The organism is Bradyrhizobium sp. USDA 4538 (assembly GCF_024171045.1).
In the GTDB taxonomy this organism is placed as follows: domain Bacteria; phylum Pseudomonadota; class Alphaproteobacteria; order Rhizobiales; family Xanthobacteraceae; genus Bradyrhizobium; species Bradyrhizobium australafricanum.
Genome location: NZ_JALJZE010000001.1, coordinates 3261998 through 3717893, shown reverse-complemented (window position 1 = coordinate 3717893; position 455896 = coordinate 3261998). Strand labels below are relative to the sequence as shown.

Here is a 455896-nt window from a genome sequence, read left to right as displayed (position 1 = left end):
CGACCTACGACGTCCTGATCGGCGAAGCGCCGCTGCGCGATGCCGTGGTCGCGACCGCGGTGCCGCGGCTGCACATCGCGGCTTCCACCATGGACCTCTCCGGCCTCGAGCTCGAGCTCGGCACCACGCCGGGCCGCGCGTTCCGGCTGCGCGATGCGATCGCAGGATTGAACAACAATGTCTCGCCGGAAGCCGACTACACCTACGTGCTGATCGACTGCCCGCCCTCGCTCAATTTGCTCACGGTGAATGCGATGGCGGCGTCGGACGCGATCCTGGTGCCGCTGCAATGCGAGTTCTTTGCGCTCGAAGGTCTGTCGCAGTTGCTGCAGACCGTGGAGCAGGTGCGCTCGACGCTCAATCCGAACCTGTCGATCCACGGCATCGTGCTGACCATGTTCGACTCGCGCAACAACCTCTCCAACCAGGTGGTTGCCGACGTGCGCCAGTTCATGGGCGACAAGGTCTACGACACCATGATCCCGCGCAACGTGCGCATCTCGGAAGCACCCTCCTACGGCAAGCCGGTCCTGGTCTACGATCTCAAATGCGCCGGCAGCGATGCGTATCTCAAGCTCGCCACCGAGGTGATCCAGCGCGAGCGCGAGCTGCGCACGCATTGACGTTGCGTAGGATGGGTAGAGCGAAGCGAAACCCATCACTCTCATTGCGAGCCGCGATGGGTTTCGCTTCGCTCTACCCATCCTACGTTTCTTTTGAAATTCAAGTCTGGAGTACTGCGTGTGAATCCAAGGGAGCTCGCAACAATGGCCGATGAAGCGCGTTCGCGACTGGGGCGCGGGCTGGCAAGCCTGATCGGAGATGTCGGCGGCGAGGCGGCCGCGCATGTCGAGCGGCCGCGCAACCAGCGCAAGGTGCCGATCGAATTCCTCAAGGCCAACCCGCGTAACCCGCGGCGCACCTTCGCCGACACCGAGCTCGGCGAGCTTGCCGATTCGATCAGGCAGCGCGGCGTGATCCAGCCGATCGTGGTGCGTGCGATCAAGGGCGCGCAGGACCGCTACGAGATCATCGCCGGCGAGCGCCGCTGGCGCGCCTCGCAACTCGCCGGCCTGCACGAAGTGCCGATCGTGCCGGTCGAGGTCTCTGATTCCGACGCGCTCGAGATCATGATCATCGAGAACGTCCAGCGCGAAGACCTCAATGCGATGGAAGAGGCGCAGGGCTATCACGCGCTCGCCGACGAGTTCAAACGCAGCCAGGAAGACATCGCCAAGATCGTCGGCAAGAGCCGCAGCCATGTCGCCAACATGATGCGGCTGACCAAGCTGCCCGTCGAGGTGCAGGCGCTGATCTCGAAAGGCGATCTCTCCGCCGGCCACGCCCGCGCGCTGATCGGCGTGCCGGATCCGCTCGCTGCAGCGAAGCGCATCGTCGCCGAGGGTCTCAACGTTCGCCAGGCCGAGGCGCTGGCGCATGAGGAGGGCGTGCCGGAGCGCAAGCCGCAGAAGGCGCGCAGTGGCAGCGCGGCCAAGGTCGACAAGGATGCCGACACGCTGGCGCTCGAGAAGCGCGTCAGCGATGCGCTCGGCCTTGCCGTCACCGTCAGCCATCGCGATCCCGGCGGCACCGTCCAGATCAGCTACCGCAACCTCGAGCAGCTCGACGAAGTGGTGCGGCGACTCGAGGGCGGCTAGCGGTTTCGTCATTCCGGGGCGCGCGTCAGCGCGAACCCGGAATCTCTTTTTCAACATCTCTGGATTCCGGGTTCATGCTTCGCATGCCCCGGAATGACTTCTTCAATTTACCCCCGCCGCTTCGCATTCGCCGCGATCGAGAGCAGCGCGCGCTGCGCGATCACGGCGGCGAGCGAGGCCTGCTTGCGCATGTCGAGTGCCGCGGTGGCGAGCTGATCGATCACGTTCACCAGCCGCGGCGGCGTGAAATTGCGCAGCGCGATCTCGACCGCGGGTTTGCGCGAGAAGTGCAGCCGCGGGAATCCGCCTTCGAGCACGGCTGACGCCGGCGTGCCGTCCGCGATCGCGAGCGCTGATTTGTGCAGCCATGCCGCCTGGCGCTGCGCGGCCGAGATGATCACGCCGGGATAGGTGCCGGCGACCATTGCCTTGGTGAACTCGCTCTCGACCAGCGCGGCGTTGCCGGCGAAGGCGCCGTCGACGATCGGATCGAGCTTCAGCTCGGAGGCGTCGGACACCACGGTCATGACGTCCTCGAGCGTGATCTCGCCCTTGCCGTGCGCGAATAGCGCCAGCTTGCGCAGCTCGTTGCGCGAGGCCATGCGGTCGCCGCCGAGCAGCGACATCAGCACCGCGCGCGCATCCTGCGCGAGCCGCAGATTCGATACGCGCAGCTCGTCCTCGATCAGCTTGGTCAGATCGCGCTCGGTGTCGGGATAGCAGCCGATCGCCACTGCATTCTTGGCGCGCTCGCAGATCTTGCGCAGCGGCGATTCCGGCCTGAGCTCGCCGGCCTCGATCACGATGCGGCAATCCCTGAGCGCCGTGGTCTCGGTCAGCGTCTCGACGCCGCTTGAGAAGTTGCGCGAGCCGGCGCGGACGCGGATGGCGCGGCGGCCGCCGAACAGCGGCACCGTCATGGCCTCGTCGACCAGCCGCGATGGTTCGGCGGCGAGCTCGTCGCCATCGAGCCGCACCAGCGAGAATGGATCGTTGGGATCGTCGACCGCGGAGGCCATCAGCGCGTCGGCGCGCTCGCGCACCAGCCCGAGGTCCGGGCCGTACAGCAGGATGATCGGACGGCCGGCGTCAGGCCGGGCGAGGAAGCTGTCGATCTCTTTTCCGCGAAGCGCGACCATCTCGCCTTAAACTGTCATTCCGGGGCGCCTCGTCAGAGGCGAACCCGGAATCTCGATCCATCATCTCCAGATTCCGGGTTCGCGCCGGTGGCGCGCCCCGGAATGACCTCCCGCCTCAGGTTCCGGTGGAGAAGAAGGAGGCGAGCCGGGTCTGGATGTTGTCGGCGATCTCCTGCGCGGCGCGGTCTTCGGCGTCGCGGAAGGCGCGGGCGCGGGCGAAGCGCTGGTAGGAGCCGGGCATGTCGTAGGACACGCGCGAGAACGTGGTGCCGGTCATGACAGACTTGTTCGACGCGATCTCGATCAGGTTGAACTGGGCGTCGATGCCGTAGTTCTCGCTGGTCGGCAGCGCGGTGGCCGGATCGATCATCAGCGAGGAGCGGCTGGTGTTGAACCGCAGCACCAGCCGATGCGTCGGCGGTGCGCCGGTGGCGGTGCCGTAGAGCTTGAAGGCGAGGGCGTTGCGGACCTCGACGCCGACCCGGGCCTCGCGCGAGGCGTTCGGCTTGTCGACCGGCGGAACCTCGACGCCCAGCAGCTTTTCGCGCAGGGCGGACGACTGGCCGTCGAGGGTGCGCTCGGCATACATCGGCTGGAAGCATCCGGCCGTCAGCGCGGCCAAGGAGGCCACGGCCACGAGCCGGGCGGCGATCCTGATCCTAGCCGACAACATTGACGATCCTCATGGGCACCACGATCACCTTGCGGACGGGTTTGCCGCCCAAGGCGGCTTTTACCGCATCGAGCGCCAAAACGGCAGCCTCTATATCCGCATTTTGGGCCGCCCGTGGCACGGTAACATCACCTCGTTTTTTACCGTTGACCTGGACGACCAGGGTCACGCTGTCTTCAACCAGCAAATCGCGCTCGATTTGCGGCCAATCGGCCTCGGAAACCAGCCCGGTCTGGCCCAGAACCACCCAGCACTCCTCGGCCAGATGCGGCATCATCGGCGAAAACAGCTGCACCAGGATGGTCGCCGCCTCCTTGACGGCCCAAGAAACATCTGGAGCAAGGTCCGGCGCCGGCTTGTCGCCTTTCGCCAGCACCTCGGACAGCGCATTGGCGAACTCGCGGATATGGGCGAGACACACGTTGAAATGCAGCCGCTCGATGCCGGACGACACCTTGTCGAGCGCGCCATGGGCCGCCTTGCGCAACGCCAATGCGTCGGGCCCGAACGTCGCCGGCCGGGCCGCCGGCGCCGTCCTGGCGATCTCGGCCGATTCGTTCACCAGCCGCCACAGCCGCTGCACGAAGCGCGAGGCGCCCTGCACGCGCTCGTCGCTCCAGATCACGTCGCGGTCCGGCGGCGAGTCCGACAGCATGAACCAGCGGGCGACGTCGGCGCCATAGCTCGCGATGATGTCGTCGGGGTCGACGGTGTTCTTCTTCGACTTCGACATCTTCTCGATCGGGCCGATCGCGACGTCCTCGCCGGTCGCCAGCAGCACCGCGCGGCGGCCATTGCCGCCAACCTCGATCTTCACTTCGGCCGGCGTGACCCAGCTGCCGTCGGCCTTCTGGTAGGTCTCGTGCACCACCATGCCCTGGGTGAACATGCCGGCGAACGGCTCGCTCATGTCGACGTGGCCGGTCGCCTTCATCGCGCGGGTGAAGAAGCGGCTGTAGAGCAGATGCAGGATCGCGTGCTCGACGCCGCCGATATACTGGTCGACCGGCATCATCCGGTTGGCGACCGCGGGCGTGGTCGGCGCGGTCTCGTTCCACGGGTCGGTGAAGCGCGCGAAATACCAGGACGAGTCCACGAAGGTGTCCATCGTGTCGGTCTCGCGCACCGCCTTGCCGCCACACTTCGGGCAGCTGACGTGCTTCCAGGTCGGATGATGGTCGAGCGCGTTGCCCGGCTTGTCGAAGCTGACATCCTCCGGCAGCGTCACCGGCAACTGGTCGTCGGGCACCGGCACCACGTCGCAGGTCGGGCAGTGGATCACCGGGATCGGGCAGCCCCAGTAGCGCTGGCGTGAAATGCCCCAGTCGCGCAGCCGGAAATTCACCTGCCGTTCGCCGACCGGCGCATTGCCGCGCAGCTCAGCCTCGAGGCGCTTGGCGACCTCTTCCTTGGCCGCGTCGATCGTCATGCCGTCGAGGAAGCGCGAATTGATCATGCGGCCGTCGCCGTCATAGGCGACGTCGGTGATGACGAACGTCTTCGGGTCCTGGCCCTCGGGGCAGACCACCGGCACATTGCCGAGATTGTACTTGTTGACGAAGTCGAGGTCGCGCTGGTCGTGCGCCGGGCAGCCGAAGATCGCGCCGGTGCCGTATTCCATCAGCACGAAGTTCGCGACATAGACCGGCAGCTTCCAGTTCGGATCGAACGGATGCACCGCCTTGATACCGGTGTCGAAACCCTGCTTCTCGGCGGTGTCGATGATCGACTGTGCGGTGCCGATCTTCTTGATGTCGGTGATGAACTCGGCGAGCTTCGGGTTCTTCGCGGCGGCGGCTACCGCCAGCGGATGATCCGCCGAGATCGCCATGAACTTGGCGCCGAACAGCGTGTCCGGCCGCGTGGTGAAGATCTTCAGCTCGCTCTCGCCGGCCGGCGTGGTCGCCGCATCGAGCGCGAAGCGGATCAACAGGCCCTCGGAGCGGCCGATCCAGTTGCGCTGCATCAGCCGCACCTTGTCGGGCCAGCGGTCGAGACCATCCAGCGCTTCCAGGAGCTCCTGCGAGTACTTCGTGATCTTGAAGACCCACTGGCTCATCTCGCGCTGCTCGACGACGGCGCCCGAGCGCCAGCCGCGGCCGTCGATCACCTGCTCGTTGGCGAGCACGGTCATGTCGACCGGATCCCAGTTCAGCTTGCGCTTCTCGCGCTCGGCGAGGCCGGCGCGCAGCATGTCCAAAAACATCTTCTGCTGATGCTTGTAGTAGCTGGGGTCGCAGGTCGCGAACTCGCGCGACCAGTCGAGCGACAGCCCGATCGACCGCAGCTGTTTCTTCATCGCGGCGATGTTGTCGTAGGTCCAGGCCTTCGGCGCCACCTTGCGCTCGATCGCGGCATTCTCCGCCGGCAGGCCGAACGCGTCCCAGCCCATCGGGTGCAGCACGTTGTAGCCCCTGGCGCGCATGAAGCGGGCCAGCACGTCGCCGAGCGTGTAGTTGCGGACATGGCCGATATGGATGCGCCCCGACGGATAGGGGAACATCTCGAGCACGTAGTATTTCGGCCGCGGATCGTCGTTCTTGGAGGCGAAGATCGCCTTTTCGTCCCACAGGCGCTGCCAGCGGGGCTCGGATTCACGGGCGTTATAGCGTTCGGCGGTCATGAAATCGCAGGGATTTTGGGTGGCTCTGGGTGATTTTCGGGCCCCGTCCGGGGACGGCGGACTAGGCCACAAAAGCGCCTGCGCGGTCAACGGCTTGGGCCTCCAAACGTCCCATCCCCTCGCGCAGCCGCCCTGCCGCTGTCGCAGGGGCGCCGTCTGCAGCCTTCTCGACGTCCTGGCGAAGGCCTGGACCACAGAGCTTTGTCGAGGAAGGGATCGTGGCCCCAGCTTCGCGCAATAATAAACGGTGGGGGTAATGGGTCCTGGCCTTCGCCAGGACGACGCTGAATATGCGGCGTCGCCGATGGTCATGGTTCCGCGCTCATGGCGCGGCTCGATCACGCACGATCTCAACTCGCCAGCGCCATCCCGGCTTCGTCCAGCGTCTGCAGGAACCCGTGCTCGATCACGGCATTCCTGCCGCGGCGCTTGGCGGCGTAGAGGGCGGCATCCGCAGCTTCGATCAGGTCGCCGGGGCGCTGGGTCTCGTTCGGCCTGGTCGTCGCGACGCCGACGCTGACGGTGACGACGCAATGGCTCGAGGATGCATGCGGCACGGCGAGGCCAAGCACGGCGGTGCGCACCGTCTCGCCGATCGCGAGCGCATGCGCGGCGTCGGTGTTCGGCAGCAAGAGGCAGAATTCCTCGCCGCCATAGCGGCCGGCGAAGCCCATGGCGTCGGCGGCGATCCCGGACAGCGCTTCGCCGATTCGGGTCAGGCAGGCATCGCCTTCGGGATGGCCGTAGGTGTCGTTGTAGAGCTTGAAGTGATCGACATCGATCATCATCAGCGACAGCTCGCATTCATATTGCTGCGCCCGCATCCATTCGAAGTCGAGCCGGCTCTGGAAGCCGCGGCGGTTGGCGAGGCCGGACAGCGCGTCGATCGAGGCCATCACGGTGAGACGATCGTTGGAGGCGACGAGCTCGCGCTCGCGCTGGCTGAGCTGCGCCGCCATGGCGTTGAAGGCGCGCGCCAGCGGCACGAATTCCGCCGGCAGCTTGTGCTTGGCGACGCGCGCCGACCAGTCGCCCTCGCCGAACCGCCGCGCCATGCCGGTCATCAGCTCGATCGGATGGATGACGAGCCGCTCGGCGCCGACCAGCGCACCCAACAAGACGAACAGGCAGACAAAGCCGAGCTGCAGATAGGCAGTTCGGATCTCGCGGTTGATCGCCGCCGTCACCTTGGCCTCGTCCATGCTCACGATCAGCCGGGACTGCGTGCCGGCGATGCGCGCGAAGCTCAGCGTGCGCTGTGCGCCGTCGGACGCCGTGAACGACACCGAGCCGGACGGCTCGTCATAGCTCAGCGCCTTCTCGGCGATCGCGGCCATCAGCGGGATGGTGTCGAGCGAGCGGCCGATCAGGCTCGCATGATCGGCGGGCGCGGCGATCACGACGCCGGTAGAGTCGACCAGCACGGCCGACATGCCGGGCTGGCCGCCGAGATTGGCCATGATCTGCGACAGCCAGTCGATATTGATGCCGGCGACCACCACGGCATCCTGCTCCGGATTGATCGCGGCGACCGGATAGGCGGCCATCATCATCGGGCGGCCGTTGGTCCTGCCGCGCAGATAGTCGCTGAACACGAAGCCGCGGTTGTCCTGCGCCTTCTTGAAATATTCGCGGTCGCCGACATTGAGGCCGACCTGGACGTTGAGGGTCGAGCATTGCACCAGCCCGTCCCTGGAGACGAACATGATGCTGCGGATCCAGGGCAGTACCGTCGGCAGGCTGGCGCGCAGCACCTCGCAGCTCTGCGCGATGCCGCCGGAGGCGCGGATATAGGCGGCGGATTTCAGCATGGTCTCGACCGAGGAGACCACCTCGCGCTGGGTTTCCGCGGCATGCGCGGTGAGGCTGGCATAGCCGGCCGCGGCCTGCGCGATCTGCTTGCTGCGGGAATCCTCCAGCGTGCGGACGCGGTCCAGCATCAGGGGCGCGACCAGCATCAGCGCAAGCAAGGCCAGCCGGGCACGAATTCCCAGAACCTTCTTGAGCCTGACCCGGTTGCGGTTGAAAGTGACGCCCGACATTCTATTCCCTTGCCCGTGCGCAAGTTAGAATGCAGGGCTTCAAAAAGCCTTTCCCGAATTTGGTAAAATTCGAGCCAACCCCCCGCACCTGTCAGAGAACGGCACAAGCATGACGCAAAGCCCGACCACGCCGTTACCGGCCGATTCACCACATGGCCTAGCCGCCGTCGAACGCGAGATCGCGCATGCCTGCAAGGAAGCGCGGCGCGACCGCGCGTCGGTGACCTTGATCGCGGTGTCGAAGACGTTCGCGGCCGACGCAATTTTGCCGATTATTGGCGCCGGACAGCGCGTATTTGGCGAAAATCGCGTCCAGGAGGCCAAGGGCAAGTGGCCGGCGCTAACCCAGGCTCATCCGGGATTGCAGCTGCATCTGATCGGACCGTTGCAGTCGAACAAGGCCAAGGAGGCCGTCGCGCTGTTCGATGCGATCCATTCGGTCGATCGCGCCAGCATTTGCGAAGCGTTAGCCAAGGAAATCAAAAATCAAGGCAAGCACCCGGAACTGTTCGTCCAGATCAATACCGGCGAGGAGCCGCAGAAGGCCGGCGTCGCGCCGCAGGACGCAGATACCTTCATCGCGGCATGCCGTGACACCTACGGCCTGCAGATATCAGGACTGATGTGCATCCCGCCGGTCGACCAGGCGCCGGCGCCGCACTTCGCGCTCTGCGCCAAGATCGCCGCGCGCAACGGGCTGACGAATCTCTCGATGGGCATGAGCGCGGATTTCGCGGTGGCGATCCAGATGGGGGCGACCCACGTGCGGGTGGGCTCGGCGATCTTCGGGACGCGGACGGTGCCGCATAACTAGTGTCGTCCTGGCGAAAGCCAGGACCCATACTCCGCGGCCATTGCATGGGACACGCGGCCAGATCGGCGGACAACAATTCACTTCGGTGGTTATGGGTCCCTGCTTTCGCACTAGGGCATTTACACATCTCTTCGAGGCTAGAAAACCGACTCATCATCAAGGGGTTAGCTACTAGGCGAGAGCCGAAATCGGCGGGCGCAACCCTAGTGCAGATGAGTAAGTTCTCTGCGGTTTTCGGCCAACTCTTTGAGAAGACTCCGGAAAGACTGCGGAGGATATGTATATACGCTAGTGCTTTCGCAGGGACGACAGCGGTGTGTGTGGCGCGTGCGCGGCCTACACGAACCGCACCGACACTTTTCCGATCGCGCCGAAATCGGCGGCGAATTCATCGCCGGCGGTGATCGGCAGCGGCGGGTGGCAGGTACCGGTGGTGACGACCTCGCCTGCCCGCAAGGTCAACCCGAGTGCGGAGAGTTCGTTGGCGCACCAGGCGAGCGCTGCGCGGGGATCGCCGAGCACGTTCTTGCCATGGCCGATATAGCGCTCGCCGCGCAGCGTGATGACCGGGCGGTCCTCGACCAGGTCGATCGCGCGCCAGTCAGCTGTCGTTGCGGGTCCGAGCACGAACAGATGCGCGCAGGCGTTGTCGGCGATCAGCTGCGCTTCGCCGGCGGAGGCGAAATCGGCGAAACGCGAATCCGGAATCTCGATCGCCGGATGCAGCGTGCCGACGGCCTCCAACACCTCCTGCACGCTGTAAGGCGTCGTGCGCGGCGCGAGATCGCGCGCCATGCGGAAGGCGTATTCCGGCTCGCCGACGCGCATCTCGTTGCCCTGCATCGACGCGGTGCCGCCATCCGGTATCACCGTCTCGGCAAGGATGCGCCCGGCGAGCGGTCCGGCGACATTGATGTGCTTCTGGCCGGCCGCGCTGGTCGCCGCGATCTTCCAGCCGAACAGTTTTTCGCGCGACTTCTTTTCCAGCCCGGCCTGCACCGCATAGCCCTCGGCGCGATCGCGCGGCCGAATTGCGCCATCGAGCGCGCCGAGTTTTGTTCCCGCGTGCCAGTGATCGTGCAGGACTTTTGCGGCGGCCGCGATTTTTTCGTTGTCGAGCATGCTTTTTCACTCCCGCGGGAATTATTTTCTGTTGTGTGCAATCTCAGCACAAACGCGTCGCGCCTGTCGCGTGGGAAAACCGATGCTGAGCTACTCCACCACCCTACCCAATAACGATCCGGGTTTGCGGCGACATCCGCCGCAACAGCCGCAGCATCGAGGCCTTTGTCATCGAGACGCAGCCCGCGGTCGGCGAAAAGTTCGGCCGCGCCAGATGCAGGAATACGGCGCTGCCGCGGCCGGCGACGCGCGGTGCGGCGTTGTGGTCGATCTCGATAATGAAGTCGTAGAGATGGTCCTCGCGAGTCAGGCGGTCGCCGCCTTGCATCCGATCGAGCCGGATCGGCTGGTTGTAGTGACGGTCGGCGGGGTCCTCGCACCAGGCGTCCTCGCGGCGGATCGGCCGGGTCGGCAGGAAAGTCGCCGGACGCTGGTGCCGGTCGGCGCGCCACCAGAGCTGGCGCGGATGGAAGACGCCGCGCGGCGTGCCGCCGTCGCCCTCGCGCTTGTTGGCGAGGATTCCGCCGCGCCCGAGCGCCACCGGCACGGTCCAGCCGTCGGCCGACAGCCAGCCCCGGCGCGGGTCGCCGGCGGCTGCTCGGACCTCGATGATGGAGAGCGGGCGATCACGTTTGGCTGTCATATAAGTGATTGAAATAGCTGACCTTCCCCTAAGAATCGTTCCAAACTGAGCTTGCCTTGGAGGTTCAGAACATCCTATCTCCCGGCATTACAGGACATTCACGTCCTGCCCCGCCGGATTTGAGGTAGACTGCGTTGCCTTGTGAATCGGTAACAATCGCCTACCTGAACACATATCTAGCCGATGTTACGGCCATAAGCGTCCTCTGCTTCTGACCGCCCGCCCCCGAAGGATTGTACCTATGGCCAATGCCCGCAAGATCTTGATCGTGGATGACGATACCGATCTGCGCGATACGCTGGTCGAGCAGCTGTCGCTGCACGAGGAATTCGAAGCCTCCGCAGTCGACACCGGCGCCAAGGGCGCCACTGCCGCCAAAGCCAATTCCCCCGATCTGGTCCTGATGGACGTCGGCCTGCCCGACACCGACGGCCGCGAAGTGGTCCGCTCGCTCCGCAAGGGCGGCTTCAAGGCTCCGATCATCATGCTGACCGGCCACGACACCGATTCCGATACGATCCTGGGGCTCGAATCCGGCGCCAACGACTATGTGGCGAAGCCGTTTCGGTTCGCGGTGCTGCTGGCCCGGATCCGGGCGCAGCTCCGCCAGCACGAGGCCAGCGAGGACGCGGTGTTCTCGGTCGGTCCGTACTCGTTCCGGCCCGGCTCGAAGATGCTGACCGGCGCCAATGCCAGGAAGGTGCGGCTGACCGAGAAGGAAACCGCGATCCTCCGCTTCCTCTACCGCGCCGGCCAGATGCCGGTGTCGCGCGAGACGCTGCTCCAGGAAGTTTGGGGCTACAATTCCGGTGTCACCACCCACACGCTGGAAACCCACATCTACCGCCTCCGCCAGAAGATCGAGAAGGACGCCGCCAACCCGGAAATCCTGGTGACGGAAGCCGGTGGCTACAAGCTGGTGCCGTGATACGCTTTGCGCTCAACGATTCGTGAAATCGAGGCGCACCGCGGTTACCGGACCTGAATGTCGATCGATGATGACGTAGCCCTGCTCGAGCGGGTCCCGACAATGCGTCTGTTGGGCGAAAGCTCCTTGCGCATGCTGGCGATCGGCTCCGAGCAACGTGATTTCAACGCAGGCGACGTGCTGTTCAAGGCCGGCGACGCCGCGGACGCCGGCTATGTCGTGCAGCGCGGCACCTTCCGCGTCGAGGAAGGCGGCGCCGAGATCATCGCCGGTCCCGGCGCGCTGATCGGCGAGCTCGCATTGATCGTCGCGATGAAGCGGCCATCGACCGCCACCGCGCTGGAGCGCGGCTCGGTGATCCGAGTCGCGCGCAGCCTGTTCCAGCGCGTGCTGGAAAGCGATCCCGCCGCGGCCCTTCGGCTGCGCGACGAGCTCGCGCTGCGCACCAGCCAGCTCGCAAGCGATATCCTGATGGCGGGCGGGAAGCTGAGCACGTAGTGCCTCGTCGTCCCGGACAAGCGAGCATCGCGAGCGCGATCCGGGACCCATACGCCGCGGCCCATCTTTGGGCACGCGGGTCGACGGCTTTGCCAATTTCAGGACCCTGTGGTTATGGGTCCCTGCTTTCGCACTAGGGCATGCACACATTTCTGAGGCTCCATCCGAGAGCGACGGCGCGGAAGTAATCGAGACCGTTTTTGAAGGTGATGGGGCCTGGTGGCTTGGAGGACGGATAGCCGTCCCATCCTCCAATGCGGCCGATAATCCAGGCCGCCCAGGCAAGACGATCGGACGGATGCGGGTTCTTCAGTCGTCTGTTCCTGGCTTCAAGCTGCTGATTGAGGGCGGTCAACGCATCGATCTCGCTGGGATTGAAGGCAACGTGAAGCGACTGCTGGCTCCCGTTGCGCGCTTGCAGGAGCTGGATGGTGATGATCGCGGCCTTGGCAGCGATGGCAACCAATTTGAGAAGCCGGCCGGCGGTGCCGATCTGGCTATCCTCGAGCTTGAAGCCCTGCGTCTTGAGGACGCGGAAGAACTGCTCGATGATCCAGCGCTGCTTGTACCAGGCGACAATGCGCCAGGCATCGTCTGAACTGGTGACCTCGTGAGAGGTGAGAAGACGCCAGTGCAACGGCTCGACGTTGGGATCGGCATTGATCTCGCGGACGTCAACGATGGCCAGATGCAGGCTTTTCGGCAAATGGCGCAGGAACTTGCTTTGCGGCCGGGCCAGCTCGATTGCGCCGAAGCGAAGTTCGAGGTCCATCGGACGTGCAGGCCGCCCCGCACGCGCAGGCAACTCGATGATGCGACGCTCTACCGCCGTCATGGCGTCGATCGCCGCATACAAACCCGTCGTGTCGGCCAGCTTGCGATCATGCATGCTGCGGGCGATCACGCGGTAGTCTTGCTCGGCTGCGCTGGCATAAAGAGCAAAGATGTCGCTCTCGCGGTCACCAAGCAGGGTCACCATTGCAGCACCGGTAAGCAGCGGCTTGGCCGCAAGGGCGGTGGCAATCCAGCGCTGCGATTCCTTGTCCGACAGGTCGCGGCTGTCATGCGAGACGCTCCGAGGGCCTTCACGCGTCCACACCTCGCCGCTCAAAAGTCCCAGGCAGGTGCCATTGTCCGCATCCACCGCCAGCATCGGGTGCAGCAGCACGCCGTGGTGATTGCCCTTGCCGATCTCCCCGAGCCCGCGCCGGCGTTGCGGCGTGGTGTTGAAGTGGATCTCGCTGGTGTCCTGGATCGCCAAAACATGGCGGCCTGTAACCGCCGCAGCCGTGCTTTCGCTCCAGCTTTCGATGATGCGCTCCTTCGTCACCTTGGAGTTACCGAGAAAGCGGTTGAACCGCACCTCCAGCGCGCGGTCTCCCTTGGAAAGCCGCCGAAGGCATACATCCTTGCCCGCGACCATGCGTCCGATGAGCGCCGCCCCCCTTTATCGAGACGACCATCCTCGAACCGGCCCAACGTCCAGTCAATCCGCGACAACATGCTGGCACCTCCGCCCAAGCCGAAGTGCCGTAATAGAAGTCACCGAGACCCCCGATTCTGGAATCCCCAATCTCTGACCCGAGTCAATCCGTCGCACCAGATGTGTGCATCCCCTAGTGCTTGCGCAGGGACGACAACTCTAGACCTCCATCACCGCCGTCACCGGCGCGTGGTCCGACGGGCGCTCCCAGCTGCGGGCGTCGCGGGTGATCTTGAAATCGCTGACCTGATCCTTCAGCGCGCGCGAGACCCAGATGTGATCGAGCCGTCGGCCGCGATCGCCGACGGTCCAGTCCGCCGCGCGGTAGCTCCACCAGGTGTAGACCTTTTCCGACATCGGGATCCGCTCGCGCGCGATGTCGAACCATTCGCCATGCGCCTGCGCGGCGAGCAGCTTCTCGGTCTCGACCGGCGTGTGCGAGACCACCTTGAGCAGCTGCTTGTGCGACCACACGTCGTTCTCATGCGGCGCGACGTTGAGGTCGCCGACCAGGATGTGACGGTCGTCGCCGCGCGGATGCAGCGGCTCGCAGGCCTTCATCTCGTCGAGGAATTGCAGCTTGTGCTCGAATTTCGGATTGAGCGCGGGATCGGGAATGTCGCCGCCGGCCGGCACGTAGAAATTATGCAGCACCAGTGGCTTTGACAGCTGCGCCTTCTCGCCGAAGGACACCGAGATGTGTCGTGAATCGATCTTGTCGCAGAACGTCCTGATGTCGGTCGTCTCGAACGGCAGGCGCGAGACGATGGCGACGCCGTGATAGCCCTTCTGTCCGTTCAGCGCGACGTGCTCATAGCCGAGCCGCTTGAAGCGCTTGAGCGGAAACGCATCGTCGATGCATTTGGTCTCTTGCAGGCACAGCACATCCGGCCGCGCGCTCTTGATGAACTTGGCGACGGTGTCGATGCGCAGGCGCACCGAGTTGATATTCCAGGTGGTGACGGAGAACCGCATGAGAGGTGCGTCTTAGCACGGTTCTCGGTGCGGATTTCAATTGTCCACAGGGAGGCTCCCACCTCGCCCCGCTTGCGGGGAGAGGTGGATCGCATGGAGCGAAGCGCAATGTGATCCGGGTGAGGGGGACTCACCGCGTACTCGCGTCTTTCGGATTCCTGGAGGCAGCCCCTCACCCCAACCCTCCAAGAGCGAGCTTCGCTCGTCTCGACCCCGCAAGAGCGGGGCGAGGGAGAAGGAAAGGCGGTCAGCCCGGCGAGGTGCCGGGATAGGTCGTGAAGTCGATCTTGAACAGCGCCGGATCGGGCTTCTGCGTCGCGTCGAGATTGTAGACCGCAACTGTCGTGTCGTAGCCCTGCGGGTCGGTAACGGTCCACTGCTTGAGCTTGCCGTCCTTGGCGCCGATCATCAGCAGGAAGCGGCTGGTGCCGACCAGCGCCTGCTTTTCCTCGATCGTGATGCTGACGAACACGTCGTCGGCGGTGACGCTGATGACGTTGGTGTCCTTCATCAGGTCGATGCGGTCCGACAGCAGATAGCGCAGCGGGGTCTGCGACAGCGGATAGACGTCCTGGGTGGCGAGCCTGCGGTCGCGCACCGCGACCGAGGAGCCGTCGGCGATCACCTCGATCGGGCTCGGATCGTCATATTCGAAGCGCAGCTTGCCGGGCTTCTGGATGTAGAAATCGCCCTTGGTCTTGGTGCCGTCGGGGCCGACCTGGACGAAATTTCCGACCAGCGTTTGCAGCGACGAGAGATAGGCCGAGACCTTGGCGGCCTGCGCCTTCTGGTTGGCGTCGAAGGTCTGGAAGATGTTGGCGGGCACGTTGCGGCGCGGATCGGGAATCACCGGGTTCGGCGGTGCCTGGGTGGCGCCCGTCGTGGTCGGGCCCTTGTCCGCATTGGTCTGCGCGCCGGCGTCCTTCTTTGGCGCAGCCTTGGATCCGGCGTTGGGTGCGGGCTTCGGGGGCGGCGCATTCTGCGCAGTCGCAGCGCCGGCGATCGCGGCGGTGACGAGAAGAGCCAGCGCGGTGCGCGTGCCGCGGTCAATGAGGTGTTTTGCCATCAGATATGTCAGGTCTCTGTTCGACGCTCGTCCCGCTGCGCCGGATTTTATCCCGCCTCTTCCGAGGGAGATATGGTTTTTCCGTGATGATCGCCCCCGATCAGAACTGGCCTTCTTCCTCCCCGACCAGGATTTCGCGCTTTCCGGCGTGATTCGCCGGGCCGACGATGCCCTCAAGTTCCATCCGCTCCATCAGCGAGGCCGCGCGGTTATAGCCGATCTGCAGCCGGCGCTGGATGTAGGAGGTCGACGCCTTGCGGTCGCGCTTGACGATCGCAACCGCCTGCGTGAACAGATCGCCGCCGCCGTCGCCGCCCATGCCGGTGGCATCGAACACGGCGCCGTCCTCGTCGGTCGGCTCTTCCGCGGTGACGGCTTCGAGATATTCCGGTGCGCCTTGCGTCTTGAGGTGACGCACGACCTTCTCGACTTCCTCGTCCGAGGCGAACGGGCCGTGCACGCGGCTGATGCGGCCGCCGCCCGCCATGTAGAGCATGTCGCCCTGGCCGAGCAGCTGCTCGGCGCCCATCTCGCCAAGGATGGTGCGGCTGTCGATCTTCGACGTCACCTGAAAGGCGATCCGGGTCGGGAAGTTCGCCTTGATCGTGCCGGTGATGACATCGACCGACGGACGCTGCGTGGCGAGGATGACATGCAGGCCGGCGGCGCGCGCCATCTGCGCGAGGCGCTGCACCGCGCCTTCGATGTCCTTGCCGGCGACCATCATCAGGTCGGCCATCTCGTCGACGATGATGACGATGTAGGGCAGCGGCTCGAGGTCGAGCTTCTCTTCCTCGTAGATCGCCTTGCCGCTCTCCTTGTCGAAGCCGGTGTGGACGGTGCGCGTCAGCTCTTCGCCCTTGGCCTTGGCTTCGACGAGGCGCGCATTGTAGCCGTCGATGTTGCGCACGCCGAGCTTGGCCATCCGCTTGTAGCGCTCTTCCATCTCGCGCACGGCCCATTTCAGCGCCACCACCGCCTTCTTCGGATCGGTGACGACGGGCGTCAACAGATGCGGGATGCCGTCATAGACGGAGAGTTCGAGCATCTTCGGATCCACCATGATCAGGCGGCATTGATCCGGCCGCAGCCGGTAGACCAGGCTCAGGATCATGGTGTTGATCGCGACCGATTTGCCGGAGCCGGTAGTGCCGGCGATCAGCATATGCGGCGTGCGCGCCAGATCGATGATGACGGGGTCGCCGCCGATCGTCTTGCCGAGGCACAGCGGCAGCTTCGCAACCGAATCGACGCTTTCCTTGGCGACCAGAAGCTCGCGCAGATAGACCTTCTCGCGATGCGCGTTGGGCAGCTCGATGCCGATCGCGTTACGGCCGGCGACGACCGCGACGCGGGCCGACAGCGCGCTCATCGAGCGCGCGATGTCGTCGGACAACCCGATCACGCGCGACGACTTGATGCCGGGCGCCGGCTCGAGCTCGTACAGCGTGACCACCGGGCCGGGATTGGCCTTGACGATCTCGCCGCGCACGCCGAAGTCCTGCAGCACGCCCTCGAGCGAGCGCGAATTGGCTTCGAGCTCGGCCTTGCTCAGCGGCTGTCGATCGCTGGCCTTCGGCGCACTGAGCACGGAGACCGAGGGCAGCTCGAACTTGTCGGAATTCTTCTTCTTCGGCTTCGGCTCGGCCTTCTTGCGCGGGGCGCGGGCGGCGGGAGCTTCGTCCTCCTCGTCCTCCTCTTCCTCATCGTCGTCGAAAGCTTCAGCTTCGTCCTCATCATGGTCTTCATGCGCGGGCGCGATCGAGGGCGCCGAGCGGCCGCCGCCGATATTCGGCTCCTGGCGCTCGAACGCGGCGCTGCGGCCCTGGGCTCCGCTCGAGACCAGCGATTTGTAGGCGGTGGTCAGCAGCCAGCCGAGCCGCGCTTTCGCGCTCATCAGCGCATGGAACAGCCAGCCCAGCGAGACCGAGCTGCGGTCGTTGTCTTCGTCCTCGACGAACGGCTCGTCATCGTCGGAGATCGGCGTCAGCTCGTCGTCCTGCTCCTTGGCGCCCCAGCCGCAGGCGAACAGGAAGCTTGCCGCCATCGCGACGAACAGGATCAGGCCGAGCACGACGCGATAGATGAAGCCGGGCGGGCCGAACACGACGGCCGGTGCACGCAGCAGCGCGTCGCCGACCACGCCGCCGAGCCCGGTCGGCAGCGGCCACGCAGTGTTGTGCGGCCAGCAGCTGGCGAAGCCTGCCGCGATCACGGTGCACAGGATCCAGCAGCCGAGCCGCAACGCCTCGCGGTCGAATGGGCGATGCGTCAGCATCCGCCAGCCCCATACCGCGACCGGCAGCACCAGCATGATCGCGCCGAGGCCGAGAATCTGCATCAGGAGGTCGGCGCCGATCGCGCCGGGATAGCCGAGCACGTTGCGGATCGCGCGCGAGGTGGCGTGGCTCAGCGACGGATCCTGCACCGACCAGGTCATCAGCGCCGCCGTGATGGCGCCGGACAGCGCGATCAGGCCGAGCCCGGTGAGTTCGCGCAGCCGTCGCGCCAGCGCCTCGCGGAGCGAGAGCGGCAGATGGCCGACCAGGGGGATGACACGTTCGATCGCTGGCATACTCAATCTTCGCGCTTCGCGATTAACCCAGGGTTTCGACCAGGCGATGCATCGCCTCGGCCGTCGATTCACTGTCGGAGACGAGCGCGAGGCGGATATAGCCCGCGCCCGGATTGGAACCGTCGGTCTGCTGGCGCGCCAGATAGCTGCCGGGAATCACGCGCACGCCGGCGTCGCGATAGAGCCTGACCGCCGCAGCCTCGTCGCCGCCGCGCTCGGAGACGTCGAGCCAGACGCAGAAGCCGCCGGCGGGACGCTTGTAGCCGTAGCGGTTGCCGAGGATCTGGTCGGCGAAATCGAACTTGATGCGATAGAGCCGGCGGTTCTCCTCGACATGCGCCTCGTCGCTATAGGCGGCGACCGCGACATGCTGCAGCGGCACCGGCACCTGCGGTGCGGCGACATTGCGCAGCTCGTGGAATGCGGCCAGAAACTTTCTATCGCCCGCGGCGAAGCCGACGCGCATGCCCGGCAGGTTCGAGCGCTTCGACAGCGACTGGAACGCCACGACATTGCTGAAGTCGGGACCGGCGCATTCCAGAATGCTGCCCGGCGCCTCGCGGGTGTAGATCTCCGAATAGCACTCGTCGCTCAGGATGATGAAGCCGAAGCGATCGGCGAGTTCCTTCAGTCGCGTGAAATAGGCGCGCGAGGCGACCGAGCCCTGCGGATTGGCGGGCGAGGCGATGAAGAACGCGACGGTGCGCGCCAGCGTCGCCTCGTCGATCGAATCAAGGTCGGGCAGGAAGCCGTTGCCGAGCGTCGTCGGCAGGTAGATCTGCTCGCAGCCGGCCGCGCGGGCGCCGGCGCCATAGGCCGGATAGAACGGGTTCGGCATCAGGATCGCCGGCCGGCCCTTGCGCGGCGCGACGTAGCGCGAGGCTGATATCGCGGCAAAGAACAGCCCCTCGCGGCTGCCGTTCAGCACCATCACTTCGCTCTCCGGATCGACCGGCCGCGGCAACTGGAACCGGCTTCCCAGCCAGGTCGCGACGGCGCGGCGGAACGGTTCGATGCCCTTGGCGATCGGGTATCGGCCGAACTCGGCGGTATGTTTTGCCAGCACCGGCCCGACGAAATCGGGCACCGGGTGCTGCGGCTCGCCTAATGACAACGTAATCAAGGGCTTGGCGGGCTGATACGGCGCCAGCAGCTCGGTCGTACGCAGGAAAGGGGAACGCTCGGCCTGGCCGGCGGATGCGACATCGCCGGCGCCCTGCGCCAAGCCGGATGAGGCGGTCATTGCCATGATTGAAATGCCAGCACTTTCACTGCGGTCGGAGGGTAGGGGCGCCGACCGTAAACCGATCAAATCACCATAGATAGGGCGAGGTTAAGACGCGATTAACCATCGGCGGCGCGGCACGATCGGCCGACGCGTGATATCAGCGCAGATCCCAAGGCACCGCATCGAAATTGCTCCGAGACATGATCCACCGCCGCGCCGTCCGGGCGCTCATCATCACCGGCGAGCGCGAAGTCCTGCTGATGCGGATTCGCAGGGCGGCGACTGCTTCTGGATCGCGCCGGGCGGCGGCGTCGAGGGCGACGAGACGGCTGAAGCGACGCTGCAGCGGGAACTGGCCGAGGAGTTGGGGCTGATCGATTTCGAGCCCGGGCCCGCCGTCTGGCGGCGGCACCACACCTTCAACTGGGGCGGCAGGCGGATTTCCCAGAAAGAGGAATACCGGATCGTTCACGCGGATCGCTTCACTCCCGTGATGGCCGACGAGGCCGAGGCAAAGGTGCTCGATTGCTTCCGCTGGTGGCCGATCGCCGACCTATCCGGTGCGAGCGAGCGCCTCACGCCGCTGTCGCTTGCAGACATTCTCGAATGCTATTTGCGCGACGGTGCACCGAGCGAGCTGCCGGATGAGGAAGTTTTGATCAACTGACGCGGCTCGATGGCGTGACCCACAACTTGTCATGCCCGGGCTTGACCCGGGCATCCATCGACTAGGCCAGAATCTTGCGAAGCGGGATGGATGGCCGGGGCAAGCCCGGCCATGACGATTCGAATTTGCCGGTCCATCCGGGCTACGCGCGCGATGGGTGACCTCTACCGCGCCGGCAGCTTCTCGAACGACGGCTTGCCTTCGGGCAGGTGGTGGAAGGTCTGCTTGTCGCAGGTGTAGATCGTCATCTGCGGGGCGAACACCGAGGGGTCGTCGAAGGTGCCGACCTTCAGGATGGTGGCGGGCAGGCCCGGCACCTTGGTCACGAGATGCGTGCCGCACTCCGGGCAGAACTCCCGCGTCACGGCGCGGTCGAGATCCTTGCGGGTGAACTGCTTGGGCTCGCTGGCGGTGTATTTGAAGCCGGTGGTCGGCATTGCCATGAACATGTTCGGTCCGCCGCCCGTGATGTACTGGCATTCCCGGCACAGGCACTGCGCCGCCATCATCGGCTCGCCCTCGGCCTCATAGCGCACATTGCCGCAATAGCATCTGCCCTGCACCTTCATGACGTCCTCCCGTTTTCGTTGTTTGTGGCCTGTCATTCCACAATGGCAGGCAATTCCGACAATATTTTCTCAAGCCGCGGAAAAAAGAAAGGGGCCCCAGCTTGCGCTGGAGCCCCTCAACGGTCCGGACATTGCCGGGTATGTGCCCGAACCGTAGTTCTGGACCCGGCCCCGGAGGGAGCCAGAGTCCCGGGAGAACCCAAATTAACGGCCCTCAAGGGCCGTTAATTTTACATGTTGTAGGCGCGCTCCGTATGCTCGGTGATGTCGAGGCCTTCACGCTCGGTCTCGACGTTGGCGCGCAGGCCGACGATCACGTCGACGATCTTGTAGAGGATCGCCGAACCGATGCCCGACCACACCAGCGTGGTGCAGACGCCCCAAACCTGCGAGATCATCTGCGCCGCGAAGTCGTAATCGGCGACCTTCGGCGGGATCGCGGTGTAGTCGATGATGCCTGCACCGCCGAGCGCCGGGTTGACCAGGATGCCGGTGCCGAGCGCGCCGACGATGCCGCCGACGCAGTGGACGCCGAACACGTCGAGCGAGTCGTCATAGCCGAGCGCGTTCTTCACGACCGTGCAGAAGAACAGGCAGACCACGCCGACCACGAGGCCGAGCACGATGGCGCCCATCGGACCGGCATAGCCGGCCGCCGGGGTCACCGCGACGAGGCCCGCGACCGCGCCCGAGAGCGCGCCGAGCAGCGAGGGGTGGCCCTTGATGATCCATTCCGCGAACATCCAGGCCAGCGCCGCCGCGGCAGTGGCCACGAAGGAGTTGGTCATGGCGAGCGCCGCGCCGCCATTGGCTTCGAGGTTGGAGCCGGCGTTGAAACCGAACCAGCCGACCCAGAGCAGCGAGGCGCCGATCATGGTCATGGTCAGCGAGTGCGGAGCCATCAGCTCCTTGCCGTAGCCGGTCCGCTTGCCGATCAGCAGCGCGCCGACCAGGCCGGCGATACCCGCGTTGATGTGCACGACGGTACCGCCCGCGAAGTCGATCGCGCCCTTCTTGAAGATCCAGCCGGCATCGGCGTTGATCTCGTCGAGCTTGGCCTGCGCCGCGGTCTTGGCCGCGCCGTCAGCCGCGGCGGCGAGCGCCTTGGCGGCATCCTGGATCGCGTCCGGGCCCGGCCAGTACCAGACCATGTGCGCGATCGGGAAATAGATCAGCGTCACCCAGAGCGGGATGAACAGCGCGATCGCCGCGAACTTCATGCGTTCGGCGAAGGCGCCGACGATGAGGGCCGGCGTGATCGCCGCGAACGTCATCTGGAAGCACATATAGATGAGTTCCGAGATGTTGGCGTCGACCGAGAAGGTCGCCGCCTTCGAGTCCGGCGTGACGCCCATCAGGAAGGCCTTGGAGAAGCCACCGATGAAGTCGGAACCGCCGGTGAAAGCGAGGCTGTAGCCGTAGAGGGCCCAGAGCACGGTGACGAGGCAGACCGTGTAGAACACCTGCGCCAGCACCGAGAGCATGTTCTTGGAGCGGACCAGGCCGCCATAGAACAGCGCGAGGCCCGGGATGGTCATCAGCAGCACCAGCACCGTCGAGGTCAGCATCCAGGCGTTGTCGCCCTTGTTGACGGTCGGCTCGGCGTAGGCGGCGGTCGCGGCGAACAGGCCGACTGCAAGGGCCGCCAGTCCCGCGCCATAGGGACGCTTGAACGTCATGTTATTTCACTCCTGAGGTCTTTAAGGTTTGAGCGCGAAATCAGAGGGCCGCGGCATCGGCCTCGCCGGTGCGGATGCGCACGGCGTGTTCGAGGCTGATGACGAAGATCTTGCCGTCGCCGATCTGGCCGGTCTTGGCGGCGGAGGTGATGGCGTCGATGGTCTTGTCGACCTGATCGGAATTGACCGCGACCTCGATCTTGATCTTCGGCAGGAAGCTCACGGCATATTCGGCGCCGCGATAGATTTCCGTGTGGCCTTTCTGACGGCCGTAGCCTTTGACTTCCGTCACCGTGAGACCGTGAACGCCAATGGCGGTCAGGGCGTCACGGACCTCTTCGAGCTTGAATGGCTTAATGATCGCCATAACAATTTTCATGAGTCCTATCCCCGCTTGGGCCCGGTGCGAATCAACACCGGGAGTTTCGACTGAGGTTCACCACGCGGAGGACATCCACTACGCGGGCACAGCCTGGACCCTTAGAATCAAATGCCGTGCCAAACGGCCGGAGTTCGCTAATGGATTATGAATCCGGATCTTTTCCCGCTTTACGGGTGGGAGGTGCCCCTGCGCTATTCCGCCGCGCCTAAAATATGGTCAGGCCTGTCTAGAACGCAGGCACGGCTAACTCCGGACACAATTCTGCTCAGCCGCGGGGCAGCAGGCGGTATCCGGCGAAGGCTTCTGGGCCCGCCCCCGCGGTCCGCGAACGCCCTCTCGATCATTTCGCCGTTCGCGTCTGTCGGACGATCGCGCGATGGGAATTTGATGTTGGGTTTCATCGGCTTGTTTGGGTTCCCACCCGAAACGGGACCGGCGCGACGACAGTTGCGGGCAGCCTCGCCGCGTCGTTCTGTGCGAAGCGGACAAGGGCTCGCATCAGGTACGCCCGCCCGGACAGCAAATGCTGGACTTTTGCCGGCGCTCGTTACCGATCGTTAGCTGTCTGTAACATTGTCGTTCCGGCGTTAACGCCGCGGTTGCCGTCGTTGCGCTATTGCCGCCGCATAAGAACTTCAATGACAGGTGGGGCAACCAATGATTGATCGTATCCGCGCGCTGCTCGAGCAGCAGCCGATGATTTCGCTGGATTTCAACACAATCACCGACGACACGAATCTCTATGACGCAGGACTGACATCCTTCGCCACGGTGCAGGTGATGCTGGCGCTTGAGGAAGAGTTCAACATCGAATTTCCCGAGGCGATGCTCACGCGACGGACCTTCTCGTCGCTCGCCAACGTCGCGGACGCCGTTTCACGGCTGACACAGCGGGCGGCGTAAAACCATGAGCGTGGTGAGAAAGATAGAGCCCGTGCCGGCCTCTGCCGCCACGCCGGCCGAGCGCATGCGTCGGGTCGCCAAGGTCGCGGCGCAGCAGGTCGATGCGGTAGACCGTGAGGGCCGCTTCCCGGCCGATACCATCGAAGCATTGAAGCGCGAGCGCCTGCTCGGCGTCGCGATTCCCGTCGAGCATGGCGGGGAGGAATTGGGCACCATGGAGATCGCGGAGCTGATCGTTCAGCTCGCCCAGGCGTGCGGCTCGAGCGCCATGATCTACGCCATGCACCAGATCAAGACGTCGAGCTTCGTCAGCCATGGCGGCGCCAGCGACTGGCATCTGGCCTATATGCGCCGCATTGCGGCGGAGCAGTTGCTGATGGCCTCGGCGACCACGGAAGCCGGCATCGGCGGCAATCTGCGCAATTCGATCTGTGCGGTCGAAGTGGCAGACGGCCGCTTCTCGCTGACAAAGGAAGCAACCGTTATTTCCTACGGCCGCCACGCCGACGCGATTCTTGCCACGGCGCGGCGCGCTCCCGACGCGGCAAGCTCCGATCAGGTGATGGTCGTCATTCCCGCGGACCTGAACCGCACGCTGGAGCGCACCTCCGTATGGGATACGCTCGGAATGCGCGGCACCTGTTCGGACGGTTTCCATCTCGTCGCGCACGGTGACGCGGCGCAGATCTTCCCCAAGCCGTTCTCGGAGATCGCGGCACAGTCGATGCTGGCGAGCTCGCATATCTTCTGGGCGGCGACCTGGTTCGGTATCGCCACCGATGCCTTCAATCGCGCGCAAGCATTCGTCAAGGCTGCGGCGCGCAAGCAGGCGGATGGAAGTCTGCCGCCGGGCGCGCTTCGGCTCGCCGAGGCGGCCGCCCTGCTTCAGGAGATGAAGGGTCACCTCACGGCCGCCATTGACCGCTTCGATGCGGCCAAGGGCAATGACGACGCGCTCTCCTCGATTGGCTTCACCGCCGAGATCAACGCGTTGAAGGTCGCTGCGAGCGAGAAGGCCGGGGCGATCGTGCGGCTCGCCATGCTGATCAACGGCATCGTCGGCTACAAGAACGGCACGCCGTTCAGCGTCGGCAGACACCTGCGCGATGTGAGCTCAGCGCCGCTGATGATTTCGAACGACCGTATTCTTTCCAACACCGCGACGCTCCTGCTGATGAGCCGCTTTGACACCAGCCTGAGAGGTTGAGATGGACGCCAAGACGTTCGATGCCAAGAGCCTGCTCGACACCCTGTTCGACAAGAGCATCCTGTTCAAGACCGGAGTAGACGGGCTTTATGGCCGCTCCGGCGTTTTCGAAGACGTGATCGAGCGCTTTGAGCGGCTCGTGACCAGCATCGGAGCGCCAGACAAGGCAACCCGCATCCACTTCCCACCGGGCATGAGCCGCGCCACGCTTGAAGGCAGTGGCTATATGAAAAGCTTCCCGCAGCTTGCAGGCTGCGTACATTCCTTCATGGGCGGCGAGCGCGAGCATGCGCGGCTTCTCGGCATGATGGCTGCGGGAGAGGACTGGACCGAGCTGCAGCAGGCGACGAACGTCGTGCTGACGCCAGCCGCCTGCTATCCGCTCTATCCGACCGTTGCCGCGCGCGGTCCGGTGCCCGATGACGGTGTGCTGTTCGAGCTTTCCTCCTATTGCTTCCGTCATGAGCCTTCCAAGGATCCCGCGCGCATGCAGCTGTTCCGTATGCGCGAATTCGTCCGCATCGGTACGGCCGAGCAGGTGTGCGCCTTCCGCGAAAGCTGGCTGGAGCGCGGCAAGGCGATGATCGAATCCCTCGACCTGCCCTGCGAGGTTGATCTCGCCAACGATCCGTTCTTCGGTCGCGGCGGCAAGATGATGGCCAACAACCAGCGCGACGAGGGACTCAAGTTCGAGCTGCTGATCCCGGTAACCAGTATCGAGAAACCGACGGCCTGCTTGTCCTTCAACTATCATCGCGACCATTTTGGCCAGACCTGGGGCCTGAAGTTCGCGGATGGCAGCCTGTGCCACTCGGCCTGCGTCGGCTTCGGGCTGGAGCGCGTGGCGCTCGCGCTGTTCCGCCATCACGGCCCTGAGGTCGAGGCATGGCCGGCTTCCGTGCGTGACACGCTTTGGGGCAACTGAAATGCAGAGTGCCATCGCCGGGCTCGATCCGGCCGACTACAAGCCGCACCTGCTACACGACGCGGAGCGACGATGGCCGCAGACCAACTGCTATGTCGATCTTCTGATCGAAGTCATGCATGCGAACGGGAATGACCCGGTCGCTGCGCTCGGCTTCACCGTGGCGCAGGATTTCGAAGGCGACCAGTTCACGTTCTTCAAGTTCCCGACGGCCGACCTGCAGCGATTGGCCGGCCTGGATATCCAGGAACTGTCCGTGTTCGATCGTCTGGAGGCGCACGTTCTCAATCAGATCGAGCGCGGGCGGCTGCCGCTGGTCGAGGTCGATGCCTTCTACCTGCCCGACACGAAGGGCATCACCTATCGCAGTGGCCATTCCAAGACGACGATCGGCGTCAACGTGCTCGTTCCCGGGCGCCGCCACATGGCCTACTTCCACAACGACGGCTACTTCGCCCTGGACGGCGAGGACTATGACGGCATTTTCGGGCAGCGCAACGACGCGCCGGCCGGCGGCCTGCCGCTATTTCCCTATGCCGAGTTCGTCAAGTTCGACACCATGCGCCCCTCGCGCGATCCGGTCAGTGCGGCCACGGAAATCCTCGCGCAGCATCTGCGGCGGAGGCCGAAGCGCAATCCGCTCGATGCCTACGCGGCCGTGTTCGGCGGCCATGCCGAGGCACTGGCCGCCCGGTCACCGGAGTATTTTCACGTCTACGCCTTCAACACGTTGCGGCAGGTGGGCGCCAATTTCGAACTCCTCTCCAGTCATCTGGAATGGCTGGGACGGCACGGCGAGGCCGGTCTGGCCGAGGCGATCGAAGCCGCCGCGGCAATCGCCGAGGGCGCCAAGGTCATGCAATTCAAGCTCGCCCGCGCCATGGCCCGGCATCGGTTCGATGGGCTCGCGGACGCCATCGGGCCGATGGCCAAGGCCTGGCAAACGGTGATGGACGCTCTGGACGGTCGCATGGCGGATCTCGCCAGCAAGGCAGCGTAGGACCGGCCTGCCGGTCATGGGAATGCATGTGTATGGACGCTTTGGTGTCGACGACCGACACGGCCGAGCCTCTGGACAGCGGCTGGTGCATGGTCGTCTCGCCGGCCGGCGCGTGGGCGTCTCCGGCGGCGATCGACGGCAGCGCCGAATGGCTGGAGGCGGCGTGCCCCGGCACGGCCGCTGCTGCGCTGGAGCGGCTCGGCCGCTGGGACCGCAACCATCCCACTCCGCTGCACGACCAGGACGTCTGGTATCGTCGCCGGCTCGACGTCACCGGCCCGGCCCGTCTCGTATTTGACGGCTTGGCGACGGTTGCAGAGGTCTGGCTCGACGATCGCCTCGTGCTGTCCTCGACCTCGATGTTCGAGCGCCATGATGTGGCCCTGACGCTTGCCGGCGGCGAGCAACTGGCCATCGCATTCCGCAGCCTCGACCGCCATCTGGAAACCCTGACCGGTCCGCGTGCGCGCTGGCGGCCGCGCATGATCGACGATCAGCGGCTGAGGCTCGTACGGACCACGCTGATCGGCCATATGCCGGGTTGGTCCCCTGGCTTCGACATCGTCGGACCGTGGCGACCGATCAAGCTGATCCGCGATACCAACCGGCAAGGCGTGCGCGATGTGCAAATGCAGGCCGACCTCGCCGGCACAACAGGGCATCTTTCCATCGCGATCACGCTGGTCGAGCCGTTTGATGACGCGCCGGCCACGGTCGCCTGTGCGGGCGCTGTCGCCGCATTGACCTTAGAGACAGCGACGCGGCTGACGGCGAAACTGGATATTGCGAACGTTGCGCCATGGTGGCCGAGCAGCCATGGCGATCCGGCGTTGCACGAGGTTGTCGTCACGCTCGGCTCGATGCGAGTAACGCTCGGCCGCGTCGGCTTCCGGCATATCGAGATCGATCGCGGCACCGACGGACGCGGCTTTCGGCTGGTCGTCAACGGCGTATCCGTCTTTTGTCGCGGCGCGGTGTGGACGCCGTCCGACCCGGTGCGGCTGCCGTCCTCACGCGAAGAGATCGCGCGCGACCTCGATCTTGCACGACGGGCGGGCGTCAACATGCTCAGGGTCGGCGGCACGTTCGTCTACGAGGGCGACGCGTTTCACGAGCTCTGCGACGAGATGGGCATCCTGGTCTGGCAGGACCTGATGCTCGCCAATTTCGACTATCCGGCGAAGGACGAGGCCTGGTGCGCGTTGCTCTCGCGCGAGGTCGAGGACCTGCTCACGCGGCTCAGGCATTCGCCATCACTCGCCGTTCTGTGCGGCGGCAGCGAGGTGGCGCAGCAGGCGGCGATGATGGGCATGCCGATGTCGATGGATCCGACGCCCTGGTTCGACAAGGTGGTGCGCCCCATCGCCGAAGCGCAGCGTCCCGACCTGGTGCTTGTGACGTCATCGCCATCCGGCGGCAACCTGCCTTTCACGGCTGATGGCGGGCCGATGCATTATTACGGGGTCGGCGCCTATTGCCGCCCGCTGGATGACGCGCGCCGCGCCGAAGTACGCTTCGCGAGCGAATGCCTTGCCTTTGCCAATGTGCCTGACCAGGCAACGCTGGATGCGCATCTGCCGGTGCCGCCGGTGCACGATCCGCGCTGGAAGGCGGGTGCGCCGCGCGACGTCGGCGCGTCGTGGGACTTCGAGGATGTGCGCGAGCACTATCTGGAAACGCTTTTTTCCGTCGACGCGCGCCGGCTGCGCATCGAAAATACCAGACGCTATCTCGAGCTCTCCCGTGCGGTGACGACCGAGATAGTGGAGCGCACCATCGACGAATGGCGCAGACCCTGTTCGCCGACGGCTGGAGCGCTGCTGTTCTTCTGGAAGGACTTGCGGCCGGGCGCGGGTTGGGGCGTGGTCGATTCGACCGGCCGGCCTAAGCCGGTCTGGCACGGGCTGAGGCGCGCATTTGCCCCGCTACGGCTGATCCTGAGCGACGAGGGCGTCAACGGGCTGACCGTCCATGCTATCAACGATACCGCGAAGACCGTTCGGGCGACATTATCGCTGACCTGTCTGCGGGACGGCGTCACGCCGGTGGTGTCGGCGCGCCAACCGATCAGCGTGCCGGCGCACAGCGGCCTGTCGCTTTCGGCCTTCTCGGTACTCGGCGCCTTTTTCGATATTTCCTACGCCTATCGCTTCGGGCCGCCCGGACATGAGGTCACCGTTGCAAGGCTGGAAGGCGACGACGGGAAGGTCTTTGCCGAGGCCTTCCATGTGCTGCCGGGTGTCATGACCGCGCAGCGCGACGTCGGCCTGACTGTGAGTTTGGTGCGTCGGAAGGACGCGTGGCGGCTGCGGCTGGCCTGCAAACGCGCGGCCTACCACGTCTCCATCCAGGACGATCGGTTCGTTCCAACGGAGAACAATTTCCACCTGATGCCGGGCATCGAGCGGGAGGTCGGCCTTGACGGTCCGCGCCTGGCGACACCTGGCGGCGCGGTGACAGCGCTCAATGCCGATCGCGACGCGAGCTACGAGGTGCCGAGAGCGGAAGCATTGGAAGTCGTGCGGACAAAGGAGTCCGCCGGGAGCATGACATGAAACCAGTTGTCTTTGCCGATACCATCGGCTGGCTGAACGTAGCGAAGGGGCGGCGGGGCGTTGTCATCGCCGGCGCGCATGGTCATGAGGATCTGTGCAGTCGCCGATTCCTGAAGCTGTTGTCCGACAGGGCGGCCGCGGCGGGCCTGCCTGTCCTGCTGTTTGACTATCCCGGCTGCGGCGACGCCGCCGGCGACGATTCGGCGCCGGGCCGGGTGATGGCCTGGACCGCAAGCATCGGCGCGGCGATCGACCGGTTGAAGCGGGATTGCGGCGTGGAGGATGTCATCCTCGCCGGCTTCCGTCTCGGCGCGCTGCTGGCCCCGCTCGCTGCGGCGGGGCGGGACGACGTCGCAGGCCTTGCGCTGCTCGCGCCACCGAGTTCCGGCAAAACCTATGTGCGCGAAATCACCGCGATGTCGCGCGTGATCGATGGGTCGCTCGCCAAGAGCGCCGCAAGCGACGCGACGTTCGCCGAGGGCCGCGAGGCCGTCGGCTTCCGGCTTTCGCATGAGACGCTCGCCGATCTGTCGAGGCTGGATTGGCGGCGGGCCGTCGCGGCCCTTCCGCCCCTGCCGATGCTTTTGATCGCGAACGGAAAGCCGTTGGCAGGCTCTGAAATCCGCGACGGTCGAACTTCTTTCGAAGGCGCGACAATCGCGGAGTTCAAGGACTATCACCTGCTCATGTGCGACCCGACCGCGAACCGGATCCCGGCCGACGTTGTCGATTGCTGGGCGGATTGGTTGTCCGACCGGGCCGTCGCCGGCGTAGCTCGGGGCGTCGTATCCTTGACCGGCCGCGAGCTAATGGAGGGATCGCACTACACGGAAGAGCCGGTTGTGATCAGGCAGGCGCCATTGATCTGTGGCGTGCTGACCCGGCCACGTGACGGCCATGCTGCGGCCGATCCGGTCATCTTCCTCAACTCCGGCGGGGTGCCGCATGTCGGTTGGGCGCGCGGCACGGTCGAGGCGGCGCGCGAGCTTGCCGCCGCCGGCGTGGCGTCGCTTCGCATTGACCTGCCGGGCCTCGGCCTGAGCGACGATGCCGGGAGCAATCGTCTGTTCCTCTATGATTCCCGCACCCGCTTCGACGTCAGCGCGGCGATTGACTGGATGCAGCGGGCGGGCTTTGCCGAAGTCGAGCTTGTGGGCACATGCTCGGGCGCCTTCCAGGCCTTTCACACTGCGCGCGCGGACCGCCGCGTCCGCGCCCTGACCATGATCAACCCGCTCTGCTTTGCCTGGAACAGTTCCTACGCGCTGGAGCTTACGGCCTGGAAAGCATACGAAACCTCCAAGGCGAATCGCGGAAGCCAGCAACAGATCGGTCCGGCGGACGGGCCTGCGATGACGACCAGGTCCGCCTGGAAGCTGTCAGTGTCAGATAGCGCCAGGCGGCTGGTGCGGCGCGGATTGGAAGCCGTCAAGTCGACGCTATCGGCGATGCATCCGTCCGCCTTGCTTGGCCGTAACCGCGTCGAGCGCTGGATGCGCGAGCTTTGTAGCCGCGGCGTGCGCGTCCTCATGGTCACCTCGGACGGCGATCTCAGCCTGCAGGAGATCGCACGGCATTTCGGTCAGGACGGCAAACGGCTCACAAGCATCCCTGGAGTGACGCGGTTGACGCTGCCGAATGCCGACCATTCGCTGACGTCTCGTCATGCGCGGCGCGCTGTCGTCGCGCGCCTGATCGACCACCGCGGCGGCGGCAGGCGCGGAGGATCGAACCGTCCCGATACCGTGCGGGTCACGGTGCAGCATGCCGAGGTGAAGTCTAAATCGATGGCGCTGTCATGAACGGTTTGGCCGCTCCAGCGACGAAGATCAGCGCGGCACCGGATCATGCTTTTCGGCGGCGTCGCGTTCGGCGAAGACCTTGTCGATCAGTCCCCATTCGAGCGCCTGCTGCGCGGACATGAAGTGATCGCGATCCAGGGTCCGTTCCACGTCGGTTTCGGTGCGCCCGCAGTGCTGCGCATAGAGCCGGATGATGCGCCGCTTGGTCTCCTGCATCTCGGTGGCATGGATCAGGATGTCGGACGCCTGGCCCTGGAAGCCGCCGAGCGGCTGATGCACGTGGAGGCTCGCATTCGGCAGCGCGGCGCGGTGACCGGGCTCGCCGGCCATCAAGAGGAACGACCCCATCGAGCGCGCCGTGCCCATGCACAGCGTGTGCACCGGCGCCTTGATGAACTGCATGGTGTCGTACATCGCAAGCCCGCTGGTGATCACGCCGCCATAGGAGTTGATGTAGAGGTTGATCGGCTTGTTGGGGTTGTCGGCTTCGAGGAACAGCAACTGCGCGCAGACCAGTCCGGACATCGCATCATTGACCTCGCCGTTCAGGAAGATGATGCGCTCGCGCAGCAGCCTGGAATAGATGTCGAAGGAACGTTCGCCGCGGCTCGACTGTTCGACGACCATAGGGACGAGTTGCATCATGTCGCGCATCGGCGACCTCCATTGCTGCAGGTGATGAAGTCTCGGTAGGTGAGGTTGGGGATCAGGCCGCGCGCATCATTGTGCGGTTGTTGCTGTTGGCCGGTTGCGGCTGCTTTCCCCTGATGTCGCATGCTTGCTGGATGATGCGAAAGCGGGTGCCGCCGGCCTCGTTCGGCTCGATCCGGAAGGTGACATGGCTTTCGCGAAACGGCGGCTCGGACTCGCGCAGCCGGAAGCGCACCTCTTCGCCAGCGATCGATGACAGGGGTTCAGCGTCCGCGAGATCGCAATCCGGGAGCCAGCGTTCGCGCAGGGCCGGAATGGTCACCGCGCGCCACACTTTTTCAGGCGGTGCATCGAGCTCGTATTCGAGCACCAGGTCGGCGTCGGCATGATCAGGCTCAACTGTGTCGCTCATTGATCCATGTCCTTCAGCAGATCGGAGAGCGCTTCGATGCGCTTCGGCCAATAGGCGCGGTAGCGGGCGAGCCAGGTCCCGATGCTGGCGATGCCGTTCGGGTCGACCTCATAATTCACGAAGCGGCCCTGTCGCTGCTCGCGCACCAGCCCTGCCGCGCGCAGCACCGCCAGATGCTGCGACATTGCCGGCTGGCTGATCTCAAGTCCGTCGCGCAAGGCGCTGGCGTTCAGGCTGCCGCCGGCCAGCTTCTCAAAGACCTTGCGGCGGGTCGGATCGGCCAGCGCCTTGAAGATGTCGGTGTCGACCATGACGATACATAAGCATACACTTATGTGTCGTGCAAGCCCGAACCTTGCTCGCGCCGTACTTCGTGACGTCGCGGCGCTCGGGTCCTTTGCATGGGGTTGTTTTACAAATTCGCCCTCGCGGTGGCCGGTGTCGTCGTCCTGGCCCCGTGAGTCCGGCTGCCACCGCCGCCTCGGCTACTTACTGCAGCGCCTCGCCATGCTGGGAGATGTCGAGACCTTCGAGCTCCTGCTGCATCGAGACGCGCAGCGGGACGAAGGCGCTGACCAGCTTGAGCAGCACGAAGGTGACCCCGCCGCACCAGACAAAGGTGGCCGCGACGCCGTAGAGCTGGATCAGCAGCTGCTTCGGATTGCCCTCGAGCAGGCCGGACGTGCCGCCGATTGCCGAGGCCGCGAACACGCCGGCAAGCAGCGTGCCGGTCAGGCCGCCGATGCCGTGCACGCCGAACACGTCGAGCGAGTCGTCATACTTGAAGCGATGCTTCAGCCAGGTGCAGGCCCAGAAGCAGACCAGGCCGGCAATGATGCCGATGACGACGCCGTGCCACGGCGCGACGAAGCCGGATGCCGGGGTGATGGTGCCGAGCCCCGCGACCGCGCCCGAGATCATGCCGAGCACCGACGGCTTGCGGCGCGTCGCCCATTCGATCGCGCCCCAGGTCAGCGCGCCGGCGCAGGCCGCAAGATGGGTGGCGGTGATCGCCATCACCGCGCGCGAATTGGCCGCGAGCGCCGAACCGCCGTTGAAGCCGAACCAGCCGACCCAGAGCAGGCCGGTGCCGACCACCGCGAGCGACAGATCGAACGGCGAAAGATTGTCATGGCCATAGCCGTGGCGGTTGCCCATCACCTTGGCCGCGACCAGGCCGCTGATGCCGGCGGAGAGATGCACCACGAGACCGCCGGCGAAATCCAGCACGCCCGCCGACGCGAGGAAGCCGCCGCCCCACACCCAATGCGCCAGCGGCACATAGGCGAAGATGAACCAGCCGATCGAGAACAGCACATAGGCGGAGAACCGCATGCGGTCGGCGACCGAGCCTGCGACCAGCGCTACCGTGATGATCGCGAACGTCATCTGGTACAGCATGAACAGCGCTTCGGGGATGGTCTTCGCCGCCGGATTGATGCTGTCCATGGTGATGCCGGCCAGGAACCAGCGATCGAGCGAGCCGAGCCAAGGACCGTCGCCGACGAAGCTCAGCGAATAGCCAAAGGTGACCCAGAGGATCGAGACGAGCGCAACGGCGGTGAGGCTCTGCGCCATCGTCGCCAGCACGTTCTTCTTGCGCACCATGCCGGAGTAGAACAGCGCCAGTCCGGGGATCGTCATCATCAGCACCAGCGCGGTGGCGACGATCATCCAGGCGGTGTCGGCGGCGTTGACGCCGGAGCTGGATGCCGAGTCTTGCGCGAAAGCCGGCGTGGCTTGCGCGAACAGGATTGCAGCAGTGATCGGCGCAGCTGATATCGCTGCACGAAGAGCTCGTGCCCCCATCATCATTCCCCGGCGGTCGTCGTTTCTTGGTGTGCGGTTGTGGCGTGCGCCGGCGTCGTTGCCGGCGATGATCTCGATCGTTTTGTTTGGGCATGATCTCCGCGCAAACGCTTTCCGCGTTTGTCGCGAGGGATCAGGCTCCAGGGTTCAGAGCGCGTCGTTGTCGGTCTCGCCGGTGCGGATGCGCAGCGCATGATCGATCGGCGTCACGAAGATCTTGCCGTCGCCGATCTGGCCGGTGCGGGCGTGCTCGGTGATGACGCTGACCGCCTTGTCGGCGAGCTCGGTATCGACGGCGATCTCGATCCGAAGCTTGGGCAGGAAGTTCACGACATATTCGGCGCCGCGATAGATCTCGGTGTGGCCCTTCTGGCGGCCATAGCCCTTCACCTCGGTCACAGTCATGCCGTGGACGCCGATCGCGGTCAGCGCCTGGCGCACCTCATCGAGCTTGAACGGTTTGATGATCGCGACGACGAGTTTCATGGTTCAGGCCTTCATTCCCTTGAGGTTTTCCGTGTGCGCCCGTCCCGGAGCGGCACTTGCCGTCCCGCGAGCCGGCACCTGCTGCCTCCCGGAGCGGCAATTTGCCATCCCCGAGCGGCACTTCGCGTCCGCCAAATCTGGCAGCTTTCTGGGCAAATGGCATAAAAAACTTGCAGGTTGAAGCGGAAAACATGCGCAGCGCGTGTGCTCCCTCACTGTACGGAATGGAAACGCTCGGCCACAATGTGGCTTTCCCGCCCCGGCCAGCGCTCTTGCTGGTTCGTTTCGCCTATCGCGTGTCCCTGTGCGCGCGCCCCGAGGAAACAAGAAATGTCGAACCGAAACTGGTTTTATGCATCCGAAGGCCAGCAAAAGGGCCCCCTGCCTGAAACCCAGCTCCGCGACCTGATCACCCGGGGCACGGTGGGGGCCGACACCCTGGTGTGGACCGAGGGCATGGCCGGCTGGCAGAAGGCCGGGGAGATTCCGGGCCTCGTCCCGAGCGCCGGCGCGCCGCCGGCATTTCCGCAGGCCGGCGGACCGCCGCCGGTGGTGGCGTCCGGAAGCTATAGCGGCGGCACGCTGTCCGCCGACTTCCCGATCTGGGGCCTGTTCGGCCGCAGCCTCCTGATGTTCATCGGCCAGATTCTCGTCATCCCGGCGCCGTGGACCGCGACCGGCCTGTACCGTTTTGCGATCCCTTATATCCGCGTGCCGGGCCGGCCGCATTTCGCCTTCACTGGACAGCCGCTCGACATCTGGTGGGTCTTCATCGTGCTTGGCCTTCTGACCTATGCCGGCGCGGCCAACAGCAACATCGTGACGCTGCTCTCGCTGCTGTTGCAGGGCTTCCTGAGCTGGATGATTGTGCGCTGGATCATCGGCCATCTCAGCTCGAGCGGCCAGGACCTGCCGATTTCGTTCAAGGGCAGCCCGGTCGCCTATGTCGGCTGGTACGTGGCGATGGTGGTCTCGGCCATCACCATCATCGGCTGGGCCTGGGTGCTGACCGCCTGGATGCGCTGGATCTGCCGCAACATCGACGGCACGCGCCGCGAGGTCAGCTTCAATGCGTCCGGCATCGAGGTGCTGTGGCGAACCATCGTGTTCACGATCGCCTGCGGCTTCCTGATCCCGATTCCGTGGGTGCTGCGCTGGTACGGCAACTGGTTCGTCTCCCAATTCGCGCTGACCGAGCGCGGTGCCTACGCCGGCCAGTAAGCGCGATCGCATCGTGCCGACCGGCTCTGTTCGGGCGTGAGCGCTACGCCTTTCGCTCGCGCACCGATCCTTCCTGCGCGACGGACGCCACCAGCGTGCCGTCGGGCTTGAAGATCAGGCCGCGCGTCAGGCCGCGGCCCGACTGCGCGCTCGGCGAATCCTGCGCGTAGAGCAGCCATTCGTCGGCGCGGAACGGGCGGTGAAACCACATCGCGTGATCGAGGCTCGCCGGCATCATGCGCTTGTCGAACAGCGTGCGGCCGTAGCGCGCCATCACGGCATCGAGCAGCGAGAAATCCGACGCATAGGCGAGCGCGCACAGATGCAGCGCGGGATCGTCGGGCAGCTTGGCCGCGGTGCGGATCCAGACATGGATGCGGCCGTCGTCGATCTTCTGGCCGAAATAACGGCCGAGCTCGACCGGGCGCAGCTCGATCGGCCGGTCGCTCTCGTAATAGCGGCGGATGAACTCCGGCATCTCCTTGAACATCGGCTGCTTCGACACTTCCTCCGCGGTCAGCTTCTCCGGCGGCGGCACGTCGGGCATCTTCTCCTGATGATTGAAGTTGCTCTCCTCCTCGGCATGGAACGACACCATGATGGAGAAGATCGCGTTGCCGTGCTGGATCGCGGTGACGCGGCGGGTGGTGTAGCTTTTGCCGTCGCGCAGCCGCTCGACCTGGTAGATGATCGGGATCTGCGGATCGCCGGGCAGGATGAAGTAGCAATGGATCGAGTGCGGCAGGCGGCCCTCGACGGTGCGGCAGGCCGCCACCATCGCCTGGCCGATCACCTGGCCGCCGAACACGCGCTGCCAGCTCGTCTTCGGGCTGTTGCCGCGGAACAAATTCACCTCGAGCTGCTCGAGATCGAGGATGGACAGCAGGTCGATCAGGCTCTTGGACATCGGCGGCTTTCGGTTTGACTTGAACGGTCATTCCGGGGCACGCGCAAGCGTGAACCCGGAATCTCGAGATTCCGGGTTCGATGCTGACGCATCGCCCCGGAATGACGTCCGTTAGGTTCGTGACCTTGTTTCTGGCCCCTGTTTCGCCCAGCTATTATCAGGTAGCAAGCATAGTCTGAGAGCGTGAGGCGCGTAAGGGAAGGGCAATGCCGGCACAGCGAAGTATTGTCATCTGCGGGGGCGCATTTGCAGGGTTGGCGCTGGCCGTGGCGCTGCGCCAGGGGCTGGGGCCCGACATCCCGGTCATCGTGGCCGATCCGGCGCTGAGCCAGCGCCCGAGCCGCGATCCGCGCGCGACCGCGATCGTGGCGGCCTGCCGGCGGCTGTTCGAGACCCTCGGTGTCTGGGGCCAGGTGGCGCCGACGGCGCAGCCGATCACGGATATGGTCGTGACCGACTCCAAGCTGGAGGACGCGATGCGCCCGGTATTCCTGACCTTCGCCGGCAATGTCGCGCCCGGCGAGCCGTTCGCCCATATGGTCGAAAACCGCTATTTGATCGATGCGCTCGCGAGCCGTGCCGAGGCGGAGGGCGTCGAGCTGCGCGCCGCCGCGGTGTCGAGCTTCGCGTCGCGGCCCGACGGCGTCAGCGTTACGCTGGCCGACGGCACCGTGATCGATGCGAGCCTGCTGGTCGCCGCCGACGGCGCCCGCTCGAAGCTGCGCGAGCGCGCCGGGATTGCGACCCATGGCTGGGACTACGACCAGTCCGGCATCGTGGTCACGGTCGGGCACGAGCGCGAACATCACGGCCGCGCCGAGGAGCATTTCCTGCCCGTCGGGCCGTTCGCGATCCTGCCGCTGACCGGCAATCGCTCGTCGCTGGTGTGGACCGAGGCGCGCAACGATGCCGCGCGCATTGTCGCCTTGAACGAAGAGCAATTCCACGCCGAGCTAGAGCAGCGCTTCGGCCTGCATCTCGGCGAGATCAAACCGCTCGACAAGCCGCGCGCCTTCCCGCTCGGCTATTTCGTCGCGCGCTCGTTCATCGCCGAACGGCTGGCGCTGATCGGCGACGCCGCGCATGTGATCCATCCGATCGCGGGGCAGGGGCTCAATATGGGCCTGAAGGATGTCGCTGCGCTCGCCGAGGTCGTGGTCGATGCGGCGCGGCTCGGCATGGACCTCGGCCAGGCCGACGTGCTCGAGCGCTACCAGCGCTGGCGGCGCTTCGACACGATGGCGATGGGCGTCGCCACCAACTCGCTGAACTTCCTGTTCTCCAACGAATCGACGCTGCTGCGCACCGTGCGCGACATTGGCCTCGGGCTCGTCGATCGCGCGCCGCCGCTGAAGGAGATGTTCATCCGCCAGGCGGCGGGACTATCAGGCGAGGTGCCGCGGCTGCTAAAGGGCGAGGCGCTGTAGCGGTTGCGGAGGTTCCGTAGCCCGGATGAAGCCAACGGGTCGCGCGAATGCGCGCCCGATGACAGGCTCCGCGAAATCCGGGGCAGACTATCCGCGGTGAGACTTTCCCGGATTGCGCTGCGCTTCACCCGGGCTACATCGTCTTCAATCAATCTTCCTCGCCTCTTCCGGCAGCATGATCGGAATGCCGTCGCGGATCGGATAGGCGAGCTTGGCGGAGCGCGAGATCAGCTCCTGCCGCGCGGCGTCGAACTCCAGCGGCCCCTTGGTGATCGGGCACACCAGGATTTCCAGCAGTTTTGGGTCGGCGGTGCTCTCGAGATGATCGGTCGTGGAATTCATGGGAGTCTCCGGCTCGCCGTGATGTAGCACATCCAAATGTCAGCTGTCAGCGCTTGGCCATCCGCAGCAGTTCATCGATCGCGGCCTGCTGACGCGGCTTCGGCAGCGCCTGCTCGGACAGCGCGTAGCCGATGAACGCCCAGTAGAAGATCTGCGCGCGGCCGCGCGCCACGTCGTCCGGGAATCCGGCCTGCCGCAGCAGGGTTTCGATATAGCCGATCCGGCGCTGGTCGACCTCGAGCACGGCGGCGCGCGCCACGGCATCGGCGGTGGCCCAGCTGCGCACCGCGCGTTCCAGCGCCAGCCGCGCCGAGAAGGCACGGCGCAGCAACAGCGCCAGCGCGTCGCCGCCTTCCGGAATGGTCTCGAGCTCCGCGATCACCTGCTCGGCCGCGACCTCGCGCCAATGGGTCAGGATCGCCGCGCGGTAGGCGCCGATGTCGGCGAAATGCCAGTAGAAGCTGCCGCGCGAGACGCCCATGGCCTTGGCCAGCGGCTCGGCCTTGAGCGCCGTGAAGCCGCGGCGCGCCAGCGTCTTCAGGCCCTGATCGAGCCAGTCCTTGACCGAGAGCTGTTCCGTCATGGTTCCCCGTCCACGCCGCTCACCATACACAAGTGTATTGACAGGCGCCAGCGGCCGGTATCATATCCATACAGTAGTGTATGGAGGCATCGCGATGCGTGATCTTCTGCTGCAGGGCGCCGGTGTCGTCGCCATTCTGGTCAGCCTGATCCACGGCGTGCTCGGCGAGACCAGGATATTCGCGCGCGCCACCGTCGAGCCGCCGCGGCTGCGGCTCTTGCTTCGCCTGGTCTATCAGGCCGGCACCGTCGCCTGGATCGGCGGCGGCGTGCTGCTGCTCGCCGCGCCCGCAATGGCCTCCGATGCCGCGCGGCACTGGATCGTGGCGACGCTCGGCGTCGTGTTCGGCGTCGCGGCACTCGCCAACGCGGTGGCGACCCGCTTCCGCCACTTCGGCTGGATGGCGATGAGCGCCGTGGTGGCGCTCGCCGCCGCCGGCTACTAGCGAGGGCGATCATGACGACTGATCGCATCAGCCTCAGCATCGCCGATGGCGTCGCGGACGTCAGGCTCAACCGCCCGGACAAGCTCAATGCGCTCGATCCGGCGATGTTCGCCGCGATCGCCGAGATCGGTGCGCAGCTCGCGGACAACCGCAAGCTCCGCGCCGTGGTGCTCTCGGGCGAAGGGCAGGCCTTCTGCGCAGGCCTCGACATGGAGCGTCTGGTCGCAACGACGGAGGGCGAGTCCATCCTGCCCTTCGCCGATCTCGGCCGGCAAACCCACGGCATTGCCAACTTCGCGCAGCATCTGGTGTGGCTCTGGCGCGAGCTGCCGGTGCCGGTCATCGCCGCCGTTCATGGCGTTGCGTTCGGCGGCGGCTTTCAGCTGATGCTCGGTGCCGACATCAGATATCTCGCACCCGGCACGCGCCTTGCGATCATCGAGGCCAAATGGGGGTTGGTGCCCGACATGGCCGGCACGCAGCTGATGCGCCATCTCGCGCGCGAGGATGTGGTCCGTGAACTCACCTACACCGCGCGCGTCTTTTCCGCGGACGATGCGCTTGGTCATGGCTTCGCCACCCGGATCGTCGAACAGCCGCGCGAGGCCGCGCTGGAGACGGCGCGCGCGATCGCGGACCGCAGCCCGGATGCGATCCGCGCCGCCAAGCGGCTGCTCAATCTTGCAGCCGATCGCGATGCGGCGACCGGACTTGCAGCCGAAACGGCCGAACAGGCGCTTCTGCTCGGGTCGCCCAATCACATCGAGTCCGTCAGGGCGAATCTCGAACGGCGGCCCCCGCAATGGAGCTTTACATGACGACTGGCCCGGGCTTCGATCTCGAACGTCTCGTTGCGACCAATGCGTCGGCGGCCTTCAATCGGCTTGCCGGCTTCGAGATCGTCTCCACCGGCACCGGCACGGTGGAACTGCGGATGCCCTGGCGCGACGATCTCACCCAATATGCGGGACACCTGCACGCCGGCGTGATCGCGGCGCTGCTCGACACCGCCTGCGGCTTTGCCGCGGCATCGATCGCAGGTTCCGTCACCGCATCGCATTTCTCGATGAATTGCCTGAAGCCCGCGCTGGGCCGCTGCTTCATCGCCAAAGGAACCACATTGCGTGCCGGACGCAGGCAGGTCTTCGCGCGCGCGGAACTTTTTGCGGAGAACGAGCAGGGTGAGACCTCGCTGGTTGCAACCGGTGAAACCGTGCTCGTTCCGCTGGCAGGCTGAGCCGCGCGGATCGCGCATCGTTGTGAAATTTATGGAGCCATCAATTTCGGTGCGGAATCGGCTTACGCGCGGATAACCATGCCACTGAAAGTTGCAGAATATTATCGAGAAGACAATTCAATCAGCCTAGCCTGTGCGCACGGACAACCATGGACCGACGCATGTTTCGTGTTCTTACGTGCCTTTCAGGTGAGCATGACTGGCGGCTCGTTCTGCTCGCCGGACTGGTCTGCTTCGTTGCCAGTATTGTGGCCGTCAATATTTTTCATCGCGCAATTGCATCACAGGCGAGGACGCGGCTGATCTGGATTGCGATCGCGGGAGCCGCGATCGGCTACGGCATCTGGGCAACGCATTTCATCGCCATGCTGGCCTATGAGCCGGGAATCCCGACCGGCTATGGTATCGTCCTCACCGCGCTGTCGCTCGCCGCGGCGATGATGCTGACATCCGGCGGCCTCGGCCTTGCCGCCAGCGACTCCAGCCGCTGGCGCGCGCCGGTCGGCGGCGCCGTGATCGGAGCCGGCATCGCCAGCATGCACTATCTCGGCATGTGGGCGCTGGAGGTGCCGGGCCACGTGGTCTGGTCGCTCGATCTCGTGGCGGCCTCCGTCGTGCTCGGCATGCTGTTCGGCTACGCCGCGCTGGCGATCGCGGTCCGCCGTCAGGACCGCTGGATGTCGCTCGTCGCGGCGCTGCTGCTGACGCTCGCGATCGTGTCGCATCATTTCACCGCGATGGGCGCGGTCGAGATCGTTCCGGATCCGTTGCAGGCTCCGGCGGCCCTGTCGCTCTCGCCTGCCTTCCTCGCCATCGTGATCGCCGGTGTGGCGCTGTCGGTGCTCGGGATGAGCCTGGTTGGCGTGCTCGCGGATCGCCGGCTGGCGCTTCGCACCCGCCGCTTCGAGGAGATCATCAGCCAGCTTTCGTCGGCGCGACAGCAGGTCGAGACGTCGCAGAAGGCGCTGGAGGAGCAGAGGTTCCGGCTGGATACCGCGATCAACCACATGGGCGAGGGCCTCTGCATGTTCGATGCAGAGAAGCGCCTCGTCGTCTGCAACGATCGCTACGCCAAGATGTACCGGCTGCCGCCGGAACTGCTGCTGCCCGGCACGGCCCATCGCGAGATCATCAGGCATCGCATCGCCAACGGCATTCTCAAGGGCGAGACCAGCGACAGTGCCGCGACGCAGGTGCTCGCGACACTGAACGCGCTCCCGGCCGGCGAGATCAACAGCCGGGTCGACGAGCTCGCCGACGGCCGCTTGATCTGCGTGACGCGGCAGCCGATGCCCGGCGGCGGCTGGGTGGCGACGCATCGCGACGTCACCGAGCAGCGGCGCTCCGAGGCCAAGATCACCTATATGGCGCAGCACGACGCGCTGACCGATCTGCCGAATCGCGTGCTGCTCAAGGAATGGATGGAGCGCGCGCTGTCCGGTGCAAGGTGCGGCGGACCGAGCCTTGCGGTGCTGATGCTCGATCTCGACCGCTTCAAGGACGTCAACGACACGCTCGGGCATCCGGCGGGCGATGCGCTGCTGAAGTCGGTGGCCGCGCGCTTGCGCAGATCCGTCAGCGATACGACGCTGGTCGCGCGGCTCGGCGGCGACGAGTTCGCGGTGATCGACCATGTCAGCGATCCGGTCACGGAAGCGGGCCTGCTTGCCGAGAAGATCAGGAAGGCGCTCAGCGAGCCGATCGATCTCGGCGATCATCGGGTGACCACCACGACCAGCATCGGCATTGCGATCGCACCGCGCGACGGCACCGATTCGGACGAGGTGCTGCGCAGCGCCGATCTCGCGCTTTACTCGGCCAAGAGCGGCGGGCGCGGCTCGTTCCGCTTTTTCGAGCCGGAGCTCGATCGGCTGCTGCAGGCCCGGCGCAGCCTCGAGCGCGACATGCGCAGTGCCCTCGCCAATGGCGAGTTCGAGCTGCATTACCAGCCGTTCATCCACGTCGCGAGCGGGGAGACCTGCGGCTTCGAGGCGCTGCTCCGCTGGCACCATCCGCACCGCGGCATGGTATCTCCGGCGCAGTTCATTCCGCTGGCGGAAGAGACCGGCCTGATCGTGCCGCTGGGGGAATGGGTGCTGCGCACCGCGTGTGCGGAAGCCGCCAAATGGCCGGGCGACCTCAAGATCGCGATCAACCTGTCGCCGGTGCAGTTCAGGAGCCCTGAGTTGGTCCCGGTGATCGTGCGCGCGCTGGCGAGTGCCGGAATTTCGCCGGAGCGCCTCGAGCTCGAGGTCACCGAAACCGCCATCATTCAGGACAGCGAAGCGGTGTTTACCGCGCTGAGCCAACTGCACGATCTCGGGGTGCGGATCGCGCTCGACGACTTCGGCACCGGCTACTCGTCGCTGAGCTTTCTGCAGAAGTTTCCGTTCGACAAGGTCAAGATCGACCGCAGCTTCGTGTCCGAGCTCTCGGGAGCGAGCGACGAGTCGCGCCGGATCGCGCGCGCGATCGTGCGCTTTGCCGTCAGCCTCGGCAAGACCACGACGGCCGAAGGCGTTGAAACCAGGGAGCAGCTCGACATTCTCCGCGCCGATGCTTGCGTGGAAGTGCAGGGCTTCCACTTCAGCCCGCCGGTGCAGAGCGAGAAGGTCGCACAGATGATCGGCGGGCGAACCCCGGCAGCGGCCGAACGGCCTGCGGTCCGTCTTGCAATGGCGGGTGCCGCGTCCTGATCGACGGCTGCGCCGGCGGCCCCGATACGCATGAGGCGTAAGGCCGCAGCACGCCGTCAAAACCGAACTGCGCGTGGAGCGCAAAGCGGTTTTGGCGACCGTTAGAATTCCTCTAAAGCCAGCCGTCGCGGCGCTTCCTTGACTTGGCAATCGCCTCAGCATTCTTCACGCATGTGCCCTGCGCGAAGGCGCTGTGGGTATGATTGTCAACGGAGGGGATATGCGCGTGAGAGTGATTTCGAGTGCTGCGCTTGCAGCATGCGTCCTTGGGAGCGTTCTTGGGTTGACCGGATCGGCGGCGTTCGCCGACGGCTACAAGAATTGCACCAAGCTCGACAAGGCGTCGTGGAAGCCGGCAAGCGAGGCCGAAGCCAAGGCCAAGGCGCTCGGCTACGAGGTGCGTCGGTCGAAAATCGAGGGCTCCTGCTACGAGGTGTACGGCGTCAAGGAAGGCAAGCTCTACGAGCTGTTCTACAGCCCGGAAGACCTCAGCCTGAAGCACACGATCGCGAAGTGAAGCAGGCGCGATGACGGAGGCGGCGCCGGGCGCCCGCGGCGCGACCAGCGTGCAGGTCTGGGACCTGCCGCTGCGGCTGTGGCACTGGGCGCTCGCCATCCTCGTCCTGGTCGCCTGGGTGACGCCCAGCACCTATGACCGGCTGCACCGGCTGGCGGGTTATTCGGTGATCGGGCTGCTGGCGTTCCGGCTGATCTGGGGCTTTGCCGGCACGCGCTACGCGCGTTTCGGCAGGCTCGGCGTTCGCCTGCGCGCGGCGCCGCGCTACATCTGGAATCTCCGCCGCGGCATCACCGGGCGCTATATCGGGCTCAATCCGGCGGGCACCGTGATGCTGGTGGCGCTGCTGTTCCTGCTTGCGATCTCGACAATCACGGGCGCGATGGAGGTCACCGTGACCTTCTTCGGTGTCTGGTGGGTCGAGGACACCCACGCCTATGCCTCGGATGCGGTCATCATCCTGGTCGCCCTGCACGTGCTCGGGGTCATCGTGGTCGGCTTGCTGCAGCGTCAGAATCTGGTGCGCGCAATGTTCACCGGCCGCAAGCAACTGCGCAATCGCTGATGGGCGAGACGCTTTTTGGTCTGCCGCGCTTTCTTCACGCGAATCGGTAGCCGCTTCGCTCGAAAGCGCCTTACTGCACCGGCGGGTCGCCCGAGGTGCGCTTCTTTGCGAGGTCCATCTCGGTGACTGCGATCAGGATCTCGGCGCGGGTCTTCAGGTCCGGCGCCTCGAGCATCGCCTGCTTCTCGGCCGGACCATAGGGCGACATCATCGCCAGCGCATTGACCAGCGCCTCGTTGGGCGCGGACTCGATACCTTCCCAGTCGACCTTCAGATTGTTGGCTTCCAGGAAATCGGCCAGCACTTCGAGCAGCGCCTTGCGGTCGACGGCCTCCTCGCCCTTGCGCGCGGTGAAGTCGCCGACGAAGGAGAAGAAGTCGACCTTGCACTGCCGGTACGGCGTCTGCACGGTGAGCTCCTCGACCACCTTGAAGCGCGCGACGCCGGTCAGCTCCAGGATGTAGCGGCCGTCGCCGGATTCGGCGAGCTGGGTGATGCGGCCAACGCAGCCGATCCGGAACAGGGCCGGCTTCGCCTCTTTCTGCGAATGCGCCACGTCGGGCTGGATCATGCCGATCAGGCGATGGCCGTCGCGCAACGAGTCGTCGATCATCGCGAGATATCGCGGCTCGAAGATGTTGAGCGGCATCTGGCCGCGCGGCAGCAGCAACGCGCCGGGCAGCGGGAACACCGGGATCACCTCCGGGAGCTCGCCGGGTCCGCGATATTCGGCATTGATCGGCATCTGCGGTCCCGCTGCTGTGACGGGCGTGCTTTACGAGAACAGGATGGTCGACAACCGCTTGCGCCCCTCGACGGTTGCCTCATCGGTGCCGCCCCACGCCTCGAAGAACTGCACCAGCTGCTTGCGCGCGCCGTCGTCGTTCCACTTGCGGTCACGCCTGACGATGGCGAGCAATTGCTCGGTCGCTTCCGTGCGCTTGCCCATCGCATTGAGCGCGGTGGCGAGATCGAATCGGGCCTGATGATCGAGCGGGTTTGCGGCGACTTTCTGTTCCAGCTCCGCGACCGGGCCGACCGCTTCCGCCTGTTCGGCGAGATCGATCGCCGCCTGCACCGCCTTCACCGCGGCGTCGTTGCGCTTGGATTCCGGAACCATCGCCAGCGTCTGCTTGGCCTGCTCCATCGCACCCGACGTGACATAGCACTTGGCGAGGCCGGCGAGCGCCGCGATGTTGGTGGCGTCGTGCGCCAGCACCTCGGCATAGATCTGCGCGGCCTGGGCGGCGTCGCCCTCGGCAAGCACGGCGTCGGCCTCGGCCAGGATCTCGGTGAGGTTGGGCTCGCCGGCGGCCGGCACGCCCTTGGTGATCTTCTCGATGAAGGCGTTGACCTGGCTCTCCGGCACCGCGCCCATGAAGCCGTCGGCGGGCTGGCCGCCCACGAAGGCGATCACGGCCGGGATCGACTGGATGCCCATCTGGCCGGGGATCTGCGGATGCTCGTCGATGTTCATCTTGACCAGCTTGACCCGGCCCTTGGCGTTGCGAACCGCCTTTTCCAGGATCGGCGTGAGCTGGCGGCAGGGACCGCACCACGGCGCCCAGAAGTCGATCATGACCGGTTGACGGCGCGATTCCTCGATGACGTCCTTGACGAAGGTCTGGGTCGTCGTCTCCTTGATCAGATCGGGCGCTGCCTCGGGCGTGGGGCCGCCCTGCTCCATTATCGTCACGTTGTCCTCGCCTGCTTCTGAGGTCGGAAATCCGGGGGCGTTCTAGCACGCCCGGAACGGCACGTTCAGCCGTTCTGTCAGCTAGAGCATGATCCCGGAAAAGTGGGAACCGGTTTCCGGGATCATGCTCCGTAAATGGCAGTCAGCCAGCAAAATTCAATCGCTTGGCCGCCCGTCCCGTTCCATCGGAGATCGGGTGGGTTGGTGCCGCGGAACGGCCGATGATGGCGATCATTCATGACAGCAGGGGAGCGCTCGTGGCAAAGGCCTATTACAGCACGGTGTTCGAGCAGCCGGCCGGCGAGGTCTGGAAAATCATCCGCGATTTCAACAATTACCCGGTCTGGGTCCAGGGCGCGGGGGCGAGCGAGATCGAGGACGGCAAATCCGGCGATACCGTCGGGGCCGTGCGCAATGTGCTGTACCGGGGGCGGCGGATCCGGCAGCGGCTGCTCGCGCAGTCCGACGTCGAACGCTTCCAGACCTACGAATTTGTCGATACCCCGACCCTGCCGGTGACGGATTTCAGCGCGACCCTGCAGGTAACCCCGGTGATCGACGGCGACCGGGCCTTTATCGAATGGTGGGCCGTGTTCGATTGCGACCCGACCTGCCGCGTCGAGCTGACGCAGACGCTAACCGGCTGGTTCGAGACCTGGCTCGAATCGCTCCGGGACGAGATGGCCCTGAGGCCGGTTCCGGCGGAAATCTAAAAAGAAATCGGCGGCGCAGCCGGTTTCGGCCGATTCGGGGTCAATTTTTAGAGAAACCGTGCGATTTCGTGGGGTTCGGACCGCGCTCTTGTGTTGCATTCACAGACAGCTTTTGGCATAGGTCTGCCGTTGCCGGCGAGCGATCGCCGCCATTTCGGATGCGGGTGTAGCTCAGTGGTAGAGCACGACCTTGCCAAGGTCGGGGTCGAGGGTTCGAGCCCCTTCGCCCGCTCCAAAACTTCTCGCTGACCGAGCTGACAGTCTGATGAAGGCCCGCTGATGAGGCCAGCCCACTGGCGCGGGCTTTTTGCTGTCCGGCCCAAGGTCGCATCTCCAGGCCGCGATTGCGAGGTCAAGATGCCGCGGCCCGCCGTGGCGGTTTCCGGCTTTTGTTAACCGGCAAACGTTGCATTCTCAAAACTGATAGAAATCTGTGGTTGTGTTGGTGTTGGAATGGTTGCCGCCGGTTTTGCCGGGCGGCAAGCGCGTGAACGATGTCGATCTGTTGGAAGCCGGCTCCCGGGTTAAATCGCCGCTTGGCTCGCGCAAACGTCGCTGCGCTGATCGTGCTGGTCGGCGTCTGGACATGTTCGGGCGCATCAGCGCAGCAATTGCCGAGCGACTCGGCGTATGCCCCGGCGCCCAGCTTCTCTCCCATGCCTGGCTTTGGGCCGGCGCCTGACTTCGAGCCGGCCGAACGGCCGCGAGCGCGGGTCTACATCACGACGCGGTCGCACCGGGGCGGCCAGCAAAACTTCTGCGTCAGGACTTGCGACGGCCGCTTCTTTCCGTTGCCGCGCGTCAGCGAGACGGCCGACGTCAAGGTATGCGAGGCGGCCTGTCCAGCTGCCGAGGTGAAGCTGTACTCCGGCTCCGATATCGACAGCGCCAGAACCGAAGCCGGCGAGACCTACAAGACGCTCGCCAATGCATTCCGCTTCCAGCGCGAGATGGTGCCGCAATGCTCGTGCAGCGCCGGCGCGTCCACCGGCCTGTCGCCGATTGCGATCGAGGACGACATGACGCTTCGGACCGGCGACATCGTCGCCGCCGATGACGGCTTCAAGATCGCGGCGATCACGAGCGGACAGCGGCGCAGCGTGTTGTTCAGGCCGCTGTCGAAGGCCAAGGCGCAAGCGCTCGGTCTGGCGCGCCTGTCGTCGCGATAGAGGCGATCACGAACGTTAGCTTCATTCGAATATCACGCTGCGGTGCAGAATGCCTTGTTATCAGGCAGGCTGCTCAGGAAAATTTCGTCTCAAATATCGTCTCAACTAGTTTTGACGCAGCGCACACCGGCGGACGCGCTTTTCAGCGTCGATGGATGTGCTACCATTTTGCCGTCTGACCTACCTCACAGACCGCCACCATCATCTCTCAGGGCGTTCAAAATCAATAACAGGCAAGCTGCAACGGCTTGCGTAGGGGAGTGACGCGATGAAATCCGCTTTCAATCGATCAATACTTGCGTTCGCGGCGATCGCGCTGCTGGCGGGGACGACCTTCGCCAGTGCGCAGCAACAGACAGACAAGAATCGTGCGCTGAAGAAGTACGAATCGGGCACCAAGGAATTCTGGACCCATCCGCCGGATGACTGGTTCCTCGGCGACGAGACCGAAGCGCAGAAGGGCCTTGCCCCGCCGTCCGGTCCGCCGACCGGCGCGTCCGATTCCGAGCTCGCGACGATGATGAAGAAGATCAAGCTGCCGCCGGGCTTCAAGATCGAGGTCTATGCCTCGAACGTGCTCGCCGCGCGGCAGATGGCCTGGGGTGACAAGGGCACGCTGTTCGTCGGCTCGTTCGGGCTCGGCAACGTCTATGCGATCAAGGACAACAACGGCAAGAAAGAGGTCAAGACCATCCTCAAGGGCCTCAACATGCCGACCGGCCTCGCCTTCCGCGACGGCGCGCTCTACGTCATCGCGGTCGACAAGCTGATCAAGTACGACAACGCCGAAGCCAATCTCGACAATCTCGGCAGCGGCAAGGTGGTGTATGACGACATGCCGTCCTACGCGGCGCATGGCTGGAAATACATCGCCGTCGACAAGGAAGGCTGGTTCTACATTCCGTTCGGACCGCCCTTCAACATCGGCATTCCGCCGACCTCGGTGTCGCAGATCCGCCGCGTCGATCCGAAGACCGGCAACGCGGAAATCTGGGCGCTCGGCGTGCGCAACTCGGTCGGCGGCGACGTCGATCCGCGCACCGGCAAGTACTGGTTCACCGAGAATGCCCGCGACTGGATCAGCGACGATCTGCCGAGCGACAAGCTCAACATGATCTCGAAGATCGGCGAGCACTTCGGCTATCCCTATTGCCACCAGGGCAACCTGCCGGACACCAAGTTCGCGATGGGTCACAAGTGCTCGGAGTTCACTCCGCCGGTGTACAATCTCGGTGCGCACGTCGCGCCGCTCGGCATGAAGTTCTATACCGGCAGCCAATTCCCGGCCGAGTACAAGAACAGCATCCTGATCGCCGAGCACGGCTCCTGGAACCGGCATAAGTACCAGGGCGGCCGCATCGTGAAGATCACCGCGAGCCCTGACGGCAAGAACGCCAAGCAGGAGATCTTCGCCGACGGCTGGATCGAGGGTGACCAGGGCTATCTCGGCCGTCCCGCCGACATCCTGCTCGACAAGGATGGCTCGATTCTCGTCGCCGACGACTGGGCCGGTGCGATCTATCGCATCAGCTACAGCAAGAAGTAACGGTTGAAACAATGCGGGGCTGCGGTGGCCGATCAGGCAGCCGCAGCCCCGTTTACGTGGTTCGGCAAGCCCAACGACGGAACAGACTCGTCATGCCCGGACTTGATCCGGGCATCCATCCAAACAAAAACCCTTCTGCAAGCCAGATGGATTGCCGGGCCAGGCCCGGCAATGACCCGTGGAGAAAACTGGCAATGCGTGTTGCGTTCTTTGCAATCCTGTTCGCGGCGGTGATCGCAGTTGCGTCGTCCGCCAACGCCGCCGATGTCGCCGCCGGCAAGGCGAAGGCCGAACTCTGCGCCGCTTGTCACGGCGACAACGGCATCTCGCAGACCGAGAACATTCCCTCGCTCGCCGGCCAGCTCGACCAGTACGTTCAATGGCAGCTGGTGTTCTTCCGCGCCGGCGCGCGCAAGAACGAGCAGATGCAGCCGATCGTCGAGCAGCTCAACAACGACGACATCCGAAATCTCGGCGCTTATTTCGCGTCGCTGACGCCGTTCAAGGGCGGCAAGGACGACAATCCGGACTTGTCCGAAAAGGGCAAGCAGGCCGCCGCCGGCCGCCGCTGCGCCTCATGCCATGGCGATACGTTTGCCGGTACCAAGGCGGTGGCCCGCATCGCCGGGCAGCGTGAGGAATATCTCGTCAAGGCGCTGCACGATTACAAGTCGGGCCAGCGCTCCGGCGGCGCCCAGGCCGCGATGGCCGATGTCGCCTATCCGCTGAGCGACGAAGAGATCACCGCGCTCGCGCATTATCTGGCGCATCTGTAGCCACAAAAAATGTGCGTAGCCCGGATGGAGCGCAGCGCAATCCGGGGCGCTCTATCTGCCGCGAGATGATTCCCGGATTTCGTTCCGCTCCATCCGGGCTACAAGATCACCCAGCCCGCTGCTTCTCATACGCCTTGAGATGCGTGTAGGCCGTGCGCAGCTTCGGCACCGGGATCTTGGCGGCGTCGGCGCGCACGATCAGGTCGCCGATCACGTGATCGGCCTCGACCGGCAGCCCCGCCTTGATGTCGCGGAACATCGATGCGGTCATCGGCGAGCCCTCGGTGGTCAGGAGCCCGCGGGTGCGCTGGAAGAACGGGCCGCCCGGGCCATGGCCGGCGTCGGCGGCGATCGCGCTGCATTCGTCGAGGATGCCGAGCAGGAAATCCTTGCCGCCGGGCGCGGCCAGGATGTTGCCGACCGAGGTCCGCATCAGGCTGGTGGAGGCGGCGAGCGAGGCCAGGAACACCCACTTCTCCCACATATCCTGCATCACATGCTCGCTGGCGTTGGCGCCGTTGATCGCCGAGAAAGTTTCAGCGATCGCGCGCACCCGGTCCGACAGGCCGCCGGCGCGCTCGCCGAAGCCGAGCGACTGCATCGGCTGCAGCTGCACCACCTCGCGTTTCTCGTTCAGCGTCGCCGCGATCGCGCACAGACCCCCGAGCACATGCTGAGCGCCGAACGTCTTGTCGAGCGCATCGAGATGCAGCATGCCGTTGAGCAGCGGGATGATCGCGGTCTTGTCGCCGACGGCGGGCGCAAAGGACTTGATCGCATCCTCGAGATCGAACGCCTTGCAGCTCAACAGCACGACGTCGAACTTGTCCGACAGCTTGTCGGCCTGCACGGTCGGCGGGTTGTTCAGCGTGACATCGCCGTTCGGGCTCTTGATCACTAGCCCGGCGGAGGCGAGCTCGGAAGCGCGGCGAGGGCGCACCAGGAAAGTGACGTCGCGGCCGGCCTGAAGCATCCGGCCACCGAAATAACCGCCGATCGCACCGGCGCCGACCACGAGAACGCGCATGGGAATTTGTCCTTCTTTGTTGTTGCCCGAGGAGGCGAGCGAATAGGGAGTAGCGAATAGATAAGGATACTGTTCGACTATTCGCTACTCGCTATTGGCCATTCGCTCATCTCACTTTCCCGATACCATTTCCTCGACTTCGCGCAGCTGCTCCTTGCCGAAGAAGATCTCGTTGCCGACGAAAAAGGTCGGCGAGCCGAACGCGCCGCGCTCGACGGCGGATGAGGTATATTCGATCAGCTTGGCCTTCACATCCGCGTCCTGTGCGCGGGCGAACAGTTTCGCGGCGTCAAGGCCGGAGGAGGCGATGGCTTTACCGGCGACCTCAGGATCGTCCATCTTCTTGGGCTCGACCCACATGTGGTGGAAGGCGGCCTCGATATACTTCTCGAACACGCCCTCAAACTGGGCGGCGACCGCCGCGCGCATCAGGTTCAGCGTATTGACCGGGAAAAACGGGTTCCAGGTGTAGGGCTTGACGTTGAAGCGCTTGAGAAAGCGTTCGGTCTCGATCTTCAGAAACTCCGGCTTGTTCCTGACGCCCGCCAGCGTCTCGGCCGGCGACTTGTTGTTGGTGGCCTTGAAGATGCCGCCGAGCAGGATCGGGACATATTCGAACTTGACGCCGGTGCGCTTTTCGATTGCCGGGATCGCTTCATGGCTGAGGAAAGCGTTCGGGCTGCCGAAATCGAACAGGAATTGCGGATTTTGGCTCACTGCGGTCTCTCCCTCGGCCTGTCTCGTTTGGGCTTGTTTAGCATGGACCTGCTGTCGCAGGCGCCATCAGTAGAATATGATAGTCATCATGTGAGCCGCGGCGCGCGATGTCAAATCAGCCGCTTGATGGTCTGCTTGCGCCATACCAGGGCGTAATAGGCCATCTGCAGCACGAACATGGTTGCAAAAGTGACGGGATAGGCGATCCAGATGCCGCTGACGCCGATGGTGCGGCTGAGCAGGATCGCGACCGGCACCTCGACCACCGCGATCGCCAGCGTCGAAAGCAACAGCGGCATCCACACCGTGCCGCCGGCGCGCATCGCGCCCGAAAACACCGTCGCCATGCCGAACAGCACCATGCTCCACAGCACGATGTACAACAGCTGCTGCGCCAGCCCGAGCACGGCATTGTCGACGATGAAGAAGCCCATCAGCGGCCGCGCGAAGAGATAGCCGAGCACGACCAGCCCGCCGGTCAGCGCGAGATTCATCTCGATCCCGGTCCGGACGATGGCGCCGACCCGGGCGGAATCGCCGCGGCCGATCGCCTGCGCGCCGAAGATCGACACCGATATCGCGATCGAGATCGCCGGAAACTGCACATAGCCGATCACCTGGTTGACCGCGCCATAGGCCGCGGTGGCGTCCGAGCCGAAGCCGTTGACGAGGCCGAGCAGCACCAGTTCGGCGAGCGAGACCACCACCATGCCGATCGCGGTCGGAATGCCGAGCCGCAGCACGATGCGCAGCAGCGCGCCGTTCGGCCGCATCGCGCGCAGAAACGCGGCGTCGAAGGCCAGCGCATGGCGGTGCCGCAGCATATGGACATGCAGCCACAGCAGCGTGACGACGCCCGAGACCGCGGAGGCGATGGCAGCGCTGGCGACGCCGAGCATCGGCAGGCCAAGCCAGCCGCGGATCAGCGCCGGCGTCACCACCAGGCCGACGATGGTCGAGACCGTCAGCGCAACCAGCGGCGTCACGGTGTCGCCGACGCCGCGCATCATCGCCGTCAGCAGCAGGAATGCGAAGGTGATGGGCATCGTGATCATCATGATCCGCGCATAAGCCGCCGCGGCGTCGAGGACGTCGGATGGCGTCGCGAGCGCGATCAAGAGCGGGCGGGCGAACAGGCCGCCTGATATCGCGATCGCCAGCGCGAGCAGCAGCGTCACGGTCATGGTGGTCCCGGCAACCGCCTTCACCCGGTCGGGCTCTCCGGCGCCCCAGGCCTGGCCGATCATGACCGAGGCACCGGCGCTCAGGCCGATCACGAAGGAAATGAAGAAGAACATCACCGGAAAGAACACCGAGACCGCCGCGAGCGCGTCGACGCCGATCATCTGGCCGAGATAGACGCCGTTGATGGTGCCGAACAGCGACTGCAGCACGTTGCTGAGCAGCATCGGCGCGAGGAAGGCGAGGAAGGCTTTGCGCAGGGAGCGAGGGTTGGACACGTTCAACTTCCAAAAATTGCGACGTCAGGGACGGCGGCGGACCGGGGCTGGGTTCAGTTCGATCAGAACCGAATCGCCGGCAGGCCGGGCCGCCATCCATGTCACTCGAAAACCGGTCAGTCCGCTTGATCGCTATAGGCGAGCCGGATCGCGTGATCGCGGATGTCGGCCGGCCAGTCGGCGATCAGCGTTGCAAAGCGGCGCCGGTCGTGGGCGAACAGCGCGCGGATCGCATCTTCATAGTTCGGCCGGTTGCCGGCCATGACAGTCATGAAGCGATAGGCGGCGTCCTGCGCGCTGCGCGTGCGATCCTTGTCGCCGCTCGCGCGGCGCGCCTCGTCGACCAGCTTGCGGATCGCAACCGACGCGCCGCCCTTCTGCTGCGCGAGCCAGTCCCAATGCCGTGGCAACAGCGTGATCTCGCGCGCGACGACGCCAAGCTTCGGACGTCCCGGGCCGCGCGGCGCGGTCGGCGTCGGCTCCTCGTCGCGCGCAGGTGCGGGCTGCGGCAGCCGCGCCAGCACATCGTCGACCGAGCCGCGGAAATCGATATCGACCAGCGCCGAGGTGCGGCCGTTGAACACCAGGATCGCGGCGTCCTTGCGCTGGTCGAGGTGTTGCTTGGCGGCGCGCGCAACCTCCGGGAGGTCGCCGGCCCCGATGCGGTGCTCGCCTTCGAACGCGACATAGGCAGGATTCATGGTAGACCTCTCAGATTGCGCGACATACTGCCCGGATAATTCTTGGCAATCGCGGCGCGTGGATCTCGACTTTCTGGTTTCCCGCTGGCACCAAACGTCGCCCGATTGCGCTGATCTTTCAGAGGATGCCCATGCTGACGGTTCATCACCTCAACAATTCCCGCTCGCAGCGCGTACTGTGGCTGCTCGAGGAATTGGGTGTGCCCTACGAGATCGTGCGCTACCAGCGGCAGCCCGACATGCGGGCGCCGAAGGAGCTGCGCGCGATCCATCCGCTCGGCAAGTCGCCCGTCGTCACCGACAACGGCCACACGATCGCGGAATCCGGCGCGATCCTCGAATACATCATCGCGACCTACGGCAACGGGCGCCTCATCCCGCCGGCCGATACGCCGGAGCGGCTGCGCTACACCTATTGGCTGCACTACGCCGAGGGTTCGGCGATGACGCCGCTGCTGCTGAAGCTCCTGTTCACGCTGATGCCGAAGCGCGCGCCGGCGCTGCTGCGGCCCTTGGTGCGCAAGGTGTCCAACACGGCGCTGTCCACGCTGGTCAATCCGCAGCTCAAGCAGCACATGGCCTATTGGGAAGGCGAACTCGGCAAGAGCGAATGGTTCGCCGGCAGCGAGTTTTCCGGCGCCGACATCCAGATGAGCTTTCCGCTCGAGGCCGCCGCGGCGCGCGGCGGGCTCGAGGACGGCCATCCCAAGTGTGTCGCGTTCCTGGAGCGCATTCACGCCCGCCCGGCCTATGCGCGGGCGCTGGAGAAGGGCGGGCCGTACCAGGTCGGCCGGTAAATTCGCGCTCATCGCGGCAGCTCGACCAGCGGCAGCAGCCGCGAATCCGCCAGCGCCGCGGTGCGATGTCCGATGCCTGCGAGGTAGGCCTCCGCCACCGCGAAGGCGAGGAACGCGCCACGGCTCTTCTGCCGGATCAGCATCGCGCGATCCCAGCGCTCGCCCTCCGGCCCGATCAGGAACGGGCCGCCTTCACCCATGAACAGGATATCGCCGCCGCTCTTCCGCAGATGCGGCAGCGTGTGCGCGACATAGCAGTCGTAGGCCTCCGCCCCCGTGATCGGCTGCGGCGGGGCGAGCTCCGGGCTTTGCGAATAGTCGGCGATCGCGCGGAAGCGCAACAAATTGAGCATCACCAGCTCGCCCGCGATCTCGCGCTGGGCAAAGTCGCGCCCGGCGTTCCAGGTCGGCTCGAGATAGCAGGCGGCGGTGTCCATGTCGGTGCCCCATCGAAGGTTGATGGCACTTTTTACCCGGGCATAATTTCTTTGTCAATAATACCCGGATATAAATAGCCCGACGGAACGACAGGAGTCACCATGAAGACCGAGGACCGCAAGCAAGCCATCGCCGACTACAAGAAGCGCGCGAGCGTCGCCGGCGTGTTCGCGATCCGTTGCCGCGCGACCGGCGAGGTCTGGGTCGGGCAGGCGCTCGACCTCGACAAGATCGAGAACCGCATCTGGTTCACGCTGCGGATGGGCAGTCATCGCAACGCCGAGCTGCAGCGCGCCTGGTGGGGGCATGGCGCGGACAATCTCTCGCTCGAAACGCTGGAGCGGATCGAGGACGAGGAGCTCGCCTATGTGCGCGACACGCTGCTGAAGGAGCGCGTGCAGCATTGGCGCGCGGAGCTGAATGCGTTCGCGGTGTAGCCTAGTGTGACGGCAGCGGCTGCACGGTGACGCCGGGCGGCGGCACGTCGTCGTCGGGCACGAAGAAGTCCGACATCAGCGGCACCGAGGGATCGACGCGGTAGCGCTCGAAGTCGCGGACGCCATTGGCATAGAGCACCTTGTCGTCGATGCAGAAATGCCCGGTGAATTCGCGCGACGGCCGGGTGATGATCGCGTAGGCCGCATCGCCCATGATTTCGGGCGTGCGGCTTGCGCGCATCATGGCGTCGCCGCCGAGCAGGTTGCCGACCGCGGCGGTCGCGATCGTGGTGCGCGGCCACAGCGCGTTGACGGCAATGCCGGCCGATTTCAATTCGCCCGCGAGCCCGAGCACGCACATGCTCATGCCGAACTTCGCCATCGTGTAGGCGGTCGAGTGCTCGAACCATTTCGTCTTCATGTCGAGCGGCGGCGACAGCATCAGGATGTGCGGATTCTCCGCCTTCTTCAGGTGCGGGATGCAGTATTTCGACACCATGAAGGTGCCGCGGGTGTTAATCCCCATCATCAGGTCGAACCGCTTCATGTCGGTCGCCTGCGAATTGGTCAGGCTGATGGCGCTGGCATTGTTGACGCAGACGTCGATGCCGCCGAACTCGGCGACGGTCTGCTCGATCGCCGCCATCACCTGCGCCTCGTCCCTGATGTCGCAGAGCACCGGCAGCGCCTTGCCGCCGGCGGCGCGGACCTCGTCGGCGGCGGTGTAGATCGTGCCCTTCAGCTTCGGGTGCGGCTCGGCGGTCTTCGCCGCGATCGCGACATTGGCGCCGTCACGCGCGGCGCGCAGCGCGATCGCCAGCCCGATGCCGCGGCTCGCGCCCGAGATGAACAGCGTCTTGCCCTTGAGCGATGTCATGAGAATGGCCTCCAGTTAGGGACGCACCATTGTCAGGCTCCCTCTCCCCTTGTGGGAGCCCGAGGCGAGCGAAGCTCGCTCTCGAGGTTGGGGTGAGGAGTATTTTTCCGCCTACCCATCCGCATGCAGCACGCGGCCGCGGGTTTCCGGCAGCGCGTAGGCGGCAATGAAGAACACGCCGTAGGCCGCCACCGCGAAGATCGCGATCGCGTTGGCGAGCGTGGTCGTGGTCGACAGCGCGCCGACCAGGAACGGGAACAGCGCGCCGATGCCGCGGCCGAAATTGTAGCAGAAGCCCTGGCCGGAGCCACGCAGCCGGGTCGGATACAGTTCGGTCAGGAACGCGCCCATGCCGGAGAAATAGCCCGAGGCAAAGAAGCCGAGCGGGAAGCCCAGCACCCACAGCACCTCGTTGGACAGCGGCAGCTGGGTGTAGAGCAGCACCACTGCGATCGCGCCGATCGAGAAGATCAGGAACAGGTTGCGCCGGCCGATCCGGTCGGCGAGCCAGGCGCCGACGAGATACCCGATGAAGGAGCCGATGATCAGCGTCGCGAGATAGCCGGTCGAGCCGACCACCGAGAGCTTGCGCTCGGTGGTGAGGAAGCGCGGTACCCAGAAGGTGATGGCGTAATAGCCGCCCTGCATGCCGGTGCCGACCAGGGAGGCCAGCAGCGTGGTCTTCAGGATCGGTCCGTGGAAGATCTCCCACAACGCGGCGGGGCCGCTGCCGGAGGCCTGCGCCTGCGCCATGGTCGCGGCGGAGATTTCCGGCTCGGTGACGTAGCGGCGCAGGTAGAACACGAGCAGCGCCGGCAGTGCGCCGATCACGAACATCCAGCGCCAGGCGTTCTCCGCCGGCAGCACCGAGAACAGGATCGCCTGCGCCAGCACCGCAAGGCCCCAGCCGACCGCCCAGCCCGACTGCACCGAGCCGACCGCACGTCCGCGATACTGCGGCCGGATCGCCTCGCCGATCAGCACCGCGCCGGCGGCCCATTCACCGCCGAAGCCGAGCCCGAGCAGCGCGCGGGCGATCAAGAGCTGATCGAAATTCTGCACCAATGCGCAGACCAGCGAGAAGAACGAGAACCAGATGATGGTGAGCTGCAGCGTCTTCACCCGGCCGATCCGGTCGGACAGATAGCCGCCGAGCCAGCCGCCGACGGCCGAGGCCAGCAGCGTCACGGTGCCCGCGAGGCCGGCGGTGCCGGGGTCAACTTTCCAGAGCGTGATGATGGTGCCGATCACCAGCGGATAGATCATGAAATCCATGCCGTCGAGCGTCCAGCCCGACGCGCAGGCCCAGAACGTGCGCCGCTCCTGCAGGTTCATGTCGCGATAGAAGGCGAGGAGGCTGGTGTCCTCGATCTCTGCGACTTCCATTGACTTGGATTCGGCCGTGCTCATGCGCGTTCCCCGGAGAAATCTTTCACCGGCTGTTTGCGATCCGCGGCCGGAGGTACGCGGACCGCCAATCTATCGCGATGTTGCAGGCGGGGCAAAGCCGCGTTTGCAAGGCTCTTAGAACGAGATGAAGATTGAATCGAATTGGCCCCGCGCACGCTCACCGCTCCCCGGCGGGGAGAGGTGATTTGCGCAACAAATCGGGTGAGGGACTGCAGCTCCAACGAGAGAGCGGAACCCCTCACCCGGCGCTATGCACCGACCGCTCCCAAGGGAGAGGTGAGCCTGCACCGCCGCTCCAGCTCAACCGGATCCCATCACGTTCTAGTATCCCGCGGCCTCCGAGCCGCGCGTGCGCGGATCCGGCGCGCCGAGCAGACCGCTGGTCGTGACGAGGATCGAGTTCGCGGAGGAGTAGCCGAGCGGCTCGACCAGTTTGTGGCCCTTGGCGCGCAGATCGCCCAGCACCGCGTCGGGAAAACCGCGCTCGATCCGGACTTCGTCGGGCAGCCATTGATGGTGCATGCGGGGCGCGGCGACCGCGGCCGCGATGTCCATCTTGTAGTCGATCACGTCGACGATGATCTGCGTCACGGCGGAGATGATGCGGCTGCCGCCGGGCGAGCCCGTCACCAGCACCGGCTTGCCGTCCTTCAGCACGATGGTCGGCGACATCGACGACAGCGGACGCTTGCCGGGTCCCGGCAGATTGGCCTCGAAGCCGACCAGGCCGAAGGCGTTGGAGGCGCCGGGCGCTGCGGTGAAATCGTCGAGCTCGTTGTTGAGCAGCACGCCGGTGCCGTCGGCGACGAGGCCGACGCCGTAGGGGAAGTTCAGCGTGTAGGTGTTGCTGACGGCGTTGCCGCCGGCGTCGACGACCGAATAATGCGTGGTGTTGTCGCCCTCGTGCGGTTGCTTGGCGTTGCGCACATCGGTCCAGGGCGTGGCGCGGGCAAGATCGATGGTCGCGCGCTGTTTGGCCGCATAGTCCTTGTCGATCAGCAATTGCGTCGGCGCGTCGACGAAGGCGGGATCGCCGAGATAGCGCGCGCGATCGGCATAGGCCCGCTTCATCGCCTCGATCATCACATGCAGCGAGGCGGCCGAGCCCTGCTTCATGTCGGACATCGGAAAGCCTTCGAGGATGTTGAGGATCTCCAGCAGCACGACGCCGCCGGAGGAGGGCTGCGGCATCGAGACGATGTCGTAGCCGCGATAGCTGCCGCGGATCGGCGTGCGGATCACCGGTTGGTAGGATTTCAGATCCTCGAGGGTGAAGATGCCGCCGGCGTTCTTGATGCCGCCGACGAGCTTCTCGGCGACGGCGCCTTGATAGAAGCCGCGCGGGCCTTGTTCGGCTATCGCGGTCAGTACGCCAGCGAGATCGCCCTGGATCAGGCGGTCGCCCTCGCGCAGCGGCGTGCCGTCGGCGTGCGAGAATGTTTTGGCCGAATTCGGCCAGCGCGACATGCGGCGATACATGTCGTTCAGCGTGTCCGATGTGTCGTCGGTGACGATGAATCCGTCACGCGCGAGATCGATCGCGGGCTTGAGGATCTGCGCCAGCGTGAACTTGCCGGAGCCGTATTTCTCCAGTGCGAGCGCGAGACCCGCGACCGTACCGGGCACGCCGATCGCGAGCGCGGAGTTGCGCGACTTGTCGGAATCGGGCTTGCCGTCGGCGTTCAGGAACATGTCGCGGGTAGCGGCCTGCGGCGCAGTCTCGCGATAGTCGATCGCGACATCCTCATTGCGCCCGGCGAGATGGATCACCATGAAACCGCCGCCGCCGATATTGCCGGCGCGCGGATAGGTCACCGCCATCGCGAAGCCGGTGGCGACCGCGGCGTCGACCGCGTTGCCGCCCTGTCGCAGGATGTCGGCGCCAACTTGCGCAGCCAGCTTCTCCTGCGCCACCACCATGCCGTTTTCGGCGTGAATGCTGCGAATCGTGTCCGCGGCCGAAGGTTCATAGAAGCGGCGCTGGACCTGGCCGAGGGCAGGCGTCGCGATACCAATCACCAGGAGAGCGGCAAACAGCCGTCGCGACATCGTTGCCGTCAGCGCCATCGAAATGTCCTGCCCTGTTCATCGCCGTATCAGTCAAACCGGCCCATGCTATATGGGAGCGGATTGGAGCGGCAAAAGCCTGCCTGTGGTTCGAGTTGGGGAATATCTTTCGCGATGACGGCAACAATGCAGACGGGCGCCGGTGACGCGAAGGCCACCACCAAGGTTTATCCTGGCCGCGCCGCCGTCATCAGCTGGACCTTCTTCGATTGGGCTGCGCAGCCATATTTCACGCTGATCACGACCTTTGTGTTCGCGCCTTATTTCGCGAGCTTCGTCGCGCCTGATGCCGCGAGCGGCCAGGCGCTGTGGGGCTTTGCCACCGCGGCGGCCGGACTTGCGATCGCGCTGCTGTCCCCGGTGCTAGGTGCGATCGCCGATGCCAGCGGCCGGCGCAAGCCGTGGATCGCGGGCTTCGGCGCGCTGCTCGTGATCGGCGCCAGCGCGATGTGGATCGGCAAGCCCGGCAATCCCGACATCATCCCGGCGCTGCTGCTCGCCTATGCGATTGCGAGCGTCGGCGTCGAGTTCGCGACCGTGTTCAACAATGCGATGATGCCGACCCTGGTGCCGCCGGACCGGATCGGGCGACTGTCAGGCACCGGCTGGGCCACCGGCTATGTCGGGGGCATCCTGAGTCTTGTTCTCGTGCTCGGCTTCCTTGCCGCCAATGCCGAGACCGGCAAGACGCTGTTCGGCTTCACGCCGCTGTTCGGTCTCGATCCCGCCATGCATGAAGGCGACCGCATCACCGGGCCGCTGACCGGGCTTTGGTTCATCATCTTCGTGACGCCGATGTTCCTGTTCACGCCGGACTATCCGGCGAAGCGCCCGATGCGCGCGGCGCTCGGCGAAGGCCTGCGCGAGCTCAGGCAATCGTTGTCGAGCCTGCCGAAGCAGAAGTCACTGGCGCGCTTCCTGCTGGCGAACATGATCTACACCGACGGGCTGGTCTCGCTGTTTGCGTTCGGCGGCATCTATGCCGCCGGCACGTTCGGCTGGGACACGATCCGGATCGGTACCTTCGGCATCATCCTCGCGGTGGCCGGCACGTTCGGCGGCTGGATCGGTGGCAAGCTCGATGATGCATTCGGACCGAAGCGCGTGATCACCGCCAGCTTGCTGATCCTGCTGTTTGCGATCGTCGTGATCCTCACCGTGAACAAGGATTCCGTCCTGTTCATCCAGGTCGCGCCGCCGGTGCCTGGCGGTGCGTTGTTCGCGGGCGCCGCCGAGCGCGCCTACATCGTGCTGGGCTGCCTGATCGGCGCCACCGGTGCGCCACTGCAGGCCGCCTCGCGCTCGCTCCTGATCCGCCTCGCGCCGAAGGATCGCATTGCGCAGTATTTCGGCTTGTTCGCGCTCACCGGCAAGGTGACGTCGTTCATCGGCCCGCTCCTGATCGGCGCGATCACCGCGGCGACCGCGAGCCAAAAGGCCGGCATGGCGGTGCTGGTGGCGTTCTTCGTGGCGGGACTGGCGCTACTGGCGAAGGTCCGGGAGTAAACTACCGCCGTCGTCCCGGCGCAGGCCGGGACCCATACCGCGTGATCCATCGAAGGCGCGCTGGGGCTAGTTGTCCCTCACCAAGCAACATGGGTGGTTATGGGTCCCTGCTTTCGCAGGGACGACAGGTTTGTAGCCCGGATGGAGCGAAGCGCAATCCGGGGTCTTTGGTCCGCGGAGAAACCGCCCCGGATTTCGCTACGCTCCATCCGGGCTACAGGTCGTACTCAATGCCGGAAATGCCGCACGCCGGTGAACACCATAGCGATGCCGTGCTCGTCGGCGGCCTTGATCACCTCGTCGTCGCGCATCGAGCCGCCGGGCTGGATCACCGCGGTGGCGCCGGCCTCGATGCAGGCGAGCATGCCGTCGGCGAACGGGAAGAAGGCGTCGGAGGCGACCACCGAACCCTTGGTCAGGGGCTCGGCGAGCTTCAGCTCGGCCGCCGCGTCCAGTGCCTTGCGCGCGGCGATGCGCGCGGAATCGACCCGGCTCATCTGGCCGGCGCCGATGCCGACGGTGGCGAGGTCCTTGGCGTAGATGATGGTGTTCGACTTGACGTGCTTGGCGACGCGGAAGGCGAATTTGAGATCGCGCAGCTCGGCGTCGGTCGGCGCGCGCTTGGTCGCGACCTTCAGGTTCATGTCCTCGACCACGGCATTGTCGCGGCTCTGCACCAAGAGGCCGCCGGCGACGGTCTTGGCGGTGAGGCCGACCGCGCGCGCGTTCGGCAGGCCGCCGGCGAGCAGCAGGCGCAGATTGCGCCGGCCGGCGATGATCGAGATCGCCTCCTCGGTCGCGTCGGGCGCGATGATCACCTCGGTGAAGATGCCGATGATGGCGCGCGCGGCGTCCGCATCGAGCGTGCGATTGACCGCGATGATGCCGCCATAGGCCGAGGTGGAATCGCAGGCGAGCGCGCGGGCATAGGCGGTGGCGAGATCGGGACCCTCGGCAACGCCGCAGGGATTGGCATGCTTGACGATGACGCAGGCCGCGGTGCGTTGCGGGTCGAACTCGCCGACGCATTCATAGGCCGCGTCGGTGTCGTTGATGTTGTTGTAGGACAGTTCCTTGCCTTGCAGCTGGCGTGCGGTCGCAACGCCCGGCCGCTTCTCCGGCGTGGCATAGAACGCCGCGGTCTGGTGCGGGTTCTCGCCATAGCGCAGCGACTGGATCAGCTTGCCGCCGAAGGCGCGGAAATCCGGCGCCTTGGTGTCGAGCTGCACGGCAAACCAGTTCGAGATCGCGGCGTCATAGGCCGCCGTGCGCGCATAGGCCTTGGCGGCGAGCCGGCGGCGCAACTGAAGCGAGGTCGCGCCCTTGTGCGCGGCGAGCTCGTCGAGCACAGCCTGATAATCGTTCGCCTCGACCACCACGGCGACGTCGTCATGGTTCTTGGCCGCGGCGCGGATCATCGCGGGACCGCCGATGTCGATGTTCTCGATGCACTCCTCGAAGCCGGCGCCTTTGTCGACGGTGGCCTCGAACGGATAGAGGTTGACGACCAGAAGGTCGATCGGCGCGATGCCGTGCGAGGCCATCGCCGCGGCGTGTTCCTTGTTGTCGCGGATCGCGAGCAGGCCGCCATGCACCTTCGGGTGCAGCGTCTTGACCCGGCCATCCATCATCTCCGGAAAACCGGTGAGCTCGGAGACGTCCTTGACCTTCAGCCCGGCCGCCGCGATCGCCTTGGCGGTGCCGCCGGTCGAGACCAGCTCGACGCCATGGTCGGCCAGCGCCTTGGCGAAATCGATCAGTCCGGTCTTGTCGGAAACGGACAACAGAGCGCGGGTCACGCGGCGAAGCTGCTCGGTCATATCGGAAAATCCCTGGCTGTTAAGGCAGCCGGGTAGCATGGTTTTGTGCCGTACGAAACCGGTCTCCGAGGTCGATTCCCCTGAAATTCCGGATGGATTGGGTTGAAATCCTGTCTCCCCGTCATCCTGAGGTGCGAGCGGAGCGAGCCTCGAAGGATGCACGGCCCGGCTGGTGGCCGTCGATCCTTCGAGGCTCGCCGAAGAGGCTCGCACCTCAGGATGACGGGTCTGGCACGGCCTGCATGCGGAACGCACGTTCCGCCGCCTACAGCGGCAGTTCCGGCTCGCGGCGTGCGTTGCGGCGTGCGTTGGTGGCGGAGGCCGAGGTCGAGGAGCGCACGAAGCTCCAGCGGATGGTGCCGGCCTGCCTCGCGTCCTGCCGGATCACGATCTGGGAGGTCCGGCGCGGGCCGTCATTGCCGGCCAGGAACACGCTGTCCTCGAGATCGACCTTGTCGTCCATCGCCTCGAAGGTCCAGACGTCGCGGTTGGGCAGCACCAGCATCACGCCGCGGGCATCCGACAGCCGGCTCGCCTTCACCGAGGGATGCAAATGGAAGCGCAGCGCGAAATCGGCCTCGCTGCCCTTGATGCGGCCGCCCGGCGCCGGCGACAGCGAATCTTCGCCCTCCAGCCGCGTGCCGTCCTGGGAGACCATCAGCACGCGGCGGTGGATCACGCCGAAGCGCGAGAGATAGCCGTCATGCGAGGCGGTAAGCACGTCGCCGTCGGGAACGGCTTCGCGGTAGCTCTCGACGTTGCTCGGGCCGCTGGTGATGGGCGCGCCGCGGAGCAGCCGCTTCATCGCCGACAGCTCGACGAACTGGCATGACGAGGTATCGCGATAGGTCAGCGTCGAATGCGCCGCGGTGGAGCGCGCGAACGGCCGCCAATTGTCGCGGCCGGTGCTCGGCATGCCGCAATTGACGACGATGCGGCTCACGCCGGAGGACAGCTCGAACGACAGGCAGCCGGCATGCGCGTCCTGGCTGACGCTTGCCGGCGGCGGCGGGCCGGTATCGATGATCAAGGCGGTGTTGCCGGCATCGAGCCGCTGAAAGCCGGTGTGCGGCATGCTCGCCATCGGCACGCCGCGGGTGTCGTCATAGGCGAGCAGCGTCGCGACGAGATCGGACGGCGCGGTGCTCATGCCGTTGAACAGCGCGAAGCTGCCGTCGCCGTGCCGGAAGAAGCGCAGCATCGGCATCATGCGGTCGATGGCGTTGAGCAGCGCCGGCGGCGGCGCGATATTCCGTGCGGCAAAGGTCTGCCGCAGCGGCAGGAGATCGCTAAGCAGCTCGACCAGCGCGCCGGGATTGCGCGAGATGTGGCCGCCATCGGGCAGGATCTGGCGCTGCAATTCGTCGGACAGCTTGCGCGTCGCCGATTTGATGTTGCGCGCCTGGTTGGCGAGACAGAGCGAGGCGTAGCACAGCGCGATCAAGACCTGCAGGCGCGGAACGCCGTCATTGTCGAGCGTCGCGTGGCGCAGATAGCGGATCTCGCGCGCCAGCCCGCGCAGATATTTGCGGTAGAATTTTCCGTCGGTGTCGCCGAGCACCAGCGGTGCCTGCGACAGCAGCGAGATCACCCGCCGCGCGCGCACATCGGCGCGGCGCTCCAGCGGCCGCTTGCGGGCCTGGTTGGAGATCCAGTCGTCGACCAGCGAGCGGGCGTTGGCGCGGGTCAGCGCGGTGTCGGCGGCGCGCAGGTGGCGCAGCCAGCCGAAGCCGAGCAGGGCGGCTTCCCAATCCTCCGACGGTGGTTCGAGATCGAAGATCGAGCGGCCGTGGCAGGTGACGATCTTGCCGGCGAAGACGAATCGTCCGGCATAGATCTCGGCCGCGCGGGTGGCGTCGGCGGTCCGCAGATCGTGCGGGGCGATGACCAGCCGGTCGGTGCGGCCGGGCCAGAGCCGCGACAGCGCAATCGTGCTCCCGCTGGCGCGTGCGAGCATGCTGCGGGCAAAGCGGCCAGCAATCAGCGTCGAGATGCGTCTGCTTTGAGCGACCGACACGCCTAACCTTGCGGGGAGGGAATTTTCAACGAATCCTTATTTAATCCGGAAACGCGGCCAAGACACTGCCAAGACACCTGCCCAGGCACCCTCTTGATACCGCACGAATCACTTCGAGCTTAGAGGACTGAAGTTTAAAATCAGGATTTAACCAGCCGGGCCGCGTAAAATCCATCCAGCCCGCCGAGCCGCGGGTCGGCATTGGGCAAATGGCTCGGCAAAGTGCGCAGATCGCCGTCGGCGGTGATGATGTCGTCGAGGCCGGCGACCTCGCTTGTCTCGACCGGCGCACGGCGCAGGCCTGATTCGCTCGCCAGCAGCGCGGCGATCGCGTGCTCGCCTTCCTCCGGCTCCAGCGAGCAGGTGCAGTAGACCAGCGTGCCGCCGGGCTTCAGCAGATTGGCGGCTTTTTGCAGCAGCCGCTTCTGCAGCGCCGACAGCGCGGCGATGTCGCCTTCCTGCCGCAGCCAGGCGACGTCGGGGTGGCGGCGGATGGTTCCCGTCGAGCTGCAGGGCGCATCGACCAGGATACCGTCGAAGCTTGCGGCCTCGGCGGGCCATTCGGCGGCGTCGGCAACGATGGTCTCGGCCTGCAAGGCCAGACGCGTGAGATTGTCGCGCAGCCGCGCCACACGCGCCGGCGAGCGGTCGACTGCGGTGACGTGCGCGCCGGCCAGCGCGAGCTGGGCGGTCTTGCCGCCGGGCGCGGCGCAGAGATCCGCGACCGCCTTGTCCTTGATGTCGCCGAACAGCCGCACCGGCAGCGCGGCGGCAGCGTCCTGCACCCACCACTGGCCTTCGGCAAAGCCGGGCAGCATCGTGACGGAACCCTGCAGCAGCGTGCGCACGGTTCCCGTCGGCAGCGTCTCGCCGTGCAGGCGGGCCGCCCATTGCGCCGCGTCCGACTTCACCGTCAGATCGAGCGACGGCTCGTGGCCGAGCGCAAGCGCCATGTCGCGCGCGGTAGCTTCGCCGTAGTGCGCGTTCCAGCGCGCCAGCATCCATGGCGGCAGGTCCAGGGTCTGCATGCTGATCTCGTCGATCAGGCCCTGGCCCTCGCGCGCGCAGCGGCGCAGCACGGCGTTGACGAGCCCGGCATATTTCGCGGCGCGCCGGTCGGACTGCACCAGCCGCACCGAGAGATCGACCGCGGCATGGTCGGGCACGTCCATCCAGAGAATCTGTGCCGCGCCGATCAGGAGCGCGCTCTGCGCGCGCGGCGCATCGGTCGGGATGCCGCGATCGAGCAGGCGCGACAGCAGATGGCCGAGCGTGCCGAGCTTGCGCAAGATGGTCGACACCAGCCGGCGCATCAGCGCACGGTCGCGATCGGCGAGCGATTTCAGGCCGGGATGCGCGCCGGCGCCGTCGAGCTGGTCGTCGAGCGTGCGGTGCTTGTGCAGCACGCCATCGAGGATGTCGGCCGCGATGCGGCGAGCCGCGAGACCGGGGACTTCGGCAGGTACTGCAAATCTTGAAGGAGGCATGAAGCGGAGATATCTCGAAGGTGCTGAGTTACATTCGGCTCATGCCCATCAACTCCATACCACCTCTGGCATGCGAATATGCCAAATGTAAGAATCGCCTTGCGGGATTTCGTGATCGTGATGTCGTCACTGAGCCAGTACAGAGATACGGAATCCGCAGGCAGAAAGTTTTGCCATGTCTGATAAATCGCCGTTGTCATCGCCGCTGGAGGCCGCGCCGCGCAAGCCGCTGACGCCAGCCGCGCAACGCGCGCTCGCCGAGGCCGCGGCGCGGCGCAGGGCTGCCGAGGAGGCGGCCGCGCAGAACGCGGCGGCGCGGCCGAAGGAGTTCCAGGGTCCGAAGGGGCCGGAACCGACGCGTTACGGCGATTGGGAGACCAAGGGCATCGCCTCGGACTTCTGAGAGCCTTGCCTGACGGCTCGACTCGCGCCAGTCTGGGAAAATGTCCCCATACGAAAGAATAAATGCTTATCGTGGGACGGGACGTCCGCCCTTCCGAAGATCACCTTGGGGCCGCCGCGTCTCGGCGGCGCTGCCATGGGTGTTCGTGCTCGGCATTGCCGTCGGCAGCACGCTGCCGATCCGACAATGGGTGCATCTGCCGCCGCATTGGTCGCTCGGCAGGTCGCGCGACACCGACGTGATCTGGCAGCGGGCCGGCGCGCCCGACATCAGGCACAACGTTGATGTGATCAGGACGATCGACGGCGATACATTCGAGGCGCGGGTGCATTTCTCGCCGGGCCCGGATCTTTACACGCGAGTCCGGCTGCGCGGCATCGATGCGCCGGAGCTGAAGGCGTCCTGTGCGCGCGAACTGCAAATGGCGCAAGCGGCGACGGTGGCGCTGCGCGACCTGCTCGGCCAGGGCGACGTCGCGATCTACAATGTCGGTCCCGACAAATATCAGGGACGTGTCGTCGCCGACGTCGCGACCAGGAAGACCGATAATGTCTCGGCCGCGCTGCTCGCCGCCGGCCATGCGCGTGCCTACAACGGCGGCCACCGGTTCGGCTGGTGCGGATTTTTTGCGCGCTAGGCGACAGTGTCAAACCGGACTGGGCAAACAAAAAGCCACGCAGTTGCGCGGCTTTTCGATCGGCGAAGCGTTCTACCTGATCAGCGGGTGACGACGACCGTCGTGCCGATCTCGACGCGCGAATAGAGGTCGGTGATGTCGGTGTTGAGCATGCGGATGCAGCCGTAGGAGACGAAGCCGCCGACCGAGCCCGGCACGTTGGTGCCGTGGATCGCATATTCACCGCCGGCCAGCGTCATCGCAGCGACGCCCATCGGGTTATGCGGCGAGCCGCCGGCGATTACGTTCGGGATGCTGGGCTTGTCGCGCTTGACCTCGGCGGGCGGCGACCAGGCCGGGTTGCGATATTTGCCGTCGATCTTCGTGGTGCCGGCCCACTGCTTGCCGGACTTGCCGACACCGACCGGGTAACGCATCGCGTGGCCGGAATCGAGAATGAGGTAGAGCCGCCGTTCGTTGGTCTTCACGACGATGGTGCCTGGCTCATAGTTGTCGGCGTGTATTCCCACCATTTCCGGCCGGGCTTCGGCCGCCTGCGACATCAAAGCAACCGCACCAAGGGTGGCAGCCAGCGCCACCGCAAACTTCCTCGACATCAACCTCTCCACTTCCCAACAGCTCCCGCAAGGAAGCCAAAAACGAAGATGCAGAGCCCTTGAAAAACCGGGCCTGCCGGTCTCACGCATGCAACATTAACTGCGTGTGTTAACCGGGTGGTTTCACACCGGCCGCGAGACACGTCCTGATGGCGGGAGAGAATGAAAAGTTCGGATTAAAGTAAATGACCTGGAAACAACACTTGGCCACAAACGCGCCTCAATCATGCCTTGCCTATGACAATCCCGTGAAGCGCCCGTTGCAGCAAACGGGGAAGGGCCGCGGCGGTGATCGCGCGCGGCCCTTCTTTGGTCTTCTGATCCTTGCTGCTGCTGGCCTTACGCTGGCGCGCCCTTCTTGTTCTGACGGTTCTGCACGAGGTCGTCGACCACCGCCGGATCGGCCAAGGTCGAGGTGTCGCCGAGGCTCGACGACTCGTCCTCGGCGATCTTGCGCAGGATGCGGCGCATGATCTTGCCGGAGCGGGTCTTGGGCAGGCCGGGCGCGAACTGGATCAGGTCCGGCGAGGCGATCGGGCCGATGTCCTTGCGGACCCAGGCAACCAGCTCCTTGCGCAGCGCCTCGGTCGGCTCGGTGCCCTTCATCAGCGTGACATAGGCGTAGATGCCCTGGCCCTTGATGTCGTGCGGGTAGCCGACGACAGCGGCTTCCGACACCGCCTCATGCGCGACCAGCGAGCTCTCGACCTCGGCGGTGCCCATGCGGTGGCCGGAGACGTTGATGACGTCGTCGACGCGGCCGGTGATCCAGTAATAGCCGTCGGCATCGCGCCGGCAGCCGTCGCCGGTGAAATACTTGTTCTTGTAGGTCGAGAAATAGGTCTGCTCGAACCGCGCATGGTCGCCATAGACCGTGCGCATCTGGCCCGGCCATGACCTGGTCAGGCAGAGATTGCCCGAGGTCTCGCCGTCCAGCGTCTTGCCGTCGGCATCGACGATCTCCGGCACCACGCCGAAGAACGGCCGTGTCGCCGAACCGGGTTTCAGCTTCGTCGCGCCGGGCAGCGGCGTGATCAGGATGCCGCCGGTCTCGGTCTGCCACCAGGTGTCGACGATCGGGCAGCGGTCGTCGCCGACCACGCGGTAATACCACTCCCAGGCTTCCGGATTGATCGGCTCGCCGACCGAGCCGAGCAGGCGCAGCGATTTGCGCGAGGTCTTCTTCACCGGCTCGTCGCCGCCCTGCATCAGCGCGCGGATCGCGGTCGGTGCGGTGTAGAAGATGTTGACCTTGTGCTTGTCGACCACGTTCCAGAAGCGCGAATTGTCCGGATAGTTCGGCACGCCCTCGAACATCAGCGTGGTCGCGCCGTTGGCGAGCGGCCCGTAGAGAATGTAGCTGTGGCCGGTGACCCAGCCGACGTCGGCGGTGCACCAATAGATGTCGCCGTCGTGATAATCGAACACGTATTGATGCGTCATCGACGCGAACACGAGGTAGCCGGCCGAGGTGTGCAGCACGCCCTTCGGCGTTCCGGTCGAGCCCGAGGTGTAGAGGATGAACAGCGGGTCCTCGGCGTGCATATGCTCGGCCGGGCATTCCGTCGTCACCATGGCAGCGGCCTCGTGATACCAGAGGTCGCGCGTCGGGTTCATGTCGATCTTGCCGCCGGTGCGCTTCACCACCACGACCCAATCGACGCCGCCGGTCTTGGCGATGGCGGCATCGACATTGGCCTTCAGCGGCACTTTCCTGCCGCCGCGCAGGCCCTCGTCGGCGGTGATCACCACCTTCGAGTCGCAGTCCTTGATGCGCTGCGCGAGGCTGTCCGGCGAGAAACCGCCGAACACCACCGAATGGATGGCGCCGATCCGCGCGCAGGCCAGCATGGCGTAGGCCGCTTCCGGAATCATCGGCAGATAGATCGTGACGCGATCGCCCTTCTTGACGTTCCGCGTGCGCAGGATGTTGGCCATCTTGCAGACTTCGTCGTGCAGCTGGCGGTAGGTGATGTGCTTGGATTCGGAGGGATCGTCGCCCTCCCAGATGATCGCGGTCTGGTCGCCGCGCTTGTCGAGATGGCGGTCGATGCAGTTCCAGGCGACGTTCAGCACGCCATCCTCGAACCATTTGATCGAGATGTTGCCCGGTGCGAAGGAGACGTTCTCGACCTTGGTGAAGGGCTTGATCCAGTCGATCCGCTTGCCGTGCTCGGCCCAGAAGCCGTTCGGGTCCTTGACCGAGTGCGCATACATCTCGCGATATTTGGCGTCATCGATATAGGCGCGCTTGGCCCAGTCGGCCGACACGTCATAGATCTTCTCGGACATCATTTTCCTCCACTCATTGCCGATCGCGCACGACGCGACGGCAAGCCGTCTTGATCATTGCCGCGATTATGCGTTGCCGCATTCCGGCCCGGCAAGGAAAAAGGACTGTCACTTTCGTCGCGTTAAAGCCGCCGGATAGTCCGCCGGCTTCCGCTTGTGATAGGACGGCTTACCGCAACGCATCGACGAGAGAAACCTATGCGCCATCGCTTGCTCGGGGTCACTGGTCTCTTGGTCGTAGTGGTGTGGTCCTCTGCGCCGTTCGCCACCACCGCAGCAGTGCCGCGTGCGATGACGATGCGCTGACGCTGAATTTGATGGACGGCTTCAGGCACAATTGAACGAATTGTCGGACGCCGCCGCGATGAGCTGCGTCAACACGTTCGTGACCGCATAATCCTTGATTGCGGCCAGCGGTTGGACCGTCCCGTGGCTGCCGAGCTCGAGCCGCGCCCCGGCGAGAGCGGCGCGCGAAAGGGCAAGGTCGCTGACCTGATCTGGGGGACCGCGGTGGACCTCCGGGCGTTCAAACGCCGGTTTCCGGCACCGCGCTCGCGTCATTTTGTCCGATCCCGGGCAGCCCAAAATCAACGTTAGCGGGCGAATGGCACCCATGAAGGGTAATTTAATACAGTCAATAACTGATTCGCGACTCGCAATGTCGGCCCCGACGCCCTAAATCGCGTTTCCGAGGCCAGGCGGCCCACCGGAACGAAGCCCGAAGCAACGGCATTACCGGGAGAACAGCGGAACAAGGCGTCTTGCGAGAGTAATGATGGATCAGCAGAATATCGCGGCTGTGCGGCCCGTTTCCGCCGATCCCGCTGTCGCCTTGGCAAAGGCACTGGGCCAGTGGCCGTCCAAGCCGCCGCGGGCCAGGCTGCAGCCGCCGGCAAAACTCAAGCTCGACGCGCCCGCTGCCATTAGAACGACGGTTGAAGAACTGGCGCGCGATCTGGGCCTGCGGCTCGGCGACCAGAACGAATTGACCATCCGCCGCATCAAGCGCGGCAAGACCTATTCATTCGTCCGTGCCAATGGCTCGCGGGTCCGCGATGCGCGCACCATCCGCCGGCTGCACGCGATGGCGGTCCCGCCGGCCTATCGCCAGGTGCGCTATTCCAGCGATCCGAGCTCGCATCTGCAGGCGGTCGGCCGCGATGCCGCGGGCCGGCTGCAATATCGTTATCACGCCGACTGGGAGAAGGTCCGCGAGCAGCGCAAGGCGCATCGCCTCGCTAAGCTGGTGGCCGCGCTGCCGAAGATCCGGCGCAAGGTCTCGGCGTTTCTGTCCGGCGACGAGCCGACGCGCGAGTTCGCGCTGTCGGCGGTGATCGAGCTGATCGCGCGCACCGCGATCCGGCCCGGCAACGAATCCTATGCGCGCCTCAACGGCACCCGTGGCGCCACCACGCTCTTGAAGTCCAACGTCACGCTGGAGGACGATTCCCTGGTGCTGACCTTCAAGGCCAAGGGCGGCAAGGCCGTGCGCAAGGAATGCGATGCGGCCAAGCTGGTGCGTGCGATCGGCATCCTGCGCGGCGTCCCGGGCAAGCGCATGTTTCAGTATTACGACCGCTCCGGCGTGGTACGGGCCGCCTCGACCACGGCGGTGAACGCGTTCCTGCGCGAGATCGCCGGCATCAAGATCTCGCTGAAGGATTTCCGCACCCTGATGGCGTCGGCCGTCGTCGTGGAATCGCTGTCCCGGATCACGCCGGCCACCAGCCAGCGCGGCCGCAAGCGCCAGGTGCTGGATGCGATCCGTGCCGCCGCCGACCAGCTGTCCAACACGCCGGCGATCTGCCGCAAGAGCTATGTCCACGACACCATCGTCACAGCCTTCGAGGACGGCATCCTCGAGCGCTTCGCCGCGACGATGGGAGGCTACCGCACCCAGTCCAAGCGCGAGCAATTGCTGGCGCAGGTGGTGATGGCGGCCGGGGCGTAGGTCCGCGTCCCCTATCGTCGTCCCGGCGAAAGCCGGGACCCATAACCACAGCCGCCTGTGATTAGAATTCGCTGTGGCCCCAGCTCGTTTCAGCAATCGACATTTGGGGTAATGGGTCCCGGCCTTCGCCGGGACGATAGTAGAGTTGGACGAGACATCACAGCCCGCCCATCTTGCAGACGTATTTCCACTCCTCCGCGGTCACCGGCTGCACCGAAAGCCGCGAATATTTGACCAGCGCCATGTCGGCGAGCTTCTTGTCCGCCTTGATCGCGGCCATCGTCACCGGCGTCTTCAGCGGCTTGTCGGCCTTGATGTCGACGCAGACGAACTTGCCGGTCTTGTCGGTCGGGTCGGGATAGGCTTCCTTGATGATCTCGGCGATGCCGACGATCTCCTTGCCCTCGTTGGAATGATAGAAGAACGCCTTGTCGCCCTTCTTCATGTTGACGAGATTCTGCCGTGCCGTGAAGTTGCGCACGCCGGTCCAGGCTTCGCCCTTCGCGCCCTTGGCGACCTGATGGTCCCACGACCAGACCGACGGTTCGGATTTCACCAGCCAGTAATTCATCGCAACTCACCCCGTTCGATTGCGCTGCAATCTATAGCGACGTGGATGCCCGCGACAAGCACGGCCATCTGATCCCGGCGCGGCACCTACTGCTTCAAATATCGATCGAAGAACTTGGCGATGTCGGTGAACGCCTCCTTCGTCTCGGGCGCGTCGACGTTGAACTGGTACTGGGCGTGCGACTGTCCCTCATAGACATTGAGATCGGCGATCACGCCGGCGCGGCGCAATTTGCGATGCGTGCGAACCGTGTTGCTGAGGAACAGATCGCGCGTGCCCGATGTCAGGATGGTCGGCGGGAAACCCTTGAAGTCACCATAGATCGGCGAAATGTAGGGATTCTTCAGGCTGGTGCCGTTTGCATAAAGCCTGGCGGCGCGGCCGAGCCAGCCGTCCCAGGTCACCAGCACATTGTCGACCCACTCATTGCTCGCGTAGCTGTCGCCGATCTTGTCGATATCGGACCATGGCGTGCCCGGCGCGATGGCGGCGGGCAGCGGCAGCTTCTCATCCTTCGCCCGCAACACCATCGCAAGCGTCATCGCCCCGCCCGTCGAGGTGCCGAAGATCGCCAGCCGGCGGTGTTCGTGCGATTTCAGAACTTCCTTCCAGACCGCCGTCGCGTCGTCCATCGCGGCCGGATAGGGGAAGTCCGGCGGCATCCGGTAGTCGACCGAGAGGACCTTGAAGCCGCCAAAGCCCGCCATCATGATGGCTTCCGGCAACGCGGCTTCGCCGGGGCCGAACACGTAACCCCCGCCATGGACGTGGATCAGCAGGCGTCGCCTGTTCTCGAGCGCGATCTTGTTCGGGGTGACGATGTAGCAGTGCACGCCGGCAAGCCTGGTTTCCTCGACCTTGACGCCGAGCTTCGCCTTCAGCGCCGGAATACCCGCGATCAGAAGCTTGGCGCGGCGATCGATCAACTCCTTCCATTCCGCCGGGGTTTTGGGGTCGGCATTGAAATGCGGCGGATAGGGCGCGCCGATCATTGCCTGCATCTCGGCAGACACGTCGGCGGTTGGGTTGCCGATCGATTTGAGCGGCGCGACCCGCTTGCCGTTGTCCGCATTGGCGGCGGCCTCGCTCTTGGCAAGGTCGTCGTAGGTGGCGGCCGTTTGGGCGTGGGCTATGGCGGATGAGGCGGTGAGGGCGACGGCGAGGCTGATCGAAAGGATGGCGCGATGCGGTTGACGCATGGGTTTTCCCTTGGGATCCGTTTTTCGATTTGTTGGACCGGGATCCGACGGTTCGCCGCCACGCTAGTATGCCGCGCACGGATCGTGAAGCTTCGCCACGCGCGACCGTGACGTGCGTTACTCCGCCTTGAACGGCCGCGTCAGCAGGCCTTCGATCGCCGCGTCAATGGTCAGCCGGTCGCCCAGGATCGCGGCGACCGCGTTTGACACCGGCATGTCGACCTTTTGCGCAGCGGCGAGCTCGCACAGCACCGGCGCGGTGAACGCGCCTTCGGCGAGCTTGCCGATCGGCGCGGCTTCGCCGCGACCGAGCGCGAGGCCGAGTGCGAAATTGCGCGATTGCGCGGTCGAGCAGCTCAGCAGGAGATCGCCCAATCCCGACAGGCCGGAGAGTGTTTCGGCGCGGGCGCCGCAGGCGCGGCCCAATCTTGCGAGCTCGCTGAAGCCGCGCGTGGTCAGTGCGGCGAGCGCGGAGGCGCCGAGATTCTTGCCGACCACGATGCCGGCGGCGATCGCCAGCACGTTTTTGGCCGCGCCGCCGATCTCGACGCCGCGCACGTCGGTGGTGTGATAGGGCCGGAAGGTCGCCGAGCCGAGCGCCTGGACGAGCGCGCGTGCGAGCGGTTCGTCCCCGGTGGCCAGCGTGACGGCGGTCGGCAATCCGCGCGCGACGTCGTCGGCAAAGCTCGGCCCCGACAGGATCGCGGGGACCGCGCGCGGCGCGGCTTCCGCGATCACCTCGGTCATGAATTTATGCGTGCCGTGCTCGATGCCCTTGGCGCAGGCGATGACAGGCGTGTCGGGTCTGAGATACGGCGCAAGATACCCGACCGCCGCGCGTAAATGCTGCGCCGGGGTCACGGCCAGGATGATGTCGGCGCGCGCCGCGGCGGCGATATCCGACGTCACGGCGATGCCGGGATGAAGCTGGACACCAGCCAGCCTTGGATTGACCCGCGTCGCCTGGATCTGCGCGGCATGCTCGGCATTGCGCGCATACAGCGTCACCTTGCGCCCGGCGCGCGCCGCGACATCGGCCAATGCCGTGCCCCAGGCGCCGGCACCGATCACGCTCACGGACATATGCGCGGGCATCAGGCGGGCCTGTCTTCGCTCCCTCTCCCCGCTCTTGCGGGGAGAGGGTTGGGGTGAGGGGCTTTATCCGCGAGCGAGCCGAGTGTCGAGACCTGTACCCCCTCACCCGGATTGCTGCGCAATCCGACCTCTCCCCGCAAGCGGGGCGAGGTGCGACGGTGCCTGATGCGCGCTCCGTCGTACATTGTTCAATATCCGGCGCGGCTGTTGGCGTAGCCGGCCGGCGCCTTGGCGCTGGCGTCGAGCAGCCAGCGCGCGCGCGGCGGCGCCTCCATCGTGTCGGTGAGGCCAAGCGCCATCCGCTCGGCGCCGGCCCAGGCGATCATCGCGCCATTGTCGGTGCAGAGCGCCGGCGGCGGGATGATCAGCGTGGTCTGCGCCTTCGCCGCAACCTCCTGCAGCGCGCTGCGGATCGCATGGTTGGCGGCGACGCCCCCGGCCGCGACCAGCGCGCGCGGCGTGCCGAACCGCTCCTGAAACAGCTTTAGGCCGACGCTCAGCCGGTCCGCGGTCGATTCCAGCACCGCGGCCTGGAAACTCGCGCAGAGATCGCTGACGTCCTGCGGCTCCAGCGGCTCCAGCCGGCTGGCCTCATTGCGCACCGCCGTCTTCAGTCCCGACAGCGAGAAATTCGCATCGGGGCGGCCGAGCATCGGGCGTGGAAAGGCAAACCGCGTCGGGTCGCCGCCGGCGGCCGCGCGCTCGACCTCCGGTCCGCCGGGATAGGGCAGCGACAGCATCTTCGCCACCTTGTCGAACGCCTCGCCCATCGCGTCGTCGACCGTGGTGCCGAGCCGCACATATTCACCGACGCCGACCACGGCGACGATCTGGGTGTGTCCGCCCGAGGCCAGGAACAGGCAATAGGGAAACGCCAGCGCGCAGGTCAGCCGCGGCGTCAGCGCGTGCGCCTCGAGATGGTTCACCGCGATCAGGGGCGTATCGTGCACCATCGCGATCGCCTTCGCGGTGGTGAGACCAACGATCACGCCGCCGATCAGGCCAGGTCCGGCGGCTGCGGCGACCGCCGATAATTGTCGGTAGCCGACGCCGGCCTCCTTCATAGCGGTGGCGACGATGCCGTCGAGCAGGTCGACATGGGCGCGCGCCGCGATCTCCGGCACCACGCCGCCGAAGCGGGCGTGCTCGTCGGTCTGCGAGCGCACCACGTTGGAGAGGATTTTCGCCTGCCCGTCAGCCTGGCGCTCGACCACGGCGGCCGCGGTTTCATCGCAGGTGGTCTCGATCCCCAGCACCAGCATCGGTGGTTCGTGTCCCAATTTCGGTCCTTGTGCTACGAGCATGATCCGGACAGGCCGGAACCGGTGTCCGGCAAGATGATGCTCATCAAAACGTCCGCTCCGGGGTAGCATTGCGAGGTCTTAAAGTGCAATCGGTCGCCAACGTCCAATTTATACGGCTGGAGGCCTGAAACCCTGACAATCCTTGTCACACGACCGCATCCGGATAATGACGCGACGCTCGCGACGCTGCGCCAGCGCGGCTTTGACGCCCTGTCGGCGCCGGTGCTGCGCTTCGAGCCGGTGCCGTTCCGCGGCGACGACGATGCGGATTATGATGCTGTCATCCTGACCAGCGCCAATGCGCTGCGCGCGGTCGATCTCGCGACCAGCCCGCTGTTGCGGCTGCCGCTGTTTGCGGTCGGGGCACACACCGCCGATGCGGCGCGCGCCGCCGGCTTCGACAAGGTAATCGTGGCGAAGGGCGATGCGGTCTCGCTGCGCAATCTCGTGCTCGCACGGGTCGAGGCCGGCGAGCTGCCGGCGTCTGCGACGCTGCTCTATCTCGCCGGCGCCGACCTGTCGCGCGATCTCGCCGGCGAGCTCGGCGAGCGCGGCGAGCGCGGGCTCAGCGTCGTCACCCACACCACCTACCGGATGGCGCCGGTGGCCGGCTTCCCGAGGGAAGTCAGCGACGCCTTCATGGCGAACCGGATCACCGCGGTGCTGCATTATTCCCGCCGCAGCGCGCAGGCCTTTCTGGACACGGTCCGAGCCGACGGGATCGAGATTTCGGCGCTCGCCTTGCCGCAATGCTGCATCTCGGCGGCCGTCGCCGCGGTGCTCCATGACGCCGGCGCGACCAAGGTGGTGGTGGCGGCGCGGCCCGACGAAAATGCCCTGCTGGAGGCGCTCAGCCGCACCCTGCGGCCGAGACCGGAATAATTCTTTCGTCTGACCATGATGTTAGGCAATGCTCGGTTATTCGGATCGTGCTCTAAGAACCCGGGCCGATTCTGGTAGAGTATGCGGCCAGCAGCTTTGAGGACCCCCGCGATGGCTGAAGAAAGGCCAGACGACCCAGGATCTTCGCCGGATTCCCGGCCCAAGCGCGCGCCGCCGACCATCGACCTTCAGGCGACCGAAATCTCCAGCGAACCGTCGAAGACGGAGGGGGCCGAGGAAGCCGCCAAGGAGGCTGGCCAGGATGCCGGCAAGGCGTCCGCGGACGCGGCGACGCCTGAGGCCGAGCCCCAAGGCGACGCCGCACCGCAAGCGGAGCCGCAGCCCGAGACCGCCTCCGCGGCGCAGGACGCCGAACCGGCGCGGCCGGTGTCGCCCTGGGTGGTGGCTCCGATATCCGGCGCCGTCGCCGCGGCGCTGGTGATCGGGGTCGGCTGGCTGCTCGGCTGGCCGGTCGTGCAGCCGGTCCCGGCGCCGCAACCCAGTGCCGCCATCGACCAGCTCGGCACGCGCCTGAGCGCGCTGGAATCGAAAGCCGGCAGGCCGGTCGCGGCGGCCGCCGATCCCGCGGCGACGGCGCGGCTGGAGGCGCTCGACAAATCGATCGCCGCACTGCGCACCGAGCTCGCCGCGACGCGGGCGCAATCCGACAAGCTTGCGGCGGCCGCCAATGACGCGAAGACCGCGCCGCGCGATGGTGCGGCTGCGCCTGATCTCTCCGGCATCACGGCGCGTATCGACAAGGTCGAGAACGCAGTGAAGGCGCAGGGCGCCGCGATCGCGAGGCAGGACGGCAAGATCGCGGACACCAAGGCCGAGGCGAAGGCCGACGATGTGCCGCTGCGCCGCGTCGTCGCGGCATCGCTGCTCGACGTCGCGGTGCGGCACGGCGATCCCTATGCCTCCGCGCTCGAGGCCGCGAAGGCGCTGTCGGATGATGCCGAGGTGCTGAAGCCGCTCGCGACGTTTGCGACGTCGGGCGTGCCGAGCCCGAACGCGCTGTGCCGCGAGCTGATCGAGATCGTGCCGAAACTTGCGCCGCCTCCGCCTGAGGCTGCGGCAGCCAGCGCCGGGCTGGTCGATCGTCTGAAGGCCGGTGCCTCCACGCTGATCCAGATCGAGCGGACCGACGGCACGGGGACCGATCGCGGCAGCATCGTCGCGCGCGTGACATCGGCCGCCTTGCATAATGACCTCGCACTGACCGAGCGTGAACTGAAGTCGCTGCCGCCGGCGGATCGCACGGCGGCGCAAGCCTGGCTCGCCAGGGTGGACGCGCGCCGCGCCGCGCTCGACGCGTCGCGTAAATTCGCCGACAACGCCATGGCGGCGCTCGCCACGGTCAACCAGTAAGTCTTTGCAATAGGTTCTCGATGATCCGGATCATTCTGTTCCTGCTGCTGATCGCGCTCGCTGCAGCAGGTGCGGCCTGGATGGCCGATCAGCCCGGCGATCTCGTGCTGAACTGGGGCGGTTTGCGCTTCACGTCCAAGCAGCCGATGTATCTGCTCGGCCTCGTCGTCGTCGTCGCGATGGTCGCCGGCGTGATCCTGCGCGGGCTCTGGAAGATTCCCGGGCACATCCGTCGCGGCCGGCGCGAGCGCCGTCACGCCCGCGGCCGCCACGCCATCACGCAAGGCCTGCTCGCGATCGGGCATGGCGATTCTTCGGCGGCGCGCGCGCATGCCGAAGTGGCGCGGCGCCACGCCGCAAACGATCCGCTGGCGCTGCTGCTGCACGCGCAATCGGCGCAGCTCGACGGCGATCGCGACGGCGCGCAGCGCGCCTTCCGCGCCATGGCCGAGCGCGAGGACACGCGGCTGCTTGGATTGCGCGGTCTGTTCATCGAGGCGCAGCGCGCCGACGATCCGGTTGCGGCCGTGATGATCGCCGAGGAAGCGCTGAAGATGTCGCCGTCGTCGTCATGGGCCTCGCATGCGGTGCTCGGCTTCTGCTGCGCCAAGGGCGATTGGGCCGGCGCGCTGTCGATCATCGACAACAACCAGAGCGCCGGATTGATCGACAAGGCGACCTATCGGCGGCAGCGCGGCGTGCTGCTGACGGCGCGCGCGCTGGAGTTCGAGACCGTCGATCGCGACCTGTCGCGCTCGAGCGCGATGGAGGCGGTCAAGCTGGCGCCAACGCTGATCCCGGCCGCCGTGCTCGCGGCGAAGTTCGAGAGCGAGGCGCATCAGGTGCGCCGGGCGATGCGCATCGTCGAGACCGCGTGGCTAGTGCAGCCGCATCCCGATCTCGCCGACGCCTATTCGCATGTGCGGCTCGGCGATTCCGCGCGCCAGCGCCTGGTGCGGGTCGAGACGCTGGCGGCGAAAACGCCTGGACATATCGAGGGCGCGCTGGCGATCGCGCGCGCCGCGATCGACGCCGCCGAGTTCGCCAAGGCGCGTGCGGCGCTCGAGCCGTTCATCGCGGCGCCGACGCAGCGCGTCGCGCTGTTGATGGCCGAGATCGAGCGCACCGAGCATGGCGACAGCGGCCGGGCGCGGGCCTGGACCTTGCGCGCGGTGCGCGCGCTGCACGATCCGGTCTGGACCGCCGACGGTTATGTGTCGGACCGCTGGCGTCCGGTCTCGCCGGTCACCGGCCGGCTCGACGCCTTCCAGTGGCAGACCCCGGTGGCGGCGCTGCCGTCCGACAAGGGCCATGCCATCGAGTCGTCGCCCTTCGAGGAGGCGATGCTGGCGCCGCGCCGGGTCGAGCCACCAAAGGAAGTCGCCAGTGAGCCTGAAGTGGCCAGACCGGTTGAGCCGGTCGAGGTCAAGCCGGCCGAAGTGAAGCCAGTCGAGGTCAAGCCAGTCGAGGTCAAGCCCTTGGAGCCGGCCGCGCCGACGATGCAGGATAACGCCCCGCTCCCGGCGGCCATCGAGGCCGAGCCCGCCCCGGCCCCGGCCGAACCCGCCGCGCCGGAACCGGCTCCCCCTCCAGCCGCCGAATCGGCGCCCCCGGCGCCGGCCCCCTTGTTCCGGTCGAGGGCCGACCTGCCCAAGGCCGCACCGGCGCCCATTCCGGCCGTGATCCCGATCATCCGGGCCCCTGATGACCCCGGGGTCGACGAGGACGGTCCGGTAGACGAATTTGCGGAACAAATCGGCCCGCCCAAGGCCCAGGTGGGCGGTTGGCGCGGATTTCTGTCACGTTTGGGAAGCTAATTCGGGGTTAGGTTAACGGCTGTATGGTTCGATACCCGCGTTGTCCTTGCCAATCGGGGTCATGCCCGATATCAGGTGGCCGCGTGATCCGGCCGTTGCCGAACGGTTCGCCGCAATAGCTCAGTTGGTAGAGCACGTCATTCGTAATGACGGGGTCGGGGGTTCGAGTCCCTCTTGCGGCACCATCCTCATAATTGTCCAGCCCGGAGACATGGGTAACAGGTCGTACCTAAGACATGGGTGACAGCCTCGTGCCGAACGGGTTGTCGAGGGGTTGCAGGGTTTTCTGCTCCAGGTCGAAATATCCCAAATCATAGTGCATGAAGCTGACGAGCCAAATGCCGTCGTCGACCTCCTTGATGCCGAGTTTTTGTCCAGCCAGCACGGTGGAGAGGTTGATGCGCTTGCGATGCAGGCAGAGCCGTCCACAGGCGGTGACGAGCACCTCGCGATCGTGGAACGGATAAGTCAGTTCCGGCAGGCCGGCATAGCCGCGCGTTGAGGCGTGTAGCGCTCGGCGGGGCACTTCATATCGAGGGCCTCGTGCGGGCGTTCAGCATTGAACTCGCGGACGAAGGCGTCGAAGCGTTCCTGCTGTTGCAAGCCGTTGGAGCCTGGCGGCCGAGTGGTCTCCTGCTTGAGCGTGAGGTGCATGCGCTCGTGACGGCCGTTCTGCTGCGGATGGCCGGGCTTGATGCGTTCGATGGCAATGCCAAGCCGCAGCCACCACACCGAGAGCTTTGAGAGATTGAACAAGGCGTTGGGACTGGCAAACGGCACGCCATTGTCGGAGCGAATGGCGCGCGGCATGCCGCGCTCACGGAACAACCGCTCGAAGGCCGCAATGGCCGGCTCCTCGCGGGTGGAATCGAGCGCTTCGCACAACAGCAGGAAGCGCGAGGCATGGTCGGTGACGGTCAGCGGGTAGCAATAACGGCCATTGCCGAGCTTGAACTCGCCCTTGAAGTCGGCGCACCACAGATCATTGGGTCCGGCCCCCGCGGACAGAGGCGTGCCGCGCGCGCGGTGGCGCGGCACGCCTGCGCGCTTGACCAGGCCATGGCGATCGAGAACCGCATGGATGGTGCTCTTGGCCGGAACCCGGATATCGCCGTCGAGCCGCCGGACCAAGAGCTCACGGATCTTGCGCGCGCCCCAGTGCGGTTTCTCGGCTTTGAGACGAACAATCAGGCCCTCGATTGGCTCGGGGAGCTGATTGGCATAGCGCACCGGTCGCCGCGACCGATCGCATAGCGCCGCCGCGCCCTGTTCCCTGTAGCGATCGAAAATCTTGTAGCCGGTCTTGCGGGACACGCCGAACTCCCGGCAGACGTCCGTCATGGCCCCCCGTCCAGCAGACGGGCGACAAAGCGAAGGCGCTCTTCCATCACCGAACTCGCTTTCCACGGCATCCACACCTCCCGCAGAACAAAAGCGGAAAGTGTAACCCATGTGTCCGGTACGAAATGTCACCTATGTCTCGGGCCGCTCATAATCGGCTCGAAGCGCTCTCCCAGGCAGCAAGACGCATTTCCTACGCTTTCTGATACCTAATCAGGCCTTGCGGTTGTGCTCTCTCGAGCACCGTGGTTACGCGCGGGTTACAGGTTCGAATGAGAGTTGTGTCGGCGCCCGGAAGGCCGCTCGGTCTCGATGGCAAACTGTACCGAGAGTTTGAATCCCTGTCGCTCCGCCACCTCGCCCCGAAATTTCGTACCTCCGAACGGAGACAGCCCCGAAAACTCGGCCGTTTTCGTGAATCTTTTGCCCTGGAGAATAGGGGTCGTACTAAAAATGAGCCGCGAATAGGGCTGGAGAACGGGTTTTTCTCCGAATCCTAGAACGTCGGGAATTGGTACAGTACGGCATTTCAGCGAAAACATGGTGGCCGGTTTCGCATCTCTCTCGCTCAACCAAAAAACTCAAGATATCGAAACGGAACTGTGAATTAAGTCATGGCAAAACCGCTGATAATGACGAAGGCAATTGCATACCTGAGGACATCAAGTGCGGCCAACGTCGGGGCCGACAAGGACAGCGACAAGCGCCAGCGGGCTGCCATCGGGGCGTTTGCGAAGCGGGTCGGCCTGGAGATCACGGAGGAGTTCTACGACCAGGATGTCAGTGGGGCGGACCCGATCGAGAGCAGGCCGGGTTTCTCAGCCTTGCTGGACCGGATCGAGTCCAATGGCGTGCGGACCGTCGTGGTAGAGGATGCTTCCAGGTTTGCGCGCCAATTGATCGTCCAGGAGGCCGGCATAATCGCGTTGATCGAGCGCGGCGTTCGGGTCCTTACCAGCTCCGGCGACGATCTCACCGAGACGAGCGATCCGTTCAAGATCGCTATGCGCCAGATCGCCGGGGTTTTTGCCCAACTTGAAAAGGCGCGGCTTGTGAGCAAGCTCAAGGCCGCACGGGACCGAAAACGATCGACCGGCGTCAAAGTCGAAGGACGCAAGAGCTATGCGGAGATCGATAAGCGAGATCACGACGGTCGAATGATCACGCTCGTTCGAAGACTCCGAAGAAAGGCGCCGAAAAAGGGACGGCGATCGCTCCGCGAAATTTCCGCTGAACTTGCCCGAGCCGGCTTCCTGTCGAGCAGCGGCAAGCCGTATGCTGCCACGGCAGTGGCCAGGATGCTGGGTGAACTATGACCGGTAGGCCAAAAAATCGCGGCTCACGCCTTATTCACAGCGTTCCGGCCAGTACGCGCCCCTTGTCGCGGCCATCAAGACGATATAGAACGAAAAGAGAACGATGGGCCTTACAATGCCATACGATGGCCGAGCGGTAGCGAACTTCGTGCTCGATAGATGTGCCGAGCGCGGAGCCCAGGTTTCGAACCTGTCCCTACAGAAGATTGTCTACTTCTGCCACGTTTGGTCTCTGATCGAGTTGAAGTCGCCCCTGATCGCGCAGCGGTTCGAGGCCTGGGAATACGGCCCTGTGCTTCCGTATTTGTATCGAGAATTTAAGACGTTCGATCGGTCTCCGATTCGCAGCCGCGCGACCCGAATCAACCCGCTGACCGGCCAGAACGAAGTCGTTCAATATGATTTCGATGACCCCACCACAGATATGCTCACAAGAATTGTTGCGTTCTATTCTCGTCTTCGTCCAGGCGATCTCGTTGAACTAACGCACGCGGTAGGTGGTCCATGGTATAATGTATGGAATCACTTTGGGGCCATAAACCCCGGGATGAAAATCAACGACGAGCAGATAGTGAGTTTCTATTCCAAGCGAGCACCACCGTTCACCATCCAATGAAGAGAGGCCGGCGTGTCAAAGCTCAAAGTGCCGTCAGTGCAGCATTTGGCTCGGAATTGGCGGAGCACACCTGAGCGGACGTGTCGAAAGCTCGTCTCTCTAGCCAACAGCCCTCCCAGTTTTAATTACAACGCCCTGTTCGGTGCCGTTCGCGACATGCTGGTGTTCAACCAGCCCTACGACGAAATCGTTGAGGGGATTCGTCGGGCGGTCAAGCGGGCGGATGTAAGAGAAAATCTGTTAGGTGTTTTACCGCTGATCCGGGACCATTTCGCCAGCGTGTCACCGGACTTTGTGCAAGCGATCGATCGCCGCTACTACTCGGTCGGGCGCGGATTGATGGTGCCGTTCGACCCACCACTATTGTATGGTATCGGAGGTAAACTTACCTTCCCGTGGTTCAGCTTTTGGCGATCGAACCCGCTCGCAGATGTGCGACTTTCTCTGTTCGTGACACTGGTGGATGAGTTGCTGGCGGAAGATCCCGACCTCTCGGCGGCCGACTTCCAGATCCTGGACTTCAGCGTTCCGAAGACTGGCAAGAAGAAGCCGGGCGAACCGAGAGCGGAACGTCAGCTTCGTATCATTGATGCGCCTAGCGTCCCTCGTGTCAGCGAGGCCACGAAGATGGAGATGCTGACCATCTTTGCCGAGGGCTATTTCATGGCGATTGAGGAACTGTCCGGTGCCGTTAAGCCGCAACCTTCGGCTGACAAGACCCAAGAACGTGATCCGCGACAGGGAGACTTTTTTGAAGACGATCCACAGGCACCGTAGCCAGGTCAAAGTTTAACGCTCGGTAACGATCGCGGCGTTGACTGACAATTTAAGGATGCGTTAGAACGAATCGCGAATCACTCTAGTGCTCACTTTTGGCGCTGCGAGGACTTTTCTCATGGATGGCCGGTTAATTGTGCTGCAACGGTTCGTTGAGGCGCTGGGCGAACCTGCGGATATCAGCAGCATCGACAGTCGTAAGCGGTTTCAGAAAGCGGTCTATCTCGGTCAGCTTTCCGGCATCGATTTGGGATACCGGTACAGCTGGTACGTTCGCGGACCATATTCGACATCGCTGACCAAGGACTACTACGCCTTGGCGTCGGCGGTGGGTGCTGGCGAGCAAGCGCCTGGGGACCAAAAGCTAAAGCCGGCGATAATTGAGAAGCTGCAGGGCATCCGTTCGCTGCTGAACTCTCCGCATGGCCCGCTCGATCAGCCATCGTGGTACGAATTACTGGCATCATGGCACTACTTGCGGCAGATCAGCAGGCAGTCTCCAGACCAGGCCCGCGATACTCTGGTGCGCACAAAGCCGCATCTGGTCAATCATGTGCCGCTGGCTGACGCCGCTTTAAAAAGGCACCAACTGCTGCCAGCCTGACCAATGTCTGAGTTCCACTTCAGACGCATCACCGATCCGGTCCACGGAACATTCGGGATCAGTAATCTCGAATCTGATATCATCTCAACGTCCGTCTTCCAGCGACTTCACAATGTGAAGCAGCTCGGGCTGGCGCACCTAGTTTATCCAGGTGCGGGTTACTCCCGCTTCTCACATTCGGTTGGCGCTTGCCATGTCGCGGGCCGGATGATGCGAGCCTTGAATCAAAATGGACTCAAGCAGTGGGATAATCACGAGATACAGAAGTACCGACTGGCTGCTCTGCTGCACGACGTGGGCCACTATCCTTTCTCGCACGCGATGGAGCACGTTCTTCAAGACCACTACAAGGCAGAGACATATTTGACTGGTGCGTCGGGCGCTGATGCGACCGAGTCTGCCATCTCCGAAGAACCGCCTGCTTATGACCACGAGACCCTTGGCCGGCAAATAATCGAGCACGATGACGAGATCGGGCGGGTGCTTGCCGCACACAACTTCACTAGAGAGGAGATAAGAGGGGTCTTCAGCAGAGAACAGCCGGACGGGCTTGCGAACCTCGTCAGCTCCGACTTGGACTGTGACCGGCTCGATTACATGATGAGGACAGCCCACGGGGCTGGATTGCCTTACGGAGCGGTGGACGTCGAATACCTTACCACGCAGATGTGTGTCGATTCCGAGGGCTACCTTTGCCTCACCAGGAAGGCATTGAGGGCAGCCGATCACTTCTTGGTATCGCGCTACTACGACTACACTCAGGTGGCCTATCACAAAACCGTGGTTGGTCTCGAAGAAGTCCTGAAGGACGTCATAGCCGGCCTTATTGCTCATGGCCTGGACTGTTCAGGACCAGCCATGAAGGCGATGGTCCTCGATGGGTCCTTTGCGGCCTTCGACGATCAGGCGGTGATCTCGCGCATGAGAGAGCTGCTACGAAGCCTCGGAGAAGGAGATCAGATACTACGACGGAAATTGCGTTCGGTCCTTCGTCGTGAGGCGCCGAAGCTGGTTGCGGCGTCGGAAAGAATTGGACCGCGAGAATCAGCCCGCGACCACCTCAACAACGTTCATCAGTTGCAAAGCCATATCCCGGTCCTAGCGGCGCATTTCTCGATACCCGAGCAACTGTGGCACCTTTGGAAGGCGAAGCTCAATCTCAGCAAAATCGGGTCCACCATCCCGGTTGGTGATGTCGACGGCGATAGCTTCGAGGAGGAGTTGCAGCAGGTCGTTCGTATTCTGACCACAGACAGGCGCAACCAGGCCAGCAAGAGCAGGCCGTTGATCGAGCATGATTTCGCGCTCCTGAAGCAACTGGCCAATGTCAGGCTCTACGCTACACGGCTATACGTTCATCTGCCCGAGGACTGCGATAACCCCACTGCGCTGCGTGCGGAAATCGCAAAAAAGATCAGAATCGACCTGCCACATTTCCCGTTCTCGGACTGACCGGCTACGCGCATACAAGCCGCGATCAACGTATCCTGCAGATCAACTGCAAGTCTCAGCCCCGCGCGCCCCCTTCAAAAACGACCTCACAAAATCAGGAAGCGTCACGCTGCAACCGGCTTGACACGCTTAGGCCGGCCGTGAGAATCGCTCGATATTTCCGGGTTATCTGACTCGGTGAATGTAATCCTGGTGTCGATAAACGCTAAAAATAATTTCTCCTGGTAAAAATAGGTTGACGGGGAACTCCGTCCCGTATAGGCAGGCCGGTATCGCCGACACGAATCACCAGGAGAAAATAAAATGGCCGATTCAGAACACCAGGAAAATACGCCCCCAGTTGAGGGAGCGGCAGCGGACCTGCTCTCACGACGGGTCCGGAGCGGAATTCGAGCTAACAAGCATTGGGCTTTGGCGGGAATGGCAGGGACCAACCTTGGCCATACCACGATCCTGGCTCGCATGACGGTGAAGGAGTTCTGCAATATATCCGTCGTTGGCAATCATGCCACGGTCGACAAGGAGGACAGTGAGTTCAAAGGCCAGTTCGTCGCCCAGCGCGAGCTGACGCCGTCCCACGCCAAGGGTCTTGCCCTGTACATTCTACGGGGGCTCGTCGTCGCTGGCATTGTCCGGAGGGGCGAGAACAATCGACCGGTCACGGCTCGGATACGCGAGATTGCGAACGACCTGGCCGGTGGCCCCTATCAGGGTCTCCAACCGTTCACCGCTAACATTCGTGACTGGACCGAGAGCGATTACAACCAACTCGTTGCGGTCGACAAAGAATTTGCCCTCTACAAGATCTTGCTGCCGGTCTTGATCAAACTATGGGTAGTCGACGGCCAGCATCGGCGCCACGCTCTAAATTTGGTGTTGCGGTATCTTGAACAGCTCCTAAAGGACAATGCCTATCCGCGAGCCAAGAGCCATAATCTGTATTTTAGTGATGAGGCTGGCACCAACGGAGCAATTGACGCCGAAACGCTCGAGTTTTGGCAGGAGGTTTACGACATCTTGATCGAGGAACATTCGATCACGATGGAAGTCCATCTCGGCTTGAACGAAGAGCAGGAAAAGCAGCTCTTCGTCGACCTTAACTCTCGAGGCAAAAAGCTTTCTGCCTCGATGTTGGGTGAATATGATCGGTCGGATGCGATCGCGGTCCTAAGTGCAAAACTTCGGGACGACAACATCATCACGGTGCCAATCTTCTCCGACAGCGATGCCAAGGACTGGGAAACGGCGGGGCTTACCTTCAGCGACATTGTAATGGTGAACCGTCTGCTCATCCACGGCGCAAACTCAAAAGCGCCCACTCCTCAGGCCGTCGTCAATGACAAGCTTGATTTTGTCGAGCGTTTTTGGACGACCGTTCATGAGGTGCCGGGGTTTGTCGATGTCGATGCTAGGTCCAAGACTGTTGTTGCCCAACCTGTGATGCTCAAGGCTTTGGCCAAACTCGCCTTCGACCTCGGCTATGGGAAGACCTCTCTGCAAGACAACGAGGCGCTGAAGAAGTTGTTTCTGGCCATGCGCAAGGAGCGCGACCTTTTCTCGCATGATCAGGTGATCTGGCGAGCCCTGTTCCTGAACGACGCTGATAGGGCAGAACAATTTGGCGCACCGATCAACCAGTTCGTGTACGTCAACAACCAGTTGGTCGGCAAAACCGGCAACGTCGACGAAAACGGCAAAGTGCGTTTCGGCCATGCGCACAATGACATCTATCCGCGGCTTGGTGATATTCTGCGGTGGCATCTTGGCCTCGCCAATCGCGGTGCCGCAAACAAAGCGCGTGAGAAGGAAGGCCGCCCGCAGTGGGGGCCGGACGGCGAGCTTGTCGAAAGTCCCGCGGTGGACCAGGCCGCTGAATAAGTTCCTGAGGGGCGCCTACGGGCGCCCCTCTTTCATTTGCGACCTCGGCCGCACGGTATCGACGGTTCGTCTAATTGGCTGACGCGGAGGTCGAGGCTAGTCCATCGGCGGTTCTCCCGGGACTAAAGGCTAGAGATCATCCGAGAGGCCGACTACTAGTGTTCGGAGCAGGAGAAAGGGAAACTATGCGCATCCCATGGGACCAGCGCCCTCAAAAATTTTGCTCAAAATGCAAGACCATCACTCCCTGGAACAGCGGTAACCGATGCCTGGTCTGTCAGCGCGAAAGAAGCCGGAAGTACTACGAACGGAAAGTGGCGTCCGGAGGTGAGTTTTCGGAGGAAATTAAAGCTCGACTCCGCTCAGAACATCCCGAGAAATGTCCGGGATGTAATACCCCCTGGGGCCAAGTTGAGGTCCATAGCCAGCATCCAAACACGCCCTGGCATTTCGATCATCATGTTTCGCCCCAGCATGGAGGCACTAACGCCGACAGTAACGCCAGGATAATGTGCTGGCGCTGCAATCTCGAAAAGCTGAACAAGCGCGTCTCAAACCAGCTCCCTTCATGACTTGAGATCGGTACACAAAAGCGGTACACATCGTGCGGTCGGCGAGCTTAGAACTCCTGCAAATTAAGCGGATTTCGATGGTGGCGATCCAGTCCTTTCCTGGGCACCAGCAAGGGGGTGCCCTCTTCTTTTCTAGTTCCATAACATTCGATGGGCGCGATCGGTGATCGCTGCCCGCTTGCGATCGGCAGATCGGAGCTGCATCGTCACGGGATTTACTGGTAGCCCGGCACCTGCCAGCTCCTTTGCATGGGGTTGTTTTCGATATTTTGGCGGGAGCCGCCGCCGGGCTGCGATCAGAAAACGAAAGCGCCCCTGGATCGGATCCAGGGGCGCTTTACGTCGAGCGTGTTCCGTGCGTTCGCTGCGTTACTCGGCGACCGTCTGCACGACGTTGCCGATCGGCCGGCCCGTTGCGATCGGCTTCTCGGTCTTCGCCATCATCGCGTCGTATTCGGGCAGCGTCTCGAGCTGGGTCTTGGCCTTCATCCAGACCACCTTGTAGCCGCCGGCCTTGAGCTTGCGGAGCAGCGTCGGCAGCGCCTGCGCGGTGTGCTTCTGCAGGTCGTGCATCAGGATGATGCCCTTGTGCTCCTTGTCGAGCTTGGTCATCACGTTGTTGATCACCTCGTCCGCGCTCTTGGACTTGAAGTCGTTGGAGTCGACGTCGACCGAGAACATCGCGATGTTGCGGGTGCCGAGATAGGCGGTTGTCGCCGGGGTGTGCGCCAGCGCCGGGAAGCGGAAGAACGGTGCCGGGTTGGCGCCCAGCGCCAGCTTCACCGCACTAAAGCCCTTCTCGATCTCGTCCTTGGCCTGCTGCTCGGTCAGCTTCTTGCTGGCGAGATGCGCATGCGACCAGGTATGGGCGCCGATGGTGTGGCCCGCGGCGGCGACCTGGCGCAGGATGTCCGGGTGATAGGTGGTGTGCAGGCCGATCGGGAAGAACACCGCCTTGGTGCATTCATCGGCCAGCGCCTTGAGCACGGCCGGCGTCGTCGGCCACGGACCGTCGTCGAAGGTCAGCACGACCTCCTTGTCGGTCAGGAAGTCATACTGCTTGTACTGCAGGAAACCGAAGCCCGGGCCGCCATTGGTGTCGACCACGACGGTGCGGCTGATGCCGAGCGCATCGGGATTGGCGCATTTGGCCGCGGCCGCGACGGGGGCCGGCGCCGGCGCAGGAGTGGCGGCCGGTGCCGCGGCCTGGGTGGCATCGGCGCGCTTCGACAGCGCGGCGGTCGTCTCGACATCGTCCCTGGCGGCCTGCTTTGCCGCCGCAGGCAGCGGATCGGCCTTGGCCGCAGCCGTGGTTTGCGGAGGAGCCGCGTCGGCACGCGGCGAGGAGGTCCAGAACCACACGCCGGCGATCACGATCGCCGTTACAACACTGGCCAGCATCAGGCCCAACGCACTACGCATCGCTACACACTCTCTCGGAACTTAAGGATACGCCACAGCCGTAACGAGCGATTAATGCCAACAAGGTCTTAACGCGATCCCAACAAGGCGCCGGAAGGACAAGAAAAAGCGGGCGTTACCATGCGTGATGACCGTCACGGTCGGTTTCAAGCTTCTTCGCGGCACGGAAACGCTATAGAACCGGCGTCGCATTCCCTGGAGCCGTTTCCGCTCCGATGAAATCGGAACGGGGCTCCGGATTTCCTATTTGACGCGTTTTCTTCGCGCGAACCGGCACCCTTCGCGCGAAAACGCTTGAGAGGCTTTGAGAGATGATCCGATTTCTGTTTGCCGTCGTTCCGCTGGTTTTGTTGACGTCGGCCGCCTCGGCGCAGCAGCAGGGGCGGGATGCCTGCTCGCGCGATGCCTCGCGGTTCTGCCGCGCCCATCTCAGCGAGGGCGATCAGGTCGTATTGGCGTGCCTGAAGGAGCATCGCAGCCGCCTCAGCAAGGCCTGCCAGCAGACGCTCGCCGATCACGGGCAGTAGACCCATCGGCTGTCATTCCGGGGCATTGCGGAGCGATGAACCTCAGATGCGCAACTGCGCATCGGGGAATCTCGAGCTAATAATCTCCAGATTCCGGGTTCGTGCTATTCGCGCGCCCCGGAATGACAATGGAGAGACTACGTACTACTCCCCGCTGCGGTCGCGACCACCGGGATCACCTCCTTGGCGGCGCGGTCGGGGGTCTCGTCCTTCCAGCGCACCGATCCGAACGGACGCTCCAGCATCCGGCGCACGCGGATCGGCTCGGCGCCGATGTGGAAATCGGCGGCCTTCTGATGCAGTTCGCGCTCGATCTGCGTGGCGCGGTTGCGCTGGCGCAGGAAATCGAGCCAGGTCGGGCAATGATAGCGCTCGGTCCACAATTCGGGATCGGCGATGTCGCGGGCGATCGACCAGCCATAGGCGCCGTTGCGCTGGCGGCTGAGCTGCACGTCCTGCATCACGTTGTGGAAGGCGCGGGCATTGTCCTGCGCCACCCGGTATTCGATCTCGACCACCAGCGGCCCGCTGCGCCCGCTCAGTTGCAGCCGCACCTCGGGATCGGCCAGCGCATCCGTCGCGTCCTCGTTGCGGGCGCCGATCGGCGGCATCCTGAGCCAGATGCCGAGCAGCGGCGACAGCAGCATCAGACCGGCGGAGATCAACAGCGCCATCTCGACGCCGCCGACATCCGTGATGCGGCCCCAGCACCAGCTGCCGATCGCGATGCCGCCGGCGATCGCGGCCTGGAAGGCCGCCAGCGAACGTCCCGCGACCCAGCGCGGCGCGGAGAGCTGCACACCGATATTGAACAGCGCAATCGCCAGCATCCACACCGCTCCGGCAACCACCAGCGCGGCGGCGGTGATCACCGGCTGCTTGCTCACGGCAACCGCGGCGATCGCCGCGCCCATCGTCAAAGCGCAGACGCGTATGGCGGCTTCGCCGCTCAGCCGGCTGCGGATCTCGCTGATATTGAGCGCGCCGATCACCGCGCCCATGCCGAAGGCGCCGAGCATGATGCCGTAGGTCTGCGCGCCGCCATGCAGGAGGTCGCGCGCCACCAGCGGCATCAGCGCCGAGACCGAGCCGCCGATGATGCCGGTCACCATGGTGCGGGTCAGCACGATCTTGATCGACGGCGAATTGGTGATGTAGCGCACGCCGGAGACGATGGCGCGGTTCAGCCGCTCGCGCGGCAGCCGCGACGGCTCGCTGACGCGATTCCACAGGAACAGCACGACGAGCAGCGGCAGATACAGCACGGCATTGGCGGCGAAGGCCGCGACGGCGCCCGCGGACGCCACCACGATGCCGCCGATCGCCGGACCGAAGCTGCGCGCGATGTTGTAGCTGATGCCGTTCAGCGCGACCGCGGCGGGCAGCGTCTCCGGCGGCACCTGCTCGCTGACCGACGATTGCCAGGCCGGGCCGAACAGCGCCATGCCGCTGCCGACGACGAAGCACAGCGCGAGCAGGATGTTCGGCGTTACCAGATTGAGCCAGGCCAGCACGGTCAGGATGGTGGCGCCGGTCAGCGCGATCGCCAGCGACACCAGCGCGACGATGCGGCGGTCGTGCATGTCGGCGATGGCCCCGGCCGGCATCGAGATCAGCATTACCGGCAGCATCAAGGCGGTCTGCACCAGCGCGACCTTGTCGGCCTCCGCGGTCATCTGCGTCATCGCCCAGGCGGCGCCGACGCCCTGGATCAGGATGCCTAGATTGGAGAGCAGGCTCGCGAGCCAGATTCGCCTGAAGATTGAATGCCGCAACGGTGCAGTGATACTGTCGGAGCGATCGCGCGGTTCGGTCATATCCAGTTCCGGTTGGCCTGCTATGGCTTGTTGGACGATTCCGGCTGCACCAACTGATGCCCGCGAAACGCGTGTTCTGTCCAGCGATTACGGCATCCTTGGCGGGGACAGGGCACAGCTAAGGCACTGAAAGACCTGAGGAAGGCCGAGGAAAGTCGGGGGAAGGGGCCAATGGCGCTGTCGCGGCGGAGAATATTGCAAGGGGCCGGCGCCCTGTCCCTGCTGGCCGGCCGCCTCGGCGCCCCGGCCTTGGCTCAGCCGGCGCCCGCCGGTGACACCCCGCCGATTCTGTTCGTGCACGGCAATGGCGATCACGCCGCGCTCTGGATGACGACGCTGTGGCGGATGGAATGCAACGGGGTGCCGCGCGAGCGCATGGCCGCGATCAATTTCACCGATCCGCTGGCACGCACCGACGACAAGATCGAGCAGGCGAGCCGCTCCTCGACCGAGGACCAGCGCCGCGAGCTCGCCGAGGCGATCAGGGAGCTGAAGCAGAAGACCGGTGCGCCGCGGGTCGCACTGGTCGGCAGTTCGCGCGGCGGCAATGCGATCCGCAATTACATCAAGAATGGCGGCGGCGGCGACATCAGCCACGCAGTGCTGTGCGGCACGCCCAATCACGGTGTGTACGCGTGGGACGACGGGCTCGGCAACGAATTCAACGGGCGTGGTCCGTTCCTGCGCGGACTGAACGATGGCGACAGCGAAGTGACTGTTGGCACCCTGTTCCTGACGCTGCGCAGCGATGGGCTGGACAAATATGCGCAAGCCGACGGCCGCTTCGTCGGCAAGCCGGGCACGCCGACCAACGTCACGACGGAAGGCCCGGCGCTGAAAGGTGCGACCAATCTGGTGCTCGGCGCGGTCGATCATCGCGAGACCGCCTTTCATCCGCGGGCCTTTCGCGAGATCTACAAATTCATCGCAAGGCACGAGCCGTCGCGGATCGAGATCGTGCCGGAGACGGCGGTGAGGCTGAGCGGCCTCGTCACAGGCACGCCCGGCGGCGTGCCGACCAACCGGCCGGTGCCGGGGGCCACGGTCGACATCTATCGTGTCGCGGCGGAGACCGGCGAGCGCATCGGCGGCCCGCTGCACAGCTCGCAGACCGGCGCCGACGGTCGCTGGGGTCCGGCGCAGGTCGATCCGTCGTGGCCGCTCGAATTCGCGCTGACGTCACCCGGTACGGCGACGACGCACATCTATCGCTCGCCGTTTGTGCGCTCGTCCGAGATCGTGCATCTGCGCGCGGCGCGGCCGCTGGGACCGGCCGATGCCGGCGCAGGCGCGGTTGTGCTGATGTCGCGGCCGCGCGGCTATTTCGGCCTGCCGCGCGACATCGTGCTGTTCGACGGCAAGGAGCCGGCCGATGTAAAGCCCGGTGTGCCGACCGATTCGGTGACGACGCTGCGGCTCGCCGCGGACGATGTCGGCCGTCCGGTCGCCGCGATCTTCAACGGGGAACGCATTATGATGCGGGCCTGGCCGGCATCGGAAAATCGGATTGCGGTCGCCGAGCTGACTTATTAGGTCTTGTGCAGGGTCCGCGCGCCTTCTTGGCGCCGAGATCGCATGGCCGGATCGGCCGTCGCGTGAGGCAGGAAGCGAGGACCATGAGCATAGCCGAGGTCTACGATATCACGGTCGCGCGGCGGCCCCTGGTCCCGCCGGCCCCGCCGCGCGCGCCGGACGACATGGGCGCGTTCCAGCGCATGCGGGTGATGCGCAACTCGCCGATCGAGACCTGGGGCCAGCGTGCCTATGAGGACGACATCGTCCAGGGCCGTTTTCTCGGCCACTCGAGCTTCATCCTCAACACGCCGGATGCGATCCGCCATGTGCTGGTCGACAATTACGAGAACTACACCCGCACGCCGGCCGGCCTTCGCGTGCTGCGTCCGATGCTCGGCGAGGGGCTATTGATCGCCGAAGGGCGGGCGTGGAAACACCAGCGCCGCACGCTGGCGCCGGCGTTCACGCCGCGCGCGGTGACGACGCTGGTGCCTTATATGATTGCGGCGGTCGACGAGACCATCGCCAAGCTGAGCTCCGCCAGCGGCGGCCCGGTCGATCTGCGCGAGGCGATGCAGCGGATGACGCTGGAGATCGCCGGCCGCACCATGTTCTCGTTCGGCATGGATCGCCACGGCGCCGCGCTGCGCGACTTCGTGATGGAGTATGGCGACACGCTGGCGCGGCCGCACATGCTGGATCTGGTGCTGCCGTTGAATTGGCCGACGCCGCAGGATTTCCGCCGCGCCCGTTTCCGCAAGCGCTGGACCGCGTTCGTCGGCATGCTGATGGCCGAGCGACGTGCGGCCGGCAAGGATGACAACGCGCCGGCCCGCGACCTGTTCGACCTGATGGGCGCCGCGCGCGATCCTGAAACCGGCGAGGCCTTCACCGATGCCCAACTCGGCGACCAGGTCGCCACCATGATCCTGGCCGGCCACGAGACAACTGCGACCGCGCTGTTCTGGGCGCTCTATCTGCTGGCGCTCGATCCCCTGACCCAGGAACAGCTGGCAGCAGAAGTCGGGAGCGCGGCGACGTCTGGCGCGCTCGACATCGAGCGGCTGAAATTCACCCGCGCGGTGATCGACGAAACCATGCGGCTTTATCCGCCGGCGTTCCTGATCGCGCGTGCGGCAGGCGGTCCCGATACCATCGCGGGCCGTCCGGTCAGGAAGGGTGACGTAATCCTGATCGCGCCGTGGCTGTTGCACCGGCATGAGAAGCTGTGGCGCGATCCGAACGCGTTCGTGCCGTCGCGTTTCATGACGGGAACGCCGCCCGATCGGTTTGCCTATCTGCCGTTCGGCGTCGGCGCGCGGGTCTGCATCGGCGCGCATTTTGCGCTGGTCGAGGCGACGCTCGCGCTTGCGAAGATCATCGGCGCATTCCGCGTCGCGCTGGCGGACAAGGATCCGGTGTTGCCGATCGGCGTGGTGACGACACAGCCGAACCGCTCGCCGGTGTTTACGATCAAGCCGCGCTGATCTTGCGCGGCGGTGTCCCAATGCTCATCTAGGGGCTCACCATGAGCGATACGCAGGCCCATTTCGCAGTCCTCAGGCAGACGACCGATCCGGCCGTCGTCGATGCCATGCAGCAGCTGATCGCGGACGGTCATGACCGGGATCTCAATCGCATCAATCTGCTGGATTTCTCGAACCGCACCGGGCTCGACCAGGAGAAGGTAATCTCCGGCTTCCTGCATGCGTCGCGGCTCGGCCTGTTCGACATGAGCTGGAATGTGCTGTGCCCGGGCTGCGGCGGCGTGCTCGATGCGCATTCGACGCTGAAGTCGTTGCGCCATGACGACTACAATTGTGCGCTGTGCGCGGCCGGATACGAAGCGTCCGTCGACGATCTGGTCGAGGTCGCCTTCACCGTCAGCCCGCGCGTGCGCCGCATCGGCGCGCATGATCCGAATACGCTGCCGATCTGGGAGTATGTCCGCCAGATGTTCTGGAGCTCGGGCATCGAGCTCAACGAAGACTCGCTGGAGCGCCTGCTCAAGGAGGTGACGCTGGAATCGCTGGAGTTGCCGGCCGGCGAGAAGGCGCTGCTATCGCTGCAATTGCCGAAGCAGTTCCTGATCGTGTTCGAGCCGGTGACGCACTCGGCGCATTTCTTCGACGTGCAGGGCGAGCCGACCACCGAGCGCCAACAGTTCTCGATCGTGTTCAACAAGCTGCAGGCGCCGACCGGCACCACGGTGCTGCGGCCGGGGCCGCTCCGGCTGTCGCTGGACAACCAGACCGACACCCGCGTGCTGCCCGCTGTTTGGGTAGCGGCCGATGCGCTGCATGAGCTGCTCGGCAAGCGCAAGCCGATCCTCACCGCGAAGCGGATGCTGTCGAACCAGACCTTCCGCGATGTGTTCAAGGCCGACAACCTCACGGTCGACCAGCGGCTGAAGATCACCGCGCTCACCTTCCTGTTCACCGACCTCAAAGGCTCGACTGCGCTCTATGAACGGGTCGGCGATCTCGCCGCATTCGATCTGGTGCGCGCGCATTTCCACGCGCTGCTCGAGATCATCGCTTCCGAGCACGGCGCCGTGGTGAAGACGATCGGCGATGCCGTGATGGCGACCTTCATCCGGCCAGAGCATGCATTATCGGCGGGCCTGCGCATGCGGGCGGCGATGAAGCAGCTCAACACCGCGCGCGGCAAGGAAGATCTGATCGTCAAGATCGGCATCCATGAGGGGCCGTGCCTCGCGGTGACGCTCAACGAGCGGCAGGATTATTTCGGCCAGACCGTGAATATCGCAGCCAGGGTGCAGAGCCTGTCGACGTCGCAGGAAATCCATTTGACCCAGCCGGTGATGGAATCGGCTGAGGTCGCGGGCATCCTCGATCGCGCCGCGATCAAGCCGATCCAGAAGGAAGCGGCACTGCGTGGCATTGCCGACAAGCTCGTGGTGTACGAGATACCGTAGTTGAGCACATCGTCATTCCGGGATGGTCCGTCAGGACCAGACCTCAGATGCGCAATTGCGCATCGGGGAATCTCGAGATTCCGGGTTCGATGCTTCGCATCGCCCCGGAATGACTCAATCCATGTTGCCGAAACGTAATGTCGCAGCGGGAACCTGCGCGGATTGCACCGGTTCTGTTTCCACGCCATATAGATTTCAACGGAGCGGGATCCGGGAAAACTTGATAGCCGGAAAGATCACGCTCAATTCAGGCAGGCTTCATTCCACAGAGAGAACGATGCTCGACGGACTTCGCCAATTCATTGCCGATATCGTTTCCCCCGACGCCCAGGCCGACCGCACCTTCGATGACGGCGACTATCGCCTGGCGGCGACCGCGCTGCTGGTGCACGTCGTCTCGCTGGACGGCGAGCCGACGCCTGCCGAGACGCGCAAGCTGCACGGCCTGATCGAGAGCCGTTTCCAGCTCGACCGCGGCGCGGCCGACAAGCTGATCGCCTCTGCCATGCGCGTCGAGGGCGAGGCCGTCGATCTCTATCACTTTACCAGCGTCATCATGCGCTCGGTGAACGAGGAGGGACGGCTGCGCATCGTCGAGATGATGTGGGAGCTGGTCTATGCCGACGGTCAGGTCAGCGAGTTCGAGGACAATGTGGTCTGGCGCGCCGCCGATCTGCTCGGCATTTCCTCGCGCGACCGCATCGATCTCAAGCATCGGGTCGCCGAGAAGCAGGCGGCGCTGCCAAAGGGCCCATGGGGCACGGCGGACGCCGCAATCTGACGCGATTGCCCGCGCCGGCGGACGCATCGTCACCGGTATCACGGATGACGAAATTTTAATGTCCGCCGCGATTGTGGGCGATCCGACTGAAAATCTGGCGTTTCATCACAAAACCAGTGCCTCGCCGCTGTCCACAAGCTTACACACGGCTTGCGTCCCACCGCATGCCTATGCTCTCGTCGGCTTGTTGGGGACCTCACTAGAATTTGCAGTAAGAGTTTGAAACGTGACCGAGCGTGTGACGCTGATAACCGGGGCATCGGCGGGCATAGGCACCGAACTGGCGCGCGTGTTTGCATCGAATGGTCACCGTGTGGCGCTGGTGGCGCGGCGCGCCGACCGCCTGAAGGCGCTCGCCGACGAGCTCGGGGCCAAGGGCGGCGCAGCGCCGATTGTGATCCCCTGTGATCTCCAGCACGCCGATGCGGGCGACCGGATCGCGCAGGCCCTGACCGACGCCGGGGTCGAGGTCGAATTTCTCGTCAATAATGCCGGCTTCGGCCTGTTCGGCCGCGCCATCGAGCGCGACCGCGCCGAGCAGCTCAACATCATCAATGTCAATATCCGCGCGCTGACCGATCTGACGCTGCGCTTTGCCGACCAGCTGATCCGCAACCGCGGCGGCATCCTCAATCTCGGCTCGATCGCCGGATTTCTGCCGGGCCCCGGCATGGCCGTGTACTACGCCAGCAAGGCCTATGTGTTGTCGTTTACCGAGGCGTTGCGCTGTGAGCTGGCGCCGCAGGGCGTGCGTGTCACCGTGTGTTGCCCGGGCCCGGTACCATCGGAGTTTCAGGATCGCGCCGGGTTTGCCCCCGGATTCGATTCCGCCATCCTCAACGTTACGCCGGAAGAGGTGGCCCGCCAGGCCTATCGCGGGTTGATGGCCAACAAGCGCGCGGTGCTGCCCGGCGCCTTCATCAAGCTGGTGCCGTTTCTGCTCCGGCTGTTTCCGCGCTCCTTCATCCTGACGGCGGTCGGCGGATTTCAGCTCCGCAAGCGCTAGCTGTCCCTGAAAAGCGTCCCACTCGTCGCCATTAAGGCTGTTTCTGGCCCGGGATTTGCTTCGCCTGGGTGTGCGCAAACTCACACGATGTTAACGACCACTTAGCTATGATCGCGCCTTACGTGCCGAAACTTTAAGCAGAGGCAATGTCGTTCCGGTCTGACCAAAGCCGTGTCGTGGTGCCCTTCGCCAGCCGAAGGCCGACCGCGGTCACGGCTGAGATCTCGGACCAGACCCCGCTGCGGCCGGTGCTGATCGTGCTGCATCAGGAGACATCGACTCCCGGCCGGATCGGCAACGCCCTGCGCGCGCTGGGTTACCGCCTCGACATCCGCCGCCCGCGCTTCGGCGACGCGCTGCCCGAAACGCTCGACGCGCATGCCGGCGCGGTGATCTTCGGCGGTCCGATGAGCGCCAATGATGGCGACGACTATGTGCGGCGCGAGATCGACTGGATCGCCGTTCCGCTGCGCGAGCAGCGTCCGTTTCTGGGCATCTGCCTCGGCGCGCAGATGCTGGCGCGGCAGCTCGGCGCCGAGGTCGCGCCGCATCCGCAAGGCCGTGTCGAGGTCGGCTATTATCCGGTCAGGCCGACCGAGGCGGGCCGCGCGCTCTGCCCGGACTGGCCGGCGCGGGTCTATCACTGGCACGGCGAGGGATTTCAATTGCCCGCCGGCGCCGACCTGCTCGCGGCGGGCGATGATTTCCCGGTGCAGGCGTTCGAGTTCGACAACGCCTTCGGCCTGCAATTCCACCCCGACGTGACCTACGCGATGATGCATCGCTGGACCACGCTCGGTTGCGCGCGGATGGATTCGCCGGGCGCACAGCCGGGCCATCTGCACTTCGCCGAGCGTGCCGTCCACGATGCCGCCGAGCGCGCGTGGCTGAAGCATTTCATCGACGGCTGGATCGCGCGCGTGCCGCAGCGGCAGCTGCTGCAGGCCGCGGAATAGCCGCCACGCGGAATTTCGCGCCGGCTTTTCGTTCTGGTGAATGTGCTACTGTCGGCCGCCGCGCGCAGGCCGCATCGCCGCGCGTATCAATAACAACAAGGCACAGGGAGATCGCCGTGAGCTACGAGCACATCCTCTATGAGGTCAGCGACAGGATCGCGACCATCACGCTCAACCGCCCCGATCGCATGAATGCGTGGACCGCGATCATGGAGCGCGACGTGCGCCACGCGATGGAGGCGGCGGCCAACGACGACAACGTTCGCGTCATCGTGCTGACCGGCGCGGGCCGCGGCTTCTGCGCCGGCGCCGACATGGACGCGCTGAAGGGAATCGATCCCAACGAGGTCAGGCGCGGCGAGAATATCCCGTTCGACATGAACCGGCGCGCCGACTGGCAGACGCGCTACGCCTACTACCCCGCGATCAGGAAGCCGATCATCGCGATGCTCAACGGCGCCACCGCCGGCATCGGCCTGGTTCACGCGCTCTATTGCGATTTGCGCTTCGCCGCCGACACCGCGGTGTTCACCACCGCCTTCGCGCGGCGCGGCCTGATCGCCGAACACGGCATCAGCTGGATGCTGCCGCGTATCGTCGGCCACGCCAATGCGCTCGATCTGTTGATGTCGGCGCGGCGGGTGTCGGCCGAGGAGGCGCTGCGCATCGGCCTCGTCAACCGGCTCTCTTCGCCGGAGAAGCTGCGCGAGGAGACCTATGCCTATGCCCGCGACCTCGCCGATTTCGTCTCGCCGAGCGCGATCGCTGTGATCAAGCGCCAGATCTACGACGTGCCGTTCCAGACGCTCGCCGAAGCCACCATCGATGCCAACCGCGAGATGCAGATCGCGCTGAAGGGCAATGATTTCAGGGAAGGCGTCGCGAGCTTTGTGGAGAAGCGGCCGCCAAGGTTTACGGGGACGTGAGGGGGCTAACGGACAAAGTCCGTCTTCGCCCTTTGGGCTTCGCCGGACACCACGCTTCGCCCTCCAGGCTCCTGCGCGGCTGCGCCACGCGTAGCCCGAAGGGCGAAGCGTGGTGGAGCCAGGCGGGATCGAACCGCCGACCTCGTCATTGCGAACGACGCGCTCTCCCAGCTGAGCTATGGCCCCATCGCGGCCGGGTGTTGCTGAGTATCCCGGCCGTCAGTCGGGCGCCATTTACAGTCCCGCCCAAGGTCAAGTCAAGAACGGTGAAAGCGCGGTTTTCGGCCCGTCCCGCCGGGAACTTCCCTTGTTTGCGGGGGGATGAACCGATATCTAGGGCGTGATCCCGACCCGGCGGACCGCGCGAGCGCCCAGCGCATAGCGGTTTTCCGAAACGATCCCGCTCAAACAAGAAGCGCGATGGCGGCTCAGTCCGGTCTCGTTGCGCCTCAATCGGTTGTCTTACCCGCGAGCCCCCCTCATATGCGCGCTGTTCTCGACATCGTCATCATCATCCTCGACCTCTATGTCTGGCTGCTGATCGCCTCCGCCATCCTGTCCTGGCTGGTCGCCTTCAATGTGGTCAACACGCGCAACCAGTTCGTTTCCGCGGTGGCCGAGTTCCTCTACCGGATCACCGAGCCGGTGCTGCGGCCGATCCGCAACGTGATGCCGAATCTGGGCGGGCTCGATATCTCGCCGATCATCGTGATCCTGATCATCATGTTCATCCAGCGGGTGATCGCCTATTACATCTATCCCAACGTGATCTGACCCTTTCTCGACGGGGCCTTGATGGATCCGTGGCGCTATTCCACCGAGGGCATCAGCATCGCGCTGCGCGTGACGCCGCGCGGCGGCCGCGACGACATCGACGGGATCGAGACGCTGGCCAACGGCCGTTCGGTGGTGAAGGTGCGGGTGCGCGCCATCGCTGAGGGCGGCGAGGCCAACCGTGCGGTGACTGAGCTGCTGGCCAAGGCGCTTGGCGTGCCGAAAGCCAGGGTGAAGCTGTTGTCCGGCGCCACCTCGCGGCTCAAGCAGGTCGCGGTGGACGGCGATCCGAAAGGGCTCGGCGATACATTGAGGAAGCTGACGGCGGCCAAGCCGAACCAGCAGACAAGGGACTGACATGACTGCCCGCATCATCGACGGAAAAGCCATCGCCGCCGAGCTTCGCGCCCGCGTCGCCGACGAGGTCGCCCGCGTCAAGCGCGACCACCAGCTCACGCCGGGGCTCGCCGTCGTGCTGGTCGGCCATGATCCCGCGAGCGAGGTCTATGTCCGCAGCAAGCACACCCAGACCCAGGCCGCCGGCATGGCCTCGTTCGAGCACAAGCTGCCGGAGGATGTGTCGCAGGCCGATCTGCTGGCGCTGATCGCGCGGCTCAACCGCGATCGCATGGTGCATGGCATCCTGGTGCAGCTGCCGCTGCCGAAGTCGCTGCAGACCGAGACCGTCATCAACGCGATCGATCCGGCCAAGGACGTCGATGGCCTGCACCCCGACAATGCCGGCCGGCTCGCCGGGGGCCTGGCGGCACTGTCGCCCTGCACGCCGCTCGGCTGCATCATCCTGACCAAGAGCGTGCACGCCTCGCTCGAAGGCATGAACGCGATCGTGATCGGCCGCTCCAATCTGGTCGGCCGTCCGCTGGTGCAATTGCTGCTGAACGAGAATGCGACGGTGACGATCGCGCATTCGCGCTCGCGCGATCTGCCAAAGCTCTGCGCCCAGGCCGATCTGGTCTATGCCGCGGTCGGCCGGCCCGAGATGGTGCGGGGGGACTGGCTGAAGCCGGGCGCGACGGTGATCGATGTCGGCATCAACCGCATTCCGGTGCCCGGCGGCAAGCCGAAGCTGGTCGGCGATGTCGCGTTCCAGGAAGCGCTCAATGTCGCCGGCGCAATCACGCCGGTGCCCGGCGGCGTCGGGCAGATGACGGTGGCGTGCCTCCTGGTCAACACGCTGCGCGCCGCCTGCGCGATTGCCGGCCTGCCGGCGCCGGCGGTGTGAAATGCTCCCTCGCCCCGCTCTTGCGGGGAGAGGGTTGGGGTGAGGGGCCCCTCTCCGAGGTGGGATTGTCGAAAGACCTGTACCCCCTCACCCGGATCGCATTCCGCTCCGCTACATGCGATCCGACCTCTCCCCGCAAGCGGGGCGAGGTTAGTCACTTCTTCTTCGCGCGCTCGATGCCTTCGAGGATCAGCCTGCGGGCTTCGTCGGCGTCGCCCCAGCGCAGCACCTTCACCCACTTGCCTTTCTCGAGGTCCTTGTAGTGCTCGAAGAAGTGCTGGATCTGCTGCAGCGTGATGTCGGGCAGGTCGCTGTAGTTCTGCACCTTGTCGTAGCGCTGGGTCAGCTTCGACGACGGCACCGCGATGATCTTCTCGTCGCCGCCGGCCTCGTCCTCCATCAGGAGCACGCCGACCACCCGGACGCTCATCACCGCGCCCGGCACGATCGCGCGGGTGTTGACGATCAGCACGTCGCAGGGATCGCCGTCGCCGGACAGCGTGTGCGGGATGAAGCCGTAATTGCCGGGATAGCGCATCGGCGTGTAGAGGAAGCGGTCCACCACGAGCGTGCCGGCTTCCTTGTCCATTTCGTACTTGATTGGCTCGCCGCCGACGGCAACCTCGATGATGACGTTGACGTCGTGGGGCGGATTTTTTCCGATCGATATGGCGTCGATACGCATGGATTGCTCCGCGTGGCCTCTGGAAGTTGAGAACGATGTGATTTTTTGGTTGGCGCCGCCGGGCCGCGAAACGGCTCCCGGCCCGGCCTTGGGGCCGGGCTGGCCGACGCGCGCAGCGCTTGAGGCTGGTTTAGCCTTGCTGCAGCTGCGAGAGAAGCAGGATTTTCAGTTGGCCCAGGCGAAAGCGACCTTGTCGAGCGACTTGGGCCCGAACCGCTCCGAGGAGCGCGCCACCATCCGGCCGCCCAGCGCACGGTAAAACTCGGTTGCCGGCTCGTTGTCGGAGAGCGCCCAGATCACCATGCTCTTGAGGCCGCTCTGCATCAGGTCGCGGCGAGCGGAGGCGAACAGGCGCCGGCCGAAGCCAAGCCCCTGGAATTCCGGCCGCAGATAGAGCTCGTAGATCTCGCCTTCGAAATGCAGGCTGCGGGCGCGGTTGCGGCCGTAATTGGCGTAGCCTGCGACCCGGTCGCTGAACACCAGCACGCTGACGCGGCTGCCCTTGCGGATGGCGCTGTCCCACCACTGCGGGCCGCGGCGATTGATCAGCTTTTCGAGTTCGGCGCCGGGGATGATTCCCTGATACGCCGAGCGCCAGGCTTCGTCATGGGTAGACGCCACCGCCGCCGCGTCTGCAGCTTTGGCCGGCCGGACCTCGATTAGCGTTGTGCTCATGCCTGTAATCAAAGCAAGTCGGCGGGCCGCCTTCAAGGTCCATCGTTAATTATCGGTTAATCTGTGGATTTTTTGCATCAGTGTCGTGAGAACTTGTTCCGAAAGAGGACACTTGCCGGAGTTCAAGCGGCCAACCGCCGATCCGGAGCTGTGCAAAGCGTGTATCGCGAGCGCAATATGACACTGCCATAGTTGGAAAAAGCTCATTCGGGGGCTGATTCGCGGCCAGGATTCTGCGGGCGAATCCAGACGCGATGTGGGTACTCCGACCGCGCCACGCCTGCGCCGCCGCAGTGGATTTTCGCGCCCGACCGGCCTATGGCAGCGGCGGTATTTGTGCGCGCCGAAGTTGGCCTGATTACGAGCGGACTGCGATGACGCTCTACTTCCTGATCAAATATCTGCACGTGCTCGGGGCCATCGTGATCCTGGGCACCGGGACCGGCATCGCCTTCTTCATGCTGGCGGCGCATCGCACGCAGGATGTGGCGTTCATCGCGCGCACAGCGGCGACCGTCGTGATCGCGGACATGATCTTCACGCTGAGTGCCGTGCTGCTTCAGCCGGTGAGCGGCGGACTGCTGATGCTGTTGTCGGCAACGAGCATCACCGAGCGCTGGCTGGCGGTTTCGCTTGCGCTCTACGCGCTGGCCGGCGTGTTCTGGGTTCCCGTCGTCTTCATGCAGATGGAGATGCGCAATCTCGCGCAGGCGGCCGTCGAAAAAGGTCTTCCGCTGCCGCCGCGTTATTTTGCGCTGTTTCGCCGCTGGTTCCTGTTCGGTATTCCCGGCTTCGGCTCCGTGATGATCATCCTCTGGCTGATGATCGCGAAACCATTTTAGCGCAGTGTCGTCATTCCGGGGCGATGCGAAGCATCGAACCGCAGATGCGCAATTGCGCATCGGGGAATCTCGAGATTCCGGGTTCGCTTCGCACCCCGGAATGACGCCAAATAGTCTGGGGCCTCATGAGTGACGACGCATCACACAACATCCTCGTGCTCGGCGCCTCGGGCCTGATCGGGCGCACGATCACCGACGATCTGAGGGCGCGCGGCTTTCACGTGATCGGGGTCGCGCGGCATTTCACGCCGGCGCAGAAAATCAGCGCGACCGACCTCGAGCTGCCTGTCATGTCGATGGATGCCGCGGCGCTGACGCAGCTGCTTCGCACGCATGAGGTCAACATCGTCGTGAACTGCCTCGGCGTGCTGCAGGATGGCCCGGGCAGCGACACAAGCGCGGTGCATTGCGACCTCGTCGCGCGGCTGTTGCAGGCGATCGGTGACAGCCACCGCGCCATCCGTCTCGTCCACATCTCGATTCCCGGCACGGCCGATGCGGACCGCACCGCCTTCAGCACCACCAAGCGCGCGGCCGAACGGCTGATCGTGGCGTCCGGGATTCCCCATGCAATCCTGCGTCCGGGCTTCGTGATCGCGCCGTCGGCCTATGGCGGCAGCGCCATGCTGCGCGCGCTGGCGGCGCTGCCGGTCGATCTGCCGGCCAATGAGACCGCGACGCCGTTCCAGCCGGTCGCAGTCGAGGATATCGCCGCCACCATCGCCTGGCTTGCGGCGCGCGATGTCGCCGATGAAGCGGTGCGATCGGTGACCTGGGACCTGATGCAGAAGCAGCCGATTTCGCTCGGCGGCGTCATCGCCCAGTTCCGCCGGTCGTTCGGCACGGCAAAGCATGTCCGGATCGCGACGCCGCCGTTCCTGATCGATCTCGGCGCCCGTCTAGGCGATCTCGCAAGCCGGCTCGGCTGGCTGCCGCCGCTGCGCTCCACCGCGATCGCCGAGCTGCGCCGCGGCGTCACCGGCGATCCCGCAGGCTGGATGCAAGCGACCGGCATCGTGCCGAAGACAATCGCGCAAGCGGTCGGCGGGCGCCCCGCGACCATTCAGGACAAATGGTTCGCGCGGCTGTTTTTGATCAAAGCGCTGATCTTCGTAAGCCTCGTGCTGTTCTGGGTCGCATCCGGCTTCATCGCGCTGGTGATCTCCTATGACGCCGCGGCAGGCATTTTGCGTGCGCACCATTTCCCGCCGGCTTTGGTCGGGCCGGTGACGGTGTTGACCAGCCTGATGGACATGAGCATTGGGGTGCTGATCGCGATCCGCCGCACCGCGGCGTTCGGTCTGATCGCAGGCATCATCGCCTCGCTCGGCTACATGGCGGGATCGGCGATCCTGACGCCGGATCTCTGGATCGAGCCGCTCGGCGCGCTGGTGAAGACGGGACCTGCGATCGTGCTGATGCTGGTCGCGCTGTTGATCCTGGATAACCGGTAGCGTTTTCGAGCGAAGTGGGAACCGGTTCGCGTGAAGAAAACGCGTTGAGGGAATCGAGATGAGCACTTGGCCCGACGACGACGTGATCCTCTATGACGGCGTCTGCATCTTCTGCTCGCGCTGGGTCCGCTTCGTCATCGCCCGCGACACGGCACGCCGCTTTCGCTTCACGCCGATCCAGTCCGGCTACGGCACGCGGCTGGCGAAGACCTTCGGCATCGATCCTGACGACCCCGACACCAACGCCGTCGTCCATGGCGGCGTCGCCTACATGAAATCCGACGCGGCGCTGACGGTGCTGAGCCATCTGCCCGGCTGGGGCTGGACCCGCACGCTGTTCGCGGTCCCCAAGCCGCTGCGCGACGCCGTCTACAGCCTCATCGCCCGCCACCGGTACAAGATCTTCGGGAAATACGAGACGTGCTTCGTGCCCGACGCGGATATGCGGGCGAGAGTGCTGGAGTAGAGGCCGAAGGTCGGAGACTATTCAAATAGTAAGAGCTACTTTAGATTGAATGGCGTTGAGATAGTTGTGCGCGAAGGTTTCTTTTATGACCAAGGCAGTTTTTACTTCAAAAGTTACACCGAGCTACAAGGATCTGCCCGAAGAGAGGTATCACTTTCCGCGCACATACCTAAATTATGTCCAGCAGACCGTCGGCGACTACATCGTCTACTACGAACCACGAAGATCGAGCTCTGACCTTTCAAGTAGGGGAGGTCGTCAATCTTATTTCGGTGTCGCTCGCGTTAGTTCAGTGATTGAAGACGTCGAATTACCAGACCATTACTTTGCAATTATCGATGGCGCGACGTATCTGGATTTCGACACGGTCGTCCCGTTTCAGGAGCAGGGCGAATACTACGAGAGTGCACTCGAGAAGGATGATGGCAGCACCAACAAGGAGCGTTTGGTCGAGCTGTACGGCTCATCCCCGATAATGAATTCGACCGGATCTTGCGAGCTGGGTTTGCGCCAATTCTTGGCGAGGTGCCTTCGCCGGAGGCGCCGTCGCCACTTGGATATTCTGAACCGCCGACACCGTTCGAACGACCAGTTGTCGAAATGGTTGTTTCCCGGCCGTTTCGAGAAAAATCATTTATGCACAGTGTACGAGCGGCCTATTCCAATAGATGTGCCATTACAGGTTTGCGGTTGATCAACGGCGGGGGCCGGCCCGAAGTGCAGGCCGCACACATTCAGCCAGTGGCGTCAAACGGACCTGACTCAGTTCGAAACGGGCTGGCGTTGTCCGGAACAGTGCACTGGATGTTTGATCGAGGACTGATCTCGATTGGCGACGATTACAAGATACTAGTTTCCAAGAATCACGTTCCCGAAGATGCCGTTAGGCTTCTCAATCAAAGCGGATTGATCAATCTTCCGAAAGATCAGACCCTTTATCCAAACCCGCACTATCTGAAATTCCACAGAGACGTTGTTTTCAAGAAGTGAGACGGCCTCACTGCCGGGCAACTATTCTGGTCGGTTGGTCGCCACCACTTCCCTCGCCGCTCGCTCCCCCGAATCCCGCGCGCCGTGCGCGGTCGAGAAAAACTCCGGCGAAGTCGCTTCGCCGGCGAAGAACAGCCGGCCGTCGACCGGCGCGGCCAGTACGGCGCGCTTGTCCGCGTGGCCGGGCAGTGCGTGCGAATAGGAGCCGCGGGCGAACGGGTCGTGGGCCCAGCGGGATTCGCTGAGCGGCTTCAGCTTGCGGCGGAAATCATTGCCGAGGAAGGAGACGATCTCGTCGATGCTGTGCGCGGCGATGGCGCCGTCGCCGGCATCTTCAAGCTGTTGCGCAAAACGGCCACCGAAGAAACCTTCGATGCAGGGCTGGCCGAACGGGCGGATGTGATAGGTGCCCATCTCGGTGCGCATGGTGGCGCCGCGCAGATTGCCTTCCTTCGGCAGCGCCTCGGGCTCGGCGAGCGCCAGCGTCACCTTGTCGGCGAGGCCGAGCGGCAGGCCGCGCGCGGCGTCGAGCTTGTCCGGCAGCGCAGGCGAAAAGCGGATCGCCTCGTCGGCGATCAGGTTGGTCGGCACGGTGACGATCACCTTGTCCGCCTCAAGCGCGCCGCGCGAGGTCTCGATGCGGATCCGCTTGCCGGAGTGATCGATCAGGCTGACCTCGCAGTTCAGCGCCACCGGCACCTGCGCGCCATAGGCCGCGACCAGCGCGCCATAGCCGCGCCGCACCCGCCAATTGATGTCGGTGTCCTCATAGGCGTCGACGTCGAGGATCGAGACCTGGTCGAGCTCGCAACCGTTCACATAAGTGGAGATCGCATCGATCATCGGGTTCCAGCGGTTGCCGGGCTCGAGGTACAGGCTGGCCGGGCAGTCCTTGCCGTGCCGCGCCGCCTGCTCGATGCGGTCGTAGAATTGGTCGAGTGCGTGCGTGAAGTCGTCGCGAGCGGCCTGCGGGAACGCCTCGCCATAGGCGCGCTCGCGCCACGGCGGCAAGTCCTTGTTGAGCTCGAAGTTGAGTTGCCGGGCGATGCCGACAAAGCTGTTCCGGTCGGCCGAGTGCAGCCAGCCGCAGCCGACGTCGAACACCACGTCAGGCGCGGCCTGAATCGTATGCGCGCGGCCGCCGAGGCGGTCGCGGGCTTCCAGCACGATCGTGGAGAGGCCGGAGTCCTTCAGCGCATTCGCGGCACCGAGGCCGGCGGCGCCGGCGCCGATGATGGCAACATCGACCGTGGAGGGAGGGGAAGTCATGTCCCGGCTCTAGCACGTCCGCCGCCGGGCCTGAAGCCGCCACATGCATGACTGTCATCACCCGCGCAGGCGAAGGCGGGTGATCCAGTATTCCAGAGACAGTAGCGATTGAACTGATGGGCCGCGGCGTACTGGATGCCCCGGTCGAACCGGGGCATGACAGCTTACGCCACCGCTTCCTTGGCCTTTTCGGCGCGCTTGCGGTCGTTCGGGTCGAGGTGCTTCTTGCGCAGTCGGATCGACTTCGGCGTCACCTCGACGAGCTCGTCGTCCTCGATATAGGCGAGCGCCTTTTCCAGCGTCATCCGGATCGGCGGCGTCAGGCGCACCGCCTCGTCCTTCGAGGTGGTGCGGATGTTGGTGAGCTGCTTGCCCTTCAGCACGTTGATCTCGAGGTCGTTGTCGCGGGTGTGCTCGCCGACGATCATGCCCTTGTAGACCTTCCAGCCCGGCTCGATCATCATCGGGCCGCGGTCTTCCAGCTTGAACATCGCATAGGCCACCGCTTCGCCCTGGTCGTTGGAGATCAGGACGCCGTTGCGGCGGCCCTGGATCTCGCCCTTGTAAGCGGCATAGCCGTGGAAGATGCGGTTCATGATCGCGGTGCCGCGGGTGTCGGTGAGCAGTTCGCCCTGGTAGCCGATCAGGCCGCGGGTCGGCGCGTAGAACACCAGCCGCAGGCGGTTGCCGCCGGAGGGGCGCATCTCGATCATCTCGGCCTTGCGCTCGCTCATCTTCTGCACGACGACGCCGGAATGCTCCTCGTCGACGTCGATCACGACTTCCTCGATCGGCTCCTGCCAGGCGCCGGTCGCCTCGTCCTTCTGCAGCACGACGCGCGGGCGCGACACCGAGAGCTCAAAGCCCTCGCGGCGCATGGTCTCGATCAGGATCGCGAGCTGCAATTCGCCGCGTCCGGAGACTTCCATGGAATCCTTGTCGGCGGCCTCGACGACGCGCAGCGCGACATTGCCCTCGGCCTCGCGCATCAGGCGGTCGCGGATCATGCGCGAGGTCACCTTGTCGCCTTCGGTGCCGGCGAGCGGCGAGTTGTTGACGATGAACGACATCGACACCGTCGGCGGATCGATCGGCTGCGCCGGCAGCGGCGTCTCGACGGTGGGATCGCAGAAGGTGTCGGCGACGGTGCCCTTGGTGAGGCCCGCGATCGCGACGATGTCGCCGGCCTCGGCCTCCTCGAGCGGGGTCCGCTCAAGGCCGCGGAAGGCGAGGATCTTGGTCAGGCGGCCGCTCTCGATCAGCTTGCCGTCGGCGGACAGCACCTTGACCTGCTGGTTCGGCTTGATCGAGCCCGAGGAGATGCGGCCGGTGATGATGCGGCCGAGATAGGGGTTGGCCTCGAGGATGGTGCCGATCATGCGGAACGGACCTTCCTCGACCTTCGGCGGCTCGACATGGCGCACGATCAGGTCGAACAGCGGCTGCATGCCGAGGTCCTTCGGACCCTCCGGGCTCTCCGCCATCCAGCCCTGCTTGGCCGACCCGTACAGAATCGGGAAGTCGAGCTGCTCTTCGGAGGCGTCGAGCGCTGCGAACAGGTCGAACACCTCGTTGATGACTTCGGTCGGGCGTGCGTCGGGACGGTCGACCTTGTTGATCACGACGATCGGCTTCAGCCCGATCTTGAGCGCCTTCGACACCACGAACTTGGTCTGCGGCAGCGGGCCCTCGGCGGCGTCGACCAGCACCAGCGCGCCGTCCACCATGTTGAGGATGCGCTCGACCTCACCGCCGAAGTCGGCATGGCCGGGGGTGTCGACGATGTTGACGCGGATGTCCTTCCACTGCACCGAGGCGGCCTTGGCCAGGATGGTGATGCCGCGCTCGCGCTCCAGGTCGTTGGAGTCCATGGCGCGCTCGGTGACCTTCTGGTTCTCGCGGAAGGTGCCGGATTGCTGCAGCAGGCGGTCGACGAGGGTGGTCTTGCCGTGGTCGACGTGGGCGATGATGGCGACGTTGCGAAGGTTCATGGCTCTTCTTCTGGTCGTGCAATGGTCAGATGCGCGATCTCGCCGGACCAGTTTGGCCGGCCGCTCGCTCGCGTGGCCCATTCGGGCCCGGATCACGCTCATACCCAAGAAATTTGACGGGGACGCATCACCCCAAAAAGGAAGCCCGGTCAGAGGACCGGGCACCTTGCGCGTTGCGGCGCAATATAGTCAGAAAACGCCAAAAAACAATGATTTATTGGCTGTTTGGAGGGCTGATTTTGGTTCCAAAGGCGGTTTTCGAGGGGCTTTCAGGTCTTACTTCCGGGTAATCGCGAACACGATCAGGCCAAGCCCGCCCAGCGCCACCAACATCACGAACATGGTGATGGGGTCGCCGCCGGCGCCGGCGCTCATCTTGGCGTTGAGAATGGCGCACAGGACCCCCGGGATCAGCAGGATCACCCCTACCACCAGCATGAGGGCGGTCAGGCAGCCGTTGCGCTACCCGGGTTCCGGAGGCCTGTATGGCGGGGGTGTGTCGGAATTGCTCACGGGATTTGCCGATCTAGCGCTCTCGCGGACGCGTCGCCAACCAGACCAGCCAGCCACCAACGAGGGCGATCGCGAGAATGACGAGCAGGATAGGGAGGTCGGCCGCTCTGAACGATATGCCGGATTTGAGGCCGGCCATCACGACGCATAAGGCGGGAAGCAACAACACGATGCCGACCAGGAGCATCAGCATCGACAGGCAGCCTTCCGCCGCCGAAGGCGGCGTTGGTGGTCGTTCCGGGGGCGTGTCGTCGGTGTCGGACATGCGTCGTCGAATGGTCCGTCAGCGCCTTCCCGTGATCGCGGCGCGGATCAGCATCACGCCGGCAAAGCAGACCGCGAGTCCAAGCAGAATCAGGAAGAGAATGGAGGGATCGGTCTTCGACTCGCTCAGGACGCCGAACCCGAACAGCAGGGCGCAGAGCCCGGGCAGCAGCAGGATCAGCCCGAACACCACCATGAACGCGGTGGCGCAGCCGCTGCGTGGCGACGGCGGCGGCGGGACGTATTTGTAGGGTGGCTCCGATGGTGCAGGCGGGATGGGCGGTGGATTGGTCTCGCTCATCGCGGCACCTCCTCGCCTTGCCGGGCTTCACGGTAGGTCTGGCCGGCCAGCGCGGCGCGGATGCCGTCGATCTTTCCGTCACGGTAGAACAGATTGTAGGTGTCGAACGGGATGATCGCGCCGCTCTCGGTGACGAAGTGGATGCAGCTTCGCTTGACGTTGCCGACGCAGAAATTGAAGCGGTCGAGAAACTGCACGATGGTGACGCGGAACACGTTCTCGTAGGTCAGCCCCTCCGGCACCTCGAAGCTCGGGAGACAGCACAGCAATTCGCAGACCCGCTCCGAGGTGTTCAGCGGCCCCGACGACAGCGAGAACAGGTCGACAAACTTCTCCCGCAACACCGGATATTTCTCGGGGCTGATGGTGTTGGGCATCACGGCGATGAGCTGCTCCTGCGGGATCAGCGACGTCAGCGGCAACACCTTGTCGCCGTTGCGCAGGCCGTAGCCGATCGAGATGCTCTCGGGATTGCAGGGCAACGGGATCATGTCGTCAGCGCCGAACACCCCGGTCTCGATCACGCGCCGGCGAATCTCCGACAGCATGATGCGGTCGGTGTCCTTGTTGAAATGCTCGTTACGGCCGGCATCCTGCACCGGCTGCAGCGTGACGCCGCGGACGCACTTCCAGGTCAGCGCGTGGCGGACGATGTCGCCGATCTCGCCGTCGTTGATGCCGCGCTTGATGGTCGCGACCAGCGTGGTCGAGACGCCGTGTCGCTCGAGACTCTCCAGTGCCTGTTGGCGGATTTTTCGCAAATCCGCACCGCGCAGATTGACCAGCGCCTTGCGCTGCAGCGAATCGAACTGCAGGTAGACTTCCAGCCCGCGCTTGTTCTCGGCAAGCTTGGCCACGAAATCAGGCTCGCGCGCGATCCTGAGGCCGTTGGTGTTGATCATGACATGGCGGATCGGGCGGGCGCGCACCGCATCCAGGATCGCGAAGAAATCCGGATGCAGCGTCGGCTCGCCGCCGGATATCTGCACCAGATCGGGCTCGCCCTCGCTCGCCACCAGTGCGTCCAGCATCTTCTCGATCTTCGCCAGCGGCGTGAAGCGGGTCCGCGTCGGCGAGGAATCCGCAAAGCACACCGGGCAAGTCAAATTGCAATGCTCGGTAATCTCGATCAGCGCCAGGCAGGAGTGCTGCTCGTGGTCCGGGCACAGCCCGCAATCATAGGGGCAGCCGAATTCGGTGTGGCGCTGGAACGCGAGCGGCCGGTCGCCGGGCTTGATGAAGTCCTTGCACAGCCGCCAATAGGCCGCATCCGTCGAGACCAGCGTCGACTGCACGCCATGCTGCTTGCAGCGCTTCTCGTACCAGACCTCGTTGCCTGATATCTGGATCTTGGTCGGCACCAGGGCCAGGCAGGTTTCGCATAGCGACTGGGTCTGGCCCCAGAAGATGTAAGGGCGGGCCTTACGCAGCGGCGCGTTCATGCTTCAAGCTCACATTCGGCGCCGTCGCCAGCATGACGGCGGCGTAAATCATGACAAACAGCGACAGCAGGTGAAACAGCGAGAATGGTCCGATCAGCGCGCCATAGGGCTTGATGAACTCCCACAGGAAGCGCTGCAGCCCGTAGTAGAACAGCACGAGGTAGAATCCGTTGGTGATGACGGCGGCATTTCGGTTCAATACCGCCCAGACATAGAATGCCGCGAACGCCGCCATCGCCAGGCTTTCATAGAGCTGCACCGGATGGCGCAGCACGCCGTCGCCGAAATCATGGCCCCAGGGCAGCGTGGTCGGCGTGCCATAGGTGAAATCCTCGAGCCCCGCGAAATAGCAGCCGAGACGGCCGACCGCGACGCCGATCGCAAGCGGTAGCGCGAACCGCGCGCCGGTGCGCAGCGAAATCCCGTGTCGCCATTTGTAGAGCTCGATCGCGACGATGCCGCCGGCCAGCGCGCCCTCGACCGAGCGGGCGACGCCTGCCATGCCAGAGAACCACAGGTTCAGCGTGCCGAAAATGTAGGCGCCGATCCCGGCGCCGAACACCAGCGCGGCGATGTAGGGCAGCTCGAAGGATTGCCGGGGGAATTGCAGCCCGCGCCGGCGCGACAGCCACCACATGGCGAGCGCGGCCGCGCCCCATGCTGCAACGTCGAAGACGGCGTGAAGTTCAGCCCCACTCATGAGGCGAGTGTAGCTTGATTTTCGCGGTCCGCGATAGCGGCTTCCCGATTGCAATGGCGGGGCCAGATTATCAACCGTCCTCGTGGGAGCGGCGGGCTGATGGAGCACGCCGGCGACGCCGGCCCGCGCAAAACGACAAAGGCTGTAACCGCGCCAGAACGGATATAGCCGATGTTACGGCGTCCATCCGAAGCGCTATATCCGAACTGACGGCTGGGCTTTCGACCTTCCCAGGATGACATTCTGTCCGGAGTGCAAAACCCGTCCCGATTGCGCGGAGCGATTGCGATGAGGAAGGCTACGATGGATTTTTCGCGGATGTCGGATGGGATCCGGCTGCATCACGCCTCTCATCGCCACGATGGGCACGATGGCGACGACGAGTCGGGTCCGGCACCGAGCAGCCCGTTTGCAGGGCTCGATGCGCATACCGTGACCGCGAATTCCCCGCCTTATGACTCTGGCCCGGGCCAATCCGACCATCCCACCGCGTCGGGGGTCGACACGTACGCCCACGTCGGCAACCACACTGCGGCGAGCCTGGATGCTCCGGCAACGAAGCCTCTTGCCGACGCATCCCATTCCGCGACGGGTATCGCTTCGATCGAGAGCGGGGCGAACACCGCCGGAAACGGCGGAGACGGTTACTTTTACGGAGGTATCATTCACGCATCCCTGTTGATCTATGAACCGATCAACATTTCGGTGAGTTTGGGATACGGCTCGGCCGCCGTGGCCAACCAGTCCAACGATTTGAATGTCGATCAATCCGCCTTTCAAATGGCCGGCGTCGGCGGACATGGTGGGAATGACAACCTTGCATCGGGAGGCAGCATCAGTGCTTCCTTGGGCTCCGGCGTGATCGGGAGCGGCGACAACGGCGCCGGAAACGGCGGCAGCGGCTATTTCTCGGGTGCGTTGGTGGACGCTCCCGTGGTGATCTATCATCCGATCAATATTGCGGTGGCGAGCTCAGGCGGCACGGCCTATGCAAGCCAATCGAACACAGTCGACATCGATCAATCGGCTACGCAGGTCGCGGGCGTCGGCGGCAGTGGCGGAAATGGCAATGTGGCCTTCGGCGGCAGCATCATCACGCTCGACCCCAGTTGGGGATCAAGTAATGGAGGGAGTGTCTGGGACGTTCAAACGGGCGGGAGTCAGGCCGGCAATGGCGGCGACGGCGCGTTCCACGGGAGTCTCGTGCATTCCTCGATCTTGGTGTACGACCCGATCAACATCGCGGTCGCGGGCTATGGCTCCAACGTTCATTCAGTCCAGACGAATGACGCCGGCGTGGATCAATCCGTACTTCAGATCGCCGCCATGGGCGGGTATGGCGGCAATGGCAACGCCGCGACGGGCGGCCATGCAAGCCTTCTTTCCCACGGCTTGTGGGGCGGCTCCGACACGATTGCGACCGGCTCGAACGGCGCAGGCAACGGCGGCAACGGCTATTTTGCCGGCAGCCTGATCGATGTGAGCGTCGCGATCTATGCACCCGTCAATATCGCAATCGCGGGGCCCCATTCGACGGCCGTGGCCGATCAGGTCAACAACGTGCACATCGACCAGAGTGCGGTCCAGATTGCCGGACTTGGTGGGGACGGCGGCTACGGCAATCTCGCGCTGGGTGGCGATCTTTCCGCCCATCTTCTGTCGGATCTTCACCTGTTGGCATAGCGAAGCATCGAGCCGCTCGCGCAGGCCGGTCGCAAGGTAGCGGACTCCCTGCGCATGCAAATCTCGCGCAGGGGCGCCTCCCGATGTTTCGAGCTCCGATGTTGCGCGACGAATGTCATACTTTCGTACGTAGGTCGACCAACCCGGATGGTGTCCGATTTGACATCTATCGGCAGCGCGCATCGCCGGATCAGACTCGCCCGTGCGCGTCCGCCTGATCGGGATGGATGATGCACGACAGCCAACACAAGGACGGAGGCTCAAATGTTGCCCAAGGCGATCAGCATCTCGGATTCGATCGAATTCAAATCGATCAACACCGGTGGTCAAAGTGTCGGAAATGGCGGCGACGGTACCTTCAAGGGAGCTATCATCAGCAAGCCGACCCTCAACTTCGATCCAACCAACAAGGCAGAAGGCGCCGATGTGCATGTGAACACCGGCGACCACGTCACTCAGACGGCAGATTGGGACGCCGGCGGCGCGAACGCGACGGCCTCGGTGTTTGCGAAGGCCCATGGCGGAAGCGCCGAGTCGAACGGAAGCCAGAAATCCTACAGCGGCCACGATACCTCCAAGGTATATGCCAATACGGATGCCACCCAGATCAACAAGCTCTCGGTGGACCAGCACCAGGATGTCCTGGCTGGCATCGGCGGCAATGGCGGAGACGGCAACGCCGCGCTGGGTGGAGAAGTGAGCTTCCACCTCGATACATTCTGACCATCGGCTCGTCCGACCGTGGCGGGACCGGCGGCCATTGCTGCCGGTCCCGCAGTTCAAGCCGATACCCGCCGATGCCCTGCCGATGCGCTTCTTGGCAGATCGCGTTGGCCGTCGGGCAAGTGCGCCGGACTTCGATTTCAGGCGGTGACGATCATGCTGATGCCGCCCATTCGGTTGCCTGTCCTGCCGCAGATCTCGACGCCACTGCACGCGGCCCTTTGGTCCTGTGCGGGACCGCTTGGTCTCGTATTCGCGTATAGCTGCAGCTACAACCTGCTTTTGTTTGCGCCCTCCATCTACCTTCTTCAGATCTACGACAGGGTGTTGTCGAGCCGGAGCGGCGACACGCTGCTCCTGCTCACGCTCATTGTCGCGATCACGGTCGTGGTCGGCGGCGTGTTCGATGCCTTGCGGCGCGCTGTCCTGGGTCGCCTTGGCGCCTGGCTCGACGATCGGCTCCGTCCTTGCGTGCTTTCGGCCAGCCTCGAATCCGCGTTTCGCAGCGATTGGACGCGGGCGTCGGACGCCTATCGGGATCTCACCGTGTTGCGCCAGTTCATCGATTCCGGCGCATGTCCGATGCTGTTCGACGCACTCTGGGCGCCCCTGTTCCTCCTGGTCCTCTTTCTCATCCATCCCCTGCTTGGCGTCGTGGGCGCCTGCTGTGTGGCTTTCCTCTTCGCTCTCACGGTTGCCGGAGATCTGGTTACCGAAGACGTTCTGCTCAGATCCGGCGCCGCGCTGTCCAGAAGCTACGGCCGCCTCCAGGCCGCCGCAGGCAACATCCACATGATCCGCGCCATGGGAATGCTCGATAGCGCTGCGCGCGCGATCTATCATGACGCGCAGGAGGCACGCAGAGAGCACAACGTTGCAATCCGGCGAAGCGAGATCGTGATGCTGGTCACCAAGCCGGTCCGCGCGCTGTCGCAGGTATTGATAATGGGGGCTGCCGCGTGGCTTGTCCTCGAGCACGGAAAGAGTCCGGCGATCATTTTTGCTTCGACACTGATGTTCAGCCGCGCGCTCGCGCCGGTCGAAAGTGCGATCGCAGGCTGGAAGTCACTCAGGTCGGCCGTGCGTGCCTGCCAGCGGCTCGGCGCGGTTCTCGCCGCGTCCCCCGCCGCCGCCGGACGGCAGGATCCGGAGGTTTCGCAGCGGCAGGCGTCGAGCGGTCTCGTTGTCGACAACGTCGGCGTGAGGCTATCGGGGACCAATCACCTGCTGCTGAATGGTGTCTCGTTCACGCTCGCGAACGGAGAATGCCTTGGCATTATCGGTGCGTCCGGGTCAGGCAAGTCCCTGCTTGGCCGGGTGATTGCCGGGCTGTCGATGCCAACTCATGGCTGTGTCCTGCTCGACAATACCGACGTCTCGCTGCTTCGCGAGGGCCTTAGCGGTCACCGTCTCGGTTATCTCCCCCAGGACATCGACCTGCTCGGCGATACGATAAGCGATATCATCGCACGGCTTGATGATGCCGATCGGCGGAAGGTCGTGGAAGCGGCCAAGCTGGTCGGAATTCATGAGGCGATCATGCGCCTGCCGAACGGGTACGACACGGTGATTCACCGTGAAAAATCCTTCTCGCGCGGATATCGGCAGCGCCTCGGTCTTGCCCGGGCCTTTTTCGGCGGTCCACGCCTGATCGTTCTCGACGAACCGAATGCCAGTCTCGATTACGGGGGCGAGCGAATGCTGCTGGACGCTATCGAGCGCATGAAGCTCGCCGGTGTCATCCTGGTCGTCGTCACTCATCGTATGGGTCTCCTCGCAGCCACAGACAAGATTGCCATTATGGAAGAGGGGGCGGTCGTCGCTTTCGGCGACAGCGAGGAAATCTTTGAGCGGCACCTGAGCCGACCCCAGGTTACATCGCGGACTGCGCCATGATCCGGAACCCTCTCACCATCTGGAAGCTTCCGACGATATCGAGGTTACCCGCGATCTGGGACCAGCTCGTGCGAACGCCGGCAAGCCCCCCGCTCGCCGGACGGCTCGGAGTCGTGGTTACCGCGATCGACGATTTCGAGCCCCTCGAATATCCATGGTGTGCGAGCCCGACACCCCTCTCTCCGCGTGGACGGCTTCGCGGTATCACCCTGGCGGGCAACCTGCTGGTGCTCTGCTTCATGCTGGGGCTTGGCACATGGGCGTGCCTCGCGCCTCTCGAGAGCGCCGCGATCGCTTCCGGCGTCGTGGAATCGGAATCGAGCCGCAAGACGATTCAGCACCTGGAAGGCGGGATCGTCAGGAAGATCCTGGTTGCGGACGGCGATATCGTGCGAAGCGGACAGACGCTGATCGCGCTGGACGACACCCGGCCCGGTTCGGAGGTGCAAAGCCTTCAAGGCCAGTTGTGGGATGCAATTGCTCGTGCCGCACGGCTTCAGGCCGAGCAGCAGAACTTGGAGAGCATCGCAATCCCGAGCGCGCTGGGGCAGGACAGCAAGCGAAATGGGGTGGCCGCCGCCGCGGTATCGGCGCAGCAGTTCATTTTTCAGGCGCGCCGGCAGGTTCATGAGTCGCAGCTTGCGGTCATTCGCGAACGGAGGCTTCAAGTCGAGAGGGAGATCGAAGGTCTCAAGGCTCAGCAGAACGCCACCGGGCAGCGGGTCGACATCGTCCGGGAAGAACTGGATATGGTTACGACGCTCGTGAACAAGGGACTCGAACGGCGGCCGCGGCTTCTGAACCTGCAACGTGAACTGGCCGACGTTGAGGGTCGCCGCGGCGAGATCACGGCGCAGATTTCTCGCGCCGGGCAGGTCATCAGCGAGCAGCAGGCCACATTGTTCAAGCTCGAGAGCGACAGGCAGAACGAGATCGCACAGTCGTTTCGTGAAGCACAGAACCAGATATTCCAGCTCCGCGAGCGGTTGCTTGCGGCCAGGGATCAGCTATCGCGAACGGAGGTGAAGGCGCCTGAGGACGGCGTGATAACCGACTTGCGGATTCATACAGCGGGCGGCGTCATCGGGGCGGGTGCTCCCCTCATGGAGCTGGTGCCCCGGCAAGACCGCCTCATCGTGACCGCCCGCCTGAGGCCCGAGGACATTGATGTGGTTCATCCCGGCCTCAATGCCGAGGTGCATCTCGTGCCGTACAATCAGCGTCGCGTACCGCGCCTGAAGGGAACCGTCGTGCACGTATCGGCAGACCGGCTACTCGACAAGCGTACCGACCAGCCATATTACGCGACCAAGATCCGGATCGACGACGCGCAGATCGCCGCAAACGACTTCCAGATCGTCCCCGGTATGCCGGTTCAGGTGTTCATCACCACGGGGCGCGGTACCGTCGCACTTTACGCGCTCAGGCCCCTGCTCGACAGCTTCCGCGGTGCATTCAGAGAGGATTGATCCCGCTCAGCGTGACTAGGTCTCCGGCATTGGGGCTGTGCCCGGGTCGTGATCGCGATTCTGCGCGAGCGACCGGCCGCGCCAGCGGAGGACCGCTTCCGTGCGATTGTGAGCGGCACATTTCCTCATGATATGCTGAATGTGCATTTTGACGGTGCTTTCCGAGAGTTTCAATTTGGCTGCGATCAGCTTGTTGGGCAGGCCGAGCTCCAATTCCGCCAGAACGTGCTGCTCTCGGGGCGTGAGATCGCTCCTGTCGATGGCCGCCCTGGCTGCCTCGTTCATCAGATATGCGGACGCAAGCCCGCGCGCGTCCGGCGGATCGAAACCCGGCATCCTGTTCATTTCGGCGACCGGCAACGGCCTGTAGACGCCGCCGACAAGAACAAGGCGCAGGCCGGCTATGACGACCTCGATTGGTAGCGAGGTGGGAAGAAAGCCGCGAACACCCCGCTGCATCGCGGCTTGCGCGGTCGGCTCGTCGTCATGGTTTGACAGGATTGCGACGGCGGCATTGGGACAGTGCTCGGCCACGAAGGCGAGATCGTCCTCGACCGAGGGATCGCCGATGGGCTTGTCCGCGATGCTCAGCAGCACCAGACGAACGTCGCGGGCCGACATGCAGTCCAGGCCCTGGACCGTTGCCATGTCGAGGATCTCGAAGTCGGCCAATTCCCGTCTGAGGACGTTGAGAATACATGTGCGCGGCAACAGGTGCGGCTCGATGATCACCAGAACCGGTACGTGAAGCGCTCCATTGAGCCGTTTTGAGGTTATGTCGTCCATGATTTCCTCGGAATGAAAAGAATTTCTGCGACAGTCCCATCGATCCGTATTGCGCATTTACCGTTGCGGCATTCATCCTGAATGCATCATCACGCGCAGCCCCGACATCAGGATCGCATCCATTGCGGGATAGCCTGGCGCCTCGGTGGAAATTCTTTCCGCTCAAATCATTTGGACGCGCGCCGCGGCGCGGTCGACGCATCCCCTATTTGCAGATATTTCGATACGCCGTTGACGCCGCCGACCCTGACTTGCCGTCGACGACATACGCTTCATCCTCCTTCACAAGATACAGAAACGGCCTCCCTCCAGTCTCTCCGCCCGACGCACTTCTTCCTTTCACGCGCCCGCAAATCGTATCCACGGCGCGTCCGAACGTGTTCTTTCGCATGGCGCGCTTCATGTCGCTGAATTCGGCCGATCCCGGATCCTCAATCTGCGCTGCAATCGTGACCTTCGCTTTGGTGAGGACAGGATCTGCCATGTCCGCGGCGTGTTCGGGTGTCGGGACGTTGATCCTCGTCCGCGGGGACGCCGCCTTGGCGAGGTCGGGCGGTCCGTGTTTCTTCGATGATGGTCTCCTGCCGGATTTTGCCGGGGTTGCAGAATTCGATTTGACGATCGCAGGCGCAGGCGCTAACGCCGCCGGCACTGGCTCTGTGGGTCGGGCGACTGCAACCTTGTCGAAACAGGGTCTTGACTCACACCCAAGGAAATCCCCTCGGGAAGGCGCGAACCAGCCAAAGCCGATCAGGATTCCTGCCAGCGCTCCGACAAAAAGCAGTCCCATCCGATTCCCCTCCTCGGGAGCTCGGCTCGCACTCATAACTAGGACTAATTCCGCGCTGGTGATCCTATCTGTTGCGCAAAAGCGTTAAGCGCTCATTAAGCGCGCGGGGTTGGGGCGATAGGACGAACCCCTACGGCGATGTCGGGTTTAGCGTCGGCTTCCGGAAGCATGGCGGATGCGACGAATAATGAGTACACACCCTAGCACTACTTTGGCAGATTGTGTTTTCGCCGCTGTTTTTCACGGATCTGCTTTCGGCAATATGGGCACTGCTGAGACGGCGGCCGAAGGATGAGATCGACGATGGCGTGACGTACGGCTGGCATGGTTGGCTGAGGCGGAGGCCCGTTGATTCTTTTTTTTCCGCCCCGCGTATGCGAGGCGACGATGTTGCAGGAAGGCGTAGGCAATCATTGTCATCAAGGCGTGGCGATGAAGACCTTGCCATGATCGCCCTTCGAAGTGATCAAGTCCAAGTTCCTCCTTCAACTGCTGATGCGCCTGCTCACAAATCCACCGTGCCTTGATGGTGGCGGCCAGCGTGCGCAGATCCGTCGCCGCCGGAAGGTTGGCCAGATAGTATTTCTTCTCCCCGGACGCACGTTGCTCGCCAATGAGCCAGGCTTCGTCGCCTGGGAGATGCTGCTGACCTTTATCCCATATCCGCTGCGGAGGGCCGTCGGCGGTCCGGACACGGAGAGCAGCAAATTGGGCTTTAAGCCGACCTTTCGTCCCGCTACGCCAACTCACGGTTTTCCATTTGGCGCTGGCGAGCATTTGTTCTGCGGCAATCGATAAGATATCGGGCACGTGGTGCTTTCGTGGTTTTCCGCGGACTTTGGTAATCGGCCAAATGAGCTTCACATCGACCGGATACACTTTCTGGTGCCGAGGGATGCCGACAGCCCAGGTCAGCCCGCGCTCTGTTAGCCCTTGTCGAAACGGTGCGCTGAGGCCGTATCCTGCATCCGCCAGCACACATCCAAAGCGCACGTTGGCTGCCATCGCGCGGTCAATCTCGGCTAGAGCAATCTCGGGCTTGGACCGTGCCGTTCGATGTTCGACTGGCACGCGAGCGCGCTTCAAACGAGATATGTCGCTTGTCCAACTGTCAGGCAGAAAGAGACGTAACGCGACCATCACGGGCACTTCGCCGCGAGCAAGCGTCAAAGACACCAGCGTTTGGCAATTTGCCGTTTTACCGAGAGCCGACGCGTATTGAGCCGCAACACCGACCGAGCGCTCACCCTTCTTGGGAAGTGAGGTGTCATCAATAACCAGCACCGCATCCCTGCCGCCGACAAGTCGGTCCGCCTGGTTGAGCAGCTCTGTCTCCAGCGGCGTCGCGTCCCAGACACCGTCCGCAATGAAATGGTGCAACTGGTCGTAGTTGCTCGTGGCAAGGCGTTCCGCCATCGGCTGAACGCTCTTGCGATCGCCCGGACCGATCAATCCCGCAACATACAGAGGACACATCCGCTGCCGGGTCTTATGACCCAGCCGGTCCAAGAACGGCATCAGCCAGCGTTCGAGTTCGTCTTCCCATCCGGGCATGGTCAGCCCTCCCAGAGCCGACCACCCATGAATCATTGAAAAATTGATTCGGGAATCCTATAAAACGCGGCAAAATCAACAATCTGCCAAAGTAGTGCTAGTTCTGCGGGTTGTCCTCGCTTGGATACACGCCGCGCAGCACTTCCTCGAAATGATCCTTGACGGCGTCGTTGCACAGGCAGGAGCGCTGCCGCAGCTTGTCCGGGTCGCGGATCACGATCGCGCCGCGGCGCGTCTCCAGCACGCCTTCCGCCTTGAAGTTCTGGATCACGCGGCTGGTGTAGCTGCGGCCGACGCCGAGCAAAGTCGAGAGCTGTTCATGCGTGAGTGGCACCATGCCGTTGCCATTGGTGCGCTCCATCGCCGAGATGATCCATTTCGCCGCGCGCTGCTCGATCGAGTGGATCGCATTGCAGGCGGTCGACTGGAAAATCTGCGCCAGCATGCAGTCGGCATAACGCGCGAAGATGTTGCGCACGGAGATCGACGTCAGCTTGGCGGCGTCGAGCTTGCTGACCGGCAGCCGCGCGAACGGGCCGCCGAACTTGACGGTGATGCGGGTATAGGCCGGCAGGAAGCCCTGGCTGACGATGCCGCCGACCGCGCCCTCGCGACCGACCAGGATGGTCTCGACATCGCGGCCGTCCTCATTGGGCACCATGTAGGACGCAAGGCTCGGCCCGCATGGAAAATGCACGGTCTGGACGTCGTCGCCGGGATTGTAGAGCAGATCGCCGGCCGCGGCCTCGACCAAGGCAAGGTGCGGCGCGATCAGTTCGTAATCGGCGGCGTTCAGCCGGCGCAAAAGATTGTTGAACGGCCGGTCACTCGTCCCGGCCAACTCGGTCCGTTTCGTGATCATTGGAAATCCTGAGAACCCAACGCGGACCATAATCGGAAAGTTCCCGGATTTATGTTCACTAGTGAACAGACGCGGCAGCCCGCGATGTGATGGGTTTCACCTCGGGAACAGCCGGCGTGCTTTCAGGCGCCGGTCGCGGGCCAATCCGGCCGGACTAATCCGGTCTTTCATCCATGCTTTAAAAACGGAAACTGGCGCGCCATGGACTTCACCCCCAATGCCGGCATGCCCGGTGACGTCCTCGTGGTTGAGGACGATCCGATCATCTCGCTCTATTTCGAGGACACCATCCTCGGCTTCGGCGCTCGGACGGTGCGCACCGCCACGAACGTCGCCCGGGCGCTCGAGCTGATCGCCGAACGCGCGCCGGATTTCGCGCTGCTCGACGTCGGCCTCGTCAGGGGCGAGAAGACGTTCGCCATCGCCGAGCGGCTGGATGTGCTGAAGGTGCCGTTCGCTTTCGTCACGGGTTACGGTGCGGATATCCGGCTGCCGGCATCGCTCGCCGGCAAGCCGCGGCTGACCAAGCCGTGCTCGAGCGAGGCGCTGGAAGCGGCGCTGCGAAACGGACGTTGACGCATTGCCGGCTTCGGCCTCGCCGTCGGCGCGTTCGTCGTCTACCATCCAGCCTGTCGGATTCGGTGACGCAAACGCTTCGGGAAAGCGTCATGGTGATCAGGATATTTGCTGCGCCCGCAGCCGCGCTCGCTCTCGGGCTGCTGCCAGCGCCGCCGTTCGGCTCGGCCGTCGTCGGTCGCTTCGTGTCGCCAGCTCTCGCTACGCCGGCCGCACTCTCGAGCGAGCAATCGGCCGCGCTTGAGACCTACGACAAAGCCCTGAAGGGCTTCGAGTCGATCCTGCGCCAGCGCCGCGCGCAGATCGATTCGAAGCAGCCGCTGCCCGACTTGCCGGGCCAGGCGATCTATCTGGCCCGTGTCGAGATGATGAGCGCCTACAAGGACCTCACCGATGCGCTTCCGTCCAGGATTGGCAGACCCAACAGATTCGGAATCCCCCCGGCCTACTTCAACGCCGACAATGAGCCGCTGCTCGATGAGTACAGGAAGCTCTTCGACGTCATGGAGGCGCCGCCCGCCGGTGCGCAAACATCCAATACGCCATTCAAGGACGTGGTCGATCTGGCGACGGTGATCGCGCGCGCCAAGGGTCTTGACGCCGCCGACGCCGCCGTCGCGGGCCGTATCAGCCTCGGCCTCTTCTTTGCCGAGACGAACGGCAAGCAGAATGCGGGCAATGCACGATCGAACACCTATAAAGGAAGCCTGCAGACCGGCCCGTCCGAGGATCGCGACGGCCGAAGGAAATGGGCCGCCATCAAGGGGTCGATCGCGACACTCGATCCTGCGCTGAGCCGTCGCGACGACCGGGAAGAGGCGCGAGTCGGCAACCTCGACCACAGGTTCAATCACTGGACCGCCGTGCGGGACGGCCTCATGAACGCACACGCCGAACTTTTCCCGCAGGTCGCGGCGATCCAGAAAGCGCTGCCGGACCCGATCGATCAGATGAAGGTCTTTGAGCTGATCCAGATCATTCCCACGCCGACCAGAGCAGCGCTCAAATCGGGCAACCTCGTCGGCTACAGAATTTCCGATCCCAGGATCATGCGATATCTGCGCAACAACAGCGTCTTCGCGTTCGGCCGGGCCGACCGGGCAAGAACATCCGCGACCTTCCGCGAGATCCTCGATGCGATGTGGCTGTTCAACGCCAAGTTCGAGCAGGCGCTTGCCAAGTTCAAGGAGATCAAGTCGGGCAAGCGGGGCTGAGGAGGAGTTGATCGCTCGGCCGTCAGGGTGGACCGAGCAGCGCCCATCGCGGCTCGCAGAATTCCTTCACGGCGGAAGCGACGCTGCTGCTGATGAGGTTTTGGCGCTCGGGCGAGTCCATCTCGCGTTCCTCGTCCCGGTTGATGATCGAGCCCGCCTCCAGCAGGATCGCGGGCATCGCGGTCTTTCTCAGCACGATGAGTTCATCATTGCTGTAGACGCCGGTATCCTTGTTCAGCAACGGGTGCTGGTAACGACCCATGATGGCCTGGCTGTATTGCTCGGCATAATGCAGGCCCTGGGCCTTCATTTCCCCGGCGACCAGTTCGGCGAACCGGAGGCTGGTCTTGAAGTCCGGATTGTCCCGGGAGACGAACACGGAGTAGCCGCTGAAGCGGTCGCTGAAGTGGCTTTTCTTGCCCTCGAACTCCCAGTCCTCGAGCATCTTGTTGGGCACGGAGTCATGGTGGATCGACATCAGCAGATCCGCGTGCAGATTGTTGGCGGCTGCGACCCGCTTGAAGAGGCTCGGTCTCGCTTTGCCTTCGGTCAGCAGCAGCCTGGTTTCGGCAAAGCCTTCGGCCTTCAACCTCTCCTCGATCAGCCGCGCAAGGCGCAGGTTGAAGGTGAACTCGGCGACATTCCGCGCGCTGATCGCGCCTTCCGATTGCGCTGTATGTCCGACATCCAGCACGATCCGGAACGTCGCGGGATCGCATTTGGCAGCGGCTGGCTTGAGAGCTGAAAGCGGCAGGGTGACTGGCCCAAGGGCGGCCAGCCGCATGGCGCGGTGCCTGGGCGGAGCGCGGTGCCTTGCCAATTTGGCAGCCCTTGTCGCCTTCGCGCGCTTCGGCGACTTGGCATGCTTGGGTGAGCTCTTGAAGAGATCGGGCAGCCAGCCGGCATCGCTGACTTCGATCGGCAGCAGCGCGAACACTGCGATCGCGACGACCAACAAGCGGCGAGGCCGAAACCTCGCAACGCTACCACCGAGCACGCGAAAGAATTCGCAGCGCCTCATGCTCCGCCCCTCCGGGCCCCCAGCATAACGGCTCTGACATCGGTACCGGAAGATGCCGGGGAGGTCCATCCCCCGGCAATCGCGTTGCCTCGCCTTGGAGGCAAGGCCGTCAAGACAAAGAGTCCGGTTCCGTCGTGGCTGTGACCGAACTAGTGTCCCGAATCCGAAGTTCGCATCATTTGCCGCACCTTCGGAGCGAACTTCGGATTCGATAAGGACACTAGCAAACTTATAATTCTAGTGTGCTTTATGAATGCGAAGTTCGTGAAAGTGGCTGCCGCGAAATCGCACGAACTTCGCATTCAGCACACTAGACCGGCTTCGGGTCGAGCGTGATCGCCCACAGCTCGGCGTCGACGCGGTCGCGCAGGCTCACCGTCATCTGCCCGCTCTTGCCGTCGATCTTGACGTGGCCGAAGAACTGCATGCCCGCCGACGGCGGCAGGTTCTGGTTGCCTTCGCCCGGCGCCTTGATGAACTTCACCTCGGGGCCGAAGGTGTTGTCGAGCTCGTTCGGACCGAACGTACCGGCATGCAGCGGGCCGGAGACGAATTCCCAGAACGGATCGAACTCCTGGAACTGGGCCTTATTTGGGTTGTAGTAGTGCGCGGCGGCGTAATGCACGTCGGCGGTCAGCCACACCGTGTTGACGATTCCCGCGGTCTTGATGAAACGCAGGATGTCGGCGATCTCGAGCTCGCGGCCGCGCGCCGGACCATCGCCCTGCGCAAAGGCTTCCGAGCCCTTCTTGTTGGCCGCATCGTCATAGACGATCAGCGAGAGCGGCATGTCGGAGGCGATCACCTTCCAGGTGGCGCGCGAGTTGAGCAGCGCGCGCTTCAGCCAGGCCATCTGGTCCGGGCCGATGAAATAGGCGTCGGGGCCATACTGCTCCTGCAGGTTCGGGCCGTTGGGGCCGCGATAGCTGCGCTCGTCGAGCATGAAGACGTCGAGATGCGGACCGTAGCTCAGCGTGCGATAGACGCGCCCAGGCTCGACGATGCTCTCGCGCATCGGATACATCTCGTGGAAGGCCTTTGCCGCGCGCGCCGCGAGCACATTGATGTCGCGCTCCTTGTAGGCCGCCGGCAGCTGTTTCGACAGCGACCAGTTGTTGGTCACCTCGTGATCGTCCCACTGCACGAAGATCGGCACCTCGGCATTGAAGGCGCGGACGTTGTTGTCGAGGAAGTTATACTTGTGGGCGGCCCGGTATTCGTCGAGCGTCTCGGCGACCTTGGCCTTCTCGGGGATCGTGACGTTCTTCCAGACCTTGCCGTCGGGAAGCTTCACCTCGGAGGGGATCACGCCGTCGGCGTAGATCGTGTCGCCGGAGTGCAGAAGGAAATCCGGAGCGTGCTTCTTCATCGCGGCGAAGGTGATCATGCCGCCGTCGTCGGGATTGATGCCCCAGCCCTGGCCGGCGACGTCGCCGCCCCACACGAAGGAGACGTCGCGGCGGTCGCTCGGCGCGGTCCGGAAGCGGCCGACCACCGGTTCGCCGACGATGTCGATATGGGCGAGGTCGCGGAAGCGGACGCGATAGAAGATGTCCTGGCCGGAGGGCAGGTTCTCCAGCAGCATCTTGGCGGTGAAGTCGCTCTCGGGCAGCGCCGTGATCGGCGGCAGCGTATGGGTGTCCTTGAAGGACTCGGTGGTCGCGACCTCGACCATCATCTGCGACGGCCGGTCCGCACGCGCCCACACCACGCCGCCGTCGACGCCGACATCGCCGGACTGCACGCCATGGGTGATCACGGGACGGTCGGCGGCGCGCGACAGATAGGGCATCGCAATCACGCCGGCGCCGGCCGCAGCCGCCGTGGAGAGAAAGCGTCGGCGGGTGAGATTTCGCGAGAACCGGATCGTCATGGGGAGCCTCCTCAGGTCACAGCGACAATGCGCCGCAGGCGCGCCAAGACCTAGAAAAATTCCATGACGGAGACATTACAGCGGCGGGCGTCGCGTGAGGTGGGCACGTCTGTCAGGCTCCCTCTCCCGCTTGCGGGGGAGGGTGGGGAGGGGTCTCTCGACGAATCATGGCGAGGAGAGAGCCCCTACCCGCAAGCGGGAGAGACGAAGGCATCTCGCGGATAGAGTAGCGGCGATTCTACGCCGTGCCCGCCGCTCTGAACTGCGTGGCAGTCCGTTGCAAATTCTGCGGCATGCTGAACAGCAGCGCCTTGCGGTCGGCGACGGCGTTATGAAGCTGCTCGAGCGCGATGTTGAACGCGGTCAGCGTGCCTTCCTCGATGGCGCCGTGTTCGAAGCAGTCCAGCGTGTGGCGCAGGATGTCGTCGGCCTCCGCCTGCATCTGGTCGAGTTCCTCGATCGAATCGCTTTGCCGTGCGGTCTTCAGCATCTCCAGCAGGCGTTCGCGCTGCGAGGTGTTGGTGTTGCGCTCGTCCTGCTTGAGATAGCCGGCGAACCACGCACCGGCCGAGCCCATCGCCGAGAACGCCATCAGGCTCCACCAGATGTAGTCGCTGTAGCGGTCGAGGAAGGTTTTTTCCTCGCCGTCGACAAACGCGGCGGCGCCCGGATGCACCGGAATGGTGGCATCCTTGTCGGTGTCCGGCGTCTCGATCTTGGCGGCGAGCGGGAAATCGGTCTTGAGCGACTGCCGGATCGCGAACAATTGCCGCGTGAATGCCGCGACCGTCGAGTCCGACAGGCCCTTCCGCGCAACGATGTGGTGCGAGAAGCTGATCGTCTTCACCTCATCGTCGGGCCGGTCGGCGGAGCCGAGCGAGCCCGCGGGGATTTCCGCGGCCTCATAGGCCGGATGGTTCTGCGCGATCGCCTCGGAGGCGTCGATCGCAAGGAAGCTGGGTTCGCCGCCGTCGCGGACCGACGCCGTGATCGCATCGATCGTGATTTTGCTGTTGGCCGGGCCGACGGCGAGATAGGCGTCGGCCTTGAGGTTCTTGATCGCTTCCGCCGCCTCATTGGCCGGGAATTGAACGATCTCGACCTTCATCGGGTCGACGCCGTATTGCGTCAGGATCAGCTTCAGCAGATTGACATTGGCCGGGGTGCGGCCGACGACGCCGATCTTGCGGCCGGCAAGCTGCGCGATCTTGGTGATCCGCGCGGATTTCCGAACCTTGCCCTTGGCGGGCGGAACCCACATCACCACGACATTCTTGCGCAGGGTCGCGACCGCCTGGGCATTCTTCGGCACCTCGAGATCGCCGCGGATGATGGCGAGATCGGCCTTGCCGTCGGCCAGCGTCTGGGCGCTGGCGGTAGCGCCCTCGGTCTGCACCGGCCTCAGTTTGACCTGGGTGTTCTGCTGGTTGTTGAAGGCCTGCGCCAGCGCCTGCACGACCTTGACGTCATCGCTGTTGGCGGGACCGACCGCGATCCGCAGCGTCACCGGACGCACGGCGAAATAATAGCCGGCCAGCAACGTGCCGATGATGGCCAGCGCGCCCGCGATCAAAACGAACATCAGCCGCCGCTTTGCCGAACGCAGCGGCTTGGGCGACATGCTGGCGGAGCCGTCTGTCATCGATCTCGCAAACAATCGTCGGGGCTCAATCTCGCAAAACTACCAACGCGCATACATCCTCTATGTGTAGCAAATTACTGAATGGACAGATGTTACAACTCCGTCATGGTTACCAGCGGCGATAGGACGCGATTTCGGCCTTAATTTGGGCGTGGATCCCATCCCGGAGGCCGTTGTTAGGCTAAAGTCGGCGTCAAACGGGAGAGTTTACCATGGTCGAACGGCTGTCAGCGGAGGCGAGGAAGGCCGCCCTTTGGGAACTGGCCGGCTGGTCGGAGGCGTCCGGCCGCGAGGCGATCGCCAAGACTTTCGTGTTCAAGGACTTCAACGAGGCCTTCGGGTTCATGGCCCGCGCCGCCCTGGTCGCCGAGAAGAGCGACCATCACCCCGAGTGGAAAAACGTCTACAAGACCGTCGAGGTGGTGCTGTCGACCCATGATGTCGGCGGGGTGACCAAGCGCGACATCGACCTCGCCAAGGCCATGAACGCGATCGCAAGGCAGCTTGGGGTCAGTTGACCCCGGCGCGTGGAACCTTGCGCGGGTCCGCCGATATCCCCAGATTCGCATCGTCCGCCGCCGAATTGGCGCGGCGTCGAGGAACCTTGCGATGACATCGAGCGAACACGGCGCGGGATTTGGGCCTGCCGATCGGCTGGCGCAGGACGCTGAAAGCGTGCGCCGCCGTTTCTGGATCAAGTTCAAGAAGGTGGTGGCGAGCCTGCCCTTCGCGGAGGACCTGCTGGCCGCCTATTACTGCGCGTTCGACCGGCAGACGCCGCGCCATGTGCAGGCGGCGCTGCTCGGGGCGATCGCCTATTTCATCCTGCCGTTCGATTTCGTGCCCGACATGCTGCCGATTCTCGGCTTCACCGATGACGCCGCGGTGCTCGCAACCGCGCTCCGCATGGTGGCAAGCCACATCACGCCCGAGCATCGCGATGCCGCCCGCGCCGCGCTGAAGCGCGGGGTGCCGGACGAGGAGTGAGATCTGCCTTCTCCTTCCCCCTGAAAGGCAGGGGTGTCCGGGGAATGATTCACTGTGTCGCGGTGCATGCTCGGCAGGACCGAGGCAAATCGGTCTTTTCTGGTTGTCGAGACACAGAGGGCCGAGCATGCGATATCGCGGTAGCATTTTTGGAAGGCTGCTTGAACCGATCAATCGACGGCAGTTTCAGACGGTTGTGGATCGTCTGGACGGGGATGCCTACGACAAGTCGTTCAGGAGCTGGGATCATCTGGTGGCGCTGATCTATGCCCAGCTTAGCGGCAACAGCAGTCTGCGCGGGGTGGTGACTGGCTTCAACGCCAATTCGCAGCATCACTATCACTTGGGAACCGGCAAGCTGTCGCGCTCGACGTTGTCCGATGCCAATGCCCGCCGTCCGATCGGCATTTTCGCGCAAACCTTTGCGGCGCTGTCGGCGATGGCGCGTCGCCAGCTGCGGAGTGAAGGCATGGAGATGGTGCGTCTGATCGACGCCAGTCCGATCCCGCTCGGCAAGGTCTGCAGTTGGGCGACGTGGAACGGCCGCATCCGCGGCATGAAGCTGCATGTCGTCTACGACCCAAGGAGCGATGTCCCGACCTGCGTCGAGATGACGGCCGCGAACGTCAATGACATCGAGATCGGCCGACAGACCCCAATCCAGCCCGCCACCACCTATGTGTTTGACAAGGGCTATTGCCGTTTCGACTGGTGGCAGAAGATCAATGATAGCAAGGCTTTCTTCGTTACCCGGGCGAAGACGAGCATCCGTCTTCGCTCGCTCAGGCATCGCGCCATCCGCAAGCGTAACGGGGATGGCTTCGAAATCCTTGCCGATGACGAGGTGAAGCTCACCAGCAAGGGCGATTCGCGCCTTCCAATCCCGCTCCGCCGCATCAAGATCAGACGCGAGAAAGGCGGCAAGATCACACTCCTGACCAACGACCTTGTCCGTAGCGCCGTCGAGATCGCCGCCCTCTACAAGAGCCGATGGCAAATCGAGCTGCTGTTCCGCTGGATCAAGCAGCATCTCGATATTCGCAAGTTCCTCGGCGCCAACGACAACGCGATCCGCCTTCAGGTGCTCGCTGCGATGATTGCCTACCTGCTGCTGCGCATCGCCGCTCACACCAACTGCATCAAAATGCTCCCGCTCAGGTTCGCCGAACTCGTCGGCCAGCTCCTGCTCACGCGTCGATCCCTCGCTGCCATCGACAAACCTCCGCCCATCAACCCCAGCCGTCGGAAATCAACCATCTCACCTGACCAGATGGAGCTCCGCTATGCCTGAATTTCCCCGGACACCCCTGCCTGAAAGGGGGAAGGTCGGGATGGGGGTCAGCCACAGGCGACGCTGCAAGCCGGCAGATTTGATCCCCACCCGCTTTGCTCTCGCGAGCAAGGCGACCTCCCCTTTTCAAGGGAAGGTTATGATGCATCCCGGATTTCGCTGCGCTCCATCCGGGCTACGAAACTTTCGATCCGTCATCCTGAGGAGCGCGAAGCGCGTCTCGAAGGATGTACGGCGACCAGCGGGGCCGTCGACCCTTCGAGACGCGCGCAAGAGCGCGCTCCTCAGGGTGACGGAGACGGTAGGGAGCGCCATGGTAATCCGTTCGGCTCCTTCCGGGCTGCGCAATCTCGGTTCAGCTTCCCGGGTGCAGGATCACCTTGCCCATCGCCTTACGGCCGGCGAGCACCTTCAGGGCTTCTGATGTCTGCGACAGCGGGAAGGTGCGGTCGACATGCGAGGAGATCTTGCCTTCCGCGGTCCACTGCACGAGCTTCTCGAGGTTCTTGCGGTTCTTGTCCGGATTCTGCCGCGCCCAGGCGCCCCAGAACACGCCGCGGATATCGCAGCCCTTCAGCAGTGCGAGGTTGAGCGGGATCTTCGGGATGTCGCCGGCGGCAAAGCCGATCACCAGGAAGCGGCCTTCCCACGCGGTCGAGCGCAACGCGGCTTCGGCATAGGCGCCGCCGACCGGATCGAACACGATGTCGGCGCCCTTGCCGTCGGTCAGCTTGCGCAGGCCCTCTTTGAGATCTTCCTTCGCATAGTTCAGCGTCAGCTCGGCGCCGTGTTGCTTGGCGAATGCCAGCTTCTCGTCCGACGAGGCGCAGGCAATCACCTTCAACCCCATCAGTTTGCCGAGCTCGCACGCAGCAAGGCCGGTGCCACCGGCGGCCCCCAGCACCGCGAGCGTCTCGCCCGGCTTCGGGCTCGCGCGATCTTCCAGCGCATGCAGCGCGGTGCCGTAGATGATGATGATGCCGGCGGCGCGGTCGTAATCGAGATTGTCGGGAATCTTCACGATCGAATTCGCCGGCAGCGCGATCTTGTCGCGCGCGCCGTTGTGGCCGCAGGACGCGACGACGCGATCGCCGACCTTCAAATCAGTGACGCCGGCGCCGACGCTTTCGATCACGCCGGCAACTTCGGCAGCCGGCGAGAACGGGAACGGCGGCTTGATCTGGTACTTGCCCTGGATCATCAGGATGTCGAAGAAATTCAGCGCCGCCGCCTTGATCGCGATCACGGCTTCGCCGGGAGCCGCCACCGGATCGGGCACATCAGCCAGCACGAGATCGTCAGGTTGACAGTATTGCGAGCAGAGGATGGCTTTCATGGACACACCTGAGTTTCGGACGCAGAAAGAGTTGCAAGATCTTGGACTACAAGCTTCATGCCGGATTTGCGGCGGAGCGACAATACAGTGCGGAGGGATCAAACTATGTTTGAAAAAGGCCTGCTAGCGAAAAAGCGCATCCTGATCACCGGCGGCGGCTCCGGCCTCGGCGCGGCGATGGGCCGCCGCTTTGCCGAACTCGGCGCCGAACTGATCATCTGCGGACGGCGCGAGGGGCTGCTGGAGGAAACCGCAGCGAAATTCCGCAGCGAACTCGGCGCGAAGGTCTCTACCGCGCGATGCGATATCCGCGACGGCGCGGCGGTCGAAGCGATGATGGATCAGGTCTGGCAGGACGCGCCGATCGACGTGCTCGTCAACAATGCTGCCGCAACCTTTATTGCGCAGAGCGAACATTTGTCATTCCGTGCGGCGGACGCGATCCTCGCGCCGACACTGCATGGCACGATGTACTGCACGCTCGCCGCCGGCCGCCGCTGGATCGACGGCAAACACAAGGGCGTTGTGCTCTCGATCCTGTCGACCTCGACCATCACCGGCCGCGCGTTCACGGTGCCGTCCGCCATGGCCAAGACCGCCGTGCTGGCGATGACCAAGAGCCTGGCGGTGGAGTGGGGCCCGAAGGGCATCCGCACCGTCGCGATCGCGCCCGGCACGTTCCCGACCGCAGGCGCGACCGGACAGTTGCGCCCCGAAGGGCGCGGCGAGAGCTGGGCGCATCGCAATCCGCTCGGCCGCGCCGGCGAGCATTCGGAGCTCGCCAATCTCGCGACCTTCCTGATCTCGGATCAGGCCGGCTACATCAACGGCGAGATGGTGGTGCAGGATGGCGGCTCGCACTTACGCAGTTCCGGTGCCGAGGACCTGCTGCAATGGACCGATGCGCAGTGGGAGAAGCAGCGCGCTGCGCGCGCCAAGTGATAACGCGTCGCGATTACGCGCCCGACGGTGAGCGGCGTTCGTGTTTCGGCCTAACTGCCTTCCCAAAAAAGCGTTTCCCGGTTATCCATCCGAGCCGGCGGAGGGGAATCGCCGGGCCATCTTGCAGTCACAATGATGGGGGAACCAGTTGGCCGTGCGGCAGATTCTGACATCACTGGTTGCTTGTATCCTGTGCGGGTTCATCACCCTCGCGCCGGCGCAGGCTGCGCCCAAGAAAGATGCGGCCAAGGAAGCAGCCAAGCCGGCGCCTTCGGCCGCCGCGGCTGCCGCCGGCGGCGCGGAGCCGACGCTGATCGGCCAATTCGGGACCTGGGGCGCGTACACGGCATCGCCCAACGGCAAGAAGGTGTGCTTTGCGCTCGCCAAGCCGTCGTCGTCGAAGACCAATCCGGCGAACCGGCCGCGTGATCCGGCCTATGCCTTCATCTCCACCCGTCCGGCGGAGAAGGTCGTCAACGAGGTCTCGATCATGATCGGCTACACGGTGAAGCCGGGCTCCGAATCGACGCTTCAGGTCGGCGGCGGGACCTATGCGATGTACACGCAGGGCGACGGCCTCTGGATCAAGAATGCGGCCGAGGAGGAGCGGATGGTGGAATCCATGCGCAAATCGGCCGAACTGACGGTAAAAGCCGTCTCGGCCAAGGGCACCGAGACGACAGACACCTTCTCGCTGAAGGGCCTGGCGCAGGCGCTCGACCGGCTCGGGCAGGACTGCCGGCGCTAGAGCATGATCCGGAAAAGTGTGAAGCGGTTTTCCGGAAAGATCATGCTCTAAAAATCGACTTAAGGCCTGAAATCGAGGTATTTGGTGGCTTTCCAGCACCGGCTGGAAGGCCTATTTGAGGTTTCATGACCGACACCGTGACCACCCATGCCGTCTCCGGCGCCAGCGCGCTGGTCGAGAAGGTTCCGCTCGAGACCTATGTGCCGCCGGCCAAACCGTCGCTGATCGGGCTGTCGCGCGCCGAGATCGCCGAGCGCCTGGGCGAGATCGGGGTGCAGGCCGGCCAGCGCAAGATGCGCACCCAGCAGCTCTGGAACTGGATGTATTTCCGCGGCGCCAAGAGCTTTGCCGAGATGACCAACGTCTCGAAGGACATGCGCGCCGAGCTCGAGAAGCATTTCACCGTCGACCGTCCCGAGGTGGTCGCCGAGCAGATTTCCAACGACGGCACCCGCAAATGGCTGCTGCGGCTGCCGAGCGGCGACAAGGTCGAGCGGCCGCACGAGGTCGAGTGCGTCTACATCCCCGAGACCGATCGCGGCACGCTGTGCGTTTCCTCGCAGGTCGGCTGCACGCTGAACTGCGCGTTCTGCCACACCGGCACGCAGCGGCTGGTGCGCAACCTCACCGCCGGCGAGATCGTCGGCCAGGTGATGGTGGCGCGCGACCGGCTGAATGACTGGGCCGACCGCGAGGACGGCACGCGCCGCGTCACCAACATCGTGATGATGGGGATGGGCGAGCCGCTTTACAATTTCGACGCGGTGCGCGATGCGCTGCTGATCGTCGCGGACAATGAGGGCATCGGCATTTCGCGCCGGCGCATCACGCTGTCGACCTCGGGCGTGGTGCCGAACATCCAGCGCACCGGTGACGAGATCGGCGTGATGCTCGCGATCTCCTTGCATGCGGTGCGCGACGAGCTGCGCAACGAGCTGGTGCCGCTGAACCGCAAATATCCGATCAAGGAATTGCTGCAGGCCTGCCGCGATTATCCCGGCGCCTCCAACGCCCGGCGCATCACCTTCGAATATGTGATGCTCAAGGGGGTCAACGATTCGCTCGATGACGCCAAGCTCCTGGTGAAGCTGCTCAAGGGCATTCCGGCGAAGATCAATCTGATCCCGTTCAATCCGTGGCCGGGCACCGCCTACGAATGCTCGGACTGGGAGCAGATCGAAAAATTCTCCGAATACATCTTCAACGCCGGCTACTCCTCGCCGGTGCGCACGCCGCGCGGCCGCGACATCCTCGCCGCCTGCGGCCAGCTCAAGTCGGAGACCGAAAAGCTCTCGGCCCGCGAGCGCCAGGCGCTGCGCGCGATGGCGATGACGGATTGAGTGTGTTTCCATATTTCGTCATGGCCGGGCTTGTCCCGGCCATCCACGTCTTGGCTTTCTCCGCGAGAAGACGTGGATGCCCGGGACAATCCCGGGCATGACGGAGGAGAGGCTAGTGCCTGGCTTGATGTTCGATGATGGAATGACCCGATGGCCCTGATCGGCCGCCTGTTCGTCGTCGCCTTCGGCTTCCTGATGGCCTGCTTCGTGGCAGGGATCATCGTGGTCGTCGCGGTGCTGTATCCCGAGATCAGCGATTTCGGCGGGCAGATCGACCAGAGCGCGATCAATGTCGTGCTCGGTTTCGGCTTCATCTTCATCTCGGGCTTTGCGCTGCTGCCTGCGCTGATCGTGGTGCTGATCACCGAGGCGTTCTTCATCAGGAGCGTGCTGGCCTATGCCGTCGGCGGCGCGATCGTCGGCGCGGCCTGCTATCTCGGTCTGGTTCCGTTCGATCCCGATACGATGCAATTCCACGGCATCGTGCGCCGGCACGTGGAGATCATGACCGGCGCCGGCATCGTCGCGGGCCTGGTCTACTGGCTGATCGCCGGCCGCACCGCCGGCGCCTGGCGCGAGCCGTCGCGGCCGTTGCCGCCGCCCCCGCCCTTGCCGTCGCAACGGCGGCCGCAAACACCGCCGTCATCCTGAGGAACCGTGCGCAGCACGGTGTCTCGAAGGATGGGCCGCAGCAAGACCGCATCCTTCGAGGCTCGCAAGAGCTCGCACCTCCAGCGACAACGGCGAAGCCGTTGCGCGGGGATGACGTCACTTCCCATGCTCATCCGCGTCGGCTAAACCGCGCGCCATGAACCGGACCGGACTTTTCATCGCGCTGGCGCTGGCGCTCATCGTCGGCATCTTGTTCGGGATCTATCCCGAGCTCGACCTGAAGCTGGCGGCGCTGTTCTACGATGTGGCGCAGAAAACCTTCCCGCTGAAGCTCGACGCGGTGGCGTCGTTTGCGCGCGATGCGGCGATGTGGATCGCCTGGGCGCTGGTGCTGCCGGCGATCGTGACCATCGTCTGGAAGTTCATCCGGCCCGACCGGCCGATGCTGATGTCCGGCCGCGCCGCGGTGTTCCTGCTCACCACGATGCTGCTCTCGGCCGGCGTGCTCACCAACCTCACCTTCAAGAATTATTGGGGCCGGCCGCGGCCGGTGTTCGTGACGCAGTTCGGCGGCGACCTGCAATTCATGCCGTGGTGGGACCCGCGCGGCGGCTGCCCGCGCAACTGCTCGTTCTTCTCCGGCGAGGGCGCCACCGCGTTCTGGACCTATGCACCGGCGGCGCTGACGCCGCCCGCGTGGCGGCCGCTGGCCTTTGCCGGGGCCACCGTGTTCGGCATCGTCACCAGCGGGCTTCGCATGGCCTTTGGCGGCCATTTCTTCACCGATGTGGCGATCGCGGGCCTGGTGTCGTTCTTCACGGTCTGGCTGTTCTACGCGCTGATCTACCGCTGGGCAGCGACCCGGCTGACCGACGCCCAGGTCGATGCCACGCTGACCCGCCTTGCGATGCCCGGCTACCGGTGGATGCAGCGCTGGCGCCGGGGCGGCAAGGCGGCGTCCAGCCAGCCCGAGGCCTGATTTGGGCCTGATTAAAGGCGTGCTCAGCCTTCGGAAATTTGATATCGCCACCCCGGAAACATCATTGATTTCGACCGATTGGACCGTCCCATGAGTACGATTCTGAAAAGCCTGCCCACTGGCGAAAAAGTCGGCATCGCGTTCTCGGGCGGGCTCGACACGTCGGCGGCGCTGCTCTGGATGAAGCTGAAAGGCGCCAAGGTCTTCGCCTATACCGCCAATCTTGGCCAGCCCGACGAGGCCGACTACGACGCGATCCCGCGCAAGGCGATGGATTTCGGCGCCGAGAAGGCCCGCCTGGTCGATTGCCGCACCCAGCTGGTCCATGAGGGCATCGCCGCGATCCAGTCCGGCGCGTTCCACATCTCGACCGGCGGCATCACCTATTTCAACACCACGCCGCTCGGCCGCGCGGTGACCGGCACGATGCTGGTCGCGGCGATGCAGGAGGACGGTGTCAACATCTGGGGCGACGGCTCGACCTTCAAGGGCAACGACATCGAGCGCTTCTATCGCTACGGCCTGCTGACCAACCCGAGCCTGCGCATCTACAAGCCCTGGCTCGACCAGCAGTTCATCGACGAGCTCGGCGGCCGCGCCGAGATGTCGGCGTTCATGACCGCGCAAGGCTTCGCCTACAAGATGAGCGCGGAGAAGGCCTATTCGACCGACAGCAATCTGCTCGGCGCGACGCATGAGGCCAAGGATCTCGAGAGCCTTGCGAGCGGCATCACCATCGTCAATCCGATCATGGGCGTGCCGTTCTGGCGCGCCGATTGCGACGTCAAGGCCGAGAAGGTCGTGGTGCGGTTCGAGGAAGGCCAGCCGGTCGCGCTGAACGGCAAGACGTTTGCCGATCCGGTCGCGCTGTTCCTCGAGGCCAATGCGATCGGCGGCCGCCACGGCCTCGGCATGAGCGACCAGATCGAGAATCGCATCATCGAAGCCAAGAGCCGCGGCATCTATGAGGCGCCGGGCATGGCGCTCTTGCACATCGCTTATGAGCGTCTCGTCACCGGCATCCATAATGAGGATACGATCGAGCAGTACCGCATCAGCGGCATGCGGCTCGGCCGCCTGCTCTATCAGGGCCGCTGGTTCGATTCGCAGGCCTTGATGCTGCGCGAGACCGCGCAGCGCTGGGTGGCGCGCGCCGTCACCGGCGAGGTGACGCTCGAGCTGCGCCGCGGCAACGACTACTCGATATCAAACACCGAGAGCCCGAACCTGACCTACGCGCCGGAGCGGCTCAGCATGGAGAAGGTCGAGGACGCCGCCTTCACGCCGGCCGACCGCATCGGCCAGCTGACGATGCGCAACCTCGACATTGCTGACACCCGCGCCAAGCTCGGCCTGTACAACAAGACCGGCCTCATCTCGAGCGACGAAGGCTCGCAGATCTTCCAGCTCGAGAACGACAAGGACTGAGATGGTGGGCGGGTAGACACAAACTCGGTGTCGTCCCGGGCAAGCGAAGCGCGACCCGGGACCCATAACCACCGGCCATGGTTATGAAGCACGCTGGTGCTCCAGCGCGCTTCCACGACTCCTCCCTGTGGTTATGGGTCCCGGCCTTCGCCGGGACGACGTGGGGAGAGAGGCCTGCCTACTTCACCCTGAGCGCATCCAGCAGCGAGCGGAACGCGCGCGCGTAATCGGTGCCGGTCTTGCCGATGTCCGGCCCCGCGGAGACCGCAACCGCGGCTTCCGTCACCGCGCCGAGCAGCAGCCGCGCCAGCGGCTCGATCGGCTGCCTGGCGATCACGCCGGCGTCCATCGCGGCGGCCAGCGCGCGCGGAAACTTGCCGCCGAAATGTTTCGCGTCGATCTCGCGCCAGCGTTCCCAGCCGAGCACGGCGGGGCCGTCGCGCAAGATGATCTGGCCGGTCGGGCCTTTCGAGCACGCCGCGAAATAGCCCTGCGTGCCCGCCGCCATCGCCGCCAGCGGATCGTTCTCGGCGCGCGAGATGCGGTCGAGATCGGCAACAAGGTCGATCGACACCTGCTCGAACACCGCCTCGAACACCGCCTCCTTGGTCGCGAAGTGATGATAGACCGCGCCCTTGGCGGCACGCGCGCCGGCGGCGATGTCGTCCATCGTCGCAGCGGCGAAGCCGCGCTCGCCAAAAATGCGCCGCGCCGCCTTGACGATGGCGGCTCTGGTTTTCTCGCGCCGTTCGGCCTGGGTTGCCATGGGCGCATCTCTAGCCCAGTTCCAGACGCAAGCCAATTGACTTACCGACTACCAGTCGATAAATACCGACTATAAGTCGGTAAATGGAGAATGCCCGATGCCCTCGCTTAGGACGTTGCAAGCCTTCGCCGACACGGTCGAGTCCAACGACCATGTCGGCGCGATCAGGAATTTCTATTCAGTCGATGCCCGCACCCAGGAGAATGACGGTGAGTGGCGCGTCGGCCGCGGGGCGCTGGCGGCGCGCGAGGCGGCGGTGCTGGCCGCGGTCGCCGGCGTCAAGACCACGCGGCTCGGGCCGCTCCTGCTTGACGGCGATCATTCGGCGATCTGCTGGCGCTTCGAATTCACCGGCAAGGACGGCAAGGTCCGCAGCATGGAGGAGGTCGCCTGGCAGACCTGGCGCGGCGAGGAGCTGGTCGAGGAGCGCTTCTTCTACGATCCGCAGCAGATGGCGCGCTGAAATCACGCCGGCCTTGCGGCAATACGCCCCGGCGCGCCTCATTGCGCCGTCATCCGCCGCAACTAGCCTCCGCTCCGATGCGCATGATGCGCATGATGCGCGAGAGCGGAGCATCGATCATGATCAAGCAAGTTGCCGGTATGGCCGTCACGCTGGCGTTGTCGGCAGCGCCGGCGTTCGCCCAGACGATCTATCCGATCGATCGCGCCGATATCCTCGTCGGCGCCAAATTCGACTTCAAGGTCGAGCTTCCGGGGGTGGTCGATCAAGCAAAGCTCAAGGTCACGCTGAACGGCGCGGACTATGCCGCGGTGTTCGGCCAGGGCGGCACATTCACCGCGCACGAGGCCGGCCGGGAGCAGTCGGCGTTGGTGCTGCGCGATGTCTCGCTCGTCAAGCCCGGGCAGGTCGCCGTCGAAGTCAGTGACGGCACGCAGAGCCGGAAGGTGACCTGGACCGTCTACGACACCAAGGCGCGAAAGGCCAGGAACGTGATCCTGTTCATCGGCGACGGGATGTCGCCGTCGCATCGCGTCGCCGCGCGAATCCTCTCCAAGGGAATCGCGGAGGGCAAGGGCCGCGGCAAGCTCGCGATCGACGACATGCCGCATATGGCGCTGGTCGCGACCGCCGGCTCGGACTCGATCATCACCGATTCGGCGAATGCCGCGAGCGCCTACGCCACCGGCCACAAGGCCGCGGTCAATGCGCTCGGCGTCTACGCCGATCGCACGCCCGATCCGCTTGACGATCCGAGGGTCGAGACCATCGCGAGTCTTGCCAAGCGCCGGGCGGGCCTCGCCGTCGGCATCGTCACCAACACCGAGGTCGAGGACGCGACCCCGGCGGCGATGGTTGCGCATACCCGCCGCCGCGCCGCCTATGACGCGATCGTCGCGCAATATTTCGACGCGAAGCCCGACGTGCTGATGGGCGGCGGCTCCGCGAACTTCCTGCCGCAATCCGCGTCCGGATCGAAACGCAAGGACGATGTCGACTATCTCGCGCGCTTCCGCGACGCCGGCTATCCGGTCGCGACGACCGCAGGCGAACTCGCCACGCTCGCGGCCAAACCGGACACCCGCCAACTGCTCGGCCTGTTCGCCGCCGGCAACATGGACGGCGCGCTCGACCGCAAGTTCCTGAGGGGCGGCGGCGTCAGGAAATTCCCCGAGCAGCCGGACCTGACCGAGCAGATTCAGGCCGCGCTCACGGTGCTGTCGAAACACGAGGCCGGTTTCTTCCTGATGGTCGAGTCCGGCCTAATCGACAAATACGCCCATCTGCTCGACATGGAGCGCGCGGTCTACGACACCATCATGCTCGACAATGCGGTGCGGCTGGCAAAGGACTGGGCGAAAGCGCGCAACGACGACACGCTGATCCTGGTCGTGGCCGATCACAACCATCCGAACAGCCTGGTCGGCACCATCAATGACGACATGGCGGCGACACCCAACGTGCCGCTGCGCGAGCGCGTCGGTGTCTACGAGAAAGCCGGGTTCCCGAATTATCCGGCGCCGGACGCCGAAGGTTATCCGTCACGCGTCGATGTCAGCCGGCGGCTTGCAATCTTCTCCGCCAGCCTGCCGGATCACTACGAGACGTTCCGCCCGAAACTCGACGATCCGAACGAGCCGACCGTGAAGGGCGACCAGCCCGACACGTTCAAGGCCAATGACAAGTACAAGGATGTCCCCGGCGTCGTGCTGCGCTTCGGCAATCTGCCGGCGATGATCGGCGCCAGCGTGCATTCCGGCGAGGACGTCATTCTCACCGCGACGGGCCCGGGCAGCGAGCGCGTCCACGGCTCGATGGACAACACCGAAGTGTTCCGCGTGATGGTCGAGGCGCTGGGACTGGGCGCGGGCAAGTAACGCATGATGAGATTGAGACGAGGCATGCCCGCTGTACCCCTCCCGCTTGCGGGGGTCGAGATGAGCAAAGTTTGCTGTTGGAGGGTTGGTGTGAGCGGCGAGGCTTCTCCGACCTCCCCTTGAAAAGGGGAGGTCGCTTTGCTCGCGAGAGCAAAGCGGGTGGGGATCTGCTCTCTCCGCAGCCACCGTCACCTGCGGCTGAGCCCCATCCCGACCTTCCCCCTTTCTGGGGGAAGGAGAACAAACAAAAATGGCCGGGATCGCTCCCGGCCATTTCGTATCGTGATGTCGCGCCGGCTCAGCGCGGCGGCGCGGCCGAGGCGGTGCCGCCGTTGAGCAGCGGGGTGATGCGGCGGACGGTGACGCGCCGGTTGATGCGGCTCGGTCCGTCGGTCTGCTCCTTCGGATATTGAGAGCCATAGCCCTGCGAGGTCAGGTTCTCAGCCGGCACACCGAACTGCTGCGTCAAGAGCTCGGCGGCGGATTGCGCACGGCGGTCCGACAGCGACAGATTGTCGGTGTCGTTGCCGGTCGCATCCGTGTGGCCCTCGATCAGGAACACCTCGCGCGGGTTGCGCTGGATAGCTCGGTTGAGGCCGTCGGCGATCACCTGCAGCCTCGCCGCCTGATCCGGCGGGATGGTCCACGATCCGGAGTCGAAGTTGATCGTGTTGACGTCGATGCTCGGCATCTGCATGCGGACATTGGGGCTGTAGCGGATCTCGTCGAGCGAGTAGCGCCGATCGATCCGCTGCACCGGCGGTGCCTCCATGGTCTCGTAGATCACGTCGGGCGACGCGTCCTGAGCATCGACGATGTAGCGATCGTAGGGAATGTTGACCACCGGCGGTGGCGCGTCGACATAGAAGCCGCCGACCGCCCGCGGATCGCGATAGCTGTTGTCGATGATGACGACCTCGCGGCCGCCAGTATCCCTGCGGATTCGGCGCAACATCTGGCCGTCGGAGCCGACCACCGTGATGATCTCGCTGCCGTCGGGACGAACCACCACGGTGCGGGTTTCGCCGCCGATCGTCTCGGTGCGGATATCGCGCGCGCCATAGCGGAAACGATAGACGTCGTCGCCGCGGACATAGGCCTGGCCGCCCGGATCGCGGATGATGACGCGGTCCGGCTCGGTGTAGATGGTGCGGCCGCCCTCGACGACCTCCTGCCGCTGGCTGTGCAGGTCGGCGATGCTGCCGCCGATGATGGCGCCGGCGACCACGCCGGCACCGACGGCGGCACCGATCGCGAGCGGCTTGATGTTGTCATGGCGCGGTGGCGGCGGCAGCGGCGCTGCGACGGCAGGCGCGGCGCGGAAGGCGGGCGCAACCGTCGGCGGCGCATATTGCGCGCGGCCGGGCGGCGGCGTTGCGGCGGCCGAGCCGGGGACGACCGACGGTGCCGGCGCGCCCATAGCTGCTCCCTGGGCTGGCGATACGCCGGGCGCGACGCCCGGACGTGCTGCCGGCTGACCCGGAGCCGGGGTCGCGCCGGGCGCGCCCATTGCCGCGCCCGGGGTCGCCGGCGTTCCGGGCGGTGTCGCCGGACGTCCCTGCTGACCTGGCGCCGGTGGCGTCGGCGTCGCGCCGGGTGCCGGAGGCGTTGTTGCGGCAGGCGGGGTACCTGGACGCGCGGGCTGTGCGCCGGCTGCCGGAGGCGTCGGCGTCGGTGTCGCGCCGGGAGCTGTCGCGGCGGGCGGCGTGCCCGGTCGTGCCCCTGCTGCCGGAGGCGTTGTCGTTGCCGAAGGCGTGGGCGTTGACGTCGCCGCGGGCGGCGTGCCGGGCGGTTGCTTGGCGCCGCCAGGACGTTCACCGCGTTCGCCACCCGGACGATCGCCGGGGCGGCGTTCGGCCGGCGCCGTTGTCGGAGCTCCCGGCGTTGCGGGCGTCGGAGTCGGCGTTGCCGCCGTGGGCGGGGTGCCGGGACGTGCTGCGGGCGCGGCATTCGGCGTGGCGCCGGGCGCCGGCGTCGGCGGCGTGTGCGCGGGTCCTGCGCCGGGCGGCGGCGTGCCGGGTCGCTGCGGTGCTGCGGCCGGCGGCGGTGGCGTCGGCGTCGGATGTGCGGGGGCGGCCGCCGGCGGGGTCGGCTTCGCAGGCGCTGCTGCGGGCGGCTCCGGCCGTGCCGGTGACGGCGATGGCTTCGCGGGTGCGGCCGCGGGCGGCGGCGGTGTGGGATGTGCGGGAGCAGCCGACGGCGGAGGCGTCGTCGGGCGCGCGGCAGGCGGCTCGGGCCGTGCGGGAGCCGGCGGCGGTGCCGGATGCGGTGCGGCTGCCGGAGGCGGCGTCGGCTTTGCCGGTGCAGCTGCGGGCGGCTCGGGCCGGGCAGGGGCTGCAGGCGGGGTCGGCTTCGCGGGCGCTGCGGCCGGCGGCGGAGCAGGATGTGCGGGTGCCGCGGCGGGAGGTGGCGCCTGCGGATGCGGTGCTGCGGCCGGCGGTGCGGGACGTGCAGGAGCACCCGGCGCGCCCGGCGCTGGCCGCGCCTTCGGCTTTCCGTCAGGTCCGGTTTCTTCCTTCTGCTGCGCCTGTGCGACGACCAGAGGCGAAGTTTGGGCGTGCGACGCTGAGGTGGCGAATTGCATCACCGTCAGCGCAGTCGTGGCAAGCAGCACGAGACGAAGCTTTGTCATTGTCTAGGAGTCCCCGGCGGAAAGTCTGGGCAGGAAAGCAAAGTGAGAACCGAACAATTCGGCAGGACGATGAACCGCCAGCCGTTAGGCCGGATTGTGGCGAGCCACGAATCATCGGCGAAGTTTATTTCGACATTATAACGGGTTGCATGTGTGGTTGTTCACCGCGCGTTCAGAAGAAACGCGCCGACACATTTGCGATCGACGTGGAACTTGGGCGCAAGGGCGACTCACCGGCGGCGAGTCGATCTGTCGCAGGCGGCGGGCCGGACGGTCCAGGCGGTCCACGCACCGGTGATTCGTCAGGTGTCTTGCCGGGCAACTCGTCCGGTCGCGGCGGCTCGCCGGGTTCGCGCACCGGCTCCGGAATCTCGGGGCGCGGACTGCCGGGCGGAATTCCCGGCGGCGGTTCGCTCGGTGTGCCCGGCGTCGTCGGCGGAATCTCGGGAGGCTCGATCGGCATCATATCGAGGCCCCGCGGCGGTTGCCGATGCCAGATCGCGTCGCGCGCATTGATCGCTCCATCGAAGTTCGCAGCGACAACGGATCGCGCGCCGCGGCGTTCCGATGTTTCACCCGGGCGTGTGGCAGACCGCCTCGATATTGTGGCCGTCGGGATCGAGCACGAATGCGCCGTAATAGTTCGGATGGTAATGCGCGCGAATGCCGGGCGCGCCGTTGTCACGGCCGCCGGCCGCCATCGCGGCCTTGTAGAAGGCGTCGACGGTAGCGCGGTCCCTGGCCGTGATGGCGATATGCACCGGCTTGTTCATCGCGCCTTCGCCGCCGATCCAGAAGTCCGGCTTGCCCTCGGCGCCGAAGCCCGCGGCGGGCGCGTGCCCGGTCACCTCTGCGGGCACTTCCATGATCAGGCCGTAGCCGAGCGGCGCCAGCGCCGTCTGGTAGAAAGCCTTCGCGCGTTGATAGTCGGAGACAGAAAAGCCGATATGGTCGATCATCGCGAGCCTCCCTTGTTGTGATGCACTTGCATCCGCGTTCTCGTGTCACCTCCCCTTGCAAAGGGGAGGTCGCTTTGCTCGCGAGAGCAAAGCGGGTGGGAATCTGCTCTCTTCGCAGGCACCGTTCCTGCGGCTGACCCCCATCCCGACCTTCCCCCTTTCAGGGGGAAGGAGAAGACAGGGCTGTCAACTCCGTACCAGCAGCGTGTTGCTGCGCGTCCGGCCCTGCTCGACGTAACCGCGCGCATGCATGTCCGCAATGCAGTCGTCGGTCCATTCGTCCTTCGACAGATGCTCGATCACCACCGCGCGCGGCCACAGTGACTGCGGCGCGTCGCGGAAGAAGCCGATCAGCACGCGGTCCTCGAAACCCTCGACGTCGATCTTGAGCGCGTCGACCTTGCTCACTCCGGCCTCGTCGAGGATGCGTTGCAGCCGCAGCGACGGCACTTTGAACGCCTTGCCCGTCGGCGTGCCGGTGACGATGTGGCTGGCGCCGAGATTGTCGCCGTCGGTCTCGATCATCAGTTCGCCATCGGTCGGGCCGGCAGCCGCCGCAACCAGGCGCACCTGCGGAAAGCCGGAGGCCTGGGTGTTGAACTTGAGCCGCGCATGCGTCACCGGATGCGGCTCGATCGCGATCACCCTGCCACCGGGCCCGACATCGCGCGCCAGCGCCAGCGCATAGGTGCCGACATTGGCGCCGAGATCGACGAAGGTGCCATCCGCGCCGACATGCGCCCGCAGGAAGGCGAGTTCTTCAAGGTTGTAATCGGGATTGAACAGCGCGCCGCGCTCGGTCGCGCTTTGCTGATGATAGAATCGGAACGATGCGCCCTGATAGGTCACGTCGAGCGGACCCGCGCCGAACAGATTGACCAGTTTCGACAGCCAGGGCCGGAATGCGCCGCGCTTCAATCCTGAGCCATGCGCCAGGCGGATGATGGCGGCCTGCGCCGCATTGGGCGCGAAGGCGCCGAACGGCGCCGGCGATATGTCGTTGCTCGGGATCACGCATGGCCTCGTCAAAAGCGCGGCATGCATAGCCGGTTTTGCCGGCAGCGCCAACGCCCGTTACGCCGCCTTGCCCGCTGCCTGCCGTTGCCGCAGGAAGCGGCCGAGCAGCCTTCGCTTACCCTTGCGCGGGATCAGATCGACGTCGCTGACCAGTTTGGCGCCGCCCTTGCGGCGCTCCAGCACGATCTTGCGGCTATGGAACGCTTCGAGCTCGACGCGGTGGGCGACGCTGACGATGGTCGCCTTCGGCAGTTCCGTCGTCACCGTCTCCATCATCTTGTCCTGGCTCTTCTCGTCGAGCGCGGACGTCGCCTCGTCGAGCACGACGATGTCGGGGGTGTGCAGCAGCAGTCGGGCAAAGGCGAGCCGCTGCTTCTCGCCGCCGGACAGGGTCTGGTCCCACGGCGCGTCCTCCTCGATCTTGTCCTTGAGATGGTCGAGGCCGACCTTGTGCAGGGCATCGCTGATCTCATCGACGCTCCAATCCTCCGCCGCGCCGGGATAGGCCACCGCGCGCCGCAGCGTGCCCGAGGGCACGTAGGGCTTTTGCGGCAGCATGAACAGGCGGCGGTCCGCGTGCAGGCCGACACTGCCGCCGCCCCACGGCCACAGGCCGGCGATGGCGCGCACCAGCGTGCTCTTGCCGGTGCCGGATTCGCCGGCGACCAATAGCCGCTCCCCCGGTTCGATCACCACTTCGGTCTCGCCGACCACGGCGGTGCCGTCGTCCAGCGTGACGGAAAGGTCGTTGAGGCTCAGCATGGCCTCGCCCTCGGTCTCGCCGCGCTCGATGCGGCCGAAGCCGTCGCCGGTCTCGGCGCGTTCGAGCCCGTCAAGCGACATCATCAGCGAGGCGATGCGCCGTGCGCAGGCGTTCCAGTCGGCGAGCCGCGGATAGTTGTCGACCAGCCAGCCGAACGCGGTCTGCACGATGGTGAAGGCCGAGGCCGCCTGCATCACCTGACCGAGCGACATGCTGCCGTCGAGGAATTTTGGCGCACACAGCAGCAAGGGTACCACCGGCGCAATGAGATTCGATCCCTGCGACACCAGCGTCGTGCGCATGTGTTGCCCGGCGAGCCGCGCCCATTGCCGCAACACGTTCGAGAACGTCTTGTCGATGCCGTCGCGCTCCTCGGTTTCGCCGCCGAGCAGCGCGATGCTTTCGCCATTCTCGCGTACGCGGGTCAGGATGTAGCGGAATTCCGCTTCCGCCTGGTTCTTGTCCTCGGAGATCTGCGCGAAGCTGCGGCCGATCGCCGTGATCGAGCCCGACGCGATCGCCGCATAGATGATGGCGGCAATGACCAGGAAGCCCGGGATGCTGATCGACGAGCCGCCGAGCGTCACCGTCAGCGCGCCGCCGATGGTCCAGAGCACGACGATGAAAGTGACGGCCGAGAGCAGCGCCGACGTCACGCCGGCGACGAAGTCGACCGGAGAATCCGTCGCGATCCGCAGATCCTCCGCGATCCGGTACTCCGGATTCTTGTGATCGCCGTCGACGAGGTTGAGCTGGTAGTAGCGGCCGTTCGTCAGCCAGCGCGAGACGACGGCGTTGGTCAGCCAGGCGCGCCAGCGCCGCTGGATGCCCATGCGGCCGAACACCTGCGCGACCCCCAGCAGCACGCTGCCGATCGCCAGCGGAAAGAAGATGGCCGTCAGGTGGAAGACACTGGCCGCGTCGCGCTTTTCGATCGCATCGAAGATCGAGCGATTCCAGACATTGATGCCGTACTGAACGGCGACATTGGCGACGATCAGCAGCAGCAGGCCGATCGTGAACAGCCACGCCAGCCGGTCGCCGCTCCGGCCCCAATAGCCGCGCGCGCTGATCCAGAACCGCGTCAGCAAATAGTCCTTGCGCGCCTGTTCGGCCTCTTCGGCCGACAATTCGGGATCGGGTTCGACGATTTCCGGCGGCGGCGGTTCGACATCCTCGCCGCCTTCGGCAATCACCTCGACGAATTCCGACTTCTCATCCCCTTCGCTTGGCGCGGGATCCTTGCGCTCTTGACCGGCCGCCTTTGCGCTCGCTTTCCGGGACGATGCAGTCCTGGCCGACGACGGCCCGTCCGACGATTTGGATTTTGCCTCAGCTTTGCCCATGGCACGATAACGCCAGGCAAATTACCCGGTTCCGCACTGGGACCGGCGGTCAGTCGCGCGGATTGCAACGACGAGTCCCCGCCACAACATCCGCCGCGGCGTATGGCTCCCTGCTTTCGCCAGGACGACAGCGTGCTTGAGATGTGCCGCGCAACTACCTCACCCCGCCGGCGCCTGATCGCGCTTCAGCCGGCGCGAGCGCGTTGCTTTGTGCAGCACGCGCGCGAGCTGCTCGGCCGAATAGGGCTTCTGCAGCAGCTCGAAGCCGCCGCTGCCCTGCTGCGACAGCACCTGGCTGTAACCGGAGGCGAGCACGATCGGAAGATCGAGGCGCTGCCGGCGGATCTCTTCCGCAAGCTCGATGCCGCTCATGCCAGGCATCACGACATCGGTGAACACCAGGTCGAACCGGTCGGCGTCGACGGCGAGTTCCTCCAGCGCGTGGGTGGCGTTGTCCACCAGCACGCAGCTGCAGCCGAGCTGGGTCAGCGTGTCGGCGGCAAACTTTCCGACCTCGGCATTGTCCTCGACGATCAGGACCGATGCGCCGGTCCGATCGACCGAGGGCGCGTCGTCGGTGCGCGGCGCTCGCGCGCCATGCCCGCCGACGACGCGTGGCAGATACAGCGTGAATGTCGCACCCTTGCCGATCTCGCTGGTGACGGTCACCTCGCCGCCGGACTGCTTGGCGAAGCCGAACACCTGCGACAGGCCGAGGCCGGTGCCGTGACCGACCTCCTTGGTGGTGTAAAACGGCTCGAAGATGCGGCCGAACAGCTCCTGCGGAATTCCGACGCCGGTGTCGATCACCGACACCGCGACATGGCCGGGCGAGTTCGGCGGCGTGCTGGTCGCGGACGGCAGTCTGTCCACGGCGCGGACAGCGATCGTGAGCCGGCCGACGCCGTCCATGGCGTCGCGCGCGTTCACTGCCATGTTGATGATGGCGGTCTCGAACTGGCCGGCATCGGCGTTGACGAGACAGGTCTCGTCCGGCACCTGCGCTGTGATCTCGATGCGCGCGCCGATCAGGGTTGCGATCATCTCGCTCAGGGTGCGGACATTCTGGCAGGCGTCGAACACCTCGGGCTTGAGGGTTTGCCGCCGCGCGAATGCAAGCAGCTGGTTGGTCAGCTTGGCCGCACGGTTCACGGTGTTGGAGATCGCATCGATGTAGCGCTGCCGCCGCGGCTCCGGCAGGTCCGGCCGCCGCAACATGTCGACCGACGCGCGGATCACGGTGAGCAGGTTGTTGAAGTCGTGCGCGACGCCGCCGGTGAGCTGCCCGAGTGCCTCGAGCCGCTGGCCGTGCCGCAACGCCTCCTCGGCCTCGATGCGCCGGTTGGCCTCCTCCTGCAGGCGCTGGGTTCGTCGGAAGGCGAGTGCGAGCAGGCCGAACAGCAGGGCGGTGGCCGGGATCCCGAAGATCAGGTGCTGGGCCATGGTCGACATCCAGCGCGACTGGATCGCCGAGGTTTCAAGGCCGGCACTGACATAGACCGGGTATTCCGCCAGCCGCTGATAGCGCATGCGCCGCTCGATGCCGTCGGCTGGGGATCGGATCGTCATCGTCCCGGCCTCGGGATTGGCGACGATCTGCCGCCCGAGCGGGCCGCTCGGCTCGAACCGGACATCGTGGCCAACGGCAGGGAAATGCGCCAGCACGGCGCCGTCGGTCCGGATCAGCGCCAGGAAGCTGCCCGGCTCGCGGCCGATCCTGGCGTAGAAATTCTCGAAATATTCCGGAAGCACGGAGGCCTGGATCACGCCGGCAAAGCTGCCGTCGTCGCCGTTGCGGCGCCGGCCGACGCTGAAGAACCGCGAGCCCTGATAGGGCGGCCGCGGCGTCAGCACCTCGCCGATATAGGTGCCGATGTCGCCCTGGGCATGGATCCGGAAGTAATCCCGGTCCGAGAAGTCGACGTCGGGGGCCGGCTGCACCAGGCTGTTGACGAGGGCACGGCCGTTGGCATCGAACACCCAGACCGATTTCACCTGGGGAAGCGCCATGGCGACCTGCCGCAGCCGCTCATGCAGGCTCTTCTCGCGCGCGCCGATATCGGCATCGCCCATGCCGCGGACGACCTCGGTGACCTCGGCGAGGCCCCGATCGATGGTCTCGAACACCTTCAGCGCATGCTCATGGGCGACATCGAGCGTGCGCTGGATCTCCCGGTCGGCGGCCTCGCTGATCGAGATCCAGGACATTGCGGAGGCAAAAACGAACAGCGCCAGCGGAAGGGCCAGCGCGGCGGCCATCATCCATTGCAGCAGTCTCAGCGAATTGCGTTGTGCGGTCTGCACGGGCGCTCCGGCTCCGCGCGGACCATAACGCAAACCGTTGCGCGGGAGGAAGCAAAACGGCGCCGCCGGGCGCGGCGCGGACGCTCATTCGCCATTCCGCGATCGGTCAAGGTTACCGGAGGCCAACCCGGATCGATCAATTCGCAGCCGGCTCGCGTCCGGGGCCCCACGGGGCGGCTGCGGCGCGGTGGCATCACGACCTCGTTAGCCGCTCGCCGGCAGTCAAGCGGAAAATCGGCCTGGACGGCGCTTCCGGGCGCTGTTTTTAGGAGTTCTAAAACCTCTCACGGGCAAACGCTTGACCCTGTGACTACCTGCTGAAAAACAGGCCGCATGACAGGCGATCCAAACAGCTCCCGGGATAATTTGCAGGACGTCCGGCTCGGACATGCGGATCGCGGTTTTGTCGGAAAGATCATCAGGCTCGATGCGCTCGTGACGGGCTCATCGCTGTCTCCGCAGGAGCTGGAGCAGCGCCTGGTTGAGATGGGATTTGTCGAGGGCGCGCGCGTGGAAATCCTGCATGAAGGCACGATCCGAAAGGACCCGATCGCGGTGCGCGTCGACAACATCACGATCGCGCTGCGCCGGAGCGAAGCCATGGCTGTGATCGTCGAATGACCACTGCATCCCTGCGCCTGGCGCTGGTCGGCGCGCCGAACACCGGCAAGACGTCGCTGTTCAACAGCCTGACCGGCAGCCGTCAAAAGGTCGCCAACTACCCGGGCGTCACGGTCGAGCGCAAGTCCGGCGGCTTCGTCACGCCCGAGGGCCGCAGCGTGACCGTGCTCGACCTGCCCGGCACCTATTCGTTGCGCGGCCGCAGCCCGGACGAGGAGATCACCCGCGACATCGTGCTCGGCCGCTTCGACGGTGAGGCGGTGCCCGATCTCGTGCTCTGCGTCGCGGACGCCACCAATCTGCGGCTGACCTTGCGGCTGGTGCTCGAGCTGAAGCGGGTCGGCCGGCCGATGATGCTCGTGCTCAACATGATCGACATCGCGAAGCGCCGCGGCGTCACGATCGACATCGACCGGATGTCGCAGGAGCTCGGCCTGCCGATCGTGACCTCGGTCGCGGTCCGCAAGGGCGGCATCGACGAGCTCCTGAAGCGAACCGACGAATTCCTGGCCAAGTCGCATGAGGCGGCGGCCAGCGAGTGGGCGACGCCGACGATCGCCGACCTCAAGGCGGCGCAGCGCGAGGCGGACCGCATCATCGCGGCGGCGGTGACGCTGCCGACCAAGCCCGACACGCTGACCAACCGGATCGATTCGGTCGTGCTGCATCCGGTCTGGGGTCTCGTGATCCTGGCCGTGATCCTGTTCGTGATGTTCCAGGCGGTGTTCACCTGGGCGCAGCCCGCGATGGAGTTCCTGTCGGACAGCTTCGCCGCGCTCGGGCAGCTGATCCACAATTTGCTGCCCGAAAGCTGGAGCCTGTTGCAGAGCTTCCTGCAGAACGGCGTGATCTCCGGCGTCGGCAGCGTGATCGTGTTCCTGCCGCAGATCATCATCATCTTCCTGTTCATCCTGCTGCTGGAAGATTTCGGTTACATGGCGCGCGCCGCGTTCCTGATGGACCGCATCATGGGCGGCGCTGGGCTGCATGGCCGCGCCTTCATTCCGCTGCTGTCGAGCTTTGCCTGCGCAATTCCCGGCATCATGGCGACGCGCGTCATCGACAACCGCCGCGACCGCCTGACCACGATCCTGATCGCGCCGCTGATGACCTGCTCGGCGCGCATTCCGGTCTACACGCTGATCATCTCCGCCTTCGTTCCGGCGACCACGCTGTGGGGTTTCGTCAACCTGCAGGGGCTCGTGATGTTCGGCCTCTATGCCGCCGGCATCACCAGCGCGCTGACGGTGTCGGCGATCGCGAAATTCTTCCTGTGGCGCGATCACGCGCCGGCGCCGTTCATGCTGGAATTGCCGGACTACAAGATGCCGCGGCTGAAGAGCATCGCGATCGGCGTGTTCACCCGCGCCAAGATGTTCCTGTACCGGGCCGGCACCACGATCCTCTCGATGATGGTGCTGATCTGGTTCCTGGCCTCGTTCCCGCAGGCGCCGGCCGGTGCCGAGGGGCCGGCGATCAATTACAGCTTTGCCGCGATGATCGGCCATGCGCTCGAGCCGCTGCTGCGGCCGATCGGCTTCAACTGGCAGATCGCGGTGGCGCTGATCCCCGGCATGGCGGCGCGCGAGGTCGCGGTCGCGGCGCTCGGCACGGTCTATTCGATCGAGGGCGGCAAGGAGGCGGCGGACCAGATCGGCCAGGTGCTGGCGCAGAAATGGACGCTGGCGACCGCGCTGTCGCTGCTGGTCTGGTACATCTTCGCCCCGCAATGCGCCTCGACGCTCGCGGTGATCCGCCGCGAGACCGGCGGCGCGAAGTGGATGGTGGTGACGTTCATCTACATGCTCGCGCTGGCCTATGTCGCGAGCTTCCTGACCTTCAACCTCGCGCAGGCGCTGGGCCTGCATTGATCGGCAACGCAGTTTCATCATTTCGACTCGAAACTGCGGCAGGTGCACGCAGCCAAGCGAAGCGGTAGAGTTGGTCGAGGGCGCGTGAAGCGGCAGGCCCCTCCGCGTGTTCCCTGCGAGACCCTGCAATGTCGACGTACGGCCTGGAGCGGCTATTTTCGCCTCGAAGCATCGCAATCGTCGGCGGCAGCCCGCGTCCGTCGTCGCTCGGCGCGGCGGTGCTCAGGAACATCAGAGCGAGCGGCTTCACCGGCCGCGTCGGCGTCGTCAATCGGAACTATGCCGACGTTGATGGCGCGCCGACCGTCCCCGACCTGAAGTCGCTGCCATTCGTTCCGGATCTCGTCGTCATCAGCGCACCGGCGGCGGCGGTTCCCGAAATCGTCGCGGAGGCGGCTTCGGCCGGCGTTGCCGGTGCGGCGATCCTGTCGGCCGGTCTTGGCCATGGCGCGGGCTCGCTCGCGGAGACTGCGGGGCAGACGGCGCGACGGCATGGCATGCGCCTGATCGGGCCGAATTGCCTCGGCGTCATGGTGCCGCGCGCCAAGCTCAATGCGAGCTTCGCCTCGCATCAGCCGTCCGACGGGCACGTTGCTCTGATCTCGCAGTCCGGCGCGGTCGCGTCGGCGATGATCGAATGGGCGGCGGAGCGGCGGCTCGGCTTCTCCGGCATCGCGTCGATCGGCGACCAGCTCGATGTCGACGTCGCCGACCTCCTGGATTATTTCGCGCTCGACGACCACACCAGCGCGATCCTGATCTATCTCGAAGCCGTCAAGGACGCGCGCAAGTTCATGTCGGCGGCGCGCGCCGCGGCGCGGCTGAAGCCGGTCGTCATCGTCAAGTCGGGACGGATGGCGCAGGGCGCCAAGGCCGCCGCGACCCACACCGGCGCGCTGGCCGGCTCCGATGCGGTCTACGACGCCGCATTCCGTCGCGCCGGCATGCTGCGCGTCTACGACCTGCGTCAGCTGTTCGATTGCGCCGAACTGCTTGGCCGCGGCTTCGTTCCGCGCGGCAACCGACTGGCGATCCTGACCAATGGCGGCGGGCTCGGCATCCTCGCGACCGACCGGCTGGCCGAGCTCGGCGGCGTTCCTGCGACACTGACGGCGGAGACCATCGAACGGCTCGACAAGGTGCTGCCGCCGGGCTGGTCCTATGCCAATCCGGTCGACATCGCGGGCGATGCCGATGCCGACCGCTACGTGGTAGCGCTCAGCGCACTGCTCGATGATGCGAACAGCGATGCGGTGCTGGTCGCGAATGTGGAAACCGCGGTTGCGCCGGCCCAAGGAATTGCCGAGGCGGTGGCGCAATGCGTCCGCGACCGCAGGACGAAGCGGTGTGCGGTCGCCGCACTGGTGCTCGCGGCCTGGGTCGGCGCCGACGAGCGCACCGGCGCGATCTTCGAGGCGGCACGGATTCCGCACTTCCCGACCGAGGACGATGCGGTGCGCGCCTTCATGTATCTGGTGCGCTATCGCGAGGCCTCGACCGCGCTCGCCGCAACCCCGCCTGGCGTCGCATCGGTGTTCACGCCGGAGACGGCGGCGGCGCGCCACGTCGTCGTGAACGCGCTGTCGGAAGGGCGCGCCTGGCTCGATCCGGCCGAGATCGTCGCCCTGTTCGCGGCCTATCATATTCCGATCGTGACGACGCTCGTCGCCGACAGTGCCGAGGACGCTGCCGAGAAGGCGGCGCCGCTCTTCGCCGAAGGACATGCGATCGTGGTCCGGGTGTTCTCGCGCGACATCCGGCACGCCTCCGACGTCGGCGGCGTGATCCTCGATCTGCGCACCAAAGACAGCGTCATCGAGGCCGCCCGGACCGTCATGGCGCGGGCACGGAGTGCCCGGCCCGACGCCATCCTGCAGGGCGTGACGATCCAGCCGATGATCGTGCGGCGCGCGGCGCGCGAGCTGATCTTCGGCATCGCCGAAGATCCGACCTTCGGTCCGGTGATCGTGTTCGGCCGCGGCGGCCCCGCGGTCGAAGTGATCAACGACAAGGCGCTGGCGCTGCCGCCGCTCGACATGAATCTCGCCCGCGAGCTGATCGGACGCACCCGCGTCTCGCGGCTGCTCGGCGGCTATGGCGATGTGCCGGCGGTCCCGGCCGATGTGGTGCCGCTCACCCTCGTCAAGCTGGCGCAGATGGCGGCCGACATTCCCGAGGTCGCCGAACTCGACATCAATCCGATGCTGGCAGACGAGAGCGGCGTGCTCGCGCTCGATGCGCGGGTCGCGATCCGCAAACCCACCCGGCTGTTTGCCGGCCACACCCGGCTCGCGGTGCGGCCCTATCCGTCGCAATGGGAAGGCGAGCTTGCGCTGCGCGACGGCTCGCGTGTCACGGTGCGTCCGATGCGGCCGGAAGACGAGCCGATGGTCAGCGAGTTCTTCAAGCGTGTCACCGCCGAAGACCTCAGGCTGCGCTTCTTCCATGCGATGAAGGAATTCTCGCACGCCTTCATCGCACGCCTGACCCAGCTCGACTATGCGCGGGCGATGGCGTTTGTGGCGCTCGATCCGAACACCGGCGAGATGATGGGTGCGGTCCGGCTGCATTCGGACTCGCTGTACGAGAATGCCGAATACGCGATCCTGCTGCAGTCCGATCTCAAGGGCAAAGGCCTCGGCTGGGCGCTGATGCAGCTCCTGATCCACTATGCGCGGTCGGAGGGATTGAAGCGTCTGTCCGGCCAGGTGCTGACCGAGAACACCACGATGATCGGGATGTGCCGCGATCTCGGCTTCACCGTGACGATGGATCCGGACGATCACAGCATCGTCGATGTCGTACTCGACCTCGATCGATCCGGCGTCGATGCGGTCGGCGCCGATATCCTGATCCGGCCCGCTGCGGCTGGCCGCTGATAACAGCAGCGCCAGCCGCGGCTGCAACGGATCAGATCTGGCGTTCGACCAGCTTGAACTTGAGCTCGGCGATCGCTTCGGAGGGGTTGAGGCCCTTCGGACACGCCTTGGCGCAGTTCATGATGGTGTGGCAGCGATAGAGGCGGAACGGATCCTCGAGATTGTCGAGCCGCTCGCCGGTCGCCTCGTCGCGGGAGTCGGTGACCCAGCGGTTTGCCTGCAGTAGCGCGGCGGGGCCGAGGAAGCGCTCGCTGTTCCACCAGTAGCTCGGGCATGAGGTCGAGCAGCAGGCGCACAGGATGCACTCGTAGAGGCCGTCGAGCTTCTCGCGGTCCTCGTGGCTCTGCCTCCACTCCTTCTGCGGCGTCGGCGTCGTGGTCTTCAGCCACGGCTCGATCGAGGCATACTGGGCGTAGAAATTGGTCAGGTCGGGAACGAGGTCCTTCACCACCGGCTGGTGCGGCAGCGGATTGACCTTCACCGCGCCGCCCGCGCCGACGTCGTGCATCGACTTGGTGCAGGCCAGCGTGTTCTGGCCGTCGATGTTCATCGCGCAGGAGCCGCAGACGCCTTCGCGGCAGGAGCGGCGGAAGGTCAGCGTCGGGTCGATGTGGTTCTTGATCCAGATCAGGCCGTCCAGCACCATCGGACCGCAATCATTGGTGTCGACATGATAGGTGTCGACGCTCGGATTCTTGCCGTCGTCTGGGTTCCAGCGATACACCCGAAATTCGCGCGTCTCGGTGGCGCCGGCCGGCTTCGGCCAGGTCTTGCCGCCGGAAATCTTCGAATTCTTCGGAAGTGCGAATTCAACCATGCTTGCTCGCCTTCGTTCTCAGTAGACCCGCGCCTTCGGCGGGATGTACTGCACGTCATTGGTCATCGTGTAGCTGTGCACCGGACGGTACTCGATCGCGGTCTTGCCGGCCGGATCGATCCAGGTCAGCGTGTGCTTCATCCAGTCCTTGTCGTTGCGGTCCGGGAAGTCCTCGCGCGCATGCGCGCCGCGGCTTTCGGTGCGGTTGGCCGCCGAATCCATCGTCACGACCGCCTGCACGATCAGATTGTCGAATTCCAGCGTCTCGACCAGATCGGAATTCCACACCAGCGAGCGGTCCGACACCGAGATGTCGCCGACGCCGCCATAAACCTTGTGGATCAGGTTCTGGCCTTCCTGCAGCACGTCGCCGGTGCGGAACACCGCGCAATTGTTCTGCATCACATGCTGCATGCTGTCGCGCAGCTTCGCAGTCGGCGTGCCGCCGGAGGCATGGCGGAAATGATCGAGCCGGCCGAGCGCGAGGTCGGTGGAATCCTTCGGCAGCTCCGGCTGCTTGGCGTTCGCGGTCAGCTTGTCGGCAAGGCGCAGCGCCGCGGCGCGGCCGAACACCACGAGGTCGATCAGCGAGTTGGAGCCGAGGCGGTTGGCGCCGTGCACCGAGACGCAGGCCGCTTCGCCGATCGCCATCAGGCCCGGCACCACCGAATTGTCGTCGCCATTGCGCTTGGTCAGCACCTCGGCGTGATAATTCGTGGCGATGCCGCCCATGTTGTAGTGCACGGTCGGCACGATCGGGATCGGCTCGCGGGTGACGTCGACATTGGCGAAGATCTTGGCCGATTCGGAGATGCCCGGCAGCCGCTCATGCAGCACCTTCGGATCGAGGTGGTCGAGGTGCAGGAAGATGTGGTCCTTCTTCTTGCCGACGCCGCGGCCTTCGCGGATCTCGATCGTCATCGCGCGCGAGACGACGTCGCGCGAAGCGAGGTCCTTGGCCGACGGCGCATAGCGCTCCATGAAGCGCTCGCCCTCGGAGTTGACGAGATAGCCGCCTTCGCCGCGGGCGCCTTCGGTGACGAGGCAGCCCGAGCCGTAGATGCCGGTCGGATGGAACTGGACGAATTCCATGTCCTGCAGCGGCAGGCCGGCGCGCAGCACCATGCCGCCGCCGTCGCCGGTGCAGGTGTGCGCCGATGTGCAGGAGGCGTAGGCGCGACCATAGCCGCCGGTCGCCAGGATCGTGCTCTGGGCGCGGAAGCGGTGCAGTGTGCCGTCGTCGAGCTTGAGCGCGATCACGCCGCGGCAGACGCCCTGGTCGTCCATGATCAGGTCGATGGCGAAGAACTCGATGAAGAACTCGGCCGAGTGGCGCAGCGACTGGCCGTACATCGTGTGCAGCATGGCGTGGCCGGTGCGGTCGGCGGCGGCGCAGGTGCGCTGTGCCTGGCTCTTGCCGAAGTCGATGGTCATGCCGCCGAACGGGCGCTGATAGATCTTGCCGTCCTCGGTGCGCGAGAACGGCACGCCCCAATGCTCGAGCTCGTAGACCGCGTCGGGCGCGTTGCGCACCATGTATTCGATCGCGTCCTGGTCCCCGAGCCAGTCCGACCCCTTCACGGTGTCGTACATGTGCCAGCGCCAGTCGTCCTGATGCATGTTGCCGAGTGAGGCCGAGATGCCGCCCTGCGCCGCAACGGTGTGCGAGCGGGTCGGGAACACCTTGGTGATGCATGCGGTGCGCAGCCCGGCTTCCGAGCAGCCGACCACGGCGCGCAGGCCGGCGCCGCCGGCACCGACCACGACGACGTCGTAGGTATGGTCCTGGATCGGGTAGGCCTTGCCGTTCGTGGCCGGGCCACCGTTGGTGGCCTTGCCGTTTCCTTCACCGGCCATGGATCAAACTCCCGACGACAATTTGAGGATTGCGTAGATCGAGGCCAATGCGACCGCGACGCAGAAGAAGTTGTTCGCCATCACGCTGGCGATCTTCAGCTTCTCGTTGTGGATGTAGTCCTCGATCACGACCTGCATGCCGATCTTCATGTGCCAGGTGCTGGCGATGATGAAGAGCAGCAGGATGATGGCGATCGGGATCGAGCCGAGGATCTGCGCCGCGCCGGCATGGTTGCGGCCGATCAGCGTGATCACCACGACGATCACGGGAACGATCAGCAGCGTCATCGCAACCGCGGTGAGGCGCTGGCGCCAGAAATCGCCCGTGCCGGTGTGCGCGGAGCCGAGGCCGCGGACGCGCTCCAGCGGCGTGCGCATCGAGGAGGGGCCGCTCATCGTCCACCTCCCACGGCGTAGGCAATGATCCAGACCAAAACGGTCAGCGCGATGCCGGCGACCAGCGCGCCCCAGGTCAGGGCTTCGCGCTCATTGGCCTTGAAGCCGTAGCCGAGGTCCCAGACGAAATGCCGGATGCCGCTGCACAGATGGTGCATCAGCGCCCATGTGTAGCCGAACACGATCAGCTTGCCGATCGCGCTGCCGGTGAAGGCCTGGACGTTGGCGTAAGCCGAGGGGCCGGAAGCGGCGGCGATCAGCCACCAGGCCAGCAGCAGGGTGCCGAAATAGAGGGCCAGACCCGTGGCGCGGTGGACGATGGACAGCGCCATCGTCAGCGTCCACCGGTAGGTCTGCAAATGGGGTGAAAGCGGTCGTTCGATCCTGGCGGTCATCGGCGGGCTTTATGTTGTGAGGGACCGCGGCCGGCCCATCGGGGAACGCGGTAGAGGAGTTCTATTTACGGAGTCGGATCACCCCGCGCAACGGCCAAATAGCCTTCGGTCGAACCGAAGTTCATTGTTAGAGTTGCCGAATTCTGGTTGATCCGCAGTGTGGTATACCAGATGCAAGGTTGAGCGAACCAAGTAGTGAATCGAGATGTTCGAGGATCGATTGGCGCGCTCAGCTGCCCGCAAACGGGGGGCGCAAGGCGTCGATTTTGCCCCAGCGTTCCACCAGATAATCGACAAATGCCCTGATCTTAGGCGATGCGAGACGTGACGGCTGAAGCATCAGATGTAGCGGCGTCGGCGCCGGCTCATGGTCGATCAACAGGCGCGTCAGGCGACCGTCGGCGAGCTCGGACTGCACTTGCCAGGACGGCACGCGGACGATGCCGGCGCCCTCCCGCGCCGCGCTGACCAGCGCGTCGAGGCTATTCATCCAGAGCCGACCGGATATGCGGATTTTGCGACCCGTCTTGCTGCCGTCGGCAAAGCGCCACTCCGCGCTCCCGGGCGAATCGGAAAACACCAGGCAGTCATGCCCGGCAAGATCAACCGGTGTCTGCGGCGCGCCGCGCCGGGCCAGGTAGTCCGGCGACGCGCACACAATCATCTGCAGATCGGTGAGCTTGCGCGCTACCAGCTGCGAGTCGCGCAAGCGGCCGATGCGTATAGCCAGATGGATATCCTCCTCGACCATGTCGACGGCGCGGTCGACCAGAAGAAGGTCGACGGACAGCGCCGGATAGCGGCGCAGAAACTCGACCAGCAGCGGCGCGATCACGAGCCGTCCGATCAGACTCGGCGAGCTGACGCGGATCCGTCCCGATGGCTGATGCGGGTCGCGCGCCAGCGCCGCCTCGATCTCCCGGACTTCGCCGAGGATCGATTTCGCGCGCTCGTAGAGGATGCGTCCGTCGTCGGTCAGCGCGAGCTGGCGGGTGGTGCGCAGCAGCAGGCGAGTGCCGAAATGCTCCTCGAGCGCGCTGATCTGCCGGCTCACCGAGGTCAGCGAGCTCGGCAGCGAGCGCGCGGCCGCCGACAGGCTGCCGCTCTCGACCGCGCGGACAAAGGCCGCCATCGCCGCAAGCCGGTCCAAGCCCGATCCTTCCGCATTTCGCAAGAGAGCCTGCTCATCTGCAGCAATACCCCCGTCTTTCAGAAGGGTCTAGCCTGACGGCTCCACGATTTGAGGAGCTCGACATGGCCTCAACGTCCATCCGTCCAACTTCGCTCGAGCGGCGCGGACGTGCCGGCCGCGCCGGTGCCGACGATCCGGCCATCCTGCTTGTTTTCTCCTGCGTCGGACTGTTAATCGACGTGCTGACGTTGCCGATGCAGGGCGCGACGTCCTCGATCCCACTCCGCTTTGCCTTGATTGCGGTCGCTGCTCCCGTGGCAGCGTTGGTCGCACTGTGGTTGGCCGATCGCACCGAGGCAGGCGCCTCCTGACGATGCGAAGGACATGATGGCCGGCCTCGATCCCAAGGAATTGCTCGAACTTGCGCTGCTGCTGATTTCGGTCGGGGCGCTGTCCGGCTTTCTCGCCGGCCTGTTCGGCATCGGCGGCGGCGCGATCCTGGTGCCGGTGTTCTACGAATGCTTCCGGCTGGCGGGCGTGCCGCTCGAGGTGCGGATGCCGCTGTGTATCGGCACCTCGCTCGCGATCATCATCCCGACCTCGCTGAGCTCGTTCCGCGCCCATTATCGCCGCGGCGCGGTCGATATGGAGATCCTGAAGCGCTGGTGGCTGCCGATCGTGATCGGCGTCGCCGCCGGCAGCGTCACCGCGCGGTTCGCGCCGGAGCGGCTGTTCAAGATCGTGTTCGTGATGGTGGCGTGGTCGGCGGCCGCGCGCCTGCTGCTGGCGCGCGAGACCTGGAAGTTCGGCGACGACGTGCCGAAGGGCTTCTTGATGCGCGTCTATGGCTTCTTCGTCGGCCTGTTGTCGACGTTGATGGGCATCGGCGGCGGCCTGTTCGCCAACCTCTTGATGACCTTCTACGGCCGGCCGATCCATCAGGCGGTCGCGACCTCTTCCGCGCTTGCGGTGCTGATCTCGATCCCCGGCGCGCTGGGCTACGTCTATGCCGGCTGGCCCGCGGCCGCGCGCTTCCCCGACGTCGCCGCGCTGCAATTGCCGTTCGCGCTCGGTTACGTCTCACTGATCGGGGCGCTGCTGGTGATGCCGACCACGCTCGTCACCGCGCCGCTCGGCGTCAAGGTTGCGCACGCGCTGTCGAAGCGGGCGCTGGAGGTGGCGTTCGGGGCCTATCTCTTCATCGTCGGCGGACGGTTCGTGATTAGCCTGCTGGGCGGGCACTGATCGGCTCGTCCTTCAGCCGTACTTCGCTGTGACCCCACCGTCGGAGGTCTCCGACGCCCTCGATCCGATCGGCGTGGGACAGGAATCGCAAGCGTGCTCCGATCATTTCAGGAGCTATCGGCAATTTCAGTTTCTCGCAGTCTGCCATCGCGACCCCTATAATCATCGCGACCTTTTGCCATCGCGATGTCAGGGCCGACATGATGACGTCGTCGAGCGCAGCTTCCGTAGCGCCACGGGGAAGACGCACGTCACTCCACTTCAGTTCGGAGGTCGGGGGAGGCAGTTCTTCGTGAAGCTCCAGCTTCATCAGGTCGCGAAACTGTTCGTAGAGCGGTAGCATCACCTGCCATTCCAGTTCGAGCAGGAGGTCGTAAAGCCGGCCATCCAATTCAAGCCGCTCCTGCTTTCCGAGCTCCGCAATCGCGATTCGAGCCTTCTTCATCGCCTCGTGCGCGATGACGAGTTGATCGTTAATCTGGATAGCCTGCTCCCGCTTCATCTACCCCCCACGACGTTCTTGCGGCTTCATCCCTTTGCGTAGATATCCTTATACCTATCGCGCAAAATATTCTTCTGCACCTTGCCCATCGCGTTGCGCGGCAATTCGTCGACGACGAAGACGCGCTTCGGCATCTTGAACTTCGCCAGCCGCCCGTCGAGCGCCTTCAGCACTGACGCCTCGCTGACATCGGCGCCCTTGCTGCAGACGAGGACTGCGGTGACGCCTTCGCCGAAATCGGCATGCGGCACGCCGATCACGGCTGATTCGATCACCCCGGGCATGGCGTCGATCTCGCTCTCGATCTCCTTCGGGTAGACATTGAAGCCGCCGGAGATCACGAGATCCTTGCCGCGCCCGAGGATGTGGACATAACCCTTGTCGTCGATCTTGCCGAGATCGCCGGTGATGAAGAAGCCGTCGGCGCGGAATTCGGCCTTGGTCTTCTCCGGCATGCGCCAGTAGCCCTGGAACACGTTCGGGCCCTTGACCTCGATCATGCCGATGGTCTCGCGCGCAAGCTCCTTGCCGGTCTCGGGATCGGTGACCCGCACCGAGACGCCGGGCAGCGCGAAGCCGACCGCGCCGGGCACGCGATCGCCGTCATAGGGGTTGCTCGTGTTCATGTTGGTTTCGGTCATGCCGTAGCGCTCGAGCACGGCGTGGCCGGTGCGATCAGACCATTCGCGGTGGGTGTCGGCGAGCAGCGGCGCCGAGCCCGAGATGAACAGCCGCATGTGCCCGGTGGCGTCCTTGTTCAGGCCGGGATTCTGCAGCAGGCGGGTATAGAAGGTCGGCACGCCCATCATCACGGTGGCGCGCGACATCAGCTTGATGATCACGTCCGGATCGAACTTCGGCAGGAAGATCATCGAGGCGCGCGCGAACAGCGTCACGTTGCTGGCCACGAACAGGCCGTGGGTGTGATAGATCGGCAGCGCGTGGATCAACACATCCTTGTCGGTGAAGCGCCAGTAGTCGACCAGCGAATACGAGTTCGAGGCCAGATTGTCGTGCGACAGCATCGCTCCCTTGGAGCGGCCGGTGGTGCCCGACGTGTAGAGGATCGCGGCGAGATCATTGTTGCCGCGCGGCACGGTGGCGAATTCCTTCGCCGCCTTGTCGGCGGCTTCGGTCAGCGAGCCCTTGCCGTTGGCACCGAGCGTCTCGACCTTGGCGCCCACCTTGGCGGCGATCGCCTTGATGCCGTCCTGCTTGGAAGGATCGCAGACCACCAGCGCCGGCTCGGCGTCGGTGATGAAGTATTCGAGCTCGTTCAGCGTATAGGCGGTGTTGAGCGGCAGGTAGACGCCGCCGGCGCGCACGGTGGCGAGATACAGAACCAGGGCCGAAACCGACTTCTCGGTCTGCGCCGCGACGCGGTCGCCCGGCTTGACGCCGCGCTCGACCAGCACGTTCGCCATCTGGCCGGCGCGCGCGATCAAATCGCCATAGGAGATGCGGCTGCCGTCGAGCTGCTCGATCGCGAGCCGGCTGGGGTCGTCGAGGCCGTCGAACAGGCGGGAAAACAGATTGGCGTTGGTGGTCGTGTTCATGCAAAGATTCCCCGAGGGGCGAAGGGCCGGAAGATTTCGGCTGGATTAGCAAAAACGCCCTTCGGAAAGCAACGGAGACAGTTTGCATGACAAATAATGGGAAACGCGTGGCCTGGGTCACCGGCGGCGGCACTGGAATCGGCGAATCCGGGGCGGAGTTCCTGGCTGCGGACGGCTGGACGGTGGTGGTCTCCGGCCGCCGCAAGGAAGAGCTCGACCGCGTGGTGGCCAACATCACCAAAAAGGGCGGCAAGGCCGAGGCGATTCCGCTCGATGTCAGCAACAAGACCGATGTCAACAAGGCCGCCGAGACGATCGTCGGCAAGCACGGCCGCATCGACCTCCTGGTCAACAGCGCCGGCATCAATGTGCCGAAGCGCAGCTGGGCCGACATGGAACTGGAAGGCTGGGACAAGCTCGTCGAGGTCAACCTCAACGGCGTGCTCTACTGCATGCGCGCGGTGCTGCCGACGATGCGCAAGCAGAAGGACGGCTGCATCATCAACGTCGCCTCCTGGGCCGGCCGCCACGTCTCGAAGATGCCGGGCCCGGCCTACACCACGACCAAGCACGCCGTGCTGGCGCTGACCCATTCCTTCAACATGGACGAATGCGTCAACGGCCTGCGCGCTTGCTGCCTGTCGCCGGGCGAGGTCGCCACCTCGATCCTGAAGCAGCGGCCGGTGGTGCCGAGCGAAGCCGAGCAGGCCAAGATGCTGCAGCCCGAGGATTGCGGCCGCACCATCGCCTTCGTCGCCAGCATGCCGGCGCGGGTGTGCATGAACGAGATCCTGATCAGCCCGACCCACAACCGCGGCTTCATCCAGACACCGGCGAACCGGGATTAGATGAGGTCCGTCTTCTCCTTCCCCCTGAAAGGGGGAAGGCCGGGATGGGGGTCAGCCGCAGGCGATGCTGTATGCGGAGAGCGCTGATCCCCACCCGCTTTGCTCTGCGAGCAAAGCGACCTCCCCTTTTCAAGGGGAGGTTGGAGCTCCGTAGCCCGGATGGAGCGAAGCGTAATCCGACGGTCTTCCCGCGGAGAGGCTGGTTCCGGATCTCGCTGCGCTTGATCCGGGCTACAAACGACGGAGTCCCGCGCGACTCACTCGATGATCTCGTTCAGCTCCTTGCCGGTATGCTCCGGCACGAACAGGTACACGCCGATCGCCATCGCGATCATCAGCACGGGGATGCAGAGGAACGCCAGCGCGAACGAGCCGGTGTGCTGCTGGAGCGCGATCGAGACGAACGGGAACAGCACGAAGCCGACGAAATAGGCGATCGCCCAGACCACGCCGTTGGCGGCGCCGCGGATCCGGGTCGGGAAGATCTCCGCGGTCAGCGTCGTGCTCGGCCCCCAGAAGCCGAGAAAGCCGAGACACCAGGCGAGCCCGAACGCCCAGAGCAGCACGCGGTCCTCGGAATAGACCCAGAGCGTCATGAAGATCGCACCCTCGATCAGGGTGATGATGAAAGTGCGGCGGCGGCCGATCTTGTCGATCAGCCAGCCGACCAGGCACAGTCCGAGGAAGCCGCAGAGCCCGTAGAACACGTAGAACAGGCTGTATTCGGCGGTCGACCAGTGCTTCTCGGTCGATAGATACAGCGGCATCCAGGCGCCGACCGTGCCGTAGATGCATGTGCTGGCGCAGGCGACGAACAGCGCGACCAGCGTGGCGGGCAGCACGTCGGGCATGAACACCTGGCGGATGCCGACCGACTTGGCCTTGCCGAACCAGGCGCTGTCCTCGGCGCTGACCGTGCCGCCGCGCGCCAGCGTCTCCGAGATGCGCCGCTTGCGGTCCTGCGCGCGCACCCAATAGGGCGATTCCGGGCAGGTGGAGCGGATATAGATCGCGAGCAGCGCGATCACGCCGGGCACCATGACCGCGATGCGCCAGCCGAAATTCGCGGCGACGAGGCCCGTGATCGCACCGGCGAGCGTGGCGCCGAGGCACCAGGCCGAGCGGGTGATGCTGATGACGCGGCCGCGCAGCCGGGCCGGCCAGGTCTCCGCGACCAGCATCGAGCCCAGCGACCATTCGCCGTTGAGCGCGAAGAACAATAGCGAGCGCGCGATCACGAACACCGCGAAGGTCGGCGACATCGCCGCGACCGGCATCAGAAGCGAGAACAGCGCGATATTGACGGCGAGCAGCGTGCGGCGACCGTAGCGGTCGGCGAGCCATGGCCAGAAGTAAAGCCCCGCGATGCCGATGAACAGCGCGATCTGCATGCCGGAGCGGTACTCCGGCAGGCTCAGCGAAAATTCCTTGATCACCATCGGCGAGATCAGCGCGAAGATCACGCCGTCCATGCCGTCGAAGCCCCAGCCGAGCGCGTTGGCGGTGGCGATGTGCCAATGCGTTTTCGTGATCTCGGTTGTGTCCGCAACCGCGCGGTAGTTGGCGTATTGCAGGTGCTTCTGCTCGAGCGGACCGATGTCGATACTTGCATCGTTCACCGCAGGTGCGGCGTGGCCGTCAGCCGTGATGCTGCTCATGATGCCTCCCCGTGGCCGCTTTCTGCGAAGCTGTGCCGCAACCTCAAGCTGAACCAATCAGCTGACTGCGGCAAGCAAATTGCTCGCGGCAGCGCACGCGTCCATTCCGCTGAATGGAATGCATGCCGGGGCAGCGCGAGGCGTCGCGTGTACGCAGCGCGCGCCGGCCGGTTTCAACAATCACAAAGAATTATTTCCGGAAACCGTCCGGAAAGCCTGCCGTAGCTCAGCCAACGACGACGCACTGATCAACCAGCACGCGCCGTTGTTGCCCCTTCAACGCCGGCGAAGCCTCGCCGGTCGGCCTACTCATCGGGAGATGAAACCATGTCGAAGCGTATTGCCTATCTCACCGCCGCCGCCTTCAGCGCGCTCGCGATCACGGCCACTGTCGTGGCGCCGGTCCGCGCCGAGGAAAAGACCGTGATGGTCGGCGGCGCCGCGATGTTCCCGTCGAAGAACATCGTGCAGAACGCCGTCAACTCGAAGGATCACACCACGCTCGTCGCCGCGGTGAAGGCCGCGGGCCTGGTCGGCACGCTGGAAGGCAAGGGCCCGTTCACGGTGTTCGCGCCGACCAATGCCGCGTTCGGCAAGCTGCCGGCCGGAACCGTCGACACCCTCGTCAAGCCCGAGAACAAGGCGACGCTGACCAAGATCCTCACCTACCATGTGGTGCCGGGCAAGCTCGAGGCCTCCGACCTCACCGACGGCAAGAGGCTGAAGACCGCCGAGGGCGAGGAGCTGACCGTCAAGAAGCAGGACGGCAAGGTCTGGATCGTCGATGCCAAGGGCGGCAGCTCGATGGTGACGATTTCCAACGTCAACCAGTCGAACGGCGTCATCCATGTGGTCGATACCGTGCTGATGCCGGCGACGTAACACCTGGCGGCCTGCTTTAGTCCCTCAAAGGACCCGCGACATAGCGAGCCGGCGCCTCGCCCCGGCTCGCATCTTTGTGACCGTATGAAGCAGCCTATATCAAACTGATGATGCGCGACCCCGTAACGGACCGCCGGTTCCGGGCGTATAACCCGGTAACGACCACGAGCAGAGATATCCCATGACGAGCCTTGCCGTCAGCGACCACCAGGCAGAGACCGCGGCGCCCGCGAAGGCGATCCAGCCGGTCTGGGTGCGCATGGTGCACTGGATCAACGCCTTCGCGATGATCCTGATGATCATGTCCGGCTGGCAAATCTACAACGCCTCGCCGCTGTTTGGCTTCACCTTCTCGCGGAGCATCACGCTTGGCGGCTGGCTTGGCGGTGCGCTGCTCTGGCATTTCGCCGCGATGTGGCTGTTGATGGTCAATGGCCTGGTCTATCTGGCGCTGGGTTTCGCCACCGGCCGCTTCCGCAAGAAGCTGCTGCCGATCACCCCCGGCGGCGTGATTGCCGACACCAAGGCGGCGCTGACCTTCAAGCTGTCGCATGACGATCTCAGCAAATACAATTCGGTGCAGAAACTGCTCTATGCCGGCATCATCGTGGTCGGCGTCGTCATCGTGCTGTCCGGCCTGTCGATGTGGAAGCCGGTGCAGCTGCACTGGCTGGTGTCGCTGTTCGGCGGCTACGATTTCGCCCGCTATGTTCACTTCACCTGCATGGCGCTGATCGTCGCCTTCCTGGTGATCCATGTCGCGCTCGCGCTGCTGATGCCGAAGAGCCTGCGCGCCATGATCATCGGACGCTGAGGGAGGTAGTCATGGGTCGTCTCCGCAAGCTCCTGATCCCCGGTGTCGACAAGAAGCTGCTCGTGCGCGATGCGGTGAAGGCGATGCCGGAGCTGACGCGCCGTCGCTTCATCACGGCGGGCACCAGCCTCGGCGCGCTGACGCTATTGACCGGCTGCGATGTGGTCGATTCGTCGTCGGCCGAGGAAATGCTGAAACACGTTTCGAAGTTCAACGATGCGGTGCAGGCCTGGATGTTCAATCCGGATGCGCTGGCGCCGACCTTCCCCGAGAGCATGATCACCAAGCCGTTCCCGTTCAACGCCTATTACGATCTCGACGACGCGCCTGAGATCGCAGGCGCTGACTGGAAGCTCGAGGTGCGCGGGCTGGTCGAGAACAAGAAGTCGTGGACGCTCGACGAATTGTACAAGTTGCCGCAGGTCAAGCAGGTGACGCGCCACATCTGCGTCGAGGGCTGGAGCGCGATCGGCAGCTGGACCGGGACGCCCTTGCGCGACTTCCTCAAGCTGGTCGGCGCCGACACCCGTGCCAAATATGTCTGGTTCCAGTGCGCCGACAAGGACGGCTACAACTCGCCGCTCGACATGCGCTCGGCGCTCCATCCGCAGACCCAGATGACGTTCAAATTCGCCGACGAGATCCTGCCGCGCGCCTACGGCTTTCCGATGAAGATCCGGGTCCCGACCAAGCTCGGCTTCAAGAACCCGAAATACGTGCTCTCGATGGAAGTCACCAACGACTACAAGGGCGGCTACTGGGAAGACCAGGGCTACAATTCGTTCAGCGGGAGCTGACGCGAAGCGTCATTCCGGGATGGCTGAAGGACCAGACCTCAGGTGCGCAAGCGCGCACCATAGTTCGATGCTATTGCATCGCCCCGGAATGACTCAGGGAGTCACCTTCCTCTGAAACGCCGACAGCAGCGCGCCGAGCGCGAGCATCGCGGCCGAGACGTTCAACGCGAATGACAGGCTGCCGACCGCGTCGGTGATGGCGCCGACCACGATCGGTCCGAGCGTCTGGCCGATGCCGAAGGCGATGGTCATCGCCGCGATCGCGGTCGGCCAGGATTGCGGCGGGTAGTTGAAACGCACGAAGGCGGTGGTCGAGCCGACCACGGCGAAGAAGGCGACGCCGAACACCAGGGCCGAGATCGCCAGCAGCAGCGGCGAATGCCCGAAGATCGGCAGGCTGGCGCCGAGCGCGTTGACGCCGAGGATGATGGTGGTGGCGAGCCCGCCGCGGTCGAGCGCCAGCACCCGCCCCCAGACCCAGGGCGTCACGAATGCGCTGACGCCGATCAGGCTCCAGAACGCGCTCTGTGCAGCTGCGCCGCCGCCGCCGTCCCGGACATAGGCGATCATGAAAGTCATGTAGGCGATGTAACCGGCGCCGAACAGGAAGTAGGCGGCGAGGTAGATCAGGACCGGCATGACAGCGAATTGGGTCCGCACGATGCCGCCGGCGGCGGTGTTGGCGTGGAGCGGCGCCAGCATCAGCGGCACGGTCATGATCGCGGAAAGTAGCGTCATCGCCCACCACACGATCCACCACGAGCCGGCGCCGAAGCCCTGCAGCACGAAGGGCGCGATCAAGCCCGATGCGAGGATGCCGACGCCCGGCCCGGCATAGAACAGGCTGAGCAGGAAATTCGCGCGTTCGGGTCGCGATTGCGCGATGGTTGCCGCGAGCGCGCCGCCGCCGACGAAGCCGATCGCGGCGGCGAAGCCCACCAGCAGGCGGGCAAAGCTCAGCACCACGAAATTGCCCGTGAGGGCGCAAAGCGCCAGCGACAGCGCGCAGGCCAGCGTCGACCAGCGCACCGATGCGGCAAGTCCGAAGCGTTCGATCAGGCGTGAGGCGAGCAGCGCGCCGACCAGATAGCCGGCGGCGTTGATCGTGTTCATGAAGCCGGCGGCCGAATAGGACCAGGCCAGCGAGTCGCGCATGTCGGGCAGCACCAGCGAATAGGCGAACCGGCCGATGCCGAGACCGACCGTCGGTGCGAGCGACAGAATAAGGATCAGCCGCGCGGCATGCGGGTAGGACGGGGCGGGGGCTCTCACAATTCACTCCGGCAATGCGGCCATTGTGACAGGCCGCGGCGGCGCTGCCCAGCGCCGATGCCCGCAACACTGTCTTGCGTATCAGGCAATCAGGCGATCAGGACCAGCGCGACGCCGATCACGGTCAGCAGGGTTCCGCCGACGATCCGCGCGGTGATCTCGACATGCTTGAGCACCACCGCGCTCATCGTCACGGTGACCAGCGGGTAGATAGCGGCGAGCGGCGCCACCAGCGTGATCGGGCCGTTGCGGACCGCGGCGAACAGGCTGAGCGCGCTGAGCCCGTTGCTGATCCCGGTCAGCGCGAACCAGAACCGGCCCTCGCGCGGCGCCTGCACCATGAAGCTGCCCTTGCGGACCCGTTGCACGGTCAGCACCACCAGCGAGGACATGACGTAGCCGACCAGGCAGGCCCATAGCGGGCTCGGCCAGATCGCAAGGCCGAGCTTGGCGATCGGCGGCACGATGCCGCGCACCAGCGCGCTCGCGAGCGGCAGCAGCAGCGCCCAGCTGCGCCAATGGCCGAGGTCGCGCGGCCTCGTCACGGTGATGATGGCGGCGCCCGCGACCGCGACGACGAGGCCGATGAGCTGCTGCGGCAGCAAGGGCTCGTGCAGCAGCACCACGGCGGCGGTGACCGCAAACAGCGGCGCCAGATTGCCCAGCGTCGAGGTGATGACCGGTCCCAGCGCCCGGTTTGACGCAAAGGTCAGGAGCGTCAGCGAGGCCGGGAAGAACAGCCCGATCGCCATGAAGATCGGCAGCGCACGCCAGACCACCGGCTCGCCATGCAGGATCAGCGGCGACAGCACCAGGAATAGCAGGGTGAAAGTGGGCACGCTGATCGCGGCGCCCGACAGCGGCTCGACGGTGCGCAGGCCAAGCTGCGCCAGCACCACCCCGGCGCCGAGGAAAATGGCCGAGGCGAAGGCGTAGACGATGGCTGCGGTCATGAGGTCCGTCTTGTTGGCTTCTGAAGGCGCGGGTTGCCCGTTGGGACCATTCTGGGCCGATCCAGGGTGCCTTGCCAATCCGGCTCCGGCGTTTTAGCACTCCGGCCGGATTTCCCCCGCTCGTCATGCCCGGGCTCGACCCGGGCATCCATCCATCTTCAAAGGCCTTTCGAAGCGGGATGGATTGCCGGGTCATCTGTGCGAGGACGCGCTTCGCGCTCTTGCCCGGCAACGACAACAACGATTAGCTCGAGGTAACACCATGGCGACCCATAAACTGCTGCTTCTCCCCGGCGACGGCATCGGCCCCGAAGTGATGGCCGAGGTGCAGCGCCTGATCGACTGGCTGAATGCGCAGGGCATCGCGAAGTTCGAGACCGAGCAGGGCCTGGTCGGCGGTTCCGCCTATGACGCCCACAAGGTGTCGATCTCCGAGGGCGACATGGCCAAGGCGACGGCGGCGGACGCCGTGATCTTCGGCGCGGTCGGCGGCCCGAAGTGGGACAGCGTGCCCTATGAGGTGCGTCCCGAGGCCGGCCTGCTGCGGCTGCGCAAGGATCTCGGCCTGTTCGCCAATCTGCGCCCGGCGGTGTGCTACCCGGCGCTCGCCGAGGCCTCGAGCCTGAAGCGCGACGTGGTTGAGGGTCTCGATGTCATGATCGTCCGCGAGCTCACCGGCGGCGTCTATTTCGGCGAACCGAAGACCATCACCGATCTCGGCAACGGCCAGAAGCGCGCGGTCGACACCCAAGTCTACGACACCTACGAGATCGAGCGCATCGGCCGCGTCGCCTTCGACCTGGCGCGCAAGCGCCGCAACAAGGTGACGTCGATGGAGAAGCGCAACGTCATGAAGTCGGGCGTGCTCTGGAACGAGGTCATGACCCAGGTCCACGCGCGCGAATACAAGGACGTCACGCTCGAGCACCAGCTCGCCGATTCCGGCGGCATGAACCTCGTCAAGGCGCCGAAGCAGTTCGACGTCATCGTGACCGACAATCTGTTCGGCGACATGCTGTCCGACATCGCGGCGATGCTGACCGGCTCGCTCGGCATGCTGCCATCGGCCTCGCTCGGCGAAGTCGACTCGAAGACGAAGAAGCGGCGCTCGCTGTTCGAGCCGGTGCACGGCTCGGCGCCCGATATCGCTGGCCGAGGCCTCGCCAACCCGATCGCGATGATCTCGTCGTTCGGCATGGCGCTGCGCTATTCCTTCGACATGGGCGAGCTCGCCGACAAGGTCGACGCCGCGATCGCGGCCGTGCTCGCCAGCGGCCTGCGCACCGCCGACATCAAGTCGGAAGGCACCACGCCGGCCAGCACGAGCCAGATGGGCGAGGCGATCCTGAAGGAATTGCAGAAGCTGCACGCGTGATGGCGCGCGGCTGACACAAACACGATGTCGTCCCGGCGAAGGCCGGGACCCATAACCACCGATGTCGATGGTTACGAAGATCGGCGAACAATCATTTCAGATCGAGAGGCCGCGGCGTATGGGTCCCGGCCTTCGCCGGGACGACGCCGGGTGAGACGTCTCAGTACAGCGGGAAATTCCGCGGATAGCCGCCGAGATCGGCCGGCGGGCTGAGCGGCTGGCGATCGATCGGGCGGTTGTTGTTCTCACGCGCGAACGAGGGATAGCCGATATCCGGCGGATACGCGTAGTCGTTGAACTTGCGGTCGCCGGGCAGCACTTCGGTGCCGGCGTCGAGCCACGAGCGCGTGGTGACGTAAACGCGGGTGCGCGGACCCTGCTGATAGACCCGGTTCGGACCCTGCGCGCCGTAATAGCGGCGGCCGTCGCGGTCATACTGCTCCTGCTGCTTGCGCGTGCTCGGGCTCTGCGCGCTGGCCGCGGTCATGCCGAACGCGGTTGCGGTGACGGCAGCCGCGGCAAGCAACACCACGAGCTTGTTCGCGGCAGGGAATTCTAGGGTCATCGCATCCTCGTCATTACGGCCCCGTCGGGGCTGGCGCGTCCGCCAAAATCACTCGGAACACATTGTAGCCATGGTGGGGAGGCCGTCACTAGGTCAATTGCGCCACACCGGCCGAGATAATGCGTGTCCAAGCGCAAAAGTTTCATGAAAACCAGTGCCTTGCCACGGTCTCGCCATCAAAGGGCGCCGCGCAGGCGCGGGTTCTCGCTGCCCATGACCCAGTCGGCCGACAGGGCCGGCGCGCCGGAGGTAACGCAGTCGGTGCGCTTGAGCTCGGCATGCGCGAACAGGGCGGCGAGCCGCGGATCGTTGCCCGCGGCCAGCAGGGTCAGGCGGTTCAGCATGCAGATGATCGCGGCGCGCCGGGCCGGCAGGCTGGCGCCCTGGCAGGTCCAGCCGGAGATCCGGAGGTCAGGCGCGTCGGCCTGCTTCAGGAAGCCGAGGCAGGCGCGGCCGCCGTCCTGCCGCGCCGGGCGCAGCAAGGTGACGCTGCCGAACTTGCTGTCGACGATGCCGGCCGCCTCGAGCTCGCGGACGCCGCCCGGGGCGAGCCGCCCGGCAATCTCGGTGGCCGCAGGCCCCAGGGCCTCGCCGCCGGGGCGGTAGATTTCCAGCTCGGCGACTGTTGCACCGTTGGCATCGGCCCAACGGAAGACGTCCTTGCGGCCGCCCTCTGGGTGCCGGAGGATCTCGTAAGTCTCTGTTTTATCTCGCAGATCGAGCCGGCTCAGGGCAAAGGCCGGCGCCGTGCGGCCGGCCGGGCTCCAGCCTGCGGCGGCAGGGGCCGCCATCGCCGTTGCGTCGGGCAGTTGCTTCCATAGATAGTTGCCGAGGACGACGAACAGCGCGAGCACGGCGACATAGGCGAACAGCCGGGAGAGCGTGGCGTACACCTCGTCGACGAAGCTCGTCAGCGCTGACGGAATTCTCGTATGATGGGGCGCGGCCGGATCGGCCCGAAATAAACGCATCAAAACGCTCAAAAGCTACGCAACGTTGTCTTGACGGGGTTTCTCGCATAGAAGCGCTGCCTCTTCCCTTTCCGCAGCTTGCGGGGGAACGGGCATTTTTCGTCGGAGAGTGAACGATGGGTTACAAAGTCGCGGTGGTCGGAGCGACCGGCAATGTCGGGCGCGAAATGCTCAACATTCTCGACGAGCGCAAATTCCCCGCCGACGAGGTCGTCGTGCTGGCCTCGCGCCGCAGCGTCGGCATCGAGGTCTCCTATGGCGACCGCACGCTGAAGGTGAAGGCGCTCGAGCACTATGACTTCTCCGACATCGACATCTGCCTGATGTCGGCCGGCGGCTCGGTCTCCAAGGAATGGTCGCCCAAGATCGGCGCCGCCGGCGCGGTCGTGATCGACAACTCCTCGGCCTGGCGCATGGACCCGGATGTGCCGCTGATCGTGCCCGAAGTGAACGCGGATGCGACCGCCGGCTTCACCAAGAAGAACATCATCGCCAACCCGAACTGCTCGACCGCGCAGCTCGTCGTCGCGTTGAAGCCGCTGCACGACAAGGCGACGATCACGCGCGTCGTGGTCTCGACCTATCAATCGGTGTCGGGCGCCGGCAAGGACGCGATGGACGAATTGTTCTCGCAGACCAAGGCCGTCTACACCAACGACGAGCTGGTCAATAAGAAGTTTCCGAAGCGCATCGCCTTCAACGTCATTCCTCAGATCGACGTCTTCATGGAAGACGGCTACACCAAGGAAGAGTGGAAGATGATGGCGGAGACCAAGAAGATCCTCGATCCGAAGATCAAGCTCGCCGCGACCTGCGTACGCGTGCCGGTCTTCGTCGGTCACTCCGAAGCCGTCAACGTCGAGTTCGCCAATCCGATCACGCCGGACGAGGCGCGCGACATCCTGCGCCGCGCGCCGGGCTGCCTCGTGATCGACAAGCACGAGCCGGGCGGCTACGTCACGCCCTATGAGGCGGCCGGCGAGGACGCGACCTATATCAGCCGCATCCGCGAGGACGCGACAGTGGAGAACGGCCTGTCGTTCTGGTGCGTGTCGGACAACCTGCGCAAGGGCGCGGCGCTCAATGCCGTGCAGATCGCCGAAGTCCTGATCAACCGCAAGCTGATCACCGCCAAGCAGAAGGCGGCATAAAAAAGCTGCCGCGGGAATACGGCGTCAGGAAGCGCGTGGCATGGCGGAAGCGGAACAACCGGGGACCTATCGGCCCAATCCGACGCTGAAGCGGGTCGAACGCCGTTTCGAGAACCTGCTGTTCAACAGCCGCTGGCTGATGGCGCCGTTCTATTTCGGCCTCGTCATCAGCCTCGCCGCGTTGCTGTTCAAGTTCTGCATGGAGCTGTGGCACTTCATCCTGCATGTGCCGGATGCCAAGGAATCCGACATCATTCTCGGCGTGCTGGCGCTGATCGACATCTCGCTGACCGGCAATCTGATCCTGATCGTGGTGTTCTCGGGCTACGAGAACTTCGTCTCGAAGATCGATCCGGAAGGGCATCCGGATTGGCCGGACTGGATGACCAAGGTCGATTTCGGCGGCCTGAAGCAAAAACTGCTGGCGTCGATCGTCGCGATCTCGGCGATTCAGGTGCTGAAGGCGTTCATGAACCTCGATACCGCGTTCGACCCCAGCAAGCTCGCCTGGCTGGTCGGCGTGCACCTGGTATTCGTGGTGTCGTCCTTCATGCTCGCGATCTCCGACCGCTGGGGCAGCGGCCATCACGGCGACGAGTAGATTACTGGTCTGATTTCAGCTCGTCGCGGACGCTGATGAATTCCTTCGCGACCCGGTCGAGCACGAACAGCGAGCCCTCGGCGACGCCGAAATAGGCACCGTGCAGCTGCATCTCGCCGCTCTCGACGCGTTCGCGCACGAACGGGAAGGTCATCAGGTTCTCCAGCGAGCGGAACACCGCGGCCTTCTCGATGCGGACGACGAAATCCTGCATGGTCTCATGCTCGCGTTGCTCGACGATTTCGCCGGGCTTGATGAACATCTGCATCCATTTGCCGATGAAGTCGCCGGGCGTGAGCGGCTTGATCTTGTCGACGAAGGCGCGGATGCCGCCGCACTGCGCGTGGCCCAGCACCACGATGTTCTTCACCTTCAAAACGGTCACGGCATATTCCAGCGCGGCCGAGACGCCGTGGGCGTTGCTGTCGGGCTGATAGACCGGAACCAGATTGGCGATGTTGCGGACCACGAACAACTCGCCGGGGCCGGCGTCGAAGATCACCTCCGGCGAGACGCGGGAGTCGCAGCAGCCGATCACCATGGTCTCGGGAAACTGGCCGCGCTCCGAGAGGTCCTGGTAGCGCGACTGCTCGGTCGGCAGCCGCTGGGTCGCGAACGTCCGGTAGCCGTCGATCAACTGCTTCGGAAAGAATTTCATGGTCTCTGGCTAACCACATGCGGGTAACGGGAACAAGACTTTCGGCGTGTGGCCTGAGATGATACGGCAGCGTTGAAGAATGGTTCCCGCCCGATGCCCAAACAATGGACACCGGCGGAGCCCGAGCCCCCAGGAGAATGTCGATGATCCGTCCGCGCCGCAGCTTGTTGTTCATGCCGGGATCGAATGCACGGGCGCTGGAAAAGGCCCGGACGCTGCCGGCGGACGGCATTATCCTCGACCTTGAGGATGCGGTCGCCCCTGACGCCAAGGCCACGGCGCGGGAGCAGATCGCCAAGGCGGTCGCGGCCAAGGGCTTTGGCAAGCGCGAGGTTCTGATCCGCATCAACGCGCTCGACACGCCCTGGTGGGTCGACGACATCGGCATGGCCGGCAAGTCGCAGCCGGACGGGATCCTGGTTCCCAAGATCTCGACCGTCGACGATCTCAACGCCGTCGCCGATCGCCTCAGCGACATCAGTGCGCCTGCCTCGATCCGGGTCTGGGCGATGATCGAAACCGCGCGCGCGGTGCTCGACGCCGACAAGCTGGCCGCGGCATCGAAGGATTCCGAAACCCGGCTCGCCGGCTTCGTGTTCGGGCCGAACGACATTGCCCGCGAAACCCGGATCCGGATGAAGCCGGGCCGCGCGGCGATGATTCCGATGATCACGCATTGCATCCTGGCGACCCGCGCGCACGGGCTCGAGATCCTCGACGGGCCCTATAGCGACATCAGCAATGTCGACGGCTTCGCGGAGGAATGCGCGCAGGGCCGCGATCTCGGCTTCGACGGCAAGACGCTGATCCATCCGAGCCACATCGATGCCTGCAACGCGATCTTCACGCCGCCGGAGGCCGAGGTCGCCGAGGCGCGCAAGATCATTGCCGCCTTCGAGAAGCCGGAGAACGCCTCGCGCGGCGCGATCCAGCTCGACGGCCGCATGGTCGAGCGCCTGCACGCCGAGATGGCCAGGCGCACCATCGCGATCGCCGATGCGATCGCCGCGATGGGGCATTAGCCCAGCGAAGCGCCGGATGAGGGGTTGTCTCCGCTTCTGGGATTCTCCCGTGGGGAGAGAACCCCTCATCCGGCTTCGCTTCGCGAAGCCACCCTCTCCCACAAGGGGAGAGGGTGCAGCGGTGTTTGCGTTACGCTCCAAACCTCTCCGCCGCCCACGCGTAGAGGCTGCCCGGGATCGGCGCCTCCTTGCCGCGTCCCTTCGGCGAGATGTGCAGGCCGATGATCCCGGGATCGTTCAGGTACTTCGAAAAATCCGATGGCTCGAAGAACAGTCTCGGCTCGGCGTGCACGGCGTAGAATGATCGCTTCGGCAGCGCGTGCTGCAATTCGCCTGCGCGGCGCGCCAGCGCGGTGAGCGCCGCCGGGCCGTAGATCGCGACACGGATGTCGGCGAGGCGATTGGACTTGCCGCGCAGCCGGCGCATCGCAAAGGTCAGGCGATGGCGCAGCGCCAGCCAGTCCGGGATCAGCTCGTCCTGCTGCATCAGCGCATCGAAGGCGCGCACGATCGGATCGTCGGGCGGCAGATACAGCACGGAGTTGCCGAGCTGCCGCGGCCGCTCCCAGGCAAAATAGGGCTTGGCCGGATCGAGCTCGACGCCCTTCAGCAGCAGCACGTCAGCGTCGAGCCAGAGACCGGCGCGCCGCGCCATCAGCCGCATGCGGAAGAAGTCGCTGAACTGCAGCATGGTCCAGTCGCGCCACGAGCCGTCGGGCTCCGCCGGGCGCAGCTTCTCCGCGAACGAATGCGGCAGCACGGCTTCGGCTTCGGCATTGCCGATACCGTCGGGCAGGCCGGGAATCGGATCGAAACTGTAGACGGTGACCTTGTGCCCCGCCGCCGCCTGCGAGCGCAGGCAGGTCTGGCGCAGCGCGTCCATCGAGCCGTGCCAGAAGGTGACGATGTCAGGCAGCATGCGCGTCAGCTATCGGCGGGTTTGCGGCGAGCGAATTCGGCAAAGAAAAGCCCCGGCGCCTGACGGCACCGGGGCACGATGATGGGCTGAGCCTCAAGCCCAGGCGCGTTCCCTAAGCTTGGTCTCGTAGCTGTCGATCGACGATTTCTTTTCCATCGTCAGGCCGATGTCGTCGAGGCCGTTGATCAGGCAGTGCTTGCGGAACGGGTCGATCTCGAACTTGACCTTACCGCCGTCGGGACCGCGGATCTCCTGGTTGGGGAGGTCGATGGTCAGCGTCGCGTTGGCGCCGCGCTCGGCGTCGTCGAACAGCTTGTCGAGGTCCTCCTGCGACACGCGGATCGGCAGGATGCCGTTCTTGAAGCAGTTGTTGTAGAAGATGTCGCCAAACGAGGTCGAGATCACGCAGCGGATGCCGAAGTCGAGCAGTGCCCAGGGCGCGTGCTCGCGGCTCGAGCCGCAGCCGAAATTGTCGCCGGCGACCAGCACCTTCGCGTTGCGATAGGCGGGCTGGTTGAGGACGAAATCCGGGTTCTCGCTGCCGTCATCCTTGTAGCGCTGCTCGGAGAAAAGCCCCTTGCCAAGGCCGGTGCGCTTGATGGTCTTGAGGTACTGCTTCGGAATGATCATGTCGGTGTCGACATTGATGATCTTCAGCGGCGCCGCGACGCCTTCCAGCGTGGTGAACTTGTCCATCGGTGCTCTTCCCGGGCAAAAAATAGCGGATATCTGCCGGATGTTTATCGCGAATGTGACAGCGGTAAAAGGGCCATTTCTGCAGGGCTAGCCCGCATCGGCCTCAATCGCCTCCATATCGGCGTCGGAGAGGCCGAAATGGTGCCCGATCTCATGGATCAGCACGTGGCGAACGATGTGGCCGAGGGTCTCGTCGTGCTCCGCCCAGTAATCCAGGATCGGCCGGCGGTACAGCCAGACCAGGTTGGGCAGCCGGGCCACGTCGCTATGGCTCTGCTGCGGCAGGCCGATGCCCTGAAACAGGCCGAGCAGGTCGAACTCGCTCTCGGCCTGCATCTCGTCGAGCACCTCGTCGGTCGGAAAGTCGTCGACGCGGATGATCAGGCCCTCGCAGAGGGCCCGGAACGTCTTGGGCAGGCGCTCGAAAACCTCGTGCGCCATGGCCTCCATCTCGGCCAGCGAGGGGGCTTTTTCTGTGGTCCACATGACACTCCTTTAGCGCGAGTGCTATCGGCGGCGCCAGCGCAGTTGACCTTGGCGGCGCAATGGGAGACCGTGCCGCCCACGAATGGGGCTCAAGAATCGAGCTTGGGTGGGCGTAATGAAACGGATCGTGGCGACAGCGCTGTTGGCTGTAGCAGTCGGGCTCTCGCTCCCGGCGACAAAGGCGCAGGCACAGAGCGCGGCGGCTGAGGCGCGCGTCGGCGAGGCGGCACCGGTCGCGCGCACGCGCGTCGTCGAGCGCCGCCGGCTGAAGCGCGTGCCGATCTACCGGTCCCGGCCCGATCATTGGGAACCCGATGTCATCCCGCGCTACAACCCCGGTCCGAACGCCGTGCGCGACTGCACCGCGACCTATGTGCAGGAGCACCGGCCGAGCGGTACCGTGATCACGCCGCGCATGAACTGCTTCTGGCGGCCGGGCTAGTTACGCGTATGTCGGCGCGTTGCGCCGATCATCGCAACAGCCGCGATCAAACCTGTCGCCCCATAGACCGCCGCCGCCATCAGCATCTGCGTGCGATGGCTCGCGGTGCCGATGTCGTCGCCCGGTCCTTGCGAGGCGAGCGCGACATCGCCGAGCATGATGGAACCGCAGAGCGCCGCGAGGGCTGTTCGAAGCAGCCACCTGCGTGCGCGTTTGTGTCATGGCAATCCCGCAACGGACAGAACGCGAGATACGACCATCGTCTATGTCGTTTGCACACGAACGCGAAAAATCGCGCGCAGTGCTGGAACCTGATTGCGCCGGCAGCATTCATGTTCGTGGCGCAGTCATTCACTTCCCATTCACGTCGTCCGCATTCTGCTAGCGATCTGCGTCGCGGCAACGGCGTCGATTCGAAAGCCCAGGCGTTTCCAGCGGAGCCTGTCCCGCACGTGATGCGGGATGGACACCGGTTCGCGTGAGGAAAACGCGTCAAGCAGAAGTTCGAGTCGTCGTTGCAAGACGTGACTTCAAGGGATCAGGAGACAATTCATGAAGGCGATGAAGGTTCTGGGGCTCGCGGCTGTCGGTGCCGTGTTGGTGTTGGCGGCGCCGGCCGAGCGTGCAAGCGCGATGTCGCTCGCCACGCCGGGCACAGCCGCCACGGTTCAGGACAACGCGAACCAGGCGACCACGCAGGTACGCTGGGGTGGGCGCGGCTGGCATCGTGGCTGGCATCGCGGACATCACCGCGGCTGGGGGCATCGTCGCCACTGGCGCCGTTGATCGCGCGGCGTATCAGCGCAGATGAGACACAGGCCCGTGAGCAGCGGGCCTGTTGTCGTTCTCAGCCATCAAACCGGCAGATTCGCCCACGCGAGATGATATCAATCGCAATCTGCAGGAGTTGATCATGATGAGATGGATCGGTGTTGCGGCTGTCGCGTGTGCGTTCGCGTTGACGGCGCCGGCATCGGCAACCGCCGCGGCATCAGCCAAGCCGCAGGCCGCGGCACCGCAGCGGCAAGCAGGCAAGGCAACGGATATCAGCGCGCAGCGCCATCATCATTACCATCGTCGCCACTATCACTACGGCTACCGTCCTTATTACCGGCCGTACTACCGGCCCTATTCCTATTATCGGCCGTACGGCTCCTATTATTACGGGCGGCCCTATTACTATCGGCCGTACCCCTATGCTGCGCCGGCGCCATTCACCTTCGGCTTCGGGTTCGGCCCGTTCTGGTGATGCACGCAGTCGCGCCGTGCGCGACATCAGCCGTGCAACAAGAGAGCAGCTCCGATCGGAGCTGCTCCATCCGTCTCAGGGCGCGAAGCCCTTCGCCAGCAGCACAATGCCCTGCGCACCCGCCTTGCGATCCCTGGAGATCTCGACATATTCGGGCGACTCCGACCAGGCACGGAATGCGGCTTCGTCAGGGAATGACATCAGCACCAGCTTGTCGCGATCCCAGCTGCCCTCGATCACCGCGGGCTGTTCGTCGGCCGACAGCAGGCGTCCGTCGAATTTCCTGAATACGTCGAAGAAGCGCGCTTGATACCGATCATAGGCGGCGCGATCGGTCATCTTGAGTTGCACGATCACATAGACAGTCACTGACGTTTCTCCCGGACGTTTCGCCGCAGCGTTTTGCGCGTTCATGGCGCATTCACTCAGCGATTTCTAGCGTCATGCCGGGAGCGACTGCAATGAACGCAATGAAACCGGCTGCCATGCAGCTTGGTGCTCGTTGCCGTTGTCAGGGAGGTTCAGAGATGAGGGAGAGCTATTTGCGGCGCGGATTGGTGCGCCGTCTCGGCGTTGCGGCGGCCGCTGTCTTCGCATTGTCGGTTGCTTCGCAGCAGCGCGCCGAAGCGCTGTCGCTGGCGAGCCCGGCCGCCGCGCCCGCGGCAAGGTCTGCGGCCGATGCCATGACGACCCAGGTCCGGCACGGCGGTGGCGGCCACGGCGGCGGAGGTTTTCATGGTGGCGGCTTCCGCGGTGGTGGATTCCACGGCGGCGGATTTCACGGCCGCGGCTTCCGTGGTGGCGGCTTCCGCGCCGCGCCGGCGTTCCATGGCGGCTATCGCTATGGCGGCTTCCATCGCCATTATGGTGGCTACCACCGCTTCTACGGCGGCGGTTATCGCTACGGCTATCGGCCCTATTACCGCCGACACTTCCATCACCGGCGTTTCTTCTACGGATCGTCCTACTATTACCCGGCCTACTACCATCACCGCCGCTGCCGGGTGGTCTGGACCTATTACGGACCGCGCCGGATCTGCCGGCCGTGGTGGCACCACCGCCACTACTGGCGGCCGTACCGGGTCTATTGGTAAAGTTTGAAATGACAGCGGGCGCCTCCGGCGCCCGTCTTGTTGGGTCCCTTTCTTTGCGCGCTGGAGCGTGTTCGAGCGCCGCTTCGCGTGAAGAAAACGCGTCAAGAAAGGGGCGTTAGTCCCAGTTCTTCAGCTTCCAGGACTTTATCTTCCACGGCGTCAGGTTTTCCATCCGCCATTGCGTCCAGCGCTCCGGCGGCCAGTGGCTGAGGCGTGAGGTTTCCTTCACCTCGGGAAGCGGATCGATGATGCGCGCCACGGCACGACGGCGCTTCTGGCGCGTCGCGTCGCTGATCATGTCGACGAATTCGGGTTTATCGGCCACGGCACGCGCTCCTTGCGAAGGCTTGTTTTCGCAAGGAGGTAGTGTGCGTGCGCCCCGTTAACGAGCCGTTTCCGAAACGGCTCGAGCTTGAGACGAAGCAATAGCGTTTTCGAGCGAAGTGTCCCGGTTCGCGTGAAGAAAACGCGTCAAAAAAAATCTGACGCTTGCCTTAGCGCCAGTCGCGGACGTCGACGAAGTGTCCGGCGATCGCGGCGGCCGCGGCCATCGCGGGCGACACCAGATGGGTGCGGCCCTTGAAGCCCTGGCGGCCCTCGAAGTTGCGGTTCGAGGTCGAGGCGCAGCGCTCTTCCGGCTTCAGCTTGTCCGGGTTCATCGCAAGGCACATTGAGCAGCCCGGCTCGCGCCAGTCGAAGCCGGCCGCAATGAAGATCTTGTCGAGGCCTTCGGCTTCCGCCTGCTCCTTCACGATGCCCGAGCCCGGCACGATCATCGCGTTGACGTTGGCGTTGACGGTCTTGCCCTCGGCGATCTTCGCAGCGGCACGCAGATCCTCGATGCGGCCGTTGGTGCAGGAGCCGATGAAGACGCGGTCGAGCTTGATGTCGGTGATCTTCGTACCGGCGGACAGGCCCATATATTTCAGCGCGCGATGCTTGGAGATGCGCTTGGCCTCATCGGCGATCTTGTCGGGATCGGGTACGAAGCCGGTCACCGAGATGACGTCCTCAGGGCTCGTGCCCCAGGTGACGATCGGCGGCAGCTTGGCCGCATCGAGCCGGATCTCGTGGTCGAAATGCGCGCCCTCGTCGGAGCGCAGCGTCTCCCAGTAGCGCATCGCGGCGTCCCAGGCGGCGCCCTTCGGCGCCTTCGGGCGGCCGCGCAGGAAGTCGAACGCCTTCTGGTCGGGCGCAACCAGGCCGGCGCGCGCGCCGCCTTCGATCGACATGTTGCAGACTGTCATGCGGCCTTCCATCGAGAGCGCACGGATCGCCTCGCCGGCATATTCCAGCACATAGCCGGTGCCGCCGGCGGTGCCGATCTCGCCGATGATCGCCAGGATGATGTCCTTGCCGGTCACGCCTTCGGGCAACTTGCCGTCGACGATCGCGCGCATGTTCTTGGCCTTCTTCTGGATCAGGGTCTGCGTCGCCAGCACATGCTCGACCTCGGAGGTGCCGATGCCGTGCGCGAGCGCGCCGAACGCGCCATGCGTCGAGGTGTGGCTGTCACCGCAGACGATGGTGGTGCCGGGCAGCGTAAAACCCTGCTCCGGGCCGATGACGTGAACGATGCCCTGACGCTTGTCGAACTCGTTGTAATACTCGATGCCGAATTCCTTGGCGTTCTCCGCCATCACCCGCATCTGCTCGATGCTTTCAGGATCGGGGTTCGGCTTCGAGCGGTCGGTGGTCGGGATGTTATGGTCGACGACGGCGAGTGTCTTCTCGGGCGCGTGCACCTTGCGGCCGGCGGCGCGCAGCCCTTCGAACGCCTGCGGCGAGGTCACCTCGTGCACCAGGTGGCGATCGATATAGAGCAGGCAGGTGCCGTCGTCGGCCTCGTGGACCAGATGGTCGTTCCAGATCTTGTCGTACAGCGTTGTCGGTTTGGACATGAGCTTCAGCTCCAGAAGAAATTTAGTGTTGGAATGGCATGAGCGCGTCTTAAGCGCGCGGACAGGCGAAAGCGTCGAGGCAGCGTTACGCTGCGCGTCTAAGCTCTGATGTTGCCGACGTCGCAAAGCGCCCGAAGAAGCGGCCGGGCAGCCGCGAGCGATCGTCGATCACGACGCGCTGGCAGGGCTGGCTTGCTCGATCCGGAACCATTCTAAATTTCTAACACAGGGCTCGCGCCCACGACAATCGATCCATGCGCGGGCCTGCACGTCAGATAGGTATGCCGCAACAAAAAAGCGCGGGGCAGGCCCCGCGCTTTCGGTCACATCCCCTGAGGGAAACGTTACTCGCCGACGGCGGTCTGGCGGTCCTGCTTCTCGACGATGCGGGCCGACTTGCCGCGCAGGTTGCGCAGATAATAAAGCTTGGCGCGACGAACCTTGCCGCGACGCACGACCTTGATCGAGTCGATCATCGGCGACATCACCGGGAAGACGCGCTCGACGCCTTCGCCGTAGGAGATCTTGCGCACGGTGAAGCTCTCGTTGAGGCCCTGACCGGAACGACCGATGCAAACGCCCTCATAGGCCTGCACGCGGGTACGCTCGCCTTCGACCACCTTCACGTTGACGATGACGGTGTCGCCGGGTCCGAATTCCGGGATATCCTTGGTGGCGGCGAGCTTGTCGAACTGCTCTTTTTCGAGCTGCTGAATAAGGTTCATTGAAATCTCCATCGGCGGCGCGCCCAGCCTTTCGCGGGCTGCGCAAACGTCCATCTATCCTGCGCGGGTGCGGATTTGGCCGCCCGTATAAGGCAAAGCGCAGGGTTTGTCACCCGTCTGTCTTGTTTTTTGTCCCTCGCCGAGCGGCTTTTTGGCCGGCCTTGCGGGCCCAGAGATCAGGCCGCCGGGCCGCCGTCAGGGCCTCGGACTGGGCCAGCCGCCAGGCCGCGACCTTGGCGTGATCGCCGGAAATCAGGATTTCCGGGATTGGCCGGCCCTCGAACTCCTGCGGGCGGGTGTATTGGGGGTATTCCAGTAGTCCTTCGGAAAAGCTTTCCTCGGTTCCCGAGGCCTGCTTGCCCATCACCCCCGGCAACAGGCGGACGCAGGCGTCGATCAGGGCCATCGCGGCGATTTCGCCGCCGGACAGCACAAAATCGCCGATCGAGACCTCCTCGAGGTCCCGGGCCTCGATCACCCGCTGGTCGATGCCCTCGAAGCGGCCGCAGACGATCAGGGGGCCGGGCCCGGCCGCCAGTGCCGCGACCTGGGTCTGGGTCAATGGCCGACCGCGCGGGCTCATCAAGAGGCGCGGACGGTCAGGCGCGATATCGGCGGCGTCGATCGCCGCCGCCAGGACATCGGCCCGCAGCACCATGCCCGGACCGCCGCCCGCCGGCGTGTCGTCGACGCTGCGGTGCTTGTCGGTCGCCGAGGTCCGGATGTCGCGCGCTTCCAGCGCCCAGAGCCCGCCAGCCAGCGCCTTGCCGGCGAGGCTGACGCCGAGCGGCCCCGGAAACATGTCCGGGAACAGGGTCAGCACGGTGGCGCGCCACGGTGTCGACTGGGCTGGTGTCTCTTGCGATGTCATGGCCTCTGGTTACGGCACCACGGCCGTGAGGTCGAGGCTCTGCATCATCGCGGCCGCGTCCACCGCGCGGCGGCAGTCGGCGAGTCCGAAGCTCGCGACATTGATCTTGCGCAGATCAAGCAGGCCTTCGGCGGCGAGGCCGGCGAGCTGGCCTGGTGCCGTGCGGTCGTACATGAATTGCCCGACCACCTCCCAGTCATTCGCCAGCATCTCGCGGAACGAGAGTTCGAGCGGCACCTCGGCGCTGCCCATCAGCACCATCCGGCCGCCACGCCTGAGCGCGCGCAGAGAGGACAGTGTGGTCGACGTGCTCTTGGCGGCGCCGAGCAAATCGAGCGCGACATCGGCGCTGCCGCCAGCGGCGCGGCGGATGACCGCAAGGTCGGCTGCGGCATCGCCGCTGACGACGGCGGGAATGACGCGCGGGCCGAACGCGTCGCGCAACTGCTGGAGCGCGGCCTCCTTGCGGCCGACGGCGACGACGCGGCCCGCGCCCATCGCGACCGCGAGCATCACGCCGCCCGAACCGAAATAGCCGGTCGCGCCGTTGACGATGATGGTCTGCCCGCCGCGCAGGCCGGAGCGCTGCAAGCCGCCGAACGGCACGATCAGTTTTGCGAGCCCGATCAGTTCGGTCGCCGGCTTGTCGTCGAGATTGGCGAGCGGTGTGACGCAGGCGGCCGGCCAGTGTGCGATCTCCGCGAACACGCCGTCGCGCCAGCGCGCCTGCAACGCGAACGCCTCCGGCGTCGTCACCGTGGCGGTGAGGCCGATCAGGATCTGCGGCGGATCGCGATCCGGCACGTCGCCGCGCAGATGCGGGCTGAGAAATACGCGGTCGCCGCTTTGCACATGCGTGACGTTGTCGCCGGTGGCGACGACGCGCGCGATCGCGTTGGTGCCCGGCACGAACGGCATCGGCGGCAGGCTGTAGGGCAGCGCGCCGGACAGCAGCTTGTTGGTGTAGGACAGCACCATGCCGGCCTCGATCCGCACCACGACGCCATCGGGCGCGGGCATCGGCGTCGTAACATCCTCGAAGCGCAGATCGTTGTGGGCGTGCAGCCGCCAGGCCTTGTGCGTGCTTGTCATTGGGATGCTCCGTGAGACCATTGCTTAGGTAGCCCGGATGGAGCGAAGCGCAATCCGGGAATCGTGCAAGCAATGACGAGCGGCCCCGGATTGCGCTGCGCTTCATCCGGGCTACGGGCTAACCCACGTTATGGTAACGCCGCCTTCGGATCGTCAACGAGATGTCGCGCGAGGGCCACCGCGAGCGGACAGATCGCCAGCGCCGTGAGCGCGGTCGCAGCGGTGGCGAGCGACGGGCCGAGCGCGTCGCCAAGCAGGCCGTAGATAACAGGCGCGACGGCGCCCGATCCGATGGTGCCCGTGTAGAACAGCGCGAAAGCGCGCTCGGTCTGGTGTGCCGGCGTGAGCTCGGGCACTGTGCCGTAGAGCACCGAGGAGGTGCCGTTGAGCATCACGCCGAGCAGCGGCAGCAGCACGATGGCCGACGCCAGCGGCAACACCAGCACGGCCACGATCAGCGCCGCCGTACCACCTTCGGTGATCAGCACCGTGCGCAGCGTCCCGACCCGCGCGCCGAGCCATCCGCAGGTGAATTTTCCCGCCGCGCCGCCGATGAAGACCAGCGCCAGCGCAAGGCCGTTGGTCGGCAGCGAGGCGCCCTTGTCGCGCAACAGGAACGGCAGGAAGGTGAGAAAGCCCATCCTGACCGCGGTGTCGAGAATTCCGATCGCGAGCAGCCAGCGAAAGCCGCCGCCTGTGCTGGCGCCGCGCGATGCTGATGCCGCCTTTTGCTCGGCGCCCCTGCCGACGGCCGGCATCCAGAGCGCAATGCAGACCGCGACGAGCAAGCCTGCGAGAGCGAGCACGAGCAGCGTGTGCCGCCACGACATGATCACCAGCAGGATCGAGGTCAGGGCCGGGATCGCCGCCTTGCCGAGATCGCCCGAGAAATTGTAGATTCCGAGCGGCCCGCGCGCCGCCGTGCCGTAGGCGCGCGACACCGCGGCGGACGCGATCGGATGCTGCGTGCTCGACCCCGCGCCGGAGAGCGCGAGCGCTAGGCCGAGGCCAATTACGCCGCCCGAGAATCCAGCAAACGCGTAGCCGACTGCCGACAGCGCCGTGCCCGCGATCAGGATCACCTTGCCGTCGATCCGCTCCGCGATGCGTCCGACCGGAATCTGCAGCCCGGCCATGGCGCCGGCATAGAGCCCGCGCAGCAGCGCCAGCAGCCCGTAGCTCAGCGCAAATTCGGCCTGCCAGATCGGCAGCAGCACGTAGATGACGTCGGTGTAGCCGTCGTGGAGGGCGTGGTTGAGCCCGGTCACGGTCAGGGTGCGGGTTGACCGGACACGGTCGGGCCGCGTCGTGCCGGTTTCGGCCGACACGCTCATTGCCGCCCTTCAATGCAAGAAAATCTAAAGATTGGGCGGGCGAGCATCAGGAGGGGGCCTCAGAAAAGAAAGCTATACAAGGAGCTTGCATGGCAGTATGCGCCGCCAAGGCGCTTGTCACAAATCAGTAATAGTCGGATCATGCGTTAGAAAATCTTGCATTGAGGGATCATGTTCGTCCCACGCCGCAGCCTGCCGCCGCTCAATGCGGTGCGTGCCTTCGAGGCCGCCGCCCGGCTCGGCAGCTTCAAGGAAGCCGCCGCTGAGCTCAGCGTGACCCATGGCGCGGTCAGTCAGCAGATCCGCCTGCTCGAGGAATGGCTGGGGGCGCCGTCGCTGTTTCGGCGATCGGTGCGGCGCGTGGTGCTGACGCCGGCAGGCGCGGCATTGCTGGCAGAGTTCGCGCCCGCGCTCGACCGGATTTCCACCGCCGTGCAGCAGCATCGCGAGCGGCGCGGCGATCTGGCGGTCGCGGTGTTGCGCGTCAATGCGCTCGCGACCTTCAGCCTGCGCTGGCTGCTGCCGCGGATGAGCCGGTTTCGCGCCGAGCATCCGGATATCGAGGTACGCCTGAGCACGTCGAACGATCCGGTGGATGCGCTGCCGGAGTCCTTCGACGTCGTGATCCGCGGCGGCCCCGACACCTTCCACGGCTTCTCGTCGCGCTTCCTGGTGTCGGAGCGGAGATTGCCGGTGTGCAGTCCGTCGGTATTGGCGCAGCTGCCGCTCAATGAGATCGCGGACCTCTCCAGGCACACGCTGCTGCATGTCACGTCGATGCCGCGGCTGTGGCGCGACTGGCTCACCGAGGCCGGGCAATCCGCGCTGGAGCCGGCGGCCGCGCTGACCTTCGATCACTTCTATCTGACGATCCAGGCCGCGCTCGACAGTCTCGGCGTCGCGATGGGACCGACCGCGCTGATCGCGGATGATCTCGCGGCCGGGCGCCTGGTGACGCCGTTTCCGGATGTCAGCCTGCCGGCGCGGAGCTACTTCGCTTACTTCCCGGCGGGGCGCAGCAACGATCCGCACAGCGCGGTGTTCTGCGACTGGCTCGAGCAGCAGGGCCGGATGACGGGTTGAAAATTATTCTCGGTCAGGCGGCCGACGGATCGTCGCCGTCGATTTCCTTGGGCAGGTCGATCACCACGCGGCCGCCGTCGAGATCGACAGTCGGCACCACGGCATTGGTGAACGGCAGCAGCATCGTCGCGCCCTGCGGCGGGGCGATCTCGATGATGTCGCCGGCGCCGAAATTATGGATCGCGATCACCTTGCCGAGCGGCTGCTCCGTCGTCGTCACCGCGGCGAGCCCGATCAGATCGGTGTGGTAGTATTCGCCGTCGTCGGTGTCCGGCAGCCGGTCGCGCGGAACGTAGAGCTCGAGCCCGTTGAGCCGTTCGGCATCATCGCGGCTGGCGACGCCCTTCAGCGTCACCACCAGATGGTCCTTGGCTTCACGCACATGCGTGACCTCGAACTGGCGCCTGCCGTCCTTGGTCATCAGCGGACCGTAGTCCTTCACGGCCAGCGGATCTTCGGTGAAGGTCCAAAGCCTGACGGCGCCGCGCACGCCATGCGCAGCGCCGATACGGGCGACACAGACCGGTGCAGCCACCGTGGTCGCCGTTCAGCTTAGGCCTTGGCGGCGGCTTCGGCCTGCGCCTTGCGCTCCTTGCGCGGCACGGCCTTTTCCGGGTTGTTGCGCGGCGCGCGCTTCTTGACGCCGGCGGCGTCGAGGAAGCGGGTCACGCGATCCGACGGCTGCGCGCCCTTGGCGAGCCAGGCCTTCACCTTGTCCATGTCGAGCTTCAGGCGCGACTCGTTGTCCTTCGGCAGCAGCGGGTTGAAGTGGCCGAGACGCTCGATGAAGCGGCCATCGCGCGGGAAGCGCGAGTCGGCGACGACGACGTGATAGACCGGACGCTTCTTGGTGCCTGCGCGAGCGAGGCGGATAACAACGGACATTCAGTTCTCCTTCAAAGGTCGATGTGTTCGATTGATTGGCATTCCGCGTCGCGCCGGCCGTATGCGAGCCGTCGCGACGAATTCCTCATTTCTTCTTGCCCGGGAAGCCGCCGAGGCCCGGCAGCATCGGCTTGCCGGAAAGGCCGGTCAGGCCCGGCACGTTCGGCAGGCCGCCGCGCAGCCCGGCCGGCAAATCCTTCGGCAGATTGGGCAGGCCGCCGCCGGCGCCGCCCTGCATCTTCTCGGCGAGCGCCTTCATCTCCTCGGCCGAGGGCGGCTTCATGCCGCCGCCGAATCCCATCGCCTGCGCGATGCCGGCGAGCGGGCCGCGTTTGCCGCTTCCCATGGCCTTCATCATGTCGGCCATGTTCCGATGCATCTTCAGCAGCTTGTTGACGTGCTCGACGCTCTGGCCAGCACCTGCCGCGATGCGCTTCTTGCGGCTCGCCTTCAAGAGGTCCGGGTTCTTGCGCTCCTGCCGCGTCATCGAGTCGATGATCGCGACCTGGCGCTTCAAGATCTTGTCGTCGATGCCGGCCGCCGCGATCTGGTTCTTCATCTTGGAGATGCCGGGCATCATGCCCATCAGGCCGCCGATGCCGCCCATATTGGCCATCTGCTGCAGCTGCTCGCGCATGTCGTTGAGGTCGAACTGACCCTTGCGCATGCGTTCGGCGGTGCGCGCGGCCTTCTCGGCGTCGATATTGGCGGCGGCCTTCTCGACCAGCGAGACGACGTCGCCCATGCCGAGGATGCGGCCGGCGATGCGGTTCGGATGGAAGTCTTCCAGCGCGTCGGTCTTTTCGCCGGTGCCGATCAGCTTGATCGGCTTGCCGGTGACCGCGCGCATCGACAGCGCGGCGCCGCCGCGGCCGTCGCCGTCAACGCGCGTCAGCACGATGCCGGTGAGGCCGACGCGCTCGTCGAACGAGCGCGCGAGGTTGACCGCGTCCTGGCCGGTGAGGCTATCCGCGACCAGCAGCACTTCGTGCGGGTTGGCGGCGGCTTTGATCTCGGCCGCCTCCTTCATCATGTCTTCGTCGAGCGTGGTGCGGCCGGCGGTGTCGAGCAGCACGACGTCGTAGCCGCCGAGCTTGCCGGCCTCCAACGCGCGCCTTGCGATCTGCGGCGGCATCTGGCCGGCGACGATCGGCAGCGTCGGAATGTCGAGGTCGCGGCCGAGCACCGCGAGCTGTTCCATCGCCGCCGGGCGGTAGACGTCGAGCGAGGCCATCAGCACCTTGCGCTTGTCGCGCTGGACCATGCGGCGCGCGAGCTTTGCGGTGGTGGTGGTCTTACCGGAGCCTTGCAGACCGACCATCATGATCGGCACCGGCGGCACGGAGTTGATATCGATGGTCTGGCCGTCGGAGCCGAGCGTGGCGACGAGCTCGTCATGGACGATCTTCACCACCATCTGGCCCGGCGTCACCGACTTGACGACGGTGGCGCCGATCGCCTGCTCGCGGACCCGGTCGATGAAGGTACGGACCACCTCGAGCGCGACGTCGGCCTCGAGCAGCGCGCGGCGCACCTCGCGCATTGCGGCATCGACGTCCTTTTCGGTCAGCGCACCGCGCCCCGTCAGACGATCGAGAATGCCACCAAGCCGTTCCGACAGATTGTCGAACAATGCCGTTGTCCTCTTTTACCTCTCCCCGCCTGCGGGGAGAGGTCGCCGCGCATTTGCGCGGCGGGTGAGGGGGTACAGGGCAATCCACACGCACAGTGCGCGGAGAGAGCTCCTCACCCCGACCCTCTCCCCGCAAGAGCGGGGCGAGGGAGAAGGAAATCCAAACACTTTCGCGCCCGAGGGCGCATCGCGCTGTCGGGCGTTGGCCTCTGGCCTCCAGGACCAGTCGGCGGGTCGAAAAGACGGAGCTTTCCGAGAAAGTGGCCGGGTTAAACGCTGCCGGGGCGGCAAAGTCAAGGAAAGTTTCGCTGAAATCCGCTCAGTCTGGACAGTAAGGTACTGAAATCACGTCGATTTGCCCTATTGGTTCCGAATTCGCCGCTGCCACCCATATAACCGGAGCCTGCCTCCTATTCCGGAACCCGCGTGCTGATCACCCGCCGCCGCCTTCTCGCAACCTTGACCGGAGCCGCCGCAGCGATCGGTGTGCCCTCGATCTGGATGACGACCATGAAAACCTACGACGGCCCCGTGTCCGATCATTTCGACGGCCTGCACTTCTTCGATCCGGACGGCTCGCCACCGAAATCGCTTGGTGAGGTGCTGCGCTGGCAGTTCGGGGGCGGCCGGAAGCGCGCAGTCTGGCCGGAATGGGCGCCGAGCCCCCATGCCGATACGCCGCCGCCCCGCGTCGAGGGCGACAAGGTGCGGCTCTGTTTCGTCGGTCATGCCAGCTGGCTGATCCAGACCGCGGGCCTCAACATCCTGTTCGATCCGGTGTGGTCGATGCGGGCCTCGCCGTTCAGCTTCGCCGGGCCGAAGCGGCACAACGATCCCGGCATCGCATTCGATAAACTGCCCAGGATCGATGTCGTGCTGGTGTCGCACGGCCACTACGACCATCTCGACGTCGCGACGCTGTCGAAGCTCGCGGGGGCATTTGGTCCTCGCGTGATCACACCGCTCGGCAACGACGTCACGATGCGCGCATCCGATGCCGCGATCAAAGCCGAGGCCTTCGACTGGCATCAGCGCGTCGAGCTCGGCAATGGCCTTGCCGTGACACTGGTGCCGACGCGGCACTGGTCGGCGCGCGGGCTGTTCGATCGCAACAAGGCGTTGTGGGCGAGTTTTGTTTTGGAGACGCCGGCCGGCAAGCTCTACATCGTTGGCGATTCCGGCTACGGCGACGGAGGACATTTCCGCCGGGTGGCCGAGGCGTATGGACCGTTGCAGCTCGCGATCCTGCCGATCGGCGCCTATGAGCCGCGCTGGTTCATGCGCGACCAGCACATGAACCCGGAGGATGCGGTGAAGGCGTTGGCCGATTGCGGCGCCGCCCAGGCGCTGGCGCATCACCACGGCACATTCCAGTTGACCGACGAGGCGATCGACGCGCCCGCGATCGCGCTTGGCGAAGCGCTCGATGCGGCGAGCGTGCCGCGCGAGAAGTTTCTGACGTTGAAGCCCGGGCAGGTGTTCGAGATTTAGAGCGATAAGTAGCCCGGATGAAGCGCAGCGTAATCCGGGAAAGTCCATCCGCGGAGAAGTCGGCCCCGGATTGCGCTGCGCTTCATCCGGGCTACGATTTCACCCCCCTTGAAAAAGGGAGGTCGCTTTGCTCGTCAGGGCAAAGCGGGTGGGGATCTGCTCCCTCCACTTGCAGCGGAGCCTGCGGCTGACCCCCATCCCGACCTTCCCCCTTTCAGGGGGGAAGGAGACGAGAGATCTGTAGCCTCTTACTTCTCCTTGATCGCCCAGGAGACGCTGACATTGACCGTCAGCGTTTCCTCGCCTTGCGCCACCGGCGTCGGCGCGGCGAAGCCGGCCGTTGCCATCTTGGGACGGAACACCGGTACCGGCGCCGAGCCGACCTCCGCAATATTCACGGGTGCGCCGAGCGTGACGCCGGCGGCCTTGGCGTAGATCTCGGCCTTGCGGCGGGCGTCGGCGATCGCCTTTTCGCGCGCCTCGTCGAGCAGCTTCGAGGCCTGCGACACCGAGAAATTGAGCCCGCCGATATCGTTGGCGCCGGCGCCGACCAGCACGTCGATGACGCTGGCGACCTTGCTTACATCGTGCAGCCTGATCGTGACGCGATTGCTCGCATGGTAGCTGACGATGCTGGGCGGGGCGTTCGGCGACGACGGCCCACGATTGGCGAATTGCGGCTGCAGCGACAGCCGCGAGGTCTGAAAGTCCTTCTCCGCGATCCCGGCGCCCTTCAGCGCGGCCAGCACCTTGCCCATCGTCACATTGTTGGCTTCGGCGGCTTCGCGTGCGGTCTTGGCGTCGGTGGTGACGCCCGCGTCAAGCTGCGCCTGGTCGGGCGGCGCCGACACGGTCGCCTCGCCGGTGACCGAAACCGCCGGCGGAAAGTCGTCATTGGCCAGTACGGGCGCAGCCAGCAGCGTGGTCGCGATCAGGGGGACGGCGAAGGAGAGGCCGAAGGGGAGGCCGAAGGGGAGGCCAAGGAGAAGGCGATGGGTCATCTGGCTCACTTCAGGGGTACGTAGACGTTGATCACAAGCTTGTCCTCCGCGGTCTTCAGCGGATCGGTGATGTATTCCTCGATAAAGGTGTCCTTGGCTTCGAGCTTCTTGTCGTCGAGGTGGTTGGTGATCGCCTCATAGGTGTTGTCCATGTTGTCGTAGGAACCGCGATGGACGAACTTCAGCGCCTTGCCGTCAGGCGAATTGCCCATGCTCATGTTCTTGCCGAGGTTCTTGACGTCCTGATCGACCGGGATCTCGGCGATGAAGGTGAAGCCGGTGTCGTCGGTCGAGGTGTAGACGATCATCGGATTGCCCGCTGCCTTGACGCCGTCCTTGTCGAGCAGCGCGGTGAGCTGCTTGAACGCCTCGATCAGCGCGTCGAAGGCGGAATCCCAATTGGCGGTGCCCTTCAGCATCACGACCTTCTTCGGCTCCAGCGTGAACGGCTCGCCGAAGGGATCGGCGGTCTGCACTGGGGCGGCCGGCGCCGGCGCCGGGGTCTGCGCTGCGGCCGGGCTGTCGGCCGGCGACTTGGTCTCGGCCGGCGGGGGCACCGGCGTCGCCGACGGTGCAGGGGCAGGGGTCGGGCTCGGGCTCGCTGCGGGAGCGGGCGAGGCTGACGGCGACTGGGCAGGGGCCGGGCTTGCCAGTGCGATCGCGGCCAAGGGCAGCAGCGCGACCAGGGCGGCGCGGAGCGTGTTGATACGGTTCATTGGTTTTTCTCCATCCCCTGCCTCGAACGGCCGCTCGATCTGTCCCGGCGCGCGGTCCGCGAGGTGCGATATTCCTAACACGCAAGTTCTGCATTCGTCCCATGACAGATGTGTCATGGGGCCATTCAGGCTGGCTAACTGGCCACCACTCGCCATATAACCGGGCAGAATTTGGGAAAATCGATGAGCGCGCTCGCCAATCACGCATTCGCCAAGATGAACGGCATCGGCAACGAGATCGTCGTCGTCGACCTGCGCGATTCAGCGGCACAAGGTCGGGCACAGGTGTCGGCAGCGGAGGCGCGCGCCGTGGCTTCGCCGGCGGGCGGCGTGCCCTATGACCAGCTGATGGTGCTGCAGCCGCCGCGGCTCGACGGCACCGAAGCGTTCATCTCGATCTACAACAATGACGGCTCGGAGGCCGGGGCCTGCGGCAACGGCATGCGCTGCGTGGTGCGGCGGATTTTCGAGAAGACCGGCCAGACATCAGCGACGTTCCAGACCCGCGCCGGCCTGCTCAGTTGCTGGCAGGGGCCGGCGCCCGATCTCTACACCGTCGACATGGGCGCGCCGAAGTTCGGCTGGCAGGACATTCCGCTGGCTGAGGAATTTCGCGACACCCGCTACATCGAGCTGCAGGTCGGGCCGATCGACAATCCGGTGTTGCATTCGCCCTCGGTGGTCTCGATGGGCAATCCGCATGCGATCTTCTGGGTCGATGACGTCAATGCCTACGATCTCGAACGTTTCGGCCCGCTTTTGGAAAACCACCCGATCTTTCCGGAACGCGCCAACATCACCCTCGCCCATATCGTCGATCGCGACCACATCACGATCCGCACCTGGGAACGCGGCGCCGGCCTCACCAGAGCGTGCGGCTCGGCGGCCTGCGCGACGGCGGTTGCGGCGGCGCGGCTGAAGCGTGCCAATCGCATCGTCGAGATCACGCTGCCCGGCGGCAAGCTCGGCATCGAATGGCGCGAGCGCGACGATCACGTGCTGATGACCGGCACCGCCGATTTCGAATATGAGGGCCGCTTCGATCCGGCGCTGTTCGCCAGCATTGCTTGATCGGGCGTGAGATCGGTTATGGGCGTCGATGTCGTCACCTTTGGCTGCCGCCTCAATTCCTTCGAATCTGAGGTGATCCGCCGCGAGGCGGAGCAGGCGGGGCTTTCGGACACCATCGTCATCAACAGTTGCGCCGTTACCAACGAGGCGGTGGCGCAGGCGCGGCAATCGATCCGCAAGCTGAAACGCGAACGCCCGCATGCGCGCATCGTCGTCACCGGCTGTGCGGCGCAGACGCAAATTCGGATGTTCGCCGAGATGGCCGAGGTCGATCGCGTCGTCGGCAATGACGAGAAGATGCGTGGCGACGCCTGGCAGGCGACGCGTGCAGCTTTCGAGGCGCCGTTCGGCATCGATGCGAGCGAGAAGGTCGCGGTCGCCGACATCATGGCGGTGACCGAGATGGCGCCGCATCTGCTCGACGGCTTCGAGCGCGGCCTGCCGCGGGTGTTCGTTCAGGTGCAGAACGGCTGCGATCATCGCTGCACCTTCTGCATCATCCCCTACGGCCGCGGCAATTCGCGCTCGGTGCCGATGGGCGCGGTGGTCGATCAGGTCCGCGCGCTGGTCGAGCGCGGCCATGCCGAGATCGTGCTGACCGGCGTCGATCTCACGAGCTATGGCGCCGACCTGCCCGGCGCGCCGAAACTCGGCCAGTTGACCCGGCAGATCCTGCGCCATGTGCCCGAGCTGAAGCGGCTGCGCATCTCGTCGATCGATTCGATCGAGGCGGATCGCGACCTGCTCGATGTCATCGCCGACGATGCGCGGCTGATGCCGCATCTGCATCTGTCGTTGCAGTCCGGCGACGACATGATCCTGAAGCGGATGAAGCGCCGGCATTCGCGGAAGGACGCGATCGATTTCTGCGCGCGGGTCCGGCGGCTGCGGCCGGACATCGCTCTCGGCGCCGACATCATCGCGGGCTTCCCGACCGAAACTGAAGAAATGTTCGCGCGCTCGCTCGATCTGGTCGCGGAATGCGATCTCACCTTCCTGCACGTGTTTCCCTATTCGAAGCGCCCGGGAACGCCCGCCGCGCGAATGCCGCAAGTTGCCGGCGGGGCTATCAAGGAGCGCGCCAGGCGGCTGCGCGCGGCCGGCGAAGCCGCGCTGTTGCGCCGGCTTGATGCGGAAGTCGGCGCGACGCGCGAGGTGCTGATCGAGAGCGAGCGGCAGGGCCGCACCGAGCACTTCCTGCCGGTCGCGATCGAGAGAGATGTGCCGGGCATGGTGCGCGCGATGACTATCCGCGGCCATGACGGTGCGCGGCTCATTGCATCGGGCTGCTGAGAAAGTTCGCTCCCATTGTCGTCCCGGCGCAGGCCGGGACCCATTACCCCAGATCTCAATTGCTGAGCGACGCTAGGGCCGCGATCTCGCACGGTCACCGAATGCGGTGGTTATGGGTCCCGGCCTGCGCCGGGACGACGAATGTGGGGAGTCGCGCATGGCGCTTCCGGAGCAGCGGATCGCCGGCATTCGCGGGTGATGACACTGAACCAGCTGTTTGACGGGTTGCTCGATACCCATCGCGTCATCGTGCATGACGCACTCAGTGCGTGCGCCCGCCCAGCCTTGCCGGCTGCGACGCGCGAACCTGCCAGAACCGCAGCAGGCGATCGGCGTTTTCGCGGGTCAATTTCGTGAACTGGCTCTTCGCATGGGCGAGTTCGACCGGTCCCATGGAGCCGGTGGTATAGCGACATTCCATTACCGCGGCGGTGGTATCCCAACTCAGGCCTGCCGCCCGGCACGGCACCAGCAGACCTTCACTGCGCAGGCTTTGCATCAAGGAGCGGATGACCTCGATGTTCGACTGCGCAAGATACGCCAGCGCAACGATGGTCTCTTCATATTTTCGCTGCCTGGCGAAACCGAGCAGTGAGGCTTCGTTGAGCTTGCCGTCGTCCTTCAGCTTCGCGACGTGGTGCTTGGCCGCGGTGAAGTCGCGGACTTGCGACATGTCGCGCTCGACGCCGGCGGCGACCGCGGCGATCGCATGCCGGATCTCTTCGAACAGATAGGGCGGGGCGCGCTCCAGCAGACGGCCGCGAACCTCTTCCGTCGCGCGGCGCAGGAGTTGAAGGCGGAGCTCCGACGGCAGGTCCGCGCGAATGCCGGTCTCGACCGCAAGGACCGGATCGTGCTCGGCCTGCGCGAGGATGACGGCAAATCCGCCCGGCGATACTTTGGCGCCGGGATTGGTGACCAGGCGGTGGCTCACGCTCGCAAAGCGACGCGCCAGAAGCGCGTCAGTGACGGCCTCCTTCAGCCACCAGCGGCCGGCGACGGCGAGCAGATGCTGCTCGCTCTTGGTCCGTGCGATCTCGACCAGATCGTCCGCGCTGAGCCGCGACGATTCCTGCAGGATCGGCCGCGCGATCCTGATCTCGTCATTGCTGGCGAGACGGCGAATGATCGCGGGCGGTGCCTGGGCGACCGGTGCGAGCTGCTCGCTGATGTCGGTGAGCGCCATCCGAGCGCTGATGTCGGCGAGCGCGCGCAACTCGATGGTCTTCACCAGACGCTCGAGCACGTTGTCGAACAGCTCGATCTGTTCGCTGTTGAACTTGCCGGCGGATGCGAGGAAGAGGCTGGTGACGCGCCTTGCCGTGGCCAGGCATTTATCGGCGGAGCCCGCGCGTATCGCAGCCTCGACCTCGTCGACAATTGCTTGTCCATCATTCAGCATTGCTCGTCCTGAGCCGTCGCGGCGCGCTTTTCTAAGCCGCCTTCAGGACTAGCGGATGGGCCTGAATGTTCCGTAAAGGATAATTCTCCGTAAAATCACGGAGGCTACTGCCCGTTCCAGCCGCAGGCCTTGAGCCGCTCCCGCATGTGTTCGGGTGCCGGCGCGACCACATGCACCGGGTCCTTGTTCCTGGAGATCGGGATGCCGATCTCGCGGGAATGCAGATGCAGGGTCGGCTCACCGAAGCGCGGACCATTGCCATAGATATTGTCGCCGACGATCGGCCAGCCCATCGCCGCCGAATGCACCCGCAGCTGATGGGTGCGGCCGGTGACCGGCTCCATCGCGAGCCAGGTCAGGCCGTCGCCACGCCCCAGCACCTTCCAGTTGGTGATCGCCTTCTGGCCATTCGGGTCCGGCTTCTGCCACCAGCCGCGCTCGGCGTTGAGTCGGCCGAGCGGCATGTCGATGGTGCCTTCATCCTCGGCAGGGCCGCCCTCGACCACGGTCCAATAGGTCTTCGAGATCTTGCTGTGCTTGAACAACAGCCCGAGCGAGGCGGTTGCCTTGCGGTGACGTCCCAGGACGAGGCAGCCCGAGGTGTCCTTGTCCAGCCGATGCGCCAGCACCGGCGGCCGCGGCAGGCCGAACCGCAGCGCGTCGAACGAGGCCTCCAGATTGGGGCCGCCCTTGGGACCGCGATGCACCGGAAGGCCGGCCGGCTTGTCGATCACCAGCATCAGCCCGTCGCGGTGGAGCACCCGGCCCAGGATTTCTTCCGCAGTCAATTGGGGAACATCGATCAATTCGTCGAGACTTTCGTTTATGGGCCGAAACGGCTAACACGTCCGCGCCATGAACGATACCACTGCGGGAACTCCAAAACAGAGCTGGTGGCAGCGGCTGAAGGGCGGCCTGAAGCGGACCTCGAGTTCGATCGGGACCGCGGTCGCCGACCTCGTCACCAAGCGCAAGCTCGATTCGGCCATGCTCGATGACATCGAGGATGTGCTGCTGCGCGCCGATCTCGGTACCGATGTCGCGGTCCGCATTGCGGAGGCTGTCGGCAAGGGGCGCTACGATAAGGCGATCTCGGCCGACGAGGTCAAGGACGTCGTCGCGACCGAGGTCGAGAAGGTGCTGTCGCCGGTGGCGAAGCCGCTCGAGATCGATACCGCGAAGCAGCCGTTCGTCATCCTGGTGGTCGGCGTCAACGGCTCCGGCAAGACCACGACGATCGGCAAGCTGGCCGCGAAATTCTCCGCCGAGGGCCGCAAGGTCATGCTGGCCGCCGGCGACACCTTCCGCGCCGCGGCGATCGAGCAGCTCAAGGTTTGGGGCGAGCGCACCAAGTCGCCGGTGATATCAGGCGCCCAGGGCTCGGATTCGGCGAGCCTTGCCTTCAGCGCGCTGACCGCGGCCAAGGAGCAGCAGCGCGACGTGCTGCTGATCGACACCGCCGGCCGCCTGCAGAACAAGTCCGAGCTGATGAACGAATTGGAAAAGGTCGTGCGCGTCATCAGGAAGGTCGATGCGTCGGCGCCGCACGCGGTGCTGCTCGTGCTCGACGCCACGGTGGGACAAAATGCGTTGTCGCAAGTCGAGGCGTTTCATCGTACGGCAGGCGTCACGGGGCTCGTGATGACCAAGCTTGACGGCACGGCGCGCGGCGGCATCCTTGTCGCGCTGTCGGAGAAGCACAAGCTGCCGGTACATTTCATCGGCGTCGGCGAAGGCGTCGAGGACCTCGCGCCCTTCGCGGCGAAGGATTTTGCCAAGGCAATTGCTGGAATCGAGGCATGACCCCGACCCGAAGGGCCGCGTTAGCGCAAAGTGGACACCGGTTTTCGGATCGGGTCATGCCTCAAATCAAAGTAGAGAGTTGATGGACAAGACCCAGCCGCATCCGCTGTTCAAGCTGGCGACCGAACTCGGGCCACTGCTCGTGTTCTTTATCGCCAACGCCAAGTACCATCTGTTCGTCGCGACCGGCGCGTTCATGGTGGCGATCGTGGCCGCGATAATCGCATCCTATGTGGTGACCAGGCACGTGCCGATCATGGCGCTGGTGACCGGCGCGATCGTCTTGGTGTTCGGCACGCTGACGCTGGTGCTGCACGACGAGACCTTCATCAAGGTCAAGCCGACCATCATCTACGGGCTGTTCGCGGCCGTGCTCGGCGGCGGGCTGTTGTTCGGCCGGTCCTTCATCGCCATCATGTTCGACCAGGTGTTCAACCTGACGCCGCAGGGCTGGCGCATCCTCACCATGCGCTGGGCGCTGTTCTTCGCCGGCATGGCGGTGCTCAACGAGCTCGTCTGGCGCACGCAGACCACCGATTTCTGGGTGAACTTCAAGGTGTTCGGCGTGACGCCGCTGACCATGATCTTCGCCATCGCCCAGATGCCGCTGACCAAGCGCTATCACCTCGAGCCGGTCTCGCTGGAGGCGAGCGAGGCCGACGCGGGCGACGTGCGGAAGGGGTGATCAGCACTCTGCTCCCTCGCCCCCGCTCTCTTGTCCGCCGAAGCCCGCCTTCGGGCGAAGGCGGATGCGGGGAGAGGGTTGGGGTGAGGGGTCTCTCCACGGATAGGCTCGGAGTTTGTTACAAACACCGTCCAAAGTCCCTCACCCGAAATTCCTGCTTCGCGCGAATTTCGACCTCTCCCCGTAAAGGACGGGGAGAGGGAGGGCCAATAAGCCGCTGTCGCTAGCTGCCCGCCGCGAGCGCCTTCTCGATCTCGGCCTTGAGCACGCGGTTGACGTTGTCCGGCGTCACCGGGCCGACCAGCTTGTAGACGATGGTACCCTCGCGCCCGACCAGGAAGGTCTCGGGCACGCCATAAACGCCCCATTCGATCGAGGCGCGGCCGTTGCCGTCGACGCCGACGATGCCGAATGGATTGCCGTAGCGGCCGAGGAAGCGCCGGGCATTCTCGGGCGAGTCCTTGTAGTTGATGCCGATGATCTGGAAGCGCTTGTCCTTGCCGAGCTCGGTCAGCAGCGGCGCCTCGTCGTGGCAGGGCACGCACCACGACGCCCAGACATTGACGACCGAGACCTTGCCCTTGAAGGCGGCGGGATCGAGACCGGGGACAGGCGCGCCGTCCCGCACCAGGCCGTCGAGCGCGGGCAGCGCGGTCTGCGGCGCCGGCCGGCCGATCAGCGCCGACGGGATTTTCGAGGGATCGCCGCCATAGAGCCGCAGCAGGAACAGCCCGGCGAGGCCGAGGAAGATCAGCAGCGGCAGCACCACCAGCAGGCGGCGGGCTTGCGGCGGGCTGTTGGTCGCCTGATCGCTCATCCTATATCCGCCGCACTGCGGCCGGAGCGGCGCGTCACGCCGCTGGCCTCGATCTCCCTGAGACGCGCCTGTTGCCGGCGATAGTCGGCGATGATCCAGACGATCAGCAGCAGCACAACCGCCGCGACCAGCGCGTAGGACGTCACGATGAAGGAGGCGTAGGGACCAAGCGCCATCGTATCACGCCGCTCCAATTTCGTTTGACGCGGTTGCTTGCGAACCGCCGCCCACCTCGCTCGTGAACGAGACGCGGCTCGCCTGCATCATCTGCAGGCTGCGCACGCGCCGGCGCAGGATCTCGTTGCGCATCGCCGCCAGGTGCAAGGTGATGAACAGCAGCGAGAACGCGATCGCCATCACCAGCAGCGGCCACAGGAACGCCTTGTCGAGCGTCGGCCCGCCCGCGCGAAACACCGAGGCCGGCTGATGCAGCGTGTTCCACCAGTCGACCGAGAACTTGATGATCGGGATGTTGATCGCGCCTACCAGCGTGAGCACCGCCGCCGCCCGCGCCGCACGCGACGGGTCCTCCACCGCGCGCCACAGCGCCATCAGGCCGAGATACATCAGGAACAGGATCAAGACCGAGGTCAGGCGTGCATCCCACTCCCAATAGGTGCCCCACATCGGCCGGCCCCACAGCGAGCCGGTGACGAGCGCAAGGAAGGTGAAGGCGGCGCCGATCGGAGCTGCGGCTTTCGCGGCGACGTCGGCGAGGGGATGTCGCCACACGAGGGTGCCGAGCGCGGCCACGCTCATGACGCCCCAGACGAACATCGACAACCACGCATTCGGCACGTGGATGAACATGATCTTCACCGTGGCGCCCTGCTGGTAGTCGTCGGGCGCCATCGCCGACTGGTAGAGCCCGATCGCGAGCAGGATCGTGGTCACGCCCGCGAGCCACGGCAGGATGCGCGCGGTCAGCGCCAGAAACTTGGTCGGGTTGGCGAGGTCGGTCAGCGTCATGACACCCTGATAATCGTCCGATGTGTCGCAGGCAATTGGCCGATTTCCTCTCGGCGAGATTTGATCTGGCTCATCTCAGTCCAGCCCGTGCCGCAGGCTCGCGGCGGCGGCAAAGGGGCCGATCACGAGGCTGGCAAGTGACAGCGCGCAGAGGATCGAGAATGGTGTTCCAAAGGGCAGGGGGCCCGATATCGCCGCCTGCGAGGCCGCAACCCCGAAGATCAGCACCGGGATCGACAGCGGCAGCACCAGCACCGCCAGCAATAGCCCGCCGCGATGCAGCGTCACCGCCAGGGCCGCGCCTATCATGCCGGTGAAGGTCAGCGCCGGTGTTCCCGCCAGCAGCGTCGCCGCGACCGCGAGCGTCGCCGTGCCGTCGAGATTGAGCAGCAGGCCGAGCACGGGGGTTGCGATGATCAGCGGCAGGCCGGCGGCGAGCCAATGCGCCAGCGCCTTGGCGGCGCAGGCGAGTTCCAGCGGCGTCCGGCTCATCACGATGAGGTCGAGCGAGCCGTCCTCGTGGTCGGCCGTGAACAGCCGGTCGAGCGTGAGCAGGCTCGCCAGCAACGCGCCGAGCCAGAGGATGGCGGGGCCGAGCCGCGACAGCAGCGCGAGATCCGGTCCGACCGCGAACGGCATCAGCACCGTGACGGTGAGGAAGAACAGCACGCCGATCAGCGCACCGCCGCCGACGCGCAGCGCGATGCGGATGTCGCGCCGGATCAAGGCGCCAAGCGCGCTCATGCCGCGCCTCCCATCCGCAGATCGCGCGCGTCGATGCCGAGCGGCAGGTGCGTCGCCGCGACGATCAGGCCGCCCTGTGCGAGATGGTCACGCATCAGCCCGACGAACAGCGCCTGTCCGGCCGCGTCGAGCGCCGATGTCGGCTCGTCCAGCAGCCACACCGGCCGCCGCACCGAGAGCAGGCGCGCGATCGACAGGCGGCGGCGCTGGCCGGCGGAAAGATAGGCCGCCGGCAGGTGCGCGGCGTGGTCGAGCGCCACGGCGGCAAGGCACTGCCCGGCATCCTTGGTCTCGCCGCCGAGAAATTCCCGCCAGAAGGACAGATTTTCCGCAACGCTCAGCGCCGGCTTCAGGGCGTCGCGGTGGCCGAGATAGTGGGCCTGCTCAGGCAGGCTGAGCTCGGCGTCGCCGCCTTCGAGCGCGACCACACCCTCGGCGGGAACCAATAGCCCGGCGAGGACGCGCAGCAGCGAGGTCTTGCCGGCGCCGTTGGGGCCCGTAATGGCAAGCGCCTCGCCGGCGGTGGCCGACAGATCGAGGCCGGAAAACACCTCGCGCCCGCCGCGCACACATTTCAGATTTCGTCCCGAGAGCCGCATGGTTCGTCTTGTCACAGCCCTCTGAAATCTTTCGCTACCGCGTGAGAATTTTTGGGTCGCGCAACGCTGTCGCACGCTTGTCGGTGTGGCGGCGCTTCTAGAAAGGTTCTATAAGCCCGGAACTTGATGCAGCACACACAGTCGGCGGCCGCAACCCACCCCAGGCCATCCCTTGGCCAGTGTCGATCGCCGGTGTTTAGTTACCCTTGCCGGGTATAACTGAGAATTGGGATTCCTCGCATGACCTCGCTCGACAGCTTCAAATGCCGCAAGACCCTGAAGGTCGGCGGCAAGTCCTACGTCTATTACAGCCTGCCCCAGGCAGAGAAGAACGGACTGAAGGGGATTTCGAAGCTGCCGTATTCGATGAAGGTTCTGCTGGAGAACCTGCTGCGCAACGAGGACGGCCGCACCGTCAAGAAGGAAGACATCGTTGCGGTGTCGAAGTGGCTGAAGAAGCGCCAGCTCGAGCACGAAATCGCGTTCCGCCCGGCGCGCGTCCTGATGCAGGATTTCACCGGCGTCCCGGCCGTGGTCGACCTCGCGGCGATGCGCAACGCGATGCAGAACCTCGGCGGCGATGCCGAGAAGATCAACCCGCTGGTGCCGGTCGATCTCGTCATCGACCACTCGGTGATCGTCAACTTCTTCGGTGACAACAAGGCGTTCGCGAAGAACGTCACCGAGGAATACAAGCAGAACCAGGAGCGCTACGAGTTCCTGAAGTGGGGCCAGAAGGCGTTCTCGAACTTCTCGGTGGTGCCGCCCGGCACCGGCATCTGCCACCAGGTCAATCTCGAATATCTCGCGCAGACAGTGTGGACCAAGAAGGAGAAGATGACGGTCGGCCGGAAGACCGGCACCTTCGAGGTCGCCTATCCCGACTCGCTGGTCGGCACCGACTCGCACACCACGATGGTCAACGGCCTCGCCGTGCTCGGCTGGGGCGTCGGCGGCATCGAGGCGGAGGCCTGCATGCTCGGCCAGCCGCTGTCGATGCTGCTGCCCGAAGTGGTCGGCTTCAAGCTCAAGGGCCAGCTCAAGGAAGGCGTGACCGCCACCGACCTCGTGCTGACCGTCACCCAGATGCTGCGCAAGCTCGGCGTGGTCGGCAAGTTCGTCGAGTTCTTCGGCCCGGGCCTCGACTATCTCTCGGTCGCGGACAAGGCGACCATCGGCAACATGGCGCCCGAATATGGCGCGACCTGCGGCTTCTTCCCGGTCGACGCCGCGACCATCGATTACCTGAAGACCTCGGGCCGCAAGGCCGATCGCGTCAAGCTGGTGCAGTCCTACGCCAAGGCGCAGGGCCTGTTCCGTACCGCCAAGTCGACTGACCCGGTGTTCACCACCACGCTGACGCTCGACCTCGGCGACGTCGTGCCGTCGATGGCCGGACCGAAGCGCCCCGAAGGCCGCATCGCGCTGCCGGCGGTGTCGACCGGTTTCGCGACCGCGCTGGTCGGCGAATACAAGAAGCCCGAGGGCGAGCAGAAGCGTTATGCGGTCGAGGGCCGTGACTTCGATCTCGGCCATGGCGACGTCGTGATCGCGGCGATCACCTCCTGCACCAACACCTCGAATCCGAGCGTGCTGATCGGTGCCGGCCTGCTGGCGCGCAAGGCGGCCGCCAAGGGCCTCAAGGCCAAGCCGTGGGTGAAGACCTCGCTCGCGCCGGGCAGCCAGGTGGTGGCGGAGTATCTCGCCAATTCTGGCCTGCAGGCCGATCTCGACAAGGTCGGCTTCAACCTCGTCGGCTTCGGCTGCACGACCTGCATCGGCAATTCCGGCCCGCTGCCGGAAGACATCTCGAAGTCAATCAACGAAAACGGCATCGTCGCCGCCGCCGTGCTGTCGGGTAACCGCAACTTCGAAGGCCGCGTCTCGCCCGACGTGCAGGCGAACTACCTCGCCTCGCCGCCGCTCGTCGTCGCGCATGCGCTCGCCGGCACCGTGACCAAGGATCTCGCGGTTGAGCCGCTCGGCATCGGCAAGGACGGCAAGCCGGTGTTCCTCAAGGACATCTGGCCGACCGCCAAGGAGATCAACGCCTTCATGAAGAAGTACGTCACCGCGACGATCTTCAAGAAGAAGTACGCCGACGTGTTCAAGGGCGATACCAACTGGCGCAAGATCAAGACCACGGAAAGCGAGACCTATCGCTGGAACATGAGCTCGACCTATGTGCAGAACCCGCCCTATTTCGAAGGCATGAAGAAGCAGCCCGATCCGGTCACGGACGTGGTCGACGCGCGGATCCTCGCGATGTTCGGCGACAAGATCACCACCGACCACATCTCGCCGGCCGGTTCGATCAAGCTGACCTCGCCCGCCGGCAAGTTCCTCAGCGAGCACCAGGTGCGCCCCGCCGACTTCAACCAGTACGGCACGCGGCGCGGCAACCATGAAGTGATGATGCGCGGCACCTTCGCCAACATCCGCATCAAGAACTTCATGCTGAAGGGCGCGGACGGCAATATTCCGGAAGGCGGTTTGACCAGGCACTGGCCCGACGGCGAGCAGATGTCGATCTACGACGCCGCGATGAAGTACCAGCAGGAGAGCGTGCCGCTGGTGGTGTTCGCCGGCGCCGAATACGGCAACGGCTCGTCGCGCGACTGGGCCGCAAAGGGCACGCGCCTGCTCGGCGTGCGCGCGGTGATCTGCCAGAGCTTCGAGCGCATCCATCGCTCCAACCTGGTCGGCATGGGTGTGCTTCCGCTCACCTTCCAGGACGGCACGTCGTGGTCCTCGCTCGGCCTCAAGGGCGACGAGAAGGTCACGATCCGCGGGCTGCAGGGCGACCTGAAGCCGCGCCAGACGCTAACGGCCGAGATCGTCTCCGCTGACGGCGGCAAAAAGGATGTCCCGCTGCTCTGCCGCATCGATACGCTGGACGAGCTCGACTACTATCGCAACGGCGGCATCCTGCATTATGTGCTGCGCAAACTGGCGGCCTAAGGCCCCTTTGTTTGAGCATGGTCTGTCCGGAAAACCGCTTCACACTTTTCCGGACCATGCTCCAACGCGGATTTGTGATCGGTGCCTCACTGCTTAGTGAGTAGCGGCTAAAAAGAAGGCGGCCTATGAAAAGGCCGCTTTCTCGCGTTTTGGGGCACGCAAGTTCAGGGACAGACTTCATGCTCCGTACAATTACGGATGGAAATCATCACGACTGGTTCGCAGTATGACAGCGATGATGGCCTATAACTGTATCTCGCGATGGTCGAGCGCCCTTGGTATCTGCGCAATCGTCGCGATCATCCGCCCCGCCCACGCCGATCCGCGTGCCGTCGTCGAACTCTTCACCTCGCAGGGATGCTCGTCCTGTCCGCCCGCGGACAAGATCATCGGTGACCTCGCGAAGGACCCCAACGTCATCGCGCTGAGCATGCCGATCGACTATTGGGACTATCTCGGCTGGAAGGACACGCTGGCCGATTCCCGTTTCAGCGCGCGCCAGAAGGCCTATTCGCATGTGCGCGGCGACCGCGACGTCTACACGCCGCAAGCCGTGATCAATGGCTCCGCGCATGTGATCGGCAGCGATCGCGCCAGTATCGAGGACGCCATCAAGGACACCGAAAGGAGCGGCAGCGTGATGTCGGTGCCCGTGACGATGACGCTGAGCGGCAAGCAGATCAACGTGTCGGTCGCCGCATCGAAGTCGCCGGCCGTGTCGCGCGGCGAGGTCTGGATCTGCTCGATCTCGAAGTCGGTGCCGATCTCGATCGCGCGCGGCGAGAACCGCGGCCGCGAGATCACCTACCACAACGTCGTGCGCAATCTCCTCAAGGTCGGTGACTGGAACGGTTCGTCCGGGAGCTGGACCGTGCCGCTGGAGAACATCACGCGTGACGGTGTCGATGCTGCGGCGGTGTACGTCCAGGACGGCAACCGCGACAAGCCGGGCCCGATGCTCGGCGCTGCCTTCACCTCACTTCACTAGCGCCTCGCTGCGGTAAGGCGCGATGCGCCGGCTTCCGCCGGTCGCACGCATGTTTTCGTGCAGCCGCATGGCGACAAACCTGCATTCAGTGATCTGCCGAAAGGAAGGCGCCGGTGCTTGGCGCGCGCGTCTTGCTTGCGCAGGTCCCAAAACAAAAAGGACCAACTTTCGTTGGCCCAGTGTTGGGATTTGACTCCCCTGCGAACAGGCCCGATCCCGACGGCCCCGGGGGGCTGGGGGCTGAGGAATCCGGAACCGAAAGGACCGGGCCAACGCAGGGTTTTCTTTTCGCAGGGCAGCGGGGCGGGCGATGGGCGGAAGTGGGGCAGCAATATGATTCCGCTAACGTTCCCGTGACTCTGCGGTTTTTCGGACAATCCGCCGCGCGCGGCGGTGGTTAAGGCCCGGTTGCATTGCGATTGGCCCCTTGCGGGCCCCCTCGCTTAGCGCGATCATGTCACTCTCGTGACGATCCCGGAGAGGGGCCTTCGGAACCCGATCGTCACCGAGGTGACAGGAGGCGCTCGATGAGTTTGATCTCGGAGGACACTGATCCGAGCGGGAGTCGTGCCGCGGCGCGCACCGCCGCCGCGACCCCTCAGCCCAACCGCGTGACATTCAATCGACTTGAGCTCAACCGCATTCTCAATCTCTACGGCCGTATGGTCGCCGACGGCGAGTGGCGCGACTATGCGATCGACTTCCTGAAGGACCGTGCCGTGTTCTCGGTGTTCCGGCGCGCATCCGAAATGCCGATCTACCGGATCGAGAAGGACCCCCGGCTTGCGCGCAAGCAGGGCATGTACAGCGTGATTTCCGCGACCGGCCTGATCCTGCGCCGCGGCCATGAACTCGAACGCGTGCTGTTCGTGATCGACCGCAAGCTGTCGCTGGTCTAAGCGCGTCAGGTCAGTCTGCTTGTAGCCCGGAGGAGCCAACGGGTCGCGCGAACGCGCTCGATGGCAGGCTCCGCGTAATCCGGGGCCGTTGAAGCCGCGGATGAGCCTATCCCGGATTTCGCTTGCGCTTCATCCGGGCTACATCACATCTCGCCTCGCCCAAAAGAAAAGCCCCGGCGGAATGGCCGGGGCTTGGATTTGATCGGCTCGCTCGAGGCGCTTAGTCGCGCTGGCCGAGCAGCTGCAGGAGCAGCGTGAACAGGTTGATGAAGTTCAGGTAGAGCGACAGCGCACCAGTGATTGCCGCACGCTCTGCCATCACGCCACCCTGCGAGGCGTAGCCGTAGATGTAGTCGTTCTTCAGCCGCTGGGTGTCCCAGGCGGTGAGGCCCGCGAACACCAGCACGCCGACCACCGACACGATGAACTGCAGCGCCGAGCTCGCCAGGAACAGGTTGACCAGGCTCGCGATGATGATGCCGATCAGACCCATGAACAGGAACGAGCCCATGCCGCTCATGTCACGCTTGGTGGTGTAGCCGTAGAGGCTCAGCGCACCGAACGTTGCCGCGGTGATGAAGAACACGCGCACGATCGAGGTGTGCGTGTACACCAGGAAGATCGACGACAGCGACAGACCCATCAGCGCCGAGAACACCCAGAACAGGAGTTGGGCGGTCGCGGGCTGCAGGCGGTTGATGCCGGCCGAGATGACGAACACCATCGCCAGAGGGGCGAGGATGAACAGCCACTTCAGCGGGCTCACGAACATCGCGTAGCCGAACTGCGTCAGATAGGCGTTGCCGAACTTGGCGACGGCGGCCGACTGGTCGGTCGTCACCGCACCCATGTAGACGCCGAGCGCGGCGAGGCCGGTGATGGCCAGGCCGATGCTCATGTAGTTGTAGATGCGCAGCATGTAGGCGCGCAGACCGGCGTCGACGGCCGCAGCGTCAATGCGCCCGGCGGCCCGGCCGAAAGGAGAAGCGTAGTTGCGGTCTAGGTCCGACATGGTCGAATTCCCGTGGTTGGTCCCGGTGGAGCGCAAGGGATTTGCGGCGCCGGTCGTAAATCTATCTCAGATGGCTCGGCTTGCGGAACATTAATTCCGTGTCATTCAAACCGACTATCCGACCCGATTGGTATGTGGGAAATTAACACATCCGACGCAAGCTTCCACGCGCGGCCGAATGTCGCTCTGCCCTAGCATCATAGGCAAAAACGGCGCTCGCGCCGCTACATTTTGTCACAAATTCCGCAATACTGAGGCCGGCTTCTGGTTTAGCGCGAGCAGCGTCCCGGCGAGCCCCAGTCCGACCGTGACGACCAGCGCGGCGACCACGACTAGCGCGGCGCTGCCGGCCTGCCAGATAAAACTCAGCGTCATCAGCCTAGTCACGATCAGCCAGGCCGCGATCGAGCCGGCGATCACCCCGAACACCGCGGTTGCAAAACCGATCATCAGATACTCCAGCGCGTAGGCGCCGAGCAGTCGCACCCGCGTGGCGCCGAGCGTCTTGAGAATCACGGCGTCATAGACGCGGTGGCGGTGTCCGGCGGCGAGCGCGCCGCCGAGCACCAGGATCGCGGAGATCAGCGTCACGGCGCTGGCGCCGCGGATCGCCAGCACCAGATTGCTGACCACGCTGCCGACCGTCTCCAGCGCCTCGCGGACCCGCACGCTGGTCACCATCGGGAACGCGTCGGCGACCTGCTTGATGATGCGCGCGTCGTCGGCGGAATCGGCGTGTGGTTCCGTCAGGGTCGCGACATGGCTGTGCGGCGCGCCCTTGAAGGCATTCGGCGAGAATACCAGCACGAAATTGATGCCGAGGCCCTGCCAGTCGATGTTGCGCAGGTTGGCGATCTTCGCCGGCACGTCGCGTCCGAGCACGTTGACGACGATCTCGTCGCCGATCTTCAACGACAGGCCGTCGGCGATCTTCTTCTCCATCGAGACCAGCGGTGGCCCGCTGTAGTCCGGCCCCCACCATTCGCCCTCGACGATCTTCGAGCCCTTGGGGATTTCGCCGGTGTAGGTCAGGCCCCGGTCGCTCTGCAGCACCCACTCCGAATCGACCGACGGCTTGAGCTGGTCGGCCTTGACGCCGCGCGCGGCCACGATCCGTCCGCGCAGCATCGGTACATCCTCGACGGTCGAGCCGGCGGCGACCTTCGCCAGGAAGGCATTGAAGCGGTCGGCCTCGGTGGAGGGGATGTCGATGAAGAAGAACGACGGCGCCCGCTCCGGCAGGGCGGCCAGGAATTGCCGGCGCAGATTGCCGTCGATCTGGGTGATGGTAACGAGCACCGCCAGCCCGAGCCCCAGCGACAGCACCACCGACGGCGTCAGCGCGCCCGGCCGGTGGATGTTGGCGATCGCGAGCCGCAGCATGGTCATGCGGCTGCGCGGCAGCCGCCGCGCCACCGCCATCAGGAGCTCGGCGATTCCGCGCAGCAGCAGGAACACCGCGATCGACGAGGCGACGAACACGGCAGCGACCCGCTTGTCATAGGCAAGCCCGATCGCGACTCCGATCAGGAGCGCGATCACCGCGGCCATCAGCGCCAGATAGCTCCAGCGCGGGCGATGCCACTCGCTGGCGACGGTCTCGCGGAACAGCGCGGCGACCGGCACGTCATGGACACGGCCGAGCGGCCACAGCCCGAACGCCAGCGCGGTGAGCTGGCCGTAGAGGAAGGACAGCGCGAGCTCGTCGGGATGCAGCGCGGGCACCACCGGCAGCGGCAGCAGCTTGCCGAACAGGCCGACGATGACGAAGGGCAGCGCGGCGCCGAGCACGAGCCCGATCACCGAGCCGATCCCGGCCAGCACCACCACCTGCGTGCAGTAGATCGTGAAGACGTCGCGGCCGGTGGCGCCGAGCGCCTTGAACGAAGCGATGACGTCGCGGCGCCGGTCGATATGGCTCTTCACCGCGTTGGCGACGCCGACACCGCCGACCAGCAGCGCCGCGAGGCCGACCAGGGTCAGGAACTGGGTGAAGCGGTTGATGGTGCGCTCGAGCTGCGGCGAGGCATTGCTGCGGCTGCGGACCTCCCAGCCGGCCTCCGGCGCGGCGGTCCGCGCGCCGTCGATCAGCGCGGTGGTGGCGCGATCGTCGTTGGCGCCGTCAGGCAGCTTCACGCGGTAGATCCAGCGCACCAAGCTGCCCGGTTGCAGCAGGTCGGTGGCGTGCAGGCTGGCTTCGCTGATTAGGAAGCGCGGGCCGAGGCCGACGCCGCCGGCAAGCTTGTCGGGCTCGGCCACCACCACGCTGCGGATCTGGTAGGTCGCACTGCCGATGGTGACGCGGTCACCGAGCTTCAGGTCGAGCCGCGCCAGCAACGTCGAATCGGCGGCCGCGCCGTAGACGCCGTCGCGTTCGGCAAGCAGATCGGCGACCGGCATGTTCGGCTCGAGCGTCAGCTCGCCGAGCATCGGATATTTGCCGTCGACGGCCTTCAGCTCGACCAGCGCCAGCTTGCCGTCATTGCTGCGGGCCATCGCGCGCAGCGTGGCCGCGATCGAAACCTCGCCGCGCGTGCGCAGATAGGCGACCTCGTTGGGTTTGGCCTCGCGCGAGATCAGCGAGAATGCGACGTCGCCGCCGAGCAGCGTACGTCCCTCGCGGGACAGGCCGTCGCCAAGGCTCGCGGCGACCGAGCCGACGCCGGCAATCGCCATCACGCCGAGCGCGATGCAGGCGATGAACACGTAGAAGCCGCGCAGGCCGCCGCGCAATTCGCGCAGCGCATAACGGAAGGCAAGCGACGACGCGCGGCCCTGCACCGCGACTTCGGACGCGATGCTCATGTCGTGGATTGTCCGTCGATGCGGCCGGAGCGCAGCCGCACGACGCGGTCGCAGCGCTGCGCGAGCGCGAGATCGTGCGTCACCAGCACCAGCGTCATGCCGCGCTCGGCGTGCTTGGTGAACAGCAGGTCGACGATCTGCTTGCCTGTCGTCTCGTCGAGATTCCCGGTCGGCTCGTCGGCAACGAGGATCGCGGGATCGGGCGCGAGCGCGCGCGCGATCGCGACGCGCTGCTGCTCGCCGCCGGAGAGTTGCGTCGGATAATGATGCAGGCGCTCGCCGAGCCCGACCGATTGCAGCTCCTGCGCGGCGCGCGCAGCGGCATCGGGATTGCCGGCGAGCTCGAGCGGCACCGCCACGTTCTCCAGCGCCGTCATGGTCGGGATCAGATGGAATGACTGGAAGACGATACCGACCTGGCGGCCGCGGAAGCGCGCCAGCGCATCTTCGTCGAGGGCATTGAACGAGGTGCCGTTGACGACCACTTCTCCACTGTCAGGACGTTCGAGCCCCGCCATTACCATCAGCAAGGTCGACTTGCCCGAGCCCGACGGGCCGATCAGGCCGATGGCCTCACCCGCTGCCACACGAAGGCTGATATCTTTGAGGATATGGACCCGTGCCGCGCCGGTGCCGAGCGAGAGATTGACGTTCCTGACGGCAATGGTGTCCGGCTCGACGTCGGTCAGTGAAGAGGATTCGATGAGACTGTCCATGGTTCGGTCATATGGCACTTCCGCGTCTGCGGTCGAGGGCCGGTTGAGAATCTTCGTGCACATACTCGTGTTGCTTATGGGCTTGATGACGGCGGCCAGCGCGCAGACGCCAAGGCTGGAGAATGGCCCGGAGAAGGGGCCGGCGAAGCCGATCAAGATGGTGGTTCTGGGCGATTCCCTGAGCGCCGGGTACGGCCTCCCGGGCCCGGCGGCATTCCCGATCCGGCTGCAAAAGGCGTTGGAAGCCAAGGGGATAAAGGTCGAGATGAGCAATGCCGGGGTGTCCGGCGACACCGCCTCGGGCGGCCGCGAGCGGCTCGACTGGTCGGTGCCTGATGGAACCGATGCCGTGATGGTCGAGCTCGGCGCCAACGATGCCTTGCGCGGCATCGATCCCGCCGTCACGCGTGCCGCGCTCTCCGACATCATCACAAAGTTGCAGGCGCGCAAGATCGCCGTGCTCTTGTGCGGCATGCTCGCGCCACCGAACTATGGCAGTGAGTATGCAGCGAAGTTCAACGCGATCTATCCGGATCTCTCGAAGACCCTTGGCGTGCCGCTCTATCCGTTCTTCCTCGATGGGGTTGCCGCCGACGCGAAGCTCAACCAGGCCGACGGCATGCATCCGACGGCAGCAGGTGTGGACATCGTTGTGAAAAATATCCTGCCCACAGTGGAGGCATTTCTCGGCGCAATATCAGGGCAACGCAGTTGAAGCGCAGGCAGTGAGCCGTGCCGTGTCCGTAGGTTTACGAGCTGTTAACGGGTCATGCTTCGCAGAGTCACATATCTCGGGTACAAATAGGCATCGGTGATTCGTCGCCGGGCCGTTACAGGGTGCGGGCTCCCAAAACCCGCGCCAAGCATCGAGGATTATTGCGATGCCGCGTCTGTTCACTGGACTGGAAATTCCGGCCGATATCGGCCAAACCCTCTCCAGCTTGCGTGGCGGCCTTCCCGGCGCACGCTGGATCGATCCCGAAAATTATCACGTCACTTTGCGCTTCATCGGCGATATCGATGGCATGTGGGCCAACGAGATCGCGACGATGTTGTTTCGGGTAAACCGCAAACCGTTCGAGGTCAAATTGCAAGGCCTGTCGAGCTTCGGCGGACGCAAGCCGCGCGCGGTGGTTGCCGCCGTCGAGCCGAGCCGGCCGTTGATCGAACTGCAGGCCGAACTCGAGCGGATGATGCAGCGGATGGGGCTCGATCCCGAGGGCAGGAAATTCACGCCACATGTCACGCTCGCGCGTCTGCATGACGCTTCGAGCCAGGACGTCGCGGATTATCTGTCCGTGCGCGGCTACTTCCCGAGCCGCAGCTTCCTGGCGGACCGCTTCGTGCTGTTCTCGTCGCGCGCGTCGACAGGCGGCGGACCCTATGTGGTCGAGGATTCCTACGCGCTCTGCGCGTGAGCCTCTTCACCTCGCCCCGCTTGCGGGGAGAGGTCGGATCGCATCGAAGATGCGATCCGGGTGAGGGGGTACGGGTCCGTCGATAGAGCGCGTCGGGTGGTGAGAGCCCCTCACCCCAGCCCTCTCCCCGCAAGAGCGGGGCGAGGGAGAGGAAAGTGCATACCCCACTGGCACAATTCACGGCTTGCAATTTGCCGCACACTAGGGCCGTAAGGTGGGCTCATGCTGTCCACCTCGCCCAGTTCCTTTCTCGAGCTCTACAAATCCCTGGTCGCCTCCGGCGCGATCGAGGCCGATCCCGCCCAGGCCCGCGCCGCCGAGGCATTCGGCGCGCTGGATGAGCGGCTCGCGAGCTACAAGCCGCAGCGCAAGCAAGGCCTGTTCGGGCGGCTGTTCGGCGGCGACAAGGACGACAAGCCGCCGCGCGGGCTCTACGTGCATGGCGAGGTCGGCCGCGGCAAGACCATGCTGATGGATCTGTTCTTCCAGCAGAGCCCGGTCGAGCACAAGCGCCGCGCGCACTTCCACGAATTCATGGCCGAGGCGCATGAGCGCATCTACGGCTGCCGTCAGCAGATCGCGCGCGGCGAGATCTCGGACGGCGACGTGATCGCGCTCACCGCGCAGGCGATCTTCGACGAAGCCTGGCTGCTCTGCTTCGACGAATTTCACGTCACCGACATCGCCGATGCGATGATCCTCGGCCGGCTGTTCGCAAAGCTGTTCGAACTCGGCACCGTCGTGGTCGCGACCTCGAACGTTGCGCCTGACGATCTCTACAAGGGCGGGCTCAATCGCGCGCTGTTCCTGCCGTTTATCGCGCAGATCTCCGACCACATGGATGTGCTGCGGCTCGATGCGCGCACCGACTTCCGGCTGGAGAAACTCGTCGGCGTCAAGATGTGGCTGGTGCCCGCAGATGACGCGGCCGATGCCGCGCTCAACGCGGCCTGGCGCAAGATGACCGGCAATGCGCCGTGCAAGGCGCGCCTCATTCCGATCAAGGGACGCATCCTGAACGTGCCCTGCTCGGCGCACGGCGTCGCGCGCTTCAGCTTCATGGACATCTGCGAGAAGCCGCTGGCCGCGTCCGACTATCTCAGGCTCGCGCACGACTACCATACGATCCTGATCGACCACATTCCGGTGATGGACTACGCCGAGCGCAATGCCGCCAAGCGTTTCATTTCGCTGATCGACACGCTCTATGACAATGCCGTGAAGCTGATGGCCTCGGCCGAGGCCGATCCGGTGTCGCTGTACCTTGCGACCGAAGGCGTCGAGGCGATGGAGTTCAAGCGCACGTCCTCGCGCCTGATCGAAATGAGCTCGGAATCCTACCTGGCGCTGCCGCACGGCCGGAAGGACTCCTCCGCGAGCGGCGCGTCGACCGGCCTGGTCGAGACCTAAGCTGTCATTCCGGGGTGGTGCGCAGCACCGAACCCGGAATCTCGCGCCCCAATCTCCGGATTCCGGGTTCGCGCTTCGCGCGCCCCGGAACGACGATGCCGTGGCATGCCTGATCGAATTCCAGGCAGGGCCCGCAATCGGGCAGGCCGCGACTTGAATGGATCATTCGAAAGGGATAACCACCCTTGCAACCGACTTCCCTCCCTCCCGTACACAGTTCAAAGGACTGATTTCCCATGGCACGCGACAAGATTGCTCTGATTGGCTCCGGACAGATCGGCGGAACGCTGGCGCACCTCGTCGGCCTCAAGGAACTCGGAGACGTCGTGCTGTTCGATATTGCCGAGGGCGTGCCGCAGGGCAAAGCGCTCGACATCGCGCAGTCGTCGCCGGTCGACGGTTTCGATTCCAATCTGGTCGGCGCCAATTCCTATGAAGCGCTCGACGGCGCCAAGGTCTGCATCGTCACCGCCGGCGTGCCGCGCAAGCCCGGCATGAGCCGCGACGATCTCCTCTCCATCAACCTCAAGGTCATGGAGCAGGTCGGCGCCGGCATCAAGAAGTACGCGCCCGACGCCTTCGTCATCTGCATCACCAACCCGCTCGACGCCATGGTGTGGGCGCTGCAGAAGGCCTCGGGCCTGCCGCACAAGAAGGTGGTCGGCATGGCCGGCGTGCTCGACTCCGCGCGTTTCCGCTATTTCCTGGCCGACGAATTCCACGTCTCGGTCGAGGACGTCACCGCCTTCGTGCTCGGCGGCCATGGCGACACCATGGTGCCGCTGACGCGCTACTCGACCGTCGCCGGCATTCCGCTGCCGGACCTCGTCAAGATGGGCTGGACCTCGCAGGCGCGCATCGATGAGATCGTCGATCGCACCCGCAACGGCGGCGCCGAGATCGTCAACCTGCTCAAGACCGGCTCCGCCTTCTACGCGCCGGCTGCGTCCGCGATCGCGATGGCCGAGAGCTACCTGAAGGACAAGAAGCGCGTGCTGCCCTGCGCCGCCTATCTCAACGGCGAGTACGGCGTGAAGGACATGTATGTCGGCGTGCCGGTCGTGGTCGGCGCCAAGGGTGTCGAGCGCATCGTCGAGATCGAACTGGCGGGCAAGGACCGCGAGGCTTTCGACAAGTCGGTCGGTGCGGTGCAGGGCCTGGTCGACGCCTGCAAGAAGATCGCGCCCGATCTGCTCGGCAAGTAATCTCGATTGGCAATGACCCGATAGGCGGTTTCAATCGCCTGTCGGGTGCAAGGCGATGAAATTCCGGCGGATTTTTTAGTTGCGCGAGCTTTGGTATATGGTATGCCAGTCTCAAGGCTGACGTAAAAGGTCGCCGCACGAGGGTTTGGGAGCGTCTTTCCATGAATATCCATGAATACCAGGCCAAGGCTTTGCTGCATGAATTCGGCGTGCCGATCTCGCGCGGCGTGCCGGTGCTGAAGCCGGAAGAGGCCGACGCGGCGGCCAAGCAGCTGCCCGGCCCGATCTGGGTGGTGAAGAGCCAGATCCATGCCGGCGGCCGCGGCAAGGGCAAGTTCAAGGAAGCATCGGCCGGCGACAAGGGCGGCGTCCGCATCGCCAAGTCGGCCGCCGAGGTCGCCGAATTCGCCAAGCAGATGCTCGGCGCGACGCTGGTCACGGTGCAGACCGGTCCGCACGGCAAGCAGGTCAATCGCCTCTACATCGAGGAAGGCTCCGACATCGACAAGGAGTTCTACCTCTCGATCCTGGTCAATCGCGAGACCTCCGAAATTTCCTTCGTGGTGTCGACCGAAGGCGGCGTGAATATCGAAGAGGTCGCGCATTCGACCCCGGAAAAGATCGTCTCGTTCTCGGTCGATCCCGCGACCGGCATCATGCCGCATCACGGCCGCACCGTTGCCAAGGCGCTGCAGCTGACCGGCGATCTCGCCAAGCAGGCCGAGAAGCTGACCGGCCAGCTCTATGCCGCCTTCGCCGCCAAGGACATGGCGATGCTCGAGATCAATCCGCTCGTCGTCACCAAGCAGGGCCAGCTCCGCGTGCTCGACGCCAAGGTGTCGTTCGACAGCAACGCGCTCTATCGTCATCCGGACGTGGTCGCGCTGCGCGACGAGACCGAGGAAGACGCCAAGGAGATCGAGGCGTCGAAATACGACCTCAACTACGTCGCGCTCGACGGCACGATCGGCTGCATGGTCAACGGCGCCGGCCTCGCCATGGCGACCATGGACATTATCAAGCTGTACGGCATGGAGCCGGCGAACTTCCTCGACGTCGGCGGCGGCGCCAGCGTGGAGAAGGTCGCGGCCGCGTTCAAGATCATCACCGCCGATCCGAACGTGAAGGGCATCCTGGTCAACATCTTCGGCGGCATCATGAAGTGCGACGTGATCGCCGAGGGCGTGGTCGCCGCGGTGAAGCAGGTCGGCCTCAAGGTTCCGCTGGTGGTGCGCCTCGAAGGCACCAATGTCGAGCAGGGCAAGAAGATCATCCGTGAGAGCGGCCTCAACGTTCTGCCCGCCGACAACCTCGATGACGCTGCACAGAAGATCGTGAAAGCCGTCAAGGGAGGCTAACGATGGCCGATCATCTCGACGCTCCGACACCGCTGGACGAACACCGCAAGCTCGCGGCGTTTGCGGGCGAGTGGAGCGGCGAAGAGATGGTCTATCCGTCGCGCTGGACCGCGGGCGGTCCGGCCACCTCGCAGGTCGTTGCGCGCATCGCGCTCAACGGCTTCTACCTGATCCAGGACAGCGTGCAGACCCGCGACGGCAAGGAGAGCTTCGCCACCCACGGCGTGTTCACCTACGACCGCGACGATCGGGCCTACAAATTGTTCTGGCACGACTCGCTCGGCTACTACCCGCCATCACCGGCGTCCGGTGGCTGGGCGGGCAAGTCGCTGATCCTGGTGCGCGGCTCGCTGCGCGGCAATGCCCGTCACGTCTACGAGGTCGTCGACGACAACACCTACAACATGAAAATCCAGTTCTCGCCTGACGCGGAAGGGTGGGCCGACGTGCTCACCGGCGTGTACCGGCGTATTCACTGAGCATGATCCGGAAAAGTGGTCTCCGGTTTTCCGACAAGATCATGCTCAAACCATAGAGTCCCATCACCGATCGTCTCGCGAAAGCATCTCGAACCATGTCCATTCTGATCGACAAGAACACCAAGGTCATCTGCCAGGGCTTCACCGGCAAGAACGGCACGTTCCATTCGGAAGCGGCGATCGCTTACGGCACCAAGATGGTCGGCGGCGTGGCGCCGGGCAAAGGCGGCTCGACCCATCTCAACCTGCCGGTGTTCGACACCGTCGCCGAAGCGCGCGAGAAGACCGGCGCCGACGCCAGCGTGGTCTATGTCCCGCCGCCGGGCGCAGCCGACGCGATCTGCGAGGCGATCGATGCGGAAATCCCGCTGATCGTCTGCATCACCGAGGGCATCCCGGTGCTCGACATGGTGCGCGTGAAGCGCTCGCTGTCGGGCTCGAAGTCGCGGCTGATCGGGCCGAACTGCCCCGGCGTGATGACCGCCGGCGAATGCAAGATCGGCATCATGCCGGCCAACATCTTCAAGCCCGGCTCGGTCGGCATCGTCTCCCGCTCCGGCACCCTGACCTATGAGGCGGTGTTCCAGACCACCCAGGAGGGCCTCGGCCAGACCACCGCGGTCGGCATCGGTGGCGACCCGGTCAAGGGCACCGAGTTCATCGACATGCTGGAGATGTTCCTGGCCGACGAGAAGACCAAGTCGATCGTGATGATCGGCGAAATCGGCGGCTCCGCCGAGGAAGACGCCGCCCAGTTCCTCAAGGACGAGGCCAAGCGCGGCCGCAAGAAGCCGATGGTCGGCTTCATTGCCGGTGTCACCGCACCTCCCGGCCGCCGCATGGGCCATGCTGGCGCCATCATCTCGGGCGGCAAGGGCGACGCCGGTTCCAAGACCGCGGCGATGGAAGCCGCCGGCATCAGGGTGTCGCCGTCGCCGGCGCGCCTCGGGCATACGCTCGCGGAGATGCTGAAGTAACCGCCGTCCGGCGAGTTCCCTTCGAGGTTTGGCGTGATTTGGGGCGGGTTCTCCTTGGGGAACCCGCTTTTTTATTGCGTTTTGGTGCCGAAATGCCAATCAATAAAAAATGAAAATGTATTCATTTCTTAGTTCTTTTAGGCAGGAATATCTGTCCTAGATAGGGTAAAGGGTATCAATCCAGCCGGCGCACTTCCAGACCGGCACCAGCGCCGTCTTCTACGCGCGAACCGAAAAAAATCACCAGGACTGCCCATGTCTCGCCAAGACGCGAACGCCGCTTTTGCACTCTCATCATTCCTGCAGGGCACCAACGCCGCCTACATCGACGACCTCTACGCCCGCTACGAGCAGGACCCGTCGTCGGTCGACGCCGAATGGCAGGATTTCTTCAAAAGCCTGAAGGACGCTCCGGCCGACGTCCAGAAGAACGCCGAGGGCGCCTCGTGGGGCCGTGACAACTGGCCGGTGACGCCGCGCGACGAGCTGACCTCGGCGCTCGACGGCAACTGGGCCCAGGTCGAGAAGGCGGTCGGCACCAAGCTCGCGGCCAAGGCGCAGGCCAAGGGCGTCGAGCTGTCCGATGCCGATGTCCATCAGGCCACCCGCGATTCGGTTCGCGCGCTGATGCTGATCCGCGCCTACCGCATGCGGGGCCATTTCCACGCCAAGCTCGATCCGCTCGGCATCGAGGCGCCGCGCGACCGCGAGGAGCTCGATCCGCGCTCCTATGGCTTCACCGAGGCGGACTTCGATCGCAAGATATTCCTCGACCACGTGCTCGGGCTCGAATACGGCACGCTGCGCGAGATCGTGCAGATCTGCGAACGCACCTACTGCCAGACGCTCGGCGTCGAATTCATGCACATCTCGAACGCCGCGCAGAAGGCGTGGATCCAGGAGCGCATCGAGGGGCCGGACAAGGAGATCTCGTTCACGCCCGAGGGACGCCGCGCGATCCTCAACAAGCTGATCGAGGCGGACGGCTTCGAGAAGTTCTGCGACACCAAGTTCACCGGCACCAAGCGCTTCGGTCTCGACGGCGGTGAATCGCTGATCCCGGCGCTCGAGCAGATCATCAAGCGCGGCGGCAATCTCGGCGTGAAGGAGATCGTGGTCGGCATGCCGCATCGCGGCCGTCTCAACGTGCTGACCCAGGTGATGGGCAAGCCGCACCGTGCGCTGTTCCATGAGTTCAAGGGCGGTTCGGCCAACCCCGACTCGGTCGAAGGCTCGGGCGACGTCAAGTATCACCTCGGCGCCTCCTCGGACCGCGAGTTCGACGGCAACAACATCCATCTGTCGCTGACCGCAAACCCGTCGCATCTCGAGATCGTTGATCCGGTCGTGATGGGCAAGGTGCGCGCCAAGCAGGACCAGCACGGCGATCCGCCGGATATGCGCATCTCCGTGCTGCCGCTGCTGATGCATGGCGATGCGGCATTCGCGGGCCAGGGCGTGGTGGCTGAATGCTTCAGCCTGTCCGACCTGAAGGGCTATCGCACCGGCGGCTCGCTGCATTTCATCGTCAACAACCAGATCGGCTTCACCACCTATCCGCGCTATTCGCGCTCGTCGCCCTATCCGTCCGACGTGGCGAAGATGATCGATGCGCCGATCTTCCACGTGAATGGCGACGATCCGGAGGCCGTGGTGTTCGCGGCCAAGGTCGCGATCGAGTTCCGGCAGAAATTCCACAAGCCGGTCGTCATCGACATGTTCTGCTACCGGCGCCACGGCCACAACGAGGGCGACGAGCCGGCCTTCACCCAGCCGGTGATGTACAAGAAGATCGCTTCTCACCCGTCAACGCTGGAGATCTACGCCAAGCGGCTGGTCGCTGACGGCGTGTTGACCGAGGGCGAGGTCGAGAAGGCCAAGGCCGACTGGCGCGCGCGGCTCGACGCCGAGCTCGAAGCCGGCGCCGGCTACAAGCCGAACAAGGCCGACTGGCTCGACGGCAAGTGGGCAGGCTTCAAGATTGCTGACCAGGAAGAAGACGCCCGCCGCGGCGTCACCGGCGTCGATGTCGCCGTTCTCAAGGATATCGGCCGCAAGATCACCAAGGTGCCGGACGGCTTCCGCGTCCACCGCACCATCCAGCGTTTCCTCGACAATCGCGCCAAGGCGATCGATAGCGGTGTCGGGATCGACTGGGCCACCGGCGAGGCCCTGGCATTCTGCACGCTGCTGCAGGAAGGCCATCATGTGCGGCTGTCCGGCCAGGATTCCGAGCGCGGGACCTTCTCGCAGCGCCATTCAGTGCTGATCGACCAGGAGGACGAGAGCCGCTACACGCCGTTCAACCATCTCGGCGGCGAAGACACCGGCCACTACGAGGTCATCAACTCGCTGCTGTCGGAAGAGGCGGTGCTTGGCTTCGAATACGGCTACTCGCTGGCCGAGCCGAATGCGCTGGCGCTCTGGGAAGCGCAGTTCGGCGACTTCGCCAACGGCGCGCAGGTGGTGTTCGACCAGTTCATCTCCTCGGGCGAACGCAAGTGGTTGCGCATGTCGGGCCTCGTCTGCCTGCTGCCGCACGGCTACGAGGGACAGGGGCCGGAGCACTCCTCCGCGCGCCTCGAGCGTTACCTGCAGATGTGCGCCGAAGACAACATGCAGGTGGTCAATCCGACCACGCCGGCGAACTACTTCCACGTGCTGCGGCGCCAGCTGCATCGCGAGATCCGCAAGCCGCTGATCCTGATGACGCCGAAGTCGCTGCTGCGCCACAAGCGCGCCGTGTCGCAGCTCGAGGAGCTCGGCAAGAACGCCACGTTCCATCGCATCCTGTACGATGACGCGCAGATGCTGCCGGACGAGAAGATCAAGCTGGTGCCGGACGACAAGATCCGCCGCGTCGTGCTGTGCTCCGGCAAGGTCTACTACGATCTCTACGAGGAGCGTGAGAAGCGCGACATCGACGACATCTATCTGATGCGCGTCGAGCAGCTCTATCCGGTGCCGCTGAAGGCGCTGGTGCAGGAGCTCGGCCGCTTCAAGAACGCCGAGGTGGTCTGGTGCCAGGAAGAGCCGCGCAATATGGGCTCCTGGCACTTCATCGAGCCCTATCTGGAATGGGTGCTCAACCAGATCCACGCACCCAACAGGCGTCCGCGCTATGCCGGCCGTCCGGCATCGGCGGCAACGGCGACCGGCCTAATGTCGAAACATCTGGCGCAGCTCAAGGCGCTGCTCGACGACGCACTGAACTAACGACTTTCATTGAAGCCATGCCCCGCGAATGCGGGGCATCCGGTATCCCGCGTCATCCAGCAGAAGTGCTGTCGTCACGGAGTACCGGATCGCTCGCTTTGCGGGCGGTGGCGGACAAGTTTCACGACCGCAAATTTTGCGACCGCAGGGTTATCGAGGAAAAGACCATGACTGAAATTCGCGTTCCAACGCTCGGCGAATCCGTGACCGAGGCCACGATCGGCCGCTGGTTCAAGAAGGCCGGTGAAGCCGTCGCGGTGGACGAGCCGTTGGTGGAGCTGGAGACCGACAAGGTCACCATCGAGGTGCCCGCGCCGGTGGCCGGTACGCTCGGCGAGATCATCGCCAAGGACGGCGAGACGGTCGCCGTCGGCGCGCTGCTCGGACAGATCAATGACGGCGCCGCTCCGGCCGCCAAGCCGGCTGCTGCGGCTCCCGCCAAGGCCGCCGCACCGGCTGCCGCTGCTGCGCCGGCTGCTGCCGCTGCGCCGAAGGCGCCGCCGCCGGATGCGCCGCTGGCACCCTCGGTCCGCAAGCTGTCCGCTGAAAGCGGCATCGATGCGTCCGCCGTTCCGGGCTCGGGCAAGGACGGCCGCGTGACCAAGGGCGACATGCTGGCCGCGATCGAGAAGGCCGCCTCGGCGCCGACCCCGGTCAACCAGCCGGCCGCCGCCGTTCAGGTTCGTGCGCCGTCGCCGGCGGACGACGCCGCGCGCGAGGAGCGCGTGAAGATGACCCGGCTGCGCCAGACCATCGCGCGCCGCCTCAAGGACGTGCAGAACACCGCCGCGATGCTGACGACCTTCAACGAGGTCGACATGACCGAGGTGATGAAGCTGCGGGCCCTCTACAAGGACACGTTCGAGAAGAAACACGGCTCGAAGCTCGGCTTCATGGGCTTCTTCACTAAGGCGGTCGTGCAGGGGCTAAAGGACATTCCGGCGGTCAACGCCGAAATCGACGGCTCTGACCTGATCTACAAGAACTACTATCACATCGGCGTTGCGGTCGGCACCGACCGCGGCCTCGTGGTGCCTGTGGTGCGCGACTGCGACCACAAGTCGATCGCCGAGATCGAGAAGTCGATCGCCGACTACGGCCGCCGCGCCCGCGACGGCCAGCTCAAGATCGACGAGATGCAGGGCGGCACCTTCACCATCACCAATGGCGGCATCTACGGTTCGCTGATGTCGACGCCGATCCTGAATGCGCCGCAGTCCGGCATCCTCGGCATGCACAAGATCCAGGAGCGGCCGATGGTGGTCGGCGGCAAGATCGAGGTGCGCCCGATGATGTATCTGGCGCTGTCCTACGATCACCGTGTCATCGACGGCAAGGAAGCGGTTACCTTCCTGGTGCGTGTGAAGGAGAGCCTGGAGGATCCGGCCCGCCTGGTGCTGGACCTCTAAGGTCGTATCGCGCGCGGCGTCCGATCGGCTCGGGCGCCGCGATCTGTTGGTTGCTCACATTTGGGGATCAAAGTGACGGATAAGGTCGTTGTCATCACCGGCGGCAGCCGCGGCATCGGCCGCGCCACCGCGCTCGCTGCCGCCGCGCGCGGCTATCGCATCGTGGTCGGCTATGCATCCAACAAGACCGCGGCGGACGAGGTCGTCGCCGCGATCGAAGCCAGGAACGGCAAGGCGATCGCGGTGAAATGCGATGTCGGCAGCGAGCAGGACATCCTGGCGCTGTTCAAGGCGGCCGACGGCTTCGGCACGCTCGGCGCGCTCGTCAACAATGCCGGCATCGTCGGCAAGAGCGGCGTGCGTGTCGACGAGATGTCGGCCGAGCGTATCCAGCAGATGATGGCAGTGAATGTCACCGGCAGCATCCTGTGTGCGCGCGAGGCGGTGAAGCGCATGTCGACCAAGCACGGCGGCAAGGGCGGCGTCATCGTCAACCTGTCCTCGGTGGCGGCGAAGCTCGGCGCGCCCAACACCTATGTCGACTATGCCGCCTCCAAGGGCGCGATCGATTCCTTCACGATCGGCCTCGGCTACGAAGTCGCGAATGAGGGCATCCGCGTCGCCGGCATCCGGCCCGGACTGATCGACACCGACATCCACGCCGCCGGCGGCGAGCCCGATCGCGCCCACCGGCTTGCCCATATGGTGCCGATGAAGCGTGTCGGCACCGCCGATGAAATCGCCAACGCCATCGTCTGGCTGATCTCGGACGAGGCTTCCTATGTCACCAGCGCGATCCTCGACGTGTCGGGCGGTCGCTAGCACGCGATCAAGAGCGGGCGGCGGTCTGCCGTCACGATCGCGCCCGCGCAATTGTCACAGAGCTTAGCTACAGGATCTTCTATCATGGCTTCTTACGATCTCGTCGTCATCGGCACCGGCCCGGGCGGATATGTCTGCGCGATCCGCGCGGCGCAACTCGGCATGAAGGTCGCCGTCGTCGAGAAGGACGCGACGCTGGGCGGCACTTGCCTCAACGTCGGCTGCATGCCGTCGAAAGCGCTGCTGCACGCCTCCGAGATGTTCGAGGAAGCCGGGCACTCCTTTGCCAAGATGGGTGTCAGTGTCCCGGCGCCGAAGCTCGATCTGCCCGCGATGATGAACTTCAAGCAGCAGGGCATCGACGGCAACGTCAAGGGCGTCGAGTTCTTGATGAAGAAGAACAAGATCGACGTGCTCAAGGGCACCGGCAAGATCCTGGGCGCCGGCAAGGTCGAGGTCTCCGGCGACGGCAAGTCCGAGACCGTCGAGACCAGGAACATCGTGATCGCCACCGGCTCCGATATCGCCCGCCTGAAGGGCATCGACATCGACGAGAAGCGCATCGTGTCCTCGACTGGCGCGCTGTCGCTGGAGAAGGTGCCGGAGAAATTGCTGATCATCGGCGCGGGGGTGATCGGGCTCGAGCTTGGCTCGGTCTGGCGGCGTCTCGGTGCGGACGTCATGGTCGTGGAATTCCTCGACCGCATCCTGCCCGGCATGGACGGCGAGGTGGCAAAGCAATTTCAGCGCATGCTCGAGAAGCAGGGCTTCGTCTTCAAGCTCGGCGCCAAGGTCACCGCGGTCGATAGCTCCGGCAAGACGCTGCAGGCCAAGGTCGAGCCGGCCGCCGGCGGCGCTGCGGAAACCATCGAAGCCGACGTCGTGCTCGTCTGCATCGGCCGGGTGCCCTACACCGAGGGCCTCGGGCTGAAGGAAGCCGGCGTTGCGCTCGACGATCGCGGCCGCGTCGAGATCGACGCGCACTTCTCGACCAACGTGAAGGGCATCTACGCGATCGGCGACGTCGTGGCCGGGCCGATGCTCGCGCACAAGGCGGAAGACGAAGGCGTTGCCTGTGCGGAGATCATCGCGGGCCAGGCCGGCCACGTGAACTACGACGTCATTCCAGGTGTTGTGTATACCACGCCGGAAGTGTCGTCGGTCGGCAAGACCGAGGAAGATCTCAAGCAGGCCGGCGTCGCGTACACCGTCGGCAAATTCCCGTTCACGGCAAACGGCCGGTCCAAGGTCAATCAGACCACCGACGGCTTCGTGAAAATTCTCGCAGATGCGAAGACGGATCGGGTGCTTGGCGTCCACATTGTCGGCCGCGAAGCCGGCGAAATGATCCACGAAGCCTGCGTTCTGATGGAATTCGGCGGATCGGCCGAGGATCTGGCACGCACCTGCCACGCGCACCCGACCCGTTCGGAGGCGATCAAGGAAGCCGCGCTTGCGGTGGGCAAGCGCGCCATCCATATGTGATGATCGAAAGTCCGGCGTCAGCCGGGTTGAGATCATAGCGATGCTGCGCCGCCTGCTTCAGCCGTTCTGGGTCCTGCTTGCGATCATCTTCCTGGTCGAGGCCTGGCTATGGGACCATCTCGAGCCGATCGTGGCGCGAGCGGTGGCGTGGATTCCGCTCCGCGCGCTCAAGCAATGGCTTGCCGACCGGGTCGATTCGCTGTCGCCGGCGATGACCCTGATTGTCTTCGTCGTGCCGGTGATCCCGCTGTTTCCGCTCAAGCTGATCGGGCTCTGGCTGCTGGCGAACCAATACTGGTTCAGTGCGGTCTCGCTGATCCTGTTCGCCAAGTTCGTCGGCGTCGGCGTGACGGCCTTCCTGTTCGACGTGACGCGGCCGAAACTGCTGGAGATGCCCTGGTTCGAGGCGCTCTATAATTTCGTGATGGCGCTGCGGGCCAAGGCCACGGCGCTGGTCGAGCCGATCAAGCGGCGCATTCGCGAGATGATCAGTGGCGACGGCGAGGGCTGGGCGGCGCGCACGCTGCGCGTGATCGCGCGCTTCCGCAAAAGCGTGCATCAGACCAGCAAGCCTCTTTGATCAAAACTTTCTATTCCGTCATCCTGAGGAGCGCGGAACGCGCGTCTCGAAGGATGCACGGCCCGGCCGGTGGCCGTCGATCCTTCGAGACGCGCGCAAGGGCGCGCTCCTCAGGATGACGGTTCGAAAGCGGCGCGCTGCGCCTCAATGCAGATGCAGCAAGTGCGGCTGGAACAGGCCGAGCGCCGTCATCACGATGCCGGCGAGCGTCACCAGGCCGGAGACCCAGGCCAGCGCGATGATGCCCGTGATGATGGTCGCCGATGCCAGCACGATGGCGATCTGGAAGGCGGCGGAGGCAAGCTCGAAATGATGATATTTCGCGGTGGCCTCGTCGCGCTCATGCTCGGCGTGCTTGGCGCGTTCGGAGAGCTGCTCCGAACCCTCGCCGGTTTCCGGCTCCGAGCGATAGCGCGCAGCGGTCTTCTGCCAATCGTCGATCTGCTTCTGCAGCGCGGCCCTGGCCGCCTCGTCGGTGGTGGTCGCGAGGTTCAGCTTGCCCTGTTCGGCCGCGGTCTGCACCGCGGTCCGGCGGATGCTCTTGGCCTGGAAGAAGGCCCACAGGTTGGAGGCCTCGACATTCTTGCTGATCGATTCGGTCTGGGCGCCCTTGCCGAGCGTTTCCGACAGCGCCAGGCACAGGGCGATCACGGCGATCAGGAGCGCGATCTTCTTGTTCTCGCCCGAAGCATGCTCGGCATGCTCCGCGTGCTCCATACTTTCATGTGCGCTCATGATTCCCCTCCGGATGCGACCGCGCCACGATTGCCGAATGCGGTGCACAAGGCAAGGGCCGAACGGTTTTGGGTAACCGTCTGAAGATGAACGGCGCATGACGGCGGGCCAAAGCCCGCGCTTTATTTTTTCAGAACCGAACGTTCAACCTCGGGGATGCGCGGAGCGATAGACTTCGAGCAGGCGCTCGCTGTCGATGCCGGTGTAAATCTGCGTGGTCGACAGCGATGCGTGGCCGAGCAATTCCTGGATCGCACGCAGATCGCCGCCACGGCTGAGCAGATGCGTGGCGAAGGAGTGCCGCAGCGCATGCGGCGTTGCGCTGTCGGGCAGGCCAAGCGCGCCGCGCAGCCGCTCCATGGTGAGCTGGATGATGCGTGGGCTCAAGGGGCCGCCGCGCGCGCCGACGAACATCGGCCCGGTCGGGCTGAGCTGATGCGGGCAGATCGCGGCATAGTCCGCGATCAATTGCAGCACGTTTTGCAGCACCGGCACCATGCGGGTCTTGTTGCCCTTGCCGGTCACCACGAGCACGTCGCCTTCGCCGGGCTTCGGCACGTCGCGGCGCTTCAGCCCCAGCGCTTCGGAGATGCGCAGGCCCGAACCATAGAGCAGCGCCATGACGGCGGCGTCGCGCACCAGGATCCAGGTCTCGCGGGTTTCGTCCGCGCGCTCGTCGGCGTCGGCAAAGCGTTTCGCTGCTTCCATGTGAATCGGCTTCGGCAGGCTCTTCGCCACCTTGGGCGCGCGGATCGCCGAGAGCGCGCCGACCTTGCCCTTGCCCTCGCGTTCCAGGAAACGGCCGAACGAGCGCAGGCCCGCCAGCGCCCGCATCAGCGATCGTCCGCCGATCTCCACGGTCCGGCGCATCGCCATGAAGGCGCGCACGTCGCTCGCCTCGAGCGCGGAAAATGCCTTGAGCGTCACCCGCGCGCCCCAGTGCCCGGCCAGGAAGGCGAGGCATTGGCGCACGTCCCGGGCATAGGCCTCGAGCGTCTTCGGCGACAGCCGCCGCTCCGCGCGCAGATGCGACAGCCAGCGCGTCATCTCCTGCGTGACCGATGCGTCGGCGCAGTCGGGCTCGAGCGGTGGGATGGGCTGATCGGTCCGGGCCATGTCCGTGTCTTAAGTCCGTGTCTTAAGGGCTATTGGCGCTGCCAATCTCCTGATTATATCGCACTGCCTTCGTTTACCGTTCGCTAAGAGCGCGAAGCGGTGGGAGAGCGTTTTCGAGCGAAGTGGACGCCGGTTCGCGTGAAGAAAACGCGTCAAAACAAGAAGCTGGAGATTTGGTTCTGATTCGATCAGAAACCAAATCTCTAGCCCGCTCGGGTTCAAGGTTTCTGATTCAATGGACCATACCACGCGCCCCGGCCCAGCCTCTGCATCGACGATACGTGTCGTCGACGTGCTGGTGCCTGTCGCGCTGAACCAGACCTATTCCTACCGCGTTCCGCGCGGCATGGAGCTTGCGCCGGGCGACGTGATCGGCGTTCCGCTCGGGCCGCGTGAGGTCGTCGCGGTGGTGTGGGCGGAAAATGCCAATCCGGATCCGCGGCTGCACAACCGGCTCAAGGACGTCAGCGAGAAGCTCGATGTTCCGCCGCTGAAACCGGAGCTGCGCCAGCTGGTCGACTGGGTCTCCAATTACACGCTGTCGGCACGCGGCATGGTGCTGCGGATGACGCTGCGGATGGGCGAAAATCTCGGGCCGGAGCGGATGCGGCTCGGCGTCCGGCTGGTCGGCGAGCCGCCGCGGCGCCTGACGCCGGCACGCCGGCGGGTGATCGAGGTGCTGTCGGACCGCTTGCTGCACGGCAAGTCGGAGGCGGCCCGGGAGGCCGGCGTCAGTTCCGGCGTGATCGACGGCCTGGTCGACGAAGGCACCCTGACGGTTGAGGCGATGCCGCCGCCGGCACCGCCGCCCGTTCCGGATCCCTCCTACGCGCAGCCGGATTTTTCGCGCGAGCAGCGCAGCGCCGTCGACGTGATGCGGACGCTGGCCGCGAGCGGCAGCTTTCACGTCGCGTTGCTCGACGGCGTCACCGGTTCCGGCAAGACCGAAGTCTATTTCGAGGCGATCGCCGAGAATATCCGCCGCGGCAAGCAGACGCTGATCCTGATGCCGGAGATCGCGCTGACCGGCCAGTTCCTTGACCGTTTCGCGCAGCGCTTCGGCGTGCGGCCGCTGGAGTGGCATTCGGAGCTGACGCCGCGCGCGCGCGCGCGCAACTGGGCCGCGATCTCCGAGGGCAAGGCGCCGGTCGTGGTCGGCGCCCGCTCGGCGCTGTTCCTGCCCTATGCCGATCTCGGTCTCATCATCGTCGATGAGGAGCACGACCAGGCCTACAAACAGGACGACGGCGCGCATTATCACGCGCGCGACATGGCGGTGGTCCGCGCCCATATCGCAAAGATTCCGATCGTGCTGGCGTCGGCGACGCCGTCGGTCGAGAGCGAGGTCAATGCGCGCAAGGGGCGCTACCAGCGCGTGGCGCTGCCGTCGCGGTTCGGCGGCCAGCACATGCCACATATCGAGGCGATCGACATGCGCCGCGCCCCGCCGCCGCGCGGCCGCTTCATTTCGCCGGTGCTGGCCGAGCAGATTCGCCATGCCATCGAGCGCCGCGAGCAGGCGCTGCTGTTCCTCAACCGCCGCGGCTACGCACCGCTGACGCTGTGCCGCGCCTGCGGCCACCGCTTCGCCTGCACCATCTGCGATGCATGGCTGGTCGATCACCGGTTCCGGCAGCGGCTGGTCTGTCATCATTGCGGCTTCTCGATGCCGCGCCCGAATATCTGCCCGCATTGCGCGGCCGAGGAATCGCTGGTCGCGGTCGGGCCCGGCGTCGAGCGCCTGCAGGAGGAGGCCGCCCACATCTTCCCCGAGGCACGGACGATGGTGCTGTCGAGCGATCTCATCACCTCGATCGAGACCATGCGTAGCGAGCTCAACGAGATCGCCGAGGGCCGCGTCGACATCATCATCGGCACCCAGCTGGTGGCGAAGGGCCACAACTTCCCGCGGCTCAATCTGGTCGGCGTCATCGACGCCGATCTCGGCTTGAGCAATGGCGATCCGCGCGCTGCCGAGCGGACGTTCCAGCTGCTGAACCAGGTGGTCGGCCGCGCCGGCCGCGAGCAGGGCCGCGGCGTCGGCTTTCTGCAGACCCACCAGCCGGAGCATCCGGTGATCAAGGCCCTGATCGCCAATGACCGCGAGGCGTTCTATGCCAGCGAGATCGAGATTCGCGAGCGCACCGGCTACCCGCCGTTCGGCCGGCTGGCGAGCCTGATCGTCTCCGCCGGCGACCGTCCGACCGCGGAAGGCTTCGCCCGCAAGCTCGCCGCGGTGGCGCCGCTCGATGAGCGGATCCAGGTGCTCGGCCCCGCCGAGGCGCCGCTCGCCGTCATCAAGGGCCGCTATCGCTTCCGCCTGCTGGTGAAGTCGCTGCGCAATGTCGACCTGTCGCAATATCTGCGCGAATGGCTGGAATCCGGTCCCAAGACCAAGGGCAATCTGAAGCTCGAGGTCGACGTCGATCCGCAGAGCTTTTTGTAAGCAGCTTCAATCTTGACTATCATTGCGAGGAGCGAAAGCGTCCATCGCTCCGCGCATGCGGGCCCATGGATTGCTTCGCGGAGCCTGTCATCCGGCGGCGCTTCGCGCCAACCGGGTGGCTCGCAATGACGGCGGCTGGTAGCACGTCCCGCAAAAGAAAAAGCCTGCCGTCATTTGCGACGGCAGGCCTTTTTGGCGCGAAGCAGGCCTCGCGGCCGTTACGCAACGCAACGCTTACTGAAGGCGCTTACGAGACGACCTCGGCGGTGACGCGGCCAACGCCGGCACCGGTCAGGCCGATGGCGCGGGCTGCGCCGGTGGAGAGGTCGAGCACGCGGCCGCGGATGAACGGGCCACGATCGTTGATGGTGACGACGACGCTGCGGCCGCCATGGGTGACGCGGAGCTTGGTGCCGAACGGCAGCGAGCGGTGGGCCGCGGTCATGGCGTTCTGGTTGAAGCGCTGGCCGGAAGCGGTGCGGCTGCCCGACTCATTGCCGTAGAAGGAGGCCATCCCCGAGAACGAGTGGCCGCCGGACGGCTGGATCGATGCATTGGCGTCGCGCCAGGACGAGCCTTCGGCGCGGGCGTGGTGATGATGGTGGCGATGATGGTGGTGCCGGGACTTCGCGGACGCCTCGGTCACGCTGCCCCCGACCAGAATAGTTGCGGCTACAAAAGCAAGCGCCGTACGCGAGCGGGTTACGGTGCCCGCCGCCTTCTTGATATTCAGCATTGATAAGACCCTCAGACAGTATTGCCGCTAACGCGGCAAGTGGAACCCCCGTCCCTTCGTTGACCAAGGCCGTTTGGTTTCCCAATGAGGCACGAATTGGGCAGTAAATCCGGATTATCTCGTGCTGAAATATCTTGTTACCGCCTTGGGTAGTCGATCAAGGTTCCGTAATCTTGCTATTTAACCAATTTTTAACGACCAATATACTTGCCAATACTGATTATCGGGCGGACGGTAAGTTTTCGGTAAGTAATCGCCAAATGAAACCGCAACCGGTCCGGAGTTCCCTGCGCGCTCGGCCATAGGCCTATGCAAATTTCGATGGAACAAAATCGCGGCGGCGCGAATCGGAGCCGACGCGCCGAATTTCCGCGCGCCAAATTTTCCGGTTCGGCCACCGGCTGCGGTCGGCAAAAAGCGCATGCGACAAGGCGGCACTCACGATGCCGTCATGTTGCACCTGCGCGATTGCTATGTTAGCAAAGCCGCGATTTTAACGGTCCCGGCACGTCCTGTGCCGGTCGAAAATCGAAGTCCCGCTTGAATTCCAAGGGCTTGGATCGCTAGGCGCTGCTTTGGTGGCGACGGTTTTTCCCTTGCGAATTTGACAGCAAAAAAGAGCGAGCTCGTGGCTGCTGAAGATCCGTCCGTTTCGGGAGTGTCCGGTCGTTACGCAACGGCCCTGTTCGAGTTGGCGCGCGACGAGCAATCCGTCGATCAAGTCCGGGCCGACCTCGACAAGTTCGAGGCCATGCTCAACGAGAGCGCCGATCTCAAGCGCCTCGTCCGCAGTCCGGTGTTCGCGGCGGACGCCCAGCTGAAGGCGCTGACCGCGGTGCTCGACAAGGCCGGCATCGCCGGCACGTCGGCCAAGTTCCTCAAGGTGCTCACCGCCAATCGCCGGCTGTTCGCCGTTGCCGATGTGATCCGCGCCTATCGCGCGCTGGTGGCGAAGTTCAAGGGCGAGGCGACTGCGGAAGTCACCGTCGCCGAGCAGCTCAGTGATAAGAATCTCGACGCGCTGAAGGCCGCACTGAAATCAGTGACGGGCAAGGACGTCGCGCTCAACGTGAAGGTCGATCCCTCCATTATTGGTGGCCTGGTGGTCAAGCTCGGCAGCCGCATGGTGGATAGTTCGCTTCGCACCAAACTCAATTCGATCAAGAACGCGATGAAAGAGGCAGGCTGATGGACATCCGCGCCGCAGAAATTTCTGCGATCCTCAAGGACCAGATCAAGAATTTCGGCCAGGAAGCCGAGGTCACCGAAGTTGGCCAGGTGCTGTCGGTCGGTGACGGTATCGCCCGCGTCTACGGTCTCGACAACGTTCAGGCCGGTGAAATGGTCGAGTTCGAGAACGGCACGCGCGGCATGGCGCTCAACCTCGAAACCGACAATGTCGGTATCGTGATTTTCGGCGCCGACCGCGAGATCAAGGAAGGCCAGACTGTCAAGCGCACCCGCGCGATCGTGGACGCGCCGGTCGGCAAGGGCCTGCTCGGCCGCGTCGTCGACGCGCTCGGCAACCCGATCGACGGCAAGGGCCCGATCCAGGCCACCGAACGCAAGCGCGTCGACGTCAAGGCGCCCGGCATCATTCCGCGCAAGTCGGTGAACGAGCCGATGGCCACCGGCCTCAAGGCGATCGATGCGCTAATCCCGATCGGCCGCGGCCAGCGCGAGCTGATCATCGGCGACCGCCAGACCGGCAAGACCGCGATCGCGCTCGACACCATCCTGAACCAGAAGCCGCTCAACGCCCAGCCGGACGAGAACCTCAAGCTGTATTGCGTCTACGTCGCGATCGGCCAGAAGCGCTCCACCGTCGCGCAGTTCGTGAAAGTGCTCGAAGAGCAGGGCGCGCTGGAATACTCGATCATCGTCGCGGCCACCGCGTCCGATCCGGCGCCGATGCAGTACATCGCGCCGTTCACCGCCTGCACCATGGGCGAATACTTCCGCGACAACGGCATGCACGCCGTGATCATCTATGACGACTTGTCGAAGCAGGCCGTCGCCTATCGCCAGATGTCGCTGCTGCTGCGCCGTCCGCCGGGCCGCGAAGCCTATCCGGGCGACGTGTTCTACCTGCATTCCCGCCTGCTCGAGCGCGCCGCCAAGCTCAACAAGGAGCATGGCTTGGGCTCGCTGACGGCGCTGCCGGTCATCGAAACCCAGGCCAACGACGTGTCGGCCTACATTCCGACCAACGTGATTTCGATCACCGACGGCCAGATCTTCCTGGAAACCGATCTGTTCTTCCAGGGTATCCGTCCCGCCGTGAACGTCGGTCTGTCGGTGTCGCGCGTCGGTTCGTCGGCGCAGACCAAGGCGACCAAGAAGGTCGCCGGCAAGATCAAGGGTGAGCTCGCGCAGTACCGCGAAATGGCGGCGTTCGCGCAGTTCGGTTCAGACCTTGACGCCTCGACCCAGCGCTTGCTCAACCGCGGCTCGCGCCTGACCGAGCTTCTGAAGCAGCCGCAATTCTCGCCGCTGAAGATGGAAGAGCAGGTCTGCGTGATCTGGGCCGGCACCAACGGCTATCTCGATCCGCTGCCGCTCAACAAGGTCAAGGCGTTCGAGGACGGCCTGCTGTCGCTGCTGCGCGGCAAGAACGCCGAGATCCTCGATGCGATCCGCACCAGCCGCGATTTGTCCGACGACACCGCCGCCAAGCTGAAGACGGTGGTCGAAGGTTTCGCCAAGACGTTTGCATAACGAATGGGGCGTCGCCCGGCTCGCCGCCGGGCGTGACGAACGGAGGCTTGCGATCTGACCATTGTGGTCGGATCGCCGGGGTGAACGAAGAATGGCGTCACTAAAAGACATGCGGGTCCGCATCGCCTCGACCAAGGCGACGCAGAAGATCACCAAGGCCATGCAGATGGTCGCAGCCTCGAAGCTGCGTCGCGCGCAGAACGCCGCCGAAGCGGCGCGGCCCTATGCCACCAAGATGGATGCGGTGATTTCCAACATCGCCGCGGCAGCCAACGGCACGCCCGGCGCGCCGGCGCTGCTTGCCGGCACCGGCAACGATCAGGTGCACCTGCTTCTGGTCTGCACCGGCGAACGCGGCCTGTCCGGCGCGTTCAACTCCGCCATCGTGCGCCTGGCGCGCGAGCGGGCGAACGCGCTGCTCGCGCAGGGCAAGGAAGTCAAATTCTTCTGCGTCGGCCGCAAGGGCTACGAGCAGCTGCGCCGGACGTTCGAGAAGCGCATCGTCGAGCACCTCGACCTGCGTTCGGTGCGCCAGATCGGCTTCGCCAATGCCGAGGACATCGCCAACAAGGTGCTGGCTCGGTTCGAGGCCGGCGAGTTCGATGTCTGCACGCTGTTCTACTCGCGCTTCCAGTCGGTGATCGCGCAGATCCCGACCGCGCAGCAGATCATCCCGCTGGAGGTGGCTGCGCCCGCGGCCAATGCGGCGCCCTCCACGTCCTACGAATACGAGCCTGAGGAAGACCAGATCCTCGGCAGCCTGTTGCCGCGCAACCTCGCGGTGCAGATCTTCCGCGCGCTGCTGGAGAACAACGCCTCGTTCTATGGCGCGCAGATGAGCGCGATGGACAGCGCGACCCGCAATGCCGGCGAGATGATTCGCAAGCAAACCCTGATTTACAACAGAACCCGTCAGGCCCAGATCACGAAGGAGCTGATCGAGATCATCTCCGGCGCTGAGGCGGTCTAAGGCAGATTTCGAAGGAGAACAGTCCATGGCTACAGCAGCCAACCAGATCGGTCGCGTTACCCAGGTCACGGGCGCCGTGGTCGACGTGCAGTTCGAAGGCCACCTTCCGGCGATTCTGAACGCGCTCGAGACCAAGAACGGCGGCAACCGCCTGGTCCTCGAAGTCGCGCAGCATCTCGGCGAATCGACCGTCCGCACCATCGCGATGGACATCACCGAGGGCCTCGTGCGCGGCCAGGAAGTGACCGACACCGGCGAACCGATCCGGGTGCCGGTCGGCGAAGGCACGCTCGGCCGCATCATCAACGTCATCGGCGAGCCGATCGATGAAGCCGGCCCGATCAAGTCCGACGGCCTGCGCGCCATCCATCAGGAAGCGCCGACCTATACCGACCAGTCGACCGAAGCCGAAATTCTCGTCACCGGCATCAAGGTTGTCGACCTTCTTGCTCCGTACGCGAAGGGCGGCAAGATCGGCCTGTTCGGCGGCGCCGGCGTCGGCAAGACCGTGCTGATTCAGGAACTGATCAACAACGTCGCGAAGGCACACGGCGGTTACTCGGTGTTCGCCGGCGTCGGCGAGCGCACCCGCGAAGGCAACGACCTCTATCACGAGTTCATCGAATCGAAGGTCAACGCCGATCCGCACAACCCGGATCCGAGCGTGAAGTCGAAGTGCGCGCTGGTGTTCGGCCAGATGAACGAGCCGCCGGGCGCCCGCGCCCGCGTCGGTCTGACCGGTCTGACGGTCGCCGAGCACTTCCGCGACCAGGGCCAGGACGTGCTGTTCTTCGTCGACAACATCTTCCGTTTCACCCAGGCGGGCTCGGAAGTGTCGGCGCTGCTCGGCCGTATTCCTTCGGCGGTGGGTTATCAGCCGACGCTCGCCACCGACATGGGCGCGCTGCAGGAGCGCATCACCACCACGCAGAAGGGCTCGATCACCTCGGTGCAGGCGATCTACGTGCCGGCCGACGACTTGACCGACCCGGCGCCCGCCACCTCGTTCGCGCACTTGGACGCCACCACGGTGCTGTCGCGCGCGATCTCGGAGAAGGGCATCTATCCGGCGGTGGATCCGCTCGACTCGACCTCGCGCATGCTGTCGGCGCTCGTCGTCGGTGATGAGCACTACAACACCGCGCGCATGGTCCAGCAGATCCTGCAACGCTACAAGTCGCTGCAGGACATCATCGCTATTCTCGGCATGGACGAACTGTCGGAAGAGGACAAGCTGACGGTCGCCCGCGCCCGCAAGGTCGAGCGCTTCCTGTCGCAGCCGTTCCACGTCGCCGAAGTCTTCACCGGCTCGCCGGGCAAGTTCGTCGACCTCGCCGACACCATCAAGGGCTTCCGCGATCTGTGCCAGGGCAAGTACGACCATCTGCCGGAAGCGGCGTTCTACATGGTCGGCACCATCGAAGAAGCCGTCGAGAAGGGCAAGAAGCTGGCGGCCGAAGCCGCTTAAGCTTTGGGATGTCGTCATCGCCGGACCTGATCCGGCGATCCATCGCACGTGAAGTATTTTGACTGATGGACCCGCGGGTCGAGCCCGCGGGTGACAGCGCAAAGAACGGAAACACCATGGCCACCTTCCACTTCGATCTCGTCTCTCCCGAAAAGCTCGCCTTCTCCGGCGAGGTCGATCAGGTTGACGTCCCCGGTGTGGAGGGTGATTTCGGTGTGCTCGCTGGACACGCTCCGGTCATCGCCACGGTTCGTCCGGGGATTCTGACGATCACGACCGCCGGCAAGCGCGAGAAGGTGATCGTGCTCGGCGGTCTTGCCGAGGTGTCGGACAAGGGCCTCACCGTGCTCGCCGACGTCGCGACCGCGCTTGCGGACATCGATCGCGCGAAGTTCGCCGAGACGATCAACGAGATGCAGGAGAAGCTCGCCGAGAAGGAGGGCTCCGAGCTCGACCACGCGATCGAGCGGCTCGACCACTTCAAGAGCATCCAGCAAGAGCTCAACACGACGGCTATGCACTAAGGCGCGGTTGCCGACCGGCGATCGCGCCGCCATGTCGAGTGAGCCGACCCCCTTAGTGGAACAGCTCACACTTTTTCGATCATTGCCTGAGAAGGCTTGAATAATTCAACGCTCGCCACGCCCTGGCGAGCGTTCAATGCTTATTGCGCGCGGGATCGTCTGGCGGGATTCTCCCCGGCATATCTGGGTTCGGGGGCTGGTACTCATGAAGCGCAAGGTCGCAGCGATCCTCGCGGCCGATATCGCAGGTCAGAGCCGATTGGTTGCCGACGATGAGGAAGAAACGCTGCGGCGGCTCGCCTCTTCTCGACAAGTCCGCTTCTTCGCGGTCGGCCCGAACGAACGACCTGCAAATATGTGAAGCAGCTTACAGCAGGGATCGTGCACAAATGACAAGCTGCAGCACGATGACGATTTGGCCCGACCGCATCGCGATTTCATTCCTGACATAACGGACAAGCTGCCGTGCTGACCTTCACCACCGACGCTCTCCGCCCGCAGGACCGTTTCGAGCACTGGTGCGAGGTGCGCGGCAAGAGCCTGTTCGGGGTCACGATCGAGCTCGAGCGCGACAAGAGAGCCGATTTCCGCGGACACTTCTCGGCGACGCCGGTGGGCGGTGCCGTACTTGCGCAAATGTCGGCCTCCTCCTATCGCGTCAGCCGGACCGCATCCGACATCGCGCGCGTTCCGAGCAACAGCCTGCATCTCGCCTGGCAGGTGCGCGGCCCCGGCCACATGAATATCGGTCGCGATCGTGTCCAGTTCGTGCGCAACGGCGACCTGGTGTTCGGCCACTCCAATCTTCCGTTTGCCTCGACACCCGAACGGACCGACGGCTTTGACTTCTTCAGCCTCAAGATCCCGGTCACCGACGAGCTCGTGCTCGGCGCGCGGATCGAGGATGCGCCGCCGGTCGCGCTGGCGCGTGATGCGAGCCTGACCCGGCTTGTCGGCGCCATGTTCCGCTCGATGACGCGAGATCTCGCGCGAGCCGGGCAGTTCGCCGACGACGTTGCGCATATGGTGCGCCTGGCGCTGCTCGCGCGCGGACGCGTGCGGCCACGCCAGGACGAGATCCGTGCCGCGCTGCACGCGGGCTACCTTCATGCCGCCCGCGAAATTCTGTACCGCGACCTGCATCGCGCCTCGCTCACGCCGGCCGCGGTTGCCGCCGAGCTCGGCATTTCACTGCGGCAATTGCATGCGCTGTTCGAGCCGACCGGCCTGTCATTTGCGCGGACGCTGACGGCGGCAAGGTTGAAGGCGGCGAGGCGTGCGCTCTATGCCATACGGGAACGCAGCATCGACGAGATCGCGTTCTCGTGCGGCTTCGACAGCATCGCGACCTTCTATCGCGTCTTCCGTTCGACCTACGGCATGACACCGGGCGACGCGCGGCGCACACCGCCGCAGGATCAGCCGGCGAATTCCGCGAACCGGGTCGCGACCGCGCGATAGACATCGCGGCGGAACGGCACCACGAGATCGGCGACGCGGTCGAGGCGCTCCCAGCGCCATTGATTGAATTCGGCGGGCTGGCCGTTGCGCGGCGTCAATGGATCGATCTCCTCGTCGCGTCCTGTGAAGCGCAGCGCAAACCATTTCTGCCGCTGGCCGCGGAACTTGGCGAGCCGGTGCGATGCCGGCCCGTCATAGGCGGGGAATTCGTAGGTCATCCAGTCGGTCTCGCCGAGATAGTCGGCATTGACCGCCCCGGTCTCCTCCCACAATTCGCGCATCACGGCCTGGCGCGGATCCTCGCCGGCGTCGATGCCGCCCTGCGGCATCTGCCATTCGAGGCCGGGCAGCACGATCTCCGGACCGTCGTCCTTGATCCGGTGGCCGATCAGCACGCGTCCGTCGGCGTTGAACAGCGCGATGCCCACATTGGGGCGATAGGGCTTATCTGATGACATCTCGGTGGGTACGTCGCGCGTTGACCCGGTCGGCTACTTGGCCGCCAGACCGGCGAATTCCTTCACGACGCGCTCATAGACCGGACGCTTGAACGGCACAATCAGCCCCGGCAGATTCTTCATCGGCTCCCAGCGCCAGGTGATGAACTCGGCCTTGTGGCCGCCGCCCGGATTGGCGACGTTGATCTCGTTCTCATCGCCGGTGAAGCGCAACGCGAACCACTTTTGCCGCTGTCCGCGATAGCGGCCCTTCCAGGCGCGGCCGGCGACGGTGCGCGGGATATCGTAGATCAGCCAGTCCGAGACCTCGCCGAGCTTCTCCACGGACTTGATGCTGGTCTCCTCATAGAGCTCGCGCCGCGCGGCCTGAAACGTATCCTCGCCGGGATCGACGCCGCCTTGCGGCATCTGCCAGACATGCGCGTCGTCGACATGCTCGATGCCGCCCGCGCGTCGTCCGATGAAGACCAGCCCCGCTGTATTCAGCAGCATGATGCCGACGCAGGTTCGATAGGGCAGGTCTTCATAACGTGCCATGCTGCCGCTACCTCGCACATTTTCTGGAGCCGCCCGACCCGGCCCCCCGGCAAGGTCTCGAGCTGCACCAACGGATTGAATCTTTAGCCCGATTTTGATTTCAGCATCGCCGTTGTCAATGGCACAAGCATAATGCCCTTGGAGTCCAGTGTCTTGAGCCAGGCGCCGAGCCGCTCGATCGAGACCGGCAACGCCGAGGCGACGCCCACCGCCGTGCCGCGTTCCTTGGCGATGGTTTCCAGCTTGACCAGCGCGCGGTCGATTTCCGCCGACGTCGGCACCGCGTCGATGGCGAAATCGGCCTTGGCGAACGGCAATGACTGGCCCGCTGAGAGGGTCTGCGCGACGCTACGTGGGGTGGAACCGTCGTCGAAATAGCTCAGGCCGCGCTTGGCCGCTTCGCGGACGATGGGCTGCATCACGGGATCGGCCGCGACGAACCGGCCTCCCATGAAATTGGCGATCCCCGCATAGCCTTGCAGGCGGCTGAGGTGCCAATAGAAGCGGTCGAGGTTCTGCTCGCTGCTCAGCGTGGTCAGCAGGGTTTGCGGCCCGGGATCGTTGTCGGGATAGTCGAACGGCTCCATCGGGATCTGCAGCAGGATCTCGTGACGCTGGGTCCGGGCACGTTCTGCAAGCTTGCCCGGATCGGAGCCATAGGGCGTGAAGGCCAGCGTCACCGCCGGCGGCAGCTTCATGATGGCGTCGGTGGTCTTGGCGGCGCCGACGCCGAGGCCGGCGACCACAATGGCGACCACGGGCATCCGGGCGGCCTTGGCGCGGTCAGCCTCGGCCGCGTAGACCGTGAACGGCTTCAGGCCGTCGGCGATCACCGGGATCATGCCGTAGCGTGACTTTTCCAGCAGGCGCGGATCGATGCCAGTCATCGCAAGTGGCGGCGTATCGCCGTCGGCCTTGTCGCCCGGATCGCCGGCGCCGATCACCACGTCCTGGCGCTTGCCGCTGGAGCCGTCGATGATGGTGACGGTTCTCGCGTCGCTGGCTGCGGCCGGGGCCTTGGCGGCGGATTTGGCCGCCGGTTCGGCCGCCGCCTGGGCGGCTGGAGCGTGCTTGTCGTCAGCGGCGGCGGGCGGAGGATTGCGGAGCGTGACACGGGCGATCGGCTCGCCCCCGAGCGGGTTGTCGTTGAACAGCGCGATGCCGACAAAGCCGACCAGCACGAGCCCGAGCAGCACGGCGAGCGCCTGCATCGCCGTGAATGGCAGGCGAAACCGGCGCGTCCTGCCCACGGTCGTCTGCCCAAGCGGCGTGCTCAGTTCGTCGGCCGCTTCTGCCATGACCCTCCCCGAATCAACAGCGCGAACGATAGCACGATGCGGTGCAATCCCGCGCGCCGGCCTGCCCGGCAAAGCACGGTTACAGGTGGACACCGAAAGCAGAAAGGGCGGCCCGCGGGCCGCCCTGTTCGCCGAATCGATCGGATTAAATCAGTTCGCGGCCTTGTTGCCCGGCTTGTCGACCGCGGCCTTGTCGCGCGCGGCCTCCGGCGCCGCTGGCGCACTGGAGGTCGACTTGATGCCGTGCAGCAGGTCGTCGGCCATCTTCAGCGCCTTGTCGTCCTTGGCGTCCGGCGGGACGTAGGACTGCGAGCCGGTCTTCTCGTCGCCGTCGTTCTTGAGATGGCCGCGCAGCGAAGCTTCGCCCTTGGTGTCGGTGCGCGCCTTCAGCTCTTCCGGCACGTCCTGCAGCACCTCGATGTCGGGCACGATGCCCTTGGCCTGGATCGACTTGCCCGACGGCGTGTAGTAGCGCGCGGTGGTCAGGCGCAGCGCGCCATTGCCCGAGCCGAGCGGGATGATGGTCTGCACCGAGCCCTTGCCGAACGAACGGGTGCCGACCAGCGTCGCCCGCTTGTGGTCCTGCAGCGCGCCGGCGACGATTTCGGAGGCCGAGGCCGAGCCGCCGTTGATCAGCACGATCACCGGCTTGCCCTTGGTCAGGTCGCCCGGATGGGCGGCGCGGCGCTGGGTTTCCTCGGCGTTGCGGCCGCGGGTCGAGACGATCTCGCCACGCTCCAGGAAGGAGTCGGACACCGTGACCGCTTCTTCGAGCAGGCCGCCGGGGTTGTTGCGGAGATCGATGACGTAGCCCTTCAGCTTGTCGCCGATCTGGCCCTGCAGATTGGTGATCTCCTTCTTCAGGCCTTCGGTGGTCTGCTCGTTGAAGGTGGTGATGCGGATATAGGCGATGTCATCGGCCTCGACGCGCGCACGCACCGAGCGGACGCGGATGTTGTCGCGCACCAGCGTGACGTCGATCGGATTGTCCTGGCCCTTGCGGATGATCTTGAGCTTGATCTTGGTGTTGACCGGACCGCGCATCTTCTCGACGGCCTGGTTCAAGGTCAGGCCCTGCACCGCCTCGTCGTCGAGGGTCGTGATGATGTCGTTGGCCATGATGCCGGCCTTCGAGGCCGGGGTGTCGTCGATCGGCGAGACGACCTTGATCAGGCCGTCTTCCATCGTGACCTCGATGCCGAGGCCACCGAACTCGCCGCGGGTCTGCACCTGCATGTCGCGGAAGCTCTTGGCGTCCATGTAGCTCGAGTGCGGGTCGAGGCCGGACAGCATGCCGGAGATCGCGGACTCGACCAGCTTGCTGTCATCGGGCTTCTCGACATAGTCGCTGCGCACCCGCTCGAACACGTCGCCGAACAGATTGAGCTGGCGATAGGTGTCCGACGTCGCGGCGCGCGCGCTCGATCCCATCAGCACAGCGCGGGGCTGCGTGACGAAAAGCGTCAGGGCCGCGCCGGTGGCGGCGCTAAGGAGAATTACCGAAGTCTTGCGCATCATCCGCGAACCTTTTCGCCTTCATTTGCGGCCCACCATGGACCTGGATCGATTGGAGTGCCGTCTTTCCGGAACTCGACATAGAGCACTGGCTGGCTCGCATTTGTCGCGAGAATGGATGCAACTTGGGACGTCGACCCCATGGTCGCAACCGGCTCCCCCGTAAGTACAAACTGGCCGATGTTTACCGAAATACGCTCCATCCCGGCGATCAGGACATGATACCCGCCCCCGGCATTGAGGATCAAGAGTTGTCCATAGCTACGGAAAGGACCAGCGTAAACAACCCAGCCGTCACACGGGGTTGTGACCTGCGCGCCCGGCTTGGCTGCCAAAGAAATGCCTTTTTGTACGCCCCCCGCGCCGTCGGAACCGCCAAATTCGCGAATCTTGGTGCCGTTCACGGGATAGGAGAACAGGCCCTTGGCCGAGGCGAAAGCGACCGCCGGGCTCATGCGGGCCGGGTCCTTGAGCGCCCCCAGATTCGGCTTGCCATTAACCGTCGCCGGCGCTCCCTGGAGGCTGGCCGTGGCGGCGGCCTTGGCCGCGCTCTTGAGATCCTGCTCCATCTTGGCGATCAGGGTCTGCAGATTGTCGGCCTGCTTCGACAGCGCGATGGCACGGGCGCCTTCGGCCTCCATGTCCTTTTCGGCCGCGCTCTGCTGCCGTTGCCGTTCGTCGACCAGGGCCGCCAGCCGGGTCTGGTCTTCCTTCAGCTTGTCGCGGTCGGCCGCCAGCGCGTCGCGCTCGGTCGAGATGGTCTTGCGCAGCGCCACCAGCTCGCCGAGATCGGCCGCAAGCTTCTCGGCGCGGACGCGCAACTCCGGCACCACGGCGCCGAGCAGCATCGCAGTGCGCAGCGATTGCAGCGCATCCTCGGGCCGCACCAGCAGCGCCGGCGGCGTGCGTCGTCCGGCGCGCTGCAGCGCGGCCAGCACCTCGATCACCTCGGAGCGGCGTGAATCGAGCGAGGCGCGGATTTCGCGCTCACGGCCGTCGAGCGGCTGCAGGCGTGCCTCGGCGTCAGCGATCCGCGTCTCGACGCCGCGGACCTGGCCGGCAATATCGATCAGCTGCTGATTGAGCTTGCTGCGGTCCTGGCCGATCGCGGCGATGTCGGCCTTCAGCTTCTCCTGCAGCTCGGTCGCCTTGCGCTGCTGCTCGCGCGCGGCCTCGAGTTCCTGCTCGCGCTGCTTGATCGCATCGGGCGATGTCTCCGCGGTTGCGGCCTGCTGCGCCGGCGGCGCGGATTGCTGCGCTGGTGGTGTCGCTTGCGCGTGCGCCGCGGCCAGCGGATAGGCGGCGAACATCGCGAGCGACAGCGGCAGCGATGCCGGCAGCCGGCGGCGGCGCGCGGCGGTGCCGAGATGCGAAGCCGAATACGAAGCTGTGTCCCGCTTGTGCTGCATTCGCGTGAGTTCAGTGGTTTCGACTGTCCGTCACCACGCCTTACGCGCGATGATAGGGGTGGCCGGCCAAAATGGTTGCGGCGCGATAAATCTGTTCCAGAAGCATGACGCGGACCATTTGATGCGGCCAGGTCGCGGAGCCGAATGCAATTCGCAACAAAGCCTTGCGCTGCAATTCAGGCGAAAGTCCGTCTGCGCCGCCGATCACGAAGACAGTATGTGCTGTTCCCTCGTCGCGCCAGCGGCCGAGCTGCCGGGCAAAGCTCGCACTGTCGATGCTCTTGCCGCGTTCGTCGAGCGCGACCAGCGCGTGCTTCTCAGGCAGCAGCGCCGAGATCGCCGCGGCTTCTTCGGCAATGCGCGCGGCGGTGTCGCGCGCGCGGCTTTCCGCGATCTCGTGGATATCGAGGCCGCGAAACCCAAGCTTGCGGCCGATATCCTCGAAGCGCTCGCGGTAACGCTCGGCGAGCTCCCGTTCAGGGCCCTGTTTCAGACGGCCGATGCAGATCACGACAAGGCGCATCAACGCAGACTAGCTGCGCTGCAGCCGATTCGCATCGGCTTCGAACCCCCTTAGACCGCCGCGACCGCCGGGTTCTGAGTCCACAACCGCTCGAGGTTGTAGAACTCGCGCACCTCAGGCCTGAACACGTGCACGATCACCTCGCCGGAATCGATCAGCACCCAGTCGCAGTTGGGCAAGCCCTCGACATGGATGTTCTTGACCCCGTTCTCCTTGAGGCTCTTCGTCACATTTTCCGCGATCGCGCCAACGTGCCGGTTAACCCGGCCGGTGGTGACGATCATGTAGTCGGAATATGCGGATTTGCCCCGAAGGTCGATGGTGACCGTCTCTTCCGCCTTCATGTCCTCGAGGCGGGAGAGGATCAGGCTCAGCGTCTTGTTGGCATCCGGTTTGGCGGCGTCCGGTTGCGCCTGCAAGGCCGCGGTTTTCGTCGATGTTTTACGCGCAGTCTTTGGAACCTTGGGTAAAACAGACTTTGACAATACAGATGTGGCCAGGGACCATTCCTTTCACTGTATCGCGGGTGCCGAATCCTCGGCCCCACGCGCCATACTACGCATGTGGGGTTAATGGTTTCAATATTCCAGTAACCCTTTTGCGCTTCATGCCGTTCTCCAGCTCCCGTCCGGGTTCCGAAGTCCGGTCGAAGACAAATTGGATTTCATTCCTGTCAGGAACACCCAGGCCGGCGCCTGCTGGTCGGCTAGCCGTGTCGCCTGATTTTCGGGCATGCGATAGCGCGCGAGCGCCTGCGCCGCCGGTGCGGCAAGGGCGCGGAAACTTTGGGGCGGACGGTCGATCACGGCAATCGGCACATCGGACGCAATGCGCCGCCAATCTTTCCAGCGATGAAATTGCGCGAGATTGTCAGCGCCCATGATCCAGACGAAGTGCACGCCGGAGACACGGCGGCGCAAGTGGATGATCGTGTCCACAGTGTAGCTGACGCCAATGACAGCTTCGAGACAGCTGATGTCGATGCGCGGATCGTCGGCAACGCGGCGCGCGGCCTCGGCGCGCTCGGCGAGCGCGTGCAGGCCATCATGGTTCTTCAGCGGATTGCCCGGCGTCAGCAGCCACCACACGCGGTCGAGCTGCAGGCGCTTGAGCGCGAACAGGCTGATGGCGCGATGCGCGGCGTGCGGTGGATTGAACGAGCCGCCAAGCAGCCCGATGCGCATGCCGTTGGTATAGAACGGAAGCGCTTGGGCTGCGGATAACGACACGCTCGATGCTTGCTGCAATGGCTTACCGTGCGCGTGCGACAATGATCACGGCCGCGTCTGCCCGGTGCCGTGGACGCGGTACTTGAAGCTCGTCAGCTGCTCGGCGCCGACCGGCCCGCGGGCGTGGAATTTGCCGGTGGCAATTCCGATCTCCGCGCCGAAGCCGAACTCGCCGCCGTCGGCGAACTGGGTCGAGGCGTTGTGCAGCACGATCGCCGAATCGACCTCGTTGAGAAATCTTTCCGCGGCAGCGGCATCCTCCGTTACGATCGCATCGGTGTGATGCGAGCCGTGATTATGAATATGCGCAATCGCTTCATCGAGACCGTCGACGATCCTCGCCGAGATGATCGCGTCCTCATATTCGGTGTCCCAGTCCTCGTCGGATGCGGGCTTCACCCTGGCATCGACGCCCTGCACGACGTCATCGCCGCGCACCTCGCAGCCGGCATCGATCAACAGCTCGACCAGCGGCCTCAGCTGCGTCCCGGCAGCCTTGCGATCGACCAGCAGGGTCTCGACGGCGCCGCAGACACCGGGACGGCGCATCTTGGCGTTCAGCACGACCGCCTTGGCCATATCGAGCCTGGCGCTGGCATCGACGTAGATGTGGTTGACGCCCTCGAGATGCGCGAACACCGGAACGCGTGCCTCCGCCTCGACGCGTGCGACCAGGCTCTTGCCGCCGCGCGGCACGATCACATCGATGCCGCCGTTCAATCCCGTCAGCATCAGGCCGACGGCGGCACGGTCACGGGTCGGCACCAAGGTGATCGCGGCCTCAGGCAGGCCGGCTTCGCGCAGGCCCTGCACCAGGCAATCATGGATCGCGCGGCAGGAGCGGAAACTGTCCGAGCCGCCGCGCAGGATCACGGCGTTGCCGGACTTCAGGCACAGCACGCCGGCGTCGGCGGCGACGTTGGGGCGGCTCTCGAAGATCACGCCGATGACGCCGAGCGGCACGCGGACGCGTTCGATGGTCATGCCGTTAGGCCGCTGCCAGCTTTCGGTGACGGCGCCGACCGGATCGATGATCTCGCGCACGGTCGCAACGCCATCGGCCATGCCGGCGACGCGCGCCTGCGTCAGCGTCAGGCGGTCGACGAAGGCAGAGGTCATGCCGCTCGCGCGCGCCTCGGCGACATCCTCGGCATTGGCGGCGAGGATGGCCGGCGCGTTGGCGCGGATCGCGCGTTCGATCGCGGCGAGCGCCCGGTCCTTCCGCTCCGGCGGCGCCAGCGCCAGCACGCGCGCCGCGGCGCGCGCCTTGGCGGCGAGGTCGGTCATCAGGGCAGTAAGATCGGCGTTGCCGTCGATCGCCTTCAGGGGGGCGCTCATGAAACTACCAGCTTTGGACTAAGGCCATGTTCTAGCATGGCAATTGAAGGGTGGCGAGGCGCGGAACCGACATGGCAGGTGGGCGGCAGGCCGTCCGCTCGGCCCAGCAGGTTATTTGGGCCTATTTGGGCGGGATCGCCCCGGCCGGGCCGATCACGAGGTCGTCGCGATGGATCATCTCGGATCGGCCGCTGATGCCCAGAATGGTCATCACGTCGGGCGAGGAGCGGCCCATGATCTTCTCGGCGTTCTCGGCGTCGTATGCGACCAGGCCGCGGCCGATCTCGTGGGTGTCGGGGCCGCGCACCACCACGGCATCGCCGCGGGCGAACTGGCCGTCGACCCGGATCACGCCGGCCGGCAGCAGGCTCTTGCCGGCGCGCAGCGCCGCCACCGCGCCGGCATCGATGGTCAGCGTGCCCTTCGGCTCGAGCGAGCCCGCGATCCAGCGCTTGCGCGCGGTGACCGGATTGGCGGGGGTCAGGAACCAGGTGCAGCGGCCGCCATCGGCGATCGCAGCAAGCGGATGCTCGATCTTGCCGGACGCGATCAGCATATGGGTGCCGGCCGTGGTCGCTATCTTCGCGGCTTCGATCTTGGTGGTCATGCCGCCGCGCGACAATTCGGACCCGGCCGAGCCGGCCATCCCCTCGATCTCCGAGGTGATGCTTTCGACCACCGGGATCAGCTTGGCGTCGGGATCGAGCGCGGGCGGCGCGGTGTAGAGGCCGTCGATATCGGACAGCAGGATCAGAAGATCCGCGCTCGCCATGGTGGCGACGCGGGCGGCGAGGCGATCATTGTCGCCATAACGGATCTCGGTGGTGGCGACCGTGTCATTCTCGTTGATCACGGGCACCGCGCCCCATTCCAGCAGCTTTGCGATCGTCGAGCGCGCGTTGAGATAGCGGCGGCGCTCCTCGGTGTCCTGCAGCGTCACCAGAATCTGCCCGGCGCCGATGCCGTGATGGCCGAGCACCTCCGACCAGATTCGCGCCAGCGCGATCTGGCCGACCGCTGCGGCAGCCTGACTCTCCTCGAGCTTCAGCGGGCCGCGCGGCAGCTTCAGGCGGCTGCGGCCGAGCGCGATCGAGCCCGACGACACAACCATGACCTCGCAGCCTCGCTTGTGGAGCTTTGCGATGTCGTCGACCAGCGCGGCGAGCCAGGACGCGCGCACCTCGCCAGCCTGCGAGTCGACCAGCAGCGACGAGCCGACCTTGACGACGATGCGGCGAAAGTTCTTGAGCGCGGGGCGTTTCATGGATTCGGTCTGGCAGGAAGGTGGAAGCAATAGACGCCACAATGTGGCTTGGGAAGTCCAGGCGTTGCGCGGCTTGTGCCGTTCAACCCTGCGGCACCGGCGTCGCCCACGGCTCCGCCTGACCCTTGGCCTTGTTGGACACCGGCGCCTCGCCGATCACGTCGACCAGCGCGCGCAGCGCGTCCTGCACGCCTTCGCCGGTCGCGCCTGACAGCAACAGCGGCGTCTTCTTCGCCGCCCGCTTGAGGCGGTCCTTCTGCTTCTTCAGTTCGTCGGGCGCGACCGCGTCGATCTTGTTGAGCGCGACGATCTCGATCTTGTCGGCGAGATGGCCCTCATAGGCTTCGAGCTCGGTGCGCACCGTCTTGTAGGCCTTGCCGGCATGCTCGCAGGTCGCGTCGACCAGATGCAGCAGCACGCGGCAGCGCTCGACATGGCCGAGGAAGCGGTCGCCGAGCCCGGCGCCTTCATGCGCGCCTTCGATCAGCCCGGGGATGTCGGCGAGCACGAATTCGCGGCCGCCGAAATTCACCACGCCAAGCTGCGGATGCAGCGTGGTGAAGGGATAGTCGGCGATCTTCGGCCGTGCCGCGCTGACCACCGACAAGAAGGTCGATTTGCCGGCGTTGGGCAGGCCGACCAGGCCGGCATCGGCGATCAGCTTCAGCCGCAGCCAGATCCAGCGCTCTTCGCCGGGCGCGCCGGGATTGGCGTTGCGCGGCGCGCGGTTGGTGGAGGATTTGAAATGCGCGTTGCCGAAGCCGCCATTGCCGCCTTCAGCCAGCACGAATTTCTCGCCGAGTTCGGTGAAGTCGTGCAGCAGGGTCTCGCGGTCCTCGTCGAACACCTGGGTGCCGACCGGCACCTTCAGCACGATCGGCTTGCCGTTGGCGCCATGGCGGTCCTTGCCCATGCCATTGGTGCCCTTCTGTGCCTTGAAGTGCTGCTGGTAGCGGTAATCGATCAGCGTGTTCAGTCCGTCGACGGACTCGATGATGACGTCACCGCCGCGACCGCCATTGCCGCCGGAGGGACCGCCGAACTCGATGAACTTCTCGCGCCGGAACGCGACGCAGCCGTTGCCGCCGTCGCCCGAGCGAATATAGACCTTGGCTTCATCGAGGAATTTCATGATCCGCTCTAGTTAGGGCAGGGTGGCCTTTGCGGCAACCCGGAAAGGCCCTGACTTCAGCGAAAAGCCTTAATTTTCGGGCCTTTTTGCGGCCCAAGCGGCTAAGCAGGCCGTCTCCGGACCAGGAATTTCTGCATCCCCTCCAGCACCAGCTCGCGGCGCTGGTTGTGCACGGTCGAGCGCAGCGTCACGACGCCGGTGGTCTTGCCCGGCGACAGCTCGATCACCTCCAGCGCGGGGTAGATGGTATCGCCGGCATAGACCGGTTTCAGGAACTTGCTCGATTGCTCGAGGAAGCCGATCAGCGACTCCTCCACGACGTAGGGAAACAATCCGGCGCCGGGCGCGGTGTGCACAAGGGTCTGGAAGCCGTGGGCGAGCAGATCAGGCATGCCGCGCGCGCGGCAATATTCGACGTCGTAATGGATCGGATGGGTGTCGCCGCTGGCGGTCTGGAACGCCGCGAACACGGCCGAGGTCTGGGTCCGGCTCGGAATCACGAAGCGCTCGCCGAGCACGAAATCCTCGAACCAGCGCTGCGCGGGGACCATGCGATGCTGGGTGGGATCGAAGTCGCTCATGCGGCGTTTCCTGCTCTTTTTGTTGCCGGGATCAGCTACCGGTATCGCAGCGACGCAGGTGCGGCAATCCGTTCAATTCGTCATGCCCGGGCTTGTCCCGGGCATCCACGTCTTTAAAACCGGACGACTCCGGAACAAAAGCGCAAGTCTGCTCATGAGCCTGTTCGCAAAGCTGTCCTCCTACGACGACCGGTCGGCGCGGCTCGCCGGCATCGGGTTGATGCTGCTGTCGATCTTCATGTTCTCGTTCGGCGACGCGATGGGCAAATTCATCGTCGCCACCTATTCGGTCGGGCAATTGTTGTGGCTGCGCGCCTGCGCGGCGCTGCTCGTGCTGCTGCCGATCGTATGGCAGCGACGCGCGGATTTTCTGCATCTGGAACGGCCGTGGCTGCAATTGCTGCGCGTCACGCTGTCGACCGTGGAGGTTGCGGCGTTCTTCCTGGCGACCGTCTATCTGCCGCTCGCCGACGTCATCACCTACTACCTCGCCGGACCGATCTTCGTCACCGCGATGTCGGGCCTCGTGCTCGGCGAGCATATCGGCTGGCGGCGCTGGACCGCGATCCTGGTCGGCTTTTGCGGGGTGCTGATCGCGCTCCGGCCGTCGGCGCAGACGATCAGCTGGCCGGCGATGATCGCGCTCGGCGGCAGCCTGTCGTTCGCGGTGCTGATGCTGATCACGCGCTCGCTGCGCGCGACCCCCGATATCGTGCTGGCGACGTCGCAATTCGGCGGCACCTTCATCCTGGGCCTCGTGCTCTCGCCATTCGGCTGGGTGACGCCGTCAGCCGGCAGCCTCGTGCTGTTCTTCACTGCCGGCATCATCTCGGTCGCGGCGCTGCTTTGCGTCAATCGTTCGCTGAAGCTCGCGCCGGCGAGCGTGGTGGTGCCCTACCAGTATTCGATGATCGTCTGGGCGGTGATCTTCGGCTTCGTGGTGTTCGGCGACGTGCCGTCCTGGGCCACCATCATCGGTGCCGCTGTTATCATCGCGGCCGGCCTCTACATCTTCGTCCGCGAGCAACAGCTTGGACGCCCGGACTCCGCGGTGAATCCGCCGGCGTGATGTTTACCCTCCCCTGGAGGGGGAGGGTCGACGCGAATGCAATGAGCGGCGGGGTGGGGTGAAGGTCTCTCCTCATCCAACGGTGCCCGAGTGGATAGATCACCCCACCCCGTTGCGCCTTCCGCTGCGCTTCATGCGCAACGACCCTCCCCCTCCAGGGGAGGGTGAAGCCAAAAGCCTCAGCTCTCCCGCCGGGTCGAGTTGTTCCAGCTCTTCGGCGACGCCCAGACGCCGCGCGACAGGCGGAAGCAGTCGACCGGGCTCGAGGAGCCCAGCGCCTCGAAGCGGTGCAGCTCGACGCCGCCCCACTGGAAGCCGCACTTCTCGAGGATGTTGCGCGACGACGGGTTGACGACGCGGGCGCCCGAGATCAGCTGGTCGAGATCGAATTCCTCGAAGAAGTAATCGATCACCGCGCGCGCGGCCTCGGTGCCGAAGCCCTGGCCCCAATAGTCGACGCCGAGCCAGTAGCCGAGTTCGGCTGATGTCTCCTCGCGCCAGTCGATGCCGACCATGCCGATCGGCGTGTGATTATCCTCAATCAGGAAAACGGTTTCGCGGCCGCCTGCGCCGAGCGCGCGCACGAAGTCGATGGCGTCGTCCTGGGTATAGGGATGCGGCAGGCGGCGGGTGTTCTCCGCGATGCGGCGGTCATTGGCGAGGCGTGCGATTGCTTTTACGTCCGCGAGCGTCGGCTTGCGCAATGTCAGCCGTTCGGTCTCGAGGACGCAAGCTCTTGCCTCACGCAAGGTCGGCGTCGGGATGTCCTGCAACATGTCGAGCTCCTGTGATGCGAAAAAATCTGTACGCAACGCTTGGAACGTCACGCGCGGTCGAACTGGAACGCGCGCAACAAAAAGGGGAGGCCGGTCATCCCGCCTCCCCTTGGAGCCCTTTGCGACTCCGCCGGTTCAACAGGACCCGGCGGACTCATGTGTGTCCACCGTCTACTCGGCCGCCTCTGCCATCGGAATGACCGATACGAATGTGCGGCCGTTGGCTTTGGCACGGAACTCGACATGACCCTCGACCTTGGCGAAGAGAGTATGATCGGTGCCCATGCCGACATTAAGGCCAGGATGCCAGGTGGTGCCGCGCTGACGCGCGATGATGTTTCCGGGGATCACGCGCTCGCCACCGAACGCCTTGATGCCAAGGCGCTTGCCCTTGGAATCACGTCCGTTGCGCGATGAACCGCCTGCTTTTTTGTGAGCCATAGCTCGTCTCCGACTTCGCTTTGATCTCTAGATCAATTCCTTGACGGAATCATTTCACGTTTTGTCACGCTTCAAATCTGAAAGCGCGACGATCACTTCTTCTCGCTCTTGGCCGGAGCCTTTTTCGCGGCCGGCGCCTTTGCGGGTGCCTTCTTCTTGGCCGCCTTCGGCGCTGCGTCCTCGCCATCGGCGGGCGCTGCGACCTTTTCCTTCTTCGGCCGCGGGCCGATTGTCGGCTTGGCGTTATCGGCGAGGATCTCGGTGATGCGAAGCACCGTGAGCTCGTCGCGATAACCGCGCTTGCGGCGTGAATTCTTGCGGCGACGCTTCTTGAACGCGATCACCTTGGCGCCGCGCTTGTGCTGCAGCACTTCGGCCGCAACGGTGGCGCCTGCCACGGTGGGCGTTCCCAGCACCGGCGTGTCACCGCCGAGCACCAGAACTTCGCCTAGCTGCACGATCGTGCCGACATCGCCGGCGATCTTGCCAATCTCGAGTACATCATTCGGAACGACACGGTACTGCCGGCCGCCGGTTTTGATGACTGCGAACATCGTTTGATTCCTTCGTGTTCGATCCCGGCCTCGGACGGATCGCCCGGGTCGGCTTTTTGTTCAGTCGCTATGGGTTGCATGTTTTGCGCGAAGGGAATGAATTCCCAAATTGATCACACAAAGACAATCGGCGCGAGAAATCCCCGCGCCGGATGGACGGGACTTATAGCCGCAAACCCCGCAGAGTCAAGGTAAAGCAGGGCAAAAACCGGCCAAAAATGAATGGTTTGGTGTGATTTTGGCCTGGTTTGGTCCTCAAGCCGCGGCCTGCGCGGCGGCGCGGGCATGGCGGCGAATGGTCTGCGGCGGCTGGCCCAGCACCCGCAAAAACGCCCGCCGCATCCGTTCGCGGTCGGCAAAGCCGGTCTCGCCGGCAATTTCGTCCATCGAATGGCGGCCGTCGCCGATCAATTCGCGGGCGGCCTCGACCCTGAGATGCTCGATCGCCTTGGCCGGCGACTGGCCGGTTTCGGCGCGGAAGGCGCGGCTGAACTGGCGTGGGCTGAGCCGTGCAACGGCGGCCAATTCCTCGACCGAGAGCTCGTTGCGCAGATGCGCCTTGGCGTAGTTGAGCGCGTTCTGGATGCGGTCGGATTTCGGGTCGAGCTCCAGCAGTGCGGAAAACTGCGACTGCCCGCCGGCACGGCGATGATAGACCACGAGCTTGCGCGCCACCGAGCGCGCGACCTCGACGCCGAGGTCATGCTCGACCATCGCCAGCGCCAGATCGATCGTCGCGGTCATGCCGGCTGAGGTCCAGATCGGCCCGTCGATGATGTAGATGCGGTCCTGCTCGACCTTCAGCTTGGGAAAGCGTGCCTGCAATTCGGCGGCGTATTGCCAATGCGTCGAGACGCGGCGGCCGTCGAGCAGGCCGGCTTCGGCCAGCGAGAAGGCGCCGACGCAAGGGGCGGCAATGCGCTGCGACGCTGTCATGGCGCGGCGCACATAGTCGGTGAGCTTCGGTGATGCCGGATGCAGCTCGGTGCCGGCGCCGACGAACAGCGTGTCGAAGCTGCGCTCGCTGAACGCTTCGGTCTCGACATTGAAGCCGGCGGATGACCGCACCGGACCGCCATGCTCCGACAGCAGCGTGACCGCGTAAAAGTTTTCACCGGCGACCAGGTTGGCGATCTCGAACGCGGTGATGGCGGTGAAGCCCATCACCTGGAAGCCTTGGAAGACAACGAAGCCGATCTCCTGCATGGAACTCTCCCGCGACAAATTCGTGTCCTAAAAAGGTGTATATATGACATTTGAGACATGCAAGGGGGCCTGTAGTACCTGAGCAGCGGCCAAAACCGGCCGTTCAGGTCAAACAGGAGACCAACATGACCAAGTCAGCCAAAGGGACCACGCCCGGCACGGCGCTCGTCACCGGCGCGTCGTCCGGAATCGGTGCCATCTATGCGGACCGGCTCGCACGGCGTGGCTACGATCTGATCCTCGTCGCACGTAACCGCGAGCGCCTCGATGGGCTCGCCAAGCGTCTCGCGGCGGAGACAGGCCGATCGATCGAGATCGTCGCCGCCGACCTCAGCAAGCGCGGCGACGTTTCACGGATCGAATCCATTCTGCGCAGCAATGCCGGCATCAGTGTGCTGGTGAACAATGCCGGCGTCGGTGCGACCGCGCCTCTGCTCGCATCCGATGTCGACAAGATGAGCGACATGATTACACTCAACGTCGACGCGCTGATGCGCCTGACCTATGCGGCGGTGCCGGGCTTTGTCGCGCGCGGTGGCGGCACCATCGTCAACATCGCCTCGATCGTCGGCGTCGCGCCGGAAATGCTCAACGGTGTCTACGGCGGCAGCAAGGCCTTCGTCCTCGCACTGACGCAGTCGTTGCAGCATGAGCTGAAGGACAAGAATATCCGGGTCCAGGCGGTGCTGCCGGGAGCCACGGCGACTGAATTCTGGGGCGTGGCCGGTACGCCGGTCGAGCATCTGCCCGGCGCGATCGTGATGAAGGCGGAAGACTTGGTCGATGCCGCGCTCGCCGGCCTCGACCAGGGCGAAGTCATCACCGTGCCGTCGCTGCCGGATGCCGCCGATTGGCAGGCCTATGAGACCGCCCGTCAGAAGCTGATGCCGAACCTGTCGCGCAACACGCCCGCGGCGCGTTACGCCGTAATAAAGGCCGCCTGACGCTTTTGCGAAATTGCGTCCCGCGCCGGCCGAAGCGCCGCAGCGCGGGACGCAACCATTTGAGTTCCCGGCCGTTAGTGCTGGGAACCTCAGGCGGGCAGGGCAAGCGCGCATGGCTGACGACTCTGGACTGAGCACGGGCATCGCGCACCACGGTGCCACGCGGCTGCCATCCGTCGACATCGACAGCTTCAACATCGAGCTGAAGGACGACGAGGGCTTTCTCGGCGATCGCGCCTCGAAGGGCGCGTTCCGCAAGATCCTCGACCGCTGGCGCAAGCCGCTGCGCAAGTCGGACGAGGATCCGTTCGGCGACGAGCCGTCGGACAAGATCAGCAAGAAGAAGCTCGATGAGCTGCTGGTCGGCGATGACACCGAGGCCTCGGCGGTCGTGCACAGCGCGATCGAGGAGTTTGCCCAGGAGCTCGCCTATGTGACGCGGCGCTTCCTCAACACCAAGGCCTGGGCCAAGACCGAGCGCATCGTGGTCGGCGGCGGCTTCCGCGACTCCAGGCTCGGCGAGCTCGCCATCGCGCGCACCGAGATCATCTTGAAGTCGGAGGATTTCAAGGTCGACATGGTGCCGATCCGCTTTCACCCCGATGATGCCGGGTTGATCGGCACGCTGCATCTCGCGCCATCGTGGATTTTCGAGGCCCATGACGGCGTCCTCGCCGTCGACATCGGCGGCACCAATATCCGCTGCGGCGTGGTCGAGACGCGCTGGAAGAAGGCGCCCGATCTCTCCAAGGCGGCGGTCTGGAAATCGGAGCTGTGGCGCCACGCCGATGACGAGCCGACGCGCGAAGGCGCGGTGAAGCGGCTGGTGAAGATGCTGAAGGAGTTGATCGCCGCCGCCGAGAAGGAGAACCTCAAGCTTGCGCCGTTCATCGGCATCGCCTGTCCCGGCGTCATCAATGAGGACGGATCGATCGAAAAGGGTGCGCAGAACCTGCCCGGTAATTGGGAGAGCAGCAAATTCAACTTGCCGGCGAGCCTGGTCGAGGCGATCCCGCAGATCGGCGATCATGACACCGCGATCGTGATGCACAATGACGGCGTGGTGCAGGGGCTGGCCGAGGTCCCGTTCATGCAGGATGTCGCGCGCTGGGGCGTGCTGACGATCGGAACCGGGCTTGGCAATGCCCGCTACACCAATCGCAAGCGGGATAACGGCAAGGACGAGAAGAAAGACAAGGACGACGAGAACGAAAAGAACGAGAAAAAGGCCAAAAAAGCCAGGAAGGCCGATGCCTGAGCCGCGCGGGCTGCAGCGTTCGTGCGCGCTCCATCCGGGCTACGGTCTGCCTTCTCCTTCCCCCTGAAAGGGGGAAGGTCGGGATGGGGGTCAGCCGCAGGCGATGCTGTTTGCGGAGAGAGCAGATCCCCACCCGCTTTGCTCTGGCGAGCAAAGCGACCTCCCCCTTTCAAGGGGAGGTAAGCATGCGTAGCCCGGATGCAGCCAACGGGTCGCGCGAATGCGCGCCCGATGACAGGCTCCGCGAAATCCGGGGCACCTCCAATCCGCAGATCCAGCGGCCCCGGATTACGCACGGTAAGGTTGATCGGTTAGGTTAAGATCGGGTTCGCGTTGCCGTTTCGACGTCGCTCGCTACCGTGGCTCGTGTCGCTCCCGCCGACCGGCGAAGCCGCACTTCCCGGCCAGCAATATTAAGAAGCGGCACGGGACCGCCAGTTTTTGTCGCGTCCTGGCGGTCCCACCACTTCTACTTCCAATTGATCTGCTCGAAGAAGCCGGCGATCTCGGCGGCCGCGCGGTCGGGGTCCTCGCGATGCGGGAAATGCCCGACATCGGGAAACATCTCGAGGTCCAGATTGGAGAAGGTCTCCCCCAACCGGTCGGTCCAGGCATAGGGAAACAGCGGATCGTGCTCGGCCCAGCGGATGCAGGTCGGAACATCGATCCGCGGCAGCGCCGGGGCTTCGCCCTGCATCATCTTCACGCGCGCCGCATGTGACGCGCGATAATGCGCAAAGCCGCCGGCGAGATTGCCGGGCTTGAAGAAATTGTCGGCGAAGTCCTCGATCACGTCGTCGAACGCGGCCTTGCGGTGCGACCAGTTGTGCAGGAAATGGCCGATATAGGTGCGGCAGCTGTCTCTGCTGGCGCCGACCAGCGCGGGCGCCATCTCCATCTGGTGGAACGACTGGTACCAGATGTGGTTCAGCCGGTCGGGCGCGGCCATCCGCGGCCCGATGCCGGGATAGACGAAATCGAAGAAAAACAATCCGGCGATGCGCTCGGGCGCCTTGCGGGCGAGGGGCTGCATCACGGCGCCACCGACGTCGTGACCAACCACGCCGGCCTTGTCGACGCCGAGCGCGTCCAGCAGCGCCAGCATGTCGTCGGTATGCTGATCGGGGCCATAGGCGCCTCCATGTGAGCCTTGCGGCTTGTCGCTGTCGCCGAAGCCGCGCAGGTCGGGGGCGATCAGGGTGTAGCGGTCTGTGAGGCGCGCCATGACCGGCTTCCAGGTCAGCCAGAATTCCGGCCAGCCGTGCAACAGCAGCAGCGGTCTCCCAGTGCCGGTCCGCGCGACGTGGAACGCCGCGCCATTGGCTCGAATCGTCACATGCTCCATGGCCCGCTCCTGCTCCGGCTGGTTCGCTCGCGCGCCGATCGAGCCAGAACCGTTCTGCTAGCGCTTTGTTTCCGCGCGCTTTCTCCGGCCGTCCCGGTGCTTTGACGGGGCGAGGCGGCCGTGACGGAAATATTATTGCAGCGCCTTGTCTGTCCCGCCATCCTCGCCTAGAACACGCCCCGACCGCGGGTGGCGCAAATCACCCGGGCCATCGGAGAGGTGGCAGAGTGGTTGAATGCACCGCACTCGAAATGCGGCATAGGTGCAAGCCTATCGGGGGTTCGAATCCCTCCCTCTCCGCCATTTGCCCTGTGTCCAGCCCGGAGACATGGGTAACAGGTCGTACCTAAGACATGGGTGACAGCCTCGTGCCGAACGGGTTGTCGAGGGGTTGCAGGGTTTTCTGCTCCAGGTCGAAATATCCCAAATCATAGTGCATGAAGCTGACGAGCCAAATGCCGTCGTCGACCTCCTTGATGCCGAGTTTTTGTCCAGCCAGCACGGTGGAGAGGTTGATGCGCTTGCGATGCAGGCAGAGCCGTCCACAGGCGGTGACGAGCACCTCGCGATCGTGGAACGGATAAGTCAGTTCCGGCAGGCCGGCATAGCCGCGCGTTGAGGCGTGTAGCGCTCGGCGGGGCACTTCATATCGAGGGCCTCGTGCGGGCGTTCAGCATTGAACTCGCGGACGAAGGCGTCGAAGCGTTCCTGCTGTTGCAAGCCGTTGGAGCCTGGCGGCCGAGTGGTCTCCTGCTTGAGCGTGAGGTGCATGCGCTCGTGACGGCCGTTCTGCTGCGGATGGCCGGGCTTGATGCGTTCGATGGCAATGCCAAGCCGCAGCCACCACACCGAGAGCTTTGAGAGATTGAACAAGGCGTTGGGACTGGCAAACGGCACGCCATTGTCGGAGCGAATGGCGCGCGGCATGCCGCGCTCACGGAACAACCGCTCGAAGGCCGCAATGGCCGGCTCCTCGCGGGTGGAATCGAGCGCTTCGCACAACAGCAGGAAGCGCGAGGCATGGTCGGTGACGGTCAGCGGGTAGCAATAACGGCCATTGCCGAGCTTGAACTCGCCCTTGAAGTCGGCGCACCACAGATCATTGGGTCCGGCCCCCGCGGACAGAGGCGTGCCGCGCGCGCGGTGGCGCGGCACGCCTGCGCGCTTGACCAGGCCATGGCGATCGAGAACCGCATGGATGGTGCTCTTGGCCGGAACCCGGATATCGCCGTCGAGCCGCCGGACCAAGAGCTCACGGATCTTGCGCGCGCCCCAGTGCGGTTTCTCGGCTTTGAGACGAACAATCAGGCCCTCGATTGGCTCGGGGAGCTGATTGGCATAGCGCACCGGTCGCCGCGACCGATCGCATAGCGCCGCCGCGCCCTGTTCCCTGTAGCGATCGAAAATCTTGTAGCCGGTCTTGCGGGACACGCCGAACTCCCGGCAGACGTCCGTCATGGCCTCCCCGTCCAGCAGACGGGCGACAAAGCGAAGGCGCTCTTCCATCACCGAACTCGCTTTCCACGGCATCCACACCTCCCGCAGAACAAAAGCGGAAAGTGTAACCCATGTGTCCGGTACGAAATGTCACCTATGTCTCGGGCCGCTCACTGCCGGGCTTCGGGTGGAAGGCCACCCTTTCAGACCAGCGCGAAGGGAGTCTCCCGAAGCTTCGGAGAAGCGTAGGGCCAATGCCCCCTGACATTCCAACGATCTCGACCGCTCGCCTGACGCTTCGTGCGCAGGTTGTCCATGACTTCCCCGCCTACCAGGCGTTCCTGGCTTCGTCCCGGTCCGCCGGCTCCGGGTATTGGACGCGTTGGAGCTGACTCAACCCGAGAGAACCGCTACCCGTCCGCGGGACAGTGATGCAACCTGCCCTTCGCGTCCATCCCTCGGGAGTGCGCCCTCGATGCCGAACGTTGTGGCGAGTCCTCTAACACCAGCAGGCGTCACGACGAGCGCACGGCTATCCCTGACATGCTCGACCCAATCGTGCTCGAGAGCGTGATGAAGAATGGCAGCGCCGAGCGCCCCGGCCAGATGCGGCCGGCGCTCGCTCCAGTCGAGACAGGGGCGACAGAACACCCGGCGCTTGGAGGCGAGGCGAAGATCGACGCCTAACTCATCGAAGAATGACCGACCGGCATCGGTGAGTTGTCCGCCATCCTCGTCGAGCAGAATGAACGACTGTTGGACCAACCGGTCGGCGATCGCGACAGCGATGCGGCCGGCCATATGGTCATAGCACGTCCGCGCGTGTCGAAGCGTCTCTCCGCCGCGCCAGAGATTGCGCTGCCGGGCGGGGCCGTCCTGCGCCACCACCATGAGACCTTCCAGCACGCGTGCGACGTGCGGAGAGGCCAGGCGAAAATATCGTCGTCGGCCCTGCTTTGCGAGCGCAAGCAATCCGGCGTCGCTGAGTTTCGCAAGATGGCCACTCGCTGTCTGCGGCGCCACGCCAGACACATAGGCGAGCTCCGAGGCGGTCAACGTTCGGCCATCCATCAGCGCACTGAGCATGTTGGCGCGCGCCGGATCGCCGATGATTGCCGCGACTTGGGCGATTTTGGGTCCCGTATCCATGTGTTTCTCCTACGCCGATGAGGACGCAGTGCCAAGCACGGATACTTCGGCCAAGACCGTAGTGTTTCTGCGAGACCGATTCAATCGCGGGACATAGGTTGTCTGGACACCACTAAGCCCAAGCGAAAGGCATCGCCGCGACGGGACGAAAGATCGTCTCGCGGCTCCAAGTATTCGATTGGCATCGAATGATAATCGCAAAACGGGCTGGTCTGAGCCATCAAAATCTCACAGACAACCGAGTGTGATCAATGCAAACAACTTCGCTCGACACAAGGCAGCCGGAACAAGCCGGCTCTGACAGCGCGCTATCCCGTTCGCCTCTTGCCGCGGCGCTGGCGCTTGCCGCCACGAGCCTCGGCCTCGGCGTCGTGCAGTTGGATATCACCATCGTTAATACCGCGCTGAGCAGCATCAGCACCTCGCTCGGCGGCAGCGTGGCCGAGCTGCAATGGGTGGTGACCGCCTATACCATCGCATTCGCTGCCTTCATTTTGACCGCTGGTGCGCTTGGTGATCGCGTCGGCGCCAAACGGATATTTATAGGGGGCTTCGCGATCTTCACGTTGGCTTCGCTCGCCTGCGCATTGGCTCCGTCGGCGATGTTCCTGATCGTTGCTCGCTCCGTGCAGGGCCTGGCGGCGGCAATCCTGGTGCCGAACTCGCTGACGCTACTCAATCACGCCTATACCGATCCGAAGGCGCGCGGCCGCGCGGTCGGCTTCTGGGCCGCAGGCGCGAGCGTCGCACTGACTGCGGGGCCGCTAGTTGGCGGCGCGCTGATCGCGCTGGTCAGCTGGCGTGCGATCTTTCTTGTCAACTTGCCGATTGGCGCCGCCGGCCTCTGGCTCGCCTGGCGTTACGCCGAGGAGACGCCGCGGCTCGCGCAGCGCGAGATTGATCTGCCGGGACAGATCGCGGCGATTGCAACCCTCGGCGCGCTGGCTGGCGCCCTGATCGAGGGCGGCGCGCTGGGGTGGAGCCATCCGCTCGTCATCATGGGCTTCGCGGGGGCGGCCGTAATCGGACTCCTGTTCGTATGGCGCGAGGCGCGCGCGCCGCAACCGATGCTGCCGCTGTCGTTGTTCCGCCATCACATGTTCGCGCTGACCGCTCTGGTCGGGCTTCTCTTCAACATCGCCTTCTACGGCCTGATCTTCGTACTCAGTCTCTACTTCCAGAACGTCAACGGCTGGTCGCCGTTCGCAACGGGCCTCGCCTTCGTGCCCATGATGGCCATGGTGCTGCCCGCCAACCTGATCACCGCGTCGGCCAGCGAGCGCCTCGGCGCGCCGCAAACCATTGCGCTGGCTTGTATGATTACCGCCGCGGGCTGCGTTGCGCTGCTGCCTATGGCCTCAGGCACCAGCTACGGGGCGATCGGCGCTCAACTGCTCATCCTCGGCGGCGGGCTCGGCCTGCTCGTGCCGTCTTTGACCTCGACGCTGCTCGGCAGTGTCGAGAAGTCGCGATCCGGCATCGCCGCCGGTGTATTGAACGCGACGCGGCAGACCGGCAGCGTGCTTGGCGTTGCCCTGTTCGGCTCGCTGGTCGCAGGGAACAACGCGTTCATGGCAGGCGTGCATGCCTCGCTCGTGATATCGGCCGCTGTGTTGCTCGCAGGTGCGGTCGCGATCTGGCAGGGCCGAGCAAAGGAGGGACGATGACAGGGGCAGGTCGAGCTCATGTGGTGATCCCGGTGGAGCGGTCTAGATCTGCTCACGCTGAGTTCTTCTCAGTTTGGCGCGAAGCGCTCGATCCGTCAGCGCCGCGAGGCGACCCCCGCGATCTGGTCTATCGCTATCGGCCGCGCTGAGCGGGGACGCGCGCGGCGCGCTCAATTCCGCCATCCCGTCACATCAGGCACGTTGTGCAGCTTGTCGGGATTGCGGGTCACATAGACAGCGACGACCCGTTTATTCTCGACATGCAACGCTGTCGTTTGAACGAGGTCGTCCTCGATGGTGATGAAGCCCGGCAATCCGTTGATGGTGGCGTAGCGGATCAATCGTGAGGGATGCATGGCGAACAGGCGGGCGAGCCCCGCGAAACGCTCCATCGCGGCTTCCAGTCCGACCAGAGGTCGCGTCGGCGCCGGGACCTGGCCACCGCCGTCGGCATAGACCACGACATCTTCGGCGAGCATCGCGCGCAACGCGGCGAGGTTGCCGGTGCGTGTGGCGGTGAAGAAGGCGTTGGCGAGCCGCAGGCCCTCTTCATTGCCGACGACGAATCGCGGCCTGGCATCGTGGATATGCGTGCGTGCGCGGCTGGCAAGCTTGCGGCAGGTCGCAGGCTCACGCCCGATCGTCTCGGATACGGCATCGAACCCCAATCCGAACACGTCATGCAGCAGAAAGGCCGCCCGCTCCAATGGCGACAGGCGTTCCAGCGCAATCATCAGCGGCAGGGTCAGATCGTCCGCCGCTTCCTCTGCTTCGGGGTCGAAGAACGGTTCGGGGAGCCACGGTCCGACATAGGCGGCACGCTGGCGCCGCGCGGATTTCAATTCGTTGAGGGATAGTCGGGTGACGATGGTGTGCAGGACTGCCTTGGGATCGCGCATCTGGTCGCGATCGGCAGCGAGCCAACGCACCCAGGCGCTGTGGACGACATCCTCTGCGTCGGCGACCGAGCCCAGCATCCGATAGGCCAGCCGGATCAGACGTGGCCGCAACTCGGCGAAGATCTCGGCAGCTGACGGTTCAGCTGCATCTGTCATGACGCCGCCGGAACGGGCACCGAGGCCGCGTCACGGCCGCGTACAAACTGAAGTGCCGCCTTTGCCACCCGCTGTCCCAGGTGGCGGGCGGTTGCGAGATCGGAATCGGGCGGGGCGGTGTCCGCGCCCTCGTCGGTGTTCGACTGTGCGCCGGCTCCGAGCCAGAACCCCAGCCTGTTCGGATCGGCTTCCGATCCCGATGCGGAGTTGTTCCCCGGGGGCAGATCGAGATTGACCCAATGCATCCCATGCTGCGCGGCGAACAATGCAAGCTGGATCAATGTGGACAGCTTGTCGCCGGCGTGTGCCCCCGAATTGGTGAAGTCTGCCGCGAGCTTGTCCTTCCAGCGATAGCCTTTGGACATCACCGCGCGTGAAGTTGCTTCCTGAAAGGCTTTGAAGGCCGCGGAGGCGGCGCCCATGTAGGTGGGCGTGCCGAAGATCAACGCTTCCGCATCCATCAGCCGATCCCAGTTCTGTTCCACGTGCTCGACAGGCACCAGAAGCGCCTCTGCGCCATCGATATCCTGGACGCCGGACCTGACGGCCTCCGCTTGACGCCGGGTATGACCGTAGGCGCTATGATAGACGATTGCGATCAGGGTGCGACCGCCGCCGGTTCCGAGTGTGTGCATGCTGTCCTCTGCTGCTGCCCTTGCAGAAGCCAAGACAAGACAGCGCGTCGAAACGTGACATGCCCTGCGAATTTTCGTCCGGAGGATGTTGCTCCAATTGACCGCCACGCAGGCCGGGAGCGGCGGCCGCCGGCTCCTTTGCATGGGGTTGTTTTCGATATTTTGGCGGGAGCCGCGGCCACCGGGCGAGCCTCGCCGAAGGATGACCCCGACAATCCCATCCATCGTCACCGGGTACCGGCACCGGGGTCGAACCTGGAGCGGTCGCGCCGGTAACCTTAATTTTTCGTTTCGATTGTCGATAAAGTTTTATCGATTATCCTCGTGGCCATTGAGCGGTGTGACGAACCGCGCGATGAGCGGCAACAGCCGAGTGGCTGGACGACCGCTCTGAAATCGAAGGGTGGGCAGAGCGCAGTGCCAGCCACCTTTCGGGCTGTTCGGCGGCGGCCGGCGGGGCAAATCAATTTTGAAGTGCTTTTGATTGCCAGGTTGCGGCGCATATCGCTCCGCATGAAGCCTTTCAATTGGGATGTTCCAAGATGACGCTCGCGCATGTCCTGATCGCGGCCGGTGGCGGCTTTTTGTTGCTGGCTGGCTTCGTCGCATTTGCCCTTTGGAGAAACGCGCTCCATTCGACGGCGCGGATTTAGCAACAGTCGAGATTGAGATCCGGCGGCCTCGCTCACGGGGACGAGCGAGCGTGGCTGTCGGGATGGCCGCACCGCCGCGCGGCCTGACAGCCGAGCACCGCGCCTTACGACCTACCCCAAGGCGACGCGTGCTCGGCTGTTCAATTCCTGACCAATCTTCGCCGTTCGACGCATTGATTGCGTAAGGGCAATTGCTCCGCTCTCCGCATCACCTCCACGACACGAGATCCAGTCTGCGCGTGATTGCGATGGCCTCGAGGAAGGCCTCATCGTGGCTGACGACCAGCAGCGCGCCGTCATAGGCGCGCAGGCCGGCCTCGACCGCTTCCATCGATTCGATGTCGAGGTGGTTGGTCGGCTCGTCGAGGATCAGGAGTGGCGGCGGCATCACGCCGCCCAGCACACAAGCAAGACCTGCGCGAAGCAACTGGCCGCCGGAGAGGCTCGCAACGGGCTGCAGCGCGGCATCGGCGCGGAACGCGAATCGCGCCAGCGCCGCGCGACAGGCGTTCTCGCCGGCATCCGGATTGATGCGCCGGAAATTCTCCAGGATGGAGGCCGACGCATCGAGCAGGCTGACCGCCTGATCGAACATGGCGAACCGGGTCATCACCTCGACGGTGCCCCGCGCCGCGGTCAATTCGCCGCTGACGAGCTTGAGCAGCGTCGTCTTGCCGGCGCCGTTGGGGCCGGTGATCGCGACGCGCTCCGGACCTGACATGGAGAAGGTGAGATCACGCAGGATCGGCGCGTCCGTGCTGTAGCCTACATCGGCCGCGTCGATCCGCAGCACCATCCTGCTCGCCGGCAGATGCGTCGAGGGCAATTGCACCGAGAACGGTTGCAGCACCTCGATGCGCTGCCGCGCCGCGGTGGCAAGTTCGAGCGCTTGCGTCCGCCGTCGTTCGGCGAGACGGGCGTTCTCGCCGCCGCTATCTTCGCTGCGGTCCTTGCGCAGCCCGGCGGCGATGCGCGGCAAATCGCCCTTGGCGCGCTTCCTTGCACCCGCGCCGTCCTTGCGTGCCTTCCGTTCGTTGGCTTCTCTGGCGTTACGGTCGATCTCGGCGATGCGCTTCTCGGCATCGGCCAGATCGTGTCGTGCTGCCGACAGCTCGATGGTCTTGCGCGCGCGGTACTGGCTCCAATTGCCGCCGTAGCGCCTGACTTCCAGCGAGGTCAGTTCGACGATCGCATCCATCGTCTCCAGCAATTCGCGGTCGTGGCTGACGATGATGGCGCCATGTCGCCAGTCGGCGAGCAGGTCAATCACCGCCTTGCGTCCCGCGCGGTCGAGATTGTTGGTCGGCTCATCCAGCAGCAGAAAATCAGGTTGCGCGAAGGTCAGGGCGGCGAGGCGCGCCCGGGTGGCCTGGCCGCCGGACAGCGCTGCCAGCGGCGCGTCGAGTGCATCGCTCAGTCCGACGCGCTCGAGCGCGGCCGCGATGCGCGTATCGAGCGTCCAGTCGACGTCGGCAATCTCCTCGGAGCTCGCAAGGCCCTGTTCGGCACGACGTAGCGCGGCCAATGCGCGGCGCGCGTCGAACAGGTCGACGACGCGTTCATCCGGCTCTAGCTGAACCGTCTGATGCAGCATCCCGACGCGTCCCTGAACCGAGACCGTGCCGGATTGCGGCGTGCGCACCCTCGCGATCAGGCCGAGCAGCGTCGTCTTGCCGACGCCGTTCCTGCCGACAAGACCGGTGCGTTCGGGTCCGAAGTTCAGATCGATGTTGGAAAGGAGAACCCGGCCGTCAGGCGCGGACAGGGTCAGATGAGAGAGCGCGATCGATGCAGGCATGAATATCCCCGAGGGCAAGGCTGATGGGCGTTGCTGTCAGGGTGAAATCCATGGCCGTCGGCATCCTCAGGGATTGATGATTGACGTGATGTAGTCGTCGATTGAGCCGGGATCAAGGCGCGAAGCCGGCCGTCACGCGGCTTCGGCGAAGGTCCAGCGGTCGGGATCGGGCGTGTGGCCGATCAAAGCGAGGCCGTAGGCGATCGATTCGAATTGATCCGCCGAGGTCAGCCGCGCTGCGCCGAAACGCTCGGCGAACAGGCGCTGCACGGCGGGCACGAACGAGGTGCCGCCGGTCAGGAACACCTTCTCGACGTCGCGGGCGGTGATGCCCGCCTTGGCCAGCGCCTCGTCGACCGTCGCGCCGAGCGGTTCGATGTCGTCGGCGATCCAGGATTCGAAATCGTCGCGCGTCACGGTCGCGCCGATATCGATGCCTTCGCGGGCGAAGCGGAACTCGACACGGTCGCGGCTCGACAGCGCGACCTTGGTGTCCGACACGGCGCGGTAAAGCGCGAAGCCGAGATCGTGGTCGACGATGGTGATGAAATCGTGCAGCGGCGCCGGATCGAGCGCGGTGCGCGCGAGCTGCTGCAACTCGCGCAAATCGCCATTGCCCCGCATCATCGCGAGCTGATGCCAGCGGGCGAGGCTCGAATAATAGTGATTGGGGATCGGCAGCACTTTGTCGAACGAGCGGTAGCTGGTGCCCTTGCCGAGTCGCGGCGAGACGATGTGGTCGACGATGCGGTAATCGAAGGTGTCGCCGGCGATGCCGATGCCGGCGTGGCCTAGCGGTTCGGCGCGCAGTACGCCGCCCTTGCGCGAGAACCGCATCACGGAAAAGTCGCTGGTGCCGCCGCCGAAATCGGCGACCAGCACCGTGGCATCGTGGTCCAGTGTGCGCGCGAAGGAGAACGCCGCGCCGACCGGCTCGTAGACATAGCGCGCATGGCCGGCGCCGAGCCGCTCGAACGCGGCCCGGTAGCGCTGCATCGCCAGCTCGTCATTGGGATTGCCGCCCGCAAACTTCACCGGCCGGCCGACCATGATGGTCGGCGCGCCGAGATCGAATCCTTCGCCGGCATGGCGCGTCAGCGTGCGCAGGAACGCCGCGAGCAGGTCCTCGAACTTGTAGCGTTGCCGGAAGATCTGGGTGGTGTTGAAGGCCGAGCTTGCCGCGAACGTCTTGAACGACTGGATGAAGCGATGGATCGTGCGTCCCTCGAGGAACTGCTCGATCGCCCACGGGCCGCCCTCGGCGCGCGGATGCAGGCCCGCGCCCGGCCGCTCCTCCCAGAAGCACAGCGCGGACACATAGACGCTATGCGTGCGGCCGCCGTGGTCGAAGCGAACAGCCTCGACGCGGCCATCGCCGTCGGACAGCGCGACCACGGTGTTGCTGGTGCCAAAATCGACGCCAATCGAGACGGCGGGCGGGGCGCTCGACATGTCATGCTCGGATTGTCTGTGAAAGGGGGCGGACCTTTAGCGGCTTTGGCCGGATTTGCCAACCCGTCTGGAGCTATCCAGTTGGGCCAGTTCCACCTCCCCTTGGAAAGGGGAGGTCGCTTTGCTCGCTAGAGCAAAGCGGGTGGGGATCCGCGCCCTCCGCAGAGAGCATTGCCTGCGGCTGACCCCCATCCCGACCTTCCCCCTTTCAGGGGGAAGGAAGATGACGGCCTCAATGACGCGGCTCAATCCTTCAACGCGTAGGCGATGACGTAGTCGCCGCGTTTGGTGCCGAACGAGCCGTGGCCGCCGGCCGCGGTGACGACGTATTGCTTGCCGCCAGCCTCGTAGCTCATCGGCGTCGATTGGGCGCCGGCCGGCAGTCGATCCTCCCAGAGCACCTTGCCGTTGCGGACATCGTAGGCCCGGATCGTGTACTCATAGGTCCCGGTGTAGAACGCAACGCCGCCGGCGGTGGTGATCGGCCCGCCCAGCATCGGCACGCCCATCTTGAATGGAAGCGGCAGCGGCGTGGTGTCCCGGATCGTGCCGTTGGGATGCTGCCAGACGATCTTCATCGTCTTCAGATCGATCGCGGCCATCGAGCCCCATGGCGGCCGGTAGCACGGCACGGAGAGCGGCGAGAGGAAGCTCGAGATACCGACGCCGAACGGCGTGCCGTACATCGGCTGCACCCCGACCTCGCTGCCGACCGGTTTCTCGGCTGTCGGCGCCGGAGGATTGAGCGGACCGCGAGGAATGAGCCTGGAGGCGAACGGCAGCGACATCGGATTGGCGATGGCGATCTGCCTGACCGGATCGACCGCGATGCCGCCCCATTCGAACATGCCGAGATTGCCCGGGAAGACCAGCGTGCCCTGCAACGACGGCGGCGTGAAGGTGCCTTCGTAGCGCAAGCGGTGGAACATGATCCGGCACAGCAACTGGTCGAAGATCGTGCCGCCCCACATGTCGGCGCCGGTCAGCTTCGCCTCCGGGCGGAAGGTCAGTTCGGAAAACGGCTGCGTCGCTGCGGAGCGGTCGCCGGGCGCGGGCCCTTGCGGCACCGCGCGTTCCGGCGCCGGCACGATCAGCTCGCCGGTCCTGCGGTCGAGCACGAAGATGTTGCCCACCTTGGTCGGCTGGATCAGCGCGGGAACGACGCCCTTGGCCGTCGTCACATCGACCAGGCTCGGTTGCGAGGGAACGTCCATGTCCCAGAGATCATGATGCACGGTCTGGTACGACCAGGCGCGCTTGCCGGTGTTGACGTCAAGCGCGACGACGGCGCTGGAATAGCGCTCGACCAGCGCATCGCGATTGCCGCCCCAGATGTCAGGTCCGTTGTTGCCGGTCGGGATGTAGACCAGATTCAATTTCGGATCGAACGAGGCGGTGATCCAGGAATTCGGTGACCCGTTGGTGTAATGACGCGTCGGCGACGGCAATGCGTTCTCGTCCGCCGCGCCGGAATCCCAGGCCCAGACCAGCCTGCCGGTATAGACATCGAAGCCGCGGATCACGCCCGACGGCACCTCGACCGCATAATTGTCGATCACCGCGGCGGCCACGACCAGGATCTTGTCGCTGACGACCGGCGGCGACGTCGGCTCGAAGAAGCCGGCGGTCTTGATCCCCATGCCTTGCTGCAGATCGAGGATGCCGTGATCGGCGAAACCATCGCAGAGCTTGCCGCTGTCGGCATCGAGCGCGATCATGCGGCCGTCATTGACGGGCAGGAAGATCCGCCGCGGGCATTCGGCCGGCGCCGGATTGCCGCCAGAGTCGACGGCGCCCTGCGCGGTTTCGTGATAGGAGACGCCGCGGCAAGTCATGTGCTGGAACGTCTTGTTGTGCACGAGCTTGGGGTCGTAGCGCCAGCGCTCCGTGCCGGTCTTGGCGTCGAGCGCAAACAGCACCTGGTGCTGCGAGCAGAGATAGAGCGTATCGCGCACCTTGATCGGGGTGACCTCGAAGGTGGTCTCCCCGGAATCCTCTGGTGTCTTCACGTCGCCGGTGCGGAAGGTCCAGGCGACCTTGAGGTTGCCGACATTGTCAGGCGTGATCTGCTTCAGCGGCGAATAGCGCTGTCCGAACTGCGTACGTCCATAGGCGCGCCAGTCGCCGTCCGGCTGCGGGTCGGCTTCGCTTTGCGGCACGGCAGAGCCGGACTCGGCAATCGTGCCGTTGATGTCGTGATAGCTGGACAGCAGCCCGGCGATGAGCACCGCCGCAGCAGCGACGACGCCGATCCAGAGTGGCGCCGTCGCGCGCATGTAAGGCACCGGCCCGCTTCGTGTCAGGGCACGGACGATCACCGGCGTAAGCAGCCAAAGCGCCATGGGGAAGATGATGTCGCCACGCGCCGCGAGCGGCCACCAGTCGAACCGCACCTCATAGACGGCCCACGCCAGCGTGCCGAGCAGCACGATCGCAAACAGCCAGAGCGCCTGATGGCGCCGCGCCAGCAACAGCGCAGCCGTGGCGAGAATGCCGACGCCGAGGACAATGTAGAAGGGCGATCCACCTAGTGCGGCGAGCCAAATGCCCCCGCCCGCGAGGACCAGGCCGATCAGGGCGTAGACGATAGCCGTGATGAAGACTGCCCTGGATCGCTGCATGGTCGCTCCGGTGCGGGGGAGGGATCGGGCTTGTCCCGCACAAGCGCGACAGACCGCGTCCGCCATCGCGGACTGTCGTTCAGCCAACCGCAACTTGCAACCTGGAACTGCGATGTTGATGTGCCACAAGCGCGTAAGGTTGCTATGCGAAACCCGCCGAAGCAAATCATTCAAAATGCGCGCATCTTCAACGGGGAGCAGTGGAGCTGCGGGGCTGACGCAAAGGTGAGAGATCTTCAGCGAATTTTGAATCGACGCGCTCTTCCAGTCCTGTGCAGGCGCTGCTCTATACCGTTCCGCGGATCGCACCGCGGATGGTTGGCGCGCAGGAGAAGCAACAATGACACTGAACCCCACTGCCGAGAATTATCGTGTCGCGGTCGCCGCCTACGAGGCGGGCCGGCCGAGCTACCCTGCGGAGATCGTCGCCGCGCTGCCGCTTGCGGCCGCGCGCTGCGTCGTCGACCTTGGTGCCGGAACCGGCAAGTTCACCCGCCTGCTGCTGCAGCATTTGCCCGCGGCTGCGCGCCTGATCGCGGTCGAGCCCGTCGCCGAGATGTCGGCCAGGCTGGCCAGGGAAGCCGGGGTGGAGGTCATCAACACGCGCGCCGATGCGATCAATCTTGATACCGGCAGCGTCGACCTCGTCACCTGCGCCCAGGCGTTCCACTGGTTCGACAACGAGCCGTCGGTCGCCGAGATCGCGCGACTGCTGCGTCCCGGCGGGACGCTTGCGCTGGTCTGGAACAACAGGGATGACCGCACGCCGTGGGTCGACGCGTTGTCCGTCATGATCGAGGGCTATGCGGGCGACACGCCCCGGCAGCGGACCGGACGCTGGCGCTGGATCCTGAAGGACCCGCGCTTCGTGCTTGAGAGGGAAATCGTGCAGGACCATCCGCACCGGATGAAGCGACAGGACGTCTTCGAGCGCATCGCATCGACGAGCTATGTCGCCAATTTGCCCCATGCGGAGAAGGCGGCTCTTCGCGACAAAACCGACAATATCCTGCGTGAGGCCGGTCTCGGCGACGCCGACGAAGTGGTGTTCCCCTATGTCACGCAGCTCTTCCTGCTGACGCGGGCCTAGACCGCGCTATTGCGCGGCGCGTCCTTGCTCGACCGCCTGCTTCAGGCGCGGCAGCGTCATGCGCCAGTAAAAGGCAACGTGTTTGGCGCCTGAGTCGGGCCCGATTTCCCAGCCGCTTCCGCGGCGGATCGGCGACGGCGGCGCCTGCTGGGTGACGGTCAGCACCGTATCGCCGCCGTCAGGCACAAGCGTCATCGTGATCGTCGCATAGGATTGCGGAACATCCGGCAGGCCGGAGACCTGCGACCAATAGGAGTATTCGAGCCGCATCGGCGGCTCGACATGCAGGACGCGGCCCTTGTCGCGATAGCGCTTTGCGCCGATCTCCGCCTCGATGTCGACCGGCGTGCCGATCCGCCAATCGGTCCTGAAATGCGAGTTGCGCCATCTCTCGCCCGCTTTGGGGTCCATGATCGCGTCCCACACATGCGTTGGCTCCGCGGCGATGCGGATCGTTTCGGTGACGGACAGGAAGGCCGGGGGCTCGTGCGTCATTGAATGCTCACTTGTCGCCCACGACTTTCCATTTTCCATCGGCGCCGCGCCGCAGCGAGGGATCGCCGATGCGGATGTGCTGCGCGAGAAAATCGATGAAGGCGCGGACCCGCGCCGGCAGCGGGCCGGCGTGGCCGACGTAGACCGCGTGGATGTCCTCGCGGTCGCCGGGATTGAGGTTTTGCAGCACCGGCACCAGGTGCCCGGCCTCGATATCGGGGCCGATGTGGAACAGCGCCAGCCGGCCGAGCCCGACACCGCCAAGCGTGAGCTGACGCGCGGCTTCGCCGTCGCTGACGCGGGCGACCGGCGGTGGCAGCGCTTCCTCGATCCGTTCAGCGCGGCGGAACGGCCAGCCGCGGATGCTGCGCGGAAAGGTCCAGCCGATGCCGCGATGGGCGGCGAGGTCGGCCGGCGTCTTCGGCGTGCCGAAGCGGGCGAGGTAGGACGGCGCGGCGGCCACCACCATGCGGCTGGTGCCAAGCTTGCGTGCGATCAGCCGCGAGGCGCCGAGCGGACCGACCCGGATCGCGACGTCCGCGCGCGCCTGCATCAGATCGACCAGCGTGTCGGTCAGCACGATGTCGAGCGTGATGTCGGGATGTTCGCGCATGAAGCGCGGCAGCAGCGGCATCACATGCAGCATGCCGAACGGGATGTTGCTGTTCACGGTGAGATGGCCGCGGGGCACGCATGAGGCGGCCTCGCGTTCGGCCTCGTCGATATCGGCGAGGATGCGCTGGGCGCGCTGGTAGAACGCCTGGCCTTCCTCGGTGAGCTGCAGCTTGCGCGTGGTGCGGTTGACGAGCCGCGTGCCGAGCCGGGTCTCGAGCCGCGAGACCAGCTTGCTGACGCCGGACGGTGTCTGGCGCAGGCTGTTCGCGGCAGCCGTGAAGCCGCCGAGATCGACGACGCGAACGAATACGTCCATCTCGCCGGAGCGGTTGGTATCTGTGCGGGCCATATTGAATTCAAGTCACAAATGATTGGATTGCGGCCATTCTAATCCTTCCCCGCCCGGACCGCTATCTCGCTTTGCGGAATCCTTTTGTCCGGAGCGACACATGCCTGCTGCAGTCCTTGCCTTGACCGCCGGTGCCTTTGGCATCGGCACCACCGAATTCCTCATCATGGGACTGCTGCTGCAGGTCGCCGCCGACATGCAGGTATCCGTATCCGCGGCAGGCTTGCTGATCTCCGGCTATGCGCTCGGCGTGTTCGTCGGCGCGCCGATCCTGACGCTTGCAACACGGCGGATGCCGCGCAAGGCGGTATTGCTGGCGCTGATGGCGATCTTCACGCTCGGCAATGCGGCGTGTGCGCTGGCGCCGAGCTACGGGCTTTTGATGGCGGCACGCATTCTCACCTCGCTGGCGCACGGCACATTCTTCGGCGTCGGCTCCGTGGTGGCGACAAGCCTCGTCCCGGAAGACAAGCGCGCATCGGCGATCGCCACGATGTTCATCGGGCTCACGGTCGCGACCCTGCTCGGCGTCCCCTTCGGCGCCTGGTTCGGCCTGATGCTCGGCTGGCGCGCGGCGTTCTGGGCGGTGGCCGCGATCGGCGTGATTGCGTTCATCGTGCTGGCGGTGCTGGTCCCCGGCCATGTCGGCGCCAACGACAAGCCTGCGCCGCTGCGCGAGGAGCTCGGCGTGCTCGGCCGCCCGCAGGTGCTGCTCGGACTTGCGATGACGGTGTTCGGCTTCGGCGGGCTGTTCGCGGTCTTCACCTATGTGCAGCCGATCCTGACGCGGATCACCGGATTCTCCGACGCCGCGGTGTCGCCGATCCTGCTGGTGTTCGGTGCCGGCCTTGCGATCGGCAACGTCGCCGGCGGACGGCTCGCCGACAAGGGACTGGCGCGGGCGCTGCTGGCATCGCTCGGCGGCCTCGCCGCCGTGCTCGTCGCGCTGACGGCGGTCGTCTCGATCAAGGCACTGGCGGTCGTGCTGCTGTTCATTCTCGGCATCGCCGCGTTCGCGACCGTCGCGCCGCTGCAGCTCCGCGTGCTCGAAGCCGCCGGCGTCGAAGGGCGGACGCTGGCCTCGAGCCTGAATATCGCGGCGTTCAATTTGGGCAACGCGCTCGGCGCCTGGGCCGGCGGCGTCACCATTGATCGCGGCCTCGGCCTCGGCGCGCTGCCGCTGGTAGCCGCCGTCATCACTGCAATCGGCCTGTTGCTTGCGCTGTGGAGCCTGCGCCTCGATCGGCCGATCGCGCTCGCCGCGCAGTGCCCGGCGGAATGAATCGGATCAAGGGAGCATGACCATGGAATACCGCAATCTCGGTGCGTCCGGCCTGAAAGTCCCGGTGCTCAGCTTCGGCACCGGCACCTTCGGTGGCCAGGGGCCGCTGTTCTCGGCCTGGGGCCGCAGCGACGCCAGCGAGGCGCGACGGTTGATCGACATCTGCCTCGAGGCCGGCGTCAATTTGTTCGACACCGCCGATGTCTATTCGAACGGCGCGTCGGAGGAGATCCTCGGCGCCGCGATCAAGGGCCGCCGCGACAAGGTGTTGATCTCGACCAAGACCGGCCTGCCGATGGGCGACGGCCCGCTCGATGCCGGTACGTCGCGGTATCGCCTGGTCGCCGCGGTCGACGCCGCGCTGCGCCGGCTCGGCACCGACTATATCGACCTGCTGCAGCTTCATGCCTTCGATGCCTTCACGCCGGTCGACGAGGTGCTGTCGACGCTCGACGCGCTGGTGCGTGCCGGCAAGCTGCACTATGTCGGCGCCTCGAATTTCTCCGGCTGGCATCTGATGAAATCGCTCGGTGTCGCCGAGCGGCACGGCTGGCCGCGCTATGTGGCGCACCAGGTCTATTATTCGCTGGTCGGCCGCGACTATGAATCCGAGCTGATGCCGCTTGCGCTCGACCAGGGCGTCGGCGCGCTGGTCTGGAGCCCGCTCGGCTGGGGCCGTCTCACCGGCAAGATCAGGCGCGGGCAGCCATTGCCGACCAACAGCCGCCTGCACGAGACCGCGCAGTTCGGGCCGCCGGTCGACGACGAGAAGCTTTACGCGATCGTCGACGCGCTGGACGTGGTAGCCACGGAGACCGGCCGCAGCGTGCCGCAGATCGCGATTGCCTGGCTGTTGGCGCGGCCGAGCGTGTCGTCCGTAATCATTGGCGCCCGCGATGAGGCGCAGTTGCGCGACAATCTCGGCGCGGTCGGATGGTCGCTCTCGGCGGACCAGATCGCGCGTCTCGATCGCGCGAGCGCGGTGATGCCGGCCTATCCGTACTATCCCTACCGGATCCAGGAAGGCTTCGCGCGCCTCAATCCGCCGCCAGTGTGAGTCCGTCGCTGGCCCGGTCTCACGCCTGGACGGAGTGCTCGCAGACCTGCCGGCGATATTCCGCCGGCGTGACGTTCATGTGCTGCCGGAACACGCGATTGAGGTGGCTTTGATCGGCAAAGCCGGCGAGCAGCGCGATCTCCTTCAGTGCGACGCGGTCCTTGCGCAGATGCTGGCACGCATGCTCCACCTTGCGCCGCAGGACATAGGCATGCGGCCGCATGCCGTAATGCACGCGGAATTTGCGGGCGAACTGGACCGGCGTGCAATTGCAGATGTTCGCGAGCTCCTCCAGCGTGATGTTCCGGAAGATGTTCTGCTCGATATAGTCCTCGATCAGCCGGGCATGCGCCGGGCGAAAGCGTCCTTGCGCGCAGGGCATCTTGAACTCGATCGCCGCATATTTCCGCAGAATATGCACGCTCGCCTGCAGCGCCAGCGCGTCATAACAGAGGCGTCCGCCCGGACCTCCCGAGGCAACCTCCTGAACCATCTGGTCGTTGATCCAGGTCAGCATCGGATCTTCGGCCTTGAGCAGATCGTGCAGCTCGATCGCCTCGGCGTCGCGGTCGAAGGCATCGCTCGCCGTCTTCATCATGAGGGCGGGGGAGATATAGAAGTGCGTGACCTCGATGTCATTCTTCCAGTGCCAGCTTGACGGCTCTGCGCGGGTCAGGAGTGACGTGACGCCGCGACCGACGTGATCCTGCTTCCATGCGCCGGTGACACGGCGGTTCATCGACGTCGTGCCGTCGCGATAGAGCACGAGGAGGAAGTTCTCCGATGGCGGGACCCAGATGTCGGACGGCGCATAGCGGAAGATGCGCAGCCGGAAATCGTTCCTCCCGACTGAGGCGCTATCCAGCTTCAGCTCGCCGGGAGCGTAGCGCGGCAGCTCCTCGACCGTGATCAACTGGCCCATCGCGCGAGCCTCCTCCCTGGGATTCGTGGCGCGGTTGACCGCTTGTTCTTGGCCGGACGGCTGAGCGCAGAATAGGCCGCTTTCGCCATTTGCCAAGGAGACCAATGGCCGGTCGGGCAATTGAACGGCGGCGTTCCAGAGATTGTCGGTTTCGTCCAAGCCGCGCGGCCGAACGGCCCGTAGCCTGCTCTGCGTTTCGGCGACAGCGCGAGCGGTCGAGACCCAAATTGACGCAACGCACCATCATCCGGCGACACCGCGGATGGGAAGGTGCGTGCGAGAAGCCAGACACAGGAGGAAATCATGACCGAGACCGTCACAAGGTCGAATGGAAGCAATGGTGCGCATGCAACCACCAAGCTCGACGCCGTGGTCGTCGGCGCCGGCGTCGCCGGTCTCTATCAATTGTTCCGCCTGCGTGAGCAGGGATTGAGTGTGAAGGCGATCGACGCCGGGTCTGGTGTCGGCGGCACCTGGTACTGGAACCGCTATCCCGGAGCACGCTTCGATTCAGAAGGCCACACCTATCAGTACCTGTTCTCCGAGGAGCTTTACAAAGGCTGGAGCTGGAGCGAGCGATTCCCGGGCCAGCCGGAAATCGAGCGCTGGCTGAACTACGTCGCCGACCGCCTCGATCTCAGGAAGGACATCCAGTTCGGCACCACGGTGAAGAGCGCGCATTTCGATGAGGCGACGCAACGCTGGCTGGTCGCGACCGACCAGGGCGACGTGATCGATACCCAGTTCCTCGTCACCTGCTGCGGCATGCTCTCGGCCCCGCACGTGTCCTTCCCGGGACAGGAGACGTTCAAGGGCAAGCTGTTCCACACCGCGCGCTGGCCCAAGGGGCCGATCGAGCTTGCCGGCAAACGCGTCGGCGTGGTCGGCAATGGCGCGACCGGAATCCAGGTGATCCAGTCGATCGCCGGTGAGGTCGGCCACCTCAAGGTGTTCATCCGCACCCCGCAATACATCATCCCGATGAAGAATCCGAAATGGGATGCGTCGGATGCCGAGGCCTACAAGTCTAAGTTCAAGTTCCTCACCGAGCGGCTGCCGAAAACGTTCACCGGCTTCGAATTCGACTTCGAGCACGCCTGGGCCGACCTGACGCCGCAGCAGCGCCGCGAGGTGATCGAGGACTGCTGGAACGACGGATCCCTGAAGCTGTGGGTCTCGTCCTTCGCCGAACTGTTCTTCGACGAAGCCGTCAATGCCGAGATCACCGAATTCGTGCGCGAGAGGATGCGCGAGCGGATCAAGGACCCCAAGCTGTGCGAACAGCTGATTCCCGCTGACTACGGCTTTGGCACGCACCGCGTGCCGCTGGAGAGCAATTTCCTCGAGGCTTTCCACCGGCCCAATGTCGAGATCGTCAGCGTGAAGAACAATCCGATCGCCCGCATCACGCCTGAGGGTATCCAGACCGCCGACGGCACGGTGCACGAGTTCGACGTCATCATCCTGGCGACCGGCTTCGACGCCGGAACGGGAGCGTTGACGCGGATCGATATCCGCGGCCGCGACGGGCGATCGCTGAAGGACGATTGGGGCAGGGACATCCGTACCACGATGGGGTTGCAGGTCCATGGCTATCCGAACCTGTTCACAACAGCGGTGCCGCTCGCGCCCTCGGCCGCACTCTGCAACATGACCACCTGCCTGCAGCAGCAGGTGGAGTGGATTGCCGATTGTATCAGATATTTGCGCGGCAAGAACCTGAACGTCATCGAGCCGACCAGGGATACTGAGGATCAGTGGGTGGCGCATCACGATGAGACCGCCAACGCAACGCTGATCGCGAAGACCAACTCCTGGTACCTGGGCTCGAATGTCGAGGGCAAGCCGCGCCGGGTGCTGTCCTATTGCGGCGGTGTCGGCACCTATCGCCAGAAATGCGACGAGGTCGCCGCGAGCGGCTATAGCGGTTTCGCCACGCAGTAGGGCCGACCGCATTCGGACCTCGTAGCCCGGATGGAGCGAAGCGTAATCCGGGGGCTTGTGCCGCCCGGCGTCGCTGGTCCCGGATTTCGCTCCGCTCCATCCGGGCATCACAAAACACAGGAGGAAGACAATGAGCACGAATTTCAGTGCAGCAGCAGATGCGATTCTCGACGGCGTCGTGACTTCAAACCCGCGCGTTCCCGGCGTCGTTGCGATGGTGACCGACCGCCATCGCAACATCTACGAAGGTGCCGCCGGCAAGCGCCGTCTCGACCAGCCCGCCGATATGACGGCCGATAGCGTGTTCGCGATCTTCTCGACCACCAAGGCGATCACCGGGACGGCCGTCTTGCAGCTCGTCGAGGAAGGCAAGCTCGATCTCGACGCACCCGCCAGGACCTACGCGCCCGACATCGGCAAGCTCCAGGTGATCGAGGGTTTTGACGACAAGGGCGAGCCGCGGCTGCGTCCGCCGAAGCGCGACATCACCACCCGCATGCTGATGGTCCACAGCGCGGGTCTGAGCTACGACTTCATCAATCACACCTATAACCGGCTGGCGCAGGAGAAGGGGCAGCCCAGCGTCATCACGGCGTCCAAGGCTTCGCTGATGACGCCGCTGCTGTTCGATCCGGGCGAGCGCTGGGAGTACGGCACCAACATGGACTGGTGCGGCCAGATCGTCGAGGCCATCACCGGCCGCCGGCTCGGCGAGGTCTTCAGGACGCGGATCTTCGAGCCGCTCGGGATCATGGACACGACGTTCGAGCTCACCGACGCGATGCGCCGCAAGCTCGCCGGCATCCACGCCCGCAACGCCGACGGCTCGCTCACGCCGATGGATTTCGAGCTGCCGGCCAATCCCGAAATCCACATGGGTGGCCACGGGCTTTACGGGACCATCGGCGACTACATGCGCTTCATCCGGATGTGGCTGAACGACGGCGCCGGCGAGCACGGGCGTGTCCTGAAGGCGGAGACCGTGCGGATGGCGGAGAAGAATCATCTCGGCAACAACAAGGTCACCGCGATCACCGGCGTGATCACCTCGCTCGCCAACGACGCCGAGTTCTTCCCCGGTCAGTCGAAGTCCTGGGCGTTGAGCTTCATGATCAATGACGAGCAGGCTCCGACCGGCCGCCCCGCCGGTGCGCTCGGCTGGGCCGGTCTCGCCAATTTGTTCTACTGGATCGATCGGCAGAACGGTTTTGGCGGATACTGGGCGACGCAGATCCTGCCGTTTGGCGATCCGACGTCCTTCATCGGCTACATCAATTTCGAGACCGCGTTCTACGAGTCCCTGAGGCTGCGCAAGGCGGGATAGGGACAGCCAATCGGAGCGCGCTAAAGGCTAGCTCGCTCCGAGCAGCTCCGTGATCAGCCCCGCTGCCTTGATCCCGGTGCCGCTGATGATGACGACGGTGCGCTCCGCCGGCCGGATCGCGCCGCGCGCCTTCAGGACATCGAGCGCGGCGGCGGCCGAGGCCGAGGTCGGCTCGACGAACAGGCCGGTCTGCGCCAGCCGCTTCAACGCGGCGACGATGCCGTCTTCGGGAATTGCGACGGTGCCGCCGCCGCTCTCGTTCAGCGCCGCGATCATCTGCTTCAGCCGCAGCGGATGCTTGATCGCGGTGCCTTCCGCGATGGTCTTGCGGACCGCGCGATCGACCGGCGTGTCGACGCCGGCGGCGAAGCTGGCATCGACCGGCGAGCAGTTGAGCGGCTGTGCCGCGAACAGGCGCGGCAGGCGCGCGATCTGCCCGGCCGCCAGCAGTTCCTTGAAGCCGATATAGCAGCCGAGCAGGCTGCTGCCGGCGCCGACCGGCATGATGACGTTGTCCGGCGCGGTGAAGCCGAAATCTTCCCAGATCTCGTAGGCCAGCGACTTGGTGCCCTGCAGGAAGAACGGTTGCCAGTTGTGGCTGGAGTAGAAGATCTGCTTCGACTGGCGGATCGCTTCCGCCTCGGATTCCTCGCGCGGGCCTTCGACCAGCTGCACCTCGGCGCCGAAGGCGTGCATCTGGGCCACCTTCATCGGCGACGTCGTCGCCGGCGCGAGGATTCTGACCCGCATCCCGCCCGCCGCGCCATAGGCAGAGACCGACGCGCCACCATTGCCGGAAGAGTCCTCCAGCACCGCATCGACGCCAAGCTGGCGCAGGAACGACAGCATCACCGTGGTGCCGCGATCCTTGAAGCTTGCGGTCGGATTGAACCATTCGAGCTTGAAATGCGGCCGCAGCTCATCCCACGCCTTCTCGACGGCAGGCGTGCAGCCTTCGCCCATCGTGATCGGCTGCCCGATTTCGACCGGCAGCGCCGCGCGGTAGCGCCACAGCGACCGCGTCGCGCGATCGATGTCGTCGCGGGAGATGCCCGGCAGCGGCGTTATCAGGAGCGGCTTGCCTTCGTCGGAGCACCAGCGCGGATTATCCAGCGGATAGAGCTTTCCGTTGAGCGGGTCGATGTAGCTGGGTGAAGGCATGTCGTGAAATCCCAAACGCGAGTGGCATTCAGCGGCCGTTACGCCGCGCCGGCCTGCCTGCTCAGATAACTCTTTGCAAAATCGAGATACCAGTCGAGGCATCCTGGATTGGCCATCGCATCGCGATTGATGACCTTCTCGACGGGGTGGCCGAGCAGCAGCTTCTTGACCGGCAGCTCCTGCTTCTTGCCGGACAGCGTGCGCGGAATCTCCGCCACCACGAAGATGTCGTTGGGCAGGAAGCGGCGCGACAGCCCGGCCTCGACCGCCTTGTTGATCTTCGCCTTCATCGCGGCATCGAGCGCGATGCCCTCGCGCAGCACCACGAACAGCGGCATGTAGCTGTCGCGGCCGAGATATTCGAGGTCGACGACCATCGAATCCAGCACCTCCGGCAGCGCCTCGATCGCGGAATAGAGCTCGCTGGTGCCCATCCGCAAGCCATGGCGGTTGATGGTGGCGTCGCTGCGGCCATAGATCACGCAGGAGCCGTCGGGGTTGATCTTGAGCCAGTCGCCATGCCGCCACACCGGGCCGCGGCCACTTCCGTCGAAATTGTCGGGGTAGGTCTCGAAATAGCTGGAAAGGTAGCGCGCGTTGCCGGGATCGTTCCAGAAGCGCAGCGGCATCGAGGGCAGCGGCTCGGTGCAGACGAGCTCGCCGACCTCGTCGATCACCGCGCGGCCCTGCTCGTCGAACGCTTCCACCGCGCAGCCGAGCAGGCGGCATTGCATGATGCCCGGCGTCTGCGGCAATTCGCGATTGCCGCCGATGAAGGCGCCGGCGAAGTCGGTGCCGCCGGAAATATTGGCCCACCACATATCGACCTGCGCGGCGTTGCCGTTCTGCTTCGCAAGCGCGGCGAAGCGCTCGTTGAACCAGGCCTGGGTGTCGGCGCTGAGCGGCGAGCCGGTCGAGCCGAGCGTGCGCAGGCCCGAGAGGTCGCCGACGGCAGCGAGATCGATTTCCGCCTTGGTGCAATTGGCAAAGAACGCCGCGCCTGCGCCGAAGAAGGTCGCCTTGGCGTCGGCGACGAAGCGCCACAGCGTTGTCCAGTCCGGCTTGTCCTTGGTGCCGCCGGGACTGCCATCGAAGATGCAGCAGGTCGTGCCGTTGAGCAGGCCGTTGGCCTGGCAATTCCACATGATCCAGCCGGTCGAAGAGTACCAGTGAAAACGTTCGCCGAACGAGTTTGGCTGATAGCTGCAACCGATGTCGTTGTGCAGCGTCGAGAGCGGCAGCGCCACCACGATGATGCCGCCATGGCTGTGCAGGATCGGCTTCGGCAAGCCGGTGGTGCCCGAGGAATAGACGATCCAGAGCGGATGATCGAACGGCAGCCATTCCGGCTCGAAGGCGTCGATCGCCGCGCTCCGGCCCGCGAGGATCGCTGACAATCGCGTCTCGGACGGCGCGGCGTCGCTGTGCAGGATGACATGCTGCACGGTCGGCAGCGCGCGCCGCAATTCCTCGATCACACCTTGCCGGTCGTGGCGCCGGCCGGCATAGGTCACGGCGTCGCAGGCGATCAGCACCTTCGGCTCGATCTGCTTGAAGCGATCGATCACCGCGGGCGCCGCCATGTCGGGCGCGCAGACGCTCCAGACCGCGCCCAGGCTCGCGGTCGCGAGGAACGCGATGATCGTCTCGGGAATGTTCGGCAAGTAGGCGGCGACCCGGTCGCCGGCGCGCACGCCGTTGGCCTTCAGATGCAGCGCCAGCGCTGCCGATTTGCGCTGCAGCTCGGGCCAGCTCGTCTCCGAGAGCTTGCCGTCCTCGCCGCTCGAGATCAAGGCCGGCAGTCCCGCGGCATGCGCCGGCGCGACATGGCGGAAGACCTGGCGCGCGTAGTTCACCGCAGCGCCGGGAAACCACACCGCGCCCGGCATCTTGCGCTCGGCCAGCACCGCCGAATGCGGCGTCGGCGAGCGCAGGTCGAAATAATCCCAGACGCTCTGCCAGAAGCCGTCGATATCGGTGACCGACCAACGCCGCATCGCCTCGAAATCCGCAAATTCAAGGCCGCGCGTCTGCTTCAGCCATTGGCGGTAAAGGGCCATTTGCGGGACGTAAGCTGCTGTCATGGGCGTTTCCGAAAGTCCTTGTGTCGTGGCAGGCGATCGAGGCCCGCCGGCGTGTCTTAACATAGTGATGCGAGCACGGGGAACGCAGTCGAACTGCTGCCTGCGTCATATTCTTACCGCCGCCGCAGCATGCTATTCCATCGGGCGCGGCTGATTCCATGCGGCAACCGAATCGAGTGGCCATGTCCGTCGGCGAACTCTTCATCCTCGGCTTCTACGGCAAGGTCGTTCCGCCTTGGCTGAAGGAATTTGCCGCGCAATTCGGGCTCGGCGGGGTGATCCTGTTCGACTATTCCTGCCAGACCCGGCAGTACGACAACAACATCGCTTCGCCCGCGCAGGTGCAATCGCTTTGCGCCGAGATCGCGGCGCTGCCGTCGCGGCCGCTGGTCTTCATCGACCAGGAGGGCGGCCTGGTGCGCCGGCTCAAGGACAGCTGCGGTTTTCAGCCGCTGCCGAGCGCGAAGCAGTTCAATCTGCTCGCGCGCGCGGAAAAGCAGACGGTCCTGGCCGCAAGCTACGGCGAGTTGCGCCGGCTCGGCATCCGCTACAATTTCGCGCCCGTCATCGACGTCGACTACAATCCCGACAATCCCAACATCGGCAGGATCAAGCGGTCCTATTCGCCCGATATCGGTGAGGTCGAGGCCAATGCCCGGCTGGTCGACGCTGCGGCGCGGCAGGCGGGAGTAGGCCTCTGCCTGAAGCATTTTCCGGGCATCGGCGGTGCAAGCGTCGATTCGCACCTGGAGTTCATGGACATTTCCGATGCGCTGCGTCCCGAGCAGGAGGAGCTGTTCTACGCGCTGGCGCCGCGCACCTATGGCGATGCGGTGCTGGTCAGCCACGCCATTGTCCGGCAGTGGGACGCGCAGCGTCCGATGACATTGTCATCGGCCGGGCTCGGCCGGCTTCGCCGTCGTCTGCCCGAGACGCTGCTGATCACCGACGACATGCAGATGCAGGGGCTGCAGAAGGCGCTCGGCACAAGCGCGGCCAGCCTGCAGTCGATCGCCGCCGGCATGGACATGATCTGCATCGGCAACAATCTGTTCGACCAGGAGCAGGAGATGGCCGGCATCGCCGCGGCGGTCGCGGGTGCGGTGCAGGATGGATCACTCGATCAGGCCGCGGTGCGGCGATCCATTGCGCGCGTGCAAAAGCGCAAGGCGCTGTTCGCCTGACGGCGTTGAACCAAATTTTGCGTCGGGCGACCACAAGGTGTGGAACCAAATTTCATTGCCGCGATTTAACAATGATGCTCATCGGGGCTGACAACCATGAAGATGCTCAAGCGTCTCTTCCGATTGACCTGGCTACGCCGTGTCGCACGCAACCCAGCCGATTTTCCGCCTGCCTCCATCGATCCTGACGAATTCAGCCGCCTGCTTTGCAGCGGGCGCGCCGAGGATTTGCGGACGCTGGCAAAGCGATTGAGCCAGCGCTCGCGGGCCCACGCATAGGCGGTGGATCGGATCCAATCGCTAGCCCGGTCTTCGGCCAAAACCGGCAACTCCGGCGCGCGGCCGTGACTCCCGACATCGGTCTCGATGCGACCGGCTACTGCTTTGCTTTTTCATGATTGCCGATCCCGACCGCCTTGTAGTCATAGGTCGGGTAGAACTCGGTGTGGTAGGCGCCCCAGGCGCTGTTCTCGATGACGCGGTTGACCTCGCGCAGCCGCGATGCCGGCAGCCGCAGCGTCACCACCTGGCCGATCCCCATCATCACGTACCAGCTGACGACCTCGACACCCTCGGGCGGAAACGCCTTGTAGAAGCCCTGCCGCTCAAGCTGGGCATTGAGCTCACCGAGCGGTCGTGACTGATCATGCTTGAAGAAGATGGTGAGCATGACCGCGGTGTCGGGCGTCGGCGTTGCATCGCTGGTCGGCGGGGTCTGGGCCTGCGCGCCTGCGCCAAGCAGCAGTGCCGCGGCGAGCGCCGCAATCGTCATCAAGGAAATCCAGAATCCGTTCCGCCCTCGCTTCATGCCCGCGCCCTTATTGCTGATCGAGAGGCGGCGATCATCGCGACGCCTGCCGGGGCTGTAAATTGACATTCGCCTGATCCGGTGCCTGCCCGACGCTTCTCGGTTGATGTGAACCGTCTCATAGGTGCGCGCGCCCGCGTGCGGTATGCCGAGGCCATCCCGATGCCCAGAGGGATGATCGATGACGACCCGGCGAATGGCGTATTGGTGGTTCAGGTTCGTTCTTTCGGGGCGGTTCCTGCAGAAATTCCTTCGGCTCCGGCGCCCCTGAGGCGATGTCGGGCCGCGAATTCCGACCTTTTTCAATCCGGAACCAGGGGGCCGGAAATGGCTGGCCGAACCGTTGAAGGTCGATGCCTGGCGGAGAATCCCGCCGGTGGCAGCCTCGCCCATCCGTCCCGTAAGAATACTGTAATTCGACTCAAATATGCGAGATTCGTTGCCAAATCAGCGGTAATCTGCGCCTGCTTGGCAGGTCGGGGCCCGAGGTCACAGTTGCGTCACCCGTAGTTCTACGGAGTCCCGTGTTAACGCGGCCACAAGTTCACCTTTGGTAAACCATACTTATGACGCAACATGACAACCGAGCCGAGGCGCGCCTTCCGGCATGGACGGGTGGAACCGCGACGCTCGAGCCGCAGCCGCTTGAGGCTCAGGGACCCGCAGCGCCGCGGCCGCGGGCGGACGCCGGTGCCGCGATCGTCCGGCAGTTCAATGGGCCGGTGACGGCGCTGCTGCTCTATATGAACGAGCTCAAGCAGCACAGTCAGCAATTCGCGCACGCGCCCGGCAATGGCGTCTATCTGCGGCAGGTGATCGAGAACGCGCTCGAGCAGACCGAGCGCGTGTCCGCGATGCTGAAGCAGATTTCCGACCTCTATCCCAATGCCGTCCCGCCCGCCGACCTCAAGCCGCCGGGCGACGACAAGCCGGCAGGCTCCCGGTCGCCGGATGTCATGTTCGCGCCGGAAGCCGGCCGCAAGCCGTTGACCAAGCGCGAGCGTGAAGTGCTCAGCCTGATCAGCGACGGCTATTCCAACAAGCAGGGCGCGCTGCGGATGAACATCAGCCCGCGCACGTTCGAGAGCCATCGCGCCGAGGCGATGCGCAAGCTCGGCGCGCGCAACACCGCCGATCTCGTCCGCAAGGCCTTGCTGCATTCAGCATAGGGCGTTTTCAAGCGAAGTGGTTCGCGTAAAGAAGACGCGTCAAAACTGAAATCCAGGGCCGCATTCTGATTCCATCGGAACGCTCTGAGCGGTGTTCGGTTCGTTAGAACCCGGTTCTCAGAAATCGTCTTCCGCGGCGAAGCACAGGCGCGGCGCGAGCCGAGCGGCCGGCGCGGATGTTTTCGGTTCATCCGGAACGATCGTGACCACCCACGCCGCCGTCGCGCCAGACTTGCTTTCGACGATCGCGCGCACGCGTCCCGTAACGGTGGCGTCGGCCGACCGTATGGTGGCGGTCCGGCCGTTGAACTGGGCCATGCGGAAGCGCCGGGCTTCCTTCCGGTCGGTCGTCTGGAACGTGAACATCGGCTCCCCCGTGCGTCCACGTGAATGTGAGGAAACAGCGTTATCCGACGATGAAGATCGCACGCCGTAGAAGTACGGCTTGCACAGCGGTCAGAGCGCTTTTGAGCGAAGCGGGTGCCGGTTCGCGCGACGACAACTCGGCAAGATAAAGAACTCTAGCGGCCGACTTCCTGACAATTCAGCAGTCCGGCATATTGCGCCTTGACCGCGGCGTAGCATTCGCACGCGGTCTTGATCAGCCCATCCGCGTTGGTGATCTCGATGTGCCCGCGGCTGTAGTGGATGAAATTGGCCTGTTGCAGGGTATGCGCGACCAGCGACACGCTGTTGCGGCGCGCGCCGATCATCTGCGCCATCGCCTCCTGCGTCAGGACGATCTTGTTGCTGCCGGAGAGATCGCGCGTGTGCAGCAGGCATCGTGCCAGCCGTGACTCCACGGTGTGCGCGGCGTTGCAGCCGGCGGTTTGCTGGATCTGGGCATAGACGGCGAGCCCGTGCCGGATCAACCTCGCGCGAAGCGTCGGGCTCTGGCCGGCAGCTGCGCGCAACGGCTCGAGTTCCACAGTCGAGGCGACGCCGGGCACCAGCACCGTGGCGTTGTTGAGGACAGGCCCTTCGACGAGCGGGGCGAATGCGCCATAGATGCTGTCGCGGCCGACCATCGCGACCTGCACGCGCTCGCCTCTTGCCAGCTTGACCACCAGCGAGATCACGCCCTTGTGCGGCATGTATGTCCGCTTGAGCATCTCGTCGGTCTCGACCAGGACCGAGTCGGCCGCGAGGTCGACCGTCCGCAGATGCGGCCGAATCAATTCGAAATCGCTCGCCGAGAGCGACGCCAGGAAGCCGTTGGGTGATCGAGGAACCGTTTCCAAAGCAACCTCCAGCCTGCCGGCAAAGCTTGTCTCTGGGCCCAGGGCTGACGTGCGGCTGGACGTCCTTGCAACCTATTCTGGCACGTCAGGGTTCCAATGGAAACATGTCTTGGTTCCAATAGGAATAGACCTATCGCCGCACATTCGGGTTGTGTGGTCGGTCACAGTTGGGGCTGGGCGGCGCGCCGGTCAGTCTTCCGGCCCGATCAATTGTTCGGCGTGCGCCTTGACCGTCGTATAGCATTCACACGCCGCCTTCCGCAGCCCGTCGATATCGGTGATCTCGATATGACCGCGGCTGTAACGCAGGATGCCGGCCTGCTGAAACCCATGTGCGACAATCGAAACCGCATTGCGCCGGACGCCGATCATCTGCGCCAGCATCTCCTGGGTGAGCGGCAACGCCTCGCTGCCGCACAGATCGCGTGCGCGCAGCAGCCATCGTGACAGCCGTGCCTCCACCGGATGCGAAACGTTGCAGGCGACGGATTGCTGCGTCTGCGCCATCAGCGCCTGCTCATAGAGCGCAACCAGGGTCCGGAAATCCGCGCTGCGATTTGCTGCCTCGCGGAAATCCTCCGCCCGCATCATCGAGGCTGAGCCTGGCACCACGACAATCGCATCGGCAAGCAGCGGCCGCTCGTGCAGGGCGGCGGACGCGCCCACGGCGCCGTCGCGACCGACGGTTGCAATCTCGACAGATTGCCCGTCGGACAGATTGATCATCATCGAGACCACGCCGCTATGCGGAAAATAAACCCGCTGCACCGGCGCGCCGGCATCGGCGAGCGCCGTTTCCTTGGTCAGGTCGACGGTTTCCAGGAGGGGATGAAGTTGCGCGTACTCCGTGGGGGGAAGTGCTTGCAACAGACGATTGGGCGGACGCGATACCGCGGACATTGCTGCTCCTGCCGAGGGCGGGAGCACTACGGTCTCGCATCACCTACTCTTGGCGTGTGGAAGGACTGCGAACATAGCTTGCCTGTCCAATTGCACAAGGGTTGTGGTGTTGAAACTATACCCTCTGGAGGGCAGACGGCGTGGCCGCCGCCGGCACCGGTGATCGACGTCGATCCGCGCGGCGCGAGATCCGAGCGCGACTTTGTCTCTCATTTATTGATTTCCATTAACTCTGTTCCTCGCCGGACTTTGCATCGTGGTGACTTGCAACGCCGGCTATCGCCGCGCCGGGCCCGCCGCGCCGGGATGTCGCAAGTCCTGCACATGCGCAGGAAATTCACGGCCATGACGTCGGTCCGGCGCCGACCGCGCGCTGCCGCGGCCAGCCATCGCGCCGGCCGCTCGTCGAATCACCGGCAAGGCCGTCCTGGGTATTTGTACGGACCAGCCCTTTAACGAACGGGTAGCGCGGACGGACCAGTGTGACGTGGGTCGCCGTGCGAAATTTACGGCGTCGCGTCAATCGTGTTCATCCAGAAGGGTATCCAGTATGTCCGGCATCGTTCTTTCGGCATCGGTCCGTCAAAACCTGCTTTCGCTGCAGTCGACCGCTGACCTGCTCGCCACCACGCAGAACCGCTTGTCCACCGGCAAGAAGGTCAACACTGCGCTCGACAATCCGACCAACTTCTTCACGGCGCAGTCGCTCGACAACCGCGCCAGCGACATCAACAACCTGCTGGACGGCATCGGCAACGGCGTGCAGGTGCTGCAGGCCGCCAACACCGGCATCACCTCGCTGCAGAAGCTCGTCGACAGCGCCAAGTCGGTCGCCAACCAGGCCCTGCAGGCCGCGGTCGGCTATTCCGCGAAGTCGTCGGTGACGACCGCCGCGATCCCCGGCGCGACCGCCGACAACCTGCTCGGCACCGCGACCCCGACCAACGCAACCCTCACCAGCACCGCCGCCTATACCGGCATCGACCTCACCGCGGCCGGCGCGAATCTGACGTTCCAGATCAACAGCCAGACTGTGACCTTGAACTCGGGCACGAACTACTCCGCCACCCAGGTTCGCGACGCCATCAACACGCAGGTCGGCGCCAGCGCCAAGGTCGCCGCCTCGATCGACGGCACCGGCAAGCTGGTCCTGACCAGCACCAACACCGCCGGCGCCGCGGACTCGCTCACGGTCGGTACGTTCAGCTCGGGCGACGCGACGCAGCTCGGCCTCCCGGCCGGTGCGACGGCAACCGCGAACGGCACGGCTGGCGCGAGCCCGCTGGACACGCTCACGCTGACCATCGGCGCGACCGGCAACGGCACCGCGACCAACATCACCTTCGGCACCGGTGCCGGCAAGGTGAAGTCCCTCAACGACCTGAACGCTGCGCTGGCGGCCAACAACCTGCAGGCCTCGCTCAGCGCGGCCGGTGCGCTCACCATCAGCACCACCAACGATGCCGCTTCGGCGACCATCGGCACGATCGGCGGCACGGCGGCCGGCGCCGGCAAGCTGTTCAACGGCCTCGCGGGCAGCGCTCCGGTGCAGGACCCGACTGCGCTGGCGAACCGCGCCAACCTGGTCAACCAGTACAACAACATCCTGGACCAGATCACCACGACCGCCCAGGACGCGTCGTACAACGGCATCAACCTGCTCAATGGCGATCAGCTCAAGCTGACCTTCAACGAGACGGGTTCCTCGACGCTGAAGATCCAGGGCGTCACCTTCGACGCCACCGGCCTCAACCTCACCAAGCTGACCGCCGGCACGGACTTCGTGGACAACGCTTCGGCCAACGCCACGCTGAAGACGCTGAACAGCGCGAGCGGCCTGCTGCGCACCCAGGCTTCGACCCTTGGTTCGAACCTGTCGATCGTGCAGATCCGCCAGGACTTCTCGAAGAACCTGATCAACGTGCTGCAGACCGGCTCGTCCAACCTGACGCTGGCAGACACCAACGAGGAAGCGGCCAACAGCCAGGCGCTGTCGACCCGCCAGTCGATCGCGGTGTCCGCGCTGGCGCTGGCCAACCAGTCGCAGCAGAGCGTGCTGCAGCTGCTCCGCTAAGCGTAGCCGCGACAGGCATCGACTATCGAGGCGGCGGAGGAAACTCCGCCGCCTTTTCTTTGGCTGCGCTTAGCCATCCCGCCGGGTTCAACCAATGAGCGATCGCGTTCGGATGCAGGCGGTCGTCATGTCGCGAACGTTTTTCTAGACTTAGCGGTCCTCAATTCCAATTAGTTCAAATTGCGATGACCGATGGAACGGGCTCTTTCCCGTCCGGGTGGTAAGGCCTGTCCTTGTGAGACCGGCCGTGTTGTCGTGATGCGTCGTCGAACTGCAGAAGGGCTTCATCGTCCGTATTTGCACGGACGGCAAAATTAACGTCGCCGTGAAGCCGGCCAAGTTATCGATGCAAGGCGAGCGCTCCGTAGCACCTTGAGGGGACCTATTCATGGACGATCTGTTGCGCGAGTTCCTGACGGAGAGCAGCGAGAGCCTGGATACGGTCGACAACCAGCTGGTGCAGTTCGAGCAGGATCCGAACAACGCGAAGATCCTGGATAACATCTTCCGGCTTGTGCACACCATCAAGGGCACCTGCGGCTTCCTCGGGCTGCCGCGGCTCGAGGCGCTGGCGCATGCCGGCGAGACCTTGATGGGCAAATTCCGCGACGGCATGCCGGTGAAGGCGGAAGCCGTGACGCTGATCCTGTCCTCGATCGACCGCATCAAGGAGATCCTCGGCGGGCTCGAGGCGACCGAGGCCGAGCCCGAGGGCAACGACCGCGATCTGATCGATCAGCTGGAAGCGATGGTCGAGCACGGCATGGCGGCGATGTCCGATTCGACGCAGTCGATATCGTCAGGCTCGACGCAGTCGATGCCGGTTGCTGCTGAAGAAGACGTGCCGGTCGTCGAAGCTCCGTCGGTGCAGGCGGCGATGACCGAAGGCACGCTGGTGGTGCAGACGCTGGAGCGTCCGCTGCGTCCGGGCGAGGTCTCGCTCGACGAGCTCGAGCGCGCCTTCCGCGAGACCGAGACCGAAGTCGCCGCACCGGCGCCGGCCGTGAAGCCTGCACCTGCTGCCGCCGCCGCCGAGCCGGCTGAGGCTGTGAAGAAGCCGGCCCGCAAGGCCGCCGGTGAGGAGGTCCAGGAAGGCGACAAGATCGCCAACCAGTCGATCCGGGTCAATGTCGACACCCTCGAACACCTCATGACCATGGTCTCCGAGCTGGTCCTGACCCGCAACCAGCTGCTGGAGATCTCCCGCCGCAACGAGGACACCGAGTTCAAGGTGCCGCTGCAGCGGCTCTCCAACGTCACCGCCGAGCTGCAGGAAGGCGTCATGAAGACGCGCATGCAGCCGATCGGCAATGCCTGGCAGAAGCTGCCGCGCATCGTCCGCGACCTCTCCGGCGAACTCGGCAAGCAGATCGAGCTCGAGATGCACGGCGCCGACACCGAGCTCGACCGCCAGGTGCTCGACCTGATCAAGGATCCGCTGACGCACATGGTGCGCAACTCCGCCGATCACGGGCTGGAGACCACCGCCGAGCGCCTCGCAGCCGGCAAGCCGGAACAGGGCACCATTCGCCTCTCCGCCTACCACGAAGGCGGCCACATCATCATCTGCATCGCCGACAATGGCCGCGGGCTCAACACCGAGCGGATCAAGGCCAAGGCGCTCCAGAACGGTCTCGTCACCGAGGCCGAACTCGAGAAGATGACCGAGGCCCAGATCCACAAGTTCATCTTCGCGCCGGGCTTCTCGACCGCCGCCCAAGTCACCTCGGTGTCCGGCCGCGGCGTCGGCATGGACGTGGTGCGCACCAATATCGACCAGATCGGCGGCACCATCGACATCAAGAGCGTGGCCGGCGAGGGCGCCTCGGTCACCATCAAGATCCCGCTGACCTTGGCGATCGTCTCCGCTTTGATCGTGGAAGCCGGCGGCGACCGCTTTGCGATTCCCCAATTGTCTGTCGTCGAGCTGGTGCGGGCCCGCGCCAACTCCGAGCACCGCATCGAGCGGATCAAGGACACCGCAGTGCTGCGGCTGCGCAACAAGCTGCTGCCGCTGATCCACCTCAAGAAGCTCTTGAAGATCGACGACGGCGCGACGACCACCGACGCCGAGAACGGCTTCATCGTGGTCACGCAAGTCGGCAGCCAGACCTTCGGCATCGTGGTCGACGGCGTGTTCCACACCGAGGAGATCGTGGTCAAGCCGATGTCGACCAAGCTGCGGCACATCGACATGTTCTCCGGCAACACCATTCTGGGCGATGGCGCCGTGATCATGATCATCGACCCCAACGGCATTGCGAAAGCCCTCGGCGCGTCCGGCTCCTCGGCCCATGACCTCGCCGACGACAATGCGAACGCCCACGCCGCAAGCGGCGAGCAGCTGACCTCGCTGCTGGTGTTCCGCGCCGGCTCCTCGCAGCCCAAGGCGGTGCCGCTCGGCCTCGTCACCCGGCTGGAGGAGATCGCAACCGACAAGATCGAACTCTCGAACGGCCGCTACATGGTGCAGTACCGCGAGCAGCTGATGCCGCTGGTGCAGATGGCCGGGGTCGAGGTGCAGTCGCAGGGCTCGCAGCCGATCCTGGTGTTCGCCGACGACGGCCGCTCGATGGGGCTCGTGGTCGACGAGATCATCGACATCGTCGAGGAGCGGCTCAACATCGAGGTCGCGGGTTCGCAGGACGGCATTTTGGGTTCGGCCGTGATCAAGGGGCAGGCCACCGAGGTGATCGACGTCGGCCACTTCCTGCCGATGGCGTTCGCCGACTGGTTCTCGCGCAAGGAGATGCGCCCGTCGACCTCGGCGCAGTCGGTGCTGCTGGTCGATGACAGTGCGTTCTTCCGCAACATGCTGGCGCCGGTGCTCAAAGCCGCCGGCTACAAGGTCAGGACCGCGGGCGGCGCGCAGGAAGGGCTCGCGGCGCTGCGTTCGGGACAGAGCTTCGACGTCGTGCTGACCGACATCGAGATGCCCGAGATGAACGGCTTTGAGTTCGCCGAGAACATCCGAAGCGACCACAATCTGATCGGGCTGCCGATCATCGCGCTGTCGGCGATGGTGTCGCCGGCGGCGATCGAGCGCGGCCGGCAGGCCGGCTTCCACGACTATGTCGCCAAGTTTGACCGTCCCGGGCTGATCGCGGCGCTGAAAGAGCAGACCGCCGAACTGCGCCGGGCGGCTTGAGGGAAGAGAGCATGATCCGGAAAAGTGTGAAGCGGTTTTCCGATCGGATCATGCTCAAACAAAAGGTTCATCGATGACCAGCAAGACCGAGACAAGCGAAGGCGCGATGGCCGAATACGTCACCGCCGTGATCGGCGGGCAGCTGTTCGGCCTGCCGATCTCGCGGGTGCAGGACGTGTTCATGCCGGAGCGGCTGACGCGGGTGCCGCTGGCCTCCAGCGAGATCGCCGGCGTGCTCAATCTGCGCGGCCGTATCGTCACCGTGGTCGACATGCGCGCCCGGCTCGGGCTGCCGAAGGCCGACGACGGTGAGCCTCCGATGGCGGTCGGCGTCGACCAGCGCGGCGAATCCTATGGCCTGTTGATCGACCAGATCGGCAGGTGCTGCGGCTCTCCGACGACAGCCGCGAGGACAACCCGGTCAACCTCGATCCCCGCATGGCCAAGCTCGCCGGCGGCGTCCACCGCCTCGACGGCCAGCTCATGGTCGTCCTCGATATCGATCGCGTGCTCGAACTGGTGCCCAAAACAGCTGCTGCAGCGTAACACTCCACCGCGGAGACGGTGGATTCCACAAGGAGGCCAACACATGAAGACATGTCTCGTCGTCGACGATTCCGGCGTGGTGCGAAAGATCGCGCGCCGCATCCTGGAAGGAATGGAGTTCACCGTCATCGAGGCCGAGGACGGTGCGGTCGCGCTCGAAGCCTGCAAGCGCGCTCTGCCGGATGCCGTGCTGCTCGACTGGAACATGCCCGTCATGGACGGCTTCGAATTCCTCGTGCAGCTTCGCCGCATGCCCGGCGGCGATCAGCCCAAGGTCGTGTTCTGCACCACCGAGAACGGCATCGACCACATCTCGCGGGCGCTGCATGCCGGCGCCAACGAATACATCATGAAGCCGTTCGACAAGGACATCGTGATCGCGAAATTCCAGGAAGTGGGCCTGCTGGCGCTCGACGCGTCGGCCGAAGCCTGACACCCAGTTTCACCATTCAGTCCCTTGTGAGGCTCCCGTGACGCCCCCCGACTACGAGTATCTGCGTAAGCTCCTGAAGGACCAGTCCGGTCTCGATCTGTCCGCGGACAAGCAATATCTGATCGAGAGCCGCCTGCTGCCGCTGGCGCGCAAAAGCGGCCTGTCCGGCATTCCCGACCTGGTCGCCAAGATCAAGGCGGGCTCGTCCACGCACACCGTTCAGGTGGTCGAGGCCATGACCACCAACGAGACGTTCTTCTTCCGCGACAAGGTGCCGTTCGAGCACTTCCGCGACACCATCATGCCGGAGGTGCTGAAGGCACGCGCCGCGCGCCGCAGCGTCCGGATCTGGTGCGCCGCCGGCTCGACCGGCCAGGAGCCCTATTCGCTGGCGATGTGCCTGAAGGAAATGGGCGCGGCGCTTGCCGGATGGCGTGTCGAGATCATCGCGACCGATCTGTCGCAGGAGGTGCTGGAGAAGTCGAAGGCCGGCATCTACAGCCAGTTCGAGGTGCAGCGCGGACTGCCGATCCAGATGCTGGTCAAGTACTTCAAGCAGTCGGGTGAGTTCTGGCAGGTCAATCCCGAGTTGCGCGCGATGGTCCAGCACCGCCAGCTCAATCTGCTGCACGATTTCTCCCAGCTCGGCACGTTCGACGTGATCTTCTGCCGCAACGTGCTGATCTATTTCGATCAGGACACCAAGATCAACATCTTCAACCGTCTCGCCCGGTCGATGGAGGCCGACGGCTTCCTGGTGCTGGGCGCCGCCGAAACCGTGGTCGGCCTGACCGACACGTTCAAGCCGCTTCCCGAGCGGCGTGGCCTGTACCGGCCGAGCGGGCCGCGGAGCGGGCTCGCCATGCCGAAGCCTGCCATGGCGGTCGGATATTGAGCAATGACCGAGGACGGCAAATCCATTGAGCGGGTCACCTTCAGCCGGGGCGTCGATGTCTGCATCATGGCCATCGACGGCACCTGGCGGCGCGACTGCCAGCTCAATGCCATCTCGGACACCGATGCCTCGCTGACGGTCGAAGGTTCCATTCAGGGGCTCAACCTGAAGGAGTTTTTCCTGCTGCTGTCCTCGACCGGACTTGCCTATCGCCGTTGCGAACTGGTCCGCGTCAACGGCACCGAAATGGACGTCAGTTTCCTCAAGGGCAAGCCGAGCAAACGGCGATCGTCCGCGGACGAAGAGCGGGCCAGGGCCTGACGTCAAGAGGGACTGATCCGACCGGGCGGGCAAGGCCCGCGGCCAATCCGGACGATGCGTGGAACAGATTGCCGCCTGATGGGTTGGGCGTCGTCGGGACGATCGAGGTGATTGGGCCGAACCTGTCGGAGGCGGCGGGTCAGTTCAGCAGACGCGCAGCTGCCCCGGAATCGCGCAGGCGGTCGAGCGCCGCGTCGAGGCCGGCATCGCATGCCTTCAGGGCGGTAGATGCTGTGAGATAGTGCGGGGTAACGTCGTCGAGAACGACGGTGTCGACGTCGGCCTGCCGCTCGGCCAGCACGGCCTCGCGCGCGATCGCCGCTTCGATCAGCCGCAGGCTCGCCTGGACATGGCCAATCAGCGCGACCAGGTCCGTCACGATCAGACCGTAGGGATCATGGCCCTCGTCCAAGCGCGCTGCAACGCGGTCCGACGCTGCATTTTCCATGCATGTTTCTCCACTGCCCCCCACTTTTAGGGAACGCGGTGCTACTTGTGCGTTAAGCGGACGTCCCGTACAAATACGGGTCCATTGATCGAGATGGTCGAGTTAGTTCTTGTGCGGTCAGGGCAGCACGCTTCACCACTGATGGACGATGCATATGGTTGAAAATGGCGCTCCGCGCGGGGAAATCTTTGTAGTCGACGACGATCCTGCCGTTCGCGAGACGCTTTCAGTGGTCCTGTCGACCGCTGGTTACAAGGTGATCTGCTTTGCGGACGGCGCGGCGTTGCTCGCGGTGGCGCGCAGCAGGACGCCAGCCTGCATCCTGCTCGACGTGCATATCCCCGGCAAATCCGGCCTCGATATCCTGAGAGAGCTGCATGGCGAGGATTATCCGGCGCCGATCTTCATGATCTCCGGTCAGGGTGACATCGCGATGGCGGTCAGTGCCATCAAGAACGGCGCGCTCGACTTCATCGAGAAGCCGTTCCGCGGCAACGAGATCGTGAGCCGTCTGAACGAGGCGATCGACGCCTACACCAGGCGCCAGGCCGAGACCTCCGCGTCGCGGATCGCCGCGCTGCACTTCCCGGGTCGCGAGCCGCTGACCCGCCGCGAGCGCGAGGTGCTCGAGCAGTTCACCGCGGGCGCCTCCAACAAGGAAGCCGGGCGCCATCTCGGGATCAGTCCGCGCACGATCGAGGACCACCGCGCCAACATCATGAAGAAGCTCGGCGCGCGCAACGCCGCCGATCTGGTCCGCATCGTGATGACGGCGCAGCAAAAATAACCTAGGGCCGGTTTACGTTCCGATTGCCACATTGCGGAGCGTGTGCGGCGCACGTTCAGCGAACGGCACGTCTGCGCCGGGGGCGGGACGACATGTCTGAAAATCGAGTGTATGCCTGACGCAGGGCAAGCGCGCCGGGACCGCGCGCGTGCGAGCAATGTCGAGACCCATGGCGATGACGAAGAAGAACAAGACCCCGGATCAATTGCGCAGCGCGCGCTGGTTTGCGCCCGATGATTTGCGCGCCTTCGGCCACAGATCGCGGGCGATGCAGATGGGTTACGCGCCGGAGGAGTGGCGCGACCGGCCGGTGATCGCGATCATCAACACCTGGTCGGATGCGCAGCCCTGCCATATGCATTTCAAGAGCCGGGTCGACGACGTCAAGCGCGGCGTGCTGATGGCCGGCGGCTTTCCGCTCGAGCTGCCGGCGCTGTCGCTGTCGGAATCGCTGTTGAAGCCGACCACGATGCTCTACCGCAACATGCTGGCGATGGATGCCGAGGAACTGCTGCGCGGTCACCCGGTCGACGGCGTGGTGCTGATGGGCGGCTGCGACAAGACCACGCCCGGCCTGCTGCTCGGGGCCACCAGCATGAACCTGCCGGCGATCTACCTGCCCGCGGGACCGATGCTGCGCGGCAACTGGAAGGGCCGCACGCTGGGCTCCGGCTCCGACGCCTGGAAATACTGGGACGAGCGCCGCGCCGGCAAGATCTCCGACAAGGATTGGGTCGACATGGAGGCCGGCATCGCCCGCAGCTATGGCACCTGCATGACCATGGGCACGGCCTCGACGATGACCGCGATCGCCGAAGCCATCGGCATGACGTTGCCGGGCGCCTCGTCGATCCCCGCGGCCGACGCCAACCACATCCGCATGAGCTCGGAGGCCGGCCGCCGCATCGTCGAGATGGTGTGGGAGGATCTCACGCCGCAGAAGATCCAGACCCGCAAGGCCTTCGAGAACGCGATCACGGTCGCGATGGCGATGGGCTGCTCAACCAACGCCATTATTCACCTCATCGCGCAGGCGCGCCGCGCCGGCCAGGACATTTCGCTGGACGATTTCGAGATCGCGAGCCGCAAGGTGCCTGTGATCGCCAATGTGCGGCCGAGCGGCGACCTCTATCTGATGGAGGATTTCTTCTATGCCGGCGGGCTGCCCGGCCTGATGAACCGCATCAAGCCGCATCTGCATCTCGACTGCATGACCGTGTCAGGCAGGACGCTCGGCGAGAACATCGATGGCGCCGAGGTCCACAATGACGACGTCATCCGCACCGTCGACAACCCGATCTACAAGGAGGGCGCGCTCGCGGTGTTGAAGGGCAATCTCGCGCCCGATGGCTGCGTCATCAAGCCAAGCGCCTGCGATCCGCGTTTCCTCAAGCACACCGGGCCTGCGCTCGTGTTCGACGACTATCCGTCGATGAAGAAGGCAGTCGATGATCCCGATCTCGACGTCACAGTCGATCACGTGCTGATCCTCCGCAATGCCGGTCCACAGGGCGGGCCGGGCATGCCGGAATGGGGCATGCTGCCGATCCCGACCAAGCTGGTGAAGCAGGGCGTGCGCGACATGGTGCGGCTGTCGGACGCGCGGATGAGCGGCACCAGCTACGGCGCCTGCATCCTGCACGTCTCGCCGGAATCCTATATCGGCGGCCCGCTGGCGCTGGTGAAGAACGGCGACCGCATCACGCTCGACGTCGCCGCGCGCACCATCAATCTCGATGTGCCGGAGGCGGAGCTGGCCAGGCGCCGCGCCGAATGGAAACAGCCCGAGCAGCGCTTCGAGCGCGGCTATGGCTGGATGTTCTCGAAGCACATCAAGCAGGCCAATGAGGGCTGCGACTTCGATTTCCTCGAGACCGGCTTTGGCAAGCCGGTTGGCGAGCCGTCGATTTATTAGTTCATCACACCGTCGTTCCGGGGCGCGAAGCGAACCCGGAACCTCGAGATTCCGGGTTCACGCTTCGCGTGCCCCGGAATGACAGCCGGGGACAAATCATCATGTCAAAACTCAGCGACACCACCCGCAACAAGCTGAAATCCGTCTCCACCGCGACGGTCGCGACCGCGCTGTTCAAGCGCGGTTTCCGCATCCAGATGATCCAGGATGTTCATCCCCTGGGCCCGGATCAGCCGACCATGGTCGGCGAGGCCTTCACGCTGCGCTACATGCCGGCGCGCGAGGACCTCAACAAGATCGAGGTGTTCCGCGATCGCGCGCATCCGCAGCGCAAGGCGATCGAGGAGTGCCCCGTGGGCGCGGTGCTGGTGATGGACAGCCGCAAGGATGCGCGCGCGGCATCGGCGGGCGCGATCCTGGTGACGCGGCTGATGAAGCGCGGCTGCGCCGGCGTCGTCACCGACGGCGGCTTCCGGGATTCGGCCGAGATCGCGCGGCTCGGCTTCCCGGCCTTTCATCATCGCCCGAGCGCGCCGACCAACCTCACGCTGCACCAGGCAATCGAGATCAACGTTCCGATCGGCTGCGGCGATGCGCCGGTGTTTCCCGGCGACGTCATCCTCGGCGACAGCGACGGCGTCATCGTGATCCCGGCGCATCTCGCCGACGAGATCGCCGACGAGACGTTCGAGATGACCGCGTTCGAGGATTTCGTCACCGAGCAGGTCCAGAACGGCCGCGGCATCTTCGGGCTCTATCCTGCGACCGACGAACAGACGCTGAAGGATTTCGCGACGTGGCGGAAGGCGAAGGGGCGATAGCTCGTCGTCTCACAGTACGCTGTCGTCCTTGATAAGCGATCGCCATACATCCCGCCGTCGTCCCTGCGAAAGCAGGGACCCATAACCACAGGGAGGAGTTTGGCGAAGACTGGCAGTTGCGTTGTGTGCCGTGGTACTGTGACTGCCTTGCTCGATAGATCACGCGGTATGGGTCCCGGCCTTCGCCGGGACGACGATGGGGAGGGAGTGCGGCGATTAACTGCGATCCGTAGCCCGGATGGAGCGAAGCTCAATCCGGGGTTCTTGCTTACCTCGCCCCGCTTGCGGGGAGAGGTCGGATTGCATCGCCAGATGCGAGCCGGGTGAGGGGGAGTCTCCGCAAATTCATTTTCACCGAGTTTGCGGAGGCGGCCCCTCACCCCCACCCTCTCCCCGCAAGGGCGGGGCGAGGGAGAAGTTACACCTCAGCCTTCTCAGCCATCCCGACCGCCCACAGCGCGAACGCGTAGACGATCGCGACCTCGTCGAGGCGGTTGAAGCGGCCGGAGGCGCCGCCGTGGCCGGCGCCCATGTTGGTACGCAGCAGCACCGGGCCGCCGCCGCTCATCGTGGCGCGCAGCCGCGCGATCCATTTCGCCGGCTCCCAATAGGTGACGCGCGGATCGGTGAGCCCGCCCATCGCCAGGATCGCCGGATAGTCCTTGGCCGCGACATTGTCGTAGGGCGAATAGGACAGGATGGTGCGGAAATCTTTCTCGCTCTCGATCGGATTGCCCCATTCCGGCCATTCCGGCGGCGTCAGCGGCAGCGTGTCGTCGAGCATGGTGTTGAGCACGTCGACGAACGGCACTTCGGCGACGATGCCGGCGAACAGCTCGCCGGCGCGGTTGGCCACCGCGCCCATCAGCATGCCGCCCGCCGAGCCGCCATGGCCGACGATGCGCTTCTCACCGGTATATTTCGCCTCGATCAGCGCCCGCCCGGCGGCGGCGAAATCGTCGAACGTGTTGGTCTTCTTCTCGCGCTTGCCGTCGAGATACCAGCCCCAGCCCTTGTCGGCGCCGCCGCGGATATGCGCAATCGCATACACAAAGCCGCGGTCGACCAGCGACAGCCGGTTGGCGGCAAACGACGCCGGCATCGCCATGCCGTAGGAGCCGTAGCCATACAGCAAGAGCGGCGCCTTGCCGTCGCGGACAAAGTCCTTGCGATGCAGGATCGAGACCGGCACCTGCGCGCCGTCATGCGAGGTCGCGATGATGCGCGTGGTGACGTAGTCGGCCGGGTTGTGGCCGGACGGGATCTCCTGGCGCTTGCGCAGCACCCGCGTCCGCGTCGCCATGTCGTAGTCATAGACTTCCGACGGCGTGGTCATCGACGAATAGGCAAACCGCAAGCTGGTGGTGTCGAACTCGTAGCCGCCCATGGTGTCGAGCGAATAGGCCGCCTCGTCGAAGGCGATCGCATGCTCCGCGCCGCTGTTGAGGTCGCGGATGATGATCGCCGGCAGCGCATTGGCACGCTCCAGCCGCACCATGTGGCCGGCATAGAGCTCGACGTCGAGCACATAGACGCCTTCGCGATACGGGATCAGGTCGCGCCAGTTGCTGCGCTCGGGCGCGGTGAGCGGCGCGGTGACGACCTTGAAGTCGATGGCGTCGTCGGCGTTGGTCAGGATGAACAGCTCGTCGCCGCGGTCGGCGATCGAATATTGCACGCCTTCCTCGCGTGCCGCGACCAGCCGCGGCGGCGCGTCGGGATTGGAGAGATCGATCAGCCGCTGCTCCGAGGTCTCGTGGTCGCCGCCCGCGATCACGCAGAAGCGGCCGCTCGCGCTCTCGTGCAGGTGGGTGAACCAGCCGGAATCCTGCTCCTCATAGATCAGGATGTCGTCGGCCTGTTTGGTGCCGAGCTTGTGCCGCCACACCTGCATCGGCCGGTGATTGTCGTCGAGCTTGACATAGAAGAAGCTTTTGGAATCCGCGGCCCACACCACGCCGCCGTCGGTCTCCTCGACGAGATCGTCGAGATCGCCGTCGGTGGCCCAGTCGCGCACCCGGATCGAGAAATATTCGGAGCCCTTGGTGTCGGCACTCCAGGCGTGCAGGCGGTGATCGCTGGAATGCCGGCTGCCGCCGAACTTGAAATATTTGTGGTCCTTCGCCAGCGCGTCGCCGTCGAGCACGACATGGGCCTCGCCGCCGTCGCGCTGCGTGCGGCAGTACAGTTCGTGCTGGCCGCCCTCGCGGAACTTGCGGAAATAGGCGAACGGGCCGTCCGGCGACGGCACGCTGGAATCATCCTCCCTGATCCGCCCACGCATCTCCTTCACCAGCCGCTTCTGCAACGCGTCGGTATGGCCGAGCAGGCTCTCGGTGTAGCCGTTCTCGGCCTCGAGATAGGTGCGGATATCGGGATCGAGGATCGAGGGATCGCGCAGCACCTCCTGCCATTTCGGATCCTTGATCCACGCATAGTCGTCGGTCACCGCAATGCCGTGGGTGGTGAAGGAATGCGGCCGGCGCGGCGCGACCGGGGGCGATGTTGTGCTGGCGGATTTGGTCACACGATCCTCATGGTGCGGGGTTCCGCTCTATATCGGGATGAATGTGGCAATTGCCAGATGGGGCGGGCATCCTTGGTTGCCTCGTCATTGCGAGCGAAGCGAAGCAATCCATCGTTCCCCGAAGGGATAGAATGGATTGCTTCGTCGCTTCGCTCCTCGCAATGACGACGTGGTTAGGGCGAGCTACCCGTTCCGCAGCCGCGCGCCGGCATTGCCGCCGGACATCGGAATCCGGTTCACTGCCAGCACCACGGCGAAGGTGATCACCAGCATCGCGATGCCGAGCACCGCGATCGCGGCGAGGTCGCCGCCTTCGTTGAGGTCGTAGATCAGGACCGAGAGCACCTTGGTCTGCGAGGTGAACAGCACGATCGCCGCCGACAGTTCCCGCATCACGCCGATGAAGATGAAGCACCAGGTCGCGATCACGCCGGTGCGCAGCAGCGGCGCGGTGATCTGGCGCAGCGCCTGCAGCCGGGTCGCGCCGAGGATGCGGCTTGCCTCCTCGAGCTCGGGATGGATGGTTGCGAACGCCGCCTGCAATTGCTGATAGGCGGACGGCAAATTGATGGTGAGGAACGCCAGCAGCAGGATCCACAGCGTGCCGTAGAGCACGAAGGGCGGCCGCGTGTAGCTCAGGAACAGGCCGACGCCGAGCACGATGCCGGGCACCGCGACCGGCGCGGTGGCGAGGAAGCCGAGCACGCGGTGGCCCGCGATCACCTTGCGCGTCGTGACATAGGCGATGACGAGCGCGAGGATGGTGCCGATCGTCGCGGTCGCGGTGCCGAGGATCACGGTGTTCTTGAGCGCGAGCTGGGTCGACGACAGCTCGGTGAACACGAAGACGATGTTGTGCAGCGTCGCCGTCGACGGCGTCACCAGCGTGGTCGCGTTCGGCGAGAATGCGGCGTTGAGCAGCGCGAGGTAAGGCAGGAATACCGGGTTGAGCAGCACCAAGAGGCAGAAGCCGAGCGCCGCCCAGCGCCAGCCGCGCAATTCCACCCGGCGCGGCGCGCCATATTTGCCGCCGATCACCGAATAGCCGCGGCGGCCGAGCAGCGCCTTCTGGCCCTGCAGCAGCAGGATGGTCAGCACCAGCAGCGGCACCGCGGCGGCGGCCGCGAGCTCGAGCTTCGGCGGATATTGGAACAGGCTCCAGATCTTGGTCGTCATGGTGTGGAAGCCGGCCGGCAGCGCCAGGATCGCCGGCGAGCCGAACAGCGTCATCGCCTGCAGGAACGCGATCAGCGCGCCCGCGACCAGCGCGGGCAGCGCGAGCGGGATCGTCACCCGCCGCGCGGTGGTCCAGGCATTGCCGCCGAGGATCGCGGAGGCATCTTCCAGCTCGCCCGGCATGGTGTCGAGCGCATTGGCCACCAGCACGAACACGAACGGGAACGTGTAGCAGGAGATCACGAAGATGATCCCGGTCATCGAATAGATGTTGAACAGCGCGTCGGCGTCCTCGCCGGCGAACAGCCGGTAGAGCTGGTTCAATAGCCCGGAATTCGGCGCCGCCAGCAGTTCCCAGGCGACCGCGCCGAGAAACGGCGGCGTCACGAACGAGGCCGTGACCAGTGCGCGGATGGTCTGCCGCCCCGGCATGTCGGTGCGCGACACCAGCCAGCTGATCGGCGCCGCGACGATGCAGCAGATCAGCGCCGACGTGGTCGCGATGATCGCCGTCGTCAGCAGCGGATCGAGGAAATCGGGATTGCTGAACAGCGTGACGAAGTTTTGCAGCGTCGGATGCCGGCTCTTGTCGGTGAAGGCGAACACCGCGAGCCACGACAGCGGCAGCAGGATCAGCAGGATGAGCACCGCCGCGAACAGCCACAGCACGGGGCGTGTCCAGTCGATGCGGGGGCGGGAGGCGGGGGAGGTGGTTGTTGTTGTCATGTTGACCCGCGGTGAACTGTCTCAGCTCCCTCGCCCCGCTCTTGCGGGGTCGAGACGAGCGAAGCTCGCTCTTGGAGGGTTGGGGTGAGGGGCCGCTTCCGCGGATACCGGATGCGCGGAGAGTCCCCCTCACCCGCCGCGCATCTTGCGATGCGCGTCGGCCTCTCCCCGCAAGCGGGGCGAGGCAAAAAAGCGTGCGCCGCGACCTTCATCGCTCACACCCGAAACAGCCGCGCATAGCGCGTCTTGATCTCTTCGGTCATTGCTTCCACCCCCGCCGGATCCTCTTTCATCAGCTTGATGTCGGAAAGCTTGCGTCGGCCGGCCTTCGGCTGCACCTGGGCGTGCAGCGAATATTGGCCGGTGAAGTCGACGAAGAATTGCTGGGTCGCGCGGGTGTGCAGCCAGGCCTGGAACAGCTTTGCGGCGTTCGGATGCGGCGCACCGGCGAAGATGCCTGTGGGACCCGAGATCGTCGGCGTGCCCTCGGTCGGATAGACCGGCTCGACCGGTTGTCCGGCTTCCTTCAGGAGCACGATGCCATATTCATTGCCGTCGGCCATCACGGCGCGCTCGCCGAGCGAGAGCTTTTTCGGCGGATCGGTGGAGGACTGCACCTGCATCACGCGCTGCTTGGATAGTTTCTCCAGATACGGCCAACCGAGCTCGCGCACGATCTGGAACGTGGTGGTCATGATGGTGCCGCTATAGGCCGGATGGCCCTTCACCATCTTGCCCACCCATTTCGGGTCGAGCAGGTCGGCAAAGCTCTTCGGCGCGTCCTCCACCTTCACCAGATTGGTGTTGTAGGCGATCGACGACAGCCACAGCCGCGTGGTCACGGCCATGCCGTCGGGGTCGCGATAGTTGTCGGGAAAATGCTTCGCGACGTCTTCGGGCACGAACGGCATCAGCCAGCCGCTCTTCTTCCAGGGGATGAAATGCGAGGCATCGGCGCTGTTGACGACGTCGGCGGCGTGGATGTTGGAATCGAATTCCTGCGCCACGCGCTGGAACAGCCGCTCCGAGCCTGAGCGCTCGATCTGTACGGTGATGCCGGGATAGGCGGCCTCGAACGCCTTGCCGAGCTTTTCGCCGACCGGCAGGTCCATCGACGAATAGAACACGAGCTTGCCTTCCTTGGTCGCGGCGGCGACGAGATCGGGCGTGATCGCGACCGGCTCGGGTGCGGCGGCGCGTGCCGGTGACGCGAACACCGGGCCGACCGCAAGCACTGCAGAGCCTTTCAGGACATCGCGTCTGGAAATCGGCTTCCGCATCGCGTCGCTCCGTTTCTTGTTATCATCGGCTCAGCGCCCGGCAGCGCGCGGGCGGCAAGGTCAGCCACACCTCGCTGCCCTTCTCGACTGCGGTTTCCGTCGGCGTGGTTACCCGCAGCGCCGTGCCGTCGGCGGTCTCCACCATGTAGTCGCGGTTCATGCCGAGATAGACCTGCCGCGTCACGATGGCTTTGAGCGTGTTCTGCGCTGCCGCGGGCGGTTGCGTCGCGAGCTGGATCTCGTGCTGGCGGATCGCGACCGGCGCACTCTGGCCGGTCGTCAGCGTGGCGCCGACCACCTCGAGCGTTGCGCCGGCGAACTCCACGTGGTTCGCATCGCGCGCGGTGCCCTTGATCACATTGGCGGCGCCGATGAAGCGCGCGACGAATTCGGATTCCGGCCGCGCATAGATGTCCTCAGGCGCGCCGAGCTGGTCGATCTTGCCGGCATTCATCACCGCGATCAGGTCGGCGGTCGTCATCGCCTCGGACTGGTCGTGGGTGACGTAGACCGTGGTGTAGCGATATTCGTCGTGCAGGCGGCGGATCTCGAACCGCATCTCCTCGCGCAGATTGGCGTCGAGATTCGACAGCGGTTCGTCGAGCAGCAGCGTCTCGGGACCGACGATCAGCGCGCGCGCCAGCGCGACGCGCTGCTGCTGGCCGCCGGAAAGCTCGCCCGGATAGCGCTGCGCCAGTGGTTCCAGCTTGGTGGTCGCCAGGATCGCGGCGAGCTTTTTGGCGATGGTGTCGCGATCCATTTTGCGCAAGCGCAGGCCGTAGACGATGTTCTCCGCCACCGTCATATGCGGCCACAGTGCGTAGCTCTGGAAGATCATCGACATGTTGCGCTGCTCGGGCGGCAGCGTGCGCGCCTTCGATGACACCACGCGCTCGCCGACGCGGATCTCGCCGTCGGATGGTTCGAGGAACCCGGCGATCAGCCGCAGCGTGGTGGTCTTGCCGCAGCCGGACGGCCCGAGCAGGCAGACCAACTGGCCATGATCGATCGTGAGCGAAACATCATCAACCGCGACAAACGATCCAAACCGCTTGACCAGGCCGCGCAATTCCACCGATGCCAAGCGGTCCCTCCATTTTGTTGTGTCGCAGGGATCCGTGCCCGGCTGTTGCCGGCAGTAAAGCGGAAAATGATGGCGACGAAAAGTGCTCGTGCCCCGTCAAAAAGTCGTGGCACCTCTTCGTTGCGTTATTCCCCGACCACTCTTCCGTCATCCTGAGAGCCTGACTGAAAAATGGGTGAGTGATCTCAGTGGGGTGTGATTCCATCGGATTTGCAAAGATTCGAGGGAGAGCACGATGCCCTGGACCAAGATCACTCGGGAGCAATATCGGCGGGACGATCTGCGTTATGCAAGCGATATGACCGATGCGGAGTGGGCGCTGATCAGACGCCTGTTGCCGCGAGCGAACCGGCGCGGCCGGCCGCGTAAGACGGAGCTGCGTCGTGTGATCGAAGCGATCCTCTATATCGTTTCGACCGGCTGCCAGTGGCGGGCGTTGCCGCAGGAGTTCCCGCCCTATTCGACGGTGCAGGGCTATTTTTATAGATGGCGGGATACAGGCCGGTGGCAGAGGATTGTCAGCGTGCTTGTCCGACGGGCGCGAAAAAAGCTTGGACGGACACCGAAGCCGACGGCAGCCGTGATCGACAGTCAAAGTGCGCCGACCACCCAAGCTGGTGGACCGCGCGGCTACGATGCAGGCAAGCGCATCTACGGCCGCAAGCGGCACATTGTGACGGATACCAATGGCCTCCTCCTCGGGGTTCATGTTCATCCCGCCAACGTTCAGGACTGCCATGGCGCCGTACCGCTGCTGAAGAACGTGCGGATGAACTTCCCCCGGCTGCGCCACGTCTTTGCCGACCGGGTCTACCGCGGAAATCAACTCCTCGACGCGCTCTCAGACTGCGGTCCATGGACTGTCGAGATCGTCGAGCGGCCTCAAGGCGTCAAAGGCTTCCAGCTTCTGCCGAGGCGGTGGGTGGTTGAACGCACATTCGCTTGATTCGGCAGATGCCGCCGCCTCGCCAAGGACTTCGAGGCGACGGTGGCAACCGAAGCTGCCTGGCTGCTGATTGCACACATCAGGCTCCTGACCCGCAGACTCGCGGCTGCAGCTAAGGTTGGGTGATTTATGAGTCAGACTCTGAGGAGCGCGCTCTTGCGCGCGTCTCGAAGGATGCACGGCCCGGATCTCTCGGCGTGCTCCGATTCTCTCGCGGCGGGGGCGTGGCCGCCGATCCTTCGAGACGGCCGCTCCGCGGCCTCCTCAGGATGACGGGGAAGGGGTCGTTCTGCGTCGATGAGCCAGTCGGCTGATCGTGGCCCAATCCAGCCGAATCAATGCTTCCTTCTTCGCCCGACTCCAGCCCTTGATCTGCCGCTCGGCCGCGATGCCATCGGTGATGCGCTCGAAATACTCCGACCAGACGAGGACGACCGGTCGGCGATTATGAGTGTAGCCTGGGAAAGCACCCGTATCGTGTTGTTCGATGCGCGGCGCGAGATCGTCGCCCGTGGCACTGCCGACGTAGAAGGACTCGTCGGCGCAGCGAAGCATGTAGACGTAGATGCCCATGCGATAATCCATGCAGACCGCGCGAGGGCATCATGGTGCAATCATCGCCACGGTCAATAGGATGAGCGTCTATCTCTGATCCCGCGGACGCCTATCCCGTCATCCTGAGGTGCGAGCGGAGCGAGCCTCGAAGGATGCACGGCCCGGCTATTTCCGCGCACTCCGATTCGCTCGCGGCGGGAGCGCGGCCGTCGATCCTTCGAGACGCCCGCCTTTGGCGGGCTCCTCAGGATGACGGGTTAAAGCCTCAGACCGCCTCGGCCTACGCCTTCACGTTCTCGCCGAGCCACTGGATGGCCGCGTCGGCGCCGGCCTTGCCGTGCGGGATGTTCAGCGCTGTCAGCGCGACCTCGACGACGCCGAGGGTGCCGAGGATCATCGGAGCGTTGACGTGGCCCATATGCGCGATGCGGAAGGCCTGGCCCTGCAAATCGCCGATGCCGGTGCCGAGCACCACGCCGCATTTCTCCTTGGCGTAGCGCTGGATCGCGGCGGGGTCGGCGCCCTTCACGGTCACCGTCGTCACCGTGTTGGAACGCTCGGCGGGCTCGGTGATGTTGAAGCCGAGCACCTGTCCCTCGGCCCAGACCGCGACCGCGCGGCGCACGGCTTCGCCGAGCAGCCGATGCCGCAGATGCGCATTCTCCAGGCCTTCGGCGTGCAGCATGTTGATCGCCTCGCGCAGCGCGAACAGCAGATGCACCGGCGCGGTGCCTGCATATTTGCGGTAGTGCTCGCTGCCCTCGCGCTCGGTCCAGTCCCAATAGGGCGTGCGCAGATTGGCTTTCTTGTGGGCGTCCCAGGCGCGGTCACTGGCGGCGACGAAGCCGAGGCCGGGCGGTGTCATCAGGCCCTTCTGCGAGCCCGACATCGCGACGTCGACATACCATTTGTCCATCTCGAACGGCATGCAGCCGAGCGAAGCCACGGTGTCGACCATGAACAATGCAGGATGGCCGGCGGCCTTGATCGCCCTGCCGATCGCCTCGATGTCGTTATAGGCGCCGGACGCGGTGTCGACCTGCACCACGAGGATCGCCTTGATCGTGTGCTCCTTGTCGCGCCGCAGCCGCTCCTCGACCTCGGCCGGACGGATCGCGCGGCGCCAGTCGCCCTTCAGCACTTCGACCTCGGCGCCCATCGCGGCCGCAGCCTGGCCCCAGCCGATCGCGAAACGCCCGCTCTCCAGCACCAGCACCTTGTCGCCGCGCGACAGCACGTTGGAGAGCGTCGCCTCCCAGGCGCCGTGGCCGTTGGAGATGTAGATGTAGGACTTGCCCTGGGTGACGAACAGCTTCGAGAGGTCGCGCAGCAGGCTCTCAGTCAGTTCGACCATCTCGTTGGAGTAGATGTCGAGCGCCGGGCGGTGCATTGCCTGCAGCACCTGATCGGGCATCGTGGTGGGCCCGGGGATGGCCAGAAATTCCCGGCCCGCGCGAACGGTCATCGTCCTGTTCCTTTTGGATAAAGCGCGCAAATCATGCGTGTGAGGGGTCAAGCGCGGAGACTATTCCATCGCGGCTTCGATTGCGAGCAGGACGAAGCAATCCAGCGTTTCCAAAACCGCGGGACACGATGCTATTTGCCGATCGATTCGACGACCGCGCGCCAGATCTGGTCCTTCAACTCGGTCGCGGCGGGGCTCGGGAGCTGCTCGACGGTGCCGTTGTTCTTGCGGCAGGCCTCGACCAGCCGCAGCACCCAGATTTCGCCGTCGGTGTAATAGGGATCGCCGCCGCCATTGCGGCCGTTGAAGGTCGGGCCGATGCCGGTGACCTGATATTTCGCGGTGACCATGCCGGCGGACTCGAGGTCAGTGGCAAGCAGCGCGCGTTCGGCGTCGAGATCGGCCGCGATGTGATGCGTCACCGCGCCGGTGTAGTGGCTGACGCCGACGCTGCGGTCGAGCGTCGCAGCGCCCAGCCAGACCGGACGTTTCTCCTCGCCCTGGTCGAGCACCTTCCAGAAGCGGACATGGTTGCGGCGGTCCGCGCTCGATCCGACCGGCCGCTCGAAGGCGAGATCCTCGCGGCGGTCTAGATAGAACAGGTTGCTCACCGGCGCATCCTTGTAGGGACGATCGAGCAGCACGCTGCCCACGATCTCGATGGAGGATTTCAGCGTCACCGGATCGGCCGGAAACCAGCCGGCCTCGTGCATCGCGCAGACCACATCCTTGGTGTCGCCGATCAGCCCGACATTCATCGGATCGCCGGGAATGCCCTGCGCGGTGCGCGTCACCATCGGCAGATTGGCGAGGCCCTTCTGATGCTCGTAATGCGTCCACAGTGCCGGCAGCAGCAGATAGGCTGCGATCAGGTAGATCGCCAGGACGAGCAGCAATGCCATCTGCGCTTGCCTGAGGCGGCTGCGCCGGCGCACGGAAGGCGGATCGATCTCGACATCGGTCATGCCGTGGTCCTTCACCTCTCCCGCTTGCGGGGGTCGAGACGAGCGAAGCTCGCTCTTAGGTCGGATTGTATCGAAGATGCAATCCGGGTGGGGGCTTTCTCCTCATAAAGAGCGTCGCAAGCTACAACTCAATCGCACTTCCGACTAGCGCCGCGTCTCGCGGCAGCCGGCGGCTTCGGCCTCCTCGACCGAGCAGAACCAGCGCGTGCCCTTGCTGATCTTCATTTCGATCTTGGCGTACCAGCGGCTGGTCCGCTGGTGAAAGATGCATTCGCCGGAGCGGTTGACGTTGCCCTTGATGGTGCAGTCGGGCGAGGGCGCCACCGGGCCGGAGGCCGAGGCGAGCAGGATCGCGTTGGCGCCATCCGGCGGCTTCACCGCGCCGAGCACGGTGGTCTTCTTGTTGCGCACCCGCCAGTCCCACGGCGCGATGAAGGCGCCCTGCCACATCCCGGCTTTTGCCTCACGCGCGGCCTTCTCGTCGGCTTCGTAGTCATGCGAGGCGCGGGTGTAGGCCAGCGCCCAGCCGCTCGCGACCAGCCATTTCTGGATGTCCTCGCCGTCGACCTCGCAGCGCGCGATGGTGCGGCCGCGACGATCGACCGAGCGGGCGTGGCAGGTCCAGCTCTTGCTGCCGGCATGCTTGATCAGCTCGTCGCGCGCCGCGACGCCGCAGGTCCAGCGCTCGCCTTTGGTGTTGAGGCAGAGCTGGTCGGTCGACGGCGCGTCGACGCCTGCGAGCCGGATGCGGACGCTGCCGATCATGAGCTGGTCGCCGTCGCGGATCTTCGGCACGCCGGTGATGTCGGCGGCGACAGCCAGCGTCGGCAGCGAGAGCAGCAGGCCCGCGGTGAGCAGCGTCTTGAACATCGGCGTTCCCGGCCAGGTTCTTGTCGTACAAATGGCTTTTAGCGTGCAGAGGTCAGTGCCCAACGATTGTGCGGGCAATTGGGCAACCGTGCCAGTGCTGTTGCGTTTCCGCCAGTTTCAACTTCGCGTCATTGCCCTGCGAATGCGCTATTCGCCTTCCGAAATTCTGTAGCCCGGATGGAGCGAAGCGCAATCCGGGATGGTCTTTCCGGTGAGGCGGCCCCGGATTACGCTGCGCTCCATCCGGGCTACGAAACGTTCGCCATTCGCTTCCGGGCCAGCGCCAGCGCCATCAGCACGAACGCCGAGGTCACCTCCGGCCCGCCGACCAGGATGCGGGTCGGCGTCTTCATCTTATTCCACTCATAGGCCCGGTAGGGCCCCTTGCGGCCGCCCTCGCCGAGGCCCTGCACGATGCAGTGCAGCGCCGGCGTGAAGGTCGAGATCTCGGCGCCGAGATGCGCCAGCGCCATCAGCGCCAGCGCGGCGTCGAACGGGTTCATCTCGTGGGCGATCAGCTCGTGCGTGACATAGCCGAGCACGCGGGCGCGGATCAGCGCGAACACGTTGCCGGGATCGATGATGCGCTGCGCCGCCAGCGGCAGCGCGACGAAGGCGGCATAGCAGCGGCCGAAATAGGCCGAATAGAGCTCGGGCAGATAATAGATGTGCGAGCGCGGATTTTTAAACGCGCCGCTTTCGACCAGATTCTTCTGGAAGGCGATGATGCGATGCACGGTCTCCAGCCGCTGCGGCGTCTCGATGATCTGCCAGCGGGCGAGGTTGCGGAACGAGACCTCGAGGATGTCGAGGTTCAGCGTCGGATCGAGGTCGTTGCCATAGGGCCGCTCGCCGGCGAGATTGTCGATCCAGGTGACGACGCCGCCCTCGTAATCGATGTTGTCGTTGAGCGGCACGGTGACGCGCGGCTCGTTGGCGCCCGATCGCACCTGGTAGCCGCGGTAGAAGTCGAGCAGCGGCTGCTGCAGGATCGGATCGTCGGAGCCGGCCTGGGTCGCGGCCGAGAACGAGCACGCCGTGGTGTCGCAGTCCGGCACATAGATGCCGAAGCCGAGATCCTGCTTGATCTGGGCGAAGAAGCGCGAGAAGCGCGGATGCGGGCCCGGCGCCAGCGCGGTGATGACCTTCACCGTCGAGCCGTCATGCGACGGCACCTCCTCGGCGCTGGTCTTGAGGCAGAAATCCACCATGTCGGCGATCGCGCGCCGCGCGGTAACAGCTTCATCCGGCGAGGCGAGCCCGGTCTCGACGAAGCCGAGCAGCGCCTCGGTGAAGAAGGCGTCGTAATAGGCCGAGCGGTGGCGGATCTGCACCGGCTCCCACATCGGCTCGGCGATGCCGCGCCAGGCCGGATTGATCAGTGCGCGCGCCGGCGAATGCGCGATGAATATCCGCGCCAGATTGAACAGCAAGGTCGAGTTCTTGTAGCCGCGTGCGTTTAGCCCGGTCAGCGCCATCAGCAGCTCACGTCCGCCCACGTCGGGGTCGCCGATCAGGTTGAAGGCGGCATAGGTCGGGATGAAGCCGTTCCTGCCGAACGAGCGCAACAGATGCGCGCCGGTCAGGCGGATCACGCGGTCGATCTCGGCGATCTCTGGCGGGCGGCCAGGTGCGGTCGCGGCGGGCGGTGCCGGATGGCGCACGCCGATACCGTCCATCAATGCCGCGACGGGCGTGCCGATCGCGGCCCAGTCCGGCGCCGCGACGTCGCGCGCCGCAGTGAGCGCCGCGCGCAGGCCGGCAAGACGGTCGGGATCGTTGAGCGCGGGCAGGCCGGTGCGGCGGAGCAGCGCGCGCAGCGGCGGATTGCCGAGCGCGGTCCGGTAGAATTTTCCGAGATGGGCATCGCCGCCGCGATAGGCCTGCAGCACGGGGTCGCAGACCTCGTACAGCGACGGGCCGTCCTTTTGGGCGGTCAGCGACCGGCACACTGCGCCTGCGATCTCGTGAAGGCCCAAGAAGCTCAAAGAATCCCCTTTCCCGAGGAACCGGTTAACGCCGCCGCCCGACGGAGTTTCCTGTCGCTCTGCCCCAAACTCGCAAGCCCTTGGAAAGCTACATGAATCGCCACAAAACACAAATGTGACTGAGGTCACGTAACGGGATCTTAACGGCGTCAATGGCCTCTGCCGGGCGGCAGCATGCGGCAATTCGGGTTGCCCCGGGCGGCCGTCCGGGTTAAAGGAGCGTTTGTTGCGGCGCCGCAAATTGAGCTCAATTCAACGGCACACACACCTCAACCCCATTAAACCTGAACGTCTTTGACGCGACTAACTGGCGCGATCTTCGCTTGAGCGCCATCGGGATAAGAATTGGGACTTAGGAACGCTATGGACCTTAGGCAGCTTCGCATTTCCCGCCGCACCATCGCCGTCTGCGTCGCGGTGGCCGGCACGGTGTCGCTGGCGATTGGCGCCCATGCCGCGCTCAACAAGCGCACCCTCGATGTCGCCAAGGGTGGCGACAAGGTCGCCTCCACCGAGCTGACCGGCAGCATTCCGGCAGGCACTTCCCGCCTCGCGCTGATCATCGGCAACGGCCATTATCCGGACGCCGCGGCGCCGCTGGCCCAGCCGATCAACGATGCCCGCACCCTGTCGTCGGCGCTGCGCCGCGAGGGCTTTGACGTCGACGTGGTCGAGGATGCGACCAAGGACGACATGTTCCGCGCGGTCGAGCGCATGAAGGCCAAGATTCGCCCCGACACCGTCGTGATGCTGTTCTTCGGCGGCTACGGCGTGCAGGTCGGCCGCGAGAGCTACATGATCCCGGTCGATGCCACGATCTGGAAGGAAGCCGACGTCAAGCGCACCGGCGTCAGCGTCGAGTCCGTGCTCGATGCGATGAAGGAGCGCGGCGCCAAGGCCAAGCTCGTCGTGCTCGACGCCTCGCGCCGCAATCCCTATGAGCGCCGCTTCCGGGCGTTCTCGCACGGTCTCGCCCCGATCAGCCCGCCGGAGAACACCATCGTGCTGAGCTCGGCGACGCCGGGCAAGGTCGCCGACGACAGCAAGGCGCCGAACAGCGTGCTGGTCTCCGAGCTGCTCAACAACCTCAACGCCCAGGCCGGCGCCGAAAGCGCCTTCAACAAGACCCGCGTCGCGATCTCGCGTGCCAGCGAAGGCGAGCAGGTGCCGAGCGTGTCGTCGTCGCTGCTGGAAGACATCAAGCTCGGCGGCTGAGCTTCCTTTGCTCTATCCACACGTCGTCCCGGCGAAAGCCGGGACCCATAACCACAGGGCCGCATTGTTGAAGCGCGCTGTGGCGACAGCTCTTCAGACAATTCACATTGGTGGTTATGGGTCCCGGGTCGCGCGGAGCCTGTCATCGGGCGGCGCTTTGCGCCGACCCGTTGGCTTGCCCGGGACGACACCGTGGATGTAGCGCCGCCTACTTCGCATCCGCGCTGGCGCCGACCGGCCGCACCGGATCGCCCTCGCGCAGCAGCGCGCCGGCGCGGGCGACGACGATGTCGCCTTCCTGGATGCCGTCGCGGATCTCGACCTGCCCGGCCGACATCAATCCGGTCTCGACCCGCCGCGTCTCGACGCGGCCGCCGCGCACCACCTGCACAACGGTGCCCGCGGTGGAATAGAGGATCGCGGTCAGCGGCACCGCGACGCCGCAGCTCTGCCCGGTCTTGATCTGGGCGCGGCCGGACGAATTCACCAGCAGCCGCTTGTTCGCGCCGATGCCGATGAACACCTGGCCGAGCTGGCTGTTCGGCTCGACCGTCGGCGCGATCCGCCGCACCTTGCCGTCGAGATCGCCGGCGCCGAGGACCTTGAGCTGCGCCGTCTGCTCGGTCTTCAGCTTGGCGATGTCGCGGGTCGGCACCATGCCGACCAGATCGTACTCGCTCTTGGCGATGATCGAGAACAGCGCGTCCTTGCCCGAGGCCGGCGCGCCGACGATCGCCGTTGAGCCCGAGATCGTGCCCGCCACCGGCGCCGTGACGTTGACCGAGTTGGCGCCGTCGGTCAGCTTCGCCAGCACCTGCCCTGCGGTGACGGTGTCGCCGGGATCGACCATCACCTCCGCCACCTTCAAGCCAAAACGGTCGGGCCGGATTTGCTGCTCGTCGCGCGGCAGCACGATGCCCGAAACCTCGACGATATTGCCGAAGCAGAATTTCGAGGCCCTCAGCACCGTCACCGCCGCGCCCTTCGGCACGGCGTCGGCCTCGCCCGCGGCAAGCGCGGGAGAGGCCGCGAGCACGAGCAGCGCGGAGGCGGCAAGGGCTGAGGCGCGCGTGCGAGGCAAAATCATCGGCAAACTATTCCCAAAATGAGGGCCTCCTGAATACCAGATGCCGCCTGGCCGAGCCAGCCGCCTGCACTGCCTCGGCCGGCCCCGCATCCGCCGCCAGCTCCAGCTTCGCCAACTCCTCGGCGCGCCAGATGTGCCGCAGGATTTCCGGGTTGACCCGATCGGCATGCGTCACCGGCAGCATGTGGCCGGCACCCGGCAGATGCCGCAACTCGGCGCCATCGATCAGCGTGGCGAGTTTCGCGACAATGCGCTGCGTCACATAGGGCGACAGCCCGCCAGAGATCAGCAGCGTCGGCACCTTCAAGGTACGCGCGGCTTCCGCCACTCCGTTAAGGTCGAGCGCGGCGCTGAAATCGCACGGCAGCTTGTCGGCCTGCTCGATCATCCGCAGCCGCCCGCTCGGCGAGAACTGCTCGCGCGGCCCGGAGCCGGCCCAGAACGCGGTGAACGCCTCGACCGCCTCCATCACGGCGCCGTCGACAATATCCCTTGAGACGATCTGCGCGATCCGCGCGAAGCGGTCGTACAGCCGCGCATCGGTGGGCGTGTCGCGCAGCAACGTGGGTAACACCGGCTCGATCAGCGTCAGGCTGCGAATGTGCTGCGCATAAGGCGAGGCGGTCGCCAGCCGAAACGCGATCGCCCCGCCATAGGAATGCCCGATCAGATGGATCGGCCCGTCGGCCCTGGCGAGCCAGGGCTCGAGCCGCGCGATCTCGCCGTGCAGCGTCCGCGGCCAGTCGCGCCCGCAGGCCGCAACGCCATAGCCGGAAATATCCGGCGCCATGAACCGGTCGCCGCCGAGCGCCGTCGCAAGCTTGGTCCATTGCCGTCCCGACCCCAGCGAGCAATGCAGCGCCACCACCGACGCCGCCGCGTGCGTCCCATCCAAACCCGTCATCAAACCCTTCCTTCTTGTTCTTGTTGTCGCCGGACGCGCGTTCGCACGCGCCCGTCATGACGCGAGCGAGGCGGGGGAGGGCTTATTCCTGGGAGGGGTGGGGGCGGTCGTGATCGTGATTGGGGAGGCAACAGGATTCACTGGATGGTGATGTTGAGGCTCGTGGCAGTCGGCGCCCGGCGCTTCCCTGCGCCCTCTCCTATATGAGGGTGGTTGATCGCATGACTCGGGCGCGGTGGCGTCGCGGGATGCGGGCGTGTGCTTCTCCCCTCGGGTCTCTCCCTTGGCTATTTGATTGTTGAATCAGGAACGGGGCCACATATTCAATGTCGTCCCGGCGAAGGCCCATAGGCGCTAAGATAGTTTGATCATAGTCTGATAGTGGCGCTTATGTCTGGGTGGCTCGCGTAGATGTCGCCGGAGAGCGTGACTGGCTCTGCAGAGTAGAGCGATTGCGGGCTGTGGAATGATCGCTTGCCGTAGCGAAGCTACGAGCTGGCGCAGCAGACGCCACGTCACTGGGTGGGTCAGGCGGCGTCGGCCAAGCGGGGAGAGTCTTCGAGTTCGTCGACGAGCGGCTCGAGCAATAGAATGATCAGCAGATGAGCGAGGATATGGGGTCTGGCGGACCGCTCGTCGGTTCCGGGAGGTCCCTTCAGGCCAATCAGGCTTTTCAGCCGCTTGAAGCCGAGCTCAATGCGCCATCGCAGCCGATAGAGGGCGAGGATATCTGCAGTCGTGAAGTCCTCTGGCCTGAGTGAGGTCACCAGGATCACCCAATCTGCGGCGTCAAGTGTTTGCCTGGAGAGCTGATGACCTCCCTTTTGTGCAGTCCGGCGCGCCTTGCGTCGCGCAGCCGCAGCAGCTTGCGCCGGCTTCTTCGCGGCAACCAGACGCACTGCGAGCGGCGGCGCACCTGACTTGCGCTTTATCCAAATCGGCCGATCGATCAGGCCACGCGCCGAGGCGTTGCGCAGTTCGGCAGTGAGGTCAACAAGATTACCTTCGGCATCGAGCCAGCGCGCGCTCTTCCAGCCGGCCCGGATCACGAAGTCCGCATCGGCATCGACGAGATGCGCCATGCGCTCCGGTTGCAGATAGGCGCGATCGGCAAGACGGATCTCACTGGCAACCGCCGGTATCCGATCCAGCGTCTCGCCCGCTCGCTGATCGGTCAGTTCGAAGTGACCAAAGCGCTCCTGCGGAAGATCGAACGCGCTATGGATACGCCACACTGCGTTCTTGTTCCTGCCGCTCGTCCCAGCCTTGGGGACCGTCGTGGCGTCAACAATACGGATCAGACGACCGCGGCTCGCCTTCGGCGCCGCGGCGGCAAGCGCCTGCTCGACCAAGATTGCCAGCCAATCTCCGCACTGACGTAAGCGATACAACAGAGCCACGTTGGAGATATCGACAAGCCCAACCGACGTGGCCCATGCCGCCGTCAACCGCAGCCCTTTCTCACCAAGGCAATAAGCCAAGATCAGGCGCAGCAAGTCGACCGCATTGCTGATCTCCCGCGGACGGACAAACGCCTTCGTCTTGCGCGCGCTAATGTTCAGAGCCTCGGCTCCGCCAAGTCGGGCGACAACGCGCGCCCAATCTTTGTTCACAAGCGATTCGTGTGCCATTCCATCTTGGAATCACAAGCGAATCCAAGGCGCAAATCCTATTTTAGCGCCTATGGGCGAAAGCCGGGACCCATTACCCCGAATGATGGTTGTGGTGCGAAGCTGGGGCCGCAGAGTCGCGCACCAATTTCACCCTGTGGTTATGGGTCCCGGCTTTCGCCGGGACGACGTGGGAGAGAGTGTGCCGCTTACTCCGCGGCCGCTTCCGCTGATGGCTCGCCCTTCCAGCTGAGGATCTCCGCGGCGAGGATCGGATGGTTGAATCCCTTCAGCACGAGGTCGTCGATGGCGCGGCCTTCGACGAAGGGCTCGACCATGCCGTAGACGCGGCGGCTCACCACGATCTGGCCGGCCTTGGCCTCGCCGCACAGGCGGGAGGCGAGGTTGGTGACGCTGCCGATCGCGGCGTATTCCAGCCGCTGCTCGAAGCCGACCTGGCCGAGCGTGGCGTAGCCGAGCGCAATGCCGATGCCGAAGCCGAGGCTGTGCCCGCGGTTGCGCCACTTCTCGGTCAGCGGGCCGACCGTGTCGCGCATCTCCACCGCCATCTTCACGGCGCGCGCGGTGTGGTCCGCGAGCTGGATCGGCGCGTTGAACAGGATCATCACGCCGTCGCCGGCATATTTGTCGAGGGTGCCTTCATACTTGAAGATCAGCTTGCCGAGCGCGGCGTGATATTCGCGCAGCACGTTCATCGCCTCTTCCGGCTCGGTCGCCTCGGTGAAGGCGGTGAAGCCGCGCAGGTCGCAGAACACCACGGTGACCTCGCGGCGGTGGCTGTCGAGCAGGCCCTCGGGATTGTCGGACGAGGCGATCAGCTGCGCCACCTGCGGCGCCAGGAAGCGCTCAAGCCTTCGCACGCGCTCGAGCTCGCCGAGCTGGGTCTCGACCCGCTGCTCCAGCGACTTGTTCCAGTCCTTGAGTGCTTCGGTCTGCTCGCGCAGCTTGTCGGCCTGCTCGCGCACGGTGGCGTTGGCCTCTTCCAGCGCGTGGCTCTTCTGGTCGACCTCGGTGAACAGCCGCGCGTTGCGCATCGCCAGCACCGCCTGGTGCGCAAAGGTCTTCATCAGTCCGATCAAACTCGACGGGAAATCGCCGGCCGCCTTGCGCAGCACCACCAGCGCGCCGAGCACGCCCTTCTGGTCGACCAGCGGCACCACAAGCACCGAGTGGAAGCCGGCGCCGACGACGACATCGCGCAGCGGATGATCGGGCGGATAATCGGTACTTGTCGTGAGATCGGGGAAGGCGAGCGGTTCGCCCTTGGCCGCGGCGTCGCCGAGCGGGCCGTTTGCCGCATCGATCGCGCGATGATGGCCTTCGGCTCCGGCGTCGATGCCGATCGATTGCGTCAGGTTGAACGTGCGCCGTGCCGCGTCATAGCCATAGATCAGCACGGCGTCGGCATGGGTGATCTCGAGCGCGCGGGCGGCGACGGTCGGCAGCACGGCATTGAGGTCGAGCGAGGACGCCACCGCGCGGCCGACCTCCTCCAGCACCTTCAGCTCGTTGATCGATTGCGCGAGGTCGCGGGTGCGCTCCTTCACCTTGGCTTCGAGATCGGAATAGGTCTCGGCAAGCTGGGTGGCCATGCTGTTGAACTGGCCGGCGAGCTCCTCCAGCTCATCGGATGTCTTCACCTCGATGCGATGGCCGAAATCGCCGGCCCCTAACCGCCGCGCGCCGGTGCGCAGCGCTGTGATCGGCTCCAGCATGCGCCGCGCCAAAATCGTGCCGGCGATGATCGCGACCACGAGGCCGAGCGCGATCAAGAGCGCAATGCGCACCAGCTGGTCGCGGATCGGCGACAGCGCCTGTGCCGTCGGCTGCTCATAGAACACGTGCCAGCCGAGGCTCGGCGCGGCCGTTGCTGTCGTCAGCACCGCGTTGCCGTCGACATCCTTGCCGGAGGCGATCGGCCTGCCGCTCGGCGACAGCACCGCGGCGACCTGCGGCAGCGCGGCGAGGTCCTTGCCGACCTCCGGCCCCTTCGACGAGCTCGCCAGCACGCGGCCCTTGCCGTCGACGACATAGGCATGAGCGAGCCGGCCGACCTGGGAATCGCCGAAATAGTCATTGAGGAAGCGCAGGTCGATCTCGGCCATGGTGACGCCGGCATTGAAGCCGGAATGCTGCTCGCCGATCGACATGAAGGGCCGCCCGTCGCGGAAATACGCCGGCGCGTAGGCGGTGCCGCGGGCGATGGTCTCGGTGAATCTGACATCGCGGGAGAAGTCGGCGTTGGAGTTCACGGTGGTGGTCTGGCGCGACAGCCGCAGCAGCTCGCGGCCCTGGCCGCTGATCAAGCTGAGCTGGCTCACCGCCGGCACCTGACCGAGCAACTGGGCATAGTCGGCACGGCGCAGCTCGATCGTGTTGGAGGAGGCTCGGGTCACCCAGGAGATCTGGCGCTCGAGATCGGAGATCGCCTGTTCGATGCGCTTGGCGGTCGCATCCGCCTTCTCGCTCATCGCATCCGTCAGCGTGCCCTTGATGCCGCGGTAGCTGATCCAGGTCTCGAGCGCGCCGTTGACCGCCAGCACGAACACGACGAGGCCGACCAGCGCGAGGACATATTTGGCGAACAGGCCGCCGCGCAGGAACCAGTTCTTGCCCTTGTCCGTAGCCGCGTTCATCCAGCCTCGTCCGGCCCCCAATCGGGTGCGCCGCATGATCCGCCGCTATTTAGCACGGATCGGCGGGGCGGGGCGGCCGCTCGGGCCGCATGGTTATCCCTTCATATCGGCGAGGGATATCCGGGAATATCAGCGATTGAACAGCTGACGCAGCACGTCCTTCATCGCCGGACTGTCGTGCTGCTCGGCGGTCTCGCCGGGCGGAGGGGGCGGTGGCGGGGCCTGGTCGGGGGCCGGCGGCGCGGGCTGGCTCAGGTCGCGGCTCGGGCGCGATGCGTTGCCCTGGTTGAGGGTGGAAAGGCCTTGCTGCAGCAAATTGCCGATGGTGTCGCCAAGCTGCCCGCCGAGCGGGTTGCTCTGGCCGGCGGCACCGCCGCCCTGGCCGCTGCTGCCGGGCTGCGCGCCGCCCTGCACGCCATTGAGCAGATTGGTCAGCCCGTTGATGCCCTGACTCAGCCCCTGGCCGTTCGCGCCGAACAGGCCCTTGCCCATCTCCTTGAGCTTGGCATAGGCCGCCTGCGGATTGTCGAGGATGCCCTGCATCTCCGGATAGATGCGCGGCGATACCCAGGGTCCCTCGACCATCACGGGGATGCCGAGGCCGACCGGATTGCCGGTGCGGCCCTGGCCTTCGGTGGTCATCACGAGCTGCGGCTCGACGCGGAACCCGATCTGGCGGGTGTTGAGGTCGATGGTACCGACCCCGGTCATCTTCACCAGCGGGCCGATCAGGTTGAGATCGGTGGTGACGGCATGGCCCTTGTCGACCTTGAACGACGCCGAGAGCTGGCTGAGATCGGTCGACAATTCCTGGCTCTCCTGCCAGCCCGACAAGGTGCTGGTGGTGAGGTTGCGGATCATCTGCGCCACGTTGAGGCCGAGGATCTTGCCGTCCTGGAACACGACGAAGGCGGTGCCGGCGAGATTGCCGACGATGGCACGCTCGCTGCCGCCTTGCGAGGTCAGCGCGATCTTGGCCTGCATCTTGCCGTCGAGCTTGTCGAACTCGGCAAGATTCTTCAGCACCGGCAGCGCGCGCACGCCGGCGAGGTCGAGCCGCAGCGCGTAGGTTGGATTCGTAGCTCGCGCGTCGATGGTGACGTCGCCATCGGCGGTGCCCTCATAGGCGCCGAGATTGGCGAACCGGCCCTTCAGCACGCCGCTGTCGATGGACGCATCGATTGCCGCCTGTGTGAAGCGGCCGTCGCCGATCATAAGCTCCGCCGCCGAGATGCGCGCCTGCGCGTCGACATAGTTGAGCCCGGCAAGATCGACCGACGCGTTGCTCCAGGTATTGGTGCCGAGCGGCTGCGTGGTGCCGGACTGGCCCGGCGGCATCGCGATCGCAATGCGCTGGAAGTCGAGATCGAGCTTCACCAGCGGCTTGTTGCTGGCGAAATCGACCGAGGCCCAGCCGGTGAAGCCGCCATCGCCGAGCGTGCCGGAGACGCCGTTGAACATCACCACCGTGCCGTTCAGCCGCGCTTCCGCATTCGCCTTGATCGCCGCGGGCAACAAGCCGGGCGCATCGATGCTGAATTCGGCCGGCACGCTCTGACGCTCCAGCGCTGCTTGCGGCGCGGTGGCGCGGATCTCGAATTTCAGCGGCTTGTCGCCGGCGTGTGCGTCACCGGTGACGACGATCTTGCGGTCGTCGCCGATGGTCGCGTCCGCATTGAGCGTCTCGATCCGGCTCTCGATCCGGTCGCGTACATTGGCGAAGACGACGGTGCCGCCGCTGACGCTGACATGCCGGATCGTGATGCCGCTGCTATCGGACGCGGAAGATTTCGCCGGCGGATTGTGGTCGCGGGTGCGCTCGCGCTGCAGTGGCAGATTGATCACCGGCTTGACGATCGAAAGGTCGGTGATGTCGGGCCGGCCCGACCACAGGCTCGACAGCGTCATCTCGGCCTCGACGCTGCTTGCCGCGAACCGGTTGTTGACGTCGCGCCCGCGCGGGTCCTGCAACACGACGTCGCTCAGCGTCAGATTGACGTTCGGCCAGAGGCCAATCTTGGCGCCGCCATTGATGGTGAGCTTGTAGCCGGTCTCGCGCTCGACCCGATCGGTGACGGTCGATGTGAGGAACGAGGACGGGATCCCGACCACGGCCACCAATGCGATGATCACGATCACGGCAGCGATGGCGGCCCCGGCGAATTTCAGTGCTCTCATGTCGTTGTTCCAGGCCGGGCAAGCGGGGTTCCGTTGCAGAAAGTCACGGCCGATCACACGAGTTTATCCCGCAAGCGGGATCTGGCTCCAATGACTGGAAAAATAATCCGTTACCGCATGAACTTATGTGACCTCTCCCACACTCTTATGAGGGTGATTTTTGCTAACCGGGCGTCAGGGGACTGCTCGGATGGATTTGGAAGGCAGTACAATGAGCAAACAGGCCGAATTTGCGGTCATTCTGAAGATGAATCCGATGTTCGCCGATCTCGGTGCGGACGAGTTGCAGCGGCTTTCCGGCCTCTGCCACACCCAGCAGCTCGCGACCGGTGAGGTGCTGTTCCAGAAAGGCGATCCCGGCGATGCCCTGTTTGGGGTCCGCCGCGGCCAGATTCGGATCGAGACCGGTGCTTCCGACGGCAGCCGGCTCACACTGAACTTCATGGGATCCGGCGACCTGTTCGGCGAAGTCGCCGTGCTCGACGGTCAGGACCGCACCGCGGATGCGACCGCGGGCGAGCCCAGCGAATTATTCGTGTTGCGGCGGCAGGATTTCCTCGGCTTCCTCGAGCGCGAGCCGAAGGTTGCGGTCAGGCTGATCGAATTGCTGTGCCAGCGGATTCGCTGGCAGAGCGAGCGGATGGAAGAATCCGTGCTGCAGCCATTGCCGGTCCGCCTCGCACGGCGGCTGTGCGCGCTGGCCGAAGATTTCGGTTCCGAGGTGCACATCTCGCAGGAACAGCTCGGTATCTTCGTCGGCGCCGCGCGCGAAAGCGTCAACCGGCAGCTGCAGACGTGGCGCAAGGACGGCATCGTCGACCTGCAACGCGGCCGGATCATGCTGCACAACATGACCAAGCTGACCGCGGTCGCCCGCAACGACTAGAGCGAGCTGCATGCAACGCGCGCGGGAAGATTCAATCCTCTCGCGCGCTTTGCTTGCGGATGTTGACGCACTCCTGCCTAAAAGACGTGCTTGCATGATGAGGCCGGTACCGCTTTCATCCGGCCGCCGGTCCTTGGGGTGACACCCAGCCTTGCTGGCCTCACGCCATCCACCTGCAAACCCCTGCGGTCTCTCCCGTTGACCGCAGGGGTTTTGCATTTCGATAGATGCGTGACGCGAGGGCGCCTACCGCATCACCACTTCGGGATCGGCCCAGCGCAGATACTGGCGCGGCGCGGCGCCGAGCTCGCGCTTGAACATCGCGGCGAAAGCGCTCGGACTTTCATAGCCGACGTCGAGCGCAACGCAGGTGACGGCCTCGCCGGCGCCGAGCCGCGCCAGCGCTTCGAGCAGCCGCACCCGCTGGCGCCAGGCCGCAAAGCTCTGGCCGGTCTCGCGCCGGAACAGACGCGTCAGCGTCCGCCGGCTGAGCTGGCAGCGATCGGCCCATTCGTCGAGCGTGAGATCGGAACTCGGATCGACCAGCACGGCTTCGCAGATCGCGGCGAGCCGCGGATCGGGCGGCACCTGCACGTGCAGCGACACTTCCGGCATCCTGCCGATCTCGTCGAGCAGGAAATCGACCAGCCTGCCGTCGCGCCCTTCCGGATCGTAACGGGTCGGCATGTGCACCGCTTCTTCCATCAACGCCTCGACCAGCGCGGAGACTTTGATCAGGCGGCATGTCGCCGGAGCATTCCTGATGCGGTCAGGCGTGACATAGATGGTCTGGATCTCGACCTCGCCCCATGCCCGCGACTGGTGCGCGACGCCGGCTGGAATCCACAGGCCGTGGCCGGGCGGCACGACGAAATGGCCGCGCTCGGTCATCATCGAGGTCACGCCCGCGGTCTGCAGGATGAATTGATCGCGTCGGTGCGCGTGTCGCGCGCTGGTGCTTTCGTTCGGATAGGAGGCCGCCATCGCCGCGAGCGGCCGTTCGACCTGTTGCAGCTGTCCGGCATAGTGCGCGGCGGCTGCGGGACCCGATTGCTTGCGGCAAACGCGCAAGCCGGTGGTGTCATTTCGTCGCGCTGCGACTTTCAAGTGTCGTGAGCTCCTGATCGATCGTCGTTTTCGCAGGGTGCTCATGCATCTTCCGGGCCACTTGGCCCGATCGCGATGGTTGTTGTCCCCCTTCAGGTAGCGCGGGATATGGCGTTTGGCAACAATGCCTCACCCCGCGGCATTCGCCGAAATCGAATGTGAGAGCGCGGAGACGGAGAGGTCCGATGAACAGACGCGAATTCACCAAGGCAATGCTGGCCTGCGGTGCAGCCATCCCGTTCGGCATCACGCGGGCGGCGGGCCAGACCCGCGGTGGGACGCTCAACACCATCATCCAGCCCGAGCCACCGGTCCTGGTGACCGCGCTGAACCAGCAGCAGCCGACCTTGACGCTCGGCGGCAAGATTTACGAAGGCCTGCTGAAATACGGCGCCGATCTCAAGCCGATGCCCGGCATGGCGCAGTCCTGGGAGATCTCGCCCGACGGCCTGACCTATACGTTCAAGCTGTTTCCCGGCATCACCTTCCACGACGGCAAGCCAATGACCTCGGAGGACGTGGTCTTCAGCTGCATGAAGCTGCTGGTGGAGACGCATCCGCGCGCACGGCAAAACTTCGCCCGCGTGGCGACGGCGGAGGCGCCCGATCCGCTCACCGTCGTGTTCAAATTGAAGCAGCCGTTCGCGCCCTTCATCGGCTGCTTCGATTGCACGTCCGCCCCGATCGTGCCCAAGCACATCTATGACGGCACCGACTACCGCAAGAACCCGGAGAACGACAAGGCGATCGGCACCGGCCCCTTCAAGCTGAAGGAGTGGGTGCGCGGCTCGCACGTTCATCTCGTCCGCCACGATGGCTACTATCAGAAGGACCAGCCCTATCTCGACGAGATCGTCTATCGCGTGATTCCGGATGCGGCCTCGCGCGCGCTGGCGCTCGAGAACGGCACGGTGCAGCTCGTGCAATGGTCCGACGTCGAATTCTATGACGTGCAGCGCTTCAAGGCGCAGAAGAACCTCGAATTCACCACCAAGGGCTACGAGTATTTCGCGCCCCATCAGTGGCTCGAGATGAACAACCGCATCGCGCCGATGAACGACAAGCGGTTCCGGCAGGCGGTGATGCACCTGATCGATCGCGAGGCGTTCAGCAAGCGGGTCTATTTCGGCAATGCCAAGGTGGCGACCGGGCCGATCTCGTCGAAGACGCGGTTCTATGATCCGAACGTCAAGCGCTACGAGTTTTCGGTCGACAAGGCCAAGGCCCTGCTCGACGACATGGGACTGAAGCCTGGCGCCAACGGCAAGCGCGCCGAGATCAAGTATATCGTGCCGCCCTATGGCGAGTCCTATCAGCGGGCCGGCGAATTCTTCCGCCAGAGTTTTGCGCGGGTCGGCATCGATCTCGTGCTTGTCGGCACCGACATGGCCGGGTGGGCCGAGAAGGTCGGCAACTGGGACTATGAGATGACCCAGAATCTGCTCTACCAGCTCGGCGATCCCGCGCTGGGCGTCGCCCGCACCTATATTTCGTCGAACATCAAGAAGGGCATCCTGTTCTCCAACACGCAAGGCTATTCGAATCCCGAAGTCGACAAACTGTTCGACGAGGCCGCGGTGACGCTCGATGAAGCCAAGCGCCAGGAGCTCTACAGCAAGGTGCAGCAGATCCTGGTCGAGGATGTGCCGGTGGCCTGGACGCTCGAGATCGAATATCCCATCATCTACGACAAGGCGTTCAAGAACATCGTGACGACGGGCATCGGCTCGCACGAAACCTTCGGGTCGGTCTACAAATCGTGACCCGGCTCGGCAGCGCCGCGACGATCGGACTTCAGGCGGTCAGCCGCATCGCCCAACTCGTCGCCGTGATCCTCGTCATCGCGACGTTCAATTTCGTGCTGGTGCGCGCCGCGCCCGGCGATCCGGCCCAGGTCATGGCCGGGCAATCCGGCGCGTCCGATCCAAAACTGCTCGACGACCTGCGCAAGGAGTATGGCCTCGACAAGCCGTATTTCGTGCAGCTCGTGAGCCACCTCGGCCGCGTCATCAGGCTCGACCTCGGCTATTCCTATCGCCAGCGTCGTCCGGTCGTTGATCTGATCCTCGAACGGCTGCCGGCGACGCTGCTGCTGACCGTCACGGCGTTTTGCCTCGCGCTCCTGATCGGCACCGCGCTCGGCGCGCTGGCCGGGCTCGCGGCCGGCAGCGTGCTCGACACGGTGTTCACTGTGCTCTCGCTCGTGCTCTACGCGACGCCGGTGTTCTGGCTCGGCCTGATGCTGGTGCTGGTGTTCTCGGTGACGCTCGGCTGGTTGCCGCCGTTCGGTTACGAGACCATCAACGTCCAGCTCTCGCCGGTCGAGCATGCGCTCGACATCATGAAACACATGATCATGCCGGTCACGTCGCTGGCGGCGATCTATCTGGCGATCTATGCGCGGCTGATGCGATCCTCGATCATCGAGGTCGCGCAGCAGGATTTCATCAAGACCGCGCGCGCCAAGGGCTTGTCCGGAACGCGCATCGTGGTCGGCCACATGCTGCGCAATGCGCTGGTGCCGGTCGTCACCGTCGCCGGCATGCAGGCCGGCGCGCTGGTCGGCGGCGCTGTGGTGATCGAGACGGTGTTTGCCTGGCCGGGCCTTGGCCGCTTGACCTTCGAGGCACTGTTGCAGCGCGACTATCCGGTCCTGCTCGGCATCTTCCTGATCCTCTCGATCGTCGTGATCGCGCTCAACCTGCTCACCGACCTGGTCTACCGGTTGATTGATCCCCGCATGACCACGGGAGCGGCGTGATGGACACGGTGCGCGCCTTCCTGCGTCATCCGAGCGGAATGATCGGCCTCGTCCTGCTGCTCGTCGTTGTTGTCGTCGCGATCGTTGCGCCGATCGCGTTTCCGGTCTCGCCCTGGGAGATGGTCGGCGCGCCGTTCACGCCGCCCGGCGAGGACGGATTATGGCTCGGCGGCGATACGCTCGGCCGCGACGTCGCCGCCGGCGTCGCCTATGGCGCACGCGTGTCGCTCCTGATCGGCATCGCCTCAGCGCTCGCGGCGATGGCGATCGGCGTCGTGATCGGCGCGATCTCAGGCTATTTCGGCGGCAAGGTCGATCTGGTGCTGATGCGGATGACGGAATTGTTCCAGACCATTCCAGCCTTCGTGCTGGCCATCCTGCTGGTCGCGACCTTCAATCCGTCGCTGCTCACGATCATCCTGACCATCGGCGCGGTGAGCTGGCCGCCGCTGGCGCGGCTCACGCGCGCCGAATTCCTCCGTCTGCGGCACCGCGAATTCGTCGAGGCCGCGCTGTGCCAGGGCGAACGCACCTGGCGCATCGTGCTCGGCCATATCCTGCCGAACGCGATCTCGCCGATCCTGGTGGTGACGTCGCTGACGGTTGCCACTGCGATCCTGCTGGAAAGCGCGCTGTCCTTCATGGGGCTCGGCGATCCCAATCTGATGTCGTGGGGCTTCATGATCGGCGCGGGCCGCACCGTGATCCGGAACGCGTGGTGGATGAGCGTGTTTCCCGGCCTCGCCATCCTCGTCACCGTGCTGGCGATCAACCTGTTCGGCGAGGGACTGTCTGATGTCCTCAACCCGCGCGTCTCGAGGCGCCGCTCATGAGCGAAGCCATGCAGTCCGGTGCGCCTGTTCTTGCCGTCGATGGTCTCTCGATCGCGCTCCCCAAGGGCGGTGATCGGCCCTTCGCGGTCGAGAACGTCTCCTTTGAGATCAAGCCAAACGAAGTGGTTTGCCTGGTCGGCGAGTCCGGCTCCGGCAAGTCGATGATCGCGCATGCGGTGCTGTCGCTGTTGCCGCGGGGCGTCGACATCGCGTCCGGCGCCGTGGCGGTCGCAGGGCAGGATCCGTCGAAGCTCGACGGCCGCGCTCTCCGCAAGCTGCGCGGCGGCAACGCCGCGATGATCTTTCAGGAGCCGTTGTCTTCGCTCAATCCGCTGAAGCGCGTCGGCAGGCAGATCGAGGAGATGATCCTGGCGCACCAGCGGCCTGCGCCCTCGGCGACCGAACTCCGCGAGCGGGTGCTGACGCTGCTGACCCAGGTCGGGCTGCCGAATCCGCAGCTGCTGGAAAAGAGCTACCCGTTTGAGCTTTCCGGTGGCCAGCGCCAGCGCGTGATGATCGCGATGGCGATGGCCAACCGCCCCGCGCTCCTGATCGCAGACGAGCCGACGACCGCGCTCGATGTCACGACCCAGCGCCAGATCCTGCGCCTGATTGACGATCTCCGGCGCGAGCGCGGCATGGGAGTGCTGCTGATCACCCATGATTTCGGCGTTGTCGCCGACGTTGCCGATCGCGTCGTGGTGCTGCGCCATGGCAAGGTGGTCGAGCAGGGCACGGCCAGCGAGGTGCTTCGCAATCCGCAGGCCGCCTACACGCGCGAACTGATCGACGCGGTTCCGAAGGCGCGCCTCGCCGACATCCACGAGGCCATCCTGCGTCCCGAGCCGCTGCTCGAGGTCATCGGCCTGCAAAAGACCTTTCGGGTCAAGCGCGGCTGGCTGCAGCCGCCACGCGAGGTGACCGCCGCTGATGGCATCTCACTGACGCTGCACGAGGGCGAGACGCTTGCGGTGGTCGGTGAATCCGGTTCCGGCAAGTCGACGCTCGGGCGCATGATCATGCGGCTCACCGAACCTGACGCCGGCGCCATCCGCTTTGGCGGCGCGGATCTCCGGCAGCTGCGCGGCGAGGCGTTGCGCCAGGCGCGGCGCCAGCTCCAGATCGTGTTCCAGGATCCGTTTGCCAGTCTCGATCCGCGCCAGAAGGTCGGCGATGCCATCGCGCGCGGACCGATGGCCTATGGGACGTCGCGGGCCGAGGCGATGGCCCAGGCGAACAAGCTCCTGGTGCGGGTCGGCCTGTCGGCGACCGCCGCCGATCGCTACCCGCACGAGTTCTCGGGCGGCCAGCGCCAGCGCATCTGCATCGCGCGGGCGCTGGCGCTGAAGCCGCGGGTTCTGATCGCCGATGAGGCGGTGTCGGCGCTGGACGTCTCGGTGCAGGCCCAGGTGCTGGCGCTGCTCGCCGAGCTGCGCCAGGAGATGCGGCTTGCGATGATCTTCATCACACACGATTTGCGGATCGCCGCCGAGATCGCCGACCGCGTCATCGTCCTGCAGAAGGGGCGTATCGTGGAAGAAGGCACCACCGCCGAAGTGTTCACCGCGCCGCGCCAGGCCTACACTCGCGATCTGCTCGACGCGATTCCCGGGCGCGATTTCTTCGACCAGCCGGGCTTTGCGGCCGCGGCCGATGCACGCCCCACAGCAAGGATCAATTCATGACCGACAGCCGTTCAGTTCCCCTTCCGGCCGGCGCGCGCGAGCGCATCGAGGCGGCTGTCGACGCCGCCTTCGAGCAGCAACTCGCGACCACGATCGCCTTCTCGTCGATTCCCAGCACGCGCGGCCAGGAAGGTCCGTGCCAGGACATGTTCGCGAAGCTGCTGCGCGAGCGCGGCTATGAGGTCGACGACTGGGTCATCAATCAGGACGAGCTGAAGACGCTACCCGGCTACGGGCCGGTCGAGACCGACTTCTCCCGCGCGCGGACCGTCGTCGGCACCTATCGGCCGGCGCGCGAGGAGGGACGTTCGCTGATCCTTCAGGGGCATTGCGACGTGGTACCGGTCGGGCCGCTCGACATGTGGGAGCGGCCGCCGTTCCAGCCGGTGGTCGAGGACGGCTGGCTCTATGGCCGCGGCACCGGCGACATGAAGTCGGGCACCATTGCTGCGCTCTACGCGCTCGATGCGGTGAAGGCCGCGGACTTTGCGCCGAAGGGCCGCATCCATCTGCAATCCGTGATCGAGGAGGAGAGCACCGGTCTCGGCGCGCTCTCGACGTTGCAGCGAGGTTACCGTGCCGATGCCTGCCTGCTGCCGGAGCCGACCGAGGAACGGCTGATGCGAGCCCAGGTCGGCGTGATCTGGTTTCGCCTGAAGGTTCGCGGAATCCCGGTCCATGTCGCGCGCGCCGGCACCGGCTCCAACGCTATCCGCGCCGCCTATCATCTGATCGGCCACCTCGACGCGCTCGAGGCGGAGTGGAACGAGCGTGCCAAGTCGCATCGCCATTTCGGCGCGGTGCATCACCCGCTCAACTTCAATCCCGGCATCATCAAGGGCGGCGATTGGGCCTCCAGCGTGCCGGCGTGGTGCGACGTCGATTGCCGGATCGGAATCCTGCCGGGATGGAAAATCGCCGACTGCCAGGCCGAGATCGTCGCGTGCGTGACCAAGGCTGCCAGGGCCCATCCGTTCCTCGCCAACAATCCGCCAGAGATCGTCTGGTCCGGCTTCCTGTCGCCGGGCTATGAAGCGACCGAGGTGCAGGAGAGCGAGGCGGTCCTCGGCTCGGTCTACGAGCATGTGTTCGGGCGCAAGCTGACGGATTTTCCCTCGACCGCGCTGACGGATGCGCGCTTCTATGGCCTGGATTATGGTGTTCCCGCATTCTGCTTCGGCGCCAGGATGGAGAACGCGCACGGCTTCAATGAACGGGTCCAGCTCGATTCGCTGAAGAAGGTGACCAAGGCCTACGCCCTCTTCGTCGCGAGCTGGTGCGGCATCGACGCGGTATAGAGCATGATCCGGAAAAGTGCGACGCGGTTTTCCCTCGCGACAAACGCGGAGCGTTTGCGCGGAGATCATGCTCAACGAATTGAGACAAACCAAACGGGAGGTTCGCTATGGGTGACCAGAGTGCGGGCGGCAAGCCGCCGGTCAAATCGCAGGAGGATCTTCGTGCGCATTTCGGGCAATTGAGCCCGCTCGCCGAGAAGAAGGTGCTCTACCATCTCGACAAGTTCTGCCGCGACTTCATCGCGCTGTCGCCGTTCCTCGTCATCGCCTCCAGCGACGGCAAAGGTCATGCCGACGCCAGCCCGCGCGGCGATGCGCCGGGCTTCGTCTCCGTGCTCGACGACAAGACGCTGCTGATCCCGGATCGGCGCGGCAACAACCGGGTCGATACGTTCGGCAATATCATCGCGTCACCCGGGATCGGGCTGATCTTCATGGTGCCCGGCATCAACGAGACGCTGCGCGTCAACGGGCGCGCCGAGATCTCGCAGGAGGTCGATCTGTTGACGCCGCTGACGGTGCAGAACGTCACGCCGATCATCGGGCTCAAGGTGCATGTCGACGAGACCTACTTCCACTGCGGCAAGGCGCTGATGCGCTCGAAGCTCTGGAATCCCGCCGCGCAGGTCGAGCGCCACAGCTTTCCGACGCTCGGCCGAATCATCGCCGAGCAGACCGCCGCGATCGAGGTCGAGGTCGCCGAGAAGGCGATGGAAGAGGCCTATCGGACGCGGCTGTATTAGAACTTGAGATCACCCGCATGCGCAGGCGATGACACCGCCTGGTGTAACGCCCTGAATCGATATCCTTCCTCACCGTCGTCCCTGCGGAAGCAGGGACCCATAACCACAGCTGCCAATTGTTGGGCGATGCTGGAACGACGAGTCGCTGCAACAAGGTCCGCCGCGGCGTAAGGGTCCCTGCTCCCGTGCGCAATTGCGCACCAGGCAGGGACGACGTGTTGGAGGAGTCGTAGACTCACACCATGATTTCGGAATAATGGAAAAATATCGCTGATTTGCCCGACGTGTCAAGTCGCCGTGTCGAATTCCGGCCGCCGTCGGCTCCTTTGCATGGGGTTGTTTTCGATATTTTGGAGTACGTCATCTCGTACGGGTCGCACCGCTGGCGAGGCGCGGCCTCAGCTCATTCCGCGGCGGGCGAGATCATGTTCGGCGGGCCGGGCGGGCGCTTGGTGTCGTCGGACTGGTGCTCGTTCGGGGTCAGCTCGTGGTCGGCATGCGAGACCACGAGCCGCTTGCCGAAGCGCCAGATCAGGCCGCCGATATCATCCATCACCATGAACATCGCCGGCACGAACACCAGCGACAGCGCGGTCGAGAAGATCAGGCCGCCGATCACTGCGAGCGCCATCGGCGAGCGGAATTCGCCGCCCGCGCCGAACGCAAGCGCTGACGGCATCATGCCGGCGGCCATCGCGATCGTGGTCATCACGATCGGGCGGGCGCGCTTCATGCCAGCGTCGATCATGGCTTCCTCGCGCGCCTTGCCGTCGCGGATCGCCTCCACCGCGAACTCCACCAGCATGATGGCGTTCTTGGTGACGATGCCCATCAGCATCAGGATGCCGATCCACACCGGCGTGGTGAGCTGCTTGCCGGTCAACAGCAGTGCGCCGATCGCGCCGCCGATCGAGAGCGGCAGCGAGAACAGGATGGTGATCGGCTGCAGGAAGGTGCCGAACAGCAGTACCAGCACGGCATAGACCATCATCAGGCCGGCGGTGATCGCGGTGGCGAAACCGTCGGACAGCTCGGCGAGGCTCTCGGCGTCGCCGGACGGGCTGACCCTCACGCCCTTCGGCAGGGTCTTCATGACCGGCAGGTCGTAGATCAGCTTGGTGGCGTCGCCGAGCGCGGCATTGCCGACAAGGTCGGCGGCGACGGTGGCCTGCCGCTCGCGGTCGTAGCGGTTGATGCTGGTCGGGCCCTGGTCGAGCTGGATGTCGGCGACGACGGAGAGCGGCACGCCGCCGCGCTCGCCGCGCTGGCCGAGCGGCACCCGCAACTGCTCCAGCATCTGCAGATCGCTGCGCGCATTGTCCTCGAGCTGGACGCGGATCGGCACCTGGCGGTCGCCGGCGTCGAACTTCGCCAGCGCCGGGCCGACGTCGCCGATGGTGGCGACGCGAATGGTCTGCGACAGGCTTTCGGTCGAGACGCCGAGCCGCGCCGCGAGCTCGGCGCGCGGACGGATGCGCAGCTCGGGCCGGTCGAGCGCGGTCTCCGAGATCACGTTGGCGATGATCGGAATCCGCTTCATCTGCGTCGCGAGTTCGCTGGCGACGTTGTTGACGATGTTGCTGTCGGTACCGGTGACGACCAGCGAAATCGCGCGCAGGCCGTTCTCGTCGAGGAACCAGAACCTGATGTCGGGAACGTTATCGAGCTCCTTGCCGATCGACAGTTCGAGCTCGCGCTGGGTGATCTTGCGGTCGGCCTTCGGCGTGTAGTTGATGATCAGCGCGGCGCGGCGGACCTCCTGCAGGCCCGGCGGCACCCGGCCGCCATCGACGAACACGCTCCGTACCTCAGGCCGCTTGCGTAGCCGCGCCACGATCTCCTCGGTGACCTTCTCGGTGTAGGCGAGCTGCGAGCCGGGCGGCAGCTCCATCGCGAGCAGCGAGCGTGCGGTGTCCTGCGCCGGCAGGAAGCCCTGCGGCAGCAGCGTGATGCTCCAGATCGACGCGGCGAAGATCGCAAAGCCGATCAGCACGGTGACGAAGTAATGCTTCACCGACCAGGTGACGAGGCTGTGATAGCCGCGCAGGATCGGGCCGGGCGGTGGATCGTCGTGGTCATGATGCTTGAGGAAATAGGCGGCCAGCATCGGCGTCACGAAGCGCGCGGCGAGCAGCGAGAAGAACACCTGCACTGACACGGTGATGCCGAACTGCTTGAAGAACTGCCCGGCAATGCCGGACATGAAGCTCGCCGGCGCGAAGATCGCGATGATCGTGAGCGAGATCGCGATCACCGCAAGGCCGATCTCGTCGGCGGCTTCCAGAGCGGCACGATAGGGCGTCTTGCCCATCCGCATGTGGCGGACGATGTTCTCGATCTCGACGATGGCATCGTCGACCAGAATGCCGGTCGAAAGCGTGATGGCGAGGAACGAAACGAGGTTGAGCGAGAAGCCGAGCAGGTCCATCGCCCAGAACGCCGGGAAGATCGACAGCGGCAGCGAGACCGCTGCGATAATCGTGGCGCGCATGTCGCGCAGGAACAGCAGCACGATGATGACGGCGAGGATCGCGCCCTCGAACAGGGTCGAGATCGCGGCCTCGTAATTGCCTTTGGTGAACTCGACCGAGGTGTCGATCAGCTTCAGGTCGACATCGGGATAGGCCACCTTCAGCGCGTCGATCCGCTTCTGCACCGCGGCCGCGACGACGACGTCGCTGGCGCCCTTGGAGCGCTTGATACCGAGCGCGACCACCGGCTCGCCGTTGAAGCGGGCGAAGGTGCGCCGGTCGGCGATGGTGTCGGTGACGGTGCCGAGATCGTCGAGCCGGATCTCGCCGCCGCCGAACAGCGGGATCATGGTGCCGGCGAGCTCGTTCAGCGTCTTGGCGCCGGCCAGCGTGCGGATCGCCTGGTCGTTCTTGCCGATCTCGGCGCGGCCGCCGGCGACGTCGACATTGGTGCCGCGCAGGATCTGGCTGACATTGACCGCGGTCAGTCCCACCGCCTGCAGCTTGTCGGGATCGAGCGAGACCAGGATCTCGCGCTCGACACCGCCGATGCGCTCGACCTGGGCGACGCCGCGCACGCCCTGCAGGGCGCGCTTGACCACGTCGTCGACGAAATAGGACAGCTGCTCCGGCGTCTTGCCGGGCGAGATCGCGGCATAGGTCACGATCGGCAGGCCGATCACGTCGACCCGCTGGATCAACGGCTCGGTGACATTCTGCGGCAGGTTGGCGCGCACGCGCGTCACCGCATCCTTGACGTCGTTGAGCGCGCGGTCGGTGTTGGTCTCCAGCGCGAATTGGATCGTGGTCACCGACAGGCCGTCGGTGATCGAGGAGGAGATGTGGCGCACGCCCTCGACGCCGGAGACGCCGTCCTCGATGGTCTTGGTGACCTGCGATTCAAGTTCCGACGGCGCGGCGCCGAATTGCGAGACCGCGACCGAGATCACCGGAATGTCGGCGCTCGGCAGCCGCGTCACCGCGAGCTTGGTGAAGGAGACCCAGCCCAGCACGAGCAGGATGATCGAGAAGACGATCGAGGGAAGCGGGTTCCGGATCGACCATGCCGAGATGTTCAAAGCCATTAGCGTGCCCGAATTACCGTGATCGCGTGCGATCGAGTTCGTCGGCGAACATGGTCTTGATCTGGTCGCCGTCATGCAGCGAGGTGCCAGCGTCGGCCACGACGATTTCGCCGACGTCGAGGCCTTCAAGGATTTCGGTCGAGGTGTCGGAGGTCAGCCCGACGCGCACCCTGCGGGTCTCGACGGTGTTGCCCTTCACGACCTGCAGGGTCAGGCGGTCGATCGCGGTACGCGGCACCGCGACGCCGCAGGAGCGCTTGGCGTCGATATTGGCACGCGCGAACATGCCGACCTTCAGCGTCGGATTGTTGTTGATGGTGATGCGGACATGCCCGAGCTGGGTGGTGCGGTCGATCTGCGGCGAGATCTGGCGGACCTTGCCGACCATGTCGGGCGCATCGTCGCGGCTGATCCGCACATTGGCGCCGGGATTGAGCTTCAGGAGCTGGAAGCCCGGCACCTCGGCGTCGAGCTCGATCTCGTTGTTGATCGAGATCTTGAACATCGGGGGCGCCTGCGGCGAGGCCGGCGCGCCGGGCGCGGTGCGCACTTCGGTGACGAGGCCGGCCGCCGGCGCCCGCAGCACAAGCGGCTTGGCATTGGCCTGTGCGGCCTGCTGCGGCGGCGGGGTCAGCCGCGCCAGTTCCTGGTTTTCGGTGACGGTGTCGCCTTCGCGGACCAGCACGTCGGTGACCTTGGAGCCATCCTGGTCGACATTCACCTGCGCCTCGCGGCGCGGCACGATGAAGCCGGTGACGCGGACCATGTCGGAGAAGCAGGCATTGGTCGACTTCGTCACCACGACCAGCGCCTGGCCCGGCGTCTCCTTCTCCTCCGGATGGGAGCGGTGCTCGAACGCGTAATAGGCGATCGCGAGGGCGAGGAAGAACACCGTGCCGAGCGCAGGCTTGAGGTATTGGGAAAAATTCATCGCCTGATCAATCCAGAGCTTGGCGCGTCATCGGTGTTGGTCGAAGTCTCATCATGCTCGCTATCGTATTGCCTGGGCATTCGGAAGGCCGGTGCCATTGTTCCGGATCATGCCCTGACGTCATGTGAGGCGGGTCACCTGTGGGCCGCGTTGGGGCTCGGCCCAACAGCATTGGCCCTAAAGCAAATGCGCCCCGCCGGGGTGCGGGACGCATTGTAGCCTCAAAAAGGGGCCACGCCACCGCCCATCACTTGGCGGCGGTGGCCTTGTTTTCCACGTTCACGACCTGCACGCGCCGGTTCACCTCCGCCATCGGATGGTTCGGGTCCTTCAGCTTGCTCTTGCCATAGCCGACGGTGACGAGATCGGTGCCGTTGATGCCGTATTTGTCGACGAGATAGCGCTTGATGGCGTCGGCGCGGCGCTCCGAAAGCCCCTGATTGTAGTCCTCGCCGCCGGCGGCGTCGGTGTGGCCGGCGACCACGAAGGTCGAGCCCTTCAGGTCCTGATTGGTCAACGCGCGGCCGAGCGCCTGCACCGACGGCAGCGACTTCGCGCTGATGTCGGCGGAGTTGTAGTCGAAGTTGATCTCGAGATCGATCTTCGGCTTGTCCTGGACGATGGTCGCGATTTCCTCGCGTTCCGCCGAGGACAGCGAGCGGGTGGCGCGGCCGCGGACGCTCTGCACGAATTTGGCCTGGTCGGCATTCAGCTCCGGCGAGGTGGTCTGCGGGCCGGCCGAAAGGCCGCGGGTCAGCGGCTTCTTGTCGGGCGTCAGCGCCTTGATGATCTGATCTTCGGTGACGTCGCCGGCATGGGCGACGGCCATGCCGAACGACAGCGCGGCGCCAACGGTCATGATTGAAACGATCGCGGCCTTTGCCGACGGCTTGAACATTTCGGTCCCTCTTGCGCAAGCTGGCGCGGTTCCAGGCAACTATTCAGATTGATCGCCGGCGTTGCTGCCCGGCACGCACCCTCTGATTAGTCGCGCAATTCCGTCCGCGGTTCGAGCCGCGGGCAGGTCTTCGTCGGTCTGTCACTGCACGCCGTAGTCGGCGAATTCCTTGACGATGTTCGGGTCCATCGCCTTGGCGTTGGCGATGTCGAGATCGCCCTCCGCGACCGCGCCGTTGCGCTGCTTGGCGAGCCCGCGCCCGTACAGCGACGAGGTCAGACGCGGGTTGATCTTCAGCGCGGCGTCGAAATCGGCGATCGCGTTCTTGTTCTGCCCGCCCTTCAGGTTCATCAAGCCGCGGCTGTCGAGCGCATCGACGAAGTTCGGACGCAGCCGCAGCGCCTCGTTGCAGTCCTTCAGCGCTGCCTGCAGGTCGCCGATCACGGTGCGGACCCAGCAGCGGTTGTTGTAGGCCTCGACATCCTTCGGGTTCAGCCGCAGCGAATTGGTGAAGTCCTTCACCGCAAGGTCGTAGGCCCCCTTGCTGGCATAGACCTGGCCGCGGCGATACAGCGCCGCTGCGTCGTCGGGATTCTTGTCCAGCTTTTCGCTCAGGCTCTTGATCGTCGGATCATCGGCGAGCACGGGCGAATTGCTCGGCGCCGGCGTGGGCTGGATCACCACCGGCGGCGGAGCGGCGGGCGGCGGCAGGGCGATCTCGGGCGCCTTGGGCTGGGGTGGCGGTGCAGTCGGCGCTGCCGCAACCGGAGGCGTCGGCGGCGCCGGTGATGGTGTCGGCGCTGTTGCCGCAGGTGGCGTCGGGGTTGCCGCAGGCGGTGTCGGCGTTGCGGCGGGCGGAGCCGGCGGAGGCGCGACCGGCGGTGCCGTTGCCACCTCCGGTGACGGCGACGCGGCGGGTGCTGACGCGGCGTTCGACGGCCCGCCTGCGCCGGCCGGAATGAACGAGAAATCCTCGGCCAGTGACGACGAGATCCACGGCACCTGCTCCTGCCGCGAGGCGCGGGTGACGCCGACGCGGGTGCGGTTCAGCGTTTCCTCGGCCATCAGGTCGGGGGTGCGGATCTCCTTCAGGAGTTCCCGCACGAACAGGCTGTGGTCGCTGCCATTGTCGGAGACGACGGACGACAGAGCGGCCGAGTACATCACCAATGTGCCGTTGGGGGCGATCACCGGGGCGAGCCCTGCCGAAAAGCTGCGGAAGCGCCGCTCGAACGGGTTGCGCCGCGAGGCGTCGATCAAGGCGATCTTCACCCCGGCGCCACGGCTGTTGATTTCCCCGAGCACGGTCTCGAGGCTGAAGCCGTCGCGGCGCACGTCGGCCTCGGCCCAGATCTGCGCATCGATCGGGATCATGTAGCTTTGCCGGTTCGACTGGATGCCGTAACCGGAGAAAAAGATCAGGGCGACCGAGCCCGGCTTGATCTTGCCGTAGAGCCGGTCGAAGGCGCGGCGCATGCCGTCGCCGGTCAGGTTCTCCCCGACCTCGACGGTGAAGCCGTCGCGCTTGAGCTCGTCGGCGACGTCACGTGCGTCATTGACCGGCTCCTTTAGCGGTGCGTCGGCGTCGGGATATTTGGCATTGCCGATGACCAGCGCGAAACGGTCGCCGGCGGCAAAGGACAAAGTGGGCGCCGCGATTGAAAAAATCAGCGTGGCGAGCAAGGCAAGGCGGATTTTCATAATCGCAGCAAATCCAGATCGCGGCATTCCAGTGAAATGGCGCCGCTTCCAGCCTGCGCCTCGGGAACCTTACTCTAGCGAAAATCCATTATCAAACCACGGCCAAGCCCCCGTCAACGGCTTGCGGCAGCATCGTTTATCGCGGTGATACCAGCCAGACCGCAGTGCAGCAGCATGCGGTCATGGCGGCCATCGTCATCCGGCACGGTGCTGGTTCCTGCGGGCCGATAACGTGCCTGCACTCACGAAGGCTGTCGCCACCCTGTCATGCGCTCGTCGCACGCCGCACGGTTTGACCTTTGCGCGAGGCGATGGCTTTGTGTTCGGGACGGCAAGCCATTCAAAGACAAGCCGTTCAAACAGGCCTTGCAAACAAGAGCGAAACCGATGGGAAACGCCTACGAGATTTACGCCCTGCGCTATGCGACGATGTCGCCGCGCACGCCCCACCTCAACTTCCTGGTGCCCGATCCGCACGACACCACCGCGCAGGACCTGGATTATTTCGTCTGGCTGATCCGTGGCCATGGCCGCGACATCCTGGTCGACACCGGCTTCAACGCCGAGGAGGCCAAGGCGCGCGCCCGCAAGCTGACGCTCAACCCGGTCGACGCGCTGGCCGGCTTCGGCGTCAGTGCCGACAGCATCAAGGATGTCGTCGTCACTCACCTGCATTACGACCACGCCGGCAATCTGGATCGCTTCCCGAACGCCAAATTCCATCTGCAGGAACGCGAAATGAGCTACGCGACCGGCCGCTGCATGTGCAACGGCATGCTGCGCCATCCGTTCTCCATCGAGCACGTCACGCAGATGGTGCGCCACGTCTATGGCGAGCGCGTCACCTTCCACTCCGGCGACGGCGAGATCGCACCCGGCGTCACCGTGCATCGCGTCGGCGGCCATTCCGACGGCCTGCAGGTGGTACGCATCGAGACCGCGCGCGGCCCGGTCGTGCTGGCGTCGGATGCCGCGCATTATTATGCGAACCTGCACAAGCGCAGCCCGTTCCCGATCGTCTACAATGTCGGCGACATGGCGCAGGGCTGGGAAACCGTCGAGCGGCTCGCCGGTCATCCGGACCGCTTCATTCCCGGTCACGATCCGATCGTCAGCGAGATCTATCCGCGCGTCAGCGACAAGGTCGACGCGTTCGCGCTGCATCTGGCGCCGTCGCGATCGTTCGCGAAATAGCCTCGCCGGTTGGGCGAGGCACGTCTGCAGCACGTCAAGAAACGTCAAAAAGAAGCGATATGACTGACACCAAGACGACTGACACCAAGACTCTCGGGTTCATCGGCCTCGGCGTGATGGGTGAGCCGATTTGCCGCAACCTCGTCAAGAAGAGCGGCAAGCGCGTTGTCGTGTTCGACCTCTCGGCCGAACCGCTGCAGCGGTTGCGCGCCGACGGTGCCGAGGTTGCCGCGTCGGTCGCCGACGTCATCAAGCAGAGCGATGTGCTGTTCCTCTGCTTGCCGAGCGCCAGGCACGTGCGCGCGGTGTTCGAAGGCGACGGCATCTTGAAGAACACGAGAAGCGGCCAGATCGTGGTCGATCTCGGCACGTCTTCAGTCAGCCAGACCCGCGATTTCGCCGCGCAGTTGCAGGCCAAGGGCGCGGCGTGGGTCGACGCACCGATCGCGCGCACGCGGCAGGCGGCGCAGGACGGCACGCTCAGCGTGATGGTCGGCGCGGTGCCCGCGCTTTATGCCGCGATCGAGCCCTTGATCCGCTGCTTCGCCACCGATGTCACCAATTGCGGTGACGTCGGCGCCGGGCAGGTGACCAAGATCCTCAACAACATGGTGCTGTTCGAGACCGTGAACGCGCTGGCCGAGGCTGTCGCGGTGGCGAAGCATAACGGCGTCGATCCGAAGCTGCTGCTGGAAACCTTGTCGAAGGGCTCGGCCGACAGCTTTGCGCTGCGCAACCATGGCATGAAGGCGATCGTGCCCGGCGTGTTTCCCGAGCGCGCATTCTCGACCGAATATGCGCTGAAGGATCTGTCCTACGCGCTGGAGCTCGCCGCCGATGCCGGCATCAAGATCCGCGGTGCGGAGCTGATCGGCACGGTGCTGCAGGAAGCGATCGACAAAGGATCGAAGGACAATTATTTCCCTGTCATCGCGACACATATCGACAGGGCGTAACGGCACCGTCATTGCGAGGAGCGTAGCGACGAAGCAATCCATCGTCCCACATGCTGGGATGTATGGATTGCTTCGCTTCGCTCGCAATGACGATCGAGGGGGCCGCGCACAAAATTCCATCACCGTCACCCCCGCGCAAAGGCTTCGCCTTTGTCGCTGGAGGAGCGCGCTCTTGCGCGCGTCTCGAAGGGTCGACGGCCACCAGCCGGGCCGTGCATCCTTCGAGGCGCGCTGCGCGCTCCTCAGGATGACGGGTTGAGTGAGCCTAATACACGTCCTTGGCGTCGGCCTCTTCGCTGGTCTGCACCAGTTCGAGGCTGTTCTCGACCTTGCCGAGCAAGCGGCCGAGGTCGCGGCGTTCCTGTGCGGAGAGGCAGGACAAGATCTCCTGTTCCTTGCGCAGCAGGCGCGGGATCAGTTCCTCGTAGAGCGCCTGGCCCGTTTTGGTCAGTCGCAGGCGGAATTCGCGGCGGTCGTCGGCGTTCTCGACGCGCTCGACGATCTCGCGCTCCATCAGCGCCGACACCGCGCGGCTGATGGTGGATTTATGGGTGCGCGTGCAGTGCGCGATGTACTGCGCGCTGCAGGGATCGCTGCGGAAGCCGAGCGTTGCGAGCACGCGCCACTCCGGAATGTCGAGGCCGTAGCGCGCCTGATATTCGCTCGACAGCGCCGAGGACACCTCGGCCGCCAGCCGGTTCAGGCGGAACGGCATGAAATGGAAGAGATCGAGGCGCTTCTTGGTCGGCGCGATAGTGTCGCGCAGCTCCGCTTCCACGGCACTGCGCGGCCGGGCTGGAGGCTGGCTTGCAGAGGTCCGTGCCAAAAATCCCTCCAATTTGAGTTGACGGCAACCCCGACTGGGGGTTTAAGATAGTTGCAAGTGAGACTAATTTAGCAAGGTCGCGGCCGGCTCGCAAGGTCCCGGTCGCAAGCCGGTCACACAGAACCGCAGCCAGAGGCCGCGGCGCAAGGGAAACATCCAGGGTCACGCAATGGCACACGCCAACACGGCACAGGCCAAAACCCAGTTCGGCTATCGCCGTCACCCCGACCAGGAGCGCTCGGGTGCCAACGTCGCGGAGCATCCCGTCGTCGTGGTCGGCGCCGGGCCGGTGGGACTGTCGCTCGCGATCGATCTCGCGCAGCGCGGCCAGCGCGTGGTGCTGCTCGACGATGCCGACCGGATCGGCGAAGGCTCGCGCGCGATCTGCTTCTCGAAGCGCTCGCTTGAGTTCTGGGATCGCCTCGGGGTCGGCGACCGCATGGTCGAGAAAGGCGTGGTGTGGAGCGTAGGCAAGATCTTCCACGGCGCCTCGCAACTCTATCAGTTCAATCTGCTTCCCGAGGAGGGCCACAAGCGGCCCGCCTTCATCAATCTGCAGCAGTTCTACGCCGAGGCCTATCTGGTCGACCGGGTCGGGCAACTGCCTGAAATCGACCTGCGCTGGCGCAACAAGGTGATCGCGCTGGAGAGCCGCAACGATGGCGTTGCGCTGACCATCGCAACCCCTGACGGCTCCTACCAGGTGCACGCGACCTTCGTGGTCGCCTGCGATGGTGCTCGTTCCTCGCTGCGGCAGATGGTCGGCGCGGAGTTCGCGGGCCAGGTGTTCGAGGACCAGTTCCTGATCGCCGACGTCAAGATGACGGCGGCGTTCCCGACCGAGCGCTGGTTCTGGTTCGATCCGCCGTTCCATGCCGGACGCTCGGCGCTGCTGCACAAGCAGCCGGACGACATCTGGCGGATCGATCTGCAGCTCAACCCGGATGCCGATCCGGTGGCCGAGAAGCAGCCCGAGAATGTCCGGCCGCGGATCGAGCGCATGCTCGGCCATGACAAGTTCGAGTTCGAATGGATCTCGCTCTACAAGTTTCAGTGCCGCCGGATGGCCAAGTTCATCCACGGCCGGGTGATCTTTGCCGGGGATTCCGCCCACCAGGTCTCGCCGTTCGGCGCACGCGGCGCCAATTCCGGGCTTGAGGACGCCGAGAATCTGGCGTGGAAGCTCGACCGCGTGCTGCGCCGGCTGTCGCCGGAGGGCTTGCTGGAGAGCTACCACATCGAGCGCAGCGCGGCGGCGGACGAGAACATCCGCGAGTCCACCCGCTCGACTGACTTCATGGCGCCGGTGACGAAACAGGAAGCACGGCTGCGCCAGGCGGTGCTGTCGCTCGCCAAGGATACCGAGTTCGGCAAGCGCATGGTCAATGGCGGGCGGCTGTCGGTGCCGTCGGTCTACGATACGCCGCTGTCGAGCGGCGATCGCGACGATTGGCGCGGCGGTCCGCGGCCGGGCGCCTCGATGCTGGATGCGCCGGTGACGGAGCAGGGCGGGGGTTCCACCTACCTGACCGACGTTTTCATCAGGCAGGGAACGCGCTTCACGCTGCTGGAGTTTGGCAATGGCGCTGCGGTCGATGTCCCGGACGGCGTCGGCAGCATCCGGATCGGCGGCGAGGATGGGCTGGTCGACGCGCAGGGCCTTGCCGGCAAGCGCTACGATGCCGAGCCCGGCACCGCCTATCTGCTGCGGCCGGACGGCTATGTCGCGGCACGTTTCCGCAACGCGGCGCGGCCGGCACTTGATGCGGCGCTGGCACGCGCAGCCGGCCTGAACTGAGGAGCAGTCATGGCGCTGTCGACCAGTTCGAATTTCGCAAAGCCCGACGACGCCTTCCGCGCCATCGTCGAGGCCCATCGCGGCCTCACCGAGGCGCAGAGCGCCGATCTCGATGCTGCGCTGGTTCTGGTGCTCGCCAACCATATCGGCGATCTCGACGTGCTGCGCGAGGCGATCGCGCTGGCGAAGCGGCGGATGCTTGATGCAAGCCAGCAGCAACAGCAGCAACAACAATAGTTACGAGCTGAATCAGGATGGATCTTTATCAAGTCGCGCAGCAGCCTCCGCCTCACCTCGCCCCGCTTGCGGGGAGAGGTCGGAACGCATCGTCAGATGCGTTCCGGGTGAGGGGGAGCTTCCGCAGACACATCTGTCGCCGTGTATGCGGAGACAGCCCCTCACCCCAACCCTCTCCCCGTAAGAACGGGGAGAGGGGGCGAATGCTCTTGAACGGACAGGATTGAACTGATGGCCAAAGGTTTCGCATCGACCACGGATCTTTCGGAGAAGAAGGTCACCTTCTCCGAGATCGGCACCGACCTCTATGCCTTCACCGCCGAGGGCGATCCCAACACCGCCGTGATCGTCGGCGACGACGGCTGCCTGGTGTTCGACGCGCAGGCGACGCCGGCGATGGCCAACAAGGTGATCGAGCGGGTCAAGACCGTCACCGACAAGCCGATCAAACATGTCGTGCTGTCGCACTATCATGCGGTGCGTGTGCTCGGTGCCTCCGCCTATCACGCGCAAGGCATCGTCGCCTCGCAGGAAACCTATCGCCTGATCGAGGAGCGCGGCCAGCAGGATTGGGATTCCGAATATGGCCGCTTCCCGCGGCTGTTCCAGGATGCCGCGAGCATCCCCGGCCTGACTTGGCCGACGCTGACCTTTGAAGGCGAGATGTCGATCTATCTCGGCAAGCGCGAGGTGCGGCTGATGCAGCTCGGCGCCGGCCATACCTCGGGCGACATCGTCGCCTGGGTGCCGGATGCCGAGGTGATGTTCTCCGGCGATCTGATTGAATATCACTCGGCCTGCTATTGCGGCGATGCGCATTTGCGCGAATGGCCGACGACCCTGAACGAGATCCGCGCCTTCAATCCGAAGGCGATCGCGCCGGGCCGCGGCGACGCGCTGAAGGGGCTTGCCACCGGGCGCGATGCGATCGCGATGACGCGCGATTTCGTCACCACGCTCTACGGCGCCGCCGAATCCTCCGTCGCCAAGGGCCGCAGCCTGAAGGAATCGATGGCGGCGACGCGCGAGGTGATGGATCCGAAGTTCTCGAAGTTTGCGATCTACGAGCACTGCCTGCCGTTCAACGTTTCGCGCGCCTATGACGAGGCGTCGGGGATCGACGATCCCGTGATCTGGACCGACAAGCGCGACCAGGAAATGTGGGCCGCCCTGCAAGGAGGATAGCGATGAACATCAATACCTCGCCTGATCAGATCGTGCGCAGCTCAGGGCAGGTCACCCCGGGCTACATGTCCGGCTTCGGCAACAGTTTTGAGACCGAGGCCTTGCCCGGCGCGCTGCCGATGGGGCGCAATTCGCCGCAGCGCTGCGCCTACGGGCTCTATGCCGAGCAATTGTCCGGCTCGCCGTTCACGGCGCCGCGCGGCACCAATGAGCGCTCCTGGCTCTATCGCATCCGCCCGTCGGTGCGGCACTCCGGCCGCTTCGCCAAGGCAGATAGCGGGCTGTGGCGCACCGCGCCGTGCCACGAATACGACATGCCGATCGCACAGCTGCGCTGGGACCCCGCGCCGATCCCGAAGGAGGACATGACCTTCCTGCAGGGCGTGCAGACCATGACCACGGCGGGTGATGCCAACACCCAGGCCGGCATGGCGGCACACATCTACCTCATCACCAAATCGATGGTCGATCAGCATTTCTACAATGCCGATGGCGAGATGATGTTCGTGCTGCAGCAGGGCAATCTGCGTTTCGTCACCGAGTTCGGCCGGATCGACGCCGAGCCGGGCGAGATCGTGGTGATCCCGCGCGGCGTCAAGTTCCGCGTCGAAATTCCCGGCGGCCCGGCGCGCGGCTATCTCTGCGAGAATTACGGCGGCGCGTTCACGCTGCCGGAGCGTGGCCCGATCGGCGCCAATTGCCTCGCCAATTCACGCGACTTCCTGACGCCGGTCGCGAGCTACGAGGACAAGGACACGCCGACCGAGCTCTACGTGAAATGGGGCGGCTCGCTGTTCAAGACCACGCTGCCGCATTCGCCGATCGACGTGGTCGCCTGGCACGGCAATTACGCGCCCTACAAATACGATCTGCGTACCTTCTCGCCGGTCGGCGCGATCGCCTTCGATCATCCCGATCCCTCGATCTTCACGGTGCTGACCTCGCCGTCGGAGACCGCGGGCACCGCGAATATCGACTTCGTGATCTTCCCGGAGCGCTGGATGGTGGCCGACAACACCTTCCGCCCGCCGTGGTACCACATGAACATCATGTCGGAGTTCATGGGCCTGATCTACGGCGTCTACGACGCCAAGCCGCAGGGTTTTGTGCCCGGCGGCATCAGCCTGCACAATTGCATGCTGCCGCACGGCCCCGACCGCGAAGCCTTCGAGCACGCCAGCAACAGCGAGCTGAAGCCGGTGAAGCTGACCGGCACGATGGCCTTCATGTTCGAGACCCGCTTCCCGCAGCGCGTGACCGAACATGCGGCGAAATCGTCGACGCTGCAGGACGATTACTCGGATTGCTGGAAGGGCTTGGAGAAGAAGTTCGACCCGAACAAGCCGTGAATTTGTGTCCCTCGTCATCGCCGGGCTTGACCCGGCGATCCATCGCGCTTTCCGAAGATGGATGCCCGGGTCAAGCCCGGGCATGACAGCTTTCTGAGCATGACGACTTTCTGATTGGAGGAATCAGTGCCCCATCCCAACGACCCAACGCTCCGCTCCTTCATCGACGTCGCACCGACCTCCGACTTCCCGATCCAGAACCTGCCTTACGGCGTGTTCTCGTCGAAGGATGGCCTTGCGCCGCGCGTTGGCGTTGCGATCGGCGATTATGTGCTCGACCTCTGGGAGCTCGAGCAGGACTCGCGGCTCGATGTCGGGCCGCTCGGCGTGTTCTCGCAGCCGTCGCTCAACGCCTTCATGGCGCTCGGGCCGAAAGTGTGGTCGGCGACGCGGGCGCGGATCAGCGAGCTGCTCCGCTCGGATCATCCGGAGCTGCGCGACAACAGGGAATTGCGGGCGCGGGCGCTGGTGCCGATGGCCGACGTCAGGCTGCACATGCCGTTTGCGGTCTCGGGCTACACCGATTTCTATTCGTCGAAGGAGCACGCCACCAATGTCGGCGTCATGTTCCGCGGCAAGGACAATGCGCTGCAGCCGAACTGGCTGCATATGCCGATCGGCTACAACGGCCGCGCCTCGACGGTGGTCGTGTCGGGCAGCAAAGTGCGCCGCCCCCGCGGCCAGCTGAAGCCGCCGACCGCTGAGGTGCCGAGCTTCGGCGCCTGCAAGCGGCTCGACTTCGAGCTCGAGATGGGCGTGGTCGTCGGCCAGGCCTCGCCGATGGGCGAGATGCTGACGGAGAAGCAGGCCGAGGAGATGATCTTCGGCTTCGTCATCCTCAACGACTGGAGCGCGCGCGACATCCAGCAGTGGGAGTATGTGCCGCTCGGCCCGTTCCAGGCCAAGGCGTTCGCGACCTCGATCAGCCCGTGGGTGGTGACGCGCGAGGCGCTCGAGCCGTTCCGCATGCAGGGCCCGGCGCAGCAGCCGGAGCCGCTGGCGTACCTCAAGCAGACCCAGCCGAACAATTACGACATGCAGCTCGACGTCGCGCTGCGCGCTGGTGCAATGAACGAGGCGAAGACAATCTGCAGCACCAACTTCAAATACATGTACTGGTCGTCGGTGCAGCAGCTCGTGCACCATGCCTCGAGCGGCTGCGCGATGAATGTCGGCGATCTCCTCGGCAGCGGCACGATCTCCGGCCCCGAAAAGCACCAGCGCGGCAGTCTCCTGGAAATCAGCTGGAACGGCACCGAGCCGGTCGAACTTGCCAGCGGCGTGACGCGGTCGTTCCTGGAGGACGGCGATTCGCTGGTCATGCGCGGTTGGTGCCAGGGCGACGGCTATCGCGTCGGCTTCGGCGAGGTCGAAGGCACGATCATCGCGGCGGAGTAGCTCGCGCTGTCATTCTGGGGCGATGCGTAGCCATCGAGCCCGGAATCTCGAGATTCCGGGTATGGTCCTTCGGACCATCCCGGAATGACGGGTGGGCCAGCTACCGTTCCTCGGGCCTGACATCCCTCAAGCGCGCCGTATTCGCCGCGACGTCCTCGAGGCTGTACTTCAAATGCACCCGCTTGTCCGACGGCGGCTGGTTGACCGTGCAGACACCCGGCCGCCACGGCTTGGCCGGGCGGATCGGCCGCGGCGCAAAACCGCCGCCGCAGTTCGGGCAGACATTGCCGAGCCTGGTCTCGGCGCAATCCGCACAGAACGTGCATTCATAGGAGCAGATCCGCGCGTCGATGGCGCTGGGTGGCAGGTCCTTGTCGCAATATTCGCAGTTCGGTCGCAGCTGCAGCGCCATGGTTCGTCTCTCTTGCCGTTGTCGGAATGATCGCAAGCCAAGCCGCAAAAGCGAATGGCGGATTTCCCTCGATTCGAGCCATCACGCCTGTAGCGACTTCAGCGGCAGCCTGATGCTCTCCTTTAGCCGGTCGAGCACGATCGAGGAGCGCACATGGGCCACGCTCTGGTGCGGCATCAGCACGTTGTTGACGATGTCGGACAGGCTCTTGAGGTCGCGCAGCATCACCTTGAGCACGTAGTCGGCATCCCCGGTCAGCGCATAGGCCTCCTGGATATCATCGACCCGGTTGACCAGTTCGCGAAACCGCTTGGCGTTGTCGGGCGAGTGGGTCGCAAGCGTGATGTGGATGAAGGCGATCAGACCGAAGCCCAGCGCCTCGCCGGCGAGGTCGGCGTGGTAGCCGGCGATGACCTTCTCCTCCTCCAGCCGCATCCGCCGCCGCGAACATTGCGATGCCGACAGCCCGACGAGGTCGGCCAGCTGCTGGTTGGTCAGCCGGCCGTCGTCCTGCAGGGCGGCGAGCATTTTCAGGTCGAAGGCGTCCACTTCAGGCATGCGTCAAATATCCATTTCGTGCACGGATCGTGCGCAAGGCTAGCAAAATGGGACCTATTTTGCACGCACGTTGTGCAGAAAATGACGGAAACTGATCTCCAGACAAATCAGGGAGTTGCCGCCATGGGTCCGTTTCCGCACGATGCGCCGCCGGCCGAAATCAGCACTGAGAACCCGATGGGCACCGACGGCTTCGAGTTCGTCGAATATGCCCATCCGAATCCGGCGGAGCTGCACGCCCTGTTCAAGCTGATGGGTTTCGTCGCGGTCGCCCGCCACCGGACCAAGCAGATCACGGTCTATCGCCAGGGCGACATCAACTATCTCGTCAATGAGGAGCCGGGCAGCCACGGCTTCAACTTCGTCGCCGCGCACGGTCCCTGCGCGCCGTCGATGGCATTCCGCGTCGTCGATGCCAAGCATGCCTATGAACGCGCGATCGCGCTCGGCGCGGAGCCGGCGGATGTCTCGCCTGCAGCGAAGACGCTCGATGTGCCCGCGATCAAGGGCATCGGCGGCAGCCTGCTTTATTTCGTCGACCGCTACGGCGCCAAGGGTTCGGCCTATGATGCCGAGTTCGAGTGGCTCGGCGCGGCCAACCCGCGCCCCGCAGGCTCGGGCCTGTATTACGTCGATCACCTCACCCATAACGTCCATCGCGGCCGGATGGATGTCTGGACCGGCTTCTATGCAAAACTGTTCAACTTCCGTCAGATCCGTTTCTTCGACATCGAGGGCCGCGCATCCGGCCTGTTCTCCCGTGCGCTGACCAGTCCGGACGGCAAGATCCGGATTCCGATCAATGAGGACGCCGGCGATTCCGGTCAGATCGAGGAATATCTCAACGTCTACCGCGGCGAGGGCATCCAGCACATCGCCTGCGGCGCGCGCGACATCCACGCGACGGTCGAGAGGTTGCGCGCCGACGGCCTGCCGTTCATGCCGTCGCCGCCCGACACCTATTTCGAGCGGATCGACGCCCGGCTGCCCAAGCATGGCGAGGACGTCGCGCGGCTCAGGACCAACGGCATCCTGATCGACGGCGAGGGCGTGGTCGACGGTGGCCAGACCAAGGTGCTGCTGCAGATCTTCTCGGCCAACGCGATCGGGCCGATCTTCTTCGAGTTCATCCAGCGCAAGGGCGACGACGGCTTCGGCGAAGGCAACTTCAAGGCGCTGTTCGAATCGATCGAGGAAGACCAGATCCGCCGCGGCGTGCTGAAGGTCGATCACGCGGCGTAGGCCTTGGAGGGGAGCGCGTTCGCTCACAACTCTCAGTCGTCGTCCCGGCGAAGGCCGGGACCCATAACCACCGAGTCTAGTTGTAGAAGGGATAGCGGCCCCAACGTCGCACAATAGCCGGCATTTGGGGTAATGGGTCCCGGCCTTCGCCGGGACGACGGTGAATTACTTCCCCGCCTTCCACGCGCTGGTCACATCCCCGATATTCGCCAGCTCCGGCTCGCGGATTGTCGACGGCGTGCGCGAGAAACGCGGCGCGGGGGCGGGCTGGGTGACGCCGTGGCGTTCGACGAACACCTGGCGGGCCGCCATGTGCGGATGCTTCGGCGCTTCCTCCATGGTCAGGATCGGCGCGAAGCAGATGTCGGTGCCTTCCATGATGTTGCACCAGTCCGCGCGCGACTTGCTCTTGAACACCCGGGTCAGCTTCTCCTTCAGCGCCGGCCAGGCCTTGCGATCCATCTGCGCGTCGAAGTCGGCGTCGGTCAGGTCGGCGTGCTTACGCAGCAGCGCGTAGAACTGCGGCTCGATCGAGCCGATCGAGATGAAGTTGCCGCAGGAGCATTCGTAGACGCCATAGAAATGCGCGCCGCCGTCGAGGAAATTCTGGTCGCGACCGCCGCTCCAGCGGCCCTGCGCGGCCATGTCGTAGAACATCGACATCAGCGAGGCCGCGCCGTCGCACATCGCGGTATCGACCACCTGGCCCTTGCCGGACTTCTGCGCTTCCAGCAGCGCTGCGAGCACGCCGACCACGAGGTAGAGCGCGCCGCCGCCGAAATCGCCGACCAGGTTGAGCGGCGGCACCGGCTTCTCCTTGGTGCCGATCGCAGCCAGCGCACCCGTGATCGAGATGTAGTTGATGTCATGGCCGGCGGCATTGGCCAGCGGGCCTTCCTGGCCCCAGCCGGTCATGCGGCCATAGACCAGTTTTGGATTGCGCGCGAGCACGACATCGGGGCCGAGGCCGAGGCGCTCCATCACGCCGGGACGAAAGCCCTCGATCAGCGCGTCGGCATGGCCGAGCAGGTCGAGCGCTTCAGCAACCGCCACCTTGTTCTTGAGGTCGAGCTCGATGACCTTGCGGCCGCGGGTTGCGACCGCCTTCAGATTCTTGCCGGCGCCGACCCGATCGAGCGTGATGACCTCGGCGCCCATGTCGGCGAGCAGCATGCAGGCGAACGGGCCGGGGCCGATGCCGGCGAATTCGACGATGCGGAAGCCGGCGAGCGGGCCCGAGGTGCGAGCGGCGGTCTGGGAGGCGGGTTTATCGAGCACGTTGTTCTTCCGTTGGTTGCGGGGCGCTGGGCGGCTGAGATGTCACGGCTGGCTTGGTTGCCGAACTTCATGCGTTCTCCCAGCCGTCCGTGGGACGGTATTTTTAATTAGCTGATTAGCTAAATTGTCTCGCCTAATGGGGGATGTGGCAAGCACCTTTTGTCCTGTGCCGCCGGTAAAACGCGAACGGCGCGCATCGCTGCGCGCCGTTGCAGACTTGTGTTTAGGCGCTATCAGCCCGCGGTCGTCACCGCCCGCTGTCCCATCACCTTCACGAGGTTGGCGCGGTAATCCGCCGAGCCGTGGATGTCGGCGAGCAGGCCGCTCGCCGGGATATTGACGCTGTCGAGCGCCGAGGCCGCCCAGTTCGCCTTCAGCGCCTGCTCGATCGGCGCGACCCGCATGACGCCGCTTTGCGACGCACCGGTGGCGGTGGCGCGGACGTCGCCCGACTTGGTCTTGGCGACGAACACGCCGGTCAGTGCGAAGCGCGAGGCGGGGTTCGGGAATTTCGCGTAGCCCGCCTTGGCCGGGATCGGGAACGACACCGCGGTGATGATCTCGCCATCCTCGAGCGCCGTCGTGAACAGGCCCTTGAAGAAATCATCCGCCGCGATCGACCGCTTGTTGGTCTTGACCGTCGCGCCGAGCGCCAGCACCGCCGCCGGATAATCCGCCGCCGGGTCGTTGTTGGCGAGCGAGCCGCCGATCGTGCCGCGATAGCGCACGGCGGGATCGCCGATCATCGACGCCAGATTGGCGAGCGCCGGGATCGCCTTCTGCACCGCGTCGCTTTGCGCCACATCGTAATGCGGAGTCGCGGCCTTGATGGTGACCGTGTCGCCCGACACCTCGATGCCGATCATCTCCTGCACCTTGGAGAGGTCGATCACGTCGGAAGGCGCGGCAAGACGCTGCTTCATCACGGGCAGCAGGGTCTGTCCGCCGGCGAGGAATTTTGATTCCGCGCCTTTGGCGAAGGTTGCGGCGGCGTCAGCGACCGAGGAAGCGCGGTGATAATTTGTCTCGTACATGGCTCTTCCTCCCTCAACCGTGAATGGCGTGCCAGACGCGATCGGGCGTCGCCGGCATTTCCAGCTTGTTGTTGCCGATCGCGTCCGTGATCGCATTGATCACGGCAGCCGAGGCGCCGATCGCGCCGGCTTCGCCGCAGCCCTTGACGCCGAGCGGGTTGCCCGGACACAGCGTCGTGGTGTGGGAGAGCTGGAACGAGGGCAGGTCGTCGGCCCGCGGCATGGTGTAGTCCATGAAGGACGCGGTCATGAGCTGACCGGTGCCGTCATAGACCACACCTTCGAGCAGTGCCTGGCCGATGCCCTGCGCAAGGCCGCCGTGGACCTGGCCTTCGACGATCATCGGGTTGATCAGCCGGCCGAAGTCGTCGGCCGCCACGAAGTCGACGAAGGAGGTCTTGCCGGTGCCGGGATCGACCTCGAGTTCGCAGATATAGGCACCGGCCGGGAAGGTGAAGTTGGTCGGGTCGTAGAACGCCGTCTCCTTCAGGCCGGGCTCCATGCCGTCAGGCAAATTATGCGCGGTGTAGGCGGCGAGCGCGACCATCGGCAGCGCGATCGACTTGTCGGTGCCGGTGACCTTGAACTCGCCGTTCTCGATCACGATGTCGCTCTCGGACGCCTCGAGCGCATGCGCCGCGATCTTCTTGGCCTTGGCCTCGACCTTCTCCATCGCCTTCACGATCGCCGTACCGCCGACCGCGAGCGAGCGCGAGCCGTAGGTACCCATGCCGAACTGCACCTTGTCGGTGTCGCCATGGACGATCGAGACCTGGCTGATCGGCACGCCGAGCCGCTCCGCGATGATCTGGCAGAACGTCGTTTCGTGACCCTGGCCGTGGCTGTGCGAACCGGTGAGCACCTCGATGGTGCCGACCGGGTTGACGCGGATCTCCGCCGATTCCCACAGGCCAACGCCGGCGCCGAGACTGCCGACCGCCTTCGACGGCGCGATGCCGCAGGCCTCGATGTAGCAGGAGATGCCGATGCCGCGCAGCTTGCCGTCGGCTTTGGCCTTGGCCTTGCGGGCCGGGAAGCCGGCATAGTCGATCGCCTTCATCGCGGCATCGATCGAAGCGTGGAAGTCACCGATATCATACGCCATGATTACAGGCGTCTGATACGGGAACTGGGTGATGAAGTTCTTCTTGCGCAGCTCGGTCGGATCGACCTTCAACTGCCGCGCCGCCGTCTCCATCATGCGCTCGATCAGAAAACTGGCCTCGGGGCGGCCGGCGCCGCGGTAGGCGTCGACCGGCGTGGTGTTGGTGTAGACGCCGATCACCTCGGCATAGATCGCCGGAATCACGTACTGGCCCGACAGCAGCGTCGCGTAGAGATAGGTCGGGACGGCCGAGGAGAACAGCGACATATAGGCGCCGAAATTGGCGTGGGTCTTTACCCGCAGACCAAGGATCTTGTTGTCCTTGTCGAACGCCAACTCCGCCTTCGAGACATGGTCGCGGCCATGCGCGTCGGTGAGGAAGGCTTCCGAACGGTCGCCGGTCCACTTCACCGGGCGGCCCACCTTCTTCGAGGCCCACAGAGCCACCATCTCTTCGGGATAGATGTAGATCTTGGAGCCGAAGCCGCCGCCGACGTCGGGCGCGATCACGCGCAGCTTGTGCTCGGGCGCGATGTTGTAGAACGCCGACAGCACGAGGCGGGCGACGTGCGGATTCTGCGACGTCGTGTAGAGCGTGTAGTGCTCTTCGGCCTGGTCGTAATGCGCGATCGCCGCGCGCGGCTCCATCGCGTTCGGCACCAGGCGGTTATTGGTGAGGTCGAGCGTCACCACATTGGCCGCCTTGCCGAAGGCATCCTTGACCGCGGCTTCGTCGCCGAGATGCCAGTCATATACGATGTTGCCGGGAGCTTCGGGATGAAGCTGCGCGGCGCCCGGCTTGATCGCGGCCTTGATGTCAGGCACCGCGGGAAGTTCTTCGTAATCGACGACGACCGCTTCGGCGGCGTCCCTGGCCTGGTTCTTGGTCTCGGCGATCACGACCGCGACCGCCTGCCCGACAAAGCGCACGGTCTCCGGCGCCATAGCCGGCCACGCGCCCATTTTCATCGGTGAGCCGTCCTTCGAGGTGATGGCCCAGCCGCAGATCAAATTGCCGACCTTGTCGTCGACGATCTGCTGTCCGGTCAGCACCGCGATCACGCCGGGCATCTTCATGGCCTCGGCGGAATCGATGCCCTTGACCTTGGCATGGGCATGCGGGCTGCGGATGAAGTGAGCGTAGCTCATGCCGACCATTTTGACGTCGTCGACGTAACGTCCTTGTCCGGTGATGAACCGGCGATCTTCCTTGCGCACGACACGTGCGCCAATTCCTTCAACACCCATTGTCTAGTCCTCCCGACCGGAGATTCGATTTGCCGCCGTTTCCATCGAGACCGGCGGTGGTGAGCTTGATCGTGTGCGGTGCGTGGCGCGCTATTCGGCGGCCTGCGCAACCTTCATGCGGCCGGCTGCGTCGAGCACCGCCTTGACGATGTTGTGGTAGCCGGTGCAGCGGCAGATATTGCCCTCGAGCTCGTGGCGAACCGTTTCCTCATCGAGCTTGCCACCATGGCGGTGCACGATGTCGACAGCGGACATGATCATGCCGGGGGTGCAATAGCCGCACTGCAGGCCGTGATTGTCGCGGAACGCCGCCTGCATCGGGTGCAGCTCGTCGCCCTTGGCGAGGCCTTCGATCGTGGTGACGTTGCAGCCCGCGGCCTGGCCGGCCAGCATGGTGCAGGATTTGACCGCCCGTCCATCGACATGGACGACGCAGGCGCCGCACTGGCTGGTATCGCAGCCGACATGGGTGCCGGTGAGGTTCAGGTTTTCGCGCAAGAGGTGCACGAGGAGGGTTCGGTCCTCAACGTCGACCGAGACCGCCTTGCCGTTTACCGTCAGTTTGACTGTAGACACGCGTTTCTCCCAATAGCTTCGTTATGGGCCCAGTAGACCACGCTTCATGTGGGTCGTAACCGCGATCAAAGTCGTAGTCGCGGCCCTGTCATGAAGGCGCCGGGCAGTGCCTGCGATCCTAGCAGGCGGCCGTTCAATGGGCAATTTGCAAGCAGCCGGCGGCGTGCTCCGGCGCGACGAAATTGCCCGGCAGCGCAAGCGGTTTTCGGCAAACTGACGGTGCTCGCCGCACGCCAAAATCGTCGCCGCGATCGCTACTACCTTCCGCCTATAACGACGCAAAAGCGTTGCTGTCATTTTCATCGCCGACGCAGCGACGGAAGATCGCTGGTTCACGAAATTGGGTCGAGAGACGCGCGCGCGATGCACCCATCGCGGCAACGAAACCATATTGGAGGAAGCCAATGAAGCTGAGGAGCGGGATTTTCTTTGCCGGCGTGTCGCTGGTCGCCATGGTGCTGGCAGGCATTGGTGCGTCGAAAGCTAATGATTCCGTCGTGAAGGCGGCGTCCGATCCCAACGGATGGGCAATCGCCGGCCACGATTACGGCAATACGCGCTTCAGCCCGTTGAAGCAGATCAACTCCGAGAATGCCGGCAAGCTGCAGCTGGTCTATTCGCTGTCGCTGGCTTCGCTCCGCTCCAACGAGTCGTCGCCGGTTGTGATCGGCAAGAACCTGTATGTGTCGACCTCGTGGGGCCCGAAATACGTCTATGCGATCGATGCCGCGACCGGCGCCCGCAAATGGACCTGGCAGCCCGACATTCCGGATGACGTGCTCCAATACGCCTGCTGCGACGTCAACAATCGCGGCGTGTCCTATGCCGACGGCAAGATCTTCGTCGGCCGGCTCGACGGCAAGCTGACCGCGCTCGACGCCGAGACCGGCAAGGAGCTCTGGACCTCGACGGTCGTCGACTACAAGCAGGGCTCGGTCATCACCTCGCCGCCGCTCGTCGTCCGCGACAAGGTCATCACCGGTTTCGGCGGCGGCGAATACGGCGTCCGCGGCGCGTTGCAGGCGTTCTCGCTCAAGGACGGCAAGCTGCTCTGGCAGACCTACACGGTGCCGGCGCCGGGCGAACCCGGCAGCGACACCTGGAAGGGCGACACCGGGCTGCACGGCGGCGGCGCCGCCTGGCTGGTCGGCTCCTACGATGCCAAGTCCGACACGGTCTACTGGGGTACCAGCAATCCGGGGCCGTGGAATACCGCGGTGCGCTCCACCGGCGACGGCAATTTCGGCAAGCTGACCAACCTCTACACGGCCTCGACGCTGGCGATCGATCCCAACACCGGCAAGATCAAGTGGCATATCCAGGGCACGCCGGCCGATGCCTGGGACTATGACGGCGTCAACGAGCTGCTGCTCGCCGACCTCAAGATCAAGGGCACCGAGACGCCCGTGCTGATGAAGGCGGACCGCAACGGCTTCTTCTTCGTGGCCAACCGCGAGACCGGCAAGGTGATCTCCGCGGAGAAATACGTCTTCGCCAACTGGGCCAAGAAGTGGGACGTCAACACGATGCGGGCGGAAGAGGATCCGGACAAGCGTCCGGGCCCGGGCCATCCCGCCAAGGACATCTGCCCGAACCTGATCGGCGGCAAGAACTGGCAGCCGATGTCGTTCAACCCGCAGACCGGCCTCGTCTACATCCCGAGCAACAATGTCTGCATGGACTGGTCGGTCTCTGACGTGAACTACAAGCGCGGCGTGTTCTATCTTGGCGCCGAATTCCCGACCAAGCCGGGCCCCGGCGGCTTCCTCGGCGAGCTCGTGGCCTGGGATCCGATCGCCAACAAGAAGGTGTGGAGCATCAAGGAAGACCTGCCCTTCAACGGCGGCACGCTGACGACCGGCGGCAATTTGGTGTTCTCCGGCAACCTGCATGGCGACTTCCGCGCCATCGATGCCAAGAACGGCAAGGTGCTGTGGAGCAAGAACCTCGGCAGCGGCATCGGTGCAGGTCCAGTGACCTATTCGGTCGACGGCAAGCAGTATGTCGCGATCGTGGTCGGACGCACCGCGGCGCTGCCGGCCTTCCTCGGTGACATCGGCAAGAAGATGGTCGCCGCGGCGCCCGAAGGCGGCTCGCTGTTCGTGTTCGCCCTGCAGTAACGATCGTCAAGGAGGCAGCATTGCCCGTGTCTTGCATCGCCCGAAACGAACTGCGCACCCCCTCGCGCAACACGCGGTTGGAACATGCAATCCGGACCGTGCTGCTCTCCGCCCTGCTCATGGTGCCGGCCCTGGCGGCCGGCGCCGACGAGACAAAGCCGCCGCTGCGGCTCTGCGCCGATCCGAGCAACCTGCCTTTCTCGAGCGACGACCCGGGCAAGCCCGGCCTTTATCTCGAGATCGGCCAGGCGGTGGCGCAGAAGCTCGGCCGCACGGTGAGCACCAATTGGTACAAGTCCTATTTCGGCAAGCGCACGGTGCGGGAGACGTTGCTCAGCAAACAGTGCGACGCCATGGTCGGCCTGCCGCTGATCGACGATTTCATGGGCCCGGCGGTGATCTTCTCGAAGCCGATCGCCCATGAGGGCTATGCGCTGGTCGGCAGCAAGGACCGCAAGCTTGCCGGCCTCGACGACCTCAGGGGATTGCGGGTTGCGGTGCAGTATCAATCGACGCCGCAGAACCTGCTCGCGCTGCGCGACGACATCCGGAAGGTCACCGTGCTCAGCCCGGAGGAGGGTATGGCGGCGCTCGCACAGGGCAAGGTCGACATCGCCTTCATCTGGGCGCCGGTGGCGGGTTGGCTCAACAAGACCAGCTACGGCGACAAATATCAGATCGTGTCGACCGAGGGCGACGGCCTGCTCTGGGCGACCGCGATCGGTTTCGCCAAGGCGTCCGGCGCGCTGCGCGATGAAGTCGACGGCGTGCTGCCGGGGCTGCAGGGGGAGATTGCCGCCCTGTTTGCCAAATATGGCGTGCCGAACAGCGCACCGGTGAAGTTCGGCGAGGCCGACCGCGCGACGACGTCGTCCGTCGGCGCCAGCGAGCCCGTCACGGTCGGGCAGGCGGCCGCGGCGGCCGAGAAACCGGTTCAGACCGCCGCGACCGCCGGCGACGCCAAGGGGGATGCCACCGCCGGGCGGGAGGTCTTCAACGGAACCTGCGCGCATTGCCACGGCCCGGACGCGGTGCAAGCCGAGCGAAAGATCGATCTCAGGCTGCTCAAGAAGCGCTATGCTGACGACATGGAATCGACATTCTGGAAGACGGTCCATGACGGGCGGCCGGCCAAGGGCATGCCGGCCTGGAAGGACGTCTTCAGCGACGACGAGCTCAGAAACGTATATGTCTATCTGCAGAGCGTGCAGGATACTGGCGGATCGAACTAGAAGCTGCGGTCCGCAAGAGGAGCGTTTTCGAGCGAAGTGGATACCGGTTCGCGTGAAGAAAACGCGTCAGAACATGAATCGAGAGCCCCGTTCCGATCCAATCGGAACGGAGGCTTGGGCAGTGCGAGGGTCCTCATGATGGGGTTCCTGATCATCGACGATCACCCCCTGTTCGGGGAGGCGCTTGGCAACGCCATCCGCATCTCGCATCCCGATGCCCGGATCTATGAGGCCACCTCGATCAAGGGGGCCCTTGGCATCCTCGCCAGCGAGCCGAATATCGACCTGGCGCTGCTCGATCTGCTGCTGCCCGACGTGGTCGGCTTCTCCGGCTTCCAGAAGATCAGGGATCGCTATCCGCGGCTGCCGATCGCCATCGTCTCGAGCGAGGAGGACAAGCACACCATCCGCGAGGCGCTCGAGATGGGTGCGGTCGGCTATCTGCCGAAGTCGACCTCGCTCGGCGAGCTCTCGCAGGCGATCGCGCGTGTGCTGAGCGGGTCGGTCTCCGCGCCGCGGGATTTCGTCGCGGTCGGTGCGCTGGAACAGTCCGAGACGGCGCGGACGCTGCGCGAACGCATTCAGAAGTTGACGCCGCAGCAGATCCGCGTGCTCCATCTGATCATCCGCGGCCTGCAGAACCGCGAGATCGCCGCCGAGCTCAAGCTCGCGGAATCCACCGTGAAGGCGCATGTCACCGAGATCCTGCGCAAGCTGAAGCTGTTCAGCCGCAACAAGGCGATCATCGAGCTCGGCAAGATTCCGCTTCCGGTCCCGGAGGCCTGTTCGGGCGCAAAGCCGGAGAAGGCGCCCTAGTGTGCTGAATGCGAAGTTCGTGCGATTTCGCGGCAGCCACTTTCACGAACTTCGCATTGATAAAGCACACTAGAATCATAAGTTTGCTAGTGTCCTTATCGAATCCGAAGTTCGCTCCGAAGGTGCGGCAAATGATGCGAACTTCGGATTCGGGACACTAGCCGTGCTGCACTGCGAGGCGGGCGCATTGGAAATCCTGCCTATAGGCTGCCATCCGGCTTTGAGATAACGTCGTGCGCACAATGGCTGTTATGAGCATCCGAGGGAGGACGGCGCAGCATTGACCACGACCGCGCCCCTGGCGGACGAGCCGCCGCTCGGCAAGGCGGGTACGCCTCGACTGCTGATCGTCGAGGATCACCCGCTGTTCCGTGCCGCCCTGATCGGCGTGATCGGGGCCGAGTTTCCCGATGCCGAGGTGCTGCAGGCGACGTCGATCGACGGTGCGCTGGATGTGATCGCGGCGCGCGACGGCCTCGATCTGATCCTGCTCGATCTGTCGATGCCCGGCACCACGGGCCTGCTCGGCGCCTACCGGGTGCGTGCCGCCGCGCCGCGCAGCGCGCTGGTGATCGTGTCGGCGCACGACGATCCCCGGATCGTCGGCGGCGCGATCTCGCTCGGGATTTCCGGCTACATCCCGAAGTCGACGCCGAAGCTCGAGCTGGCGCGGCTGTTGCGCGGCATTCTCGAAGGCGCGGTGTGCCTGCCGCCGCGCTTTCGCGATACCGCCGCCGCGCGGAAGGCCCAGGCCGAGACGCGCGAGCTGGTGCAGCAGCTCGGCCAGTTCACCGCGCAGCAGCTTCGCGTGCTCGACATGATCTGCCGCGGCCTGCAGAACAAGCACATCGCCTATGAGCTCGATATCTCGGTCACCACCGTGAAGGTGCATGTCTCGGAGATCCTGCGCAAGCTCGGCGTGCGCAGCCGCACCGAGGCCATCATCGCGCTGTCGAAGCTGGACTTCGGCAAGCACGACCACGCGCCGGTGACGGCCTCGCCGTCGTCGCATGGCGCCTAGTGTGCTGAATGCGAAGTTCGTGCGATTTCGCGGCAGCCACGTTCACGAACTTCGCATTCATAATGCACACTAGAATCATAAGTTTGCTAGTGTCCTTATCGAATCCGAAGTTCGCTCCGAAGGTGCGGCAAATGATGCGAACTTCGGATCCGGGACACTAGAGCCTTTCCCGTTTCGATGGAATCGCAACGGGAAAGGCTCCAGGTTTTTGTCTTGACGCGTTTTCTTCATGCGAACCGGTATCCACTTCGCTCGAAAACGCTCTGCTCATAACCGCGCACCCGACTGCTCCGCCGCCAGCAGGAACGACAGCAGCGAGCGCATCTCGGCGGGCTTGATCGGCTTCTTCAACAGCTCATGGCCGAAGGCCGATACGTCGGAGGCGGCCTTGGCCGAGTAGTCGGCGGTCACGATGATCGCCGGCACCTTGGCGTTGATCGCGCCGCGGATGACATCGACGGCCTGAATGCCAGTCTCGCCATTGTCGAGATGCAGATCGGCGATGATGGCGTCGGGAATGCCGTCGAGCGCGTGGATGCGCTCGAGCGCCTCGGTCTTGGAGATCGTCACCGCGACGTCGCAGCCCCATTTCTCCAGCAAATGGGCGAGCCCCTCGGCGCTCGAGAGGTCGTTCTCGATCAGCAGGATCTTGGCGCCCTCCATGCCGCCATAGCGATAGTCGACGCTGGCCTGTTCGCGCACCGGGATCGCAACCGGATCCTGGCTGCGGGGCACGGTGACCGAGAACACCGAGCCCTTGCCGGCGCGCGAGCTCAGCCTGATGTCATGTCCGAGCAAGTCGGCAAACCGGCGCACGATCGAAAGACCAAGCCCGATGCCGGCCTTGTCGCCGGCGCTGGTTTCGCCGCGCTGAAACTCGACGAAGATGGCTTCGCGCTGCGCTTCCGGAATGCCCGGCCCGGTGTCGTGCACCTCGATGCAGATGTCATCGCCCCTGGCACGGCATCCCATCAGCACGCTGCCGCGCTGGGTGTAGCGCAGCGCATTGGCGACGAGGTTTTGCAGAATCCGTCGCAGCATCAGCGGATCGGAGCGAACGACCGCGGACGACGGCATGATCCGGAAACCGAGATTGCGCTTGGCGGCGGTCGCGACAAATTCCTGCTCCAGCGGCTCGAACAGCGAGGCGATCGCGACCGGTCCGAATTCGGGCCTGAGCACGCCCGCATCGAGCTTGGAGATGTCGAGCAGCGTCCGCAGCATGTCCTCGAGCGTCGCCAGCGAACGGTCGATCTGATCGGTCAGCGCGACGCTCTTGGACTCGGTTGCCATCTCGGTCAGCGCGGACAGCGTCAGCCGCGCCGCATTCAGCGGCTGCAACAGATCGTGGGTGACCGAGACCAGCACGGATGATTTCAGCGAGCTCGCCGCTTCGGCCTGCTGCTTGGCCTGCAGCAGGCGACCATTGGTTTTCTCCAGCGATTGCAGCGCCTGCTTGAGCTGCTGGGTGCGGTCGCGCACCTGCTGATCCAGCGCGATCGCGGTCTCGAACAGCGAGAAGGCGTTGAGCTGCTGATCGGTCGAGCGCTCGACGCGCGACATCAGCGCCGCGTTGATCTTGCGCAGCTTCTCGGCCTCGCGTTCGAGCGCCGCAATTCGCGTGGTCTTGGTATCCGTCATTGCGGCGCGAGTGCCCGCTTGCCGATGGCGATGCCGGTCAGCGTCTGGTTGACATGCATGGAGCGATACTGCTCGCCATAGGTCTGAAAGCCAATCACTTTGTTGCGGCGATAGAGCTCCGACATCTCCCGCGACAGCTGGCGCTGCTCGACGTCGAGCCGGCGCAGCACGCATTCGAAGCCGATGAACATCGAGACCTCGCCGAGATCCTCGGTCAGCTCCTTGAGCAGGCGGCTCGTCACGTCGATCGGGTCGCGCTCGCGCGCCACCGTCAGCACCATGCCCTCGTCGATGGCGCAGAAGAATTGCAGCGATCCGTCCGGGTTGGTGCGCTGGATCGACCGCGCGTAATAGGCGCCGCCGACGCGAACCAGCACGGGATGCGCGGCGAACGAGAACAATTCGAGCTTGCTGTCGCTGAGGCCGACGGCGCGGGAATATTCCAGCGCCGCCGGCTCGGCATTCAATTCCTTGACGATGCGGTGCTCGATGTCGGCCTCGGTCACCACCATCTTGGTCGAGGTCGGTTCGAAGTGATCGCACTTGAACAGGCGGAACGGCAGCCGGGTCCGGATCAGGATCAGGACGGCGGCATCGGTAAAGGCCTCGCCGCCATGGAAGACCCACGATTTCTCGAAGCGCAGACCGTCGCCGGCGGAGCCGCCGACCACCGGGATGTCGCCGAGCGACGCATAGATCGCCGACATGATGGTCTCCTCACGCTGGCACATGCCGTCGATGAAGAGCAGCCCGAAGGAATCATGGGTGTGATCGCAATGCTCGGTGCGTTGCGCGAATTCGTTCTGCAATTCGGTGCAGATCGAGCGGCCGTGATCGACCCGAAATGTCGAAAGGTCGAACAGCGGCCGGGCCGCGATGACGAAATCGGCCGCGTTGAAGCCCATCGCGACGACGCTGTCCTCGTCCCAACCGCCGGGCGACAATTCGCCGGCCGTGGTGCAGCCGAAGATCGGTACGTCGGGCATCCGGCTGGACAGTTCGGCAATGAATGTCTGCGGCTCGTAGACCGGCGACACGAACACCACGAGCATCGCGAGATCAGCCGCCGTCAATTGGCGCGCGATCTCGTCGGCTGCTTCCCGCGGCCCGTCGGTCTTTGCCTGCACCACGACAATACTGTCGGCGGTGCCACCGTTCTGCTTCGCCAAAGGCGCTCTCCCTGACCAGAATCTTTTGCTTTTCTTGGCGCGGGCGGTTGAACCCGCGCGGGTCGTGAGGGCATCCGGACAATGGCGCGATGGCTCGCGTTCCGGCTTGCCCGTGTCTTTCAGGTCGTGAGGGGAAATGCCATTGGCCGGGCTATTGCGCCGGCAGCTACGCTCGCCGCAAGCGCCAATGGCGCCGGTCGACGCGATGACATGGGACACCTCCCGATGTGTGTTCTCCTGGCCCGGGCAGGGACAGGTTTGATCGGTTCTAAACTATCGGGCCGGACCCCCGCGTCAATCACCTTACCCACCCGCCTAGCCCGACCAAGGTAGTATCGCGCCGGGCCCGGCGGCCGCTGCCCATTTACCGGGCCTTATCGATTCTGCCTTAGTTTTGCGCTCCGGGGTCTGGGGCGGGTTGCTGCCGGACCCCGCGTGGTTTTCAGAATGAAGACGGGGGTTGGAATGCCGGGGCTGAAGCGATCGTTGTCGATCAGGATCCCAACCCTCAGATTTCGCGCCAAGATCATGCTCGGCTTTGCCGTCACGCTGGCGCTTTCGGCAGCCACCATGGGCTTTGCCTATATGGGCTTCGAGCGGGTCTCCGCCGGCGTCGGCTCCTATCGCCAGAGCGTCGCGGAAGCCGATCTGGCCCGCAACATCGATCGCGAATTGATCTCCTACCGTTCGCTGGCGCGCTACTTCGTTGCGACCGGCAAGGAGGACGACGCCAAGGCCGCGCTCGCCGCCGAGGGCAGCCTGAAGGATGCCATCATGGCGTCGATGAAGGGCACCACCAACCCGGCCCGGCTCGAGCAGATCACCAAGCTGGAGCGCGAATTCCGCGCCTTCACCAAGATCTTCGCCGAGATCGTCCGCATCAAGAACGACAGCGCACAGACCGCGCAGAACAAGCTGACCCGCAGCGCGACCTCGATGCGCTACAAGCTCGACGATCTCCCGAGCAACGCCGATGATTCCGAGCTGCAGTCGATCCAGTTCGGCGCCAAGAAGGTGGCCGACCAGCTCCAGTCGATCACCGGGGCCGTCAATACCTTCGTCGTCAACGGCGACAAGACGGTCGCTTCGAGCGCGCTCGCCCGGCTGAAATTCGCCGACAATCTCGTGAAGGCGATCACCTCGAATAACGAGCGGATCACCCAGAGCGTGAAGGACATCACCGCGCTGCTCGAAGAGTACCGCGAGGCGCTCGCCAAGCTGATCGCGAACGCGAAGTCGATCGACGAACTGACCGTCGAGATGACGGAGTCCGCGGCCGCTATCAGCCAGGGCGCGGCGGCGATGAAGTCCGATCTGCTCGCCGACCAGAAGCGACTTGAAAACGAATCGCACACCATGATCGGCGAGACCGAGCAGCTGATCCTGATGCTCGCCGCCGGCAGCTTCGTGCTCGGGCTGGTCTGGGCGTTCCTGCTGGGCAAGGGTATTTCGCGACCGATCGCGGCGATGTGTGCGGCGATGCGCGAGCTCGCGGCGGGCAATTTCGACGTCGTGCTGCCGGGCCTCGGCCGCCGCGACGAACTCGGCGAGATGGCCGGCGCCGTGGAGGAATTCAAGGTCCAGGCGATCGCCAAGGCCGAACGCGATGCCGCGACCCAGGAAGCGCAGAACAAGGCGAGTGCGACCGCGCGGCGCAACGAGCTGATTCGTTTTGCCGACGAATTCGAATCCGCCGTCGGCTCGATCGTCTCCAACGTGTCGGCCTCCGCCGTGCAGCTCGAATCCGCGGCCGGTACGCTGACGCGGACTGCCGAGACCACGCAAAACCTGTCGAGCCAGGTCGCCGGCGCCTCGGAGGAAGCCTCCAGCAACATGCAGTCGGTCGCCTCCGCGACCGAGGAGCTGTCGGCGTCCGTCGACGAGATCGGCCGTCGCGCCAAGGAATCCAGCCAGATCGCCGATTCCGCCGTGCGTCAGGCCGAGCAGACCGACGCGCGGATCGGCAAGCTCTCGCGCGCTGCGCAGGAGATCGGCGACGTCGTCAAGCTGATCACCGCGATCGCCGAGCAGACCAATCTGCTGGCGCTGAACGCCACCATCGAGGCCGCGCGCGCCGGCGACGCCGGCCGCGGCTTCGCCGTGGTCGCCGCCGAGGTGAAGTCGCTGGCGAGCCAGACCGCCAGGGCCACCGACGAGATCTCCACCCACATCTCGGGCATGCAGGCGGCGACGCAGGAATCGGTTGCCGCCATCAAGGAGATCGGCGGCACCATCGGCCAGATCTCCGGGATCGCGACCAACATCGCAAGCTCCGTCGAGCAGCAGAGCGCGGCAACGCAGGAGATCGCGCGCAGCGTGCAGAACGTCGCGCAGGGCACACAGGAAGCGGCGTCCAGCGTCACCCAGGTGAATCGCGGCGCCACCGAGACCGGAGCTGCCTCCGAGGAGGTGTTGAACTCGGCCCGTTCGCTGTCGGTCGAGAGCTCGCGGCTGCGCGAGGAGCTCGACCGCTTTATGGCCAATATCCGCGCCGCGTAACGTTTACGCCAGCCAATCAATTATCGTCGTCCCGGCGCAGGCCGGGACCCATAACCACCACCGCTGGTTGGCGTACCAACAACTAGCCGCTTGCCCTTTCCGATGGCCACGGCGTATGGGTCCCGGCCTGCGCCGGGACGACGCTGTTGGTTGGCGGGATGATGCGACTAGTCCCGCCCGAACTGGTGCTTCAACTCGACCTTGGCGCGCTCCAGCCGCGACCGCTCGATCTTCGGCAACGTCTTGCCGGCGCGGTTGATATAGAAGGTCAGCATCGAGAGCGCGGAACGATAGGCGCCGCTCTTGCGGCGCGCGCTGTGCTGGGCGGATTGCTTCAGCGATGATGCGATCTTCTTCGCGCTGGTCTGCTTGAACACACCGTGCTTGAGGTCGAGCGCGTCGCTCTCCTTGGTCACCCGCTGCGACCAGCGCTTCGCCGTCCTCTTGCTTGCGCCACGCCTGCGACGCGTCGTGCTCGTGGACCGTGCCGGTGATGTCCTTACCGTCTTGCGCGTTGCTTTCTTGTGTGCGGCCATCGATGCCTCCGTGTCTTTTGAGCCGAGAACAGTTCGCCGCGATCGCGGTTCCTATGCCGCATCGCGGGAACCCTTGCCGGCCTGCGGCGTTGACGTCGCGTGGCGGGCACTCCGTTTGCCGCAATTCCGGGTGAGTGAGCCTTGGAACAGATCGTTCCGGGGTTTTTCTCATTGGTCGATTCTGATGACAGTGCAGCCGACACAATTGAGTTCCGCGACGACGCAAGAGGCCGTGGCTCCGGTCACGCCGGACGATGACCGCATCATCGAGACCTCGATTCCGGTCCGGCTCGACAATCTCAGCTGGAGCCGCTTTCACACCCGCGTCGTGCTGGCGCTTGGCATCACCTGGATCCTCGACGGGCTGGAAGTGACGCTCGCGGGTGCATTGTCGGGTGCGCTGAAGGACAGCCCGACGATGAGCTTCTCCAATGCCGATGTCGGTCTTGCCAGCAGCGCGTATCTCGCCGGCGCCGTGCTCGGCGCGCTGGGCTTCGGCTGGCTTACCGACCGGATCGGGCGCAAGAAGCTGTTCTTCATCACGCTCGCGCTTTATCTGTCGGCGACCGCCGCGACCGCGCTGTCGTGGAATGTCGCGAGCTACGCGCTGTTTCGCTTTCTCACCGGTGCCGGCATCGGCGGTGAGTACACCGCGATCAACTCGACCATCCAGGAACTGGTGCCGGCCCGCTATCGCGGCTGGACCGATCTCGTCATCAACGGCAGCTTCTGGATCGGGGCGGCGATCGGTGCGCTGAGCGCTATCATCCTGCTCGATCCCGCGTTCCTTGCGCCGGACCACGGCTGGCGGATCGCCTATTTCACCGGCGCGGTGCTCGGCCTCGTCGTGCTGTTGATGCGGATGTGGATTCCGGAAAGCCCGCGCTGGCTGATGATCCACGGCTACCCCGACCGGGCCCACAAGATCGTCGCCGATATCGAGACCTCCGTGCTCGGCCACGAACAATCGAGCGCAGACTTCGAGAAGATCAGGCTGCGGATGCGCGATCACACGCCGCTGCGTGAGGTCGCGGTGACGCTGTTCTCCACCTACCGGCAGCGCTCGCTGGTCGGGCTCACGCTGATGGCCGCGCAGGCGTTCTTCTACAATGCGATCTTTTTCACCTTCGCGCTGATCCTGACCGACTTCTTCGGTGTCGCCGCCAGCAATGTTGGCTGGTACATCCTCCCCTTCGCCGCCGGAAACTTCCTCGGGCCGCTGCTGCTCGGCCGCCTGTTCGATACGCTCGGCCGCCGCACCATGATCGCGCTGACCTATGGCATCTCGGGCGTGCTGCTGGCGCTGTCCGGCTATCTGTTCTCGATCGGCGTGCTCAGTGCGCAGACCCAGACCATCGCCTGGATGGTGATCTTCTTCTTTGCCTCGCCGGCCGCGAGCGCCGCCTATCTTACCGTCAGCGAGACGTTTCCGCTGGAGGTCCGCGCGCTCGCGATCGCCGCCTTCTATGCGATCGGCACCGGCATTGGCGGCGTGATTGGACCGGCGCTGTTCGGCGTGCTGATCGACACCGGATCGCGCAACAGCGTCTTCGCCGGCTACCTGCTGGGGTCGGCGCTCATGATGGTCGCCGCAGCGGTCGCATGGCGCTACGCCGTCGCGGCCGAGCGGAAATCGCTCGAATCTGTCGCGCGACCACTGGCATGTGTGGAGTAGACTATGACGAAACATGACGTGGCCGAGATGCCCATGGATGATGACATCGCCCCTGACGCCAGGACGGACAGCGTGCCGACGCCGGCGTCGCTGATTCCGCCGCTCCGCCAGGCCGCGGTGCTGCTCGACATCGACGGCACCCTGCTCGATTTCGCGCCGACGCCGCGCGAGGTCTGGGTGCCGCCCGAACTGTCGACCACGCTGAAGCAGCTGCATGAGCGCACCCACGGCGCGCTGGCGCTGGTCAGCGGCCGCTCCCTCAATGACATCGACCTGATCTTCGCGCCGGAAGTGTTTCCTGCGATCGGCGGCCACGGCGCCGAGATGCGGCTGCAGCCGGACAGCGAGGCGGTTGCCGCACACGCGCCGCCGCTCGACAAGGAATTGAAGCGCCGTCTTGCCGCGATCGCGAAGCTCAGCCCCGGCATTCTGCTCGAGGACAAGGGCTATTCACTGGCGCTGCACTATCGGCTGGCGCCGCAGGCGGAGAAGGCGATCTATGAAGCGGTGTCGCTGATCCGCGCGGAGTTGCCGAATGCGCCGATCGAGGTGCTGCCGGGCAAGAGCGTCTGCGAGATCAAGCATTCCGGCTTCACCAAGGCGACCGGCGTGCTCGAGCTGATGACGCATGAGCCGTTCAAGGGACGGCGCCCGTTCTTCATCGGTGACGACGTCACCGACGAGACCGTGTTCGCGATCATGCCCGATTTCGACGGTCTAGCGTTCTCCGTCGGCCGTCGCGCAACCGGCGTCGCCGGACATTTCGACGGACCGAGCGATGTGCGCGAATTCCTCGCGCATCTGCTCGACGTTGATAGGGACGTTAGCCTGTCCTAACCGAAACGCATTCATCGCAGCCGAATCGAATACGGTGCTTTTGCGTCGTGGCGTCAACCTCGCGCGTAATTTTCTTTTCGCGAGTTCCCGCGAGTTCCGTGCGTGTTCGCCAGAATTTGGTTTCAATTGGGAGATTCCTTGATCAGGAACCATCTTGATGAATGGTTGTTAATACGCGAGTTGACCAACAGGAGGGGACCTGGTGAACCTCGTCGTCGTATCGAACCGCGTCTCGCGCGGAAAACCCAATGAACCCATGACGGGGGGGCTGGCTGCGGCATTGTTGCCGGTGGTGGAAAAGACAGGGGCAATATGGGTTGGTTCCAGCGGACGCGTCCGCGACGGGAACCTGAAGGAACCTTTCGCAGAGGTCGAAGCGCTCGGGGCGGGCGCGCTGGCGATGCTCGATCTGCCGGCCGCGCACTATGGCGGCTATTACGAAGGCTTTGCCAATTCGGCGCTGTGGCCCGCGATGCATTCGCGCGCCGATCTGATTCGTGCGTCTCGCGAGGACTACGCGAGCTATCGCGAAGTGAACGCGTTCATGGCGCGCGCGTTGCTGCGCTTCCGCAAGCCGGATTCCGTGTTCTGGGTCCAAGATTATCATTTCCTCGCACTCGGCGCCGAGCTGCGCGATCTCGGCGTCACGCAGCCGATCGGCTTCTTCCTGCACACGCCATGGCCGGCGCGCGCGGTGATCGCGGGCGTGCCCAATCATCGCGAGCTGATCGAGGCGATGCTGTCCTATGACCTGATCGGCTTCCAGACCGATGAGGACTGCGAGAACTTCCTGAGCTATGTGCAGCACGATCTCGACTTCGAGGTGCGCGACGGCGTGATCAATTCGTCGTTCGGCCGCACCCGCGCCGCGGTGTTTCCGATCGGCATCGATCCCGGCAAGTTCGCGCAGCAGGCGACCAAGGCGATGACGCATCCCGACGTGACGCGGCTGCGGCGCAGCCTCAATGGCGAGACGCTCGCGATCGGCGTCGACCGGCTTGACTATTCCAAGGGCCTCGTCAACCGCATCAAGGCGTTCGACAAGATGTGGACGCTGCATCCGAACCTGAAACGTTCGGTGTCGCTGCTGCAGATCGCAACGCCCTCGCGCGGCGCGATCGAAGCCTACGGCAATCTGCAGAGCGAGGTGGCGAAGCTCGTCACCGACGTCAACGGCGTGCATGGCGAGGTCGACTGGACGCCGATCCGCTACCTCAACAAGGGCTTTGGCCAGGGCGTGCTCGCAGGCCTTTACCGCACCGCGCAGGTCGGCGTCGTGACGCCGCTGCAGGACGGCATGAACCTCGTCGCCAAGGAATATGTCGCCGCGCAAAACCCGGCGGACCCCGGCGTGCTGGTGCTGTCGAAATTCGCCGGAGCGGCGAACGAGCTCGACGCCGCGCTGCTGGTCAATCCGCACGATATCGACGGCATGGCGCGCACCCTGGCGACGGCCCTCGCGATGCCGCTGACCGAGCGGCGGATGCGCTGGGAAGCGATGATGGAGAAGCTCAACAGCGGCACCATCCAGCAATGGTTCGCCGATTTCATCGAGGCGCTGCAGGATACGCACAATGCGGGAAACGCGGCGCTGCCGGAGCCACCAACCCTGTGGCCGCGCCGCACGGCGGATTTTGCCGCGCGCTATCACTGAGCGAGCATGACGATGCAGGGTGGGTGCGTTAGTTCGCCCATCCGCGGTTCTGTCGTCCCTGCCTAGTGCGCAATTGGGCACTAGGCAGGGACGACACTGAATGTGTTGCGCGGCTAGTGGTCATAACTTCGCGTTCTCGCGACAGGGCTCGCGAAAGCGGGAATCCGGCATCCGTTCTTCCAGGAACGATGCGGCCCAATAGATTCCTGACCCGCGCCTGCGGCGAGCCTCCGGACGAAGAGGCGGGCTGATCGGATGCATCCATTGATTTGCGCCGGTCCCTGACCGACCGCCGGCCAAAATCGCGCGCGTCCGCGCGCAAGGCCGCAGCGCGCGGCTGCCGTCGCTATCAATTTACCCAATGTTTTCAATCTGTTGTGGAAATTTCGCGCTCCCGGCCTGCGCTCCCTTGCAAAATCCGCCTCAGCCCTTCAAGAGAGGGCCTCCCGGAGAGATGGCCGAGTGGCTTAAGGCGCACGCTTGGAAAGCGTGTGTGCGGGAAACCGTACCGTGGGTTCGAATCCCACTCTCTCCGCCATGCCACAGTCTCCCAGCATCCGATTTTCCGAATCGGTAGCAAAATCAACGAGCTATCATCCGGCAAACTGCACTTTTTGATCGTGGGTTCGGAGGAGGCTTCTTCCGCCAATACACTTTCTCCTCCTTATCTCATTGGTCGAATCGAAAGCAAAAACAATGGGTCGTGCGATAAGGGCTGTTGGGCTAGTCCGCGATGGTACCCCTAATCGCCGCTCAAACCGTAGGTTTTGGCTGTGGGTTCGGAGGATGGATTTTGCGAGGGAGCAGCGGCCGCACTGCTCGCGCTGCGTGCGGCCATACGCCTTCCGGGAGCAAGGAGGGGACAACGCGTTCGCGCGCGCGCCCAGTTTTCTCCATCATCCGAAGGCGACGGCCACCTTTCCGAAGTGCGCGCCACTTGCCATGTGACGGAATGCCTGAGCAACTTGGTCGAACGGGAATGTCTTGTCGATGATCGGCTTCATTCCGTTGATGGCGATCGCGTCGCACATCGCCTGCAGGTCTTCCACAGATCCGACGGTTACGCCCTGCAGGCGCTGCTGCAGTAACATCAAGGGCAAGCGCAGTTCGGTTGGCGGTGGACCGGTGAGCACGCCGATGAACGCGATGGTCCCGCCGATAGGGATTGCACGGATTGATTCGTTGAGCGTACCGACCTCTCCATGCCAAGGGTTCGGTGACAAGCAAATTTATCCATACACTTGATACGGTGCTCATCATGGCTGCGGACACGATCTCGGGCTATATTCGAGGGCCCCTTGACGGCGTCGAGTTCAAGCAGACTGCCTATGCCTCGGATCGTGATTCACGAAAGGCTGCTTTGGCGCTTCCTGAAGAGGGCATCGGGGGACTACCGAGAGGCGGACAAAAAGGAACGCCGCTTGGCCGCCTAGGTGCTGCACACAGCCACCGTTGCAAGGCAGGCGTTCGGCGAATCGCGCCTGGCGCTGAACGACGCTGTTGAGCGGACCCGCGCCCTTGGCGATCTAGCCGCAACGCATTGATCTGGCGCGGCGTTTAAAAAAAGGCGAGACGTGTTCCATTTCCGGCGAGCCGGTCCTGCGGATTTGAGGCACCCTGCCACCCAGATTGTCGAGCCATGGTAAGCTGGATGCGTCGTCCTCAGTTCATTGCCGAACAGGCGCGTAATGCGCACGGCCTCTTGGGCCGGCTCGTTGCTTTCATCATGGCGCGCGAAACCTGGCGCGAGAATCTGCGCGCGATGGATGCGCTCGGCATCAAACTAGGCGATCATGTGCTCGACATAGGATGCGGTCATGGCCGCTGCCTGACGGAACTCGCCGCACGGGCTCCTCGGGGGCACATCGTGGGGATGGACTCCTCCGAACTGATGGTCGAGATCGCGGCGCAACGAAACCGGCCGCTCATCGAAGTTGCTCGTGTGGAGGTTGTCCTTTCGACCGTGGAATCGCTGCCGTTCCCTGATGCCTTGTTCGACAAGGCGGTGTGCGTGCACGTGCTCTATTTCTGGAAGGACATTGAGAAGTCGCTGCGCGAGATCGCGCGCGTGCTGAAGCCGGGCGGCCGTCTCGGACTGCTGTTCCGGACGAATGCAGACCCGAAAGCGATCGCGTCGTTCCCACCGGAAATCTACACATTCCCCGCGCTGTCCGACGTATCCGCCGCGCTCGAACGCGCCGGCATGGATGTCCACCTCGCGGAGGTTAGTGCGAACCAACCTGCTCTTGTGCTGGCGACAAAGCGGTAGGTGAAGCGATCAGACCATCGCAATCGTGGCTAGGCGTGCGACGACTTGGTCAATCTCATCGACTGTCGTGTGCCTTCCCAGGCTGAAGCGGATCGCACCCATTCCAGTCCTTTCGGGCACGCGCATGGCCGCGAGAACCGGCGAGAGTTCGATCTGCCCCGAGTGGCATGCCGAACCTGTCGATGCCGCGACATCGCACAATTGCGCGAGAATGCCCGAACCGATTCTGCCGACGAACGACACGTTGAGGGTATTGGGCAAGCGATGCGTGGGGTGTCCGTTGAGCGCCACCCCTTCACCGAGCCCGCCTTGCAGCGCCTGCCATAAGCGATCGCGCAGGACTTGGACTTTGTTCATGGGTGCAAGGTCCGTGACCAGTGCACATGCCGCCCCAAGCCCGACTGCGAGCAGGGCGCTCTCGGTTCCGGCGCGTCGGCCTGATTCATGACCGGCGCCGTGGATCAACGGCTCAAGTTCGAGGCCTCGCCTGACATACAGCGCGCCGACGCCCTTCGGGGCGTAGAGCTTGTGACCGGCGATCGTCAGCATATCGACACCGAGTTCGTCTACCTTGGTCGGAATTTTTCCGACCGATTGAGCCGCGTCGGTGTGGAAGCGGATTCCATGCTCTCGCGCGATCGCGCCGATTTCGGCGATCGGCTGGATGGTGCCGACTTCGTTGTTGGCGTGCATGATGCTGATCAACAGCGTCTGCGGAGTAATGGCGCGCCGCACGTCCTCTGGATCGATCAAGCCTGTCGCGTCCACCGGAACATACGTGACAGTAGCGCCGAACCGTTCGAGAAACCGGCACGGAGCAAGGACGGCTGGATGCTCGATGGCCGAGGTGACGATGTGCGCGCCATGGCGGTTCGGTGCAAAGAATGTGCCCTTGATCGCCAGATTGTTCGCTTCGCTGCCACCGCTGGTGAATACGATCTCGTCGGGTGCTGCGCCGAGGAGGCCGGCGACCTGGCTGCGGGCCCGATCGAGCGCGGCCTTCGCCGGCGCGCTGGCCCAATGGCCGCTAGAAGGATTGCCGAACGCGTCGTCCAAAAATGGCCGCATTGCCTCCGCCACGGCTGGATCAAGCGGTGTGCTCGCGTTGTAATCGAGATAGATCGGCCGCGTCGTCGCAGTCATTTGCTTTGCTCGCTGTGGTCAAGCTGCAACCAGGGAAGCTGCTCGCTGGCGAAGAAATGTTTCCCCGGTCGGAGCTCCGCCGCCCGATCGAAAGCGCCGACGTGGTAGTGAGTCTCCGTCGGAAAATGCACCGTAGCGCAGGTCAGCGTCGAGCCGCAGCGGGCGCAGAAGCCGCGTGTGGTTCCTGGCGATGATTTGAACGTGGCGATGGTACCCTCGATCATCGCGACAGCGTCGTTCTCGAACCCGACGAACACGCTGACGGGGGCGCCGGAATGGCGGCGGCAGCTATCGCAGTGACACCAGAAGACTCCCTTCGGTCGACCTCGCGCCTCGAAGCGTACCGCCCCACAAAGGCAGCGTCCTGAAAAGGTCTCGTTCATTGTTGTGCTCCGGGCCGGCCCTCCATGGCGACGAACACTATCGCCCCCGAGAGGAAAGTGAGCGCGCCGATCACTCCGATCGCCCAGGTCATGCCGAACAGGTCGGCGATGATGCCGGCCGACAGCGCCCCGATCGCGTAACCGAGATCGCGCCAGAAGCGGTAGACGCTGAGCGAGCGTGCGCGCCAGCTTGGATGCGAAGCATCGGACACGGCGGCGATCAGGCTCGGGTACACCATGGCCGTGCCAAGTCCGAGCAAAAGGCTGCCGACCAGCCACCATTCGAAATGGCTTGTTGCTGCGGTCAGGAAGAGACCCGCGGCCTGCACCCACATGCCGGCCACGATCAAGCCCTTGCGGCCCCAACGGTCGGAAAGAGGGCCCGTGGCGATCTGCAGGATGCCCCAGGTGGCCGGATAGACAGCCTTCAGTATGCCGATCCGATCGACGTGGAGGCCGAACGAGGCGAAGAACAGCGGGAAGATTCCCCAGCTCATCCCATCATTGAGATTATTGACGAGCCCGGCCTGCGACGCGGCGAACAGATTGCGATCCCCGAACGACGTGAGGACGAATATCTCCCGGAAGCTGATCGGAGACGCTTGACGTGCATGCGCCGCAGTCTCCAGGCGGACGTGCTCCCGGGTATCCTGCACCAGCAGGATCGACAGCACTGTGCCCAACACCGCATAGGCAACGCCGAGGTAGATCGGCGCCGGCCGCAGTCCGTACTTCGAGGCAAGATACCCTGTGAGGAAGGCGGTCACGCCGACCGCGAGATAGCCGGCGAACTCGTTCAGTCCGACAGCAAGCCCGCGCGACTTCGGCCCGACGAGATCGATTTTCATGATCACCGTCATCGACCAGGCCAAACCCTGGTTGATGCCGAGAAGGGCGTTCGCTGCGATGACCCATCCCCAGCTCGGCGCCCACATGATCATGAACGGCACCGGCAGCCCGACAAGCCAGCCGAGGATCAGAACACGTTTGCGTCCCCAGGCGTCGGCGAGCTGGCCGGAGACTAGGTTGGCGCATGCCTTCACGACGCCGAAGCTGACGATGAAGGAAACGACGAGGGTCGTCGAACTGATCTTGAACTCCTCGGATCCGATCAGCGGCACGACCGTCCGCTCGATTCCGACCATTCCCCCGACGAAGGCGTTGATCAGGACGAGCATCGCGAACTGCGGCCAGTTCTCTTTCAGCCCCAGCCGGACAGACGACGCAGTCTGTGGACCGCTTACAGCCTCGGTCATGAGATCAGGCCGCGGCCGCCGCCGTGCCAGAGTTTGCCGCCCTGATCTTCGCGGCTTCCGGTGGCGCCGGCGGAATTTCGGCGACCATGAACCGGACAAACTCGGCTTCGTCTTCGATCGTGAACGCCTGATTGTGCCGCTTCTCGAAGCCGATCGCGGACGATGGCTTGCCGCTCAGGCGGCGGCCGCAGACCGAGCCCGCATAGGCGCCCGGCAGCACCTCGACGTAGTCAGGAAGCTCCTTCAGCCTTCGCACGCTCTTGAACAATTGCCTTGCGCCTTCCTCCGCGCTCGCCGCAAGCTCGGTGCGGCCGAGATCGCCGACCATGAGCGTGTGTCCGGTGAAGACGAACCACGGCTCGTTGGCGCGGGTGCGGTCCGTCACAAGGATGCAGATGTGCTCGGGCGTGTGACCGGGCGTGTGCAGCACGGTGGCGGAAACGTTGCCGAGCGGAAGTACATCGCCGTCGTTCACTGGCTTGTACGGGAACGATACGCCAGCCTCCGTCGAGAGCACGTACTCGGCTCCCGCTGCAGCGGCGAGTGCCCGGCCCGCCGACAGGTGATCGGCATGGACATGGGTGTCGATGACGTAGTGTATCCGCATGCCGGCATTGTCGGCGGCCTGAAGGTAGGGCTGAATATCGCCGACCGGATCGACGACCGCGCCGGCGGCTTTGCCGCCGCAGCGGAAAAGGTAGGAGATACCGACCGGATCGCTATGCAAGAACTGGCGGAGAATCATGGACTTGCACTCCCTCTTGAGAAACGCTAAAAACATTCAATCGATCTGCTGAATGATATATTGAAAGGGCGCCGTGTCAAGCTCGGGACCGAAACAGGCGATCTATGAAAACCTTGCCCAGGTGGCACAGGCGCTTGGCCATGCCCACCGGCTTGAGCTCCTGGAGCACCTTGCGCAGGGGATACGCACCGTCGAGGAGCTGTCGGCTCGGGCACATCTGACGTTCGCCAACACGTCGCGGCACCTGCAGATCCTGAGGCGCGCGCGTCTCGTCGAGACCGAGCGTCGCGGCAAACACATCCTCTATCGTCTCGCCGGCGACGCCGAAGTGGTCACGCTGATCAAAGCGCTGGGGCGCGTCGGCGAACGGAATGTCGCCGAGATCGGTCGTGTTGTGACCGATTACTTCCAGGCCCGTGATGCGCTTGAGCCCGTCTCGCGTGACGACTTGGTCGCGCGATTGCGGGACGAAGTGGTAACGTTGCTCGACGTGCGCCCCGAGGACGAGTTCGCGCTGGGCCATCTACCGGGCGCGCTCAACGTTCCGCTTGCCGAACTGGAACGACGCCTCGGCGAACTTCCGAAGGGGCGCGAGGTGATCGCCTACTGTCGCGGTCCCTATTGCGTCCTTTCGTTCGAAGCCGTGTCAGCCTTGAGGGCGCGCGGCTATCGCGTTCGCCGTCTTGAGGACGGTTACCCCGAATGGAAAGCCGCCGGCCTGCCGGTCGAATCCGCGGCTTGAGACAACTCGTCAGGTGCATCATGGATGATAAGTCTCATCGCGCGGAACCCGCGTGGCCGATCGTCGGCATCAAGGATCACAAGGCGCCCTCGGTGTTCCGGCCTGAATCCCTGTTGAGGGAGGCGCGCCGACAGAGGCAGTTGCCGCTCGTCGCTGTGCCCGAAATCTGCGTGCTCGATCCGGACGGTGACGTCGTCCGCCACCTCAAGCGGACCGGCGCCGGCCGGATCCACGAAGGTTGGGCCTGCTACCACACCGAACTTATGGCCTTCGATCTCGACGGCATCGGCGAGGTCGGGATTGTCGGCTGCGCGGTCGGCGCCCCCTTCGCCGTCCTGGTCGCCGAGCAGCTCTTCGCGTCGGGCTGCCGGCTGCTGGTCAGCGTCACCTCGGCGGGCCAGATCAATGCTATAGGACCAACTCCATATTTCGTCCTGATCGACCGCGCGCTGCGCGACGAGGGGACGAGCTATCACTACCTGCCTGGCTCGGTTTTTGCGGCGGCACCCGACATGTCGCTTCTGGATCGCGTCGAGCGCGCGGGCCGTTCGCTGCCGGAGAAACTGCATCGCGGCTCGACCTGGACGACGGATGCTCCCTATCGCGAGACCGAAGCGGCGATCTCGCGAGCGCGCGATCTGGGGACTCTCGCCGTGGAGATGGAGGCCGCAGCGCTCTACGCTTTCGGCACGACTAGCGGCAACTCGATCGTCTGCTTCGCTCACGTCACGAACTCGATGGCGCAGACCGAAGGCGATTTCGAGAAGGGCGAGGCGGACGGCGCCAAGGCCACTCTCGCCGTGGTCGCCGGTGCGGCTCGGGGGTGGCGAAGTTCCGTGTCATGACCTGCCTGTGATCGGCATGCGAAAGCTTGGCTACATCTCCATTTGACGTAATCATCAGTCTACGCTAATCATTAGTTATGACTAATGATCGGACGTCGGCCAGCCATGCCTAAAGACAGCGTGCAATTGGCCGCTCTCGGCGATCCCACTCGCAGACGAATTTTCGAACTGGTGGGCGCGCGGCCTCGGACTGTCGTTGAACTCACTCGAGAACTGACGGTCTCCCAGTCAGCCGTCTCCCAGCATCTGAAGGTGCTGCGCGAATCTCGTTTGGTTCGTGCCGAGCCAAAGGGGGCCAGCAACATTTATCACATCGATCCGGCGGGGCTCGGCCAGATGCGCGCCTGGCTTGACCGGTTCTGGAGCAGCACACTGGCGGCCTACAAAGTGGCCGTCGAAGAATCAGTGGAGGACCAGCAATGAACAAACGTGTATCGGCCGCGCCCATCAAACAATCCATCGTGGTCGAGGCGCCTATCGAGCGTGCGTTCAAGGTCTTCACTGAAGACTTCGGCAGCTTCAAGCCTCGCGAGCACAATTTGCTCTCCGTCCCCATCGCAGAGACTGTGTTCGAACCCCGGGTTGGGGGTCACGTTTATGATCGAGGTGTCGATGGCAGCGAATGCCGCTGGGCGCGTGTGTTGGCTTTTGAGCCGCCAGATCGCGTGGTTCTAAGCTGGGACATCAGCCCGCGTTGGCAAATCGAAACAGATCCCGACAAGACCAGTGAGTGGGAGGTGCGGTTCATCGCCGAGACGCCAGGCCGGACGCGATTGGAACTGGAGCACCGTCACCTCGAACGTCATGGCCACGGTTGGGAAGGCGTGCGCGACGGCGTTGAGGGTGATCAGGGTTGGCCGCTCTATCTGAAACGGTACGCCGAGCGCACCGCCCGCGAGGCATGATGCTCGCGTGTCCATGCGACGTGATCGCAATTTGCGGAGTTCTGTATGGCAGCCTACTCGTTTAGCATCGTCGGAGTGCTCTTCCTTTGCCTCGTGTCAATTGGGCTGGCGGTCTATTCGGGATCGTCCAAAGGTAGGGCTGGGGCACTCTCTGGACCTGTCTTGCCGTTGGATGACGACAACTTGCTTTACCGGATCGATCGCGTTCACTTGAACACGGTGGAGGCGCTGCCGCCTTTTGTGGTTCCGGCTGTGCTGGCTATGATGGTGGGGATTAGCCCCGTCACACTTGCAGCGCTCGTATGGATCTATATCGCAATTCGTCTGATCCACGTTGCTGTCTATTTGCGCGGCGGCAAGGCCGCCAAAGGCGGCAGCATCAGAACCATTCTTTATGTTTCAGGTGCGGTCGTTACTATCATTCTCATTGTAGTGACCATCGTGGCTGCCATCCGCTAGGGTATTAACAGTGGGCCGCCTGACGACGCGATAATCCTATAGAATTAAGGGAAACTGGCGCACCCGACACGATTCGAACGTGTGACCTTTGCATTCGGAGCAGGCAAACGCCAATCAACCTGCGGTCCACGGCCGGCGGAAACTGAGCGCGTGCGTGATGCGCCATGATGATTTCTTGAAAAGATTGGAGGCGAAACGCTCGTTTGCGGCCGTAGCTCAATTGGTGGGTTTTGGCGGACGAAAGTCAAAAATGCTTTGTCTTTCAAAGGGAGTTGACTGACACTCTCTCCGCCAGTTTGTTTCTGTAAGCACGCCAACGAGATACCGCGCACAGACCCATTGGAACAGGTCGGCTACGTGGGCGTCGTAGATTTGGATATTCGGGCGCGCAAATCGGACATCTGCACCGATCAGAAGATCATCATCTAGGAGTGCGTTGGCAGAAACTTAAGTCTGCAACGGCGGGCTGGTGTTGAAACGGCTATGGAAAACGTTGAGTCTACCGGTCGTCCGGCGACTGATCGTTAAAGAACAGCACCAAGGTCGGGGGTTCGAGTCTCTCCCCCGCTACCAATCCTACGATTTTCTACGCCAAACTCCGATCTTCGGCGATCGCGTTCGCTGAATCGGTGGCGCTTGAGTTCCTCCCGTCCGGCATGCCGCGGAGCAGCGGTGCGAACGCCATACGCGTTTGTTGGCATGGCAATATCGACCATCACAAGCCAAGCTACGAGACCACCGCTACTTTCCGCTTAGCCCTGCTCGAACAGCGCGGCAATCGCTTCGACAACGACGCGCACGCGAGCCGTGCGTGCCAGATCCGCATGCAGCACAAGCCACACTTCGTAGGGTGCGGCTCGCTTGCGCATAGGCCAGATCCGAACAAGATCCGGATCGCGCTGGGCGTGATAGGTCGGTAATTCCCCTAACGCCAGCCCCGCCCGGACGACGCTCGCTAGCATCAGGCTGGAATCCAATTCCGCGACGATCTTCCCTTCCGCGATGGACTCGCCCGCCAGCGTCGCGCCCTGCCTGTTCGTGATGCCGGGCTGGTAGATCGCCAGATCGTGGCCAGCGAACGCCGAGCTCTGTCGAGGTCTACCGCGTGCATCGAGATATTTCCGGGATGCGTAGAGGCCAACCTCCCACTCGGCCAGTCTGCGCACGATCAGATCCGATTGTGCCGGGCGCAGGGTGCGGACAGCGATATCCGCTTCCCTTCGACCGAGATCGAGCAGCTTCGTCGTCGTGGTGAGAATGACTCTGATGTCCGGGTGGTTGATGCGGACCCGATCGATCGCGGGAATCACGAAGTCGATCGCGAGAGAGTCCGTAGTTGTGACCCGGACATCACCCGCCACGCGCGCATCCGATCCTGCGCTACGGTGTTCGAAGGAGACCGCAAGGCGCTCCATTGCCTCGCCCGCTTGCAAGGCTTCCTCGCCACTTGCCGTCAGCACATAGCCCGCATTGGTGCGCAGGAAGAGTGTTGAGCCCAGGCGCTTCTCGAGCGCAGCGAGGCGTCGTCCTACCGTGGTTTGGTCGACACTCAGCGCCAACCCGGCCCCAACCAGCGTGCCAGCGCGATAAATCGCGAGAAAGATTCGAACATCGTCCCAGTTCATGTCCACCGACTGAATGCGATTTTGCAGCCATTGCCTGCATTTCTATGCATTTTCGCACGTCGCAATCCTCTTTAGCAATCCGCTCTGCCGGCGGCGGACGCCGTTCGTCAATTTCGGCGCAATTCAACCGCGTCCGAGCGCAGGAGCTATTCATGCGACCCACACTGGTTCTTGTCGTCGCAGCGCTGAGCGCTTTCGGCCTCATTGCCTCGGACGTCTATTTGCCCGCAATGCCCGTGATGGCGCAGCAACTTGGGATTGCGGGTTGGCAAATGCCACAGACGGTGGCGGTCTATCTGATGGCGCTCGCGGCGGCGCAGCTCTGTTATGGTCCGCTGTCGGATCGGTGGGGCCGCAAGCCCGTTCTCGTCGCGGGCATCCTTCTTTACATCGCTGGATCGATCGGTTGCGCCTTGGCCGTTGGCTTCACGAGTTTCCTAGGCTGGCGCATGGTCGAGGCTGTCGGCGCGGCTTCGGGGCTGGTCATTGGTCGTGCCGTCATCGCCGACACATGCGACAAGAAGGCCTCCGCAAAGGTATATAGCGTGGTCTATCCGCTGGTGTCGCTGTCGCCCGCGCTCGCTCCTGCCATTGGTGGCTACCTTGCGGCCGCATTCGGCTGGCGGGCCGATTTTATCTTTGTCGCTGTGTTTGGTGCCATCGCGCTATGTCTGACTTTGATGCTGCTCAACGAAACGGGTCCGAAGAAGCGTCACGACGGCGCTTTTTTGGCCGGATTTACCGTCGTGTTGCGCAACGGCGCGTTTATTCGCTACGCCCTCGTGGTCTGCGCGATCTACTGCGCCTGGTTCGTGTACTTGACCCAGTCCCCCTTTCTTTTCGAGCGCCTCGGCTTGCCGGAAACAGTCAGCGGGTGGCTTTATCTGCCGCTCACTTGCGGGATCATTCTGGCCAACTTCGTCTCGAAGCGGCTGATCGAGCACCTGTCCTACGATGGCATTGTTGCCGGTGGTGTATGCTTTTTTTGTCTCGGTGGTCTGACCTTCGTGTTGACCTTGGCCTCGCCAGTCATGTGCGCCGCCACCATTGTCGCACCGATGTTTCTGGTTAGCCTGTCGAACGGCTCGTCACTGTCATTGGCTGTCTCGGGCGCTATTGCCAGCGAACCAAAACATGCCGCCACCGCGTCCGGGCTGGTGGGGTTTTTCCAGATCGGAAGCGCGTCGCTGGCCGCGCTGGGGGTGAGCGCCTGTTTCGGAACCGGGAGGGCGGTATTGGCAATAGCCATCCTTGTCTTCTCGATCATCGCCGCGACCGCGATCATCCCCCACTGGATCGAGGCGCGCAGAAGACTCTAGTCCAACAACTGTGTGCCAGGCGAGGTTGCGGCCAATCAACGGTCGCACTCGCCGGGAAAATCCGAATGCGGTCTTGATAGTTGTTCCGCGCTCGGCTGTGTGGGCGCCCATCACGATAGCGCGAGCGCAGCATTTGTGTGCTGCGCTGACGTCGCTGGCTACTTTATCAAGGCTTCGGCCCAAACGTCGAGAGATACGATGAGCGTTGAGAATCGTCTTAAGGATCTCGGTATCGAGTTGCCAACATCGGCACCTGCAGGCGCGGCATACACGCCGGTCGTTGTCCATGATCGGGTAGCCTATGTCAGCGGACAGCTTCCACGGGATGGAGACTTTGTCCATGTCGTGGGCCAAGTCGGGCGGGATGTAACTTTAGAGGAGGGCAAGCGAGGAGCTCGGATCGCGTTCATTCGCGCCTTGGCTGCCCTCCGTGGAGAGTTGGGAACGCTGGATCGAGTCGACCAAATACTCAAGTTGACAGTCTTTGTGCATAGCGCTGCCGATTTCAACCAGCAGAGCTCCGTAGCCGACGGTGCGTCACAGCTAATCTTCGAATTGTTCGGCAAAGATCGCGGCGCCCACGCGCGGACCAGTGTTGGGGTTGCTCAGTTGCCCCGAAGTGCCGCGGTTGAGGTTGAGGTTGTTGTGGCACTCAAGTAGCAACTCGTCCTCAACTAGTTCTCCACGTAACCCTTAACTTGGAAGGCGATCTGACTACGGGCGTGGGCGTCTCGCTTGTGCCCCAGGCTGCCGCTGACGGCCAACGGCGGCGCGGCGTGACGTTCGTTCCGCTCTCGCCGCCTGTTCCGATGGCGCCTCTCACAGTTGTTTGGCGCGAGGAGGACATCTCGCCAGCGCTTCGCGAGTTCCTCGCCGTGACCGACGTCGAACGGAAGAAGCTTGCGTCTCATGTCGGGACCATATGCACTGCGTCTGAAAAATAACGCAAGTCGTATTGGCCAATCCGTCGAGCCTTGGTCCACACTCCCCCAATGAGCAGAGAGGATTCACGCAAGGGCTTGATTATCGTCACGGGCGGTTCGCGCGGCATCGGCGCGGTCGTGGCGCGCTCTTTCGCGCAAGCTGGTCACCCGGTCCTCATCAATTTCTCAACAGATTCGCAGGCCGCAGACGCCTTTGTGCAAGAGCAGCGGCACGAGGGCCTCACCTTGCATTCGATCCAGGCTGATCTCGCCAATGAAGACGGCGTTCTGAGGATGTTCGGGGTTGCTGATAGGCTCGAGGTGCCACTAGCCGGCTTGGTCAACAATGCTGGGGTCACAGGCGGCTTTGCGCGCCTTGAGGACCTTCGGGACGACGTTTTGCGCCATGTTTTGGCGGTCAATGTCGCCGGTCCATTCCTTTGCGCAAGGGAAGCCGTCCGACGCCTTTCGACACGGCGCGGCGGCAGAGGGGGGAATATTGTCAACGTCTCTTCCATCGCTGCGAAACTCGGCGGAGCGGGCGAGTGGATCCACTACGCCGCGAGTAAGGGCGGACTCGATACTCTCACCGTGGGGTTGGCGCTGGAAGTCGCGGGTGAGGGGATTCGTGTCAATGCGGTTGCGGCCGGACTGATCGAGACTGGGCTACATGCGGCGGCTGGAGCGCCTGATCGCCTCGATCGCCTCGCAAAAGGCATTCCGATGGGAAGAGCTGGGACCGCAGAAGAGGTCGCTTCGGCCATCATTTGGCTCATGTCGCCCGCCGCTTCTTATGTGACCGGTGCGATCCTTCCGGTCGGTGGTGGCCGCTAGCAAATGCCGAGGCTGTCTCGTGAGATCATCTGCGCAGCCGAGGGCTACGTGCCAACACGAATTTTGGCCACCGACGCTGTAACCTTTTGGCAGATAGATCGGAACCTTAGATCACGAGCCTGGCAGCGTTTGCCGGGACGTTCATAAGCTGCCAGGAGATTGCGATGCATTTCACGAGGATGATGGCTGTGGCCGTGTTGGCTCTGGGTCTTTCTGCGGGTATCGGCTCCGCCGCTTTCGCTGCGACAGAGGTGCCGTTTACGCAGCAGGCGTTCGATGCCGCCCAGCATCAGGGTAAGCCGATCCTGGTCCACATCACCGCCCCCTGGTGCCCGTATTGTGCCAAGCAGAGGCCGATCCTGAGCAGCCTCGAGAACGAAGCCGCGTTCAAGGATCTGGTCGTGTACAACGTCGATTTCGACACTCAAAAGGACATTGTCCGGGCCATGGGCGCCCAGAAGCAAAGCACACTGATCGTGTTCCACGGTGCCGCCGAAAAGGGGCGCTCAACCGGTGATACCGATGCCAATTCGGTCAAGACGCTCCTCGAAAAGGCGAACGACTAGACCCAGGGAATATCGTCGTGACCTTGCCATTCGCCAGCATGGGGTTCGGATTCATCGCGGGCATACTCTCGACCCTGTCCCCATGCGTCCTGCCACTGTTGCCGCTCGTGCTCGGGCCTGCGCTGGCCGTGCATCGCTTAGGTGTCCCGGCGTTGGTCGCGGGCCTTGTGCTGTCTTTCGCCAGCATCGGTTTGTTCGTTGCCACGATGGGCTTCGCTATCGGCCTCGACGGCGATGTGTTTCGCAACATTTCCGCCGTCCTGTTGGCCGGATTGGGGGTCCTCCTGCTGAGCGGCGCATTGCAGCAACGCTTCGCGATGGTCACTGGCGGCGTCAGCAATGCCGGAAGCCGGCTCATCGCCCGCGTGACCCCGACCGGTGTCAAGGGGCAGTTCGCGGTGGGCGTTCTGCTGGGCGCCGTCTGGAGCCCCTGCGTGGGACCGACGCTCGGCGCTGCGTCGGTGCTTGCGGCCCAGGGCCACGATCTCGTAAGCGTGGCAGCCGTCATGGTCGCATTCGGGTTGGGAACGAGTGTCCCCTTGCTCATCGTTGGATCGCTTTCCCGAACGGCGATGATGCGCTGGCGGGGCAAAATGATGAATGCTGGAAAGGCGGGCAAGCTCTTGCTAGGCGGAAGCGCGGTGACCGTTGCAGTTCTCATCCTGACCGGCGCGGATCACGCACTGGAAGCCGCGCTTGTCGCCGCGTCACCTGCCTGGCTGACCGACCTCACCACGCGGTTTTGACGTGTCCGGTTTGCGTGCGGCGGACCCGCAGGAATGGACGGCACTCATGGTGCTGGGGCAACGTGGAGACACAAATGCCTATCACCGCCTGTTGCTCGGGATCACGCCCTATCTGCGAACGATTGCGAACCGGGCGCATCGCAACGCGAGCGATGCCGAAGATACCGTCCAGGATATCCTGCTGACACTGCATGAGGTTCGGCACACATACGACCCGTCACGCCCGTTCAAGCCCTGGCTGGCTGGTATCGCGCGGCATCGTGTTGCGGATCGCTTGCGCGCCCTGGGGCGCGTGGCGGCAGGAGAAGTGATGTTGGAAACCGAGCACGAAGCCTTTGCCGCCCCCGACCAGCATAGTGAGCTGGCACTGGATGGTCGAGCTGTGGACGCCGCCCTACTGGCACTTCCGCAGGGCCAGCGCCAGGCCATCACGCTTTTGAAGTTGCAGGAGAGGTCATTGAAGGAGGCCGCCGAACAGAGCGGAATGTCGATTGCGTCTTTGAAGGTTTCTGCCCATCGGGGCATCAAGGCGCTCAGGCGCCTCCTGGGCGAGGGAGGCAACTAGAAGATGGATACCACCGACCTCATCCAGAGCTTGGCGAACGCCGTGCGGCCAGTGCGCGTCATTCGTCCTCCGCTCTTCCGGGCCGCCTGTTGGCTCCTGATCGCACTTGTCGTCGTGGTCCTGCTCGCCGTCGAATATGGTCTTCGGTCGGACATCGCAATCCAGCTGCGCAACCCGTCTTTCGTCGTTGGGACTACGGCCTCCTTTCTGACGGGCGCGCTGGCCGCCTTGAGTTGCCTGATGGCAAGCCTGCCCGACCGTTCGCGGTCCTGGCTGATGCTTCCGCTGCCGCCGCTTGCGGTGTGGATGGCGACCCTTGGCTATGGTTGCTTGACAGACTGGGTCAGTTACGACGCGGGCAGCCTGCGGATGGGCGCGGCTTTTCAGTGCTTCGCCACGGTGCTTCTCGTCAGCCTACCACTGTCGGCATCGATTTTTGTGATGTTACGTCACGCCGCCCGCCTGCGCCCGGCCCTGGTGACGTTGGCAGCCGGACTGGCCGTTGCGGGCATGACTTCGACGGCCATGTCGTTGCTTTATCGCCTCGACGCCACCATCATGAACCTGATGTGGAATCTTGGAACGGCAGTGGTGATTGTGATCATTGAGGCTATCGTTGGTCGGCGTGTCCTGACGAGGATGGCGGTCTCGGCCGGCCCCCGGTCCGACCGGTGAAATGCGTCCACCTCCGAAGCTGGCCGGGCGGTAACACCGCGAATTGTCTTTGTGCCGGCGCCCTGCGAAGCAGGGTGCAAACGATGGCAATGGCCAGATCGACGACCTTGCCTGCAAGCCGGAATCATGCTGCTGCTCACTGAGCATCCGATAACGCTTGAGCCACGACTGCGTCGACTTTTGTGAGGTGCTCGAACAAAAGCTTCGCTGGGCGCGACAGCGAGTCCTTTGCGCGAACACAGGCAAACATGCGACGCTCGGTCCAGGGATCGGTCAATGCAACTTGTCCGATCGACCACGACCCCGCAGCGCGGCGGGCGTTCAACAGCGACACGATGCCGATGCCGACGCCCTCTGAGACGAGTTGGCAGACCTGGGCGTCGTCACGCATCTTGATCCGGGTCTTGATCTGGCGCCCGAGGCGTTGGGCCTTCGCGGTGAAGAGGCCATGGCTGGGACCGGCGACGAATGGAAAATCGAGGATGCGGCTGAAATCGACCGCGGCGCATTCGGTTAAGGGATGGCCGACTGGCGTGATCACAACGTAGCGATCTGTGGCGAATGGCCTGGCGTCGAGGCCGCCAAGGTCCGTCTCCGCCGCCACCACTCCGACATCGGCGGTGCCGTCGGCAACCAAGCCGATGATGGCCTCGCTGGTACGCTCGGCGATACGGATGTCGATCTGCGGATGCTGAAGCAGAAAGCCGCTGAACAGATCAGGTAAGAAACTGGTGTAGGCGTTGGTGTTGGCAAAAAGGCGCACTTGCCCTGCAAGCCCGCCTTGAAACAGGCTGAGTTCTTCCCGCAACCGATCAGTTTCCGCCAACAGCGCTCGCCCGCGCGCCAGCAAAACACGCCCGGCCGGCGTCAGGACGATGCCGTGCCGTTTGCGTTCGAGCAGCACGACCCCAAGACGTGCCTCCATGTCACGTGGAATTGGCGCGGTAGTGCATTAGACGTCAATCGGCGTTCAAATTTGAGCGCCGATTGACAGGTGCGAACCCGGCTCTTCGTCGAGATGCTGGTTCACTGGCTGGCTGGATCTAGGACAAAGGGAAGCCTAATGCGTTGGTCGTAGGAATCGAGCAACGTGGCGAGCTCTGGCCCAGAGTGCCTCGCCGAGGCGATTCGAACGTGTGGCCAGCCAGAATTAGGCTTTGTCTAAGGCGAGCCTGATTCTCCGGCCGTAGCTCAAGCGGTGGGTTTTGGCCTAGGAAAGTCGAAAATGCCTTAGTTTTCATAGGGAGTTGACTGACACTCTCTCCGCCACTTCTGGTTGCAGTATCTATATCTTCACCCCATTCGATACAGCGCGCAGATCCGATGGTACAGGTCGATTACGTGCTCGTCGTAGAATGGGATACTAGGGCGGCAAAACGGATGGGATACTAGGGGCGAGGAAAACGGCCAATCTGCTCTGCTCGCCGCCGCAGGCTATCGCTTGCTGCAGAACCAGGGTTCGATTCGCTCCCCGCTACCAATCGTACGATTTTGCGCGCCAAACTACGAGTTTCCGCGATTTCACACGCCCGATAGTGGCCCAACGCGGGGCGCCGCTGCCGGTCCTTGTCCGAATCTCGCCCCTCAATACTTTTTCAACTTTTTCACCACGCCTCGTTTTGGGTTGCGACCGCAGGACCGGAATTCCTGGCTTGTCGTCCTGACGCGCTTTCCTCACGCAAACCCGTGCGCGCCGACGTCGCTCGGAACGCTTTGGTCTCATCGGCCCCAGCTAAGAGGGACGCGACGGCGATGCGGTTCCGCGAACTGCGCTGATGTGGAGGAACGCCAAAAGGGGTGGCTGTTGCGACGCAGAGTGATCGCTGGTCCTTGCACGGGCGGCGGATAGGCGCCGCCCGGCGCGAGATCTGTTCAGTAACAAGGAGGATAGGGATAATAGCCGCAATAGGGCCGGGCGTAGGCGGCTCCGACGGCGGCAGCTCCGACAGCAGCAGCGCCGGCATACATTGCGCCTCGGTATGCCGTGCGTCGCGCGACGCCCGCAAAGGAGAGCGGTGTAAAGGGTCGACCGATGATATCGATGAAGATCGAGGCTGCGCCGTCCGCGCCGGTGAGATCGCCCTCGAGTGTCTGAACGGTGAAGGTCAGCTTGTCCTCGTCCAGCTTCGGATTCTTCAGAACGACGACGGCGTCCTTGACGGAGCCGTCCTTGCTGTTGAAGGCTGAAACAGTCGCGTTCGGAGGATCGCTGGCAAAGCTGTCCTTGCCTGCGCTCCAGTCCGCAATGATATCAGCCGTGAGCTGATGGCCCGCAGCGCGCACGGGTCGGTCGGCGAATATGATCGAGTTCGGCGAGGACAAGGCTGTCGCCCTGCAACGTTGCGCCCCGCGAATTGAGAACGATGAGCGACGGCACAATTTGGGCTTGTGCGGCAGAAGGCGTGCCGATCGTCTTCAGGTTTCCGTGCGTAGCACTCTGCGCCAGCGCGGTCCCGGTGTCGAGCAGTAACGCCGTCGCCAGCAATGCCAAGCAAATCTGCACGCCCTTCCTGTTGCGCATCTCGTTCTCCTTGCGATCGGCCGGAAGCTTCCGGCAGGTTGGTCGGTGCGGACCCTAGACAGCGCAAAACCCGTCGCCTATGCAAAATCGGCAGCGGTCCAATTGTGACGTTTTCAGCATGGCCCGGCGCGCATTGAGCTGACGGCCCGACATGCGGCAGGTGTCGGGATGTCCTTGCAAATAACGTTCGCGCGGTTTCGCAAGTAACGCCGTCTTCAAAAAGTAACGGAGGGCTAGCGTCCAACATCGCAAACCGCTTCCGATTAACGCGACAAAAAGGCCTGACGGCGGGTTCGGATTGCCGATTTTGCATAGCCTCGTCGGCTCTGCACATGCTCATCTACGAAAACAGAACGCGGTCGGAACCAAGCGCCGACCGCGATCAACGAGTCTTTGCGAGATGATAGGGAAGCGAAATGCGTGCACGAATTCTGGTTGTTCTCTGCATCGTCTGCGCATGGTCCGGCTCTGTGTCCTCCGCAGGCGCCCAACAGGCATCGTGGACCCAGATCGGCATGCTGGCTTGCAAGCTCGACCCTAGCGTCGGGTTTGTCATATTCGGCCATCAATCGATGTCATGTCGCTTTACACAAAACCCACCATTGCCGACACAACTCTATGAAGGTGCCCTCAACACCATCGGAATCGATATCGGCGTTTCGGCCGGAGGCGCACTCGCCTGGGCGGTGTTTGCCCCGACGGCAGGCCCTCCGCCCGGAGCTCTCGCCGGCGAATATGTCGGGGCGTCAGGCGACATCGGCCTCGGCTTAGGCGCCGGCGTCAATGTTCTTGTCGGTGGCTCGGGGCGGTCATTTGCGTTGCAGCCCGTCTCGGTGGAGGGCTCGGTAGCCGTCGATGTGACCCTCGGCCTCTCCGGGCTCCAACTGCGTCCGATCTATTGACGCGCCGCCGTCCGACTGCCGTTTGTGCAGTCCCGAATTGCGCGACGAATGCGTGGCGCGCTTTCCATAGCGGGCTTGCGCCGGGGGAAATTGCCTCCGTGCCAATCGGAGGGGGCTGCTGTCGAAACGGAAGCGATTGTCCGAGGGCGGCCGCGCCTACCGCGGTCTCCATTGCCGTATCGCGTGTCAGGCTGGGTAGGTCGAGATGCGCCACGGGCACATCAATCCAGGAGGCTTCCTGGCCCGGCAGAATGCGCGTATTCGGCGAGAAGGCCTGAGCCTCCGAGCCTAGCGCATAATTTGCCTCGAAGGCCATCGTTGAGGGAGTCCACTCCGATCCGGCGAACTGTCGAACGATGTGGACGACAAAGACGTTCTGCAGCCATTGTGAGTGTTCAAGATGGAGCATGCCGGCAGTCCCGCCCAGCTTGCTGCAAATTCTTACACGATCATCGCAGCGCTCCAGCCACATGTACAGGTTCGTGTCTTCGAGCGATGCCCATTTGCACACTTGCTGCAGGGCGACGTACAGCGTCGGAGAGTAGCTGATGATGGTTCGCAGCTTATCGCTCCGGTGGCAGAACTGCAGCCGCCGCGAAGCGTGAAAGCCAATATCCGTGATGCCCTGCGATCTCTGCGCGGCTTGTGCAAACAATATGGCAGGCAATATCGGAACATAATGATCGGCTTTTTCTTGCAGCGCTGTCGGGAGACCAAATTTCGACAGGAGCGTCGCGGTGGGAGCTCCCACCTCGTTATGAATGTCTGCAAACGGAATCACGAATTGGCAGCGGGTTAGGGAAATCCGCTCATGTTGCTCGTCCCCTGCCTGCGGCGTTCATTTTTACGGTCGTACTTTGTCGTCGCGGAACTATGAGGAGCGATCTCGAAATTTGCTCGCCGGGTGCATCGGGTGTCGCGTTGCAGCGGCGCATGCGAGGTTGGGACGTGTGCAATTGATCTTGATTCCAGAATTGCAATTTAGGCGGCTCATGGCCAGACGGGCCCACCAGTTCGATCACATTATAAGAAGATCGTAAGCAGCGGTTTGAGTAAGGAGATCACGCTTGCAATCTTTCATGACGTGCACATGAAACCCGTCTCTTCGCCATCCCGACACTCTGTCCGCGCGGCGATTTCGGTGTTGCTGCGTCAGGATACCGCATCTGTGCAGTGCACTGCGCGCCAACTGGGCGTGAGCGTGCGCTCATTGCAGCGACACCTCGCTGGTATGGGGACGAGTTACAGCGAATTGGTCACCGAAGTCCGCCTCGATACGGCCTGCCGCCTCCTTGCGGAGTCCAACGAGCGCATTTCGGACATCGCCTTACGTCTTGGCTACACCGGAGCGAGCAGTTTCAGCCGAAGCTTTGCGCGTTTGATGAAAATGCCGCCGATCGCATATCGGCAGCAGCAGGCCGCCAAAGGGAATGGCAAGGCCCGCGCCGGCAAAAGTTAGCGCATGGGCGGCTTGCACTGAGCGGTCACGGTAGGCGCAAATGCGCCGGGCCACGACGCAGGTAGCGGCTCGCGTCGCCCCGCAAACGAGCGTCGCGCTAGCATATTACCAGTATTCGAGCTGTGTTTTTCGGCGGCAAGGCGGCCCGGAAGACCGTGCATCAATGATTGGCGCGAAATGGCAAGACGCTTCGCGCTGAAAGACGCGAGATGCAGAGGTAAAGCCAGACGTTGAGGTCATTATTATGTACTGCGCCGCTCTTATTGCCATTGCTGCTGCCGATCTGATCTGCACGCCCGCGCGAAGCGGTCCGTCAGGGGGCCATGCAAACGGGTTGCGTTGCCATATTCGGGGTAGCTTCCTCACTTCATCGGCTTTTTGGATGCAATCGAAAGGTGCCGACCAATGATTGGCGGTGCCAGCGATCGATATCGCGTTCTTGTCGCGCGGGCCGAGGCCATCGCTGCGGGGGATGCCGAAGAAATGACTCGCATCCCCGCGATATGCCACCAGCTCTCGGTGAGCCAGCGTACTCTACGAAAGGCGTTCAGGAGCGTTTACGGCCAGTCGCCGTGCCGTCGAATTCGTGTGCTCCGACTGAATCAGGCAAGGCAGGCACTTCTCGCGGTGAACGGCGAGACAGCAAAGGTGACGGAAATTGCGATCTGCTTCGGCTTTTTCGAGCTTGGACGGTTTTCGGTTGAGTATCGCAAGCTGTTCGGCGAGAGCCCTTCGCAGACGCTTCGAGCGGCGGGCCGGGACAGCGAGATGTCGCACGACGGCAGAGCTGGACTGCGCAACGTCAGGATCGATTACCAGAATCCATTGTCGAGGGCTTTCAGCGCGGGCGTGATGGACGCGACTCAAGATCGTGATGTCGAAAGCGTATAGCTGCAGCGGGCTGGCCGAGACGAGCCCGCAGGGAAAACCAATCGGAAGGGCGCCGTGTCGATTGACCTGACGAAGGCCTGGTATGTTTCGTTCGAGGTGCCGAAAAGGATGCGCAAGGCATCCGCGCAACGACAGCCGAGACAGAGTGAGAGCTTTCCGACCGAACTCGACGCCCAGAGGTTTGCCCGCCAGAAGTTCGAGCAAGGATACATCGTGACTGCGGGCACCATCAACCCCTGCACGCCGCGACGGGCGATACCTTCGGCGGTCATTCACCATTGGTTTGCAGAAACGTCCGCGCCGCCGTTGGGCGAGCCAGCCTTCTTCGAGGACACCAAGGAGCCGGATCTGCCGTAGGAGCCTGCCGCGATACGGTGCGCCTGTGCATTGGCAGAATTTGCATAGACCGTTCCGACGAATTGCCGATATCGTTTCAACGATCTTTTCCCGGAATGTGCCGGGTTCACCGGATGGCGCATAGTGGGCGATGACCGAGATAGTGCCTGTCGCTCCCTCGATCGATCAGCTTGGCCGCATCACCACTGTCAGACATCGCCGATAAGGACCCCGTTCGAGGAGAGTGTCTTGCAGGTTACGGGGAAGGTTGGAGCGCTGAACGCGCGCAATTGCGTTGGTTTCCCGGGATTGGTGCTGGCCGTCTTGATTTGCCTCTCCAGCGGAATTGCCCGTGCTGGAGATGAAGACGATGATTCCTCGAACGGGGTGTCGAGCGCGCCGAACGTCTACCTGGACATGAGAACCACCTACGCCAGGGTGCCCGCCGGTGCGCTGGCGGTCGGCTTCGGCAATTCGTCCTTGCTCGCGGCGTTGCAATCCGCTGCCATCTCGAACGCCGGCAGCCTGGCTGCAATTGCGGGCGGTGCGACGCTGCCGGGCGCCCAGAGCGTCGTGGTCGATCTTCCAATGACGATCGACGTGAACGATAACGTCTCGCTCTATGCCGGCGTATCGGCCAGCTCGACCAGCACTCCGATGACCGGCTGGTCGTCCGTGGCGATTACGAGCTGGAATCTTGGATTTCAGGCCGATCTCTACAATCAGAACGGCGGCTCGATTCCGACCTTGAGTTGGCAATCGACCATTACCCAGGCGATTCCGAATGGACCGTTTGCTACCACGAGTTTTACGAACATTTTCGAGTTCGACTATGCGTTCGACCAGGACGAGACTCGTGGGTTGCTCGCGGGCGTGCAGGACACACGGGTTGTCATCGGCAGTCCGCTCGCGGCCATCCATTCCGATATCATGGGCTATGTCGGCGGTTACTACCAATGGCCGAACAATTGGAAGTTTACGGGCCGCGCGGGCGTGCAGGTTTTCGGCGGCGCCGAGCTCTTGGGCCGCGCGTCGGTCTCCTCCTTTACCCAACCGATCGTGCGACTGGACCTTGACCGGATGGACGACAACGACAACCGCCTGTTTGGCGTGACGGCGCAGATCATGTGGGTACCAAAGCCTGCTTACCAGATCACGCTCAGGACGCCGCTCTATTTCGCACGCAACTAGGGCTTCCGATCAGCATGACGGAGTTTCGGCAAGGTTGAACCAGGCCAGGAGCGACCGGTCATCGCTCGACACCACCGGATTGTCAGAATTTGCATATTCGTCAGCCTGCTCGCCTGACACCGAGAGACCATTGGCGCTCAACACCGACTGCGCGCCGATGCTTTCGCTGCGGCAACTTGGCCACAGTCGGGAAAACAGAACGCGCGCGTCAGATTCTGCATAGTGGGTTGCGCGCATTCGATGCGATCACCGCTACACGATTTCTTCAATCAATCAGGTGCGGCAATGAATAAGATTGGAAAGTTTGGGGTTGCGATCGCGGCTTCGCTGATGATGGGCGGTTATGCGGTCGCGGCGGATTTGCCGGCGGCGCCCGCCTACAAGGCGCAGGCTCCGGTTGCCGCCGTCTACAACTGGACGGGATTCTATGTCGGCGGCAACGCCGGGTACGGCTGGGGCAACCAGGACCCGATGGTGCTGTTCGCCAACAGGTTCGATCGAGCCGGTTTTGACATCAGTGGCGGCATGATCGGCGGCACGTTTGGTGGGCAGATTCAGCAGGGATACGTCGTGCTCGGCCTGGAAGGTGACCTCGACTGGGCCAACATCAGCGGGTCCTCCGTCGTAACGCCGAGCATTCTCGGCATCGGACAGGGCGTCACGCTGAACACCTCGTCAAACATCAGCGCGCTGGCGACGGTGAGGGCCCGGGTCGGTATCGCCATGAACAACGTCCTGATCTACGCCACCGGCGGCGGAGCCTTCGTCAAGTCGACCGCCAGCGCATCAACCATCGCCGGCGTGCCCTGCGGCACGGTTGGCGTCTTGCCGGATTGTTCAGCCTCGTCCTGGCGTCCGGGCATCTCCGCGGGTTTCGGCGTGGAATACGGCTTTACACCGAACTGGTCCGTGAAGGCCGAGTATCTCTACACGAAAGTCGTCGGCACCGGAGTCAGCACGGATGAATTGAATGTCGTGCGTGGCGGCATCAACTACCGGTTCTGAACAAGGGACATCGATCACATATTCGGTCCTGTTCGACGGACGATGCGCCGCCTCGAACGTCCGATAGGACTGTCTTGATCCTGATCGTGCATCCGAGCCGATGCTTTTCAGCTCGGATGCCAGTCGCGCGCGAAGGCGCCCGGCCTCTTAAAGTCGTCTGAGATCTTTCTACATCCGATTCATCACAATGGGATCCCCAATGCGTTCGAGACTGCTGCTTTCCGTAGCTCTGCTGGTTGCCACAATGGTGTCTGCCAGGGCCCAGACCCCGCTGTCGGCCTATGTCGACGCGAATGGATTCATCGATGTTCAGAAGCTGACATGCGCGCAACTCGCCGGGACCTACCAGGAGGACGCCGATGCGCTGACGGCCTGGTACAGCGGCTGGTACAACGGCCTTGCCAAGAAGCATTTCCTCGACCTGCGCAAGGGCAAGCTCGTGGAGCACGAAGTCATCGTCTACTGCAAGGCGCATCCCGAAAAGCTCATCATCGACGCTATTGCCGTCGTGTTCAAGGCGGAGCGGGAGATGATGGGAATCCAGATGAAGTAGATTGTCTGAGGGCGGATCGGTCGCACGTTGCCGACCGATCCGCTGTGCGCACTGTTACTAAGAGCGGCATAGCCTGTTCTATTTTTCTCTTGAATTGCCGCTCAGACGGGCGGGATATTTTGAATTGAATGATTTCGGGCAATACACCGACGCCGTTAGAGGCGCGAGGGTGACATTTCTGAAATCCGCTCCGTCCTCTCACGATTGGGGCGTGAAGTCTCTCGCATTGAATCGCACGATCCTTCAGTTTGGCACCGACGGCGGCCCCGGGATTGCGCATGGCGTCACCGACCCGAATTTTACGACGTTGATCGTCCAGTCGTCCAACTTCGACGATCGCGTCGTGCTCGATGGTGTGCCATGCCAGGCCTCTGACCTGGTCATTTTCCCTCCGAACTGTCACTTCACCTTTGTCCGCTCCGGTCATGTCGAATGGGTGGCGTGGTCGCTGCCCAATGAGGAGAGCATCGCGAGGAACATGCTCCCTGCGGCCACAACTCAGGCTTCGCCGAAGACCGCCAAGCATCTCGTCCGGTTGCCAGAGCCGATCAAATCGAAGCTGATCGAGGTGTCGAGGCAGGCTCTGCGTTCCTTCTCCGATTCTGCCTTCGCTGACCGGCCTATGATGGCGCGGGAGGCAGAGGACGCCCTGATGGATCAGCTGGCTTGCATCCGGGATAATCGCCTGAGCCAAAGCTTCCTGCCCAACAAGTACACCCTCTCGTACGAGCGAATCGTTCTGGAGGCGCTTGAGTTCGTTGGGACCAGGTCGGAAAGCATCGTCCATATCAAGGACATCGTGAAAGCGACCAAGGTGGAATACCGCACCTTGCTGCGTGCTTTCGAGCGCTATCTCGGCTTCTCGCCAAAGCTCTATCTGAGGCTTCGGCAGCTAAACCTGGTTTATCACGAGATCAGTCGCGACAACGGCGCATCGGTCAGAGTCGTCGATATCCTGTCGGCACACGGCGTCACCGAGTTCGGCAGATTTGCCGGCCACTACCGGTCGCTGTTCGGCGAGTTGCCATCCGAGACATATCGCCGGTCTCGCGCATTGAGGTCTGGCAACGTGCCGTGACCTCGAAGTGGGTTTTTGGTGCAACACCGCTAAGAATTGGTCGGCGGTGACAGTTTCTGCATACCGACTGAGACAAGGTCGATGGCAAGTGGCTCATGTGTTTTCCACGTTCAATGAGGCTTGCAGGCGATGAAGAAAATCAGTTTACTTACCGCAGCGGCGGTGATGTCCGTTGCGTTCACGGGTATTGCAAAGGCCGCCGATCTTCCGCAGCGGCCGGCGTACAAGGCGGCGCCGATCGCAGCGCCCATGATGTACAACTGGTCCGGCTTCTATCTCGGTATCAACGGCGGATATGGCTGGAGCAACCAGTGCATCGATATCACCGCAATCAATGGAATTGGCGGCGTCTTCGCGGAAGGCTGCAATAGCAAGGGCGGCGGCATCATCGGTGGCCAGCTTGGCTATCGTTGGCAGGCCGGACAATTGGTGTACGGTCTGGAAGCGCAGGGCGACTGGGCCAACATCCGCAACACGCGCATCAGTGCGCAGGACCCGACACGTACTTACAAGTCGACCCTCGCCGGCCTGGGCCTCTTCACGGCTCAACTGGGCTACGCGGCCAACGAGGCCTTGTTCTACGTCAAGGGCGGCGGCGCGGTTGGCAGCCAGGACTTTGCCATCATCGACAATGTGACCGGCACGGGCCTCGCCTTCGCGAACCGGACCCGCTGGGGTGGCGTCGTGGGTGTCGGCTTCGAGTACGGCTTCTCTCCGAATTGGACGGCCGGCATCGAGTACGACTATCTGTGGCGGGTAAACGAGAGCAACACGTTCCTGACGCCGTCACTCGGGCGCATCACGTCGATCACCGCCAACACCAAGACGGACGCGAGTCTGCTGGCGCTCCGCCTCAACTATAAGTTCGGTTACTAGTGAAGAAAGGAGGTCGTCCAATTCGGCCGGCCTCCATTCTTGTTTCATCATGCCTGGGTCCAGGTAATCCACTATTCCGGAGTTGATCATGCTGTCGAATACGATGCGTGCGATTGCTTTTCTCGGTGCTTTGGCGGCCACAAACATGGTCTTGGCGCAAGACACGGCGTCCCATGCGCCGCTGAAGACGATCGGGGCCACCAAACCCCAGGTCGTTCCATCACTGATCGTCTTCAACTCCAGGGGCGCGAACGTGCAGCCCGGCAAGCTGGTCCTCACTGGCGTCGCGCCAAATGCGATCATATTTGCGGATCGGCCGGTTCGCTCGGCCGGTCACGATCTGATCAGCCATATCGTCGAAGACTGGGGAACCGGCAGCGACAATTTTGCAAAGAATCCGCCCAACGCCACAGTGTCCGTATTCCAGAAGGACGGCAGCACCGTGCGCGATGTCGTTGTCACACTGAAGAATCCCAAGCTCGAAGGTGATAACCTTGCCTTCGATGTCGATATTCTCGAAGGTGACATCAAGGGCGCCGACGGTCCTGCCTCTGTCTTCATCGACATCATCGGCCTTCCGTTTACGCCGGTTTCATTCGCGGGCGTTGCGCGACGCACGGCCTATCGAGGTGCGTATTATGCCGGAGCCGCCGCGGCGGCTGGCGCTGCGGCTGCCTACGCGTACCACCCGTATTACTATCGGCCGCCGGTTTGCGGGTACTATCCCTATCCCCCGTGCTACTAGCGGGACCGCGCGGAGTTTGGCCTGGCGTCCTTGCGCCGGGCCAGCCTCTGGCTGATGCGCCTTGTGTACCATTTGCGTCCAGCCGGCACTGGACGATGATTCTCTCGACTCGAGGAAGCGCCGGCCCGTCCAGAAACGAGCCGATTTCGAGTCTTGGCGCTACAACGCGAAAGAGCCCGGCTGAGCCGGCCGCTTGCTACGGATTGGGCTTGTGATGACTGAGGTCATGCAGTGAAAGGCGGGCCTCGCGCACCAGATCTACAAGCGAGAGCGTGAAGAAGCTGAGAGCGACAACAAAGAGCAGTGCAACGCCGTACTCATGCTGGAATCGAAAGAAGGTACACACGAACGCCAGGATCACCAGCAGCGAGGTGACGATTGCGCTGACCGTCGCGAGAACGATTGCCTTGTTCAGAAGCACAGCGCGACGCCTGAGGTGTGGGATATCAGGGTGCGTTCCGGAACGGTCGTCGTCGGCCGTAGCGTGCAATGCCTGTAGCCTGTCGACGACGCGATTCATGCGCCCTATCAAAAGCGACACGAAGGCCGCAACTGCGCCAAGGAGAAATGCGGGCGCCGCTACTTGCGAAATGACCTGCGACAGGTGCGCGGCGGTCGGTGTGTCGATCAGCATGGCTACTTTTCTCCGCGACCGGTACCTGCGCCGCCGCCTACATTGGAGTCAGGGCGAGCGCTCGCAACGAAAGCTTAGCGCATCGTTGGTCACGGGGAGCTTTTTACAACGATGTGAGATCGTTTGCTCAAGATAATCGCTGCGTAGCGTGACGGGCAAGGGGACGCCGCGAAGCGTCCCCTTGCCCGCCGCTTAAACTTACGTCGCTTTTTTGGCCGCCGGGATCGACCAAGTGCCGTCGAGGATCGACGGGTCGTCCTCGTTCGGCCAATACATGCGCAGCATCAGGATGAACTTGCCGGTCGGCGCAGGCAACCAGTTCGACTCCTTGTCGGCCCCCGGGGATTGATTCTGGATGTACAGGTCCGTTGAGCCGTCCGGATTGACCTTGAGGTTCTGTCGCGGACTGATCGAGTACCGATTGATCGGGTTGGAGACGAAGAAGTAGTTGGCATCGTACATGGTAACGGACCAGAAGCCGCTCACCGGCGGCAATTGGCCCTTTGGAAAACGCATGACGTATTTGTTCGAGCCGTGATAGTCGCTACCGTCTGCATCCTTTAGCGAAAGCGGATAAACCGCGTCTCTGTTGCGGTTCGCGCCGAGCCCGATCGCGGTGACCAGCGCACGGTTGAGATAGTCGGTCCCGTAGACGCCGGTCTTGGTGTCGTAGATCCATCCGTTGACCTTCTTGATGGCGTCGTTGACCTTGAGCTGGAGCATGATGCGATCGAAAGCGGCGCGGGGAATGCGCTTGACGAAATCCGCGTCCAGCTTGCTGGCATCGAAGTCTTGGCCCGGGACAAGACCGATCTTGGCGAACCGCGCGAGTTCGGGCGCGTCAGCAGCAGAGGGAGGGTTCACTTTCATCAGCTGGGCGAGCAGGCTGAAGTATTCAGCCGCATCCATGCGGTTGACCTGTTCGCGCACGGCCATCTTCATGTCGATGGACGGATCGACCTTGCCCGAGGGCGGCGTGTAGTCCTTTCCGTAGGAACTCAGCGGCACCAGCTTGAACTGGTCCTGCAAGGCGTGGACGGCTGCGTAGTCTTCCGGAGTGCCCGTGCAGTAGATCCGGCCGAGCAACCAGACGATGTTGGTTGGGGCCTTCAATTCCTTGACGCCGGACGGAAGCGTGCCGCTCCAGCCCGGACCCGTGATTGCATAGGTCTGCGCCCCGGTGCCGGTTGTGCGTTTTCCGGGCACGGCGAACACATTGGTCCAGCCGTCGAGCATCGGCAGCAGGAAATACCGGTCCTTCATGTCGGGAATGCTCAACACCCATGGCTCCTTGCCGACGTCGAAAAATGCAGTGGTGTAGAGCGTATCGGCGTTCGGTGCTGTCACATCGCGAAACGAGGCATCCGGATACTGGCGCAGCCTGATGATTTGCCCCATGGGAGCGCGCGTGCCCTCCGCTTTGACCACGTTGGTGAAGACCCGGCGGGTCATCTCGATTGTGACAAGTGGATAACCGAACACATAGGCGTCGGTGGCGAGCCAAAAATCTTCCGCCCCTTCAACGATATCAAATACTGGGCCTTCGTGCGCTCGGAGGATCGACGGGGTCAGTGCGGTGGAAGCGGCGGCAAGTCCGGTCTTCAGCGCAAAACGGCGGGTGATGTCCATCGTTCTTTCCTGGGATTGGTTTCGTTCAAGACGGTTGTTTGGCAGCGTTGCGGCGCTCCATTTTGTGCCGCGCAAGGCAGGCTAGTCTCTACTTCCCAGCATCCGCTATGCAGTTTCTGACCTAGATCGGGGCCGTCCGATCAATTGAATGGCGAATCGGGGCTCGCCTGGCGGGCGCATGCCGAAGTCGAAGACCCCGCGCAGGCAACAAACTGAATTCGGCTGCAGACCATTGCTTCGCACGAGGCTGGAGATTGCCGAATCTGCATAGTGGGCCGCCGCGTTTTCGTTAGGTTGGTAAGGGGACGAGAAGACGCTTGGCGTGTCAGCCTCGTCCACCGTGGAAATGGAGTATTTTGATGCAGAAGCGATCAACCCAGAGCCCGTACTTGCTGACCAAGCGCGATTTGCTGAGATCTGCCGCACTGGCAAGCGTCGCCGCTGCTGGTACCAAATCGAGCCAGGCCTTGGCCCAGTGGTCCGAGCGCCCGGGATTCTTCAAGGCCAAGGACATTGCAGAGGCCGGCTTCATTTATGGCCTGCCGATCGTGATGGCATACGGCATCATGTATGAGTACGCGGTCGACAAGTCATCAGGGCAGTACAAGGCGCCGTTCAATACGCTGTTCAACGTGGCGCGCGTCTTCACATACGAAGATACCGCCGTGATCACGCCCAACAGCGACACGCCGTATTCGTTCGCATGGCTGGATCTGCGGGCCGAGCCGCTCGTCTTTTCGGTGCCGGCGATCGATCCCAAGCGCTACTACGCACTGCAGCTGAACGACCTCAACACGTATAATTTTGGCTATGCCGGCACGCGCGCCACCGGCAGCGATGCCGGGAGCTATATGGTCGTCGGCCCGCGATGGACCGGCGTGACACCGGCCGGCATCAAGAAGGTATTCCGGTCGACCACCGATTTTTGCCTGGGACTCTTACGCACGCAGCTGTTCGACCCGGCCGATATCGAGGCCGTCAAGAAGATTCAGGCCGGCTACAAGGCGCAGCCGCTTTCCAGCTTCCTGAATCAGCCTGCGCCCTCGCCGGCACCGGCGCTTTCTTTCCCCAAATTCGAGAAGGACCTCGTCCGCACGGAGTTCTTCGAATACCTTGATTTCGCGCTTCAATTCGCGCCGGCGCTGCCGGAGGATCGCTGGATCCGCGAGCAGCTGGCGCGGATCGGCGTGGGGCCGGGCAAGAGCTTTGACTTCCGCAGCCTGTCGCTTGAAGACAAGGCCGAGATCCTGCTCGGAATGAAGGAGGGTGAGCGCAAGGTCACCGAAGCCGTTGCGACCCTCGGCAAGGACATCAACGGCTGGCGCGTCAGCGCGTCGTTCGGCGATGCCGCATTCTTCCATGGCGACTGGCTTATGCGCGCGGCAGCCGCGAAGGCCGGCATCTATGGCAACGACGCGGTGGAGGCCATGTATCCTTTGGGCAAAGTGGATGTCGATGGCAAAGAACTCGACTGTTCGAAGTCGAGCTACACGTTGACCTTCCCGGCGGGACAGCTGCCGCCGGTCAACGCCTTCTGGTCGGTGACGATGTATGACGGCAAGACGCAGCTACTGGTGAAGAACCCGATCAACCGCTACCTGATCAACTCGCCGATGCTGCCGCACATGAAGCTCGGTTCCGACGGCTCGCTGACGATCTACGTCCAGAACAAGTCTCCGGGAGCGGACAAGGAGGCAAACTGGCTGCCGGCGCCGGATGGCCCGATCTATGTGGTGATGCGACTGTACTGGCCGAAAACCACGCCGCCATCGATTCTGCCAGCTGGTGAAGGGACGTGGAAGCCTCCCGGCTTCAAGCGCGCGTCCTAGAGATCGGATTTTTATCGGCCGGATGCGCGGCGACAGAGTCGCAATTGCACGCATCCGGCCGGCACGGGCATGGCACCGCCCTTGTGAGTGTTCAATCCCGGTGCACGACAGATGCAGGAGATCATCGTGCTCATCATCCTGACGCTCTATTTGGTCCTGGTCTGGCTCGTCTTCTCGAGGCTCAAGCTGGTCCGATGGGGCTGGGCGTCCGGCACCGTCACCGTGCTGCTCGGCGCGTTCATCCTCGCGGTATTCCTCGCGATGTTCAACTACCTGACCCCGTCGGGAAGCTTAGTCGTGATTTCCCGCGTCATGGAGGTCGCGCCCAATGTTTCCGGCGAGGTGATCGAAATCCCGGTCAAGCCAAACGAACCGGTGAAGGCTGGCGCGGTGCTGTTTCGCATTGATCCGGCACCGTTCCAGTACAAGGTCAACCAGCTCGAGGCATCGCTTGCCCAGGCACGGCAGCAGGTCAAGCAACTGAAGGCCAGTTACGAGCAGGCGACGGCGAATGTCGATGGACTGACCAAGCAGCTCGCCTTTCACACCCAGCGGCTTTCCGATTACCGCAAGCTCGTCAGCGAGGAGGCGCAGACCGCGTTTCGTCTGCAGGACGTCCAGGTGCAATACGACACGGTCGAGTTTCAGCTTCAGGCGGCCAAGGCCGCACAGCTGAGCGCACAATTGGCGATGGAGTCGGAAATCGGCGGCGTCAACACAACCGTCGCACAGATCCAGGCCCAGCTCGACCATGCGAAGTGGGAGCTCGAGCAGACGACGATCCGCGCCATCGGCGACGGTGTCGTTACGATCATGGCGCTGTCGGTCGGCGACCGCGCCATGCCGGCGCGCTCGGTGATGTCGTTCATCGTCGCAAACGATATCGTCATCACCGGCATGTTCCCGCCGAACGGATTCCGGACCATCAAGCCCGGCGCGCGGGTCAAGCTCGTCTTCGACGACGACCCTGGCCGCATCCACGAAGCGACGGTCATGGCTATCCCCCAAGGCGTGGGGCAGGGCCAGATCGCGGTCTCAGGTACGCTGGCGCGGGTCGGCTCGATCGGAGGCGCGAAGGCTTATCCGGCTGCTATTTCGATCCCGAAGACCATCGACCGTAGCCAACTCCGGCTCGGAATGCCGGGCACCGCCACCGTGTTCGCGGACAACGCCGGCGTCATCGGCCTGTTGATGTCGATCCTGGTCTGGATCGGCTCGTATACGGCATATTTATAGCCGCCTTCCATTTCACTCTCGGCTCCAATTGGTAGCTCATCCAGATATCTTCGGAGAAAAAATGGGTCTTCGATCTGCAGGCAGTATTGCAGCCCTCGTTTCGGTCACTCTTCTTGTCCAGTTGTGCTCGGGTGCTCGCGGTTACGCCCAGCAATCAACTGGTCAATTGTTGATCTCATCGGGATTCAGCCCTGTCGCTGCGACCACGCCGGAGCTGTTGAATCGGCTGATGTCGTTCCCGCCCAATCAGTTTCAGCTACGGCAGAGGAGCGGACGTCCCTACTACGTCTACGCGGATCCCTCCGGATGTACCTGTGCGTATGTCGGCAGCGTGGCCGCGATGGACAAATATCGCGCCAGTTATGGTGCATTGCCGGCAACTACGCTCTCGGCAGGCGGCTTTACGAATCCCGAGCAAAACCTGATCAACAGCATGGAAAACGATGACGCCTCAGCCCAGTTCAACGATGACGTATTTGGTCCGGATTTTTAGGTTTGCCTGATGTGCTTTCGAGCATGACGGTTCTGCGCGCTGTTGGCAGACGCGCCGCACCGACCTGACCGTCGGCAGCGTTGTGTTGATAGAGACCGGCGCTTCCAGCTCCTCTGCGCAAAGGAGGAGAGATCGATCCCATCCGAACTCGTGGCGCTCCCATACGGCGAAACCGGGTCCGATCGATCGACGGTGAGGTCGGGCCAATGACAAGGCGTGTCGAATGAAGGGATACCTTCAACCATTCGGGCGGCATGGCGCCCAAGGCAGAACGCGCTTATCCCGGCCGCGATTGCGCACGAAACTGTCGCGGCGTAACGCCGGTAATTCGGCGGAAGGCGCGCGTAAAATGCGCTGGATCAGTGTAGCCCGAGGAGAATGCGATTTCGATGATCTTGGAATCCGTGTCGCGCAAGAGCTTGCTGGCATTCTCGAACCGGATGGTGTCGAGCAGATCCGAGTATGTCATGCCGGCGTACGCGAGCTTACGTTGCAAGCTCCTCGCGCTCGCGCCAGCCATCTCCGCAACCTGAGCGAGAGCCGGAAGTCCCTGGTCGAGGTAGGACGGCAACATCAACTTGAGCGTTGCGATGATGTCATGACCTGACGGGCCAGCCTGATCGTCTTGCAAGGAGAGCACTTGCTCCTTTGCGCGATTGGGAAGGCTGAGGAGCGAGATCGGCACGTCGATCCACGATGCGTCTTGTCCCGACAGGAAACGCGTGTTTGGCCAGAATGATTGACACGCGGGGCTCGGCGTATACCGGGCTTCAAACGCGATTGTAGCAGGAGCCCAATCCGGTCCGGCGAATTGCCGGACGATATATATGGGGAAAATATTCTGAAGCCATTGTGAATGCTCGAGATGCAGGCGTCCTTTTGTTCCAGTGAGACTGCTGCAAAACTTCACGTGACCGTCGTGGCGCTCGATCCAATTCTTCAAGTTCGAGTCCTCGATCGATGCCCATTTGCAAGCCTGTTGCAGCGCGACCAACAGCGTTGGGGCATGGCCGATCAGAGTCCGGGTTTTCTCGCTCAGGTGACAATAGTGCAGACGTTGGGAAGCGAGGAATCCAAAATCCGGAATGCCTTGTGATCTTCGGGTGATTTCCGCGAAGTCGATTGCTCGCAGAATCGGAACATAATGATCGGCCTTTTCTTCCAATGATGTCGGAAGCTGAAATTTTGCCAGAAACGAACCGGTCGACGCGCCGATTTCGCTAAGGATATCAGCGAAGGGAATGAGGAATTGGCAGCGCGTCAAATGGATATTTGCCACCGGGCTGCCTCTCGATCGTAAAATGGATGCTGCATGTCGGCGGGAATTTCGCTGGGCCCGAGCGTCGGCGTTGCCGGCAAAAATGGAAGAGTTCGCAGCCCCCCTCCCGGCCTGCGATGCGTGTCTTGCCGGCTCTTTTGGCGGCTTATGGCCAGACGGCCAACAATTCGCTGCATAGGCTTACCGACACCAAAACTACGACCGGAATGGAGGAAAGCTGAGCCCTTAGTGCTGCGTTTCGATGAATTCTCTCACCATATCCTCGCAATATTACGTGCGCTCGACAATGTCGAACGAGAGCTGCTGCGTGATCGACAGATGCCTGATTTTCCCGGGCAGTCGGCCACACGGGAGCCGGAATACCCATGGCCTTCAAGCATCTGGTATTCTCTAGACGGAGCATAGACTTCGTGTCCCACACCAACAGATGAGAGCCGTCCGTTTGCCTTCGTCCGAGGCGGTCCGCGCGGCCATTGTCGCGTCGCTGCGACACGGTGACGCAACCATAAATGGTACAGCCCGCGCCTGCAAGATCGGCACGCGGACGTTGCAGCGTCATCTCGGCCGTATGGGAACAAGCTACCGCGCAATGCTTGCGGAGGTTCGCTTGAGTATGGCTTGCCGAGCTCCTCGGGGACTCGAGCAAGCCCCTGTCCGACGTCGCAAAATTCCTCGGTTATTCCAATGCGAGCAGTTTCAGCCGCACTTTCGCGCGTTTGATGAAAGTTCAGCCCGTTGTCTACAGGCGATAGCAACTTGCCGATAAACATCGGCAAGCGCTCCATCGCAGACGACCTTGCGTGATCGATAGCTGAATTATTCCACAAGGTTGGCGTGAAATGGCAAGACGCACGATTTGAATTGGAGCGAAACGGTTGGCGAGATTTCCGGGCTCCGCAAGGAGCCATTTTGTTTTTGACGTTCAACTGAAGCGCTGGGACGCTATGGTGAGCTATCTGGGCCGGACGAAGCAAAAACAGAGCGGCGCAAGCTGGCGAGCACGGTAGGCCCCGCGTCATGCAATCACGTCGCCGAGCACGAGCGGCTGACCGCAGAACCAGCTCCACCCGTTCGCGACAATCAGGAGGAGCTGGGGCTATCCGCCAGACGACCGTCGTAGCGGCGTCGGCGAGCCCCGAGATCGCCCAATCGGCGCATGCACAGACCTATCTGGGCGCTTACGCCAGTCTCGACCAGCGCATTGTCGAGGCGATCGCAGTGGTGTGCCTGGCACATGGGATAGGTTGATTGTCCAGGCGTCATCGACCCCCGGCCCCTTCTGGAAATGGTATCGCGTGACAGCGAGAGGTCTGGCGCGATCCGGTAGGACAAGCTGAGAAATTGGCTTTGACCCGTCCCGATGAAGCGCTATCCATTTCTGATATATGCCGGTCCCTTGCGTTGCGGTCGCAAACTGGACGTGTTCACGCTTACGAAATTCCATTTTCCCGTAGCTGAATTGGTGGGTTTTAGTCGACGAAAGTCGAAAATCCTTTATCTTTCAATGTGGATTGACTGACACTCTCTCCGCCATTTGACCTTGTGTCCAGCCCGGAGACATGGGTCACAGGTCGTACCTAAGACATGGGTGACAGCCTCGTGCCGAACCGGTTGTCGAGGGGTTGCAGGGTTTTCTGCTCCAGGTCGAAGTATCCCAAGTCGTAGTGCATGAAGCTGACGAGCCAAATGCCGTCGTCGACCTCCTTGATGCCGAGTTTTTGTCCAGCCAGCACGGTGGAGAGGTTGATGCGCTTGCGATGCAGGCAGAGCCGTCCACAGGCGGTGACGAGCACCTCGCGATCGTGGAACGGATAAGTCAGTTCCGGCAGGCCGGCATAGCCGCGCGTTGAGGCGGTGTAGCGCTCGGCGGGGCACTTCATATCGAGGGCCTCGTGCGGGCGTTCAGCATTGAACTCGCGGACGAAGGCGTCGAAGCGTTCCTGCTGTTGCAAGCCGTTGGAGCCTGGCGGCCGAGTGGTCTCCTGCTTGAGCGTGAGGTGCATGCGCTCGTGACGGCCGTTCTGCTGCGGATGGCCGGGCTTGATGCGTTCGATGGCAATGCCAAGCCGCAGCCACCACACCGAGAGCTTTGAGAGATTGAACAAGGCGTTGGGACTGGCAAACGGCACGCCATTGTCGGAGCGAATGGCGCGCGGCATGCCGCGCTCACGGAACAACCGCTCGAAGGCCGCAATGGCCGGCTCCTCGCGGGTGGAATCGAGCGCTTCGCACAACAGCAGGAAGCGCGAGGCATGGTCGGTGACGGTCAGCGGGTAGCAATAACGGCCATTGCCGAGCTTGAACTCGCCCTTGAAGTCGGCGCACCACAGATCATTGGGTCCGGCCCCCGCGGACAGAGGCGTGCCGCGCGCGCGGTGGCGCGGCACGCCTGCGCGCTTGACCAGGCCATGGCGATCGAGAACCGCATGGATGGTGCTCTTGGCCGGAACCCGGATATCGCCGTCGAGCCGCCGGACCAAGAGCTCACGGATCTTGCGCGCGCCCCAGTGCGGTTTCTCGGCTTTGAGACGAACAATCAGGCCCTCGATTGGCTCGGGGAGCTGATTGGCATAGCGCACCGGTCGCCGCGACCGATCGCATAGCGCCGCCGCGCCCTGTTCCCTGTAGCGATCGAAAATCTTGTAGCCGGTCTTGCGGGACACGCCGAACTCCCGGCAGACGTCCGTCATGGCCTCCCCGTCCAGCAGACGGGCGACAAAGCGAAGGCGCTCTTCCATCACCGAACTCGCTTTCCACGGCATCCACACTCCCGCAGAACAAAAGCGGAAAGTGTAACCCATGTGTCCGGTACGAAATGTCACCTATGTCTCGGGCCGCTCATTGCACGCCAAACGACGATTGCGCCCGCTTGGGTTGGCAAGTTGTGCTGAATGCACGCCCATGGCCAAGGCAACAACAGAAGCCGTTTATGAGACCTGGTCGGGGCGGAATGTAAAGAATCGCCGCACCGAAGCCGCCCGTCGTCGGCAGAACGACAACAACGCGGCAAAACGCCATCGCCGATGCCGGCCTAATTTCAAACCGCGACAGAACCGTACGAGACGTCGATCCCTCGCTGCTGCGGCGTAGGACACGCACAATGGATAATCCGGAAGGAGTAGTGGGCTCCCCCATGGGGAGAAATAGCGCGCGCCGATGAACTGCATGAAACTACGACAAAATCACCGATCGGCGAGGGCGGAGATCCCATGGGACAGACCGCAAAAAGGGAATTGCACCCGTTGCGCATGCTGGCGCTGCTGATTCCGCTGCTCACGACCGTTCCGCTGTCAAACGTGGATGCACAGGCGCAACCTGCTGCACCGCGTCAATTGCGCCGTGAGCCGCCGCCGCAAAAGCCGCAGGTGACGATGAATGCCTGGACGATCGGCCTCGCCGGGGGCCTGCTCGAGGGCGCGCCCATTCGTCTCGCGGCCGAAATCGCCCGCGTCGTAGACGATGGCGACAAGCTGCATGTGTTGCCGGTCGTGACGCGCGGGCCGACGGAGAATGTGAACTCACTGCTGTATTTGCGCGGCATCGATGCCGCCATCATCAATTCCGACGTGCTCGAGGAATACAGGAGCCAGGTGCCGGATATCCAGCAACGGCTGGCTTTCGTGCTGAACCTGTTTCCGTCCGAACTGCATATCTTCGTTCGTCCCGAGATCCAAAGCCTGAGCGATCTCGCCGGCAAGAAGGTGAACTTCAATAATTTGGGCACCGCGGCGGCCTATTCGGGGCCGCTGATCTTCAGCCGCCTGGGCCTCGATGTGGAAAAAACCTTCATCCCCCATCAGGTCGCGCTCGAGCAGATGCGCAAGGGCGAGATGGCCGCGGTCGTCTTCATCACCTCGAAGCCGGTGGATGCCTTCGTGCGCGGCCGCTGGGACCCGGGGTTCAAGTTCCTGCCTGTTCCCTATGACAGGAGGTTCGAAGACTTTTATCTTCCCGCCTCGCTCGAGGCCACGGAGTATCCCAATCTCATCAAGCAGGGCGAGCGCGTCACGACAATCGCCGTGCCGACCGCCCTGGTGGCTTTCAACTTTCCGGCCAAATCGAACCGCTATGAGCGCCTTGCGCGCTTCGTGGAGTATCTGTTCTCGCGGATCGACAAGCTGCAGCAGCCGGGCTTCGACCAAAAGTGGAAGACGATCAATCTCGCCGCGACCGTTCCCGGCCTGACGCGCTTCCCCGCAGCGCAGGCGTGGCTCGATCGCGAGCCGCGCGCCGCCGCAAATACATCGCAATGAGACGCGCGGCGACCTGCGCGGTGGCTGGAGTCTTGCTCGCAAGCGGCATTGCTTCGGCGCAGGCGGCAGGATATCGCCAGATCGCTCAGCTCCGCGATTGCTCCGCCAAGGAACGCTCCGAACGGCCGGAGTGCTCCGAGAAGACACCGCGGGCGTCGGCGCTGCCCCAGGCGAACCTGGGTAACAGCTGGGTCGTCAGCCTGACGACTTCACCGCTCGACTATTCACCGGTCGCCACCGCCACGACGTCATCGCGCGACGGTGCCGGCGAAAGCGCAATGACGCTTTCGATTCGCTGCCATGGCGGGCGGAGCGAACTGATCGTCGCCGGACCCCGTGTGTCCGGTCGCGGCGATGGATATGCGATTTCCTACCGCATCAACGACGGTCCGCCGCAGCAAGTCGCGGCGGCTGTGCCTGCGTCCGGGACCGGCGTTGCGTTCGGCGGCGACGTGATTCGCTTGCTGCAGTCCCTTCCGGACGGCGGAGGTCTCAGTATTCACCTCGCACCCCGTACCGGACCGGCGCTGGATGCGGTGTTTCCGTTGGGCGGCATGGATGTGGTGCGCGCGAAGATCACCGCTGCCTGCAGGTGGCCACAACCGACCGCAAAACCCAACGGCTAGGGATTTCAATAACGTGTCTTTAACAGGAGAGGTATCCATGCGCGTGTTTCAGCAAATTGCGAAGGTAACCATGATCGGAGCCGCAACGGTGCTGCTGTCCGCTTCATACGCTGCGGCGGAGCAAGGCGGCGGACGGTACTGGACACCGACAACAACGAACCCCGCTGCGGACTATCGGCACGTTTCAGAAAAGGTCCAAAGGGTTCATGTCTCGCGCAAGGCGACCACCCACAAGAGGGAACGATCGCCTCTTAACGCCAACGCCCGGCTTCCATCCAACGCCAAGTCGCACAACCTGATCCTGCAGGTGAACACGAACGATCCCGCAGCCATGAATCTCGCGCTCAACAACGCCGTCAACGTTGCGCAATACTACAAGGATCTCGGCGAGAGGGTGAAGATCGAGGTGGTCACCTTCGGGCCTGGGCTGCACATGCTGCGCGACGACACCTCGCCGGTGAAAGCCCGTCTCGAGGAAATGGCGCTGAGCACGCCGGAGGTCTCGTTCAAGGCCTGTGGCAATACCCAGGAAAAAATGCACAAGGCCGAGAACAAGGACATCCCGATTGTTCGCCAGGCGGAGGTGGTGAAGTCAGGCGTCGTGCGCGTGATGGAACTGCAGGAGAAGGGCTGGTCCTATGTGAAGCCGTGACCTGTGGCCTAACCCGAAAGGGGTGGGTGGGGTCCTCCATGCGGGCTGTAGGCTTCGCGCTGCGGTACGGCGCATAATGCCGTACCTCAACAGATCGTGTCGCCACGCGACAGGTGATTGCGGATGGGCCCGGTGATCCTCAAGGACAAGGCAGTTGCCGGCTGCGACATCGCAGATTCGTCGCGCCGCCTGCTGCCCAAGGCGGGACGGTCCGCGCTGTCGTGGACGACTGCTGCCATGCTCGCAATGGTGTGCGCGCCGGAAACACGGGCTTCCCCAGATCCGGCCCGCCCTTCGACGCAACCGCAGCATTCGGCGGCTGCCGGTAGTCCCGGTTTCATCGAAGCGGCAAGGAACGGCGCTCCCGAAGCCTTGCCGCCGGGTCGAGGCGGCAATGACAGACCGGTGCAGGTCGCCCAAGCGAGCGTCGGCGACACGGGGCAGGCCTCGAAACGGGAATACAACTGGGCGGAGTCGCTCTCCTGCGAACTGACGAATGCAAGACGTGACATCGAGTTGCTGCAACGTCTCGAGCAGGAGCGCTATCGGGCCGAGTCGCTGGAGCAGAGTCTCGCGGCGGCGCGCCGCGATATCGAGGCCCAGGCCGCGTTGGCGGGCAAGGCGGTCCAAGAGAAGCAGGCCGCGCAGGACGGAGCGGAGCTGCTGAACTCCCTACAAGAGACGCGTGAGCGGGCGGAGCGCCTGGAGCGGGACCTGGCGGCAGCGCGGCGTGATGTCGAAACCCAGACTGTGCTGGCGACAAAAACAGGTGAGGAAGCGTCTCGGCTGAAAGCAGCGGCGGAAGGCGGTGGGGCGGATCTGCAGCGGGAGCGCGAGCGGTCCGCGCGGCTCGAGCAGGATCTCGAGGCATTGCGCCGCAACGTCGAGACTCAGACGGCGCTGGCGGCAAAGGCAGGCGAGGAGGTTTCCCGGCTGAAGGGGATGCGTGAAAGCGGCGCTACGCAGCTGCAGTCGGCCCTGCTACGGGAGCGCGAGCGGAGCGCGCAGCTGGAGCAGGATTTGGCGGCAGCGCGGCGCGATGTCGAGACCCAGATGGCGTTGGCGACAACGACGAAGGAAGAAGCCCTGCGGCAGAAGCAGGCAGCGGACGTCGGAGCTGCCGAGCTCAGGCAATTGCGCGAACGAGCCGAGGCGCTGGCACAAGACCTCTCGCTGTCACGGAGCTCGATCTACGCATACGAAGCCCAAGTCCGCAAATCCGGAGACGAAGCGACGGAGCTCAGGCAGGCGGTTGCAAGCTGCACGGCTTCGGTCAGCAAATTCACGCCCGACGAAGGTGAGCGGTTCGCGCGGCTGGAGCGGGATCTTGCAGCTGCCCGCAGCAATGTCGAGACCCAGGCCGCGCTGGCGACCAAAGCAGGCGAGGAGGTTTCCCGACTGAAACAGCAAAGCGAAAGCGGAGCGGCCGAGTCGCAGGGCTCCCTGCAAAAGGAGCGAGAGCGGTCCGCAAGGCTGGAGCAGGATCTTGCGGTCGCGCGGCGTGATGTCGAGGCCCAGACCGCGCTGGCGGCAAAGGCGGCCGATGAAGCCCTGCGGCAGAAGCGGACGGTGGAGGCCGGGGCCGCCGAGCTGCGGGAATCGCGCGCGAGGGCCGACGCGCTGGCACAGGAGGTTTCCCAGACGCGAAGCACGATCTACGCCTTCGAGGCGCAGGCCCGCAAAGCCGGTGAAGAAGCGGCGGAGCTCAGGCAGGCGGCTGAGAACGGCGCAGCTCACAAAGCCACACCGGACGAGCGTGAGCGACTGGTGCGGCTGGAGCAGGATCTTGCGGCTGCCCGCAGCGATGTCGAGACGCAGACCGCGCTGGCGGCGAAAGCAAGCGAGGAGACCGCCCGACTGAAGCGGGAAAGGGAAAGCGGTGCGGCTGAGTTGCAGAGCTCACTGCAAGCGGCGCGGGCTGACCGGCTGGAGCTGGATCTTGCAGCAGCGCGGCGCGATGTCGCGACCAAGACGGCGCTGGCGACGAAAGCAGACGAGGAAGTGTCCCGGCTGAAGGCGGTGGAGAAGAGCGGTGCGGCTGAGCTGCAAAAGGAGCATGAGCGGTCCACCAGGCTGGAGCAGGATCTTGCGGCAGCGCGACGTGATATCGAGAGCAAGGCCGTGCTGGTGAGCGAAGCGGGCAAGGAAACGTCCCGGCTGAAGGCGGCGGAGAAGAGCGGTGCGGCCGAGCTGCAAAAGGAGCGTGAGCGGTTCGCCCGGCTGGAGCAGGATCTTGCGGCGGCGCGACGTGATGTCGAGAGCAAGGTCGTGCTGGTGACCGAAGCGGGCAAGGAAACGTCCCGGCTGCAAGCTGTGGGAAAGAGCGCTGCGGCGGACCTGCAAAAGGAGCGTGAGCGGTCCGCGCGGCTGGAGCAAGATCTGGCGGCAGCGCATCGCGACAGCGAGACCCAGACGGCGCGGGCGGCAAAGGCAAGCGAGGAAACCTTGCTGCAGAAGCAGGCGGCGGAAGCCAGCGCTGCCGAATTGAGGCAATTGCGCGCCAGGATCGACGTGCAGCCACAGCACCTCCCTTTGTCGCGGAGCGCAATCCATGCGTATGAGGCCGAGGATCGCAAGGCGCACGGCGCGGCGTTGACGACCGGTGCGACGGCGCGGGACAAGTCCATCGAAGTCGCCACCAATCCAACCGCCGAACAGACGCGAGCGGCGCCTGCTCGCGCGGTTGCCCAGCTTGCTGCCGAGCAGGCGGCGGAAGCGGGAGGGTTGGTTGCGCGGGCGAGCTCCTTGCTGCGTCAGGGTGACATAGGCGCGGCGCGGCTTGTGCTCGAGCGCGCCGTGGAAATGGGCAGCGCCCAGGCGAGCTTCGCGCTGGCAGAAACCTACGATCCCCTGATTCTTGCGAAGTGGGGGACTTACGGCACGCGCGGTGACGAGCGCAGGGCGCAAGACCTCTACGCCAAGGCCAACGCCGCGGGAGTCCAGGAGGCGAAATCGCGTCTGGAAGCGCTGCGCCGATAGCGCATGTGCCAATCCACCGGCAATTTCACCGCCATCGTCCTAACGACGGGCACCACCGCGATGACCTTCGCTCTCACGCGAGTGGCGCCCCGCCCGACCGCAATGTCCGGCGACGGGCTTCGCTTTACCGTTCGCGCAGGGCCTCCTGCCGGTACCGTGCCAGCGGCGAAAGCAGATAGCTGATGATCCTGCGTGTGCCGGTCTTGATTTCGACCGTCACCGCCATGCCCGGCCCGAGCTTGACGAGCTTGTCCTCGATTTGCATGTGCGTCCGGTCGAGCGAAACGCGCGCGGCATATTCGAGCTCCTGACCTTTAGGCTCGCTGCTGCTCTGCGCCGCGCCCAATGTCCGGTCATTGGGGTTGCCCTGTTGCTTGTCGCGCGTGATGGCATCCGTCGACACGCTGAGCACATCGCCATGAAGCAGCCCGTACCGGGTGAAGTTGAACGTATCGACCTTGATCTCCGCCTTCTGGCCGGGATGCACGAAGCCGATGTCGCGGTTCGACAGCATGGCCTCGATCTCGAGCTGGCTCTCGCTCGGGACCACGACGGCCAGCGCCTGAGCGGGCGTCACCACGCCGCCCACCGTATGAACGGCAAGCTGCTGCACGACGCCGTCGACCGGTGCGGTCAAGCGCTGGAGCTTCGTTCGCCGATCCGCCTTGACCACCTCCTGGGCTGCGCTCGCAGCCTTCTGCTCGGCCTTCGCAAGGGCATCATAGGTCGCGCGGCGATACTCCGCGGCAGTCTTGTCCTTGGTCTCCTTCAGCAGCGCGATCGCCGCATCGGCTTCGCGCAGCCGGCTCTGCTGCAGGACGAGATCCTGCTGCATGGCGACCAGCTCCTGGTACTCCGAGAGATAGACGACCTTCGACGCCAATGCCTTTTCGACGAGACCCTTGCGGATGTCGACGCGCTCCTTCAGCACCGGGATCGTCGCATCCAGCTTGGCGACGCTCGCCGATGTGGTCGCCCGTTCCGCTTCCTTCTGCCCCTGCTGGCGCTCGATTTCAGAAAGCTTTGCGCTCTGCTCGGCACGCTGGCTGATCAGGAACTGGCGATGCATCTCGATTTCGGCTGCACTTGCGTTTTGCGGCGGCTGGAAGGCCGCGAGCGGGTCCGCGGCCAGCGCGGCGCGCAGCCGCGCGACGTCCAGTTCGGCTGCAAGCAGATCGCTCTTCTGGCGCTCCTGGTCGGCTTCCGTCATTGTCGGGTCCAGCTCGATCAGGACGTCGCCGGCCTTGACGCTCTGGCCGTCGCGGACGCGGATGGCGCGGACCACGCCGGTCTCGAACGGCTGGATCAGCTTGGTGCGCCCGCCCGGCACGATCTTGCCGGTCGCGCTGGCGACGATATCGACGCTGCCGAGCGTCGCCCACACCAGCGCGATGCAGAACACGGCGATGATGCAGGCCCCGATCGCGCGCCCGATCGGCGATGGCGGCGATTCGGCGATCTCGAGCGCCGCCGGCAGAAAGGCGATTTCGTGCTCGCGGCGGCGAGGTTCGCGTCTCGGGAACGCGACGACATTGCGGCTAGCGGACGTCATGGATACCGGCCTGCAGATAATGGAGGTTGGCGTAACGGCCGTTGGTGCGGATCAGCTCGTCATGGCTGCCGTCCTCGACGATGCGGCCATGCTCGAGGGTGATGATCCGGCTTGCATTGCGCACGGTCGAGAGCCGGTGAGCGATGACGAACACGGTCCGTCCGGCGGAAATCCGCCTCATGTTCTGTTGGATCGCGCGTTCGCTTTCGTAGTCCAGCGCGCTGGTCGCCTCGTCCAGGATCAGGATGCGTGGATCGGTGATGAGTGCACGTGCGATTGCGATTCGCTGGCGCTGCCCGCCGGACAGGCTGCTGCCGCGCTCGCCCACAACGGTGTCGTAACCCTCCGGCAGTTCGAGGATGAAGTCGTGAGCGCCGGCTAGCTCTGCCGCTTCGATGACGCGCTCCATCGGCATCGCCGGATCGGCCAGCGCGATGTTGTCGCGAACCGTGCAGTTGAACAGTACGTTCTCCTGCAACACGACGCCGATCTGGCGCCGCAGCCAGCTCAGATCGACCATCGCGAGGTCGACGCCGTCGACCAGCACGCGCCCGCTTTCCGGGACATAGAGACGCTGGATCAGCTTGGTGATGGTGCTCTTGCCCGAACCCGACGAACCCACGATGCCGATGACTTGGCCTGGCTCGACGCTGAAGGACACGTCGTGCAGCACCTCGGGGCCGTCGATGCGGTAGCGGAAAGTCGCGTGCTCGAATGTGACCTGACCGCGGATCGGTGGCAGCGCCGCGCGGGCCGGCGTGAAGCTCGGCTCGGGAATGGTGTTGAGGATGTCGCCGAGACGATCGATCGACAGGCGGGCCTGATGGAAGTCCTGCCAGATCTGCGCGAGTCGCAGAACCGGCGCGCTGACACGCGCGGCCAGCATGTTGAACGCGACGAGCTCACCGACAGTCAGGTCCCCGCTGACCACCAGGCGGGCGCCGAAGTAAAGGGTCGCGGCGATGACCAGCTTGTTGATCATCTGGACCGCCTGGCTCGCCGTGTTGTTCAGGCTGAGCACGCGGAAGCTTGCGGACACATAGCCGGCGAGCTGCTCCTCCCAGCGGCGCTGCATCTGCGGCTCGACCGCCATGGCCTTCAGCGTCTCGATACCGGTGACGCTCTCGACCAGGAAGGCCTGGTTCTCGGAGCCGCGATTGAATTTCTCGTCGAGGCGCCGACGGAACAGCGGCGCGGCTCCCGCGGAGATGCCGATGTAGAGCGGGAAGGACGCCAGCACGATCCACGTCAACGTCGTCGAGTAATAGAACATCACCGCAAGGAAGACGACGGTGAACAGCAGATCGATCACCAGCGTGAGCGCCGAGCTGGTCAGGAACTGGCGGATGTTCTCGAGCTCGCGGACGCGCGCCACCGAATCGCCGACGCGGCGGGTCTGGAAATAGGCGATCGGCAGCGCCAGCAGGTGACGGAACAGCCTGGCGCCGAGCTCGACGTCGATACGGTTTGTCGTATGCGCGAACTGATAGACGCGCAGCGTCTCGAGGACGGCCTCGAACACGGTCAGTACGACAAGCCCGACGACCAGCACGTCGAGCGTGCTCATGCTTCGATGCACGAGCACCTTGTCGATCACCACCTGGAAGAACAGCGGCGAGACAACGGCGAAGATCTGAAGGAAGAACGACGCCGCCAGCACCTCGCCGAGCAGGCGACGATACTTTTGCATGGCGCCGACGAACCAGGAGATATCGAAGCGCCGCGCGAGATCGGTCAGGCTGGCGCGCCGGGCCATCAGGATGATGCCGCCGTCCCAGATCGCCTCGAGTTGCGCCTGGGTGATTGCTTCGGGGCGCGGAGACAGCGGGCGCTGAACGAGAAGCTTGTCGTCGATAACCTTGCCGAGGATCAGGAAGCTGCCGTCGCGCAGCACCGCAATTCCCGGCAGCGGGGTGACGGCAAGCCTGTTCCAGCTCGTCCTCTGCACCTTTGCCTTGAGTCCGAAATCCTTGGCGCAGCGCAGGATTTCAGTAACGCCGAGGCGCGCTGCGCCGATCCGGTGGCGAATTTGGCCGGGGTCGGCAGCGATGCCATGGCAACGCAGCAAGATCGCCAGCGCAATGAGCCCGGATTCATCGTCATGTTCGGATTCGACGCCGGCGGCCGGGGATTCGGTGTTTGTGTTCGCCGGATGGATTGCGGCCTCGTCGCGAGGCCCGCGCATCAGGATGCCAGGTCTCATCGCCAAGAAGCTCTTCGTGAGGCCGTCACGGGCACGCATCAGGCCCTCGCCGGCGCGGTGCATCAGGCCGGCGCCAAGGTCAAACGAGCGCGTGCGGATGCCGGCAAATGCATGACGTGCGCGCTGCGCGAGGCTCTGTGATCCAGCACAGATCAAACCGCCATCCCAGATCGCTTCGAATTCCGCGCGTGTCATCCGGCTCGGATGCGGCGAGGTCGGGTGCAGCACAAGCGCCACCTGGTCGTCGATCTTGCCCAGCAGCAGAAATCCGCCGTCACGCAGCGAGGCGATTCCGGGCAGCTGGATACCCGCAAGGCGGGTCCAATCCATTGTCCGCGAGCGGACCTTGACCCCGAATTCGCGCGCGCAGCGAAGCATCGCGCGGACGCCGATCTCGTCGCTCCCGCAACGATCGCGGAGCTGGTCCGGCACAGTATTCACGCCATGGAGGCGCAGGAACAGAGCTAGCGCGCGAAGCCCTAGATCTGCGGCGGGGGCATTTCCGTTCTGGATCGCCATTCTTACTCAACCCTTCGCGGCTACCCGGCCGCGTTAGTGTTCCTTCTCATGCATTTCCAAAGACTGGGAATTCCAATGCCGCGCATCGACAGAGCATGCGACATACCGCTTGCTCGCAGCCAAAAAGGCGCAAGCAACATCAAAGCACTAGGGCCTCGAACCGCGAGGGGATTTCAAAGCAGTGGGATTTTAGACCTGCCCCCCGACTGCTGAACCGGTTCGTTAATGCGCAAAAATGGCGAAAAAAGTTTCAAATCTTGATTTTTGCACCGTTATGTTGCGCGCAAATTTGCCGCATACCCGAAGCTGTTGCGCCAGCACGCATTTTGATCGCTTGGAAACAGATGCGAGCGATGAAGCCAACCGAGACCAGGACCCGCGCGTGGCAGTCCCTTCGCCGTTACCGTCCGCGATCGACCGCCCGTTTCCGACTCCCAACACGTTGATGGTACTGCACCCGGGCGCAGAGCCCCCGGGTGCAGTAGCCGGATCAACCTTGAGGTTTGCTCAAGAACGAGTTGTGCGTCCAGCCGGTCCCATTCGACATCGCCGCCACGATCTGACCAGCGTCGACCCGACCGGTGCTACCGGCCAGATACTGGTTCAGCAGCGCAAAGCCCTGGCTTGCCTGGGACGCTCGCGCGCCTTGATCGGCCCAACCGGTCGTCTGCGATGCTGTGTTCGCCAGGGTGCTGGTGTCGCCCATCTGCTGCTGCAACTGCGCAAAGCCGTGGTTTGCCCAGCTCCCTGCGTTTCCGCCAGTCCAGCTGGACGGCCGGGGATCCGTCACGCGGATCGTCTGCGGGTCCGACGACATCACAGCGCCGGTGGTCGGATCCATAGCGCTCGCGGTCAGCGTGAGGTTCGCGACCGGATGAGCATTGCCCTTGTAGTACGATGTCAGCGTCAGTCCGCTGTCGACCTGCGCGGACGTCAGGGTGATGTTGTTGCCCCTGAGCGTCGTGCCGTCGCCGGTCGTGATCGTCTCGTATCGCGGCAATCCCATGATACTGAGGGTGAGGTTATCGTTGGGGTCGGTCGTTGTAACGGTCGTCCCCAGGTCGACCTGACCGCCTCTGCCGGCCACCCAGAGCGACTTGTCCGCGACGTCGAGCACCGGTGCGGTCACGCTTGGAGTCGTGGGGGTTGTCGGCGTCGTGGGGTCGGTCGGCGTCGTCGGCTGCGCCGGTATCGTGGGATCGGTCGGCGTCGTCGGCGTCGTCGGTGTCGTGGGCGTCGTCGGCGAAGAGGTGCCCTTCAGCGGAGGCGGAAGATCGGCCTGCAACTGCGCAGTAGTCATCGAGGTGAAGTAAAGGGTCTTGTAGTTCGTCGTCAGTGCGACCCAATCGCTCATCCCGGCACCGGGATTGTTGGAGAAACCGTCGACATATGCGGCCGTCGAGTTCGACCACCAATCAGCTCCCAGATCGGCAACGAGATGCTCGTTCGGATCAGTGGTCCTCATATCGGCCTGGACATAGACGCCATCGACCGTTCCGGCAGAATAGGTGCCGCGCGAGCCCGGCCAGAAATGGTCGTTGTATCCGCTGAGGGGCGCAGCGCCCATCGCACTGCCGTCCGCCTGCCTTGTCACGCTCCAGGCAGAGTTCGTGTTTCCGGAAAAGTCAGCGAGAAACTGAGATCCGGCGATCGGGTCCGTCGCCTGATCTTGCACGAGAGACCAGCCGCCAGTTTTCAGATGCACCCACGTCTGGAAGTTCGCGATCTGGACGTTGGCCGGATTAGAATCGTTGCTTGCCCCGGATTGGGGATAGACCTGTCCCCACCCTGTGACGGCGGTGAAATTGGAGGGCGGGGTGCTACCTGTATGGCCGGTGCTCCCGCCGTACCAGGAATAGCTTGTGGGAACGCCAAGCGGAAACCCTTCGCTGTTGCCAGGCGTGTTTTGATAGGTGACATCGGTCAGCGCCACTTTTGTTCTCCATTGCAGACCAGATTTAAGGACGTGAAATTCCGCTGCCGCGCATCAGGGATGTGCGACATATTGCATGCTCGCAACTTCAGTAGTCGCGAACAGATTCCAAAGAATTGCAGCCTCGAACCGCGAGGAGATTTCAAGCAGTGGGTTTCTTGGAAGTTGGCCCCCCCGACTGCTGAGCCGGTTGGTTAATAATCAAAAATGGCAAAAAAACTTTCAAAGTGTGATTTATACACACGTATACCTGACCGGCATTTACTCCACACGGACGATTTTCCGCTGACATTTGCCGCGGTGGTCGGTTTCACGCCATATTTGATTTCTGCAAGGTCGCGTCGGCTTCGCTTGGCTCAGCCTACGGTCTCATGGCTTGCGCAGACCGAGCGCTGCCAAGAGCTCTGGGATAAATGCACCGTTGTCGCTGGTGATGCGAAACGACTCATCAAGGTCGTGAACGCACCAGCCAAATCCGTTGTCCTCGACGGCCTGACGCACCGACTGCAACCACGTCGCCCGATCCGATAACGCGGCACCGGTGCGACCGGCGAAGTCGCCAAAACATCCGAACTCACCGCACATGATGCGCTTGCGATCGACCTTGTTCTGGTCGGACCAAGCGGCGACCTCGCCCACTCTGCGACGGACGAACTCGATATCCTGAGGGACATTGAAATATTGATCGGCGCCGCTCATCAGCTGCTGGACAAGGTACTCCTTTCGCAACACGGAGGTTTGCTCATCCGATTTCAACAGACCTATCGCTCGCTCGATCGCCCGAGCGCGGTCGCCGGGTTGCGGAGGAAACTGGAGGCGATGCAAATATTTGCTATAGGATAGATTGACGCCCTGAAGAGTGAATATGAACGGCTCGTAGTAGTGAAAAACGAATATCGTATTTGCGTCGAAGGCCTTTACGTCGATCGAGAGCAGACCATCGATGCTCGCGTAATTCATTCCTGAAAGTAGCAGCGTGTGTTTCGGAGCGGCTGATCGTACTGCGTCGTAAAGATGTTTGAGCTGTTCCGCCCAAGCCGTCTTGGAGCTGAAATCCGACGGCGGCGGCGGTTCATTGAACAGCTCCAACGCGACCGACTGGGGGTCATATCTCGTCTGCAATGCCGCTGCGATGCTCGTCTCTACTTCGACAAGACGCAGGAAATGCGGGCCTGCGATTCCATCGGTCAACGTCTGAATGTTCCAGTCCTCGTGCTCCGTACTGACGTGAACGTCGAATAGCACCTTCATGCCGGCCTGAAGGACGGCGTCGACCGATCGAAGGACAGTTTCGATGCCCGAGGTCAAATCGGCCTTGGTCTCGACAGCGAGCAGCGGCGCTGGATCGACACAGATGCGCAGGAAGTCGACTCCGCTGGCAGCGATTCTTTCGAGCCGCTGTTTCGGCATCCAGCTGTCCCAGCCCCTGCGGATGTTCCAGGGCTCACCTTTCTGCCAATGCGCGAAAGGCTGCTGGATGTTTATGCCGCGCAGGCGGTCGTGCGACGACGTGAACGCGACGTCCGACTGGCGATCAAGGGACGGCGCGGCGGTTGGCTGTCCGAACGATCGCGTCACGCCGTACGCAGCCGCGCAGGCGGCGGCCCGAAGTGCGTGACGCCGGCTCAATCCAGGTCGAGATCTAGGTGGAACGCCGTTCTTCCGCGACTGCAAGGTTACGTTCTCCAAATGCTGCGCCGGCCGGCGAACCGGCAGTCATCAAAAGCTGGCGGAAGGACCATCCGGGGTTTCGCGCGGTGACCGCTTCCGGCTGAGACAGGACGATGAAAACGGTGACGATCAAATGCGAGAACGCCACTGTTTCCCGGTTAAAGCTTTGATCGAGCAATGCAACCAGCGTCACGCCGACAAAGATGGCAACCCAGAAGTGCAGAATTCCGGCTTCCGCTGATTTCTTTCCGAATGTGTTGATGATCCGTCGCCGGTCGGACATTGCAGCCAGCGGAAGGCTGAACCAAAACGCGGCAAAGGAGATCAGGCCTACCATGCCCGTATCGAAGAATATCTCCACGAACTGATTGTGTGCCTGCAGAAGGAACGGACTGTAGATCGGGGTTTGACCGGGGCCATATCCGATCCATGCTCGTTCCAACCCAAGCGTGGACAGATAGTACCAGTGGTGAATGCGCCAATGGACCGAGGTCACTGCGGTTTGCCAGTCCCACACCACATATTCGCCGTTCATGATGTAGTCCGGAACGGTTTTCAGGTCCGAAAACAGCTCTCCAAATGGAGACAGCCATAGGAGGATCGCGAATGCTGCCGCGAACGCGGGAAGGAGGCCGGGCCTCTGGATGAAGAGGTATACGCTGAGGGCCACCCCGAGCAGCGCGACGCCGGTCCTTGAAGCAGAAAGGACCAGGGCAACAACAAACAGCAAGTACACCGCGAGGTGAACGTGCTGAATGGGAAGCCGCATTTTCCGGCGCGACAGCTCGCAAACGAAAAAGGTCAGCACGATCTCCAGGCTGTAGGGTACGGGGTGCGAGGAAAGACCCGCCACCCGTTCAAACTTGTCGTATTGCGTGACGAGCTCTGCATGACCGGTCAGGTATTGACCGAGCCCCACCGCGGAAATGACGAACAACAGCCACATATAAACACGATGGAGGCGCGGGCAAAAATCCGGATGACGATAAAAGGCAGCAAGTAGTGTGACGAACATGATCAGGTGCACGTACCTGAACATCTCGTACAAGGCGGCATACTGGTTGACGATCTTGCCGGCTCCGAAGCCATTGGTGACAAAAGACAGGATGCAAGCGGCAACAAAGACGGACATGGCTATCAAGAGCACGAACAGTCTTTTATGTATCCTGACATGTCGCGCATGCCAGGCGGCCACAACACCGATCCCGATGACGGTGAGCGACAGGATCATGGAAAAGCTCGTCCCGGACAGACGGTCGAGGCCGTTGGAGATCGATCGAAAGAACGTATAGATGAGGAAATACAGCAAAAGCATATTCATCTTGAACGTCGCTTTGGTTCGATCGGTTTGAGGCGATACCTCAACTGCGGGACGGAAATCGCGCGTTGGCCGATGCGCCGCGTGCGCAGCTCGCTAGGCGGTGCTGGGCGGCGCCGTCCGGGACCGCGCATGAGGACCGCCTCGACGAGGTTCAATCGCCCTGCGATAGCATCCGAGAGTGCGCTCTGCGATCGAGCGCCAGTCTTCCCGTTCGGCCAACCAGTTGCGTGTCTTCTCGCGCAACTCCAACGGCCACGGACTGTGTGCAAACGATGCCAGGCGATCCGCGAGCCCTGATACATCTCCCACATGAAAATAGTGCGCGTCATTCAATCCGATCTCCAGGTGAGCGGGAATGTCACTGGCCACCACGGGCAAACCGAAGCTCAGAGCTTCCAGCAGCGCGATCGGCAAGCCTTCGTGCGAGGATGGCAGAACGAAAATGCCCGCGTGGGCGTATAGCTCCCGCAGTGCGAGGCCGCACTGGAAGCCCGCCATGATGACCCCAGCGGTCGCCCCAGCGCGTGCCGCAAGCATCTCGGTATAGGCGTCTGGATGCTCGGAGGCGCCGACGAACACGAGCTTCCATCCGGTGAGCCTGGCATCGGCAAAGGCCTGAATCAGGTCGGTGTGCCGCTTCTCCCGCACCAGCCGGCCCACCATCAACACATATCGTCCCGGCGTAAGCCCAAGCTTGTCCAGCACCGAAGTGCTTTTCGGCACGTCGGGCAAGGTGACGCCGTTTGGAATGAGGTCCGAATTCAGGCCGTACTTTTCCCGCACCAGCTTTCGGATGGTCTGGGAGATGACGATGCGGCCGTCGGAAAATCGCATGCCCCAGGCCTCGCCGGCGCGCAGGGCCATCCTGGCCAATCGGCCCCACTTCTCCCGTTCGTAATCCGGGCCGTGGTGCGTCACCACAACATGCAGTCCCAGCAATCGCGCGAGTGGCGCCATCAAGGCTGGCCCGATGGCCTGGATGTGCAACACGTCCGGCCGCTGCCATGCAGCGACAAGCACTCCGAGGAACGAATGGACGATTGTCTCAAGACCCGAGGTCTTCGGACACCATACCCGCTGGTAGCGTACACCGTGCCACTCGTCGCCGCGATCAGGTGGCATATAGGAGGAGCGAACGATCACCTCGACATCGCAGCCCAGTTCCTTGAGATGGGGGCACAGGTGCTCCGCGTGAACTTCCACTCCTCCCTGCACATTGGGAAATCCACGCAAGCCAAGCATGATCACCCGCAGTACCAGATGATCCGCACTCACTGCACCCTCCTGTCGAATTAGTTATTGATAAATTCCTTGAGTGGATATCGGGCGTCGGCCGTGTCTCTCCCGCGCACCAACCGTGCCTTTTGCTTTTCGTTGAGGAATGACGTTCGCTGGACGCGCGGAGTAGGCGCGACGTTGGAATAATCAATGTATTGATCGAAACAGATCGGCCGGCCGAGCTCGACCTTCAGCTTGTTCTTCAGCACCCAGATGAGCGGTCCCATCTTCGGTGCCTGCGGAATCAGCGTTGAGCGCATTGCCGTGCGCGCGGTCGTCACCATCCAGCAGTTCTGTTGGCAAGCGTGGACCTTGGCGACGGAGTTCTTGGCCGTGTCGCTGGCCATGATCTCGCTCCAGGACTGGCGCGCCAAATTGCCCAGCGGCAGGTCCGACCGCACATTGCAGGCCCACACATCGGACCATGGGTCGATGAATGCGAAATCCGTCCCCGCGCTGCAGCGGATCAACCGCGGGTGGCCGAGGATCTTTTCGATCAAGCCCAGATTCAGGTAGGCGCGAAACCAGTTCTTCGGCTTGTTGCTCTTGAGCATCGCAGTGATAAGCCCTTCGACTTGCCGGGCCACCGCGACGCGTTCATAGAAATAATTGTCGTTCTTGTAGAACTGCCACGCGTTGTGCAGCGTCGAGGTCGCAAGTTCGAACCCCATCGAACGCGCCAGTTCATAGGTCCGAACGAGCTGAGCCACATTCTCGTCCTGGATGACGAAGGCGAATCCCAGGTCTTGCCCGCCTGCCTCCTGCAGCATGCGAAGTCCGGCGACCTTCGTGGCGTAGCCGTCCTTCTCGCCGCGGATGCAGTCGCTGGTGGTCGCGTCACCCTCGAGGCTGAAACGAACCTTGATCTTCGGGTGCTTCTTGACGATGGGCAGGAGACGCTCGGGATGCAGGCCGTTCGAGCTGATCTCTATGATCCGGGCCTTTGGGTGGAGCAGGTCCACCATCTCGGCCAGATCCTTCCGCAGGGTCGGCTCTCCGCCGGAGATATTGAGATTGTCGAACCCCGCAGGAAGTTTCGCGAGGGTCTCGAGCGTGACCTCTTCCTTTGGATCGGTCGGATTCTTCCAGATGTAACACATCTGGCATCTCGAGTTGCAACGAAACGTGGAGATTACGGTGAGGTCCATTTGCAATCCTCAATGCGATGAATGCCGCTCGCTCACCAGTGATCGGTAGACGGCCATCAGCTCGGTGTTATGCTTCTCGAGGGAGAAGTCCGCTTCGACGCGACTTCTTCCTGCTGCCCCCATGCCTGCACGGCGTGCGGCGTCGTTCATCAGGCAGTCGAGGTGCTGACGAAGCTCGTCCGTATTGCCGGGCTCAAACAAAAGCCCCGTCACTTGATCGTCCACAAGCTCCGGAATGCCGCCGACGCGGGTCGCTATGACCGCCTTGCCATAGGCCATCGCCTCCAGCACCGACATCGGACAGTTCTCGCACCACTCCGAAGGCACAACCACCACGGAAGCCTCGGCGATCGTCTCGTTTAAAGTCTCGCCGGATAGCTGGCCCGCGAAACGCACATTCCGGGTGAATTGCGTCTTCAAACTATCCGCCAGCGGGCCGGAGCCTGCGATGACGAGAGGCCACCGGCAGTCCGCTGCTTCGTGGGCGCGCAACAGCGTCTCCGCACCTTTTCCCGGCGCGAGCCGGCCGCAATAAAGCACGTATCCCTTGTCCCGATCGCTCGCCGAAATGCCGCTGACATCCACGCCGTTGTAGAGCACCTGTACCCGGTCCGCGGCGAACCGAGGCAACACCGACTCCCGCATGAACCGGCTCGGCGCGAGGAAGCGATCCACCTTCTCGTAGCTGCCAAACCAGCGCTGAATGACCGCTTCCATGTAAAGCGTGGCGCTCTGTGCGATCGAGCCGTCAGCGCAACGGTGCATCAGCACGTGATGGAAATCGCCTGAGAGACACGATGAACACAATTGGTCCTCTCGCATGCGGGTGTGCACCGGACACACCGGCTTCGAATCGTGCAGTGTGAGCACGACCGGAATCCCGCGCGACTTGGCGACGCCGACAATCGACGGGGTCAGCTGATGATAGATGTTGTGGCAGTGCATCAGGTCCGGTCGGGTCTCCTCGATCAGAGATGCGAGTTTGCTCACGGCTTCGCGCGAGTGAATCAATGAGAGCGCGCTCTTGATTTTGGCGAGATGGCCGCCGGTCCGGTATTCCTGGCGAGACACGAAGTGATTTGCGTAGCGGGACTCGATGTTCCGCTCGTGCTGCATCGCAAAGTCAATGACGTCTGCCCCGCTGCTCGTCAGGAACATTCTTTCCTGAAGCAGCACTGCCTCTGCGCCACCGTTGTTGAACAGAAACTTATTGGCGAGCAGTACTTTCATTGAGGCCCTCGACACGCGCATCACGAAGGCCGGCATCACCAGTGGCCGGTGCACTCTGTGTCTGACGAAAAGCTACCGTGAAAGCAGTTCGATGCAGGCGGCGCATTCAGAGTGGAGGCGATGAAATCTGGGGTACCCAGTAGTGAGTACCAGCGCCGTGGTTGCCAGAGCGCCGCGGTTTGTCGATAAATGGAGGGGTGTTTCCCATCGGAAACACTGCTGTGTTCACGAGGGCTATTTGAGATGAGCATGGGCAGATCGCGCACGCAATCACATGAGCACCGAAGACGCTTGGTCGGCTTGCGCGCAATCAACCTGTCCGGTGGTGATTTCGCGTGAAGCGACTACTCAGCCGAACGATATTCCATGCGGCAAGTTGGGCGGGACTTGCGCCTGCTTTGCGCATGGCATTTGCCGGCAGGGCCACTATCCTGATGTTCCACGAGATTCAGCCGGATTGGCGCTCGGAGCTGAAGACCGGTGCATCGCCTGATTTCTTTGAATACACCCTGAAGTGGCTACGCCAGCAAGGATGGGAGATTGTCAGTCTCGATGCATGTCTCGAGCGGCTGGCGGTGGATCCTGAACCCCGCCGCTATGCGGTGCTTACCTTCGACGACGGCTACAAGGACAACGTCACGACGGCATTGCCGATCCTTGAGCGAAATAACGCGCCCTTCACCGTATATGTTCCAACGGGTGCGGTGAAGCGGACGCTGCAACCGTGGTGGCTGGGCTTGCGCGACCTATTTCGCTCGAGAGACAGTCTTGCGATCGACGCAATGAACATGCGATTCAGCTGTCGCGATTTTGACGAGAAAGCATCGGCCCTGGAGAAGGTGAGCAACTGGGTCCATGAAGATTACCAACGAGTCGAGATGCTCGCCCCTACGTTCAGCAAGGCCGATCTGTCGCTGGAGGCCTTGAACGACGCCTATTTCATCAACGAGCGGGAGCTTCAGCTCCTGGCACGACACCCCCTGGCTACGATTGGCGGGCATACGGAATCGCATCCAGCGCTCGCGTACCTGAATGCAGCTTCAGCGCGCGCCGAAATGGCGGGTAATCGCACCTATCTGGAGAGACTGCTTCAGCGCCCGGTTCGGCACGTCGCTTTTCCCTACGGCAACTCCAGGGCATGCGGTGATCGAGAACAACATCTCGCGGTGGAGGTCGGTTTTTCGACCGCAGTCACAACCCGGCATGGACAGATATCTGATCGGAAGCTGAATCCTTTTGGACTCCCCCGCATCGCGGTCGGAGGTCCTTCCGACGGGAGAATTCCGTTCGAGGGGCGAATGAATGGCGTCCAGTCGGCGGTCCAGATGCTGTTCGGCCGCGGCGACTGATATCGTGCATTCCGATCGCGTCGAAGAGTCGAGGGCACGCGAATTCTGGCTCGGGCACGCGAAGTAGGTTGAGCCGCCGGCGATCTCGTGCGCCAGGATCGGCGCCCGACACGATCAGGCCTGACTGGCGATACCTGATATCCAGCGGTGGAAGCCGGATCCGGGTGGGCAGGTCGCGAAATTGTAGCCGATTTTGGGGTTCACCTTCAGGCGATCCAGTGTGCCGAGGTCACTGACCTTCGTGATTGATCCGTCTGCAGCAAGAGCAAACACCGGAAGTCCAAGTGCCTCGAACACATACCTCGTGGTCGCGTGGCTGCGATCCTGGCCATGATCTTCGTAGATGATCAGCGTGTCGCGCTTCAGAGCCTGCCGAGCGCCCTTCAGGGCCGCAACCTCCTGGCCCTCGACGTCGAGCTTGATGACGAGCCGATCGCTGTCGGTCAGCTGCTGGTCCATTGCCAACGCATCGATCGTTATCGACATGACGGGTTCGGTGTGTGACGGACGGCTGCTCTGCGACGTTACGATGTGCCGGGCCGAATGAGGTCCGTCGTCGGAGAAGAACAGGCTGCGCCCGTCGTACTCGAACAATGCCCTTCGGCAGATCTCGAAGCGCTGATCATTCGCGTCACGGTTCTGCTCGAGAATTGCAAGCGTCTCCCGTGAAGCCTCGACGGCAATCGCGCGCTTGCGACCCAGCATTTCCGACGTGACGAGAACGGACCAGTATCCGATGTTTGCACCGCAATCGAAGAACGTATAGTCGGTATCCTTCAGCCGCAGCAGAAGCGTCGCTATGTCCGGCTCGTAGGTCATGCCGGGCTGGCCGATGAAGAACGCATTCCAATAGACGTCGTTCAGCTCGAAGTACAAGCGGCTACCGTCGGCGAAATGGACGCAAGACAGCTGGGAATGCAGAAGCGGCTTGACCGCCCGCATGGCAAGTCCCATACCGCGCCCGGTACTCCGCGCAACAACGGTGTGCAGAAGCCTCACCAGCCCCATGGAAAGCCGGCTTCCTGACACCTCGTAATCGAATGTAGACCGGCCCATCAGGTACCGCCTCCCGCGCGTAAATCCAATTGCAGCAGTCGCGTCCTCGGATGACAGCGAACGCATTCAACTATCTCCCCAATTCATGTACGTGTGTCCCGACTGCCGCGAGCAGGCTGCAGGTCAAGAATGGTGCCGCTGGCTTCTGGCCGTATTGCCTCGCTACGCGGTTCGGATACTCCTCGGCTCGTTGCGCGCCTAACCAACGCGCGGAGCGCCGTGGTGGCGGTGATATCGATCCCTTCCGCCGAATAAATGTAGGCCGCAGTCCACACCCTGGTTGCGATGCCCGCGCAGGAGCCAGCAACCGCTGCTCCTATCGTCCCGAAGGCCCAAGTCGCGCCGACCATGGCCAGGATCCCCGACACCCAAGTGATCACCACGATGTGCATCGCGGCGCGCTGATGGCCTGTCATATTCAGGGCGATGGGGCCGATCCCGAAATATGTCGACACCAGCATGCCGGTTGCCAGGACCATCAGGACGCCGTAGGCGCGGGTGAAAGTCGCTCCGAACGCCATCAGCGCGAGGTCGCCGCCAAGCGCCAACGTCGCAACGCAGCCGAGGACAGCGACAAACGCAGCCAATGACGCTCCCGACGTGACGCGCGTGATTTCCGCATGACGATTCTCATCGAACAGACGTGCGATGAGGGGCGCCGCGGGAATACAAAAGGTCGCCAGGAAGAAATCGAGAAGGAGCGCGATCCGGCTGGCAGCGTAGTAATATCCTCCGGCTTCCGGGCCGACCATGACCGAGATGACGACGAGGTCGACCGTGCCGCCCATGATGCTCGTGACGCTGGTTACCCAGAACGGTCCCGAAGTGGAAACGATGTCGCGGAGCCGGTCATTCGATCGCCCCACCGCCATGGTGAATACCTTACACCCCTCCGCGAGATGCCGCAGGTAGATGTTCTGGGCGGCGATCAACACGATCAGGATTCCAGTCGCAATCAGCAGAACGTCTTCAGCCGGCAGCGGATGGCCAGACGTCGCGAAGAGAACGGCGCCCAACAATATGATGAGAAATCTCCACAGCACATCCTTCGACACGAGTGCGAGATTGACCGAGCCGAGCGCGCGCCCCAGCGAGCTCTGCATTTCGATCAAGGACAACGGCAATATCAGGAGCACGCTCGTGGCATATTGCCAGCCTCCGAATATTCCGTCGCGGCCGTGAGCGGCGACGAACGGAAGGAGGGCGAGTACGGCCACGGCAACGCTGCCCAGACATGCCACGCGAACCCGCTTCGCGACAATCGAGCCGATCTCCGGGTAGTCTTTCCGGGCGGCGATGCTTGGTATTTCCCGCAACACGCGAAATTGCTGACCGATGAGGCCGACCGTGGAGGCTACGAGCGCGAACGTCATCAACGACATGAGCGCACCGTATTCCTCTATGTTCATCATCCGCGCAAAACTTACGCCGAAGAGGAGGGAGACGACGGCGCCCGAGCATCGGTATGCCAAAGCCAGCCATGACTGCCGGAAGACATTGCTGAACATGGTCGCCGGTCCGCCGGACGGTCGAGTAAAGCTCGTCATTGCTCAAGCCAACGTTGGTGGACGCCACGCGGCGCCCAGTAATTGTGATCGAGCTCTTGCCCGGAATTCCCGGTTCGGCGCACCTCGTGGGCGGAGGAGCGGACTGCGCGGAGGCTGAGCGTTCAAATGTTACACATTGTCAAATCGGCACATTGTCGCAGGGTCGAATATAACCCCACGGCTGGGGAGAGCGTCCGGCCCTTCTGGATTACCCACTCCGGTGGCCGTAACGAGAAACATGCTGCCTTCGTCGCGATGAAGGCGGTTCGCCGACGAGCATTGTTCGACGGGTGATGTACGGGGCGTTTCAATCGAGCTTGCGGTATCGCGATCGGGAGCCAATTCATGCGACTATAAGTCAGGATTGGCCTCCTTGTAGGTGTGTTGTTTCTCGACCTTGAACGAACCATCGAAATGGGGCTTCACGCCGTTCGCCTTGAGTCCCTGGACGACTGCAGTTCCTCCGGATGCGGTGGCTGCAGACCTGCGCGCGTGCGCGCGTTCCCGGTCCGACCTGTCACGCAGCAATCCTATTCCTATCCCCAGAAGCATGCCGCCGAGGATCGCTGATCCAAGTATCAAACGGGCGTTCGGCGAACTGGCCGTGTAGGGATGAGACACCCCGGTGAGCAGACGAGCCTCGAACACCGGCGCGGATTGCTGCTGCATGGCGTCCATGTAACGCAACATCCGGAGGAAATTGTCGTACGTTCTGGTGGCGGCGTCAGCCGTGGCTTCCAGTTCGCGGAGTTCGTCTTGCGCCGTTCCGGTCGACTGCGACGAGGGTGGACCTGCCTCGGCGGTGTTCGCAGGAGCCGCGATGCCATTCCTGGCCCTGTTGTAATCCGCTACGGCCTTTTTGGCAGTCGACGCCTGGTTGCTCAATTCGTTGACACGTTCCTTGACCCATTTCTCGTTTTGCAGGCCCCATTTGTATTTCGCGTCCATTTGCGTCGTGATGTAGGTCTCTACGACGGTGTCCAGGACCTGCGCGGCCCGATCGGGGTCGGCGGAGCTGAAGGCGAGATCGACTATGTAGGTGAGACCGGCGCGCTTCACCGAGAGCTTGCGCGCGAATGCTTCCATCGCATCACGCGTGACGACGTCCGTGTCCTGCCTGCTCCAGCCGAGCAACCGGGATGTCGACCGACTGAGGTGGTGCAGGGCGCCGCCGGAGAATTCCCGGTCTCCCGCCAAACCGAGCTTCGCGATCGCTGCGCGAGCGACGCTCTCCGACTTCAAGATTGCGACCTGACTTTCGACGGCTGTCGTTGCCGAGGCCGTGTCGTTGGAAGAAGTCGTCTTGGCGTCGACGATGAGTTGCGCGGTTGCCGTAAACGTCGGAACTGCGACAACGAGATAGAGCAAGCCGGCGCCAAACATCACGAAACACGTCAGCAGTATGACCGAGAGGCGGCGGCGCAAGAAGGCGAGACCCTCCGCCACGAATTCGGCCGGCGAACCAAATTCAGGCGGCATCGTGTCCTGAGGTGCCGAATTGTCAGTTCTGTGAGTTTGCAGCATTGTCTCGAACCTGCAGTTACTGGTGGCCTACCGAAGCCTCCGCCGATCAAACGGGAACGGGATCGACTGCAATGCCCTTGCGATCTTGCTGTACGGACTGCATGCAGCAATCGTCATCGCGCTAGAAGGCATTCCAATAGACCTTTCTGGAGAAGAGGGTCATGACGATGATCTTGAGATCGAGAAGGAATGACCAATTGTCGATGTAATAGAGGTCATGCTCGACACGACGTTGCATCTTCTCCAGGGTGTCGGTTTCGCCACGATAGCCGTTGACCTGTGCCCAGCCGGTAATGCCGGGCTTGACGTTGTGGCGGCGGGAGAATGACGAAATCATCCGGGCGAAGCTCTCGTTCTGCGAGGTCGCGTGCGGACGAGGCCCGACGAGTGACATATCGCCGACCAGCACGTTGAAGAGCTGTGGAAGCTCATCGATATTGGTGTGGCGCATGAAGCGTCCCAACCGGGTCACACGTGGATCGTGTCTGGTCACCTGCTTGAAATTGTCGCCGTCCTCCGTCACGGTCATCGATCTGAATTTCAACACGCGAATAGTCTCGTTGTTGTAGCCGTGCCGCGTCTGACGAAATAGCACCGGCCCGGGCGAATCGAGCTTGATTGCGATTGGAATGATGACGAAGAGGGGACTGATGATGACAAGTCCGGCAATTGCGGCCGCGATGTCGAAGGCTCGTTTGATCGCCCGGTGGAACGGCGTCAGGGGAGACTGGAAGATGCGCATCGTCACCATGTTGCCGAATTGCGTGATGCGCGACACGGCCATGAGGTCGATTGCACCGACCGGGACGACGTGAACGTCGACCGGGAGCTCTGACAGGGCGCCGGCGAGCGCGAGGGCCGCCCGAACATCCGACTCCGAAGTCAGAATGACAATGTCATCCGCTCGCAGGGGCCGGCACTCTGCGATCAGTTCGCGGACATGGGATAGCACTTCGACCGCCCCGAAATGCTCCGATGCCGAAGAGCCCTTGCGAAAGGTCGGCAACTCGAACGAGCGAATGGTCCGGATTCCGGTGGCGCTTACTCGTGCGGAAAAATCCAGGCAGTGGCTCGGTTCACCTATGAGGATGACGCGCCTGGCGTCGATCAGTCCGGATGCGATGGCAGGTTGCAGCAACGAGAAGCATACTGCCCGCGCGAAGAGCACCATGACGATAACGCTTGCCGCCTGGGCCATCACGGTCGCGCGCGAGTAGCCGTCCGAGATCTTGAGAAGAAATATCGTTGAGATGAAGAAGGAGAATACGAAGAAGACGGCGCTGACGCCGCTCCATAGGAAGATGTGCCGGGGCTGCGTCTGGATCCGCGAATACTGCCGGAGCCCAACGGATACGAGCAGTTGCAACGTGGCAATCAGAAGAGATTCAAGGATGTATTTGGGAGTGTCCGGATAGTCGAGGGCAAGGACCAGCCGATAATAGAGGACGGCAGCGGCAAAAGCCCCAACGGCTACGAGGAGGAACTCGGCGCCTGCCGCCAGCACCAGCAAGGCGGCCAATCTGTTCTTGCCAAGGTCAGCCGCAATTGCCTTGCGGCCAGTGACCGAATGCGCCGAACGCTCGGTAGGGGCCGGCGAATTGGTGAAAAACGCATAACTCACCGGTTACTCCCAAGCAGTCCGTCACGCAGTCCGTCCCCCTGACAAAAACATAGCATTCGGGTCAGGAGGCGGATTGGCAATAAATGGGTAGCCGGGAGTAACTACGATGGTCAGTTGAGCCGAGGCGCTGCGGGATTAGATTGTCGATCAATCCGTGAGACCGAGCCATCGAGCACGCCATGCCGCACGCCAAGCTGCGTAATTTCCTCCGTCTTGACAACCGTCGCGGTCATCCAGGCCATTGCGTCAGGTGGGGCCTGGTGGCTGTTGGCCTGACGATTTCCGCGCAGGCGAAAGCCGAATATCGAGTGAGCGTCGGAGATGTTCTGGAGGTCGCGGTGGCCGGCGTGCCGGAGCTGCGGCAGCGCGCGCCCGTCCAGGTCGATGGCAATATCTCGTTGCCGCTGGTCGGGATGGTCCCGGTCGCCGGCCTGCCGTTGCAGGAGATTCGGGCCAAGGTCGGGGCCGCAATGACGAGCAAGGTCTTTCGACAGAGGACCGTGGACGGCCGCGAGGTCGTGGTCGTGATAGATGCAGATCAGGTCACGGCGATCGTGGCGGAGTACAGGCCTGTCTACGTCAACGGGGACGTGTCGAAGCCGGGGGAGTACCCTTATCGTCCGGCGAGCACCGCGCGCCAGCTCATCGCCATGGCGGGTGGCTACGACATCATGCATATCAGGATGAACAACCCGTATCTCGAGTCAGCCGACCTGAGAAGCGAGTATGGTTCGCTTTGGACAGAACTCGCCAAGGAACAGGCGCGGATGTGGCGCATCAAGAGCGAGCTCGGGGAGGGGACGCAGATCAATCCAAGCGCGTCTCTTGCCGACCTGCCGATAGCCCGGTCGGCGGTTTCGGAAATCGTCAATGCGGAAGCCGAATATCTGAAGACGAAGCAGAGCGACTATCAGCAGGAAAAGGCGTACTTGCAGCGCAGCGTTCGGCAGGGAGACGACGAGGTCCGCGTGCTATCGGAGCAGCAAAAGAAAGATGAAGAGGGACTTCAGTCCGACGTCGAGGACCTTCAGAAGGCGACCGACCTGTTCGGCAAGGGATCGTTGATCAGCCCTCGCGTGACGGATGCGCGTCGCGCGGTTCTGCTGTCGGCGACCCGGAGGCTGCAAACCTCTGCGCAATTGCTCCAGGTCAAGAAATTGCAGGACGAGTACGCCAGACGGTTGGCAAAGCTCGACGATCAGCGGAAGCTTGATCTGTTCCGTGAGCTGCAAGAGACCAGCTTAAAGCTCAATCAGATTCGCGAGAAACTGCAGAGCGTCGGTGAGAAGCTTCAATACACTTCGATGGTTCGATCGCAGCTCGCACGGGGAGCCGGCAGTAAGCCCGATATTGCTATTATTAGAAAGAGCGAGAAAGGACCGGAACGGATTGTCGTGAACGAGGATGCCGAGTTGCAGCCCGGTGACACCATTGAGGTCTCGCTGCGATATCAGGATGGTCCCGACGCGGCACCCCGAAAGCTGAGCAGTTCAAACGTTCCGGTCGTGATAGGCCGGACCGACGTGACCGCGGCAGACTCGCGGCGTGACAGCAGGTGACAAAGCCGGAAGCGGCAGAGTGATCGGGATTGGCACGTCGAGAAGACACGAGCAGCCACGGAGTTTGATGCCGCTTGTCCGTATATTTTTAGCCTATGCGACGGTGTCGCCGCTTAGGCATAAGGTAATTCCGCTTGATCTGAACCTTGAATATTTTGTGACTTTTGCCGTTCTCGATCCGCTGTTCCGCTTCGCTGCGATCTGAACTTACAGAAGGGGCAACCTCCTTGTGCGGCTTCGTTGGCATCTTTGGATTTAAAGAATCGCTTGAGTCGGCGCGCAGCCGGGCACTCGAGATGGCCAAGACGGTCAGGCACCGCGGGCCGGACTGGAGCGGCATTTATTCCAGCGACGGCGCAGTGCTCGCGCACGAGCGCCTTTCCATCGTCGACGTGGAGCACGGCGCTCAACCCCTTCTCGACGTGACCGCGGGTCGCGCCTTGGCCGTGAACGGAGAGATCTACAATCATGTCGGTTTGCGCGCGGCGCTGAAGCTGCCGCACGCATGGAAAACGAAGTCCGACTGCGAAATCATCCTGTATCTCTACGATGAGTACGGTCCTGCCGTGTGCAATATGCTGAGTGGCATCTTTGCATTTGCCCTCTTCGATGAGCGCAGTGGCGATTTCTTCGTCGCCCGAGACCACATCGGCATTGTTCCGCTTTACATCGGATGGGGCAGCGACGGCACGACTTACGTCGCGAGCGAAATGAAAGCCCTCGATGGCGTATGCGAGACGATCCGGGAGTTTCCTCCGGGACATCATTACAGCGCTAAGGCCGGAAAGTTCGTCAAGTGGTATGATCCACAATGGGCACATACTCTTCCAAGCAGGAAGGTGTCCCTGCAGGAGCTCCGATCTTCGCTCGAAGCTGCGGTCAAGCAGCAGATGATGTGCGATGTGCCTTACGGGGTGCTTATTTCCGGCGGGCTCGACTCGTCGCTTATCGCGGCGCTTGCAGCGCGCCACCGCTTCAAGCGGATCGAGTCGGGAGAAACCGAGGAAGCATGGTGGCCGAGGCTGCACTCGTTCTCTGTCGGCCTCGAAAACTCACCCGACATGAGGCATGCGCGAGACGTGGCGGCTCACATCGGCACGGTCCATCACGAGATTGTTTTTACCGTGCAGGAAGGATTGGACGCATTGCCGGACGTGATCCGGCACCTGGAGACCTTTGACGTCACCACCATTCGTGCCGGCACGCCGATGTATCTCATGGCGCGCAAAATCAAATCAATGGGCATCAAAATGGTGTTGTCCGGAGAAGGCGCTGACGAGGTATTCGGCGGCTATCTCTACTTCCACATGGCGCCGTCAGCAGAAGAATTCCACGACGAGACTGTCCGAAAGATCTTTGCGCTCAGCAAGTATGATTGCTGTCGCGCGAACAAGGCAATGGCGGCGTGGGGGGTCGAAGCCCGTGTGCCCTTCCTGGACAAGGAATTTCTGGACTACGCAATGTCGATAAACCCCGCCGAGAAGATGTGCCCTGGCGAGAAAATCGAGAAGGGCATATTGCGGGAAGCATTTACCGATCTGTTGCCGCAAGCGATCTTGTGGCGTCAAAAGGAGCAGTTTTCCGACGGGGTAGGGTACAGCTGGATTGAAAGCTTGAAGCATCAAGCCGAGAATAAAGTCTCGGATCAGATGCTCGCAGAGGCGAGCAAGCGCTTTCCGCGGCAAACGCCGACGTCCAAGGAAGGCTATTTCTACAGGACCATCTTTGATGGCATTTTCAACAACCCGACAGCCTGCCTGACTGTGCCCGTCGGTCCTTCGATCGCATGCTCCACGCCGACCGCGTTTCTTTGGTCTCAGCAATTTGCGAGCATGAATGACCCATCCGGAAGGGCAGTGAAAGGGATCCACGTTCAGGCCATTGATCATGTTCGGTCAGTTGAAAACCTCAACAGTTCGAAGGCCCCATCGGGCGAACGGGTTGCAGCGGCGGAGTGAAATCGTCCTTCAAGTGAATTTCGGATTCCACACAGCGTCGCCCGGTGTTCGGCGGCAATGACGCCTGCCGGATTTCGTGGGTGAATCCGGCGCGCCGTATGCTGCGTCGGTCGCCGCGACCCGGCCCGGATGCCGAGACCATTCAAAGCCCGGCCCGCCGCGCGAAGCGCCGGCACTTGGCCTTTCTGCAAGCAACGCCAGAGCGACGCCTCAACGCCGCGTCAGGATCATGACATCGACGCGACCACCTCAAGCATCACTTCAGTCGCGCCGCCGGCGATGGAGAGGACGCGGGCGTCACGCGCGACGCGCTCGATCGCGCTCTCGCGCATGACGCCCATGGCGCCGTGGAACTGCACGCAATCATACGCGACCTCGTTGACGAGCTCGCCACAGATGGCCTTCAGCATCGAGATCTCGCGCAGGCAATCGTCATCGGCCGCCATGCGCCAAGCGGTGGCATAGAGAAACCCGCGGCTTGCCTCCACTTTCGCAGAAAGCATCGCGAGCCGCTGACGGATCGCCTGCATGTCCCAAAGGACGCCCCCGAATGCCCGGCGGGTTTTCACGTAGGTGAGGGTCATGTCGATCGCTGCCTCGGCCATCCCTATCGCCATGGCGGCGAGGACAAGGCGTTCGTTCTGCAAGTTGCGCATGATTGAGTAGAAGCCTTGTCCCTCCGCGCCGAGCACGTTCTCGGCGGGGATGCGGCAACCGTCGAAGACAAGTTCCGCCGTGTCGGAGGAGCGCCAGCCGAGCTTGTCCAGCTCGCGCGCGACGCTGAAGCCTGGCGTTCCCTTCTCGACGAGGAACATCGTGATCCCGTTGCTTCCGGCCGAGGGATCAGTCTTGGCCGCGACGCAGTAGAGATCCGCGTGGACGCCGTTTGTGATGTAGAGCTTCGTGCCGTCGAGCACGTAAGAGTCGCCATCTCGCACCGCGCGCGTGCGGATGGCCTTCACGTCGGAGCCCGCATCCGGCTCCGTAATGGCGATCGCGGTGATCACCTCGCCGCTGATAATGCCCGGCATCCAGCGCGCCCGCTGGGCTTTGGTCCCGTCGTGAAAGACGTACGAGGAAGCCATGTCGGCATGCACGAGCATCGCGTCGGCGGCGCCGCCATAGGTCGAGCGCCCGAGCTCCTCGGCGAAGACCGTTGACGCGACAGCATCCATTTCGGCGCCACCATACTCAGCCGGGTAGCGGATGCCGAAGAAACCGAGTTCGCCCATGCGGCGCAGGATCGAACGGGGAATGAACCCGTTCTCTTCCCAGTGATCCGCGCAGGGCTTGATTTCCTCCTTGACGAACCGGCGGACCTGGTCCCGCAAGAGCTCATACTCCGCCGCCATCCAGGGCAGCTCCGGCTCTCGCGCCGCGTTCCAAGCTTTGTCCATCATCTTCATCCGATCTGCTGTGAGCCTGACTCAAAGGCTCCTGTCCCGCCCAAGACCAGGCGGAGACCTTCCGGCTAGAGTTCGACCTCCTCTCTCGGTCCCTCCGAGAGGGAAGGGGCATTGGAATCGGCCACCCAGCGCATTCCGTCGATGACTTCCGCCAGTTCGGCCAGTGTCGGCCGCTCAAAGAGGTTGCGAAGCTGCACGTCGACGCCGAAGATCTTTCGCATGCGCGACACCGCCCGCACCACCAGCAGCGACTCCCCGCCCAGTTCGAAGAAGTTGTCGTGGCGTCCGATCGACTCGAGCTTCAGGAGTTGACACCATAGAGCGGCTAGCGCCTTCTCGGTCTCTGTCGCGGGGGCGGCGAAGACCTGCGCCGGCTGGATGTTTTCCGCCGTCGGCTCGGGAAGCGATGAGCGGTCGATCTTGCCGTTGGACGTGAGCGGCATCCGCTCGAGGCGAACGTAGTGGGTCGGAATCATGGACTCCAGCAGTTCTTCGGCGAGGTGCGCGCGCAGGTCCGCCACGGTCAGGGGTTTCGACGCGACATAGTAGGCTACAAGTCGTGCGATGCCGTCTTCGGGCGTCGACGGTTCGCCATGGCCGATCTGGGTCGTTTTCTGTGTCGCTGCTTTCGTCATCGAGGTGGTGACGGCGCATTCGTGAACGTCCGGGTGCTTGAGAAGCCGTGCTTCGATCTCGCCGAGCTCGATACGGGTGCCGCCGACCTTCACCTGATGATCGGCGCGGCCGAGAAATTCCAGGCGTCCTTCCGAGTTCCAGCGGGCGAGATCGCCCGTTTTATAGAGCCGCAGCTTCGAGCGCCCATCTCGGGGATCGGCGACCGTGCGGAAGCGCTCGTCGGTCAGATCGGGGCGATTGAAATAGCCTCTCGCGAGACCGTCGCCGGCAATGAACATCTCACCGATGATTCCGGGGCCGGTGGGCTGATATTCTATGCTGAGGACGTAGATTCCTGCATTCGCGGCCGGAACGCCGATCGGCACCGATGCGGATTGATCCCGATCGGTGTCGAAACGGTGAATCATGCAGCCCACCGTGGCTTCGGTTGGTCCATACTCGTTGTAGATCTCGATAGGATGGGGAATAGCGCTGGTTATATCGCGAGCCAGCGCGGCCTTGAAGTCCTCACCGCCCACGATGAACTTGCGCAGTCTTGTGGTCTCGAGATTGCGGTCGCGGATCATCGCGAGATGCGCCGGCGTCAGCTTGATGATGTCCACCGCATTGTCGTCGATCACCTTCAGCACGACCATGCTCTGCACTCCGGGATCACCAAGATAGACCACGATGCGGCCGCCGGTGATGAGTGGCGTAAAGAGCGTTGTGACGGTCAGGTCGAATGCGAGGGATGAGAAAAGGGGCCATGCGAGACTTTCGCCGGAACTGTACACCCGGGCGGCCCACCAGATGTAGTTCACCAGGCTCCGATGCTCGATCTCGACGCCCTTGGGAGTGCCGGTCGAGCCGGAGGTGAAGATGATATAGGCGGCGCCGTCCGGCGTCGCAGCGGACGGTCGGGCCGAGGCCGGCTGATTCGAGATCGACTCGAGATCGGCGTCGAGTACGAAAATGTCGGCAAGGTTCGAGGCGATGCCCGAACGCATGCGCGATTGGGTGATCGCCACGGGCGCCCGCCCGTCGGTCCCGTTGGAAATGTCCTGCAGGATTGTTGTGATACGCCCCTTCGGCGTTGCCGCATCCACCGGCACGTAGGCTGCGCCGGACTTCAGGACGCCCAGGATCGCAACGACGACTTCAATGGAGTGCTCCATGAAGACAACGGCAATCCGGCCCGGGCCCACGCCGGTCGAGCTCAAATACGCGGCCATCTGGTTGGAGCGTTCGTCGAGCTGCCGGTAGGTCAGCGTTGCATCGCCAAAGCGGATCGCTTCAGCGTCGGGACTACGCGTCGCCTGGTCGCGGAAGAGATCGATGATCGTCCTGTCCGACGGATAGCGTGCCGCCGTGGCGTTGTAATCGACAACCAGCGCCTGATGATCGGAATCCTTCAGCAGGGGAAGCGCTACGCCCTCCGGCGCGCTAGGTAGGACTTCGTTCATGAAATACGCTCCCGTCGGGAAAACTAAAAACGAAAATCACGTCAATCGTTCTGCTTTTGGGTTGCCTGGCGATAGAGGTTCGCAATGGCAGGTGCGTCAGGTTCCATCAGCATCGAGGCTTCGTTGCAGTCATCGGGCCCGAAGTAAAATTCGGCATGCGGCACTACTCGCAGCCATCGGTGTGGCGCGGCACCCGATCGCAGCCAGGCTTTGTTGGGAAGGATGATGCAAACCCGACCCGAATACGGAGTGGGAGTGTACCGCTGAAAGGCCGCGATCGCCGTGGATTTGAGCAGAGCCCTGCTCGCCAATACCGGGTCTGTCGCGACAGGCTCATTGCTCTTGCCAACGAGGGGTACGAGGGCGCGGACGTGCTCGCGCAGGCGACTGCCGAAATATCGGAGACGGGCGCCGAATGTCGGCAGCTTCGCTGTCTCATGCAGGAACGATTCCGCCTTGCCCCTGGCAATAAAATACAGCCGGCGCGGCCATTCCCCATAGGTGGTGGGGTGAAGCGGGCCAAACAGCGCAACGCATGAGACCTCGGACTCGCGCTGTCCCAGGATTTTCGCCAGTTCAAAAGCTGTTGGAGCGCCCGAGCAATAGCCAACGATGATATACGGACCGCTCGGCTGATATTCGACGATCTGGCGGGCGAAGTACTCGGCGATATCTTCGACGCGATCCATCGGCTCGCTCTGCCCATCGAAGCCAGGCGGTTGGAGGGCGTAGAACGGTTGATCGCCGCCCAGGTGCTTCGAGAGATCCAGGAATGAGGACGGTGCCCCGACATGACCGGGTACGGCGTAAATGGGCGTGCGTGTGCCGCGAGACTGCAACGGAATGATTGCAGGCGGTTGGGTGGCCGCCGCCGTGGCCATGTTCAGAAACGCGATGATCTCGCCTTTCCGACCCTGCAACTGATCGCGAAGCTCCGCCGTCAGCGCGCCGGCCGGGGCGTTGCAGCGCAGCCGGTCGCCATCCACCCAGACCTTGATGTCCTTGACCGCGAGGTCTGCGAGCAGCTCCGAAAACTGCATCACGTGCGCTGACATCGGGCTTTTCATCGATGAAGCTGACATTTCCTGTTCCGTGCGCCATCGCGGTGACTTCGACTCCGGATGACAGTTCATTTACGGACGACCACGCTCCCAACATATCCAGGTTGCGGTACGAAGCTTCGGACAGCCCAATCCCTTTCATCCCAGGAAATCGGCTGTCCCAAGCCGCACCCCAGCGCCTTGGAGACAGCCTCCAGCCGGGTCCAGCGCTGGAGGAAGCCTTCCAGCCGGTCTTCCGGATCGAGGGCGGCGTAGGACTCGTATTCGGAGGTGGAAAGGCAGAGCGCTGCGATCTCGTCCGCTTCGGGCACAGGGAGAACCGCCTCGACGTCCACCCCGACCTCTTGCCTGATCGAGAGGGCGATGACCGCTACTTCTCCAGATCGCGAGACGCTGAAGCGCAAGTCGCGGGCGGGCATGCGGCGAGAGAGGTGGGGTTTGCCCAGCCGTCCATATTCCAGCTCGATCTCTGAAGGTGAAATTCCCAGTCTGGAAGCGAGGACCCGGCGCAGCTGCCCGCGGCTAACAATGAAGCGGCGGCGATCGCGCTCCAATCTCAATCCCGCGGCGCGCCGATGTTCCTCTTCGTTGAGGCATGCGCTTAGCTCCCGGATGGCGTCCCGCTCCACATGGAGCATGAATGCCAGGACCTCCAGACCATCATTCTCGACAACCGGCGTGATGACCTCGGGTCTCAGCTCGACTGCTTTGTCCAGAAAGCTCGAAGGGGCGGTGGAGGCTCCGCGAGCCCCGCGTTCAAGTCTGCGATAGCCTGGCCCGTCAAAGGAACGACTATTTTCCCACTCGCTCTGTTCACAGGCACCTGTGCGAAAAGCCATCACAACTTGCTTTCTATTAGCCTCGATCCGGATTGCCGCCGGTAGGTTGCGAACGGTATTGCGATGGGCATTCGAGCGGACTGCTGATTGAAATTTTAATCGCGCACCGCCATGGCTCAATGGACCATCGTAATTACCCATTTTTTGCCAGTCCCCATCCCGTGCCCGGATTGTACGGCTCGGGTTGAGTGACCCGGTGGCAAGCGCAGCGTTCTTCCGCCAAGAGCGCAAACGGGGGAATATTCCTAGGGGAATGGACCGCTAGCCGGTCAATGGATGCAGTCCGGGTGTCAGCGCCTGCCCCGGGTCGGCGGTCAAAAAGGGGCAGCACCGACATGGCCACATCGCCGACCGGACGTTGGTTCTCGCCAAGGAGCCTAAACCGACCGGCTAGGAACCAGCCCCGAATACGGAATACAGAGCCGCAGTCTTCTTTGGAAGATTCGTGGCAATGGTCCGTAGCATCCGCTTGGCGCTGCGCAGCTTGGCCTCGATGTGGCGCTCCGGACTGTCTTTGCCTACAGCGATCCACGTCATGGCTTGCTCCCGATTGGCCAGATGGGACTTGTGCCCGCCGCCACCAGCCAGGAAGTCGTAGCCGCTTTCCCCGCGTGCAATGCTGTCCTCAATAGCCAGCACATGGCTGACGAGCCCGGGCTTGAGCCGGCTGTCGCTCTCATAGAGAAAGCCGCTCTGGTAGTTCAGGACACGGCCGTCATGCACGAAATTGTACACGACCCCAATTGTCTCGTTCCCAACCAACGTCCGTGAGATGCGAACGGCCCCCGTGGGGACGCCGCGCGCAATGAGGTCCTCGTGAAACGGACGGAAGCCGGGATTGGCGAAGGCTCCCCTGCGTCCCCATCGCGACCGATGAAAGTCGCTCAGCAGATCGAACGCGGCGAGGGCCTCCGTCGTCGTTTCCATGATGCGGAGTTCAACGGGGCCGCGTTCGGCATACAGCCGCATGGCACGGCTCACGGCCTGGCGCGTGCTGCGGCCCAATGTGGCGCGATAATCGCCCCCGCGCTGGCGGACCGGGGCAAAATCGACCCACAATGCCGCATCAGCCTGTTTCACCTCGGTCACGAGCCCAGCCCGGCCTGCGGCGCGACTGGCAGTCGCCTCAAGGTCCGGATCAATTCCGGAGAGCACCAACTGATCCGAGCGGCGCAGGCGGGACGTCAACGCATTGAGACCTGCCGACATGATGGCATCGGATTGCTCTGCAAGAATACCGTTGTACTCGATGAACAATCGGTCGAAACGGGTATCTCCCGTTTCATTGAGCAGCCAGCGCGTCCGTGCATGCGGCCCGAGACTCCACGTTCTCCGCCGGCAAATAATCGCCAGGCCAACGATCTTGCCTGATGACCGGGCCACGAGGACGTGTGGTTGCGCGCCCTTCGGGATATGCCGTAGCCAGGTGCCGATCCAGAGCCAGGACAGGAAGAACGAGTGAGTCACTCGCGCTTCGAGCTCCTTCCAGGAGGCTTCAAGCCACGCAATGCTCTCCAGGGCATCCAGGCTGACATCGGTAACCGTCTCAGGCATGCTTTCCCGTTCCAACGCCAGAGGACCGAACGCGCGCCGCGACGGGAAGACCGAAGGACCAAGCTGCAACGCTCGCGCAAGATCCGACGGGTGGCTGGTCACACACAGGCATCCCTCTGACGGACACGTCGTGATTGGGCGTCTCCGACCGTTGCCTCGGCGGAACCCGATAACGCGAACTATATCCGGAATTTGATCGAGGTGCGGACCCTTCCTGAGTACCCACGCTAGCCTCTTGTGCCGGCCGAGCAACTGTGCCGAGGTGAAGTTGTGATCGACCGGGCTCAGGGCTGGTGCAGCGCGCTCCAGCCTTCGGCGTCCGACGGCCTTGATCCCTCGCCCGCTCACCAGGGCCTGCCATGGCTGACGTCCGGTTTGTCACGTGGCGCTCGATCCAGAGGTGAGTTTTTCAAATCTCCGCCGCAGGTGATCCACGAGCCGTTCCGCACCGATCAACAGGCAGCCTGGGTGTCCGCCAGGCACCTGTATCAATTCCAGTTGAGAGCTGAGATGCCGCCACGCTCGGCCATCGTGGTCGGCCGCGTAAAAGGCCACAGGGATCTCGAGCGGTGCCGGACAATACTGCGCCATTGCGATTGAATGAGCGTCCCACAACGCCGTCGGAATTGCGACCTTGGCGCTCGCAGTCTGTCCGTTCGCGGGGAGCTTCAGATATCGCTCCAGTCTCACCATTTGCTCGAAGGTCCAACGCAAGAGATAAGGGGAAACCAGCGGCTTCAGCAGCCCCAGGATCGCCCGTGGCATCGGACGGGCACTGACAGTCGGCGGGTCCACCATCGTGACCAAATCAACCGTGTGGCCGGCTGCCATCAGCTGGCGGGCCACTTCGAACGCCACCATGGCGCCATTGCACTTGCCGCCCAGAAGAAAGGGACCGCTCGCTTGCCTTGCCAGGATGAACGGCAGGCGGTCGGCGGCCATCGCCTCGATCGAGGCCGGAATCGGCTCCCCATGAAGACCGTGGGGATTGATCGAGATGATCGGATAATCCGGCCCCAGAAGCTCTACCAGCCGCCGCACACTCGCGTGGCCGCTGACAAGGTCGCCGTTAAAAAAGTACAGCGGAGACCGCGTGCCACACTCATGGGGCTGGAAGAACGCCGTCGCCCACGTGTCCGTCTGTGCGGAAACCCTTGCGGCAAATTGCCGGATGGTTTCTGCCCCGAACATGATGGTTTCCGGCACGGGATAGCCGACGAGCCGCTCGACCTCGATCAGCATCTCCATCGCGAGAAGGGAGTCTCCGCCGCTGGCAAAAAAATCGCTGTCAACGGTCACGGCCTGGTTCTTGAGCAGCCTGCGCCAGAGCGTCAGCAACTCGGCTTCTAGATTCAACGGCCCGTTCGCGACGGACGCCGGCATCGGCGCCAGATGACCCCGTGGCCGGTCGGCCAACTCGCGCAGACGTCGCCGCTGAACCTTTCCCGTCACCCCCTTTGGCAGATGGTCGAGCGTCAGAATGTGTCTCGGAATCTTGAACGAGGCCAACTCGCGTTGCAGGAACTGGCGAAGCTCCGCAGCGGTCGGCTGCGCCCCGCAATGAGGGACGATGGCGACTGCGACGTCCTCGCCCAGGCGCGGATGTGAGATCGCGAAGGCCGCAGCTTCGGCGACGGCCGAATGTCGCAATAGCGCGGCTTCGATCTCGGCGGGAGAAATCTTCTCACCGCCGCGATTGATCAGCTCGCTCAGGCGGCCGTGCAGCGAAAGGAAGCCGTCTTCGTCGAGGCTGCCGATATCGCCGGTGTGAAACCAACCCTTCGTGAAAGCGGCTTGATTGAGTTCCGGCTCATCGAGATAGCCCGACGTCACGGTCGGTCCACGAATCCAGATCTCTCCGCGCTCGCCGGCTGCCAGGGGATGTCCATCTTCACCAACGATCGCCACGGTATCGGGCCAGGGTCTCCCGCAGGTGCCCGGTCTGTTCGGACCGGGCGGCAGTTGGTTGGCGGCGATCTGCGCCGCCTCGCTGGAGCCGTAATGCTCCAGCACCGGCACGCCGAGAGCGTGTTGCAGGTCTTCCTGCACGATCCTCGGGAGCGGCGCGCCGCCTGACATGGCGAACCGTAGAGTGTGCGCAGCCTGCGCATTCTCGAGGCTCTGTGCCTTGTCGAGCACCGTGGCGTGAAGCGTCGGGCCTGCCGAGTACCAGGTCGGCCGCAGGACATCGAACCACTCATCGAGTGCGACGATCGCACTGTTCGCCGGGATCGCAATGCTGCCTCCCGTCAGCAACGGCGTGAAGACCGTCACTTTCAGCCCATGGGAATAGTACGGGGGCGACACGCTCAGGCATCGGTCCCGGGATGTGAGGCCGAACCAGGCCTGAAGGCGTTCGGCCGCCGCCAGCATATTGTCATGACTGAACGGAATGAGCTTCGGCTGCGCGGTCGTGCCCGACGTCTGCAGAATGAAGGCGGGGGAGTGCGGATCCGGCTCGGCGTCTATGGCAGGGGAGCCAGCAACTTGCACGGCGATCTCGAGTCCAAGCTGGCCCTGTCCGATCGGCGCGGCTTCTACGATCGCAAGCGTTCTGCGGGCTGCGGCCTCGCGAGCTTCAGGGGCACTGCCCTGCAGCACAACGAGCGCGCTCAGGTTCAGCATGTCGAGACGCTGCTCGATCTCAGGCTGCGAGAGGCGTGGGTCGAGGGGCACCGCGACACTACAGCAGGCGACTGCCACGATGGCGAGAACCGCCTCCGGGCCGCTCGGCATCAAGACCCCGATCCGGGTATTGCAATCGAAGCCGGCCAGGCGCAGCCGCCGGCGGATTGCGTTCAACTGGCGTTCAAGACCGTTGTATGTCAGAGGCTCGAAAGCGCTCGAGACGATCGCCGGCTGGTTCGGAAACCGACTGGCAGTTCGACCGATGACCTGGCCTATCGTGAGTCGGGCTTCCGACTCCCCATGGTCGCGAGCGTGGAAGCTCTCGGAACACATGGTGGCGCCAGGCGTCTCGTTGTCCAGAAGCATTCCGTCCTACCTTGAACAACGTAAGTCGGCTCGCACAACCATAGCGCGCCGCTCCCGAAGATGCCTTGCTGTACAGCAAGTGATGGCAGCAATTAGGGATTAGCCAATAGTCGGTGCGTCATCCTGCCATCCTGCCGATCGCGACCATTGGTGAGTGGTGGCGTAACAGGCAGCGGCGCGACTTGAGCTTGCCGATGCGAGCAGTCGTCTGGCTTGCGCGGGATTGAGCAGGCCTCGAACAGGACTGAAATTCTCGAAGGCGCAGACGGCTCTCGCCGACTAGGCGCCGCGATAGCCATTCGGGTTCTTCATCTGAAAATGCCAATGGTCGGCACACATCTGCGTCAGCGATCGCGTTGATGTCCAGCCCAACAGGTTCTTCGCGAGAGTTGGATCGGCATAGCAGATTGCGACGTCACCGACCCTGCGTTGGTCGATCACATGCGGAATTGGTCGGCCACTCACTTCCTTGAATGTCCGGATCACGTCCATGACGCTACTGCCGCTTCCTGTTCCGAGATTGACCGTCAGAAGGCCGGGCTGTCTCAGTTGGCGCAGCGCGCTCAGATGTCCGGATGCAAGATCGACAACGTGAATGTAGTCACGGATCCCGGTGCCATCAGGCGTATCATAGTCGTTTCCCCAAACATGCACCGTCGGACGTCGTCCGATCGCCACTTGTGCCACGATCGGCAGCAGATTGTTCGGCACATCCAGGGGATCTTCTCCGATCAGTCCGCTTTCGTGGGCGCCAACCGGATTGAAGTAGCGCAAGATGGCAATCCGCCAATCCTTGTCGGACCGATGAAGATCCCTCAGGATTTCTTCGATGAAGTATTTTGTGCGGCCGTACGGATTGATCGGTGCGACAGGATGCTTCTCGTCCAGCGGCAGGTACGCGGGTGTCCCGTAAACGGTTGCGGATGAACTGAAGACCAGCGTCTTGACGGATGCTCGCGTCATGGCCGACACGAGCCGCATCGTTCCCACGACGTTGTTGTCGTAATAGGTGATGGGTTGAGCGCTGGACTCGCCCACCGCCTTGAGCCCGGCGAGATGAATGACCGCGGTCACGTCGTGGGCGCGCAGGATCTGGTAGATCGCCTCTTCATTGCGGATATCGGCATGCCGGAAAACGACCGATCGTCCGCAGATGGCTCGTATCCGTTCGAGGGAGGCGCTGTTGCTGTTGGAAAGATTGTCGACCGCGACGACATCGAGCCCGGCGTCGAGTAGCGCGACAGCGATATGGGACCCGATATAGCCGGCACCGCCGGTCAACAAGATCATTTCCGCTTCCGTTTCGCGTCTGCGTGGTCAATGCTCGCCGCGCGCGGGAAATCATCCCGCGCGGTGATGTCGATGCGCCAGACCGGACGAGTCTCAGCTATTTCCGCAGTCGGATCGCCCCGTCGACTTTTGAGCTCATGTCCTTGCGGGTATGGCCGTTGGCGAGGGAGACTTCGAAGTAGTTCTCCGCATGGTCGATCGCGCCAAGTGGCGCCGGCCGGCCCGCTCTCGCAATCTTGGGAATTTCCCGGCCAGGTGGGAGGAGCCGCTCGGTCACGTCAACGATCTGATGCGCCGAACTGCTGTTTCTCGACCAAGCCGCAGATCGATGGTTCAATCCCCAGATTGCTGCCTGCGTTCTGTTTTGAACCCGGATCTTGCGAAGGATCGCCTTGATGTGAACCTTCACCGTGGCTTCGGCAATCTTGATCTTGCGCGCAATGCACTTGTTGGAATCGCCTTCAATCAGGCACTGCACAATTGAAACTTCGCGCGGCGATAGTTGCTGAGCCAGCGTGTCATCTGCCGTTGCGACGGCATGATCGTCATCGTTGGGTACAGGAGCATCGTCCACCTCGCGTTTCTCGGTCTCGAGAGCGGACTCCAAGAATGCCGGCGGGAATACCGTCCCACCCATCATGACGAGTTCGATGGACTTGATGAACGCGTCGCAGTTCATCACGTCGATGAAATATCCGGTGGCGCCGGCTCGGAATGCGGCAACCAGATCATTCAGATGAAAGTGATCCGCTACAACTGCGACACGTGCTTCCGCGTGACGGCGCTTGAACGAGTCGATTTGCTCGACTGTCGGGCGAAAATCATCGCCACTATGAACTATGAGGAACAATGCCGGACTGGCGGGGGCTTTCTGAAGCGCCTCGTCGCTGGGCCAATCATCGGCGTCGTATATCGAGGTTAGGACGAAATTCTCCGAATTTAGAATTCTTGCAAGGCCTTCTTTGCGAAGACTATTTTCACCAACCAGTGCAATGGCAAAAGGATATCGTCGTCTCATGGAAACTCTCCCGGACGCTACAATGATACAAGCGGTTGAAGGGTTGAACCCGGTTCATTTTTGGTGGCCCGCCCAGCTGAAAAGAACGACGTAAAAACAAGCTTCCTCAGATTCGGTCGATAGAACAAACCTGGGACGAAAAGCGCTTAACCCACTCTCAAAATATTTAAGAATGTTAGATGCTAATCCCCAATATCCCTATATACCGTTGGTTATAGGCATTTGGGGCCGCCAAACTGACGAGGGTGGTCTGTCGGTCCTGGTCGACAGGTACGCGCTGAGGGTGTGTTGGATCGTCGCCGCGATTACGCGTTGTGGAATCATGTTTGTCGGCGCGCTCCAGGCGGTAGATTCACGGGACCAAGCGACAACAAAACCTTACTGAAATGTCTCATATTGGAGTAACTTATTAATGACATGGGCGCCGATCTGAACTGAGGGGGACTGAGGGTTGATCGGAAATGCATTTCAGTCGTGTAGTTATTGCCAGTAGATATCCAGTCGTTTTATTGGGTCTGAACTGCCTGCTCGAAGCAGAGCGTGATTTCAAAGTTGTTGCTCGCTGCAATGATATTGCGAGCTGCTTCAAGGCAATACAGAGCCTCGCGCCCGACATCGCCATTTTGGACATGTCGATGCCTGACATTTCTGGGCAGGCCATGCTCGAGGTCGCAAACTCCGGGGCGCTTGGTGTGCGGCTCGTGTTTCTTGCCGCCTCGGTTGAGGATCGCGATCTCGCCATGCTCGCAGCAGCGGGAGCTTGCGGTGTTCTTCTGAGCGAGGAGGAGCCCGAAACGCTCTTGCAGACGTTGCGGCAAGTCGCCGACGGCCAGAAGACATTGCCTCCGCCCTCGTACGAAGAAGCCATCCCTTATGCGCAAACGACGATCCCGGAGAAATATCTTGCGGTGCTGACGGACCGCGAGCGTCAGATCATGCGCTTGGTGTCGGAGGGCTTGTCGAACAAGGAGATTGGCCGCCGTCTGAAGGTGGCCGACGGTACCATCAAGGTTCATCTGCACCACATCTTCCGCAAGCTCGAGATCAGCAACAGGACCGTCCTTGCTACGCTTGCCGTCTCATATTCCGGGCCGACCGGGTCTCCATCCGTCGAATAGCGGCGACGGACCGGCGTTTTTCATCGAGCTTCGTGCGCGATGATCATCCCCGCTAGGCCAACGGGCTGTCTGTACGCCTGGAGATTACAGAAAACGAGCGTCGCAAGGCAGTTGCGATGAAAACGCCTGCACAGCAGCCGGCGCCTTTGACGAACATGTCCTTTACGTATCCATGTCTGTCGGGGAGCAGTCTTTGGATGAGTTCGAAGCCGACGACTATAGCGAGAAGGACGAGCAGGATTGGCAGCACGTGCTTCGGATAGGCGAGCGAAAAGGCGACCCCGATAATGAACAGAGCTGCAAAACGATCGATGTTCGCCGATATCAACGTGTGCGGACGGAATGCCAGCGGTGTGTCGGTGACGATGAAGAGGCCTAGGATCAAACCCCAGGCCAAGCATCGGAATACGGTTTGCGTCATCCCTTGTGGTTCGGCAAGAGCGCAGTAACCTGGTTTCATCATTCGCATTCGCAACTACTCTTCAGGCGTGGCCGTTTTAAAGATGGATCGTCGTTGCACGATGGGGTCAAGCTCAATTGCCGATCACCATGGCGGGCTAGGTTTTGCCAAGCCACTGGCCAATGTCTCTGGATCCGATGACCCGTTTGGGCCGGTACGGGTTGATCGTTCCAGCTGAAAGTCTCTCGATGCGCTGGTCCTCCGCCAGTTTCCTTGTGAACTGCTTCGCATCCTGTTCGGATACGAATGTCGCAGTCCTTCGTGCGTGCCTGTCGGGCGGAGCATCGCGTTGATCAATGAAGGAGACGTACCAGATGTGCCTTGCTGTCATGCGGGACCTCCGAGGTCAGGTCTAGGCGCGAATACAAATTCGAGACACCAGGCGGTGATACCTGAAAGCGAATCGGCAGAAAGCTTCTTCTCCATTGTGGAGTCGTGATTGGTTTCTGCGAGCCAAAGCAGGCCGGCGATTGGTCCGTCCACAATGGACGGGAATTGCAGCTTTCGCTCAGCGTGTCGCCGGGGCTTTCAGAGTACTCCTCCTGGACATCAAGCTTGCACGCTTCGTTCCATCGCGAAGTTTTAAGATGGCCACGAGGCGCCGCAAGCGAGCGCTGCGTTCGCTGCTATTCATGCCGCAATGGAAAACTGAAGGACGAACAGTGACTGGCCGCCCGGCTCGGGGCTGTCGCTGATTTCGACATGCCAGCGAAGATGACGCAAGAATGGCTCCGTCACGTCGTGCTTGAGTATCTCGCCGCTCAGTTCAATCGCCGTCGTCCGTGCGGCGAAAATGTCGGGAAGATCCAGGCCGACATCATCGAGCACTGAATGGCCGCCGTGGATATGAAAAAAATACCGCGGCATTGGTGTCTCCGGATGAGGCGAACATTCCGACGACTGCGACGAGCTCGACGCATCAAAGTGGTGTCATCGCAC

409 protein-coding genes, 5 tRNA genes and 6 pseudogenes (1 of these 420 only partly in view) are annotated in these 455896 nt (G+C 64.2%); 208 read left to right on the top strand and 212 right to left on the bottom strand.

Annotated features, from left to right (window positions below; genetic code table 11):
• Window positions 1–623 carry the 3' portion of a ParA family protein gene (locus tag J2R78_RS16705; RefSeq protein ID WP_028335813.1) on the top strand. The gene continues 229 nt to the left of window position 1, outside the view, so 623 of the gene's 852 nt are visible here — the last part of the coding sequence; the start codon falls outside the window, past its left edge; its stop codon occupies window positions 621–623.
• 144 nt (window positions 624–767) lie between these two features.
• Window positions 768–1658: a ParB/RepB/Spo0J family partition protein gene (locus J2R78_RS16700; protein ID WP_057020329.1), complete on the top strand. Its 891-nt coding sequence runs from the start codon at window positions 768–770 to the stop codon at window positions 1656–1658.
• Between the two features lie 107 nt (window positions 1659–1765).
• Here the strand turns inward: J2R78_RS16700 and holA are convergent, their stop codons facing one another.
• The 4 genes from holA to J2R78_RS16680 all read right to left on the bottom strand — a co-directional run bounded on the left by holA (window position 1766) and on the right by J2R78_RS16680 (window position 8135).
• Window positions 1766–2797 carry a DNA polymerase III subunit delta gene (gene holA / locus J2R78_RS16695; RefSeq protein ID WP_172646191.1) on the bottom strand — a complete coding sequence of 344 codons (1032 nt, stop codon included), beginning with the start codon at window positions 2795–2797 and terminating at the stop codon, window positions 1766–1768.
• 115 nt (window positions 2798–2912) lie between these two features.
• Window positions 2913–3470 (bottom strand): LPS assembly lipoprotein LptE, encoded by a 558-nt coding sequence (gene lptE, locus J2R78_RS16690; protein WP_253605705.1) that lies wholly within the window; start codon window positions 3468–3470, stop codon window positions 2913–2915.
• Window positions 3457–6093, bottom strand: a complete 2637-nt coding sequence (gene leuS / locus J2R78_RS16685) for a leucine--tRNA ligase (protein ID WP_253605703.1) — start codon at window positions 6091–6093, stop codon at window positions 3457–3459. The genes lptE and leuS overlap by 14 nt, the downstream gene beginning before the upstream one ends.
• A gap of 350 nt (window positions 6094–6443) precedes the next feature.
• Window positions 6444–8135, bottom strand: coding sequence for a diguanylate cyclase domain-containing protein (locus J2R78_RS16680; protein ID WP_253605701.1), 1692 nt, complete (start codon window positions 8133–8135; stop codon window positions 6444–6446).
• Between the two features lie 109 nt (window positions 8136–8244).
• Between J2R78_RS16680 and J2R78_RS16675 the strand changes: the two genes are divergently transcribed.
• Window positions 8245–8949: a YggS family pyridoxal phosphate-dependent enzyme gene (locus J2R78_RS16675; RefSeq protein ID WP_253605691.1), complete on the top strand. Its 705-nt coding sequence runs from the start codon at window positions 8245–8247 to the stop codon at window positions 8947–8949.
• A 336-nt stretch (window positions 8950–9285) separates the two neighbouring features.
• Here the strand turns inward: J2R78_RS16675 and J2R78_RS16670 are convergent, their stop codons facing one another.
• The gene (locus J2R78_RS16670; RefSeq protein WP_253605689.1) at window positions 9286–10071 is read right to left on the bottom strand and encodes a 2-keto-4-pentenoate hydratase; all 786 of its coding nucleotides are present in this window, start codon (window positions 10069–10071) and stop codon (window positions 9286–9288) included.
• A gap of 103 nt (window positions 10072–10174) precedes the next feature.
• Window positions 10175–10714, bottom strand: coding sequence for a L,D-transpeptidase (locus J2R78_RS16665; protein ID WP_253605687.1), 540 nt, complete (start codon window positions 10712–10714; stop codon window positions 10175–10177).
• A 241-nt stretch (window positions 10715–10955) separates the two neighbouring features.
• On the opposite strand from J2R78_RS16665, the gene J2R78_RS16660 reads away from it, so the two are divergent.
• Window positions 10956–11642 carry a response regulator transcription factor gene (locus J2R78_RS16660; protein ID WP_016841446.1) on the top strand — a complete coding sequence of 229 codons (687 nt, stop codon included), beginning with the start codon at window positions 10956–10958 and terminating at the stop codon, window positions 11640–11642.
• Between the two features lie 57 nt (window positions 11643–11699).
• Window positions 11700–12140, top strand: a complete 441-nt coding sequence (locus J2R78_RS16655) for a cyclic nucleotide-binding domain-containing protein (protein WP_076833662.1) — start codon at window positions 11700–11702, stop codon at window positions 12138–12140.
• A 133-nt stretch (window positions 12141–12273) separates the two neighbouring features.
• On the opposite strand, the gene J2R78_RS16650 is transcribed toward J2R78_RS16655, so the two are convergent.
• The 5 genes from J2R78_RS16650 to J2R78_RS16630 form a co-directional block, all read right to left on the bottom strand.
• Window positions 12274–13563, bottom strand: a complete 1290-nt coding sequence (locus J2R78_RS16650; RefSeq protein WP_225642830.1) for an IS4 family transposase — start codon at window positions 13561–13563, stop codon at window positions 12274–12276.
• A 219-nt stretch (window positions 13564–13782) separates the two neighbouring features.
• Window positions 13783–14598 carry an exodeoxyribonuclease III gene (locus J2R78_RS16645; protein ID WP_253605685.1) on the bottom strand — a complete coding sequence of 272 codons (816 nt, stop codon included), beginning with the start codon at window positions 14596–14598 and terminating at the stop codon, window positions 13783–13785.
• 247 nt (window positions 14599–14845) lie between these two features.
• The gene (locus J2R78_RS16640; protein ID WP_028335823.1) at window positions 14846–15664 is read right to left on the bottom strand and encodes an outer membrane lipoprotein carrier protein LolA; all 819 of its coding nucleotides are present in this window, start codon (window positions 15662–15664) and stop codon (window positions 14846–14848) included.
• A 100-nt stretch (window positions 15665–15764) separates the two neighbouring features.
• Window positions 15765–18245, bottom strand: coding sequence for a DNA translocase FtsK (locus J2R78_RS16635; protein ID WP_253605683.1), 2481 nt, complete (start codon window positions 18243–18245; stop codon window positions 15765–15767).
• Between the two features lie 16 nt (window positions 18246–18261).
• Entirely contained in the window at window positions 18262–19488 is a 1227-nt protein-coding gene (locus tag J2R78_RS16630) for an aminotransferase class I/II-fold pyridoxal phosphate-dependent enzyme (protein ID WP_253605681.1), read from the bottom strand.
• A 130-nt stretch (window positions 19489–19618) separates the two neighbouring features.
• Here J2R78_RS16630 and J2R78_RS16625 point away from each other — a divergent pair, with 130 nt between their 5' ends.
• Entirely contained in the window at window positions 19619–20134 is a 516-nt protein-coding gene (locus J2R78_RS16625; RefSeq protein WP_253605679.1) for an NUDIX domain-containing protein, read from the top strand.
• A gap of 164 nt (window positions 20135–20298) precedes the next feature.
• On the opposite strand, the gene J2R78_RS16620 is transcribed toward J2R78_RS16625, so the two are convergent.
• The 3 genes from J2R78_RS16620 to J2R78_RS16610 all read right to left on the bottom strand — a co-directional run bounded on the left by J2R78_RS16620 (window position 20299) and on the right by J2R78_RS16610 (window position 22761).
• Entirely contained in the window at window positions 20299–20703 is a 405-nt protein-coding gene (locus J2R78_RS16620) for a GFA family protein (protein ID WP_253605677.1), read from the bottom strand.
• Between the two features lie 230 nt (window positions 20704–20933).
• Window positions 20934–22382 carry an ammonium transporter gene (locus J2R78_RS16615; RefSeq protein ID WP_057020316.1) on the bottom strand — a complete coding sequence of 483 codons (1449 nt, stop codon included), beginning with the start codon at window positions 22380–22382 and terminating at the stop codon, window positions 20934–20936.
• 40 nt (window positions 22383–22422) lie between these two features.
• Window positions 22423–22761, bottom strand: a complete 339-nt coding sequence (locus J2R78_RS16610; RefSeq protein WP_024583097.1) for a P-II family nitrogen regulator — start codon at window positions 22759–22761, stop codon at window positions 22423–22425.
• Between the two features lie 660 nt (window positions 22762–23421).
• On the opposite strand from J2R78_RS16610, the gene J2R78_RS16605 reads away from it, so the two are divergent.
• The 6 genes from J2R78_RS16605 to J2R78_RS16580 are packed head-to-tail and all read left to right on the top strand — an operon-like array spanning window position 23422 to window position 31156.
• On the top strand, window positions 23422–23667 hold the full coding sequence (locus J2R78_RS16605) for an acyl carrier protein (protein WP_057020315.1): 246 nt from the start codon (window positions 23422–23424) through the stop codon (window positions 23665–23667).
• A gap of 4 nt (window positions 23668–23671) precedes the next feature.
• The gene (locus tag J2R78_RS16600) at window positions 23672–24874 is read left to right on the top strand and encodes an acyl-CoA dehydrogenase family protein (RefSeq protein WP_253605675.1); all 1203 of its coding nucleotides are present in this window, start codon (window positions 23672–23674) and stop codon (window positions 24872–24874) included.
• A 1-nt stretch (window position 24875) separates the two neighbouring features.
• Window positions 24876–25799 carry an amino acid--[acyl-carrier-protein] ligase gene (locus J2R78_RS16595; RefSeq protein ID WP_253605673.1) on the top strand — a complete coding sequence of 308 codons (924 nt, stop codon included), beginning with the start codon at window positions 24876–24878 and terminating at the stop codon, window positions 25797–25799.
• A 1-nt stretch (window position 25800) separates the two neighbouring features.
• Window positions 25801–26799, top strand: a complete 999-nt coding sequence (locus tag J2R78_RS16590) for a DUF1839 family protein (RefSeq protein ID WP_253609838.1) — start codon at window positions 25801–25803, stop codon at window positions 26797–26799.
• Window positions 26800–26843: 44 nt separating this feature from the next.
• Window positions 26844–29354, top strand: a complete 2511-nt coding sequence (locus tag J2R78_RS16585) for a glycoside hydrolase family 2 protein (protein WP_253605672.1) — start codon at window positions 26844–26846, stop codon at window positions 29352–29354.
• Window positions 29351–31156, top strand: coding sequence for an alpha/beta fold hydrolase (locus tag J2R78_RS16580; protein WP_253605670.1), 1806 nt, complete (start codon window positions 29351–29353; stop codon window positions 31154–31156). Before J2R78_RS16585 ends, J2R78_RS16580 begins: the two co-directional genes overlap by 4 nt.
• A 27-nt stretch (window positions 31157–31183) precedes the next feature.
• Here J2R78_RS16580 and J2R78_RS16575 read toward each other — a convergent pair whose 3' ends face one another.
• The 5 genes from J2R78_RS16575 to J2R78_RS16555 all read right to left on the bottom strand — a co-directional run bounded on the left by J2R78_RS16575 (window position 31184) and on the right by J2R78_RS16555 (window position 34514).
• Entirely contained in the window at window positions 31184–31810 is a 627-nt protein-coding gene (locus J2R78_RS16575) for an ATP-dependent Clp protease proteolytic subunit (RefSeq protein WP_092081250.1), read from the bottom strand.
• 52 nt (window positions 31811–31862) lie between these two features.
• Window positions 31863–32219: an SRPBCC domain-containing protein gene (locus J2R78_RS16570; RefSeq protein ID WP_225161894.1), complete on the bottom strand. Its 357-nt coding sequence runs from the start codon at window positions 32217–32219 to the stop codon at window positions 31863–31865.
• Complete coding sequence (locus tag J2R78_RS16565; protein WP_253605667.1) at window positions 32216–32530, bottom strand: helix-turn-helix transcriptional regulator; 315 nt, start codon at window positions 32528–32530, stop codon at window positions 32216–32218. The genes J2R78_RS16570 and J2R78_RS16565 overlap by 4 nt, the downstream gene beginning before the upstream one ends.
• Before the next feature lie 178 nt (window positions 32531–32708).
• Window positions 32709–34028: an ammonium transporter gene (locus J2R78_RS16560; protein WP_253609837.1), complete on the bottom strand. Its 1320-nt coding sequence runs from the start codon at window positions 34026–34028 to the stop codon at window positions 32709–32711.
• Window positions 34029–34175: 147 nt separating this feature from the next.
• On the bottom strand, window positions 34176–34514 hold the full coding sequence (locus J2R78_RS16555) for a P-II family nitrogen regulator (protein ID WP_028335836.1): 339 nt from the start codon (window positions 34512–34514) through the stop codon (window positions 34176–34178).
• Window positions 34515–34844: 330 nt separating this feature from the next.
• Between J2R78_RS16555 and J2R78_RS16550 the strand changes: the two genes are divergently transcribed.
• Window positions 34845–35735 carry a DUF4339 domain-containing protein gene (locus tag J2R78_RS16550; protein WP_225161893.1) on the top strand — a complete coding sequence of 297 codons (891 nt, stop codon included), beginning with the start codon at window positions 34845–34847 and terminating at the stop codon, window positions 35733–35735.
• 43 nt (window positions 35736–35778) lie between these two features.
• Here J2R78_RS16550 and tesB read toward each other — a convergent pair whose 3' ends face one another.
• Window positions 35779–36642, bottom strand: coding sequence for an acyl-CoA thioesterase II (gene tesB / locus J2R78_RS16545; RefSeq protein WP_016841424.1), 864 nt, complete (start codon window positions 36640–36642; stop codon window positions 35779–35781).
• Between the two features lie 206 nt (window positions 36643–36848).
• Between tesB and J2R78_RS16540 the strand changes: the two genes are divergently transcribed.
• Window positions 36849–38069 (top strand): ubiquinone biosynthesis hydroxylase, encoded by a 1221-nt coding sequence (locus tag J2R78_RS16540; RefSeq protein WP_253605665.1) that lies wholly within the window; start codon window positions 36849–36851, stop codon window positions 38067–38069.
• A gap of 144 nt (window positions 38070–38213) precedes the next feature.
• Here J2R78_RS16540 and J2R78_RS16535 read toward each other — a convergent pair whose 3' ends face one another.
• The gene (locus tag J2R78_RS16535; protein ID WP_018269337.1) at window positions 38214–38411 is read right to left on the bottom strand and encodes a Trm112 family protein; all 198 of its coding nucleotides are present in this window, start codon (window positions 38409–38411) and stop codon (window positions 38214–38216) included.
• Window positions 38412–38457: 46 nt separating this feature from the next.
• Window positions 38458–38994 carry a TetR/AcrR family transcriptional regulator gene (locus J2R78_RS16530; protein WP_253605663.1) on the bottom strand — a complete coding sequence of 179 codons (537 nt, stop codon included), beginning with the start codon at window positions 38992–38994 and terminating at the stop codon, window positions 38458–38460.
• Between the two features lie 94 nt (window positions 38995–39088).
• Here J2R78_RS16530 and J2R78_RS16525 point away from each other — a divergent pair, with 94 nt between their 5' ends.
• The 6 genes from J2R78_RS16525 to J2R78_RS16500 all read left to right on the top strand — a co-directional run bounded on the left by J2R78_RS16525 (window position 39089) and on the right by J2R78_RS16500 (window position 44454).
• Complete coding sequence (locus tag J2R78_RS16525) at window positions 39089–39439, top strand: hypothetical protein (protein ID WP_018269338.1); 351 nt, start codon at window positions 39089–39091, stop codon at window positions 39437–39439.
• 11 nt (window positions 39440–39450) lie between these two features.
• Window positions 39451–40257, top strand: coding sequence for a crotonase/enoyl-CoA hydratase family protein (locus tag J2R78_RS16520; protein WP_253605661.1), 807 nt, complete (start codon window positions 39451–39453; stop codon window positions 40255–40257).
• On the top strand, window positions 40254–40676 hold the full coding sequence (locus J2R78_RS16515) for a PaaI family thioesterase (RefSeq protein ID WP_225161889.1): 423 nt from the start codon (window positions 40254–40256) through the stop codon (window positions 40674–40676). Before J2R78_RS16520 ends, J2R78_RS16515 begins: the two co-directional genes overlap by 4 nt.
• A gap of 161 nt (window positions 40677–40837) precedes the next feature.
• Window positions 40838–43372 (top strand): EAL domain-containing protein, encoded by a 2535-nt coding sequence (locus J2R78_RS16510; protein ID WP_253605659.1) that lies wholly within the window; start codon window positions 40838–40840, stop codon window positions 43370–43372.
• A 220-nt stretch (window positions 43373–43592) separates the two neighbouring features.
• On the top strand, window positions 43593–43889 hold the full coding sequence (locus J2R78_RS16505; RefSeq protein ID WP_092081268.1) for a PepSY domain-containing protein: 297 nt from the start codon (window positions 43593–43595) through the stop codon (window positions 43887–43889).
• A gap of 10 nt (window positions 43890–43899) precedes the next feature.
• Window positions 43900–44454, top strand: a complete 555-nt coding sequence (locus tag J2R78_RS16500; RefSeq protein ID WP_253605658.1) for a cytochrome b/b6 domain-containing protein — start codon at window positions 43900–43902, stop codon at window positions 44452–44454.
• 70 nt (window positions 44455–44524) lie between these two features.
• Here the strand turns inward: J2R78_RS16500 and J2R78_RS16495 are convergent, their stop codons facing one another.
• Window positions 44525–45199, bottom strand: a complete 675-nt coding sequence (locus J2R78_RS16495; RefSeq protein WP_225642377.1) for an LON peptidase substrate-binding domain-containing protein — start codon at window positions 45197–45199, stop codon at window positions 44525–44527.
• A gap of 30 nt (window positions 45200–45229) precedes the next feature.
• On the bottom strand, window positions 45230–46150 hold the full coding sequence (trxA, locus tag J2R78_RS16490) for a thioredoxin (RefSeq protein ID WP_026192069.1): 921 nt from the start codon (window positions 46148–46150) through the stop codon (window positions 45230–45232).
• Window positions 46151–46371: 221 nt separating this feature from the next.
• On the opposite strand from trxA, the gene J2R78_RS16485 reads away from it, so the two are divergent.
• From J2R78_RS16485 to J2R78_RS16460, 6 genes are all read left to right on the top strand, one after another.
• Window positions 46372–46863, top strand: a complete 492-nt coding sequence (locus J2R78_RS16485; RefSeq protein WP_253605657.1) for an SRPBCC family protein — start codon at window positions 46372–46374, stop codon at window positions 46861–46863.
• A 160-nt stretch (window positions 46864–47023) separates the two neighbouring features.
• Window positions 47024–47098 (top strand) — tRNA-Gly (locus tag J2R78_RS16480).
• Between the two features lie 198 nt (window positions 47099–47296).
• On the top strand, window positions 47297–47545 hold the full coding sequence (locus tag J2R78_RS16475; RefSeq protein WP_253636012.1) for a hypothetical protein: 249 nt from the start codon (window positions 47297–47299) through the stop codon (window positions 47543–47545).
• Complete coding sequence (locus J2R78_RS16470; protein WP_253605655.1) at window positions 47520–48032, top strand: DUF2865 domain-containing protein; 513 nt, start codon at window positions 47520–47522, stop codon at window positions 48030–48032. Before J2R78_RS16475 ends, J2R78_RS16470 begins: the two co-directional genes overlap by 26 nt.
• Window positions 48033–48300: 268 nt before the next feature.
• Entirely contained in the window at window positions 48301–49578 is a 1278-nt protein-coding gene (locus J2R78_RS16465) for a sorbosone dehydrogenase family protein (protein WP_168856117.1), read from the top strand.
• Between the two features lie 194 nt (window positions 49579–49772).
• Window positions 49773–50354 (top strand): cytochrome c, encoded by a 582-nt coding sequence (locus J2R78_RS16460; RefSeq protein WP_092081280.1) that lies wholly within the window; start codon window positions 49773–49775, stop codon window positions 50352–50354.
• 106 nt (window positions 50355–50460) lie between these two features.
• Here the strand turns inward: J2R78_RS16460 and panE are convergent, their stop codons facing one another.
• From panE to J2R78_RS16440, 4 genes are all read right to left on the bottom strand, one after another.
• Window positions 50461–51381 (bottom strand): 2-dehydropantoate 2-reductase, encoded by a 921-nt coding sequence (gene panE, locus J2R78_RS16455; RefSeq protein WP_253605654.1) that lies wholly within the window; start codon window positions 51379–51381, stop codon window positions 50461–50463.
• A 111-nt stretch (window positions 51382–51492) separates the two neighbouring features.
• Window positions 51493–52098 carry a 2-hydroxychromene-2-carboxylate isomerase gene (locus J2R78_RS16450; RefSeq protein ID WP_253605653.1) on the bottom strand — a complete coding sequence of 202 codons (606 nt, stop codon included), beginning with the start codon at window positions 52096–52098 and terminating at the stop codon, window positions 51493–51495.
• A gap of 110 nt (window positions 52099–52208) precedes the next feature.
• Window positions 52209–53558: an MATE family efflux transporter gene (locus J2R78_RS16445; protein WP_253605652.1), complete on the bottom strand. Its 1350-nt coding sequence runs from the start codon at window positions 53556–53558 to the stop codon at window positions 52209–52211.
• Window positions 53559–53674: 116 nt separating this feature from the next.
• Window positions 53675–54259, bottom strand: coding sequence for a DUF2239 family protein (locus J2R78_RS16440; protein ID WP_057021341.1), 585 nt, complete (start codon window positions 54257–54259; stop codon window positions 53675–53677).
• Between the two features lie 131 nt (window positions 54260–54390).
• Here J2R78_RS16440 and J2R78_RS16435 point away from each other — a divergent pair, with 131 nt between their 5' ends.
• Window positions 54391–55056, top strand: coding sequence for a glutathione S-transferase family protein (locus J2R78_RS16435; RefSeq protein ID WP_076833619.1), 666 nt, complete (start codon window positions 54391–54393; stop codon window positions 55054–55056).
• Window positions 55057–55064: 8 nt separating this feature from the next.
• Here the strand turns inward: J2R78_RS16435 and J2R78_RS16430 are convergent, their stop codons facing one another.
• Entirely contained in the window at window positions 55065–55493 is a 429-nt protein-coding gene (locus J2R78_RS16430) for a DUF1330 domain-containing protein (protein WP_253605651.1), read from the bottom strand.
• 102 nt (window positions 55494–55595) lie between these two features.
• On the opposite strand from J2R78_RS16430, the gene J2R78_RS16425 reads away from it, so the two are divergent.
• Window positions 55596–55931: a GIY-YIG nuclease family protein gene (locus J2R78_RS16425; protein WP_253605650.1), complete on the top strand. Its 336-nt coding sequence runs from the start codon at window positions 55596–55598 to the stop codon at window positions 55929–55931.
• Between the two features lies 1 nt (window position 55932).
• On the opposite strand, the gene J2R78_RS16420 is transcribed toward J2R78_RS16425, so the two are convergent.
• The 3 genes from J2R78_RS16420 to ggt form a co-directional block, all read right to left on the bottom strand.
• On the bottom strand, window positions 55933–56808 hold the full coding sequence (locus J2R78_RS16420; RefSeq protein WP_076833615.1) for an NAD(P)-dependent oxidoreductase: 876 nt from the start codon (window positions 56806–56808) through the stop codon (window positions 55933–55935).
• A gap of 111 nt (window positions 56809–56919) precedes the next feature.
• Window positions 56920–58218 carry an MFS transporter gene (locus tag J2R78_RS16415; protein ID WP_057021337.1) on the bottom strand — a complete coding sequence of 433 codons (1299 nt, stop codon included), beginning with the start codon at window positions 58216–58218 and terminating at the stop codon, window positions 56920–56922.
• Between the two features lie 321 nt (window positions 58219–58539).
• Window positions 58540–60285 (bottom strand): gamma-glutamyltransferase, encoded by a 1746-nt coding sequence (gene ggt, locus J2R78_RS16410; RefSeq protein WP_253605649.1) that lies wholly within the window; start codon window positions 60283–60285, stop codon window positions 58540–58542.
• Window positions 60286–60411: 126 nt separating this feature from the next.
• On the opposite strand from ggt, the gene J2R78_RS16405 reads away from it, so the two are divergent.
• A complete protein-coding gene (locus J2R78_RS16405) occupies window positions 60412–61791 on the top strand; it encodes an MFS transporter (protein ID WP_253609836.1) in 1380 nt (459 codons plus the stop codon).
• Between the two features lie 227 nt (window positions 61792–62018).
• On the opposite strand, the gene purH is transcribed toward J2R78_RS16405, so the two are convergent.
• The 3 genes from purH to J2R78_RS16390 form a co-directional block, all read right to left on the bottom strand.
• Window positions 62019–63611: a bifunctional phosphoribosylaminoimidazolecarboxamide formyltransferase/IMP cyclohydrolase gene (gene purH / locus J2R78_RS16400; RefSeq protein WP_253605648.1), complete on the bottom strand. Its 1593-nt coding sequence runs from the start codon at window positions 63609–63611 to the stop codon at window positions 62019–62021.
• Window positions 63612–63876: 265 nt separating this feature from the next.
• Entirely contained in the window at window positions 63877–65628 is a 1752-nt protein-coding gene (locus J2R78_RS16395) for a heparinase II/III family protein (protein ID WP_253605647.1), read from the bottom strand.
• Window positions 65629–65768: 140 nt separating this feature from the next.
• Window positions 65769–67115, bottom strand: a complete 1347-nt coding sequence (locus tag J2R78_RS16390; protein WP_253605645.1) for an RsmB/NOP family class I SAM-dependent RNA methyltransferase — start codon at window positions 67113–67115, stop codon at window positions 65769–65771.
• Window positions 67116–67290: 175 nt separating this feature from the next.
• On the opposite strand from J2R78_RS16390, the gene J2R78_RS16385 reads away from it, so the two are divergent.
• Both J2R78_RS16385 and J2R78_RS16380 read left to right on the top strand, forming a co-directional pair.
• The gene (locus J2R78_RS16385) at window positions 67291–67518 is read left to right on the top strand and encodes a DUF1674 domain-containing protein (RefSeq protein WP_057021331.1); all 228 of its coding nucleotides are present in this window, start codon (window positions 67291–67293) and stop codon (window positions 67516–67518) included.
• Window positions 67519–67558: 40 nt separating this feature from the next.
• On the top strand, window positions 67559–68155 hold the full coding sequence (locus tag J2R78_RS16380; RefSeq protein WP_253605643.1) for a thermonuclease family protein: 597 nt from the start codon (window positions 67559–67561) through the stop codon (window positions 68153–68155).
• Between the two features lie 80 nt (window positions 68156–68235).
• On the opposite strand, the gene J2R78_RS16375 is transcribed toward J2R78_RS16380, so the two are convergent.
• Both J2R78_RS16375 and acs read right to left on the bottom strand, forming a co-directional pair.
• Window positions 68236–68751, bottom strand: a complete 516-nt coding sequence (locus J2R78_RS16375) for a L,D-transpeptidase (protein ID WP_168858081.1) — start codon at window positions 68749–68751, stop codon at window positions 68236–68238.
• A 339-nt stretch (window positions 68752–69090) separates the two neighbouring features.
• Entirely contained in the window at window positions 69091–71043 is a 1953-nt protein-coding gene (acs, locus tag J2R78_RS16370) for an acetate--CoA ligase (protein WP_253609835.1), read from the bottom strand.
• Window positions 71044–71815: 772 nt separating this feature from the next.
• On the opposite strand from acs, the gene J2R78_RS16365 reads away from it, so the two are divergent.
• The gene (locus J2R78_RS16365) at window positions 71816–72994 is read left to right on the top strand and encodes a DNA topoisomerase IB (protein ID WP_076835000.1); all 1179 of its coding nucleotides are present in this window, start codon (window positions 71816–71818) and stop codon (window positions 72992–72994) included.
• A 157-nt stretch (window positions 72995–73151) separates the two neighbouring features.
• Here the strand turns inward: J2R78_RS16365 and J2R78_RS16360 are convergent, their stop codons facing one another.
• From J2R78_RS16360 to tsaD, 4 genes are all read right to left on the bottom strand, one after another.
• Complete coding sequence (locus J2R78_RS16360; RefSeq protein ID WP_057021328.1) at window positions 73152–73565, bottom strand: EVE domain-containing protein; 414 nt, start codon at window positions 73563–73565, stop codon at window positions 73152–73154.
• Between the two features lie 86 nt (window positions 73566–73651).
• Window positions 73652–74764, bottom strand: a complete 1113-nt coding sequence (locus tag J2R78_RS16355; RefSeq protein WP_253605642.1) for an alpha/beta hydrolase — start codon at window positions 74762–74764, stop codon at window positions 73652–73654.
• A 117-nt stretch (window positions 74765–74881) separates the two neighbouring features.
• Entirely contained in the window at window positions 74882–75859 is a 978-nt protein-coding gene (locus J2R78_RS16350) for an NAD(P)H-dependent glycerol-3-phosphate dehydrogenase (RefSeq protein ID WP_253605640.1), read from the bottom strand.
• A gap of 188 nt (window positions 75860–76047) precedes the next feature.
• Window positions 76048–77121 (bottom strand): tRNA (adenosine(37)-N6)-threonylcarbamoyltransferase complex transferase subunit TsaD, encoded by a 1074-nt coding sequence (gene tsaD, locus J2R78_RS16345; RefSeq protein ID WP_253609834.1) that lies wholly within the window; start codon window positions 77119–77121, stop codon window positions 76048–76050.
• Window positions 77122–77295: 174 nt separating this feature from the next.
• Here tsaD and J2R78_RS16340 point away from each other — a divergent pair, with 174 nt between their 5' ends.
• The 4 genes from J2R78_RS16340 (at window position 77296) to J2R78_RS16325 (ending at window position 81418) form a co-directional block, all read left to right on the top strand.
• Entirely contained in the window at window positions 77296–78045 is a 750-nt protein-coding gene (locus J2R78_RS16340) for a uroporphyrinogen-III synthase (RefSeq protein ID WP_253609833.1), read from the top strand.
• 111 nt (window positions 78046–78156) lie between these two features.
• Window positions 78157–79416 (top strand): COG4223 family protein, encoded by a 1260-nt coding sequence (locus J2R78_RS16335; RefSeq protein ID WP_253605638.1) that lies wholly within the window; start codon window positions 78157–78159, stop codon window positions 79414–79416.
• Between the two features lie 20 nt (window positions 79417–79436).
• Window positions 79437–81233 (top strand): heme biosynthesis protein HemY, encoded by a 1797-nt coding sequence (locus J2R78_RS16330; protein WP_253605635.1) that lies wholly within the window; start codon window positions 79437–79439, stop codon window positions 81231–81233.
• Window positions 81234–81342: 109 nt separating this feature from the next.
• A tRNA-Thr gene (locus J2R78_RS16325) sits at window positions 81343–81418 on the top strand.
• Between the two features lie 44 nt (window positions 81419–81462).
• Here the strand turns inward: J2R78_RS16325 and J2R78_RS16320 are convergent.
• A pseudogene (locus J2R78_RS16320) lies at window positions 81463–82645 on the bottom strand (IS481 family transposase).
• A gap of 543 nt (window positions 82646–83188) precedes the next feature.
• Between J2R78_RS16320 and J2R78_RS16315 the strand changes: the two are divergent.
• From J2R78_RS16315 to J2R78_RS16290, 6 genes are all read left to right on the top strand, one after another.
• Window positions 83189–83890 (top strand): recombinase family protein, encoded by a 702-nt coding sequence (locus J2R78_RS16315; RefSeq protein ID WP_253605633.1) that lies wholly within the window; start codon window positions 83189–83191, stop codon window positions 83888–83890.
• A 115-nt stretch (window positions 83891–84005) separates the two neighbouring features.
• The gene (locus J2R78_RS16310) at window positions 84006–84506 is read left to right on the top strand and encodes a Panacea domain-containing protein (protein ID WP_253605631.1); all 501 of its coding nucleotides are present in this window, start codon (window positions 84006–84008) and stop codon (window positions 84504–84506) included.
• Between the two features lie 12 nt (window positions 84507–84518).
• The gene (locus J2R78_RS16305) at window positions 84519–85283 is read left to right on the top strand and encodes a hypothetical protein (protein ID WP_253605629.1); all 765 of its coding nucleotides are present in this window, start codon (window positions 84519–84521) and stop codon (window positions 85281–85283) included.
• Window positions 85284–85401: 118 nt separating this feature from the next.
• Window positions 85402–85887 (top strand): hypothetical protein, encoded by a 486-nt coding sequence (locus tag J2R78_RS16300; RefSeq protein WP_253605627.1) that lies wholly within the window; start codon window positions 85402–85404, stop codon window positions 85885–85887.
• Window positions 85888–85890: 3 nt separating this feature from the next.
• On the top strand, window positions 85891–87339 hold the full coding sequence (locus J2R78_RS16295) for an HD domain-containing protein (RefSeq protein WP_253605625.1): 1449 nt from the start codon (window positions 85891–85893) through the stop codon (window positions 87337–87339).
• A 303-nt stretch (window positions 87340–87642) separates the two neighbouring features.
• Window positions 87643–89217 carry a DNA sulfur modification protein DndB gene (locus J2R78_RS16290; RefSeq protein ID WP_253605623.1) on the top strand — a complete coding sequence of 525 codons (1575 nt, stop codon included), beginning with the start codon at window positions 87643–87645 and terminating at the stop codon, window positions 89215–89217.
• A gap of 941 nt (window positions 89218–90158) precedes the next feature.
• Here the strand turns inward: J2R78_RS16290 and J2R78_RS16285 are convergent.
• Window positions 90159–91211, bottom strand: coding sequence for a polysaccharide deacetylase family protein (locus J2R78_RS16285; protein WP_057021319.1), 1053 nt, complete (start codon window positions 91209–91211; stop codon window positions 90159–90161).
• A 311-nt stretch (window positions 91212–91522) separates the two neighbouring features.
• Between J2R78_RS16285 and J2R78_RS16280 the strand changes: the two genes are divergently transcribed.
• Window positions 91523–91738, top strand: coding sequence for a cysteine rich repeat-containing protein (locus tag J2R78_RS16280; RefSeq protein ID WP_253605621.1), 216 nt, complete (start codon window positions 91523–91525; stop codon window positions 91736–91738).
• Window positions 91739–91875: 137 nt separating this feature from the next.
• Here J2R78_RS16280 and J2R78_RS16275 read toward each other — a convergent pair whose 3' ends face one another.
• Complete coding sequence (locus tag J2R78_RS16275; RefSeq protein ID WP_092087790.1) at window positions 91876–93555, bottom strand: MFS transporter; 1680 nt, start codon at window positions 93553–93555, stop codon at window positions 91876–91878.
• 171 nt (window positions 93556–93726) lie between these two features.
• Here J2R78_RS16275 and J2R78_RS16270 point away from each other — a divergent pair, with 171 nt between their 5' ends.
• The 7 genes from J2R78_RS16270 (at window position 93727) to J2R78_RS16240 (ending at window position 101677) form a co-directional block, all read left to right on the top strand.
• Window positions 93727–95088, top strand: a complete 1362-nt coding sequence (locus J2R78_RS16270; RefSeq protein WP_253605619.1) for a hydrolase — start codon at window positions 93727–93729, stop codon at window positions 95086–95088.
• Between the two features lie 83 nt (window positions 95089–95171).
• The gene (locus tag J2R78_RS16265) at window positions 95172–96557 is read left to right on the top strand and encodes a cytochrome P450 (RefSeq protein WP_253605617.1); all 1386 of its coding nucleotides are present in this window, start codon (window positions 95172–95174) and stop codon (window positions 96555–96557) included.
• Between the two features lie 41 nt (window positions 96558–96598).
• A complete protein-coding gene (locus tag J2R78_RS16260; RefSeq protein WP_225642287.1) occupies window positions 96599–98008 on the top strand; it encodes an adenylate/guanylate cyclase domain-containing protein in 1410 nt (469 codons plus the stop codon).
• A gap of 277 nt (window positions 98009–98285) precedes the next feature.
• Window positions 98286–98789: a TerB family tellurite resistance protein gene (locus J2R78_RS16255; RefSeq protein WP_016847256.1), complete on the top strand. Its 504-nt coding sequence runs from the start codon at window positions 98286–98288 to the stop codon at window positions 98787–98789.
• Between the two features lie 226 nt (window positions 98790–99015).
• Window positions 99016–99795 (top strand): SDR family oxidoreductase, encoded by a 780-nt coding sequence (locus J2R78_RS16250; RefSeq protein ID WP_253605615.1) that lies wholly within the window; start codon window positions 99016–99018, stop codon window positions 99793–99795.
• 146 nt (window positions 99796–99941) lie between these two features.
• On the top strand, window positions 99942–100751 hold the full coding sequence (locus tag J2R78_RS16245) for a glutamine amidotransferase (RefSeq protein WP_253605613.1): 810 nt from the start codon (window positions 99942–99944) through the stop codon (window positions 100749–100751).
• Between the two features lie 116 nt (window positions 100752–100867).
• Window positions 100868–101677, top strand: a complete 810-nt coding sequence (locus tag J2R78_RS16240; protein WP_253605611.1) for an enoyl-CoA hydratase — start codon at window positions 100868–100870, stop codon at window positions 101675–101677.
• 110 nt (window positions 101678–101787) lie between these two features.
• On the opposite strand, the gene J2R78_RS16235 is transcribed toward J2R78_RS16240, so the two are convergent.
• A tRNA-Ala gene (locus tag J2R78_RS16235) sits at window positions 101788–101863 on the bottom strand.
• Window positions 101864–102160: 297 nt separating this feature from the next.
• Here J2R78_RS16235 and J2R78_RS16230 point away from each other — a divergent pair.
• From J2R78_RS16230 to folD, 3 genes are read left to right on the top strand one after another with little or no spacing between them, the layout of a single operon-like run.
• A complete protein-coding gene (locus J2R78_RS16230) occupies window positions 102161–102451 on the top strand; it encodes a YggT family protein (RefSeq protein WP_016847252.1) in 291 nt (96 codons plus the stop codon).
• Between the two features lie 21 nt (window positions 102452–102472).
• Entirely contained in the window at window positions 102473–102808 is a 336-nt protein-coding gene (locus J2R78_RS16225; RefSeq protein WP_016847251.1) for a DUF167 domain-containing protein, read from the top strand.
• A 1-nt stretch (window position 102809) separates the two neighbouring features.
• Window positions 102810–103694 (top strand): bifunctional methylenetetrahydrofolate dehydrogenase/methenyltetrahydrofolate cyclohydrolase FolD, encoded by an 885-nt coding sequence (gene folD / locus J2R78_RS16220; protein ID WP_253605609.1) that lies wholly within the window; start codon window positions 102810–102812, stop codon window positions 103692–103694.
• Between the two features lie 154 nt (window positions 103695–103848).
• Here folD and ppa read toward each other — a convergent pair whose 3' ends face one another.
• The gene (gene ppa / locus J2R78_RS16215) at window positions 103849–104379 is read right to left on the bottom strand and encodes an inorganic diphosphatase (protein WP_028337382.1); all 531 of its coding nucleotides are present in this window, start codon (window positions 104377–104379) and stop codon (window positions 103849–103851) included.
• Window positions 104380–104544: 165 nt separating this feature from the next.
• Window positions 104545–105054: a GNAT family N-acetyltransferase gene (locus J2R78_RS16210; protein ID WP_253605606.1), complete on the bottom strand. Its 510-nt coding sequence runs from the start codon at window positions 105052–105054 to the stop codon at window positions 104545–104547.
• A gap of 374 nt (window positions 105055–105428) precedes the next feature.
• Between J2R78_RS16210 and J2R78_RS16205 the strand changes: the two genes are divergently transcribed.
• The 5 genes from J2R78_RS16205 to J2R78_RS16185 all read left to right on the top strand — a co-directional run bounded on the left by J2R78_RS16205 (window position 105429) and on the right by J2R78_RS16185 (window position 108806).
• On the top strand, window positions 105429–105896 hold the full coding sequence (locus J2R78_RS16205; protein WP_253605604.1) for a DUF2269 domain-containing protein: 468 nt from the start codon (window positions 105429–105431) through the stop codon (window positions 105894–105896).
• 125 nt (window positions 105897–106021) lie between these two features.
• Complete coding sequence (locus J2R78_RS16200) at window positions 106022–107350, top strand: SDR family oxidoreductase (RefSeq protein WP_253605603.1); 1329 nt, start codon at window positions 106022–106024, stop codon at window positions 107348–107350.
• A gap of 58 nt (window positions 107351–107408) precedes the next feature.
• The gene (locus J2R78_RS16195) at window positions 107409–107816 is read left to right on the top strand and encodes a thiol-disulfide oxidoreductase DCC family protein (RefSeq protein WP_253605601.1); all 408 of its coding nucleotides are present in this window, start codon (window positions 107409–107411) and stop codon (window positions 107814–107816) included.
• Between the two features lie 85 nt (window positions 107817–107901).
• Window positions 107902–108510, top strand: coding sequence for a hypothetical protein (locus J2R78_RS16190; protein ID WP_253610081.1), 609 nt, complete (start codon window positions 107902–107904; stop codon window positions 108508–108510).
• Window positions 108417–108806, top strand: a complete 390-nt coding sequence (locus tag J2R78_RS16185; RefSeq protein ID WP_309145047.1) for an HNH endonuclease — start codon at window positions 108417–108419, stop codon at window positions 108804–108806. The genes J2R78_RS16190 and J2R78_RS16185 overlap by 94 nt, the downstream gene beginning before the upstream one ends.
• Before the next feature lie 21 nt (window positions 108807–108827).
• Here the strand turns inward: J2R78_RS16185 and J2R78_RS16180 are convergent, their stop codons facing one another.
• From J2R78_RS16180 to J2R78_RS16150, 7 genes are all read right to left on the bottom strand, one after another.
• Window positions 108828–110075 carry an NAD(P)/FAD-dependent oxidoreductase gene (locus tag J2R78_RS16180; protein WP_253605599.1) on the bottom strand — a complete coding sequence of 416 codons (1248 nt, stop codon included), beginning with the start codon at window positions 110073–110075 and terminating at the stop codon, window positions 108828–108830.
• A gap of 164 nt (window positions 110076–110239) precedes the next feature.
• A complete protein-coding gene (gene typA / locus J2R78_RS16175; protein ID WP_016847242.1) occupies window positions 110240–112066 on the bottom strand; it encodes a translational GTPase TypA in 1827 nt (608 codons plus the stop codon).
• A gap of 276 nt (window positions 112067–112342) precedes the next feature.
• On the bottom strand, window positions 112343–112489 hold the full coding sequence (locus J2R78_RS16170; protein ID WP_253605597.1) for a hypothetical protein: 147 nt from the start codon (window positions 112487–112489) through the stop codon (window positions 112343–112345).
• A 103-nt stretch (window positions 112490–112592) separates the two neighbouring features.
• Window positions 112593–112844, bottom strand: a complete 252-nt coding sequence (locus J2R78_RS16165) for a hypothetical protein (protein WP_253605594.1) — start codon at window positions 112842–112844, stop codon at window positions 112593–112595.
• Between the two features lie 18 nt (window positions 112845–112862).
• Window positions 112863–113144, bottom strand: coding sequence for a hypothetical protein (locus tag J2R78_RS16160; RefSeq protein ID WP_253605592.1), 282 nt, complete (start codon window positions 113142–113144; stop codon window positions 112863–112865).
• Window positions 113141–114586 carry a radical SAM protein gene (locus J2R78_RS16155; RefSeq protein ID WP_253605590.1) on the bottom strand — a complete coding sequence of 482 codons (1446 nt, stop codon included), beginning with the start codon at window positions 114584–114586 and terminating at the stop codon, window positions 113141–113143. Before J2R78_RS16155 ends, J2R78_RS16160 begins: the two co-directional genes overlap by 4 nt.
• Entirely contained in the window at window positions 114567–115286 is a 720-nt protein-coding gene (locus tag J2R78_RS16150) for a prolipoprotein diacylglyceryl transferase (protein WP_253605588.1), read from the bottom strand. The genes J2R78_RS16155 and J2R78_RS16150 overlap by 20 nt, the downstream gene beginning before the upstream one ends.
• Before the next feature lie 303 nt (window positions 115287–115589).
• Between J2R78_RS16150 and J2R78_RS16145 the strand changes: the two genes are divergently transcribed.
• The 4 genes from J2R78_RS16145 (at window position 115590) to J2R78_RS16130 (ending at window position 121057) form a co-directional block, all read left to right on the top strand.
• Window positions 115590–116969 carry a hypothetical protein gene (locus J2R78_RS16145; protein WP_253605586.1) on the top strand — a complete coding sequence of 460 codons (1380 nt, stop codon included), beginning with the start codon at window positions 115590–115592 and terminating at the stop codon, window positions 116967–116969.
• Between the two features lie 264 nt (window positions 116970–117233).
• Window positions 117234–117692 carry a hypothetical protein gene (locus tag J2R78_RS16140; protein ID WP_225163137.1) on the top strand — a complete coding sequence of 153 codons (459 nt, stop codon included), beginning with the start codon at window positions 117234–117236 and terminating at the stop codon, window positions 117690–117692.
• 156 nt (window positions 117693–117848) lie between these two features.
• Window positions 117849–119588 (top strand): type I secretion system permease/ATPase, encoded by a 1740-nt coding sequence (locus tag J2R78_RS16135; protein ID WP_253605584.1) that lies wholly within the window; start codon window positions 117849–117851, stop codon window positions 119586–119588.
• A complete protein-coding gene (locus tag J2R78_RS16130) occupies window positions 119585–121057 on the top strand; it encodes an HlyD family type I secretion periplasmic adaptor subunit (RefSeq protein WP_253605582.1) in 1473 nt (490 codons plus the stop codon). Before J2R78_RS16135 ends, J2R78_RS16130 begins: the two co-directional genes overlap by 4 nt.
• Before the next feature lie 15 nt (window positions 121058–121072).
• On the opposite strand, the gene J2R78_RS16125 is transcribed toward J2R78_RS16130, so the two are convergent.
• The 4 genes from J2R78_RS16125 to J2R78_RS16110 form a co-directional block, all read right to left on the bottom strand.
• On the bottom strand, window positions 121073–121843 hold the full coding sequence (locus J2R78_RS16125; protein WP_253605580.1) for a response regulator transcription factor: 771 nt from the start codon (window positions 121841–121843) through the stop codon (window positions 121073–121075).
• A gap of 205 nt (window positions 121844–122048) precedes the next feature.
• Window positions 122049–122633: a hypothetical protein gene (locus J2R78_RS16120; RefSeq protein WP_244559035.1), complete on the bottom strand. Its 585-nt coding sequence runs from the start codon at window positions 122631–122633 to the stop codon at window positions 122049–122051.
• 240 nt (window positions 122634–122873) lie between these two features.
• Window positions 122874–124223: an IS701 family transposase gene (locus tag J2R78_RS16115; RefSeq protein ID WP_253605578.1), complete on the bottom strand. Its 1350-nt coding sequence runs from the start codon at window positions 124221–124223 to the stop codon at window positions 122874–122876.
• Between the two features lie 61 nt (window positions 124224–124284).
• Window positions 124285–125049: a Crp/Fnr family transcriptional regulator gene (locus tag J2R78_RS16110; RefSeq protein ID WP_225163132.1), complete on the bottom strand. Its 765-nt coding sequence runs from the start codon at window positions 125047–125049 to the stop codon at window positions 124285–124287.
• Between the two features lie 201 nt (window positions 125050–125250).
• Here J2R78_RS16110 and J2R78_RS16105 point away from each other — a divergent pair, with 201 nt between their 5' ends.
• Window positions 125251–125625, top strand: coding sequence for a response regulator (locus J2R78_RS16105; RefSeq protein ID WP_225163131.1), 375 nt, complete (start codon window positions 125251–125253; stop codon window positions 125623–125625).
• A 92-nt stretch (window positions 125626–125717) separates the two neighbouring features.
• A complete protein-coding gene (locus J2R78_RS16100; protein WP_253605577.1) occupies window positions 125718–126839 on the top strand; it encodes a hypothetical protein in 1122 nt (373 codons plus the stop codon).
• 22 nt (window positions 126840–126861) lie between these two features.
• Here the strand turns inward: J2R78_RS16100 and J2R78_RS16095 are convergent, their stop codons facing one another.
• The 3 genes from J2R78_RS16095 to J2R78_RS16085 all read right to left on the bottom strand — a co-directional run bounded on the left by J2R78_RS16095 (window position 126862) and on the right by J2R78_RS16085 (window position 131375).
• Entirely contained in the window at window positions 126862–127623 is a 762-nt protein-coding gene (locus J2R78_RS16095; protein WP_375167124.1) for an N-acetylmuramoyl-L-alanine amidase, read from the bottom strand.
• Between the two features lie 547 nt (window positions 127624–128170).
• Window positions 128171–129733 carry an alkaline phosphatase gene (locus tag J2R78_RS16090; protein ID WP_253605575.1) on the bottom strand — a complete coding sequence of 521 codons (1563 nt, stop codon included), beginning with the start codon at window positions 129731–129733 and terminating at the stop codon, window positions 128171–128173.
• Window positions 129734–129971: 238 nt separating this feature from the next.
• Complete coding sequence (locus tag J2R78_RS16085; RefSeq protein ID WP_253605573.1) at window positions 129972–131375, bottom strand: TAXI family TRAP transporter solute-binding subunit; 1404 nt, start codon at window positions 131373–131375, stop codon at window positions 129972–129974.
• A gap of 212 nt (window positions 131376–131587) precedes the next feature.
• Here J2R78_RS16085 and J2R78_RS16080 point away from each other — a divergent pair, with 212 nt between their 5' ends.
• The 3 genes from J2R78_RS16080 (at window position 131588) to J2R78_RS16070 (ending at window position 133653) form a co-directional block, all read left to right on the top strand.
• Entirely contained in the window at window positions 131588–131893 is a 306-nt protein-coding gene (locus tag J2R78_RS16080) for a 4a-hydroxytetrahydrobiopterin dehydratase (protein WP_092087879.1), read from the top strand.
• A 91-nt stretch (window positions 131894–131984) separates the two neighbouring features.
• Window positions 131985–132362, top strand: a complete 378-nt coding sequence (locus J2R78_RS16075) for a YkvA family protein (RefSeq protein WP_253605571.1) — start codon at window positions 131985–131987, stop codon at window positions 132360–132362.
• Between the two features lie 127 nt (window positions 132363–132489).
• On the top strand, window positions 132490–133653 hold the full coding sequence (locus J2R78_RS16070; RefSeq protein WP_253605569.1) for an IS4 family transposase: 1164 nt from the start codon (window positions 132490–132492) through the stop codon (window positions 133651–133653).
• A gap of 355 nt (window positions 133654–134008) precedes the next feature.
• On the opposite strand, the gene J2R78_RS16065 is transcribed toward J2R78_RS16070, so the two are convergent.
• Window positions 134009–134989 (bottom strand): NADPH:quinone oxidoreductase family protein, encoded by a 981-nt coding sequence (locus J2R78_RS16065; protein WP_253605567.1) that lies wholly within the window; start codon window positions 134987–134989, stop codon window positions 134009–134011.
• 105 nt (window positions 134990–135094) lie between these two features.
• On the opposite strand from J2R78_RS16065, the gene J2R78_RS16060 reads away from it, so the two are divergent.
• The 6 genes from J2R78_RS16060 (at window position 135095) to argG (ending at window position 141038) form a co-directional block, all read left to right on the top strand.
• Window positions 135095–135931, top strand: coding sequence for an SDR family oxidoreductase (locus J2R78_RS16060; RefSeq protein ID WP_253605566.1), 837 nt, complete (start codon window positions 135095–135097; stop codon window positions 135929–135931).
• A 187-nt stretch (window positions 135932–136118) separates the two neighbouring features.
• A complete protein-coding gene (locus tag J2R78_RS16055) occupies window positions 136119–136679 on the top strand; it encodes an invasion associated locus B family protein (RefSeq protein ID WP_253609830.1) in 561 nt (186 codons plus the stop codon).
• Between the two features lie 125 nt (window positions 136680–136804).
• A complete protein-coding gene (rlmN, locus tag J2R78_RS16050; protein ID WP_092087850.1) occupies window positions 136805–138019 on the top strand; it encodes a 23S rRNA (adenine(2503)-C(2))-methyltransferase RlmN in 1215 nt (404 codons plus the stop codon).
• A 150-nt stretch (window positions 138020–138169) separates the two neighbouring features.
• The gene (locus tag J2R78_RS16045; RefSeq protein WP_253605564.1) at window positions 138170–138670 is read left to right on the top strand and encodes a hypothetical protein; all 501 of its coding nucleotides are present in this window, start codon (window positions 138170–138172) and stop codon (window positions 138668–138670) included.
• Between the two features lie 157 nt (window positions 138671–138827).
• Window positions 138828–139610 (top strand): phosphatase PAP2 family protein, encoded by a 783-nt coding sequence (locus J2R78_RS16040; protein ID WP_253605562.1) that lies wholly within the window; start codon window positions 138828–138830, stop codon window positions 139608–139610.
• A gap of 90 nt (window positions 139611–139700) precedes the next feature.
• On the top strand, window positions 139701–141038 hold the full coding sequence (gene argG, locus J2R78_RS16035; RefSeq protein WP_253605560.1) for an argininosuccinate synthase: 1338 nt from the start codon (window positions 139701–139703) through the stop codon (window positions 141036–141038).
• Between the two features lie 178 nt (window positions 141039–141216).
• Here argG and J2R78_RS16030 read toward each other — a convergent pair whose 3' ends face one another.
• Window positions 141217–141804: a TetR/AcrR family transcriptional regulator gene (locus tag J2R78_RS16030; RefSeq protein ID WP_253605558.1), complete on the bottom strand. Its 588-nt coding sequence runs from the start codon at window positions 141802–141804 to the stop codon at window positions 141217–141219.
• Window positions 141805–141901: 97 nt separating this feature from the next.
• Here J2R78_RS16030 and J2R78_RS16025 point away from each other — a divergent pair, with 97 nt between their 5' ends.
• Together J2R78_RS16025 and J2R78_RS16020 are read left to right on the top strand one after the other, a co-directional pair.
• Window positions 141902–142267 (top strand): nuclear transport factor 2 family protein, encoded by a 366-nt coding sequence (locus J2R78_RS16025; protein ID WP_253605556.1) that lies wholly within the window; start codon window positions 141902–141904, stop codon window positions 142265–142267.
• Between the two features lie 119 nt (window positions 142268–142386).
• Complete coding sequence (locus J2R78_RS16020) at window positions 142387–144144, top strand: alkaline phosphatase (protein WP_253605554.1); 1758 nt, start codon at window positions 142387–142389, stop codon at window positions 144142–144144.
• Between the two features lie 298 nt (window positions 144145–144442).
• Here J2R78_RS16020 and J2R78_RS45385 read toward each other — a convergent pair whose 3' ends face one another.
• Entirely contained in the window at window positions 144443–145564 is a 1122-nt protein-coding gene (locus J2R78_RS45385; protein ID WP_375167043.1) for an OmpA family protein, read from the bottom strand.
• 493 nt (window positions 145565–146057) lie between these two features.
• On the opposite strand from J2R78_RS45385, the gene J2R78_RS45380 reads away from it, so the two are divergent.
• Window positions 146058–146783, top strand: a complete 726-nt coding sequence (locus J2R78_RS45380) for a hypothetical protein (protein ID WP_375167042.1) — start codon at window positions 146058–146060, stop codon at window positions 146781–146783.
• Window positions 146784–146948: 165 nt separating this feature from the next.
• On the opposite strand, the gene J2R78_RS16010 is transcribed toward J2R78_RS45380, so the two are convergent.
• From J2R78_RS16010 to J2R78_RS15990, 5 genes are all read right to left on the bottom strand, one after another.
• Complete coding sequence (locus J2R78_RS16010; RefSeq protein ID WP_233475705.1) at window positions 146949–147239, bottom strand: hypothetical protein; 291 nt, start codon at window positions 147237–147239, stop codon at window positions 146949–146951.
• Between the two features lie 109 nt (window positions 147240–147348).
• Window positions 147349–147735, bottom strand: coding sequence for a VOC family protein (locus J2R78_RS16005; protein ID WP_253605550.1), 387 nt, complete (start codon window positions 147733–147735; stop codon window positions 147349–147351).
• Between the two features lie 186 nt (window positions 147736–147921).
• Window positions 147922–148779, bottom strand: coding sequence for an FkbM family methyltransferase (locus tag J2R78_RS16000; protein WP_253605548.1), 858 nt, complete (start codon window positions 148777–148779; stop codon window positions 147922–147924).
• A 30-nt stretch (window positions 148780–148809) separates the two neighbouring features.
• Window positions 148810–150861, bottom strand: coding sequence for an ABC transporter ATP-binding protein/permease (locus J2R78_RS15995; protein ID WP_253605546.1), 2052 nt, complete (start codon window positions 150859–150861; stop codon window positions 148810–148812).
• 159 nt (window positions 150862–151020) lie between these two features.
• Window positions 151021–153165: a hybrid sensor histidine kinase/response regulator gene (locus J2R78_RS15990; protein ID WP_253605544.1), complete on the bottom strand. Its 2145-nt coding sequence runs from the start codon at window positions 153163–153165 to the stop codon at window positions 151021–151023.
• 333 nt (window positions 153166–153498) lie between these two features.
• Here J2R78_RS15990 and J2R78_RS15985 point away from each other — a divergent pair, with 333 nt between their 5' ends.
• From J2R78_RS15985 to J2R78_RS15975, 3 genes are all read left to right on the top strand, one after another.
• Window positions 153499–153786, top strand: a complete 288-nt coding sequence (locus tag J2R78_RS15985; RefSeq protein WP_026192088.1) for a FeoA family protein — start codon at window positions 153499–153501, stop codon at window positions 153784–153786.
• Window positions 153783–155657 (top strand): ferrous iron transporter B, encoded by a 1875-nt coding sequence (locus J2R78_RS15980; RefSeq protein WP_253605538.1) that lies wholly within the window; start codon window positions 153783–153785, stop codon window positions 155655–155657. Before J2R78_RS15985 ends, J2R78_RS15980 begins: the two co-directional genes overlap by 4 nt.
• Window positions 155658–155785: 128 nt before the next feature.
• Window positions 155786–158536 (top strand): bifunctional acetate--CoA ligase family protein/GNAT family N-acetyltransferase, encoded by a 2751-nt coding sequence (locus J2R78_RS15975; RefSeq protein ID WP_253605536.1) that lies wholly within the window; start codon window positions 155786–155788, stop codon window positions 158534–158536.
• A gap of 31 nt (window positions 158537–158567) precedes the next feature.
• Here J2R78_RS15975 and J2R78_RS15970 read toward each other — a convergent pair whose 3' ends face one another.
• From J2R78_RS15970 to J2R78_RS15950, 5 genes are all read right to left on the bottom strand, one after another.
• Window positions 158568–159353 carry a succinate dehydrogenase iron-sulfur subunit gene (locus J2R78_RS15970; RefSeq protein WP_028337893.1) on the bottom strand — a complete coding sequence of 262 codons (786 nt, stop codon included), beginning with the start codon at window positions 159351–159353 and terminating at the stop codon, window positions 158568–158570.
• 18 nt (window positions 159354–159371) lie between these two features.
• Entirely contained in the window at window positions 159372–161210 is a 1839-nt protein-coding gene (gene sdhA, locus J2R78_RS15965) for a succinate dehydrogenase flavoprotein subunit (protein ID WP_253605534.1), read from the bottom strand.
• Between the two features lie 3 nt (window positions 161211–161213).
• Window positions 161214–161588 carry a succinate dehydrogenase, hydrophobic membrane anchor protein gene (gene sdhD / locus J2R78_RS15960; protein ID WP_085964893.1) on the bottom strand — a complete coding sequence of 125 codons (375 nt, stop codon included), beginning with the start codon at window positions 161586–161588 and terminating at the stop codon, window positions 161214–161216.
• Window positions 161589–161602: 14 nt separating this feature from the next.
• Complete coding sequence (sdhC, locus tag J2R78_RS15955) at window positions 161603–162001, bottom strand: succinate dehydrogenase, cytochrome b556 subunit (protein ID WP_028337891.1); 399 nt, start codon at window positions 161999–162001, stop codon at window positions 161603–161605.
• A gap of 229 nt (window positions 162002–162230) precedes the next feature.
• On the bottom strand, window positions 162231–163151 hold the full coding sequence (locus tag J2R78_RS15950; RefSeq protein WP_168858183.1) for a LysR family transcriptional regulator: 921 nt from the start codon (window positions 163149–163151) through the stop codon (window positions 162231–162233).
• 104 nt (window positions 163152–163255) lie between these two features.
• Here J2R78_RS15950 and J2R78_RS15945 point away from each other — a divergent pair, with 104 nt between their 5' ends.
• Entirely contained in the window at window positions 163256–163504 is a 249-nt protein-coding gene (locus J2R78_RS15945) for a hypothetical protein (protein ID WP_253605532.1), read from the top strand.
• Window positions 163505–163517: 13 nt separating this feature from the next.
• Window positions 163518–164378: a sulfite exporter TauE/SafE family protein gene (locus J2R78_RS15940; protein WP_253605530.1), complete on the top strand. Its 861-nt coding sequence runs from the start codon at window positions 163518–163520 to the stop codon at window positions 164376–164378.
• Here the strand turns inward: J2R78_RS15940 and J2R78_RS15935 are convergent.
• Window positions 164356–164880 carry a DUF3658 domain-containing protein gene (locus tag J2R78_RS15935; protein WP_253605528.1) on the bottom strand — a complete coding sequence of 175 codons (525 nt, stop codon included), beginning with the start codon at window positions 164878–164880 and terminating at the stop codon, window positions 164356–164358. The two genes, J2R78_RS15940 and J2R78_RS15935, sit on opposite strands and share 23 nt — an antisense overlap.
• Window positions 164881–164906: 26 nt before the next feature.
• Complete coding sequence (locus J2R78_RS15930) at window positions 164907–166436, bottom strand: malonyl-CoA synthase (RefSeq protein WP_253605526.1); 1530 nt, start codon at window positions 166434–166436, stop codon at window positions 164907–164909.
• 86 nt (window positions 166437–166522) lie between these two features.
• Between J2R78_RS15930 and J2R78_RS15925 the strand changes: the two genes are divergently transcribed.
• Window positions 166523–167284, top strand: a complete 762-nt coding sequence (locus J2R78_RS15925) for an SDR family oxidoreductase (RefSeq protein WP_253605524.1) — start codon at window positions 166523–166525, stop codon at window positions 167282–167284.
• Between the two features lie 257 nt (window positions 167285–167541).
• Here the strand turns inward: J2R78_RS15925 and J2R78_RS15920 are convergent, their stop codons facing one another.
• On the bottom strand, window positions 167542–168942 hold the full coding sequence (locus tag J2R78_RS15920) for an MFS transporter (protein ID WP_253605522.1): 1401 nt from the start codon (window positions 168940–168942) through the stop codon (window positions 167542–167544).
• A 327-nt stretch (window positions 168943–169269) separates the two neighbouring features.
• Between J2R78_RS15920 and J2R78_RS15915 the strand changes: the two genes are divergently transcribed.
• From J2R78_RS15915 to J2R78_RS15905, 3 genes are all read left to right on the top strand, one after another.
• The gene (locus J2R78_RS15915; protein ID WP_253605520.1) at window positions 169270–169824 is read left to right on the top strand and encodes a fasciclin domain-containing protein; all 555 of its coding nucleotides are present in this window, start codon (window positions 169270–169272) and stop codon (window positions 169822–169824) included.
• Between the two features lie 181 nt (window positions 169825–170005).
• A complete protein-coding gene (locus J2R78_RS15910) occupies window positions 170006–170638 on the top strand; it encodes a cytochrome b/b6 domain-containing protein (RefSeq protein WP_253605518.1) in 633 nt (210 codons plus the stop codon).
• 11 nt (window positions 170639–170649) lie between these two features.
• A complete protein-coding gene (locus tag J2R78_RS15905; RefSeq protein WP_253605516.1) occupies window positions 170650–171435 on the top strand; it encodes a molybdopterin-binding protein in 786 nt (261 codons plus the stop codon).
• A 93-nt stretch (window positions 171436–171528) separates the two neighbouring features.
• Here the strand turns inward: J2R78_RS15905 and J2R78_RS15900 are convergent, their stop codons facing one another.
• Both J2R78_RS15900 and J2R78_RS15895 read right to left on the bottom strand, forming a co-directional pair.
• A complete protein-coding gene (locus J2R78_RS15900; RefSeq protein ID WP_253605514.1) occupies window positions 171529–172707 on the bottom strand; it encodes a YbfB/YjiJ family MFS transporter in 1179 nt (392 codons plus the stop codon).
• A gap of 89 nt (window positions 172708–172796) precedes the next feature.
• A complete protein-coding gene (locus J2R78_RS15895) occupies window positions 172797–173660 on the bottom strand; it encodes an EamA family transporter (RefSeq protein WP_253605513.1) in 864 nt (287 codons plus the stop codon).
• Between the two features lie 262 nt (window positions 173661–173922).
• Between J2R78_RS15895 and leuB the strand changes: the two genes are divergently transcribed.
• A complete protein-coding gene (gene leuB / locus J2R78_RS15890) occupies window positions 173923–175035 on the top strand; it encodes a 3-isopropylmalate dehydrogenase (protein ID WP_253605511.1) in 1113 nt (370 codons plus the stop codon).
• Between the two features lie 160 nt (window positions 175036–175195).
• Here leuB and J2R78_RS15885 read toward each other — a convergent pair whose 3' ends face one another.
• Both J2R78_RS15885 and J2R78_RS15880 read right to left on the bottom strand, forming a co-directional pair.
• On the bottom strand, window positions 175196–175600 hold the full coding sequence (locus J2R78_RS15885; protein WP_253605509.1) for a hypothetical protein: 405 nt from the start codon (window positions 175598–175600) through the stop codon (window positions 175196–175198).
• A 176-nt stretch (window positions 175601–175776) separates the two neighbouring features.
• The gene (locus J2R78_RS15880; protein ID WP_253605507.1) at window positions 175777–176571 is read right to left on the bottom strand and encodes a hypothetical protein; all 795 of its coding nucleotides are present in this window, start codon (window positions 176569–176571) and stop codon (window positions 175777–175779) included.
• Between the two features lie 116 nt (window positions 176572–176687).
• Between J2R78_RS15880 and J2R78_RS15875 the strand changes: the two genes are divergently transcribed.
• Both J2R78_RS15875 and J2R78_RS15870 read left to right on the top strand, forming a co-directional pair.
• Complete coding sequence (locus J2R78_RS15875; RefSeq protein WP_028337877.1) at window positions 176688–177722, top strand: aspartate-semialdehyde dehydrogenase; 1035 nt, start codon at window positions 176688–176690, stop codon at window positions 177720–177722.
• Window positions 177723–177762: 40 nt separating this feature from the next.
• Entirely contained in the window at window positions 177763–178323 is a 561-nt protein-coding gene (locus J2R78_RS15870) for a TIGR00645 family protein (RefSeq protein ID WP_253605505.1), read from the top strand.
• A 1-nt stretch (window position 178324) separates the two neighbouring features.
• Here the strand turns inward: J2R78_RS15870 and J2R78_RS15865 are convergent, their stop codons facing one another.
• Window positions 178325–178981 carry a carbonic anhydrase gene (locus J2R78_RS15865; protein ID WP_168858194.1) on the bottom strand — a complete coding sequence of 219 codons (657 nt, stop codon included), beginning with the start codon at window positions 178979–178981 and terminating at the stop codon, window positions 178325–178327.
• A gap of 143 nt (window positions 178982–179124) precedes the next feature.
• On the opposite strand from J2R78_RS15865, the gene J2R78_RS15860 reads away from it, so the two are divergent.
• Window positions 179125–180003, top strand: a complete 879-nt coding sequence (locus tag J2R78_RS15860; RefSeq protein WP_253605503.1) for a CoA ester lyase — start codon at window positions 179125–179127, stop codon at window positions 180001–180003.
• Between the two features lie 130 nt (window positions 180004–180133).
• Here the strand turns inward: J2R78_RS15860 and J2R78_RS15855 are convergent, their stop codons facing one another.
• The 3 genes from J2R78_RS15855 to J2R78_RS15845 form a co-directional block, all read right to left on the bottom strand.
• Entirely contained in the window at window positions 180134–180922 is a 789-nt protein-coding gene (locus J2R78_RS15855) for a hypothetical protein (protein ID WP_253605501.1), read from the bottom strand.
• Window positions 180923–181015: 93 nt separating this feature from the next.
• The gene (gene leuD, locus J2R78_RS15850) at window positions 181016–181618 is read right to left on the bottom strand and encodes a 3-isopropylmalate dehydratase small subunit (protein WP_028336269.1); all 603 of its coding nucleotides are present in this window, start codon (window positions 181616–181618) and stop codon (window positions 181016–181018) included.
• A gap of 87 nt (window positions 181619–181705) precedes the next feature.
• Entirely contained in the window at window positions 181706–182104 is a 399-nt protein-coding gene (locus tag J2R78_RS15845) for a metallopeptidase family protein (protein ID WP_016847635.1), read from the bottom strand.
• A gap of 115 nt (window positions 182105–182219) precedes the next feature.
• Between J2R78_RS15845 and J2R78_RS15840 the strand changes: the two genes are divergently transcribed.
• A complete protein-coding gene (locus J2R78_RS15840) occupies window positions 182220–182546 on the top strand; it encodes a hypothetical protein (protein ID WP_057020952.1) in 327 nt (108 codons plus the stop codon).
• On the opposite strand, the gene J2R78_RS15835 is transcribed toward J2R78_RS15840, so the two are convergent.
• Window positions 182543–182704: a hypothetical protein gene (locus tag J2R78_RS15835; protein ID WP_253605500.1), complete on the bottom strand. Its 162-nt coding sequence runs from the start codon at window positions 182702–182704 to the stop codon at window positions 182543–182545. The two genes, J2R78_RS15840 and J2R78_RS15835, sit on opposite strands and share 4 nt — an antisense overlap.
• A 394-nt stretch (window positions 182705–183098) precedes the next feature.
• Here J2R78_RS15835 and J2R78_RS15830 point away from each other — a divergent pair, with 394 nt between their 5' ends.
• Both J2R78_RS15830 and J2R78_RS15825 read left to right on the top strand, forming a co-directional pair.
• Window positions 183099–183332, top strand: coding sequence for a hypothetical protein (locus J2R78_RS15830; protein ID WP_057020951.1), 234 nt, complete (start codon window positions 183099–183101; stop codon window positions 183330–183332).
• Window positions 183333–183459: 127 nt separating this feature from the next.
• Entirely contained in the window at window positions 183460–183795 is a 336-nt protein-coding gene (locus tag J2R78_RS15825) for a hypothetical protein (RefSeq protein WP_253605498.1), read from the top strand.
• Window positions 183796–183870: 75 nt separating this feature from the next.
• Here J2R78_RS15825 and J2R78_RS15820 read toward each other — a convergent pair whose 3' ends face one another.
• Window positions 183871–184164, bottom strand: a complete 294-nt coding sequence (locus J2R78_RS15820) for a DUF1330 domain-containing protein (protein WP_253605496.1) — start codon at window positions 184162–184164, stop codon at window positions 183871–183873.
• 158 nt (window positions 184165–184322) lie between these two features.
• Here J2R78_RS15820 and J2R78_RS15815 point away from each other — a divergent pair, with 158 nt between their 5' ends.
• On the top strand, window positions 184323–184889 hold the full coding sequence (locus J2R78_RS15815) for a hypothetical protein (protein WP_076834658.1): 567 nt from the start codon (window positions 184323–184325) through the stop codon (window positions 184887–184889).
• A 115-nt stretch (window positions 184890–185004) separates the two neighbouring features.
• Here the strand turns inward: J2R78_RS15815 and J2R78_RS15810 are convergent, their stop codons facing one another.
• From J2R78_RS15810 to J2R78_RS15785, 6 genes are all read right to left on the bottom strand, one after another.
• Complete coding sequence (locus tag J2R78_RS15810; protein ID WP_016847629.1) at window positions 185005–185214, bottom strand: hypothetical protein; 210 nt, start codon at window positions 185212–185214, stop codon at window positions 185005–185007.
• Window positions 185215–185383: 169 nt separating this feature from the next.
• The gene (gene leuC, locus J2R78_RS15805) at window positions 185384–186790 is read right to left on the bottom strand and encodes a 3-isopropylmalate dehydratase large subunit (protein ID WP_038387216.1); all 1407 of its coding nucleotides are present in this window, start codon (window positions 186788–186790) and stop codon (window positions 185384–185386) included.
• Window positions 186791–187134: 344 nt separating this feature from the next.
• A complete protein-coding gene (gene rplS, locus J2R78_RS15800; protein ID WP_018269387.1) occupies window positions 187135–187515 on the bottom strand; it encodes a 50S ribosomal protein L19 in 381 nt (126 codons plus the stop codon).
• A gap of 109 nt (window positions 187516–187624) precedes the next feature.
• Window positions 187625–188386 carry a tRNA (guanosine(37)-N1)-methyltransferase TrmD gene (gene trmD / locus J2R78_RS15795; RefSeq protein ID WP_253605495.1) on the bottom strand — a complete coding sequence of 254 codons (762 nt, stop codon included), beginning with the start codon at window positions 188384–188386 and terminating at the stop codon, window positions 187625–187627.
• A gap of 9 nt (window positions 188387–188395) precedes the next feature.
• Window positions 188396–189478, bottom strand: a complete 1083-nt coding sequence (locus J2R78_RS15790) for a zinc-binding alcohol dehydrogenase family protein (RefSeq protein ID WP_253605493.1) — start codon at window positions 189476–189478, stop codon at window positions 188396–188398.
• 128 nt (window positions 189479–189606) lie between these two features.
• The gene (locus J2R78_RS15785) at window positions 189607–190812 is read right to left on the bottom strand and encodes an MFS transporter (RefSeq protein ID WP_253605491.1); all 1206 of its coding nucleotides are present in this window, start codon (window positions 190810–190812) and stop codon (window positions 189607–189609) included.
• Between the two features lie 171 nt (window positions 190813–190983).
• Between J2R78_RS15785 and gcvA the strand changes: the two genes are divergently transcribed.
• Window positions 190984–191895, top strand: coding sequence for a transcriptional regulator GcvA (gene gcvA / locus J2R78_RS15780; protein ID WP_253605489.1), 912 nt, complete (start codon window positions 190984–190986; stop codon window positions 191893–191895).
• Between the two features lie 13 nt (window positions 191896–191908).
• Here gcvA and rimM read toward each other — a convergent pair whose 3' ends face one another.
• From rimM to ffh, 3 genes are all read right to left on the bottom strand, one after another.
• Window positions 191909–192430 carry a ribosome maturation factor RimM gene (rimM, locus tag J2R78_RS15775; RefSeq protein ID WP_253605487.1) on the bottom strand — a complete coding sequence of 174 codons (522 nt, stop codon included), beginning with the start codon at window positions 192428–192430 and terminating at the stop codon, window positions 191909–191911.
• Window positions 192431–192447: 17 nt separating this feature from the next.
• Window positions 192448–192780, bottom strand: coding sequence for a 30S ribosomal protein S16 (rpsP, locus tag J2R78_RS15770; RefSeq protein ID WP_016847621.1), 333 nt, complete (start codon window positions 192778–192780; stop codon window positions 192448–192450).
• Between the two features lie 85 nt (window positions 192781–192865).
• Window positions 192866–194413, bottom strand: coding sequence for a signal recognition particle protein (gene ffh, locus J2R78_RS15765; protein ID WP_253605485.1), 1548 nt, complete (start codon window positions 194411–194413; stop codon window positions 192866–192868).
• A gap of 426 nt (window positions 194414–194839) precedes the next feature.
• Here ffh and J2R78_RS15760 point away from each other — a divergent pair, with 426 nt between their 5' ends.
• A complete protein-coding gene (locus tag J2R78_RS15760) occupies window positions 194840–195904 on the top strand; it encodes an MBL fold metallo-hydrolase (RefSeq protein WP_253605483.1) in 1065 nt (354 codons plus the stop codon).
• 248 nt (window positions 195905–196152) lie between these two features.
• Here the strand turns inward: J2R78_RS15760 and J2R78_RS15755 are convergent, their stop codons facing one another.
• The gene (locus tag J2R78_RS15755; RefSeq protein WP_253605481.1) at window positions 196153–196905 is read right to left on the bottom strand and encodes an SIMPL domain-containing protein; all 753 of its coding nucleotides are present in this window, start codon (window positions 196903–196905) and stop codon (window positions 196153–196155) included.
• Between the two features lie 5 nt (window positions 196906–196910).
• Window positions 196911–197621, bottom strand: coding sequence for a GyrI-like domain-containing protein (locus tag J2R78_RS15750; RefSeq protein WP_028340834.1), 711 nt, complete (start codon window positions 197619–197621; stop codon window positions 196911–196913).
• Window positions 197622–197804: 183 nt separating this feature from the next.
• Between J2R78_RS15750 and dapF the strand changes: the two genes are divergently transcribed.
• Both dapF and mtaB read left to right on the top strand, forming a co-directional pair.
• Entirely contained in the window at window positions 197805–198692 is an 888-nt protein-coding gene (gene dapF, locus J2R78_RS15745) for a diaminopimelate epimerase (RefSeq protein ID WP_253605479.1), read from the top strand.
• Window positions 198693–198710: 18 nt separating this feature from the next.
• Window positions 198711–199985 (top strand): tRNA (N(6)-L-threonylcarbamoyladenosine(37)-C(2))-methylthiotransferase MtaB, encoded by a 1275-nt coding sequence (mtaB, locus tag J2R78_RS15740; protein ID WP_253605471.1) that lies wholly within the window; start codon window positions 198711–198713, stop codon window positions 199983–199985.
• Between the two features lie 262 nt (window positions 199986–200247).
• Here mtaB and J2R78_RS15735 read toward each other — a convergent pair whose 3' ends face one another.
• Window positions 200248–201387 (bottom strand): DUF2336 domain-containing protein, encoded by a 1140-nt coding sequence (locus J2R78_RS15735; RefSeq protein WP_253605469.1) that lies wholly within the window; start codon window positions 201385–201387, stop codon window positions 200248–200250.
• Window positions 201388–201491: 104 nt separating this feature from the next.
• The gene (locus J2R78_RS15730) at window positions 201492–202193 is read right to left on the bottom strand and encodes an RluA family pseudouridine synthase (RefSeq protein ID WP_225163873.1); all 702 of its coding nucleotides are present in this window, start codon (window positions 202191–202193) and stop codon (window positions 201492–201494) included.
• 49 nt (window positions 202194–202242) lie between these two features.
• Between J2R78_RS15730 and ftsY the strand changes: the two genes are divergently transcribed.
• Together ftsY and J2R78_RS15720 are read left to right on the top strand one after the other, a co-directional pair.
• The gene (gene ftsY, locus J2R78_RS15725) at window positions 202243–203190 is read left to right on the top strand and encodes a signal recognition particle-docking protein FtsY (RefSeq protein WP_038384709.1); all 948 of its coding nucleotides are present in this window, start codon (window positions 202243–202245) and stop codon (window positions 203188–203190) included.
• A gap of 82 nt (window positions 203191–203272) precedes the next feature.
• Complete coding sequence (locus tag J2R78_RS15720) at window positions 203273–203875, top strand: septation protein A (RefSeq protein ID WP_253605468.1); 603 nt, start codon at window positions 203273–203275, stop codon at window positions 203873–203875.
• A gap of 223 nt (window positions 203876–204098) precedes the next feature.
• Here J2R78_RS15720 and J2R78_RS15715 read toward each other — a convergent pair whose 3' ends face one another.
• The 5 genes from J2R78_RS15715 to ccmA form a co-directional block, all read right to left on the bottom strand.
• Window positions 204099–204692 carry a DsbE family thiol:disulfide interchange protein gene (locus tag J2R78_RS15715; RefSeq protein WP_057020936.1) on the bottom strand — a complete coding sequence of 198 codons (594 nt, stop codon included), beginning with the start codon at window positions 204690–204692 and terminating at the stop codon, window positions 204099–204101.
• Window positions 204689–204868: a heme exporter protein CcmD gene (ccmD, locus tag J2R78_RS15710; protein ID WP_092087034.1), complete on the bottom strand. Its 180-nt coding sequence runs from the start codon at window positions 204866–204868 to the stop codon at window positions 204689–204691. The genes J2R78_RS15715 and ccmD overlap by 4 nt, the downstream gene beginning before the upstream one ends.
• A 4-nt stretch (window positions 204869–204872) precedes the next feature.
• Window positions 204873–205661, bottom strand: coding sequence for a heme ABC transporter permease (locus J2R78_RS15705; protein ID WP_092087037.1), 789 nt, complete (start codon window positions 205659–205661; stop codon window positions 204873–204875).
• Between the two features lie 75 nt (window positions 205662–205736).
• Window positions 205737–206405, bottom strand: coding sequence for a heme exporter protein CcmB (gene ccmB, locus J2R78_RS15700; RefSeq protein WP_168857728.1), 669 nt, complete (start codon window positions 206403–206405; stop codon window positions 205737–205739).
• Entirely contained in the window at window positions 206402–207004 is a 603-nt protein-coding gene (ccmA, locus tag J2R78_RS15695) for a heme ABC exporter ATP-binding protein CcmA (protein WP_253605467.1), read from the bottom strand. Before ccmA ends, ccmB begins: the two co-directional genes overlap by 4 nt.
• Before the next feature lie 240 nt (window positions 207005–207244).
• On the opposite strand from ccmA, the gene acnA reads away from it, so the two are divergent.
• From acnA to J2R78_RS15680, 3 genes are all read left to right on the top strand, one after another.
• A complete protein-coding gene (acnA, locus tag J2R78_RS15690) occupies window positions 207245–209965 on the top strand; it encodes an aconitate hydratase AcnA (RefSeq protein ID WP_253605466.1) in 2721 nt (906 codons plus the stop codon).
• A gap of 226 nt (window positions 209966–210191) precedes the next feature.
• Window positions 210192–210953, top strand: coding sequence for a thioredoxin family protein (locus J2R78_RS15685; RefSeq protein ID WP_057020930.1), 762 nt, complete (start codon window positions 210192–210194; stop codon window positions 210951–210953).
• A 527-nt stretch (window positions 210954–211480) separates the two neighbouring features.
• Window positions 211481–211852, top strand: coding sequence for a DUF2794 domain-containing protein (locus tag J2R78_RS15680; RefSeq protein ID WP_028336300.1), 372 nt, complete (start codon window positions 211481–211483; stop codon window positions 211850–211852).
• A 220-nt stretch (window positions 211853–212072) separates the two neighbouring features.
• Here the strand turns inward: J2R78_RS15680 and J2R78_RS15675 are convergent, their stop codons facing one another.
• The 3 genes from J2R78_RS15675 to J2R78_RS15665 form a co-directional block, all read right to left on the bottom strand.
• Entirely contained in the window at window positions 212073–212864 is a 792-nt protein-coding gene (locus J2R78_RS15675; RefSeq protein WP_021078796.1) for a Bax inhibitor-1/YccA family protein, read from the bottom strand.
• A gap of 234 nt (window positions 212865–213098) precedes the next feature.
• On the bottom strand, window positions 213099–215669 hold the full coding sequence (locus J2R78_RS15670; RefSeq protein ID WP_253605465.1) for an ABC transporter permease: 2571 nt from the start codon (window positions 215667–215669) through the stop codon (window positions 213099–213101).
• Window positions 215666–216385: an ABC transporter ATP-binding protein gene (locus tag J2R78_RS15665; protein WP_028336302.1), complete on the bottom strand. Its 720-nt coding sequence runs from the start codon at window positions 216383–216385 to the stop codon at window positions 215666–215668. Before J2R78_RS15665 ends, J2R78_RS15670 begins: the two co-directional genes overlap by 4 nt.
• Before the next feature lie 55 nt (window positions 216386–216440).
• On the opposite strand from J2R78_RS15665, the gene J2R78_RS15660 reads away from it, so the two are divergent.
• The 12 genes from J2R78_RS15660 to J2R78_RS15605 all read left to right on the top strand — a co-directional run bounded on the left by J2R78_RS15660 (window position 216441) and on the right by J2R78_RS15605 (window position 230744).
• Window positions 216441–217100: an arylesterase gene (locus J2R78_RS15660; protein WP_375167123.1), complete on the top strand. Its 660-nt coding sequence runs from the start codon at window positions 216441–216443 to the stop codon at window positions 217098–217100.
• Window positions 217101–217266: 166 nt separating this feature from the next.
• A complete protein-coding gene (thpR, locus tag J2R78_RS15655) occupies window positions 217267–217803 on the top strand; it encodes an RNA 2',3'-cyclic phosphodiesterase (protein WP_057020928.1) in 537 nt (178 codons plus the stop codon).
• A gap of 222 nt (window positions 217804–218025) precedes the next feature.
• The gene (gene zapE / locus J2R78_RS15650; RefSeq protein WP_253605463.1) at window positions 218026–219213 is read left to right on the top strand and encodes a cell division protein ZapE; all 1188 of its coding nucleotides are present in this window, start codon (window positions 218026–218028) and stop codon (window positions 219211–219213) included.
• A gap of 236 nt (window positions 219214–219449) precedes the next feature.
• Complete coding sequence (gene mdh / locus J2R78_RS15645; protein WP_028336306.1) at window positions 219450–220418, top strand: malate dehydrogenase; 969 nt, start codon at window positions 219450–219452, stop codon at window positions 220416–220418.
• 161 nt (window positions 220419–220579) lie between these two features.
• Window positions 220580–221776 (top strand): ADP-forming succinate--CoA ligase subunit beta, encoded by a 1197-nt coding sequence (sucC, locus tag J2R78_RS15640; RefSeq protein WP_253605461.1) that lies wholly within the window; start codon window positions 220580–220582, stop codon window positions 221774–221776.
• Between the two features lie 2 nt (window positions 221777–221778).
• Complete coding sequence (locus J2R78_RS15635; RefSeq protein ID WP_057020925.1) at window positions 221779–222255, top strand: DUF1579 family protein; 477 nt, start codon at window positions 221779–221781, stop codon at window positions 222253–222255.
• 95 nt (window positions 222256–222350) lie between these two features.
• A complete protein-coding gene (sucD, locus tag J2R78_RS15630; RefSeq protein ID WP_028340814.1) occupies window positions 222351–223232 on the top strand; it encodes a succinate--CoA ligase subunit alpha in 882 nt (293 codons plus the stop codon).
• Between the two features lie 255 nt (window positions 223233–223487).
• Window positions 223488–226448 (top strand): 2-oxoglutarate dehydrogenase E1 component, encoded by a 2961-nt coding sequence (locus J2R78_RS15625; RefSeq protein ID WP_225645265.1) that lies wholly within the window; start codon window positions 223488–223490, stop codon window positions 226446–226448.
• Window positions 226449–226615: 167 nt separating this feature from the next.
• On the top strand, window positions 226616–227857 hold the full coding sequence (odhB, locus tag J2R78_RS15620) for a 2-oxoglutarate dehydrogenase complex dihydrolipoyllysine-residue succinyltransferase (protein WP_253605459.1): 1242 nt from the start codon (window positions 226616–226618) through the stop codon (window positions 227855–227857).
• 72 nt (window positions 227858–227929) lie between these two features.
• Window positions 227930–228679, top strand: a complete 750-nt coding sequence (locus tag J2R78_RS15615) for an SDR family oxidoreductase (protein WP_028336311.1) — start codon at window positions 227930–227932, stop codon at window positions 228677–228679.
• A gap of 84 nt (window positions 228680–228763) precedes the next feature.
• On the top strand, window positions 228764–230164 hold the full coding sequence (gene lpdA, locus J2R78_RS15610) for a dihydrolipoyl dehydrogenase (protein WP_253605457.1): 1401 nt from the start codon (window positions 228764–228766) through the stop codon (window positions 230162–230164).
• Between the two features lie 40 nt (window positions 230165–230204).
• Window positions 230205–230744 carry a hypothetical protein gene (locus J2R78_RS15605; RefSeq protein ID WP_225163860.1) on the top strand — a complete coding sequence of 180 codons (540 nt, stop codon included), beginning with the start codon at window positions 230205–230207 and terminating at the stop codon, window positions 230742–230744.
• A 144-nt stretch (window positions 230745–230888) separates the two neighbouring features.
• On the opposite strand, the gene J2R78_RS15600 is transcribed toward J2R78_RS15605, so the two are convergent.
• Window positions 230889–231479, bottom strand: a complete 591-nt coding sequence (locus J2R78_RS15600; protein ID WP_028336314.1) for a DUF4337 domain-containing protein — start codon at window positions 231477–231479, stop codon at window positions 230889–230891.
• Window positions 231480–231623: 144 nt separating this feature from the next.
• Complete coding sequence (locus J2R78_RS15595) at window positions 231624–232595, bottom strand: tyrosine recombinase XerC (protein ID WP_253605455.1); 972 nt, start codon at window positions 232593–232595, stop codon at window positions 231624–231626.
• A gap of 235 nt (window positions 232596–232830) precedes the next feature.
• Between J2R78_RS15595 and J2R78_RS15590 the strand changes: the two genes are divergently transcribed.
• Window positions 232831–235041, top strand: coding sequence for a primosomal protein N' (locus tag J2R78_RS15590; RefSeq protein ID WP_253605453.1), 2211 nt, complete (start codon window positions 232831–232833; stop codon window positions 235039–235041).
• 247 nt (window positions 235042–235288) lie between these two features.
• On the opposite strand, the gene J2R78_RS15585 is transcribed toward J2R78_RS15590, so the two are convergent.
• Window positions 235289–235777, bottom strand: coding sequence for a septal ring lytic transglycosylase RlpA family protein (locus J2R78_RS15585; RefSeq protein ID WP_253605451.1), 489 nt, complete (start codon window positions 235775–235777; stop codon window positions 235289–235291).
• Between the two features lie 628 nt (window positions 235778–236405).
• On the opposite strand from J2R78_RS15585, the gene J2R78_RS15580 reads away from it, so the two are divergent.
• The 7 genes from J2R78_RS15580 (at window position 236406) to J2R78_RS15550 (ending at window position 242918) form a co-directional block, all read left to right on the top strand.
• Window positions 236406–236966, top strand: coding sequence for a F0F1 ATP synthase subunit delta (locus J2R78_RS15580; protein ID WP_028336317.1), 561 nt, complete (start codon window positions 236406–236408; stop codon window positions 236964–236966).
• Window positions 236966–238495: a F0F1 ATP synthase subunit alpha gene (atpA, locus tag J2R78_RS15575; RefSeq protein ID WP_225645261.1), complete on the top strand. Its 1530-nt coding sequence runs from the start codon at window positions 236966–236968 to the stop codon at window positions 238493–238495. Before J2R78_RS15580 ends, atpA begins: the two co-directional genes overlap by 1 nt.
• 91 nt (window positions 238496–238586) lie before the next feature.
• Window positions 238587–239465 carry a F0F1 ATP synthase subunit gamma gene (locus J2R78_RS15570; RefSeq protein WP_057020916.1) on the top strand — a complete coding sequence of 293 codons (879 nt, stop codon included), beginning with the start codon at window positions 238587–238589 and terminating at the stop codon, window positions 239463–239465.
• A 25-nt stretch (window positions 239466–239490) separates the two neighbouring features.
• On the top strand, window positions 239491–240933 hold the full coding sequence (atpD, locus tag J2R78_RS15565) for a F0F1 ATP synthase subunit beta (RefSeq protein WP_016843821.1): 1443 nt from the start codon (window positions 239491–239493) through the stop codon (window positions 240931–240933).
• A gap of 116 nt (window positions 240934–241049) precedes the next feature.
• Entirely contained in the window at window positions 241050–241457 is a 408-nt protein-coding gene (locus tag J2R78_RS15560; protein ID WP_028336321.1) for a F0F1 ATP synthase subunit epsilon, read from the top strand.
• A 205-nt stretch (window positions 241458–241662) separates the two neighbouring features.
• Window positions 241663–241818 (top strand): hypothetical protein, encoded by a 156-nt coding sequence (locus J2R78_RS15555; protein WP_225163875.1) that lies wholly within the window; start codon window positions 241663–241665, stop codon window positions 241816–241818.
• 104 nt (window positions 241819–241922) lie between these two features.
• Complete coding sequence (locus J2R78_RS15550) at window positions 241923–242918, top strand: helix-turn-helix domain-containing protein (protein ID WP_253605449.1); 996 nt, start codon at window positions 241923–241925, stop codon at window positions 242916–242918.
• On the opposite strand, the gene J2R78_RS15545 is transcribed toward J2R78_RS15550, so the two are convergent.
• From J2R78_RS15545 to J2R78_RS15490, 12 genes are all read right to left on the bottom strand, one after another.
• Complete coding sequence (locus tag J2R78_RS15545; protein ID WP_092087086.1) at window positions 242876–243376, bottom strand: RNA pyrophosphohydrolase; 501 nt, start codon at window positions 243374–243376, stop codon at window positions 242876–242878. The genes J2R78_RS15550 and J2R78_RS15545 overlap by 43 nt on opposite strands.
• Before the next feature lie 33 nt (window positions 243377–243409).
• Window positions 243410–243913, bottom strand: a complete 504-nt coding sequence (locus J2R78_RS15540; RefSeq protein ID WP_028336325.1) for an RNA pyrophosphohydrolase — start codon at window positions 243911–243913, stop codon at window positions 243410–243412.
• Between the two features lie 83 nt (window positions 243914–243996).
• The gene (locus J2R78_RS15535; protein ID WP_253605447.1) at window positions 243997–245211 is read right to left on the bottom strand and encodes a divergent polysaccharide deacetylase family protein; all 1215 of its coding nucleotides are present in this window, start codon (window positions 245209–245211) and stop codon (window positions 243997–243999) included.
• 150 nt (window positions 245212–245361) lie between these two features.
• The gene (locus J2R78_RS15530) at window positions 245362–246729 is read right to left on the bottom strand and encodes a S41 family peptidase (protein ID WP_018269401.1); all 1368 of its coding nucleotides are present in this window, start codon (window positions 246727–246729) and stop codon (window positions 245362–245364) included.
• Window positions 246726–248135, bottom strand: a complete 1410-nt coding sequence (locus J2R78_RS15525) for a murein hydrolase activator EnvC (RefSeq protein ID WP_253605445.1) — start codon at window positions 248133–248135, stop codon at window positions 246726–246728. Before J2R78_RS15525 ends, J2R78_RS15530 begins: the two co-directional genes overlap by 4 nt.
• Before the next feature lie 40 nt (window positions 248136–248175).
• On the bottom strand, window positions 248176–248658 hold the full coding sequence (gene rlmH, locus J2R78_RS15520; RefSeq protein WP_092087094.1) for a 23S rRNA (pseudouridine(1915)-N(3))-methyltransferase RlmH: 483 nt from the start codon (window positions 248656–248658) through the stop codon (window positions 248176–248178).
• 50 nt (window positions 248659–248708) lie between these two features.
• A complete protein-coding gene (gene rsfS, locus J2R78_RS15515) occupies window positions 248709–249077 on the bottom strand; it encodes a ribosome silencing factor (RefSeq protein ID WP_256558599.1) in 369 nt (122 codons plus the stop codon).
• Between the two features lie 186 nt (window positions 249078–249263).
• Window positions 249264–249887: a nicotinate-nucleotide adenylyltransferase gene (locus J2R78_RS15510; RefSeq protein WP_080583350.1), complete on the bottom strand. Its 624-nt coding sequence runs from the start codon at window positions 249885–249887 to the stop codon at window positions 249264–249266.
• Between the two features lie 45 nt (window positions 249888–249932).
• Complete coding sequence (locus tag J2R78_RS15505) at window positions 249933–251225, bottom strand: glutamate-5-semialdehyde dehydrogenase (protein ID WP_253605444.1); 1293 nt, start codon at window positions 251223–251225, stop codon at window positions 249933–249935.
• A gap of 121 nt (window positions 251226–251346) precedes the next feature.
• Window positions 251347–252489, bottom strand: coding sequence for a glutamate 5-kinase (gene proB / locus J2R78_RS15500; RefSeq protein WP_253605442.1), 1143 nt, complete (start codon window positions 252487–252489; stop codon window positions 251347–251349).
• 82 nt (window positions 252490–252571) lie between these two features.
• Window positions 252572–253621 (bottom strand): GTPase ObgE, encoded by a 1050-nt coding sequence (gene obgE, locus J2R78_RS15495; protein WP_038384668.1) that lies wholly within the window; start codon window positions 253619–253621, stop codon window positions 252572–252574.
• A gap of 101 nt (window positions 253622–253722) precedes the next feature.
• Entirely contained in the window at window positions 253723–254202 is a 480-nt protein-coding gene (locus tag J2R78_RS15490) for a MaoC family dehydratase (protein WP_137484028.1), read from the bottom strand.
• A gap of 154 nt (window positions 254203–254356) precedes the next feature.
• On the opposite strand from J2R78_RS15490, the gene J2R78_RS15485 reads away from it, so the two are divergent.
• On the top strand, window positions 254357–255271 hold the full coding sequence (locus J2R78_RS15485) for a DMT family transporter (RefSeq protein WP_253605440.1): 915 nt from the start codon (window positions 254357–254359) through the stop codon (window positions 255269–255271).
• Window positions 255272–255450: 179 nt separating this feature from the next.
• Here the strand turns inward: J2R78_RS15485 and J2R78_RS15480 are convergent, their stop codons facing one another.
• The 4 genes from J2R78_RS15480 to J2R78_RS15465 form a co-directional block, all read right to left on the bottom strand.
• On the bottom strand, window positions 255451–256047 hold the full coding sequence (locus J2R78_RS15480) for a GNAT family N-acetyltransferase (protein ID WP_253605438.1): 597 nt from the start codon (window positions 256045–256047) through the stop codon (window positions 255451–255453).
• Window positions 256048–256218: 171 nt separating this feature from the next.
• Window positions 256219–256488, bottom strand: coding sequence for a 50S ribosomal protein L27 (rpmA, locus tag J2R78_RS15475; protein WP_016847848.1), 270 nt, complete (start codon window positions 256486–256488; stop codon window positions 256219–256221).
• Window positions 256489–256580: 92 nt separating this feature from the next.
• The gene (rplU, locus tag J2R78_RS15470; protein WP_253605436.1) at window positions 256581–257042 is read right to left on the bottom strand and encodes a 50S ribosomal protein L21; all 462 of its coding nucleotides are present in this window, start codon (window positions 257040–257042) and stop codon (window positions 256581–256583) included.
• 255 nt (window positions 257043–257297) lie between these two features.
• On the bottom strand, window positions 257298–258248 hold the full coding sequence (locus J2R78_RS15465) for a GlxA family transcriptional regulator (RefSeq protein ID WP_253605435.1): 951 nt from the start codon (window positions 258246–258248) through the stop codon (window positions 257298–257300).
• 125 nt (window positions 258249–258373) lie between these two features.
• Here J2R78_RS15465 and J2R78_RS15460 point away from each other — a divergent pair, with 125 nt between their 5' ends.
• Window positions 258374–259192 (top strand): SDR family oxidoreductase, encoded by an 819-nt coding sequence (locus J2R78_RS15460; protein WP_253605432.1) that lies wholly within the window; start codon window positions 258374–258376, stop codon window positions 259190–259192.
• Window positions 259193–259304: 112 nt separating this feature from the next.
• Window positions 259305–260450, top strand: a complete 1146-nt coding sequence (locus J2R78_RS15455; protein WP_253605430.1) for an ROK family protein — start codon at window positions 259305–259307, stop codon at window positions 260448–260450.
• 469 nt (window positions 260451–260919) lie between these two features.
• Here the strand turns inward: J2R78_RS15455 and J2R78_RS15450 are convergent, their stop codons facing one another.
• Complete coding sequence (locus tag J2R78_RS15450; RefSeq protein WP_253605428.1) at window positions 260920–261795, bottom strand: alpha/beta fold hydrolase; 876 nt, start codon at window positions 261793–261795, stop codon at window positions 260920–260922.
• Between the two features lie 213 nt (window positions 261796–262008).
• On the opposite strand from J2R78_RS15450, the gene J2R78_RS15445 reads away from it, so the two are divergent.
• Window positions 262009–262098, top strand: a tRNA-Ser gene (locus J2R78_RS15445).
• A gap of 43 nt (window positions 262099–262141) precedes the next feature.
• Here the strand turns inward: J2R78_RS15445 and J2R78_RS15440 are convergent.
• Together J2R78_RS15440 and J2R78_RS15435 are read right to left on the bottom strand one after the other, a co-directional pair.
• Window positions 262142–263325 (bottom strand): annotated as a pseudogene (locus tag J2R78_RS15440) (IS481 family transposase).
• A gap of 300 nt (window positions 263326–263625) precedes the next feature.
• Window positions 263626–264381, bottom strand: a complete 756-nt coding sequence (locus J2R78_RS15435; protein ID WP_253605426.1) for a helix-turn-helix transcriptional regulator — start codon at window positions 264379–264381, stop codon at window positions 263626–263628.
• Between the two features lie 251 nt (window positions 264382–264632).
• Between J2R78_RS15435 and J2R78_RS15430 the strand changes: the two genes are divergently transcribed.
• Window positions 264633–266048: an MFS transporter gene (locus tag J2R78_RS15430; RefSeq protein WP_253605424.1), complete on the top strand. Its 1416-nt coding sequence runs from the start codon at window positions 264633–264635 to the stop codon at window positions 266046–266048.
• A gap of 170 nt (window positions 266049–266218) precedes the next feature.
• Here the strand turns inward: J2R78_RS15430 and J2R78_RS15425 are convergent, their stop codons facing one another.
• The 6 genes from J2R78_RS15425 to J2R78_RS15400 all read right to left on the bottom strand — a co-directional run bounded on the left by J2R78_RS15425 (window position 266219) and on the right by J2R78_RS15400 (window position 274262).
• Window positions 266219–267103, bottom strand: coding sequence for a sigma-70 family RNA polymerase sigma factor (locus J2R78_RS15425; protein WP_253605422.1), 885 nt, complete (start codon window positions 267101–267103; stop codon window positions 266219–266221).
• A complete protein-coding gene (locus J2R78_RS15420; RefSeq protein WP_253605421.1) occupies window positions 267100–267738 on the bottom strand; it encodes a flavodoxin family protein in 639 nt (212 codons plus the stop codon). Before J2R78_RS15420 ends, J2R78_RS15425 begins: the two co-directional genes overlap by 4 nt.
• A gap of 278 nt (window positions 267739–268016) precedes the next feature.
• The gene (locus J2R78_RS15415; RefSeq protein WP_253605419.1) at window positions 268017–268427 is read right to left on the bottom strand and encodes a hypothetical protein; all 411 of its coding nucleotides are present in this window, start codon (window positions 268425–268427) and stop codon (window positions 268017–268019) included.
• Between the two features lie 172 nt (window positions 268428–268599).
• Window positions 268600–270189 (bottom strand): ABC-F family ATP-binding cassette domain-containing protein, encoded by a 1590-nt coding sequence (locus tag J2R78_RS15410; protein ID WP_253605417.1) that lies wholly within the window; start codon window positions 270187–270189, stop codon window positions 268600–268602.
• A 132-nt stretch (window positions 270190–270321) separates the two neighbouring features.
• Complete coding sequence (locus tag J2R78_RS15405; RefSeq protein ID WP_253605415.1) at window positions 270322–271641, bottom strand: Hsp70 family protein; 1320 nt, start codon at window positions 271639–271641, stop codon at window positions 270322–270324.
• A gap of 245 nt (window positions 271642–271886) precedes the next feature.
• A complete protein-coding gene (locus tag J2R78_RS15400) occupies window positions 271887–274262 on the bottom strand; it encodes a glucose/quinate/shikimate family membrane-bound PQQ-dependent dehydrogenase (RefSeq protein ID WP_253605413.1) in 2376 nt (791 codons plus the stop codon).
• A gap of 340 nt (window positions 274263–274602) precedes the next feature.
• Here J2R78_RS15400 and J2R78_RS15395 point away from each other — a divergent pair, with 340 nt between their 5' ends.
• Window positions 274603–275352: a class I SAM-dependent methyltransferase gene (locus J2R78_RS15395; RefSeq protein WP_253605411.1), complete on the top strand. Its 750-nt coding sequence runs from the start codon at window positions 274603–274605 to the stop codon at window positions 275350–275352.
• A gap of 6 nt (window positions 275353–275358) precedes the next feature.
• Here J2R78_RS15395 and J2R78_RS15390 read toward each other — a convergent pair whose 3' ends face one another.
• The gene (locus J2R78_RS15390; protein WP_253605409.1) at window positions 275359–275847 is read right to left on the bottom strand and encodes an SRPBCC domain-containing protein; all 489 of its coding nucleotides are present in this window, start codon (window positions 275845–275847) and stop codon (window positions 275359–275361) included.
• A gap of 7 nt (window positions 275848–275854) precedes the next feature.
• Window positions 275855–276811, bottom strand: coding sequence for a LysR family transcriptional regulator (locus J2R78_RS15385; RefSeq protein ID WP_253605407.1), 957 nt, complete (start codon window positions 276809–276811; stop codon window positions 275855–275857).
• Window positions 276812–276911: 100 nt separating this feature from the next.
• Here J2R78_RS15385 and J2R78_RS15380 point away from each other — a divergent pair, with 100 nt between their 5' ends.
• Together J2R78_RS15380 and J2R78_RS15375 are read left to right on the top strand one after the other, a co-directional pair.
• Window positions 276912–278093: an MFS transporter gene (locus tag J2R78_RS15380; RefSeq protein WP_253605405.1), complete on the top strand. Its 1182-nt coding sequence runs from the start codon at window positions 276912–276914 to the stop codon at window positions 278091–278093.
• Between the two features lie 22 nt (window positions 278094–278115).
• On the top strand, window positions 278116–279150 hold the full coding sequence (locus J2R78_RS15375) for an aldo/keto reductase (RefSeq protein ID WP_253605403.1): 1035 nt from the start codon (window positions 278116–278118) through the stop codon (window positions 279148–279150).
• Window positions 279151–279169: 19 nt separating this feature from the next.
• Here the strand turns inward: J2R78_RS15375 and J2R78_RS15370 are convergent, their stop codons facing one another.
• On the bottom strand, window positions 279170–280072 hold the full coding sequence (locus J2R78_RS15370) for a helix-turn-helix transcriptional regulator (protein WP_253605401.1): 903 nt from the start codon (window positions 280070–280072) through the stop codon (window positions 279170–279172).
• Window positions 280073–280375: 303 nt separating this feature from the next.
• On the opposite strand from J2R78_RS15370, the gene J2R78_RS15365 reads away from it, so the two are divergent.
• A complete protein-coding gene (locus tag J2R78_RS15365; protein ID WP_253605399.1) occupies window positions 280376–282016 on the top strand; it encodes an NAD(P)/FAD-dependent oxidoreductase in 1641 nt (546 codons plus the stop codon).
• A gap of 130 nt (window positions 282017–282146) precedes the next feature.
• The gene (locus tag J2R78_RS15360; protein WP_253605396.1) at window positions 282147–283340 is read left to right on the top strand and encodes a serine hydrolase; all 1194 of its coding nucleotides are present in this window, start codon (window positions 282147–282149) and stop codon (window positions 283338–283340) included.
• A gap of 27 nt (window positions 283341–283367) precedes the next feature.
• On the opposite strand, the gene J2R78_RS15355 is transcribed toward J2R78_RS15360, so the two are convergent.
• Complete coding sequence (locus tag J2R78_RS15355) at window positions 283368–284501, bottom strand: threonine synthase (protein ID WP_253605393.1); 1134 nt, start codon at window positions 284499–284501, stop codon at window positions 283368–283370.
• A gap of 38 nt (window positions 284502–284539) precedes the next feature.
• A complete protein-coding gene (locus J2R78_RS15350; protein ID WP_253605390.1) occupies window positions 284540–286585 on the bottom strand; it encodes an acetoacetate--CoA ligase in 2046 nt (681 codons plus the stop codon).
• A gap of 182 nt (window positions 286586–286767) precedes the next feature.
• Here J2R78_RS15350 and J2R78_RS15345 point away from each other — a divergent pair, with 182 nt between their 5' ends.
• Both J2R78_RS15345 and J2R78_RS15340 read left to right on the top strand, forming a co-directional pair.
• Window positions 286768–287769 carry a glycoside hydrolase family 3 N-terminal domain-containing protein gene (locus tag J2R78_RS15345; RefSeq protein ID WP_253605387.1) on the top strand — a complete coding sequence of 334 codons (1002 nt, stop codon included), beginning with the start codon at window positions 286768–286770 and terminating at the stop codon, window positions 287767–287769.
• 96 nt (window positions 287770–287865) lie between these two features.
• On the top strand, window positions 287866–288048 hold the full coding sequence (locus J2R78_RS15340; RefSeq protein WP_092090013.1) for a hypothetical protein: 183 nt from the start codon (window positions 287866–287868) through the stop codon (window positions 288046–288048).
• A gap of 97 nt (window positions 288049–288145) precedes the next feature.
• On the opposite strand, the gene J2R78_RS15335 is transcribed toward J2R78_RS15340, so the two are convergent.
• Window positions 288146–288577 carry a hypothetical protein gene (locus J2R78_RS15335; RefSeq protein ID WP_375167122.1) on the bottom strand — a complete coding sequence of 144 codons (432 nt, stop codon included), beginning with the start codon at window positions 288575–288577 and terminating at the stop codon, window positions 288146–288148.
• Window positions 288578–289143: 566 nt separating this feature from the next.
• Here J2R78_RS15335 and J2R78_RS15330 point away from each other — a divergent pair.
• Window positions 289144–289746: a helix-turn-helix transcriptional regulator gene (locus J2R78_RS15330; protein WP_253605384.1), complete on the top strand. Its 603-nt coding sequence runs from the start codon at window positions 289144–289146 to the stop codon at window positions 289744–289746.
• Window positions 289747–289863: 117 nt separating this feature from the next.
• Here the strand turns inward: J2R78_RS15330 and J2R78_RS15325 are convergent, their stop codons facing one another.
• The 3 genes from J2R78_RS15325 to J2R78_RS15315 all read right to left on the bottom strand — a co-directional run bounded on the left by J2R78_RS15325 (window position 289864) and on the right by J2R78_RS15315 (window position 291887).
• Window positions 289864–290112, bottom strand: coding sequence for a hypothetical protein (locus J2R78_RS15325; RefSeq protein ID WP_253605381.1), 249 nt, complete (start codon window positions 290110–290112; stop codon window positions 289864–289866).
• A gap of 155 nt (window positions 290113–290267) precedes the next feature.
• Window positions 290268–290987 carry a Crp/Fnr family transcriptional regulator gene (locus tag J2R78_RS15320; RefSeq protein WP_057020884.1) on the bottom strand — a complete coding sequence of 240 codons (720 nt, stop codon included), beginning with the start codon at window positions 290985–290987 and terminating at the stop codon, window positions 290268–290270.
• Between the two features lie 189 nt (window positions 290988–291176).
• Window positions 291177–291887 carry a Crp/Fnr family transcriptional regulator gene (locus J2R78_RS15315; protein WP_253605379.1) on the bottom strand — a complete coding sequence of 237 codons (711 nt, stop codon included), beginning with the start codon at window positions 291885–291887 and terminating at the stop codon, window positions 291177–291179.
• A gap of 550 nt (window positions 291888–292437) precedes the next feature.
• Here J2R78_RS15315 and J2R78_RS15310 point away from each other — a divergent pair.
• From J2R78_RS15310 to J2R78_RS15285, 6 genes and pseudogenes are all read left to right on the top strand, one after another.
• On the top strand, window positions 292438–293961 hold the full coding sequence (locus tag J2R78_RS15310; protein ID WP_253605377.1) for a flagellin: 1524 nt from the start codon (window positions 292438–292440) through the stop codon (window positions 293959–293961).
• Between the two features lie 388 nt (window positions 293962–294349).
• A complete protein-coding gene (locus J2R78_RS15305) occupies window positions 294350–297109 on the top strand; it encodes a hybrid sensor histidine kinase/response regulator (protein WP_253605375.1) in 2760 nt (919 codons plus the stop codon).
• Between the two features lie 73 nt (window positions 297110–297182).
• A pseudogene (locus J2R78_RS15300) lies at window positions 297183–297655 on the top strand (chemotaxis protein CheW).
• 43 nt (window positions 297656–297698) lie between these two features.
• Complete coding sequence (locus J2R78_RS15295) at window positions 297699–298088, top strand: PleD family two-component system response regulator (RefSeq protein WP_018269419.1); 390 nt, start codon at window positions 297699–297701, stop codon at window positions 298086–298088.
• A 37-nt stretch (window positions 298089–298125) separates the two neighbouring features.
• Window positions 298126–298983 (top strand): protein-glutamate O-methyltransferase CheR, encoded by an 858-nt coding sequence (locus J2R78_RS15290; protein ID WP_253605373.1) that lies wholly within the window; start codon window positions 298126–298128, stop codon window positions 298981–298983.
• A 3-nt stretch (window positions 298984–298986) separates the two neighbouring features.
• Window positions 298987–299304 (top strand): hypothetical protein, encoded by a 318-nt coding sequence (locus J2R78_RS15285; protein ID WP_028338017.1) that lies wholly within the window; start codon window positions 298987–298989, stop codon window positions 299302–299304.
• A gap of 139 nt (window positions 299305–299443) precedes the next feature.
• On the opposite strand, the gene J2R78_RS15280 is transcribed toward J2R78_RS15285, so the two are convergent.
• On the bottom strand, window positions 299444–299752 hold the full coding sequence (locus J2R78_RS15280; RefSeq protein ID WP_253605371.1) for a hypothetical protein: 309 nt from the start codon (window positions 299750–299752) through the stop codon (window positions 299444–299446).
• Between the two features lie 154 nt (window positions 299753–299906).
• Here J2R78_RS15280 and J2R78_RS15275 point away from each other — a divergent pair, with 154 nt between their 5' ends.
• From J2R78_RS15275 to J2R78_RS15265, 3 genes are all read left to right on the top strand, one after another.
• Window positions 299907–300539 carry a response regulator transcription factor gene (locus J2R78_RS15275; protein ID WP_018269422.1) on the top strand — a complete coding sequence of 211 codons (633 nt, stop codon included), beginning with the start codon at window positions 299907–299909 and terminating at the stop codon, window positions 300537–300539.
• 175 nt (window positions 300540–300714) lie between these two features.
• Entirely contained in the window at window positions 300715–302454 is a 1740-nt protein-coding gene (gene araD, locus J2R78_RS15270) for an L-arabinonate dehydratase (RefSeq protein WP_253609828.1), read from the top strand.
• A 101-nt stretch (window positions 302455–302555) separates the two neighbouring features.
• Complete coding sequence (locus tag J2R78_RS15265; RefSeq protein ID WP_253605368.1) at window positions 302556–303275, top strand: ribonuclease activity regulator RraA; 720 nt, start codon at window positions 302556–302558, stop codon at window positions 303273–303275.
• Window positions 303276–303693: 418 nt separating this feature from the next.
• Here J2R78_RS15265 and J2R78_RS15260 read toward each other — a convergent pair whose 3' ends face one another.
• From J2R78_RS15260 to J2R78_RS15245, 4 genes are all read right to left on the bottom strand, one after another.
• On the bottom strand, window positions 303694–305802 hold the full coding sequence (locus J2R78_RS15260; RefSeq protein WP_253605365.1) for a S9 family peptidase: 2109 nt from the start codon (window positions 305800–305802) through the stop codon (window positions 303694–303696).
• Between the two features lie 183 nt (window positions 305803–305985).
• Window positions 305986–307647, bottom strand: a complete 1662-nt coding sequence (locus tag J2R78_RS15255) for an iron ABC transporter permease (RefSeq protein ID WP_253605363.1) — start codon at window positions 307645–307647, stop codon at window positions 305986–305988.
• Between the two features lie 272 nt (window positions 307648–307919).
• Complete coding sequence (locus J2R78_RS15250) at window positions 307920–308984, bottom strand: substrate-binding domain-containing protein (protein ID WP_253605360.1); 1065 nt, start codon at window positions 308982–308984, stop codon at window positions 307920–307922.
• 22 nt (window positions 308985–309006) lie between these two features.
• On the bottom strand, window positions 309007–310059 hold the full coding sequence (locus tag J2R78_RS15245) for an ABC transporter ATP-binding protein (RefSeq protein ID WP_253609827.1): 1053 nt from the start codon (window positions 310057–310059) through the stop codon (window positions 309007–309009).
• Between the two features lie 244 nt (window positions 310060–310303).
• Here J2R78_RS15245 and J2R78_RS15240 point away from each other — a divergent pair.
• A pseudogene (locus J2R78_RS15240) lies at window positions 310304–311140 on the top strand (IS5 family transposase).
• 138 nt (window positions 311141–311278) lie between these two features.
• Here J2R78_RS15240 and J2R78_RS15235 read toward each other — a convergent pair.
• The 5 genes from J2R78_RS15235 to J2R78_RS15215 all read right to left on the bottom strand — a co-directional run bounded on the left by J2R78_RS15235 (window position 311279) and on the right by J2R78_RS15215 (window position 316848).
• Entirely contained in the window at window positions 311279–311587 is a 309-nt protein-coding gene (locus J2R78_RS15235; RefSeq protein WP_253605357.1) for a GIY-YIG nuclease family protein, read from the bottom strand.
• Window positions 311588–311849: 262 nt separating this feature from the next.
• Window positions 311850–313034: an alanine--glyoxylate aminotransferase family protein gene (locus J2R78_RS15230; RefSeq protein ID WP_253605354.1), complete on the bottom strand. Its 1185-nt coding sequence runs from the start codon at window positions 313032–313034 to the stop codon at window positions 311850–311852.
• A 131-nt stretch (window positions 313035–313165) separates the two neighbouring features.
• Window positions 313166–313999, bottom strand: a complete 834-nt coding sequence (locus J2R78_RS15225) for an LssY C-terminal domain-containing protein (RefSeq protein ID WP_229191476.1) — start codon at window positions 313997–313999, stop codon at window positions 313166–313168.
• 144 nt (window positions 314000–314143) lie between these two features.
• Window positions 314144–314869: a thermonuclease family protein gene (locus tag J2R78_RS15220; RefSeq protein ID WP_016845489.1), complete on the bottom strand. Its 726-nt coding sequence runs from the start codon at window positions 314867–314869 to the stop codon at window positions 314144–314146.
• Between the two features lie 248 nt (window positions 314870–315117).
• The gene (locus tag J2R78_RS15215) at window positions 315118–316848 is read right to left on the bottom strand and encodes a hypothetical protein (RefSeq protein WP_253609826.1); all 1731 of its coding nucleotides are present in this window, start codon (window positions 316846–316848) and stop codon (window positions 315118–315120) included.
• A gap of 372 nt (window positions 316849–317220) precedes the next feature.
• Between J2R78_RS15215 and J2R78_RS15210 the strand changes: the two genes are divergently transcribed.
• On the top strand, window positions 317221–318072 hold the full coding sequence (locus J2R78_RS15210) for a caspase family protein (RefSeq protein WP_092090585.1): 852 nt from the start codon (window positions 317221–317223) through the stop codon (window positions 318070–318072).
• A gap of 208 nt (window positions 318073–318280) precedes the next feature.
• Here J2R78_RS15210 and J2R78_RS15205 read toward each other — a convergent pair whose 3' ends face one another.
• From J2R78_RS15205 to J2R78_RS15185, 5 genes are all read right to left on the bottom strand, one after another.
• The gene (locus J2R78_RS15205) at window positions 318281–319159 is read right to left on the bottom strand and encodes an efflux RND transporter periplasmic adaptor subunit (protein WP_253605351.1); all 879 of its coding nucleotides are present in this window, start codon (window positions 319157–319159) and stop codon (window positions 318281–318283) included.
• Window positions 319160–319166: 7 nt separating this feature from the next.
• On the bottom strand, window positions 319167–320063 hold the full coding sequence (locus tag J2R78_RS15200; RefSeq protein WP_253605350.1) for an alpha/beta fold hydrolase: 897 nt from the start codon (window positions 320061–320063) through the stop codon (window positions 319167–319169).
• 527 nt (window positions 320064–320590) lie between these two features.
• Complete coding sequence (locus tag J2R78_RS15195) at window positions 320591–321676, bottom strand: IS4 family transposase (protein WP_253605347.1); 1086 nt, start codon at window positions 321674–321676, stop codon at window positions 320591–320593.
• A 206-nt stretch (window positions 321677–321882) separates the two neighbouring features.
• Window positions 321883–324330: an adenylate/guanylate cyclase domain-containing protein gene (locus tag J2R78_RS15190; RefSeq protein WP_253605344.1), complete on the bottom strand. Its 2448-nt coding sequence runs from the start codon at window positions 324328–324330 to the stop codon at window positions 321883–321885.
• A 129-nt stretch (window positions 324331–324459) separates the two neighbouring features.
• Window positions 324460–326508: an AsmA family protein gene (locus J2R78_RS15185; protein ID WP_253605341.1), complete on the bottom strand. Its 2049-nt coding sequence runs from the start codon at window positions 326506–326508 to the stop codon at window positions 324460–324462.
• 211 nt (window positions 326509–326719) lie between these two features.
• Here J2R78_RS15185 and J2R78_RS15180 point away from each other — a divergent pair, with 211 nt between their 5' ends.
• Window positions 326720–327394 carry a Crp/Fnr family transcriptional regulator gene (locus tag J2R78_RS15180; protein ID WP_057021095.1) on the top strand — a complete coding sequence of 225 codons (675 nt, stop codon included), beginning with the start codon at window positions 326720–326722 and terminating at the stop codon, window positions 327392–327394.
• 246 nt (window positions 327395–327640) lie between these two features.
• Here the strand turns inward: J2R78_RS15180 and J2R78_RS15175 are convergent, their stop codons facing one another.
• Entirely contained in the window at window positions 327641–328501 is an 861-nt protein-coding gene (locus J2R78_RS15175; RefSeq protein WP_028335183.1) for a helix-turn-helix domain-containing protein, read from the bottom strand.
• A 185-nt stretch (window positions 328502–328686) separates the two neighbouring features.
• On the opposite strand from J2R78_RS15175, the gene J2R78_RS15170 reads away from it, so the two are divergent.
• From J2R78_RS15170 to J2R78_RS15145, 6 genes are all read left to right on the top strand, one after another.
• Window positions 328687–330264 (top strand): ABC transporter substrate-binding protein, encoded by a 1578-nt coding sequence (locus J2R78_RS15170; RefSeq protein WP_253605338.1) that lies wholly within the window; start codon window positions 328687–328689, stop codon window positions 330262–330264.
• Window positions 330261–331262 (top strand): ABC transporter permease, encoded by a 1002-nt coding sequence (locus J2R78_RS15165; RefSeq protein ID WP_076834755.1) that lies wholly within the window; start codon window positions 330261–330263, stop codon window positions 331260–331262. Before J2R78_RS15170 ends, J2R78_RS15165 begins: the two co-directional genes overlap by 4 nt.
• Window positions 331262–332095, top strand: coding sequence for an ABC transporter permease (locus tag J2R78_RS15160; RefSeq protein ID WP_057021099.1), 834 nt, complete (start codon window positions 331262–331264; stop codon window positions 332093–332095). The genes J2R78_RS15165 and J2R78_RS15160 overlap by 1 nt, the downstream gene beginning before the upstream one ends.
• Window positions 332092–333780, top strand: coding sequence for an ABC transporter ATP-binding protein (locus J2R78_RS15155; RefSeq protein ID WP_253605335.1), 1689 nt, complete (start codon window positions 332092–332094; stop codon window positions 333778–333780). Before J2R78_RS15160 ends, J2R78_RS15155 begins: the two co-directional genes overlap by 4 nt.
• Window positions 333777–335078 (top strand): ArgE/DapE family deacylase, encoded by a 1302-nt coding sequence (locus J2R78_RS15150; protein WP_253605333.1) that lies wholly within the window; start codon window positions 333777–333779, stop codon window positions 335076–335078. Before J2R78_RS15155 ends, J2R78_RS15150 begins: the two co-directional genes overlap by 4 nt.
• 107 nt (window positions 335079–335185) lie before the next feature.
• The gene (locus tag J2R78_RS15145; RefSeq protein WP_253605331.1) at window positions 335186–335821 is read left to right on the top strand and encodes a pyridoxamine 5'-phosphate oxidase family protein; all 636 of its coding nucleotides are present in this window, start codon (window positions 335186–335188) and stop codon (window positions 335819–335821) included.
• Between the two features lie 403 nt (window positions 335822–336224).
• Here the strand turns inward: J2R78_RS15145 and J2R78_RS15140 are convergent, their stop codons facing one another.
• From J2R78_RS15140 to J2R78_RS15125, 4 genes are all read right to left on the bottom strand, one after another.
• Window positions 336225–339377, bottom strand: coding sequence for an efflux RND transporter permease subunit (locus J2R78_RS15140; RefSeq protein WP_253588560.1), 3153 nt, complete (start codon window positions 339375–339377; stop codon window positions 336225–336227).
• Window positions 339378–339390: 13 nt separating this feature from the next.
• Window positions 339391–340308 (bottom strand): efflux RND transporter periplasmic adaptor subunit, encoded by a 918-nt coding sequence (locus J2R78_RS15135; protein ID WP_028335192.1) that lies wholly within the window; start codon window positions 340306–340308, stop codon window positions 339391–339393.
• 247 nt (window positions 340309–340555) lie between these two features.
• Window positions 340556–341206: an OmpA family protein gene (locus J2R78_RS15130; RefSeq protein WP_253605330.1), complete on the bottom strand. Its 651-nt coding sequence runs from the start codon at window positions 341204–341206 to the stop codon at window positions 340556–340558.
• Window positions 341207–341347: 141 nt separating this feature from the next.
• Window positions 341348–342907, bottom strand: coding sequence for a caspase family protein (locus J2R78_RS15125; RefSeq protein ID WP_253605328.1), 1560 nt, complete (start codon window positions 342905–342907; stop codon window positions 341348–341350).
• A 387-nt stretch (window positions 342908–343294) separates the two neighbouring features.
• Here J2R78_RS15125 and J2R78_RS15120 point away from each other — a divergent pair, with 387 nt between their 5' ends.
• Window positions 343295–344101 carry an N-acyl homoserine lactonase family protein gene (locus J2R78_RS15120; RefSeq protein WP_253605326.1) on the top strand — a complete coding sequence of 269 codons (807 nt, stop codon included), beginning with the start codon at window positions 343295–343297 and terminating at the stop codon, window positions 344099–344101.
• Window positions 344086–345057: an NAD(P)-dependent oxidoreductase gene (locus J2R78_RS15115; RefSeq protein WP_309145046.1), complete on the top strand. Its 972-nt coding sequence runs from the start codon at window positions 344086–344088 to the stop codon at window positions 345055–345057. The genes J2R78_RS15120 and J2R78_RS15115 overlap by 16 nt, the downstream gene beginning before the upstream one ends.
• A 265-nt stretch (window positions 345058–345322) precedes the next feature.
• Here the strand turns inward: J2R78_RS15115 and J2R78_RS15110 are convergent, their stop codons facing one another.
• Window positions 345323–345883, bottom strand: a complete 561-nt coding sequence (locus J2R78_RS15110) for a MarR family winged helix-turn-helix transcriptional regulator (protein WP_375167041.1) — start codon at window positions 345881–345883, stop codon at window positions 345323–345325.
• Window positions 345884–346052: 169 nt separating this feature from the next.
• Here J2R78_RS15110 and J2R78_RS15105 point away from each other — a divergent pair, with 169 nt between their 5' ends.
• The 5 genes from J2R78_RS15105 (at window position 346053) to fahA (ending at window position 351850) form a co-directional block, all read left to right on the top strand.
• Entirely contained in the window at window positions 346053–347681 is a 1629-nt protein-coding gene (locus J2R78_RS15105; RefSeq protein WP_253605324.1) for an FAD-dependent oxidoreductase, read from the top strand.
• A gap of 9 nt (window positions 347682–347690) precedes the next feature.
• Window positions 347691–347918, top strand: a complete 228-nt coding sequence (locus tag J2R78_RS15100) for a DUF2783 domain-containing protein (RefSeq protein ID WP_050401747.1) — start codon at window positions 347691–347693, stop codon at window positions 347916–347918.
• 231 nt (window positions 347919–348149) lie between these two features.
• Window positions 348150–349103 (top strand): MBL fold metallo-hydrolase, encoded by a 954-nt coding sequence (locus J2R78_RS15095; protein ID WP_253605323.1) that lies wholly within the window; start codon window positions 348150–348152, stop codon window positions 349101–349103.
• 2 nt (window positions 349104–349105) lie between these two features.
• Window positions 349106–350452 (top strand): homogentisate 1,2-dioxygenase, encoded by a 1347-nt coding sequence (gene hmgA, locus J2R78_RS15090; RefSeq protein WP_057021113.1) that lies wholly within the window; start codon window positions 349106–349108, stop codon window positions 350450–350452.
• Window positions 350453–350578: 126 nt separating this feature from the next.
• Window positions 350579–351850, top strand: a complete 1272-nt coding sequence (fahA, locus tag J2R78_RS15085) for a fumarylacetoacetase (protein WP_253605321.1) — start codon at window positions 350579–350581, stop codon at window positions 351848–351850.
• A 100-nt stretch (window positions 351851–351950) separates the two neighbouring features.
• Here the strand turns inward: fahA and J2R78_RS15080 are convergent, their stop codons facing one another.
• Window positions 351951–352262: a DUF1272 domain-containing protein gene (locus J2R78_RS15080; protein WP_253605318.1), complete on the bottom strand. Its 312-nt coding sequence runs from the start codon at window positions 352260–352262 to the stop codon at window positions 351951–351953.
• A gap of 81 nt (window positions 352263–352343) precedes the next feature.
• Window positions 352344–352820, bottom strand: a complete 477-nt coding sequence (locus J2R78_RS15075) for an Lrp/AsnC family transcriptional regulator (protein ID WP_253605317.1) — start codon at window positions 352818–352820, stop codon at window positions 352344–352346.
• 123 nt (window positions 352821–352943) lie between these two features.
• Here J2R78_RS15075 and hppD point away from each other — a divergent pair, with 123 nt between their 5' ends.
• Entirely contained in the window at window positions 352944–354062 is a 1119-nt protein-coding gene (gene hppD, locus J2R78_RS15070) for a 4-hydroxyphenylpyruvate dioxygenase (protein WP_253605315.1), read from the top strand.
• A gap of 165 nt (window positions 354063–354227) precedes the next feature.
• Here the strand turns inward: hppD and J2R78_RS15065 are convergent, their stop codons facing one another.
• The 4 genes from J2R78_RS15065 to J2R78_RS15050 all read right to left on the bottom strand — a co-directional run bounded on the left by J2R78_RS15065 (window position 354228) and on the right by J2R78_RS15050 (window position 359303).
• Window positions 354228–355340 (bottom strand): CaiB/BaiF CoA-transferase family protein, encoded by a 1113-nt coding sequence (locus J2R78_RS15065; protein WP_253605313.1) that lies wholly within the window; start codon window positions 355338–355340, stop codon window positions 354228–354230.
• A gap of 233 nt (window positions 355341–355573) precedes the next feature.
• Window positions 355574–356374, bottom strand: coding sequence for a xanthine dehydrogenase family protein subunit M (locus J2R78_RS15060; RefSeq protein ID WP_253605311.1), 801 nt, complete (start codon window positions 356372–356374; stop codon window positions 355574–355576).
• 13 nt (window positions 356375–356387) lie between these two features.
• Window positions 356388–358727: a xanthine dehydrogenase family protein molybdopterin-binding subunit gene (locus J2R78_RS15055; protein ID WP_253605309.1), complete on the bottom strand. Its 2340-nt coding sequence runs from the start codon at window positions 358725–358727 to the stop codon at window positions 356388–356390.
• A 90-nt stretch (window positions 358728–358817) separates the two neighbouring features.
• On the bottom strand, window positions 358818–359303 hold the full coding sequence (locus J2R78_RS15050) for a (2Fe-2S)-binding protein (RefSeq protein ID WP_028335209.1): 486 nt from the start codon (window positions 359301–359303) through the stop codon (window positions 358818–358820).
• Window positions 359304–359707: 404 nt separating this feature from the next.
• Between J2R78_RS15050 and J2R78_RS15045 the strand changes: the two genes are divergently transcribed.
• The 4 genes from J2R78_RS15045 (at window position 359708) to J2R78_RS15030 (ending at window position 364492) form a co-directional block, all read left to right on the top strand.
• Window positions 359708–361423, top strand: a complete 1716-nt coding sequence (locus tag J2R78_RS15045) for a PQQ-dependent dehydrogenase, methanol/ethanol family (RefSeq protein ID WP_225643218.1) — start codon at window positions 359708–359710, stop codon at window positions 361421–361423.
• A gap of 26 nt (window positions 361424–361449) precedes the next feature.
• Complete coding sequence (locus J2R78_RS15040; RefSeq protein ID WP_309145045.1) at window positions 361450–362655, top strand: c-type cytochrome; 1206 nt, start codon at window positions 361450–361452, stop codon at window positions 362653–362655.
• A gap of 135 nt (window positions 362656–362790) precedes the next feature.
• Window positions 362791–363471, top strand: a complete 681-nt coding sequence (locus J2R78_RS15035; protein ID WP_057021122.1) for a response regulator transcription factor — start codon at window positions 362791–362793, stop codon at window positions 363469–363471.
• A gap of 280 nt (window positions 363472–363751) precedes the next feature.
• Window positions 363752–364492 (top strand): response regulator transcription factor, encoded by a 741-nt coding sequence (locus J2R78_RS15030; RefSeq protein WP_253605304.1) that lies wholly within the window; start codon window positions 363752–363754, stop codon window positions 364490–364492.
• Between the two features lie 267 nt (window positions 364493–364759).
• Here the strand turns inward: J2R78_RS15030 and J2R78_RS15025 are convergent, their stop codons facing one another.
• Both J2R78_RS15025 and J2R78_RS15020 read right to left on the bottom strand, forming a co-directional pair.
• Window positions 364760–366133, bottom strand: a complete 1374-nt coding sequence (locus J2R78_RS15025; protein ID WP_253605302.1) for a hybrid sensor histidine kinase/response regulator — start codon at window positions 366131–366133, stop codon at window positions 364760–364762.
• Window positions 366130–367302 (bottom strand): FIST N-terminal domain-containing protein, encoded by a 1173-nt coding sequence (locus J2R78_RS15020; RefSeq protein WP_253605300.1) that lies wholly within the window; start codon window positions 367300–367302, stop codon window positions 366130–366132. The genes J2R78_RS15025 and J2R78_RS15020 overlap by 4 nt, the downstream gene beginning before the upstream one ends.
• A 465-nt stretch (window positions 367303–367767) precedes the next feature.
• Here J2R78_RS15020 and J2R78_RS15015 point away from each other — a divergent pair, with 465 nt between their 5' ends.
• A complete protein-coding gene (locus J2R78_RS15015; protein ID WP_057021126.1) occupies window positions 367768–369801 on the top strand; it encodes a methyl-accepting chemotaxis protein in 2034 nt (677 codons plus the stop codon).
• A gap of 167 nt (window positions 369802–369968) precedes the next feature.
• Here the strand turns inward: J2R78_RS15015 and J2R78_RS15010 are convergent, their stop codons facing one another.
• Window positions 369969–370337 carry a DUF3175 domain-containing protein gene (locus tag J2R78_RS15010; protein ID WP_253605298.1) on the bottom strand — a complete coding sequence of 123 codons (369 nt, stop codon included), beginning with the start codon at window positions 370335–370337 and terminating at the stop codon, window positions 369969–369971.
• Window positions 370338–370521: 184 nt separating this feature from the next.
• On the opposite strand from J2R78_RS15010, the gene J2R78_RS15005 reads away from it, so the two are divergent.
• From J2R78_RS15005 to J2R78_RS14990, 4 genes are all read left to right on the top strand, one after another.
• Window positions 370522–372012, top strand: a complete 1491-nt coding sequence (locus tag J2R78_RS15005) for an MFS transporter (protein ID WP_253605295.1) — start codon at window positions 370522–370524, stop codon at window positions 372010–372012.
• A 3-nt stretch (window positions 372013–372015) separates the two neighbouring features.
• Complete coding sequence (gene otsB, locus J2R78_RS15000; RefSeq protein WP_375166737.1) at window positions 372016–372849, top strand: trehalose-phosphatase; 834 nt, start codon at window positions 372016–372018, stop codon at window positions 372847–372849.
• A 202-nt stretch (window positions 372850–373051) separates the two neighbouring features.
• Window positions 373052–374503 carry a trehalose-6-phosphate synthase gene (locus tag J2R78_RS14995; protein ID WP_253605292.1) on the top strand — a complete coding sequence of 484 codons (1452 nt, stop codon included), beginning with the start codon at window positions 373052–373054 and terminating at the stop codon, window positions 374501–374503.
• A 448-nt stretch (window positions 374504–374951) separates the two neighbouring features.
• A tRNA-Ser gene (locus J2R78_RS14990) sits at window positions 374952–375041 on the top strand.
• Between the two features lie 358 nt (window positions 375042–375399).
• On the opposite strand, the gene J2R78_RS14985 is transcribed toward J2R78_RS14990, so the two are convergent.
• Complete coding sequence (locus J2R78_RS14985; protein WP_375167121.1) at window positions 375400–375636, bottom strand: zinc-binding dehydrogenase; 237 nt, start codon at window positions 375634–375636, stop codon at window positions 375400–375402.
• 68 nt (window positions 375637–375704) lie between these two features.
• On the opposite strand from J2R78_RS14985, the pseudogene J2R78_RS45375 reads away from it, so the two are divergent.
• A pseudogene (locus J2R78_RS45375) lies at window positions 375705–375936 on the top strand (integrase); the annotation flags it as partial.
• Between the two features lie 218 nt (window positions 375937–376154).
• Window positions 376155–376772: a class I SAM-dependent methyltransferase gene (locus J2R78_RS14980; protein WP_253605289.1), complete on the top strand. Its 618-nt coding sequence runs from the start codon at window positions 376155–376157 to the stop codon at window positions 376770–376772.
• A 9-nt stretch (window positions 376773–376781) separates the two neighbouring features.
• Here J2R78_RS14980 and J2R78_RS14975 read toward each other — a convergent pair whose 3' ends face one another.
• The 4 genes from J2R78_RS14975 to J2R78_RS14960 are packed head-to-tail and all read right to left on the bottom strand — an operon-like array spanning window position 376782 to window position 380299.
• Window positions 376782–377915 (bottom strand): cysteine desulfurase family protein, encoded by a 1134-nt coding sequence (locus J2R78_RS14975; RefSeq protein WP_253605286.1) that lies wholly within the window; start codon window positions 377913–377915, stop codon window positions 376782–376784.
• Entirely contained in the window at window positions 377912–378298 is a 387-nt protein-coding gene (locus J2R78_RS14970; RefSeq protein ID WP_253605284.1) for a GFA family protein, read from the bottom strand. The genes J2R78_RS14975 and J2R78_RS14970 overlap by 4 nt, the downstream gene beginning before the upstream one ends.
• Window positions 378295–379554: an MFS transporter gene (locus J2R78_RS14965; RefSeq protein ID WP_253605279.1), complete on the bottom strand. Its 1260-nt coding sequence runs from the start codon at window positions 379552–379554 to the stop codon at window positions 378295–378297. The genes J2R78_RS14970 and J2R78_RS14965 overlap by 4 nt, the downstream gene beginning before the upstream one ends.
• 4 nt (window positions 379555–379558) lie before the next feature.
• Complete coding sequence (locus J2R78_RS14960; protein ID WP_253605277.1) at window positions 379559–380299, bottom strand: MBL fold metallo-hydrolase; 741 nt, start codon at window positions 380297–380299, stop codon at window positions 379559–379561.
• Between the two features lie 73 nt (window positions 380300–380372).
• On the opposite strand from J2R78_RS14960, the gene J2R78_RS14955 reads away from it, so the two are divergent.
• The 5 genes from J2R78_RS14955 to J2R78_RS14935 all read left to right on the top strand — a co-directional run bounded on the left by J2R78_RS14955 (window position 380373) and on the right by J2R78_RS14935 (window position 383250).
• Window positions 380373–381041 carry a metalloregulator ArsR/SmtB family transcription factor gene (locus tag J2R78_RS14955; RefSeq protein WP_253605275.1) on the top strand — a complete coding sequence of 223 codons (669 nt, stop codon included), beginning with the start codon at window positions 380373–380375 and terminating at the stop codon, window positions 381039–381041.
• Between the two features lie 20 nt (window positions 381042–381061).
• On the top strand, window positions 381062–381886 hold the full coding sequence (locus J2R78_RS14950) for a nucleoside phosphorylase (protein WP_253605272.1): 825 nt from the start codon (window positions 381062–381064) through the stop codon (window positions 381884–381886).
• 105 nt (window positions 381887–381991) lie between these two features.
• Window positions 381992–382309 carry a helix-turn-helix transcriptional regulator gene (locus tag J2R78_RS14945; RefSeq protein ID WP_253605271.1) on the top strand — a complete coding sequence of 106 codons (318 nt, stop codon included), beginning with the start codon at window positions 381992–381994 and terminating at the stop codon, window positions 382307–382309.
• Window positions 382306–382791 carry an SRPBCC family protein gene (locus tag J2R78_RS14940; RefSeq protein WP_253605270.1) on the top strand — a complete coding sequence of 162 codons (486 nt, stop codon included), beginning with the start codon at window positions 382306–382308 and terminating at the stop codon, window positions 382789–382791. Before J2R78_RS14945 ends, J2R78_RS14940 begins: the two co-directional genes overlap by 4 nt.
• 45 nt (window positions 382792–382836) lie before the next feature.
• Window positions 382837–383250 carry an MAPEG family protein gene (locus J2R78_RS14935; RefSeq protein WP_253605268.1) on the top strand — a complete coding sequence of 138 codons (414 nt, stop codon included), beginning with the start codon at window positions 382837–382839 and terminating at the stop codon, window positions 383248–383250.
• Window positions 383251–384002: 752 nt separating this feature from the next.
• Here the strand turns inward: J2R78_RS14935 and J2R78_RS14930 are convergent.
• Window positions 384003–384875 carry a LysR family transcriptional regulator gene (locus J2R78_RS14930; RefSeq protein ID WP_253605266.1) on the bottom strand — a complete coding sequence of 291 codons (873 nt, stop codon included), beginning with the start codon at window positions 384873–384875 and terminating at the stop codon, window positions 384003–384005.
• A 152-nt stretch (window positions 384876–385027) separates the two neighbouring features.
• Between J2R78_RS14930 and J2R78_RS14925 the strand changes: the two genes are divergently transcribed.
• The 8 genes from J2R78_RS14925 (at window position 385028) to J2R78_RS14895 (ending at window position 390503) form a co-directional block, all read left to right on the top strand.
• Window positions 385028–386194 (top strand): multidrug effflux MFS transporter, encoded by a 1167-nt coding sequence (locus J2R78_RS14925; RefSeq protein WP_253605262.1) that lies wholly within the window; start codon window positions 385028–385030, stop codon window positions 386192–386194.
• A 198-nt stretch (window positions 386195–386392) separates the two neighbouring features.
• Window positions 386393–386854: a RidA family protein gene (locus J2R78_RS14920; protein ID WP_253605259.1), complete on the top strand. Its 462-nt coding sequence runs from the start codon at window positions 386393–386395 to the stop codon at window positions 386852–386854.
• A gap of 62 nt (window positions 386855–386916) precedes the next feature.
• Entirely contained in the window at window positions 386917–387138 is a 222-nt protein-coding gene (locus J2R78_RS45370; RefSeq protein ID WP_375166738.1) for a hypothetical protein, read from the top strand.
• A gap of 75 nt (window positions 387139–387213) precedes the next feature.
• Entirely contained in the window at window positions 387214–387951 is a 738-nt protein-coding gene (locus tag J2R78_RS14915; RefSeq protein WP_309144999.1) for an SDR family oxidoreductase, read from the top strand.
• A 164-nt stretch (window positions 387952–388115) separates the two neighbouring features.
• Window positions 388116–388517: a thioredoxin family protein gene (locus J2R78_RS14910; RefSeq protein ID WP_253605246.1), complete on the top strand. Its 402-nt coding sequence runs from the start codon at window positions 388116–388118 to the stop codon at window positions 388515–388517.
• A gap of 38 nt (window positions 388518–388555) precedes the next feature.
• Complete coding sequence (locus tag J2R78_RS14905; RefSeq protein ID WP_253609825.1) at window positions 388556–389263, top strand: cytochrome c biogenesis CcdA family protein; 708 nt, start codon at window positions 388556–388558, stop codon at window positions 389261–389263.
• A 1-nt stretch (window position 389264) separates the two neighbouring features.
• Window positions 389265–389828, top strand: coding sequence for a sigma-70 family RNA polymerase sigma factor (locus J2R78_RS14900; RefSeq protein ID WP_253636011.1), 564 nt, complete (start codon window positions 389265–389267; stop codon window positions 389826–389828).
• A gap of 3 nt (window positions 389829–389831) precedes the next feature.
• A complete protein-coding gene (locus J2R78_RS14895; RefSeq protein ID WP_253605243.1) occupies window positions 389832–390503 on the top strand; it encodes an NrsF family protein in 672 nt (223 codons plus the stop codon).
• A 136-nt stretch (window positions 390504–390639) separates the two neighbouring features.
• On the opposite strand, the gene J2R78_RS14890 is transcribed toward J2R78_RS14895, so the two are convergent.
• The 3 genes from J2R78_RS14890 to J2R78_RS45360 all read right to left on the bottom strand — a co-directional run bounded on the left by J2R78_RS14890 (window position 390640) and on the right by J2R78_RS45360 (window position 393024).
• Window positions 390640–391407 (bottom strand): LysR substrate-binding domain-containing protein, encoded by a 768-nt coding sequence (locus J2R78_RS14890; protein WP_253605241.1) that lies wholly within the window; start codon window positions 391405–391407, stop codon window positions 390640–390642.
• Between the two features lie 968 nt (window positions 391408–392375).
• Window positions 392376–392786 carry a hypothetical protein gene (locus tag J2R78_RS45365; protein WP_375167039.1) on the bottom strand — a complete coding sequence of 137 codons (411 nt, stop codon included), beginning with the start codon at window positions 392784–392786 and terminating at the stop codon, window positions 392376–392378.
• Window positions 392755–393024: a hypothetical protein gene (locus J2R78_RS45360; RefSeq protein WP_375167038.1), complete on the bottom strand. Its 270-nt coding sequence runs from the start codon at window positions 393022–393024 to the stop codon at window positions 392755–392757. Before J2R78_RS45360 ends, J2R78_RS45365 begins: the two co-directional genes overlap by 32 nt.
• Before the next feature lie 416 nt (window positions 393025–393440).
• Between J2R78_RS45360 and J2R78_RS14880 the strand changes: the two genes are divergently transcribed.
• Window positions 393441–393926 (top strand): DUF992 domain-containing protein, encoded by a 486-nt coding sequence (locus J2R78_RS14880; RefSeq protein ID WP_253605240.1) that lies wholly within the window; start codon window positions 393441–393443, stop codon window positions 393924–393926.
• A gap of 313 nt (window positions 393927–394239) precedes the next feature.
• Here the strand turns inward: J2R78_RS14880 and J2R78_RS14875 are convergent.
• A pseudogene (locus J2R78_RS14875) lies at window positions 394240–394677 on the bottom strand (AraC family transcriptional regulator ligand-binding domain-containing protein); the annotation flags it as partial.
• 297 nt (window positions 394678–394974) lie between these two features.
• Between J2R78_RS14875 and J2R78_RS14870 the strand changes: the two are divergent.
• From J2R78_RS14870 to J2R78_RS14855, 4 genes are all read left to right on the top strand, one after another.
• The gene (locus J2R78_RS14870; protein WP_253605238.1) at window positions 394975–395385 is read left to right on the top strand and encodes an AraC family transcriptional regulator; all 411 of its coding nucleotides are present in this window, start codon (window positions 394975–394977) and stop codon (window positions 395383–395385) included.
• A 405-nt stretch (window positions 395386–395790) separates the two neighbouring features.
• Window positions 395791–396276 carry a helix-turn-helix domain-containing protein gene (locus J2R78_RS44905; protein ID WP_305884488.1) on the top strand — a complete coding sequence of 162 codons (486 nt, stop codon included), beginning with the start codon at window positions 395791–395793 and terminating at the stop codon, window positions 396274–396276.
• A gap of 54 nt (window positions 396277–396330) precedes the next feature.
• Complete coding sequence (locus J2R78_RS14860; protein WP_253605236.1) at window positions 396331–396633, top strand: hypothetical protein; 303 nt, start codon at window positions 396331–396333, stop codon at window positions 396631–396633.
• Window positions 396634–396861: 228 nt separating this feature from the next.
• A complete protein-coding gene (locus J2R78_RS14855) occupies window positions 396862–397803 on the top strand; it encodes a hypothetical protein (RefSeq protein WP_253605234.1) in 942 nt (313 codons plus the stop codon).
• 9 nt (window positions 397804–397812) lie between these two features.
• Here J2R78_RS14855 and J2R78_RS14850 read toward each other — a convergent pair whose 3' ends face one another.
• A complete protein-coding gene (locus J2R78_RS14850) occupies window positions 397813–398040 on the bottom strand; it encodes a hypothetical protein (RefSeq protein WP_253605232.1) in 228 nt (75 codons plus the stop codon).
• 48 nt (window positions 398041–398088) lie between these two features.
• Between J2R78_RS14850 and J2R78_RS14845 the strand changes: the two genes are divergently transcribed.
• From J2R78_RS14845 to J2R78_RS14825, 5 genes are all read left to right on the top strand, one after another.
• Window positions 398089–398808, top strand: a complete 720-nt coding sequence (locus J2R78_RS14845; RefSeq protein ID WP_253605229.1) for an outer membrane protein — start codon at window positions 398089–398091, stop codon at window positions 398806–398808.
• 199 nt (window positions 398809–399007) lie between these two features.
• Window positions 399008–399361, top strand: coding sequence for an HdeA/HdeB family chaperone (locus J2R78_RS14840; protein ID WP_076826357.1), 354 nt, complete (start codon window positions 399008–399010; stop codon window positions 399359–399361).
• A 211-nt stretch (window positions 399362–399572) separates the two neighbouring features.
• Window positions 399573–400439 carry a helix-turn-helix domain-containing protein gene (locus J2R78_RS45000; protein WP_253605227.1) on the top strand — a complete coding sequence of 289 codons (867 nt, stop codon included), beginning with the start codon at window positions 399573–399575 and terminating at the stop codon, window positions 400437–400439.
• Between the two features lie 129 nt (window positions 400440–400568).
• Complete coding sequence (locus J2R78_RS14830) at window positions 400569–401315, top strand: outer membrane protein (RefSeq protein WP_225164029.1); 747 nt, start codon at window positions 400569–400571, stop codon at window positions 401313–401315.
• A gap of 88 nt (window positions 401316–401403) precedes the next feature.
• Complete coding sequence (locus J2R78_RS14825) at window positions 401404–402060, top strand: hypothetical protein (protein ID WP_253605224.1); 657 nt, start codon at window positions 401404–401406, stop codon at window positions 402058–402060.
• A gap of 196 nt (window positions 402061–402256) precedes the next feature.
• Here the strand turns inward: J2R78_RS14825 and J2R78_RS14820 are convergent, their stop codons facing one another.
• Together J2R78_RS14820 and J2R78_RS14815 are read right to left on the bottom strand one after the other, a co-directional pair.
• Entirely contained in the window at window positions 402257–402694 is a 438-nt protein-coding gene (locus J2R78_RS14820; protein WP_076826362.1) for a DUF2721 domain-containing protein, read from the bottom strand.
• A 198-nt stretch (window positions 402695–402892) separates the two neighbouring features.
• Window positions 402893–404323: a DUF1254 domain-containing protein gene (locus tag J2R78_RS14815; RefSeq protein WP_253605216.1), complete on the bottom strand. Its 1431-nt coding sequence runs from the start codon at window positions 404321–404323 to the stop codon at window positions 402893–402895.
• A gap of 389 nt (window positions 404324–404712) precedes the next feature.
• On the opposite strand from J2R78_RS14815, the gene J2R78_RS14810 reads away from it, so the two are divergent.
• From J2R78_RS14810 to J2R78_RS14800, 3 genes are all read left to right on the top strand, one after another.
• On the top strand, window positions 404713–406152 hold the full coding sequence (locus J2R78_RS14810) for a DUF1254 domain-containing protein (protein ID WP_253609824.1): 1440 nt from the start codon (window positions 404713–404715) through the stop codon (window positions 406150–406152).
• Between the two features lie 111 nt (window positions 406153–406263).
• Window positions 406264–407388 (top strand): HlyD family secretion protein, encoded by a 1125-nt coding sequence (locus J2R78_RS14805; protein WP_229189067.1) that lies wholly within the window; start codon window positions 406264–406266, stop codon window positions 407386–407388.
• Between the two features lie 61 nt (window positions 407389–407449).
• Entirely contained in the window at window positions 407450–407881 is a 432-nt protein-coding gene (locus J2R78_RS14800) for a hypothetical protein (protein WP_253605213.1), read from the top strand.
• A 277-nt stretch (window positions 407882–408158) separates the two neighbouring features.
• Here J2R78_RS14800 and J2R78_RS14795 read toward each other — a convergent pair whose 3' ends face one another.
• Complete coding sequence (locus tag J2R78_RS14795) at window positions 408159–409160, bottom strand: AraC family transcriptional regulator (RefSeq protein WP_253605210.1); 1002 nt, start codon at window positions 409158–409160, stop codon at window positions 408159–408161.
• Between the two features lie 650 nt (window positions 409161–409810).
• Between J2R78_RS14795 and J2R78_RS45355 the strand changes: the two genes are divergently transcribed.
• Window positions 409811–409912, top strand: coding sequence for a hypothetical protein (locus tag J2R78_RS45355; RefSeq protein WP_375167120.1), 102 nt, complete (start codon window positions 409811–409813; stop codon window positions 409910–409912).
• 825 nt (window positions 409913–410737) lie between these two features.
• Here J2R78_RS45355 and J2R78_RS14790 read toward each other — a convergent pair.
• Window positions 410738–411922, bottom strand: coding sequence for an IS481 family transposase (locus tag J2R78_RS14790; RefSeq protein ID WP_253605208.1), 1185 nt, complete (start codon window positions 411920–411922; stop codon window positions 410738–410740).
• A 486-nt stretch (window positions 411923–412408) separates the two neighbouring features.
• Here J2R78_RS14790 and J2R78_RS14785 point away from each other — a divergent pair, with 486 nt between their 5' ends.
• From J2R78_RS14785 to J2R78_RS14770, 4 genes are all read left to right on the top strand, one after another.
• The gene (locus tag J2R78_RS14785; protein WP_057021156.1) at window positions 412409–413413 is read left to right on the top strand and encodes a TAXI family TRAP transporter solute-binding subunit; all 1005 of its coding nucleotides are present in this window, start codon (window positions 412409–412411) and stop codon (window positions 413411–413413) included.
• A gap of 32 nt (window positions 413414–413445) precedes the next feature.
• The gene (locus tag J2R78_RS14780) at window positions 413446–414039 is read left to right on the top strand and encodes a hypothetical protein (protein ID WP_253605205.1); all 594 of its coding nucleotides are present in this window, start codon (window positions 413446–413448) and stop codon (window positions 414037–414039) included.
• Window positions 414040–414076: 37 nt separating this feature from the next.
• Entirely contained in the window at window positions 414077–414691 is a 615-nt protein-coding gene (locus tag J2R78_RS14775; protein ID WP_253605204.1) for a DsrE family protein, read from the top strand.
• 123 nt (window positions 414692–414814) lie between these two features.
• Window positions 414815–417670 (top strand): hypothetical protein, encoded by a 2856-nt coding sequence (locus J2R78_RS14770; protein ID WP_253605202.1) that lies wholly within the window; start codon window positions 414815–414817, stop codon window positions 417668–417670.
• A gap of 124 nt (window positions 417671–417794) precedes the next feature.
• On the opposite strand, the gene J2R78_RS14765 is transcribed toward J2R78_RS14770, so the two are convergent.
• The 8 genes from J2R78_RS14765 to J2R78_RS14730 all read right to left on the bottom strand — a co-directional run bounded on the left by J2R78_RS14765 (window position 417795) and on the right by J2R78_RS14730 (window position 430525).
• The gene (locus tag J2R78_RS14765; protein WP_253605201.1) at window positions 417795–419222 is read right to left on the bottom strand and encodes an HlyD family type I secretion periplasmic adaptor subunit; all 1428 of its coding nucleotides are present in this window, start codon (window positions 419220–419222) and stop codon (window positions 417795–417797) included.
• Window positions 419209–421857, bottom strand: a complete 2649-nt coding sequence (locus tag J2R78_RS14760; RefSeq protein ID WP_244559016.1) for a type I secretion system permease/ATPase — start codon at window positions 421855–421857, stop codon at window positions 419209–419211. The genes J2R78_RS14765 and J2R78_RS14760 overlap by 14 nt, the downstream gene beginning before the upstream one ends.
• Before the next feature lie 577 nt (window positions 421858–422434).
• The gene (locus J2R78_RS14755; RefSeq protein ID WP_253605200.1) at window positions 422435–423877 is read right to left on the bottom strand and encodes a hypothetical protein; all 1443 of its coding nucleotides are present in this window, start codon (window positions 423875–423877) and stop codon (window positions 422435–422437) included.
• Window positions 423878–424246: 369 nt separating this feature from the next.
• On the bottom strand, window positions 424247–425455 hold the full coding sequence (locus J2R78_RS14750; protein ID WP_253605199.1) for a glycoside hydrolase family 5 protein: 1209 nt from the start codon (window positions 425453–425455) through the stop codon (window positions 424247–424249).
• Between the two features lie 64 nt (window positions 425456–425519).
• Entirely contained in the window at window positions 425520–426869 is a 1350-nt protein-coding gene (locus J2R78_RS14745) for an O-antigen ligase (protein WP_253605197.1), read from the bottom strand.
• Window positions 426870–426962: 93 nt separating this feature from the next.
• A complete protein-coding gene (locus tag J2R78_RS14740; RefSeq protein ID WP_253605195.1) occupies window positions 426963–428144 on the bottom strand; it encodes a glycosyltransferase family 4 protein in 1182 nt (393 codons plus the stop codon).
• A gap of 17 nt (window positions 428145–428161) precedes the next feature.
• Window positions 428162–429295, bottom strand: coding sequence for a radical SAM protein (locus J2R78_RS14735; RefSeq protein ID WP_225162373.1), 1134 nt, complete (start codon window positions 429293–429295; stop codon window positions 428162–428164).
• Window positions 429296–429304: 9 nt separating this feature from the next.
• Window positions 429305–430525 carry a glycosyltransferase family 4 protein gene (locus tag J2R78_RS14730; RefSeq protein ID WP_253605192.1) on the bottom strand — a complete coding sequence of 407 codons (1221 nt, stop codon included), beginning with the start codon at window positions 430523–430525 and terminating at the stop codon, window positions 429305–429307.
• Window positions 430526–430860: 335 nt separating this feature from the next.
• Here J2R78_RS14730 and J2R78_RS14725 point away from each other — a divergent pair, with 335 nt between their 5' ends.
• Window positions 430861–431874 carry a polysaccharide deacetylase family protein gene (locus J2R78_RS14725; protein WP_229157725.1) on the top strand — a complete coding sequence of 338 codons (1014 nt, stop codon included), beginning with the start codon at window positions 430861–430863 and terminating at the stop codon, window positions 431872–431874.
• Between the two features lie 114 nt (window positions 431875–431988).
• Here the strand turns inward: J2R78_RS14725 and J2R78_RS14720 are convergent, their stop codons facing one another.
• The 4 genes from J2R78_RS14720 to J2R78_RS14705 form a co-directional block, all read right to left on the bottom strand.
• Window positions 431989–432996 (bottom strand): FkbM family methyltransferase, encoded by a 1008-nt coding sequence (locus J2R78_RS14720; RefSeq protein WP_253605191.1) that lies wholly within the window; start codon window positions 432994–432996, stop codon window positions 431989–431991.
• Between the two features lie 17 nt (window positions 432997–433013).
• Window positions 433014–434438, bottom strand: a complete 1425-nt coding sequence (locus tag J2R78_RS14715; RefSeq protein WP_253605188.1) for an oligosaccharide flippase family protein — start codon at window positions 434436–434438, stop codon at window positions 433014–433016.
• 390 nt (window positions 434439–434828) lie between these two features.
• Window positions 434829–436001 carry a Wzz/FepE/Etk N-terminal domain-containing protein gene (locus J2R78_RS14710; RefSeq protein ID WP_253636010.1) on the bottom strand — a complete coding sequence of 391 codons (1173 nt, stop codon included), beginning with the start codon at window positions 435999–436001 and terminating at the stop codon, window positions 434829–434831.
• A 121-nt stretch (window positions 436002–436122) separates the two neighbouring features.
• A complete protein-coding gene (locus J2R78_RS14705; RefSeq protein ID WP_253605184.1) occupies window positions 436123–437622 on the bottom strand; it encodes an undecaprenyl-phosphate glucose phosphotransferase in 1500 nt (499 codons plus the stop codon).
• A 179-nt stretch (window positions 437623–437801) separates the two neighbouring features.
• Here J2R78_RS14705 and J2R78_RS14700 point away from each other — a divergent pair, with 179 nt between their 5' ends.
• From J2R78_RS14700 to asnB, 3 genes are read left to right on the top strand one after another with little or no spacing between them, the layout of a single operon-like run.
• On the top strand, window positions 437802–439181 hold the full coding sequence (locus tag J2R78_RS14700) for a polysaccharide biosynthesis/export family protein (protein WP_253605181.1): 1380 nt from the start codon (window positions 437802–437804) through the stop codon (window positions 439179–439181).
• Complete coding sequence (locus J2R78_RS14695; RefSeq protein ID WP_253610079.1) at window positions 439168–439386, top strand: hypothetical protein; 219 nt, start codon at window positions 439168–439170, stop codon at window positions 439384–439386. Before J2R78_RS14700 ends, J2R78_RS14695 begins: the two co-directional genes overlap by 14 nt.
• Complete coding sequence (gene asnB, locus J2R78_RS14690) at window positions 439346–441139, top strand: asparagine synthase B (protein WP_253605178.1); 1794 nt, start codon at window positions 439346–439348, stop codon at window positions 441137–441139. Before J2R78_RS14695 ends, asnB begins: the two co-directional genes overlap by 41 nt.
• A gap of 227 nt (window positions 441140–441366) precedes the next feature.
• Here asnB and J2R78_RS14685 read toward each other — a convergent pair whose 3' ends face one another.
• The 8 genes from J2R78_RS14685 to J2R78_RS14650 form a co-directional block, all read right to left on the bottom strand.
• Window positions 441367–442545 (bottom strand): acyl-CoA dehydrogenase family protein, encoded by a 1179-nt coding sequence (locus J2R78_RS14685; protein WP_253605176.1) that lies wholly within the window; start codon window positions 442543–442545, stop codon window positions 441367–441369.
• 65 nt (window positions 442546–442610) lie between these two features.
• Window positions 442611–444623 carry an amino acid adenylation domain-containing protein gene (locus J2R78_RS14680; RefSeq protein ID WP_253605174.1) on the bottom strand — a complete coding sequence of 671 codons (2013 nt, stop codon included), beginning with the start codon at window positions 444621–444623 and terminating at the stop codon, window positions 442611–442613.
• Window positions 444624–444664: 41 nt separating this feature from the next.
• Window positions 444665–445705 carry an alpha/beta fold hydrolase gene (locus tag J2R78_RS14675; RefSeq protein WP_253605172.1) on the bottom strand — a complete coding sequence of 347 codons (1041 nt, stop codon included), beginning with the start codon at window positions 445703–445705 and terminating at the stop codon, window positions 444665–444667.
• A 47-nt stretch (window positions 445706–445752) separates the two neighbouring features.
• Window positions 445753–446664: a 4'-phosphopantetheinyl transferase superfamily protein gene (locus J2R78_RS14670; RefSeq protein ID WP_225643069.1), complete on the bottom strand. Its 912-nt coding sequence runs from the start codon at window positions 446662–446664 to the stop codon at window positions 445753–445755.
• Window positions 446665–446913: 249 nt separating this feature from the next.
• On the bottom strand, window positions 446914–448077 hold the full coding sequence (locus J2R78_RS14665) for a GNAT family N-acetyltransferase (RefSeq protein ID WP_229157720.1): 1164 nt from the start codon (window positions 448075–448077) through the stop codon (window positions 446914–446916).
• Between the two features lie 378 nt (window positions 448078–448455).
• Window positions 448456–451071: an AMP-binding protein gene (locus tag J2R78_RS14660; protein WP_253605170.1), complete on the bottom strand. Its 2616-nt coding sequence runs from the start codon at window positions 451069–451071 to the stop codon at window positions 448456–448458.
• 279 nt (window positions 451072–451350) lie between these two features.
• Window positions 451351–452361, bottom strand: coding sequence for a UDP-glucose 4-epimerase GalE (gene galE, locus J2R78_RS14655; RefSeq protein WP_253605168.1), 1011 nt, complete (start codon window positions 452359–452361; stop codon window positions 451351–451353).
• A 97-nt stretch (window positions 452362–452458) separates the two neighbouring features.
• A complete protein-coding gene (locus tag J2R78_RS14650; protein WP_253605165.1) occupies window positions 452459–453379 on the bottom strand; it encodes a response regulator transcription factor in 921 nt (306 codons plus the stop codon).
• Between the two features lie 461 nt (window positions 453380–453840).
• Between J2R78_RS14650 and J2R78_RS14645 the strand changes: the two genes are divergently transcribed.
• The gene (locus tag J2R78_RS14645) at window positions 453841–454497 is read left to right on the top strand and encodes a response regulator transcription factor (protein ID WP_225162391.1); all 657 of its coding nucleotides are present in this window, start codon (window positions 453841–453843) and stop codon (window positions 454495–454497) included.
• Between the two features lie 52 nt (window positions 454498–454549).
• Here the strand turns inward: J2R78_RS14645 and J2R78_RS14640 are convergent, their stop codons facing one another.
• Both J2R78_RS14640 and J2R78_RS14635 read right to left on the bottom strand, forming a co-directional pair.
• Entirely contained in the window at window positions 454550–454966 is a 417-nt protein-coding gene (locus J2R78_RS14640; RefSeq protein ID WP_092079104.1) for a VanZ family protein, read from the bottom strand.
• A 621-nt stretch (window positions 454967–455587) separates the two neighbouring features.
• Window positions 455588–455824: a DUF6894 family protein gene (locus tag J2R78_RS14635; RefSeq protein WP_028335246.1), complete on the bottom strand. Its 237-nt coding sequence runs from the start codon at window positions 455822–455824 to the stop codon at window positions 455588–455590.
• Window positions 455825–455896: the final 72 nt, after the last annotated feature.

Excerpts from the sequence above, each read along its gene's own strand:
- J2R78_RS16700 (WP_057020329.1), top strand. The coding sequence starts at position 768 with ATGGCCGATGAAGCGCGTTCGCGACTGGGGCGCGGGCTGGCAAGCCTG.
- holA (WP_172646191.1), bottom strand. The coding sequence starts at position 2,797 with ATGGTCGCGCTTCGCGGAAAAGAGATCGACAGCTTCCTCGCCCGGCCT.
- lptE (WP_253605705.1), bottom strand. The coding sequence starts at position 3,470 with ATGTTGTCGGCTAGGATCAGGATCGCCGCCCGGCTCGTGGCCGTGGCC.
- leuS (WP_253605703.1), bottom strand. The coding sequence starts at position 6,093 with ATGACCGCCGAACGCTATAACGCCCGTGAATCCGAGCCCCGCTGGCAG.
- J2R78_RS16680 (WP_253605701.1), bottom strand. The coding sequence starts at position 8,135 with ATGTCGGGCGTCACTTTCAACCGCAACCGGGTCAGGCTCAAGAAGGTT.
- J2R78_RS16675 (WP_253605691.1), top strand. The coding sequence starts at position 8,245 with ATGACGCAAAGCCCGACCACGCCGTTACCGGCCGATTCACCACATGGC.
- J2R78_RS16670 (WP_253605689.1), bottom strand. The coding sequence starts at position 10,071 with ATGCTCGACAACGAAAAAATCGCGGCCGCCGCAAAAGTCCTGCACGAT.
- J2R78_RS16665 (WP_253605687.1), bottom strand. The coding sequence starts at position 10,714 with ATGACAGCCAAACGTGATCGCCCGCTCTCCATCATCGAGGTCCGAGCA.
- J2R78_RS16660 (WP_016841446.1), top strand. The coding sequence starts at position 10,956 with ATGGCCAATGCCCGCAAGATCTTGATCGTGGATGACGATACCGATCTG.
- J2R78_RS16655 (WP_076833662.1), top strand. The coding sequence starts at position 11,700 with ATGTCGATCGATGATGACGTAGCCCTGCTCGAGCGGGTCCCGACAATG.
- J2R78_RS16650 (WP_225642830.1), bottom strand. The coding sequence starts at position 13,563 with ATGGTCGCGGGCAAGGATGTATGCCTTCGGCGGCTTTCCAAGGGAGAC.
- J2R78_RS16645 (WP_253605685.1), bottom strand. The coding sequence starts at position 14,598 with ATGCGGTTCTCCGTCACCACCTGGAATATCAACTCGGTGCGCCTGCGC.
- J2R78_RS16640 (WP_028335823.1), bottom strand. The coding sequence starts at position 15,664 with ATGGCAAAACACCTCATTGACCGCGGCACGCGCACCGCGCTGGCTCTT.
- J2R78_RS16630 (WP_253605681.1), bottom strand. The coding sequence starts at position 19,488 with ATGGCAATGACCGCCTCATCCGGCTTGGCGCAGGGCGCCGGCGATGTC.
- J2R78_RS16620 (WP_253605677.1), bottom strand. The coding sequence starts at position 20,703 with ATGAAGGTGCAGGGCAGATGCTATTGCGGCAATGTGCGCTATGAGGCC.
- J2R78_RS16615 (WP_057020316.1), bottom strand. The coding sequence starts at position 22,382 with ATGACGTTCAAGCGTCCCTATGGCGCGGGACTGGCGGCCCTTGCAGTC.
- J2R78_RS16610 (WP_024583097.1), bottom strand. The coding sequence starts at position 22,761 with ATGAAAATTGTTATGGCGATCATTAAGCCATTCAAGCTCGAAGAGGTC.
- J2R78_RS16605 (WP_057020315.1), top strand. The coding sequence starts at position 23,422 with ATGATTGATCGTATCCGCGCGCTGCTCGAGCAGCAGCCGATGATTTCG.
- J2R78_RS16600 (WP_253605675.1), top strand. The coding sequence starts at position 23,672 with ATGAGCGTGGTGAGAAAGATAGAGCCCGTGCCGGCCTCTGCCGCCACG.
- J2R78_RS16595 (WP_253605673.1), top strand. The coding sequence starts at position 24,876 with ATGGACGCCAAGACGTTCGATGCCAAGAGCCTGCTCGACACCCTGTTC.
- J2R78_RS16590 (WP_253609838.1), top strand. The coding sequence starts at position 25,801 with ATGCAGAGTGCCATCGCCGGGCTCGATCCGGCCGACTACAAGCCGCAC.
- J2R78_RS16580 (WP_253605670.1), top strand. The coding sequence starts at position 29,351 with ATGAAACCAGTTGTCTTTGCCGATACCATCGGCTGGCTGAACGTAGCG.
- J2R78_RS16575 (WP_092081250.1), bottom strand. The coding sequence starts at position 31,810 with ATGCGCGACATGATGCAACTCGTCCCTATGGTCGTCGAACAGTCGAGC.
- J2R78_RS16570 (WP_225161894.1), bottom strand. The coding sequence starts at position 32,219 with ATGAGCGACACAGTTGAGCCTGATCATGCCGACGCCGACCTGGTGCTC.
- J2R78_RS16565 (WP_253605667.1), bottom strand. The coding sequence starts at position 32,530 with ATGGTCGACACCGACATCTTCAAGGCGCTGGCCGATCCGACCCGCCGC.
- J2R78_RS16560 (WP_253609837.1), bottom strand. The coding sequence starts at position 34,028 with ATGGGGGCACGAGCTCTTCGTGCAGCGATATCAGCTGCGCCGATCACT.
- J2R78_RS16555 (WP_028335836.1), bottom strand. The coding sequence starts at position 34,514 with ATGAAACTCGTCGTCGCGATCATCAAACCGTTCAAGCTCGATGAGGTG.
- J2R78_RS16550 (WP_225161893.1), top strand. The coding sequence starts at position 34,845 with ATGTCGAACCGAAACTGGTTTTATGCATCCGAAGGCCAGCAAAAGGGC.
- tesB (WP_016841424.1), bottom strand. The coding sequence starts at position 36,642 with ATGTCCAAGAGCCTGATCGACCTGCTGTCCATCCTCGATCTCGAGCAG.
- J2R78_RS16540 (WP_253605665.1), top strand. The coding sequence starts at position 36,849 with ATGCCGGCACAGCGAAGTATTGTCATCTGCGGGGGCGCATTTGCAGGG.
- J2R78_RS16535 (WP_018269337.1), bottom strand. The coding sequence starts at position 38,411 with ATGAATTCCACGACCGATCATCTCGAGAGCACCGCCGACCCAAAACTG.
- J2R78_RS16530 (WP_253605663.1), bottom strand. The coding sequence starts at position 38,994 with ATGACGGAACAGCTCTCGGTCAAGGACTGGCTCGATCAGGGCCTGAAG.
- J2R78_RS16525 (WP_018269338.1), top strand. The coding sequence starts at position 39,089 with ATGCGTGATCTTCTGCTGCAGGGCGCCGGTGTCGTCGCCATTCTGGTC.
- J2R78_RS16520 (WP_253605661.1), top strand. The coding sequence starts at position 39,451 with ATGACGACTGATCGCATCAGCCTCAGCATCGCCGATGGCGTCGCGGAC.
- J2R78_RS16515 (WP_225161889.1), top strand. The coding sequence starts at position 40,254 with ATGACGACTGGCCCGGGCTTCGATCTCGAACGTCTCGTTGCGACCAAT.
- J2R78_RS16510 (WP_253605659.1), top strand. The coding sequence starts at position 40,838 with ATGTTTCGTGTTCTTACGTGCCTTTCAGGTGAGCATGACTGGCGGCTC.
- J2R78_RS16505 (WP_092081268.1), top strand. The coding sequence starts at position 43,593 with ATGCGCGTGAGAGTGATTTCGAGTGCTGCGCTTGCAGCATGCGTCCTT.
- J2R78_RS16500 (WP_253605658.1), top strand. The coding sequence starts at position 43,900 with ATGACGGAGGCGGCGCCGGGCGCCCGCGGCGCGACCAGCGTGCAGGTC.
- J2R78_RS16495 (WP_225642377.1), bottom strand. The coding sequence starts at position 45,199 with ATGCCGATCAATGCCGAATATCGCGGACCCGGCGAGCTCCCGGAGGTG.
- J2R78_RS16485 (WP_253605657.1), top strand. The coding sequence starts at position 46,372 with ATGATGGCGATCATTCATGACAGCAGGGGAGCGCTCGTGGCAAAGGCC.
- J2R78_RS16470 (WP_253605655.1), top strand. The coding sequence starts at position 47,520 with ATGCCTGGCTTTGGGCCGGCGCCTGACTTCGAGCCGGCCGAACGGCCG.
- J2R78_RS16465 (WP_168856117.1), top strand. The coding sequence starts at position 48,301 with ATGAAATCCGCTTTCAATCGATCAATACTTGCGTTCGCGGCGATCGCG.
- J2R78_RS16460 (WP_092081280.1), top strand. The coding sequence starts at position 49,773 with ATGCGTGTTGCGTTCTTTGCAATCCTGTTCGCGGCGGTGATCGCAGTT.
- panE (WP_253605654.1), bottom strand. The coding sequence starts at position 51,381 with ATGCGCGTTCTCGTGGTCGGCGCCGGTGCGATCGGCGGTTATTTCGGT.
- J2R78_RS16440 (WP_057021341.1), bottom strand. The coding sequence starts at position 54,259 with ATGAATCCTGCCTATGTCGCGTTCGAAGGCGAGCACCGCATCGGGGCC.
- J2R78_RS16435 (WP_076833619.1), top strand. The coding sequence starts at position 54,391 with ATGCTGACGGTTCATCACCTCAACAATTCCCGCTCGCAGCGCGTACTG.
- J2R78_RS16430 (WP_253605651.1), bottom strand. The coding sequence starts at position 55,493 with ATGGACACCGCCGCCTGCTATCTCGAGCCGACCTGGAACGCCGGGCGC.
- J2R78_RS16425 (WP_253605650.1), top strand. The coding sequence starts at position 55,596 with ATGAAGACCGAGGACCGCAAGCAAGCCATCGCCGACTACAAGAAGCGC.
- J2R78_RS16420 (WP_076833615.1), bottom strand. The coding sequence starts at position 56,808 with ATGACATCGCTCAAGGGCAAGACGCTGTTCATCTCGGGCGCGAGCCGC.
- J2R78_RS16415 (WP_057021337.1), bottom strand. The coding sequence starts at position 58,218 with ATGAGCACGGCCGAATCCAAGTCAATGGAAGTCGCAGAGATCGAGGAC.
- ggt (WP_253605649.1), bottom strand. The coding sequence starts at position 60,285 with ATGGCGCTGACGGCAACGATGTCGCGACGGCTGTTTGCCGCTCTCCTG.
- J2R78_RS16405 (WP_253609836.1), top strand. The coding sequence starts at position 60,412 with ATGCAGACGGGCGCCGGTGACGCGAAGGCCACCACCAAGGTTTATCCT.
- purH (WP_253605648.1), bottom strand. The coding sequence starts at position 63,611 with ATGACCGAGCAGCTTCGCCGCGTGACCCGCGCTCTGTTGTCCGTTTCC.
- J2R78_RS16390 (WP_253605645.1), bottom strand. The coding sequence starts at position 67,115 with ATGCCTCCTTCAAGATTTGCAGTACCTGCCGAAGTCCCCGGTCTCGCG.
- J2R78_RS16385 (WP_057021331.1), top strand. The coding sequence starts at position 67,291 with ATGTCTGATAAATCGCCGTTGTCATCGCCGCTGGAGGCCGCGCCGCGC.
- J2R78_RS16380 (WP_253605643.1), top strand. The coding sequence starts at position 67,559 with ATGTCCCCATACGAAAGAATAAATGCTTATCGTGGGACGGGACGTCCG.
- J2R78_RS16375 (WP_168858081.1), bottom strand. The coding sequence starts at position 68,751 with ATGTCGAGGAAGTTTGCGGTGGCGCTGGCTGCCACCCTTGGTGCGGTT.
- acs (WP_253609835.1), bottom strand. The coding sequence starts at position 71,043 with ATGTCCGAGAAGATCTATGACGTGTCGGCCGACTGGGCCAAGCGCGCC.
- J2R78_RS16365 (WP_076835000.1), top strand. The coding sequence starts at position 71,816 with ATGATGGATCAGCAGAATATCGCGGCTGTGCGGCCCGTTTCCGCCGAT.
- J2R78_RS16360 (WP_057021328.1), bottom strand. The coding sequence starts at position 73,565 with ATGAATTACTGGCTGGTGAAATCCGAACCGTCGGTCTGGTCGTGGGAC.
- J2R78_RS16355 (WP_253605642.1), bottom strand. The coding sequence starts at position 74,764 with ATGCGTCAACCGCATCGCGCCATCCTTTCGATCAGCCTCGCCGTCGCC.
- J2R78_RS16350 (WP_253605640.1), bottom strand. The coding sequence starts at position 75,859 with ATGCCCGCGCATATGTCCGTGAGCGTGATCGGTGCCGGCGCCTGGGGC.
- tsaD (WP_253609834.1), bottom strand. The coding sequence starts at position 77,121 with ATGCTGGTGCTGGGGATCGAGACCACCTGCGATGAAACCGCGGCCGCC.
- J2R78_RS16335 (WP_253605638.1), top strand. The coding sequence starts at position 78,157 with ATGGCTGAAGAAAGGCCAGACGACCCAGGATCTTCGCCGGATTCCCGG.
- J2R78_RS16330 (WP_253605635.1), top strand. The coding sequence starts at position 79,437 with ATGATCCGGATCATTCTGTTCCTGCTGCTGATCGCGCTCGCTGCAGCA.
- J2R78_RS16315 (WP_253605633.1), top strand. The coding sequence starts at position 83,189 with ATGGCAAAACCGCTGATAATGACGAAGGCAATTGCATACCTGAGGACA.
- J2R78_RS16310 (WP_253605631.1), top strand. The coding sequence starts at position 84,006 with ATGCCATACGATGGCCGAGCGGTAGCGAACTTCGTGCTCGATAGATGT.
- J2R78_RS16300 (WP_253605627.1), top strand. The coding sequence starts at position 85,402 with ATGGATGGCCGGTTAATTGTGCTGCAACGGTTCGTTGAGGCGCTGGGC.
- J2R78_RS16295 (WP_253605625.1), top strand. The coding sequence starts at position 85,891 with ATGTCTGAGTTCCACTTCAGACGCATCACCGATCCGGTCCACGGAACA.
- J2R78_RS16290 (WP_253605623.1), top strand. The coding sequence starts at position 87,643 with ATGGCCGATTCAGAACACCAGGAAAATACGCCCCCAGTTGAGGGAGCG.
- J2R78_RS16285 (WP_057021319.1), bottom strand. The coding sequence starts at position 91,211 with ATGCGTAGTGCGTTGGGCCTGATGCTGGCCAGTGTTGTAACGGCGATC.
- J2R78_RS16280 (WP_253605621.1), top strand. The coding sequence starts at position 91,523 with ATGATCCGATTTCTGTTTGCCGTCGTTCCGCTGGTTTTGTTGACGTCG.
- J2R78_RS16275 (WP_092087790.1), bottom strand. The coding sequence starts at position 93,555 with ATGACCGAACCGCGCGATCGCTCCGACAGTATCACTGCACCGTTGCGG.
- J2R78_RS16270 (WP_253605619.1), top strand. The coding sequence starts at position 93,727 with ATGGCGCTGTCGCGGCGGAGAATATTGCAAGGGGCCGGCGCCCTGTCC.
- J2R78_RS16265 (WP_253605617.1), top strand. The coding sequence starts at position 95,172 with ATGAGCATAGCCGAGGTCTACGATATCACGGTCGCGCGGCGGCCCCTG.
- J2R78_RS16260 (WP_225642287.1), top strand. The coding sequence starts at position 96,599 with ATGAGCGATACGCAGGCCCATTTCGCAGTCCTCAGGCAGACGACCGAT.
- J2R78_RS16255 (WP_016847256.1), top strand. The coding sequence starts at position 98,286 with ATGCTCGACGGACTTCGCCAATTCATTGCCGATATCGTTTCCCCCGAC.
- J2R78_RS16245 (WP_253605613.1), top strand. The coding sequence starts at position 99,942 with ATGTCGTTCCGGTCTGACCAAAGCCGTGTCGTGGTGCCCTTCGCCAGC.
- J2R78_RS16230 (WP_016847252.1), top strand. The coding sequence starts at position 102,161 with ATGCGCGCTGTTCTCGACATCGTCATCATCATCCTCGACCTCTATGTC.
- J2R78_RS16225 (WP_016847251.1), top strand. The coding sequence starts at position 102,473 with ATGGATCCGTGGCGCTATTCCACCGAGGGCATCAGCATCGCGCTGCGC.
- folD (WP_253605609.1), top strand. The coding sequence starts at position 102,810 with ATGACTGCCCGCATCATCGACGGAAAAGCCATCGCCGCCGAGCTTCGC.
- ppa (WP_028337382.1), bottom strand. The coding sequence starts at position 104,379 with ATGCGTATCGACGCCATATCGATCGGAAAAAATCCGCCCCACGACGTC.
- J2R78_RS16210 (WP_253605606.1), bottom strand. The coding sequence starts at position 105,054 with ATGAGCACAACGCTAATCGAGGTCCGGCCGGCCAAAGCTGCAGACGCG.
- J2R78_RS16205 (WP_253605604.1), top strand. The coding sequence starts at position 105,429 with ATGACGCTCTACTTCCTGATCAAATATCTGCACGTGCTCGGGGCCATC.
- J2R78_RS16200 (WP_253605603.1), top strand. The coding sequence starts at position 106,022 with ATGAGTGACGACGCATCACACAACATCCTCGTGCTCGGCGCCTCGGGC.
- J2R78_RS16195 (WP_253605601.1), top strand. The coding sequence starts at position 107,409 with ATGAGCACTTGGCCCGACGACGACGTGATCCTCTATGACGGCGTCTGC.
- J2R78_RS16190 (WP_253610081.1), top strand. The coding sequence starts at position 107,902 with ATGACCAAGGCAGTTTTTACTTCAAAAGTTACACCGAGCTACAAGGAT.
- J2R78_RS16185 (WP_309145047.1), top strand. The coding sequence starts at position 108,417 with ATGGTTGTTTCCCGGCCGTTTCGAGAAAAATCATTTATGCACAGTGTA.
- J2R78_RS16180 (WP_253605599.1), bottom strand. The coding sequence starts at position 110,075 with ATGACTTCCCCTCCCTCCACGGTCGATGTTGCCATCATCGGCGCCGGC.
- typA (WP_016847242.1), bottom strand. The coding sequence starts at position 112,066 with ATGAACCTTCGCAACGTCGCCATCATCGCCCACGTCGACCACGGCAAG.
- J2R78_RS16165 (WP_253605594.1), bottom strand. The coding sequence starts at position 112,844 with ATGTCCGACACCGACGACACGCCCCCGGAACGACCACCAACGCCGCCT.
- J2R78_RS16160 (WP_253605592.1), bottom strand. The coding sequence starts at position 113,144 with ATGAGCGAGACCAATCCACCGCCCATCCCGCCTGCACCATCGGAGCCA.
- J2R78_RS16155 (WP_253605590.1), bottom strand. The coding sequence starts at position 114,586 with ATGAACGCGCCGCTGCGTAAGGCCCGCCCTTACATCTTCTGGGGCCAG.
- J2R78_RS16150 (WP_253605588.1), bottom strand. The coding sequence starts at position 115,286 with ATGAGTGGGGCTGAACTTCACGCCGTCTTCGACGTTGCAGCATGGGGC.
- J2R78_RS16145 (WP_253605586.1), top strand. The coding sequence starts at position 115,590 with ATGGATTTTTCGCGGATGTCGGATGGGATCCGGCTGCATCACGCCTCT.
- J2R78_RS16140 (WP_225163137.1), top strand. The coding sequence starts at position 117,234 with ATGTTGCCCAAGGCGATCAGCATCTCGGATTCGATCGAATTCAAATCG.
- J2R78_RS16135 (WP_253605584.1), top strand. The coding sequence starts at position 117,849 with ATGCTGATGCCGCCCATTCGGTTGCCTGTCCTGCCGCAGATCTCGACG.
- J2R78_RS16130 (WP_253605582.1), top strand. The coding sequence starts at position 119,585 with ATGATCCGGAACCCTCTCACCATCTGGAAGCTTCCGACGATATCGAGG.
- J2R78_RS16125 (WP_253605580.1), bottom strand. The coding sequence starts at position 121,843 with ATGGACGACATAACCTCAAAACGGCTCAATGGAGCGCTTCACGTACCG.
- J2R78_RS16120 (WP_244559035.1), bottom strand. The coding sequence starts at position 122,633 with ATGGGACTGCTTTTTGTCGGAGCGCTGGCAGGAATCCTGATCGGCTTT.
- J2R78_RS16115 (WP_253605578.1), bottom strand. The coding sequence starts at position 124,223 with ATGATTCATGGGTGGTCGGCTCTGGGAGGGCTGACCATGCCCGGATGG.
- J2R78_RS16110 (WP_225163132.1), bottom strand. The coding sequence starts at position 125,049 with ATGATCACGAAACGGACCGAGTTGGCCGGGACGAGTGACCGGCCGTTC.
- J2R78_RS16105 (WP_225163131.1), top strand. The coding sequence starts at position 125,251 with ATGGACTTCACCCCCAATGCCGGCATGCCCGGTGACGTCCTCGTGGTT.
- J2R78_RS16100 (WP_253605577.1), top strand. The coding sequence starts at position 125,718 with ATGGTGATCAGGATATTTGCTGCGCCCGCAGCCGCGCTCGCTCTCGGG.
- J2R78_RS16095 (WP_375167124.1), bottom strand. The coding sequence starts at position 127,623 with ATGCGGCTGGCCGCCCTTGGGCCAGTCACCCTGCCGCTTTCAGCTCTC.
- J2R78_RS16090 (WP_253605575.1), bottom strand. The coding sequence starts at position 129,733 with ATGACGATCCGGTTCTCGCGAAATCTCACCCGCCGACGCTTTCTCTCC.
- J2R78_RS16085 (WP_253605573.1), bottom strand. The coding sequence starts at position 131,375 with ATGACAGACGGCTCCGCCAGCATGTCGCCCAAGCCGCTGCGTTCGGCA.
- J2R78_RS16080 (WP_092087879.1), top strand. The coding sequence starts at position 131,588 with ATGGTCGAACGGCTGTCAGCGGAGGCGAGGAAGGCCGCCCTTTGGGAA.
- J2R78_RS16075 (WP_253605571.1), top strand. The coding sequence starts at position 131,985 with ATGACATCGAGCGAACACGGCGCGGGATTTGGGCCTGCCGATCGGCTG.
- J2R78_RS16070 (WP_253605569.1), top strand. The coding sequence starts at position 132,490 with ATGCGATATCGCGGTAGCATTTTTGGAAGGCTGCTTGAACCGATCAAT.
- J2R78_RS16065 (WP_253605567.1), bottom strand. The coding sequence starts at position 134,989 with ATGAAAGCCATCCTCTGCTCGCAATACTGTCAACCTGACGATCTCGTG.
- J2R78_RS16060 (WP_253605566.1), top strand. The coding sequence starts at position 135,095 with ATGTTTGAAAAAGGCCTGCTAGCGAAAAAGCGCATCCTGATCACCGGC.
- rlmN (WP_092087850.1), top strand. The coding sequence starts at position 136,805 with ATGACCGACACCGTGACCACCCATGCCGTCTCCGGCGCCAGCGCGCTG.
- J2R78_RS16045 (WP_253605564.1), top strand. The coding sequence starts at position 138,170 with ATGGCCCTGATCGGCCGCCTGTTCGTCGTCGCCTTCGGCTTCCTGATG.
- J2R78_RS16040 (WP_253605562.1), top strand. The coding sequence starts at position 138,828 with ATGAACCGGACCGGACTTTTCATCGCGCTGGCGCTGGCGCTCATCGTC.
- argG (WP_253605560.1), top strand. The coding sequence starts at position 139,701 with ATGAGTACGATTCTGAAAAGCCTGCCCACTGGCGAAAAAGTCGGCATC.
- J2R78_RS16030 (WP_253605558.1), bottom strand. The coding sequence starts at position 141,804 with ATGGCAACCCAGGCCGAACGGCGCGAGAAAACCAGAGCCGCCATCGTC.
- J2R78_RS16025 (WP_253605556.1), top strand. The coding sequence starts at position 141,902 with ATGCCCTCGCTTAGGACGTTGCAAGCCTTCGCCGACACGGTCGAGTCC.
- J2R78_RS16020 (WP_253605554.1), top strand. The coding sequence starts at position 142,387 with ATGATCAAGCAAGTTGCCGGTATGGCCGTCACGCTGGCGTTGTCGGCA.
- J2R78_RS45385 (WP_375167043.1), bottom strand. The coding sequence starts at position 145,564 with ATGGGCGCGCCGGCACCGTCGGTCGTCCCCGGCTCGGCCGCCGCAACG.
- J2R78_RS16010 (WP_233475705.1), bottom strand. The coding sequence starts at position 147,239 with ATGCCGATCGAGCCTCCCGAGATTCCGCCGACGACGCCGGGCACACCG.
- J2R78_RS16005 (WP_253605550.1), bottom strand. The coding sequence starts at position 147,735 with ATGATCGACCATATCGGCTTTTCTGTCTCCGACTATCAACGCGCGAAG.
- J2R78_RS16000 (WP_253605548.1), bottom strand. The coding sequence starts at position 148,779 with ATGCATGCCGCGCTTTTGACGAGGCCATGCGTGATCCCGAGCAACGAC.
- J2R78_RS15995 (WP_253605546.1), bottom strand. The coding sequence starts at position 150,861 with ATGGGCAAAGCTGAGGCAAAATCCAAATCGTCGGACGGGCCGTCGTCG.
- J2R78_RS15985 (WP_026192088.1), top strand. The coding sequence starts at position 153,499 with ATGACAGGCGATCCAAACAGCTCCCGGGATAATTTGCAGGACGTCCGG.
- J2R78_RS15980 (WP_253605538.1), top strand. The coding sequence starts at position 153,783 with ATGACCACTGCATCCCTGCGCCTGGCGCTGGTCGGCGCGCCGAACACC.
- J2R78_RS15975 (WP_253605536.1), top strand. The coding sequence starts at position 155,786 with ATGTCGACGTACGGCCTGGAGCGGCTATTTTCGCCTCGAAGCATCGCA.
- J2R78_RS15970 (WP_028337893.1), bottom strand. The coding sequence starts at position 159,353 with ATGGTTGAATTCGCACTTCCGAAGAATTCGAAGATTTCCGGCGGCAAG.
- sdhA (WP_253605534.1), bottom strand. The coding sequence starts at position 161,210 with ATGGCCGGTGAAGGAAACGGCAAGGCCACCAACGGTGGCCCGGCCACG.
- sdhD (WP_085964893.1), bottom strand. The coding sequence starts at position 161,588 with ATGCGCACGCCGCTGGAGCGCGTCCGCGGCCTCGGCTCCGCGCACACC.
- sdhC (WP_028337891.1), bottom strand. The coding sequence starts at position 162,001 with ATGACCGCCAGGATCGAACGACCGCTTTCACCCCATTTGCAGACCTAC.
- J2R78_RS15945 (WP_253605532.1), top strand. The coding sequence starts at position 163,256 with ATGGCCTCAACGTCCATCCGTCCAACTTCGCTCGAGCGGCGCGGACGT.
- J2R78_RS15940 (WP_253605530.1), top strand. The coding sequence starts at position 163,518 with ATGATGGCCGGCCTCGATCCCAAGGAATTGCTCGAACTTGCGCTGCTG.
- J2R78_RS15935 (WP_253605528.1), bottom strand. The coding sequence starts at position 164,880 with ATGAAGCGGGAGCAGGCTATCCAGATTAACGATCAACTCGTCATCGCG.
- J2R78_RS15930 (WP_253605526.1), bottom strand. The coding sequence starts at position 166,436 with ATGAACACGACCACCAACGCCAATCTGTTTTCCCGCCTGTTCGACGGC.
- J2R78_RS15925 (WP_253605524.1), top strand. The coding sequence starts at position 166,523 with ATGACAAATAATGGGAAACGCGTGGCCTGGGTCACCGGCGGCGGCACT.
- J2R78_RS15920 (WP_253605522.1), bottom strand. The coding sequence starts at position 168,942 with ATGAGCAGCATCACGGCTGACGGCCACGCCGCACCTGCGGTGAACGAT.
- J2R78_RS15915 (WP_253605520.1), top strand. The coding sequence starts at position 169,270 with ATGTCGAAGCGTATTGCCTATCTCACCGCCGCCGCCTTCAGCGCGCTC.
- J2R78_RS15910 (WP_253605518.1), top strand. The coding sequence starts at position 170,006 with ATGACGAGCCTTGCCGTCAGCGACCACCAGGCAGAGACCGCGGCGCCC.
- J2R78_RS15905 (WP_253605516.1), top strand. The coding sequence starts at position 170,650 with ATGGGTCGTCTCCGCAAGCTCCTGATCCCCGGTGTCGACAAGAAGCTG.
- J2R78_RS15895 (WP_253605513.1), bottom strand. The coding sequence starts at position 173,660 with ATGACCGCAGCCATCGTCTACGCCTTCGCCTCGGCCATTTTCCTCGGC.
- leuB (WP_253605511.1), top strand. The coding sequence starts at position 173,923 with ATGGCGACCCATAAACTGCTGCTTCTCCCCGGCGACGGCATCGGCCCC.
- J2R78_RS15885 (WP_253605509.1), bottom strand. The coding sequence starts at position 175,600 with ATGACCCTAGAATTCCCTGCCGCGAACAAGCTCGTGGTGTTGCTTGCC.
- J2R78_RS15880 (WP_253605507.1), bottom strand. The coding sequence starts at position 176,571 with ATGCGTTTATTTCGGGCCGATCCGGCCGCGCCCCATCATACGAGAATT.
- J2R78_RS15875 (WP_028337877.1), top strand. The coding sequence starts at position 176,688 with ATGGGTTACAAAGTCGCGGTGGTCGGAGCGACCGGCAATGTCGGGCGC.
- J2R78_RS15870 (WP_253605505.1), top strand. The coding sequence starts at position 177,763 with ATGGCGGAAGCGGAACAACCGGGGACCTATCGGCCCAATCCGACGCTG.
- J2R78_RS15865 (WP_168858194.1), bottom strand. The coding sequence starts at position 178,981 with ATGAAATTCTTTCCGAAGCAGTTGATCGACGGCTACCGGACGTTCGCG.
- J2R78_RS15860 (WP_253605503.1), top strand. The coding sequence starts at position 179,125 with ATGATCCGTCCGCGCCGCAGCTTGTTGTTCATGCCGGGATCGAATGCA.
- J2R78_RS15855 (WP_253605501.1), bottom strand. The coding sequence starts at position 180,922 with ATGCTGCCTGACATCGTCACCTTCTGGCACGGCTCGATGGACGCGCTG.
- leuD (WP_028336269.1), bottom strand. The coding sequence starts at position 181,618 with ATGGACAAGTTCACCACGCTGGAAGGCGTCGCGGCGCCGCTGAAGATC.
- J2R78_RS15845 (WP_016847635.1), bottom strand. The coding sequence starts at position 182,104 with ATGTGGACCACAGAAAAAGCCCCCTCGCTGGCCGAGATGGAGGCCATG.
- J2R78_RS15840 (WP_057020952.1), top strand. The coding sequence starts at position 182,220 with ATGAAACGGATCGTGGCGACAGCGCTGTTGGCTGTAGCAGTCGGGCTC.
- J2R78_RS15835 (WP_253605500.1), bottom strand. The coding sequence starts at position 182,704 with ATGCTCGGCGATGTCGCGCTCGCCTCGCAAGGACCGGGCGACGACATC.
- J2R78_RS15830 (WP_057020951.1), top strand. The coding sequence starts at position 183,099 with ATGAAGGCGATGAAGGTTCTGGGGCTCGCGGCTGTCGGTGCCGTGTTG.
- J2R78_RS15825 (WP_253605498.1), top strand. The coding sequence starts at position 183,460 with ATGATGAGATGGATCGGTGTTGCGGCTGTCGCGTGTGCGTTCGCGTTG.
- J2R78_RS15815 (WP_076834658.1), top strand. The coding sequence starts at position 184,323 with ATGAGGGAGAGCTATTTGCGGCGCGGATTGGTGCGCCGTCTCGGCGTT.
- leuC (WP_038387216.1), bottom strand. The coding sequence starts at position 186,790 with ATGTCCAAACCGACAACGCTGTACGACAAGATCTGGAACGACCATCTG.
- rplS (WP_018269387.1), bottom strand. The coding sequence starts at position 187,515 with ATGAACCTTATTCAGCAGCTCGAAAAAGAGCAGTTCGACAAGCTCGCC.
- trmD (WP_253605495.1), bottom strand. The coding sequence starts at position 188,386 with ATGACATCGCAAGAGACACCAGCCCAGTCGACACCGTGGCGCGCCACC.
- J2R78_RS15790 (WP_253605493.1), bottom strand. The coding sequence starts at position 189,478 with ATGACAAGCACGCACAAGGCCTGGCGGCTGCACGCCCACAACGATCTG.
- J2R78_RS15785 (WP_253605491.1), bottom strand. The coding sequence starts at position 190,812 with ATGAGCGTGTCGGCCGAAACCGGCACGACGCGGCCCGACCGTGTCCGG.
- gcvA (WP_253605489.1), top strand. The coding sequence starts at position 190,984 with ATGTTCGTCCCACGCCGCAGCCTGCCGCCGCTCAATGCGGTGCGTGCC.
- rpsP (WP_016847621.1), bottom strand. The coding sequence starts at position 192,780 with ATGTCCGTTGTTATCCGCCTCGCTCGCGCAGGCACCAAGAAGCGTCCG.
- J2R78_RS15755 (WP_253605481.1), bottom strand. The coding sequence starts at position 196,905 with ATGACCCATCGCCTTCTCCTTGGCCTCCCCTTCGGCCTCCCCTTCGGC.
- J2R78_RS15750 (WP_028340834.1), bottom strand. The coding sequence starts at position 197,621 with ATGAACCGTATCAACACGCTCCGCGCCGCCCTGGTCGCGCTGCTGCCC.
- dapF (WP_253605479.1), top strand. The coding sequence starts at position 197,805 with ATGAGCGCGCTCGCCAATCACGCATTCGCCAAGATGAACGGCATCGGC.
- mtaB (WP_253605471.1), top strand. The coding sequence starts at position 198,711 with ATGGGCGTCGATGTCGTCACCTTTGGCTGCCGCCTCAATTCCTTCGAA.
- J2R78_RS15735 (WP_253605469.1), bottom strand. The coding sequence starts at position 201,387 with ATGCTGAATGATGGACAAGCAATTGTCGACGAGGTCGAGGCTGCGATA.
- ftsY (WP_038384709.1), top strand. The coding sequence starts at position 202,243 with ATGAACGATACCACTGCGGGAACTCCAAAACAGAGCTGGTGGCAGCGG.
- J2R78_RS15720 (WP_253605468.1), top strand. The coding sequence starts at position 203,273 with ATGGACAAGACCCAGCCGCATCCGCTGTTCAAGCTGGCGACCGAACTC.
- J2R78_RS15715 (WP_057020936.1), bottom strand. The coding sequence starts at position 204,692 with ATGAGCGATCAGGCGACCAACAGCCCGCCGCAAGCCCGCCGCCTGCTG.
- ccmD (WP_092087034.1), bottom strand. The coding sequence starts at position 204,868 with ATGGCGCTTGGTCCCTACGCCTCCTTCATCGTGACGTCCTACGCGCTG.
- J2R78_RS15705 (WP_092087037.1), bottom strand. The coding sequence starts at position 205,661 with ATGACGCTGACCGACCTCGCCAACCCGACCAAGTTTCTGGCGCTGACC.
- ccmB (WP_168857728.1), bottom strand. The coding sequence starts at position 206,405 with ATGAGCGCGCTTGGCGCCTTGATCCGGCGCGACATCCGCATCGCGCTG.
- ccmA (WP_253605467.1), bottom strand. The coding sequence starts at position 207,004 with ATGCGGCTCTCGGGACGAAATCTGAAATGTGTGCGCGGCGGGCGCGAG.
- acnA (WP_253605466.1), top strand. The coding sequence starts at position 207,245 with ATGACCTCGCTCGACAGCTTCAAATGCCGCAAGACCCTGAAGGTCGGC.
- J2R78_RS15685 (WP_057020930.1), top strand. The coding sequence starts at position 210,192 with ATGACAGCGATGATGGCCTATAACTGTATCTCGCGATGGTCGAGCGCC.
- J2R78_RS15680 (WP_028336300.1), top strand. The coding sequence starts at position 211,481 with ATGAGTTTGATCTCGGAGGACACTGATCCGAGCGGGAGTCGTGCCGCG.
- J2R78_RS15675 (WP_021078796.1), bottom strand. The coding sequence starts at position 212,864 with ATGTCGGACCTAGACCGCAACTACGCTTCTCCTTTCGGCCGGGCCGCC.
- J2R78_RS15670 (WP_253605465.1), bottom strand. The coding sequence starts at position 215,669 with ATGAGCATCGCGTCCGAAGTCGCGGTGCAGGGCCGCGCGTCGTCGCTT.
- J2R78_RS15665 (WP_028336302.1), bottom strand. The coding sequence starts at position 216,385 with ATGGACAGTCTCATCGAATCCTCTTCACTGACCGACGTCGAGCCGGAC.
- thpR (WP_057020928.1), top strand. The coding sequence starts at position 217,267 with ATGCCGCGTCTGTTCACTGGACTGGAAATTCCGGCCGATATCGGCCAA.
- zapE (WP_253605463.1), top strand. The coding sequence starts at position 218,026 with ATGCTGTCCACCTCGCCCAGTTCCTTTCTCGAGCTCTACAAATCCCTG.
- mdh (WP_028336306.1), top strand. The coding sequence starts at position 219,450 with ATGGCACGCGACAAGATTGCTCTGATTGGCTCCGGACAGATCGGCGGA.
- sucC (WP_253605461.1), top strand. The coding sequence starts at position 220,580 with ATGAATATCCATGAATACCAGGCCAAGGCTTTGCTGCATGAATTCGGC.
- J2R78_RS15635 (WP_057020925.1), top strand. The coding sequence starts at position 221,779 with ATGGCCGATCATCTCGACGCTCCGACACCGCTGGACGAACACCGCAAG.
- sucD (WP_028340814.1), top strand. The coding sequence starts at position 222,351 with ATGTCCATTCTGATCGACAAGAACACCAAGGTCATCTGCCAGGGCTTC.
- J2R78_RS15625 (WP_225645265.1), top strand. The coding sequence starts at position 223,488 with ATGTCTCGCCAAGACGCGAACGCCGCTTTTGCACTCTCATCATTCCTG.
- odhB (WP_253605459.1), top strand. The coding sequence starts at position 226,616 with ATGACTGAAATTCGCGTTCCAACGCTCGGCGAATCCGTGACCGAGGCC.
- lpdA (WP_253605457.1), top strand. The coding sequence starts at position 228,764 with ATGGCTTCTTACGATCTCGTCGTCATCGGCACCGGCCCGGGCGGATAT.
- J2R78_RS15605 (WP_225163860.1), top strand. The coding sequence starts at position 230,205 with ATGCTGCGCCGCCTGCTTCAGCCGTTCTGGGTCCTGCTTGCGATCATC.
- J2R78_RS15600 (WP_028336314.1), bottom strand. The coding sequence starts at position 231,479 with ATGAGCGCACATGAAAGTATGGAGCACGCGGAGCATGCCGAGCATGCT.
- J2R78_RS15595 (WP_253605455.1), bottom strand. The coding sequence starts at position 232,595 with ATGGCCCGGACCGATCAGCCCATCCCACCGCTCGAGCCCGACTGCGCC.
- J2R78_RS15590 (WP_253605453.1), top strand. The coding sequence starts at position 232,831 with ATGGACCATACCACGCGCCCCGGCCCAGCCTCTGCATCGACGATACGT.
- J2R78_RS15585 (WP_253605451.1), bottom strand. The coding sequence starts at position 235,777 with ATGCTGAATATCAAGAAGGCGGCGGGCACCGTAACCCGCTCGCGTACG.
- atpA (WP_225645261.1), top strand. The coding sequence starts at position 236,966 with ATGGACATCCGCGCCGCAGAAATTTCTGCGATCCTCAAGGACCAGATC.
- J2R78_RS15570 (WP_057020916.1), top strand. The coding sequence starts at position 238,587 with ATGGCGTCACTAAAAGACATGCGGGTCCGCATCGCCTCGACCAAGGCG.
- atpD (WP_016843821.1), top strand. The coding sequence starts at position 239,491 with ATGGCTACAGCAGCCAACCAGATCGGTCGCGTTACCCAGGTCACGGGC.
- J2R78_RS15560 (WP_028336321.1), top strand. The coding sequence starts at position 241,050 with ATGGCCACCTTCCACTTCGATCTCGTCTCTCCCGAAAAGCTCGCCTTC.
- J2R78_RS15555 (WP_225163875.1), top strand. The coding sequence starts at position 241,663 with ATGAAGCGCAAGGTCGCAGCGATCCTCGCGGCCGATATCGCAGGTCAG.
- J2R78_RS15545 (WP_092087086.1), bottom strand. The coding sequence starts at position 243,376 with ATGTCATCAGATAAGCCCTATCGCCCCAATGTGGGCATCGCGCTGTTC.
- J2R78_RS15540 (WP_028336325.1), bottom strand. The coding sequence starts at position 243,913 with ATGGCACGTTATGAAGACCTGCCCTATCGAACCTGCGTCGGCATCATG.
- J2R78_RS15535 (WP_253605447.1), bottom strand. The coding sequence starts at position 245,211 with ATGGCAGAAGCGGCCGACGAACTGAGCACGCCGCTTGGGCAGACGACC.
- J2R78_RS15530 (WP_018269401.1), bottom strand. The coding sequence starts at position 246,729 with ATGATGCGCAAGACTTCGGTAATTCTCCTTAGCGCCGCCACCGGCGCG.
- J2R78_RS15525 (WP_253605445.1), bottom strand. The coding sequence starts at position 248,135 with ATGCAGCACAAGCGGGACACAGCTTCGTATTCGGCTTCGCATCTCGGC.
- rlmH (WP_092087094.1), bottom strand. The coding sequence starts at position 248,658 with ATGCGCCTTGTCGTGATCTGCATCGGCCGTCTGAAACAGGGCCCTGAA.
- J2R78_RS15505 (WP_253605444.1), bottom strand. The coding sequence starts at position 251,225 with ATGAGCGCCCCCCTGAAGGCGATCGACGGCAACGCCGATCTTACTGCC.
- proB (WP_253605442.1), bottom strand. The coding sequence starts at position 252,489 with ATGAAACGCCCCGCGCTCAAGAACTTTCGCCGCATCGTCGTCAAGGTC.
- obgE (WP_038384668.1), bottom strand. The coding sequence starts at position 253,621 with ATGAAATTCCTCGATGAAGCCAAGGTCTATATTCGCTCGGGCGACGGC.
- J2R78_RS15490 (WP_137484028.1), bottom strand. The coding sequence starts at position 254,202 with ATGAGCGACTTCGATCCCACCCAGCATCGCATGGTCCCCGCGCAGCGC.
- J2R78_RS15485 (WP_253605440.1), top strand. The coding sequence starts at position 254,357 with ATGAGCCTGTTCGCAAAGCTGTCCTCCTACGACGACCGGTCGGCGCGG.
- J2R78_RS15480 (WP_253605438.1), bottom strand. The coding sequence starts at position 256,047 with ATGTTGCAGGACATCCCGACGCCGACCTTGCGTGAGGCAAGAGCTTGC.
- rpmA (WP_016847848.1), bottom strand. The coding sequence starts at position 256,488 with ATGGCTCACAAAAAAGCAGGCGGTTCATCGCGCAACGGACGTGATTCC.
- rplU (WP_253605436.1), bottom strand. The coding sequence starts at position 257,042 with ATGTTCGCAGTCATCAAAACCGGCGGCCGGCAGTACCGTGTCGTTCCG.
- J2R78_RS15465 (WP_253605435.1), bottom strand. The coding sequence starts at position 258,248 with ATGCAGGAGATCGGCTTCGTTGTCTTCCAAGGCTTCCAGGTGATGGGC.
- J2R78_RS15460 (WP_253605432.1), top strand. The coding sequence starts at position 258,374 with ATGACCAAGTCAGCCAAAGGGACCACGCCCGGCACGGCGCTCGTCACC.
- J2R78_RS15455 (WP_253605430.1), top strand. The coding sequence starts at position 259,305 with ATGGCTGACGACTCTGGACTGAGCACGGGCATCGCGCACCACGGTGCC.
- J2R78_RS15450 (WP_253605428.1), bottom strand. The coding sequence starts at position 261,795 with ATGGAGCATGTGACGATTCGAGCCAATGGCGCGGCGTTCCACGTCGCG.
- J2R78_RS15435 (WP_253605426.1), bottom strand. The coding sequence starts at position 264,381 with ATGGATACGGGACCCAAAATCGCCCAAGTCGCGGCAATCATCGGCGAT.
- J2R78_RS15430 (WP_253605424.1), top strand. The coding sequence starts at position 264,633 with ATGCAAACAACTTCGCTCGACACAAGGCAGCCGGAACAAGCCGGCTCT.
- J2R78_RS15425 (WP_253605422.1), bottom strand. The coding sequence starts at position 267,103 with ATGACAGATGCAGCTGAACCGTCAGCTGCCGAGATCTTCGCCGAGTTG.
- J2R78_RS15420 (WP_253605421.1), bottom strand. The coding sequence starts at position 267,738 with ATGCACACACTCGGAACCGGCGGCGGTCGCACCCTGATCGCAATCGTC.
- J2R78_RS15410 (WP_253605417.1), bottom strand. The coding sequence starts at position 270,189 with ATGCCTGCATCGATCGCGCTCTCTCATCTGACCCTGTCCGCGCCTGAC.
- J2R78_RS15405 (WP_253605415.1), bottom strand. The coding sequence starts at position 271,641 with ATGTCGAGCGCCCCGCCCGCCGTCTCGATTGGCGTCGATTTTGGCACC.
- J2R78_RS15400 (WP_253605413.1), bottom strand. The coding sequence starts at position 274,262 with ATGCAGCGATCCAGGGCAGTCTTCATCACGGCTATCGTCTACGCCCTG.
- J2R78_RS15395 (WP_253605411.1), top strand. The coding sequence starts at position 274,603 with ATGACACTGAACCCCACTGCCGAGAATTATCGTGTCGCGGTCGCCGCC.
- J2R78_RS15390 (WP_253605409.1), bottom strand. The coding sequence starts at position 275,847 with ATGACGCACGAGCCCCCGGCCTTCCTGTCCGTCACCGAAACGATCCGC.
- J2R78_RS15385 (WP_253605407.1), bottom strand. The coding sequence starts at position 276,811 with ATGGCCCGCACAGATACCAACCGCTCCGGCGAGATGGACGTATTCGTT.
- J2R78_RS15380 (WP_253605405.1), top strand. The coding sequence starts at position 276,912 with ATGCCTGCTGCAGTCCTTGCCTTGACCGCCGGTGCCTTTGGCATCGGC.
- J2R78_RS15375 (WP_253605403.1), top strand. The coding sequence starts at position 278,116 with ATGGAATACCGCAATCTCGGTGCGTCCGGCCTGAAAGTCCCGGTGCTC.
- J2R78_RS15370 (WP_253605401.1), bottom strand. The coding sequence starts at position 280,072 with ATGGGCCAGTTGATCACGGTCGAGGAGCTGCCGCGCTACGCTCCCGGC.
- J2R78_RS15365 (WP_253605399.1), top strand. The coding sequence starts at position 280,376 with ATGACCGAGACCGTCACAAGGTCGAATGGAAGCAATGGTGCGCATGCA.
- J2R78_RS15360 (WP_253605396.1), top strand. The coding sequence starts at position 282,147 with ATGAGCACGAATTTCAGTGCAGCAGCAGATGCGATTCTCGACGGCGTC.
- J2R78_RS15355 (WP_253605393.1), bottom strand. The coding sequence starts at position 284,501 with ATGCCTTCACCCAGCTACATCGACCCGCTCAACGGAAAGCTCTATCCG.
- J2R78_RS15350 (WP_253605390.1), bottom strand. The coding sequence starts at position 286,585 with ATGACAGCAGCTTACGTCCCGCAAATGGCCCTTTACCGCCAATGGCTG.
- J2R78_RS15345 (WP_253605387.1), top strand. The coding sequence starts at position 286,768 with ATGTCCGTCGGCGAACTCTTCATCCTCGGCTTCTACGGCAAGGTCGTT.
- J2R78_RS15340 (WP_092090013.1), top strand. The coding sequence starts at position 287,866 with ATGAAGATGCTCAAGCGTCTCTTCCGATTGACCTGGCTACGCCGTGTC.
- J2R78_RS15335 (WP_375167122.1), bottom strand. The coding sequence starts at position 288,577 with ATGAAGCGAGGGCGGAACGGATTCTGGATTTCCTTGATGACGATTGCG.
- J2R78_RS15330 (WP_253605384.1), top strand. The coding sequence starts at position 289,144 with ATGACGCAACATGACAACCGAGCCGAGGCGCGCCTTCCGGCATGGACG.
- J2R78_RS15325 (WP_253605381.1), bottom strand. The coding sequence starts at position 290,112 with ATGTTCACGTTCCAGACGACCGACCGGAAGGAAGCCCGGCGCTTCCGC.
- J2R78_RS15315 (WP_253605379.1), bottom strand. The coding sequence starts at position 291,887 with ATGTCCGCGGTATCGCGTCCGCCCAATCGTCTGTTGCAAGCACTTCCC.
- J2R78_RS15310 (WP_253605377.1), top strand. The coding sequence starts at position 292,438 with ATGTCCGGCATCGTTCTTTCGGCATCGGTCCGTCAAAACCTGCTTTCG.
- J2R78_RS15305 (WP_253605375.1), top strand. The coding sequence starts at position 294,350 with ATGGACGATCTGTTGCGCGAGTTCCTGACGGAGAGCAGCGAGAGCCTG.
- J2R78_RS15295 (WP_018269419.1), top strand. The coding sequence starts at position 297,699 with ATGAAGACATGTCTCGTCGTCGACGATTCCGGCGTGGTGCGAAAGATC.
- J2R78_RS15285 (WP_028338017.1), top strand. The coding sequence starts at position 298,987 with ATGACCGAGGACGGCAAATCCATTGAGCGGGTCACCTTCAGCCGGGGC.
- J2R78_RS15280 (WP_253605371.1), bottom strand. The coding sequence starts at position 299,752 with ATGGAAAATGCAGCGTCGGACCGCGTTGCAGCGCGCTTGGACGAGGGC.
- J2R78_RS15275 (WP_018269422.1), top strand. The coding sequence starts at position 299,907 with ATGGTTGAAAATGGCGCTCCGCGCGGGGAAATCTTTGTAGTCGACGAC.
- araD (WP_253609828.1), top strand. The coding sequence starts at position 300,715 with ATGACGAAGAAGAACAAGACCCCGGATCAATTGCGCAGCGCGCGCTGG.
- J2R78_RS15265 (WP_253605368.1), top strand. The coding sequence starts at position 302,556 with ATGTCAAAACTCAGCGACACCACCCGCAACAAGCTGAAATCCGTCTCC.
- J2R78_RS15250 (WP_253605360.1), bottom strand. The coding sequence starts at position 308,984 with ATGCGGAAGCCGATTTCCAGACGCGATGTCCTGAAAGGCTCTGCAGTG.
- J2R78_RS15235 (WP_253605357.1), bottom strand. The coding sequence starts at position 311,587 with ATGGGCATCTACGTCTACATGCTTCGCTGCGCCGACGAGTCCTTCTAC.
- J2R78_RS15230 (WP_253605354.1), bottom strand. The coding sequence starts at position 313,034 with ATGACCGTTCGCGCGGGCCGGGAATTTCTGGCCATCCCCGGGCCCACC.
- J2R78_RS15225 (WP_229191476.1), bottom strand. The coding sequence starts at position 313,999 with ATGACCGATGTCGAGATCGATCCGCCTTCCGTGCGCCGGCGCAGCCGC.
- J2R78_RS15220 (WP_016845489.1), bottom strand. The coding sequence starts at position 314,869 with ATGTTCAAGACGCTGCTCACCGCGGGCCTGCTGCTCTCGCTGCCGACG.
- J2R78_RS15210 (WP_092090585.1), top strand. The coding sequence starts at position 317,221 with ATGGACCTTAGGCAGCTTCGCATTTCCCGCCGCACCATCGCCGTCTGC.
- J2R78_RS15205 (WP_253605351.1), bottom strand. The coding sequence starts at position 319,159 with ATGATTTTGCCTCGCACGCGCGCCTCAGCCCTTGCCGCCTCCGCGCTG.
- J2R78_RS15200 (WP_253605350.1), bottom strand. The coding sequence starts at position 320,063 with ATGACGGGTTTGGATGGGACGCACGCGGCGGCGTCGGTGGTGGCGCTG.
- J2R78_RS15190 (WP_253605344.1), bottom strand. The coding sequence starts at position 324,330 with ATGAACGCGGCTACGGACAAGGGCAAGAACTGGTTCCTGCGCGGCGGC.
- J2R78_RS15185 (WP_253605341.1), bottom strand. The coding sequence starts at position 326,508 with ATGAGAGCACTGAAATTCGCCGGGGCCGCCATCGCTGCCGTGATCGTG.
- J2R78_RS15180 (WP_057021095.1), top strand. The coding sequence starts at position 326,720 with ATGAGCAAACAGGCCGAATTTGCGGTCATTCTGAAGATGAATCCGATG.
- J2R78_RS15170 (WP_253605338.1), top strand. The coding sequence starts at position 328,687 with ATGAACAGACGCGAATTCACCAAGGCAATGCTGGCCTGCGGTGCAGCC.
- J2R78_RS15160 (WP_057021099.1), top strand. The coding sequence starts at position 331,262 with ATGGACACGGTGCGCGCCTTCCTGCGTCATCCGAGCGGAATGATCGGC.
- J2R78_RS15155 (WP_253605335.1), top strand. The coding sequence starts at position 332,092 with ATGAGCGAAGCCATGCAGTCCGGTGCGCCTGTTCTTGCCGTCGATGGT.
- J2R78_RS15150 (WP_253605333.1), top strand. The coding sequence starts at position 333,777 with ATGACCGACAGCCGTTCAGTTCCCCTTCCGGCCGGCGCGCGCGAGCGC.
- J2R78_RS15145 (WP_253605331.1), top strand. The coding sequence starts at position 335,186 with ATGGGTGACCAGAGTGCGGGCGGCAAGCCGCCGGTCAAATCGCAGGAG.
- J2R78_RS15140 (WP_253588560.1), bottom strand. The coding sequence starts at position 339,377 with ATGGCTTTGAACATCTCGGCATGGTCGATCCGGAACCCGCTTCCCTCG.
- J2R78_RS15135 (WP_028335192.1), bottom strand. The coding sequence starts at position 340,308 with ATGAATTTTTCCCAATACCTCAAGCCTGCGCTCGGCACGGTGTTCTTC.
- J2R78_RS15130 (WP_253605330.1), bottom strand. The coding sequence starts at position 341,206 with ATGTTCAAGCCGTCGGCAAAGGCCGCGATCGTTTCAATCATGACCGTT.
- J2R78_RS15125 (WP_253605328.1), bottom strand. The coding sequence starts at position 342,907 with ATGAAAATCCGCCTTGCCTTGCTCGCCACGCTGATTTTTTCAATCGCG.
- J2R78_RS15120 (WP_253605326.1), top strand. The coding sequence starts at position 343,295 with ATGGGAAACGCCTACGAGATTTACGCCCTGCGCTATGCGACGATGTCG.
- J2R78_RS15105 (WP_253605324.1), top strand. The coding sequence starts at position 346,053 with ATGGCACACGCCAACACGGCACAGGCCAAAACCCAGTTCGGCTATCGC.
- J2R78_RS15100 (WP_050401747.1), top strand. The coding sequence starts at position 347,691 with ATGGCGCTGTCGACCAGTTCGAATTTCGCAAAGCCCGACGACGCCTTC.
- J2R78_RS15095 (WP_253605323.1), top strand. The coding sequence starts at position 348,150 with ATGGCCAAAGGTTTCGCATCGACCACGGATCTTTCGGAGAAGAAGGTC.
- hmgA (WP_057021113.1), top strand. The coding sequence starts at position 349,106 with ATGAACATCAATACCTCGCCTGATCAGATCGTGCGCAGCTCAGGGCAG.
- J2R78_RS15080 (WP_253605318.1), bottom strand. The coding sequence starts at position 352,262 with ATGGCGCTGCAGCTGCGACCGAACTGCGAATATTGCGACAAGGACCTG.
- J2R78_RS15075 (WP_253605317.1), bottom strand. The coding sequence starts at position 352,820 with ATGCCTGAAGTGGACGCCTTCGACCTGAAAATGCTCGCCGCCCTGCAG.
- hppD (WP_253605315.1), top strand. The coding sequence starts at position 352,944 with ATGGGTCCGTTTCCGCACGATGCGCCGCCGGCCGAAATCAGCACTGAG.
- J2R78_RS15060 (WP_253605311.1), bottom strand. The coding sequence starts at position 356,374 with ATGTACGAGACAAATTATCACCGCGCTTCCTCGGTCGCTGACGCCGCC.
- J2R78_RS15055 (WP_253605309.1), bottom strand. The coding sequence starts at position 358,727 with ATGGGTGTTGAAGGAATTGGCGCACGTGTCGTGCGCAAGGAAGATCGC.
- J2R78_RS15045 (WP_225643218.1), top strand. The coding sequence starts at position 359,708 with ATGAAGCTGAGGAGCGGGATTTTCTTTGCCGGCGTGTCGCTGGTCGCC.
- J2R78_RS15035 (WP_057021122.1), top strand. The coding sequence starts at position 362,791 with ATGATGGGGTTCCTGATCATCGACGATCACCCCCTGTTCGGGGAGGCG.
- J2R78_RS15025 (WP_253605302.1), bottom strand. The coding sequence starts at position 366,133 with ATGACGGATACCAAGACCACGCGAATTGCGGCGCTCGAACGCGAGGCC.
- J2R78_RS15015 (WP_057021126.1), top strand. The coding sequence starts at position 367,768 with ATGCCGGGGCTGAAGCGATCGTTGTCGATCAGGATCCCAACCCTCAGA.
- J2R78_RS15010 (WP_253605298.1), bottom strand. The coding sequence starts at position 370,337 with ATGGCCGCACACAAGAAAGCAACGCGCAAGACGGTAAGGACATCACCG.
- J2R78_RS15005 (WP_253605295.1), top strand. The coding sequence starts at position 370,522 with ATGACAGTGCAGCCGACACAATTGAGTTCCGCGACGACGCAAGAGGCC.
- otsB (WP_375166737.1), top strand. The coding sequence starts at position 372,016 with ATGACGAAACATGACGTGGCCGAGATGCCCATGGATGATGACATCGCC.
- J2R78_RS14980 (WP_253605289.1), top strand. The coding sequence starts at position 376,155 with ATGCGTCGTCCTCAGTTCATTGCCGAACAGGCGCGTAATGCGCACGGC.
- J2R78_RS14975 (WP_253605286.1), bottom strand. The coding sequence starts at position 377,915 with ATGACTGCGACGACGCGGCCGATCTATCTCGATTACAACGCGAGCACA.
- J2R78_RS14970 (WP_253605284.1), bottom strand. The coding sequence starts at position 378,298 with ATGAACGAGACCTTTTCAGGACGCTGCCTTTGTGGGGCGGTACGCTTC.
- J2R78_RS14965 (WP_253605279.1), bottom strand. The coding sequence starts at position 379,554 with ATGACCGAGGCTGTAAGCGGTCCACAGACTGCGTCGTCTGTCCGGCTG.
- J2R78_RS14960 (WP_253605277.1), bottom strand. The coding sequence starts at position 380,299 with ATGATTCTCCGCCAGTTCTTGCATAGCGATCCGGTCGGTATCTCCTAC.
- J2R78_RS14950 (WP_253605272.1), top strand. The coding sequence starts at position 381,062 with ATGGATGATAAGTCTCATCGCGCGGAACCCGCGTGGCCGATCGTCGGC.
- J2R78_RS14945 (WP_253605271.1), top strand. The coding sequence starts at position 381,992 with ATGCCTAAAGACAGCGTGCAATTGGCCGCTCTCGGCGATCCCACTCGC.
- J2R78_RS14940 (WP_253605270.1), top strand. The coding sequence starts at position 382,306 with ATGAACAAACGTGTATCGGCCGCGCCCATCAAACAATCCATCGTGGTC.
- J2R78_RS14935 (WP_253605268.1), top strand. The coding sequence starts at position 382,837 with ATGGCAGCCTACTCGTTTAGCATCGTCGGAGTGCTCTTCCTTTGCCTC.
- J2R78_RS14930 (WP_253605266.1), bottom strand. The coding sequence starts at position 384,875 with ATGAACTGGGACGATGTTCGAATCTTTCTCGCGATTTATCGCGCTGGC.
- J2R78_RS14925 (WP_253605262.1), top strand. The coding sequence starts at position 385,028 with ATGCGACCCACACTGGTTCTTGTCGTCGCAGCGCTGAGCGCTTTCGGC.
- J2R78_RS14920 (WP_253605259.1), top strand. The coding sequence starts at position 386,393 with ATGAGCGTTGAGAATCGTCTTAAGGATCTCGGTATCGAGTTGCCAACA.
- J2R78_RS14910 (WP_253605246.1), top strand. The coding sequence starts at position 388,116 with ATGCATTTCACGAGGATGATGGCTGTGGCCGTGTTGGCTCTGGGTCTT.
- J2R78_RS14905 (WP_253609825.1), top strand. The coding sequence starts at position 388,556 with ATGGGGTTCGGATTCATCGCGGGCATACTCTCGACCCTGTCCCCATGC.
- J2R78_RS14895 (WP_253605243.1), top strand. The coding sequence starts at position 389,832 with ATGGATACCACCGACCTCATCCAGAGCTTGGCGAACGCCGTGCGGCCA.
- J2R78_RS45360 (WP_375167038.1), bottom strand. The coding sequence starts at position 393,024 with ATGCGCAACAGGAAGGGCGTGCAGATTTGCTTGGCATTGCTGGCGACG.
- J2R78_RS14880 (WP_253605240.1), top strand. The coding sequence starts at position 393,441 with ATGCGTGCACGAATTCTGGTTGTTCTCTGCATCGTCTGCGCATGGTCC.
- J2R78_RS44905 (WP_305884488.1), top strand. The coding sequence starts at position 395,791 with ATGATTGGCGGTGCCAGCGATCGATATCGCGTTCTTGTCGCGCGGGCC.
- J2R78_RS14850 (WP_253605232.1), bottom strand. The coding sequence starts at position 398,040 with ATGCGCGCAACCCACTATGCAGAATCTGACGCGCGCGTTCTGTTTTCC.
- J2R78_RS14845 (WP_253605229.1), top strand. The coding sequence starts at position 398,089 with ATGAATAAGATTGGAAAGTTTGGGGTTGCGATCGCGGCTTCGCTGATG.
- J2R78_RS14840 (WP_076826357.1), top strand. The coding sequence starts at position 399,008 with ATGCGTTCGAGACTGCTGCTTTCCGTAGCTCTGCTGGTTGCCACAATG.
- J2R78_RS14830 (WP_225164029.1), top strand. The coding sequence starts at position 400,569 with ATGAAGAAAATCAGTTTACTTACCGCAGCGGCGGTGATGTCCGTTGCG.
- J2R78_RS14825 (WP_253605224.1), top strand. The coding sequence starts at position 401,404 with ATGCTGTCGAATACGATGCGTGCGATTGCTTTTCTCGGTGCTTTGGCG.
- J2R78_RS14820 (WP_076826362.1), bottom strand. The coding sequence starts at position 402,694 with ATGCTGATCGACACACCGACCGCCGCGCACCTGTCGCAGGTCATTTCG.
- J2R78_RS14815 (WP_253605216.1), bottom strand. The coding sequence starts at position 404,323 with ATGGACATCACCCGCCGTTTTGCGCTGAAGACCGGACTTGCCGCCGCT.
- J2R78_RS14805 (WP_229189067.1), top strand. The coding sequence starts at position 406,264 with ATGCAGGAGATCATCGTGCTCATCATCCTGACGCTCTATTTGGTCCTG.
- J2R78_RS14800 (WP_253605213.1), top strand. The coding sequence starts at position 407,450 with ATGGGTCTTCGATCTGCAGGCAGTATTGCAGCCCTCGTTTCGGTCACT.
- J2R78_RS14790 (WP_253605208.1), bottom strand. The coding sequence starts at position 411,922 with ATGCCGTGGAAAGCGAGTTCGGTGATGGAAGAGCGCCTTCGCTTTGTC.
- J2R78_RS14785 (WP_057021156.1), top strand. The coding sequence starts at position 412,409 with ATGCTGGCGCTGCTGATTCCGCTGCTCACGACCGTTCCGCTGTCAAAC.
- J2R78_RS14775 (WP_253605204.1), top strand. The coding sequence starts at position 414,077 with ATGCGCGTGTTTCAGCAAATTGCGAAGGTAACCATGATCGGAGCCGCA.
- J2R78_RS14770 (WP_253605202.1), top strand. The coding sequence starts at position 414,815 with ATGGGCCCGGTGATCCTCAAGGACAAGGCAGTTGCCGGCTGCGACATC.
- J2R78_RS14765 (WP_253605201.1), bottom strand. The coding sequence starts at position 419,222 with ATGACGTCCGCTAGCCGCAATGTCGTCGCGTTCCCGAGACGCGAACCT.
- J2R78_RS14745 (WP_253605197.1), bottom strand. The coding sequence starts at position 426,869 with ATGAATATGCTTTTGCTGTATTTCCTCATCTATACGTTCTTTCGATCG.
- J2R78_RS14735 (WP_225162373.1), bottom strand. The coding sequence starts at position 429,295 with ATGGACCTCACCGTAATCTCCACGTTTCGTTGCAACTCGAGATGCCAG.
- J2R78_RS14730 (WP_253605192.1), bottom strand. The coding sequence starts at position 430,525 with ATGAAAGTACTGCTCGCCAATAAGTTTCTGTTCAACAACGGTGGCGCA.
- J2R78_RS14720 (WP_253605191.1), bottom strand. The coding sequence starts at position 432,996 with ATGCGTTCGCTGTCATCCGAGGACGCGACTGCTGCAATTGGATTTACG.
- J2R78_RS14715 (WP_253605188.1), bottom strand. The coding sequence starts at position 434,438 with ATGTTCAGCAATGTCTTCCGGCAGTCATGGCTGGCTTTGGCATACCGA.
- J2R78_RS14710 (WP_253636010.1), bottom strand. The coding sequence starts at position 436,001 with ATGCTGCAAACTCACAGAACTGACAATTCGGCACCTCAGGACACGATG.
- J2R78_RS14700 (WP_253605181.1), top strand. The coding sequence starts at position 437,802 with ATGCCGCACGCCAAGCTGCGTAATTTCCTCCGTCTTGACAACCGTCGC.
- J2R78_RS14685 (WP_253605176.1), bottom strand. The coding sequence starts at position 442,545 with ATGAAGATGATGGACAAAGCTTGGAACGCGGCGCGAGAGCCGGAGCTG.
- J2R78_RS14680 (WP_253605174.1), bottom strand. The coding sequence starts at position 444,623 with ATGAACGAAGTCCTACCTAGCGCGCCGGAGGGCGTAGCGCTTCCCCTG.
- J2R78_RS14675 (WP_253605172.1), bottom strand. The coding sequence starts at position 445,705 with ATGTCAGCTTCATCGATGAAAAGCCCGATGTCAGCGCACGTGATGCAG.
- J2R78_RS14670 (WP_225643069.1), bottom strand. The coding sequence starts at position 446,664 with ATGGGTAATTACGATGGTCCATTGAGCCATGGCGGTGCGCGATTAAAA.
- J2R78_RS14665 (WP_229157720.1), bottom strand. The coding sequence starts at position 448,077 with ATGCCTGAGACGGTTACCGATGTCAGCCTGGATGCCCTGGAGAGCATT.
- J2R78_RS14660 (WP_253605170.1), bottom strand. The coding sequence starts at position 451,071 with ATGCTTCTGGACAACGAGACGCCTGGCGCCACCATGTGTTCCGAGAGC.
- galE (WP_253605168.1), bottom strand. The coding sequence starts at position 452,361 with ATGATCTTGTTGACCGGCGGTGCCGGCTATATCGGGTCCCATATCGCT.
- J2R78_RS14650 (WP_253605165.1), bottom strand. The coding sequence starts at position 453,379 with ATGAGACGACGATATCCTTTTGCCATTGCACTGGTTGGTGAAAATAGT.
- J2R78_RS14645 (WP_225162391.1), top strand. The coding sequence starts at position 453,841 with ATGCATTTCAGTCGTGTAGTTATTGCCAGTAGATATCCAGTCGTTTTA.
- J2R78_RS14640 (WP_092079104.1), bottom strand. The coding sequence starts at position 454,966 with ATGCGAATGATGAAACCAGGTTACTGCGCTCTTGCCGAACCACAAGGG.
- J2R78_RS14635 (WP_028335246.1), bottom strand. The coding sequence starts at position 455,824 with ATGCCGCGGTATTTTTTTCATATCCACGGCGGCCATTCAGTGCTCGAT.